This window comes from Myxococcales bacterium (assembly GCA_016712525.1).
Lineage (GTDB): Bacteria > Myxococcota_A > Polyangia > Polyangiales > Polyangiaceae > JAAFHV01.
In genome coordinates, this window is record JADJQX010000001.1 from 1,149,872 (window position 1) to 1,606,463 (window position 456,592).

Below are 456,592 nucleotides of genomic sequence, written 5' to 3' on the forward strand. Positions count from 1 at the left end.
GTGTTCGAATACCCCCAGGCGTAGTTGGTGCTCTGGCAATGCGCGAGGTACTCCGGGCTCGTCGCGAAGGTGCGCGGCAGCCGGCGCTCCGAATCGGCGGGAGCGCTCACCCCGACGGATTCACGCGGGCACACGACCGTCACCTCTTCCACCGAAGGAGCCTGCTTCTCGTCGGCAGTCTCGCGAAGAGAGACGACGACGCGCGGGGCGACGCAATAATCGCCGGTCGCGCGGGACTCAGCGAGCTCGACTCCCGCGATCCGCTTCGGCCGCGACTTGCCACCATCCCTGTACCGCACCGTGACCTTGTCGAGCTTCGGCAGCCCCGACACCTCGGCGGCGCCCTCGGCCACCTCGCGGGCGAGGGCCTCGGGTTTCCGCGTCTCCGGGCCGCCGAGATACCGCAGCCCGACGCGGATCCGCTCCTTGTCGCGGGCGACCATGGTGGGCCTCCCGAAGCCATGGTCCACGAGCCATTGGACGAGCAGCTCGTCCTTGAGCGCCGCGGTGACGGCACGGCTCGCGGCCACGTCACCGCGCCCTTGCTCGCGGGCCTCTTGGATGCGTCGTAGCGATCCGGGCTCGGTCGGGCACAAGACCTCCCACGAGAGCGGCATTCCGACGAGGCCCGTGACGTCGTGCCCGTAGGTGTAACGAAAGAGCACGGCGAGGCCCGGGCAGCCTTGCGCCTTCGGATACGGCACGAGGAGGGTCGCCGGACCACCCAGCTCCTCGTCGTTCATCGCGATGTCGTCCGAGCCCTCGCCGAGCGGGCCGTATCCGAATGCGTCTCCGTGGGCCTTCACGAAAGCGCGCACGTACGGCTCTGGATAGGCGTTGACGAAGGCCGCCGAGCGCTCCCACTGGCGCACGTCGAGCGCGCGCACTCGGCGCTTCGTGTCCACCTGAACCTCCACGGCCTGCCCCGCATCCTTCAGCGCTTCGGTCAGCGTCGCGACGTCGACATGGGGGCTCGTCGTCGAGGACAAGGGCGCGTTCCGCGCGAGTGACTCCGCGTGTTTTGGCGGGGTGCGCGAGGGTTCGGAGCTCGCACATCCCGAGCCCGCGAAGGCCGCGGCGAGACCCACGGCGACAAGGGCACCGCGAGACGAGCCGTGAGCCGCGCGAGACGTCATCGCTTTGGGGTAGCCGCTGGAACGAGCGCGGTAGAGCGCAGACCTACCGCAGGACATCGACGACGATCGCGGGCGCGGGGCCGGTCGCCCCACGGTCCTCGCGCGGCGCGCGCCTAAGTCGACGGTCACGATTCTCGAACAGACGATGATTGGCCGTTTTGGGCCGGGACCCAAAACCAGGAGGTGGGGCCCCAGCAGGGCGTTGCGCGAACGGCCGCGGCGGAGGACGGCGTCCTCCGATGACGAGTCAGGCTAGCCGCGGCCCTCGGCTCAGATGCCGACGCCCAGCTCGAACGGTCGAATCACGTGAACGAGCCCGTCGTCGCGCCTGGCGAAAATCGAGAGGTCCCCGTCTTGCGACGCCACGAGGGCGAGCGCTCGCCCGGGCTGCTGGCTGCAAAAGCACACGGCGGAGCGGTGACGATTGCCTCCGAGCTCGGACAGGGTGGCGCGCCGCTCGGGCACGCCCCCGCGTGGGTCCTCGAGCACGATCTCGCGAGGCATGGCCGACTCGGGCGTCTGGGTCGTGATGCCGGCGCCCAAGATCCCGAGCGCGTGATCGAGTAGCACGGCGCCGTCGACCGCGGTGAGCCTCGCCACGAAGTCGAGGGCCTCTCCCAGGGCCACCTCGATCGCGAGCCGCTGCACGGCGCTCGGGGGCGCGATCTCGAAGTCTTTCGTCGAGGCCCGCTCTTCGAGCCGCACCGCCGACGTCAACATCGCGTGCGAGCCGGACGGCGGCGTGAGCGCGCCGTGCCACACGAGGCCGCTCGGGGGAGAGGCCTGGTCGACGACCAGCAGCGTGCCTCCGTGCCCGTGCGAGAGCATGCGCCGCGCGAGGCGGCAGAGGGTGCCCGCGACGGCGGCCGTGACCCCCGCCCGGCTCTCGAGGACGCCCGCGAGATCGATGCCCGCGTCAAAGAAGTGGGCGTGGTCGCGCGAGAAGAGGAGGAGGAGCCGTTCGTCGAAGTGCACGGTGAAGGTGCCGGGCCCGAGGCCGCGCAACGAGAAGTGCGTCGGCAGGTGCTGAAGGTCGATGCCGAAGCTCTGATCCCCTCGATGGATGAAGCCCCACACGGCGAGCGTGCCGTCCTCGGGGAAGACCGCGAGCTCGGTGCGACCCGGGTCCATCGCCGGCGAGAGCTTGGCGAGCGTCGAAGGGCTGAACGGCATGGGCTCACCGAACCGAAAGACGCGGTAGCCGCGCGCGAGGGCGCCCGGCTCGCTCAGGTAGCCGAAGCCGCAGCGGACCATGCGGCCCTCTTCTTCGAGGAGGCTCGCGACGTACCCGACGTCGACCAAGCGCGCGACGATCTCGCGGCTCGGCAAGGGGCGCTCGAGCTCGAGGTCGTGCGCGTGCCCCAGGACCTCGGGGTCTCGCGCGCGTTCGTCGCACCGAGCCTTGCACGACGCGGTCATGCGCGCGTGGAGCTCACCCGCGATGTCGCGCGGGAAGACGACCGGAACTCCTTCATCGACGCTCATCGCACGGCCCTCTCCGAAGCAGCCCCTCGCGCCGTGGCAGCACCACGGGGCCATGGCCCCTCCCTTGCCGATCGTAAGGCCTCCGCGGAGGGCGCGGGGGCTCACGAAGGCAGAGGAGCACTTTCTTTCGCCAACCCCCGGATTGCTCGACAAAAATCGCTCCCTTGAGGCACGCAGAGCCCTTCGCGTCATCGAGGGCTCGGGCCTCGTCGGAGGCCCCGTGGACGCACGGCGCGCTTTTTTTCGACGGAACCGCGCCGTTGCCTCCAAAGGTCGAGCATGAGCCGCTACCTCTCTCGGGCGCTAGGCCTCCTCACGTTCTTCGTCCTCGCAGGATGCGCGTCGACCGAGGGCCCACGCGAGGGCACGAGCGCGGGCACGAACGGAGAGGCCGACGCGCCATCGAGCACGGACGCCCGCGCGACGATCTCGACGGGCGTCGCGCTCGCGACCGACGGGTGCCGTCCCATCGACGAGGTCACCGCGCTCTCCAAAACCGATCCGAGCGACACGTTCGTGCTCGCGCGAGTCACCCCGAAGCTCGGGTGCTTGGGTGGGAAGTGGATCGTCGGCGAGACGCTCGAGGCCTCGCCACGCAACGTCTTCGTCGGCGCGTCCTCGGCGACCGATTGTCCGTTGTGGGGAGACGCACCTCCGAAGAACGCGACGTACGCCGTCGTACGCCAGCGCCAGACCGCCGCCGTTTTCCACGCGAACGATCCGTGCCTCACCGAAGACGGGGGTCGCCCGCTCACGACCGACCGCTCCACGTTGGGGCTCGTGCTCTACGCCGACGAGGCGAGCGCCCGCGCGGCCTTCGTCGCGGCGCAAGCACAGTGACGAGCTCCGGGGCGCGCTGGCGGACCCTACGATCGCACACGCGGCTCGCCTTCAGGTCTGGCTCATGCTCGCGACGAGCGCCTTGGCCTCCGGCTCGAGGTCCGCGAGGGCCTCGGGGAAGAAGCGAGAGACCACGTGCGCCATGGCCAGGTGCTCCACCAACGTGAAGCCGTAGAACGTGACGCCAGCGATGCGTGAGTCGGGCGTCCGCGCGAGGTGGTCCCGCAAGGTCTCGCAGGCGACCTGCGTCGAGTCGGCGACGCCGAGGCCGCCCGTGCCCGCGCCCAGGGCCACCATGGCGATGCGCACGTGTGGGAGGTCGAGCGTCTCGGCGAGCTCCCAGGTGCGGCGCGCACCACACGTGACGACGTCGATGCTGGGAAACGAGCGCGCCGTGAAGCCCCCGCGGTAGTCCATGACCGCGACGTGAATGACCGCCTTGGCGCGTGGATGGGCCCCTGCGTGGGTCACGATGGCGTCGCCCTGAGCGAGCTCACCGCAGCGCGCGAGCTCGGCATCGAGGTAGGCCTGGTACTCGGCGCCGCACGCGCGACGGATGGCGGCCGACACCCCCGACCCCAGCTTGAGGCCCGTGTTCGACGCGTTGACGAGGACGTCCTCGTCCCCCTCGGTGAGCGAGCCCTGACGGAGCCGTACCTGCATGGAGGAGAAATAGCACGTTTTACTTTTTCGTCGAGTGGGCTGGTGCGCGGTCATCTTTTCCACCCTAGGAGTGACCGGTTTTTCGACCTGCTCCCACGAAGGCGAGGGTGGACAAGGTGGGGTGGCCCGCCTGCGCCGTGAAGGGGACTCGCATGCGACATGACAACTTGTTTCGTAGGGCATACCGGCTGACTGCGGCGATCTCCGCAGCACTGGCCATACTCACCGCGACCGCGTGCGGTGACGGGCGCGGAGACGGAGACAGCAGCGGAGACAGCGACGGAAACGGCGACGGAGACGGAGACGGCCGAGGCGGCGATGGCGACTCGGCCGTCTCCACACGAGCGCTCGGAGCGCTCCCGGCGAACGCGCTCGATCCCGCGGACAACCCGCGGACGGAGGCGAAGGTCGAGCTCGGTCGCCTGCTCTTCTGGGATCCCGTCCTCTCGGGCGATCGGGACGTGGCGTGCGCGACCTGCCATCACCCCGACTTCGCCTATGCCGACGGCCGCGCGATGTCCGTCGGAGTCGCGGGGAAGGGGCTCGGCCCCGCGAGGCGCCCGAGCCCCGGCACGGCCCACGTGACGCCGCGGAGCTCGATGACCGTGCTGAACTCGGCCTTCGCGGGCATCTCGGCGAGCGGCGCGCTCCCCGATCCGCGCGAGGCGCCGATGTTCTGGGACAACCGCGCGCGCTCGCTCGAGACGCAGGCGAAGGGTCCCATCGCGCACCTCGACGAGATGCGTGGCCTCGCGTTCGACGAGCGGACCATCATCGCGGAGGTCGAGGCGCGCCTCGAGGCCATCCCCGAGTATCGGGCTCGGTTCACGGCGTCCTTCGGGGCAGGCCCGATCGCGGTGGACGACGTCGCTCGCGCCATCTCCGCGTTCGAGCGCACCCTCGTCGATCACGACAGCTCGTTCGACCGTTTTGCGCGGGGTGACACGAGCGCCATGAACGACTCGCAGAGACGGGGGCTGGCGGTGCTGCGCAGCCACGGCTGCACCAACTGCCACTCGGGCCCGATGTTCTCGGACTACGCGCTCCACCGCCTCGGCGTCCCCGACCTCCGCGGCGCGCCTCACGATCCCGGGGCAGGAGGGGACAGGTTCCGCACGCCCACGCTCCGCAACGTGTCGCGGACGGGCCCGTACATGCACAACGGCTCCCTCGCGACGCTCGAGGACGTCTTCCGCTTCTACGACCGCGTGAACCGCAGGCTCGATCCGGCGCTCGAAGGCGTGCGAGGGCCCCAACGCGGCGAGGTCGACGACCTCCGGGCGTTTCTCGGAGCGCTCAGCGACGGCACCTTCGATCGCACGATCCCGGAGTCGCTCCCGAGCGGCCTCGAGCCCGGCGGATCGCTGCGCTGACCTCGTCTTTTGGCGGCTCACGGGGCGCGCGCCGCGTCGTGAACCCTCTGGGCCAGGCCGTTCACGTCGACGTTCGCCGTGTTCGCGAGCACCACCACGCCGAGCGCCGGGCTCCTCGTGGCCACAACGCGCGCGGTGAACCCGGAGGTCGCGCCGCTCTTCTCGAGGTACCGCGTGCCCTGTGCCTCGCGGAGCTCCACGGTGAGCCCGCACCCGCCACCCTGCGGCTTCGTGATCACCTCCTCGTGCGTGAGCGCGGCGACCGGCGCGAGGGCGTGCGCCTTGCCCGCGTGCACGGCGACGAGCTTCAGCATGTCGCGCCCCGTGGACCTCAGCGCTCCCGAGGCGTCGAGCACGTCGATGCGGTTCGGGGGGATGGGCGTCGCGCCTTGGTGCCCTTGAGCGAGACGCGCCTCGGGGTAGCTCGCGCGATCGACGCGTGTGTCGCTCATGCCGAGCGGGCCCGTGATCGTCTCGGCGACCATGGCCTCGAACGACTTGCCGCTCGCGTCGGCGAGCGCGAGCCCGAGAATGCCCACGCCTACGTTCGAGTAGCGGTACGTCGTGCCAGGCCGGTCGGGGAGCGCGGTCCTCGAGAGGAACTCGGCGAGCCGCTCGCGCGTGTACCCGGCCGCGGGAGCGAACCGGTCGCCCGTGAGGTTGTCGGGCATGGAGGGCAATCCTGCGCCGTGCGACGCGAGGTGGGCGAGCGTGATCGGCGCGCCCTCGAACGTGGGGAGCGAGAGGCCCACGAGGTGGGTCGAGGCCGCGTCGCCGAGCTTCATTTTCCCGGAGAGCACGCGGTCGGCGAGCAACATGCCCGTGAACACCTTGGTTACCGAACCGATTTCGTAGACGGTATCCCCGTCGGGCGCGTTGCCCCCGGCGCGGGTCCGCCCACAGCCCACGGTGCCCTCGAACGCAGGGGTCCACACGCCGATCGTGAGCCCGACGCTCTTTCCTCCCTGCCCGGCCGGATCGATCTGCGCGTCGCACAGGGCCTGCACGGCCGCGCGCGTCGCCTCGGGCAGCGGCGGGGCGCTCGCGGGAGGCTGCACAGGAGGCACGGAGGGCGCTCCATCGTTGGTGCCCGCGTCCGGCGTCCCCGAGCTCACGGGCGGAAGGGAGGACACGGGAGGCGGGGGCGCCTCGGTCACGCCCTCGGACGACGAGCACGCGGCGAGCACGGCGAGTGAAGTGGCGAACGCGAATCGAACGAGAGCAAGGCGCATGAGCCCGTACGATGCACACGCCGCACCACGCGTAGAGCCGCGAAAGAAGCCGCATTTCTCGGGGTAGCGGGTGGACGAACCGAGGTCCAGGGGACGTTGGGACGTGCGGCGGCAGGGAGGAAGACGCATCGCCGTCGGGCGGAGCGTACGTCTACGACCCTTCCCTAGCGCGCACGGCGTGCGTCGCCTCGCGGAGGATCGAGTAGCGTGGCCATGCCATGTCCCTCGACGAAGTGCGCGTGCGTCGCGCGGTGCTCTCCGATCTGCCCGCCGTGGTGGCGCTCTTCAAGCTACCGAACGAGGGCAACCGGCTCGATCTCGAGGGAGAAAAGGACCCCTTCGACCCCGTGTACGTGGAGGCGCTCGCGTCGATGAACGACGACAACGCGCTCTACGTGGCCGACCTCACGGGCGCCGGCGTGATCGGGGTCTTCCAGCTCACGTTCGTGCGCCACGTGGGCTATCAGGGCGGGCTCGTGGGCCAGATCGAGAACGTCGTCGTCGACCGTGCGCACCGGAGCCGCGGCGTCGGTGAGACGATGATGCGCTTCGCCATGGACCTCGCGCGCTCGCGCAAGGCGTTCCGTGTGCAGCTCACCTCGAACAAGACCCGCACGCGCGCCCACGCCTTCTACGAGCGCCTCGGCTTCGTGAAGAGCCACGAGGGGATGAAGCTCGTCTTGTGAGCACGGAGCTCCCGCGAGCCCTCCGCCCGAAGAGAGCTAGCGCCCGCGCCCAAAAGAACGTTCAGGTCTCGACGCGCACCACGGCGACACCCACGTACGCGCCGCCGCTCTTGGCCAACGTGAGCACGAGCTTCGTTGCGTGATCGTCGGCGCATAGCTGAACGCCCACGATGGGGCCGAGCGCCTCGAGCTTGGTGATGGCCGCGCCGATCGCCTTCTGGTCGCCCGCCTCGAGGTAGTCCGAGAGGTTGCCGAGCTCGTACTCGCCGAGCCGCGAGAGAAGCGCGAGCGGCGAGCGCTCTCCGTCACCCGAACCGGCGCGGACCACCTCGAGCTTGGGGTTGTCGTAGCCGCCCACGGAGAAGCGCGCGTCACGCGCGACGCCGAGGGCCGCGAAGAAAGCGTCGCTCTCCGGATCTGCGCCCGACAGCACGCACGGGTAGTAGTCGCAGTCGGTGTCGCTCGAGTGCACCACGCCCTCGAGAGCCGCGGCGACGGCGCGGGCGTTCTCCATGGCCACGTCGTTTCGATCGTCTCTCAGGTCGAAGTACTTGCCGATGGACTCGAACGCCTCGGGGAGCGCGTCCACGAGCTCTTTGCGGTGGTCGGGGAGGAAGGCGAGCGTGGGGAGCGTCATGCCCGAGCATACGCGCGGGATCGGCGCTTCTTCCTTCGCAAGCAGGGGAGAGATCCGACCGACGCAGGCGAGGAGAGATCCGACCGACGTTGGCGCCGACGAGAGAGATCCGACCGACGAGAGAGATCCGACCGACGTTGGCGCTAGACGAAGAGAGATCCGACCGACGTTGGCGCTAAGTGGCTGAAATCACATTGACGCCCAGCTCGCGAAAGCAAGGATCCGACCGACGGGAAAGATCCGACCGACGTTGGCAGGAAAGATCCCGGTCAGGAAAGATCCGACCGCAGGCAAATATCCGACCGACGAGGCAAAGATCCGACCGACAGCTCGCGACAAAGATCCGACCAAAGATCCGACCGACGTTGGCGCTAAGTGGCCGAAATCACATTGACGCCCAGCTCGCGAAAGCAAGGATCCGACCGACGTCAAGGACATCAGATCCCATCAGATCCCATCAGATCCGACCGACGTTGGCGCTAAGTCATCAGATCCGACCGACGTTGGCGCTAAGTGGCTGAAATCACATTGACGCCCAGCTCGCGAAAGAGGCGCCAGGTCCCCTCAGGGAAGAACACATCCCGCACGGCGCTCCTCATCTTCGCAAACGCCTCCCGGTACGCCCCCAAGAACGCGGCCCGCTCCTTCATGGCCCGCACCGCCATCTCCAGGTTCCCACCCGCCGCAAAGCTCGGATTCCGCGCCCCCATCTCCTCGAACGACGACGCACGCGTCGTATGAGGCACCGCGAAGATCCACTCGAGCGAGCGCACGAACTTCCCCGCCTTGCGGGCCACGATGCGCGCCTTCTCGACCGCCGCGTTCACCGCGGACACGACGCGCTCACGCGCCCCCTCGTGCCCCGAGCTCGCCTCGAGCGCGCGAGGCACCGTGATGGCAATCTCGGCCGCCGCCGGCCAGCGCGTGTTCTCCGGGTCGATGTACAGATCGGGCCGCGAGACACGAATGGTGCGCGTCCCAATGTCCGTCGCCGCGAGCGTGACACCCGGCCAATCCTCGGGGCTCGCGACGAGCCCGGCCTCGACCGCGTTCGCGAGCGTATACCCGATCTTCTGCAACACCACATCCTCACCATAAAGCGCGACGACGCTCGTGCCCTCGCGCGAAAAGACCTCCCCGGGCCACCCACGCAGCACCTTGATGGCGTTCGCGAGCAGGCGATTTCGCTGCGAAAGGAAGTCGGGGAGCCTTCCTCGCGTGTCCGTGAGCACCTCGTGAAGGTGATTCGAGAGCATCTGCGCCGCGTGGACCTCTATGCCAAATTCCGCCGCGAGCACGGCCGTGACGTACCAATAGAACGCGAGCAGGAGCCGCCTCTTGTCCGGGTTCAGGAGGAAATAGCGGCGGATGGTCCTGCGCGTGACGAGGTAGGTGGTGCCCGGAACGATACGGCGAGGGTTGGACATGCCTCCCCTTATTCACGTCGCGGGCCAACACGAAGTGGCTGAATTTAAGGGAGATCGTGTGTGGCCAAGGTGGCCCGGCCAGGCCCAACGGGTGGCCCGGCCAGGCCCGCGAGAGCTTCGCGGACTCGGGCCATCGTTGGTCGACCTTGCGTCGGTCGAATCTGCTCCGCCACGTACTTTCGTCGACTTGGCGCCAACGTCGGTCGGATCTCCCCCCCAACCAATCTGCTCCGCCACGTACTTTCGTCGACTTGGCGCCAACGTCGGTCGGATCTCCCTCGGTCGGATCCCCGTCGCCTCGAACCACGTCACGCCCTTCACGCGGATCCCGGGGCGCCCTTCGCGCGTATCCTCTCCGATCGCCATGATGCGCCCTCTTTTCCGCCGGTCCTTCGGCATGTGCCTCGTCGCGGCGTCGCTCGCGCTCGTCGCCGGGTGCGGCCCGGCCCGGCCTTCGCCCGCTTCGCCGAAAACCACGGCCCCGACCGAAGCTCACGCGCCGTCCGGGAAGCCTCTCGCCGGCGGCGTCGCGTTCGTCCCGTTCGACACCGAGACGTTCGCGCGAGCGAAGCGCGAGGGGAAGCTCGTGCTGCTCGATGGCGCCGCGGAGTGGTGCCACTTCTGCCACGTGATGGACGCTCGGACCTACCACGACCCTCGCGTGATGAAGCTCCTCGCCGAGCGCTTCGTGACGGCGCGCGTCGACATCGACGCGCGGCCCGACATTCAAGAGCGCTACGCCGACTACGGCTGGCCGGCCACCATCCTCTTCGACGCCGAAGGGCACGAGCTCGGCGCCTACCGAGGGTTTCTCCCTCCCGAGCGGATGCTCGAGGTCTTGGAGGCCGCGGTCGGGTCTCGCGATCGCCTCGAGGGCAGCCGCGTGGCAGCGCCGCGCGAAGGCGGAGGTGCCCTCGATGCCGCCGCGCTCGCCCGAGAAATCCTGGCCGTCGAGGCGAAGCTCGACACCTTCTACGACGCTCGCGAGGGCGGCTTCGGGACGTTCCAGAAGGCGCCGCTCGGCTGGGGAAACGCCTGGCTTTTGCGCAGGGCGAAGACCGACACGAAGGCCAAGGAGCGCGCCCTCTTCACGCTCGAGCGGCAGTCGGCGCTCGTCGATCCCGTGTTCGGTGGGATCTACCAGTACTCGGAGGGCGGCACGTGGAGCCGACCTCACTACGAGAAGCTCATGACGTTCCAGGCCCCCGCGCTCGAGAACTACGCCGAGGCCTACGCGCTGACCCAGTCGCCGCCCATGCTCGCGCGTGCGCGCCTCGTCAAACGGTACATGTCCGAGATCCTCCGCGAAGGAGAGACCTTCGGCGCGAGCCAAGACGCGGATCTCGGTGCCCACGAGGTCGGCGCGCGGTACCTCACGGGCCACGAGTACTACGCCCTCGACGCGCGGGCGCGCAGCGCGCTCGGGATGCCTCGTGTGGAGCGTCGCGCCTTCGCGCGGGAGAACGGGCTCGCGATCGCCGCCTTCGTCACGTACTCCGAGCTGCTCGCAGACGGCGAGGCCCTCGACCAGGCACGCCGAGCGGCCGGCGCGCTCTTACGCACCCACGTGCTCGAAGGAGGTGGCGTGGCGCACGAGGCCGTCCCTGCGAACGATCCGAGCAGCGCGAAGCTCTACCTCGCCGACAACGCCGCGTTCGGCTTCGCCCTCGTGCGGCTCTACGAACGCACCCGCGACACCCGCTACCTCGACGCGGCCGAGCGCATCGCGCGGCACATGCTCGCGGAGCTCTGGGACGAGCCTCACGGGGGGTTCTACGCGACGCGCACGGACCCGAACGCGGTCGGTGTATTCCGCATACGAAGGATGCCCCTCGACGAGAACGCCCACGCGATCCGCTTCCTCGTGCGCCTCGCGCGCTCCCTAGGCACCACCACCCGGGAGCCATCGCGCCTCGATCGGGCGCGCCTCACCACGATCGTCGCGCGCACCGCCTACGCGACCATGACGCCCGAGAACGTCGACGATCGTGGCCGCATGCTCGGCGAGGTCTTGCTCGCGCTCGACGACGCGAGGGCCCTCCTCTCGGGCGAATGACGAGGCCCGGGCTCCGCGCGTGGCGACGCTCGAGCACGGCGGACCGAGGTGCGCGTATGTGCGTGACGTGCCGTGAGGCGCGACGGTTCGCGGCGACGGGGCCGAGAGCACCTTGCGCTCCTCGGTCGGACAGGGAACGCTGGTCGCACGATGCTACGCACACAAGCCCTCCTCGCCCTGTCGTTCGGGATCGTCCTCGTCGCCTCGTGCAGCCCCGACTCGGGCGCGGGTGCGCGCGCGCCCGAGAGCGGCTCGGGAGACACCACGGGGAGCGAGGTCGGGCCGAAGGTCGGCGGGGGCACGGAGAGCCTCGGCGCGACCTACGAGGGAGGCGAGTTTCACCTCGGGCCCGTCGACTACGACGAGACGAAGTGGCACAACGCGTGCGCGCCGGGCACCAAGTACGCGCCCGAGGTGCGGGTGAGCCAAGGCAACCTGCTCGCCGGGCTCTGGGGTGGGCTCCCGAACGTCGCGACCTACTGCGACGCGTGCATCGCGGTCACGACCGCCCGAGGAAAATCGGCCGTGCTGCGCGTGGTCACCTACGGCGACACGACGAAGAACAGCATCGACGTGAGCCCCGAGGCGTTCGCACTCTTGGACAGCGGCGAGTACCCGCGCACGATGTCGTGGCGCTTCACCGAGTGCCCGGCCACCGGCCCGCTCGTCTTCGAGCTCCAGACCGGCTCGAGCGAATACTGGACGAGCCTGTGGGTGCGGAACGGGCGGAGGCCCATCGTGAAGGCGGAGGTGAAGAGCGCGAACCACGCCTCGTTCGTGCCGCTCCAGCGCGGCGGCGACGGGACGCTGACGGACGCGTCGGGCTTCGGCAAAGGGCCGTTCACTTTGCGCCTCACGAGCCTCGACGGGAAGGTCTACGAGGAGACCTTCGAGTGGCCCGCGGCGGGCATCGCGGGCGTCACGCTCCGAGGCCGCGGCAACTTCGAGTGAGCCGCGAGCTCTCGGGATCCGTATCGTCGCCGCCCCATGGATGGCGGAGGGTCGGCTAGCGCGCGTGCCACCGCGGGGGATGTCGACCGGCGTCGCGGAGCCTCGACGGCATGGCGACGGCACGAAATGTCGGTCACATTGGGGCGGCATGCCGATCGTCTCCCAAGTCACCTGGGTCGCCTCGTACACGCTGTCCGAGGAGCGTTGGTTCCACGAGCCCGCCAGGATCACCGATCTCCTCGACGCGCTCTCGTCGACCGCGTTCTGGCCGTGGCTCGAGGTCATGGGCACGGGTCAGCGCGGAGAGCCCATGGGCGATCGCGACGCCGTGCACGCGCGCCTCGTCGGGTCGCACGCGTGTTGGGTCCTCGCCAAGGGGGACGCAAGCACGGCCCTCGTCGGCTCCCAGCGAGACGCGTGGGTGAAGATCGACATGGCCCCCGGGTACCTCGGGCTCGGCGCCGGCGCGAGACGCGACGTGCTCGACCACATGAAGACCCACGCCATCGACGATTTCGTCGAGGTGCTCCACACGCTCCGGCGGCGCTGGGGAGATCGCGCCGTGCTCGACGCGGCGACCTGCTCTCCGGATCGCGATTTCTCCGTCGCGCCGCTCACACGGCCTCGCGTCTCGAATCGCCCGCTCCACGCGATCGTCGACGTGTTCGACCCCGTCCTCTCCAAGCACGGGCCGGCGCTCGCGCACGCGACACCCCCGCCGGGTGCAATGCGCACAGAACGCGATGGGCTCGTGACGTTGCGCATGCTCGCCGACCCTTCCGATCTCACCGCGGCGCAGCGCGCATCGGACGCCCACGAAGCATGGATCGGCCCCGTCATCGACGCCCCGTTCGACGACGAGTGGGAGCCCCCGGAAGAAGGGTGACGCTCCACCGGTCCCGCGCTCACGCGAGTCGTACGAGGCCGCCCCGAAGCCCATGGCAAACGGCCGCTCGGGTGAGGGAGCCGGACGAGGGAGGCATCCTTGAGCCGCTCCCCTCGGCGGTATCGCGCTCGCTGCGCATCGGGGTAGGGTGACGAACGCGATGTCCTTCGAGGAAATGCGCGTGCGCCGCGCGGCCGTCTCCGATCTGCCCGCCGTGGTGGCGCTCTTCAAGCTGCCGAACGAGGGCAACAGGCTCGACCTCGAGGGGGGCAAAGATCCCTTCGATCCGGTCTACGTGGAGGCGCTCGCGTCGATGACCGAGGACAACGCGCTCTACGTGGCCGACCTGCCGAGCGTCGGCGTGATCGGGGTCTTTCAGCTGACCTTCGTGCGTCACGTCGGCTACCAGGGCGGGCTCGTGGCCCAGGTCGAGAACGTGGTCGTCGATCGCGCGCACAGGAGCCGCGGCGTCGGCGAGACGATGATGCGTTTTGCCGTAGACCGCGCGCGCGAGCGCAAGGCCTTCCGCGTGCAGCTCACCTCGAACAAAACCCGCACGCGCGCCCACGCCTTCTACGAGCGCCTCGGCTTCGTGAGGAGCCACGAGGGGATGAAGCTCGTCCTGTGAGGCTCGGCACGTCGGCGCCCCCGCGGGCGGCGAGCCGCGAGACGGCATGCCGCTGCGAGGAGCGCGCGCGGGGCCGTGGCCGCGCATCCGACGCGAGAGATCGATTCGTTCCCTGGGTGGGCGGCACGTCCCCCATGACCCTTCGGGGCAGCGGCCTTTCGTGCCCTGCGGGCGCGCTTCGGGCTCCCCGCGAGCTGGCACGAAAGGTGCGATAGCCCCCTCATGGCTCACGTTCTCCGCGCCCTTCTCCGCGCCGCCGTGGCGGTCTCCTCCCTCACTGCGCTCGGGCTCTTGGCGGGCTGCTCGGCCGAAGCCACGGGGGACGAGCTCGAGGGCGACGAGGCGTTCCTCCAGGGTGACGTCACGTGCACGCGGCTCGGCGCAGGGGACGCGGAGAAGGCCGGGGAGACGCTCACCGAGGTGCGCGCCGAGTGCCTCTCCAAACAAGCGTCGCTCCTGCTCGCGTCGCGGCTCGACAAGATCGACGCGAAGCTCGGGCTCGACCGGAGCCGGACGAAGAGGCCCACCATCGTCGTAAAAGGTGGGAGCTGCTTCAACGAAGACGACCGCGGGAGGTACGCGCTCACGAACGCGGCTGTCGTCGGCGGGGTTTGGGCCCAGGCCAAGTACGGAGTCGAGTGGCTCGAGACGATGTACGAGCGCACGAACGGCGTGCAGACGCGCTGGTTCTCGGAGCTGCATCTTTGCCCGCGTGATCGGGTGATTCGCCGAAACCTGGCCGATCGCCTGTTCGACCGCGACAAGGGCGATCTGCTCCTCGAGACGCCAGCGCTCACCCTCGGTGTCCGTATGCCGGCGGCCGACCGGGTCGAGGTCAAGAACGCGCGGGTCATCGCCGACCTGTGGGCGTCGGGGGAGCACCTCGACCGCATCCCGGCGCTCGACAAGAAGGTGGTCGGCCAGAAGCTCTGGACCTTCGTCGATCCGACGAGCCCGTCGAACCAGGCGCTGCGGCGCGGGATCTCGGCCGCCGCGGGCGCGCTCGCCAAGCGCATCGGGACGACGCCGAACGCGGCCGCCCTCACGGCCCTCGCCCGCGAGGCGACCTTGGCCGATCGCCCCGTCGCCTCCGGCACGTTCGGGAGCTGCGTGGCGAAGGCGCTCGAAGGCAAGAGCCCCGAGGTGCTCGGACGTGTCGCGGCCACGTGGAAGCGCGAGCTCGAGAGCCCCGTCAGCGTCGAGGCGATGTCCGAGGCCACCGTGATCACGCGCCAGGAGCGCTCGATTCGCACGCAGACGGAGGACACCGCCACCCAGGCGTGTTTCATCGCCATTCGGAACGCGCACGACATCTTCGTGAGCGCCTCGATCGCAGGCGGGACGACGGCCGACATCGCGGCGTTCTCGCCCTACGTCACCGTCACGCCCCAGGCCGAGATCGTGCGGAACGTGAGCACGGACCAGCGCGGTTTCGTGTGCGTGACGGCGAACGACTACGTGACGGTCTTCGCGTCGGTCGCGCGGCCGGACCGGGGCCTCGAGACCGCAGCCCTGCAGCGCGCGCTCGACGCCGTCGTCCCGAACGAGGCACGCGCCTGCCGTTGATCCGTCGCAGGCCGCGCGCGGGCGACAGCGGGGCCTCCGCGCGCGTCGAGAGACCGTAGGTCGGGCCGACGCGACGTGCCCGAATCGGCCCAGCCCGGGGGAGCCACGAGCTCGGTCGGCTCGATCGGAGCGGGGCTCCGTTCCATCGACGAGCGCACGAAGACGACGATCGCGATCGCGATCATCCCGAGCGTGACGACGAGACCGAACACGATGCGGAAGAGGGACCAGAGCGGCGTGAGCGCGCGGCCGCGTGCCCCGAACACGACGCCGTAGATGCCGCTCACGAGGAGCCAGTACCCCACGGTCATGGGCGCGCCGATGGCCATGGCCACGACGGTCGGGATGCGCACGACCACGCTGTTCCCTTCGGTCGTGCCGAACGTGTCGAGGAGCCACGAGCGCGCGACGAGAAACAGCAAGAGCCCTGGGACGAAGATGACGACGCCGATCAGCGTCCGCCGGAGGCTGCGCGCGCGCGACGAGCCTTGCGAGGTCTCCGCGGGGCTCTCGGCCTCGGGCTCGAGATCCGCTCGTTCGGGTGGCTGCCGATCGGGAGGCGTCGGTGTGTGGCCCATGGAGATTCTTCCTCGGCCCGCCCGCTGAGGGGTGAACGTGGCTCGTACGTCGCACGACCCAACGGCGGCGGCAAGCGGCGAGGCGGGGCTCGAGCCCACGGCCCGCCCTCACGTGGGCGAGCGCGAGACTCGTTCGAGACCCGCGCTCCCGGGGAGAATTCGCGTCGGGCGTCGGTACGAACGACGGATCCCGACACGGAGGCCTTCGATGGACAATCGGCAAATCTCGGCGCGCGACGGCAGCTTCTACCTCTTCGCCGACTGGCAGGGCGTCACGCGGATCGCCTTCCCCGGCGACAAGATCAAGACCGACGCCGGCCTCGATCGTCCCAACGAAGAGAAGCCCATCGTCCTCCGCCCGAACGGCAACGTGTGGCTCGACTACGCGACCGACGTCGACCCGGTGGCCTTGAAGAAGGTCCCTCCTGCGGCGAACAGCCACCACAGCCCAGACCCCCTCGGGGGCCCCGACCTCGTCGTGGCTCACGACGGACGATCGGTGAAGGTGCACGGCGAGGAGCTGCCGCTCGTCCCGGAGGGGGCACCGCTCGAGCTCGGAGGCACGAGCCGACGGCGCCTCGTGTTCGCGGTCGTCTCGTACGTCGCCTTCGCGGACGGCTCGCTCGTCGTGCTGGGGCGCGCCGACAAGCAGCCGATTGCGGCCCTGATAGCTCGGGAAGCGGACGGCCGCGGGCGCGTCGTGTGGTGCAAGCACGTCGAGCGTTTGCCGAACGGCGAGGCCAACGCGTACCGCCGCGGGTCGTCCATCGCGCTCGCCGATCACGACATGGTGAACGAGGTCGCGTGGCTCTGCGAGGTGCGCGACGATGGCTCCGCGACGACGACCCACACCCACGCCGTGGCAGGGCCGTGGGTTCACGACGAGCTCGTGTGGTGGCAACCCGACGCGGGCACGGTGTGCTGCGGCCCCGAGCTCGGACGTGCCTCGGAGACGTACACGCTTCCCGACGAGCACGCAGGTCAAGGCCGACTCTTGCTCGTGCCAGGGCGTAGGCTCTTCCTCCCTTGGCACGGGGTCTCGTTGCTCGATCTTACGCCTGCCAAAAAGGGCAAGGCGGAGATGTCGCGCAAACACAAGGCCGCCGACGAGCCCATGTACAAGGCCGCTTCGGCGCTGCTCCGCCCCCTTCGAGAGGGTATGGCGCGGCGTGGGGTGGCGGTGCTCTGGCGCGGCGTCGTTCGGAGCGGAAAGCGTGTCGAGCCGAGCGTGCACCTGCGGGGCCCGAGCGATCTCGTCGCCCACCTCCTCGCGTCGGCGCTCCAGCATGGCGGCAAAGCGGCCTTGGCCGGCGTCGGTGTGAGCAGCGTGTCGGTCCTCGGGGGCAGCAATTACGACGAGATCCTGAAACCACGCGCGCCCACCACCACGCACGACCTGCGCGAGCTCTTCGCCATGTTGGACGCCGCGGGGCTCAACCGCGCGACCGTGTGCGCGCCGTTGCCCTACCTCCCGACACGCGCCGCGCAAGACAACGTCGACTTGCCTTGGAGCCGAGAGGCCGAGGCGCTCCTCATGGCGATGGTCCTCTCCGGCATTCGAGGCGAATCTGGCGAGACGGTCCCACCCGCGACCCCCGAGGCGCTCGCGGCGATCGTTCCGCTCCTTCGAGACGATCCGAGCATGTGGAAGGCCGGGATCTCGAGCTCCGCCGCGGCGCAGTTCCTCGCGTTCACGGGATATCGCCAGTTCGGGGCCGAGGCCATCGCGCCGCTCATGAGCCTGCTCGAGGCGTTGAACCCGACATTTCCCGGCGAGGTGAAGAAGGCCCTCGGGCTCCCGTTCACGCCGTACGTTCCCCCGGTCGTGCCCGAGGCGCCGCTCGACGCCGACGAGGCCAAGGTCGTCGCCTCGCTCGAGGCCGCGCTCGTGAAGCTCGGTCTCGATCCGAAGACGTCGCGCGAGGGGCGCGGGTGGTACCGCTCGACCCTCGACGGGTTCAACCTACAAGCCGGTCTCCACGACGACGACGTTCGTGTCGTGGGCACGCTCTGCAAAACGGACACGGACGTGAACCTCACCAAGCTCATGGCACGCATCAAGGCGGCCAACGCGTCGAAGCCCGCCGCGCGCTTCTTCGAGTCCGACGGGTACGTCCACGTGAGGGCCTCGTGCACCATGGCGGAGGCTACGACCGAGCGGCTCGAGGCCCTCGTTGCGCAGTGCCGCGCAGCCCTCGCGTCCGAGCAGGGAGCCGCGCTCGCCCGGGAGTACCGAACCTCCGAGTGAGCCCGTCCCCCGCGTGACGACTTTCTCTCGCCGACCCCCTGGTAGCCCCTTGGAATCGTTTCATTGACGCAAAAGTCCGGGCGCTCGGACTTTTGCGTCATTTGCGTCAATTTCGGGCTCTCGACCGAGGAGCGCGGGCCGAAGCGGACTATCGTCTAGCCCGTGAGCTCAGAAGCGTCGCGTTCGAGCGTGAGGCCATCGAAGCGCCCGAGACGCACACGACGCTGGATCGGGGGAGCCCTCGTAGCACTGACGGCGACCACGGGCCTCTACGCGTTCGCCGTGGAGCCGCGCTGGGTCGAGGTGACACGGCCGAACCTGCCTCCGGTCGGACGCGCAGGCGCACGAAACGACGTGGATCACGTCGGGCCGAGCGCGCTCCGCGTGCTTCATCTCTCGGACCTTCACGGCAGCACCCCGGGCCCACGCGAAGCTGCCGTATTGGCTACGATCGCTCACGAGAAGCCCGACCTCGTGGTGTTGACGGGGGACACCTGCGACACCGGTCGCTTCGGTCCGTACGCGAGCTTCTTGAGCGCGCTGCACGCGCCGCTCGGGGTCTTCGCGGTGGACGGAAACTGGGAGCACTGGCGCCCGTCCGAGGACGAGGCCGCGACGCTCCGAAGCGCCGGCATCACCCTGCTCGTCAACGAGGCCCGAAGGCTGCGCGACGATCTCTGGATCGTGGGCTTCGACGACGAGACCGGCGGCAGCCCCGACGCGGACAAGGCGCTTCGGAGCGTCCCCGCCGGTGTTACCACCCTCGCGCTCATGCACTCGCCCGCGTTCTTCGATAGCGTCGCCGGGCGCGTCACGTTCGCGCTCGCCGGTCACACGCACGGAGGCCAGGTGCGCGTGCCCGGGCTCGGACCCCTCTGGTTGCCTCCGGGGAGCGGGCGCTACGTCGCCGGCACTTACGAGGACCGTGGCTCGTCGTTGTACGTGAGCCGAGGCCTCGGCACGTCGATCCTGCCCGTGCGCTTCTTCGCGCGCCCCGAGCTCGCCCTCGTCACGCTCTCGATGCCCGTGGTGCGGTGAGGTTCGGCCCGGTGAAGCGCTCGATCGGCGCCGGCGGCGAGGCCTCGAGGGTCGGTCGCCCTCATGACGACTTTCTCTCGCCGACCCCCAGGTAACCCTTCGGAATCGTTTCATTGACGCGCAAAATTGGGCGCCCCATTTTGCGCGTCATTTGCGTCAATTTCGGGCCTCTCCGGGGGCTCGCGCGGGAGCCCTCGTGGGGCGGCGACGAGGCACGAAGGCACGTGGCGCGTGGGCGCGTGGGGCTTCGATTGACGAGCCCTCCACCGCGGGCGAAGGATGCGCCCATGCTGCTTCGTACGACGCTCGGTCGCGGTCTCGCGCTCGCCTCGCTCGGCCTCTGGGGTGCGAGCCTCGGGTGCACGCCGCGCACACCCACGACGACCCCCGCCGCGGCCACGACGGCCTCGACCGCGAGCCCGAAGCCCGAGGCGCGCCCGTGTTTCGTCGTGCAGGGAGGTGGCGCGCTCCGCGAGGCCGACGCGAAGAAGATGCTCGCCACGCTCGTCGCGAACGTGCACCTGTCACCGGCCGACGAGGCGCTGCGGAGCCCGAAGTCCCTCGAGGACGTGCGCGCCATCGTGAAGCGCGATCTCGTCTACTTCTACCCGCAGGCCGCGGCCTTCGCGCGGTCGCTCGGTACGCGTGACGGTACCTTCGCCGAGGCGCAGGTGAGCCTCTTGCTCGGCGACGCGATGCTCGTGGCGTCGCAGGCGCTCACGAACCAAGAGGCGCTCGTGGGCGTGCACCTCCGCGTCGCGCGGGCGAGCCTCGCGGTCGAGGGCGATACGCAGACGACGGACCGAGGCCGCACGCTCGCGGGCCTCGTGCGCGCCGTGGAGGAGGGGAGCACGCTCGCCGACGCGCTCGGGATCGTGGCGCCCGAGTACGTGGCGAGGGGCGCCGAGCTCGTACGAAAGCTCACGAAGGACGCCCCGAACGATCCGCGCACCGCGCTCCTCCGCGCCGAGGTGCACCGCATGCGCGGCGAGTGGGCCGAGGTGGATCTCGCCCTCGCGAGCGCCGACGTGCCCGAGCGCGCGCCCGCCCTCTGTTACCTGAAGGCCATGGAGCCGCTCGAGCGAAACCGCGACGCGCGTGCGTCCGTCCTCGCGCTCCGTGCCTGCCTGAAGACGTTCCCGAAGGCGACGCGCGCCCAGGCCGCGCTCGTCATGATGGCGCAAGGCCCCGAACGCGGCGCACGCGAGCTCGAGCGCCTCAAGAAGATGGACGAGGACCACTACCTCGTCATGTTGCTCGCGCCCACGTTCGAGGCCGACCGCGAGATCACGCGCCTCATGACCCACGCGGAGGCCCCCCGTGAGCCGTGAGCCACACCTCGCGATCGCGCTCGTAGGGTATGCCGCGCTCACGCTCGTGGGGTGCGCCGCGCCCGCCGCTCCTCTGCCTCCACCCGAAGCGCCGCATGCCGCGCTCGCCCCGGCCGAGAGCGACGACGAGACGCCGATCCCCGAGCCCGCCATCCCCGACGACGAGCCCGAAGCCCCGAAGAAGTCCGAGCCCACGAAGCCGATCCCTGCGCCGCCTCCGCCCGCGGTGCCGCCCAAGAAGCCGAGCGACGCAACCCCGAAGCCCGCGGCTCCGTCGGCCGATCCGTGGCTCTCGCGCGCCTTCGAGCGAGGCGGGAAGGCCCTCCGCACGGTGCTCGCCGATCGCGAGAAGTACCGTTTTCAGGTGCTCTATGGCGCGGTGACGAAGTCCGAGGGCGGCAAGCCCGCGAGCCTCGAGCGGCACGGGTACTTCGCCGACGCCGAGTACTTCTTCCCCGCGAGCTCCATGAAGGTGCCGCTCGCGCTCGCGAGCGTCGATCGTCTCCCTGCGCTCCGCCACGCGAAGCACCCGGCCCTCGGACGCGAGACGACGCTCGAGATCTTTCCCTCGTCGGGCCAGGGCACACCCTACGCGACGACCCTCGCGCGCGAGACGTGGCGCGCGCTCATCGTGTCGGACAACGCGTCGGCGAACCGCCTGCTCGCGTTCGCCGGGCACAAAGAGGCCCACGAGACGCTCTGGGGGCTCGGGCTCGCCTCGGCGCGCGTGCGCACGGGCTTCGCCACGGGGAACGAGATCGATCCGGCCACCGTGTCGCCGCGCATCGACATCGTCCCCAAAGACGGCCCGCGCGACACACTCCCGCCGCGCAAGAGCTCACTCACGCTCCCGGCGACACGTGCCCTCCGTCTCGAGGTCGGGAACGCAGTCGTGGTCGACGGGAAGCTCGTGAAGGCGCCCGCGTCGTTCGCCGACAAGAACGCCATGACGCTCCGTGATCTGCAGGACACGCTCGTGCGCATCGTGCGCCCCGAGCTCCTCGGCGCGAAGCTCCCGAAGGACCAGGCGACTCCCGACGATCTCGCGTACGTGAAGGAGGCGCTCGGCACGCTCCCGAGCCAATCGGGGCTCCCCGGATACGACCGCAACGTGGTGGCCGACTACCGCCTCGACCCGTTCTTGCGCGGGCTCGAGCGGGTGCGCGCGCGCGGCAAATTCGAGGTGTACGCGAAGGTCGGCCAGGCGTACGGCTTTCTCACGACGAACGCGTACGTGGTCGAGAAGGCCACGGGGAAGGCGTTTTTCCTGGTCGCCACGGTGTACGCGAACCCGAACGAGGTCATCAACGACGACCTCTACGCGTACGACGACGTCGCGTTCCCCGCCCTCGCCGACGTGGCCGAGGCCGTAGCGCGCGAGGCATGGGGGGAGTGAAGGGCGCGTAGAGGCTTTCGGAGTGGCTTCGACTACCTCGCCCACAAGACCGCGAGGTCGAGCTCGATGGCGTCGAACGGGCGGACGCGCACCTTCTCTTCCCCCGAGAAGACGTCGACCACGCGGTAGGAGGGACCGTCGAGCGCGAGCACCTCGAGCGTGCGATCCTTCGGGTCCACGATCCAAAACCACGGCACGCCTTCGCGTTGGTACACCTTGCGTTTGTCGCCACGATCGAGCGCGGCCGTCGACGGAGAGAGCACCTCGCACACCCAGTCCGGCGCGAGCGTGAGGTACGGCGCCTCGGGAACCTCGGGGAGGCGCTCGCGACGCCACCCCGCGAGATCGGGCACGAGCACATCGCCCCCGAGGTGCACCTCGGGCTCGTCGAGGAGGATCCAGCCTCCCGGCCCGTGACGCCCTCGTTTGAACGGTGGACCCAGCTCTTCCCCGAGCGCCGAGGCCGCGAGCGCGTGCGGCATCGCGGGCCTCGGGTGTGCGTGCAGCGTCCCGAGCACGAGCTGGCCCGTGACCCCCGCGGGGAGCGCGCAAATGTCGTCGTAGGTGGGAACCTTCGCGGCGAGGCTCATGACGCTCCTAAGGTACCACGCGCGCCGAATCGCGCCCTTTCACGCGGGGTGAGGAGCGAGGTCCGGAGGGAACGCGCCCGACCCCCCTCTCGTCACCGCGGGGCCGCGCGTGGGGTGACTCCGGCGGCGACGAGGTCGACCACCTGGCGCACGTAGGCTGGGGTGAGCGGGGCGCGCTCGAGCAAGGCGCGGTGAAGGAGGGCACCCACGAGCGCGGCGAGGGCGACCTCGGGAGACACGGTGGGGCACCACTCGCCGCGCGCGCGCGCTCGTTCGACCATGGCCAGCGCCGCGGCCCTGGGCTTTCCCATCTCGCGCGCCGCGAACGCCGAGAGCTCGCTCGTCCCAGGATCGGCGAAGGCAGCGCGCGCGAGGCCCTCGCCGTGCGGCGTTCGCAGCAGACGGGCCACCTCCTCGGCGACGAGCTCGAGGTCCTTCCGCAGCGAGCCACGGTCGGAGAGCTTCTGCCCCACGTCGTTCGCGACACGCTCGAGCGCCGCCGCGATGAGCGCGTCACGCGACCCGAAGCGACGGTAGACGCTCGTCTTGTTCACCTCGGCCGCCCGCGCGATCCGCTCTACGCTCACGCCATCGACGCCGTGCTCGGCGATCTCCTCGAGGGTGCACGCGAGCACGGCCGCCTCGATCGGCTCGCCGCGGGGGCGCCCCGAGTCGCGCCGTAGCTTCTTCTTCGGTGGAGGCACCCCGCCATCCTAGCGCGTCTCGAGCCGGCTTGACATTGCAACTAGCGTTGCAATGCTACAGGCATGAACGGCGTCGCCTCCATCGAGCCTGGTGCCCTCGCTCGCGCGCTCGGCTTGTCGGCCGCGCAAGCCACTGCAGCGTTCGGGGCCATCGAGGAGGTCGCGCACGCCGACGGCGCCCTTGGTGCCCGCACGGCGCATCTCGTCGAGGCAGTCCGGCGCGCCCTCGACGTCACGTCCCCGACGGCGTCGGGGCCCACGGTCTCCGCGGCGTTCCCATCACCCGGCATGCGGCGCGCCCTCGTCGACGCGCTCGTCCTCGTCGCGTGCATCGAGGGAGAGATCTCCGTCGCACGCGAGCGAGCCGTGCACGAGATCGGCAAGGAGCTCGGCGTGCGCTCCCCGTGGGTCGACCTCCTCCCCGCACTCCGCAAAGGCAAAGTGCTCACCATCAAGCGGGCGCTCGCCTCGCGCTCCCCCGACGCGCGGCGTCTCTTTCGCCGCACCTGGGAGGAAGAGGGATTGGCCGGCATGGCTCGGGCGCTCCTGTTCGTGCTCGGCCTTCACCGCAACGAAGCGCTCGCGGCCCGGTTTCACGCCCTCGCCGCGTGCCCCGAGGGCTCCTTCGGCCGCGCGGTGACCGACCACTTCCGCGAAAAGGGAATCACCTATCCGGGCGAGAAGAACGGCATTCCCGAACGCATGGTGCACCACGATCTCCTGCACGTCCTGAATGGCTACGACACCGACCCGGCGGGCGAGTGCGAGCTCGCCGCGTTCTACTGCGCGTTCGCCGAGGGCGAGGCGTTCACGTTCATCGTGATCGCGCTGGCCACGTTCCACCTCGGGCTACGCGTGAGCCCCGCGGTCGTCACGCCCGCGCGCGGCGCGTTCGACCCCGAGCGCGCGCTCGCCGCCTTCCTCCGCGGGCGCGCCGTGCAGGTCGACGTGATGGGCAAGTGGGACTACTGGGCGCTCATGCCGCTTCCGATGCCCGAAGCGCGAGCACGGCTCGGGATCGCCGAGGCGTAGCGCGCTCGGAGAGATCGTGACGAGCCAGCGTGGGCCGACAAGCTCACGCCCGGGCGCGGCGAGAACGAATGACCGGCGAGAACGCCGACGTCGTTCTCGTTTGGGGGCTGGGCGGTCCCCCTCTACGGACACGTGCGCTGCACGGACGACATGGACATTCTCGTCCGGCTCACGGAGGAGAGCTCCCGCAAGGGGCCCTCATTCGCAACAAGAAGGCGGCGGGGCGCAACAAGGACCTCGCCGACGTCGAAGAGCTCGAGCGCGACCCGACGTAGAGCGCGCAGAGCCTTCGCGCGCCACGGACGCGCCTACCTCTCGCCCGGGAGGATGGGGAGCACCGGGTAGTCGTCGCGGCGGCGATCGCGCATATGGCCGTTGTCGCGGCAGTAGTGCGTCTCGGGATCGGCGGCCTTCTTGGTCGTGGTCACGCTGCACGACTCGCGCGTGCCCGTCGCGTCGACACAACAGTACGATTGGCCCTCGCAGCACACGCCGCCGCAGTCCGGCGCGTCGTAGAAGTGGCGCTCCGGTTTGGTGAATCCGCTCGGGCCCGTGCCCCCGGTGACCCACATGTACTGGCACGATTGCCGGGGGCGCGCAGGGGTTTGGCGCGGCGGCGGTGGGGCAGGCGTCGTACCGTTCCCGCTGTTGCGGGTGACGCTGACGCGGCGATAAGCCTCGAGGTCCCTCTCTTTGCGCTCCTGCTGCTCACGCTGGAACCGAGCGACGCGGTCCTTTTCTTCTTGTTCGATGCGCGAGAGACGCGCACGGATCTCGGCACGCGCGCCCGGGTCGACGCCGGCGCACACCACGTCGTCGCGGTAGTTCCCTTCGCAGGCGCGCAGGCGATTCACCTCGCCGAGACCGCCCTCGAACGGCTCGCAGAAGCGCGGCGCGCTGCCATTGGCTCGAAAACAGAAGCGCGCGCACGTCGCCAGGGCGATCGCCTGCGCATTGTTCCCCGCGGGAGCCTTCGTGGTGCGCGCGTAGGGGAGCTCTTCGTAGCTCTTGCAGCACAGCACCGGGTCCATGTTCTTCACACACAGCGTCGTGAGGAGGAGGACACGTTGGTCGCCCACGGCCTCGGGGCTCGCGAGCGCCTTCCTGCAGCTCGGCGTGTCCGAAAACTCGATGCAGCGGGTGCGCGCTGCCTCGAACGGGGTCTCGCTGAAGGTAGGCGTCTTTGGCGTGGCGTTGGCCGGCTCGCTCGTGCTTGCCCCACCACAGTGCACGGCCGCGGCGGACGTGACGAGGGCGCCCCACACGATGCCACGTGCGCGAAACCGAGCGCGTCGAGAGATCCGCATCGGCCGATGGTACCGTAGAACGAAGCCGCTGCGTCGCCCACGGAGGCATGTCGCGGGCCGTCGACGTGGCCCCCACGAGCGTTGGCGACCACGATCCGTCGTCGGCCTCTCCGCCCGCCCTCAGCGCTCCGAGAGCGTCTCCGAGAGCGTCGGGCCGAGCTTGGCCTTCGCGGCCTCGTAGGCCTCGGGTTTTCCGCACGCGAGGCCCTCTTCGAGCACGGCGGACGTGAGCGCGTTCACGGCCTCGTGGGCCTTCTCGGGCGCGAGCTGCTCGGGTTTGCAGCCGTCGCTGCCGAGCCTCACGAGCAGATCGGGAACGAAGATCCCTGCCTCTTTGGCCACGTTGAAGAGGCCTCCTTGGTCTTTCGCGGCCTCGCAGATGTCCGAGAACGCGAGGTGCCCGGCCTTCGCCAGCATGGCGAGCCGCTTCGGCTTGGGAGATGAGGCGTACCCGTCGCGCTGCCTTGAGGGCGGGACCACGGTGTCCTCGTCGCCGCCGAGCACGAGCGTGTCCTTCAGGTCGGCGCTCGCGGTGACGCCGCCCGCCGCCATGGGGATGCGCACGAGCAGGTTCGGCCGCGTGAAGCGCGCCACGGCGCCGCCGCCCGCGCTGTGCCCGGCCGCGCCGAGGCGAGTGAGATCGGCCGTTCCCTCGAGGAACGCGGTGGCCGGATCTTTGGCCGCGATCGCGTCGAGCAGGCGCGACGTGTTGCCGGGCTGATCGACGTTCTGGCTGATGTCGAGGTTGAGGGCGTCGGCGAGCCAGAGCTTCGGGTGGTCCGTCGACACGACGACGAACCCGCGGCTCGCCCAGTGGGTCATCTGCGAGAGGCTCTGCGTGCGGAAGCCCGCCGTGCCGTGGAAGAACACGACCACGGGATAGGGCCCGCGCTCGGCGTCGATCGGGAGGTCGTCGATGCAATCACACGGCTGACGAGGCGCCTTCTCGTCCGTGATCTTGGGGCGCGCGTCGGCCGGGATGGCGTAGCGAAGATCGTAAACCTTCTTTGCTTTGCCCGACTCGGAGCCTCGACGCGCGGGGTACCACACCTCGTGCGTGAGGCCGCCCACGGTGACCGTGCGCACACCCACGGCCCACGGTCCGCGCGCGCTCGGGTCGGCGGGCACGTCGTCGCGGCCTTTGCACGAAGGCCCGGCGTCGACCGAGGCCTCGGCCGAAGCTTCGACCGACGACGACGCGTCCTCGCCCGGCACCGCAGGAGACGAACTCGAACAGCCCGGGACCAGTCCGACTACGGCGAGCGGGAGCGCCGCCACGAAGGCGACGAGCGGGACGCCGAGCGCGGCGTGAGGGGTGCGACGAAGACCTGCGAGCATGGGCGCCTCCGCGAGCGGCCAGAAGCCCCCGCACGTGCAACGATGCCACGACGGGCCCCTCGGTTTCGCGAGAAATGCACGGGCCTCGTCCCCTCGCGCGAGGCACGGGCGGTTCCTCGCCGCACGACTACATGCACATTGCGCACAGCCGAGCCTGGACGACTCGGTGCGCCCGCGCGTATCGTGCGGCGTGGGAGGGAACACATGGCGTTCGTGATCATGGGCGGGCTCGTGGTGGCGGGGCTCCTCGTGCTCGTAGGGATGTTGATGATGCTCGCGGCGGCGTTCGCCGAGAGCATCGTCTGGGGGCTCGCGTGCATCTTCGTGCCCGGGGCGCTGCTCTTCTTCGCCGTCACCCATTGGGACGAGGCGAAGCGGGGCTTCTTCCTTTGGCTGGGCGGCATCTTCGGAATCGTCGTCGTGGTAGGCGCCGGCATGCCCATGCTCCCCAAGACCGATGGCCAGCCCGAGGATCCGAGCGCAGGCCCCGCAAAGCCGCTCCCGGCGGCCAAGGTCACGTGCCCTCGCACACCGCCGGGCGAAGGGTTCTCGTCGTGGTGCTGCACACCTTCGGGCTGGGTCATGCAGGCCGAACAGGGCTGCGGGACGACCTATGCGCCCAGCGAGACGTGCGACGCCTCGCGCTACGGGCAGGCCCAGATCGCCGGGTGCAGCACCCTCGGCGCCAAGAAGAAACACGACCCGTTCTGAGTCACTCGGTGGCGCGTGGTGCCGGAGCGCCCCGCGCCGTTCCGAGCCCCGCCGGCGGCCGGTCCACAGCCAGATCGATCACGAAGTCGACCGTGGCGAGGCCGATGAAGATCGTGCCCAACCCGAGCATACGCGCCATGTAGCCGAGCGCGAGCTTCGGGGTCCCGCCGCCCGGCGCGGATTGCCACCTTCGAAGGTGCCTGTCCACGACGGCCAAAAAGGGCACTCCGACGAGCAAGAGACGCGGAAAAAACCCTGCAAGCGCGAGCGCGCCGAGCACGGCCACCGGGAGCGCCGTGGTCCACCGGGTGACCTCGAGGCAGACGCGCGGCCCGTGCGTGACGACGAGGGTGCGATACCCACGTCGCGCGTCGTCGGCCTGCTGGAAGGCCTGAGCGGCGAACGTCGCGCCGAGCGTGAAGAGCGCGATGCACACGAGCACCACGAGCGCCCGCGGCGTCGGCGGGACACGCGCCACGGCCCACCCCGCGAGGGGCGAGAGCGTCCCGTAGCCGAGCGCGTTCACGGCGGGCCCGAGCACCGAGTGAGCCTTCCAGCGCGTGCGTGGGTGCGAGTACAGAAACGAGAGCGCCGCGCACCCGAGGCACGGGAGGAGCACACGCGGGCCCGCGAGCGCCGAGAGCACGACACCTGCGCCGATGGCCGCCGTCCCTAGCCACCCGAGGAACGCAGGAGGAGCAGCCGTAGGCGCCTCGGCGAAGAGCGCCCCCGACTCGGCCCCGTCGAGGCGCGCGTTCAACCACATCGTGCCCGCGCTCGCCACGAACCACGCCGCGCAGAGGAGCGCGAGATCCCCGAGCCCACCTATCTCGGCCGAGTGATCCCACAGCGCGAACCCGTACCCCACGAGCGGATACACGAGCAGCGACAGGCCCCCGAGCGGGCGCGCGAGCGCGAGGACCGTACGGAGCGTCCCCGCCGTGCTCCCCCTGCCCTCCTGGCCACGGGCCTCGTCCACGCAGGTGATTGTGCGCGGGGGGCGCGCGCCTTGCGAGCCAAAAGGCCCGACGCCGTGAAGACGCGCCAGACACTCTAGGTCGCTCGACCTATTTTGTGGGTTGCGTTTTAGGTCGTTCGACCTATTCATGGATCATGGATGTTCGATTCGACGAGAGAGGCCCGGTCGTGCTCGTGGGTGGGGCCGGGGTCGTGGGGCAGCGGCTCGCGCGTTTGCTCGGGCGCGAGGGCCACGCGGTGACGATCGCGGGGCGGAGCGAAGAGCGCGCACGGGCGTCTCTGGGGGCGGCGCGAGGCGCGGGGGCCGAGGCGCGCTTCCTCGCGTGGGATCTCGGCGCTCGCTCCGCGTCGGGCCATGGCGAGCCGGTTGGCGTGTCGGCGCTCGTGGGTCTCGTGAACGACCCTGGGGACGTCGTGCTCGACGCGGCGCTCGCGGGCGGCGTCCCCTACGTGGACATCACGAGGTGGACGAGCCGCATGGCCGCGGCCGTGGGCAAGGTGGCGCTCTCTCACGCGCGATCGCCAGTGGTGCTCGCGTCGTCGTGGATGGGTGGGCTCCTGCCTCGGCTCGTCGCGCACCTCGCCGCCCAGGCCGGGGGCGCGCGCAAGGTCGACGGCGCCGTCCGCTATGCGCTCGCGGACGCCTCCGGAGGTGACAGTGTAGATTACATGGATCGACTCTGGGTGCCGTTCGAGGTCCTCGAGGACGGCGCGACCACGCTCGTCGAGCCCTTCGCCGATCGTCGCGAGGTCGCGATCGACGGAGCGCGCACGTTGGTCGGGCGGTTCGACACCCCCGAGCAGTGGTCGCTCCCGCTCACGCTCGGCACACGGGACGCGCGCGTGCGCATCGGGTTCGACCACGTTCCGATGACGCGGCTCTTCGCGGCCCTCGTGAGGACCGGGCTCTTCTGGCTCCTCCGTGGCCCGCGGTTCCGTCGGCTGCGCCACGCGCTCCTTCGGGCCGAGGGCTCGGAGAAGCGTGAGGGCGCGCGGGCCGCGTTCCGGGTGGACGTCGAGGGCACGTCGCGCGCGGCGGCCGAGATCGCGAGCCCCGAGGGACAGGCGACGCTCACTGCCGTGGGAGCGCTCCTCGCGGTGCGGTGGGCGCTCGGGCTCCGCGATGGGGGAGTCTTCTTCCCCGAGGGAGATCCGGCGAACACGAGGCTCCCTTCTCTCTTGACGGAGCTCGGTGTGGAGACGACCGTGCTCCCCGCATGACACGGCGCTTTACGGCGAAGGGTCTCGAGACGCGCGCGCGCATCGTCCGCGCGGGGCGCGAGGCGCTCGTGGCGGACGGACCCGAGGCCCTCGCGCTCCGTTCGGTGGCGGCGCGGGCGGGCATGTCACTCGGCAACTTGCAGTTTTACTTCGCCGATTTGGACGCGCTGCTCGCGGCCATCCTCGCCGAGGAGCTGCGGGCGGGCGCGGCCGCCGTGGAGGCCGCGCGGGCGGGGGCCACCGATCCCATCGAGGCGACGCTCGACGTGCTCCTCGGCCAGCACGACGACGTCGCGACCGTGAAGGTCTTCTTCTCTCTGTGGGCGTTCGCGGTCGGGAGGCCCAAGATGGCGCGCATCTTGAGGGAGTTTTACACCGAGCTCGTCGCCCACCTCGGCCGAGAGATGTCCGTCGTGCGCGCCGATCTTTCGGACGAAGAGCGCGAGACCCGCGCGTGGCTCTTCGTCGCGCTGCTCGAAGGGTCGAGCGTGCTCCGCGCCCTACGAAAGCGCGGCGACGAGACCCACTCGGCGGCGTTGCGCGAGAAGCTGCGCGAGCTGCTCCTCGGGTGAGCCTCACGGCACGAACGGCGGCCTCGGTCCTGCGGATTGGAGCAGCACCTCGACCCCTGGTTGGCACCCGTAGATCCCCACCAGGAACATCGGGTTTCGGGATGAGGTCCCGAGGTCGAGCCAACCCGAATCGTAGGGAAATTCCTGCGTCCCCGGCGCCCCCTCCGGCCCACGACGGTCGTAGCCGAAGGCGTCGTTGTTGTAGAGCACCGGGAGCGAGGTGAACACCTTGGACCAGGCATCGTCCGCTTGGCCACGAACCCGAATGCGGATATCGCGCAACCCTCCGTCGCGTGACGCCGGCACACCGAACGCGACGTGGGCGGGCATTTCGCACGACCCGTCGGGAGACGGCTTCGACCGAATCACGACGCAGCGCGCGCCCTCGCAGGAGGCGTCGGCCCTCTGCTCGGCCCCACCGGCCGTCACGACATCGTCCGTCGCGAAGTTCCATGTCTCGCGGGATGGGACGACGAGCGGATCGAGCTCCACGGTACGCTCGGGCACCTGCCGGCCGGCGAAGTCCCGACCGGTCGGGAAAAACAGGGTCCGCTTGCGGGTATCCTCCACGCTCGACTTCCCGAACGACCTCGCGTCCCAAAGGCCGCCCCTGGATGGAGCGTATTCGAATGGGGCATCGTCGCCGAGCTTCAGCAACACCGGGCCGTCGAACGCAACGGGTGTATCGTACATCTGTTCGGGGACGAGCCACATCGGCAGCTTTCCACCGGGATACACGGCGAACGGGCGAACCTCGGGCGGCTTGCGGTCGGGCTCCATGCGGAAAACGAGCTTCGCGTCGCGGCTCACGTCCCGGTTGCCCGGGAGCGTCACCGACGCGTCGACGGTGAGCTCACCGCCGTCCACGGGGAGACCCTCGGGGGGAGCCGCGAAAGAGGTGATGCCCTCGAGCACATAGGCAACGGACGAGAAGGCTGCCGCGCCCAACGGGATACCGTACCGGCTAATCGGGCCATCGAGGACGATGCGACGGAGGCGCTCGTCGTCCGACCGGTCGACACCGAACCCGATGTTTCCGGCCCCGTCTTCTTTCGCGAGGGTCATGCCTCGGTAGAGCGGGCCGAGGAAGATCGTCGACCCCGGCGCGCGCACGAGCACCGCGGTCCCCGAGCTCCTCGCGAGGAGCTTTCCGTCGCGAGACGCGGTCTCGAGGCGGACGAGGAGCGCGAGCTCTCCGACCTTTCCGAGCACATCCTCGCCCGACTCGGTCCGAGCCTGCGTGAGGGTGAGGCGGTAGGTGCTCGTCGAATAAACAGGGGCATCCTCGCTGGCTTCGGGCGAAGAGCTCGACGAGCACGCCGAGACGAGCACGAGCCCGAGGAGGGCGGCGAAACCGTGAAGTCGCATGATCACCTCGCGAAAGAAAGCGGCGCCGCGGGGAGCTCGCGGGACGTCACGATTCGACGCGACCTCGTGGACGCGATTCAGTCCCCGCGGCGTCTCGAACGAGCGTGACGCACGAAGCGACGATAGCCCGATGGGGCCCACCTCCTAACGTCTTGGGGCCGGGGGGGCCGGGCCCAACACCAACGAACGAAGTGCCGGCAGGGGAAAGCCATCCCCGCCGGCTCCTTCGGCGCGCACCTTCAGAGCATGCCCTCCGCGTTCGTGGCCGCCTGGCCGATCTTGGGGCCGAGGGCCTTCACGGCGACGGCGGCCATGAGGACCACGCCGACGAGGAGGAGCGCGTACTCGACGAGCGAAGCGCCACGCGAACGACGAGAGAGACCGAGACGATTCGAAACCTTCATGATGCACCAACCTTTCGATGAGGGGGTCGGCGCGCTCGGCGGAAGTGTTGCGTGGTTTTTTCGAGGGGCGCGTTTTTTTTCGTCAGCGGCCCCGGGGACGCACGGAGAGCCTGAAATCGCGGGGTTTCGGCGACACCGTGGGGGCGAGCACGAGCGGCCCCGGGTCGTCGAAGTCGAAATCGCGGACGACCACGGCGAGGCAAAGGGTGGCCTCGACGAGGGCGAAGTGTTTGCCCGTGCAGGCGCGCTTCCCCACCCCGAAGGGCTTGTACGCGGCCGCAGGTCGGTCTTTTGCCACCTCGGGGAGGAACCTGTCGGGGTCGAACGCCGCGGGGCTCGGCCAGACGGCCGGATCTCGGTGCGTCGCGTTCACGAGGAGCCCGAACGCCTGCCCCTTGGGGACGAAATACTTTCCGCCGAGCGTGGTGTCCTCTTTGGCGGCGCGCGTGACCGCGGGCACCGTGGGCCAGAGCCGGAGGGCCTCCGAGAGCACGCGCTTCGTGAGGTCGAGGCTCATGACCTCTTTCATGGTCGGCATCCCCGTCGTCGGGAGCCCGCGGTCCACCTCGGCGCGCACCCGCGCGAAGAGCTCGGCGTTCCGAGCGAGCTCGTGGAACGCGAAAGAGAGGAGGCCCGCCGTCGTCTCGTGACCGGCCACGAGGAAGGTGAGGATCTGGTACCGAATGTTCTCGTCCGAGAGCCCCTCGCCCGTCTTCGGGTCGACCTCGGCGAGCATGAGAGACAGGAAATCCTTGGGCCACGTGTCGCGCGGGCGGCCCTTCCGTTCGCGGATCACCTCGTCGACGAGGGCGAACATGGCGTCGATGTCGGAGAAGTACCGCGCGCGATGACGGGAGAAGAGCGGCGCCACGAGCGGCGGCCTCATGAGCACGTCGATCGACTCTTGGAGCGTGCGACCGAGGGCCTTCAAGAAGGGGTGGAGCTCGGGGCTCGAGAAGCTCGAAAAGCGGTAATCGAAGCCCGCGAGCGAGATCGTGTCGAGCGTGAGCTTGGTCATGTCGGCCACGACCTCGACCGGCCCCTGACCCGAGCGTGCGCTCCAGTACGCGACGAGGGCCTCGAGCGACTCGGTCATGGCCGGGTAGTAACGCTCGATGGACGTGGACGAGAACCCGGGCGACAAGATGCGGTTCGCCTTGTGCCAGTTCTCTTCGTATCCATGCGCCGTGAAGAGGCCGTCGCCCGCGAAGTCGCGGATGTGGACGAGCGGCCCGTCGAGCACCTTCTCGAAGCGGGCCTCGTCGCACAGGTCCTTGGCGAGCGAGACGTTGCCCACGAAAATGGGCTCACGACCTCCGGGCATGGGCACGCGGATGGCGCCCACGTGGCGGTAGCGCTCCGCGAGCTCGAGCATCTTGGCCATGAACCCCTCGCGGTGATGGAGCCAGGGCACGGCTCCCACGATGGGCAAGCTCGGGACCGCGGGGAGGGCCGAGAGGGGGAGGAGGTTCGTCGTGGGGAGGGTTCCGTCGGGCATGGTCCTTCTTCGGCGCTTTCTCGGCGCCGCCTGTGCACCGTAGCCTAAGGTCTCCGTTCGCGGGTTTCGACTCGGGTTCCAGGCTGCCCCATGAAGCGCACGATCTCTCAGAAAAAGACGCGCAGAATGCCCTCGCAGGAGCGCGCGCAGGCGGTCGTGTCGGCCATCTTGGAGGCGGCGGCTCGGATTCTGGAGCGCGAGGGCCTCGGCCCATCTTTCGGGACCAACCGCATCGCGCGCGAGGCCGGAGTGAGCATCGGCTCGCTCTACGAGTACTTCGACGGGAAGGACGCCATCGTACGTGCACTCTGCACGCGTCACGTGGCCCATGTGCGCGCGTTCGTGGATCGGGCGTTCGACGAGCTCTACCACGTGCCCGTCCCGGAGGCCGTGGACGCCTTCGTCGACGCGCTCTTCGCGCTCCATACGTCGCGCCCCGTGCTCCACAAGACGCTCCACCTCGAGCTCCCGGCGCGGCTCGGCCTCGGCCCGTTCATCGAGAGTGACAAGTACATCGAGGAGCGGCTCGTCGTGTGGCTCGCGACGAAGCTGCCCGATCTGCCACGCGAGGTCATCGCGAGCCGGGCCTTCGTCGCCACGCGGGCCGTCCGGGCGGTGGCCATCCACGCGATCGCCGAGGGCACGGGAGACGACGACCGGGCGCGAATCACCCGCGAGACGAAGGCGCTCCTCCTCCACACCCTCGTCCGCGAGACCGCCGCCGAGTAGCGCTCCGCTGCTATGCTCGCCCCATGGCCGACGGGTACCGCTACCGGCGCGAGGGCGAGACGTACTGCGTCGACCTTCGGCTGCGTCGCATCGAGCAGCTCTTCGACGGCCGCGATCCGGCGCCCTTCCGCGAGCGCGATCTCGACCCGCACGCCGCCGAGTACTTCACCGAGGCGTTCGAGGACCTGCCGCGCGGCACCCCCGTGAAGATGGTGGTCGACGTGGGCGAGCCTCTTCCCGAGGGAATCCCCTCGAGCGCCGTCGGAGACGCCATTCGCGCGTATTTCGAGTTCGAAGAGCTAAGGCTCACGCGCGAGCTCCGCAGGCACGTGCGGCAGGCCCAGTTCGCGCTCGGCATGGGGCTCGGGATCTTGGTCGTCTTCTTGACCATCGCCGAGGTCGTGACGGCGGGCGGCGCGGGCCACGCCCGGCAGGTCGTGCGCGAGGGGCTCGTCATCACGGGCTGGGTGGCCATGTGGCGCCCGCTCGAGGCGCTCCTTTACGACTGGTGGCCGCTCTTCTCGCTCCGCCGCGTGAAGCGCCGCATCCGCGAGGCCCCCGTCGAGGTGAGGCAGCCGGACTAGGCTATTTCGCGCAGCGAAACCCGTTGTTGTTGAACGCCGCGAGCCTCTGCGCTTTGCCTCTGTAGTGGAGGCCGTTGCCCTCGCAGGTGCACGCGCCGCACCACCACGAGCCTCCGCGCAGCACGAACGTGTCACCCTCGGTGGGGCCCTTCGGGTCGCGCACGCGAGGCGCGACGGCTCGGTAGGTGTCCTTGGCGTAGACGTCGGCGGTCCACTGCCACACGTTTCCGACCGGGTCGTAGAGGCCCCACGCGTTGGGAGGGAACGCGCGGACCGGCGACACGTACACGAAGCCGTCGAGCCTGTCGTTCTTGGTGTGGGATTCGCCCTGCCAAAAATTGAGGAGATACGAGCCTTTGGCGTCGGTCGGCTCGTCGCCCCAGGGGTAGCGGCTGCGCTCGCGGCCCGCGCGCATCGCGTACTCCCACTCGGCCTCCGTGGGGAGCCGCTCGCCGAGGTGAGCGCAATACGCCACCGCGTCGTCGTGACTGACCATCACGACGGGCGCGTCGTCTCGGAGGAAAGCTTCGAGATCACGCGCGAGCACGTCGTGGCTCGGACCTCGATCGGGGAGGTACTCCGCGTCGGGGAGGCGGAACGGCCTTCGCCACGTGCCGCGGGGCACACGCTCCCACGCCCAGTCGTCCATGCCCTCGCGCGATCCGATACCCACGCCGGCGTGCTCGGCGCTCGTGACGTAGCCCGTGGCCTCGACGAAGCGCGCGAAGTCGGCGCGGGTGACCAGCGCCGCGTCGATCGTGAACGGGGACAGTTCGACGACGTGCTCGGGCGCCTCGTCGGCCCGCGGACCGCCATTTCTCCCGCGGACGAACGACCCGGCGGGGAGGTGCACGACGGCCTTCGGGGCGAGGGCTGGTCGAGCCGGAGCGGAGCGTGGGCGCGGGGGCCTTGGGGCTTCGTCCGAGGTCGGAAGGCACCCCGCGAGGACGAGCACACACATGCACCATGCACACATCGCCCTCATCGTACGCGCCTCACTCGACATCGCCGGGTGGCTCTTCGTAGAGCAAACCATTGAAGAGGCAGGCCGTCCGGAACGTCGGCGTGCACGGACCGAGGTTCTTCGCGATGCACGCCTTTCCACACGCCGAGCTCGGGTCGAAGCCCTCGGGGCACTTGTCGACGCACGCGTAAAAGTCGCGGCAGCCCTTCTGGCAGCCCGAGGCGATCCACTTCGCTTGCGTGTCCTTCCTGCACTGCTCGTAGCGTTTGGCGCACGTCCCCGAGGCGCAGCGATCCTTGGCGAAGAGGCACTCTTGGCGGCACGTCGCGCAGCTCCGAGCGCACGTGCTCTCGCAGGCCGTGTCCCCTTTGGTGCAGGCCTTCTTGCACGTGACACACGCCGTGGTGCAGCCCTTCGCGCAGCCGTCACACGTCCTTTCGCACGCGTCGTGGCAGACGTCCTTTTGCTCGGTGAAACACGGGTCGACGACACACGACTGGCCGTAGAGGCCATACGCGCACGAGAGGGGCGAGGCCTCCCAATAGTCCTTGTCGACGCCCTTCGGGCGCACGATTCCGGGCACCTGGGCGGCACAGCTCTTCGTGAGCTCCTCGAGGGGCTTCGGATCGGTCCACGCGAGCACGTGCTCCTCGGGGGCAGCCGCGTCCTTGGCTCCGGCGTCGACGGATGTCCGGGCTACCGTCGCGCCGGCATCCGCCGAGAGAGGAGGAGCGGCGTCGACCACGGACACCTCGGCGACCCGCGCTGGCTCCGCGACCGTCGGCGGGGCCGATCGCGTGCAGGCGACCACGAGGGCCGTGGCGGTGAACGAAGCGAGGGGGGCGCGCATGGGAGAAGCTCGACCTTAGCGTGCTTCGAGACGCACGCTGCAGACGAGTCTACGCGCCGGGCTCGCGGCCGATTCCTCGCCTTCGCGAGACGCGAGAGGGCGACGCCTCGAGAGCGCGCCCGCGCACCGACCTGGAACGGTCGAGTCGGCACGGGGCGCGCGATGTGCCGGCGTGGAAGACGGGAGCTCGACCCGCACTGAGCCATGTCGGATCCACGGAGCTGCCGAGATCGGCGCATCACCGATCCACCCGGATGCCGAAACGAACAGGGCACGATTGGCTATTTGCCTACATGTGGGCAAGGCCCGAGTTGGCACGGGTTTCGCTGAAGGCGCGGCATGTTCTCGAACCTCGCACGCGGTCTCGGCCTCTTGGCGCTCTCGACGTCCCTCGTATGCATGGGCTGCGCAGCCGACACCACGACCGAGGATCCCGACGCGATCGACGATGCTACGGAGGTCGGCGAGGACGCGCTGACGACCGCGGCCGCGCAGAAGCTCGGCGTGCCGCTCTCCATTCTGGATTCGACCTTCTACTTCAAGCCGAGCCCCCAGGACCAAAGCGGCCTCGGCGTGGTGCTCGGGGAGGGCGTGGCCTTCGCGACCGGGTCCGGGAGCCAATCGCTCCCGCTCATGACCTCGCTCGATCGAAAGCCCTTCGTGAGGCTGCACTCGGGGCAGGTCGAGGTCCCCGGGAGCCTCGACGACTCGTTCGGAGCGTTCTTCGACTACACGAACCTTCGTGTCGACGGCGCGGGCGGCGAGCGACTCCTCGGCAAGAAGGTGCCGCCGCTGCTCGAGGTGGGCGCGATGCGCGAGGGTCTCTCGTGCCGGGTGCTCGGCGCAGCGTTCGACATGTTCGCGTCGACCCCGCCGAAGACCATGAGCCTCGCGGGCAAGGTGACCCGCATGCGGACCGAGGTTCGCGACGGCAAGGTCGTCGCCTATCAGGTCATCGTGACCACCACGAAGAGCTCGGGAGGCGACGGCTCGCTGCTCGTGTGCGGTGGCAAGCTCGCGGGGATCGCCGCCGGCGCCGGCTCGCAGGGCACGACCTACGAGTTTCGCAGCGTGGACCCCGACCTCGTGAAGGCGTTCGGCGCGGCGCGCACGGCCCAGACGCCCGAGTGCAAGCGGCGCAACCGCTGCGAGTGAGCCCTCGGCCCACCCCGGTCGGCACGCGCTCGGCCACTTCGAAGGCCGTACGAGGATCGTGCACGCAAAGCAGACACGCCCTGGCGCAAGACACGGGTCGGGCAGGAGCTGAGAACGCCCACACCTCGTCGCGCTGGCCAAGCTGTGCGCCGCCGCGTGCACCGAGTGCGCCGATGTGTGCAGTGCACATGCTTCGCACCACGTCGAGTGCGCGGAGTGCGAGAAGGCGTGCCGCGCTTCGGTCTCGGCGGCGAACGCCGTGGCTAGCTGAACGGGCGATGGGGTTCGTCGTGTCGCGCGGGGCCGCGAGCGAGCGGCTCGGGGGGGCCAGATCCGGCCAGATCCGACCGACGTTCGCGCCACACCCATGAAATGATTGAGAACAGAGTCATTTCGCAACGCATGTCAGAGTTACGAAACTAGAACCTGAACGTCAGCCCGGTAGGTGCCCCCGAGACGGCGGGGGTGGGCCCGAGCCGGGGCGACGTCGTGGTCGTCGTAGACCCCTTCTGGGTCTCGGGTCGACCCAAGATCGAGAGGGTGACCCCCGCCGCCAGGAACGCCACCCCGACGGCGACGCTCGTGACGGCCGCCGCCTGCGCGGGGCCCGCGGACGACTCTCCGTCGAGCGTCGCGAGCTCGTTGCCGACGAGGACCGCCCCGCCGAGAACCACGACCGGCCCACCGACGAGGAGGGCCGCGGCGCCGGCGCTCGTCAGCGAGCGGTGCTCTCTCCGCAGACCGAGCGCGTGGCGGACGACCACGACGTCGCGTCCGACCGTCACGTCGGCCGTGCTCTCGCGCGAGGTGTCGACGCTAGACCGGAAGACGAGCCGCTGCTCGCCCAAGGGAAGCTCGGCGACGCATGGCAGGTACGCACAGAGCGGCCGGCGCGCAAAGCACGTCGCCAGCGTGTGTTTGCCGTTCGGCCCGCCGTAGCAGACGAACGCCTCGGCGGGCTCGCCCGGGACATCGAGGATCACGAGCCCGTGCCCCACGCGCGCTCCCTCGGTGGGCATCGAGACGTCGGGGATTTCGGCCTTGGCGAACGGAGGTGGGGGCGGTCGGACGACACGCTCCCCGCACCCCACGGTGCCCACGAGCGCCGCGAGCGCCGTCACCCTCCACGCCGCGCGAGACGCGAGACGAGCGCCCTTCCGCCCTCGCCGCACACCTGCCTCGCGAACGGCAAACGTCGGCACGTGGTCGCTCACCGCGCCGAAGGTACCATGGTCCGCCGCTCCTCAGGCGCCCGCGCCTCCCTGGGCCCGAGACGATCGTGCCGTGTCACCGCACCTCGATCGTGAGCGTGTTCGACGTGAGTATGGTCGTGCTCGACAAGGTCGTGCTCCGCCACACGATGGTGTGCTTCCCGCGCGGCAGGCGGTACACGGTGGGCTCGTAGTTGGTGTCGACCCCCGGGCTCGGGATCACGGCGCCGTCGTAGGGCTCGACGGCGGGAGGCGAAGGCCGTCCTCGTGGCTCGCCGTCGACCGACTCTCCGTAGATGGCCTTCGGGCCCATCACGTAGACCTCGCGCCCAGGCCCCGCGACCTCGTGCACGTGGAGCACGCGTATGTCCTCGTCGGGCGCGTAGGTCGTCTTGGCGCTCGTCAGCGTGAGGCGCTCGCGAGCCGGACCGACCGCGACACCCTTCGCCGACTCGGCGAGGCGCGGGTACGCGCGGAGAGCGACGAGATCGGCGAGGGGCAGCGGCACGATCTGGGCGCCGGCGCGCTCGTAGGCTTGATCGAGCTTCTCGAGGGCCGCGAGGTACTTCGGCAGCGCCGTCCCCTCGGGCGGAGACGATGAGGCTCGTGGTGCAGACGCAGCCGACGGACGCGCCGGCGACTCACCCGGCTCGGATCTCGGCGCGGTGCAGCCGCAGACGACGACGGTGACGACGACCATGAGGGGGGCAAGAACGACGCGCACCCCGAAACGGTAGCGTCTCGAGCTCCCGCTCGCGAAGGCGGACGAGCCCACCCACGAAACGCCACGAATTTCATCGTGTTGAAACCATGGGGAAGGTACGCCCCGCGCGCGCGTACCACGCCTCATGCGCCTCTTCGCCTACGCCAGCCTCGCTCTCCTCTTCGCGTGCACCACGGCGTCGACTTCCGCCGAAGGAGATCCCACCGATCCGACGGGTGGCACGGGTGGGCAAGGTGGAGGCTCGGGCGGCCAAGGCGGAGACGCAGCCAAGCCTCGAAAGGTGTGCACGCGCTTCGCGGCGGAGCCAAGCGCGTGGGCCGTCCCCGACGCATCGTTCAACCGGGTCAACGCGACCTACGGGCAGTGGCTCACGATGGACCTCGATGGCGACGGCAAGGTCGATCTCGTCCGCGCCAACGACCCCGACAACGACGGAAAACCCTACGGCGCCGCCGCCGGGAAGCCTCATTGGCAGCTCTTCCAAGGGGGCGCAGGCGGCTTCGCCGAGCCGGTGCAGTGGGCCGTCCCCGATTCGCTCTTCAACCGCGTCAACGCCACCTACGGTCAGTGGCTCACCATGGACCTCGACGGCGACGGCAAGCTCGATCTCGTCCGCGCCAACGACCCCGACAACGACGGAAAACCCTACGGCGCCGCCGCCGGGAAGCCTCATTGGCAATTCTTCAGAGGCGAAAAGGGCGGCTTCGCCAAGGCGCCCACCGAGTGGGCCGTCCCCGATTCGCTCTTCAACCGCGTCAACGCCACCTACGGTCAGTGGCTCACCATGGACCTCGACGGCGACGGCAAGCTCGATCTCGTCCGCGCCAACGACCCCGACAACGACGGAAAACCCTACGGCGCCGCCGCCGGGAAGCCTCACTGGCAATTCTTCAAAGGCGAAAAAAGCGGCTTCGCCAAGGCACCCACCGAGTGGGCCGTCCCCGATTCGCTCTTCAACCGCGTCAACGCCACCTACGGTCAGTGGCTCACCATGGACCTCGACGGCGACGGCAAGCTCGATCTCGTCCGCGCCAACGACCCCGACAACGACGGAAAACCCTACGGCGCCGCCGCCGGGAAGCCTCACTGGCAATTCTTCAAAGGCGAAAATGGCGGCTTCGCCAAGACACCCGCCGAGTGGGCCGTCCCCGATTCGCTCTTCAACCGCGTCAACGCCACCTACGGTCAGTGGCTCACCATGGACCTCGACAACGACGGGAAGGTCGACCTGGTGCGCGCCAACGATCCGGACAACGACGGGAACGCCTACGGCGCGAAGAGTGGAAAGCCCCACTGGCAAGTATTCAAAGGAGGGGACACGGGCTTCGCCAAAGCTCCGGCGGAGTGGCCCGTCCCCGAGGCCTCGTTCAATCGCGTGAACGCGACCTACGGGCAATGGCTCACCATGGACCTCGACGGCGACGGGTGTGTCGACCTCGTGCGCGCGAACGACCCGAAGAACGACGGCAAGGCCTTCTCGGGGCCCTCGTGGCAGCGCTTCGGCGCGGAGTGACCAAAGGCGCTCGCGCTCGGTTCGCGGCGTTGGGCCCGCAACGAGGCCTCCATGTGGGCCCCAGAATCCGTATGTCCTCGTCGGGGCGTAGGTCGTCTTGGCGCTCGTGATCGTGAGACGCTCGCGGGCCGGGCCAACCGCGGCCCGCTCCGCCGACTCGGCGAGGCGCGGATGGCGCGAAGCGCCGCGACGTCCGCGAGAGGCAGCGGCACGATCTCGGGACCCGAGCGTTCGAAGGCTTGATCGAGCTTCTCGAGCCTCGTGTAGCGGCTCCCCTGCCCCTCGAACAGGCGGGCAAGGAGCGCCGAGAAACGACGGGGGCGTGGGCGAGCGAGAGCGCGGCGGGGCGGGGCGACGCGAGCGACGGAGGGCTACCGAGGCCGCGAACGCGCGGCGCTCTGCCCAAGAGCAGACTCCGACCACGCCGCCTCGACCCACCGCACGACGGCCCGCACCTTCGGGAGGGAGCGCCTCGTTCGATGCACGACGAGGAAGAAGTCGCGCGAAGGGAAGATCCCCTCGAACGCGCAGCCGAACCGGGCGGGCTCGACCTCGACGACGTCGCGGAGCCTCTTCGCGAACGCACGAGGGAGGACCGCCGCACCGAGCCCCTGCTCGACGATCGTGCCGAGAGCCTCGAGGTCCTCCACGAGGACACGCGCGGGACGGCCGGGGAAGAGACGCTCTGCATAGCTCTGCTCCGCCACGTGGGCGAGCGAGCCGGCGAGCCCCACCCACGGCGCGAAGACGCCCTCGGGCACCCCCGGCCCGGCGAAGAGCCCGTACGTCTCCGTCCCGAGGCGCTTCGCCCAGAGGTCGCCCTTCTCGGGCCGCGCGAGCCGAATGGCGAGATCGGCCTCCCCCGAGGCGAGGCTCACGCGCTCGTTCGTCGCGAGGAGCCGTAACCGCAAATTCGGATAGGCGCGACAGAACGCCCCGAGCCGCGGCGCGAGCACCCACCGCGCGACCTCGCCCACGGTCGAGAGGGTGACCTCGCCTCGCGCCTCGGGCTCGACGTCCAGCACGTCGGCCACGCCCAGGGAGGCCGCTATCATCGGCACCACGGCCTCGAGCAGCGCGCGCCCTCGCTCGGTGAGCTCGATGGGGGACCTGCGCACCACGAGCGGGGTCCGCGCCCGCTCCTCGAGCCGCGCGAGGTGACGGCTCACCGTCGATTGGCTCGCGCCGAGCACCTTCGCCGCGCGCGTGAGGCTGCCCGTCCGCGCGATCGCCTCGAACGTGCGGTAGTGGTCCCACTCGAGCTCCACCGAAGGTTGCCCGCCCGCTCCGCCCATACGCGAGAGCCTACGCGACGAGGGTCCGGGGTGCCATCCAAATTCGGATGACAGGCATCCAGATCGCGCCATTGTCGCGGGCCTCGGCGCGCCGCACGGTCTCGGGCATGAAGCTCCTCCACCTCCGAAACGCGACCTGCCTCCTCACCTACGCCGGCGAGCGCTTCCTCGTCGATCCCATGCTCTCGGACGTCGGCGCGATGCCCGGGTTCAAGCTCTTCGGCGGTGGGCGGCGACGAAACCCGCTCGTCCCCCTCCCGAACGTCGCGGCGAAGGCCATCGCCTCGGCGACGGCCATTCTTGTGACCCACGAGCACCCGGACCACTTCGACTCGGCCGGTCGAAGGCTCGCGAAGGAGCGGGGCCTCCCCGTCCACGCGACCGCGATGGACGTCCCGCATCTCCGCAAAAAGGGCATCGACGCGCGTGTGGTCGAGGAGGGGTCGCTCGGGTTCCCGTCCGAGGTCGTCCCTGCCAAACACGGCCGAGGGCTCGTCGGTTTCGCGCTCGGGCCCGTGTCGGGCTACTACCTCGCGGCCCCCGGCGAGCCGAGCGTCTACCTGGTGGGAGACGCCATCCTCGTCGACACCGTGCGCGAGGCCATCGCACGCCTCGCCCCGGACGTGATCGTCGCCCCCGCGGGCTCGGCCAATTTTGGCATCGGGGGGGACATCCTGTTCTCGCCGAGGGAGCTCGTGGACCTCGTCACGATGGCGCCCGGCAAGGTCGTGCTGAACCACCTCGAGGCCCTCGATCACTGCCCGACCACACGGGCCGAGGTCCGCGCGCGCATGCTGGACGCGGGCCTCGCGGACAAGGTGCTCGTGCCCGAGGACGGCGAGGAGATCGAGCTCACCGGCGCGGGCCCACGAAGCCAACCGGCTCGCACCGGCGGGGCACGCCGTCCGGGCATCCAGAAGTGGATGACCGCACCGTTCTCCGGGGCCTGATCCCACCGGGGCTCCTGCTACCTTCGGGGGATGTACCGGAGCCCTCCTTCGCCCGAAGCCCCGCTCGTCGTCGTCGCCGCGCAAGAGCGGGTCCTCGCGTACCGCAGAGCCGACGGCGCCGTGGCCTGGCTCCACGACTTCCGCGCGCGCAGCCACTGGGACGGCTTTCAGGACCCGAGCACCCTCGGGCCGCTCTCGCTCGAGATGACCCCGGAGCGCGTGTTCGTCGCGACGACCACCCACGTCACCGCCATCGAGTACGCGTCCGGCCGCGTCATGGGGCAGATCACGCTCACGGATGCGCGTATCCGCCCGCAGATGGTCGTCGACGGGCAGGACCTCTTCGTCACCACGGACAAGGAGATCGTGTGCCTCGACCTCGGCGGCAACCTCCGATGGCGCGCGCCGCACGGGCTCGAGATCGGCGCGAGCACGCCGGCGATCGGCGTCCCCGGCAACGTGCGCCAGGGCGACTTCGCCGGGTACAAGTAGCGGGGGCGTAGCCAAGGCTGCGGAGCCCGCGCGTCTCTCGACCGATCGCGGCGTCCGTTCGGAGAGTGATCTTCGTCGCGCGCTCCCACGCCACCGCGGCGCGCGAGGCTCGTCAGTTCGCGGCGTCGAAGATGCGCCTCACGTAGGCCTTCACCTCGGGTGGGGGCTGGTAGAAGGAGTAGGTCGTGTGGCTCGCGAGGCCGTTCTTGCCCGCGAGAAAGTCGGCGTTTTGCGCGCGGAGCGACGCCTTCATGCGGGCCCCCGCGAAGACGACGTGAACGTGGCGGGCCTCGGACGCGGGCCACCCGTCGCGCCCAGGGTTTCGGAAGAACGCAGCGAAGCCCATGGCGTCCAGGCGAGCGACGAGCACCCTCACCTGCGCGTCGGTGAGGCCTCGAACGCTGAGGTCCGTGGCGGCCGAGTACGGGTGCCCGTCGGCGATGCCATCTTGAAGGTGGGTCCCCGCCGAGGCCGGCGCGCCGCCGATCGTCTGCGTGATGCGCGCCGCCGTGATCCCCACGCATCGGAGCCTGTCGGACGCCGTCGGATGCAGACCGAAGCGGAGGACGGCCGAGACGTGGGGGCACGAGGCTGGCCCGGCAGGTACGGGTACTCTGCACGTGTCGTCCGTGCCCAGGTTCACCGAGCACCCGGCGCTGCAGCGGCGAACGGTCGTGGCCCGGCCGGGCCCGTTGCAGCGGTAGAGCGTGTTTTTGTCGCCCCCGGAGACCTTGTCTCCCCCGCAGTAGTCGCCGGTCCTCGCGTCGGAGTCGCACGTGGCGCCGCCCGCAGCGACCGAGGCCCCATCGCCCCCCGCGTCGCCGTCCTCCGAGGGAGCATCGACCTCGCCCAGGTCGAGCGCGGCGCCGAGGCCGTCGTCGAAGCTCGGATCGAGGCCATCGTCGACGTGGGTGTCCTCGTCGTCGTAGGGCAGATCGGCTCCCGGCGTGGCGAGCTCGGCGTCGCCGCTCGGACCACAGGCCATGAGGCAGGCCACGAGACCCAAAACGAGCGGGTACGAAGCGCGCGAACGAGACGACGTCGGCATGAGGGAAGCTCCTTCTCGACGCGATCCGATTGCACGGACGAGGCCAAAGGCGCAGCGCGGCTCTCCCTCGGAGATCGAAGTCCCCTTCGCGGTTTCCAGGCGGCTCGTCGGCCGCACCCGAGCGGCCTCGAGGCCGCAGACCTATTTGCAGGCGTCGTCGTCGTTCGGGTTGATCTGGCAGCCTCTCGCACAACGTGTGACGACCGAGAGAGCGCCCCCGGCGTTGCAGCGGTAGAGCACGTTCGGATCGCCGTTCACCTTGTCTCCCCCGCAGTAGCGCCCGCCCACCACGCATGACGGGGCGGCGGAGCAGGCGTCGTCTTTCCCGGGCGGCGCCACGATGCACGCGACGGCACACGTCGACGTGAGCGTGCCCGCGCCGCCGTCGTCGCAGCGGTAGAGCGAGCGGGGATCTCCGGGGAGCCTCTCCCCACCGCAGTAGTATCCCCCGACCACGCAGGGCACCTGCGCGTCGGTGGGCGGGGGGCGCGCGTCGCTCGAGGCGTCTGCCGGGGCGGGAGGCTCGTAGTCGAAGTCCCAACATGCGAAGAGGGCCGCCGAAGAGCCGACGACGAGCCACGCGGGGGCGACGAGAGAGGACCGAGGCACGAGCGAAGTATACGGCAGAGGCGAGGCGAGGTCGGGGCGTCCGGCATGGCCGAACGACGCGGCCTCCGATAGGGTCTCTCACGATGGCACCCTCGGACTCCGTGACCCGTACCCTCCATCGCGCGGGGCTCGCGCCTCCGCTCCCCGTGCGCGTGCGCGTGGTCGGCGCGGGCCAACCGAGCGCGCGGCTCGAACGAGGGACGCTCACCGTCGGCGGCGCGTCGACGTGCGACCTGATCGTCGACGATCCGGGAGTGTCGCGCCGCCACGTCGAGCTCGAGCTCGTGCCCGAGGGCGTCCACGTGCGCGACCTCAAGAGCCGCAACGGCACGTATTTTCTCGGTCAGCGCGTCGAACGCATGGTGCTCGCGCCGGGCGCGTCGCTGCGCATCGGGTCGACCACCCTCGCGATCGAGCTCGACACCACGCTCGACGACGAGCCGCTCACGGTCGCCGGCTTTCGCGGAATGATCGGCACGTCGAAGGCGATGCAGCAGCTCTTCGGCACGATCGCCCGGCTCGACGGCTCGCTGCTCCCGCTGCTCGTCACCGGCGAGACCGGCGTCGGAAAGGAGCTCGTCGCGCGGGCCCTCCACGAAGGGTCCCGCGTGTCGTCGGGGCCGTTCGTGCCCATCAACTGCGGCGCCATTCCGCGCGAGCTCGTCGCGAGCACGCTCTTCGGCCACAAAAAAGGGGCGTTCACGGGCGCGACGGAGCCGCGACGAGGTGCGTTCGGCGCGGCGTCCGGCGGCACCCTGCTCCTCGACGAAATCGGTGAGCTGCCTCTCGACGTGCAGCCCGCGCTCCTCCGCGTGCTCGAGCGGGGAGAGGTCGTCGCCGTGGGCGAGGACGTGCCCCGCAAGGTCGAGGTCCGCCTGGTCGCTGCGACCCACCGCGATCTCCTCGCCGAGGTGCGCGCGGGCCGCTTCCGCGAGGATCTCTACTACCGGCTCTCGGTCGTGAAGCTCGTCGTGCCGCCGCTCCGCGACCGGCGTGAGGACATCGCGGAGCTCGCGACGTTCTTCGCCCGCCAAGAGGGCCAGTCGGGGCTCCCAGCCGACGTGCTGGAGGAGCTCGCGGCCCGACCCTTCCCTGGGAACGTGCGTGAGCTTCGGAACGTGGTGCTCGCGTACGTCGCGCTGGGGGTCGCGCCCGCGGCCGAGGGTGCTGGGTCGTCCACCGTCGGCGGGGGCCTCGACCAGGCGCTCTCTGCGGCCGTGCGCCTCGATCTCCCTTTTCTCGCGCAACGCGAGGCCATCGCCGAGCGCTTCTCGGCGCACTACGTGGACCGACTCCTCGCCGAGACCAAAGGCAACCAAACGCTCGCCGCCAAGCTCGCCGGCCTCGACCGCACCTACCTCGGGCGCCTGCTCGCCAAGCTCGGGAAGCGCTGAGCGCGCATTTGTAGGCGCGTATGCGACACGCGGAAGCGCCCGTGACTCCTCGAGATTCGCACGGGAGAGGCGCGACACGGTACGCTCGACGACGCGTGTCTCGTCCTCCCCTTGCGCCCGTGGCCTTCGCGGCCTTGCTCGCGGCCCTCTCGGTGACGGGCGTCTGTCGCGCCGACGCGACCGCGGAGGCCGGGGAGGCCTACGACGTGGGCGCGCGCGCGTACGACACGAAGGACTACGCGAAGGCCGCGCGGTACTTCGCGCTGGCCGACGAGCGGGTGCCGAGCGCGCGGGCCCTCGAGCTCGCGATGGCGTCGGCGCTCCTCGCGGGTGACGCGAGCCTCGGCATGGACCTCGTGGTGCGCGCGGAGCGGCGGGCCGTCGACGGGACCCTCGCGAGGCTCGCGCGCGAGCTGCGGACCACGTTCGGCGCCCGCGTGGGGAGCGTCACGCTCACGTGCCACGCGGGGCCTTCGTGCCGCGGAGAGCTCGACGGCCGCGCGCTCGTTCCCGGGCTTCCTCGCCATGCTCTTCCCGGGTCCCACGCGGTGCGTATCACCACGAACGACGGCGCCGAAGCGCGCGTCGAGGTCGAGGTGAAGGCCGGCGCCGACAGCGTCGTGCACGAGCCCGAGCCCCGCGCGCCTCTTCCACCCCCGGGCGCCGAGGCCGAGAGCGCGCGGCCCTCGCGTGCGACGTCTCCCCTCTTCTTCGGGGTCGCCGTCGGCCTCGTCGCGACGTCGGCTACGGTCGCGACCGTGCTCACCGCGCACACCGCGAGCCTCTACGACGACTTTCGCGCGGCGCCGAGCCAAGCCACGGCCGACGCCGGGCGCGACGCCCAAACGGCGACGCGCATCGCCTGGGGTGCGACAGGCGTGCTCGCGGCCGCGAGCGTCGTGCTCTTCGTCCTCACCGACTTCGGGCCGAGCGCACCGCGTGTCGCGGTCGGCCCGGGCCACGTTCGCCTCGTGGGACGCTTTTGAGCGGCGCGCGCTACGAGGCGCTCGCCCGCATCGGGACGGGCGGGATGGCCACGGTGTGGCTCGGGAGGGCGCGAGGTGCGCTCGGCTTCGAGCGGCTCGTGGCGCTGAAGCGCGCTCACCCCCACGTGCGCGACGATCCCGAGCTCCGCGAGAGCCTCCGCCTCGAGGCCACGCTCGCCGGGCGGCTTCGGCACCCGAACGTGGTGTCCGTGCTCGACGTCCACGAGGCTCACGGCGAGATCGAGCTCGTGCTCGACTACGTCGAAGGCGCGACCCTCGCAGAGCTCCTCGCACGGGAATTTACCGACCTCCGCGCCGTCGTTCGCGTGCTGCTCGACGCCGCCGCGGGCCTCGAGGCCGTGCACCGCGCCAAGGGTGACGACGGGGCGCCGCTCGGTGTGGTTCACCGGGACGTGACACCGAGCAACGTGCTCGTGGGCGTCGACGGCGTCGCGCGGATCGCCGACTTCGGCATCGCGCGGACGAGCGAGCGCGAAGGCGCGAAGACGTCGACGGGGGTGCTCAAAGGCAAGGTGGGGTACATGGCGCCCGAGTACGTCGAGAGCTACCGCGCCGACGCCGCGAGCGATCAGTTCTCGCTCGGCGTGGTCGTGTGGGAGGCCCTCGCGGCGCAGCGCCTCTTCAAAGGACCGACCGAGCTCGAGACGATGAAGCGTGTCGTCGTGGCCCGTGTGCCCGACCTCGGCGATCTACGGCCCGAGCTCGCGCCGTTCGACCGGGTGGTGCGCCGTGCGCTCGCGCGTGACCCCGCCGAGCGCTACCCGAGCGTCGGAGCCTTTGCGCACGCGCTCGAAGAGACGGCTCGCGACCGAGGGCTCCTCGGCACCCACGACGACGTCGCGCGGCTCGTCGAAGCGGCCGTAGGCCCGAGCCTCGCCTCGCGCCGGGAGGTCCTCTCCGCGGGTACCACGCCGGCGCACGCCGAGCCGAACGCGGCGACCTCGCGCGACGACGTGGCCACCGCCTCGGTCGTCGTGCCACCGTCCCGACCGGAGCGTGGCGACACGATCGATTCCCGAGGCCTCGCCACGGCCGAGCGCCACATGGACCCGACGACCTCGCCGTGGAGCCGACGCGCCGCCTTCGGTCTCGGTGCCCTCCTGGTGACGGCCGTTGGCGCCGCGCTTTTTGCCACGTCGCGCGGCCCACGGCCCGAGCTCACGGAGCCCGCTCCCCCGCTCGCGTCGACTCCACCTCCGACGGACGCTGCGTCTCTCCCGCCTGCGTCGAACGAACCGTCCACGCCTCCGCCGGCGCCGAGCGAACCTTCGACGAAACCCGTCACGGAGAGCCCGATCGCGAGCCCGACTACGAGCCCGAGCACGAAGAAAGCCGGGAGCCGGCCCTCTCCCGCGCAGGTCCCTACGAAGGCGCCTCCGAACCCGTACAAGCCTGGAAAATAGCCTCGCACAACCCGAAGAACGGCGCGCGAGGCCTCGTCGTCAGGGGCAGTCCGGAGCCACGCGACCGTCGCTCCCGGTGAACACGTACGCATCGGAGACGTACCCCGTCCCGATTTTGTCCCACAGGTCGGTTCGGCCGAAGGGGCCGCTCACGGCGACGCCACGACGCTGGCAGACGATGCGCACGCTCTCGCCGTCGTCGACCGTCCCTACGACGGCGAAGGTAGTCCCCGCACCGGCGCGCACGTTCACCGACGCGCCCGAGGTCTCGATGCGGCCCGTGACGCCGCCGCTCCCGGTGGCGCCGACGGTCGAGCGCGGGCAGTTCTTGCTCGTGTAGTTGCGCGTCCCGAAATAGAGCGCGGGGCTCCCGTCGAACGCGACGCGTACGTCGACGCCGTTCCGCCGGATCTCGAAGTGGAGGTGAGCACCGGTCGAGCCGCCCGTGTTCCCGACCGCGCCGATGCGCTGCCCGCGCACGACCTTCTGCCCGACGGAGACGACCTCGGACGAGAGGTGCGCGTAGCGGGTGGTGTAGCCCGAGCCGTGGTCGATCTCGATCCACAAGCCGTAGCTGCGGCTGCCGAGGTTCTGGACACGACGCACGGTGCCGGCGGCGGCGGCCACCACGGCGTCCCCTTCGTCGCCCGCGCGGTTGAAGTCGATCGAGCTCGTCGGGCTGTGGTTCGTGCGCGTCTGCCCCGACCACACCTGACCACACGGGAAGGGGAGCTGAAAGCTCGCGATGGAGAGCGCCTCGCTCACCGCGCCGACCTCTTCTTGGGGCCCCGGATCGGTGTCGTCCGAGGGCGGCCCTTCGTCCCAGAGCTCTTCCGTCTCCGTGGCCTCCGAGGCGCAGCCCGCAGCCGAGGCGCCGAGGATGGAGGTGACGAAGGCGAGTCGGGCGAAGGTGCGGAGCGGCGTCGTGCGCATGGTCGGCGTGTCCTCTCGTGTCGGGGTTCACGACCCGTTTTGCACGGCACGGGCCAACGCACGAAGGCCCCGAAGCTCGCGGAAATGGCCCGCGTTTCGGCAGGGAGCGGCCTCGCGGCACGGGGTAGCGGCTCCGCGGCCGCAGGCCCGCTGAAGCCACGCCGGAACTTTCCGGAGTTTCCGGCCCGCGTGGACCGCCGCTCCCGTAGCGAGCCTCGCGCTTACCGTGCGACGAACACGGCGAGGCTCCGCGGGGCGAGGGTGTGGCGGCTCGACGTGAGGGGACGCGCTTCGGTGTCACCCACCCAGTTGCCCCACGCCTCGGCGGACGGCGACGTATCGGCGACGAGGCCCCAGCTGGCGCCGGCGGGGGCCTCCGGGACGGTCGCGAACAACGTCTCCGACCACCCGTTGTACGCGACGAAGATCGCCTTGGCGGAGTCTCCGAGCTTTTGGCCGTCGAGCAGCATGCCGAGGTAGTGACGAGAGGCGTCGTCGAGGTAGGCGTCGTTCACCGGGGCGCCGTCGTCGCGCAGCCATCGCACCTCGGCTCCCGCGCCGCCCCACGTCCAGTAGCGCGTGGGCCGAAGGGCCGGGTGGGCGTGGCGGAACCCGAGAGCGCGGCGCGTGAACGCCTCGAAGGCGTCCCGTGGCGCCGAGGGCGACCAGTCGAGCCACGTGCCCTCCGAGTCGAGGTTGTACGCGTTGTTGTTTCCACGCTGCGTGCGCAGTCGCTCGTCGCCGCCGTTGAACATCGGCACCCCCGCCGACAAGGCGAGCAGCGCCATGGCCGTGCGCGTGACGGCGCGTTGGCGTGCGGGATCTCCCCCGTGCGAAAAGGCGAGATCGTTGTCGGTGCCACCGTCGGAAGGGCCGAAGGGCCACGCCTGGCCGTTGTTTTTCCGGTCGTACGCGAAGAGATCGGCGAGGGTCATCCCGTCGTGGGCGACGATGAAGTTGACCGAAGCCGCGGGTCGTCTTCCGCCGTGATCGAACGCGTCGCCCGAGCCCGAGAGCCTTCGCGCGAGCTCGCGTGGAGGCACGGCGTCGACGCCGAGGCGGTTCAGATCACGGCGGAACGCGTCGCGGTAGCGATCGTTCCACTCGGACCACCCCTTCGGAAAATTCCCGACCTGGTAGCTCCCCGCGGCGAGGCCCCAGGGCTCGGCGACGAGGTCGGCCCCGTCTCCGCCCTCGTCCGGCCGCGCGGGGAGCTCTTTGGCGATGCGCGCGAGAATGCCACCGTCACGCTCGAACCGGTAGCACCCGCGCGCGCACCCGTTCGCGACGACCGACGCGAGATCGAAGCGAAATCCATCGACCCCGAGCGCGTCGTGCCAGTACCGGAGCGAGTCGACCACCAGATCCGCGGCGAGCGGGCTCTTCGTGTTCACGTTCGCGCCGACGCCGTTCGAGTCGACATACGTGCGAGGATCGTCGGCGAGCGCGTAGTAGGAGGCGTTGTCGAGACCTCGAAGGCTGTAGAGCGAGAGCGCGTCTCCCCGGCCTCCGCCCTCCGAGGTGTGGTTGTAGACCACATCGACAAGGACCTTGATGCCCTCGGCGTGAAACGCTTCGACCATGGCGCGGAGCTCGCGCGTAGGGCCTCCCGGTGACTTGTCGGCGGCGTACCTGCGATCGGGGGCGAAGTACGCGAGCGTGGAGTACCCCCAGTAGTTGTCGCCGCGCGCGTCGGGGGTGCGCTCGTTCTGGTCGTTCGGTGTCTCTTGGATCGGGAGCAGCTCGATCGCCGTCACCCCGAGCTCCTTGAGGTATTTCGCGCGGCGCGCGGCTCCGGCGTACGTGCCACGTTCGTTCTCGGGGACGGTCGGATCCGAGCGGGTGAGCCCGCGGACGTGCACCTCGTAGATCACGTCGTCACGGAGGGGTCGCGAGAGGCCGGGCTCGGCCGCGCGCGGAGCACGCACCACCACGCTCTTCGGGGCGAACGGTCCCGAGTCGACCTCGCGCGCCCCCTCACCCGTGCGGTAGACGCGGCCGTCTCCGTGGCCCGGATGGTACGGGTCGTGGCTCGTCTCGAGGGCGTACGGATCGACGAGCAGCTTGTTGGGGTTCATGCGGTTGCCGGCGTCGTCGACGTCCGACAGGAACCCCGCGCGGGAGCCCGGCGTGAAGGAAGGGTCGTACGGCCAGTTCGGCCCGAACGCACGAAAGCCGTAAAAAATAGCCCCCGTGATGCCCTTCTCGGTGAGCTCGCCCGCCTTCACGACGAGCGAGAACACCCCCGAGGCGTCACGCGTCATGGGCAGACGCAGACGCTCCGGCTCTCCGAAGCTCTTTCGAAAGAGGCACAGCTCGACACGTGTCGCGCGCGCCGAACGCGTGCGAACCTCGAGGTCTCCGCTCGCGAGCACACGCGCGCCGAAGCGAGGACCGAACGCCCATGGATCGACGGCGCCTTCGGGGCGAACGTCGGCTCCTGGCAGCTCCGGTGGCACGAAGGGGTCCGTCGCGGCCGCGCCTCCTTCGGGCGGAGCCTCGTCCGCCGGGGCGCTGCACGCGACGAGCGCCGCCGCGAGAGCGACCAAAATCGAAGGGCGAATGGCTCGGACGCGTGCTTTCATGAGACCCCGTGGCGCGAAAGGGACGTTCGAAGACCTCGCTCGGTACCAAGCCGAAGCGACGCACCTCAAAGGACCACACCCCGGCACCCTCGGCTGTCGAGCGGCCACCGACGTTTGCCGAGCAGACGTCACCCATCGACGACGAGCGCGGGCCGATGCACGTGAAGCTCGTGGTGGCGCGCGCCGGGGACCGCGTGGTCCTCTCGCGCGCCGCGGGCACGCTCTTGCTGCCACTCGACACGAGCGTGGTCGAGGTCTCCGTGGGCGGGAGCGCGCACCTCGTCGATCGCGCAAGCTGGCTCGTCGTCCCGAGCGGAGCGCGGGCCTCCGTCGCGAACATCAGCCCCGTGGGCCGAACCTTGGTGCTCGGCGTGACGCCCGCGCTCCGGCGCAAGGTGGTCGAGACCTTTCACGGCGAGGTCGACGACGCGGCGTTCACGCGGTACCTCGGGGCGCCTCAGCTCCTCCCGCGCACGACCTGGGTGAACGAGATCGCGCATCGCTACCTCTTCGAGCGCGCCGTCTGCGAGAAGCGCGACAACGACGCCACGCGCTTCCTCGAGACCGAGATCGCCAAGGAGATTTACTTTCTCTGCCGCGACCGTGAGCGCGACCGCGAGCGCTCGTCCATCGCGCGGGGTGAGTCCGAGCTCGTCGAGCGTGCACGCGCCCACCTCGAGGCTCACCTGTTCGACGTCGACGTGCTCCAAGCGCTCCCGCGGGTGTGCCGTGCGAGCGCGAGCACGGTGCTGCGCGCCTTCAAGAAGGAGCTCGGCGACGCGCCCCTCCCCTACTTGCGCAAACGCCGCCTGGACGAGTCGCTCTTGCTCCTCAAGTCGAAGCGGCACTCGGTGGGCGAGGTGGCCGCGATGGTGGGCTACGGGAGCTTCGGGGCCTTCTCGGCGGCCTTCCGCGCGCGCTTCGGCGTTCGCCCGTCCGACGCTCGCGAGGGCATCGCGCCGCGGGCGAAGAGCGCGGGGTGACGCGCCCGCGCGGGAAATTCCCGACCTCGGGCACGTCACGCCCCGTCGACGACGGTCACCAGAAGGCCGGGCGCTCGGGCAGCGCGGCTTCGCACTTCGTGCACGCTCGGTGATCGTCCGAGACGTCCTCGAGCGCTCCACACCCGACACAGCGGACCCACAGCCGGTTCATGCGCGTCGGCGTCCACACGCTCGTCCAGACCGAGGCGACGAAGCGTTCGCCGAAGAGCTCCTTCATCGCGACGGCGTGGTGTTTCGAGAGGGCACGCTTCATCGAGGCCTCGTCCTCCCAGGCCGTCACCGTGAAGCCACGCAGGCCGGTGAACCCGGTCACGATCGAGATGAACCCGGGCTCTTCGACGAAGTCGGCCACGTTCTGCCGTGAGTGCGCGCGGATCCGCTCGCGCTCGGCCGCGTCGGCTGCCGCGATCCACGTGAGCGCGATGACGCCGGGAGGTCTTTTGTTCCCCGACGACGCCCTGAGCGAGTACCCGTACTCGGCCGTCGGCGATCCGATCGGCTCGGAGAGGGCCAGCGCGACGAGCTCGTCGGGCGTGAGCGGGCCCGTGCGGGACGCCGTGACCCACGCGGGCTTCTGCTCGAGCCACACGTTCTTCACGACCGTGCGGGGGAGCGCGTGGCCGAAGAGCCCGGCCGAGACCATGATCTTGGTGCCCCCGACCGGGCGCTTCGCGATGCGGCTCCCGCAGTGGACGCAGAAGCCGCGCTCGTTCTCGGGCGACGACCGGTACCACTGGACGTCCGCCTCGCCCTCCCATCGAACGTCGGTGCGGTCGGCGACGAGCATCGCGAACGGGCCACCGTGGAGCTTCTGGCAGTCCTCGCAGTGGCACACCACGACGCCCGCGCTCGATGGGGGCACGTGCACGGCGACGCGGCCGCAGTGGCACGCGCCGCCGAGGGTGGCGTTCGGCTCGGCAGGCTTCGACATGGATTCCTCCAGGTAGGTCCGCGACCTTCAGCGCCCGAGGGCTTCGATGACGAGCTCGGCGGTCTCTCGCCCGGAGAAGTTCTGCTGTCCGGTGACGAGGTTCCCGTCGCGGACCGCGAAGCCTCGCCAGAGGCCCCCTTGGACGAAGTTGGCGCCGAGCTTGCGGAGCTCGTCTTCGATTCGCCACGGCATGAGGTGCTTTCCTTTCGGGAGCGCGCCCATGCCCCACACGGCCTCGTCGGCGAAGTCTTCCTCGGCGTTCGCGAAGCCGGTCACCGTCTTTCCCTTCGCGAGGAGCTCGCCGTTCGAGAGGCGCGCGTAGCGGAGCAGAGCCACGCCGTGGCAGAGCGCCGCGACGATCTTGCCGGCCTCGTAGAGCTCGACGAGCTTCTTTTGGAGGCCCTCGGCCTTCTCGAAGTTGAACATCGGCGCTTGGCCACCGGCGACCACCATCGCGTCGAAGCGGGCGGCGGCGAGCTCGGAGACGGGCTTCGTGCGCGTGACGAGCTCGGCGAGCTTCGGCGTGTGAATGAACCCCATGCTGACGAGGTCGTGCGCCGAATAGCCGCTCGCGTCGCGCGGATCGCTCATGCCATCGGCCTCGCACTTGCCCCCGTCCGGGCTGAAGAGCTCCACCTCGTACCCGGCCTCGCTGAACGCGTAGTACGGGTGCGTGAGCTCCGACCACCAGAAGCCCACGGGCCACCCCGTGGTGCTCGAGGTCGTCGGGTTGGCGATGACGATCGCGACGCGCTTCGGCTTGCTCTTGTTCGTGGCGTTCGGGTCCCTGAGGCTCATCTCGTTCGCTCCTTGGCTCCGAGGACGACGTGTCCTCTCGCGAACGAAGATGCGGCGGCGACTCATTTCGGTCGATGCAACATCTGTAAAGATATCGTTTCGTCATGCGAACATGTTCGCCGCGCGGGCCCCGTCGGTCACGAGGCCCCCCCCCACGCCTCGCCCGTCGCGCTACGGGGCCGCGACGAAGCGCGCACCGAACACCTTGCCGTCGCCCAGGGTGGGCGCGAACACGCGGTCCCATTGCTCCTTGGAGTACGCGTTCGCGATCCCTGGATAGCGCGCGGCCAGCACGTCGCGCGGGGGCGGTGCGGCGCCGAGCGCCTCGGACTCGAAGGCCTCGCGCGTCTCCGCGGGGATGCCGCGCGCGAGGACCTCACCGACGAAGAACTTGAGGATCTTCCCCTGGAACGCGCCGTCGACGACGAGGTGCTTCTTCTCGCCCAAGATGGCGTCGATCGCGGAGTGTGTGGGGAACGCGAAGTAGTCGGGGAGAGAGTCGCTCGTGCGGGTGGGGAGCGGCCCGGGCACCGTGGCGAGCTGGTGGGCCATGTACCCCCGCGCGACCTTCCCGCTCTCGTCGACGATGACGTAGACGTTCCAGGTGCTCGCGCGAATCCCCGTCGCCTCCTCGTGGTCGTCCGACGTCTCGACGGCCCAGCGTGCGGTGGCCGTCACGAGCTTCACCTTCGCCCCGGCCGCGGGCAGGCGTTCCCAGCGAGACGTGTCCTTGCGCGCGTGCTCCACGATGCGCGCCGCCGCGTCGTCGTCGACCGAGGCCACCTTCACGTTGGCCGAGAGGATGGGCTGATTCCACACTTCGCTCGCGCCCTTGTCGGTGTCGTTCCAGAGATCGGCGCGGAGCCCCTTGCCGTTCATGGCGTGCCGGATGAGGCCCTTCACCCAGTTCTCGGGGCGCACGAAGCTGTCGACGGTGACGGCGTCCGAGATCGAGATGGCGTCGTAGGACCCCATGGTCCAGTTGCCGAGGTCGGCGCGGCTCATCCACTGCCCCATGTACCAGAGGCCGCGTTTTCCCCTCGCACCAGGCACATCGACGAGCGCCGAGAGCCGGTCGTCGAGGGCCGCGGTCGTCCACGCGTGGCACAGGCCCTCCCAATACGGAGTGTTCGCGCCGGGGCGGTAGTGGACCTTCTCGGCGAAGTAGGTGTAGCTGGCCGTACCCAGCGAGAGGCCTCGGGCCGCCGCGGCCCGATCGAGCGCCGCAGCCGGGGGCTGGTCGCGGAGAGCCGCAGCCTCGTCGGGCAGGAGCGACCTCGACGCCGGTGCGCGCGAGCCGTGCGCGAACCGAAGCACGCCATCGCGGTACGCGGCATACCCACGGGAGTGGCCCACGAGCTCGGGCCGACCCCGGACCTCTCCGTCTTGGAGCACGAAGAGCTCGTCGTCGAACACGAAGGTGCCCGCCCCCTTCTCGACGAGGCGGTACTGGGGTGTGTCGAGCCCCGGGCCGACGTCACGTCCCTCGAGCGCCGACTTCACCAACGACTCGGCGCCCGGCGTGAGGGCGCGCGCGTCGTTCCGGAGCACGTTCGTGAGGAAACCCGCGGCGGCGGCGTTGCGCCCCTCGGGCGAGCCGTCGTGCACGAAGGCGACCAGGCGCTTCATTTCGGCTTCGTCGATGCGGCCGTCACCGCGCAAGGCGTCGGCGCGCAGGCGACCGAGGAGGTCCACGATCAGGGGCTCACGCTCGCCGACGTAACTCTCTTGCTCGGCGACCGAGTCTACGGGGGCCGCACACGCGGCGAGACCGATCGACACGAGGACACACGACGACACGGTGACGAACGAACGCATGATGGGCACTCCAGGGTGGGGCGGCGCTGCCGCGTGCCCGCGCCTCTGCATAGGTGGGGCCAATGTGTATCCATGTGGGACAAGAGGCCCGGAGCATCGCCGCGCCCGCCCCGAGGATCTCGGGGTGCCTGCACGAGGAGCGCTCGGTGCCTCTCTCGCTTCGCGGAGGCCGTGAGCGGGTGGGGGCTCGGATCCCATCGGGGCCGACGACGATTCGTCGTGAGCCCCTCCTTCCCAAGGCGCTCGCGGTAGCCGCTCGCGCTCAGCGCGCTTCGATGGTCACGGTCACGCGGGCCGTGGCAGGCTGAGGCGCGGTGGTGTCGATCGTGAGGAAGATGGGGCTCGCGTCGGTGACGGGCACCTCGAGGGTGCCGCGCGCCGAGCACGCGAGGTCGACCGGGGCTCCGCACGAGGCCTTCGCGTAGAGGACGACGTCGCCCGAGACGTCACGGGTGCTGTCGACGGCGACCGCGATACGTCGCGCGCCGACGACCGAGATGGGCTGCACACGATCGGGTCCGAATGCGCCCACGCAGCCGCTCGCGAACGAGTGGGTCGCGTTACCGAGATCGACCGAGAACAGGGCCGTGCCACCGGGCCGGACGACCAGCGTCGGGGCACCCGCGAGCTCGGTCGGGCGGCAGTCGTCGGCAGGCCCAGGCTCACGCGCGGTCGCTGCATCTTCGGGCGCGCGGGATCCCTCGGCGGGTGTCGCGTCCGGCGTACCGCGACCCTCGTCGACTAGGGGAGGTCTCGACGCATCGGAGCACGTGGGATCGTCACACTCTGGCGGGCTCGGGAGGTCGAGGCCGGACCTCTCGGAGGTCGACGTGGCACATGCCCCCATCGCGACGACGAGGAGGGGGACGAGGAGCCGAGCGTGGGCGAACATGCCCGTCGGGGCGAGCAACCTGCGTGCCGGAGGGACGCCGTCGCGCGAGGATCGATTCGCGCCTCATGGGGCGTGGGGGAATCGAGCGCTCAGCCCTCGGCGGGCGACCTCGTCGCCTTCCCGCGCGGCACTCTCGCACGCGCTCCCGCCTTCGCGGCCGCGAGCGCCGCGTCCCGAACCGCCACGGCCTCGGCGGCGCGCGCCCTCCACGCGGGCGACCGCTTGGCGAGGAGGACCGCGATCCACTCGGGTGCGTACGCGGACGTGCAACCTTTCGGGATGGGGCGCAGATCCCACACACCCATCCGCGCTCCGATCTCCATCGCTCGCTCCGTCACGGAAGGGATCTTCGTGCCGAGCTGGACGAGGCAGAAGTTCATCCCCTCTTTCACGAGGAACGGGGCGTCGGGCATCTCTCGTTCGAGGCGCGCGAGCTCGGCGTCGATCGCGGCGGGCCCGAGCGTGTCGACGCTCTTCCCGAGGAGCTTCCAGCCGACGCGCCGCACGAGCTCGTCGTCCGCGTCGCGGAAGGTGTCACGCGCGACCGGGGCGCAGGGCGCCTCACCGAGCGCGCGGCTCACGAGCTCGTCGGCCATGACGCCGTACCCGGAGGAGGCAGAGAGCGCACGCGCCACGGGCTCGGTGAGCGCGCGCGGATCGAACAGGGTGCACGCGAGAATGCGGGCCTCGTGCGCGCCCGACTCCCACAGCGCGAGGCCGAGGTCGTGATCCGTGCCGAGCTCCTTCGCGAGGGCGCGCACCTTCGCGAGCGGCACGCCGTACGCGCGCTCGGCGCCGAGGCGCACGTAGATCGCCCGGACGGGTTCGGTGCCCCACGCCTCGAGCCGCTTCGTCACGCTCGCCACGGTGCTCACGGGATGACGGTAGCAGCCCGTTGAGTGTCGGACGACCCTTGGAAGTTCCCGACGGGGGACCGAGGCCGTTCGACGTCCGCGCCCGACTCACCGAGGCGCGATCCGGGGAGCGGCCGACGACCCTTGGAAGTCCCCGACGGGGGACGTGAGAAAATCAACGGGCTGCCAAAGGAGCCCGCGCGATTCTCCAACAGGCAACGCGAGCGTTCGAGGCGCGTAGGACCGCGCACTTCGAGGAGATCGCGTCTCCCGCCCCGCGTACTCTCGTGAGCGTCATGACGTCGCCGACGCGGCCCTCCGAGGTCGACTACCCCATCCTCCGCACGGTCCTGGAGCTCCGCTTCGGGGAGCCTCACCCTTGGTACGAGGACGCCGCGCTCGTCGCCGAGATCGCCACCCTCGTCACGAAGGCCCCGTTCGCCGGGTCGCTCACCCACGCGGGAAAATACGCGGCCCCGCGCGCGATCCAGCGGCCCGAGGCCATCGTGTCGCTCGTCGCGAAGCGCAAGCCCGGGTCCTTCCAGGCGCTCGACGCGAAGGACGAGCAGACCGCCGCCGTCCGCGTGAGCCTCGACATCGACGCGTCCGGGCTCGCGGTCACGCTGCTCGTCGGGGCCGAGGCGTACCGCCGAGGTGCCCGTACCTTGCTCGACGAGGTCACCACGATCGGGCTCGGGCTGTGCGAACGGATGCGCCCTCGCGGCGCGGGGCTCTCGGTCGGCTACGCCCACCCGATGGCGCGAGGGATCTACGACTACCCGAAGCTCCGCCCACCGGTCTCTCACTTGCGGCTCGAGACCACCGCCATCGTGGAGATCTTGGACCCGGCATTTCACCTCACGGAGCACGACGACGCGCTCGGGGCCGACGTGGGCGCCCTCGCAGAGGCCCCGGTCCCGCCGGGCGTGAGGCGCACGCTCCACGGAGACCTCACGGTCACACGCTGGGTCGACGATTTGACCGACGACCGCGCCGTCGCCCGCGCGGCCGGGAGACACGAGGCGTGGATGGCCGGCATCGTCGCTGTGAAGCGCTCGGACGGGTACTCGCCCCGCGGAGACAAACGCGTCCGCGTGCGCAAGAGCGAGCGCGCCCCCTTCACGTTCTACGACGCCCAAGCCGGGGTGGGTTACAAGGCCATCCTCGTCGATCCCGACGGCTCCCCCGACGCCGCCACATGGGACGAGATGGTGACCCTCGCGGCCTCGGCGCCTCACGACGTGAAGGCCGTGTGGCTCGTCGTCCCCCTCCGGGAGCACGCGCTCGGCCTCACGGCGCGGGCGCGGGGCGCGGGCCTCGCCGGGGTGCTGTTCCCCGAGGGAGAGCACCTCTGGGACCCTCGACCCCTGGGCCTCTGGCTCGACGACGAGGGATGACGCTCGAGCTCCGCTGGGGAATTTCCCGACCTCCGCGTCGCGGCGCGGCGGACGATGACACGCCCGACCCCATTCGTACGCGAGGCGTGATCCGTTCTCCGCGCGCGATGCACGATCCCGGAAAGAGGAGAGATCCATGCGATTTCGTACGTTCGTCGTGGGGGTCGTGGCGGTGTGGGTCGGGGGGCTCGGGGCGTGTGGAGGCACGGCCCTCGACGTGACCGACGGCGGCGAAGGCAACGCCACGAGCGACGCGGGCACTCTGGTGACCGAGTCTGGCGCGTCGAGCGAGGCGGGCGCGGAAGGCACGACCGACTGCCCCGCGAGCTACCCCATCTGCCGCGCGTTCAGGAACGACGGCGCCCAAGGCGGGGCGGTCTCGGTGCGCGTCGACCCGAGCGCAGGCCTCGCCTACGTCACGACACGCGGCCTCGCAGCGCACGCCATGGGGCCCTACGGCACGAACCCCAACACGGCGACCGCGCGCGCGCTCACGCTCTCGATCCCACTCGTCCCGAAAGAGGGCGACAGCCCCGCCGGCAACGGGCACGTCGCGGTCGCGTGGAACGGCGTGGCGCTCTTCAACCCGAGCGACGCGCGAAACATCGGCGGCTGCACCGGCAACGCGGCCTACCTCGAGGCCGACGGCGTCGACGCGTACGGCGGGCACCCGGCCCCGGGCGGCGAGTACCACTACCACACGGGGTTCTTCCTCACGCGCGCCGCCGAGCTCGGGCTCGTTCAAGAGGCGGGCAAACACTCGTCCCTCGTGGGGTACGCGTTCGACGGCGTGCCCATCTACGGGACGTACGGCTACTCCGACCCGCAAGATCCGGCGAGCGCGGTGCGGCCTCTCCGCTCGTGCTACCGGCTCAAGCCCGAGCGCACGTGCTGCCAGGACATCTCCAAGTGCTCCCTCGTGGCGCAGTTCGAGCGCAAGACCCTCGTGCTCGGCGCGTTCGTCGAAGACTACGCGTTCGACGACGCGGCCTACCGCGCGGGCGAGTGCGATCTCGACGCGTACAACTCCCGCGTCGCGAAGACGCCCGAGTACCCCGAGGGCGCGCGCGTGTACGTCATGACGATCGACGACGGGGGGACGGTGACCTACCCGTTCGTCTTCGGCACGCGCTACTGGGGCGTGCCCGCGCAGAACCCGCGCTGACGTCACGCGCGCCGCAGCGACCACCTCGAGCGTGTCCTGCCTCGGACGAAAATGGCGCCTGGGGGCAGGCCGTGGCACTCTCGAACGATGGCGAGCAACGTCGTCAACCTGAACCGCCATCGGAAGAAGAAGGCCCGCGAAGAGGCGGCGAAGCGCGCCGAGACGAACCGGCGGCTCCACGGTCGAACCCAGGCCGAGAAGGACCGCGACCGCGTCGAGAAGGAGCGCGCCGCCCGTGCGCTCGAGGGCAAGCGCCTCGTGCCCACGACGTCGCCGGAGCCGACCTCCACCTCTCCGGAGACCGAGTCGCGCGAGGCTCGCGTCGTACCCCTGCGTGCCCCGACGCGAGCGGCCACGGAGCCGGACGAGGGTCCCGAAACCTGACGCTCCCGGGGCCCTCGAACGGCCACTGTTCCGGTGCCGTAACAACGACGTGATCTTCATGATATCCACGGGTTACGCACACCCAACTCTGGGATGAGGCGCGAGCCCGAAATCCGCTCCCGAGGAGCTCCTCGCCGCACGCGCTCCGACGCTCAGTCCTCTCGACCCACGAGGTGGTCGGCGAGCGCGACGAGCCCCGCGACGTCCTCGACGGCGCCCCCGAGGTGGGGCGTCGCGACGGCGAACCCGCCGCCGGCCGACGCCACGAGGTCGGCGAGGATGCGGCGATCCCGCTCGGCGCGCTGGAGCTCGAGATCGGCCAAGCCCCCGAGCTTCCCGAGCGCCGAGGAAAGCGCGGGGCTCGCCCCCTCTGGCACCAAGACGCCCTCGGGGCGCACGAGACCGCGGGTGTACGCGTAGCTGCGGTTCAAGATACTGCCGGCGAGGGGGACGCCCAGCTCCCGCATCTTCGCCTGGAAGAACCCGGCCTCGGCGAGCGCGCTCGGCTCCGGGCTCGTCACGAGGAGGAAGCTCGCGTCACGCGACGTGAGCAGCTCGGCCACCTCGCCGGCGTGGCCGCGCATGGCCCCGAACATGGTCGAGAACGCGCCGATGAAGACCTTGAGCTCGTCGAAGAAACCGGCGCCGAAGATCCGCGTGAAGACCGTCGACACGAGCGACGACGCCGCGCGCATGAGCCCGAACGACGTGGGCAAGAAGAGCGAGACGACCCGCTCGTCCAAGAACCCCGAGAGCTTCTTAGGCGCCTCGAGGAAGTCGAGGGCGTTGCGCGACGGCGGCGTGTCGAGCACCACGAGGTCGTAGTTGCCGCTCGAGGCCAGCGAATGGAGCGCCTCGGCGGCCGTGTACTCCTGCATCCCGGCGACGAGCCGCGAGACGTGCCCGTAGAGGCGGCTCCCGAGGATCTCCTGGGCCTTCTCGTCCGACTCGGAGAGCCTCCGCACCATGCCCTCGAAGACGACCTCCGGGTCGAGCATCCACGCCCAGAGCTCCCCCTTCGCGTGACCTATGCCGTCGGGCAACCGGCTCGGGTCGAGGCGCGCGGGCTCGCGAGACGCGGCGGGGATCCCCATCGCCTCGGCCAGGCGTCGCGCAGGATCGATCGTGAGCACGAGGGTCTTTCGCCCCGCGAGGGCGCCCGCGAGGCCGATCGCGGCCGACGTGGTCGTCTTCCCGACACCACCCGCGCCGCAGACCACGATGACCTTGCGCGTCGCGACGAGGTCCGCGAGGAACGTCGTCCCGTGCGTCATGGGGGCCGGAAAGTCGGAGGCGCGCTTCGTCATTCGCCGCTCCGATCGCCGGCGCGGAAGTGCGCCGACAAGGTCGCGCTCACCTCGTCGAAGCCGGGGAGGTCCGGCAAGAGGAGGACGTCGGTCCCATGCTCTTCGAGCCTCGCCAGCGCCGCCGCGCTCCGCCCGATGCGCGCGACCGAGCGTGTCCCGAGCACCTCCGGGATACGCGGGGCATGGGCCGTCACGGCCTCGAGCTCTTCGCGCGTGAAGGGGTCGTGTGGCATGCGATTCAGCACGACGCCTTTCACCGGGATGGAGTGTTTCGCGATCCCGGTGAGGAGCTCGAGCGCCTCGCTGACGGGCAAGGTCTCGGGCAGGGTGACGACCACCGCGCCCGTGCGCGCCGGATCGCGGAGGATCTCGAGCCCCTCTTTGACGGCGTCGACGATGGGGCCTCCCGGCAAGATCTCGAGGAGCGTCCCCGGGATCTGGGCGAGCGCGAGCGCGTGGCCCGTGGCCGGGAGGTCGACGACGACCGTGTCGTAGCGAACGTCTCCGTCGCGGCCCTTCTCGCGCAGCAGCTCGAGAATTCTGTAGAGTACACCCATCTCGGGGAGCGCGGGGGCGGCACCGAGGAAGCGGCGAATCGGCTGGGAGCGCATGGCGGCCTCGGCCAGCATCCGCATGGGGAGCACGTCGCGGAGGAAGGCCGCGTGCCCGCGCGATGGGTCGAGCACGACGAGGTCGAGGCGCTCGCCACACGAGATCGGCTCGAGGGTGGCCCGGGCGGCCCCGAGCGCCTTCGCGAGCGCCGACGTCTCTTCTGCCGCCGACGCCACTTCCCCGCAGAGCACGCGCTTGTCGGAGGCCGCGAGAGCCCGCGCGATCGACGCGGTGACGCTGGTCTTGCCGACCCCGCCCTTCCCGGTCACGAGGATCGTTCGGAGCGAAGAAATCTCGTCCCACACGCCCGCGGTGCGAGCGACGGCGCCCGCGGTTCGATGGGTTCCCATGTCTCTCGAGCGTATCCGATGTCGGCCCACGCGGTCGGTTTCGTCGCGGGAAGGCGCCTCGACGACCCGGGGCGAGGTGCACCGGATGCGCGCCGCCGCAAACCGAGCACGGATGTCACTTCGAGTAGCAGGTTTTCGACGCGCGGCACGAGGGGTGCACACCGGAGCACATCATGCGCTCGCGACACGGCTCACGGACGATTCGCCTCGGCTCGGTGCTGGCTCTCGGAGGATTCCTCTCGGCGGCCCACGCGGTCGGGGCGTGCGCGACCGAGGGTGACGACGACGAAGACCAAGAGCTCACCGGGCGGGCCGAGAGCGCTCTCCAGGCCACGAGCCTCACCGGCACGAGCCTCCCGGCGAAGGCGCTCGCGCTCACGTTCGACGACGGCCCGAGCGCGCGCACCGCGGAGCTCTCGACGTACCTCAAGTCGCAGAACATCAAGGCGACGTTCTTCGTGAACGGCGGCCACCTGGCGACCACGACGCTGCCCAACCCGAACGGCATCACGGTGATGCCCGGCGCGGCCGCGATCCTCGCGCAGCTCGTGGCCGACGGGCACTTGGTCGCGAACCACACGGTCACTCACCGCGACCTCGTGAGTCAGGTGCTCCCGACGGGCGCCGCGATGGTCGTCCAGGAGCTCTCCGAGACGGACACGGCGATGGCGAGCTCGGTGCCGTCGAGCCATTTCCTCTTTCGTGCGCCATACGGCTCGTTCAACGCCGGCGTCTACGACGCCCTCAAGGGCTCGGCGATGAACAAGTACGCGGGTCCCGTAGGGTGGGACGTCGGCGGCACGTCGAACGACTATCCGAACCGCGCGGCCGACTGGGCGTGCTGGCAAGGGCAGCTCTACGCGGGATCGACGCCCGCGAACGGCACGGGCTACGCCACGACGAGCCAATGCGGCGACGCGTACCTCGCCGAGATCACCACGGCGGGGCGCGGGATCGTGCTCATGCACGACCCTTACTCGTGGGCGAACGGCAGCACCGTCGACATGGTGAAGTACATGGTGCCCATCCTCAAATCGAGGGGGTACACCTTCGTCCGCGCCGACGAGGTGCCGGCCATCGCGGCGCTCTTCCCGACCTCCGGGGCGAACGTGGTCGTCCTCCCGCGGCCCCCGGCGCGCGTGACGCCGGTGTTCACCGACACGTACGTCGCACCCTTCGTGCAGTCGGGGAGCGGCTTCACGGCCACGCGGACCACGACCACCAAGGCCTCGGGCACGCACTCGCTCTCGGTCAAAATCACGACCCCGGGCGCCGCCTATGGTGTGGCGATCCCGAGCGGTGATCAGGCCTACTCGGGCGCCGGCCAGACCGAGCTCCGCTTCGCGTTCAACGCAGGCGCGACCGTGCACGCCGGGATCGACACCCTCCGCGTCGCCATCGAGGACGACGACGGCGCGACGCCAACGACGAGCGTGGCGTTGAAGCCGTACTTGGTCTCGTCCGGGAGCGTCCTCGCGAGCACCTGGTACAGGGTCACGATCCCGACGAGCGCGCTCAACCCGAACGGACGCCCCATCCGACGCGTGCAGATCGTCAACGCGGGCACCCTCGCGAACGTTCCCTTTTTCGTCGACGACATCGCGCTCGGCTGGACCGACCCCTCGCCCACCGAACGGCTCGTCTACACGGACTCGGCGGCGCCGAGCTTCTCGGTCGGTGGTTGGTCGGTCACGAGCGCGACGAGCACGTTCCGAACGACCGGCGCGACCTCACGGAAGGGCACGTTCACCGGCGCGTGGGGCGCTCTCACCTTCACCTACGATTGGAATCTTCCCGCCTTCCCCGCGGGCACGCACACCGCCGTCTCGTTCGACATCTCGGGCGGCTCGGGCACCCCTCCCGCCGCGCTCGGCTCCATGGTGGTAGGCCTGAACGGCTCGCCTACGAAGAAGCTCCTCCCGTACGTGCCGGGAGGCTTCAAGGCCAACACCTGGTACCGCGTCACGATCCCGGTGGCCGACCTGGTCACGGGCTCGTACCGACAGGTCACGTTCAAGAACGAGTCGACGTCCCTCTATTCGTTCTACGTCGATCAGGTCCACTTCGAGACGGATCACACGCCGCCCGCGCTCGTCGACCCGACCGTGCCTCCCGGAGATCCGGACACGTTCGCGCCCGGCGAGACCGACGTCGTCACCGTCGTTCGGACGGCCGAGGACCGAAAGCCGATTTCGCCCCTCATCTACGGGATAAACGGCTTCGCGTCGTCGAGCGTCCCGGCCGACGTGCTCGCCTCGGTGACGCTCGTGCGGCGCGGTGGCGATCGTGGAAATTCCTACAATTGGGAGACGAACGTCTCCAACGGCTCGCTCAACAACGGCTTCGTCAACGACATGACCTTGGCGGGCGGCACGCCGAACCCGAACGCGCCCGCCGCCCAAGATTTGGCGCTCCTCGCGGCCCATCGGCCGGCCGGACGCGCGGTCATGGTCCCGTTCGTGCTCAACGACTGGGTCTCCGGCCCGCTCGGCGGCATCGGAGCGTGGAATCAGCCGGGGTGGAACCGCGCGCAGTACTTCAAGCGCACGGGCTTCGTGAAGCCGACGCCATTCGCGGCGACCCCCGACCTCACGGACGGGATGGTCTACACCGACGAGCACCTCCAGTACCTCCGCGACAAGTACCCTGGCCAAGACATCACCGCGCCGGGCCCGGGGCGCCTGCTCGTCGGGATCGACAACGAGCCGGACCTCTACCCGTACAACTTCCCGATGCTCCAGTCGGGCACAGGCGCGGCGATCGTGCGGAACGGGACGACCGTCGGCCGGTGGGTGAAGAGCGAAGAGTTCACGCAGCGCATGCTGACGTTCGCGCGCAAGGTGAAGCAGATGGCGCCGCAAGCGCACATCGTCGGGCCGAGCCACTACCACTTCGACGGCTGGACGACCTGGTGGGACGAGAACACGACGCTCTACTCCAACGCGGGCACGGCGCGCTGGTACATGGACGATTTCCTCGCCACGGTGCGCGCGGCGAGCGAACAAGAGGGCAAGCGCCTCCTCGATACGTGGGACTTTCACTGGTACCCGCAGGGCGTGTCGAACGGCACGTACGTGTGGAACCTCGACCACGCGACGCGCGCCCTCACCGCGAACGAGATCGATCAGATCGTGCAGGGGCCGCGAAGCTACTGGGACACGACGTACGACGAGCACTCGTGGATCACCGAGCCGTGGCACCTCGGCGGCCCCACGTACGTGCTCCCGCGGCTCAAGGCGCGCATCGAGGCCGCGTACCCCGGCACCAAGATCGGCGTGACCGAGTACAACCCCGGCGGGCGCAACCACATCGCGAGCGGGCTCGGCGTCGCGGACTCGCTCGGCGTCTTCCAACGCCAGGGCGTCGAGATCGCGGCCTTCTGGCCGGAGGGCAGCGCGACGGCCCTCGCGTACGCCTACGGGGCGCTCAAGCTGCTCCGGAACGCCGACGGCGCGGGCCTCCGCTACGCCGACACCGACGTCCGCGTGGAGCACCCCGAGATCGCCGAGAGCTCGGTCTACGCCGGGAGCGACACGCCGAACCGCGTCACCGTGCTCGTCATCAACAAGACGAACGCGACGCGGCGGGTCGGTGTTCGCACCTTCAACACGAAGCGGCTCACGCAGGTCGCCGCTTACCGCATCGACGCGGCGCACTCGAGCCCGTTCCTCGCCTCGACCGAGGCGCTCTCCAAGGTGAACGCCTACGCGTACGCGGCGCCCGCCATGAGCGCCACGATGCTCGTGTTCACCGCGCCTTGAGGGTGGGGGCACGTGACGAGCGTCGACCTCGGCCGACGCGCCCTTTCGGAGGCGGACGGCGGGTCCTCCTCCGCCTCTCTCCTACCAAGGAGCTCCCGGCGGCCGCTCGGGCTCAGGGCGCGCAGACGTCGGGCTTGCCGGCGGGCGCGCTGGTGCACCCACGCGGACATACCGTCGCGGCCCCTCGCGGGCACGAATAGAGCACCCCGGGCCGCCCGGAATAGTCGCCCTGTGCCGTGTGCCCGCACACCGTCCAGGTGGGTCGGAGCACGCACGGGCTCACCTTGTCGAGGAGCGCTCCGGAGAGCGCCACACGATCGGGATGGATGGATCGGCCATTGCGTGAGGGATACACACGATTCGTGAGCACGACGGTGTACACGGAGGAGTCTGGGTCGATGCAGAAGCTCGTACCGGCGAAGCCCGTGTGGCCCACGGTTCGCGGACCGAAGCCCTTGCCACAGTGGGACGGGCGCACCTCGAAGCCGAGCGCGCGCTCGGAGCCGAGCTGGTCGCGCACGCCCTGGCTCGAAAAGAACGCGTCTCGCGTCTCACGCCGGACGAGGGTGTCGCGGAGGAGCGCGCGGACGAGCCGGCCGAGATCCCCGGCCGTCGAGAACATCCCCGCGTTCCCCCCCACGCCCCCGAAGAAGAACGACGTCTCGTCGTGCACCTCTCCGACGATGGTCCCCTTTCGGCCGGCGCGGTCGCCCGTGGCGTACGTCTCGGTCGGCGCGACGTTCGTCTCACCCGTGGGGTTGAAGCGTGTGCGAGACATGCCAAGGGGGGCGAAGACCTCCTCGGCGAGGTAGGCGTCGAGGCGCTTCCCCGAGCTCTTCTGGACCATGGCCGCGGCGAGCACGAGGTTGAGGTCGCTGTAGGTCGGCGCGCACTTGCCCGCCTGGAATACGCGCCCCGCGTGGAGGTTCATGAACGCGACGACCTTCGACGCATCGGCGCCGCGACCCTCCCGGGTGGCGAGCGATCCGGGAGGAGGGCCGTCGAGGAGGCACGACGTGTGGGACAAGAGGCGCTTCACGGTGATCCCGGCGAACGCGGGCGCGAGGTCCGGCAGGAGCGCGCGCACGTCGCTCGTGAGCGCGAGGCGTCCACGATCGACCTCTCGCATCACGGCCACGGTCGTCCCGAGCGCCTTGGTCACGCTCGCGAGGTCGTACATGGTGTCCTCGTTCACGGGGCGGGCGTCGTACGCGAGGCTCCCGTAGGCGCGGGTGATCGTCTGATCGTCGGCCTCATTTGCCAGGTCGAAGAGCGCTCCCGCGTGGACGACGGCCCCAGGGAATCGGCGCGCCGTGACCGCGTCGTGGAGGAGGGGGTCGAGCGTCCGGAAGAGATCCGTCTGCGCGCCCTCGCTCTCCGCGGCGACGGGCTCGTCCGACGTCGTTTCGGCGGAGCAGCCGAGCGCCGTGACGGCCGAGAGCGAGGTGGCGAGCGCGATCGAGAGGCCGAGCTTCGAGATGTTCATCGCGAGTACTCCGGGAAGAGGTAGCGGGTGCGGGTCGCGAGGAACCGCTCGCGCGCGGGGCCGAGGGAGGTCATGAGGTCGGTCGTCGCTCGGGCGAGGTCGGCTTCGGGTCGCTCGACCGCGAGGCGAAGGCCGTCCGAGCCCCAGAGAGCGCGGAGCCAGGCGCCGCCGTCGGGGACACCGCCCTGCGCCCACTGGAGGTCTTTGCGGTAGAGGCGGTTCACGGCGGTGAGGATCGCGACGCCGAGCGGGACGGCGCGGAAGGCCTTCGGGTCGGTCACACGCAGCGCGAGCCCTCGCACCTTGAGGCCCGCGTACTTGTTCGACGAGGGCACGACCTCCGCGGGCGTGACGGACACGACGTCCCTCCCGCCGATCGGGCAGTCCGTGGCGCTCGGGCACGCGTGCGCCTTCACGGTCGCCGCGAGGACGCCGAGATCACCCGTGATCCACGGCGCGCCGACGACCTCGAAGGGCGCGTCGGTGCCCCGCCCCTCGCTGAGCGAGGTCCCCTCGAGCAAGCACGTCCCGGGGTAGAGGAGGATCGCGTTCTCGGAGCGCAGGTTCGGCGACGGGCGGAGCGGCGTGGTCTCTCCCGGCGCAGGCCGCCCGAAGCTCGGCGCGTAGTAGAGCCGCTGCTGCGCGAGGGTCGTCCCTCGGGCGTAGCCCACGGACCGTACGACGTGGAGCGTGAGCGACGACGCCGCAGCCACGAGCCCCTCCCCTTTCACGTACGTCGCGAGCTCGCCCACGGTCATGCCGTGCTCGATGGGGACCGGGTACATCCCGACGAAGCCCGGCCCCTTCGCGCGATCCTCGGCGCGCGCGGCGAGCGTGCGCGGGTCGAGCACGGGGCCGTCGACGCGGGAGCCCGTGAGGTTCGGGCGGTCGAGGACGAACATGGTCTTGCCCTGCTCGGCCGCGGCCTCCATCACGAGACCAAGCGTCGACACGAACGTGTAGAAGCGCGCGCCCACGTCCTGGATATCGAAGAAGACGAGGTCGACGTCCGCGAGATCCTCGCGCGACGGCTTCTTCTTGGACCCATAGAGGCTCACGAGGGGGACACCCGAGCGGTCGCGCCCCGACGTCACGGGGACGCCGGCCTCCGCCTCGCCGCGCGCGCCGTGCTCGGGCGCGAAGATCTTCACGACGTCGAGCCCAGCGTCCCGGAAGACGTCGATCGCGTGTTTGCCGCGGACCGTGACGGCCGTCTGGTTCACGACCAGGGCGATGCGCTTTCCGCGGAGATCGATCTGACCCGCGACACGCGCAGGGGACGACGCGAAGCGAGCCTCGAGCACGTCGAGGCCGCTCTCTCCGGCGGGCGCGGACTGAGCCTCCTCGGAGAGCGCGTCGTCCGACGACGGCGCTTCGGCGGAGCACGCGGCGAGGACGACGGCGATCGCGGTGAGGAGGGCGCGCTTGGCGAGCATGCCCACCCTTCAGCACACCCCATGCCACCTCGACGCACACGTGCACCCTCCTGAAATCACACAGGTTCTTTGGATGGAACGTGCGCGTGCCCGGGGTCACGACCCCGGATCGCTTGCTGCGCGTGTGCGATCGAAACGATCGCGCTCGGCTCGGCGAACCCGTCGGGAGGTCTCGGGGCAGGAGCGTCCTCGCGTCCTCGCGTGGGCTCGGCTCGGTCGGCCGTCATGGGCGCGCGGCTACTTCGCCTGCGCGCAGCATCGGAAGCCTACGTTGTACTGCTGGAAGTCTCTCGGCTGAGCCTCTTGGGTGTCGCAGCGAAGGCGCGGGCCCTCGTCCGTGTGCGAGCCGCCGCGGAGGCGCGCGAGGTCACCTGCAGGGCCCCCACCGTCGCCAGGCGCCGTCGCGTTCTCCCACTCCCAAACGTTCCCCGACATGTCGTAGACGCCCGAGTCGGGGCGGGTGCACGCCGAGAGGGTGCCTGCGCTCACGACGCCGTTCGCCCCCTGGTCCTTGCCGTTGCAGGAGCGTGGCTCGTAGGTGCTTCCGTACGGGTACGCGCGCGCCGCTTCGCCCCCGTTGCACGCGAGGGCCCATGCGCTCGTCGTGGGGTTTCCAGGATCGGCGAAGTTCGCCGTGCCGCCCTTCGGCCCGCCGCAGAGCTCCTTTTTCGCCCAGAGGCAGAACATCGTCGCGTCGCAGAAGTCGACGCAACCGACGGGCGCGCGCGGGAACGTGGAGAGGCAGAGCGGAGGCGTTCCGGTCTTTTCTCCGGGCACGAAGGATTTGTTCCATGTGCAGCCGGGAGGCTGAGCGCCGGCGTCATCGCGGAGGAACTCGTCGTACTGCTCGCGCGTGACCTCGGTCGTGTCGATGCAGAGGGCTCCGAGGCGGGCCATGTCGGGGCCGCGTCCGCGGGGGCAGCCGTTCTCGGCGACCGTGGGCGCGGGGGCCGCGTCGACCGCAGGGGATCCGGCGTCCGGGGCGGGCACGAGATCCTCGATCCCCGCGACGAGCTGACACGCGGCGAGGCCCACGAGGGCGAGCGCGACGGCCGAGAGCTGCGCGTGGGCCCGTGCCATCCCTCGGTTCTACCCCTTCTGGCGCGCCTTGATGATCTGGAAATAGCGGCGCGCGATCCCACTCGCGGCCGCCGCTCGCGCGACGTTGCCGCCGTGAGCGGCGAGGATGCGCTCGACGTAGCGCCGCTCGAACTCGGCCTGCACGCGCTCACGCGCCTCGGGGAAGGAGAGATCCTGCGCGAGCACCGCCTCGATCGGATCGACGATAGGACCGGTCTTCTCCGTGCCCCGGAGGCTCGTCCGGACGCCGCCGAGGGCGAGCCGCCGCGCGACGAGGTTCTCGAGCTCACGCACGTTGCCCGGCCAGTCCGAGGGCATCGAGAGGCCCTGGACGAGGTCCTCCGGGAGAGGTCCCTCACCGCCCTGCGCGCGGTAGAAGTGCTCGGCCAGGAACACCACGTCGTCCCTCCTCGCGCGGAGGGGCAATAGCTCGATCCGGAGCACCGCGACGCGAAAGAGCAGATCGGCCCGAAAGCGCCCGTCTTGGACGTCACGGTCCACGTCCCGTCGCGAGGTCGAGATGACACGCACGTCGACCTTTCGCGCGCGCGCCTCGCCAGCGGCGCGAACCTCGCCACGCGCGAGCGCCCCGAGAATGAGCGCCTGCGCCTCGGGCACGAGATCGGCGACCTCGTCGAGCAGGAGGGTGCCTCCATCGGCCTCGGCGAAGGCACCGCGCTGACCGTCCTTGCCGAAGAGCACGAGGCTCGCGTCCTCTCCTCGCAGCGTCGTGCAGTCGACTACGACGAAGGGGCCCGCGCGCCGCGGCCCGGCCTCGTGGAGCGACTCGGCCACGAGCTCCTTGCCCGTGCCGGTCTCACCCTCGAGCAGCACGGGCTCGTTCGACGACGCCGCGCGCTCGAGCACCGGGTAGAGGCGGCGCATCATCGTGCTCACGCCGAGCACCCGCCCGAACCTGTCGACCTCGGGCGATGGCGTTTTTTCACTCGCAGTTACGGGCACTTGCACGACCCTCAGCCTCGTCTGACCGACGACGATCTCCTGCCCACCTCGCACGAACGCGCGGAGCACGCGGACACCTGCCACCGTGGTGCCGTTCGTCGAGCCGAGGTCCTCGACGGACATGACCCCCGCGGCGTCGACGCTGAACGCGAGGTGGCGGCGCGAGACCTCGCGGTCCTGGAGGCGGAGCTCGCAGAGCGGGCTCGTGCCGAGGAGGACGCGCGGCGGGAGCGTATCGTCGAAGAAGAACCTCTGGCCCTTGTCGGGCCCCTCCGCGACGACGAGGGCATACGTCTGCCGCGAGGGCGCGGACGGGGGCAGGCTCGGGCTTCGTTCTCGGGTCGCGTCGTCGGTGCTCATGGCGTCCTTCAGAAGTCGAGGTGGAGGCCTCGGAGGTGAGCGCTCGGCGGGGGCCTCGGCGCATCCGGCGCGGTCACGAAGAGGACGATCGCCGCGATCCCGGCCGCGATCCCGACCCCGATGGCGACGTTCGCCACGTTGGCCGCGACCTTCGCGTCGTCGTTGGTCGCGAAAGCACGAGGGTCGCCGCAGCTCGACGGATCGCACGCGTCACGCACGTCCCCCGCGAGAGACATGGCGCGCACACCGAAGCCCGCCCCGACCCCCAGCGCGACGAGCGACGCGCCGCCCGTCACGAACGCCGCCACGCGCCGACCCCTGCCCGGCTCCGACGGGGCCACAGGAGGGGTCGCGGGCTGCGGCGCGGGGGCGAGCTCGAGTCGCGGGAGGACCACCTCGACGGTCTCGGGCCGGGCCGGCGCGACGAGCTCCACGGTGGCAGGTAAGTGGCCCCCGGCTTCGACGCGCACGACGTGCCGACCCGGATCGACAGGGACGTCCACGCCGAGCACCTCGCGCGAGAGAGTCTCTCCGTCGTCGATGCGCACGCGGAGATCCTTCGCGTCGGACACGACGACGAAGCGGACCTTGGGGGCACGACCGGCGACGGCGTCGAGGTGTCGCTGCGCGAGCTTCTCGCGGTCGTTTCGACGGTCTCGACGGGCGATGACGAGCGCCGACCGTAGCTCGGCCTCGGCGCTCGCGACCTTCCCCTGCTTCTCGTGGCAGATCCCGAGGAGGAGGAGCGTCCCACCACCGGGCTCGAGGCGCTGCGCCTCCGCGAGCTTCTTGCACGCTTCATCCGTCTTGCCCTCGTCGAAGAGCGCGCGACCAGCCTGGAAGAGCGCCTCGGCGGTCGACGTCGCGCTCTGGGCGCGCGCGGGCGACGCCGTACCTACGAGCGCCAAGAGCCCCGCGAGCAGGACGAACGTCTTGTGAGACCGGCGCATCATGGTCAGTCGTGGTGGTCGAACTCGCTCGAGGGCTTCTTGGGGGGGGCTTTGCCGGCGGTCACTTTTCCCTGTTTTTTCGGACTGTTGACGGTGACCGTAGAGCTCGACGGGGCGGGCCCGGGTTCGACGACGGCGACCTCGGACGCGCGTGGGGCCGGGGCCGAGATCGGCGCCGCCGAGGCGGAAGGGATCGCCGCGAGCGTCGGAGTGGGGAGAGGCTCGGTCGCGACCTGGGACGCGAGGCGCTCACGCCCGACGAGCGTGGCCACGGCCCCGAACGCGACCACGAGGCTCGCCGACGCGACGAGCGGCCACACCCGCGTTTTTTGCCGTTCCTTGCCCGCGATCGCCGTCACGGCGCGATCGACCTCGATCTTTCGCGCGGCGACCTCCGCGCCGATCCGTCCGACGCAGAAGGCGGCGAGGGCGCGCGCGTCGACGGTGTCCTCGAGCGAGCACCGCCTCTGCGTGAGGCACGTATCGATGGCGGACTCGACCTCTTCCATGCTCGAGAAGCGCTCGTCTCGTTCGAACGCGAGCGCGCGGCGCACGATCGTGCCGATGTCGGGCGCGAACGGGCGGGTCGGCTCCCGTAGCGGCTCGCGCATCACGAGCGTGCGTACGACGTCCGCTTCGGAGAGGTCCTCGAAGAGCTCCTCTCCCGAGACGAGAAAGTACAGGACCGCCCCGAGCGCCCACACGTCGGCGCGGAGGTCGACGTCCCCTCCGTCGACCTGCTCGGGGGCCATGTATTTGAGCTTCCCCTTGATCACACCGGAGCGGGTCGTCTGCGAGAGCCTCTGGCGTGTCTTGGCGATCCCGAAGTCGATGAGCTTGACCTGGCCGTCGACGGAGAGGAGCACGTTGTGGGGCGAGACGTCGCGGTGCACGAGGCCGAGAGGCTGGCCCTGCGCGTCCCGGAGCGCGTGGGCCGCGGCGAGCGCGCGGGCGAGGCGCCGTACCACGCGGAGGGCCATCTCCTCGGGGAACGCTCCACGCTCGGGCAGGTGCATCCCCTTGGCGACGATGGTGTGCAGCGCGTCGCCCTCGATCCACTCCATCGCGAGGTAGAGCGTGCCGCGATCCTCCCCGGCCTCCACGACGTGGCACACGTTCGGGTGACGCACGGCCGTCGCGACGCGCGCTTCGTCGAGGAACATGGTGCGCAGCGCCGCGTCGTTCGCGCCCTCCGCGTGCAAGGTCTTCACCGCGACGAGGGGGCGAGCGACGCCGTCACGCGCCGCCCAGATGGTCCCCATCCCTCCGCGCGCGACCGGGGCGAGCAACGTGTAGCGCCCGAGGCGCCCCGTCTCCGGGACACCTCGTCGCTCGACGTCCGCGACGTGCGCCGAGGGGGCCACGACCGAGAGTTTACGTGCTTTTCGTCGAAAGGTCGAAGGTCGAACGCAGCTCTCGTCGACGACCTCCGTGACGGCCTCGGCCGCGGATTTCACGGCGTGGCGAGGCACGCGTCGCCATTCGCCTCCCCGCTCGAGACGAAGACGGCGCGGTCGAAGACCTGCACGAAGCGGTATCGCGGCCTCCCCCGCTCGTCGACGACGAGCTTCTTGGTGTCGGCGAGCACGATCTTGCAGGCGTTGTCGGCGGTCTCGTTCACGAGCTCGGCGCGCGAACGGCTCGGGTCCTTCGCCTTGGCCGCCGCGAGCTTCGCCTCGCAGGAAGCGGCGTCGGCCCCCGCGAGATCGACGAGCGGCGTGAGGACCGCGCCGATCGTCTGACGGAAACCCTCGCCGTCTCCGCCGAGCACGTGGAGCGCCTCGTGGAGCGAGAAGAACCTCGGCATCGTGGTCCGCCGCTCCTTCCACACGACGCTCGCCGTCGCGTTGCCCACGGCCAGCTCGTAGTCGCCGTCGCACACGGCGTTCACGTGGTCCGTGTCCGCCATGCCCGGGCGGAGCTGCACGTCGCACGCGGGGTACCCGAAGCGGAAGGGGCGAGAGCCCACGATCTTCTCGAACGGCACCTCGTCGCCGCGCTGGCCGGCGGTGTACCCGTGACGGAACCAGTTGAAGTCCACCTCCCCGAGGAAGGCCTCCCCCGAGATCCGCTTCGGCGAGGCCGGATCGCAGCTCTTCGGCACGCTCGCGGCCTCGGCGCGATAGGCGTTCGCGTCGGCGGCTCCGGGCTTCGCGAGGCGTAGCGAGGAGGACTTGTCGGCCGCCGTCGAGAGGTCGTACTCGAGCGGGTAGCTCGTGGTCTTTCCGCTCTGGAAGAAGGTGATGGCGCCACGCTTGCCCGCCTGCGAGAGGCGGCCGATGCGGTAGGTGCCCGTCTCGACCGGGGCGCCCTCTTTCCCGTGGATCGTGTAGCTGCCGACGTCGGGCATGCCGGCCTTGCAGGTGGCCGTGTCCGTCCCGAGGCGCACCTCGGCGCGGCCGTCGAGGCCGATGCACTTGTTGAAGGTGATGCCGACGACCGAGCTCTCGTCGACGCGCTTCCAGTACCCGTCGAGCGTGGCGCGGCCGACGGTCGTCGCCACGTTGTCCTCGGAGGTGCCCTCTTCGGGGGAGGTGGCTTCGGCGGCACAGCCGACGAGGGCCGAGGCGGAGGTGACGAGGGCGAGGGTCGAGAGGGCGGCGAGGACGGTCTTCATTCGAGGTCTCCTGTTCGGGTTCGGAGACACTCGAGAGCACACCTCGTACCACCCGAAACGACATCTGCTCCGCGAACGATTTCGAGCACTTATGCGAGGTCGGATCGTTTCGATCGCGGCCCGTGATCGCTCGTGACCGAGGCCCGAGCCCAGGACCACCATCTCGTCCATGGGGGCGGCCGAGTCGATTTTCGGACGCGTCGCCACGTCGTTGGCAAGATGCCTGGCGAGGTCCGATGACGAAGCGCCGCGTGAACGCTCCCCCACCCCCGAAGGCCGGCGAGAAGACCAAGGGCCCAGCCTCGTACTTCCCGAGCATCGAGAAGACGTACGGCAAGCCGATCCAGCACTGGCTCGATCTCACGGTGAGCCTCTTCGACGAGCACGCGCACATGCCGGCCGTCGGGGCCCTGAAGTCGGAGCACGGGCTCGGGCACGGCCACGCGAACGCCATCGTCGCGTACGTGAAGGCCGCGCTCGCCGAGTGAGCGAAACGCCGCGCCCGCGGCCCCGCAGGATTCGGCCCGAAGCTTTTTGACCCCGCGGCACGGGCGCACCACAATGTCGGAAGTGTCCCCCAAGCCCTCCCGTCTGGCCGGCGCCGCGCTCGTGGCCGGCCTCGCCCTCTTCGGGTGCGCGTCGGCGTTCGGCGTCCAGGAAGACGCGGATTCGGGGTCTCCGCCCGTTCCCTCGGCAGACGCGACGCGAGACGACGCGGGCGCGATCCCTCCGCCTCCTCCTCGCGACGCAGGCGTCGACGGGGCTCTGGGTCGCGTCACCGACGGGCTCGTCGCGTTCTTCGGTTTCCGAGAGGACGCCGGCACGATCGTCCACGATACGGCCCCGGAGGGCGGGCGGCTCGAGCTCGTCGTCGCGCGCGCACCCGCTCCAGACGGCGACGGCGGTGTCCTCCCGGTCCCCACGTCGGGGCCGACCGTGGCGTGGACGTCGCCAGGGATGTCGGTGGTCGGCCGTGTGGTCGTCGCGTCAGCGCAAAACGCCTCCTTGATCGAGTCGAGGTGCAACACCACCAACGAGCTGACCGTCGAAGCGTGGATCAAGCCGTCCAGCGTGACCCAGGGGGGACCTGCGCGCATCGTGACCATGTCGCACACGGGGGTCGTCCGAAACCGGAACTTCACGCTCGGACAGGCCGGGGATAGCTACGTCTTCCGTATTCGGAACGAAGAGCTCGACGCAGGTATCGTCGAAGTGAGAAGCGACGGCGGCGCCGGATTGGCGCTCACCCACGTCGCGGTGGTCGTCCGCGCGAACGGCTCCCTCACGTTCTGGATCGACGGCACGCCCACGACCTCCCGCTTGCCTGCTGGCGCGTTCTCCTTTCAGCCCTTCCGCCTGGGGCTCGCGAACGAGATCGACGGCTTCGACGCCGAACGTCTCTGGCGCGGGGACTACCGCCTCGTCGCCATCTATTGCCGCGCCCTCTCCGAAGCCGAGGTCCGCCGAAACCGCGAGCTCGGCCCGAACCCCTGAGCATGCGCACAGGCGCGCCAAAGGCCACCCTGCGGGTCGGCCCGAAGGTCAGCGCTCGACGAGCTTCTTGATGTCGCCGAAGGCCCGGTAGAACCCACCGCTCTTGGAGGGGTGCACGGCCTCGACCACGTACCTCGCGCCCGGCTCGCGGAGCGCCTTCGGGAACTGGCAGTTCCACGTGGGGTCGTACCCCTCGGAGACGACGCGGACACGAAGCTTGCCGCCGCTCTCGAAGCACTCGAGCACGACACCCGTGCCGGCCTTCTTCGTGGTCTCGACCGCGCCCACCTCGGAGGCCGCGACGGACGGTGCCGCGATCTCCTTCGCGGTAGGGACGGTGCCCTCCTTCGCGGCGAGGATCGCGCGCTCGCTCGCGTCGATGCAGCCCAAGAAGCCGAGGTGCGTGACGACGTAGAGCTTCTCCTCGAAGTACTGCATCGACTGCGCGGCGCCGCAGCCCGAGTCGAGCTTCCAGAGGCGCTCACCGCCGGACGCGAAGCAGTAGATGCTCCCGTATTGATCGCCGGCGAACACGTACTCCCCGTCGGGGCTCGAGGCGCAGCTGCACAGGTACGCGTCGCAGTCGTAGACCTCGCGCACGTCCCCTCTCTTCGTGAACTTGTGGACCTTTCCCTCGGCCGTGGACGCGAAGAGGAGGGACTCTTCCTGCCAGCCGAAGCCGATCCAGCCGACGGTCGGGCGCGACCAGAGCGCGTCGCCCGAGTCGCGGTCGTACATGGTCACGCCCTTGGAGTGCCCGTGGTAGACGCCGATCTCGTCGCAGCGCACCATCCAGCCCTTGTCGCCTTTGCTCTTCTTCGCCCAGCGCGACTCGTCCTCGTGGTCGACGGTCGTCACGTTGCCGAGCGCGTCGGAAACGGCGAGCACGCCGTCGTGGATGTCCATCCAGTAGAGATCGACGTCCTCCGCGATGGTGTACGCGACGCGCGCCACCTTGCCCGAGAGGTCGTACACGTTGCCGTCGTCGCAGCCGGCGTAGAGGAACCCCTCGTCGGCCACGATGCACTTCACCCCGTCGGGGAGCTTGTGTTTCTGGTGCACCGCGAGCTCGTGGTCGAGCGCGTAGACCTCCCCGTTCTCGTTGCCGACCCACAGGCGCTCGGCGTCGACGAAGATGCCGAGCGCGCTCCGACCGGTCCCGAATTTCCAGAGGAGGGGCGCCTGCTTCGTCTTCGCGGAGCGCGGCTTCTTCTTGGCGGCGGCGGCGATCACGTCACTGCGCTTCGTCACGGCGCGCTTCTGCCGAACGCCCTTCTCGGCGGCCTCGTAGCCCTTCTTCCGTTTCTCCGCGATCTTCTTGTCGGCCTCGGCGCGCGCCTTCTCCGGGCTCGCGAGCGTCGAGGTCGACGACTGTCCTGCGTCACCGATGCGCCCGTAACGGATGGTGAGCTCAGCGCCCTCCACCGTCACCTCGTAGAACTTGTGAGAGGTACCTTCGGACAGCTCGAGGTAGGTGACGTCTTTCGCCATCCGTGCAGGGTACACGAGCCGTTCGGGAGGTGGGGTCGACGGCTCGGGCGGCGGGGCTCGGCACGCGCCGATCTGGCGGCCATCGTGCGAATCGTTCCGGCGCCGGAACGAGGGCACATATCGAACGATATCATGTGGTTATCATGCATGTAGTCTCTCTGGGATGGCTTACGCCGCAAAATGCGCGGAGCGACGTCGTCACCGCACCGCCCGAGAGCTTTCTCTTTCTTGGTGCGTAGCCGAAGGATGACCGCCGAGAGCTCCTACCGCGGTGGCGCGCCCTGTCCCGCGTGCCGCTCGACCAAGACGACGAGCCGCGGCGAGTGCATGGCCTGCGGGCACGTGTTCGGAGAAGCCTTCCTCTGCCCGTTCTGCGAGCGCACGAACCGGCCCGCGCCGCATGCCCTGCTCGTCGCGGCTTGCCCCGCGTGCAGCGAGCCACGTATCGATCCCAAGCTCCCCATCGAGGCGTACGGCCCGCTCCGGAAAATGCGACGGTCGTACGGGCGGCTCCACGCGCGCGCGCTCGTGTACGTGCCGCTCTTCGCCGCGCTGCTGGCCGTCGTGGTCACGATCGGCCTCACGCTCCTCGCTGCGCGAAGCGAGGCGCGCGGTCTCCTCGAACAGCCGCACTACGAGGGCGCGTACTACGTCGTTCCTCGGCACGAACGCAACCCTCGGCCCACCGCGCTCGTGTTCGTCGGCTCCCTCGCGATGTTCGGCGTGCTCGGGGTGGGGGTGTATGCCGCGGCGGCCTCCGTCCTCGGCCGTCGTGTCCGCGACGAAGCGACGAGGCTCGCCACCGTGGTGCGCCGGGACCACGATCGCGAGACGGCGCCCGGGCCCGACGCGCCCACCTAAGAGGTCGTCACGACGGCGCGCCAAGCCGAGGGCATCGGCTCCGCGAAGCGGCCGGTTTCCACGGTTGGAAGAAGAACGATGCCTACGCGGCTCCGATGACGAGCCAGTTCCCTGCCGCGGCTGCTTTGGCGAAGAATGCCTTCATCTCTTCGATGTCACCCACGTAGTAGGCGTACGCCTCGGCGGGAATGGGCTTGCCGTAATAGTCGGTCGTCCCGTTCGCGAGCCCCTTCTTCGTGAGCTCGGCGGCCGTGGCGCTCGCGATCTCTTTCGCGATCTTCTTCACGGTCGCTGGCGATACCACCCGAACGTCGTAGCCGTCGTAGCTCGGATCTTCTTCGTCCGCACTCTCGAGGTCGAGGGCTTCCTTGGTCTTCGGATAGCCATTTTCACCCAAGATGCCGATGCGCTCTTCGAAGCCCTTGTCGCATTCGAAGGTCTCGCACTTCCAGGCATCTCCCCCGCTTTCTTCGACGCCGAATAGGAATCCAAGGTTGTCGTGGTCGGCCTTGATCTTCTTCATCAGAGGGACAGGAACCGAGTAGATCGTGGTCAGAACGCCCATGCCAAGCTCCTATCGTTCGGGAGCATGAGCGGTAGCAACTTTTCCTGCCAAGCGCCAGCGAGCCCGCCCAGGCCGGTGCGCGCGGACGCGCTCCTCTTGAACGACGAACGCCCGCCGCTGCGCCGAAGCCTCACGCGCACACGGGCTCCCGTTCACGGCGCGTTCACTTGCACTCGCCGGCGTTGCACGTCTTTCCGTCGAGGCACTCGCACGAGAGCCTGCACACCTGGGACAAGATGCCGGGCCGCGTGCTCCCGCACAGATAGTCGGTCTTGCTCGTTCCCTTGTTGAACGACCGGTAGCACGCGCCACCATCGCCGCAGTCGTTCGCGTCGTCGCATTGGGTGGTCTGCATCGCGGGGGCTCCACCGTCGACCGCGCAGGTCCCACCTCGCTCGACACATCGGGCCGGGAGGTTCGCGTACTGGCAGCAGACCGGCCGTGCGTCGTTGCAGATCACACCGCCACACGAGAACGAGACACCCGGCTCTCCGCAGGTCGTCGCGGGGGCGCCACCGTCGACCACCGTGGTTTCGCCACCGCACGCGAGGAGCGACACCTCGAGGGAGAGCGCGGCGATCGACGAAATCCGCATACGAACAGGCTACCACGGCGCGTGGGCTCCCCGGCTCCGCGACGCTCCGGGGGCGCGGTGGGGACGAAGCCGCAGATCGCCGAGCGCCTCGAAGCACGACGACCTGCGGTCCCTCTTCTCAGCGGGCCGGGCTCGGCAGCACGCCGAGCTCGGGGGGGCCTCTCACCGCGGGACGTAGATGCCGAGCACGCGGCCACCACCGCGCGTGAAGGCGTCGCGGCTCCCGCCGTAGCCCATGTTCGGGCCGTCGTTGATGAAGCGCCCGCCGCCCGCGGCGATCGCGATGTCCCCCGCCGTAGGGTGCGCAGTGCCCGGCGAGCCGGCGGCGACGACGACCACGGCGCCACGAGGCGCGTCGTACGGGTTCGTGAGCGGGAGGCGCTGGAGGCCCCAGCGCGCGGCGTTCGTCCCTCGGTTCATGTACTCGGCGAACATGCGCGCCTCGGCGCTGCCCATGTCGGGCGCGTCGTTGTACTCGTTGATGTCGCCGTAGCCGGACTTCCAGAGGTAGTTCCACACGTACTGGAAACACCGGCCGCGCGACGCTCCCGAGTGGTTCGCGTCGGCAAAGGGCACGATGCGACGCATCTGATCTTGGCCTCGCGACGAGATCGTCCCCGCGGGGGGCGTCGTGTCGGGCGTGCCGCCCGTGGCCGTCCCGGAGCGCAGGTACGCGCCGTGGATCCATCCCGTGCGACCGCCGGTGGTGATGCCGTAGAACCCGTTTTGTGGCGTGGCCGAACCGGAGGCGACGCGGGTACCCGCGGGGATCACGCGGATGATCTCGGCCGACGTGCTCGGCCCCGTGCGGAAGTTCACCGCGGCGGTCGTGACGAGCTCGGTGCCGACGGGCTGGCTTCCGGTAAGGCCTTCCTCCGAGGACTCGGCCGCGGCGATGGAGTCGTCCGCGACGTCTTCGGTGACCTCGGCCGAGCAGCCGATCGAAGAGAGGGACACGACGACGAGGGCGGTGGTGAGGGCGGTGAGGGCGAGGCGCATGCGCTCCCCATAGCGAGGACGATGCCAGGCGCGGGGGCCCGAGAACGACCTCATCGCACATCGCCCTTCATCGCGATTTTCCACGCTTTTTCGTCGATCCTGACGCTCCCCTGCCGATCGTGGGCTAGGGCGGCACCACCCGAGGAACGGACCGTGCGCACACGACCCGAGGCCGTGGAGCGCGTGCTACTCCTGAACGATGGTCCCTTCCGTCCGCACCGTGAGCGCGCTCGCCTTGCTCGTCTCGCTGACGGGCGCGTGCAGCGGAGACCCCATCCCCGGCGAGCCGACGCCCGCTCCCACGCCGAGCGGCACCACGCCGCTCGAACCTCCGGCGCCGACGCCGACCGTCACGCCCAAGCCCGAGCCCAAACCCGAGCCCGAGCCCGAACCCACCTACGAGGACGGGGCGGCCTTCGAACCACAAGACCACGTCCCCTACCTCGTGGCGCAGGTGCCCACGCAGCTCGTGCTCGAGATGGAGAGCCCCGCGCCCGCGTCCCGCGCTCGCCCTTCGGCGAAGACCGCCAGGGCATCGCAGCTCTTCACGTTCACCAAGGCTGCCGACGCTACCTTCACGGTCCGCAACCACGAGAGCGGATTGCTGCTCCAGACCTCCGGGACAGCCGCGGGGCTACCTGCGATCCAAGGACCACCCGACCCCGGAGCGGCGTTCCACGTGCTTGCTGCGCCCGGCGGCACCTTTCGTTTCGTCAACGCGCGGAGCCGGCGGTGCCTCACGCAGGCAAGCTCCGGCCTCGAGCAACGCAACTGCGTGCCGCTCGCCGACGCCGCTGGGGCGACCCAGCGCTTCACGCTGTTCCCCGCCAAGAAGGGCGTCGCGCTGACCACCTCGAGGGTCGGGTGGGAGTCTCGCGTGAGCTCGCTCCAGGGCTCGTGGCACTACTCGTGGAGCGCGGTCCTCCAGCCCACCCGGCCGGCCGGCCTCCCCTTCACGCCCATGATTTGGGGCTACTACGGCGCGACCCCCGCCTTCCAGAGCACGATCGCGACGCTCACGCAGCAGCGCCAGCAAGGCCTCGTGACCGAGCTGCTCGGGCTCAACGAACCGGACGGGGCCGAGCAGGCGAACGTGACGGTCGCGCGCGCGCTCGAGGCGTGGCCGGCGCTCGAGTCCACCGGGTTGCGCCTCGGCAGCCCGGCCGCGGTCAACGCGACGAACGCGTGGATGCAGGAGTTCATGACCGCGGTGGACGCCCAAGGCCTGCGCGTCGACTTCGTGACCGTGCACTGGTACGGCGGCGCCAACGCCGACGCCCTGATGACGGTGCTCCGCAACGTGAGCCAAGCCTACGGCCGCCCCGTGTGGCTCACCGAGTTCGCGCCCGCCGACTGGAACGCCACGGCCACGCGACCGAACCGCTACACCCCCGCCGACATCGAGGCCTTCATGCGAAAGGCGCTCCCACTCTTGGACGCGGCGCCCTTCGTGGAGCGCTACTCGTGGTTCTCGTTCGCGCAGAGCTCCCTGCCTGGCGGGCCCGCGGCGCTCTTCGACGACGAGGGCAACCTGACCCCCCTCGGCACCGTCTACCAGAAGTACCCCCTCTGACGAGGCCCGCTCACTCGGTGTGCTGCGCGAACCCGACGAGCGTGCCCGCGGGATCGCGCACGAAGACCTCGTCGGCGCCGTAGAACGTCTTGCGCGGGCCGACCACGGGCTTCGTCCCCGGGGGGAGCGCGGCGAGCACTTCGTCGAGCGACGCCACGTTCACGTAGAGGAGAGACGTAGGGAACGGCTCGAGATCTCCGAGGTCGGCGCGCACGCTCGCGGCCGTCTGGAGCATGATCTCCTCGCCGTCGCGCGCGAGCAGCACGAATCCCTTGGCGTCGTCGTGAGGTACCTCGACGACGACGGAGAAGCCCATGGCCTCGCACCAGAACGGGAGCACCGGCTCGATGCGGTCGACGACGTGGAGCGGCACGATGCGGGTCACCTTCATGCCCATGGGATAGACGATCGCACACCCGCAGCGCCGACGAATGTTCGCCCATGACGCGCAGGGGTCGGTTCGTGGCCTCTCTCTCTCTTCTCCCCCGTGCCCGAACACTTCTTCTCTCTTCTCCCCGTGCCCGTGCCCGTGCCCGTGCCCGAACACTTCTTCTCTCTTCTCCCCGTGCCCGTGCCCGAACACTTCTTCTCTCTTCTCCCCGTGCCCGTGCCCGAACACTTCTTCTCTCTTCTCCCCGTGCCCGTGCCCGAACACTTCTTCTCTCTTCTTCCCGTGCCCGTGCCCGTGCCCGTGCCCGTGCCCGAACACTTTTTCTCTCTCCTCCCCGTGCCGGTGCCCGGCGTGTTCTCCCCTCTCTCCTCTTCCCAGACGCCCGCTCCGCCCAAGCTTGCGTGCGGGCCGCGGCACCGTATGCTCCTAAGGTGGTCGCCGATGGTGTACGCCATTTGCTGGTCGTCTCGGTTCCCCTCCGGTGGGCACCGTGAGCCACGATCCCGAGGCCGAGGACGTCGCGTTCGCGATGGAGCCCGTGAAGGGCGTCCTCGCGGTGATGAAGGTCGTCCCGCCCGTCGGCAAGCTCCGTTTCGTCGTGGAGCTCGACGCCGAGCACGCCGCCTACGCAAAAGGGCACGCGGCGATGCGCCTCCTGAGGCTCGGCCTCCGAGACGTCGACGTCGAGTTGCTCGTCTGGGGAGCGCCCGCGCGGTGGACCGGGCGGCTCGAGCCCATCACGCTCGACGATCTCGCCCGCGAGCGCGCCCGCGAGCGCACCCGTGCCCGAGCGTTGCTCGTCGAGGCTCGAAGGATCGACGACGGCTGTTATCTGCCCCTCGCCGACCTCCTCCCGCAGACGTCGTACGACGATGCCCCTACGTACAGAGGCTCGTCCGACGAGACCCTCGCGCTCGGCCCTGTTCAGGTCGCCGCGGCGTCGCAGCACTGGTTCGGCCCGACCCGGCACATCATGGCTCTTCTCGCCGCGGAGAGCGCGCTCGGGAGCCGAAAATACGGTCGCGTCCTCGTGGACCGGTCGCACTGCCACTCCCTCCTGCGCAAAGGGCACCTCTTCGCGGGCATGGAGGTCTTCGTCATCACCACCCGAGACGACCTCCCCCTCGCCGAGCGCGCGGCGCACGAGCTCCCGACCCGCGCGAGGGTGCTCGTGCGACCGCTCGAGCGGCTGAGGCCACCGTACGGGCCGTTCGCGCCCTTCGCCGAGCACGAGCGGCTCCAGGCGGACTTTCCCGTGTTGCTCCACGACCCGACCGGCGTGGAGCAGGTGCCCACGGTTCGGCGCGTCGCGGTCGTCGTCACGCGGACGCTCGCCGGGGCGCTCCGTGCGCTCGCGCGGAACGACTTCGCTGCGGTCGTGATCGACGCCACGAGCCGCACCGACGGTCAGCTCGACTACCGCCTGCTGTGGGAGAACATGCCTCACATCAAGACGCGGACGCGCCTCCTCGTGACGCAGGCCCAAGCCGACGCGCTCCTCGCCCGCGGCCTCGCGAGCGGCAAGGCGCTGCCCATGCTGGTGCGCCCTCTCCGAGAGCACGATCTGCACGCGCTGGTCGCGACGGCTCGGCGAAAGGCCGCGTTCCTGTGCCTCGAGACCTCGCGCTGCGCCCACCACCCGCGCCCCGCCGCGATGCCGAAGGCCGCCTTGGTCGTACCGACGTGAGGCGACGGAGGTTCGCACGCACCGCTCGCTCGGCTTCGTGAGCCGTGGTTGGGGTCACGTCACAGCCCGAGAGCGAGAGACAGCGCCGCACCCCAGGCCGTCGCGACGTCGTTGCCGACTCGATAGGGGCCCGCGACACCGACGTTGGTCGACAGCGAGAGCGAGAGCCTCTCGCGCTCCAGCCCGACGAACGGAGCGATCGCGAGCTGGGCGAAGTCGTGCCCTTCGATGGGCACCGACTCGGCGCCGAGCGTCGCACGTGCACCCACACGCACACTACCGGTGAGGAGCGCCACGTGCGTGCTCGCCACCACCGCGAGGCGCGATGCGTTCCGATTGACCGAGAGGAGCACGCCGGGCTGAACCACACCGCCCACGACGACGTAGGGCAGAGGCTTCACGGTGGCCGAGAGCGTGAGGCCCATGGGGATCGCCGAGTCCGCGAAGAGCCACGGGGTGTCGTATCCACGGGCTGCGCGCGCCATGCGATCCCCGAACCGCGCCGTCGGGCTCTCCGGGAGACCGGATGCGGCGAGCACCAACGGAGCGCCGAGGAACGCTCCCGTGTGAACCCGAACGCGGTCGTTCGCATGGAGTCGGACGAGCGCCCACAGCACCGGGTTCGAGGGTCGTGTGGCCGACCGCGGCGGCTCCGTGTCGGAAGAGAACCTCGTATGGGAGACGGCGAAGGCCACGCCCAGCTCGACCGGGTCGAGGACGCGCAGGCGGCCGACGAGCTGGGTGGATTCGTGGAAGGCTCGCACCGAGCTCGCCGCCGACCACACCGACGTCACGACCGTCGCCTCGACCTCCGCGCGGCGACCCCCCTCGAGCCGTGGTGTGGCGATGGGCTCGGCTCGGGCAACCGCGGGCGCGACGGCGACAAGGACCGCGGCGTAGACAGCGTGCGCTCGTTTCACCGTGGGACCCACTTCTGGATGCGACGGCCCTCGAGGTCCCCCACGTAGACGGCGCCGTCCTTCGCTACCGCGATGCCATGACCCCAATCGAGCTGACCTGCCGCACGCCCAAAGGCAGCGAAGCGCGCGAGGACCTTCCCCTCGGGCGACAGCTTCACGATCCCACCCCGCGGACGTGCCGCGGTCTGATCGCCTCCGTCGACAGCGAAGACGTTCCCGCGATCGTCCACCGCGACGGCCCAGGGGCGCCCGATGAGCTCGCCCTTCCACTCGGCCAGGAACGTGTGATTGGCGTCGAAGACTTGGATGCGCGCGTTCTCGCGGTCGGCCACGAAGATGCGCCCGTCGGGCCCCGTGGCGATACCATGAGGCGTCTGGAACTGGCCGGGCGCGATGCCCCTCGAGCCCCACTCGGAGACGACCTCGCCGCGCGGGGTGAGGCGCACGATCCGCGCGTTGTCGTAGCCATCGGAGACGAGCACGTCGCCGTTCGCGGCGAACGCGACCCCCGTCGGCCGCGCGAAACGATCGGGCCGGTCGCTGCAAGCCGCTGCCCAAAAAGCGACGACGAGAGCCGCGAGCGCCCGCTTCATCGAGCCCCCGCCCGGGAGAGCACCCTACCGAAGACGTCGAGCTCGACGATCTCGCCTGCGTCCGAGTCGGTCACCCAGAGATGGCCGAGCGCGTCGAACGTGATGGCGTGGGGCAAGCGAAAGAGCCCGCCCCCGAACGACCGAAGGAACGCCCCGGACGCCGCGTCGAACACGAAGATGGTGTCACCGGAGATGGGGGTCGCGTTCGCCGACCCACCGTCTGCCCCGTGCGCGACGAAGATCTCACCATTCGGCGCGACGGCGACCCCGTACACACGACCGAAGGGCTTGCCCACCGGCAGGGTCGGCCAACCTTCCACCACCATGTAAGGCTCGCCCATGGGCGCGGGCGACGTCTCCTGAGCGGCAGGGTCGATGCACGCGAGGATCACGACCCAAGGGAGAGCGAGCCACGGACGACGCATGGACCGCATGTATAACGATGTTATACGCGGCGCGCAAGGCTCTCGGAGCGATGCCATGGGTCGAAGGTGGTAGGCTCTTCGGCGGATGTTCCAGCCCGACGCGGCCGTACGGAGGGTGTACGAGGCCCTTGCCGAAGGGCGGCTCGCGCGCGATGAGCTCACGGCCCGCAAGCTCGCGAGCTTCCTCGGTCAGAGCACGATGGTCGTGTACCACCACTTCGACTCGCTCGACGGTCTGCTCATTCGCGTCGACGGGCTCGGTTGGAGCGCGCTCCTCGAACGCCTCGAGCAGACGGTCTGCGACGGTGGTCGAGGAGAGTCCCTCGCGCTGGCCTACCTCGACTTCGCGTTCTCTCGGCCTCACCTCTACTACGTGATGACCGCCCACCCCTTCGACCGAGACGCGCTCCGCGCGGCAGGGCGGCTGCGAAGAGCCGAGGACCTGTGGCGACGGTTCGGCGCGTTGGTCGCACGGCTCGGCGCACGCTCACCCGAGGTCGACACGCGGGTGCTCTTCGCAGGCCTTCATGGCCTCGTCTCCCTGCACGTCGGCGGCCGCGCAGAGCTCGCGCGAGGGGGTGCGGACGGCGCACGGGAGGCTACCCTGACGGCGGCGAAGCGGCTCGCTTCGGCCATTTTCCCGGCTCCGGAGAAGCATCGAACGACTTCGCGCCGCAGAGCCGAGGGATAGCCCGCCGTACCGATGCGTGGGGGACGCAGCGTCGCCGAGCAACTCCTCGATCGAATCGGGGCTATTTCCGATCGCGGGTGCGGACGAGGCGCACGTCTCCGATGCTGTAGGTCGTGCCCTGCGCCTTCAGGTCCTTCCGGCGAAAGATCACGAGCGCCTCGACCTTGGTCAGATCGAGGGCCTTGCCGTCCTCGAGGGGCATGGTGAAGGTGAGCGTCGCGCCGACATAGTTCGACGTGTCCTTGTGGCACTCCTTCACGTCGAACCGCGCGCGCCCGATCTCGACCTCGCCGACCTTCTTGCTGCAGTCCGTCCCGGTGATCGAGTGGGCGGAGCCCGCGATCGTGTAGCTCGCGCGCTGCCCCTGCACCGCGCTCTTGAACCGGTTTCCGTCGGCGGAGGTCACCCAGAGGGCGAGGTAGTCCGATTTCGGGTGCCAGAAGTTCTTCATCATGTCGAAGGTGGTCGTCGAGAGCGTCGTGTTGCCGACGGACACCTCGAAGAACGGATGGAGGGCCTCGTGGCGGCGGCCCGAGTAGTTGGTGCTGAGGCCGCGAAAGGTGTCGTTCTCGTACATGAGCGCCTCGTGCTCCACGCAGGCCTTCTTGCGCGCATCGCCGCACGCATCGGCCGAGAACCCCTTTCCGTCGAGGAACAGGAACGCGCCGAGCGCATCGCCCTTCCCGCGGTACGCGAGCCCGGCGACGAGCGTGGCCTCGGCGCGAATTCGGTTGTGCTCGTGGCGCTCCTCGGTCGAGCCGTAGCCCTGCCCCTCGTACGCGTCGAGGATCTCGCGCGCCTTCTTCGCGTGGGCGATCGCCTCGTCCCACTGCGATCCGTCGAGGGCCGCTTGCGCGAGGTCGAGCTCTTTGCCCGCGGGCTTGAGCGGCCTCCGGTCGTTCTCCTCCGCGCGGCTCGCCTTCGCGGCGGCCTCCTCGCTCGCGGCCTCCTTGGGGCTGACGAACTTGATGCACGAGGCGAGCGCGAGGAGGGCGAAGCAGGCGACGAGGCGGTGCGGTCGAGCGACGGAGAGGACGGAGCCCATAGGCCCATTCTACGTTCGACCGCGTCACGTTCTCCCTTCACGACGAAGGGAATTTTCCCGACCTCCCCGCCTGCCAGGCCCGCCCGGTTTGCATGTTCGTGAGCACAAAGAAGCTTCTGGCGTCTTAGCGCACACGGCACACGCCACCCACGCACGCGCAGCGGCTCGCCTCGGGCACGTCGTACTCGCGGTTGCAGCCGATCTGGTTCACCGCCATGGGTGGATCTCGGCGCGCGTGTGTGCACACGGCGGTCGCGTGGCACGGGTTCGACACGATCACGCACTCGGCGTCCGTCTGGCACGCGGGGCAGCTCGCGCCCGCTGTCGGGCAGTCGTCGCGGAGCTCTTGCTCCCCGAGGCACGCCACGATCGACACCGAGAACAGGGCGTACGGCCAGAGGGCGCGCATGCCACGAAGATACCACGAGAGCCTCGCCGCGACCGCCGCGGCTCGGGATCGCGCGCCCCTTCGAACTGGGGTATACGCGGGCCCATCGTGCGACCGCTCCTCCGCGCCCTCCTCTCCTCGTGGCTCGTCGTCGTCTGCCTCGCGGCGCTCTCCCGAGACGCGCGCGCCGAGACGGCGATCGATCTCTACACCGTGGGGCCGGGCAGCTACCTCTACTCGGCGTACGGGCACTCGATCCTCTGCGCGCGCGATGCCTCGGCGAAGCCCGCCGAAGGCAAAGGCAAGTGCTACGACTACGGCGTCGCCGACAAACCGGACGAGCTCTACGCCTTCTGGGGCTCGGTGCGCGGGCGCGCCATCTTCGTCCCGATCTCGCTCGACGATCGCGCGCTCGTCGCGTTCTTCACCGATCAGGGGCGAGCCATGGAGCGGCAGGTGCTCCCCCTCTCGGCCGACGAGGCCTCGGCGCTCGCGGCGAGCCTCGAGCACGACGTCACCTCGCGCTTCGCGTACGCCTACCACCCGTACACCGCGAACTGCGCTTCGTTGCTCCGCGATCGCATCGACGAGGCCACCCACGGCCGCCTCCGCCCGGGCCTCTCTCAGCCCGGAGCCGCCACGTTTCGTCAGCGCATGGAGGTCGGCCTCTCGGGGCGCGCGTTCGAGCTCGCGGCCCTCTCGTTCATCCTCGGGCCCATGAGCGAACGCGCCCCGAACGGGTGGGAGGCCATGTTCACCCCCGAGGGTCTCCGTGATGGTGTGGCCGAGCGTCTCGGAGTGAAGGCCGAGCCGCTCGCCGAGCGCCAAGCCTACATTTTACCGACCTCGGTCACTGCGGGCAGGCTGCTCATCTTCCTCGTGGCCGGCGCGCTCTTCGCCGGGGTCCGCTTCGGCGCGCGCAAGAACCGCCTCGGCGTGGCGATCAAGGTCGTGGGCATCGTGCTCGGCCTGCTCGCCTTCCTCGTCGACGCGACGGCCCTCCTGTCCACGTGGCCGGAGCTGTCCCGCAACTGGTGCCTCGTCGTGCTGCTCCCGACGGACCTCGCGCTCGGCTTCATGAGCCCGCGTTGGCTCGTGCCGTACCTCAAGGCACGGCTCGGCATGGTGGTCGCGCTCGCGGCGCTCGAGGTCGTCTCGGTCGTGGGTCAGCCCGTGCTCCCGCAGGTCGTGCTCGTGGCTCTCCCCCTCGCGGCCATCTTCTTCGCCCTCCGCGCCACCGAGAAGGCCCCGAGCCCGAAGGCCGAACCGAGCGCGGCGTAGGCCGAAAATCTCTTTTGTTTCGGTACTTTACCGTACTTCTTCGGGCGCCCCGTCTTCGCCCGGGGGGCGCGGCAAGAAGAGCCTCCCCACGGGCAGCTCGACGGCCTCGAACGGGGCGACGCGCGCGACCGCCGTGTCGTCGAAGGCGCCCGCATCGACCCAATTCCCATCGCGCAGCGTGAAGGTCTCGAGCGTCCGGGCGTCCGGGTCGACGACCCAATAGCTCGCCACGCCACACTGCGCGTAGAGCCGCCGCTTGTACACGCGGTCGCGCGACGCCGTGGACGGCGAGAGGATCTCGCACACCCAGTCCGGGACGACGTCGATCGGGCGCACGTCCGGGCTCACGAGGCGCTCACGCCTCCACCCGGCGAGATCGGGCCGGAGCACGTCGTGACGTGTGAAGCGCACGTCGACCTCGACGAAGATCCACCAGCCACCCGGACCGCCGAAGCCGTCGTCGTCGTGGAACGGGCCGCCGACGAAGCGACGCAGGCTCCCTTGCGGGTTCGAGTGGCGCGGGAGCGGCGCGGGGGACGTGACGATCGCGCCGGCCAAGAGCTCGACCCGGGCGCCTTCGGGCGTGGCGAGGAGATCCTCGTACGTGGCGAGACGCGCGGCGTTCGACATGCGTCGAGCGTACCACGCGGCTCCGCGCACGACACGTCACCGCCGGAGCGCCACCACGGCCAATCACCGCACGATCGACGCGCACCCGAGGAGCACCTCGAGCTTCGGCGGGCGCGAGGCGGTGCTCGACTGCGCGCTCTCGCACGACGCCGGGCACAACACGACCTTCGTCGGCGCGAGCGGCGCGTCGTAGTGCCACCCTTCGGCGGCGCCGCAGTCACCCGAGGCGGCGACGCGGGGCACCGTCCGCGCCACTCCGTCGCCACCCGTGACGACCACGTTCACGCGCTCCGGGTCCACGACACCCGCTTCGGGCACGGGCATAGGCGTCTCGCAGGCGAGCCTCGCGTTCGCCACGACAGCCGTCGCGACCGCGTCGAAGAACGGCCCCCACGCGGCAGGCCCGTCGCAGAGCTGGGCACGCGCGCCGCCCGTCCTCGCCACGAGCGCCGAGTACTCGGAGCCCGACGTGGGCGGCTTGCTGCCGTCCGAGTAGGTGCAGCGGATGCTCGGGTCGGCCGTGGAGCCCCACCCGTAGATCCCGTGAAAAAGGTAACCTTTCCAGCCATTTGCGCGCGCCGGATGTAGGAGCCCCACCGGCAGCACGAGGCCGTTCGTGTAGGGGCTCGGCCCGCCCGGGAAGCCCTCGAAGCTCACGCCGGGGAAGCGCGAGTTGTCGTCGGTGACGAGCACGATGCTCTTGGTCGCCTCCTTGCGGAGCTCTTGCGACCACGGCACGCTCCCTCGCGCCTGCCCTTGCGTATACCCCTGCGTCTGGTCGAGCGTGCCGAGGAGCTGCTCGAGGGTCTGTGTACTGTACACGTCCATCGGCGCGTGGAAGAAGGTCGGGCCGTTGCCGCAGTCGGGCCCCCCGAGGGGCGGCGGCACGCAAATGGGGTAGCGCGCGCTCCCGCCGACGGTCGTCGGTGCCGTCCCTCGGAGCGAGAGCATGATCACGCGGTAGTCGATGCCGCGGCTCCCGATGCGCTGGGCGAACGCGTTGATGCCGGCCTGCACCTCGGCGACGGCCGGCGCCATGCTCGCCGAGTTGTCGACCATGAACACGATGTCGACGGGCAAGGGGGCGCGCTTCGCCTCGATCGCCGTCCCCGCGCAGCTCACGAAGCCGCCGTCGCTCCCGTCGAGACCCGCGTCGGGCGCGAAGATGGGCGTGGGGGGGCCCGTCGGCGTGGGCGGGACCGACGCCTCGAGCTCGACGGGCACGTAGACCACGCGCTCGCGAGAACCACACGCCACGAGCGGCGCGAGAACCAGCGCGACGGCGAGACCCTTCTTCATGGCGACGTGCTCCCACCCCGAAGCGCCGCGCGTGTGACGTACCCGCGACGACTTCGTTGCTCCTCGACCGTAGCACCGCGCGCTCCGAGCGCGAGCACCGGCCGCGAGCGCCTTCGGTAGGAAGGAGGCCGTCGACTTGTCGGCGCCCTCCTAGCGCGAGCGCCGGCTCCTTCGCGTCTCGCCCCTACCTCCGGAGCGCCACCACGGCCACGCCGGCCAAAATAAGCACGCTCGACGCGCCCATGGTGCCCGTGGGCACGATCCCGAGCTGCACGTACGAGAGCGCCGCGGCGATGAGCGGCTGCAGGTAGATGTACACGGTGACGAGCGTCGGGTTCGAGCGCCCGAGCGCCCACGCGTTCAGCGCGTACGCGACGATCGTCGGCATGAGCAAGATGTAGATCACGAGGCCCCACCCGCGCGCCGTGAGCTCCGGCACCGCGTGCACGAGCGGGACGAGCCCGATCGGGAGGAACGAGAGCGCCCCCCACGTGAACGCCCACGTCACGACGCGGAGCGCGCCGAGCCGTGAAATCGTCGACTTCCCCGCGACGAGGTAGCCCGAATAGAGCAGCGAGTTCACGGCGATGAGCAGCGCCCCCCGATCGACCGTGCGTACGCCGGTGAGCACGAGCACCCCCGCGACGGCGAGCGAGAACCCCATCACCGTGCGCGCCCGGAGCCGCTCCACCCCGAAGAGAGCCGCCAAGAGCGACGTGCACACGGGGATCGTGGCCGAGAGCAGCGCGGCCGCGAAGGGCGTGGTCTTCCCGAGGCCGAGCAAGAAGATGGCCTGGTTCGCCGTGATGCCGAGCAAGCTGAGCGCGAAGAGCTTCGCGTGATCGCGCGGGGTGAGCGCCTCGCGGGGCTCCTTCGGCTTCGCCACGGTGTTCACGAACACCTGAAAAAATAGGGCTCCCGCGAGCATGCGGGCCATGGCGATGGCCACGGGAGGGATCGCCTCGCCGCCCGACGCGCGCGGCATCATCGCCACCTTCGCCTCGACCGACTGGGACGCGAACGCCACCTGAACGACGAAGAGCGCGGCGTGGGTCGCGAGGTCGGCCTTGGGCTTCGCCAGGGTGGACCTCGTCATCCGTGCACCTCGAAGGCCGAGCTATCCACAGGGCCTCCCCAAGATGCGCCCATTTCTCCCACATCGGGGTAGACTCCCCCGGCTTCTCCGCTCCCCACACGAGTGGCACTTTCCGTGCACCTTTCGTGGGTTTCGCGCGGCCCAGGGCTCAGCCTCAGCGGTTTTTCCCGGCGGCCTCGCGAAAATGCTCCGTTTTTCCCCATTTTCTACGGGGGGGCGGAACCCTACGGGCGGGGCTACGCCCCCGAGGTCGTCATGTGGCAATCGTTCCCTCTCTTCGGTAGCTCGCTCCTCCTCGCCGTCATGCTGGCGGCCGCGTACACGTTCGCGGTCGCCGTGGGTGCCCACCAGAAGGGCACGGTGCGCGCGCTCCAATCGGCTCGCTTCGGCGCGTACGGCACCGTGGCGCTCATCGCGGTCGCCGTGGTGTGCCTCGCCTACGCCTTCGTGAGCCACGATTTCCGCCTCCGGTACGTCGCGCACTACTCGGACCGCGGCATGCCCACCATCTTTCTTTTCACCGCGCTCTGGGGTGGCCAAGACGGCTCGCTCCTCTGGTGGCTGTTCCTCCTCAGCCTCTACATCGGCGCGTGCCTCTTCTCGATGGGCAAAAAGCACCTCGAGCTCCAGCCGACCATCATCGCCACGCTGATGGGCGTCGTCATTTTCTTCTGCGTGCTCATGGCCTTCGCAGCCAACCCGTTCTCGACGAGCGTGGCAGGTGCTCGCAACGACGGAGAGGGTCTAAACCCACTCCTCCAGAACTTCTACATGATCATCCACCCGCCGAGCCTCTACGTGGGCTTCGTCGGGTGCACGATCCCGTTCGCGTTCGCCGTCGCCGCGCTCGTCACGGGGCGCCTCTCCGACGAGTGGATCAAGGCCTCGCGCAAGTTCACGCTCTTCGCGTGGCTCTTCCTCGGCATCGGCAACACGCTCGGCATGCTCTGGGCCTACGAAGAGCTCGGCTGGGGCGGTTACTGGGCGTGGGACCCGGTCGAGAACGCGGCGTTCATGCCGTTCCTCGTCATCAGCGCGTTCGTCCACTCGGTCATGATCCAAGAGCGCCGAGGCATGCTCAAGGTGTGGAACGTCTTCCTCATCTGCTTCACGTTCTTCATGACGATCTTCGGCACGTTCCTCACGCGCTCGGGGTCGATCGCGAGCGTGCACTCGTTCGCGCAGTCGTCGATCGGCATCTACTTCGTCTACTTCCTCGTCCTCGTCGCGGCGTTCTGCTTCACGCTGATCCTCTACCGCTGGCCCGAGCTCCGCGATCTGCCTCCCACGCCTGCGCTTCGTAAAGCCGCGATCCTCACGGGCTGGTCGATGCTCGTGCTGCTCACCGTGTCGTACCTCGTCGCCACCAAGGTGGGCGGTCCCGCGCTCCCGACCGACGCGGCCTCCACGCTCGGGCCCGAGGGCATGGCCTCGTACAACCTGAAGCGCACGCTCATCAAGGTCGTGGTCTTCTCGCTGCTCGCAGGCGGCGCGGTCTACGCGGCGCTCGAGCTCGTATTCCGCAGGCTCACGACGCACCTCAAGCTCGTCTCCACGCTCCCGCGCTTCGAGTCGATCTGGTCGCGCGAGTTCACCTTCATGCTGAACAACTGGGGCCTCTTGAGCTTCATGCTGTTCGTGCTCGCGGCCACCACGTTCCCGATGGTGAGCGAGGCCCTCTGGAACGAGAAGGTCACCGTCGGCCCGCCCTACTACAACGCCTGGGTGCAGCCGATCGGGCTCGTGATCTTCTTCCTCATGGGCGTCGGCACGCTCTTCGGCTGGAAGAAGACGAGCCCCGAGCTCCTCAAGAAGAACTTCCTCCGCCCCACGGCGATCACGGCCGTGTTCGCCGTGCTCCACCTCGCGTTCGGCAAGGCCCTCGGCTACCCCGCCATCGTGTGGAGCGAGGCCATCTACGGCGGCGCGCTCGGCCAGGCCCTCCGCGCGTTCAACGCGGTCACGCCGCTCATCGGCATCGGCCTCTCGGTCTTCAACGCCGCGGTCATCGTGCAAGAGTTCGTGTTCTTGTACGCGGCCCGCGCGAAGACCAAGGCCGACGACACCCCGAAGATCCTCTACTACCTCGGCCTCCTCCCCGGCTTTGTCTACTCGATGGTCACGCTCCCGCCGACCTCGCGCCGGCGCTACGGCGGCTACATCGTGCACATGGGCATCGTGCTCATGTTCATCGGCTTCACCGGCAAGTCGTGGACGGTCGACCAAGAGGCCTCGCTCGGCCCCGGGCAGTCCCTCGAGGTCGGCCGCTTGAAGCTCGAGTACAAGGGCCCGCGCATGGAGGTCGACACCGAAAAGCGCATGGTTTTCGCGGACATCCGCGTGACCGAGGGCGGCAAAGATCGCGGCATGCTCACACCGGCTAAGTTCATCTACAAGAAGATGCCCGAGTCGCCGACCACCGAGGTCGCGATGCTCCACTCGATCCGGGACGACCTCTACGTCGTCGTGGGCACCATCAACCCACAGACGAAGCTCGCGTCGCTGCAGGTGCACATCAACCCGCTCGTCGGCTGGATCTGGCTCGGGGCGCTCGTGCTCATCTTCGGCAGCATCGTGTGCATGTGGCCCGAGCTCCAGGAAGAGGAGTCGCGCGTGTGGCGCGTCACGCGAGGGGCCGCGGCGATCACGGCGAGCATCCTCATGGGCGTCCTCATCGCGCTCATGCCCACGCAGGCGTTCGCGCAGGGCACCTCGTCGAGCCTCCACTCGGGCACGGTCAAGATCGAGAACCCCAAGGAGAAGGAGATCTTCTCGGCGCTCCGCTGCATGTGCGGCACGTGCGCCCGCGATCTCCTCTCGACGTGCGCGTGCGGTGAAGCCGAAGAGACCCGCGAGCGCCTCCGCGAGAAGATCGCGTCGGGCCTCACGAAGGACCAGATCGTGGCCGAGTACTCGGCCCAGTACGGCACCGCGTCGCTCGCGATCCCGCCCAACACGGGCGCGATGCAGTCGATCTACGTGGTGCCGCTCACGGTCATCGCGGGTGGGGCCGTGGGCCTCGGCATGGCCTTGAAGAAGTGGCGCGGTCAGGCTAGCGAGCCGAAGGCGAAGCCGGGCAAGGCCAAGAAGGCCACGCGGGAAGACACCTATGATGCCCGCCTCGACGCCGAGCTGAAAGACCTCGATGACGCCTGAGCGAACGACGACGAAGAGCGGAAAAAAGCCCGCGAAGAAGCGGACCGACGCGCCCCGCGCCTCCGCCGAGAGCCCCGAACGCACGGCGGAATCCATCGCGAACGACGAACGGCGCCTCGCGAGCGGGGCCGCGCTCGTCATCCCCGGCGTGACGATCGTCGCGTCGCTCGGGGTGGCCGTGGTCATGAGCGCAGGGCCGGCGCTGCTCGTCTTGGCGGCGGGCATTCTGCTCGGCACGATCGCCCTCTTCTGGGCGAGCCTGCGCACCCTCACGGGCGACGCTCCCCTCCCCGAGGACCTCGAGCACGCCACGTTCGACACCTCCCACGACGCCCTCGCCGAGCGCAAAAAGATGCTGCTCCGCGCCTTGAAGGATCTCGAGAGCGAGAAGGCGGTCGCCAAGATCGACGAGCAGGACTACGCCGAGCTCGCCGCGACCTACCGCGACGAGATCAAGGACATCATGCGGGCCATGGACACCTCGATCGCCCCGCACTACGCGGCGGCCGAGGCCCTGCTCGAGAAGCACCTCGCCAAGGTGGGCCTCGCCGAAGAGGCGAAGGCGGCGGAAGAGGCGAAGGCGGAAGCCGACGACACCGAATCCGACGACGCCGAGTCCGACGACGCCGAGTCCGACGACGCCGAGTCCGACGGCACCGAGCCCGACGACGCCGAGTCCGACGGCACCGAGTCCGACGACGCGACCGCCAACGCGACCGAGAGCAAGGCCGCCGCGGCCGACAAGCGGGCGTGCGACGCCTGCGAGACCCTCAACGACGCCGACGCGAAGTTCTGCAAGTCGTGCGGAAAGACCCTCTCTCCCGTCGCGACCGCCACGGGCGACACCCCCGCGACCGGCGCCCCCGCCGACGTCGACACGAGCGTAGATCATGCGAAGTAAGAGTCTCTTGGGCGGCGCGCTCCTCGTCGGGGCTCTCGTCGCCTTCGGTCCATCCCTCGCCGCCGCGGCCGCCGACACCGACGCCGGCCCCCAGCGAGACGCGGCGGCCCCCAAAGGCGACGCAGGCAAACCCGACGCGAGCCCCGGCGATGCGGGCGCGGCGGCCACGAGCCCCCACGCCGAAGACCCTCACGGCGGCGATCCCCACGGCCACGGCGCTGGTGCGCAAGGTGGCGGAACTACGGACGAAAACGGCATCTTCCAGCCCCCGCCCGACACGGCCGAGCCCGACGCGACCCTGCCCGCGGGCACGATCCGCATCCTGGTCCGTGACCCCGACGGCAAGCCGCTCCCCGGCACCGTGGTCACGATCGGCATCATCAACAACAGCGTCGCCAAGGGCGAGAGCCGCAAACGCGTCGAGTGCACCGCGGACGGCGCCGGCGAGTGCACCCTGAAGGACCAAGACCGCGGGCAGCTCGTCGCCTACCGCGTGTCGGTCAACAAGGAGGGCGCGCAGTTCGCGGTGCCGCCGTTCCAGCTCGCCGGCGAGCGCGGAGTGCGCGCCACCCTGCACGTCTACCCCGTGGTGAGCGATCTCGCCCAGGCCACGATCGTCACGCAAGCCATCGTCTACGCCGAGATGAAGGACGATCGCGTCCAGATCGAGGAGATTCTCTCGATCTACAACTTCGGCAAGACCGCCTGGGTCCCGAAGGACCTCGTCCTGGATCTGCCCCCCGAGTTCACCGCGCTCACCGCCCAACAGGAGATGAGCGACGTCACCGTCGAGTCGGTCGACAAGCGCGGCGCGCGCATCAAGGGCACCCTCGGGCCCGGCCGGCACGACGTCGAGTTCCGGTGGCAGCTCCCGTACTCGGGCGACAAGGACGTGAGCCTCTTCACCGGGCTCCCGCCACACGTCGCCGCGGGCCGCGTGATGGCTCCCGCCGCGTCGCAGATGAAGCTCGTGGTCGACGGGTTCCCCGCGGCCGTGCCCCGCACCGACAACCGAGGCCAGCGTATGCTCGTCACGGAGCGCGAGCTGCGCCGCGACGAGGCCGCCCTCACGCGCATTTCCATCGAGCTCCGCGATTTGCCCACGGTGGGCCCGGCGCGCTGGGTCGTGACTGGCCTCGCGGGCCTCGTCGTCCTCGGGGCGATCGCGTTCGGCTTCGGCGTCTCGGCCCCCAGCGCGGGCTCCTCCGCGAAGGACCGCGCACGCGCGCGCCGAGAGCTCCTGGACGAGCTCACCGACCTCGAGCGCTCCCGCCTCGTGGGCGACGTGGGACCGAAGACCTACGAGCGCGCTCGCCGGGTCCTCCTCGAGCGGCTCGCCGGGCTCCTTCGAGACGATCCGAAGGCCTCGCCCAAGGTCTCCTGAGCCAGGCTCGAGGGTGTGGAGAGAGCCCCCCGAGAACCGGTGGAAAACTCGTGGGCGACTCCACCCTACGGTTTCCCACACCTCCCTCCACGGGTCGGCTCCTCGGGTTATCCTCAGGCGGTGCCTTCGTAACCGTACGATACGAATCGGCTTTTTCCGTTATCCACGGCCTCCACAGGGCCTACTGCCACTGCTGTCAAATTTCTTACTCTTCTTTCGAACCCAGAAGACTCGAGCCGAGCCTGGGGGAAAGCTCCCGAGCGACCGGGAGCCACGAGCTCTCGAGGGCTCACCCAGGCCTTGGCCCGCGAGCCGCTGTGGCTTGACGGCTCCTTTGGAATTGGGCACCTACGGCTCCCCGGTTTTTCTCCGTTCGGCCAATCGCTGGCGGACTCGGGCCGTAGTAGGCTCCGCGCTCCCCGGATCGTGTCTCGCAGGGCGCGATCGCTTCGGCCAAACATCTTCACGCTGCTAGGCAAACCCCGCATGGAACTCGTCGTCGCCAAGAAAGACCTTTTGAGACTGGCCGCGCGCATGCAGGGCGTGGCCGAGCGCAAGAGCACCATGCCGGTGCTCTCGAACGTGCTCTTCTCGGCCGACGGCACGAACGCGCTCCGCCTCTCGGCGACCGACCTGTACCTCGGGCTGAGCGGCAGCATCCCCGCCGAGATCACGAAGGCCGGCAGCCTGGCGCTCCCCGCGAAAGAGCTCGTCGATCGCGTGAAGATGATGCCCGACGGCCCCATCTCGCTCGCCACCCAAGAGAAGACCGGCCAGACCGTGCTCAAGGCCGCGGGCAGCGCGCGCCGGTACACGCTGCGTGGCATGCCGGGCCAGGATTTCCCGCCTCTCCCGCAGCCGGCCGAAGGTGCGCCGTCGCTCGCGATCGAGGTCGACGTGCTGCAAGAGCTCATCGCGCGGACGCACTTCTCGATCTCGACGGACGAGACCCGCGCGCACCTGAACTCGGCGCTCTTCGAGTGGGACGGGGACGTCGTGCGCATGGTCACGACGGACGGTCATCGCCTCTCGAAGATGGAGGTCAAGGTCGACGGGCGTCAGGCCTCGGCCACGATGCTCATCCCGCTGAAGGCCATCCACGAGCTCCGGCGCTTGTGCGACGAGGTGCTCTCCGAGGGCCAGAAGGGCGATCGCCCCCAGCTCACGATCGTGCAGAGTGGCTCGTCGGCGTTCTTCCAGGCGGGCTCGATGACCTTCAGCGTGAAGCTCGTCGACGCGCAGTTTCCGCCGTATTCGCAGGTCATTCCGCAATCCTTCGCCAAGAGCGTCAAGGCGCCTCGCGCCTCCTTCGCGGACGCCCTCCGCGCCGTCTCGGTCGCGGCCAACGAGCGCACGGGCGGGGTCAAGATCGCGCTCCAGCAGGGCACGATGCGCATCTCGAGCGAGTCCCCCGAGAGCGGCGAGGGCTTCGACGAGCTCCCGGTCGACTACGACGGCCCCGCGATCGCGATCGGCTTCAACGCCAAGTACTTCCTCGACGTGCTCGGCGCGCTCCCCCAGGACGAGGTCACGTTGAACCTCTCCGGCGAGCTCGATCCCGCGGTGCTCCGCCCGGGCGACGGCACGAAGAGCGATCGCGATTTTCTCGCGGTCATCATGCCGATGCGCATCTGACGTGACCGAGCCGTCCGTGGACGAAGAGCGCGTGGCGCCGCCGCTCGTGCTCGAGGTGCTCTCGACCACCGATTTTCGGAACCTCACGAAGGGAGAGCACGAGCTCTCGCCGGCGTTCAACGTGTTCTCGGGCGACAACGGCCAAGGGAAGACGAACGTGCTCGAGGCCGTGTATTTCCTCGCCACGTCGAAGAGCTTTCGCACGAGCCGCCTCGTGGAGCTTCCCGCGCACGGGGCCGAGATCGCGTTCGTTCGGGGGAGGCTCTCCGAGGGCTCGCACCCGCGCCTGCAGGCCGTGGGGCTGAAGGGCGCCGCGAGGGCGCCGCGCATCGACGGGAAGCGCCCGCGGTCGCTGTTCGAGTACGCCGTGCGGTCTCCGGTGGTCGTGTTCCATCCCGGGGAGGTCGGCCTCTCGATGGGGCCGAGCGCCGAGCGCCGCAAGCTGCTCGATCGGGTGGCCGCGTACCTCGTGCCGAGCCTGCTGGGCGACCTCGACGCGTACCGGCGCTCGCTTCGGTCGCGTCAAAAGACGCTCGAGGTCCGCGGCGTGCGTGCCCCCGAGCTCCACGAGTGGGAGGCGCTCGTCGCGCGGCACGCGGTGCGCATCCAGGAGGCGCGTGGTCGTGCGTGCGAGGCCCTCGGTCCGCGGGCCGAGGCCGGCTTCGTGCGGATCGGCACCCCGGGTCTCGCGCTGCGTGTGAGCTACGAGCCCTCGGGCCCGGGCGACGAAGAGGCGTTCGCCCATGCGCTCGCCGAGTCTCGCCCGAAGGATCTCGCGCGGGGTGCGGCGACGGTCGGCCCTCACCGCGACGAGCTCCGCCTCGCGCTCGGAGGTCACGTCGCCAAGGGCACCGCCTCGCAGGGGCAGCACCGCGCGATCGTGCTCTCCTTGAAGTCCGCCGAGATCGAGGTGGTCGCCGACGCCCGCGGGGTGCGCCCCATTTTGCTCCTCGACGACGTCTCCTCCGAGCTCGACGCGCCGCGCACCGAGGCGCTCTTTCGGTTCCTCGGGGCCCACCGGGGGCAGGTGCTCCTCACGACGACGCGGCCCGAGCTCATCACCGTGGGGGGCCGAGATAGCCGCAAAGACTTTCGTGTGATCGAGGGCCGGGTGGCGGCGGTCTGAGAGGGGTCGCATCGGCGCCTCGGGGGGCAAATCGACCCGTCCCGAGGGAGTCCGCACGAAGGGCCCCACGATGCACGTAAGTGTCCGAAAGTACGTGAGTTTCATCGTCTCTACGGCTTGCCTGTTCAGGCCCGATTTGCTAGGATTCGGGCACCGTTCGGGGCGCGTCCTTTCAATCGCGCCATTCAAACCGAGCCTCAAACGCGGTTCACCCCCCGGTGAGCCGCGAGGGGCCCGCCGAAGGGAAACGAGAGACGCATGAGCACCACGGACGTCGAGCCCACCCCCTCCTCTCCTCCCACGTACGGCAGCGAGAACATCACGGTCCTGGAAGGGCTCGAGGCGGTGCGCAAGCGCCCCGGCATGTACATCGGAGACGTGCACGACGGCTCCGGCCTCCACCACCTCGTGTGGGAGGTCGTCGACAACTCGGTCGACGAGCACCTCGCGGGGCACTGCAAGCGGCTCGACGTGACCATCCAAGCCGACGGCTCGATCACGGTCGAGGACGACGGCCGCGGCATCCCCACGGGCATGCACGCGAAGGGCGTCTCGGCGGCCGAGGTCGTCATGACGGTGCTCCACGCGGGCGGCAAGTTCGACCAGTCGAACTACAAGGTCTCCGCGGGCCTGCACGGCGTGGGTGTGTCCGCCGTGAACGCCGTGAGCGAGGTCTTGAAGCTCGAGATTCGCCGCGAGGGGAAGCTCCACAAACAAGAGTACCGGCGTGGCGTGCCTCAAGCGCCCCTCGCCGTCGTCGGCGACACGGACACGACGGGCACCAAGGTCACCTTCAAGCCCGACACGGAGATCTTCTCGGTCACCGAGTACAGCTACGACATCTTGGCGAGCCGCCTCCGGGAGCTCTCGTTCTTGAACGCTGGCTTCACGATCACCCTCACGGACAAGCGCGGCGCGGGCCGCCACGAGACGTTCGAGTACAAGGGCGGCATCCGTGAGTTCGTCGAGCTCCTGAACAAGGCGAAGGAGCCCGAGCACGAGAAGGTCGTGCACATCCTCGCGTCGCAGCAAGCCGACAACGGCCACACCATCGAGGTGGAGGTCGCGATGCAGTGGAACAAGAGCTACGTGGAGCAGGTCTTCGCGTACACGAACAACGTCCACAACAAGGACGGCGGCACGCACCTCACGGGCTTCCGCGGCGCGCTCACGCGTGTGTTCAACAACTACGGCCAGAACGCGAACCTCTTCAAAGAGGTCAAAAATGGCCTCTCCGGCGAGGACATCCGCGAGGGTCTCACGGCCGTCATCAGCGTCAAGGTGCCCGACCCGTCGTTCGACTCGCAGACCAAGTCGAAGCTCGTCTCGAGCGAGGTGAAGAGCATCGTCGAGAGCGTGGTGGTCGACAAGCTCGGCCAGTTCTTCGAAGAGAACCCGTCGACCGCCCGCAAGATCCTCGAAAAAGCCGTGTTCGCCGCGAAGGCCCGCGAGGCCGCGCGCAAGGCCCGCGAGATCGTCCGCAAGGGCGCCATGGACTTCACGAGCCTCTCGGGCAAGCTCGCCGACTGCCAGTCCAAAGACCCGGTGGTGAGCGAGCTCTACATCGTCGAGGGAGACAGCGCCGGTGGCTCGGCCAAGCAGGGCCGAGACCGCAAATACCAGGCGATTTTGCCGCTCAAGGGCAAGATCCTCAACGTCGAGCGCGCCCGCCTCGACAAGATGCTCTCCTCGGCCGAGATCGGCACGCTCATCACCGCGCTCGGCTGCGGCATCGGCAGCCCCGAGCAGGGCGGCAGCTTCGACATCACGAAGCTCCGCTACCACCAGATCGTGCTCATGACCGACGCCGACGTCGACGGCAGCCACATCCGCACGCTGCTGCTCACGTTCTTCTACCGGCAGATGCCCGAGATCGTGGAGAAGGGGTACTTGTACATTGCACAGCCCCCGCTCTACCGCGTGTGGAAGGGCAAAAAGGGCCAGTACATGAAGGACCAGGGCATGCTCGACCGGTTCTTCCTCGAGCAGGGTGTCGACGGTCTGCAGATCCGTTCGACGCGTGGTCAGGCGCTCTCGGGTGAGGTGCTCTACCGCTTCGCCGAGCGGCTCCGGCAGTTCCGCCGCGGCCTCCCCAAGATCGAGAAAATGGCCGATCCGCGCCTCGTGGCGACGGTGCTCCGGTCGACCGGCCTCGGCAAAGCCGACCTCAAGGATCGCGCCAAGGTCGAGGGCATGGTGCCCACCATCCGCAAGCGCCTCGAGCAGAAATTCCCCGACATTTTCCCGCTCACGATCGCGGTCGACTGGAACGAGGAGCGCGGCTCGGCCACGCTCACGATCCGGCCCCGGCCCGGCTCGGCCGCGCGCACGACCGAGATCGACGAGGCGCTCATGGACACGCCCGAGTACGACGAGCTCTACAACATCGAGCAAGACGTGCGCTCGATCGGGCCTGCGCCGTACTTCGCCAAGGTCGCGAGCAAAAAGGAGAAGGCCGAAGGCGAAGGGGACGAGGGCGCCGGCGAGACCGAGCTCGAGGACTCCGAGGCCCTCTGGGACTTCATCGACACGCGAGGCCGCAAGGGCTGGAACCTCCAGCGCTACAAGGGTCTCGGCGAGATGAACCCCGAGCAGCTCTGGGAGACCACGCTCGATCCGAACGCGCGCGTGATGCTCCAAGTGCGCCTCGACGACGTCGTCCAGACCGACCAGATCTTCAGCATCCTCATGGGCGATCAGGTCGAGCCGAGGCGCGATTTCATCGAGCAGAACGCGCTCAACGTGAAAAACCTCGATATCTGAGGGCGCGCGGTCGACGCGGTGGCGAGGGGCTCCATCCCGGCGGTGGGGCCTCTCGCGTTTCGAACGCCCGAGCTCAGGAGGGGACGTCGAGCGCCGCGCGGAGGAGCGCGGCGATGTCGGCGGAGCTCGAGGCGTCGAAGGGCGACACGAGCGCCTCGGCCTGTTTCGGGGTGCGTCCGACGGAGGCGCACGCCTCGGCGAGGGGCTCGTTTTTGCCTTCGATCACGATCACGGCGCGGGCTCCTGCCACCGTGAGCGGCCAGAGCGGCGCGTAGACGGCGACGAGCGGGAGCATCACGATCTCGAGGCCGACACCTTCGCCGAGGCGAACCTCGACTGCCGTGTGAGGGACCGGGACGTGAGGAGCGGGCTCCTCTGGGGCGACGGCCTCCACGAGCCCGCGTAGGGCATCGGCCACCGCCGCGACCCGCATGGGCGGCACGGCCAGGACGACCCGACCGAGCCCCGAGAACCCCCGCGCGCGCGAGGTGGCGGCGGCGGCTCGAACGTCTTGGGCGATGGTGTGCGGTGCCACGTGGGCGCGCTCGCGGTAACTGTCGAGGCGGCGCACCCGCCCGCGCGCCTCGAGGGACGCGAGGGCCTCGAGGATGTCGGCGTCGTAGCCTGGGACGTCGTCGAGGAGGCGCGCGAGCGAGAGGGGACCGCGGAGCCGCTCGAGCACGAGGTTCGCGGTTCCTCGCGGGTCGACCTGGTTCGGGCCTTGGACCTCGACGTAGTGCACGGCCGAGAGCTCTGCCCCGAACCGCGAGGCCAGCACGGAGAAGGCCGCCGCCTTCTCGCCGGCCCGCGCCAAGAGGGTGGCCGTGGGCTCGTCGATCCGCGCTATAAACCCTGGATTTCCTTCGAGAAACGTGGCGCTATCGCCGGTCACCTCGAGCAGGCGAGCGAGGGCCTTGTCGCCCTGATGGCGGCCGTAGAGGGCGTCGACGATTTGGCCTCCGACGAAACACACGACGCCGCGGGTGGTGCGAGTCGCGATCGCGAGCGAGCCGGAGCGCCGCTCGGCCGAGAGGGTGGCGAGCAAGGTGCCGACGGGGGTATCCGCGCGCGATGGGGGAGCGGGCGGCGCCGGAATGGAGACCTTCCCGGGAGACGACACCTCCCGTACGCGCTGCACGATCCTGTCGATGTCGTGCTCGTGGGCCTCCGCCGGGGAGGCCTCCGTGTGGGGAGTGGCGAGCACCACCACGGGAGGGGGCGAGAGCAGCTCGAGGGCGAGCGCGTCGATCACGCCGAGGCCATCGCTCGTGGCTTCGGCGAGCACACGGCTCACGAGCACGACGCCGTGCTCTCCGAGCCCTGCGAGCTCCGTCGCCTCGGAGGCCGTGGTGGCGACGTCGACGACGAGGTCGCGAAGTCGGAGGGCCTGGGCGAGCACCTCGCGGGTCGCCTCGTCGTGGTGGACCAAGAGGAGCTTCATCGTTCTCCGCGCTCCCCCTCGGGTAGAGCGCCGAGCAAGATGCGATCGGCGACGAGATCGGCGAGGAGCGGATCGGCCGCGTGGACCCCCACGAAGCGGTCGTTCTCGAGCCTGCCACACGTGACCCAGCTCCCGTGATCGGCTCGGACGACGACGGCGAACGCGTCCGAGCCTCCCGGCAGGTGGCGCACGTCGCGGACCTCGATGTCGTGCCCGTCGTGGCGTTTGGCGCGTCGGTCGTGGCGGTCGCGTCTCGCCGAGGGTGGCGCTTCGGCCATGGGTGCGGGAGCGAGCGATCGCGCGACGCCCGCGAGGCCGCGCCCTGGGTGATGTGTCGAGAAAAACGCCGTCGACGCCGAGCGCCGGGCCGCGGCGCAGGCGTGCTCGATCACGCCCGAGAGCGACCCGATGGCAAGATCGAGCGGGTAGGTGCTGCGTGGGCCGGCCTTGATCGCCGGGCGCGCGCGCAAGGTGTCGACGATCTCGCCGAGGGTCTTCGAGCCGAGCTCCAGCGCGTGCACGACGCTCGCCTCGTCCGCGCGTGCACGCTCGATCGCGAGGTCGAGGAGCGTGTCGAGGTCCTCGCCGTCGTGGGGGTAGGTGACCTGCCCGAGGCCGGCCGGCTTCGCGGCGGCTCGAAGTGGGGTCGCGTGCGCGGGCCGCGCGCGTGGGTCCCCGGAGGTGCGGGCGAACAGGCGCTTCCGGCACGCCGCGGCGCCGAAGGCTCCGGTGTCGGGGAGCAAGACGACGAGCACGTCGGGGGTGGCTTCGGCGAGCACGTCCGACGACCGGAGCGTCTCGAGGAGGGCGGGCGCCGCATCGCGCGGAGGGGTACCGGTCACCGCCACGAACGACAGCGATTTTTCCGTGCCGTTTTGCGCGATCGAGCTCACGGGGGCCGAGCACACGCAGGTACGAGGAGCTGTAGAGGAGCCCCGAGGGGAAGGCCTCGGCGACGGTCTCGTTGCGGCGGCTCGCGCGGGAAGACAGGGCGAGCACGACCGACGCGAGCTCGATCATGCCGGTAACCAAGCGCTCGTCCGTAGGCTCGTCGGCGACGAGGGCCCCGAGATCGTCCCCCGCGACGGGCAGAGACCAGATGAAGAGAGAGCTCTTTCGCCCGAGCTCGAGGAGGTCGGCCGTGCGCGCCGGAAGGGACGTGAGCGAGCCGGCTTGCGCCACACGCTCGTGGCAGGGAGTGCCGTTCGGACCGGGCACCTCGCAGTAGAGGGCGACCCCGCGCGCCGCGCCCTGCTCGACCAAGCCGTCGACGAGGGCGGTGGCCGCCTCGGTGTTCTCGCCGCGCTGGGCGCGCCTCAAGATGCGGTCGCGGAGCTCTCGCCTCCGACGCTCTCCGGCAAGCTCGACGGCGAACGCGCGACGCTCACGCGCCTCGACCACGCGCTCGCGGGCCGCCCCGATCGTCGTCACGACGGCATCTCCGGTGAGCGGCAGCGGGTACACGGCGTCGGCCCCTACGGCGATCGCGTCGGCGGCGCGGCCGATGTCGGCGCGTGTAGACGCTACGACCACGCGCGCGCCAGGCGAGATGGCGGGGACGTGGTGCACGAGGGCGACGCCCATGCCCTCGTCGACGGAGAGGTCGATGACGGCGAGGTGGACCTCTTCGCTCGACGCGAGGTGGATGGCTTCGTGGACGTCCCTGGCGAGCAAGAGCCTGTCGCCGAGGTCGCGCGCGGCGATGCGGATGCGCTCGCGAGACTCTTCGTCCGAGAGGAGCGCCAGGATGGTGATCGACGTGGCTGCGCGCCCCGAGCCGACTCCGTCGTTGCGTGCATGGCCTCGGCTCGGCGAGTCGTTCATCCGACGTGCCCGGCGAAGGTGAGCGTGGCGGGGCCGCGCATGTGCACGCGCCCGTCGCGCGCCACACGAATGGCGAGCGGGCCACCGAGCAGCTCGATGGTCAGCTCGTCGTCGAACGGGGCGAGGCCCGCCGAGGCGAGCACGGCGGCCGTCGCGCAGGCCCCAGTTCCGCAGGCGAGCGTCACTCCGACGCCGCGCTCCCACACGACGACCTCGGCCTTGGTCGGAGAGATCTGCCGGACGAACTCGACGTTGGTGCCACGAGGGAAGGTCGGGTGGGTCGCGAGCGCGTGGCCATAGCGGTCGACGTCGGCGCGCTCGAACGGCTCGACGGTGATCGCGTGGGGGTTTCCGGCGTCGGCCGTGGTGAGCGCGAAGGTGCGCCCGTCGACCGTGAGCTCGCGTCCTTCGAGGACCTTGACGATGCCCATGTCGATCGCGATCTCCCCTGCCCCTTCGGCGGTTCGAGTTACGCGGCACGGCTTGGGTCCGGCGTCCGTGTCGACGAGCATCTCGGAGGTCTCGCCCACGGCGAGGCCATCTGTGCGGGCGAGGTGGAGCGCCACGCAGCGGAGCCCGTTTCCGCACATCTCGGGCACGGAGCCGTCGGCGTTCACGACGCGCATGCGCGCGCGGGCGCCCGGAGAGGTCGCGGGGAGCACGAGGAGCACGCCGTCTGCGCCGACCCCTCGCCGCCGGTCGCAAAGGCGGATGGCCTCGGCCTCGGGCACCTCGTCGGGCCGCGCTGCGTCGATGACCACGAAGTCGTTCCCGAGGCCTTCGTACTTGAAGAACACGCGTCGCGCGCTCACTCGGACCTCACGCGGTTCGACGTCCGCTCTCCCCGAGGGATGCTCATGCCCGACAAATAGTGGGGTGGCGTACGTTCGGCAACTTGTGGGCGCTCGTCCCGGCCGAGAGGGCTTCCAGGATGCGCCTCGAGGTCGAGGTTCACGGGACGTCGCGGAAGGCGAGTTGGGCGACCAAGTCTTCGGCGGTGACCCCAGTGACGGCGACTCGTTTGTGGCGGGACCCTTCTCCGGCCAGCAAGGTGACATCCCGCTTGGGGAGCCCGAGGGACTTCGCGAGGAATCGGACGAGCTCGTCGTTCGCGGCGCCGTCGACCGGCGGAGCCGCCAAGGCGATCTCGAGCGCACCCTGCGAGACGCCCACGATCGCGCTCTTTTTTGCCCGTGGTTTGGCGTGCACGGCGAAGCGTACGGAGCCGTCTTTCTCGGTGACGAGGAGGGTCGTGTCGGGTCCGGGGGACATGGGGCGTCGTGCGAGGAGGGTCGCACGGGTGGGGTCGTATCGGTCGGGTGATGTGAAGGGTACCCGCGGGCCCCGCGAGGCTCCGCGAGCGCGTCGGGAAGAAATCGGAGGTTTCGAGCCACGACGTCCGGCGTGGGCGTACGCTCGGAGGAACGCACGTGGCCTCGCGAAGGAGCGCTGCGTCTCACGGAGGATCGTGATGAAGAGTGTATTTTTGTCGGGCTTCATGGGCACGGGCAAGTCCACGCTCGGGCCTCTCGTGGCGTCGCGTTTGGGGCTCCCGTTCGTCGACACGGACACGCTCGTGGCCTCGCGGGCGGGGAGGCCCGTTGCCGAGCTCGTGCGCACGGACGAAAAGGCGTTCCGCGCGCTCGAACGAGAGGTCGTCGCGGAGCTCGTGGCGGGCCCGCCGCACGTGGTCGCGGTGGGTGGCGGCGCCTTCGTTTCGAACGAGTCGCGTCGTTCGGCGCTCGAGGCCGGCGTGGTCGTGACTCTCGCGGCGGACGTCGAGACCCTCGTCCGTCGTACGCAGAGCCGGGTGCACGAGCGGCCCCTGCTCGAGGGGGACGTCGAGGGCCGCATCCGAGAGCTGCTCGAGGCGCGCGCGGCCGTCTACGCCGAGTGCCACGGCACCGTGCACACGGACGCGCTCGAGCTCGACGCGTGCGAGGAGGCTATCTGTGCGATAGTAAAGGAGAATCCGCTCGTCGTGCCGCTCGGGCTGCGGAGCTATCGCGTCCACGTGGTGGATGGCGCGCCGAGTGTTCTCACGGACGTGGTCGCCGGGCTCGGGCCGAGCGGCATCCTGGCGGTGACGGACAGCCACGTGGTGAGGGCGCGCGGACCGGCGCTCGAGAAGGCGCTCGGGGCTATCGCGGCACCGCATCGTACGTGCACGCTCGCGCCGGGCGAGGAGCACAAGACGCTCGCGACGGTCGATACGCTCTGGGAGGCGGCCATCGGCCAGGGGCTCGATCGCGACGGGCTCTTCGTGGCGTTCGGGGGTGGTGTCGTCGGCGACCTGACCGGGTTCGCGGCGGCGACTCTCTACCGTGGGGTTCGAGCGGTTCAGGTCCCCACGACGCTGCTCGCGATGGTCGACGCCTCGGTCGGCGGCAAGACCGGCTTCGATCTGCCCTCGGGCAAGAACCTCGTTGGGGCGTTTTTCCAGCCCTCGGCCGTCGTCGCCGACGTGGCGCATCTTTCGACGTTGCCTGTACGTCATCGGAGGGCCGGGCTCGCGGAGGTCCTGAAGGTCGCGCTCTTGTTCGACGCGGGGCTCGTCGAGGACCTTTTGCGCTTGGGGCCCGCCCTCGTTTCGGGGCCTCCCTCGGAGCTGCTCGACGTCGTTCGGCGAGCGATCGCGTGGAAGGCGCGCGTGGTCGCGCGGGACGAGACGGAGAAGGGGGAGCGGGCTCTCCTTAACTTCGGGCACACGGTCGGTCACGCGCTCGAGTCTCACGGGCGGTACACGTCGCATCTTCACGGGGAGGCCGTCGCGATGGGCATGGTCGCGGAGCTCGAGCTCGGGCGAGCGCGTGGCTGGGTCGGTCCGGAGGTCGTTGCGACGTGCCGCGAGGTCCTCGGGCGCTTCGGTCTTCCGACGGACGCGACGCGGTCGGAGCGGTCGGGCGCGGTCCCCTTCCTCGAGGTCGACAAGAAGAGGAAGGGCGGGAAGGTCGTCCTTCCGTTCGCGGCGGAGATCGGTCGGGGCCGCCTCGAGTCGGTGTCCACGGCGGAGCTGGGCGTCTTTCTTCGTGGGGCGGGTTGAACCGCGCGCGAGGGAATGTCACGATTTTGGCCCGGCCGTGTGGAGGCGATACGCTCTTCCTAGCGGCGACGGGTGTGCGCGTGCCGCCGGAGAAAGTCATGAAACGAACCGTTCGTGGAGCCGTCGTCAGCGTGGTTGCAGCTCTCGGTGCCGCGGCCGCGTCGCCGGCATGCGTCGAGTACCCTCAGTCGATCATCGTCACCAAGACGGTGGAGCCCGAGCTCAAGGAGGACACGAACACGTGCCTCGTGAACCCCGGGGCCGAGGCGCTCATCAACGGTGTTCTCGACCTCGAGGTGAGCGAGGGCGGGTACGTCGGGGCGCTCATCGTGAAGAATCAGCTCCGTATCGCGGCCTACCCCGAGAAGGCCCGGGTTGAGACGGGCGCGGTCTACCTCTTGGGCGCGTCCGTTCGGCTCACGTTCGCTGGCGGCCTCCCGGTGACGAGCGATCGTGGCGGCCAGCAGGGGAACGAGTTCCGAACCTCCGGGAGTGGGTACCTGCCTCCGGGCGGCGAGGCGGGTATCACGGTCAATCTCATCGACGGGGCGGCCGCCCGCACGATCAAGGCTCAGCTTGGGTCGTACCTCAAGCAGACGCCGCCCGCAGAGGCCGTCGACATTGTCGTCGCCAACGTTCGTGTCCAAGGTCAGACGCTGGGCGGCCTTTCGGTCGAGTCCCAAGAGTTCCAGTTCCCGATCACCGTGTGCCGGGGCTGCCTCGTGAAGTTCTTCGAGGACAAGGCGAACCCCACGAACAAGTGCTCGGTGCCGGGCGACGCGCTCAAGGAACAGAAGGTCCCGTGCAACATCGGGCAGAACCGGGCGATCGAGTGCAACCTCTGCCCCGACTCGGCGACGTTCTGCAAGACCGGTCAGCGCGTTCTCTGATGCGTAGGGTGCTCGTGGCGGCCGCTCTTGGGGCGGCCCTTGTGGGGGCGCCCTCCGAAGCCTCTGCCGATCCCCAGTTCAGCGCCGGCCTCACGGTGGGGCCGGCGTTTCGGCATTTGCGGGTTGGTCCGGTGAAGCCGGCCTTCCACCTGGGCGCGCGGTTCGATGTCCTCTTCCTGCGCAGCGCGCAGAGGGACATGGGGGTTGGGCCGTATGTCGACCTGGGCACGTCCGGGTTTGACTCGTTCGAGTCGGGCGGCGGCCTGTCATGGCTCATTCCGGCGGGGAGTACGTCGTTCGTCGCCTCCGGGGGTGGTCAGGCCCGGGTTGCCGGCGGCACGGTGGAGCCGGGGCTCACCTGGGGGCTCTTCTGGGGCTCTCGGAGCTTCAACTACCATTCGGCCTACGGGTACGGGGTCGGCCTGTTCGCGCAAGGGCGCTACGGCTTGGGGGATTCGAAGTCCTTCGACCTCGTGACGGGCGTGCAGATCGACTTTGCGATGGTTGCCCTCCCCTTCCTTCTCCTGGTGAACGCAGCGCGGTAGTGTTTCACGTGAAACGGTACGGCCTGGGGCTTCGGCTTCGGGCCGTTCGTCATTTGGGGGCCTGCCTTTCGGGTTCCGGGCAAGGTGGTTCGCTCGGAGGGCTCGTGGGCGGACCGTTTCACGTGAAACGGTTGGGGGGCGTCGGCACGTCGGGGACACCGCCTGGTGGGTGAGGCGGGGCTCTCACGCGCCTTCCCTGCCCGCCCGAGTCGACCCAGGGTGGACGATCGATGTGCGGCCTGAGGGCTCCGGCGGCAGGGGGCGCGCCGATCGAAAGGAGGACGGCTCCATCCGCGAACGGACCTGCGCGGATGCGCGCCGCGGTGTATCCTGGGGGGGGATGTCGCGAGGTGCCATGAATCGACGGTCCGTGGAAGTCGTGGTCGCCGGTCAGAAAGTGAAGGTCGTGAGCTCGGCTGAGGAGTCCGAGCTCCGCGCCCTGGCTGCGCTCGTGACCCGAAAGGTCGAGATGGTCTCCCCGAAGGGCCGCGCGACCACCCCGCAGGCGCTCGTGCTCGCGGCGCTTTCGCTCGCCCATGATCTCGAGGAGGAGCGGGCGCGGCGGGAGGCGTTGGAGCGGAAGACGCGAGACTCGGTCCGTCGGATGCTCGTTCGCGTGGACCATGTTCTCGAGGAGCTGCCTGAGGGGCGTACGCGGGCCTGACGGCGCTTCGGTGAATGGCGGCGGGATCGCCCTGGGCCGATCCCTGCGGGCGGCTGGGATGGTGCTGGCGGCCCAGCTTCGGCGTCGGTTCGCCCTTCGGACGCGAGGTGGCCTGAGGCGAGCTTGGGCCGCCTTGGTGCGGTCGGTCGCACCTCCCCTTCCGCTCCTTGCCCGTCCCTCGATTGAAGGCTATCCGTCGGGCGCTGCCGGTCCGTCGGCGGCGCGTCCGCGTCGGGCGGGCGGCACGACCGTCGCCCCGTCTCCCCCTTGATCGCGCTTAGGTTTCACGTGAAACGTTCCCCTCTCGAGTCCCTCGCGGACGAGCTCGATCGCCTCCGCGAAGCGAACCTCCTCCGTACCCCGGTCATCGTCCCGCCGGGGCTCGTGACCCTCTGCTCGAACGACTACCTCGGGCTCGGAGCCGCGCCGCTCTCCCCCACGAACGCGTCTGCCGGCGGGGCTCGTGCGTCGCGCTTGGTCTCCGGGAACACCGAGGCGCACGAGGCGCTCGAAGCCGGCCTGGCCGAGTGGCTCGGGACGGAGGCCGCCCTCCTCTTCACGAGCGGGTACGCCGCGAACCTCGGGGCGCTCGCCTGCCTGGTGCGCCCTGGTGACCGCGTCCTCTCGGACGCCCTCAACCACGCCTCCATCATCGACGGGCTACGGCTCGCGCGCGCCTCGGTCGAGGTCTACCCTCACCTCGACGCGGACGCGGTCGCACGCCTCCTCTCCGCCGCCCCCGAGGTACCGACCTGGCTCGTCACGGAGTCGTACTTCAGCATGGACGCCGACGTGCCCAACCTTCGCCGCCTCTCCGACTTGAGCGCGAACGCCGGCGCCTCGTTCTACGTCGACGAGACGCACGCCCTCGGTGTGTTCGGTCCTGGTGGCCGAGGTCTCTGCGCCGACGCCGGAGCACGCCCCGATGTGCTCGTCGGGACCTTCGGCAAGGCGTTCGGGTTGGGAGGAGCCTTCGTCGCGGGCTCTTCCACCCTGCGGGGTTGGCTGTGGAACCGCGCGCGTTCGTTCGTGTTCTCGACCGGTCTCTCCCCTGCCCTCACCGCCGAGGCCGCTTCCCGGCTCCCCCGCGTGGCTCGGGCCGACGCCGAGCGAAACCACCTGCATCGCATGGCCGACATCCTTCGCGACGGCCTTCGCGCGATGGGCTGCCAGGTCGGGGGGACGGGACCCGTCGTCCCCTGGGTGATGGACGCGCCGGAGCGAGCCCTCCGCTGGGCTCACGCTCTCCGTGGGTACGGCTTCTTCGTCCAAGCCATTCGACCCCCGACCGTCCCCCGGGGCACGTCGCGCTTGCGCCTCGCGGTCCAGGCCACGCACACCGAGGACGAGGTCCGGGGCTTCCTCCGGGCGGTCGCCGAGATCCGAGAGCACGACGGCCTCACCGTTTGAAGTGGCGTGAGCCGTCGGTTGCGGTGCGCGCTGCCTACGAGACGACGCGGCCGCGCTCGAGGCGCACGGTCACCTCGGCTACGTCGGTGGCGAAACGTTCGTCGTGGGAGACGACGACCACCGTCGCGCCCCTGGCTGCCTCTTCGCGAACCACGCGCACGAGCCGTGAAACACCGGCGGCGTCGAGGCCCGTCGTGGGCTCGTCCAGCAAGAGCAAGGTGGGATCGTGGACGAGGGCGCGAGCGAGCGAGACCCGCTGCCGTTGCCCGCGGGAGTATTCACGAAACGGTCGTTTAAAGAACGCCCCGAGCTCGAAGCGCTCTTCCGCCTTTCGAAGGGCGTCGTCGAGATCGCACCCGTGCAGCTCGGCGGCGAGGCGGACGTTCTCGGCGCCGGTCAAGTCGGGGTAGCAGAGGGACGCGTGGCCGACCCAGCCGAGGACGCGTCGTACGTCGGGTGCGCCGCCGAGGCCACGGTGCGTCACGCGTCCCGAGGTCGGCTTGGTGAGGGTCCCGACGATCGCGAGGAGCGTGCTCTTGCCCGACCCGTTGGTTCCGAGCACGGCGGTGACCTTGCCGGCGCCGAGGGTCACGTCGACACCGACGAGCGCGCGCACGGGTCCGTAGGTCTTCGTCACACGCTCGAGCCGCACCTCGGGAGAGCCCATGTCCACCGGCCGCAGCGTAGCAGCTCCACGCGTTCGAGGTTTCGCTGGCGCGCGGCGCTTCGTGGTCCGCGAGGGGGCCATGCGTTCACCCTGGTGGCTTCCTGGGCGAGAATCCCGATCGGCCATTTGGTGGAAGCCTCGGGCATCATGCTACTCTGACCTCATGACGGCCGCTCAAGCCCTCCTGACCGAGGAGCTGCCAGCCATCCAAAAACTGCGCGGTGCCGTCGAGAACGCGCTCGAAGGCAAACCCGATGTCGTCGAGCTCGCCCTCGTGGCCCTCCTCGCGCGCGGTCACCTCCTCATCGAAGACGTGCCGGGCGTCGGCAAGACCACGCTCGCGCGCGCCGTCGCGCAGGCGGTGGGCGGCGATCTGAAACGCCTGCAGTTTACAAGCGACTTGCTCCCGAGCGACGTGGTCGGCATCTCGATCTGGGATCAGCGCCAGAGCGAGTTCGTCCTTCGCCAGGGCCCCGTCTTCGCGAACGTGCTCCTCGCGGACGAGATCAACCGCGCGAGCCCGCGCACGCAGTCGTCGCTGCTCGAGGCGATGAACGAGGCGCAGGTCTCGATCGACGGGCAGACGATCCCCTTGCCCGACCCGTTCTTCGTGATCGCCACGCAGAACCCGCAGGACTTCGCCGGCACCTTTCCGCTGCCCGAGTCCCAGCTCGACCGCTTCCTCCTGCGCATTCGCATCGGGTATCCGCCGCCGCAGGTCGAGATGCGCTTGCTGACCGAGGGCTCGACGGACCGCGCGGCGGACGTGAAGCCCGTGCTCGACCCGGGTCGGCTCGTCGAGCTCCAGCGGGCCGTGCAGCGCGTCGCGCTCGACGCGTCGCTCGCGAGCTACCTTCAGGCCGTGGTGCAGGCCACGCGATCCGCGCCGGCGCTGTCGCTCGGGGCCTCCACGCGTGGCGCCATCGCCTTGGCGAGCGCGGCGCGTGCCCGTGCGCTCGTTCGGGGGCGGAGCTACTGCATCGCCGACGACATCCACGACTTGGCCGTGCCCGCGCTCGCCCATCGTGTGCGCCTCTCGTCTGCGGCCGACGGATTCCTTCCCACCCGGGAAGAGGCGGAGGCGGCCGTTCGCGAGCTCGTCGCGCGCGTGCCCGTCCCGCTGTGAAAAAAGAGGGCAAGCCGGAGACGCCTCGGGCGCCGCGCATCCACGAGGAGCGCCGGGCCGAGGTGGAGAGCCGCCCGCCGAAGGGGCTCTTCGCGCGGCTCTTCTCGAAGCAGAAGCCTCCTCGGCGGCTCAAGTTCACGCGCGAGGGGAAGTTCTTCGTGGGCATCACGCTCGGCGTGGGCTTCGCCGCGATCAACACGGGGAACAACCTCCTCTACTTGTTGCTCGGCCTCTTGCTCGCGCTCATCGTGGTGAGCGGGCTCATGAGCGAGCTGTCCTTGCGGGATCTCAGCGTCGTGCGGAGGCTCCCCGCGCGCGCCCAGGTGGGTCGTCCGCACCTCGTCGAAATCGAGGTCTTCAACCACAAGGGCCGCGTGCCCTCGTACGCGATCGAGGTCGAAGATCTGCGCGCAGGTCAGCCGGCCGACAAACGCTGCTTCTTCCTGAAAATCAGCCCACGGAGCGCGCAGGTGGCGGCCTACCGGCGGACACCTCAAAAACGCGGGCGCGATCGGCACGTCGGGTTTCGGATCGCGACGCGGTTCCCGTTCGGGCTCTTCGAGAAGTCTCGCGAGGTGCCCGCCGAGGGTGATCTCGTGATCTATCCCGCCGCCGACCCGATCAAGCTCGGTGCCTCTCCACCCGGGCGTGACGCAGGAGGCGAGACGGCTTTCGGGCGCGGGCACGGCGAGGATCACTTCGGTCTTCGCCCGGTGCGCGAAGGGGAGGACCTCCGCGACGTCCATTGGAAGAAGACCGCGTCGAGTGGTCAGCTCGTTCGCCGCGAACGCGCCCGCGACGCGCACCCCGAGGTGACGCTTCGCCTCGACGTGAAGAAACCGAACGGGGCAGGGGACGACTTCTCCCAAGGCTTCGAGAAGCGCATTCGAGAGGTCGCCTCGCGCGTCGTCGCGCACGTCAAACGCGGCGATCGGGTGACCTTGCGGGTGACGTCGGGGGATGTCGTACGCGCCGATAAGTCCACGGGATCCGACGCGATTTTGCGCTACCTGGCCTTGGTCGACGCCGTACCCGAGGAGCCCGCGTCGAAGGAGGCGGCCGAATAACCATGCGCTTCGGGCTCGTCCACCGCGTGATGACGAACGCCCTGGCCACGCTCGGGGTGCTCGCGGTCGTCAACACGGCGGGCATGGCCCCGTGGACCGCAGGCCTCGTGCTCGTGGGCCTCGTCATCGCCGTCGCGCTGCCGGAGACGTTCCAAGCGAAGCCCTTCATGCGCACGGTCGCCACCGTCGCGCCGCTCCTCCTCTTCGTGATCGAGGTGGTGCGGGTGGTGCTCGGCGCGTCGGCCCTCGACACCGCCGTCGAGTTCGCGGGCTTCCTCCAGGTGATCCGCGTGGCGACCCGCCGCGGGGCCGCACACGACCAGCAGATCATCATCTTGGCGCTGCTCCACTTCGTCGCGGGCACCGTGCTCGGGGGTGGGCTCAGCTACGGCCTGTGCTTCTTGGGCTTCCTCATGGTCGCCCCGGGCGCCCTCGTGCTCTCGCACCTTCGCCGCGAGGTCGAAGGAAACTACCGCCAGGGCGCGCGGGATCGCACGGGCCTCCCGGTCGACGTGCCGCGCATCCTCCGGAGCCGCCGCGTGGTGGGGCGAGGGTTCCTCCTCACGACGTGCCTCCTCGGGCTCCCGATCTTCATCTTCACGGGCGCGCTCTTCATCTTGTTTCCGCGGGTGGGGCTCTCGCTCTTGCTCGTGAACCACCAGCGCTCGGGCCGCATGGTGGGCTTCTCGGATCACGTGGATCTCGGCGACGTGGGCACCCTGCGGTCCGACCCTACGGTCGCCCTGCGGTTCACCCTGCCGGACAACCCCGACCCGCCGCTGCGCATGACGATCCGCCTGCGCGGCACCGCGTTCGACACCTACGATGGTCGTGCGTGGTCGCGCTCGTCGACCGAGCGACGCGCGGTGGATCTGCTCTACCCGAACGTGGTCCCCGTAGCCCGTGTGCCTCGCCCGAGCGAAGACCGAAGGATCTCGTTCGACCTCGAGCCCATCGATCCTCCCGTGCTCTTCCTCCCGCCGCGCACGGTGGGGCTCGAGCTTCGGTTGCCGCAGACGGCGGTGCCCCAAGACGGCGTCGTGGTGACGCGTGGGCCGGAGGGAGAGCTCCGCTACGCGAGCCCGGGCACCCACGGCATTCGCTACGACGTGTACCTCGCGGGCGACGCCGAGCCGATCCCGCAGATCTTGGGGAGCGTCGATCGGGCGCGCTACCTCACGCTCCCGCCGCTGCCTCCGCGGGTCGGAGATCTGGCGCGCTCGTACACGGAAGGGTTCCCCACGCCGTACGCCAAGGCCAAGGCGATCGAGGAGCACCTCCGGAACGACTACCGCTACGACGTCACGTCTCCCTCGGGCGGCAAGCCGCAGCCGGTCGATCACTTCCTCTTCGAGACCAAACGCGGGCACTGCGAGTTCTTCTCGACGGCCATGGTCATGATGCTCCGCGAAGTGGGCATTCCGGCACGCAACGTCACGGGCTTCGTCGGCGGGACGTACAACCGATTCGGGAAGTACTACGCCGTGCGCGAGGGGGACGCGCACTCCTGGGTCGAGGCCTATCTCGACGATCCGCAGCTCGGGTGGGTCACGTTCGACCCGACTCCCACCTCCGCGGCGCGCCCGCTCCAAGAGACGGGCGGCACGCTCGTGTACATGCGTGATTTCGTCGAGGCGCTCTCGCAGCGCTGGAACCGGTACGTCGTGGGGTACGATCTCGGCACACAAATCCGGCTCTTCGAAGAGGCGCACCGCAAATACGACGACGCGCGGACCAAAATGGGTATTCGCGGGGGTGTCGCCGAGAAGCTCACTCAGGCGCCGGTCATGGCCGGGTTCGTGGTGGTGATCGGCGTCGTCGGGTACGTGCTTTGGCGCCGCCAGAAGCCTCGATCTTCCAAGAAGGGAGATGGCGCGCCCGAGGTCAAACGGAGCCGCTCGGCGCTCTTGGTCACGGAGCTCTATCAATCGCTCGAGCTCGCCATGGCGAGTCAGGGTATCCACCGGCCGGTCGCGGTCCCGCCTTTGAGGTTCGCCGAAGATCTCGTCCGGCAGAGCCACCCGCTCGGCGACAAGGTCCACCGGATGACCCTCACGTACCTCGAGGTGCGGTTCGGGGGCAGTGAGCTCGACGAGACGAAGAAGAAGACCTTCGAGCGCGGGGTCAAAGAGGTCCGAGGGTATCGAGAGCCCGCGGCCGAGCGCGACCCTGGGAAGTCCCTGACGAGGGACGCGTCCGCGTAGAGGCACGAACGACGACGCCCCGGCTCGTGGGAGCCGAGGCGCCGAGGGAGGGCAGGGGACGGCCCTCAGTTCGCGATGACGTCACGGAAGACGAGGCCGTCGCCGCCGCGCTCGACACGAACCACCGTGCCGGGCGCGTACTGCCCGCGGAGCACGTGCTTCGCGAGCTCGTCCTCGAGGTGCTTGCGTACCGCGCGCTTCAAGGGGCGCGCTCCGTACTTCGGATCCCACCCGACCTCGGCCAGGTAGGCCTTGGCCTCGTCGGTGAGGTCGATCCCGAGCGACCGGTTCGCGAGCCGCTCGGCGAACCGCGTGAGCTGGAGGTCGACGATGCGCCGCACCTCGGCCTTCTCGAGCCGCTGGAAGACGACGATCTCGTCGAGCCGGTTCAGGAACTCGGGTCGGAAGGCCCGGCGGACGTCGTCCATCACGGTCTCTTCGAAGACCGCGCGCACCTCGGCCTCGGAGAGCCCGCGGGCGGCGATCTCCTCGGCGTGGTGCGAGCCCACGTTGCTCGTGAGGATGATGACCGTGTTCTTGAAGTCCACGGTGCGGCCCTGACCGTCGGTGAGGCGGCCATCGTCGAGCACCTGGAGGAGCGTGTTCCAGACGTCGGGGTGGGCCTTCTCGACCTCGTCGAACAAGATGACCGAGTAGGGCCTGCGACGGACGGGCTCGGTGAGCTGACCGCCCTCGTCGAACCCGACGTACCCGGGGGGCGCGCCGATGAGGCGGCTCACCGTGTGTCGCTCCTGGTACTCGCTCATGTCGAGGCGGAGCAGGGCGCGCTCGTCGTCGAAGAGGAACTCGGCGAGGGCCCGCGCGAGCTCGGTCTTGCCGACGCCGGTCGTGCCGAGGAAGAGGAAGCTACCCACCGGGCGCTTGTCGTCGCCGAGACCCGCACGAGCCCGGCGCACCGCGTTCGACACGGCCTCGATGGCCGCGCGCTGACCTACGACGCGCGAGCCGAGCGCCTCTTCCATGCGGAGGAGCTTGGCCATCTCGCCTTCGAGCATCTTGGCGACCGGGATGCCCGTCCACTTGGCGACGATCGCGGCGATGTCTTGGTCGGTGACCTCCTCGGTGAGGTAGGCCTGTTTCTCTTGTACTTTCGCGAGCTTGGCGCGAAGGTCCTCGATCTCTTTTTCCGTCTCGGGGAGCTTGCCGTAGCGGATCTCGGCGGCCTTGCCGAGGTCGCCTTTGCGCTGGGCCGCGTCGGCCTCGGCGCGGAGGGACTCGAGCTTCGGCTTGGCTTCGCGGATGGCCTCGATGAGCTCCTTCTCGCGCATCCACTGGGCCTTCATCGCGCGGCTCTCTTCCTCGAGGTCGGCGAGCTCTCCCGCGAGGGTGCCGAGGCGGGCCTTCGAGGCCTGATCACGCTCCTTTTTGAGGGCCTCTTGCTCGATGCGGAGCTGGGTGATCTTGCGCTCGACCCGGTCGATGTCGGTCGGCATGCTGTCGACCTCGATCTTGATCTTGGCGGCGGCCTCGTCGACGAGGTCGATGGCCTTGTCGGGCAGGAAGCGCTCGGTGACGTAGCGGTCCGAGAGGGTGGCCGCGGCGACGAGGGCCGCGTCCTGGATGCGGATGCCGTGGTGCACCTCGTAGCGTTCCTTGAGCCCGCGCAGGATGGCGATCGTGTCCTCGACCGTGGGCTGAGACACGATGACCGGCTGGAAGCGGCGCTCGAGGGCCGAGTCTTTCTCGATCTTCTTGCGGTACTCGTCGAGCGTCGTCGCGCCGATGCAGCGGAGCTCACCGCGCGCGAGGGCCGGCTTCAAGAGGTTCGCCGCGTCCATCGCGCCCTCGGAGGCGCCTGCGCCCACGATGGTGTGGAGCTCGTCGATGAAGAGGATGATCTTGGAGTTTGCCCCCTCGACCTCTTTCAAGACGGCCTTCAGACGATCCTCGAACTCGCCGCGGTACTTCGCGCCCGCGATGAGCGCGCCCATGTCGAGCGAGACGAGCCGCTTGTCCTTGAGGGACTCGGGCACGTCGCCCCGGACGATGCGGTTCGCGATGCCCTCGACGATGGCCGTCTTGCCGACGCCCGGCTCGCCGATGAGCACGGGGTTGTTCTTGGTGCGGCGCGAGAGCACCTGCATCACGCGGCGGATCTCCTCGTCGCGGCCGACGACCGGGTCGTTCTTGCCCTTGCGCGCGGCCTCGGTGAGGTCGCGGCAGTACTTGTCGAGGGCCTGAAATTTCCCTTCGGGATCACGATCGGTGACCCGCTGGTTTCCGCGCACCTGGGCGAGCGCGCCGAGGAGACGCTCGTACGTGACGTTGCCGTGGAGCTCGAGGGCCGTCTTGAGCTGCGCGTCGTGTTTGGCCATGGCGAGCACGAAGTGCTCCACCGAGACGAAGTCGTCTTTGAGCTGGGAGGCCTCGTCCTCGGCTTTGCGCAGGACCTCGAGGGTGCGCCGCGAGAACGAAGGCTCGGCGCCGCCCGTGACGCGAGGCAGGCCGTTCGTGACCTTGGTCGCGTCTTGCGAGATGGCGTCGACGTTGGCGCCGGCCTTTTGCAGCAGGGGGAAACCTACGCCGTCCTCCTGGGAAAGGATGGCGAGGAGGAGGTGCTCGGGGACGACCTCGGGTGCACCGCGTCGGGCGGCGAGCTCCATGGCGTGCCGCAGGGCTTCTTGGCTCTTCGTGGTCATCTTCTCGGGACGCATGTCTTCCTCCTTGGCACGTCGCTCACGCGACGCCAACTTCCCCTGGGTGGCCCGATGGGGCGCCCCACGAAACGCTTTGCGGCCTCTCCGTGGCCCTCGTGGGCTCGCGTTCCGACCGCAGACATGGACATAAGCACGTGGAGTGACGGCGCAAGACCGCCCCGCGCAAGACGCGTACCACCCCCTGAAGGGTGCGCGTCGCCCCGTTCAGGGCGCAATTTCGGCGCGCACAAAAGGCGCAAAACGCCGCCCCCCACGCGAGGGCGACGTGCGCCAGACAGATGCACCTCCTTTTGAATCGGTCGGGTAGGTAGGGGGGGCAAGGTCACTTCTTGAGGCTGCCCTGCACGGCGCAGGGGCCGAGGCGGGGCGAGAGGAGGCCGGTCACTTCCACGGTGTCGCCGTTCACGCGGATGCGGCCCGCCGCGCCGCCGCCGCCGGTGCCCGCGCGGTCGGCGATGGCGATCGCGTCGCCGCCGTGGATGGTCTCGCCCGCGGAGCCGGAGCCGCCCGCCGAGCCTTCGCTCGTGTAGGGGCTCTCGGCGGGGGTCTCACCGATGCGACCGTCTTGGCCGCGCTCGCGGTTGCCACCGCCGGCGCCACCGTTGGCGGAGAGCTTGCCGAGCACGGAGACCTTGGTGCCTTCGAGGAGGATCGCGCCGCCCGCGCCACCGCCGCTCGCCGGTTGCTGCCGGACGGCGCCGCTGTTGCTGCCGCCGCCACCGTTCGCCGAGATCGAGGCCGAGGCCGCGATGACGAGCTGTTTGCCCGCGACGAGCTGGATGGCGCCGCCGCCGGTGCCCGCGCCGAGGTGGCCCTTTCCGCCGCTCGAGCCGCCGACGAGGGGAACGATCGTGTCGCTCCCTTGCGTCGCGCCGCCCGGGACCATCTCCGCCGGATCGACCGCGCCGCCCGCGCCGCCGTTGCCGCAGTGCCCACCACCGCCTGCGCCCGAGACGAGCGTGCCGGCCTTGCCTGCCGACGGGCCCGCGCCGTCGAGCGCTTCGGCGCCACCGGCTGCTTTGAAGCCACCCGGGGACGCGTAGTCCCAGCTCGCCGACGCGTCGATGGCGCCGCGGACGTCGAACGTGTCGAGCGCGACGATCGCGATGGCGCGGGTGCCCTTGATCGTGATGCGAGCGTTGGGCTCGACGCGGATGCTGCGCGCGACGAACACGCCAATTTTCCCCGCGCCGGGCTGGTCGACGAGCTTGTAGGCGACGTTCTTCGACTCGCCGCAGAAGGTCTCGCGCTCGTCGCCCGCGGTGAGCTCGCAGGTGGCCGTGACGGTGACGTCGCCGAGCTTCGAGACGTCGATGTCCGAGATGTCGAGGTTCGACGGCTTGAACGGGAGGGCCGCGGGGGTGACGGCTCCGGGAAGCCCGGGCGTCGTCGGAGCCGGGGCGGGGGCCTCGGGGTCTTGCCCGATGGGCGCGGGAGCCGTGGTGTTGACGGTGCAAGCCGCCGAGCCGAGAACGAGAGCGAGACCCACGACGAACGACGAACGACGCATGACAGAACCTCCAGTTTTGGAGCCGTGTTGGCTCCGTTGCCCCCTTCGTCGGCAGGCTCGCGGAGGTCGTTGCGTGGTTTTTTCGCGCGTCGTCGCTTTTCTCGGAAGTGTGTGAAACGGCTGGGAAATGTGGCGGTCGTTCGAGCTGGCTCGGCGACCGAGAGACAAAAAGGCGAAGCGCGCCTGGCCCTTGGGGGACCGTGGCGCGCCGTTCTCACCCGGGGCGTGACCCCGAGGGGCGGTCAGGGCACGAAGAACGTGGTGCCGACGTCGACGTTCGTGCCCTCGAAGGCGGGCACACGCGCCCGGCCGAGCTCACGCCCGATGCAGCTCACCGCGGGGACCGAGAGGCCGGCGGGCTGGTCGATGGTGACCTTCTCGATGGTGCCGTCGGGGCGGAAGGTGACCTTCGCGTGGCCGTGCGTCCGCGGGGCGCCTTCGGCGCGGCAGGGGGCAAGATCGGCGGATTTTAGGGCGTTTCGTGCGGCGCCCGTGTCGAACGACGGGCCCCTGGGCGGGGGAGGCGTGTCACGCGGGGAGGCCTCGCGCACGACGATCACGGCGGGCGCGGGTGAAGGCTCGGGGGCCGCGACGACGACCACGGGCCGCGGGTGGTGGTGGTGCGAGTGGGATGCGACGCCGATGATGAGCCCCGTGGCGAACATGGCGGCACCGAAGCCGCCGCGCCCGCACCCGGTGGCGAAGAGGACCAAGAGGAGGGCGAGGGGGAAAAAGCGCTTCATCGTGCGCCCCACCTTCCAACTAGTGTGCCAACGCCTAGGGGTTCGTCGTGCCCGTGCCCGTGCCCGTGCCTGAGGGGCTCGCGCGGAGAGGGTGGATGGTGGCTTCTGTGGGCGGCCCGTTCGTCGTGCCCGTGCCCGTGCCCGTGCCCGTGCCCGAAGAGGGGTCCGTGCAGGGTGCAACGAGAGGCGCGTGCGGCGTGCACTCAGCACGGCGCTCCGCAGACGCCGGGCACGGGCACGGGCACGGGCACGGGCACGGGCGAGAGGGGAGACGAGACACGCGGGCACGGCACGGGCACGGGCGAGAGAGGGGAGACGAGACACGCGGGCACGGGCACGGGCACGGGCACGGGCACGGGCGAGAGGGGAGACGAGACACGCGGGCACGGGCACGGACACGCGGGCACGGGCACGGGCGAGAGACGGGGCGAGCGGAAAGGCCCTAGCCGGCCTTGCGCTTGCCGACCTTCCACTGCTTGGCCTTGCCCACGTACTCGAGCATGCGCTGGCTGCCGTAGCCGAGGCGCGTGGCTTCGGTGGTGGGCAGGTGCGCTTCGTCCCGGAGGCCGCCCCACGCGAAGCCGAGCTCGAACGTCTCGGGGTGGGCCTCGCAGAGGTCCGAGAGCAAGCAGGCGGCTTGGTGGTCGCAGTCGCCCTCTTGGACATAGAAGCCCACGTGGAGATCGAGGCGCTTTCGGTAGGCGTCGAGCTCGGCCGTGACCCCCATCTTGGTGCTGTAGACGGGGCGGCCGCCCTCGGTCGTGACCGAGTCGAGGAGGCTCGCGCCGTTGAACATGACGCTCTGCCCGGGTTCGACGAGGCCCTTGTCGCAGGCGTCTTGGAGGTCTCCGGCGAAGTGGAAAAACTGGATCTCGCGCGGGCCTGGGTAGGTGTGGCCGTCGACCGTCTGCTCGGTGGCCGAGACCCCCGCGACCTCTTCGCGCAGGAACGCCGCGACGGCGACCACGTGGATGCCGCGCGCGTTCATGGCGCGGACCACGTCGCACAAAAACTCGGGTGTGCTGCGCAGCGACTTGATCTCGATGATGACCGAGAGGCACGGCTTGCCGGTGACCTCGCGGTGCACCTCGACGGCTTTGCGGACCGACCACGGGGGCGCGAACGTATGCAGCATGCACGCTTCGGTCGACGTGCTCCGAGGCTCGGCCTCCATGGCGGTGATGGCGGCGTTGAGGTCGTCCGCGCGGGCGAGCACGAGGGCGCGCGCGAAGAGATCGAGCCACGAGTCGACCTCGACCCCGCCGAGCGCCGTCTTCTTCGTCTTGCGGACGTCGCGGTACTGGCAGATCCCCATGGCCTCTTGGAGCGTGTCGGTGGGGGTCGCGTGGGCGATGAGCGAGGTGTCGATCATGCGCTCCATGACACGATCGAGCTCCTCGGGATCGTGGCGGGCGCGCTCCCAGAGGGGGAAGAGATCACGGTCGACGAAGAGATCCCACTCGAGGCCGCACAGGTGGAGCGGGTTTCGGCTCGAGTCGGGCGCCTCGTCGTTCGTCGCGTCTTTGTAGACGCCGAACGCGGCGAGCACGGGGTTGTTCTCGAGCATCGGCATGAGCTTCGGCGGGCCGTCGCCGGCCTCGAGCGCCTTGCGGACGTCGTCGAAGACGTCGGGCATGAGGAACGCGAGGATGCGGCGCCAGCGCGCGTCCGCGAGGAGGGCAGGGGAGGCTCCCATGAACGCGCCGTGGCCGTAGAGCTGGGTGCGGATCGGGGTGAGCTTGAACGAGGTCGGGACGAAGGGCAGATCGTCGACCTTGTCCCACAGGGCGGCGCCGAGCTGACGGACCTCGGCCCCGACGAGGCGCGCCCCGGCCTGGAGACGACGCCGCCGCTGGCGAAACGAACGGAGCGCCCCGGCGAGCACCTCGCCGACGCGACGAAGCGCCTGGCCTACCCAGCCAAAAAAGCGGAATCGCGTGCTTCGTTCGGTCCCCATCGCGCGCTCCCCACGAGCGTACCGCACGCGGGGAGCCTCCGTCGTATCAAGCGCACGGCCTCGGATGGGGCCGCGTCAAACGGGCATGTGGAGGCCCACGCGGTTCCCCTCGGTGTCGTCGAGGACCGCGATGAAGCCTATGGGGCCGAGGCTCGTCTTCGGGGTCACCACCGTGCCCCCGGCGGCTTCGATCCGAGCCAACGAGGCGTCGAGGTCGGGCGCGCGCAGGTAAATGACGGCCCCCGTGCTCGCGGGGACGTGGGCGTCGCTCTTCACGAGCGCCCCGCGCACGGCCTCTTCGGGGCCGGGGAAAATCGCGTGCGGGACGCCGAAGAAGACCTCGCGCTTCAAGGTGAGCCCGAGCACCTTCTCGTAGAAAGCCGCGGCGCGCTCGAGGTCTTTCGTGGGGAGCTCGAACCAGGTCACGCTGTGCATCGTCTTTCGTCCTTTCGTACGCGTCGATTCGCGTGGAAAGACCGTACGAGGGGCGAGTGACAGCCCATGGTCAGTCATGTGCGGGGAGGTTTCGGCTACCCTGTCGACATGCTCTGCGCCTTTTGCCGGAAGGAGATGGCCTACGTGCACGGCCACGCGGCGTGTGTGCGGTCGGGGTGCCCGATGTACGGGGTGAACCAGGCCGAGTGCTGCAGCGGAGAGACGGCCTCGTGTGGGCCGCTCACGGCCGAGGTTCACGGCTCGGCGCGCGCCTCGTTGATGCCCGAGCCCGACGACGGTTAGCTCTCCCGAGGAGAACGCTGGGTTCGTGTGGCGCGTACGAGCCGGACGCCGAGGAGCGTGTTACCGATGAGTGCCATGACCTCGCCCATCACGCGCGTTCGCCCCCTCGGTTTCCCGTGGCCTACGGACGATCCTTTCCTCTTCTGCGTGCACCACGACGACGCGTACCCCGAGGGCAACGAGGCGCTCGGGCCCAAGGCCTCGCTCGCGGGGAGAAACCTCGGGCAGGACTTCGTCGTGAAGGACGGGTTTCGCATGTATCATGGCGAAATCGTTCCGGGTTTTCCGCAGCACCCGCACCGCGGCTTCGAGACCTTGACCCTCGTGCGGCGCGGGCTCGTCGATCACTCCGACTCGCTCGGCGCGACGGCGCGCTTCGGTGGCGGGGACGCGCAGTGGCTCACGGCGGGCAAGGGGATCGTGCACTCGGAGATGTTCCCGCTCGTGAAAGCGGACGCGCCGAACCCGCTCGAGCTCTTTCAGATTTGGGTGAACCTGCCCAAGGCCGACAAGTTCGCCGAGCCGCATTTTTCCATGCTCTGGGCCGATCGCATCCCCAAGGTCGACGTCCGTGACGCCGAAGGTCGCGTGACGACCGTGACCGTGGTGGCCGGCGCGTACGGGGAGGCCGTTCCGCCTGCACCGCCGCCCCGCTCGTGGGCCTCGCGGCCGGGCTCGAACGTGGCCGTGTGGGCGCTACGGCTCGAGCCGGGGGCGCGCTTCGAGCTGCCCGCGAGCGAGGCCGGAGTGACACGAAACCTCTATTTTTTCGCGGGATCCAAGCTCACCGTGGCCGACCGCACGTTCGACGGGCACGCCGCGATCACGGTCTCGGCGGAGCGTTCTTTGGTGCTGCGCGCCGGAGACGACGTCACCGAGGTGCTGATGCTCCAGGGGCGCCCCATCGCCGAGCCGGTCGTGCAGTACGGCCCGTTCGTGATGAACACGCCCGCGGAGGTCCAGCAGGCGATGGCCGACTACCGGCGCACGCGGTTCGGGGGTTGGCCGTTCTCCGACGACGCTCCCACGCACCCGCGCGAGGCGGGCAGGTTCGCGCGTCACGTCGACGGGCGCGTGGAGCACGCCGAAGCCACCGAAGAGACCGCGTAACGGAGCTCGACGAACCCTCGGCCGAAGGTGGTCGTGCCGAGGAGCGTGAGCGGGGCCTCGAGGCGGGCGGGAAGGAGCGGTATCCCCCCGCCGAGCACGACGGGCGCGATCCCCAAGTGGAGCTCGTCGAGGAGCCCCGCGCGAGCCGCTTGCGCTGCCAGATCTCCACCCCCGACGAGCCATACGTTTTTGCCTGCCGCGGCTTCACGAGCGGCCTCGAGGGGCGCGTTCACGGGGCCCTTCGCGAAGCGCACGTCGGCGCCGGGAGGGACGGGGCGCGTGCGGTTCGCGAGCACCCAGGTCGGCTGCGTGTACGGCCACGGGCTGCCCTCCTGGCGTAGGAGGAAGTCGTACGTCGACGCGCCCATGACGATGGCCCCGACGCCCGCGACGAACGCCTCGTAGTGCTCTTTGATGCCCTCGGCGCCGTCGAACGCGAGGAGCCAGTCGAGGCCGTGATCGGCGGTCGCGATGTACCCGTCGAGGCTCTGGGCGACGTAGTAGACGGTGCGCGGGCGAGGGGAGAGATCGTTCATGCCAGAGAGCCTGCCACGGGTCGCTGACAGGTGTGTGTCAGGGACTGCTCCTCCCTTCCGAACGGGACGCTCGAGCGCACGTGGGAGCTCGGCCCGGGTGCCGATGCGCCCGGGGGCGGGTCGGTGATCGCGTCGACCCCGGCGCCTACGATCGACGAGAGCTCCTTCGGGTTCGACGGAGCCAAGCTGGCCAAGCCGAGCCCTGCGCCGAGAGGCACGGACCACGTCCACGGTGCCACACGAAGCTCGCGTACCCGGTGGAGGGCGAGTGGAGGTGCTGCTAAAAAAATAGCATCGCCTCGTTGCTAAAATTTTAGCACGCGGCTAGGGTCCTCCTCATGGCAAAGGCACCCCTGTCGCGCCGGGAGCGCGAGATCTTGGACATCCTCTACCGGCTGGGTCGCGCGTCTGCCCATGACGTGCTCGCGGCGATGCCGGACCCTCCGAGCTACTCGGCGGTCCGCGCGCACCTCCGCCTCCTCGAGGAGCGAGGGCACGCGAAGCACGTCGAAGAGGGCGGTCGCTACGTGTACGCGCCACAGGTCCCGCGCGGCGAAGCTCGAAAGAAGGCGCTCTCCCACCTTGTCTCCACGTTCTTCGGCGGCTCGGTCGAGGACGCCGTGCTCGCCCTCGTCGAGACCTCGCGGGACAAGCTCGGCCCGGACGAGCTCGAGCGCCTCGCCGCCGCCGTCGCCCGCGCCAAGAAGGGGGCCCAATGATCACCCTCCTCGCATCTGCGCTCGTGCGCGCGCTCGTCGTGTCGTCGCTCGCGCTCGTCGCGGTGGCGCTGCTGCGTCGAGCACCGGCGCGGGTCCGCCGCTCCGTCCTCGCGGTCGGGTTCGCGGTCGCGCTCCTTGGGCCCGCCTTGTCGTCGCTCGTGCCGCTCGCGGTGGTGCCGGCTCCCGTCGTCGCGCGCGCTCGTGCCCCCTTCGTCGAGCCTCTCGAGGGCGGAGCTCCCGTGCCCGTGCTCGCGCCGTCCACGGGGCGCACCCGCGAGAGGATGCTCGCGGCGTGGGAGCCTTCGGCGCACGAGGTCCTCGTCGGGGTGTGGGCGCTCGTGGCCTCGGCGCTCCTCGTTCGTGCGGTGGTGTCGCGTCGACGCGCGGGTCGGCTCGGGTCGAAGGGCGTCGAGCTCGCGGATGGCGTCGTCGTGACGTCCGACGTCGACGGCCCGGTGGTGGTCGGCGCGCTCGGCGCTCGGATACTGCTCCCGCCGGCCGCGCTGGAGTGGGACGAAGAGCGCCTCGGGGTCGTGCTCGGGCACGAGCGCGCTCACGTCGCGGCGCACGACGGGCTCGCGCGGCTCGTCGCCGACGTCGCGTGCGCCGTGTATTGGCCGGTACCTTCGGTTTGGGTCGCCGCGGCACGCCTCGCGCGCGAGTCCGAGCTCGCCGCCGACGAAGCCGTGGTCGACGGGGGAGTCGCGTCGACGATCGTCGCGGAGCACCTCGTGGCCGTGGCACGTGAGGCGCGCATTCCCGCGCCGCGTGTCGCGTTCGGGATGGCGTCCGAGCTCGGGCGTCGCGTCTCCGCGCTCCTCGAGGCGCGCCCGACGCCATGGTCCAAGATTCGGTCGCGTGGAGCGTTCGGCGCCGCCGCGGTCGCGATCGCGATCGTCGGGTGCGCGGGAGAGTCGCGTCACGCACCGCTCCCCGTGGTGGCCAGCGCGGGCCCTGTCGGAGCCGGAAAATCCGCTGCCGCGACGGTCGACGATCCGGCCCTCACGAAGATCGTGGACGAGGAGCGCGCGCGCGCGATCTCCGAGTACGGCGCCGCCGGTGCGGTGGTCCTCGTGATGGACGCAAAGACGCACGGCATCGTCGCCACGAGCGGGGACGTCGACACGATGCGCGTCCCCGGCTCGACGGTGAAGCCCCTCGTGTACGCCACCGCGCTCGATGTGGGCGCGATCCAGCCCGACACCACCTTCGACTGTGGAAACGGGCGCCGCGTGTACGGTGACAAGGTCCTCGAGGACGCTTCCGCGCACGGGATGCTCCCGCTCGCGACGATGCTCGCGGTCTCCTCCAACGTCGGGGCGTCGCGCGTCGCCGACAAGCTCGGGCGCGATCGGACCGTCTCGGCGCTCCGTGCGGTCGGCCTCGGGGAAGGCGTGCCGACGACCGTCGACGAGGGCTACGGGCTCGCTGTCCTCGCTGCCGGAGAAGGCCTCCGCGCGACGCCGCGGGCCCTGCTCCGCGCGTACGGCGCCCTCGTCGACGGGACGCTCGACGGAAAGGTCGTCTTTCGTCGCGAGACGGCAGACACGATGCGCCTCCTGCTCGCGGAGGTCGTCTACGGCAAGGAGGGCACGGGTGCTCGCGCGGCCGTCGACGGAGCGCGGATCTCCGGCAAGACCGGCACGAGCGAGGACGGGCGCTCTCTCTACGCGAGCTTCGTCGGCTTCGTCCCGTCGCGCGAGCCACGCTGGGTCGTCTACGTCGGCATCGACGCGCCGAAGGACCGTGGGTATGCGGGAAAGACCGCCGCCCCCGCCTTCGCGCGGATCGTGACGCGTATGCTCGCGCGCTGAAGGTCGTCCCCATTGGCGACCGCGCGGAGTGTCCACCTCGACACTTTGTGGGGGAGGTTGAGAGGAACGGCCGCCATCCTCGGTGGCCCGCGCGGACCGGCGGCAGCGTGGTCAGGCCACCCGTGCTCGGCTACACTCGCCTCATGCCTGGCCCTGGCGATCCGGAGTACGAAGCCAAGCTCGCCGCCGACATCGCCCGCCTGCAGGCCGCGAAGGGCATCAACCCGCGTGCGTGGCTCCGCGAGAACAAGGGGCTCCTCCTCGTGTTCGTCGCGTACCTCGCGGTCGTGGGGGTTTTCGTCGGTATCGCCGTGGCGCGTGGTGATTCCCCGGGGGGCGCGGGGCTCGTCGGCGTCTTCGTCGCACCCGTGGTGATGCTCCGCGTCTACCTGCGCTGGAGACGCTGAGCGCGGAGCTGCCCGAAGGCGCTACTTTGCGGCGCGGAGGACCTTCGCGAGCACGTCGGGATGATCGACGGTGATGGCGTCGACGCCGGCGCTCACGAGGGCCGCGAGTACCTTCGGGTCCGAGGGAGCCCAGGTGGCGACGCCGAGCCCCGCGCCATGGGCACGGGCTACGTCCTCGGGGCACACGAAGCTCGCGTGGGGCACGAGCACGTCGGCCTTGGCGAGCTTCGCGAAGGCCACCGGATCGGCCGGGCGCGCCGCGTAGAGGAGCCCCGTGCGTAGCGATTTCGCGATGGATTTCAGGTGCTTGCACACGGCGTGGTCGAAGCTGATGGCGAGCACGCGGTCGGTCGTCGACGTGTCCTTCACGGCCTTGACCACGGCCTCGGCGAGCCCCGGGGCGCAGACCGGATCGCCCTTGAGCTCGATCTCGACGCCGACACCTCGCTCGCGCGCCCACGCGAGGACCGCGTCGAGCCGGGGGACGGGCTCGCCACGGTAGGCCTTGCCGAACCACGCACCCGCATCGAGCTTCGCGAGGGTGCGCGCGCTCGCCCGCGACACGGGGCCGCGCCCGGTCGTGGTGCGCTCGAGGGTCGCGTCGTGGAGGACCATGGGCACCCCGTCTTTCGAGAGCCGCACGTCGAGCTCGACCCAGTCGGCCCCGAGACGCGCCGCCTCTTCGAACGCGGCGAGGGTGTTCTCGGGTCGGGTGCCCATGGCGCCGCGGTGGCCGACGTTCGAGGGTTTGCCGTGGGTGCGCAGAAACGACGGGGCGTTCGAGGGCATGGAAGGCGAGAATATCCGCCCTTTTCCAGGGCAGGGGCACGAATCGCCGCGGGCTTTTGCCGGCTCGCGAGGTGAGCTACGCTCGAGGCATGGGCAACTACGGCGACAACGGTCCGGTCTCGGGTATCCCCGAGGGTGGCCCCGGCACCGACGACATGCTCGCGGCGTTGGCGTCGCGTGGGGGGACTGCGCCCAACCAAGGTGCCGCGACCACGGTCGACGGAGCGCCCCGTGGGGCACGCACCCGTGTGGCAGGCGCGCCCGTGGCTCCGTCGCCCACGATGGTCGCGGCGGCCGCGGCAGGCCTCGGCCCGGGGCCTGCGATGTCGAAGCGGATCATGGCGTTCCTCGCGTCGCTGAGCGTGTCGTTTTTGTGCGGTCTGCCCGTGGTGCTCAAGTTCGATGGGGTGATCGGCGGCAAGCCGAAGGTCGAGCCACCGGCGGCTCCTGCCGTCCCCGTGACGCCACCCTCGGCTTCGCCCGCAGCTGCGCTCCCCGCGCCACCGCCTGCCGCTTCGCAAGCGACCGCGGCGGTTTCGCCGCCCGTTCAGGCTTCGGCGACGCCCCCGGCTCCTTCGGCCGCGAAGGGCGCGAAGGTGGCCGCGCGCAAGGATCAGCCCGCGGTTGCCGCGGCTACCGTGGCTCCTGCCGCGCCCCCTGCCGCGCCCGTCGCGAAGGGCCCCGATCCCGCGGCGGCGCCCCCTGCTCCGCCCCCAGCGGCCACGCCCGAAAAGCCCGCGTCGACGAGCCCGCACTCCGTGCTCGTCCAATAGGGAGCCGCTCCGTCGCGCTGGCCGCGGCGAACAAAAAGGCGAGAGCCCCACGGCCGGATGGCGCATGGGGCTCCTTCGAGACGACGGCGAGGTCAGCCCGTGACGGTGGTGCCGATGCTCTCGCCGCGGAGGGCGCGCTTGATGTTGCCCGGGGCGAGCTTGAACACGCGGATGAGCATGCCGTTGTCGCGGCACATGGTGGCGGCCGTCGAGTCCATCACGCCGATGCGCTCGGAGATGAACTTGTCGTACGACATCTCGCTGATCATGCGGGCGTCGGGGAATTTCACGGGATCGCGGTCGTAGATGCCGTCGACCTTGGTGGCCTTGAACACGGCCTCGGCCCCGATCTCCATCGAGCGGAGCGCGGCGGCGGTGTCGGTCGAGAAGAACGGGTTCCCCGTGCCCGCGGCGAAGATCACGAAGCGGCCCTTCTCGAGGTGGCGCACCGCGCGGCGGCGAATGTAGGGCTCGGCCATCTGACGAATCTCGATGGCGGTCTGCACACGCGTGGGCACGCCGACCTTCTCGAGGCCGTCCTGGAGGGCGAGCGCGTTCATCACGGTGGCGAGCATGCCCATGTAGTCGCTCTGGGTGCGGTCCATGCCGGCCGCGGCGCCCTTGAGGCCGCGGAAGATGTTCCCGCCGCCCACGACGATGCCCACCTGCACGCCGAGCGCGTACACCTCGGCGAGCTCCGCCGCGGTCTGGCTGAGCACCTCGGGATCGAGGCCGCCTTGTTTGCCGCCGAGGGCCTCGCCCGAGAGCTTGAGCAGGATGCGCCGGTACCGGAGGTCGGGGTGGAGCGCCGGAGGGGGGCCTGCGAGGTCGCGTGGTTCCATGAGAGGGCTTCTACTCCGTGCCCCCGATGGGGTGCAATGCACGACCGCGCGCTCGTTTTCATGGGGTACGGTGCCCCGAGGCGCGCCACGCTGGCGGGCGGGGGACGGTCGGTGTAGACACGTCCGATAGCCATGCCTCGCGTGCGCCGAATCTCCTTTCTTCTTGCTGCGTTGCCGATCGTCGCGCTCTCGGCCTGCGACGGCTGCAAGGGCCAGAAAGACGGCCCCTCGCCGAACGACGACGCGGGCCTCCACGCGACGAGCGCGCAGCTCACCCCGGAGCTGTCGGCCAAGGTGCTCGCGAAGGTCGGCGAAAAGACGATCACGCTCGGCGATTTCGTCGCCGCGATCGAGAACATGGATCAGTTCGATCGCCTGCGGTACCAAGCGCCCGAGCGGCGAAAAGAGCTGCTCGAGGAGATGATCCGCGTCGAGCTGCTCGCCCAGGAGGCGACCCAGAAGGGCCTCGACAAGGACCCGGTCACCGCGGCCGAGATCCGGGCCATTTTGCGGGACGCGATGCTCGCCGACGCGCGGAAAGGTGCGCCTTCGCCGGCCGACATCCCCGAGGCCGACGTCCGCGCCTACTTCGACACCCACAAGGCCGACTACCACGACCCGGAGCGCCGCCGCCTCTCGTGCCTCGTCTTGAAAGACGACGCGCAGGCCAAGTCGATCGTGGCCCAGGCCGTCGCGGCGACGAGCCCAGCGGCGTGGGGCGAGCTCGTGAAAACCAAGTCGATCGACGCGCAGGCGCGCGCGAACGTGCCCGTGGATCTCGCGGGCGACTTCGGCATCGTGAGCCCCCCCGGGGACACGCGCGGCGAGAACGTGCGTGTGCCCGATGAGGTCCGCGTGGCGGCGTTCGCGATCGCCAAGGTCGGGGACGTGAAGCCCGAGCCCGTGAAGGTGGGCCCGAAGCTCTACGTGGTGAGGCTCACGCAGAAGCTCGAGCCCCACGACCGCACCTTCGCCGAGGCCGAGCGCGTGATCCGCGTGAAGCTCGCGCAGGACAAAATCCGCGAGCGCGAGGAGGCCGTGCTGAAAGAGCTCCGCGCGAAGCACAAGGTCGAGATCGACCAGACCGCGCTCGGCACGGTGAAGGTCGACCTCGCGCCCGACGGCGGGAAATAGCGTCAGGCGTCTTCGACCTCGGGCTCCCCGAGGACGAGGCCTCGCACGAACTTCTCGTAGACGACGAGCTCGATGGGGGTCGTCGCGCCGATCTCGGCGGCCACGCTCTTCACGCGCCGCCACTCGAGGCCGCCGAGGCCCGTGCCGATGCGCGGGATGCCGATGCGTGGGATGCCGGCGTGGGTCGCGAGCTCGACGGTGCGCGCCAAGGAGCGCTCGAGCGCCGCGAGCTTCGCCTTCGACTTCCAGTGGGCTTGGAGGGCGAGGGCGTACACCGTGCGCGCGCCGTCCACGTGGACGAGCACGTCTCCCAGGGAGAAGCGCCCGTCCTCGCAGCGTTTTTTGTACTCGTCCTCGAGGCCGGGGAACTGCTTCTTGAAGGCCACGGCGACGCCGGCGTCGAGCTTGCCCTGCGTGGTGCAGCCGAACGCGAAGGCTTGGAGGGAGGGGTCGGCGAACATGTCGCCTTCTGTGAAAATCGTGGGCATGGGCCTCTAGGGTCAGATCGACAGGGCGAGCTCGCGGCCCATTTCGAGCGGCCACGGGCGGTCTTTGGGGTCTTTCATGGTGGCGGCACGGAGGACCCGAGCCACCCCGGCCGGGAAGCCACGGAGGCGCGCGCCGTCTTCGAGGGGGTCTTGTCGCATATGCGCGATGATGCGGTCGCGGGGATTGTCGATCTCGTCGAAGAAAGCGCGGCCCGTGGTGACGTTGTAGATGGTCGCCGCGAGCGAGTAGACGTCGGCGCGAGGGTCGAGCTCCACCGGGTCGAGCACCTGCTCGGGGGCGATGTACCCGGCGGTTCCGGCCACGAAACGCCCCCCTGCGTCTTCGTGGACCTTGATGGAGCGCACCATGCCGAAGTCGATGACGACCGTGGCGAGCGGGTGCGCCATGGCGGGGTTCCGGTGTTTCTCGGGGTCGAAGCGCTCGCCTCCCGCGAGCGGCAAACGCAGCCACAAGTTGGCGGGCTTCACGTCGCGGTGGACGAGGCCTGCGCCATGCAGCGCCGCGAGGCCTGCGCACGCTTCGAGCACGACCTGGCGGAGCTCGTAGAACGACATGAGGTGCGCGCTCGAGTACTGTTTGAGATCGGCGCCGATGAGGTACTCGAGGACGAGGAAGGGCACGTTCCCCGACACGCCGCGGTCGATGATGTTCGCCACGTTCGGGTGGTAGAGCCCCGCGAGCGCGTTCGCCTCTTCGACGAACGAGGCCAAGATGCCCTCGCGCTCGGTGTCCGTCGCGTTCTGGAGGGCCTCGGCCTTGGGGATCTTGAGCACGAAGTAGCGCTCGGCCCCGGGCTTTCGCACGAGCCACACGCTGCCGATGCCACCTTCGCCGAGGGGCTTCACGAGCTCGTAGCCCTCGATGATCTTGGGCTCCTCTTTCTTCGGGAGCGGGGGCGGCGCGGGGGTGCGCGAGATGGCCTCGGCCACGGCGGCCTCGAGCAGGGCCGAGGTGAGCGGACCGAGAGACGCGAACCACACCTCGAGCATCGCCGGCTCGCGAGACCGGACCGCGCGCGCGACGAGGGCCGCGATGCGCGGAGCGTTCTCGGTCGCTTGTTTCGAGAGCGAGTCGGCCGACATGTCCGGCACGCTCGCGTGGAGCGCCTTGACCGGATCGGCGAGGGCCCCGTGGAGGCGGCTCGCGGCGAGCACGAGCTCGAGGCACCCAGCGTCGAGCTCTTTGCTCTTTCCCGAAACGTTTCCGAAGGTTCCGAGGGCCTTGGCGAGGCCCGCGAGGGCGTGTGCGAGCTCGGTGTCCTCCGCGTGCAGGGTGCCGAGCGCCTCGGCCGACGCGGGCCCGAACGCGCCGTTCGCCTCGCCCTTCGAGACCGACGTGCGCAGGGCCTCGGCGCGCTCGCAGCAGAGGGCGAGGGCCTCGGGGGCCATCATCGGGAGCGCGTGCGCGAGCTGGAGCAACATCGTGGGCCGGTCGATGACGAGGGCCCACCACGCCGCGAAGGGCCCGAGCCACCGCACGTCGTCGACCTCGCCGAGCGAGGTGCCTCGCGTGGTGTCGACGAGGCGCCAGAAGAGCGTGCTGAGCGCCCCGGAGAGGGCCTCGGGGAGCTCGCGGGAGCCGTCGGCGAGCCCCGACACCTTGCGGAGCCAGAGGCAGGTGTCGTGAGCCGTGGGCCCGCGGCCGGGCCCGAGGTCCGCGTCCTCGCCGCACGCGTCGAGCGCGTATCCGCCGAGCTTTATGGCGAGCACCTCGAGGGAAAGATCGGCCTTCTCGTCGGTGCCTTCGACCGCGCGTCGCTCCTTCACGAGATCGAGGATCTCGGAGGGCGCCCGGGCGAACGCCTCCCAGGTGTCGGAGAGATCGGGCTCTTCGACGGGATCGCCTTCGGGCCGCGTGGCGAGGAGAGGAGACCAGAGGCGGAGCGCGAAGGCGCGGGCCGAGCCCTCGAGCGCGTTGATCGCGGCGGCGCGCTGGCGAAGGCGCCCCGTGCCGAGCGCGATCTTGCTGGCCTCGTGGAACGTCGGGAGGAGGGAGCTCGCGAAGCGTGCGGCGCGCGCGTCGGCCTCTTCGTCGTCGTACTGGGCGGCGATGCGTACGAGGTTCTCGAGGCCGAGCTCGAGATCGAGGGGGTCGCGCTCGGCGCCGTCGATCGTGTCGGTGACGGCGATGACCTCGATCCAGCGGCGGCACTCGTCGAGGCTCGAGGGCTTGGCGTGGCGCGCCATCTCGCGGAGCTTCCGCAAGGTCTTCGCGACGTCGTCGGGGGCGGCGCCGCGGCGAAAGAGGGGCGCGAGGCCGCGGGCGAGTGCGCGCGCAGCGATGGCCCCTCCGTCCCCGGCGAGCACGCGCTTCGCGAGGCGATCCCAGAGCGAGCGGCGCTCGAAGAAGAGGTACGGCGTGGCGGCGGCGACGGCGGCGAGCACCCACGCCTCTTCGTCGCGCGAGTCGAGGATGCTCACGAGCTGGCTCGCGACGAGCATGAGCCGCTCGGCGGGGAGCGACGCGAGGGCCGTGGTCGCCCGCTGACGGAGCACACGCGACTCGCCGAACACCCAGTCGAGCAGCGTGCCCTGGAGCGCTTCGACCGGGCCCGTGAGCCGGCCGAGCGCGCGCGCGGCGTGTACCCAGACGAGCGGCTCGGGGTGAAGCAAGAGCGGCTGGAGCACCTGGAGCGTCTGACCGACGAGGAGCGGATCGGTCGTGTGGGGCATGCCAGAGACGCTCACCTCGAGCATGCGCGCGGCGAGCACGCGGCCTCGGAGGGTGCCACGCGCAGGCTCGTGCACCATGGCCTCGAACGTGTCCTTCGAGCCCCAGATCCACGGCCCGAGCCGCGGGAGCTCGAGCGCCGAAGCCCCAGCCTCCCACACGAGGATTTGCAGGCGGGCGCGGGCTTCGGCGGTCTCGTCGGCGGTGAGGGCCGATCCAGAGCCGAGCAGCGGTGCGCACGCGAGCGCGTCGGCGAGGGGACCTTCGACGACCCTGTCGCGCACGACCTTGGCGGCCTCGCTCGCGAAGCCTGACCGCGCCGCCGCGGGCAGGAGGCCGGCGAGGGCCACGTCTTTGTGCCACGTGAGCGCCGCGCACCACGCGAGCAGCACCTCACCGGTCGGCTCGGCGAAGAGCATGCCGAGCGTCTCCACGTGCTCCGGCGATCGGGTGAGCTCGGGGAGGCGGGCCGCGAGGGTGTCCGCGGCCTTGCGTGTCGACCCGTCGAGCGCCGAAGCGCCCTCGCGACCGTCCGAGCGCCAATAGGTGCGGAGCTCGGCGTCGAGCTCCGGGCGCGCGGCGAGGGCCATGGTCAAGGTGGAGAGGGCGTCGCGGATTTCCTCGGGGAGCATGGCGGGTCGATGGAGAGTACACACGAACGGAGGCCCGTGGACGCCCGCCGTAGCCCCGTCACGTACGGCGCCTAAACCCTGGAAATGACTGAACGAATGGGCGGTGGCGGAGGAGCGCTCGTGCGCGTCGGAGGCGCGCTTCGCCGAGGCATGGATTACGCTCGAAGTGACGTGCCGAAGCCCGACGCGAAGCCACCCGGAGAGATCCCCACGACGCCGCGAGGCGCAGAAGTGAGGGACACGCTCGAGAGCGAGCGGGCGACGGACCCTTGGTCGAGGCCGACGCTGCCCCCGAGCGACGATCCGACGTCGGAGATGCGCTTCGTGCCGCAGCCGCTCTCGGAGCCGAAGATCCGCGACCTCGCCACGGGGGAGTCGTCCCCTTCGGCGCCGTCCCGGTACGTCTCGCGCTCCCTCTTGGGCGAGGGGGGCATGGGGGTCGTGCGGCTCGTGCACGATCCGATCGTCGGACGCGACGTCGCCATCAAGACCATCCGCAAGGATCGCGACACGAGGCCCGACATTCGCGCGCGTTTCCTCCGCGAGGCGCGTGTGCAGGGGCGGCTCGAGCACCCGTCGATCGTGCCCGTGTACGACATGGGCACGGCCTCCGACGGCTCGACCTACTTCACGATGCGGCGTGTGCACGGCACGACCCTCGGCGCCATCCTCGAGGGGCTCGCGAAGGGGGACGTGCCCACCAAAGAGAAATACTCGCGCCATCGGCTGCTCTCGGCGTTCGGGAGCGTGTGCCTCGCGGTCGACTTCGCCCACGAGCGCGGCGTCGTCCATCGCGACCTCAAGCCCTCGAACGTGATGTTCGGCGACTTCGGCGAGGTGTACGTGCTCGACTGGGGCGTGGCCAAAGTGGCCGACTCCCCCGACTGGGTGATGCCCGAGGAGACGAGCGGCGAGCACGCGACCGTGGCCGGCAGCTACGTGGGCACGCTCGGCTACATGGCTCCGGAGCAGCTCTCGGGCGCCGAGGTCGATCGGCGCGCCGACGTGTACGCGCTCGGGGCGCTCCTCTTCGAGATCCTGACGCTCGAGCCGCTCCACGTGGGCACGCCCTCGGAGATGACCGCGACGACCCTCATCGGTGTCGACGCGCGCTGCTCGGAGCGGGCCCCGGATCGTGACGTCCCCGACGAGCTCGAGGCCGTCTGCGTGCGTGCGACGGCGGCCAAGGTCGACGAGAGGTTCCCCTCCGCGCGTGCGCTCTACGACGCGCTCCAGCGGCACCTCGACCGCGATCTCGAGGCCGAGCGTCGGCGAGAGCTCTCGGTCGGGTACGCGCAGGCGGCCCTCCCGCGCGCGGGCCGGGCGTTGGCCGACGACGATCCGCACAACCGCGAACGGGAGCAGGCGATGCGCGACGTGGGCAACGCGCTCGCGCTCGACCCGAAGAACCGCACGGCGCTCGAGACGATGACCAAGCTCCTCGCGCACCCGCCGAAGGAGATGCCACCCGAGGCCGCCGCGGCGCTCGAGAAATCGCGGAACGAGCTCATGCGCGTGACGGCGCGCATGGGGGCGTTCGTGTTCGGCACCTGGTTTTTGTGGCTCCCGCTCGTCGTGTGGATGGGCGTGCGCTCGTGGGCTCCGCTCGGGGTGGCGTCGGTCGCGTTCGGCGCTTCGCTCGTGCTCTGCCTCGTCGAGGCGCGCCCGACCCACGTGCCGAACGACCGACGCAGCGGGGCGATCTTGTTCTTCGCGTGTGTCGGCTTCGCGGCCATGTCGCGGCTCTTCGGGTCGCTCGTGCTCTTGCCCACGGCGCTCTTCGCGGCGGCCGTGGTGTACGCCCAGAACTACTTTCGCCCCATCTTCAGCACGGCGTCGTTCGTGTTCGGCGCGGCCGTGATGATAGGCCCCACGGTGCTCGAGCACTTCGGGCTCCTCGCGCCGTCGTACACGTTCGACGACGAGGGCATGCGCATCGCGCCGAACGTGGTGAGCTTCCCGAAGGGCCCGACGATCGTGCTCCTGCTCGTCGCCAACGTGTTCGTCATCGCGTCCGTGTGGCGGCTCACGCGGCGCATCCAGCGCGCCCTGGCGGAAGCCGAGGGGCGTGTGGCCGTGCACGGGTGGCACCTCCGTTTGATGGTCCCCGAAGAGGCGCGGCACGCCGTGCGTACCCCGACGGTGCGCGGACGAGGGGCGAAGCCGTCGGTGGGGAACGTGCCCGCGTCGCGCAAGCTCGAGCCCGAGAAGGCGCCCGATCGGAAGACGTAGGGCTCTCGATTTCCGGCAGTTCTGTTCCGGCGTCGCCGCGCTAGCGGTGAACGAGCGACCCGGTCTCCTGTCGCATGGCCGTGCCAGTTCCGACGCAGGCTTCGAGTGCGTCGGTGCACCACCTAGAGGTCTGCGAACCCACGAATTCCCATCTGGATTCCACCGACCGTGGCACAATACCGCGTGTGGACTCCGTGCGACTTAGCGGCTTCGAATTCGAGCACTACCGCTCCTTCTTCACTCGGTCTCGCGTGCGCCTCGGTGCGAAGCTGACGCTTCTCTTCGGCTACAACAACGCGGGCAAGAGCGCGCTGCTGCGGGGGCTCGTCCTGTTGGCCGCATCGTGCCACCCGGACCCCGCCAAGACACGCCCTCCGCTTGCCCTCGATCATCTTGCGGCGCGCGGGGCCTCGTTCGCGGACTTAGTCACGCGCGGTCATGCGGCACGACTTAGCCTAGGGCTTTCATGGGACGATGGCGCGCATCTCTCCATGAAGCTTCTCGAACCCTTCAAACTTGGCGAAGGTCGTCGGACACCCCTCGTCGAAACGCTCAGTACTCAAGGACTCGACGGTTCGGACCTAAGCGCTGTCTGGCAGCCGAATGAAGAGCTTGAGCCGATCTACGAGATGAGGGATGGTACCACCGAGAGCATTCGGTTTGATGGCCTTCTCTTGGATAAGCGGTTCAGTAGGTTGCGAGCCCGGTTAGAGGCCTTCGGAGAGTCGGTTCACTGGCTCCCCCCGACGCGCCGACCTCCTGCCGATCGGTACCCGGCTGCCGGCGATGTCTACGACTCGGCGGACCCGATACCGTTTCTTGCTCGAATCGGACAGGAGCACATCGTGCATCGCGATGTTCAGAGTGGGCTCGGTCGGCTTGCGGGGGTGGAAATGTCGATCGGGCGCGACGTTCGCGGAGCGTATGCTGATATTGCACCTCAAGGCCTGCCGGGGAGCGGCGTGCCGCTGGCCTCGGTAGGAGAAGGTATCAACCAAGTGCTGCCGGTTCTCACTCTTGCGGCGATGGCGCGCAGGGGCCAATTGGGAGAAACACCACTAGTAGCGATCGAGCAACCTGAACTTCATCTTCATCCTGCGGCCGAGCTATCGCTTGTCGACGTTCTCCTTGAGGCGTGCTCGAGCAACGCGCGCTTCGTTCTCGAGACACACTCTGAAACACTGCTCTTGGGTCTTCAACTTGCTGTTGTCGAGGGACGCCTATCCCCTGATGATGTGAGCATTGCCTGGGTCGAGCGTGGAGGAGGCGGATTGTCGACTGTGCGCGAGGTGCCCCTGCGCCTGGACGGCTCTCGCGAGGGCTGGCCCCCCGGGGTCTTCTCTGAGCACCTCGTGCAGGCTCGAAAAATACTAGAGGCGCGGGAGGCGAAGCGGACATGAACGTTGTGCTCGAAGCATCGGTGTTCACTGACGCACCCGAATGGTGCTTGCCAATCATGTGGTTCGCCCGAGTTGGCAAGCATCGAGTCCTGCCGGCCAAGACGGCGCAATCCAGCTTTAGCCAGTGGAGAAACGCACTCTCCCCTCACCAGCAGCAGGCGGTCGACCACGCGGAAAGCTGGTCGACGCAGGAGCAGGCAAGTGCACCATCAAAGTTGAAAATCGTCGTAAGCGAGAGGCCAACCAACGATCAAGTCTCGCCGACCACAGCCTGGATGATCCTGCAGCGGCCTTACCGGATACTGTTCGAAGATGGTTTCAACGACCGCGCGTTCTTGTTGCGAATGGCCGGCTCGGCGGAACGTACCTATCTTCGGGAATGTTTTGAGAAGGAGTGGCTTGAGGCTGACCACGGCGGCGGGATCAGCAGTATGCCGCGTCGTGTGATGCAACTCTCGACGACGACGACGACGGCGATCCCCCTCCTCGCTTCATGCTTGTTCGATAGCGATTCTGAGGCAACGGGACATCCGAGTAGCGATTCCACGCAGCTCGGGTTGGTATGTGAAGAAGCGAAAATGCACTATTACCGACTCGCGCGAAGGGCTATCGAAAACTACCTGCCACGCTCTGCGTTCAACCGATGGATTTCTCTTGGGGGTAACCGGACGGAGAGGCAGGCTAGGCGGGAGATTGTCGATGGCTATTTTTGTCTTGAAGAAAATGAGCGGTACCACGCGAAAGTGAAGTCTCTGGTTGGCCCGGTTGGCGGCCTGTATGGAGACGACACAGCCATGAACGACCAGGACGTAGTGCGCGAGGGTGGGCCCGCCGAGCTTCGGCCATTTGTTCAGGAACTCATCGAGCGAGCACGGTAGGCCGGCCATGAACCACGAAGCAAGTTTCCTTAAAGACCCGACCGTAGTCTTCATGACCGAGCTTCTCGCTGATGTGAAGAAAGGCATTGTGCAGCTGCCTCGTTTTCAGCGGGCGAGCGTGTGGACGGAGGACCAGCGCCTCGATCTTCTTGATAGTGTTCGCAAGGGGATTCCTATCGGGGCGATAATGCTTTGGCGCACGAATATGCCCGTCGCCGCTCGCCGATGGATAGGCCCTCACTGGATTCCCGCGGCATCGTCGACGGGGTCACACCAGTACATACTCGACGGAGGTCAACGGATTGCCTCGTTGCTTGGCGCGCTCTATGAGGAGGCCTCGTCAGCTCCAGGCGATGACGATGGGGATGCTCCGGGACCGGACGAAGTCTTTAGCTTCTACTACGATTTAAAGGAAGAGTGCTTTGTACCGCGCAGGCAGGAACAGAAGGTGGCGCCTTACTGGCTACCGCTGCCAGATACCCTCAACACGGTAGCTTTGCTAAAGTTTCAACGAGGGCTTACTGGACCCGATGCCGACGAGTGGGTCGCACGTGCCGACGCGCTTGCGACTCGCTTTCGTGCATACAAGGTCCCGGTGATACTGCTGGCATCCGATGACGTCGAGTTCGCCACCACGACGTTCCGTCGCGTGAACAGCACTGCTACCCCGATGAGCGACCTTGACATGGTGAGCGCTCTGGTATGGAGCCCGACGTTCGACCTGGAAAAGTTGCTTCGCGAGGAGCGGGAACGCCTCGAACCTCCGTTTTGGCAGAAAGTCGATGACGAAACCTGGCTCCGGTGCATAAAGGCAATTCTCGGGCTCGACCTCTATGCTGACACGGACAAGGTTCAGCGCGCACTTTCAGCAAATCCAGATTCTATACCGCGTAGTCGAGATGGCCTAAATCGTGTTGCAGAGTTTCTGTGCGCCGAGTGTCGGGTAGCGTCGCCAGAGCTGGTTCCGTATCGGCACCAAATACCACTTCTTGTCCAGGCGTTCGCGATCTCTCCCTGCCCCGACGCAAACCTGCGCAAGCGACTTGCTGCGTGGTTCTGGCTCACCACCTATGCCGGGATCTTCTCTGGAATCAGTGGAGGCGGCCTCACTCGGGCGCAGTCAGACATGGAGGAATTGGCGCGAGATGTCACGCTGCGATGGCCGAAGAAGGCGCCTTTCAAGCGAGAGCCTATGCCGATACGGTTCGACTTTCGCCACGCGCGTGCACGAGCGTTGGCGACATCACTCGCTCGAGAACGCTCGGAAGGTCCGGTTGAGTTGGGGCTTTACGGTGCCGCAGCCATGGTACAACTTGTCACAACCGGGGCTCATCGGTCGAGCCCAGGGAATCGCTTCTTTTCCCCGCATCATCAGCGGAAGGAACTCGTTGCGCTTCTTCGTGGCAATGCCGAGGAACGAAGGCTCCACCACGTTTCGGACGCAGCGTGGGAGGCCTTTGAGGCCAATGCTGTTGATGACTTTGTGCGTCGCCGCACGTTAGACCTTGAGGCGATGGAGGAAGAGTTCGTGAGGGGATTCGCAAGCCTATTGGTTCCAGGAGTATCGGAGAGCGCCTAGTTCGATCTGGACTGTTTCGGGGAACGGCTTATCTGCGACATGCGCGTAGTCCGTTCGGCTCCGGCTCTGGCTCGCCCTCGCGCCCTCACGCCACGGCCCGGTCGAGCACGCCCTGGAGCCGCGCGAAGAGCGCCGTGAGGGTCGCCGGGTCGGGGAGGGCTCGGAAGCCCAAGACGATCTCTTGCGGCTCGACGTGCTCGGTGAAGACGCGGAGCGTGAGGGCGCCCGGGCCTCCGGGGTTTGCGGTCGCGCCGTCCAGGTAGCTCGTGCCGCGCCAGAGGTGCGGACCGTTCATGAAGTGCGCGGGGAGCTCGGGCGAGAGGGCACACGTCGCGTGGCTCGCGACGACCTCGGGCAACGTCTCGCGGAGCGCGCGGCAGAGCGCACCGAGCTTCTCGCGGGCGGAGGTGGCCCAGCGTGCGCGCCGTGCGTCGTCGAGCTCCCCTGTGAGGTACGCGTGGGTCGCTTGCGCGCGGAAGGAGAAGCCGTGCCCTTCGCCCGAGAGCTCGCCGAGGGTCACGCCCGCGGGCGGCGTGAGCACGACGTCGCGGTTCGGGTAGGTCCCGACGATGCCTTGGCGGAGGCCGACGCGCGCGCCGTCGACCAGGCCTACCGTTCGATCGACGCGGAGGTGTGCGCCGAGCGGGCCTTTGGAGCGTGTCCATCCCAAGGTCGCGCCGAGGACGTCGTCGTCCTGGAGGTAGAGGGTGTGGTCGAATTGAGCGTTCGCGGCGACGTGGCCGTCGTGCACGTGGAGCGTCGGGAAAAAGAGGCTCCGCGGATCTCTTCTTGGGAAGACGAACGCCATCGGGTGCACGCTCTGGGTGGCCGCCGAGAGCCCGAAGAGCCCGCGCTTCTTCGGCTTGAGGCGGAAGACGGCGAACCCGAAATCGGCGTAGGCGGGCAATCGGCCGAGCACGTCGTCCGGGAGGCGGAAGCGTGCGTCGAGTCGCGCGAAGTCACGCGACGTGGGCACGAAGGAGGCTTCGAAGTCGCCCACGTCGTGCACCTCGAGCTTGGCCGAGAGCTCGGGGCCGCCTCGAAAGAGCCCACCTTTGGCCTGCGGCGCGGTGAGGTAGTCGGGGGGGAACGCCGCGCCGAGGTCGTCGAAGAAGCGCGGGTAGCCCTCGAGGCTCACGAAGCGCACGGCGTCTTCGGCGGGCGACGGAGGCACGGGCAGCGGGAGCACCATCGCGAGCGGCTCGTCGAGGGCGACGTCCATCGTGTAGACGAGGGCCTGCTTCCCGCCAGGAAGGTTTCGGGCGTAAATCTGCGTTTTCCCGACGAATTTGACGGGCCGAGAGAAGCAGCACACGGGCCTTCTACCCGCCCATCATCATGTCGAGGAAGGGCCCGGGGCCGAGCAAGGTCGTGCCGCCGTCGACGAGGAGGGTCGCGCCCGTGATGTACGCGCCCGCGGGGGAGACGAGGTACGTGAGCGCTTCGGCGATCTCGAAGATGGTGCCGTAGCGCCCGAGGGGGACGCGCTTCTTGAGGGACGTCTCGGCGTCGCCTGGGGCGAGGCGCGACATGCCCTCGGTGCCCTCGATGGGGCCGGGTGCGATGGAGTTCACGCGGATGCCGAAGCGGCCCCACTCGAGGGCGAGATCGCGGGTGAGCTTCTCGATGCCGGCCTTGGCCGCGCCGGCGTGGCATTGGAGCGGCGTGGGCACGGTGGCCTGCGTGGCCGTGATGTTGACGATCGACCCGCGCGAGCCCGAGAGGGCCTCGAACGCCGCGCGGCTCGCGTTGAAGGTGCCGCAGAGATCGATGTCGACCACGCTGCGGAAGCCGTTGGCGCTGAGGGCCGAGGCCGGCGCGAGGAAGTTCCCGGCAGCGCTGTTCACGAGCACGTCGAGCCGCCCGAAGTCGCTCACGGTCTTCTGGATCGCGGCCTCGACGAGGTCGTACTTGCGGACGTCGCACGCGAAGGTCTGCGCCGTGCCCCCGCGCTCGCGGATCTCCCCGGCGATGGCGTCGAGCTTCTCTTGGGTGCGCCCCACGAGCATGACCTTGGCGCCTTGTTCGGCGAGGCGCTTCGCGAGGCCTGCGCCGATGCCGCTGCCGCCTCCGGTGACGAGGGCGGCTTGGCCCACGAGGAGATCGGATCGAAAGACGCTCGTCATGGCTTCTCCTTGATGTCGGCTTCGGCGATCTCGGCGAGGCCCGCGAGCGCGCCGAGGGGCAAGGGATGGAACGGTGGGCGCGGCGTGAAGGGGAGGCGCGCCTCGAACCCGCGCTCGACGAGCCTCCTCGCGCACATCGCGACGCACGACTTGCCTTGGCAGTACCCGGTGCCGAAGCCCGTGTACCGCTTCAAGGACTCGATGTCGGTGTGGCCGCGGGTGATGGCGTCGTCGAGCTCGTGGAGCGTGACGTCCTCGCAGCGGCAGACGAGCACCTTGGCCATGGCCCGAGGGTATCAGCGAGCGGCGTCTTTCTCAGCAGCGAAGGCGCGCACCGCCGGACGCGCCCAACACGAGCTTCGATGGCGCGACGGGTGGCCGCGGGCCCGAAGACCTGCGTCGTGACGCGGGTTTGTGCACGTCACGAGCGGCGCGCGGGATGCGAGTCGGCTCGGGTAACCCTATGAAGTTACGATGTTTGTCGTCGAAACGGGCGACACGCTCCGGTGCACCGTGGGCGGGGCCCGACCGTCCTACGCCGGGAACCCGACGCATCGAGGAGATCCCATGAAGAAGAGCCTCTTTCACGCCGCCGCTGCCTTCGCCGTCGTCTCGTCGACCTCGCTCTTTGCCATGGCCGACGAGGTCGCGACGCCGTCGGTCACCGTGAGCTTCGAGTTCCGTCGCCAGCGTGGGGACACTCGCGTCTGGAGCGCCGACGAGGGCCGCGCCGTGCTCAGCCACAGGCTCCGCGCGGGCGTGAACGACGGCGCGGGGTGGAGCGGGATCGGCAAGGCGCGGCTCAAGCTCGACGGGGTGTGCGTCGCCCCTCGCCGGTTCACGTGGATCCCGGCGAGCGGCTTCACCTTCACGAAGATCTCCCACGTCGGGAACGTCGAGCGCTACACGGCGACGATCACGAAGGTCGTCTGCGAGTGACGCGTACGCGGGGTCATGCGCGTGGCGCTTCTGTCTTGGCGAGGCGGTAGCCCACACCGACCGAGCCTGCCAGGAGGGAAAATCCGAGGCCGATGGCCGTCGCGCCCCAGCCCATGGCGGTCCTCGGACGGGGGACGAGGCCCGAGACGAAGAGCGCGTGGCCCACGATGGCGGACGCGAGCCCGAGCGCGGCGCGTGCGCGGAGCTTCCACGCCATGGCGAGCGCGAAGCCGACGACGGTGGCGTCGAGCGCGAGGTCGTGTGCCGGGAGCGCGCCTCCCCGGTAGGCGAGCGTCCAGAGCCCGAGGTGCGCCGTCGCGAGGGCTCCGACGAGGAGGCGCGCGCGTGTCTTCGGATCGACGGGGACGTAGCGCTCGAAGGTCTCGACACGATGCGGCCCGGTCGTCTCGCCGGCGCGGTAGGGGCCGGCCTCGTCGGCGCGGGTGACGTCGCAGGTCTCGACGACGCGCGTGCGGGACAGGGCGCGAAGGAGCAGAGCCACCGTCGACGCGAGCGCGAGGTCCGAGAGCCTCTCCGGCGCGAAGGTGAGCGTCCCGAGCAGAGCCCCACCCACGAGCACCCACACGGTGCGTTCGGACTCCCTCCGCGCGACGAAGAGCGCCATCACGGCGAGCACGACGCGCAGCGCGTCGACGTGGAACATCGCGGTCCAGAAGCCCACGTGGAGCACGAGCCCGAGCGCCAGGATGGCGAACGCGGCGAGCACCGAGCGGCGAAGGACCGTCTCGCCTCGAGCGTCGAGCGGGACGACGGACCGCACGCGCCCTTCGAGATCGCGCGGCACGAGGGCCCCGAGCCCGAGCACGAAGCCACCGACGAGGGCGCCGGAGGTGCTCGATGACGCTCGCGAGAGCACGAACGGCAGCGTGGCGAGGCCCACGGCGAAGGTGCCCACGAGCGCCCACACACGGTTGTCCACGCGGAGGCGAAGGGCCTTGGACAGCCCGAGGGCTTTGATGCCCGAGAGCGCGAGCCACACGGCGCCCGATGCGACGCCCACGCTGCCGAGCACGCTGGACGTCTCGGTGTGCAGGGTCACGTCGGCCTCGTACACGACCGCGAGCAGGCCGAGCAGCACGGCGGAGCGCTTTTGCCCGATGCGGTAGGCGAGGGCGGCGCTGCCGATCAACGCGAGCGCGTACACCTCGGCGACCAGCGCGACGCCGAGGGCTCCCGTGACGCTCGCGCGCTCGGCGAGGCCTTTCGAAAGCAGGTTCAGGCCGACGAGCACGAGCATGGCGCTCGCGAGGGCGAGCGGGTTGTACTCGACGAACCAGCGGTGGAGGAGGCGGCGGAGGGCGTCTGCGTCTTCTCGAGGTGGGGGAGGGGTGGCCATGGACGTGTGCCTTCGCAAGGCGCGTGCCCTCGAGCCGGAGCGTGGGCGCTCGACGTAAACGAGGGGTTTCGTGCGGGATCGAGGCGAGTGCGAGGTGCGCTCGAGACAGCGTGTCATCGAGGCGCGGAGGGTTCGGACAGGATGTCAGTCGGAGCTCGCGCGTGCCGTTACCGTGATGGGGCCATCTTGCGACGGGTCCCGAGGTCGGGTGGTGAGAGCGCGCGGGCTTCGCGCTCCCCGAGGGCTCGTGTCACGGCGTGGGCGCGGGGGCGAGCGCGTGGATCGCGACGGCGGAGAGCGCGGGCACCTCGGCCTCGAAGCTTCCGTCCGCGCGGACGGAGACCGCCGTGCCGGCGCACGCGCCGTTGATGAGCTTCGGACCCTTCACGACGTCGCAATACGTGCCGGGGGCCATGCTCGTTCGGAACGAGCGGCGGAGCGCGGTCGTCGCGCGGTTGATGACCACGAACCCTCGCGCGCCTCGGCCGAAGGCGATCCGCTGGTCGCCATCGGTCCAGAAGTCGGTCACGGAGGGGGCCGAGTCGGCCGCGTTGCGGAAGCCGACCATGCCGAGCGCGGAGGGCCACCTGTGCTCGCAGATCCAACCCGGCGCGCACGTGCTCGCGGTGCTCCCAGCGCTCCTCGGTCCCTCCGCGGGGGGGCCTTGGTTCCCGTCCGTGAAGGCGTAGCTCGACATGATCTGCGGGTAGCCGTACGGCCACGCGAGCATGAAAATGAGCCCGAGCTCGTAGAGCGGTCGCTCCTTGAACGTGAGCGGATTGCCGCTGCCGTGCCCTCGTTGGTTGTCGTGGTTGTCGATGAAGGCGACCCCCGACGTGGGCGGCAGGAGGCCCCAGGCAGGCCCGAAGGTCTCGAGCCACGCGAGCTTCCCCGCGCGGAGCACCCGACTGAGCTCGGCGCCGTAGCGGACCTCGGTGACGTCGCCGGTCGCTTGGTACTCGGCGGACGTGACGACGCCGCGGCCGTCGTCGTCGAGGACCTCCTGGTACACGTAGAGCGGGCCGCGGACCTTGCCGAGGATGGCCGAGAGGTCGACCGGCGAGATGTGCTTCGCGGCGTCGACTCGAATACCCGAAACGCCCAGGTCGACGAGGTCCTGCAGGTAGGCCGCGAGGGTCGTTCGCACGTGCTCTTGCGCGGTGTCGAGGTCGGGGAGAGTCGCGAGCTCGCAGTGGAAGATCTCGTCGCGCGAGCCCCAGTTCTGGATGGGGCGCTCGCACCCGTGAAAGTGATTCGGACCGTAAATTCCCGGGTAGCTCTTGCGAGAGAACGTGCTGCCCGCGCTGCCGACGCCTTGCTGGACGAACGACATGTGATTGAGGACCGCGTCGACGTAGATGTCGACACCTGCCCGTTTGCAGCGCGCGATCATGCTCGCGAGCTCGGCGCGCGTACCGCCGCGGCTCTCGAGCTGGTAGCTCACGGGCTGGTAGCGCTCCCACCAGGGGTGGCTCGGGAGCTCGGCGTGCTCCTGGGGGGGAGAGATCTGAACGGCGGCGTAGCCTGCGGGGCCGAGCACGTCTTCGCACTCACGGGCGATGTCGTTCCACTTCCACTCGAAGAGGTGGGTGAAGACCGTCCGAGGTCCGGGCGGAGGCCGAGGTGATGGAGCCGCGTCCGGGGAGGAGGCCCCTCCGTCGGGCGCTCCGCCTTCGCCGGAGGATGCCGCTGGGGGAGGAGGGGAGAACCCGGAGCCCGGAGGTGTCGGTGGGGTGGTGTCCGCCTCCCGCGAGGACGCGACACATGCGACGAGCGCTGCCGCGCAGAGACCGCCGAAGAGCGCCGATGGGAACCGCATGGTCGTGACCTCCTCGCTCGACGAGAGCGTTGTGCCCATGGTCTAGCGTGAGCGTGCACGGAGATGCCATCGCGACTCCGTCACAGACGATAGCGAGAACGTCACGCGCGAAGGTCTCGTGACACGGCCGAGCTCGCGCGGACGAGACCCAGACCACCCTTTCGGCGGAGCTCGGCTTGACGGCGTCGCGGTCGGGTGCAGCATGAGCCCCATGGCCGAGCGGGCACCGACGCCGAACGACCGCACGGCCCGAGGGGCCTCACGGAGCCGTGCGCGCTCCCGCCGAGGGACCGGCGTTCGTGCAGGCATCCACCTCGACGTCCGCGGCCTCGTTCCGCACGTGCGGACCGCCCTCACGGTGCGCGCGCCGTCCCTCGTCGTCTCGATCGAGCGCTCCGCGATGACCCTCGGCGTGCGTGGAGAGGACGTGCCGCTCGACCGCGCGGTCCTCGTGCTCGTCCCCGCCGGTGCGCGCCTCCGGCTCACGGCCGTGAGCCCCTCGGTGCGCGTCGCGATCCTCGGGCTCGGGGACGACGTCGTGCGTCGGGCGGCCCGCCTCCACACGAACGTCGGCCTCGACCGGGAGCGCCTCGAGCGGTGGCTCCGCGCGCCGCACGTGCTCCCACGGACGACGTGGGTGCACGAGCTCGTGCATCGCTACGTCTTCGAGCGGACCGTGCTCGCCATGGGATCGGGCCTCGTCGTGAGCTTCCTCGAGACGGAGCTCGTGAAGGAAGCGTACTTTCTCTTGCGCGACCGCGAGGCCGGAGCCGACCGCGCGCCGGCGGTTCATCGCCCCTCGACGCTCCTCGACCGAGCCCTCGCGTGGATCGAGGCCCACCTCTTCGAGAAGGTCTCGGTCGAGGCGCTCGCCCGCCACGCCCGCGCGAGCGAGAGCTCCTTGCTCCGGGCTTTTCGGCGCGAGCTCGGCACCTCACCCACGGAGCACTGGCGCGCCCGTCGCCTCGAGGAGGCGATCGTCCTGCTAAGGGCCGGTGGGAGCACGGTCCTCGAGGTCGCGACGCGTGTCGGTTACGAGAGCGGCGCGGCCTTCGCGGCGGCCTTCCGGCGGCGCTATGGGAGGTCGCCGTCGAGCTTCGTCCCGACCCGCCCGACGCGTCGCGCCCCGGGGTGATCCGTCGTTTCGGAGCCCCGCGGCGTGTTCGCGCGCACTCGACCGAGCGACCCCGAGAGTCGCTCGCCGGCCGCGAAGCTCGAAGGGCGTCGTCCACCCACCCTCGCCGACCAACACGTTGCCGCAGCCGGCGAGGCCTTCCGCGCCTCCGTTGGGGTCGGTGTGGACCGCAGGCATGACGTCGCCTTTGCGTGTATCTTGAGACAATGCGTCCGGTCCCCGCGCTCGCTTCGCTCTGCTTCCTTGGTGGGTGGCTCGCTGCCTGTTCGGGTGGCTTCACTTCGGCAAGTGACGCGGGGAGCGAAGGTTCCCCGCCCGTGCAGGCCGACCTGTGTGGAGAGAACGCCCGGTGTCACTCGGCTGCCCCCACGGGATGGGAGGGCCCAGGCCTCGTGAAGAACGCCGACGAGACTGCACCGTGTGGGGGCGACGCGACGTTCAATCAAGCGATCGGTTCGCGCCTCAACGACGGACTGTCGGCTCCCGCGGCGAAGTGCGATTGCAGCTGTGGCCCGCTCGAAGGCACCTGCACCTACACCTACCAGCTCTACGACAACGCGGAGTGCGTCAGACTGAGGTACGGAAACGTCTTCACGAAAGGCCCCAACGCCTGCGGCGGAGACTCCGTGCACTACACGAAGTACGGTGGTGTCGGGGGAACCCCTCGCAGCTGCTCTCCCAAGCCGACGACGACGCTGCCACCCACCACCTGGGCAGCCACCGAGCAGTTGTGCGGAGGTGCCTTTTTCCAAGGAACGTGCCGAGGGGGAGAGCTCTGCGTCACAGGAGCCGCGAAGCTGTGTATCGCCCGCAAGGGAGACGTTGCGTGCCCCGCCGGGCCTTTTTCGGTCAAGCGCCTTCGGTTCGGCGGGATCGCCGAGGGGCGTGCCTGCACCGAGTGCACCTGCACGCGGCCAGCCAACGACTGCACGCCGCTGGGAATCGGTGATTGCAGGTCGGAGACACCGAATGTGCCGCTCAGTCTGACGGGGTGCTACTTGAGCTCCAAGGTTATTCCCGTTCCCGACGGCGCGTGCACGCCCTCCGTGCCGACACCCACAGGGGTGGCAACAGGAGTCGACCCGACGACGCTCTGCTGCGAGCCCTGAGAGTCGGGGGCTCGCTCGTGCGCTCCGCGGTCGTCGTTCCCGGGTCCGACCGTACCCGGCAGCGTGGAGGCCTACGCAGGGCCGACGCCGCTCCCGTCAGGTCCCCACGAGCTCGCGGGCGCGCGCCTTCATGCGTTCGTCGAGGCCGGCGTCCCGCGCGAGGGCTCGGGTGAGCACGTCGCGGCCGAGGGTCGTGTCGCCTTCGCGCATCGCGAGCTCACCCAAGGCGGCGAGGAGCGTCGGATCCTCGGGCAGGATCATGAGCCCGGCGCGGAGCACGATGCGCGCCTCGGTGTTCTTGTTCTTGCCCATGAGGTCGAAGGCGGCGAACCCGATGGCGCTCGTGAGGGGCTCGAACGACGTGATCGGCGCGGCGTAGAGGGCGTCGGCCGCCTCGCGTGCGCAGCCGATCGCGCGTCCCTCTTCGCCCTTCGCGGCGGCGCCGATCATGTGCTTCACGTTGATCTGCGCTTGGCCGAGCGCCTCGCGCGCGCCCCTCGCCCGAAAGCCTTGGATGAGCGGGCCTGCCACCGAGGTGCTGTAGTGCACGAGCTTCAGCGCGTCGGTGCCGAGGCGCGCCAAGATCGCCTCGGTGCGCGGCTTGTCGTACGTGTCGTACACACACGCGACAGGGTCGAGCCTTAGGCAGAGGGCCTCGCGCGGGAAGAGCACGAACGCCGTGGACGCCCAGCGATCTCCGACGCGTGTCGCCACGGTGTGCCGCCCGGGGGCCACGCCGAGGAGCCCGTGCGGGCCAGGCCCGAGCACGTCGTGGGCGTCCCGGTAGCCCGACATGGCGCCTTCGGTCGCGTGCACATGGACTTGCACGCCGTCGATCCAACACTCGTCCCACACGTTCTCGCCGAGCACCACGAGCGACGCGAGCTCGCCCGTGCAAGCCGCCCAGAGCTCGCGAGCGTTCGTGTTGCGGGTGGACATCTCGTGCGCGTAGGCCGCCGCGCGCATGTCGCTCTCCATGGCGGCTTCGCGTGCGGCGCCGGCGGCGAGCCGGACGATGAGACCTACGGGAATGAACATGGCGGCTCCCTTGGACGGCGATGTCCGCCGGAACATACGCCCCGGCCGGCGAAAATCCTCCTCGCGGCCCCGGGCGGTTCGCGACCTGCACGCAAGTAGCTGATCTGGATGGAGAAACGCCCTCGGCGGGTAGTTCACGGTACGCTCGCGGGCGATGCTGCACAGCCGCCAATTCGGACAGCTCTCCCCGAACGAGACCCGATGGGACCGCCGGATGCCTCTCGACAAGGACGAGGTTCGCGTCGACCTCAACGTGGCGAGCCTCGCGACCCTCCCGCCGGACGAGCTCGCGAAGGTGGACGAGCTGCTCGGCGATCTTGGGGCGCTCGATCGGCAGGGTCGCGCGGCGCTCACCGCGCTCGTCGACGACGACGAGGCCGAGCCCGCGAAGTTCTGGCGCTTCCACGCCGAAGAGGTCGAAGGGTACGCGGGCCTCGCGCGCACGGGCCTCGTCGATGCGCTGAGGCTCTCGCGCGTCGGCCTCTACCCCGACGGAGCTTTTGGCAACCGGTCGTACGTGGTGCTCGACTACGAGCTGCGGGGGCCAAGGACGGATCAGATCCTCGCGGTAAAGCTCGGGCGCGACGGGGCCCTCGTCGCGATCGCCTGGGAGAGCTGAGCCGGAGCGTGCGGGCTTGCGGTAGCCTCGGCGGATGACGATCGATCGGCGTGTGGTCGCCCTCCTCGGGGGCTGGCTTTTTGCGAGCGAGACGCTGCAGATGCTCGCCTCGGACAGAATCGGAGGCTCGTTCCCGGTCGCGTCCTTCTTCGTGCACGGCGTTGGTGTGGTCGTGGGCCTCGTGGTTCTCGTGGCGGGGCTGCGCCGAAGCCCAGCCGACGACGGGGCGCGCAAGGGGTAGGGTCGGGCGAGCACCACGGGTGCCCGACGTTGTCAGGCGGGTGCAAGTGGCTGATTTGAATGGGAAAACCGCCGGAGCGGAGCGGCGCGACCTTGCCAGCTGATGTCCCGACGTCGTCAGGTGAGCTCCCGACGTCGTCAGGCGAGCTCCCGACGTCGTCAGGTGAGCGCCCGACATCGTCAGGTGAGCTCCTGACGTCGTCAGGTGAGCTCCCGACGTCGTCAGGTGAGCTCCCGACGTCGTCAGGTGAGCTCCCGACCGTGTCCGGTGGGGCCTGGAGGGCGTCAGGTGGGGCCTGGAGGGCGTCAGGTGGCCCTCCTCGGGCAGGATGGGCCTCTAGTCAGCTCGCGAGACGCGGGCGAGACGTCGCTGTCCGGGAAGGCCCGTTCCCGTGGATCGTACGTCGGTCCACATGTCTTCTCTTCGTACGATGTCCCCCGTCATCGTCTTTTGTGCGTTCGTGTGCTCGGGGTGTGCGGCCGCCGAGGTCGTCGACCACTACATGCTCGGGCACGTGGGGAGGGACGCGATCCGGTTCGGGCGCGAGGTGTCGGAGATGCCCGCCGAGCTCCAGAAGGCGGCCGCGGAGCTCGAGGTCGCTGCGGCGAAGCTGCGACGGGAGCTCACCTCGGCGCCTCCGCCCGGGAACGTGTCGCTCTCGAGCCTCGGTCACGGCCTCGAGCGCTTCGAGCACGATCCGGAGGCGAACTTCCTCGCGAATGCCAAAAAGGACGACGGCACCCCCGAGAATTTCTCCTACGTGCGTATCGGAGTCGCTTCGTACGACGACTTCTTTCGGACGGCCCAAGAGCTCCACGCGCTCACGTACCAGGCCACGAAGACCGTGGGCCGCATTCGCGTCTCGTCGAAGAAGGTGCTGGGCGCGGCGACGGGCGGCGACCTCCGGGTGAGCCTCGAGCGCGCGACCGCGAGCGCGACCGGGAAGACGAAGGACGAGCTCGTGAAGCTCGGCGAGCTCGCGACGATGCTCGCGACGCTCGTCCCCCAGATCGTGGCGAAGACCGACGCCCTCGTCGACGCCGGAAAACGCTTGGTCGGCGACGCCCCGAAGGATCTCGTCGACCCGAAGCTCGCGCTCCACGTGGGGCTCGTGAAAGACGGGCTCGTCGCGAGCGCCTCGGTCATCCGAGAGTCCGGCGCGTCGATGACCACGCTCATGTCGGAGCTCGGGGCGTTTCGCTCGAACGGGTGAGACAGGCGTGCCACGAACCGTGGTGGCGGGCGCAGGATCGGCGTGGGAACTTCGTGAAGATCCTCGACGACGTGACGTTGCTCGTGCCCGAGCGCCCCGGCAATCGCATCGCCGACACGCTGATGAACGTGCTGCAACGGCCGCGGGTGGATCTCCTGTTCTTTCTCCCGGCATCGGAGGCACGTCTCGTGTGAACGGACGCGCCACGCTCACCACTGACGAGGCGCCCCTCGTCACGTGCGAGGTCGAGGGCAAAGTCCCGACGCTCGGCATCGAACAGGCGTACACGCATTGCTCGAAGGCGTTCCTCCGCTCGGCGCTGTGGGACCCTTCACGGCACCTCGACCGCGCGGCGCTCGCCACGAACGGGGCCATCCTGAGGGCGATCCACGGAGAGGATTTCGACGCGGAGACGTACGACCGGGAGCGGGCAGCGCGGTATGCGCGGCGGGAGGGGGGTTATTGAGGGAAGGGCGGCGACCTGGCCGCCATGTTCTCCGAGAGCTCGACGTTCAAGGCGTTTTGCTGGAGCGCCCCGGGAGCCGCATCGACGACGTGCCGAGGAACGTGGGCGCGACCGTCAGTTGCGCTTCTCGAAGGTCTCCACCAGCGTGCTCGTCCCCGCTCCGTTTGGCTTGATGAGCAGGAGCGCCCCATTGGCCGTCACGGAGTAGAGAAACGACGAAACCTGGCCGATCTGACCGACCGAGCCGACGCACGTGCTCGTCAACGTCAGCGAGCTCTCGGAGAGCGAGACATCGGCGGTCACGACCTTCGAGCCGTTCGCGATCGCGAGGTGCGTGCCGCGGATCTCCCACGTGCTCGCGCTCAAGGTGGCAGCCCCGGGGCTGGCGGCCTCCGTCGTGTGGAGCACCGCCGCCGTGCGCACATAGACGCCGTCGGGAAGGGGGCCTCCGGACGGCGCCGGCGCCACGCTCGCGTCGACGGTGATCCGTACCTCCGCGCCGAGCTGGGGTCGGTCTGCGCACGCCTTGGCCCCGGCGTCGGCGAGAGGTGGTTCGGGTGCGGGGGGCTTGGCCGCGTCCTGGGACGATGCTGGGGGAGGCGGCGTCACTTGTGACGGGGAGGGCATTGCCGTCGGTTCCGTAACCGCGTCACGGGGCGCCACAGCTTCCTCACTGCAGCCAACGATCGACGCGCTCGCGAACGTCGACAGGACGAGAACGAAGGGGAGAGATCGCTTGGTGAAGGCGTGCATACGTTACGCTTGAGCAACGCGTGTGCCGTGCCCGAACACCAAGAAATCCGCTGCTTGTGCGCAACACGCGACCGGCGGGGCATCGTCGCGCCGGGGATGGCACGCCCTGGCACGTGGTGAGCCGTTCACAGCGCGGGTGCGCCCGACGTTGTCCCATCCTTCGTACCAATCCAAGAACCCTACCGACTCGATCGGGCGGCGCGGTGAAGCGACGGTGGACGGACGACAGCCCGACGTCTTCGTCGCCGATAGCGGCGGCAAGCTCTTCCGAGCGTCTCCGGGCCGTCGGCGCTGGCACGGCGCGAGACCCCGAGGGCCGACCACCCCCGGGCACCCTCCGCCAGATGGCGGGTTGCCCCGGGCGGGCGGAAGTGCTCCTGTCCAGGCGATGCGCAACACCTCCTGGCTTCGTTGGGCCGCGCCCGTCTTCCTCGTCGTCGCGTCGGCGTGCACCGCCACGACGCAGAGCGACGAGCCGTCACCCTCAACGTCTGCGGACGGTGGTACGACGTCCGACGGGGGCGTCGTCACCCCCGGAAATCCGGACGGCGGTGGTGCTTCGGACGGGAGCGTCGCGCCGGGGGCGGCCGCGAAGATCCCCAAGCCGACGGGGACCTGCCCGACCATCACGGCCGGCGACGTCACCTTCGCGCCGGCGGGGGTTCCTCCGCGCAAGGTCAAGCTCGCGTTCGAGGGGGCTGCCAAAGGCCCGCTGCTCCTCTATTGGCACGCGACCGGGAGCTCACCGGCCGAAGCGGCCTACTCCCTCGGCACGAGCCAGGCGGCGTTCACCGGCGCAGGTGGGGTCGTCGCGACGCCGTATTCCGACCCCGCGGCGGGGCAGTTCGAGTGGTTCCTCGTCAACCAGAGCACGAAGCAAGACGACTTCCTCGTCGCCGACGAGATCGTCGCGTGCCTCGCCGAGGCAGGCCGCATCGATCCCAACCACGTGCACGCGGCGGGCATGAGCGCCGGTGGCCTGCAGACGACCGCGCTCGGCTACTACCGATCTGCCTACGTCGCGAGCGTGGCGACCTTCTCGGGGGGGCTCCCCACCGGCTTCGACCCTCCTCCGCAGACGGCGGGCAACAAGGTCTCGGCGCTCGTTTTTCACGGCGGCACGAGCGACAGCGTGTACGGCGTCGACTTCACCGCCGCGAGCGTGCGCTACGCGGCTGCTGTCCGCGCGCTCGGGAACTTTTCCGCGATCTGCGATCACGGCAAGGGCCACTCGATCCCGCGTGACGCGGCGCCCAGCCTTTTGACCTTCTTCGCCGCGCACCCGTTCGGCACGTCGCCATCGCCGTACGCGGGCGGTCTGCCGGCTTCGTTTCCTGCATACTGCAAGCTGTAGCCGCGCTCCGAGGGGGCGCGGTCGGGGTCGGACGGCGGCCTAACCCTGACATAAGGCTGACAGGACGAGCGCGTACACCGAGGGGATCCCCTGCCGAGGAGAGCCCCCATGCACACGTTTCGAATCCGCCCCCGTGGTCCATACCGTCTCGCCGAGTCCGCGCGCTTCGTGTGCGGCTTCACGCCCACGAGTGGCTCGACCGAGGTCCGCTCCGAGCGGGAGCTCGTGCTCGCGTTCGTGGCCGATCACGACTTCGCTCCGGTCACCGTGAGGGTGACCGAGGAAGGAGAGGACGTGGTCGTCGAGGCGTCGCGAAGCGTCACGGGGCTTCGGGAGCAGGTCGCGCGCATCTTGTCACTCGACGTCGACGCCAGCGACTTCGCGGAGGTGTGCGCGCGGGATTCGGAGCTCCATCTCCTCTCGTCTGCGCGGCCCGGGTTTCGTCCCGTGGTCTTTCCGTCGCCCTACGAAGCTGCGGTGTGGGGCGTGCTCGTGCAGCGAACGTCCATGCGCGCGGCTTCCACGATGAAGGCGCGTCTCGCGGAGGCGACCGGCACGAGGGCGAGCGGTTTCGGCGCGAGCTTCTCGGTCGCGCCACACCCGTGCGCGCTCCTCGACGTTCGTGAGGTCCGAGGGATCGTGCCGGAGAAGGTCCGTCGTCTCCACGGAATCGCCGAGGCCGCGCTCGCGGGCACGCTCTCGGCCGAGCGCCTTCGTGCTCTGCCGGAGGCACACGCCCTCGAGGAGCTCGAGCGATTGCCCGGGATCGGTCCGTGGACCTCGGCGTTCGTTCTGTGCCGAGGGGCGGGGAAGGTGGACATGCTGACGCTCGGAGAGCCTCGCCTCTTGCGCGCGGTCGGAGAGCTCTCGGTGCTCGGGTCCTCCCGCACGCCCGAGGTGCCGACACCGGGCGAGGTCGAGGTGCGCGCGCGCGCGTGGGCACCGTTTCGCACGTGGGCGTCGGTGCTCGTCGTCGCGAACCTCGCCGGGACTCCGCGCTGGCACGGACCGGACAAGCGCGTGCGCGTGCCGAAGAGGCTCGTCGTGAGCGAGAAGCTCCGTTCGTCGATGGCGTGACCGACGAGGGATCGACGCCTCTGGCCGTAGAGCCTCACGATCGAGCTGCGAAGTCCTTTACGGAGAGCGTCTTTCACGGCACCTTGCTGCGCCTCCGGGGGCGCACTTGAAACGGCCGAGCTCACTTCTTCGATGTCTCCTGCTCGCCCTCGTCGTAGGCGCCTTGGGGGCGCGGGTGTGTCCGGCCTCCGCCGCGACGGCGAGCGCCCTCGCGCCCACGAAGAAGTCCCACACGGCCTCACCCGCGCCCGACTGGATCGTCCGCGTCGAGCCCGGCGAGCTCCCCAAGGAGACGACGGGCAGCGCCGCCTTCGCCTTCTCGCTCGCGGACGATCAGGTGCGCCTCGCCGAGCACGAAGCGCACTACACCCGGCGCGTGGTCTCGCTCCGCACGACGGAGGGCGTCCGCGACTGGTCCGAGATCGCGATCGACCTCGACCCGCAGAACGAGAAGCTCGCGGTCCACACCATCCGCATCACGCGCGACGGGAAACCCCGGGACGTCCTCACGGATGCCGACGTCCGCGAGTTCTTCGTCGAGAGCAACGCCGAGAACCGCATCTACGATGGCCGCGTCCGCGTCCTCTTCGTCCTCAAGGACGTGCGGGTCGGAGACACCCTCGAGCTCGAGTACACGAAGACCGGGGAAAATCCCGTGTACGGAGGGCACTACTCTCGCACGTTCCCCGTGGCGTTCTCGAGTCACGCGGCAGTCGTTCAGCACCGTTTTCTCGTCCCGGAGGGCCGGCCGTTCGCGCACAAGGCCTTCGGCGCCGAGGTCGCGCACGTCGAGAAGGTGCTCGGTCGTCAGCACGAGCACGTGTTCCGGCGCACCCCGGCGCCAGCGGCGATCTTCGAGGACTCCGTGCCTGGGGCGTTCGACACGTTCCCGCAGGTCGAGGTGACGACACGCACCTCTTGGGCCGAGGTCGTCGCGTGGGCAAGGTCACTCTTTCCGATCGACGAGGCTCCCAAGGGCGCCGTCGCCGCGAAGATCGAAGAGCTCTCGAAGCTCCCGTCGGCGAACGCGCGCGCGCTCGCGGCGATCCGCTTCGTGCAGGACGAGATCCGCTACCTCGGCATCGAGATCGGTGAAAATACGGTGCGCCCGCACGCTCCCGAGTCCGTCATCGCGCAGCGGTTCGGGGACTGCAAAGACAAGGCGACCTTGCTCGTGATGCTCCTCCGTGGGCTCGGCTTCGAGGCGCATCCGGTGCTCGTCGACACGGAGAATGGCCACGACTTGGCGGCGGTGCTCCCGTCGGGCGGCGTGTTCGATCACGCGATCGTGGCCGTCGACCTCGACGGAAAGAGGCGCTTCGTCGACGCGACGATCGCCCACGAAGGCGGGAGGCTCGAGGACCTCGTCGCGCCCGACTACGGGCTCGCCCTCGTCCTGGCCAAGGAGACGACCGACCTCGAACGCATGCCCCTCGAGGACGCGAAGGAGCCGGCTCATGCCGTGAAGGAGGACCTCCGCGTCGGCGCCGACCACGTCTCGGCCACCCTCGTCGTCGAGACGACGTACCGACGAGGCTTCGCGAACGCGAAGCGGGCCGAGCTCGCACGAAGGTCCCTCGCAGCCCTCGAGAAGGACGCGCAGAACCGCAGGGCAACGGACGACGCGGAGGTCACGGTGACCGCCCCGTTCGAGCTCCGGGACGACCGCGACGCCAACGTCGTGATCACCGTCGAGCGCTATGCGCTCCCCCATTTCGTCCGTGACGGTCGAATGGACGTTTTCCCGTACGCCGTCGCGCCTGCGCTCGCGAAGCCGCGCACCAAGGTGCGAACGCTGCCGCTCGCGGTGGACCATCCCTTCTTCGCGCGCCACGAGATCTCCATCGACGCGGCGGGCGACGGCCTCGCGCTCCCCAGGGACGTCGACGTCGGAGGTGCGACCCTCGCCTTCTCGTCGCGCGGCACGTCGGAGGGCTCGAAGGGGCGCCTCGTCTACGAGCTCCGAACCAAAGCCCGCGCCGTGCCCGCGAAGGACGTGCCCGCGTACCTCCGGAACGTCGACACGGCGAACGACGCCGTCTACGCGAGCGTAGGCCTCGTCTTCACGAAGGCGCCGCAGAGCCGGAGCCGCGAGATCGCCTACGTCTTCGGGGGGTTCTTCGGCTTCGTGGTCGTGTTCGTCGCCGGCTCCGTCACCTTGACGCGGCTGCAAGAGCGCCGCCGCCGAGCGCGGAGCACTCCGAAGGCCGGTGAGTCGGCGCAGTCGGCGGTCGTCGTCGTGTCGCGTGAGGAAGCCGAGCGCGATTTCGCCAAGGTGAAATGCGCGTGTGGGCTCGTCGAGGGCGAGCCGTCGTTCGTGGTGTCGCGTCTCGGCGAGGGAGAGGTCCTCGCGGGAAAGGCGACGTGCACCTGCGGTGAGACGCGACGCCGCTACTACGCCGTCCGTGGGAGCTAGGTGCGCCCGTAGACCACGAGGGTCTTCGCACGAAGCGCGCCGAGCGAGCCCGGCTCTCCTCACGGTGATGCGTTTTGGCGCGCCCGCGCCTCAAATCCCTCCCATCACGGAGCTGCACCCGCACATGCCCGCGCCTCCCGTCGGTGCGCCTTGGGCGAGCTCACCGCGCGCCGAGTCGCTCACGCACTGCATCGCCTCACACTGGCCGTTCGGAGGAGGCGGCGCGACCACCGACACGCGCCCGCACCCGCAGTTGGGGTTCTCTTGGGTGCAGAGGCGCACCGACGTGCCGACGCAGCGTGAGCCGACCGGGGTGCCCCCTGCGAGGCACGCCGTGAGCGCGCCGTTCGGGAGCGTGCCGAAGCTCGTCGAGTCGGGGCTCGGGTTGATGAGGTTCCCGTCGACCAGGTCGGGGACGGAGGGCTCCTCTTTCGTACCGATGGTGCCCCCGTTGGCCGCCGTCACGCACTCTGCGAACGCGGTCGCCGCACCGTCCGCGCCGGTGCACCCCGAGCTGCACGAGGTCTGCTCCGGCGAGCAGTCTTGGGGTGTGTTCGGCTCCATGCACTGCGGGTTCACGCTGCACTGTTCGGTGTCCGAGCCGTCCGATTGCATCATGAATTCGAGGGCTTCGAGGGTCTCGCTGAGGGCCGTGGTGATGGCCGAGGCCACGATCGCGGCCACGGCGAAGCCCCCGCCGCCAGGGTTCCCCGCGGCCGGGGGAGAATCCGCGGGCACGGCGCCTCCCGTCGGCTGGGTGGGCGGAGGGTCGGCGGGCGCGTCGGCTCCCGCTTCGTTCAACGCGTCGGCGACGGCGGGCATCGCTGCGGCCGCCTCCTCCTTGGTCATGTGCATCGTGTCGCTGTCGTCGGCCTCGTTGACGAACGTGAGCGTGCCGTCCTCCGATTCGTAGACGTCCCAGGTCGTGTCGCCCTCCGTGACGGAGGCGACGAGGCGGGACTTTTTCTCCACCACCTCCCCGTTGAAGACGATACCCACCGTGGGTTTGCAGCTTGGGCCGCCGCTTCGGGCCGACCCGATGAGCCCTCCGAGGGCGCCGGCGCCCGGGTGGAGGCTCGCCGCGCACGCGAGCGTCGCCGCGCCGGGCCTGTCCGCCGTGAGCTCCCCGAGCGCACACTGCGTGCGGCTCGTCCCTCCGCCCACCGTCACGCCACCCGTGCCGGCCGGAGTGTCGGCCGACGGGGTCCCGCCACCGCCGCCACCACCGGTTCCGCACATGGCCGAGGCGGCGTCCGAGGGGGCGAGCACCGGAGCTCCCGGGACGGCGAGCTTCGCCGCGTCGCCCTTGGCGAGCCCACACCCGATGTCGCACGTGAAGGCCGTGGCGGCCCCGGAGCTCCCTACCGCGACGAGGTCCACACCGTGGCACGGCTGCAAGAGACCCTCGACGAGCCCCGGCAGGCCGTTCGTCGACAGGGCGCCCTTCGCGTCACGGAACACGAGGTTCTTCGTGCCCGCCGCGAGCTTGGTGAGGCTCCCGGCACGCTGCGCCTTCGACCCCACGGGGACGACCTTGCGCGTGCGCGGGTCGAGCAAATAGAGCCCCTGACGATGGAGCACGGTTCCGGGCGTGGCCGCCGCGGCGACGAGCTCGGCGCGGTGCTTCGCGAGCCAGAGGAGGCCCGGCTTCGTGTGCCCCGCGAGGGCGCGGTTCTGGTCGGCGAGGAGCAGGAGCGGGAGGGCCACGATCTGCCGGAAACGGGTCGCCGCGAGCGCACCCTCTTTGCCGAGCACGCGCGCGATCGTGGTGTCGATCTCTGCCACCATGGCGGCCTCGAGCGCGCGAAGCTGACGACCGCTCAGGCACGAGAGCTGCGTCTGGATGCGCCCGATCTGCTTCGCCACGCCGGCCTCGTCCTCGAAGACCGCGGCGCGGAGGTAGGCGTCGAGCATGCCCTCGAGCGCGAGATCGCCCCGGCACGACGGGGTGTCGCGCAGCGTGACGACCTCGGTGTGGAGCGAGGGGAGCCTGCGTGAAATGCCGAAGGTGTAGTCCGCGGAGAGCACCGACAGGGCGAAGACTCCCGAGCCTCCCGACACGTTCGCCTCCTTCCGCGCCGTCGCCCGGAGCGTTCCGAGCTGTCCTTCGAGCGCGAGCCGCTGCTTCTTGTGGGTGGCCTGGTGGTCGGCGATGCCCTTGCGAGCGGCGAGCAACGTCGCGCGGTCCGTGGTGTACGCGCTCGCGGCGGCGGCGACCTCGGCCTTGGGCTTCTTGGCGACGATCCTCGCGGCGATGAGCACACGACCGAGCACGGCCTCCTCGAGGGTACGCCTCTGGCGCGCCATGTCCTTGCCGAGCACCACGGCGGCCTCGCGCTCGGCCTTCTGGGCGGCACGGAGGCCCACGAGCCGCTGCTCCGAAGCTTTGATCTCGGCGTCGAACGTGGCCGATGTGAGGGCCGCTTCGTCGTCGGCGGAGACGCTTGCAGGGGCGGGGTCGGCGGGGCCGGAGCTGCAGCCGACGGCGGAGAGCGTGGAGGCGAACGACATGGCGAGGACGAGCGCGCACGGCGCGGTACGGGAAAAGGTCATCGCAAGAGGCTGCGGATGCCTCCCGCGGCGCGGAACCACACGCGCGCCTATGTGGGTCATAGGTGCCGTCTATGGGGCTCGTGGCGCGGCGAGCTGGAGCTCCGCGGCGGAACGCCCCGCTACGTCGCGAGCGGAGAGAATCCGGGCATGTCCCCGACGAGCGCGTCGAGGACGGCGCGATCCGGGCGGAAGGCGTGGCCCTCGAGCTTCGCAGGGGCGCGGATGCGGTCCATGCGGAACATGCGCGGCTCTCCCTTCTCGAGGTCCCGCGCGAGCACGTACCAGACCGGGGACTGCACGAGCAGGCCGTGAGGCTCGACCCGGCGCGCCGTGACCTTACCCTCCCGATCGCGGTACGCGAACCGGAGGCCCAGGCCTGCCGAGAAGGCCTCTTCGAAGATGCGCAGGAGCTCGGCGGGAGGAGGGCCAGCGCTCGTGCGTACGGCCTCGCTCGCCATGGGGCCGACGAAGACCCGGCGCGAGAGAGCGCGGAGCTGCGCGGCGCGAGGCTTCGGCAAGCTCGCGAGCAGCTTCGTCAGCGCGCGGCTCGCAGAGCTGCTCCAGGGAAGCTCGCTCCCGGCTCGTGCGAGCTGCGCGGCGAGCCAGAGCGTCACGATCTCGGCGACGCCGAGGTGCACCGCCGTGACACCGCGGCTCCCCTCGAGGCGCACGCCTCCTCCGGGCCCCACCTCCCCCGAGATGGGCATGCCGCGTTCGCGGAGGGTCGCGAGATCGCGCAGCACGGTGCGTGCGCTCACTCCGAGGTCGTGCGCGAGCGTGCCGACGGTCGTCGTGTCGGCGCTACGCAGGCGATCGGCGAGCTCCATGAGGCGTACGGCGCGCGACATTGGTGACAGTCTTTGTCAGGGTCGGCCGGTAGTCAAACCGAGTCACCGAAAGGAGCTTCCCGCATGAGCATTCGTGAGATCGTCACCTTCTCCGTTCACCCCCAGACCGAGCGCGGTGCCGTCGCTCGCGCCGCCAAGGAGGCCGAGCGCTTCCTCGACACGCTCCCCGGATACCGAGGGCGCGAGCTCTACTTCGACGAAGGGCACGACGTGTATGTCGACATCGTCACGTGGGACGACATGGACGCGGCGGTCGCCGGCGCGGAGAAGGCCATGCAGTCGGCCGATTGTGCGGCCTTCTTCGGGATGATCGTCGATGAGAGCGTGAAGATGCTCCACGCGGAGCGTGTCGCGCTCGGGTGACGTGGGAGGGGGGCCCGGGGCTGCCGTCGGCGAAGATGCGCGCGCGGCAGCCCGTCGCACCTAGCGTGCGGTCTCGTCGCCCTCGAGGGACGCGAAGACGGGCGCGAAGTGGGGCGCGTGCGTGCGGAGGAAGGCGACTTGCTCGGCGAGGTGCGCCTCCTTCCCCTCCCGCTTGGCGATGGCGGCGAGGCCCCAGGCCGCGAGCACCTTGCCGAGGAGCGGGAGCTTCTCCCGGGCGAGCTCGAGGACGCGGCGTGACTCGTCGTTCGTCGTGCCGGAGAGCGCGCGGCCCAGGGCCTCGTGCATGCGGAACGCGAGCGCGCTCGTCGAAGCGCCCGGGAAACCCTCGGGAATGTCGGCCTCCATCGCGGCGCGAATGGCGTGCGAACGGCCGCCTCCGTAGTCTCCACGGGCGTACGCGATGACGGCCCGGGCGACCGAGCGCTGCGCGTCGACCATGGGCGGGCAACCGTCCCACGAGATGGAACGGAGGCTTCGGTCGGCCTCTTCGACGTCGCCGTAGAGGGCCGTCACCGTCGCGACGTTGGCGGTCGCCATTTGCAGCCCGTACGGGATGGTCCCGCCGTTGCCGAACGCGAGCTCACGGAACGCGGCGGGGGTGGGTGCGAGCAGCGCCGCTGCGAGCTGCTTCTCCTTCTTGCGGCGAACGTAGAGCATGAGGCCGACGACCGCGGGGACGAGCAGCACGCTCGAGAACAAGGCCCCAAGCTCGCCACCCTCGGCGAGCCTGGCGAAATGCACGATCCACCCGGCGGCGATGACGGCGAGGGGTGCCCAAAGCAGCAGGAGGAGCCGACGGTTCGTGTCACGCGGGGAGGTCATGCGCGCAGCCTACATCGACCACCTCCCGAGGCGTGTCAGTCCGAGGCGGCGTCTCCTTCGGCGCCCGCGTCCGCGCATGGCGTGTCGTCGCAATGGACATCGCGGATCGAGGTCGTGCTCCCGCATTGGCACGTTCCGCAGCCGTCTGCTCGCGGGAACGTGTCGCCGCGGTTGTACCCGGCGTCGCCGTACGTGCAGTCGAAGGCCGACGAGCACGGGTAGCCGTCGCGCATGAGCAGGCCCAAGCAGACCCAATCGAGCCCGGGGCCTGGGATTCTGGCGCACGCGCACGACGCGCAGCACGTCGACGTGCCGATGCACCGCCCGCGGAAGGGGCCCTCGGGGACCCATCGATCCTCGTACATGCAGCCCCCGTCACCGGGCGGAGGGGAGCTCGCGGCGTCCGGCGATTCGTCGACCTGTCCGCCGCAGCAGGTGAACGTCACCGCTCCGAGAAGAGCGGCCACCATGGCAGGGACGAGCCCGTCGCGGATCCGCATCGCCGTAGGGTGCCACGGGAACAGGCTTCCGTCTCGTCGCGTGCGCGTCAGCTCGTGGGGTCTGGGTCGGGCCTCCGTGCCCTGCGGTATCCGGCGGCCCCGAGCAACACCATGCCCACCACGACGAGCACGTCGGCCACGTTGAAGACGGGCCAGTGGGGGAGGCGAATGAAGTCGACCACGAAGCCGCGCGCGAGCCTGTCGATCACGTTCCCCAGCGCGCCCGCGAGCAAGAACACGTACGCGGCTCGCTCGAGGCGGGGGCCGCGGCGGGTCTGGTAGAGGCGGACCGCGAGCGCGATCGTGAGGAGGAGCGGCACGATCGCGAGCACGAACGGGCGCGGCGTGAGGTGGAAGTGCGACAGGATCGAGAACGCGACGTCGTGGTTCTCGGCGTAGACGAGGTCGACGTGAGGCGCGAGGCTCACCGGGCCGCTCGCGAGCTTCTCCACGGCCGCAGCCTTGGTCGCGTGATCGCAGCCGACGAGGCCCGCGAGAGAGAGGAGAACGAAGAGCGAAGCGAGGGAGCGTCTGGCCATGCGAGGGGAGAACCGCGCACACCGGAAGACCCTTCCCGGGAAGTGCGCGTCGTGTGTCACGCACCGCGTGCACGTGTGCGGAGTGGGCCGACGCGCGGCCTGCACGTGCTCCCCTCGGAACGTGTGTTGCAGCACGTCGCACGCGCGCGAGGTCACGATGAAACAAGCCAAAAACCAGGGCGAATGGGCGCTGCACGGGCGCGCCGCGGAAGGCGTTTCGCTTCGCACTGGGTCGGTGGCTTCGCACGGAGGGCCGCCATGACCGACGTATCCCCGACCGACGAGGTGCTCGACGCCTACGTGAACCGGCCCCTCGCGGCGAGGCTCGTCGCCCTCGTCGCGCCCGTGCGTTGGATCACCCCGAACACCCTGACGGCGGTGTCGGCGGCGATGGGCACGCTCGCTGGGGTCACCCTCGTGCACGCGCCCGCCGCGGCGGCGCTCTTTCTCTTCGGGAGCATGGTGATCGACTGCGGGGATGGGCAGCTCGCGCGCGTGCGAGGCGGGGGTACGGTCCTCGGGCGCATCCTCGACGGGTACGCCGACTACTGGGTGGCTCTCTGCCTGCACGTCGGGCTCGTCTTCGCGCTCGTGCGCTCGGGGGTGACGTTCTTCGGGGTCGCCCTCTCGCCGCTCGCGATCTTCGTGCTCGTGCTCGCGGCGGGTGTGTCGCAGGCCCTCCACGCAGGCCACTTCGACTTCGAGAAGCGTCGTTTCTGGGCGTACACCGGCGTCGTTCGCGAGCCGGAGACCCCCGACACCTACCTGCGTGCCGCGGCCGAGAGCCGTGGTGTCGCGCGCCTCTTGCTCCGCGCCTTCGCGATGTACGTGCGCGCCCAACAAGCCGAGGGGACGGACACCCTCGTGCGCGAGGCCCGCGCGACCTCGTCCGACCCCGAGAGCGCCGCGCGTTACAAGCGTGAGCACGCGTGGCTCGTGCGCCTCTGGAGCCTCTTCGGGCCCACGTCGCACAACGGTCTTTTGCTCGTCATCGCGCTCGTCGCGGCCGCGCAGCCGGGCGCGCTCGTCGCCTACTGCGTGGTCGCGCTCGTCGTGGTGAACGTGTTCGCGGCGCTGGTGGCGACGCTCGAGAAGGTGACCGCGGGCCGTCTCGTCCATGCGTCGCGCTGAGTGACGATGCGGAGCGCGGCGCCTTCGACCGCGCGTTCGCTCGAGCGCCCAAGAGACCTCCCCACGACGTACGAGGTCCGGTGGGCGAGTCACCTCACCCGCACTTGGCGGCGGTGTCGGTGCCCGCGCAGTCTGCGGCGGCCTTGATGTTGACGATGCACCCGTCGACCTTCGCGGGATCGGCGCCGTTGTCCTTGATGTTCTGCGCGCTGTTTTGTTTGCACGCGTCGAACGAGTTGGTCTCGCACTTGGCGACCTCCGTCGCGGGGAAGCAGGCGAGATCGGCTTTGCGCTGGCAGGCCGCGGCGAGCAAGCGCTTGCACGTCTCGTCGACGGAGATGGTGGTGGGTGTCGTGCTCGGAGTGCCCCCGCCTCCGCTGGTGGTCTCCACGGAGCAACCTTGCGAAACGATCCCGAGAGCGGCGAGCACGACGCAGACGACAGAGGTTTTCATGGTGCCACGCTGACAGCTCGCGCCGCGCGAAACAACGCTTGGTTTTGCCGAGATCGGCACTCCGACCAAAACCGGATGGGATTCGAGGGGTTAAGATACGCGATTCGTGCCGTGGTCACTCGAGCGACCGTAGGCGGAATGGGCAGACACGCCGCTGCGCGAGGGGTGTCGCTCGGCGGCGCGACGCTCACACCGTGAGGGCCACGACCTTCCCGATCGCGACCAGCCCCAAGACGATCCAGAGCGCCGCCGCGGGCAGACCGCGCTCGCGGAGCTGTGTGCGTGCGGCGTGGAGCTCTCGCTCGGTGTCCGGCGCGCCCGCCTCTCCGCGCGCAACGAGCTCCTTCACCACGCCGAGCCCGCCCACCACGACGACGAGCGTGCGCACACCATGGGCCACGACCGCGGCGAGCAAGAGGACGGCGACGATGCCACCGAAGCCCCAGACGACCCCCGTCGCGCCCGTGCCCTTCGGCCCGTAGTCACCCGAGGTGAGTGTGAGGAGGGACCCCACGACCGTGACGCCAAAGGTTACCGCGACCGCGGCGAGCAAGCGTAAGGGCAAGCGATGGCACTGGCCCGTGAAGGTGCGCGCTCGAGCGAGGGCATCCCAGAGGGCGCTCGTCTCGACGCGGCTCACGAAGCGCCCGCGCTCGAAGACGCCCGCGAGGCGTAGTCACCTCCGAAGCGATGGTGGGGACGAGAGCTCAAGCTATGAACGCTATCGCCCACCCCACCCGCCGGCAAGGCGCGTCCTCCCGGCCCTCTCTTGCGGAGCGGCGTGTGCGTGCGGGCTCGGAGCGACCCTCTCGCCCGGTGCAGCCCTAACAGCACCGAAAGGTGACGTCGGGTTGGGCGCGCTCCAGCTCCGCAGGGCCATCGGCCGGCGAGGAGCTCGGGGTCGCCGAAGGGGTCGCCATGGAGCGCACCTCGCGGTAAGACCCCGCCATGCTCTCGTGGAAAAAGCAGGGGACGGGCCTTCGTGGCACCGAAGGTCCGTTCGTCGTGAACGTCGTTCCCAAAGGCGATGGTCGCTTCTCGTGGGAGATCTTCGCCGACGGCGCCGACAGCCCGCAGGCCACCGGCATCGGGAACTCGCTCGGCGCCACGAAGACCGCGGCCGAGCAGTACGTGAAGCGCTCGGGGCGTGTCTGATGCCCACCCACGACGCGAACGGCCGCCCCATCCGTGAGCTCCACGGGGTGAAGCTCGCCGACATTCTGGAGTACCTCGTCGCCAAGGTGGGCTTCCCCGCGCTCGCCGAGAAGATCCCCATTCGCTGTTTCGCCTACGATCCGTCGATCTCGTCGAGCCTCGTCTTTTTGCGTCGCACGCCCTGGGCGCGCGCGAAGGTCGAGGCGCTCTACGTGGAGCTTCGGCTCGCCGAGTGAAGGGGGCTCGCCCCTTGTGGCCCGTCAAACTCCCGGCTGCCGAGTCAACGTCGGCGACGCCGAGGCTTGGCGGAAGAGCGTGGCGCTACGGCCGCGTGTCGATTTCGGTCTCGTCGAGGAAGTGCCCGTCCAAAGACTCCGTGCGTACGATGAGACATCGAGGAGGTGTCGCCTCGGAGGGCCGCGCGAAGGCCAGGTCGATCGTGACCAGCCCGTTCCTCGCAGGGAAGGGCCCGTTGTCCGTCGGAGATGGTCGGCCCCAGCTGTCGATGCTTGTGGGGCAATCTCCGAGGCTCGCGTAAAGGAGGACCTCGGTGGGTGAATCGTGGAACACCCTCAAGGAAAAGCGCATGTCTCCGAGCCGCCTCTCGAGTGCGACCGCGGCGTGGACGACGTCGTCCCCCGGGCATGGGTTCAGGCCCGCGTTCGCGCGCCGATTCGAGTACATCGTGGCGACCTCGACCGGGTAGTCGACCGGGTCGGTCGTCGGGCAAGCGCTCGAGCCGGGGATCTCGAGCGCTGCGCCTTCGCTCCATGCGTACGAGAAGGTCCTCGCGCGCTGCCGCCCACGCCCGACAACGCCGTAGGCCGGCGAAACCCGCGGGGAAGGGTTCGTGACGGCTGCCAGGAGCCATCGGCTCAATCCGACATACCGAGACACCGCGAGACCGGTGAGAGGGCTCGCCTCGGACGCCGCGACCAGGTAGGGAGTCCGTCCCACGCTGCCGTGCAACCCATCGTATCCCAACATCCCCGTGCCCATGCCCGTACGCGGCGGAGGGGTCGCGAAGGGCCTATTCCCTGTTTCCCGAGCATACCAATCTGGGGCTACCTTGGTGTCCACGGGGGCGATCACCGTCAGGATGTCGTCGGGCTCGAGCGGTCCGAACGCGCCCGCCGACAGACCCTGCCCAATCCACGACTCGATGCTGGCCCTCGTCGAGAACGCCCCGCTCGGGGGCGCCGGTACGACGACCGAGCGGCGAAACGCGAGATCACCTACACCATATTCCCCGACGGCCTCTCGCCAATGCCTCGTGCAACCGTACGACCCGAGGAACCCTTCCACCTCCGCGCGTGTGGGGTCACCTTCGAAGAACACGGCCACCACCTTCGGCCGGGTGAGCACGGCGCCTCCGCCCGACTCGAGCTTCGCGAAGGGGTGAATCGCGAAGAACTCTCTCCGGGTGGGATCGGTGGGCATTTCCGGGAGAAGGGATGGACCGCCTGGGTCGCGAGGCGGCCCGCAGCGCTCGAACGACTCGACAACATAGGCCCCCGAATCGTCGCTCCCCGCTGCGGGCGCTTCGGCCGAGTCGCACGGAAAGAGAGCGCAAGCGGAGGCCGCCGACGCGAGGGCCGGCAGGAGTGACGAGAGTAGCCGGCCAGTTCGGCCGGAGCGGGACGGACGCGCGACCTCCATGGCAAATCCCCTCATGGCTCGGCCCGGCGCGACGTCTCGCGGCAGCCAGGGAGCCTCAGCGCGACGCCGGTCGTGATGTCGGAGACGACACCGTCCGAACGGGCGTCGAAAGCGTGAGTCCTTGCGGTGAGGGCTGCGTCGACGCAGCCCTCGGCCACCGGTGACCTCAAGAAGATCTCGATCGATCGAGACTGACCGTCCCGAACCCTAGTCGTGTTCCATCCCTCGAACCCCAGGGTGTTTCGTAGATCGCTTGCGGAAGTGGGGACGTACCCGCGAACGTCGAGTCGCTGGGTGGTCCTACTCTGCCTCGATGGCAGCACCCATGCCTCGAAGAAGCTCGTCGGGTCTTCGGCAAAGAATTCGAGCGTGACCGCGAGGACGGAGTCGCCTTGGCGCAGGTCCGGCGAGGGGCGAACGGAGTAGTCGCGAACGACGGCGCATCTGTCGATGGCCTCCGTCGCAATGCAAGGCTGCCACCCGGCTATGGCGCGCCGGTTCGAGTAGGTTCGCGCGACCGCGAACGGGTAGGCCTCGGGTTGCACCGGGTAGTCCGTCGTGCAAAGGTCGGGGCCTTCGCGAGGGTCGGAGCGGCTGGGCTCGGGCGGGATGGGCGTACTCGACACGATGGTGACCCCCGCCGAGATCTTGCTCCACGCTGGCGCTGTCTCTGGGAACGGGTTCATCGCGAGCTTCATGAGCGTGCGCGAGCCCGCCGTGGTTCGTCTCGCGAGCGCCGCGCGCGAATCGGCTGGCCACCCGCAGGTACGCACGTATCCGTACGGGATCCCGGCAGCCGTGGCGTGGCCTCCTTCGTCGTCTTCGCACGCCCTGTGCGCGGCGGGGCTGTAGTCGCTCGGGAGATGAAAGAGCACGACGTCGTCGGGGGTGAGCTCGCCCAGCTCACCTGCAACGATCCGCTCTCCGACCCACCGCTTGAACGCAGCGTGGTCGGTGGTCATCTCCAGGGGAGGAGAGTGGCGAAGTGCGATCGAGCGCGCGGCGAGAAGGTCGCCTACGCCGTACTCGCCCACGGCATCGCGCCAGGCGGGCGTGCACCCGTACGAGCCGAGGAAAGCCTCCGTGAGAGGGCGGAGGGGATCGCCTTCGAAGAAGACCCCGACGACCCGAGGGGAACGAAGGATCGGGCCACCCTGGTTCGTCACGGTCGCGAGTGGATTCCTCGAGAAGAATTCGGCTCTTCGCCCTCCGACGGGAATGGGAGAGTAGGCGTCGGGGGGGCGACGTTGCGTGCACCGAGCCACGCTCCGCAAGACCACCTTCTGGGGTTCCGTCGAGGCTGCGTCGGGCTCTTCGCGCGCACCGATGTCATCGATGGCTTCCCGTACCTTCGCGAGCTGGCCGCAGTTCGCGCCGTTCGGCTCGCAGCCGGCCAAGGTCGACGCGAGGACGACAAGGGCCCACCCCATGGCGGGCGCCCTCGGTCGAAGATGCCAAGAAGCCTTCCGTCGATCCCGTCCGAGAATGTGCTGATCGACCCGTACGGTCATGGGGTGTGTGCTCCGGGGCGGACGCTCAGCAACCCACGTGCCACGGAGGTAGTCGTTCATTTCCGTGGACATGCGCTCTCGCGGTGACGTTTTTGGTCCATGGCGTCGAACGGGCTGTCGCTTCTCGTCAGGCATGATCGTGGTGAGGAACGGGCCGTGCCTCGTCGTACGGCGCGCTATCGTGCCGCGATGCGGATCGTCCCTCGCCTCGCCGTGGCTTGTCTCGCGATCGCCGGGTGCTCGAGCTGGAAGCTCTCCACGCCGCCCACGACCGCGCTCGGGCCAGAGTCGGTACCGCCGCCAGGCGCCGCGAAGGTGTGCGTGATCCGGACGGCCGTGGTGGCGATCGCGCTGACGTTCCCTACGCGTGACAATGGCACGCTCGTCGGCGCGACGAGCGGCCCGACGTACTTCTGCTACGCCGCCGAGCCGGGGGAGCACGAGATCACGTCGGAGGCCGACGAGGTCGACGTCGCGCGGCTCACCGCAGAGGCCGGGAAGAGCTATTTTCTCGAGCAGCGGGTCGACTTCATCTTCGGCTACGTGAAGTGCCGCTCGGTCTGGGTGGCCGAGCCCGAGGCCGCGCGGCTCTTTCGCGCGTCGTACCCTGGGGCGTTGGTCGAGGTGCCGGGCTCCGAGAGGCTCCCACCGGATCGCCCTTACGCACGCGCGAAGCGTCGCCCGGGTTGACGCGCGACCTCGCTCGGAGCCGCGCGCCCTTTGGTGGCGTACTCTTGGCTCCGTGAGCGTCCAAGAGGTCGTCGCCGTCCGTGTGGAGAGCTTCGCCGAAGGCCTTCGGGTGAGCTCGCGCCTCGCCGCGCAGACGGGCGCCCTGCCGCGGTGGGCGGCCGTCTGGCTCGATCCCGAGCGACCCGGCGATCGCGCGAGGCACGCCACGCTTGTGGCGCACTTCGAGGGCCGTGTCGCCGAGGTGCTCCCTGCCGCGCCCGAGGCGCTCGTCGTCTGTGTCGCGAGCCCCACACCCGAGGACATCGCCGCGCTCGCTGCCGCCGCGCACGAGAGCCCCTTCATCGTGCACTTCGGCCCGCCGATGTACGTCGGTGAGACCGGACCCGAGGCGCCGTGGCTCGCCTTCGTCGACCCCGCGGGGTGCGCTCGTGAGGACGCGCGCGTCTACCGCATCGAGCTCGCGGGACGCGCCGAGCCCCTCTCGGTGGGAGACAGGCCTTGGGACACCTGCTTCGCTTTCGGTCCCATCGCGGCGCAGGGCTGGGAGATTCGGATCGTCACGATCCGCGATCACCTGCCGAGGGCCGCGCTCGTGCGCTGGCTCGCGGAGGCCATGGAAGTCCCCGAGGAGGCCGTCATCCTCGACCCCTAGCGCGTGCGCCGTGGGCGCGGGATCTCGGTATGTCACACACGGCCTGGCTTGGGAGACGTAGCTTCATGAACCTGTTCTTGTGTGTGGGGTCGCTCGTGTCGGCGGGGATCGTCGCGTGCGCCGCACCCGCTGCGCGCCCGTCGGAGACGCGAGCGCCAGGCCCTCCGGCGTCGGCGCCGACCGCGTCCGTGGTCGGGAGTGCGCCGAAGGCCCCCGTGCTCGAGCCGTGCGCGCGCCTCGAGGCCCGACGGCGTGCGCTCGCGGTGCCGTTGCCCGACTCGCTGCGGGCCGAAGCGTTCACACGCTGCCGAACGACCGACGCGGGCGCGCTCGGGCTCGTCGCGACGCGCGCGCAGGGGGACGCCGTGACGTTCGTGGTGGCGCTCGAACGCGCCGATGGGACCTCGGCCACGTCGGAGCCGCGGACGACGATCGAGGCCACCCTCGCGCCCGAGCTCTTGGTCGTCTCGCGCCCGGGCTCGGCCTCGTGGGTGACGGCCAAGGTGGCGGGCCAGCTCGTGCCTCTCCCCTTCGGGGCACGTGCGCCGGTGCAAACGCGGGCCTACTTCGCGGACGCGTTCGGCGGCGCTCCGGATGCCGAGTACCCGTGGGTCGATTTCGTGCCCGCTGCCAACGGCTATCTCCTCGACTTCGAGCTCCCGAGCCTGCGCTGGGGTGATCCGGTCCCCTGCGGAGGTCGGCGGGAAAGGCAGCTTCATGGCGTGCGCGTGCGCATGCCTCTCGACACGGCGTTGTCTCCACGCGACGCCCAGGAGCCATGGGGCTCGGTCCGCAGGGCCTGTGCCGCCGCTCCTGCGATCGCGGAGGCGTACCGCGCGGAACTCTGGGTCGCGGCGCAGTGCGCGCGCATCGGGGGGCTCGACGTCACGAAGGTCCTCGACCAGGTGAAGGCGCGGTGCGGTGTGCTCGCCGCCCGCGCGGTCCCGCTCGTGGTTTCCGTGGCGCGGGCCGACGCGAGAGCGCGCGACGGAAGGGCTCCCGAGAAGGACCCGCGCCCGGCCCGTGAAGAGCTCGCGCGTGTTGCGCCTCCGAGCGCGTGTTTCGCCGACCAAGACCGGCTCTGGGACGTCGACTACACGGCGCGCATGGCTCCCTTCGTCGTGCGTCGTGTCGCGCTCGACCCGGCGTGGGCGCTCGGTCTGCCGCGCGTCGCGCCGTGAGCGAAGGGCGCAGCCGCGTCGAAGGTAGCGCGCTCGGCGCTCGCGAGAGAGCACGTCCCAAGGCCCACCATTCGCGCGCGTCTCGCCCCGCGCACCCGGGCCCCGTGTTGCGTTCGTGGCACGCACGCCGTCAGCACCCACGCGAAGTGTTTTTCGCGTGGCGCGCACGCCCGACACAGGTGGGCCAGGTCTCTCTGCCGTGACCTCCCCGCCGTCACCACATGCCCAACGTGGATGCTCCGTGTGCCGCACCGAAAACACACCTGGGGGACGTGGTGTGACGCGTGGGAGGGCCGGCGGGGCACCCCGGCAAGGTGGGCTAACTGCTCGAAACAATTCGGGAAGTACGATGGGTGGTGGGCGCGGCGAAGAAATCGACGAGGCCGTCACGTTTCTTCGCAACACGCGCCGGGTGCGAGCCGAGACACAGGGGCGACGCGAGAGTGCGGCGCACTTCAAGGAGCCTCGAATGAAACCAGTGCGAAGTGTGGGTAATGTCTCGTCCCTCCATCTCCCGGGCATCGCGGCCGGGCTCAAACAAACGACCGAAGGCGTCACGCTGAGCGCCGAAGAGTCGAAGCGCCTCAAGAAGTTCTTCGTCGCGGTGAAGCCGCTCGAGCACGAGACGAAGGGGCGCATGCAGGCCGACCTCGCCGAGGCGAAGGTGGGCGCCATCGACCTGCGGGTCGACCGCAACTGGATCGTCCTGCGCGATCTCACCGAGGCCTACGCTCGGCTCGCGGGCGTGACGGAGCTCGGCGACGAGGCCGCGACGCTGCTCAAAAGTTCTTCGCCGACATGTCCTTCCTCAGGCGCGACACGGCGGCGCAGGCCGAGCACGGCAAGGCGCTGCTCGTGTGCCTCGAGGAGGAGCCGATGTCGAAGGAGCTTCGGGCCATCCTCCGCCCCGCGCTCGCGGTGCAGAAGGTGGAGCACGCGGAGTACGAGGCGGCGGTGCAGGAGAGCCTGGTGACGCTCGAGCGCGTCTCGGCGCTGGCCCCGCTGCGGCGCGACGCCGCGGACGCGCTGCAGTCGTTCGTTACGCTCGCGGAGGCGATGGCGACGACGAACGAAGAGATCGCGGCGCTCCCCACGATGCTCGCGCCGGTGGACGCGATCTTGGCGAAGGTGAAGGCGTCGATGGCGAAGGGCGAGGACAAGCGGGACGAGAAGCGCGGCTCGAAGGCCGACGAGAAGCCCGCGCGGCCCGAGGAGCCGCAAGACTGACCGTGACGTGACGTGACGTGAGAAGAGCCGGGCCTTGGGGCCTGGCTCTTTGGTTTTTGTGGGGGCGTCAAGCGTGCCGAGCGCCACCTCGTGGTTCACCACGATGGTCGGCGGGCACCGTACGGGTACCTTACAGAGGTCACCCGAGGAGCCTGGGCGGCTCGGGTGGTGGGGAGGCCGGAGCTATGCGAAGGAAGGCGATCATCGGACTCGTTGGACTCGCCGTGGCCGTATCCGCAGCGTGTACATCGGAGGACCCGATAGGGAGCCCCCTTCCGGCCGGCTCATCTACCCTTGGCGACGCTGGTTCGCCACCGAACGACACGAACTGCGGTGGTCTCTGCGCGAACCCGCACGGGAGTACCGCGTGCGTGGGAGGGGTGTGCGTCCCCGCGTGCGCCCCGGGTCACGGCGACTGCGACGGGAAGCCGAACAACGGGTGCGAGACGGACCTCGCCCTCCCCACCTCGTGCGGGTCATGCAACAGCCAGTGCACGCTGCCCGCCACATGCGAAGCGAGCGGCGGTGGCCACACGTGCCGAACATGTGAGCAAAAGGGCCTCAAGTCGTGCCCGGTCGCCGCGGGCGCGCAGCAGTGTGTCGACACATCGAGCGACCCGAACAACTGCGGGTCGTGCGGGCTCGTGTGTCCCGGAGGAACGTGCAAGGGCGGGCACTGCGATTCGTGTACTGTCGTCGTTCCTGCGGGTCAGACCTGGACATGTGCACGCAACGCGCCTTGCAAGGAGCTAACTTGCCCGAACATGGTGCAAACCCCCGCGAATCGGATCTTCGGCACGTTCTCAGGAACTGTCGCGGGCGACCTGGAGGCCAAGGTCAACGTATTCACCATGACAAGCAGCGGCGTGGGGGCCTACGAAGCCTACGGCCCGGATCGCGAGCAGAACTACTTCTGCGGCAGCTCCGCGTCGACGGCGAGTATCTCGTGTTCCATTCCAAAAAACTCCGTGGAGCCAATGCTGAATCTTCAGGACGGTCAGGTGGATGGGTCGGGAAAGATAATCGTGAGAGTAACCGGAGCGTGCGGAGCAGACTCGCAGTTCTGTCGCATTCAAGCTGGTGCCAAGCTGATGATACACCACCTCAACTAACTATGGCAGTTGGGGCAACCGATTGCCGCGCCGTCTCCGCTGGTTGAAGCGACCGAAGCGAACGCGGTTGAACGGTCCCGGGCTGAACGCACGGCGGGGCACGCCATCCGGTAGACGGGCCCGCCCCTCGCCGCGTATGCTCTCTCCATGCGGACGTCCGCAGGGGAAGAACGCGTTGGGCGGACGCTCGGCAAGTACACGCTCCTTCGTGCCATCGGTGAGGGCGGCATGGCCGTCGTTTACGAAGCCCTGCATCGCAACGGCAACCGCGTCGCGCTCAAGTTGTTGCGCCCGGAGGTCTCCGTCGGGGCAGACGTCCGAGCACGCTTCGTTCGTGAGGGCTACGCCGCGAACAAGGTACCCCGGGGGGCCGTTCGGATCCTCGACGATGACGAGCGTGACGGCCTCGCGTACCTGGTCATGGAGCTGCTCGACGGCGTCACGCTTGATGTCTTCGCCCGTGCCGTTCTCGACGAGCAAAGCGGGCGCGGGGACCGACGCCCCGTACCGGCCGCCCTCGCGGTTGCGATAGGAGCTCACATCCTGGTCACGCTGAGCCTTGCCCACGACGCAGGCGTCGTCCATCGTGATATCAAGCCCGAGAACGTGTTCCTCGAGCGGAGTGGCACCGTCAAGCTGCTCGACTTCGGCATCGCGCGCGTCGCCATGCCCGGCGAAAAGTCGAGCACCGTGACGGGGCGTGTACTTGGAACTCCGGCATTCGCCTCGCCGGAACAAGCCTATGGGAGGCGCGCCGAGGTCGACGCGCGGAGCGACATCTACTCCGTCGGAGCAACCCTCTTCACGATTCTTTCGGGCAGGCTGGTTCACGAGGCCGATTCTCCCGAGGAGGCCCTTATTCTCGCAGCGACGGAGCCGGCTCAGAAGCTTGGTACAGTCACCGATATTCACCCGGCTATCGCGGAGGTCGTGGATCGAGCCCTACGTCATGAGCGCGATGAGCGCTGGCCCACTGCCGCGGCGATGGGCGCGGCGCTTCGCGAAGCGCACCGTGTCGCCTTCGGTGCCCCGGTGCCGGATGTCCTCGACTTCGGTTTAGGCTCGAGTGGGCACTGCGAGGCCGAGACCGTCATGCCGTCGCCCCGGCGTCGGCTCGTGGGAGTTGCGGCGGTTGGCGCCGTCCTCGTAGGGCTTGTCGGCGTCGGTATCCCGCGTTCGAGAGGTCCCGTCGACGGGGGTGAAAGGGCACCCGCAACGGAGATTCACGTTGACGACGCCGCCGCAGTGCCGGCGGCGGCGCCTGCGCCGTCCCAGGCCGAACCTCCGTCTCACGACGCTCCTCAGCCGGCGCACCTCGAAGCGGCCCGCAGTTCGGGAGCGGCTCCGAGCGCGCCAGGGCGTTCGCGGTCCGCGCAGCTACCGAAGGCAGTACCGTCCGTGGTGTCGAGCTCTCGCGCCTGTGGGGTCGATATTGACGAGGATGGGCGAAAGTGGCCCCGGCGGTGCCCGTGAGGTCTCACGCGCTCGCGCTCGGGGCAGGGTGCGGGCTCGGCGTGCTCCTCGGGTTCCTTGGGAGCGCGCTCGCCGAACCGTGCTTGGACTCCAGCGACGAGGCCCGCGCCGCCCTGAAGGCAAGGCACCTCATCGAGGCTCGCGCCAAGCTCAGACTCTGTGCGGCGAGCGAGTGCGCGCCGGAGGTGAGGACCCTTTGTGATGAACGCTTGGCCGAGGTGACAGAGCGCATTCCGACCGTCATCTTCGACGCCAAGCGGGCGGATGGAGACGACCTCTTCGATGTAACGATCACGATTGATGGTGCCCCGCGACCTGACGTCGCGATGGGCGCGGAGGTTGCCCTCGACCCGGGTCCTCACGAGGTCGTGCTGCGAGATGCGCGCGGATCCACCGTCGAACGGCGCATCGTCGTGATCGAGCGGGAGAAGGCGCGGCGTGAGCACTTCTCCTTCGGTGCGCCGGAGCTGCGTTCGCGAGCCGCACCGGAAGTGGAGCGCGTCAAGGTCGAGGTCCCTGTCGTGTATGCCGTTCCGCGGAGCGTCGTGGTGGCCCAGGGGGCTGGGCTCTTCGCGCTCGGGGGCGCCACGATCGCCGCACTCGTGGGGACGAGCTTCGGGGTCCTCGCGGTCACGCGCAACGACGCGGCGAACTGTGACACCGCGAACGTGTGCGAGTCGCCGGGGGCACGGTCCGAGGCGCGTGTGGCAGCCACGGTGTCGACTGTGACACTTTTGTCGGCGCTAGGGCTGGGGGCGATCGGTGTAACGCTGCTCGTGTGGCCCAAGGCGCCGCCTCGCCCCACGCGGCTAAGCGTCACTCCGCTCGGGGTCGTAGGTAGGTTCTGATGGGAGCGGAAGCAACGTGGACCCGGACCTTTGGAGCCAGCCTGTTTGCGTGCGCGCTCGGTGTGTCCGGGTGCGCGTGGATCCTTGGCGGACTTGGGGAGGCCATCGATCGTCCTGACGCCGCGTCGGCTCCCAGTTTGGGGGAGGCTGGTTGGGACGGCGCTCCGTCATGTCCCGGCGCGTTGCCGGGATATCCGTATCGCCGCGCCTTCGTCCTCGACGGGACCGACGCCTCCGTAGCGGACTACACGGTCCAGATCGCACTACCCTCGGACCAACTCGTGGCCGAAGGCAAGGTTCAGCCGACGGGAGCCGACTACCGATTCACCGACGAAGAAGGTCGACCTTTGCCGTTTTGGGTCGACGGTGAGGCAGATGGCGGCCCTCGCCAAGCGCTCGTCCGGATGCACATCCAGCCGGGGGCACGCGGATGGGTCCACTACGGTAACGCGTCGGCGGCGATCGGGGCACAGCGAATGGACGTCTTCGCCCCGGGAATCATCGATGATCCAACGTTCCGGCGCACCGACGGGTGGTGGGTGCAGTTCACGGAGGACCCTGCCGATCGCGTCCCCGCGGAGTGGAGTGTCGGCTACGAGGACGAGGGCGTGCGCTTCAAAGTCGCGAGGAGCTCAGGCAACAATGGCGCGAGCGTCGTCGCGTGTCAGACCGTCACGTTCCCAGGAGGGTCACGCTACCGAGTCGTCTTCGATACGGTGTTCGCGCGCGAGGGCGAAGGCGCGGTCTGGGTCTGGGTTTCCGGGCTCGACCGCCTCTCGGTGTGGGCCCACAGTGTCGTGGAGGGCAACGTCACGATGAACGCACGGGATGAAGAGACCATCACGTTTGACTCCGGGACTCGGGTGATGTGCCTTGGTGCAGGGGTCACGACCGGTGGAAGCGTGAATGCACGGTTCTCGCGGATCCGCGCGCGCCGCGTCGTGACGAACGAGCCTCGAGCATCGGTGGGACGTGAGGAGACGTCGTGCCCATGAAGCGACTCGGGGTGGTTCTCGTCGTCGTGTCGGTGTCGGCGTGCGAGGCCTTCCTCGGGGGGCTGCCGGAAGGGGAACCCGCCGCGAGAAACGTTGCCGACGGTCCCTCTGACGCGAGGGCGGCCTCCCCGCCTCGCGAACCAGGGTGTACGGGGTGGCTCCCCGGTTCACGATACCGGCGTCGCCTCATCGTGCGTGCCCCTGAGGTCGTCCGTAGGTACCCGGTCCGGTTCTCGCTGGATACGCTCCGACTTCGGCGGGAAGGAAAGGTGAACGAGGTGGAGCCTGGGCTCTTGTTGGTGGATGCTTCTGGAAAACCCGTGCCATACGTGTTCGACGGCCCAAGTTTCGCGGATGCCGCCGCGCTGTATGCGGCGATCGACGTGTCGGGGGGAGACCAAGAACTCTACCTTTACTATGGCGGGCTTGGGCGCGGGCTTCCGAGTGCACAGGAGGACGTGTTCGTTCCCGGCATCGTCTTCGATGGATCGTTCGCCGACCCTTCGGCAAGGGCATGGTCCCCGCTGCCCGCCCCTCGTGGCCTCGGCTACGAAATCCGCATCGATGGAGGCCGTGCGCGTTTTACCATGTTGGGAAAGGGCAGCGAAAGCGACCACTCTGTCGGGCTTTGCCAGTTTACGAGTTTTCCCCCAGGCCTCGAATACTCAATCGTCTACGACGCAGGCTTCGTCAGCGCGCCCCGCCACTTCCGCGTGACGACCCAGGGCGTCGGAGGCGCCCCCGTTCCATCGGCCTTCGAAGGCCCGGTCCAGCAGTCCGTCCGCGCGGGGCCCATTCGTCCTGGAGACGCGCTTCTGTGCTTCATGGTCGACAGGCTCTCGATCGATACGGTGGTAGACTTCTGGATCGACAACGTTCGCGTCATTCCCTGGGTCCGAAACGAGCCTAGCGTCGTCGCTGTAGGCCCCGAGGAGCGGTGCGATGGCGGGCCGTGAGCTACCGCCGCACGAGATGCGCGAGCAACGCCCCACGTCCGTCGAGGCCGGACCTGCGAAAAACCGCGGTGAGATGGGTCTCCACCGTCCGCTCCGTGCAGTCGAGGGTGACGGCGATTTCCTTGTTCGACATGCCACGAGCGACCAGCATGACGACCTCGGTCTGCCGCGGCGTAAGCTCCCACAACCGCGCCGTCTGGCAGACGAGCTCTTCGGTCGAGGTCGTCTCACCGAAGATGATCAGGTAGTACGTCGGCCGTCCTTCCACACGCAGAGGTGTTACAAGGGCGGCGAGCGTCGCGTCGGGCTCTCCGAGCGTCGCGATGGCGCGTTTGAATAGTGACCTTCGGCGGGATTCTGACGGCGCGACGACCTTCGCCCCCCGCGTGTTAGCGTGCAGCATCGTCCCGGATTGGGACACGATGAAAGCGGGGAACGAGACCTGCTCGAGGGCCGCAGCAAGGGCGACCTTCGCGAGGGGGCCCTCGCCGAGCAGGCGCGCGAAGGTCAAAGCCGAGGGCGTGGTTGGAAGGTCACGAGACATTGGTCATCTCAGGGAGCCCATGAATGGCGGTCAGTATGGCACCATGCATCGCGCGTGCGTCGGCGAACCTGTCGTCGCGCCGAAAGCAGAGCGCCTTGTCGACGATCCGGACGATCGCCTCGGGAGCAAGCGGGGCACGGGTTCGGAGAGACGGTGCAGGGCGAGTCGCTGCAAGCACCAACCGTTCCATCGGGTTCGCTGCGTCGTGAACGAAGCTCCCCGTGAGCAAGGTGTAGAGGAGGGCCCCGACCGAGTACACATCTGCCCGGGCGTCGACCCTCTTCGCCGCGCCGCGGGCTTGCTCCGGGGCAGCGAATTCGGCCGTGCCAAGGGCATCCCCCGTTGGGGTAACGCGTGGCGAGGATAGAAGTCGCGCCAGGCCGAAGTCGAGCAATCGTACCCGCGAGGGTTGCTCCAGGAACACGTTCGCGGGCTTGATGTCGCGGTGGATGATGTTCTTCGTGTGGGCGGCCGCCAGGATCTCTAGCGTTGCCGTAATGATGTCGAGCGCCCGCCGCGTAGGAAACGGCACATCGGAGCGTCGCCACGCCTCCTCGAGAGTGCAGCCCTCGAGCAGCTCCATTGCCAGGAATGGCGTACCCGATTCGTCGGCACCGTGACGCAGTATGTGCACCGCGCCCGGGTGCTCGACCGCGTTGGCGGCGTAGCTCTCACGCAGGAATCGCTCGCGGGTGGCGAGATCCAGGGCGAGGTCGTGGTGGAGAACCTTGAGGGCCACGTCTTCCCCGCTAGGGCTCCGCGCGCGGTAAACGCAAGCCGCTCCGCCGATCCCCAGAATGGATGCAAGCTCGTATCCAGCGAGGGAGGTCGAGAGCCGTGCCTCAGCCTGGGCACGTACGTGCTCGGAGAGCAGCATCAAGGCAGAGTAGCAGGGACTGTTCCGGCTCGCGGCCTGGAACGGCATGGGAGCGAGGGGCACAGGCGACCGCGCGGTCACAGGTCGCACGCCACCGCAACCGCGGGGCGGCGCGGGGCCGGTTGGGGCGTCCCGATCCGATTCTGCTTGTCGCCCACCCCGCGGGTGTTCGATCCTCGCCGCATGTTCCCTGGGGCGCGCGCGTGGGCAGGAACTGTTGGCGTCTTCATGATGGCTGCGGGTGGATGGCTCGCCTGTGATTCGCGAGCCGGCGTAGCCCGCGACGTGGAGCCGGTAGAGGCGTCGGCCGCCGACGCGAATCCGATCCCGGCTCCACCGGACGCCTCGGGGCCAGCGGATGCCTCGGCGAGCGATGCCAGACCTCTCGATGGGTCGGCCGACGTCGCGCCCCCCGCGATCCATCGTGTCGTCGGGCACGTCGACTACGGTGGCGACGTGGCCGGGGCCACGGTGACCCTCCTCGCGCCGTTCACGATGACGACGCAGACCGATGCGAAGGGCGACTTCGAGCTCTTCCTCCCCGAAGGTCGTACGGCCATCGTCAAGGTGGTTCCGCCCTCGGGCTCCGTGGCGCTACCGATGATCCGAGGCTTCGTCGTTCGCCCGAACGCGCGGTTCCGGCAGTACTATCTCGTCGGGCAGGACGAACGCATGGCGGCGCAAGCCCTTGGCGTCACGGTCGACCCGACGAAGGCGATCGTGGAGGTCGACTTTCGGAACGCGGCCTCCGGCGGATACTCGGCGACGCTCAGGAATGGCCTGGACGTACTCGTCCCCGGGTTCGGCATAGCCGTCGCGTCGAACGGTACACCCACATTGTCGACCTCGACGGTCGCGGGCGGCGGCGGAAGCACCCTCTTCTTGGGGAACCTAACCCCCGCGACCTTTTCGGTCACCCCCAGCTCCCCCGGGGACGCGGGCGCCTGTCAGCCTTGCGATGCGACGGAGCTCCCGATGGAACCCGGCGTCGTGACGTGGGTCGACTTCGAGTGCGGCGCAGCAGCCTGCCAGTAGGTGGCAGGGCGGTCGATACCGCATGGGTGAAACCCGGGAAATCCTCACATCCCCGTCGGTCGCGCTCGGGATTCCCTGCCGATCCCCGTCGGTCTGCCACTTCGAGGGGGCGAATCGAAGCGCAGGCTCGAATGATCCGAGTCGCGCTCGGAAGGCTTTCCGCGCACCTGAAGCGCCTTGCGTGCCCTCGTCGACCGAGTTCTGGGGTCATCTGGCCTTAGCGATATCCGGAGTATATCACCTCGGAGACACTTCCCCTTTGCCCAGGATATAGTTGGCGATCGAGGCACATTGTCGCCCCGTTTGGCAAGAAGAAGGGGCCCTTGAAGTAGTCTGTCGAAATCCAGACATTGGTGAACCCACTGCCGGGACCAGAAACGACAACAAAGCCCTGCCGCGGGATCGTTGGGTCGACCCCGGTGGATAGAGACGTGACCCAGATCGGACCTGTCAACAGAAGCGACTTGTCGCTACATGACGGATTCGCAGCGATCCGCCCGGTCTCCCATCTTCCAGTTGGATGCTGAATTGGAAGCGGCGAGGCGATTTGTGCGCGACTAGACCCTATCCCGAATGAAATGAGCGTCCCGAAGGCGAGAACCATGAGGCCAGTTTGCCTTAGCACACGCATGAAACAGACCTCCTGCGGGAGTTGTTGAAGGCGATCGGCACAACCTGAAAACTAGTGTGGCTCCCACCAGTCACCACCGCTATCGTGGAAACCCACAACGGCGTTCTGTCACCGAAATGGTCGCCTGTCGGACGTCACGCGCGTTTTGCTGGGCAAAGTGAAGCTCGACTGTTTGAACCATGGATCACGGACCTCGCGGTCGTGGACTTCCACGATGGCGCGGCATCGACGATGAGGCAATGCTAGACGCGTGATCCGCAATAGACCCACGCAAAGGTGATGTGGAGCATGATTTGCCAGATCGAACGTGCGTGCACGACAAGAGTAACAATCGCTGCCATCACCGTCTTCGTTGGGACAGTTGGCTGTGCCACGGGCGGAAGTCTTGATGCGCCGACTGGAATTTCAGCCACTAGTCCTGAGGACTCCCCCGTAAAATCGCCGTCAAGCCCCGTATGCGTCGATACGGATCAGCAAACGATTGCCTCGGGGTCCACCGACCCGTCGAACCCTACTATTGCGGACGACCATCTGTACTGGATGTACCATAGCCCAGCCGGAGTGAACAATGCTAACGCTCCGACAGTGGGGCACCTCATGACAGCGGAAATTCCCGCACTCGTACCACGTGAGGTCAGTAGCGCCATTCTACCGGATCGTATGACGCCACGTGCATTTGTGAAGGTGGTGGCAGGTACGGCGTACTGGTACCCGAGTAATGTGACGACTCTAGCGACAGGAAAGACAATGTCTATTGTTGGATTCAGTTTTGAGTCGCCGAGGTGGTCTGACGGGCAGGCATTCTTCTTTGCCGATCGGTCGAATTCGATTCCTCCTATGTTTGGGTTGCGGAGGATTGGGCTTGACGGGCAGGTCTTGTCGGTACCGGACCTGCCGCGGCCAGAGGATGACGGGCACCCGAACTATCGGGTCCTGCCTCAGGCCGGGGCTGGCAATAGTAGTGGACAGTACGTCCTCGCGTGGGCTGGGCGGTACGACGCGAGCGGTGGCAAGGGAGGGGTCTTTGTTGCGCACCTACCCACTGGTAGCGCAAGGTGGAGGGTGGTGGTTCCGCTACAGCCAAAGCCGCTCTCGGGCCACTTTGGATTTCTTAGTGTCCAGAATGGTGAAGTCTTTTGGTGGGACGGCGGATTGGAGGGTGCGAGTGGCAGGTACGTCTCCCGGGTATGGCGCGCCCATGCCGATGGTACCACCGCACCGTCTTCAATCGAGTTGAATGTGTCTCCGCTTCGCGGTTTGTCGGGGATGGTTCGAGCGGGTGAAGGATTCTTGTTAAGCGGTTTCAGTACAGCTGGGTACGAGGCGATGGTGCGCGTCGCGGGGGACGGGTCGATGTTGTCCATGTGGGCGATCGATGGCCTGTACGCGAACGGGAATTCGCGAGAGTCAAGATTCATCTTCGATCGTGGACTTGCGTATTGGTCGGGCTGGGGAGAGCAGCAGGGTGGACAAACGTGGCTCCGGGATGGTCGTGGAAGCGTTTCGGTGCGTTGTGTGCAGGTAGAATAGTTTCACGTGCGCGCGATCTGACTGACGGTGAAGATCCTCCCGTGAAAAACCGTTCTACTAGGTGCCGCTCGACATGGACCTTGAGGCGGCAGTTTCGCAGATGGCATAGGCGATTCGCAGGTCGACCTGGAGGGCTGGGACGCGTGCGCGGATCGCGCGGGCGAAGGAGAAGGTCGCCGGTTTCTATATGTCGGCCTCGTCGCTAAGCGAGCCGATGAAGTCGGGGCTTGGGAGGACTCGTTGCTGCTCACGCTGAATACTCTCCATGGCGGCCTTGAAGTGCTCCTGGAACTTTGGGTCCGCCGTGGGAGGAAGCGTCAGGTCGCAGGGCAAAGGGAGGCGAGCGTAGTGGCTTCCGAGCGAGAGTGAGTGTACGAGAATGGAGTATGACCCGGTGCCGGTTCGGACGAACTCCCATTCCTCCTTTGCGTGATCGGGCGTGACACTCATGAGGGTGTGACCCTCGGACCAGGAGCTGAGGTTGGGGCCGAACGTCTCGATCCCGATGTGGAGGCCGAGCGAACTGCTCCGCCGTGGGACCCAGTCGCCGCTCTCAATCCCACGCGACGGATAGTACGTTAGCAGAAAGCCGGCAAACGTTTGGTTGGCGTCAGCCATGATAGCATCCAGGTCTTCCCTCAAGCAGCCGTTGTGGATGGCGTCGGACTCTTCAACGGCGAACAACGGCACGCCCTTGTAGCCGGACGCCCAGCTCCTAATTTCCTTCGCGATCTTCTGGTCGAGCTGCCGGAGTACCCGCTCTCTCTCGGCCTTTCGTAGGGGTACGATAAGCCGGAGGCGCGCGCGCCGCCTCTGTCCGGCCACTGGGGGAAGATGAGGAAGCATCTGGCGGGTGACCTTGATTCCGTTTTGCTCCACTTGCGCCACGTCCCAACGAAGCCAGAAGTCGTACAGGACGTTGAACGCGTCCGCTGCTTCTCTCTTTGTGAGGGTTGCTCGCGGGAAGATCATTTCGAGCAGCAGGTTCTCGGGCACGTCGTAGAACACGAACCGTCGAAAAAACGACCGTGCGATCGAGCCGAGGTGGCTGTGAAGCTCCTCCACGGCTCGAGTTCTTGAGCGGGCCCGGTAGCAAGCCACCCCGCACGTGTGTCCCGACAGCGCTTCGAACTCGATGTCCGGCCCCGAACTCGGGCCACCCATTCGCAGCAGCTTCTGGCCAGCCGAGCGTGCAATCGCTGCCCCCACCCGGAGCTCGTACCGGAAGTCGTCGAAGCCTTCTGGGTCGGTGCGCATGGACTTGAACAACGACTTGGCGCCGGGCACGTTCTCCACCATACGGACGTCGTCCGCGAGATGATGGAGGGCGTCCCGCGCTCGCTCCGTTGGCTCCGACCATAGGGCGCGCAACGGGTGGCCGGCGGGGACATCCGCGAATGGAAATGCCGCGCGCAGCGTCTTTTCGTCGGGCTCCACGGCGATAGAGAAGGTCGACGGGGCCGACGTCCAACGTTTGACGGGCTCGCCAGGGTGCTTGTTCACTTCGCGACCCACGTCGTCCAGTTGCCCAGGGTGGTTGGGTCGATCCTACCTTTGATCATGCCGAGCGCATGCATGCGGGCGTTAGCTTCGAACCACATGAGACCTCCGTTGTGGGGCACCCAGCTCGTTGCGCTCGGGTTAGCGCCTTCGCACCAGTCAGCTCTGCGGTTCTCAGGTGGTTTTCGTAGCCATCTTTGGGATCGCGGCCAGCCATTGGCGATTCGGTCCTTGACGAGTCTGTCTTGAAGAAAGGCGAGGACGACCTGCTCAAGGTCGCAGTTTGCCATGGCGCCCTCGGCAGTCTAGCTCGAACCTCACGGTTGGGGCCCGAGCGTACGTCAAGCAAACCAGCGTTCGCACGCCACCGGACGGCGGGACGGCGTGGCTCGGGGAACTTGCACGGCGCCCACGGTCCCCACGCGGCGAATCGAACGTTGCACGGCGGTTGCCGAACCGACGAGGCTGGCACGTCGCCGCACCGCTGCCGTCGCGCGCCTCATCGGCTAGTCCTGCTGCGGCTCTGCGCCGTTTCTTTCCCAAGACGCAGCGTAATCCGCGCTCTCGGATCTTGTCTAGGCCCACCATTCGCGCGCGTCTCGCCCCGCGCACCCGGGCCCCGTGCTGCGTTCGTGGCACGCACGCCGTCAGCACCCACGCGAAGTGTTTTTCGCGTGGCGCGCACGCCCGACACAGGTGGGCCAGGTCTCTCTGCCGTGACCTCCCCGCCGTCACCACATGCCCAACGTGGATGCTCCGTGTGCCGCACCGAAAACACACCTGGGGGACGTGGTGTGACGCGTGGGAGGGCCGGCGGGGCACCCCGGCAAGGTGGGCTAACCGCTCGAAACAATTCGGGAAGTGCGATGGGTGGTGGGCGCGGCGGAGAAATCGACGAGGCCGTCACGTTTCTTCGCAACACGCGCCGGGTGCGAGCCGAGACACAGGGGCGACGCGAGAGTGCGGCGCACTTCAAGGAGCCTCGAATGAAACCAGTGCGAAGTGTGGGTAATGTCTCGTCCCTCCATCTCCCGGGCATCGCGGCCGGGCTCAAACAAACGACCGAAGGCGTCACGCTGAGCGCCGAAGAGTCGAAGCGCCTCAAGAAGTTCTTCGTCGCGGTGAAGCCGCTCGAGCACGAGACGAAGGGGCGCATGCAGGCCGACCTCGCCGAGGCGAAGGTGGGCGCCATCGACCTGCGGGTCGACCGCAACTGGATCGTCCTGCGCGATCTCACCGAGGCCTACGCTCGGCTCGCGGGCGTGACGGAGCTCGGCGACGAGGCCGCGACGCTGCTCAAAAAGTTCTTCGCCGACATGTCCTTCCTCAGGCGCGACACGGCGGCGCAGGCCGAGCACGGCAAGGCGCTGCTCGTGTGCCTCGAGGAGGAGCCGATGTCGAAGGAGCTTCGGGCCATCCTCCGCCCCGCGCTCGCGGTGCAGAAGGTGGAGCACGCGGAGTACGAGGCGGCGGTGCAGGAGAGCCTGGTGACGCTCGAGCGCGTCTCGGCGCTGGCCCCGCTGCGGCGCGACGCCGCGGACGCGCTGCAGTCGTTCGTTACGCTCGCGGAGGCGATGGCGACGACGAACGAAGAGATCGCGGCGCTCCACACGATGCTCGCGCCGGTGGACGCGATCTTGGCGAAGGTGAAGGCGTCGATGGCGAAGGGCGAGGACAAGCGGGACGAGAAGCGCGGCTCGAAGGCCGACGAGAAGCCCGCGCGGCCCGAGGAGCCGCAAGACTGACCGTGACGTGACGTGACGTGAGAAGAGCCGGGCCTTGGGGCCTGGCTCTTTGGTTTTTGTGGGGGCGGATGGGTGAGCCGGCGCACGCGTGGTGGACGACAGGAGGAGGCCCCGCGAGCTGCGCGGCACTGCACCTCGCGCCCGCATCGACCGCGTGTACCGAGCCGTACCGGTACACCGCGGTCATCTCCGACGTATCGGTCGCAACAGTAACGATTTCAACGGCTTATGGGCGGTGACGTGGCTGGCACGGACGCTGCTGAAGGGAGGTCGAACCCCAACGATACGGAGACTCCCATGAACACCAAGCTCGTCGCTCTCGCCCTCGTCGCCTCGCTCTCGTCCGCCGCATGCGCGGTCCCCGCCGCCTCCGACACCGCGGACATCGCGACCACGGGTGAGGCGCTCACGGAGGTCGGCATGCTCGGCGTGACGGTCCCCCATCAGGTCGCCCCCGACGCGCTCCAGCTCCCCGATGCCGGGCTCGGGTACAACGCGCGCAGCAGCCAGGTCGCCCCGATCTCCTGCTTCGACGTCGTGACGAAGTCGCAGCCGAACCAGCGCGGCCAGGTGACCTTTTCGAGCCAACTGGACACGGCCCAAGCGAGCTCGGCGCTCTCGATCGACGTCGACGCGAAGGCCCACTTCGGGATCTACAAGGGCGAGGGCTCGTTCAAGATGGCGAGGGAGGCGACCTCGTCGAGCGGCTCCTACACCATCCTCCTCTCGGCATCGCAGCTCGGGCCGCTCCTCCAGTCGAGCAGCGTGGCCCTCACGAGCCAGGCCGCGGAGCTCCGCGAGCGCGATCCGGAGAGCTTCCTCCAGTCGTGCGGCGATCAGGTGATCACGAGCGTCCAGCTCGGCTCGCGCCTGGCCATCGCGTACCGCGTGAGCTTCTCGTCGGACGAGCTGAAGAGCGAGATGACGGGCTCGCTGTCGGCCAGCGCGACGTTCGGGGAGCTCTCGACGAAGCTCTCGAAGGCGCACAGCTCGCAGAAGAAGGGCATCCCCATCGCGCTCACGCCGACCCAGCTCGGCGGTGACCCCTCCCAGCTCACCCGCGTGCTCGACCCGAAGAGCGCGGTCACGTGCTCGGGGGACAACCTCGACGCGTGCCTCGACCTCGCCCAGAAGGCGCTCGACTACGCCTCGAGCGACTACCCGACGCAGTTCGGTGGCTCGGACGGGTACGTCCCCCTCTCGTTCTCGACGGCGAAGCTCTCGTCGGTGGGCATCTCCGGCGTCGACTTCCCGGACACCCCCGGCAGCGTCGTCACCGCGCGTCGTGATCTCCAGACGGCCTTCGACTCGGTCGTGACGCTCCGCTCCCTCGCCGACGTGCGGGCCACGAGCCCGGCCTACGACGCTGCGAAGGTGAAGTCCGTCCAAGCCTGGCTCGACGCCGACAACGCCGCCCTCCAGGCCGTGGTGCCGAAGTGCTTCGACGACGTGGAGACCGTGCAGGGCGAGGACGATCCGAAGGTCGTCGCGTGCGTCTCGGCCGCGAAGCAGGCCATCGCCAAGGTGCACGCCGAGAGCGACGTGCGAGCCGCGCTCGACGCTGCCGCGCAGACCTTCTACGGGAAATCGTTGGTGCTCGCGGCGCGCAGCGACGTGTGCCTCGACCTCTACCACGGGGGTACCTCGGACTTCACGTCGGTCGGCGCGTACGTGTGCAACGGCACGAACCCGCAGCTCTGGAGCTACTCGATGGACGGGCGCATCCGCAGCCAGATGAGCACCAACGCGTGCCTCGACATCGACCACTCGGGCGTGGCCGAGGGCACCAAGGTCGACATCTACTCGTGCGACAAGACCGACCAGACCTGGACCCTGGACGACCAGGGCCGCCTCCGCGGCGTGACGGGCATGTGCGTCACGTTGGCGGCCCCGGCCAAGGCTGGCGACCACGTCCAGGCGACGATGCAGACCTGCCGTGACCAAGACACCGCCGGCGCCTACCAGCACTTCGTCGTGAAGTGAGGCGACCTACGAGCGAGAGGCCCGCGACCCGACGAGGGCTCGCGGGCTTCGTCGTGTCAGGAGCGAGGCGCGGAAATGACCGCGATCGTGCGGTGCGCTGACCGGCGAGGTGCGTGCGGGCCGCGCGATCTCGGAGCGCCGCGAGGGAGCGCCGAGTGGGGTGGCGCCGACCGCCCCGCCACGTGCATCTGCCGGGCGCTCGTGGCATGTTCCCGGCGTGTATCGCTGGGCGTGGGGAGCGGGGGCCCTCGTGAGCCTCGTGGGGTGCGTGGCGGTCGGCGACGATCCCAGCTGCGCGTACAAGGAGATCGTCGAGCCCGAGCGCGCGAACGCCACGGGGCAAGTCGAGCTCGTGATCGCCGCCGAGGGAGAGCCTCGAGCCTCCGCGTCCGCGCGGATCCGAGGCAACTCGAAGGGCGGCTCCGTCGCGGTCGTCGGGGATCGCGCGACCGGGGCGGTGGTCGCGGCGATCTCGTGGAAGCTCGAGGCCGATCCTTCGTCGCCCCTCGAGCTCCCGATGCTCGTGCAGACCTGCCGCCGTACCACCGAGCGCCTGCACGACTCTGGCGAAGGGTGCGTCGACGGGCAGGGCGCCCGGTCCTCGTCCGAGCAGCGGCTCATCTTTGGTCACCTCGTGTGGTGGGGCGCGCAGGCGTACTCGATCCACGTCGACGAGCCACGCTTGCGAATGAGCCTCGCCGTCTCCTGGACGCCGGCGGTCCTCGCGTGCCGGGAGCTCTGATGCGCTACGCCTCCCGTGTTCGTCCGTGGTTCTTCGTGGTGGCCCTCGCCGCGTGCGGTCAAGGTCGAGACGTGTGCCTCGACCACGACGACGAGATCCCCAAGGCGACGGACACGCGCACCGCGGCGGCCACGGTGGAAGAGCTCGTCCTCGCGGACGGGACCAGGCTCGCGCGCCCGATCGCGTACGCGGACGCGAACAGCAACGTGGTCTACGTCGATCGCACGGAAGACACCACGGACGCCGGCGCCGACGCATCGCCCTCTCCGGACGAAGGAGATGACACGCGCCGGATCGCGAGGCTCGTCTGGGTGGCGGCTCGGCTACCCGCCGACGCCGTGGACGTCACGACCGAGGTCATCGCGTGCCCCGCGGCGACACAACGCCTCGAGTCCTCGGAGCGATGCTCGGGCGACGTGGTGCCCGAACGGTGGACCGTCACCGCGACGCTCCGGCGCGTACGTCGCGACAGCTACAGGCTCACGGTCGACCACCCCCGGGTCCGCGCGCGCGTCGACGTCGGGTGGATCTACCCGTGTCACGGCTACTGACCGTGTGCCGGTGACTGCCCGTGTGATGGGAATCGATCGCGGTTTCCCGTGGTTCGCGCGGGCATCGAGGCGCACCGATTGCACATGACGCTGCGCGACAATCTGCAGGTTCAGGCACGCAGACAAATCGGCACGATGGGCTTGCCCGTGCGAGCGGAGGACCCGTACCGTAACTCCACCATGAGTTACCCCAGCCTCCGGATGCTCGGCCTCTTCGTGCTCGGGATCGGCGCGGCATCGGCGTGCGCGAACGCGCCGACGGTCGAGCGCGATGACGGCTTCTCGGACGAAATCGTGGAGAAGGAAGCTGGGCCAGGGCCGAAGCCGCCGGGGCCTCCGCCGGGATCGTTCGGGGACGCGGCGCCCGTCGAGGCGTCGACCCGCGATGCGTCGTGCGCGCCGAGCTTCCGCGGCATCGTGCGCGACTTCGACGACACCCATCCGGACTTCGAGAAGTTCGTCGGCGACGGAGAGCTGGGCATCGTGGCCGGGACGCTCGGCGCCGACGGAAAACCCGTGTACGTCTCGAGCGGGACGACGCGGCACACGACGGGCAAAAGCAACTTCGATCAGTGGTTCCGCAACGTGCCCGGCGTGAACGTCGCCATCGACTACGACGTGCCCTTCGTCGAGACGAACGGCCGGCTCCTCTTCGAGAGCAACGCGTTCTTTCCTATCGACGGGCGGGGCCGAGGGAACCAAGGGCGCGCCCACAACTTCCACTTCACGTTCGAGCTCCGCAACCTCTTCTTGTACAGGGGCGGAGAGGTCTTCACCTTCTCGGGGGACGACGATCTGTGGGTCTTCGTGAACGGTCGGCTCGCGATCGACCTCGGCGGCGTGCACGACACGAAGCGTGGCTCGATCGACTTCGACGCGCGCGCCGCGGAGCTCGGGCTGGTCAAGGGGAACGTGTACGAGCTCGCCGTGTTCCAGGCCGAGCGCCACACCCCGGGATCGAACTTCCGCATCGAGACGAGCGTCCTTTTCACGAACTGCGCGCCCGTCGTTCGGTGATGGGTGCCCCAGGGCGCCGAAGACGGATTCACGACGTGACGCGGACGCCGGCTCTTGTGGGCGGCGGCGGCTCGCCGATGTGCGTGGGGATCGATTGAAGGGCACGTCGCAAAGGGATAGCGTCGCGGCATGCCAAAGGACGTGACAACGAAGCTCCTCCTCGTCGGTTCGCTCGTCGTTCTGGGCGCGTGCAAGCAGTCGTCGAACCCGGCGGCGGACGCGGAACCTACGGGGAAGGCGGCCGTGGGCTCGGTGACCGGAGACGAGCGTCCTTCGGCCGCGGCCATCGCGCGAGAGCCCGCTGCGCGGATCATGACGCTCAACGAAGCCGCAGCCCTTGCGACTGGCGACCGTCGATCGATCCGGGGTACGCCGCTGCTCGTGACGGCGACCGTGTCCGAAACCCAGCAAGGACCCGAGGGCTTCGAGTCGAAGGCGATCGTGCGCTTCGTCTCACCCAAGAGGCCCGCTCGGGCCATCGTCGATCTCGGCGCACCGGCGTTCGTTCTTCCCGTGGTCGGCTCGACTGTCACGCTCCTATGCGATGAGGTCACCTGGATGCCCGCTTTGGGGGCCCTGCAGTTTCAAGACTGCGCCCAGAGGTGATGGCGTGCTCACTGTCTTCACCTTGTAGCCAATCGTGGTGCCGACTTGGCCAGCGCAATTCACGCCCCACTCTTTGGGCACTCCGAAATCCCCGTCATCGTCCCAGTACACGAGCCCGACCTCGAGCCACGGGCAACGCTCCGCGCTCGGATACGTCACGACGCCGAGGCGGCCCCGTGAAGCCCCCGGCTCTCCTTGGTCGGACGACGAGTAACTCTTCGCGGGGGCGCCGAGCACGCCGTACGCGAAGGCCGCGACGTGAGCGCGCCAGGCGTCCCTCTCGAGGTAGGTTTCACTTCTCGTTGCCAGTCGGCGACTCAAAAGTCGTCGAGCCAGTGCTCGTTTCGGAACTTCGCGAGGAGCCGCTCGGCCGAGCCGGGCGCGGACAGGGCACCGTAGAGGTCGAAGGGGTTCCAGTGACGGACCATGTTGCCGTCGACGATGGCGGAGGGGACGGCGCGCTCGACCTTCGCATCTTCGCCCGAGGTGAGGATGCGCGAAAAGAAGCGGCGCAGAGCCGGGAGGCCCGGGATCCCGCGAGGCATGTCGGCCCAGCGGAGTGGCCCGTAGATCGCGAGGAGCTCGAGGCGCTCGAGGCACGAGAGATCCAGCGGCAGCGCTATGGTATCGAACGCAAAGAGCCCGAGGCGCCGGAGGGCGCGCATCCGCTCGAGGGGCCGTAGGGCGTCGGCGTCGGCCCTGTAGGTGTGTACGACCAGCGTCTCGAGGCCGGAGAGCTCGGGCAGCCAGTCCGGTAGACGCTTGACGGAGAGGTGGAGGTGGCGCAGCGCGGGGAGCCCGGCCACCCAGCGCGGCAGCTCGTCGCCGTCGAATCCGAGCGTCTCGAGCGGGTGACCCTCGGGGAGCGTGGCCTTCGACGTCCATAGGAATCGGAGGGGCATTCGGGCCATGTCGTCCGACGTGAGGAACCCATCTGGATAGATGGCGGCCTCGAGCCGGAGCTCGCGCGCGGCCTTCGACCCGGGTCGGCGCCACGACCCCATGTCGAGGACGCGTAGGGGCCGGGCGGGACGAGCGAGGAGGTCGGGGGGTGGCTCGTCTCCGCCAAGGCCGAGCACCACCTCGAGCGTGGGGATGCGGAAGAGGGCCGGATCCCAGCGCGCCGATCTCGAATTGTACCCGAGGTCGATCGCACGGAGCTTCTCGAGGCGCCCGACCTCGGGCGGCAAACCGCGTGGGATGTTGGTGTCGTAAAGATACAGGATCTCGAGATCGGAGAGCTCGTACACCTCGGGCCAGAGCTCGCGGATCCGATGATGGTAGAGGCCGAGGGCTCGAATCGGCATCGACGGGAGCGCGCTGCGGAGCTTGGGCGAGATGCTCTTCCCAGCGAACCAACGGCCCCCCAGGTCGAGGACGACCGCGTCCTCGGGGTGGGCCAGGATGTGCTTGGCGTCGAGCGCGGTCAGGTATTTCGCGCTCGCGAGATCGGTGTGCGTGGTCGCGTGCGTGACTTGGGCTTTCGCCGTGGGCTTCGCCTTCGCCTTCGGTTTTGGCTCGCGCTTGGGCCGAACGGCCTCGGGCGCGAGCGGCAAGCTCAGTTTGGCCCGGAGCGCCTGGCATAGATCGCACGCGCAAAGGCCTCCTCGGACGAGGGCGCGGACGCGCTCCCGGTCCGCCGCGGGCACCTTCGCCAAGGGGTAGACGGAGTCGAACACGCGGAATTCGTGATCGTCCCCAGGGTCGGGATGGGCCGAAGTGACGGCGAGCTTGGTCCCGAAGTAGAAGATAGGATGGTCGTTCTTGGCGAGGGCTGCCTCGAGGGAGCGTGGCCGAGGTCCGAGCTCGGCGCCGTGAAGGCGGGCGCGTTCGGAGAGGACGTCCCACATCTCGAGGGCGACGAGCTCCGTCCAGTGCCACGACGCGTCGGCCTCCCCGACGCACAAACCGGCGGCGTCACCGAACGAGAACGTGATGTTTCGTTCGTCTGCGAACCAGCTCCCGTCCATGAGGCCGTCGCCGGCCTCCATCGCGAGGTAGGCGCCCGTGATGTCGCGGAGCCCCTTGCGCTTGGCGAGGGAGTTGATCCGTCGCGAGAGCACACCCCAAATCGTCTCGAGCAGCGCCTTCTGCTGCGCGGCTTCGTGCGGGCCCCGCTCGAGCGGAATGAAATAGACGACTCCCCCCATGTTCGTATTCGCGGACCTCGGCCCGCGGTCTCCTTTGCTGCGATGGTCGCACGACCCAAGCTCGCCCGTCACACTCATCGAGGGACGGGCGACCCTCGCGAGGTGCGTGGGTCGCCCGGAGTTGCGAGAGACGTCCTTTTCAGAGGCTCGGGGCGCCGCGCTTGGCGAGCTCACGCTCGGCGCGCGAGCAGTCCTTCGACCATTTGAGCCAAGCGCCGTTCTTTCGGTAGCAGTAGACGAGGCTGTCCTTCTCGACCGTGCTCACGATCGCGATGACGGCGCCGGCCTTGACCGGCTGGCCGTCCTGGCCGCCCTTGATCCTCCACTCGTAGACCGGGGAGCTCGACCAGTCGAGGTTGATGCCGAGATCACGTCGGCTGTAGCGGATGTAGTTTCCGTCGTTTCCTCGGCGCACACGAATGGCGACCGGCTCGCCGTACTTCACCGGGCCCGAGCCGGCCTGCCGCTTGATGGTGACGTAGTCGCCGTGCTTCGTGTCCCAGCCGAGGTTGATTCCGCCGAGGGTGCCCTGGCGCTTGTACGTGAGGGAGCTGCCGGACACGACGCTCTGCAGGTCGAACGTGTCGTCCGAGACGAGGTCTCCCGAGGAGCCCGTGACCACCTTGTAGTCGGGCTGAACCGGAGCCTCCGCCTGCGCGCCGGCCGTCAAGCTGAGGCCCACCACCGTCATGCACGCCAACACACCGACGATCGATCGTTTCATAGTCGTCTCCCTCGAAAGTGCGGTGTCGCCGAGCGCCACACCGTGCCTCACCTCAGTGCAGGGCGCGTGCCACGATGCCGAGCGCCGTGAGCGGCGAAAACCTGGGAAAAACGAGGGTAGGGCGCGCTCCGCCCGAGGGCGCGCCCAGGGCGGGCCCGCGAGCTCGGGCGGTCCCGTGCGACGCTCGCCACCACGTAGCCCGATCGCGCCGCTCCGCGTACGTTCGGGTCATGCCGAAGCTCGCGCGTCTCGCGCACCTGTCGCTGCTCGCCGTGCTCGCGTCGAGCGGCGTCTACGCATGTGCGGGGGCCACGCCTCCGCGAGAGATGCCCGCGCCGATCGAGCCGAGCGCCCGTGTGGCCGTAGCCTACGACTCCGGGCCAGACAGCGCGGCCCCGGACAGCGCGGCCCCGGACGCCGCCCACGAGCGCCCCCCGCCGCGCGGCCGCGACGCGATCGTGACCGCCCTCTCCGAGAGCCCGAACGTCGTCACGCTCGACGGTGTGCCGGCCCTCTTTCCGCCCGCGCTGAGGCGCAACTTCGTGCTGAAGCACGGCATCTCGCGGCGCGGCGAGCGTGGCCACCTCGTCGAGACGCGCGTGAGCCAGAGCGCCGATCCGGACGCGCCGCGCGTCATCGCGTGGGACGAGGGGCGCGGCCTCGTCGTGAGCTACAACGGCGGCGGGCCGAAGCAGACGAACGGACAGCGCCTCGACATGCACGAATTCGACCTCGAGAGCGGTCGCTTCGAGCTGTCGTCGATCGACTTCCCGATCGCCCCGGGCGCGCCGAAGCTCGAGTCGAGAGGATGCGACACCTGCCACGGCCCACGCGCGCGGCCGATCTTCTCCATGTACCCGGATTGGCCGGGCTTCTACGGGTCGGACAACGACGAGCTCTCGCGCAAGGACGTCCCGGTGCAGGCCGCGGAGCTCGCCGACTACCAGAGGCTCCGCGCGCGCATCCCGAGCCTCCCGCGGTACGCGCCGCTCTTCTCCGATGCCGACGTGCGTGCCCGCTTCGATCGGCCGCTCTGGGACACGTTCCCCTACCGACCCGACACACGCGAGGACATCCACGCCGTCTCGCGCGCGTTCGCGTTCCGCCCCGGCCTGCGGCTCGGCCTCGTGCTCGCGCGCATGCAGGCGCGCGCGTTGATCGCCCACGTCGTCCATCACCCGAGGTACACGAAGCTGGGCCCCGCGTTCCTCGCGACGCTGCTCGAGTGCAGCCTCACGCCGCGAGCGACGGCGCGGGTCTCGAGCGACGCGCGGGAGGCGCTCCAGGAAGCGCCCAAGCTCGTCGGGAAGAAGCTCCACGAGCGTCAGGCGTGGCGGCTCTTCGACCTCGAGATCCGCGACGTGGATCTTCGTTACGGGTACGGGCACGAAGGCAACGCCTCCGACGACGCGAGCTCGAACCCGATGGCGATTGGCTACATCGGCACGTATTGGAATGCCTACTTCGACGGGAGCGCCACGCTGGACGAGCTCGTCGCGAGCGGCCTCCTCGCCGACCTTTCGCGGACGCACCCGACGCTCGCGGGCATCGTCACCCCGAGCGGCCTTCGCAAGAAGTACGCGCACCTCACGGAGCGCTTCGTGTTGGACGCCCCCTTCTTCGACGCGATGGACCGACTCGGAACCTGGATCCCCATCCCGTACCCGAGCGCGCTCGACAAGGTCCACCACCGCGAAGGGTTCGGGAAGGCGTACCGCGACCAACACGAGAAGCTCTGCGGAGCGCTCGACGCGCTCCTCGAATGACCGCCGTGCCCGCTCCGAGGCCCCGAAACGGACCCCTCCGGGGGCCCACTGTTACGGCGCCGGAACAGTGACGTGATCCGAACGATTTCCGATGGTTACTCGATAGTAACTCTGGGTGAGTGGGGCGGTCGCCAGGGCCCGTCGCGAGAGCCGCGTCCGGGCACGCGAGCGCCCCCGAAGACGACGTCGTGGCGCCCCTCGTGCACGGCGCCCCGATCCCTTCTCCGCAAGCACCTTGGTGGCGGTCTTGCCCGCCTCCGTGGGGACTCGCGACGAGCGTGCGGTTCGGAGGCGCCTCGCTCAGCGCACCCCGCGGCCCTTGCGTGTCTCCCGCGGCAACGACGTGACGCTCGTGGCGGCGAGGTCGGGGCCGTGCACGACCCCGGCGGTGTGCGCGAGGGCTCCGGCGTAGGCGATCATGGCGGCGTTGTCGGTGGCGCTCGCGAGGTCCGGCAGGTGCGCGACCATGCCACGCGCCTCGCAGGCCTCGGTCACACGCGTGCGGAGCTCTCGGTTCGCCGCGACACCGCCGCCAATGACGACGTCGCGTACGCCTTCGCGCACGGCGGCCGCGATCACCTTGTCGGTGAGCACCTTGGTCGCCGTGGCTTGGAACGACGCGCACACCGTGGCGAGCGCGTCTCCCGTGGGGACGCCGTACTTCGCCACGTGCTGCACCACCTGGGTCTTCAGGCCCGAGAAGCTCATGTCGAGCGTCTTCGTGCTGGCCATCGGCGCGAGGAACATCTCAGGGTCTGGCGTGGCCGTGCGCGCGAGCCGATCGACCACGGGCCCCCCCGGGTACCCGAGGCCGAGGAGCTTCGCGACCTTGTCGAAGGCCTCGCCGGCCGCGTCGTCGCGGGTGGCGCCGAGCTCGCGAATTTGCTCGGGCAGCGGGCCGTCCACTCGGTAAATCGCCGTGTGCCCGCCCGAGACGAGCAGCGCGACGAACGGTCTCTCGGGGGGCCTCGCGGGGGCGTCGCCACGACGGAGCTCGTTCGCGAAGAGGTGCCCGACGAGGTGGTCCACGCCGACGAGCGGGATGCCCTTCGCCCACGCGAGGCCCTTCGCCACTTGCACACCCACGACGAGCGCGCCGACGAGCCCGGGGCGGCACGTGACCGCGACGAGGCCCACGTCGTCGAGCGTCTTCTCGGCCTTCGAGAGGGCGAGCGTCACCACGTGCGGCAGGTTCGTCAGGTGATCCCGCGAGGCGAGCTCGGGGATGACCCCGCCGTACGGGGCGTGGAGGGCGACCTGGCTCTCGACCACGTCGGAGAGCACGCGGCCCTCGTGGTCGACGAGCGCGGCGGCCGTCTCGTCGCACGAGGTCTCGATGCCGAGCACGATCATCGCGCACCTTCTCCCACGAGGCAGGGCGCGCGACAAGTACCCGAGATCACGGGCACTTCGGTGTCCACACGTCGGGCCCGAAGACCTCGGCCACGAGCGCGTGCAGCGCAGGATCGTAGGCGAGGAGCTCGGCGCGCGTGTTCACGTCGTTGTGGATTCCGTTCGGCGGGCTCGCCTGGAGGTTCGTGTCGAAGTACGACTGCACGCCCTCGGCGAAGTACTCCTCGACGTTCGAGCCCGCGTAGGTGTCCTTCCATTTTCCGGCGGCGATCGCGCTCCTGTAGGCCGTGTCGAGGCGGCCTTGGAACGTCGTGTCGGCGAAGGTGACGCCGAGGTTCACGATGCCGTGCGAGAGCTCGTGCACGAGGATGTTCTCGCCGACGTACGGGTCCTTCGTGTCGCAGAGGAGGTTCTCTTCGGCGCACGACGTGGCGGGGCGCGCGACGGTTCCGCCGAGGCCGCGGGCGCGCACGTTCCAGTCGGTGCCGGGGAAGGCTTGGTAGAGATCGGCGTGCTCGGGGACGTCGGTCGTCACCTCGCTGCGGGCCATCACGGCGAGGCGTGCCTTCTTCGACGTCATCGCGGCGCGCACGTCCGAGCGGAACGAGAGCATCTTGGAGGCGATGCGGCAGGCTTGGCGGAGGGCGCCGTCGCTCACCTTGTCGGAGGCGACGACGGGAAGGCCGGTCGCGTCGAGGTGCTTCTTGTAGAAGGGGGAGAGGCCGAGCGCGGCGGGCGGGGGCGCGATGGGCGCGTCGCATCCCGTGGCGATGGGCGCGTCGGGTGCGGAGGCGTCGACGCCCGGGGCTGCATCGGCCGTCGGGGGGCTTGCGGCGTCGGCCACGGGGACGTCGGCGTCCGGCGTGGGCTGCGTGGCCGGCGTCGTCACCAGGGTGCACGCGACGAGGGTGGCGAGCGGCACGACGGCCAGGAGATTCGCGAGGCGCATCTTCGGAGCATACACCTCGGGTTTTCGCGTCGCGCCTCAGTCCTCGCAGCGGGGTCGCGTCGGGAGAGCACGACCTCTTCCTCGACCGCACCGTCGGGGGGGACGATCTTGGGCCGCACGGCGCGAATGCCGGGCCGCGTCGGTGTGTCGCTCGGTCGACCCTGCCAGTGTCGCGGGGTGGAGTCGGGGGCGCTGTCTTCGGGGGCCACGAGCATGCGCGCCGTGATGACGTCGGCATGCCACGGCAAAGGGCCGCGAATCCCGGAAGGTGGACGATGCCCGTGGACCTCTCGTGAGGCTTCGAGGCCGCGCGGCGTGAGGTGCCGGCGCAGCATGTTCGGTTGCCGGTAGCTCACGTGGCCGACGGGCCGACCGAGGCCCGAACCGACCCGTGAGGACCGACCGCCGACCCGTGAGGACCGACCGACGTTCGCGCCAAACACATGAAATGAATCAATTTACGCGCCAAGGCATGCCCGAACGGCATCCGCGTCAAATTCCGCCCGCCGTGCCGCTACTCGCAGCCGGTCGAGGCGAACACGGGCACCGGCTGGGCCTGCGAGCCGACCGAGAGCGCGAGGAGCGAGCGGTCCTTGAGGGTGCCGACGAAGGCGTCGCACGCCGTCGGGCAGAACCGGATGCGCCCTCCCTCGACCGTGTACCCGTTCTTGTCGGAGCAGTCTTGGGAGGCCTTCACCCGAATGGTCTCCCGGCGGACGGGGTCGTAGTACGAGACGACCGACTTGCCGTCGACCTGCTTGCCGCCGGGCACGCCGTAGAGGCACGAGCTGAGGTCGCGCGTGATCTGGCTGAGGGCGTCGCTGCCGCGAGCCTGGTCTTTGCGGGCGTCGTAGAGCTTGAAGGTGTCGGCGGCCTCGCGGGAGGCCTGCTCGAGCTCGGGCTCGACCGTGCCGTCGGTGCCGAGCAGCAGCGTGTAGGTCGGGATCTTCCCTTTGCGCACGACGTCGACGAGCGGGGTGCCCGCCGTGCACTTGGTCGTGGCGAAGTCCTTGTTGCCGATGAGGAGCACGCCCTTGCGGCTGAAGCCGGAGAACTCGGCCTCGTTCAGCTTGGCGTACGCAGACTCGAGCGAGCCGTCGGCGCGGAGGGGCGTGGTGATGGGCTCGAGCGCGCGTGTGCCGGAGACGAAGTCGGCGATGGTGGTGGCCACGGCCTTCTGCGCCTTGAGCGCGGGCTGCATCGGGACGTCGAGGAGCTTGAAGGTGCGCGTGCCGCAGTCGATGTCTTGCGGGATGACCTTGAGCCCGAGCTGCATCGCCTCGAACACCGGGTCGGCGAGCGAGAGGCCGAGGGTGCGCGTGACCGTCGTGTCTTTGTAGAAGTCCGACATGCGCACCGAGCCGTCGAGGAGGACGACGAGCGCGCTCGGGGTGGGCTTCACCTCGAAGGTCTGGCAGGTGCCCGCGAGCGGCGTGATCGTGCCGGCGGGGTTGCCCGTCATGGCCTTGAAGACGTCGCCGTCGCAGAGGGGCTGGCGCTGCGTCTTCGACTGGCACACGCCCGAGCTCTTGAGGCCGCTGATGCGGTGCGCGGGGACCTTGCCGTCGGGATCCTGGCCCTTGACCATGTCGCACAGGCCCGGCGCCAGCTGGAATTGCTGCGGCTTGGACGCGTCGGGGATGAAGTAGCCCTCGTCCGGATCTTGGTCGAGGACCTCGGCCACCTCGCCGCCGTCGAAGAAGGCGCGCACGTTGAGGCCGTCGCCGTCCTTCGGGATGGTGATGCCGGGGTAGCTCGGGGCGCCGGGAGAGCCCGGGTGCGCGTAGATGCACTTGTCGGCGTCGAGCAAGATGGGCGTCTGCCCGGTGAGGTTCACGCACGTCTCGACGTTGAAGCACGTGGTGGCGGCGCCGTTCACCATGCGCTCGTCGAACTCGGCGAGCTTGGACGAGTCGGTGTCGACCGGGGCGCACCGGCCGGCCTTGCACGTCTCCTCGGACTTGCAGTTCGTCTTGTCGAAGCACGAAAACGAGAGCGGCATCGGCAAAAAGAGGATCTTCTCGGGCGTGTACGTCTGCCGCGACGAACGCAAGATGCGGCCTTTCGCGGCCTCGGTCCCGAGCTGGATGGGCGTGTTCACGCAGTCGGCGAACTGGTCGACCGTCGTCGCGTCTTGGCGCTCCTCGGAGTAGCCGGCGACCGTGATCGTGAGGGGGAGGCCGCGGTTCGAGTCGTCGATGGGGAGCGTGCCGAGCGTGCGGGGGAGCTGCACCTTGCCGTCGAAGACGCGGTACGAGTCGCACTTCACCTGCGTGCCGCCCACGAGCACGTCGACGCGGATGGTCTTCAGGTCCTTCGGGACGCGCACCTGGGTCGAGATGCCCGCGACGAGCTCGGTCTGCTTCTTCCCCTCGCAGCCGCTCCAGACGAGCGCGGAGGTGCCGAGGGCGGCGAGCGTGGCGATGGTGCGGAGCTTCATGCGGCAGTCTCCTTGGGGCAAACCCCTAGTTTAACGAAGAAAAGTGCGGGGCGCCCGCGGCTACTGGTGCTCGACGATGTAGGGAGGGAGCGTACCGCGGTACGGATCCTGATCTTTCGGCGCGAAGAGCACGGCGGCCGCGCCGATGCCCACGCCGATGACCACGACGGTGCCGATGAGCCACGGGCCGAAGCTCGGGGCCTTGTCCTCGTTGAGGATGGCGGTGACGGGGCGCTCGCCGCCCTTCGGCACTTCGACGTCGAGGTTGTAGGTGTAAAAGCCATTCTTTTTGGCGGTGACGAGGTGGGGGCCCGCGTCCACCGCGCCCTCGAAGCGCGTCGAGCCGACGACCTTTCCGTCGATGAGGATCGTGGCGCCTTCGGGCTTGGTGGTGACGATGAGCTTGCCTTGGCGTTGCTCTTTGGAGAGGCCGAGCGAGACCGCGGCGGCCTCGCCCTCTTTCATGACGACCGACTGCTTGGCCGTCGCAAATCCTGGCGCATCGGCCTCGACCACGTAAGGCTCCGAACGGATGACAAGCTTGCCCGTGTAGGGCGAGGCGCCCACCTCTTTGCCGTCGATGCGCACGGTGGCGTTCGGGGCGCCCGAGACCTGCACCGTGATCGTGCCGAGCTTGGCGATCGCCTCGAGCTTGAGCTCGATGGGATCGGGCTTTTTTCCCTGCGGGAACGATTTGACGGTCGACGCGTCGGCGTAGCCGGCCTTCTTGGCGGCGAGGCGCCGCTCGCCGATGTCGACCCGGAGGGGGCTCGCGAGCGGGGATACTCCGACCTCGACGTCGTCGACGTAGATCTTGGCGCCGGGCTCGCTCACGCTCACGACGAGCTCGACGACGAACGCCTCGAGGCCCGCGGCGGTCTCTTTGGCGCGGGTCTCTTCCTCGGGGGAGAGCTTGCCGGCGCCCTCGGAGAGCTCTTGTTTGAGCACCTCGATCGCGCGGGCGTAGTGGCCGGTGTTCTTGTCGCACACGGCGACGTTGAAGAGCACGCGCGGGTTCTTGGTCTCGCGGTAGACGTCCATGAACTCGGTGCGCGCGGCGCTCCAGTTGGCCGCCCCGTAGAGCACGACCGCCGTGTCCCATTTCGCGTGCACGGCGGGGGGCAGCTCTTCACGAATCGTCTTCGATTTCCCTGGTTTGGCCGCGGCGGGCTTGGGCTGGGCGAGGGCCGTGACCGGGAGCATGGGGGCCACGAGCGCGCCGATGAGCACGCCCGCGAGCGCGCCCGAGAGCCTGGGACGGGAAGGGATGGTTCGCATCGGCCGGGGTTCCTTTGGGGCACGCGCACGGGTGCGACGAGCCCGGAGAAGTGCGGGCGGCGAGGGGCCCGGACCCTCGAGCCTACCTCAGTTTTGGATGCCGGTTTGCAAGACGTGGGTGGGCTGCGGCTTTGGCGCGGCGCCGGTCGGCTTGGGCTGGGCCGCGTGGGCCGAGGCGGAGGGGGTCGCCGATGGTGCGGCCGACGTGGACGGCGCCGCCGACGCCTTGTCGGCGACGGGGGGCGGCGTGGCGACACTCGGGAGGGCCGTAGGCTTCGGCTCCCCGCTTACGTTCGCGGGGACGGGGGCCGCCGTGAGCTTGGCGATGCCGATCGCGACCACGACCGCGGCGAGCGCGATGCCTGCGCCGGTGATGAGCATGCGCTGCGAGCCCGCTTGTGTGTCGCGTGTGGGCTGGGTGGCCGACAGGGCGGGGGCCGACGAGCCGAGGTTTCCGCCTTCGGGGCGGGGGTAGGTGACGTCGTTCTCGCGTGGTACGCGCGGGGCCGCGATGCCTCCCATGGCGCTCGGGCGATCGGGCATGGCCACGGTGCCCGCGGGCCCATGGGGCGGAGGAGGAGGTGTGCCGGCCGCAGGCGGGGGCACGGAGCTCCGGCGATCGACCTCGGTCCCGGCCATGCCGAGGGTGCGCACGGCGGCCTCGGCTTGCGCTTGGGAGACGCCACCTGCGAGGGGTGTGCCGCCGAGGGACGCGCCCTTGACGAGCTCCGAGAACGCCACGGCGGAAGGGGGAATGGCCCGAGATGCGCGCCCGGCGTCCTCCGGGGCGACGAACCTCTGCATGCGCGCGATGAGGGCGCGGCCTTTCTCGTCGGTGAAGGGCTCGAGCGCCTCGGCGAAGAGCAGCGCCGACGCGTACCTGTCGATGGGCTCGCGCGCGAGGCCCTTGCGCACCACGTCCCACAACCCGGGGGGCAGATCGGGGACGAGCTCGTCGAGCGGGTCGGGATCGGCGGTGAACAGCTTGAAGAGGAGCTCGGTGAGCTGCCCGCTCTCGGCGCGGAAGGGCGTTCGGCCCGAGAGGAGCTCGTACAAAATGACCGCCACCGAATAGAGATCGCTCCGCGCGTCGACCTCTTTGGGGAGCGCGCCTGCTCGGCCGACATGTAGAGCGGCGTGCCGAGCGCCGAGTGCGTCTGCGTGAGCGACTGGCTGCCCGGGTCTTGGATCTTCGAGATGCCGAAGTCGAGGATCTTCACGAAGTCGTCGTCGCCATCTTTGTGGATGACGAAGCAGTTCGACGGCTTCATGTCGCGGTGGATGATCTGCGCCGCGTGCGCCGCCTGGAGCCCGCGCAGGATCTGGAGCACGAAGCCCACGGCGCGCATGGCCGGGAGCCCGGGTTTTCCCTCGGCCTCGAGCACCTGCGCGAGGTCGCGCCCGTCGAGGCAGTCCATGACGAGGTACGGCGCGCCCGAGGGCAGCTTGCCCACGTCGTCCACGTGGAGCACGTGATCGCTCGCGATGCGCTTCGACGCGACGCCCTCGTTCAAGAAGCGGTCGACCGCGCCCTGAACCTCGACGTACTGCGGGTTCATGAACTTGAGCGCGACCGGGGCGCGCAAGACGAGGTGCACGGCCTTGACCACGGCGCCCATGCCGCCCTGGCCGAGCACGCGCTCCACCTTGTATTTGCCGTCGATGACCTCGCCGGGCTGCGGGTAGGGCGACGTAGGAGGGACCTGCGACATGGTGAGCTTCGGAGGATAGCAGCCTTTTCGAAAGCGCGACTTTTCGGCGAGGTTTCGGCCAAAAGGGGCGCACTCGGGGCGCCTTCGCTCGCTTCGCGCCCCTCGTGGCCGACCTCTTCCGTCGTCGTAGCCTCGGACGGCCGGGCGCGAAAGGGCCCGTTCGGGCGACACGCCGCGCGCCGGGGCCGGCTGTTTTTTTCGTCGACCCGACCCGCTTTTCGCTAGAGGTTTCGGCCATGAGCCAGCCCGAGACGAAAGCCCCGACGAACCCCGCCGCCATCCTCGACGCGCTCGACCAGAAGGCCCTCCTCGGCGGAGGCGCCGATCGCATCAAGAAGCAGCACGAGGGCGGCAAGCTCACGGCGCGCGAGCGCATCGACCTCCTGCTCGACCCGGGATCGTTCGTCGAGATCGGCCGCTTCGTGCAGCACCGGTGCACCGACTTCGGCATGGAGAACCAGAAGTTCCTGGGGGACGGCGTCGTCACCGGGCACGGGCTCGTCGATGGTCGCAAAGTGTTCGTCTTCGCTCAGGATTTCACCGTGTTCGGCGGCTCGCTCTCGGGGGCCTACGCGCAGAAGATCTGCAAGCTGATGGACATGGCCATGAAGGTCGGAGCGCCGGTCATCGGCCTCAACGACTCGGGCGGCGCGCGCATCCAAGAGGGCGTCGAGTCCCTCGCGGGGTACGCCGACATCTTCCTCCGCAACACGCTCGCGAGCGGCGTCGTGCCGCAGATCAGCGCCATCATGGGGCCCTGCGCGGGCGGCGCCGTGTACTCGCCGGCCATCACGGACTTCATCCTGATGGTCGAGGGCACGAGCTACATGTTCATCACCGGGCCCGAGGTCATCAAGGCCGTGACCCACGAGGAGGTCACCAAGGAGGACCTCGGCGGCGCCACGGCCCACGCTTCCAAGAGCGGCGTGTGCCACCTCACCTCGCAGGACGATCGTACGTGCATCGCCCAGGTGCGCGAGCTGCTCTCGTTCGTGCCGTCGAACAACACCGAGGATCCGCCCTTCAAGAAGACGGACGATCCGCCGCTCCGTGAGGTGCCGGCGCTCGACACGATGATCCCGCTCGAGTCGAACAAGCCGTACGACGTGAAGGAGGTCATCCAGGCCGTCGTCGACGACGGTCACCTCTTCGAGATCGCGGAGCAGTACGCGCCGAACATCGTGGTGGGCTTCGCGCGTGTCGGCGGCCGCTCGGTGGGCATCGTGGCGAACCAGCCGCAGGTGCTCGCGGGCGTGCTCGACATCGACGCGAGCATGAAGGCCGCGCGCTTCGTGCGCTTCTGCGACTGCTTCAACATTCCCCTCGTGACGCTCGTGGACGTGCCCGGCTTCCTCCCCGGGACCGACCAGGAGTACGGCGGCATCATCAAACACGGGGCGAAGCTCCTCTTCGCGTTCGCCGAGGCCACCGTGCCCAAGATCACGGTCATCCTCCGCAAGGCGTACGGCGGCGCGTACGACGTCATGGCGTCGAAGCACATCCGCGCCGACGTGAACCTCGCGTTCCCGACGGCCGAGATCGCCGTCATGGGCCCCGACGGCGCGGTCAACATCGTGCGGAAGGGCGAGATCGCCAAGGCCGAGAACCCCGAGGCGACGCGCGCCGCCTTCATCGCCGACTACAAAGAGAAGTTCGCGAACCCCTACAAGGCGGCCGAGCTCGGGTTCGTCGACGAGGTCATCCACCCGCGCATGCTCCGCGCGCGCCTCTCGCGCTCGCTCGATCTCCTGAAGGACAAGCGCGACACGAACCCGCCGCGCAAGCACACGAACATCCCGCTCTGACGGGGCGATCCCACGACGACGAGGCCCGCGCACATGGCTGCCCGGGCCTCGCGGCATTTCGGGCAGGAAGTGCCGCTTTTCGTGCTCGACAGGCAACTCGAAGTCGTGTGTGCTCGGCGCTCGCGAAGGAGATCCCCATGTCGAAGCTCGTGCGCATCGCCGTCAAACCTGGTCCCGTCCCTGCGAACGCCGTGAGCCGTGTCGGCGGGGAGCCCATCGGGATGACACGGGAGACGTGGCCGCTCTACGAGGGCAAGCCGATGCACCACGTGATCACGGTCGAGCGCGCGGCCATCGTGCCGAGCTTGCCGGAGGGCGTGGCCGCCGTGGCCGTGTTCGTGAACGACATCGGGAACAACGAGGCGTACCTGCCCGACACGTCGAAGACGAAGGTGGTGATGCTCTCGGCAGAGGACGTCGCGCGTGGGGAGACGCCGCTCGAGAAGGTGCTCGGCGCGGCCGAGGGGTACGCGCCCGCGGCGCCGGGGAAGGTGTCCTTCGAGGCGACGACCTACGACTTCGACACGATCCGCGATCCTGACACCGTGGAGGACGGCCCGGAGGACGAGCTCGACGACGATCAGGTGTCGTACGCGGTCTCGTCGTACTTCGGAGAGGCGCGCTCGGGCAGCTTGGGGGACGCCGAGGTGCACGGGCTCTCGGCGGAGCACGTCGCGTGGTGCCAGGGCGCCGAGGCCCCGGAGGGGCAGCGCGTGCTCTTTTGGTTCTACGAGGCGCTCGTGCCGGGGCTCAACTGCGGCGACGGGTTCATGTACGTGACCGCGAGCGCCGACGCGAAGAGCGCGGCCGCGTGGTGGCAGTGCTGAGCGTTCTCGCGACACGTGCGCGGTGACGACGCGGCGACGGCGAGCGACGCGCCCGAAGCGGGGCTTGCGTGCTCCCGAGGGGGTCGCAGTATGGTGCGGGACAATGACGAACCGCTCGGTGTCCGTCGAGCACGAGCGCGAGCTCGCGGCTCCACGCGGCGTGGTCTTCGACCTCTTGCTCGACGCGAAGGTCGTGCGCGCGTGGCTCGCGTACGAGGGGGCCGAGCTGCGCTCGTTGTGGCTCGACGCGCGCCCGGGTGGGGGCTTTCACGCGTGCATCGTGGTGCCGTACTTGGGTGACGTGTGGGCGATCGGCACGTACCGCGAGGTCGAGCGGCCCTCGCGTATCGTGTTCGACGTGGGCATTCGCGAGGCGAGCGGCGACGGGCCCGCGGCGGACGAGTCGCCATCCCCGAACGACGTGCGCGTGACGATGACGCTCACCGAGGCCGGCGCGGGGACGCGGGTGACCATCGAGCGCGACGCGAGCGTGAGCGCGCCGCCCGGCTTGCCGACGTGGGCCCGGATGCTCGACGCGGTGGAGGGGGCGTTGGGTTAGGGAGGCATCGCACGGGGTGAATGCGAGCGCCGTGCCGTGCCGAGCCGATTTGCGGCTCTCCTGAAGTTTCGCGGACTTGGCGCGAACGTCGGTCGGTTTTTTCGGTCCCTCGCGGTGGCCAGGCCGGCATGGGGGTGGCCCGGGCCATCCCCCCGTCGACCAAATTCCCGCCCGCCCGCGCGCCCCGCGAACGCGCTTCTGCCCCAACGAGCCCATGCGTACGATGCGCCCATGGCCCGCACCGTGAAGCCGAAGACGACAACCAAGGCGCCCAAGACTACGGCGAAGGTCCCGCCCAAGCCCAAGGCCACCAAGGCCACCAAGGCCACCAAGCCCCAAGGCCACCAAGCCCAAGCCCACCACGCCCACCAAGGCCGCGCATCCGGCCTTCACGCTCGCGAACGTTCGTGACCCGCTCCGCGGCAAGCCCACGGCGGTCGACAAAAAGCAGCTCGCGGTCGTGCTCGAGGCCGAGGGGCTCGGCTCCGCGGCGGAGGCGCGCGAGGACGACGAGGTCTCGTTCCAGCTCGTCGACGTGCTCGAGGGCAACGTCGCGCGCTTCCAGCTCCTCGTGTGGCCCTTTGGGAGCGCCGCGCTCTTCGCTGCCGGCAAGCCCAGGGTCGTCGGCGGCGCCGAGCAGCACGCGTTCCACCTCGACGAAGGCGACGCTGCGGTCTACGCGGCCCTCGCCGACGCGTACAAGGCCTCCGCGAAGGAGCTCGGGCTCCACGAGCGGCTCACCTTCCGCACGCCGCCCGAAGCGACCGCCGCGCCCAAAGCGACGAAGGGGAGCAAGGCCGACGCCCCGGCTTCGTTCGAGGCGCGCCTCGCGGAGATTCGCGCGCTCGCCGCCGCGGGGAGCCGGGCTCAGGTGAGCCGCGCGTGCGACGCGCTGGGTGTGTTCCCGTCGTGGAAGGTCTACCCGAAGCGCCACCCCGACGAGCTCACGAAGGAGGAGCGCGCCTTCGCGGAGCTCTTGCTCGATCTCGACCTCCCGGTCGATCTGCAGACCTCGGGGCTCTTCGATCGGGACGCGCACCTCGCGCGGTTCCTTGGCCGGGAAAAGCAGGGCCCGAGCGACGAGCGCGTTCACGTGGGCGGTCGGTCGGTGCCGGTGTGGTGGGCGGTCGCGTCGGTCGGATCGGGGCACGTGGAGCGCGACGACGTGCTCCGTGCGTGGAAGGCGCTGCCGGCCGCGAAGGCGCTCGCCGCCTGGAAGGAGATCGCGACGGGCGAGGCCTACGACGTGCTCGACGCCCACGCGACGTCGATGAAGGACGCGGGCTTCTCCGGGAAACCCTACATGAAGGACTACCGCACGCGCGTCGCGGGGCTCCTCGCCGACGTGAGCGTCGCGCTCGGCGCCGAAGGCGAGAAGGCCGCGAAGGAGATCACGAAGAAGCTCCCGAGCTGGGGCGGTGGTGCGCAGATCTTGATCGGTCTCCTCAGCGCCGCACGTCACGCGAAGGCGCGGGGGAAAACCATCGACCCAGCGTTCGACGCGACCTTCCAGCGCCTCTGGGAGCGTGTCGGGCCCGACTCGTTCTACGCCCCGGTCGTCGAGGCCGAGATCGAGGGCGCGTTGCCCCCTCCGCGCGCGAAGGCCTTCCGCGCGGGTCTCACGTGGCCGACCTAGAACGACGAGTGACCTCCGGCGGGTGCGTGGGCCGGGGCGCGCGGCGGGTGACCTTGCCGGCGTGAGGGTGTCGTGGGGGCCATGGGGGCGCTCGTCCGCGGTGCATCGTGGGCAGGTCCAAAGCGAACGCCGTGCCGAACGCTGTCGAACCACGTGTCTCGTGGAGTTTCGCGGGCTTGGCGCGAACGTCGGTCGGATCTCCCGGCGCGCTCGGGGTGGCCTGGCCGGCATTCGGGGTGGCCTGGCCGATCGGCGCGGTGAACGCATCCCGCGAGCCCGAATCCGAATGGTTTCAGGTGTTTGGCGTCAACGTCGGTCGGATCTCCCCCCCCAACGTCGGTCGGATCTCCCCCACCCACGGGAGCCGTTCGCGCTCTCAGAACGTGCCCGCCGCCCCGAACGGAGAGAAGCGGACCATCACCCGGCTCGTGCGCGGCGGCGTCGCCGGGTCGAGCTCCGAGAAGGCACCGTAGGCGTAGATCGCGTTGCCCCCGACGGCGATCCCGATCCCTCCCGCGAAGCCCGCGAGCCCGATGGGCACGAGCCCAGCGCCGCCGATGCTCCCGCCCGAGCCACTTGCGCCGGCCCCGCCGATGGCGAGGCCGAGCCCGAGGATGCTCGCGGTTGCGCCCGTGACGAGGAGGAACGCCCCGGCCACGGCGAGGACCGGGCTCCGCATGTGCTCGCGCTCCGCGTAGTCGGCCTTCATCGCGGCGAGGCGGCGGAGGTCGCTCGCGTCGGCCGTGTGGTTCTTCACGCGCTCTTCGACGGCCTCGATCACGCTCTTGTACTGCTCCCCGGTGTCGACGTCCGGGAGGAGCGAGGCGGGCTCCGGCGTGGGCGTGGGCGGGCGGGTCGCGGCCCGCGCGGGGGCTTTGGGGAGCGCTCCTCGGGCTTCGGCTCGGGCGTCCTCGCTCCCGGCACGTGCCGTCGGGCTCGTCGCGGAAGAGCCGTCCGGCGCGGCCGAGGTGGCTTCGGACGTCTGGCCCTCACCGTCGGCGAGCGCGGCGGCAGGGAACAGGGTCACGAGCGCGGCGACGAGGGTGAGGGCGGGAATCGGACGGGCCATGCCGCACCGTGGTGCAAGCGCAAGGCCAAGCCATCCACGCCACCCCCCGGACGGGGCCTCGGGCATGTCGTCGAGCGCTCTCGGGCATCTCGCAGAGCGCCCCCCGGCATGTCGCAGAGCGCCCCCCGGCATCTCGTAGAGCGCCCCCCAGCATCTCGTAGAGCGCCCCCCAGCTCCTGGTACCCCCGATCACGGCCGTCGTATCCCCGATCACGGCGCTGGTGAGGCCGTGTCGGGCATCGACGGGGCTCGCGACGGGGCTCGAAACGGCGTGCAAAGGCCCGCGCGCACGTGTGCAAGGGCTTGCACGTCGCGCCGTCAGAACGTGCCGGCCGCGCCGAACGGAGACAGGTGGAGGGTCACCCCGCTCGGACGCGGCTGCTTCGGCGGATCGAGCTCCGGGGCGGCACCGTACGAGTAGAGCAGGCCTCCCCCGACGGCGATCCCTACGCCCCCCGCCAGCCCAATGAGACCAATAAGGACTACAGCTCCTCCGACGTTGATACCGCTCATGGAGCTCGACTCTTTGCCGCTCACGGCAGCTCCCGCCAGGGCGAAGCCGGATCCCAGGAGGCTCGCGCTTACACCCGTCACGAGGAAGAACACGCCGGTCCCGGCGAGGATAGGGTTCCTCATGTGCGTGCGCTTGGCGTAGTCGGCCTTCATCGCGGCCAGGCGGTGCACGTCACTCAGGTCGGCCGTGCGGTCTTTCACGCTCTCTTCGACGGTCTCGATGATGCCCCTGTACTCCTCGGCGGTGGTGACGTTCGAGAGGAGAGGCTGTTCGCGCGGGGGCTCGGGCGCTCGCACCGGGGCCCGCGCGGGGGCCTTCCGAGGCGCCGCAGGGGCTTCGTTTTCGCCGCGCGCGCTCGCGGTCGGGCTCGGTGCCGTGGGTGCCGTCGCGGAGGAGCCATCCGACGAGGCCGAGGAGGCTGGCGCTGCTTCTTTCTCGCCCTCATCTCGTGCCTCTTCGGCGAGCGCGGCGGCAGGGAACAGCGTGACGAGCGTGGCGACGAGGGCGAGCGAGCGAACGGGGCGGGCCATGCCTCCCCCAGTGCAAGCACGAGGCCAACGCGTCGTCGTTGACGTCCTCACGCCACCCAGTGAACTCTCTCGCCCATGAAGCGCGTCACCGGAATCGGCGGGATCTTCTTCAAGTCCAAAGACCCCAAGGCCCTCGGCGAGTGGTACCGGGTGCACCTCGGCGTGCCTCTCGAGGTGTGGGGCGGCGCCACGTTCTCTTGGCAATCTCCCGACAACCCGAGCGGCACGGGCACCACCGTGTGGACTCCCTTCGAGGAGACCTCGACGCACTTCGGCGCTTCGCCCTTCATGGTGAATTTTCGCGTCCACGATCTGCACGCGCTGCTCGCCGCCTTGAGGGCCGAGGGCTGCGCCGTGGAGGACAAGGTCGACGAGTCCGAATATGGCAAATTCGGCTGGGTCGCCGACCCCGAGGGCAACCGCGTGGAGCTCTGGGAGCCGCCCGCGGGGCGGTGAGCGCGCGTCATGGCCGCCCGCGGGCTTCTCCTGCGGGAACCTACGGGCTCACGTCCCCGAGGGCGTTGTTTCGGAACGTCACGTTCGCCCCGACGTTCACCGTCGGCGCGGGCGGATCGTTGTCTTTGTAGATGCCCCATCCCGCCGAGCCCTCGATCACACAGTCGCGGATCGACACGGTGCCCGCCAGGGCGAGGATGATCCCCTTGTTGCCGACGAAGCCGAGGCCACCGCCGTCGCTGAGCCGGCAGTGGGCGAGCTCGTTCCCGGGGTTGTGGAGCCAGAGCGCGTCCCACTTCGCCGAGGCGTTCTCCGGCCCGAAGGTGATCGGCTCCGCGGCCGTGCCGATGGCGACGAGGTGGCTCGTGGGCGCCGCGGCGCTCTGATCGATCGCGGCGTCCTTCCCGAGGAGGATGGTGACGCCGGGCGAGATGGTGTGGACGCTGTGGGTGATGACGTGGCCCGTGACGAAGTAGGGGACGTCGAGCTTCGCCCACGTCTGATCCTTGGGCTTGCTCGCCGCTGCGGTCTCGAACACCTCGACGCGGTTTCGCGCGTTGCCGGCGAACTTGTTCCCCGGGCTCCCGAGGATACCGATGTTCTCCACGTTGACCTCGACAGGCGCGCCCGCGCCGCCCGAGATCGCGACCCGGTCGAGGGACGTGAGCAGTCCACCCTCGCCGACCGAGAGGCCCGGCCCGAGCGAGCCCTCGATCACGCAGTCACGAATCGCCACGGTGCCGCCCGCGTAGGACGCGGCGCCGACGATCACGCTCGCGGAGAGGTTCGGCTGCTTCCCTCCGGCGTTGCTGATCTTGACGCGCTCGAGCAGGTTCGACGCGCTCGTCGTGAAGAAGTAGATACCCATCCACTTCTCGCCGGCCTTCGCCGCCTGGAGCACGATCGGCGCCTCCGGAGTGCCACCGGCCTTCAGCGAGCCCTCGGCGCCGCGGACCGTGAAGCCTGCGCCGTCTTGGAACGCGATGACGGTCCCGGGCCCTATCGTCGTCGGCTTCTCGAGCGGGAGGTTGCACGTGACGACGTAGTCGATCGCCTTCCCCGGTGTGTGCACGTAGCTCGTAGGCGCGGAAGGTCCGTCGCAGCCCACGGTCTGTGGCGGTCCGGCGTCACCCGGGTTGGCGTCCGGCGTCGCGTCCAAGGTGGAGCCCCCGTCGGTAGGCCCGCTGTCCGGCGAGCCTGCGTCGTCCCGAGTCACGACGAGCGAAGGATCGCACCCTGCGACGAGCGCGGACGAGCACGCGAGCGATACGAGACCCGAGACCACTCCAAGAGAAAAGAGATGTTTCATCGTGCGCTATCTCCTCGTTGCCGCCCTCCGCGGCGAAGCTGCCCGTCCACGACCCGTGGGGATCGACGTCCGGACGTCGGGTAGAGGTGCGCAACCGCCGAGGTGTGAACCGTCGCCCCCATCTTCTTCTTCGGGGCTCGTCAAGTGCACGAGAACGCGGGGAATTTTGTCGTCCTCTCCGCGGCCCGAGGCCCGCTGAAAAAGGGAGACTCGGCCGCTCTCCCTCGGGGGCGGCCGAGCCAAGACCATCGTGGTCATCCACGCGATCGCGCGACGATCGCTTCGCAAAGGCGCACACGCCGACCCCGAGGCCACGAATCCCAGCAGACCGCGGGAGGCCGCGGGTCGCGTCAGCGCTTCGCGACGTCGAACCGATCACGCATCATGACCTTGTTCCACGCCTTGACGAAGTCCTGCACGAACTTCGTTTTGCCATCTTGTGCGGCGTACACCTCGGCCACGGCGCGGAGCTCCGAGTGCGAGCCGATCACAAGGTCGACGGGGGTCGCCGTCCAGCGAGGGGCGGAGGTCGCGCGGTCCACGCCCTCGTAGAGGCCGTCCTTGCCGGGGGCCTTTCGCCAGAGCGTGCTCATGTCGAGGAGGTTCACAAAGAAGTCGTTCGTGAGCACGCCGGGCCGCGCGGTGAGCACGCCGTTCTTCGAGCGATCCGCGTTGGCGTCGAGCACGCGGAGGCCTCCGACGAGCGCCGTGGTCTCCGGCACGGAGAGCCCCAAGAGCGCCGCGCGCTCCACGAGGGCCTCGGCGGGAGACGCTGCGGCGCGAGGCGAATACGCGCGCCGTTCGCGCCGCCGCGTTTGTCCGTCTTACGCAAAGGGCAAAAGATCCGCTCGCCGGCACGCTGCGGATCGGGGTGATTCCCACCGTGTCGCCCTATTACATCCCCGAGGTGCGGCCCGCGCTCCGCCGCGCCTTCCCCAGGCTCCGCGTACTCTGGATCGAGGAGAAGACACCCACGCTCGTGGCCAAGCTCGACGCGGGCGAGATCGACGGGGCATTGCTCGCGCTCGAGGCCGACATCGGAGACGTGGAGCACGAGGCGGTGGGGTTCGATCCGTTCGTCGTGGCGGCCCCGCGCGCGCACCGGCTCATGGCCGAGCGTCGCCCCGCGCACCGCAGCGAGCTCGCCTCGGAGGACGTGCTCCTGCTCGAAGATGGCCACTGCTTTCGTGATCAGGCGCTCACGGTATGCACGAGCGCACGCGCCGAGGAGCTCGAGTTTCGAGCCACGAGCCTGCCGACGCTCGCGCAGATGGTGGCCGACGGCGCGGGCATCACGCTCCTCCCCCGCCTCGCCGTAGCCACCGAGGCCGAGCGCGCCGGCCTCGCCACACGAGACTTCGCCGCCCCCACGCCGGGCCGCACACTGGCCCTCGTATGGCGAAAACGCTCCCCGCTAGGGGCACCTCTCCGCGAGCTCGCGAGGGTCATGCGCGGAGCCGCGAAGTGCCTCGAGTCCTGCGAGACGCGGCGAGCCGGGAAGGGGCGTGCTCGGGGGCGGTGAGGGGATAGCTCCTCCTGCGTGCAGGCGGGAAGGTCTCCGTGGGCGCTCGAGTCAAGCACGAGCTGCTCGCGGTTCGTGACGGGTGCTCCGGTGTTGCTCACGACGCGACCGTGGGTGCGGTTCGCGAGGCGCATCGTTCGGCCGACGAGCGCGGTCGGCGCGAAGCATTTCGCGGGCTTGGCGCGAACGTCGGTCGGATCTTCCGCGTGCCCCGAGTGGCCTGGCCGAAATTCGGGGTGGCCTCGCCGATCGGCTTGGGGACCGCCGTCAGCGAGCCGATCGCGAATGGTTCCCGCTGGGGACCTTCCTGTTGGGGAGCCGCGCCGCTTCCCGTGGCAGCCGCTGGCGCTCCGGGATAGAACCGGGCTTCGGGTCCGCCGCGATGCTCCCCGCTCTCCGACCCCGAGGCCACGGATGACGAAGAAACCGAGAGCCACCTCGCCCCGGACGAAGCCGGTCAAGAAGGCCGCCCCGGCCAAAGCGCCACGCGCGCCGTCGTCCCCGGTGAAGCTGGCGAAGGCGAAGAAAGCCTCCGGCTCGCGAGGGGCCGCCACGGCGTCCAAGGGACAGGCTCTACCAAAACCGAGCGCACGAAGGCCCGTGCCCCAAGGGTCCAAGCCGCTCACGCTCAAGATTCGGAGCTTCGCTCACCTCGCCGACGTCGACCTCACGCTCGGAGATCTGACCGTCCTCGTCGGGCCGCAGGGCGCGGGAAAGAGCCTCGCCCTCCAGTGGCTGAAGGTCGCGATGGACGGCCGTCAGGTGGTGGAGGCGCTCAAGGCCGCGGGGCACGCGACGGACCGGCCCGAGGTGCTCATCGATCTCATCTTCGGAGCGGGAATGGCGCCCGCGTGGCGCGAGGGAGAGACCGAGGTCATGCTCGGCGGCAAAGCGATCTCGGCCAAAGGGCTGGGCCGCCTCGGTGACGGGAACGAGCATCTATTCTTCGTCCCGGCGCACCGGGCCATGCTGATCAGCGACGGGTGGGCCGCGCCCTTCCAGAGGCTCACGTCGGAGACGCCAGCCGTCGCGCGCCTCTTCAGCCAGAACCTCTTCGATCGGTTCAACGGGAAGGACGCGGGTACCCTCTTCCCTGTCGGGGGGAGGCTAAAACAAGAGATTCGCGACCAAATCGATCAAGCGGTGTTTCACCGCGGCAAAGTCGGTATCGAAGAAGACGTGCAGCACGCGCGGCGCCTTCGGCTCGTCCACGGGAAGATGCATCTGCCCTTTATGACGTGGACCGCCGGGCAGCGCGAATTCACGCCCCTGTTAATCGGCCTCTACCATCTTATGCCTTCGACCCACACGCGGAAGCGAGAGGGGACCGACTGGGTCGTCATCGAAGAGCCCGAGATGGGCCTCCACCCGCAGGCCGTCACGGCGGTGATGCTGCTCGTGCTCGACCTCCTCTGGCGTGGGTACCGGGTCGTGCTCTCCACGCACTCGCCGCACGTGCTCGCCCTCCTATGGATGATGCGCCAGCTCAAGGAGCGGGGTGCACGTTGGAAGCTCGTCTGCGACGCGTTCGGGGTGAAGAACCAGAGGCAAATGCAAAAGGTCGCGGAGGCCGCGCTCGAGAAAGACTACCGCGCGTACCTCCTGGCGTTCGGCGAAGACGGGCGCGTCACCTCGAAAGACATCTCCACCCTCGACCCGACGGACGACGACGAACGCGTGGCCGGGTGGGGCGGGCTCACGAGCTACACCTCGCGCTTCGGCGACGCCGTGCGCACGGCGGTCAACGAGGGAGACGAATGAGGCGGTCCGGTGCCGAGTCGCCCGTGCGGGGCGCCCTGCGGGCCGAGTCGCCGCTACGGCCACTCGTGTGCGACGGGATGGGCGCCGTCGAGAAAGCGCATCACGCGTACTTTGACCCAGCGATCCGCGCGCACTTCGCCGACAGCCTCGACATCGACGCCGGCCTCAAGAAGGGCCACGACCAGGAGAACCGGTGGGACTACCTGCTCGGGCACGCGCCGAGCGGCCAGGTCGTCGCGGTCGAGCCCCACTCGGCTCGGCAAGACGAGGTGACGACGATCATCAAGAAACGTGCGGCCGCCCGAGCACAGCTCCGAGGGCACCTCCGCGACGGTGTGAAGATCGCCAAGTGGCTCTGGGTCGCCTCCGGAGACGTGCAGTTCGCGGCGGTCGAGCGGGCGAAGCTCATGCTCGACCAGAACGGCATCGAATTCGTCGGAAAGCGCGTGATGGCGAAGCACCTGCCGGCCGAGCCCACCCCCGTGAAGCGGACGGGCAAGAAGGGCCAGAAGCGAAGGACCTGACGCCCCCAAGGCGTCCACAAAACGACAACGGGCGCACCGCAGCGCGCCCGCCCTAGACTCCGTCCGGCTCTCGTCAGGCCGTAGGCCCGCCCGGTCCTTCTTCGTCGTCTTCGTCCTCGTTGTCGCCCGCGCCCTTCGAGAGGCCGAGCCCGCGCACGATGGCCGGGGACACCTGCAACACGAGGCGAGACTTGCCCTTCTTGCGGGCCGCTTTGAAGTCGTCCCAAATCCACTTCATCGCGAAGAGGAGGCGCCCTTCGGCCTCGTTCTCGGCCGGGCTGTCGCGGTCGACCTGTTTGGCGGCGCCCTTGTTCGCGGTGGCCGCGTCGAGGGCCTTGGCCGTGGCCTCGAGCTCGGTGAGCGTCTCTTCGGTGATGTCTTGGAGGCCGAGGCGCAGGCCGAGCCCGTCGTTCTTGATCCAGCCGTGCAGCAGCGTCTTCGTGTTGCGGAGCGCCTCGGCCCGTGCGTCACGCGCCTCCGGCTTGAGGGCGTTGGCGAGCTGTTCGCGGCGGGCCATATCGTCCCCCAGCGCGCGGTTCGCTTGTTTTCGGATATCGCCCGAGAGCTCGATCGCCTTGGCGAGCGCGGCGGTCTCGGCCGTCGTCACGGAGGGGTTTCGCACGATGGTATTGCCCGACACGACCTCGGCGAGCGCGCTCGTACAATCGAGGAACCACCGCGCGCGCTTCGGGCTCACGGCCCCATCGGCCGGATTCTCACCGATCGTGCGAGCCCACCCCACGGCGATGCGCAGCACGTCACGTGCCTTGGTGTTGTGCGCACGCTGCCGGCACGTCTCGGGCGAATTCGGCTCCAAAAAGGCCTGAGACTCTGCCAACGACAGCGGCGGAAGAACCTCCCGCAGCGCCGCAAGAGCCTCCCGCTCGCCCCGCAACGCGCCTTCCGCAGGTGCCTTCGCAGCGGAACGCGCCGCCACCTTCGGTGCCGCGGCGGCCTTCGGCGAAGGCTTCTTGATAGATTTCGACCCCTTGCTTGATTTTTTGCTCCCCATGGCCCAGAGGCTAGGGGATGACGTCGGGGGTGTCGAGGGGGAAAGTTGGGGGAGGGTCCGGAGGGCAATCGTTCCCGGCATCCGAAGGATGGGGTCGTGCGCCGCGGGAGACCCACGCAACGCGTTCGTCGAGCGTAGCATCGACCGCTCGCCAACCTGGCGTCGAGCGTCGGCGCTTGCTCGTCGGCGGAGACGGTTGCTATGCACCGCTCGTGGGCAGAGGGGACTCATGCCTTTTCAGGCGCGGGCAAACGGTCGACGGCACGCTACTCGTCGGTCCGGGGCTCGCCGTGTACGTCGGAGGCCGGCCGCCGCTTCGCTCGCTTGGGCGTGTTGTCGCCTGGGTCTCGGGGCCAAACCGGGGACGTGAGGACGCCGGCGGTCCTCGGGTGCTCGTGGGCGGCGAGGCCCTGGATGCACGCGATCGCACCGACGCCGCGGACCGCATCGTGTTCGTGGACGAACGAACCGCGGCAGGCCGGCTGCTCGGCCTGACCCGGGGCCGGGCGCCTTTGGTGCCGGCGCCGAAGGACACGTCGCTCGACCTTCGCGAAGAACGGCGCATGGTCGCGAGGCTCTTCAGCGCGCTAGGTTTCGACGCCGATGGGTTTGCGAGCGACGACTTTGCCGAGCTCGTGGCGCCCCTCGAGACGCGAGGCCTTGCGTCGAGTGACGCGAGGCGGGGAGGAAAGGCGGCGCTCTCGTCCCGAGGCAAGCTCGACCCGCTCCCCGGCGCTCTGCATCGCACGGGCCTCACCCTGTCGATCGCGAGCGAGTGGTACAGAGTCTCCGGGCCGCTCGTGGCGAGCTGCGCGGGCATCGCGGACGAGGAGCTTCGCCGTCACTTCAGTCCGAGCGCGTGGATACGGTCATCGCACTTCTGCTCGCGCCTCGGGCTCAGCGAGTGCGCCCCGGCTCACGTGGGCTTCCTCTTTGGGGGAGAGAACGAGGCGATCCCGGTCGGGAGCGCGAGGATCGCCGTGACGGACTGGAGGGGCTGATCTGCGCTCGGGAGCGTGGTGGCGGCCGGCCATGAGCGCGAGCCGGTGAGCGAGGACCGGCAAGGTCTCGGGGGCGAGCGAGCGGTCGGAAGCGGTAGAGCGAGGGCGAGGGTGCCCGGCAGCCCGTTGGTAACCCGTGGATATCGCGGCGGTATCTGGCCTGGGTACGATTTTCGATTTTTCACGCAACGACCGCCGCCGCGCAGCCGACGACACGGAGCAGGAAGGCACGGTCGATCATGCGCGCTCGACAACTCGGCGGACGCCGCCACTCTCAAGAACAGGCAAGCCACTGGCGAGGTGCGCTAGTGTGCGCATCGCGTCAGGGAGGCGTCGTGAGGCGGCGAGGCGGAAGATGAGCGAGGCGGCCAAGAAGAGTAGCCGTGTTCGGTACGAGCCGGGCGACGTGATCCCAGGCCCCGACCTGCACGTGGTGAAGCAGCTCGGCTCCGGCGGGCAGGGCGAGGTGTACCTGGCGTGGAGCGACTACTCGCAGGCCCGGTGCGTCATCAAGCTGCTCAACGCCGAGCTCGTCGGTCGCGCGGCCGAGAACCTTTTCCGCAAAGAGGTGCGCCTCATGGTGCAGCTCGTGCACCCTCACATCGTCCGAGTGCTCGACGGCAAGTGGACGCGGGAGGAGGTCCCTCGCCCGTACTACACGATGCACGAGGAGCCGGGCGCCGTGCCCCTGGCCGAGCTGCTCCACAAGAGAACGCCCTTTGGCCTGGCTCAGATCCTCGAGATCATCTTCGAGGTCACCGACGCGCTCGACTACGTCCACACGCTGAGCGGGCCCGATGGCGTACCGCTCGGCGCCATTCATCGGGATCTCAAGCCAGGGAACATTCTCCTCGTGCGAAGCCGAGGCGGCACGGTGGTAAAGCTCCTCGACTTCGGAATCGCGTTCGCGCTCAAGCGAACGCTCGATGGGGAGCGGGATCGGCTGTTTCACGGCACGTTCGCGTACGCTGCGCCCGAGCAGCACGAGGGCGTCGCCCTGCCGCAGAGCGACATCTACGCGCTCGGGGTGCTCTTCTACGAGCTGCTCGCTGGGCGCCACCCCTACTGGGACGCGACGGACATCAAGGACCTGGTCGCGTGCCACCGCCACATCCGGCCTAGGCCGATCAGCCTGTACCGCGCGAACGTGCCCGAGCGGGTGACCGAGCTCGTGACGCGCATGCTCGAGAAGGACCCGGCGAAGCGGCCCGCGTCGGCGTACGCGCTGCGGACGGAGCTGCGTTCGTGCATGGACTTCGTGGCCAAGTTGGCGCGTGAGGAGCGGCAGCAGGCGCCCACGGACCACGACACGACGGAGGAGATGCGCGTCGAGAAGTTGCTCGATCGCCGACGTGTGGAGCACGACGAGTGTGTCACGCACACGGTCGCGATCATCCATGAGCGGACGGGCGCCGCTGAGGGGCCCGCTGGCGTTTGGTACCGAACCGACCCTGGCTTTGGAGCCGCGCGCGAAGCTGCGCGGGTGGTGCGCGAGGAAGTGGAGGCCGAGGCAGCGAAGGGCAAGGCGAGCGCGAACGCGAGCAGCCCTTCGCCTTCGTTCGATGCGTGGGGACCGACACCGAGAACGCCGGAGGGAGCCGGTCGACCGTTGATCGCCGCGGCTCCTACCGCGCCATCCGAGGCGCCGCCGCCCGCGGGGGGCGTGGTGGCGCCCGTGCTACGGCGGGCGGCGGAGGCACCCCGCGTAGAGATCGTGAACGTGGCCTCGCCCGCGCCGCCGCGTACGCAGAGCCCGAGCGCCGGATCGCCGGTGCGCGAGCAGGCGCGGCCCCAGGAGAGCCCCCGACCGAGCGAGGTGAGCCGGATGCGTCATGCGGAAACGAACGTGCCGCGCAGCATGCACATACCGCCGCCGACCGAGCGTGAGCTCGCGGAGGCCGAGGTGGCGGCGCGGTCTCGCGTTCGTCGGCCCCCGACGGGGACCGTGCCGATGAGCCCGGCGCTGCGCATCGACTTGCCCTCCACGGGTGTGGCCAAGGAGCTTTCACGAGGGGCGAAGGGCGGCACACTACCGATGTCGGGGGCGTACAAGCACCGTCGGGCCGACCTGACGTCGGTGACGCTCGCGCGTGTGCTGATCGCGCTCATCGCGGTGACGATGATCGCGGCGGTCGCCTTGATCCTCTACAAGCAGCAGCACGCGCCCCGGGCAATGAAGGGGGCGGGAGGTGAGACGCGATGAGCCAGAAACCGACCCGCCCTGGTCTTGGCGACGCGACGACGGCTGGGGGCGAGACGCTGGTCGACGCGAAAATCGCGCTGACGGACACGCCGACGATGGCGCCCGGATCGGGCGGGATGGTCGTGCCGCCGAAGCAACGTCTCGCGTACGGCACCGACCCCGGCCTGGCCTTGCATGGTGGCGCCGAGCAGGTGTTGGTGCGCGGCCTTGGGAAGGCGGGCGACGAGGAGCCGGCATCCTTGCCGCCGGTGACGAGCTTGCTTCGGTCCGACGCGCCGGCCGACGCGCCGACGCACCTTCGGTTCGCGACGGACCCGAGGCTCGCGAGCCTTGGTGGAGAGACGCGCGATCTGGTGGCCGGGCTCGGCAAGGGGCGCGAGGGGGAAGCGGTGTTGCCCGGCGTGGAAGCGCTGGCATCCCGGTCCGAGGCGCCGACGGTGCCACGCGCGGCGAAACCGGAGCCCTCCGCTCGTCAAACCGCTCCGAGGACGGGGAACACGCACGAAGCGAAGGGCGCGTCGTCGACGCCGCCACCGAACGCGCGCGCCAGCTCGACGGACGCGAGGCTACGGTTTGCCTCGGTTTCCCTGGGGAAGTACGCGATCGCGGTCGTGATCGTGACGATTCTCCTCATGATCTTCTTGAGGCTGGCGTTCGGGCCGAAGGAGGTCCCTGGGGGGGCTCCGTCCCCGTCGGCGACGTTCGAGCCCGCGCCTCGCGAGACCGCCGCGGTGACGGCCGTCGTCTCGGCGCCGTTGCCTCCGCACGCAACGGCATCGGTGCCGTCGGCGCCCACGTCGGCCGTGCCGTCGGTGTCAGCGAGCGGGCCGACGAAGAGCGCTCCTTCGAAGCCGCAGGCTTCCCACGAGCCGAAGCCTGCGGGCCCGGCACCTTCTCACACTAACGAGCCGCCGCCGAAGCCCTCGGCGACGATCGCCCCTGACCTTCAAGGAACTTTCTAATGAAACGACGATGGATGGGCGCCGCTCTGGCGGCCGCGATGTTTTTGGTGGTGAGCCCGGCCTGGGCGGACGGGACGGACTTTCCGACCAAAGAGGGGGCCGAGAGGTTTGCCGAGGGCAACAAGCTGTACACGGAGGGAAACTTCGAGGGAGCGCGGCTGAAATTCATGCAGGCCTTGGCCGTAGCAAGGACGCCGAGCCTGCTCTTCAACCTGGCACGCTCCGAGGAGAGGACAGGGAAGCTTGCCGAGGCGTACCTGCACTATCAGGAGTACCTGAAGTTCCCGAACCTGCCCGCGAAGGGAAAGGCGGACGCGGAGAGGTACGCGGCGGAGCTGGAGAAGAAGGTGGGTCGAATTCAGATCGACGCGCCTGCCGGGTCGCACGTGCAGGTGGACGGGAAGGACGTAGGACCAGCGCCGTTTGGTGGGCCGATCGCGGTGGAAGCGGGCGCGCACCAGGTGATGCTGGGGACGGAGACGAAGCCGGTGACGTGCGGAGCGGGAACGGTGGTGACGGTGACGTTCGAGGCGAAGCCTTCGGACGTGGTGCCGCCGGAGAAGGGCCCGGGTCCGATCACGCCGCCGCCGAAGGAAGAGATGGAGCGGGGAAGCTGGCTTGTGCCAGGGATTCTGGCGGGAGTGGGTGTCGTGGGGATGGGGGTGGGCCTTGGGCTCGGAGCCGCGGCGAAGGGCAAGAGTGATGACCTCGCCGCGACGATCACTCCTGGACAGTGCGCTGACGCATCAAGGTGCACCGAGCAGTCGTCGACGATCTCGAGCGTGAGCGGGCTCAATGCCGGAGCCATCGTGGGGTATGTCGTTGGCGGAAGTGCGCTCGTGGGGGCCGTCGTCGCGACACTCGTGATCCGCCCGTGGGAGCTGCGTAGCGCGCAGCGTAGCGGGTGGATCATGCCGAGCCTTGGGCCCGGGTCGGTTGGGTTTCTTGCGCAAGGGAGCTTCTGAGATGAAAACGACGAGAGTTTTGATGGTCGTGAGTGCCCTTGGCGTATTCGGAGCGGGTTGCCTCGGCTCGACGAAATCGCTCTGCGAATACGCCGACGGGAAGGCATGCCAAGAGCTAGACGGCGGTCTCGACGGCACGCTGCCCGACGGCTTCGTACCGGACGGCACGATCCCCGAAGCAGGCCCGGACGCGGAGCCGCCGCCGAAAGACTGCCTGACCCCGACCGAGCCGGTAAAGAACCCCGAAAAATGTCTGGTGGACGCGTTCGGAGCGTTCGTATCGGCGACGGGGGACGACGGGAACGACGGGTCGAAGGCGAAGCCGTACAAGACGATCGGCCGAGCGCTCCAAGGCGTACGCACGCGCATCGTGGTGTGCGAAGGCGAATACCCCGGCTCGGTCGACGTGACTCGTGCTGTGGAAGTCTACGGCGGCGTCTCGTGCGACTTCGCGAAGGCGGGAGCGAAGGCGAGGGTCGTCGCGACGAAGCCCGCGTACGGCATCAAGGTGGAGAAGGTGAGCGGCGCGGTGGTCCTGGCGGACCTCGACGTCGTAGGCATGAACGCCGCGGCGCCGAGCGAGAGCAGCGTGGGGGTGTTCGTGACGGAGAGCGGGAACGTGAAGCTGCTTCGGTCGCGTGTGGAGGCGGGGGACGGGGCGGATGCTTCGGCTGCGCGGGATGGTAGCTTTAGCTACCCGGCCGATGCGCTTCTGAAGGGTGCGAACGCCGACGACAAGGGCACGGGTTTGTTCAGCGACGACACGCCAGGCGCCGGAGGTGCGAGCGGTGCCTGCCCTGGCGGTGGGACGACCGCCGGCGGCATCGGCGGCGTTCCCGGTGGGCAAGGCAACGACGGAAATCCCCGCCCTCCGGGTGGGGCAAAAGGCGACGGCATCGCAGACTGCGGCGCGGGTGGCACCGGCAAGAACGGCACCCCCGGCACCCCCGGAATGGACCGCGGCGGCGCGACGCCGGTGGCCACCCTGACGTCGACGGGGCTGACGGGGAACAAAGGCCAAGACGGGGCGCCCGGCAGCATCGGAGGTGGCGGAGGCGGAGGATACGGCACGGAGGGAGCCGGCGGCGGAGGCGGAGCTGGAGGGTGCGGCGGGCAAGGCGGGTTCGGAGGCTCCGCGGGAGGCTCGAGCGTCGCGGTGGTGTCGTTCACGAGCACGGTCTCCCTCGAAGCCACCGACCTTGTCGCCAAGAGTGCCAAGCCGGGCGGAGCCGGTGGGAAGGGCCAAGTGGGGCAGGCGGGGGGATTCAAGGGTAACGGTTCCGGCAACGCATGTCAGGGCGGTGCGGGCGCGAAAGGCGGGGATGGCGGCGGAGGCGGGGGTGGAGCCGGCGGCATCGCCGCGGGCATCGCGTGGTCCGGTGGGAAAGAGCCCACGAAGGACGCCGCGACCAAGATCACCCGCCCCACCGGCGCGCCCCCCACGGGCGGCGAAGGCGGCGCTGGAGCGAGCAACAAGGGCGTCGACGGCGTGCACGCCGACGTGGTGGAGGTGAAGTGATGCGCATCGAGCTTCAGGCCGACGAGGCGCCCACCTTCGCGCGAGCGTATCTTGTGGCGAAAGGCGCGAAAGTTGCTCTGGTGACCGTGTGCCCTGAGTGCCGCACGACGAGCCGGCGCCCGGTCCCGTACTACGAATGGGTCGAGTGCGAGCGATGCGGCGAGCGGCGCGCTCTCACGTGGGGCACGCGGGGCAGCGCGTAAGTCGCACGAAGGGCCCGCGATCCGCGGGCTCTTTGCCTCCCCCCATCCGCTCGGAGGGTTTGCGCACACGAAGTGTCGCTCCGCGCCATGCGAAAGGCAAGGCGAGAACGGACGTCCGGTGCGCCCCAAACCGGTGCCCGGCATCCTCGTCGAATCCCGCATGCGCACGAGATCGCGTGCCCTACACTCGAGCAGGTCCCGATGACGACGGCCCCCGACAAGAAGACGCTCTCCGAGCGGGACGTGTGCACGAAGCTCATCACGCCGGCCATCGTCGCGGGCGGGTGGGACGTTCAGCTCCAAGTGCGGGAGAACGTCCACCTGACGAAGGGCCGCGTGATCGTGCGCGGCAAGCTCGTGACGCGCGGCGAGGCGAAGTTCGCGGACTACGTCCTCTACTTCAAGCCGAACCTGCCGCTCGCCATCGTGGAGGCGAAGGACAACAACCACAAGGTCGGGGACGGGATGCAGCAGGGCCTCGAGTACGCCGAGATGCTCGACGTGCCCTTCGTCTTCTCCTCCAACGGGGACGGCTTCCTCTTTCACGACCGCACGGGCCACACCGCGAAGGTCGAGCAGCTCTTGCCGCTCGACCAGTTCCCCTCGCCCGAGGAGCTGTGGCGCCGGTACTGCGTGTGGAAGGGCATCACCCCGGTGTCCGAGCCTATCGTCTCCCAGGATTACTACTCGGACGCGACCGGCAAGGCCCCGCGCTACTACCAGGTCAAGGCGATCAACCGGGTCGTCGAAGCGGTGGCGAACGGCCAGGACCGCGTGCTGCTCGTGATGGCGACCGGCACCGGCAAGACGTACACGGCCTTTCAGATCATCTGGCGGCTGTGGAAGGCCGGGCTTAAGAAGCGCATCCTCTTCCTCGCCGACCGCAACATCTTGGTGGACCAGACCAAGACGAACGACTTCAAGCCGTTCGCCGGCGCGATGACGAAGATCACGAACCGTAAGGTCGACAAGTCGTTCGAGATCTATCTCGCGCTCTACCAGGCCATCTCGGGCACCACCGAGAAGGACGACCTCTTCCGCCAGTTCTCTCCCGACTTCTTCGACCTCGTCATCGTGGACGAGTGCCACCGGGGGAGCGCCGCCGACAACTCGGCCTGGCGCGAGGTGCTCGACTATTTCGCGTCGGCCACCCAGGTGGGTCTCACGGCGACCCCGAAAGAGACCGAGGACGTCTCGACGACGCACTACTTCGGCGATGCGGTCTACACGTACTCCTTGAAGCAGGGCATCGAGGACGGCTTCCTCGCCCCGTACAAGGTCGTCCGCATCGACCTCGACAAGGACCTGGGCGGCTGGCGGCCCGAGAAGGGCAAGGTCGACAAGCTCGGCCAAGAGATCGAGGACCGCATCTACAACCAGCGAGACTTCGATCGCACGCTCGTCTTGGAGAAGCGTACCGAGCTGGTCGCCAAGAAGGTGACCGAGTTTCTCGCCGCCACGAACCGGTACGACAAGACGATCGTCTTTTGCGAGGACATCGACCACGCCGAGCGGATGCGGCAGGCCCTCGTGAACGAGAACGGCGACATCTGCGCCCAGAACCGCAAGTACGTCATGCGCATCACGGGGGACAGCCCCGAGGGCAAGGCCGAGCTCGACAACTTCATCCACCCCGAGGAGCGCTACCCCGTGGTGGTGACGACCTCGAAGCTCATGACGACCGGCGTGGACGCGCAGACGTGCAAGGTGATCGTCCTCGATCAGACGATCCGATCCATGACCGAGTTCAAGCAGATCATCGGGCGTGGCACGCGCATCGCGGAGGACTTCGGCAAGCTCTACTTCACCATCTTGGACTTTCGGAAGGCGACCGAGCTCTTCGCGGACCGGGCGTTCGACGGCAACCCGGAGCAGGTCTACCAGCCGAAGGGCGACGATCCGATCGTTCCGCCCGACGACGTCGTAGAAGGCGGCGACCTCGACGGTGAGCCCGACGGCGGGAGCGACGGGGGTGGCGACGACGGCGAGGCCGGGGGTGAGGTCGGCTCCGACGGCGCCGCGACCGGGGGCAAGCGCACCAAGTACATCGTGCACGACGTCCCGGTCTTCGTGGTGGCCGAGCGCGTCCAGTACTACGGCAAGGACGGGAAGCTCATCACCGAGTCTCTCCGCGAGTACTCGAAGAAGGCGATCCGCGAGAAGTTCGCGAGCCTCGACGTGTTCCTCAAGACGTGGACCGAGGCCGACCGCAAGCAGGCCATCATCAAGGAGCTCGAGGAGCAGGGGGTCTTCTTCGACGAGCTCGCGAAGGAGGTCGCGAAGGACCTCTCGGCCTTCGACCTCGTGTGCCACGTCGCCTTCGACCAGCCGCCGCTCACGCGGAAGGAGCGGGCCAACAACGTTCGCAAGCGGAGCTACTTCACCAAGTTCGGGGAAGCCGCCCGGGCGGTGCTCGAGGCGCTGCTCGACAAGTTCGAGCGCGAGGGCGTCGACGACATCGAGAACCTCCGGGTGCTCCAGGTGCAGCCGATCGCCGGCCTTGGCACGCCCCTCGAGATCGTCGAGCGGTTCGGCGGCAAGGAGCCGTACATGAAGGCCGTGCGTGGGCTAGAAGACGAGCTCTACGAAGCGGACCAGGGACCCAAGAGCGCATGAGCATCGGCACGACGATCAAAGGCATCCAGGACATCATGAGGAAGGACGCGGGCGTCGACGGCGACGCTCAGCGCATCAGCCAGCTCGTCTGGATGATCTTCTTGAAGGTGTTCGACGATCACGAGGCCCAGAAGGAGCTGCTCGAAGACAACTACAAGAGCCCGATCCCCACGCGGCTCCGCTGGCGCACCTGGGCGAAGGACACCGAGGGCATCACGGGGGACGAGCTCGCCGACTTCATCAACAACGACCTCTTCAAGACGTTGAAGGAGCTGCCGGCGACGGGGAAGAACGCGGCGCTCGCGGGCGTCGTCCGGGGCGTGTTCGAGGACGCCTTCAACTACATGAAGAGCGGCACGCTGCTCCGCCAGGTAGTGAACAAGCTCGAAGAGGTGAACTTCAACAAGGCCGCCGACCGGCACGAGTTCGGCGACGTGTACGAGAAGATCCTCTCGGACCTGCAAAACGCAGGGAACGCCGGCGAGTTCTACACGCCGCGCGCCGTGACGCAGTTCATCGTCGACCAAGTGGATCCGAAGCTCGGCGAGAAGGTGCTCGACCCTGCCTGCGGGACCGGCGGTTTTCTCACGTGCGCCATCGAGCACGTGCGGAAGAAGTACGTGAAGACGGCCGACGACGAGGCCACCCTTCAGGGGAGCATCTACGGCGTCGAGAAGAAGCCGCTCCCGCACCTCCTCTGCGTGACGAACATGATGTTCCACGGCATCGAGGTGCCCTCGAACATTCGCCACGACAACACGCTCGCCCGCCCCCTGCGCGACTACGGCCCGAAAGACCGCGTGGACGTGATCGTGACGAACCCGCCCTTCGGCGGCATGGAAGAAGACGGCATCGAGAACAACTTCCCGGGGACGTTTCGAACCCGCGAGACGGCCGACCTCTTCCTGGTCCTCTTGATGACGCTCCTGAAGGCGGGCGGTCGCGCCGCCCTCGTCCTCCCGGACGGTACGCTCTTCGGCGAGGGCATCAAGACGCGCATCAAAGAGAAGCTCCTCGAAGAGTGTGACCTTCACACGATCGTCCGCCTGCCCAAGGGGGTGTTCAGCCCGTACACCGGCATCAAGACGAACCTGCTCTTCTTCACGAAGGGCGAGCCGACGAAGCACGTCTGGTTTTACGAGCACCCGTACCCCGCGGGCGCGAAGAGCTACTCCAAGACGAAGCCGCTCCGCATCGAAGAGTTCGCCCCCGAGAAGAAGTGGTGGGCGAAGCGCAAGGAGAGCGACCACGCCTGGAAGGTCTCCCTCGCCGACATCAAGGCCCGCGGCTACAACCTCGACATCAAGAACCCAAGGGCCGTGGACGACGGCCCAGGCGACGCCGACACGCTCCTCCGCGAGTACCGCGAGGCCGCCGCAGCCGCCGCCAGGATTCGAGACCAACTTCGCGACGAGCTTCGAGCCGCCCTCGAAGGAGCGCGGGGATGAGCGTCCAGGTCCCGCTGTTCGAGAAGGGCGACAAGAAGCCGTCGAAGGTTGCCACGAAGGTCGAGGAGATCGTGGGCGAGGGGTTCGATGTGGCGAAGTTCGTGGAGAACTTCGAGGTGCTCGCAGAAGCGTCAGGCACCGTCCCGAAGCTACGCCAGCTCATTCGGACTCTCGCTGTGAGTGGTCGTCTGACCAAGCAGCGGTCCGGGGAGGACGCCCGAGAGCTACTCACCGCACTCAAGACCGCGAACGCGGGAACGGTTAGGAAGAAGCTTCCCGGTGACGATGAGGAGATCGACGCACCGGCCCAACTTCCGGGCAACTGGTGTTGGGCCCGATTCCTGGACGTTGCATCGATCGACTCCAACCTGGTGGACCCAGCGAAGTTCCTCGACGCCCCCCACGTTGCGCCCGACAACATCGAGAAGGGAACTGGGCGCTTGATCGAATATCGAACCGTCCGCGAAGACGGGGTGACCAGCAACAAGCACCGATTCTTTCCGCGGCAGATCGTCTACTCGAAGATCCGTCCGAATCTCTCGAAGGTTGTCGTCGTCGACTTCGAGGGCGTGTGCAGCGCGGACATGTACCCGATAACGAGTCGGATCGACCGAGCCTACCTCCACCAGTTCATGCTTTCGCAGGTGTTCCTCGACCAAGTCGTCAAGGAGGACAACCGCCTTGCGATGCCGAAGGTGAACCAGGAACAGCTAGGGAGCACGCTCGTGGCTGTCCCGCCCCTCGCCGAGCAGAAGCGGATCGTCGCCAAGGTCGACCAGCTCATGGCCCTCTGCGATGAGCTCGAAGCGAAGCAGACCAAGAAGCGAGAGACCGGAGCCCGGCTCACCAAGTCGGCCCTCGACGCCCTCACCTCCGCCGAAGGGCCGGACGAGTTCGATGCCGCCTGGAACAGGGTGGTGGAGAACTTTGACGTGCTGATTGATCGGGCGGAGAAGGTGGGGGAGCTGCGACGCACCGTACTCGAACTAGCAGTTCGTGGAAGGCTCGTCGCCCACTCGACGTCATCCGTGGAAATCGAGGCGCTCCTTGCGACTGTAGCGAAGCAGCGCCACTCCTTGCTCGAAGGGAAGCGAAAGGGAGGGCGAGGACACGGCGACGACGACCACACTGAGTCATGCCAGCAGGACCCGTACGAGGTCCCGACCGGGTGGCGATGGTGCACCCTCCGTGATGTCGCCGGTCACATCGTTGACGGTACCCACCACACGCCGCGATACGTCGAACGAGGAATGGACTTCATCTCGGCGAAAGACATCCGTAATGGGCGGGTCACCTTTGAGGGCTGCAAGCAGATCAGCAGAGAGGAATTTGAGGATCTCACCAAGCGGTGCCGGCCGAAGCGAGGCGACGTCCTCGTCACCAAGAGTGGTTCAATCGGAGAAGTGGCCCTGGTGGAGACCGACCGTCAATTTACACTGTTCGAGAGCGTTGCTATGGTCCCAGTGGTCCAGGCCGTGAATTCGCAGTACGTGGCTTACGTCGTGTACCTTGGTGCGACCGGCCAGTTTGGCGCGGAGAAGCAGCGTGGCGTCGCCGTGCGTCACCTCCACTTGGTCGACCTCCGGAAGCTTCCCTTCCCCCTACCTCCTCGCGCTGAGCAGGACCGGATCGTTGCCAAGGTCGAGCATATGATGAAGATCTGCGACCTGCTCGAAGAGCGCCTCCGCCAGGCCGAGGACCGCGCCTCGAAGCTCGTCGAGGCCGTCGTCCGGGAGCTCGTGGCGTAGCTGGTCATGGCGAAGGGGGGGAAGATGAGGGTGAAGCCGGCGGGTGGCAAGGTCGACAAGGTTCGCCGCTCGTACCAGTTTCTTGCTGACAAAGAGAACGCGGGTACGGCTTTTACCATCGAGGACATCGTTCAAGCGACGGGGTGGAAACCGGGCACGATCGAGACGTATCTGCGAAAGAAGTGGGGCCAAATCGTGCATCAAGGCACGAGCGGGCTCCGATGCAAAGGGGTCTGCGGCTTCACGGAGACCGAGTACGTGCGGCTCATGTCGCAGAAGGACGAGGTGAGCGCAGACCCGCGCCGACCCGACCTCGCGCCCGAGGTGGAAGCGCTCGTGCGCAAGTCCCGCGAGTCCGCCCTGCTTGCACTTCACGTGTACAACTCGCCGGCCACGGTGTTCCGCACGGAGGGGTTCGCCGTGCTCATGGTGATCGCGTGGACTTCGCTCTTCCACGCGATCTTCGAGGAGCGATCCGTGAGCTACTTCTACACGGAGCCCGATGGCGTTACGCCGAAGGTCGTGGACGGCGACAAGAAGGCCTGGGAGCTCGACACCTGCATGAAGAAGTTCTGGGCCGCCGCCGATCACGCGACCCGGCGGAACCTGGAGTTCTTCATCCGACTCCGCAACCGAGTCGAGCACCGGTACGTCCCCTCGATCGACCCTCACGTTGCCGGTGAGTGCCAGGCCCTGCTGCTCAACTTCGACGAGATGCTCGTCGAGCACTTCGGGACCTACTACGCGATCCGCGAGTCCCTGGCTGTCCCGTTGCAGACGACCGCGCTTCGGGCCGCGGGGCAGACCGAGGCCCTCCGGAAGCTCCAGGCGAAGCACTTCGACGACGTGAAGGAGTTCATCGACGCCTACCGGACTGGGTTACCAGGGACGCTCTACGAGGACCCCAAGTTCGCCTTCCGGGTCTTCCTCGTCCCGAAGACAGGGAACCACGCCAACACGTCGGACCTCGCCTTCGAGTTCATCAAGTACGATCCGAGTCGACCCGAGGAGATGGCGCAGATCCAGAAGCAGATCGCGCTCGTGAAGGAACGACAAGTTCCGGTAGCGAACGCGAACCTTCTATCGCCGAAGCTCGTGGCCAAGGACGTGGCGGCGAAGATCGGCCGGCCATTCAACCTCCATCACCACAAGCTCGCCTGGGTTCGGTACAAGGTTCGGAGATCCGGCTTCGACCCCGGGGGCTGCAACCCCAAGTACTGCGTGGCTGATCCTCGGCATGGGGACTACGGCTACACGCAGGACTGGGTGACCTTCCTCGTGGCCAAGCTCTCGGACCAAGCGGAGTACGACGCCCTCGTGAAGAGCAAAGGGTAGAGCTGTAGGCCTGAGGTTGCGAACGGCGCGACCGCTCAGCGTGTCTCGCCGCCGCGAGCTTCCTCGTCGCTCGGAAGCTTCCCGAACCGAGAGTGCGAGCCTCGGCGCCTCGGACTTGCCTCTCTCTTAGGGCTACCTCCTTCACCCACGGCAGAACGACCCTAGGCCGTCACTCGGGACGAGGCCAGATCGCTCTTGCCTTCGCGAAGACGAGGTCCGTTCGCTCCCGGAGCTCGGCTTCGGTCCACTGCTCACGCGCGGCGATCCACTTGTTCATCTCGAAGTGGCTGTCGCGAAGAAGGGCCCGCTTCCTCGGAAAGGGGTCGTTCGAGAGCTCGCTGTTGTACCCAGTGAGGGTGAGATTTCCGAGAAGGTCGAGCCACCTCTCGTGAACATCGGCAGCGTTGGCCCCCAGCATCGTCCGCCACTCGTCGTTCAGCGTCTGCGGCATCACGTGCTCGATGGTCGCACCCTCGAAGGTGGCGGGCTCCTTGTGCCCGTGGTGCAGTTCGAGCGTCTCGAGTAGGAACTTGCAGCGGTCGATCGGGTGGGCGTAGGCGCGGTAGCGAAGAAGGGACTCCTTGAACTCCTCGTCCTTCGGCCAACGTCGCCCGCTCGTCCCCGCTGCGAGCGTCTGGCTTAGCCAGTCGGGAATGCCGGCGTTGGGCATCTCCTTCGCGATCGAGAGGAAGATGCGCTTCAGTTGGTTCGTCGCGACACCGCAGACTGTCCGGCGCACCGCGAAGGACTCGATCGTCGCGAGGCAGCTCGCGACGTCCGCCGACGAGACGGTTCCCTTGGTGCTCGCCTCGAGGATCTTCAGGACGAAAGGGTTGGCTGTCGCGATCTCCCACCGTCGCAGGCGACCTAGCCCGGCGGCGATGTTCTCGTCGTCCGGCGTCTTGAGCCCGACGATCTGAGCGTAGAGCAGCGACGCCTGTTGCATGCGTTGCAGCTCGGTGGCGATGGTGGCGTCCGAGACCAGAAGGAGCCGCTTCTTGAGGACGCTGTAGATCGTCGACTTCGCGACCTCCTCGCCGGTCATCATGAGGAACTGCCTCATGAACTCGGTGAGGTGCTCGCCGGGCAACAGCGCCTGCATCGGCAGCCACGCTTCCTCGTACGACTTCTGCTGCGCGTTCGAGTGCAGGCGTAGGAGCAGGTAGTTCCGAATGAGGTCGGCTTGGGTGAGAGGTGCGCCCTTGGCGTTGAGGCTCTCGAAGATGAGGTACGGGTCGTCCGTGTCGCCAAGATGGATAGCTACGACGGTGAGGCGGTTCTGGATGGCGTTGGTGAGCCGATCGAGGTCGAGCTTCTCGCCGTCGGAGTCGGTGCCCGCAATCTTCTTCTTGAAGAACTCCAGCGCCTCCGTGAAGCGCGTGCCGGGCTGGGGCTTCGCGTCGACCAGCGCCTGGAAGGCGCGGCGGTCCGGCTGCGTCGGCAGGAGCTTGAAGTAGTCGAGCTCGTCGTAGTCCTCGTTGATGAGCAGCTTCGTCAGCCGTCGGTACTCCTTCGACTCCGGGTCGAGGAACGTCCGCATCGCGCAAATGAGCACCGCGATCGTCGTGAGCCGCTGCTGTCCATCGATGACCAGGAACTTCGACACGCCGACCGGAACGGAACGCGCGGGCGCGGTAACGATCGCGCCAGTGAAGTGCGCGCCGACCGTGTCCTCCTCGCTCCGCTCGTACTGTTCGAGGAGGTCGACCCAGAGCGTCTCCCAATCCTTCGCGGTCCATTCGTAGGAGCGTTGGAAAAGTGGCACCATCATTTGCTTGGTGCCGTCGAAGAACTCCGTGATCTTGCTTGGACGCGCTTCCATCCGAGACCTCGTGGTGATGCAAAACTCCGAGACGAACCCGGCGCGAGGATGCGACCACCCCCCACGCGCCATCAGGCTATCACGCGTTCTCCTCGCATGCCCAGGCGCGCCGAGCCCGAGGTGTCGCCTCGGATCGGCATCCCGCGACGACCAGGAATGATCGACGTTTCGCGTGGGCAGTACGGTCGAACGGACGGACGAATGAGCAGGCCCGCCAGAGCGCGCCTCGAACGCCACCACCGCGCCCGGTGACCGCCGTTGACGACGAGCCCCAGCCCAGGTAGCCACCACGACTCCCGCTCTGAAAACGCGCGATCCCACGACCGCCCCCGCCCCCACACGAGCTCTCGGTCGCGGCCGATCGCCGCAGAAACCACAAGAAGGTATCCATGCGTAAGTTGGTCGTGTCCGAGTTTCTCTCCCTCGACGGCGTGATGCAGGCTCCCGGGGGCGCCGACGAGGACACCGAGGGCGGCTTCCCGCACGGGAGCTGGACGCTGCCGTACTGGCACGACGACATCGGCGCCGCGTTCGGCGCGCTGATGCAAGACGTCGACGCGTTCCTCCTCGGCCGCAAGACGTACCTCATTCATGGCAACGCCTTCGAGCCGATGCCCGCCGGCGATCCGTTCGGCGATCTCATGAACGCGCCGGCCAAGTACGTCGTCTCGCGGACGCTCGAGACGCCCGTGTGGCGCAACACCACCATCATCCGAGACGACGTGGTCGAGTTCGTGCGCAAGCTCAAGGCCGCCCCCGGAAAGACCATCATGACCGACGGGAGCCACGAGCTCGTGCACACCCTCCTCCAGCACGACCTCGTCGACGAGCTGCACCTCTTGCTGTACCCGCTCGTCCTCGGCACCGGCAAAAAGCTCTTTCCGTCGGGCCCCGCGGGCGCGCGCCTCCCCTTCCGCCTCGAGTCGGCCAAGCCCTACCCGAGCGGCGTCGTCGGGCTTCACTACGTCCGCGCGCGCTGACCGGAGAGAAGGGCGCAGGGGCCCGCTTCCCCTACACCCCAGGCGGCTGGCGGGTGCCCACCAAGGGCACGCACACGCCAACCCCGTTGCCACATCGAGCCGCCACCGGTGCCCACGACACGGGCTTTTTCACGAATCGCTCGAGGCACGGAACCTGCTTGAGATGGCGCCGTGCGCCCCCCTCCTCCACACGCCGAAGCGTGGCCTCCGATGACCCTCGTGCGACGCCTCGGGGCCGCGCTCGTGGGCGCGTTGCTCGTGGCGATGGTGCCCTCGTGCCAGTCGCTCCCGGCCGCGCGATTCTGCGTGTACGACGGCAAGACCTACGCGATCGGCGCTACCTACCGGGACGCACAAGACTGCAACACGTGCACGTGCCGGGACGTCTACGGGGGCCCTATAACGACCTGCCAGACCAGCTATTGCGAGCCGGCGCCGCCCTCGAGGGACAAGGTCGACCTCCTCTTCGTCGTCGACAACTCCGCGCTCATGGCAGACAAACAAGCCTTCCTCGCCGACGCGGCGAGCCGGCTCGTGCTCGACCTCGCGAGCCCCGAGTGTGTCGACGCGTCGGGGGCGCCCACGGGCGAGCGCGCCCAGGCCGCACGTCCAGCAGGACAAGAATGCCAACGAGGGACACCTCGTCATCCCCCGGTCGTCGACCTGCACATCGGTGTGGTCTCTTCGTCCCTCGGAGGGTACGGAAGTGACCAATGCCGAGCCACCGAGACGGACCCGCTCGACCCGACGCTGAACGCGCACAAGGACGACGCCGCGCATCTCCTGAACCGCGCCGGGCCGAAGCAGACGCCGCTCCTGAACGCGGGGCCGTCGAACGTCCTCGCCTGGTCTCCGCCGGCCACGAAGAACGAGACGACGCGGCCCTCCCTCGGCACGACGCCGTACGAAGACCTCACCGCGCTCGCGCGTGATACGGCGAGCCTCGTCGAAGGCGTCGGCCACGCGGGTTGCCGGTTCTCGTCGCCCCTCGAGGCGGCGTACCGGTTCCTCGTCGCGCCCGACCCCGACGATCACATGGCTCCTACGCCGAAGCTGGACACGACCCTCTTGGCCCAACGCGCGACGTTCCTCCGCCCCGACTCCGCCCTGGCCGTGGTGCTCGTGACCGATCAAGACGACGTCTCCCTCGACCCAGACTCGCTCGGCGGGCAGGGCGCATCCTATTTCGAGAGCACATTTCCCCTCTCGGCCAACGTACCAGGAGCCCAACGCGATCCGTCCCGTGGGGGCTCGACTGCCCCGCGCGGCACCACCATCTGCCGAGGCGCGCCCGGCTCGGTGGATTGCCGACCGTGCCGCTCTCGAGGAGAGCCGAAGGTCACCGCCGACCCCGCGTGCCCGGAAAATGAGGGATTTCATCGAAAGGACGAGGACGATCTCGCGGTCCGCTTCCACCATGTCAAAGAGCGCTTCGGTGTCGACCCGCGCTTCCCGATACGGCGCTACGTCGACGGCTTCGCTCGGCCCCGCGTGCCGAGCTCGCGCACGCAACACGACGCGAGGGGCGGCTACGTCGGCGGTGATTCGTGCCAAAACCCGCTCTTCGCGGAGAAGCTCCCGCTCACCGCGAACGGGCTCGACGACCCGACGCTCTGCAATCTCGCGCGTGGGCCCCGTCGCAAGCACGACATCTTCGTCGTCGTCCTCGGGGGTATACCGGACGATCTCGTGGGCGAAGGTCGACCGACGGCCGAACAGTGGATGACCATCGTCGAAGGCCCGACCCGGCTCGACGCTCCCGGCCTCGACGTGCGGATGTTCCCGTTCGTGGCCCCCCGACACGGTCGCCCCGCATCGACATCCCCTGCCGATCGCGAATTCGACACGAAGAAGCTCGAGCTCCAATACGCGTGCACCTTTCCCCTCTCGGCCCCGCAGGCCTGCACGGGAAACGACCCTTCGTGCCCGTGCGATGGGCTCACCGACATCCCGATCTGCAAGGTGGCGGAGCGCACCCACGGGAAGGCCGTCCCTTCGCAGCGGCCCCTCGAGCTCGCGTCGGCCCTCTATGGGCAAGCGCTCATCGGCTCGGTGTGCCCCGTGTCCACCACGCTGCCTCGCGAAGGGGAGCCCGAAGAGCCCTACGGCTACCGAAAGACCATGAAGAGGCTCGACGCCGCGCTCGGTCCCCGCTTGAAGAGCCCCTGATCCTGCGCGCTTCGCCGCGTCCGCGCCCTCGCCGCCCCTCCGCGGCAAACCCTACCCGAGCGGCGTCGTCGGGCTTCACTACGTCCGCGCGCGCTGACCACGAGGGGCTCGCGAGAAAAAAGAACCGGGCGTGACGATTTCCACGCAACGAACCCCGGCCGATTGCCGAACGAGCGGGACCAGGAGGTTCCATGTCCCGCTCTCGAACGCGTTTTTCCTCACCCGCTCTCCTTCTTCTGCTCCTCGCGGGGGCGTCCGCCGTCGTCGCTTGCGGCGGAAACGACGGCCCGGCGCCGCTCCCCCTCGCGAACGATCTCGGCGCGCGGCTCGAGGCCGACACCGGCGTCGCGTGGGCCCTCCTCGCCGAGCCCGGCGCGCCTAGCCCCCGCCTGCTCGGCCCGACGACCCCCGTCGCCCTCCCCGGCGCCACCCACGAAGAGCAGGCCCGCGGCTTCTTCGCCCGCTACGGCGAGGCGCTGGGCACCCACGGCGCGCCCGCGTTCGTGCCGCTGACCGACAGCGACGAGCCCGATGGCGCCCACGAGACCGCCTTCACCGAGGTCGTCCCCGGGACCACGATCCCCGTGTTCGACGCCATCTCGTCCGTGCGCTTCGGCCAAGACGGGAAGGTCCTCTACGTGCAATCCGCGCTCGCGCACGACCTCTCCGCGCTCCCGCGTTCGCCCAAGCTCACCGAGCCCGACGCCGCCCGAAAAGCCGCCGAGCACGTCCTCGCCTCGTGCGGCGAGAGCCCCACCGTCACGCCGAAGATCTCCCTGGGCGCCCTGCCCGGAGACGCCCCGCACCTCGCCTACCGCGTCGAGCTCGAGGAGGCCGTGGGCACCTGCTCGGGCCCCACGGTCTACGTCGACGCCACGGGCGGAGCCGTGCTCGAGATGCGCCAGCAGGCGGCGAACCTCCGGGATCGGAGCCATGGCGCCCGCTACTACTATTGGCGCGACCCGAGCGACGTCAAAGAGCTCGACGTCTCGCAGAACGCCGACTTCTCGTACGACCTCAGATCCACTTCGACGCCTACGGTGTCGACCTTCGCGCTCGACGCACGCGGTGCGATGCAGCCCATTCGCGTGTCCCAACTCGGCACGTGGGACTCGTTCGACAAGGGCGTCTCGGTCGATGCGGCCTACCATGCGCAGAAGGGGCTCGAGTACTTCCGCGTCGTCCACGGAAGAAATGGCCTCGACGGGCGTGGGAGCCCCGTCGTCGTCGTGACCCACGACACCGCCCTCGGGGACAATGCCGCCTACCGGCCGTGGTCGAAGGAGATCCACTTCGGGGACGGAACGGTCGGCGGCGCGTACTACCCATGGACGCTCTCGTTCGACGTCGTTGTGCACGAGCTCGCGCACGGCGTGATCGCGGCGACGTCCGGCCTCGTCTACGCTGCGGAGTCGGGCGCCCTCAACGAATCGTTCGCGGACGTGATGGGCGTCTCGGCCGCCCACTGGTTGCCGGAGCTCCGAGAAAAGGCCGACATGCGTGTCGGGCGCCTGATTCACAAGAATGGGCAGGGTATCCGCGACCTCGCGGCACCACGGATCTTCCAGCAGCCCGACTACATGGCGGGCCCGATACCCTGCAAGGGGCCCGCCGACATGGCGAACGACAACTGCGGTGTGCACTACTACTCGGGAATCCCCAACAAAGCCTTTGCGCTCATGACCATCGGCGGTGGCCTCGGATATTACCAGGTGCCGAAGGCCCTCGGTTTCGAGGCGACCCGCTACATCTGGTTCCGAGCCATGACCTCGCTCCGAAACCCGCGAGCGAGCTTCCGCGAGGCCGCGATGGCCCAGACGTTCGAGGCGGGCCTGCTAGGCCGGGACTCCCTGACCAGCGTGGGGTGCGCATGGATGGCCGTCGGCGTCCTTACCCCCACCGACTTCGGCCCGTGGGGTGGCATCACATGCGGAGATCGCTCGCGGCTCTCGGACTGCGCAAAGATCGTGAATGGGTACGCGTGCCATGAGTCGGCGCCCTACGCCGCTTACGTCTGTCGAAACGGAGCCATCGCGGGGGGCATTCTGTGCGACAAGCTCGAACAGCGCTGCATTCGTCGTGGGCCGTACGACCTCGAGGCCCGCCTGGACACGTTGGGTCAGCTTGCGTGCGAGGACATCAAATGAAGACACCCCTCTGTGCGCTCGTCCTCGCCCTCGTCGCGACGGCGACGGCCTGCGTCCCCCACCCGCCGGCACACGGGCCCGTGCCCGCCCCGGCCGCGGTCGAAGTCGACCCTCCGCGGCTCGTCGCGTCGCTGCGCCGTGACTTCCCCGGGGCCACAGTCGACCCGTCGACTCCCCGTCGAATCGTGCGAATCCGCCTCGGCGAAGTGGCCGCGGTCGGCGATCCCAGGAGCTTCGCGAAGGGGATCCTCGAGAGGCACCAGGCAGAGCTCGGGTACCTCGAGCTTGCCAACTACACGTCGTTCCACGATGGCCCCCTCTTGGTCGTGGAGCAGAACGCGACCGCTCCGCGGGACACCGGGTGCCGGCGCGTGCGCTTCCGGGTGGGGTTCGACGACGGGAGGGCTGTCTTCGTCGAGCGCGAATGCCGCCCCTTCGAGCACCGCCCCCCGAGCTACCGCGCGCGCCCGCTCCCCTCGACGGCCACGGGCGACGTCGAGATCCTCGCGCGAAAGGGGCCCTTTGGTGGGCACTCCGCGACCGCCTTCTCGGGAGTCATCCTCGACCGCTACGGGGACGTGTATACGGCCGTCGACAGGGGGTCGTTCGAGTCCTCGGACTACGACCTCCTCGACTACGTGCGAACGCTCCCGCCCGCCGAGGTCGAGCAATTCATGTACGACGTGGCGCTCTCTCGGTCGTCGAGCGAGGAGAGCCCGAGCGGGCCGCCTTCGCCCGACGAGCCGTCCCATGTCATCGACGGGTTCCTCGCGAAGGGACAGGCCGTGAGCCTGGCGCATCGCCGCGGTTCGGCCGCCTCCCGAGCCCGCGCCTGGGCCGAGGACAACCTCCACGAGTGAAGCCTCGCGCCCGTGGCGTCCATGTCGAGGTCGCTTCGTCCGAAGCTTCCTCGCGCGGGGAGCTCGGTGGTGCTTCGGAGGTCACGCCGCAGCGAGCACGTCTCGGACTCCCGCGACGAGCCACGCGGCCTCTCGGGCGTTCGGGAGCCCGGCCACGTCGCGGAGCTCGTCGCTCGGCTCGTCGCGGAGGGACGCCTCGAGCGCGGCCCACGCCTCTTCGCGTGCGCGCTCGACCTCGCGGCGCTCCTCGGCCGTGAGCCGTGGAGCGAGGAAGGCGTCGACGGCCCAGGCGAGCTCGGCGTGCCGGGCCTCGTCACGGGCGATCACCGCGAGGGTCGCGCGCACCCGCGGATCGCTCGCGCGGCGTGCTTGGAAGGCGGCCTGCGCCGCGCCGTACGTCTCGCCCACGCAGCCCTCGCGCGCGTTCTCGAGCGCCATCGCGAGCACCGAACGCGGGCTCGGGCTCTCGACGGCGACCTCGGCGCATTCCCCGCCGAACGCCTTGGCGAGCGAGCGCATCATCGTCGTGTGGCGGATCTCGTCACGAGCCGCTCGCCGCGCGGCCGCGAGGAGCTTCGGCCCCGCCCCGAGCGCCCGGAGCTCGCGCTCGAGTGTACGGAACGCAGGCACGCTCGCTTCTTCGAGGTGCGTGCATTGCGCAAAGAATCGACCCGCCGACGTGAGGCCCGCGAACGTGTGCACCTCGCGCAGCCCCTCGGGGCGACGCCCACACACGCCCACCGGGGGCGAGACCAAGACCTTGGATTTTTCGGTGACGACACCGCTCGCGCTCACGTCGAGGGTGTAGCCGTATTTGCTGCTGCATGGAGGGCCGTTGACCGCGCGGACCACGTAGCCACCACCCGGCGACGCGCTCGGGGTCGTCGCGTCGCACAGCGCGCCGTAGCCTTGGAGGCGCGCGACGAGGGCGGCTTCCGAGGGCGAGTCGACCGGAGCGAGGAATGGCCCGACCGCGTTCAGCTTGTGGAACGACCGAAAGGTGTCACCCTGGTTCACCACGAGCGACTCGACCGAGCACTGCCCGAACTGCGCATTGCACGGGAAGCCGAAGCGAGTGCCGATACCCGCGTACGCCTCGAGGCAGCGCGCCTTGTCGGTCGCGTTTCCGCACAGCGCTCCCTTCTTTGCGCGGATCTCGAGCGCTGGCGGCCCCGCGTCCGGAGCCCCGCCGCCATCCCCGAGGCTCGTCACGACCTCGTACCGGAGCTCCATGTAGTCGTACGGCTCGGAGGTGGTGAGAGCGCCGAGCAACGATGCCGCATCGCACGTGGGAGCCGAGTAGTCGCCGCCATCGGGGGCGCCACCGTCGCTGTCGGCGGTGGTCCCGTCGCTGATCGAGCAGGCCGCGACTGCCGAAGCACCAAGGAGGGTGGACACGAGCGCAGAGAAGACAGGGGCAAGGCGACGCATACGCGCGACTGTTCCATGATTCGTGCCAGGCCCGCGGGTGCGGAAATCTCGACGAACGCTCGAGGAGCGGCCCGGCCAGCTGAGCCATCGTGCGCCACGGCAGGCAGGGGTGGCACGGTGGGCTGGGGCGGCGGAACGCAGGTCACGCACGCGCGGACGGTCTCAGCGCGTTTTCCCGCCGCGCCTCATTCGCGGGCGCGGCGTCGCATGGCCACGATGCCCATGCCCAGCGCCACGAAGCCCACGGCGACCTCGCCGGGCGAGCCCCTCCCGGTCGCGCCTGACGAACAGCTCGAAGCCTCTCCGACCGAGCCTTCGACTCCACCTGCCACGGGGCTTCCGGTAGGCGGAGCGCCGGCGCCTCCCGGCGAAGGACCGGTGCCGGCGTCGGGTGTCGACGCATCGTCGCTCGTGCCGCTGTCGTTTGCTCCCGCGTCCGGGGCAGGGACCACCGGTGTCTCGGAGACACGAAAGAGGGTATTCGCCATCGCAACGTGCCAGAGACCCCCGAGGCTGTACGAGCGTCCTTGCGCCGTGCTCACCCTCCGAGGTGCCAAGGCCGTGCGCGCTTCGTAGCGGCCATCCGGGCGGAAGTGCATCGTGTGCCCGCGCGCGTCGACGGCGTCGAGGGTCGTCGCTCCGGAGGCCCAGGGTGCGATGGAGAAGGCGGGCCTCCCGTCGCTCGGGGCGACCCACACTTCGCTGTCTTTCAGGTACGCGACCGAGCCGTGGCCGATGGTGTACTTCCACCTGCCGAAGCGGGCCGACTCCGTCACGGGAGGGGCTCCGCCGCTGCGGATGACGAGGAGCGCGAAGCTGTTCGGGGCGACGTCGTTCCCGGCGTTCGAGACGGTCACCGTCGCGTCGCCGCTCGGGTCGAAGAAGCGCGCGAGGCCGTTGTGGAGCCGCGTGAGCACGCCCGTGCGAAAACGATGAAGGCTGAAGACCTGTCCGCCCATCCACACTCCGACGATCGCGTCCCCGTTGCTCGCGACTCCGAAGCCGGAGATCACCTTGACGAGAGTCTCGTGCTCGACTCCGGTCACCACGTCGCGCGTGTGCACGACCTCGTCAAGGGTCGCGCTGGTGCCGGTGGTCCACGCGATGGTGGGGCCCGCCGCGGCGACGCGGGTGGCGCCCGTGGGGAGCGGCGAGGTGATGGTGCCGTAGCGGTAGGTGCCTGGGAGGCGCAGGGGAAGTGCGGTATCCACGCCGGTTGCGCGGTCTCGCACGTACTCGGGCCCTGCCGCGGTTCCGGTGAGGGAGTACGTGAGCGCGCTCTCCGTCACGTCGCCCAAACAGCCCGGTACCGTCGCGATGGGGACGAGAAACGGCGATGGGTCGACGCTCACCGAGCGGCACGAGCTCGTCTGGCCTCCGGCGGCGGTCTCGGCGTCTACGCAAATGGACGTCGCGCCTTCGGGGACCATGACGTCGGTCGCGAGCGAATTCCCCACGACCGAGACTCCGCCACGAATACCGAGCTTGGTGCACGGAGAAGCGCCCCCCGCGCACGCTACCTCGACACGAACCGTGCCCGCGCGTGGCATGAAGGTGCACGGACCCGGAGAGGCGAAGGTGATGGTCGGAGGCTCGGGCGGGGGCGGGGGCGGGGCTGGGGCGTCGTTCACGAAGGCGCGGGACGCGGTCGCCGTGTCGCCGAACGCGTCGGTCGCCGTCACGTCGACGGTGAACGCCCCATCGGGGACGGTCGCGAGCGGGATCGTGGCGCGGTAGGTCGTCGCCGTGATTCGTGCGAGGGGGTAGGTCGCCGCGCCCACCTTGGCGGTGGCCGTGAACGTGTAGTCGGAGGTGACGGTCACGTCCGTCGAGAGGCTCGTGCGCACCACCGCCCCCGCGGCCGGCGACGCGAACACGACCGAGATGGCCGCGGCCGCCGTCACCGAATAGCCGACGGCACCCACGACCACGGCGACCGAGGCGAGCAGCTTCATGCGAGGAGTACGCTCGTTGGCGGCCGGGGTCGCACGTGAAGGTTGCGGCCGGGGCAGGTGGTGGAGGGGGTCCGAGTCATTTCGAGGGGTTGGCGCGAACGTCGGCCCGCCGCTCGCCCGCCGTTTTTCGAATCCGCGGGCGCGACGAAGCGCCTCGCCCCGCGTAACGTCACTCCCCGCCCGTGTCCACGTCCTCGAACGGCGTCGCAGGGCTCATCGTATCCGGCGCGAAATCCGGGAAGAGCGTGGCCATGCGCGCGAATCCCTGCTCGACCCACGTGTCGCGCGAGCGCGGGCCCGTCGTGAGCGTGAGCCAGTACGTGCAGCCTCGCGATCGGAGCAAGAGCTCGAGCCACTCCTCGTACGTGAGGCCGGTCGGCGTGAGCCGCTCCCCGCAATAGTGGTAACATACACGCGCCGGACCGTCGCCCGGCACGGGGTAGAGCACCGCGTAGGCCTCCTCCGTGAAGCGGTCGATAGGGCGAATACGGGCGAACGGGTGATTCGGGTTCTCTTCGAGTAGCCAGTCGAACCAGAGCTCGTCCTCGTGGGAGGCGTGGTCCCACACGTCGGTGACCGTGGGAATGCGAATGGCCCCGCCGGACCCACCCGCGACGGAATAGGCAATGTCCACCGAGCCGAGCTCCGTGTAGAGCTCGGTCATCCCCTTGGGCCACGCCGCCCCCGCGACCTTCTGCGCGGCCGCGAGCACGGCCGGGTCCGTCGGAGGGCCGAGCCTCGCCTCGGTGAGCGTGACCTCGGGGTGGGAAGAGAGCTCACGGACTAGGGCCTCGAAGCGGGTCTTCCAGGGCATTCGGGACATGATGTCACCGGTACGGCGAGGTCACCGCGGAGGGATCGAGGAGCGCGACGATGCTCATGAGCTGCGGGGTGAACGCGGTGAGCTCGGCGTCTCCCAAGATGGTGCGCCACTCGACCGAGAGCCCCTCGTCGGTGAGCCAGACCCCGGCCTGCTTGCCGAGCGCCGTGATCGCGCGTCTGCCCTCCGTGTTGGCCGAGAAGAAGGCGCGGACTTGCGCCTCGTCGCGCCCCTTCACGACGAAGGTCGCGTCGAAGTCTTCGTCGCCCACAGTCACGTCGCGCGAGCCGAAGAGGTTCGCGACGAACTGGAACGTGCCCTGACGCGTGAGCCGGAGCCCGAGCTCGAGTGGCTTCGCGGGGGTGAGCGTGAGGCACGTAAAAAAGCGCCCTTCTTCGCTCTCCGTACGCATCTCCACGGCGACGCTGCCGAGGTGCCCGCGCACGGACAGCGTGTCCGCGTCGAGCGTGAGGCGCGTACGCGACGCGAAGCCTCGTAGGGCCTCGACGACGAGGGCTTCGGTCGCGTTTCGGGGGAGTGGGGGCCTCCGCAGCGACAGGATCGCGGCGAGCGCGGTGGCCGTGTGGAGCATGGGGGCGATCGCGGCGGGGTCCGCGGTGAAGTTCTCGAGCACCTCGACCGACGTGTCCGTCACCGTCACCTCCCTGCACCGCTCGGCCGCGGCGAGGAGGTGGTCGACCGCGTCGTTCGGGGGCGCCACGGCGCGACGCAAGATGGCGAGCGCCTCGTCGGGGTACGCGGCAACGAACGAGAACCGCCCGTCGAGCTCACGCTCCCCGGACATGGGGTTCGGAGGGCCGAAGAGCGGGTCCATCGGCCGGGGATTCGAGAAGAGGAGCCCGACGAAGAGGGGCCTCGGGATCCGCGCCATGACCCGGGTGTAGTAGTAGGTGTGCTTGTTGCCGTGCACGGCCTCTCGCATGACGAGCACGTCGAACGATCGCCCCACGGCCTGCACGTGCCACCGCCCGCGCATGTTCGTGTTGTCGTAGGAGGGCTCGTCGATGGTGTCGTGTGTGGCGCGCGCGAGCGACGAGAACGAGAGGCCCGGGGCGTAGTCCTTGCCTCGGCCATAGAGCTCGAGGCGGAGCGTCGAGGCGGCGAACTTCCACGCGTCGAAGGTCATGCGTCATTCTCCCGGGAGGGGCGCTCGTGGGCGCGTAGGGCGGGCGTGTCGGGGCGCGCCTCTCGATGGAAAGGACGGCCCACGCTCACCGTACCATCAGACGCCGACAACGAGTCGTCGGCTTCTCTCCTACCCAGGCGCGCGCGCGCCGGGCATCCCACACGTCACTCCTCGTCCTCGTCGTCGTCCTCGTCGTCGTCCTCGTCGTCGTCGTCTCCCCCATACCGAGCATCGAAGGCCGCCTCCTCTCTGCGCTCGAGCTCTTCGAGGAGGGCCCGAGCAGCTTCGGGGAACGCGCCGCGGAGAGCTGCGACGAGCTCTTCTTTCGCCTGGGGGCGCTCGAGGACGACGGTCGCCACGGCCGCCTGGAGCTCGGGACGGGTCGTGTGCACACGCAACGCGAGCGCGAGCGCGGAGGGGCCCGATCCTTTGCCGGCCTGCACGGCGAGCCAACCCAGGTCGGCGATGGTGTCGAACCGCGCGGCCCACTTGTCGAAGAGCTCGGGGCCCGCGATCGAGGCGAGGAAGAGGTCCGGTCGTGAGGGCTTCGTGCTCGGATCCAGAATTCGCGCACGTGCCCAGGCGGCGTCGTCGCTCACGAAGGCGTAGTCGCGCTCCTCTCGTGCGTGCCGCTCCGCCGCCGCGCGCCCGTTGAGCACGAGATCGAGCGCACGAACGACGTCGTGGTTCGGAGAATTCGCCTCGAGCCGCACGAGCACGGCCCGGAGACGTTCGCGGAGCGCATCGGCGCCGACCATGGTGCGAAGGAGAACGAACCCGAGCTCGAATACGGCGGCCGCGAGCGCCGGGCGATCCTCGTGGGCGACCACGTCTCCCTCTTTCTCCATGGCGTCGAGGAACATCGCCAGGGTGGCTTGCGGTCCTACGAGCGCTTCGAGGAGCCACACGAGCTCCGCGCCGACGTACGACGGTGGGCTCCAGGTCCTCGCGACGAACGCGCCGGCGAGGGCTCGGGCTTCGTCGACGAGGAGCATCGTGTCCTTCGTCAGCGCCTCGGCGACGCCTTGGTCCTTCGTGCTCCAGGCTTTCTGGGCTCCGCCGATCACGCGCGCCCAAATGCACGCCGTGCGACGCGGCCATGACGTCTGCATCACGAAGTCGGTGCATCCAAGGAGATAGGGCACGGTCTGTTCGGCCTGGCCCGGCTGATTCCACGCGCTCGCGTGCAGGAGCGACGCCCCGTGGGGATATCCCCGCTCGGAGACGAGCCACGAGAGGTAGGGGCTCGCGCCGATCCCGTGCTCGGGGAGCTCCGGCTCGAGGGGTGACTCGCCCTCGCACCACGCGTCGTTCCCGTCGTAGGCGCGAATGTCCGCGACGAACGGGGCCCAGTGCTCCGGGCGCGCATTCCCCGCTCCGACGAGGCGCGAGATCTTCTTTCGGCGCCGCAGCGCCTCGCAGAGGAGGACGACATCCTTGGACGACGACGCGGGTTGGCCCGCGCTGACCCACTCGACGTCGTCGAAGACGAAGAGCTTCACGGCGTCCTCGGGGAGGCCGAGCTTCTCTCGCAGACCCGTGTCGAACGCCAACATGTCGTCCTTCGCGCGCGCGCAGAGTTGAAAGAGGAGCCCCTCCAGTGGGGAGATCCTCCGGAGGCTCGGCGCGAGCTCCGGAGGCACGCTCGCGAAGGCACGTGGGAGCTTGTGGGATGCCTTCTGGGGCTCACCGCGCAAGCCGAGCGCGGCGCGCGAGACGGTGAGGAGCGCTTCGCCGTGCGGGAAGGGGAGCGGCACGTGGTGCCAAGCCTCGCCGTCCCAAAGGTGGGCCTCGTTCGAGATGCCACACACGTAGCTCGTCTCGTCGAGGAAGATGGGCTCGAGCTCGTCCTTCACGGGGTCGACGAGCTCCTCGGCGGCAGAGCGTGTCTTCGCGCCCGGTCCGTACGCCCTGGCCCACCACTCGACGACGGCGAGCGGATTCGGACGCGCCGAGAGGGTCTCGACGACGAGCACGTCACCCTCCTTCGACGCGAAGCCCGTGACGCGCATCGCGCCCGTCGTGTAAGCCGCGTTGTCCCAGAGCGGCAGCATGTACTCGCGCGCGTCGTCGTCGAGCTCCGCCACGGTCCAGAGCGGGCCACGCGGCACGTCGATCGTCGGAGCCTCGGCGAGCGCGGCCTCGATGGACGGGTCGAGCGGCGGGACCTCGACCCCGAGCTGCGAGAGGATCGCGCTCGTGCGCTCGCGCCCCAGGCCCGCCTCGATGGCCTCTACGACCACACTGCCGAGCGCGCTCGCTCGGTCGCGGAGGAGCTCCGTCGCGCGCGCGTCTCCTGCCCCTGCGAGCTCGGCGAGGGTGGCGTAACCGTGACCGTGCCGCGCGATCCACCGTCGCGCGAGGTCCAGCCCGACCGTGGGGGCCAGGAAAGCGTGACCCTCGAGCGCCACGGCCTCGGTGCCCGCGCCCTCCGCGAAGGCACCGGGACCCCCGCCGAGCGGCGCCTGGCCCGGCAAGAGCTCGTGGACGTCGTTCACGCGGAGCGCGACCTCGAGCGCGTCACGGGTGTCGATCGCGAGGAGGCACGGCACGATGCACCAGGGCACGTTGCGGAGGACGCCCCGTTCGTCGATGGAGTGCGCGAGCCAAGGGAGGATGCCCGCGCCGTACCGGGCAAAGGGGCCCGTGTTGTCCCGCCCGCGCACGTGAAACTCCCACGCGACGCGCTTGGCGTGGGTGACGAATTCCGTATCGTCCTCGAGGGAGAGCAACGCCGCCCACACGAGGTCGCTCTCGAGGACGAACGTGCCGTCCTTCATCTCGCCGCCGCCCTTTCGGAAGACGGACGTGGAGGCCACGATCTCCCTCGCCCGGGCGAGCGGCATGAGCCCACGCTCGTCGCGGACGGCGAGCCGCGCGTCCCGCATCGCCGTTCCGACGGGAGAAGCCGAGTCGACCGCGTCGAGGATCGCCTTGCCGAGCGTCCTCAGGGCGTTCGACGACGCGGGATCCGCGACCAGCGCCGCCACCGGGCCGTACACGGCCAGACCGAGCTTCCCGAAGCGTGCGGCGACGCGAGCGCGCTGGTCCGCGATGTCGTCGCGCGCCCAGCTCTCCATGCCCTCGAGCGCCGAGGCCTCGCGCTTCACCATGGCCGTCACGAGGGCCGGCCTCGGGTCGTTCGCGAGCACCTCGAAGAGCGCGCTCGTGTCCCCGCGCTCGGCGATGGCGATCGTGAACCGGTCGCGTGCCTCCGGCGCGAGCACTGTGCTTGCGCGCGCGACGAACGCCGCGTCGACCGAGAGCGCGAACGCGTCGGGCCACGTCCTCTTCCACCCACGCTCGGCGAGACCGAGGAGGAGGCGTTCGGTACGAGTCTCGCCGATCGCCCGAAAATAGCGCTCGATCGCCGCCCACGCGTGTGGCCGGACGAGCTCCCCTTCGACGAGCACGTCGCAGACCTCCGCCGGCGCCCGGCCCGCTTCGGCCGAAGCGCGGGCCGCCCCGTTCGCGAGGAGCGTGAGCGCCGATTCGTGGATTTGGGTCGAGCCGCGCCCGTGGGTCTTCGGCGGTCCCTGCGTGGCGATGCCCTCGGCCAGCTCCTCGATGCTCGACAGCGCGGCGGAAGCGCTCTCCGCGATCGCGGCCGAGAGGACCTGTTCGGCCGCGTCGCTGCGGCTCGGTGGCCCAGCGCTCACGAGCTGAAAGGACATCCCGTCGATCTTCCCGGTCCTCGCGCCTTCACCACCCCGCACGAGCACCTCGACGGCGATCGCGACCGCGCGTGGGCTCCTCGCGATGGCCGCGAAGTCTCCGTCGGCCAAACACTCGCGCGCGGTCCGCTCGGTGCCGTTCACCGTCACCGTCTCGTCGAGGGGGCCGGAGAGGTGGATGCCGAGAAAGGCGCGGAGCGCATCGGGATCGCCGGGCAGCGCGTTCTCCTCGAAGGCGGCGTAGAGGCCTTCGCTGCCGAGGAACGGGCGCCGGGCCACGGCTTCTGCGAAGCGCCGGAGCGAAGGTCGCAGGGTCTCCAGCGTCCAGCCCTCGGCGGGCGGAGGCTCCGGGGTCGCGATGCGGAAGAGCGGCCGCATCGCCGCGCCGGCGAGCGCGATTTCCCGGTCGGACGCGCGTTCGAGGGGAGTGCGCTCGAGGACGCCGAAGAGGATCGCGGCGACGGCCTCGGTGCGCGGGCCCGGAGTGTCACCCTCGCTTCGTGGCACGAGCTTGATGAGGTGCTCGAGCGCGAGCTGCCCGAGATCGCCGCGGCTCCACGGGAGCTCTGGCCACGTCGGTGGTGCGATGTCGCCCCCGAGCAGGCGGCGGTAGGTGCCGAGCGCCTCACCGTCGGCCCCGTCGAAGGGAGCGCGGCCATACGAGGCGACCACCGCGGACGCGAGCGCCACACCCCCCTCGCCGCCGAGCCGTGCGGCGGCGAGGTCCTGCACCGTGATGGTCTTCGTGTAGTTGTCTTGCAGCGCGACGCAGAAGAGGAGGCTCGTCGCCGCGAGGTCGTCCTCTTCGCGCTCGAGGCGTGCGCGTGCCCGAGTACGTACGCGCTCCGCGTGCCTCGCGAAGAAAGAAGCCGTGAACGCGGCCGCCGCGCGGACCGAAGGGTCGGCGTCGTCGAAGAGATCGAGGAGGTCGGAGAGGGACCGCTCCACCGCCTCGAAGGCGAGGCGAGCGGGCTCGGCCTCTTCCCCTTGGAACCATTGGCCCATCCCGGGCGCTTCGAGATCGAAGCCGGCGAACAAGAAACGGTCGGGGCGCCCCAGCGCGAGGTCGGCGAGGAAACGAACGATCCACGCGCGCTCCTTCACCTCCGGATCACACGCCGCCGCGACGAGGAACGGAACGGAGGGCGCGCTCGCCGAGTAGAGCGAACCCTGGTGGTGGATGCTCGCCGAGAGCCAGTACCGAGCGTCGGCCCGCTTCGCGTCGTCGTCACCCACGAGGGCGCGGAGCCGCGCGGGCGTGTCGTCCGCCGCGCCGTAGGCATGTTCGAGAGATGCCCAGTCGATGGAATCGAGCGCCGCGAAAGCTTGGCTGTGGTGCGTCATCGGTACCGATGAGAGCCAGGTTCGGGGCAGGAGACAAGGGCCGCGGGGTCGTCCCAGCCTGGCCCCCGAGCCCTCGAAGTGCCTGCGCGACGACCGACCCGACGAACCGCTCCTCGGGAAGCCGCCCTGGCCACACGGCAGCAAAAAGAAGGTGGAATCGCCTCGTCGGCTTCGGCGTACTGTAGAAAGGATGGCCCGCTCGACGACGGCTCTCGCGCTCTTCGCTTCGGCGACCATGGCCTTGGCGCTCGCGTGCAACGAGCCGGTGCGCACGGCGCCGCCCTCTCCCCGTGACGCAGCGCTCACGGCACCAGCGCCACCTTCCTCGCGCGACGGGTCCCTCGGTGACGCAAGCGCCGGCGCGGGCGCAGACGCCTCCAGGGCCGCGCCGTCGAGCGACGTTCCCGCCCCCGCGCTTCCATCCGCGTTCGCGGCTTTCGGGCCCGACGCACCCAAGGTCGCCTACCGCATCACCGACTCGGTGGACACACACGACCCCGACGCGAAGGGCCGGGCGGAGTCGAAGACGCGTGCCACCGCCCACGTGAGCCAGGTCGTGTACGAAAAGGGGGAATGGGTGAGCACCGTCGATTGGGAAATTGCCGACGACGAGACCGTCCCTGCCACCCTTCCGCACCGCTTCACGGTGACTCAGGACGAGCTCCGCGAGGGGGTCGAGCCTGGGGGCTTCGTGTTCCGGGCCTCCGAGCTCGTGAAGAAGCGCCCCGTGTGCCGCGAGGAGCGCGGCAAGGGGCCCTACGGTGCACAACGGAGGAGAATCTGCATCGACCTGCGTGGCCTCGTGTCCCTCCGCGAGGAGAACTGCCAAGGGCCCCGCGTGCTCCAGCTCGTGCGCGAGTGACGGGGAACGACGGCGCGGAACGCCCGTCACGGCCCCCGAGAGTGCGTGGTGTCGGAAGTGCGCGCGAGGAACACTCCGTACCTCTCGGCATGGGAGCGCAGATCACCGAGGATCATCGATGGCCAAGTCGCTCCGGTACGAACGGAGATGGAATACGCGTTGACGAAGCCTGTTGCCCCGCACATGACGTACGAAAACTACGGTTGGACGGTGCTCCTCACCAAGACGCGCGACGTGCTTCGGTGCCTGGGCCTTGTCGGGAGCGTCCTGACGCTCACCGCTTGCCATTCGGCGCGGCCGATCGCTGTCCTCGCGTCGACGTCTCCCCCTGCGCCCCCCGAACTCTCCCGGACGGCGAGCCTCTCTTGCGGTTGCCCGTCGCGGCGGGTGAAGTGGTCCTCTGCCAACAAGGGAACGCTTCGCCCAAGCCGCTCTCTCACTCCTACGACAACACCCGGCATGCCCTCGACCTCGCCGCGCCGGGCGCCGTCGAGGTCCCGATCGTCGCCGCGGCGGCCGGCACGATCGTGCGTGTCGTCACGGGGGCGGCCCCCGAGGGTGTCGAACCCGGAGGGGGATTCGGCAACCACGTCGTCGTCGAGCACACCGGTGGGTACTTCACTGCCTACTCTCACCTGGACCGGGTCTCCGTCGCTCCCGGCCAAGCCGTCGGTGCCGGTGCGCGGCTCGGCACGATGGGCAACACCGGGAAGGCCGGGAATCGGCACCTCCACTTCAGCCTCCATCGCTCCGCGGGAAGCGACGAAGGCCTCCCGTCGACGATCCCGATGCGGGGGCTCGTCGTCGCCGTGCCAGGGTCGCTCGCGCCTCGCGCGGAGAAGCCGTGGCGCGTCGAGCTGCGGTCGAGCCTCGAGCTCGCGTGCTCGAACGCGACCGTGTCGATGCGAGGGGGGTTCTATGGCTCCGACAACGAGCCCTCGAGCCCGCTCACGTTCGGCGAACCCGGCGCGAACCGCACCAAGGCCTTCGCGAGCACGCTTCGCGAACGCATCGAGGCGACGCCGCTCGACGTTCGCGGAGATACGGTGAACGCGGACGTCAAGGCGCTCGGTGCGAAGAGGGCTCTCGAGAACCTCGAGGCGATGCTCGAAGAGCACCCTCGTGATCCTGGCGCTCTCTACTGGGCCGCGGTGGTCGCGTCCCGGGATCTCCACGACGGCCCGAAGGCGCGGGCGTTCCTCGAGCGGCTCGACGTCTTGAAGGTGACGGAGCCACCATGGATCGCACCGTGGGCCACGCTGCGTCTCGCCACCCTCGCCGAAGAACGGGGAGACCTCGACGAAGCGCGTACGCGGGGCCGAGCGCTCCTCGGGATCTCTGGCCAGGGGGCGGACTTCGCCTCGCGCCGCGACGCGCTGGTCACGCGTGTCGGCCTCGCGCCGGCTCCTGTCGCGCCTGTCGCTCCCGATGCCCCGATCCCGCGCTGCGACCTCCGAGCTGCACGGCCCGAGGCAGCGTGCATCGCGACATCACGCGGGAAAAGGGGCCTCGTCGTGTTCCTGCACGGAAAGTTCTCGAACCGCGCCGACGCCGAGGTCTTGAGCCTCGTCGCCGCCCGCGCGGAAGCCGCGAACCTCAGCGTGCTCGCGCTCTACGGGGAGGCTGGCCTCTGCAGCTGGGAGTCTCGGCCGCAGGACTTCGTGTGCTGGCCGCAGGAGGAGTCTCAACTCGAGGCCGCGCGGCGCTCGACGGCCACCTGGCCCACGCTGGTGGCTCGCGCTCGTCGTGACGCCGCGACCCGCGGGGGGACGTTTCTCGTCGGCTACTCGAACGGTGCGTTCATGGCGGCGCGCGCGGCCGCAGAAGGCCTCGGTCCGGCGTTCGATGGCATCGCCGTGCTCCTCGGAGGGGTCTCCGGCCCGGTGGCGCGCCGCACGGGAGAGCCCCCGAACGTCCTGTTCTTGGCGGGCACCGACGATCCTCATCACCGGACGTCGGCGCTCGACGCAGCCCGCGCGTTCTCGGACGCTGGATACGCGCAGACCCTTCGGGTGCGAAAGGGAGGTCACGCGCTCACGGCCCCCGACCTCGACTGGGCGTTCGACGCTCTCGTGGCGCGATGACGGGTCAGGTCGATTCGCCTGTCTCGATCCAAGATCCTGACCGCGGCGTTAGACGGGTTGGCGCGGTGCGTGTTCTCGGGTACTCCTCGCAGGAACATCGAGGTCGTCTCGAGACGTTAGGGAGGATGAGATCATGAACCGCACCGTTTTCTCCGTGGCCGCCGTGGGAGCCGTTCTCTTGGTCGTCGCGTGCAGCAGCTCCGCGTCTGCCATCTGCAACAGAGAGAGCCCCTGTCCGAACGACGTCCCCGCCACGCAGGCCCAGAAGGACCAGTGCGTGTCCACGCTGAAGGCGAACGAGAGCAGCGACTGCTACAACGAGGTCGTCACCTACGTCGAATGCCAGCTCGACAACGTCGTCTGCGGCGGCGACCAGAAGACGGACGGAAAGCTCTCGGCCACGCAGGCCGAGAACAACTGCAAGAACCAAAAGGCCGACGCCGTCGCCTGCTGCACGAAGAGCCCCTCGGCCACCGCCTGCAAGTAGCTCCATCGTGACCCCGCGCGTCCTCGACGGGGCGCGCGGCGGGGATGTGGGTCGTCCTCACCGAGCCCCGAGCCCGTCGAGCCTCCACGCGTACAGCGCGCCTCCACAGACAATCTCGAACCAGGCAACGTCGTCCGTGGGGTCCCGCGTCGGCCAGCCGCTTCGTGAGGGCACGCTCCCTCGTGCCGACGTTCTCGGTCGTCGCGGTAGCCTACGGGCGAAGGTGGCCGACCGGCAGCTCGGTCGGCCCACTGCGGTACCCCGGTTCGAAAACGTCACTTTGGAGTGAGCAGCCTCAGAGTCCCTCCTGATACCACGATGAGGTCTCCCGTCGGGCTCGCACCCATCACGTTCGCGTCGGGCCCCACCATGAGCGGTCGTGCCTCCGGCGCCCCGTCGATCGCGTGAGCGACGACGCTCCGGCCTGCGGGCGACGGTGTGGTCCCAGCGTCCGGATTGGGCGAGGACGCTGTCCCTCCTGCCGAAATCGCGAACCGTCGTCCGTCGAGCTCCACGGCGCGCGGGGGGAACATTTGCCCGGGGACCTGGCGCACGACTCCCGACGATGTGCCGGAATCGTCGAACGCCTCGAGCGTCGTGCCCGACTGCGTGTCGTACCTCGTCAGAAGTCCCGTGTTCCCGCGGCGCCCGAGCCAGCCCGATGTGAAGGGCAGCCCCGACTCGATGCGCGTCGTTCGCGAGCCGTCCGGGAGCAAGCGCGTGAAGACGAGCCTCGAGTCGTTCGTCTGCGCTGCGAGCAGGATCGTGTCGCCGAAAGAGAGCGCGTGTTGGTCGGAGGCCCCTGGATACTCGACCCTCTGGGGCGCGTACGCGTCCGTCAGATCGGCTCGCAGCCATCGGACCTCGGTCACGATTCCCACCTGGCCCACCTGCCCGGTCAGCAACGTGCCCTCCCCTGCGCTCCCGTCGGCCGAGCGGGTGGCGAGCCCCGCGAGGCCGAGGCCTGGGAAGTGGCGTGTCCCGAGGAGCTTCGCCGACGGATCGAGGCGAAAGACGTCCGTGCCGACTCCATTCGAGTAGGACGTCATCAGCGCGAAGCCCTCGGTCGTCGCGACGAGCCCCATGCGAATCGGTGGCTCGGAGCCGAAACAAACGTCGGACTCGACGAGCTTACGATCGACGACGAGCCCGAGATGGATCCGGCCTCTGTTGATGCTCCACGCCACGGCGACGGAGGTTCCGTGTGTGGCCGTTGCCGCGAAGCCTGTCGCGTTCGGCGTCAGATCGATCGTCGCGAACCCATCACGGGTCGCGTTGCATCCTGCCACCTCGACCCTGCAGCCCGAAGAGCACCGGAGCGAACCGCCGAGGTAGCCTCGTGACGCGCAGGTCTCCCCGCGAAAATCGGTGCTGTCGCATTCCTCTGCGCGCGTGTTGCTCGCGGGCCCTTGGCCGACCGTACACGTATCGGCGCGGCCGTTTCCGCAGAGCCCATCGCAGACCGCGCTCCCCGTCGATTCGCTCGGGCACGCGCCGACCGCCGGCGCTTCGGGCTTCGTCGCGGCGTCGCTGGCGTCGTCCGTGCCGCCCGTAGTCCCTCCGCACGCGCTGGCGAGAGCCCCCGCACCCGCGGAGAGGGCGAGCACGGTCAGGAGCGGCGCGGCGCGGAGGCACAAGGATCTAAAGGATTCCATGGACTTACGCGATGCAAGTCACGTGCCGCGCGAGCGCCCTTGGTTTTCGCCGGGGATTTCGAGATCGACCCGCCCTCGCGTGGTCGACGTCGCCCGAGTGTGGCGGAAGTGGCGCGACTTGGCACGGGTAGGGCGCTCGCGCACGAGTACCGAACGACGGAACGAGGGGGAGCTTCCCCTCTCCCGCCGAGAAGCCGCTACGCTCGCCGTGGGCTGCCGAAGAGACACGCCCACGCGCGGGGAGGGCAGAGATGGCGACCAAGAAGAAGAAGGCCTCGAACGAAGGCGCGATCTCGAGCCCCGCGGCGGGGACGACGCCGGACCATGTCGACGGCGCGATCGTCGCTCTGGCGTTCGATGCGGGGCGAAGGCTCCATGCGATAGATGGTCAGGGGCGCGTGCTCCGGCTCGCCGAGGACGGTGACCGGTTCGCGACGGCACGCGTCCTCCACGAGGGAGATCCGGCCACGGCGCTCGCGGCGTGGGGGAAGCGCGTGGTCGCGGCGATCGGCGCGCACCTCGTCGTGTTCGGCACGGATGGCACGCGCGAGGCGACGGGCGAGGTGAACGCCGGGCCCGTGGCGGCGCTCGTCGTGCGCGGCGAGACGGTGTTCGCGCTCGGTGGCGGCTACGTCACGCGCTACGAGCTCGAGGGGAACCGCCTCGTCGCGGGGTCACGGGTCAAACACGGCGCGGGGGTCGCGTTCGACCTCGACCTCGACGACACCGCGAAGCGAGCTTTGGTCCTCAGGGACCAGAAGGTCGTCGAGATCCTCGATCTCGGGGCGAAGAAGGTGCTCTACACCTGGGAGCGAAAGGGGCTCGGGGGCTCGCGCGTCGAGGACGTCGGCGCGCGGTTCCAACCGGGGAAAGACGCCGTCATTTCGGTGTCCGACGCCGGAGGGTACTGCATCGATCGGGTGGCGACGAAGACCGGCCGCGTGACGGGCAAAGCCCACGACCAAATGGCCTCCTCGGTGCTCGGCCCGCTCGTGCTCGACGTGAGCCGTCGTGTCGCTGCGGTCGGCGTCACCGGTGAGGATGTCGAGGTCGTCGAGCTCGACGGGGCCCGCTCCCGCTTCTTGCTCGACCCGGTGCTCACGGAGGCGATGGAAAAGTCCCTCGCGTCGCTCACCCGGGTCCCCAAATTCAAGCCGTTCGGGCCGGGCCTTTGGAAGCGGAGCGGCTCCGACCCTGCGCCCCTCGCGCCGAGCACCCTAACGGCGATGGCGGTCGACGAGGGCGGCGCTCACGTCGCTGCCGGGTTCGCCTCGGGTGAGGTCCTGCTGGCCGACACCATGACCGCGCGCATCGTGTCCACGCACCGCGCGGTGCTCGCCGAGGGGCGCTGCCGCGCCGTGATACCGATACCGAAGTTGATCGCGACGGGTATCGACGGAAACGACCTGTGGTTGGTCGGCCCGGAGGGTACACGTATCGTCGACATCGCGACGTCGACGTTTCGTGACGGTCCACGGCTGCTCGTGCCCCGAGAGTACGACGAGCGATCCGCAGCGAGCGAGCTCACGTTCGAGGGCGGCGTGGTCACGTGGTCCGAAGGAGCCGAGATCGTGAGGTTCTCGCGCAGCACGGGAGAGATCGTCTCGCGCACCACCCTTCCGGATACCGAGGGCTGGCAGACGTGCCTCGCGCACGGAGGCGAGATGGTGTTCGTCGAGAGCGCCGACGTCGAGGTCTCCGGCTTTCCGCTTCGTGCGCTCGACCTCGCCACGGGCAAGGTGCGCTCGCTCGGCCGGTTCGTGCGCGACAAGAAGCGATTTCCGTTCGGAGATCCGGACTGGAAAGATTGGTTTTCGCTCGGCTCGCTCGGCGGCGAGCCCACGATCACGCTGTGGCCCGGGAAGGGAATGGTCGTGGCGCAAACGCACCTCTTCGATCTCGAGACGCTGGCCGTGGGCAAACGACTGCCGTGGGAAACCGACGAAGCCCAAGGCCGCCTGCTCGTCACCGAGACCGACGAGACCGATGGCGTGATGGTGCGCGACGTCGTCGCCGGCAAAGAAATCCTCCGCGTGGCGTTCGAGCCGGGCGAGCGGTATCGGAGCCGTGGCCGCTACGACGTGGCCTCCGGCACGCTCGCGAGCACGGTGTCGAGCTCGCGCATCGGCGTGTGGGACGGCGAGGGCAAGCGCCGGTTCTCTTTGCCAGGCCACCGCCACGGCGACGTGCACGCGCTGGCGGTCGGAGGTAAGGGCGTCGTCACCCGTGACCGTTACTGGCTGCGCTTCTGGGATTTGAGCTGAGGGTTACGACTCCGCGGCACCTCGGACCCGCTCTCGACGCCGTTCATCCATCCGTGGCGTCGACTGCGCTCCGTGGGCTCGGTGGCGCGCTCGCCGCTCGCCAGGTGCCGCTTCGTGCGCTACGGGTCCACTGCCCACGATGATGAAGGTCCCTCGCGCCGCGTTCCTCCTCGCCCCCGTCCTCGTCCTTGGAGCGTGCAGCCGATCGTCGTCCTCCCAGCGAACCGTCCTGCCCGAGGAGCAGGCGCGCGTGGATGCGCTCGCGGATGAAATGTTGGCGGTTGCGCGCGCGGCGGACAAGAAGCGCTCGGTCGCCCTCGAGGCCGCAGCAGCAAGCTTGGTGCCGCGCGCCGACCTCGGGCCGTGCCCCATCAAAGTCCCCGTGGTCGGGACGGAGGACATGACGAAGCTCGGACAGAGCGAGCCCAAAGACGCGCCGGTCGATTGGCGCAGCGTGCGCGCGGACCAGATGATGGTGGCCACGCGCGCGGAGCTCGCCACGAAGAAGAGCGTCCGGCTGAAGCACGTCGAGGAGATGATCGCTTTCCAGCGCGGGCGCCTCGAAGTCGAACCCCTGGCCGACGTCGAAAAGTGGATTCGCTACTACGGCGATCTCAAGAACGCTTCTTGGGAGATGGTCGTCGTGGCGGTGGTGCGCGACGACCCGGAGATCAAGGACAAGGAGTCCTTCAAGGCTGGCACCATCCTCGGTCGGGCCTATGTCTACAGCTACGTCGACGACGCGGTCGTGTGCGCGGGCACGGTGGTGGCCCAGTCGTCGGAGATCTTGCACGACCACAAGGTGAAGACGGCAGACGGCAAGGACTTCGGCCTCGTTTTCGACCTGGAGAACGAGGCGTTTCGCGCCGCCGCGCGCACGATGGTTCGCGCCGGACCACGGCGTGAGGAGGACGCGGGCGCCGCCGACGCCTCGACGAAGGCGGACGCGTCGACCAAGCGAGACGCTGGGGCAAAGGACCGCGCGAAATAGGCCAACCGAGCGCTTTCGTTGCGCATCGTCCTCCCCGCGCCCAGTCCGGCATCGGCGTGGACGCCTCCATCCCGTGGTCCGCACGGCGTGACGCGTCAGGGCGGAGTGACCGAGAGTGCCGCGCGGGTGGTCAGCCGACCGGTCAGGAGACACCGTCCTCGCGCCGCAGGGCGAATCGCGCGGAACGCTTCGGCTTTCTAGGAAGGTAACGCTGACGTCGGGTCGTTCGGTGCGTCGACTCGCCGAACGCAGCCCCATCGCGAACGATTTCTCTGGCTCTGTCGTACCCGTCTGGACGACCCTCTCGGGTTCCGTCTCGCGATACGAGACGAGAAACGCGAGGGAGGACTCATGCGCAAAGCACTTCTTGTGGCTTCGGTGGCACTATTGGCACTTTCGGCGACCGGCACGGTGTCGGCTGGGCCCACGGATGGCCTCGTCAAAATGGACCCGTCGATGCGCGTCCGCCTCTCGGGGGGCATCCTTCGAGATTCGCCGAACGTCGCGATGTTCGTGAAGACGTCGGACGTGGCCGCCACACGCAAGGAGATCGAGCGTCTCGGGGGCCGCGTCGGCACCGTCTCGGGGGACATCCTCACGGTTCGGATGCCCAAGTCGGCCGTGGCCTCGCTCGCCGCGCGCAGTGAGGTCGCGAGGCTCGAGGCCGCGCACAAGGTGACGAAGCGCCTCGACAAGGTGCTCACCGAGACCAAGGTGAACCAAGTCCACTCGGGCGGTGCGGGCACGCCGTTCAAGGGAGCGGGCGTGGTCGTCGGCGTGATCGACTACGGGTTCGACGCGGCGCACGAGGCCTTTCGGAAGCCCGGCGGTGGCCCCTCGCGCGTGGTCGCCTTCTGGGACCAGACGGCGCAGACCGGCAACAAGCCCGCAGGGTTCACGTACGGCGCCGAGTGCACCACGGCCCAGCTCACCGACAACACCTGCGCCCACGCCGCCGCCGACAGCCACGGAACGCACGTCACCGGCATCGCGGCGGGGGGACCCGTGCAAGGCACTCCGTACCTCGGGTTGGCGCCCGAAGCCGACATCGCCTACGTCCACCTCGGCACCGCCCCCAACGCGGCGGATGACAACGAGGGCCTCTCGACGGCCATCTGCGACGCGACGTCGTTCATCTTCAAAGCGGCAGCGGCGCTCGGCAAACCGGCCGTCGTCAATATGAGCCTCGGAGAGCACTCGGGCCCGCACGACGGCACCTCGCTCGCCGATCAGTGCCTCGACAACCTCACCGGTCCCGGCAAGATCATCGTCGCGGCCGCTGGAAATGAAGGCCAAGGCTCGCAGAGCGGCGCGCCCGGAAATCCGGCCGTGTTCGTGCACGCGGGCGGCACGGCGAGCGCCACGGCGACGTCCGTCCGCTTCCATCCTTCGGTCTCGAACAACGTGGTGCAGGCCGAGCTCGTCGTGTGGACCGACAGCCCGGGAGATCTCACCGTGCGCATCGGCGCGACCGACGGAAACGCGACCACGTTCAGCGCCCCGGTCACACGCGCGCAGGCCCTCGCTCCGACGCAGCTCACGGTGGGGGCCCTCACGGTCGGTCCCGTGGCTGCCGCGGGTGGCGAGCTCCCGGGCGGCGCCCGAGGCATTCAGATTCGCGTGAACGACGCGAACACCGACCAAGCCGAGCTCCAGCAAGTCACGTGGGTGCTCGAGATCTCGGGGAGTGGCAAGTTCGACGCCTTCCTCGACACGACGAACGCGGGCGGCTTCGTCCAAGGCGGAGTCGGCGCGGGGGTGACGGTCGACAACATGATGACCATCGGATACCCCGCGATCGCCAAGAACGTCATCGCCGTCGGCTCGTACGTCTCGCGGAACGAGTGGACCCCGCTTACCGGTGGTCCGCAGCAGCAAATGAACGGCAACCAGCAGGTGACCCTCGGGGCGCTCAGCGGCTTCTCGAGCCGCGGCCCGGCTCGCCGCGCGACGGTCGTCACCCAGAAGCCGGATATCGTGGCGCCGGGTGAAATCGTGGTCTCGGCGCTGAACTCGCGCAGTACGGTGGCGGCCGAGCGCATCATGAAGGCCCCGCCGAGTGGCTTCTACCTCGCCGAGGGCACCAGCATGGCCACCCCCGCGGTCGCCGGCATCGTCGCCCTCATGCTCCAGAAGAACCCGCGCCTCGGCGTGGACGACGTGCGGCGCATCCTCGCGACGACGGCCACCGCCGTGCCCGGCGAGACGCTCCCGAACACGTCGTGGGGCGCAGGCAAGGCCAACGCGCTCGCGGCGGTCATGGCCGTGACCCCCGGAGCGCCGGGTGCCGACGCGGGCCCCGAGGCGGACTCCGGCGCGACCCCTGGCCCTGGACCTGCGCCCGCCCCGTCGACGCCGGGACCCAACGGCGCGGCCCCCGCGGCCGACTCGGGCGGCTGCAATGTAGGTATGGGCGCGGGAGGCGCGGGTGGCGCGCTCGCGGCCGGCCTCGGCCTCGCCTTCGTGTTGGCTGGTCGCCGTCGTCGGGCTTCCGCCAAGTGAGCGTGCGCCCATCGGCGCGCGTCCGTGAGGGGAGCACGGGGATTTCGGTCCTCGTGCTCGCCCTCGTGGCGTGTACCCCCCAGTCTCCGGTACCAACCTCGCCCATGCCTCCCTCGACCCCGGAAGCCGGATCCACGGCCGACGCGCCCAGCTCGAGCGCTGCCGCGAGTGCCTATCTCGTGCGTGAGCCGAATGGCCATTTTGCGCTCGTCGAAGGTGTTTCTTCCGAGTCGGCGGCGGTGCGTGGTGCCGTGGTCGCATCGTTCGCGCCTTCTGCGAGGGCCAAGCTCGGGAACGCGTCGATGGTGCTCGCGCGGCTCGAGCGCGCGCGCCAAGGCGAGCCCGTCTCGCTCTACGCGAAGCTCGACGGCGCCACGGCACCGAAGGGCGAAGACGCTCGAAAAGAAGGCCTTCGGGCCACAGGAGCCGTGCCCCAGACCATAGCGGGCGACGTGGCGACCGTGCTCGTGACTCCCGAGAAGCTCGGCGACCTCCTCGGCCTCCCTTGGGTGACGGGCCTCGAGACGCCGGGGATCGTCGTGCCACGCTGAGGGCGAGGAGAGCGCCGTGTGCCCGAACGGCATGATGGCGGTGTGTCCCTGGTGGGTTCTTTCGGCTCGCGGCCCTGCGCCGCTCTGCCATACTCGCCGCCCCCATGGCTTCCCTCTCTCGTCGTTCGTTCGTCGTGTCGCTCTTCGGGCTCGCTTCGGCCGCGTGTGGCCTCAAGGTGGGCCGCGTCGGGGGCGATCCGTACGGCGGCGCCAACACGAACATGACCGCCGCGGATCGCGAGAAGGGCCGCGCGAACCTCGCCCGCATCGCGAAGGAGGCGTACCTGCCCGACTACGAGCGCCTCCGGGCCAAGCTCGACGCGGCCCTCGCCGCCACCGGGGGCGAACAGCCTGCCTCCCCCGCGGGGCGCGCGCAGCCGGCCTCGCGTGTCGTCAAGGCCCTCACCGCGCCGAAGGGCTCTGTGGCCGTCACCCCGCACATGGGTGGCCTGTTCTTCACGGTCACGGGAGATATCGCCAATACGAGCGATCTCGACGTCCTCGTGCGCCTCGCGAGCGACGCCCACCACGAAATCAGCGACCTTACCCGCAAGCGGCACTTCGACGTGGTTCTCTCCATCGTCGCCTTTCGCGCCCAGTTCGGCGAGCTCGAGGACGTCGACTACGAGCGTATCCGCGCCGAGATCGACGTCGTCCGCGCGATGGACGAGCTCGCGGCGCTCGCGCTCGCCCACGTCGCGGCGTACCAGTCGGCCGTCGCCACGCGCGACGTCCGCGTGCTCGAGTCCTTCCCTCCCAAGGCCCGAAAGGCGCTCGCCGCGAAGCTCCCTCCGGCCACGCGCAAGGACGCCGAGGCCTACGTGGAGACGGCCGCGGGCTCGCTTCGCACCGTGAAGGCCGAGTACGTGAAGTACTACCGCGCCACCATGGGCGACGAGGCGTTCGCCAAGGTCGAGCGCTCCGTGAATCAGATGTTCGACCCGTACATCGCGATGGCCGAGCGCGACGCGAAGGGCACCGACGTTCGCCTCATGGGTGAGCCGCACCCGGGGCACGACGCTCCTCCTCCTGCGGGCGCAGGCTCGGGCTCCGGGCCGAAACCGGACGTGGGCGCGGCGCTCGCGACCTACCTCGACGCGACCTCGGCGGCCTTCCCGGTCATCGGAGTGGTGCTGCGCGGGCTCGAAGGCGCGCGTGCGCTCGCCAAAGGCGACTCCAAGGCCGCGATCGACGCCGCGGTCTCCATGATCCCCGCCTCGGGCCTCGCGAAGGACGCGCTCACGACGGCCGCGGCCCTCGTGAAATCGAGAATATGAGGCCACTTTGGGTCCGCGGGCCACGCGCCCGTTTCGAGCCGGTTCAGGGGGCCGCGTACCGCGCCTGGATGACCGCGGGGGACGGCACCCCGACACGCTTGAAGGCGTGGCACAGCGCGGCTCCGGACGAGAAGCCGACGTCGGCGGCGACCTCCTCGACGGACGACGAGCCGCGGCTGAGGAGGGCGAAGGCCCCGGCCATCCGCCACCCGGCGGCGAACTCGCGGTAGCTCCGCACGGACGCGAAGTACCGCCGAAAGAACTCGTTCGACGTGCGTACGACCTGCCGCTCGCCGCGGAAGAGGCCGCGCGCGAGGTCATGGAGCGTCGTGCGTCGCGCGAGGGGGAACACGGCCGCGGCCACGAGCTTCGCGAAGGCCCGGTCGACCTCGCGCACCTCGTCGCACGCGCGATCGACCTCGTCGCGGAAGACCGGGACGCCGTGCGCGCCGAGCGCTTCGGCCACGGTGCAGCCCCGCGCGCGCGCGTCCGCGTCCGACGTCGGCGCCGACACGAGCGCGTCGTGCACCTCGGAGAGGGCGGCCTTGGAGAGGCGAGACACGATCGATCGATCGATCCCCGACCTCGCGGACCTTGGGCGAAAGCTCGCCTTGATGCCGACGCTGTTCCTCTCGATGGGGTAGAGCGGCGCGCTCGCCCACGTCGGCGACGTGAGCACGTCCCCGGGCTCGAGCACGATCGGCGCGCCGTCGAGCGTCGTCGACATGGTGCCTTCGATCACCACGACCGCCATGGCCCACTCGCGGCTGCGCGGGTTGGCCCCCGTGCTGTGGTCGAAGAAGCGGCACCCGATGTGGCGCGCCCGCGTGACCGCGAAGCCGGGCGCGCGGAGCTCGAGCTGCTCGATGCATGGCTCGCCCGTCTCGGTCGCGAGCGCGTAGTCGAGGACGATCATCGGTACTAGGGTACACCGCGGTCGAGAAACGACGGAGACTAGGTGAGCGAGCCGCTGCGGGCGCCCACGGGCGGATGGGTGCGGGCGGCGAACGAGTCACCGGTTCGCGCCGCGATGCGATTCATCTGCCCGTCGACGCGGCGAGGGACGCGAGCGCCCCGAAGACGCCCCATGCGCCGGCGGTCATCGCAGCGCAGAGAAGCAGTCTCTTGGCTACGGGTAGGGACGTGTCGCGCGAAAGCTTGGTGCAGCCAGCGGCGCCGCCGAGCCCGATCACGGTTGGAACGGCGCCGCCCTGGCTCACGACGGGGACGAGCACGCACGTGAGGATGAAGAAGTAGGCCCAGCCCGGAATGGGGATGGCCGCCGACCCCGGGACTGGTTTGCCGTTCACGTAGACGTGGAGCTCCTCCGCGTATCCGAGCGGACCACGCTCGCGCACGAGCTGCACGTGCAACGCCGAGCCGTCGGGGAGGGACAGCTTCTTTCCGAGGCGGATCTCGTCGTAGCCCCCGTCGAGCCTCCCGATCTCGAGGCCGTCGAAGCGAACGACGCCGTCTCTCCACCCGACCGACCACGAGACCTCGAGCTGCAGCGGCAAGCCCGGTCCGAGCGCGTAGCTCTGCGACGGCATGGGTTGCTAGGCCGCAGCGTGACGACGCGAAACACGCGCGTCGATGGCCTCTGCGCAACGAACGCAGGAGTCGACCAGGCGCTCGAGCGACGCGACGTCTTTGGGCATCGCTTCGATCGTGGCGGTCACGGCCGTCTCGGTGATGGCGGCCTGCCTCGTGTCGCGCAGGAACGCGGTGACGACGGGGCCGGTCGCCGCGTCGGCCAAGACCGGGTGGTGCGTCGGTTTTTCGACCTCGTCGGCGTCGAGCCGGGTGGCCTCCTCGAGGGGCGCGCCGAGGTAAGCGATGACGCGTGTGTCCGAGATTTCGTAGCGCCCGCGGCGTTGGAGCGCGATCGTCCCCAGGAGCTGCATCCCGATCTCGACGTCGGTGCCACGGTACCGCCCGGCGATCCGGGGCGCATCGCCCACGTCGAGCCCCGACACCTCGAGCCCGTGAGCCTCGGCGAACTCGGCCCAAACGTCGCGCGAGGCGCCGAAGCTCCACACGATGTAGCCGATGCCGAGCGCGCAGAACGTGAGCAGCCCGCCGATGGCGAGCAGGGCCGGGTTCACCTTGTCGATGGCGTGGAGGACGGAGTCGATGGGGCTTTGCATGATGAAGGTGGGGTGTTGGAGGAGAGTGGGTCTCGGGCGTGGCGCGCGCCCGCAGACGTTCGCGGGCGGCGAAGCGGAAGAGCCACGGCGAGCACGACGAGCTGCGCGAGAAGTCGCGTCGTCGTCGACGAATCGATGGGGCCCGCCTCGCCGCCGAGGTGGAGGGAGCGCCCCTCGCGCCACCGAGCCGGGTTTTGCACGCCCGAGGGGGCGATTCAAGCGCCCCACCGGCGAATGTCACCTCGCATCAATCCGTGTCGCCCTCGGAGCGCGGAGCGGTGCCACGGTGTCTGCGAACGCGCGGAGCTCGCGCGAGAGCTCCGCGACGGCGGCGCGGCGCTCGTGGATCAAGCGCCACATGAAATCGCCGCTTGCGCGGGTGTAGGTCCCGTCGGGACGGACCCCCACGAGGCGGCCCGTCCACCCGAAGGGAATGCGCACCTTCTCACCGCCGCGAAACGCGAGGACCAAGCGTCTGCCGTCCTCCACGCTCGTCTCGGTCACCTCGTCGAGCGAGAGGAGAGTGAGGCCCGCGCGTCGAACCTCGAGGACCTCCCACGGGAAGAGGTACACGCCCTCCGGAAGGGGGAGCTGCCGGCGTTCGTGGCGCTCGCGCGCTGCGACGACGGCCCCGACCGCGAACGAGGTGACCGCGACCGCGCCGGCTACCAGGTCGAGGCCCCGCTTCGTGCCGTCCGAGAGCATGGTTCGGAGCACGTTGCTCCAGTTGAGCCCTGCCACGAAAAAGACGAACACACCGATCGCTCCCGCGACGGCCGCGACCCACGGCCAGAGTCGAGGCGGATCCTCGAAGCTCCAGATCGGTTTCCCCAGGCGCTCGGCGCGTTGCCGGGCGAGGATCACTTCGTCCTCCACCTCGGGCTCGCGCTTCACCTGGAGGGTGGAGAGTTGGTCTTTGGCCTGCTCGGGTAGGTCGCTCCACGCGTACGTCGTCGCCATCGGTTCTTCCCTTTTGCCTTGCGCGCTCGACGCGCGGTCGAACGCTGCGGTCGTGCACGAGCCCGCCTTCACGCGTCGTGGTCGACGCCGAATGGCCCCTTGGCTCTGCATCGGCGAGCGGGATGTGGCATGAGGCCCGGGCTCGTTCAAGGCGCGGGCGCCGAATGTCACTTTGCATCAACGCCTTGGCGGAACCTCTGCGCTTCGCGAACCTCTGCGGCAGCGTGCCCGGGGGACCTCCGACGTGGATGACCCTTTGGTAGCCGCGTAGAGGTTCGTCGGGGACGGCGCCGACTCCAGGGAGTACTTGGGGAGGTCCACCATCGTGAGGCAGGGCTTCGCGGCGGAAGGACTTCGCGGCGGTTGACGCCGTGGGGCGCGCTCGACGATGGTCGTTCCATGCTCACCGTGGAGACGCTCACCGACTCGGACGGCCCGTTCGACGTCACCGTGGCCGCGGGCCCGAGCGACGTTCCCGTGGTGCTCTTTGCCGTGGGCGGCGGAGGCGATCCCAAGCGCCACGCGCCGCTGCTCGAAGCGCTCGCGGCGAAGGGTCACGCGGTCGTCGCGCCACATTTCACGAGGATCGGGCCCGCGGTCGAAGAGGCCCATCTGCTCGTCCGCGCCCGCCGGCTCACGCAGGCGCTCGATGCCTTCGTGCCCGGCGCGCGACGCGCCGTCGGGATCGGACACTCGATCGGAGCGACGACGCTGCTCGCCTTGGCAGGCGCGACACCCTGGCTCGGCCCCGGTCGCCCTGTGCCGATCGCCCCCGCGTCGAGGCTCTCCAAGCTCGCGCTCCTCGCGCCGACCACGGGATTTTTCAGAGCGCCCGGCGCGCTCCAAGGCGTCGCGGTGCCGCTCTACGTCCACGCAGGCTCGGCCGACGCGATAACGCCGCCCTCGCACGCCGAGCTCCTGCGTGACACGCTTTCGGATCGTGTGGGCGTCGAGCTCCACGTGACGTCCGGCGCCGGTCACTTCTCGTTCATGCACGCGCCGCCTCCGGGCACGACCGAGCCGCTCGCGGACCGCGACGCGTTCCTCGGCGGGCTGGTACGAGATCTCCAAGCGTTCGCCGCCTCGTGACGGCGCGTGGAGCTGGCCGTAGAACGAAAGGAGCGCCTCGAGCGTTCGAACGGCATGCCCTCCTGGTCCCTCGCTCCCCTCGTGTTGGCGGCCCTCGTCCTCGGGGCGTGCGCGGTGAAGCGTCCCGAGCGCGCCGAGGTCGTGCTCGGGGCGCCGGCGAAGGGTACGGCGCTCGTCGTCGCCGCCGCACCCCCGAAGGCGAAACCGAACGAGGCCCAGGCGTGTTTTCCGCCGGGTAGCCGCGATCTGCACCTCACGGCGGCGTGGCTCGAGCGAGGCCGCGCGCACTACTGCCTCGAGCCGGACTCCGACGAGGGGGAGACCGATCCGGCGATGCGGTCGTGCTGGAGCACTGGCCCGGAAGGGGACCTTCGCCGCGAGGTGCACCGGATCGTGCCTTCGCCGCGCCTGCCGACGGAGCCCTTTCGTCGCGAGAGCGCCGACGGAAAGCTCACCTTTCGCCTCGAGGGAGGTCTTCTCTCGCCGAAGAAGGCCGTGGGGGTGCTCGAGCAGAAGAGCCCTCGAAAGGTGCTGAAGCGCGCGCCCATCGACTACGACGAGCACCTCGCGTTCGACGGGTTCGTCGGGAGCGCCATCGTCCTCCGAACTTGGGTGGACGAAGGGCCGGGCTGCACACTCACCCTCGTGGACCCGAGGAAGGCGTGGCCCTCGGGCCTGAACCTCGACGCCGGCACGCACCTCGGGAGCTGTTATGGCGGCACGCACCTCCTCCGCACTCGCGCGGACGAGGTCGCCGTGCTCGACGCGGGCGGCTCGGGGCTCGTGTTCGTGAACGAGGCGGATCTCACGACGACCGAGCTCGATCTGGAGCGCCAGGCCGGGCCCGAGATGGGCACACCCTTCGTGGGCTTCCGAGAGGGTCAGACGCTCACTCTTGTGTATGGTGCACCCATCGCGGGGGACGTCGTTCGCGTCGATCTGGGCGAAAAGCGCGTGACGAGCACCCATTCGCCGAGCCTGTGCGAGCCCGCAGAGAAGGCCGAGCCTCCCGCGGGCGAACCCGAGGTCGACTTCTAGAGACCCGGGGAGCCGTACGACGCGTTCGTGGCGCCGACGTTCACGTGGTGCTGGAGGGCGATGTAGCCTTTGGCGCCCGCGGCTCCGACGGCGGCGGTGACCCCGAGGACGATGGCCACGCGCGAGAGCGTCTTGGTGGTGCGACGTTCGGCCTCGAGCGGAGTCTTGTCCCCGCAGAACGGGCAAGCGGCTTCGGACACGTGGCGGTGGCGGCTACATGTGGGGCAAACAGCGAGGCTCACCCCCTCACGATAGCTGTCGCCCATGCGCTCGCAAGCGAGGGCGCGCGGGGTCGGTGCACGCTCTCTCGTCGGTGGGGTGCACCGACGCCGTGGGGCCGAACAGCGGTCGCGCCTTCGACGACGAACGTCGTGTGGAGGTCTTCGTGGACTACGGTCATGTCCTGCGAGGCGAGCGCGTCGCGATGAGCAGGAACGTGCCTTGGCGCGTGGCCCGGAGGCCCTGGCGAGGGGCTTCTCGGGACCGAGCGGGAGCCGAGTGGCGCACGAGAGCCCGAAGCTACCGTCGCGGGAGCTTTCGAGGATAAGCTCCGGTCATGTGGACCTGTCCGGCCTGCCGTGGAGAGCTCGTGCGTGCTCATCCCGTTCATGGCGTGTACGCGTGCGGCGCGTGCCGCGGCATGTGGACCGACCACGCCGCCAGCTTGGCGCTGCGCGCAGCCGACGCGGATCCGGCCTTTTCCCAGATCGCCCGCCAGCTCGACGAGGGGGCGCGGGGCTCGGCGCCATCGGGGAGCGCGAGGTCGTGCCCGGAGTGCGGGGCCGCGCTCGCCCCCACGAAGCTCTTCGGGGTGGACCTCGACTACTGCCAAGCGCACGGGACGTTCTTCGATCGAGGTGAGGTCGCGAAGCTCCAGGAGGCGGGGGTGGACGGGAAGGGCAAGGCCCTCTCGGCCGGGGCGATCGCCCTGGGAGTGCTCGAGATCCTGTCGTTTTTCGGCTGATCTCGGCGCATTTTCGAGAAAAGAGATCCTCCGCGGGCCTCGTGCGTACGAGGCTCCCCATGCGCACTTTCGCTCGCGGGCTCTTCGTCTCCTCCCTCTTGCTCGGGCTCGCCGCGTGCTCGCCGCCGGCCAAGGCGCCGGAGCCGACGATCGCGAAAGAGCCGGTTCCGGTCGCGTGTGATCCCGCGAAGCCACCGGTGAGCGCGCCCGCGACCCCTTCCACGACCACGGCCAGCGCCGTGGAGGTCTCGCGCGCCCCTCGCATCGACGTGACCACCGCGACCACCCCGAACCTCGCGAGGGCCGAGAAGGAGACCGAGGTCACCGTCCGCGTGCGCGTGCGCGGCCTCCCCCTCGCCCAGACCCAGCGCCCCCCGCTCGACCTCGCCCTCGTCGTGGACACTTCGGGCTCGATGGATGGTGTCGCGATCGAGAAGGCCCGAGAGGCGGTGGGCCGGCTCGTCGACCTGCTCGCCGAGGGAGACGTCGTCTCGATCGTGACCTTCGGCTCGCACCCCAAGGTGGTGGTCCCCACGACGAAGATCGACAAAGAGACGCGGCCTGGCGCCAAGGCTGCCATCGCGCAAATCAAGGCCGAGGGGACGACGGACATGGCCGGCGGCCTCGCGACGGGCCTCGCGCAGCTCCGCGGGTCGTGTGCTCCGCCGAACGCGATCCACCGCCTCGTGCTCGTCGGTGACGGCGTACCGAACGACAGCGCGCCGGTGCTCCAGATCGCCGATCAGGCGAAGGCCGCGCACGTCCCGATCACGACGCTCGGCCTCGGCAACGACTTCGACGAGACGCTCATGGTGGCCGTCGCTCAGCGCTCGTCGGCGACGTTCCACTTCGTGGAGGACGGCGCCGGGGTGGCGGCGGTCTTCGAGAAGGAGCTCACGCGGATGGAGCGCGTGGTGGCGCGCGGCACGCAGCTCGAGATCGTCGGAGGCCCGGGCGTCACCATCCGAGAAATCGTCGGCTTCGGGGCCGTCTCGGGCTCGCGCGTGGCGCACCTCCCGTTGGGCGATCTGGCGGAAGGTCAGGTGCGCGACGTGTTCGTGAGGGCCACCGTGAAGGGCATCAAAGACGGCCGCAACGCCGAGCTGCTCGACGCCAACGTGTCGTACTCGGCGCCCGAGCTCGGGGCCATGACGGCCTCGTCCTTCGCGAAAATGCCCATGTCCGCCGACGAGGGGCGCCTGAAGGACGCGAGCGTGAGGGAGATCGAGCACGGGTCGACCACCGTCCGGGTCGCCGACGGGATCGTGAAGGCCGTGGCGCTGGCCCGCGCCGGGGATCTCGCGGGCGCGCGGAAGATCCTCGACGCGGCCCAGAAGCTCGCGAAAGAGGGCGAGACGAAGTTCGGGGACAAGGCCCTCGGAGAGAAGGTCGCCGAGATGGCGAAGCTCCGAAAGACCTTGCCCTCGCTCCTTCCTCAGGTCGACGACACGATGCGCAGCGGCATGGGGGGTGGGATGGGTCGGCCGATGGCGCCGAGGCCCGTCGCGGCGAGCCCCGCCGACGCGATGAGCCTGCGGGCCTCGCACGGTGAGGCGATGAAGCAGCTTCAGGGCCTCTGAGCCTTCGCCGCCGCCACGCGCTCCGCTTCACGTAGCAGCTCGCGGAGGCGCTTTTTGTCGGGGATGTACGCCTCCACGGCCACGTGGCCCCAGCCCCACGGAGTCTCCCCCGCGTGGTGCTTCGCTCGGTACGCGGGCGAGGCCAAGCGGAGCTTCGTGAAGGCGCACGTGCGTTCCCTCGGGTTCGGGAGCTCGTAGGAGAGAGGCTCCGTCGCCACGTACACGAAGGCCTCGCCGCGGCGCACGAGCCATCGCCCGTCGGCGAGGGGGCGATGATCGCGCGAGGCCCGCTGCTGCCTCGCGAGCTCACGGAGCAGCCCCGTGCGTGGGCACACGTAGAGGACGCTGCGCCGCCGCCGGTAGAGCCCGAGGGCCGTCCCCTGCGCGGTGAAGAGCCTGCCATCGTGTTCGATCACGTGGAGCTCGACGAAGTCGTCGACGTGGTCGCGCACGTGCTGCTTCACGGCGTTGTTCGGAGAGAGGTGCTCCGAGAGCTCGGAGTACACCCGGTCCCAGGGCCTACCGACCTGCTGGCCGAGCCATCGACGGAGCGGCGCGAGGTTCTCGGCCAGCCATTTGGTCCGGTATCTCGTGCCGTAGGGCTCGACGAGGGCAGAGCCGTCGAGGGCCCCCGCGCTCATTTTCGCGCGGGGGTACGAAGGAGCCTTTCGCCCGTGGCGGCCGCGGTAACCCCGAGGTCGCTCGAGCAAGAGCTCGAACATGTCTGAGCGCATGACGTCACTCCACGCACGCGCGCGGGGCCGCCCTTGGGCAGCAGGCGCGCGTGCTTGCACACGTGCACACCTCTCCACGGCGTGACTCGGCCAACGGGAGCCACGGGAGAGACGTTCAAAAATGAGGTGCGGGGAGGATGGCCACCGAGGGCGGCCGCATGGGAGTCTCGCTTCGACGAGGGCCTGGGGCGAAGATTCAACCCTTGGACGAGATTCGTCCGCGGCCGTGTGTCAGCCGGCGCGCCTGCGACGGACGAGGCCGGCGGCGAGGGCGAGGCCGAGCGCTACGAGTGGAAACCGGAGGGCGCTCGTGCCTCGATCCGGGGCGCCGCTGGCCGCGCACGCGTTCGTCGGGCCGTACTGAACGCTGCCTGGTCCCGTGCTCGCTGGCGGGGTGAGGAGGGCCGTCGTCACCTCGCCGCCGCGCCGGACCTCGAAGGTGCGGAGGTTCGTCCGACGTTCGAGAGCGCCGAAGAGGCACGCGCGCTCGTTGCAGGCGCCGGTCATCGGGCCCTCGACGCCGAGGTCCGTGAGGTTTGCGCCGACGGCGGGCGCGCCGGCCGTGGCGCGCTCGAGCGCGTTCCACGAGGTGTCCGTGAGGCGCGCGTTCTCGTACCGGAGGACGTGGACGTCGGGTCCACCCGCGGAGAAGGCGTCGGCCACGAGCCCGACGGTCCCGGCCGGGAGCTCCCGCGCCGGGCCGACGGTGCCGTCGACGTCGAGCCGCACGACCTGCGTGGGCTCCGTGAGCGGACTTTTGGAACGAGCGACGAGCAGCGCACCGCCGGACGTCGCGACGACCTCGAGGGCGCGGCCCGTGGCGGCGATGGCGACGCGTGTCGGTGCGGCTCCGGAGGGCCTCCCATCGCTCGTGAGGTACTCCACACGGGCGCCGCTGCGGGTCGGATAGACGAGCACGACTCGATCGCCCAGCCGTCCGAGCACGGCCTCACCGGTCGCCTCGGGGGTGTCGAACGCGCCGCGGGGCCCGTCCACGTCTCCGACCTGCACGTTGCCCGTGAGGCTCATCGCGATGACCGTGCGCGCGCCGAACGTGAGCGCCAGTGCTCCACGCGCGCCCCACGCGGACTCGCGACGGTCACGAGCCCCCCACGAGGGCGGCGCGCCAACGTCGGCGAAGAAGGTCGTGACCGCCCCGTCGGCGCTGGCGTACGCGAGCTGCAAATCGCCGCCCGGGCTTCTGGCGAGGACGACCTTCGTCGCCGAGCCGGGCGGGCTCGTGATGCCTGGCGCGCCGTCCGTTCGCTCGCGCCCGGTGGCGAGGGAGTAGGTCGCGCCCGCCGAGGTGGTGAGCGCCACGAAGAACGCGTCGGGGCTCGCGCGCTCGATGGCGAACGAGCCGATCGTCTCGCCGCGATCGTCTCGGACAGGGGAGTCGGCGGAGGCCGGGGAGGCCGCGAGCGCGGCGAGCGAGAAGGCGAGGAGAGAGACGCGAACGGAGCGCATACCGGCCACGTTTGCACCCTCCGTGCCCGCTGGGGCTCTTCCGAAATGTCCCGTGGTATTCGTGGTTTACGGCGAACGTCGGCGACGTGGAGGGGGCATGTGCCATGCGTGGCACACGCGCGTGGGCGGCGCTCGTCGTGCCCCACTCCGGAGCGTCGAGACGTTGTCGCCGGGGAGATCGCGGCTCAGAGTGCCCCATGGCGAAGCGGAAGCGGGCGAGCGACCTCGTGCCCCACCCACGGTACGGCGCGGAGTCGGTGGCGTCGGGCGAGGGGCTCTCCGAGGCGACGGTGCGTGCGTCGTACTGGGGCTACCACGACGCGGTGCTCTACCCCGAGTCGGCGATCGTCGCCGATTGGAGGCGCCAGAATTTCTCGACGTTCCCGCGAGGCACGTACGTCGATCTGCGCGAGCGCTGCCGTGACTGTGGTCGAGAGTTCCTCTTCTTCGCGCGCGAGCAGAAGCACTGGTACGAAGAGCTCGGGTTCTACGTCGACGCGCGCTGCGTCCGCTGCCCCGCGTGCCGCAAGACCGAGGGGACGCTCCGGCGCCGCTTCACGCGCTACGCCGAGGCCGTGGCCAAGCGTGAGCTCGACGACGCCGAGCTCCTGACCGCGCTGGGAGACGCGCTCTTCGTGTGGGAGGCGGGGCTCCTCCGCGACGCGGGCAAGCTCCGGCGCTGGAAGAACCTCGCCGTGCGCAGGCTCCCTGCGGCCAAGGTCACGGCGCAGCTCGTCGCGACGGTCGCCTCGCTGCCCAGCGCGTGAGCCCTCGACGCCGTCGGCAGGAGCGCGCTCGGCCTTGCCGGTGGGTTGCACACTCCGAGGCGCGCGCGATACTCGCCTCATGGCGCACAGGCTCACGTCCCACACGGTCGACACGGAAGAGGCGCTGGTCGCCCTGCTCGGCGAGCCCACGAAGCTCGTCCTCGCCAAGCTCTCCGATCGGCTGAACCCGCTCACGCGCCCCTTCATCGAGCGCTCCCCGTTCGTCTGCGTGGCCACGAGCGACGCCGAAGGTCGGTGCGACGTGAGCCCCCGAGGCGATCCGCCGGGCTTCGTGAAGATCCTCGACGACGTGACCCTGCTCTTGCCCGAGCGCCCCGGCAACCGCATCGCCGATACGCTCAAGAACCTGCTCCAGCGGCCGCGCGTGGGGCTCCTCTTTTTCGTCCCCGGCGTCGGGGACAGCTTCCGCGTGAACGGCCGCGCGACCCTCACCACCGACGAAGCCATGCTTGCCCCGTGCGAGGTCGAGGGCAAAGTCCCGAAGCTCGGCATCATCGTCGACATCGAGGAGGCCTATACGCAGTGCTCGAAGGCGTTCCTCCGCTCGTCGCTCTGGGATCCGTCGCGCCACGTCGACCGCTCGGAGCTCGCCACGAACGGGAGCATCTTGCGGGCGATCCACGGCGAAGGCTTCGACGCCGAGGGGTACGACCGCGAGCGCGCCGCCCGCTACGCGCGCCGTGAAGGCTTCTACTGACCGTGGGGTGGCGCCTGCTACCCTCGCCATACGGAGCGATCGGAGCGTAGCCACGAGCCGGGCCCCCGCGAGGCTCCGAGAAACGAAGGACGATGATCTACGAGCTTACGATTGCGGGCGCGGGGCGAAACGCCCTCGGGACCGACGTGATGAACGAGTGCCTCCGAAAGATCGGGGAGGCGGCGGGCCGCCCGCTCCTGCTCACGGGGGAGGGGCCGGCCTTCTCGGCGGGGCTGAACCTGAAGGAGGTCGCGGCCCTCGATCGCGCGGGCGCCGAGCGGTTCCTGGAGGTGCTCGATCGTCTTGTAGGTGCGCTCTACACGTATCCGGGGCCGACCGTCGCCTGGGTGAACGGGCACGCCATCGCGGGCGGGTGCGTGCTCGCGCTCGCGTGCGACTACCGCGTGGCCGCGCCCGACCCGAGCTGCCTCGTGGGGTTGAACGAGGTGGCGCTCGGACTGCAGTTTCCACCGCGCATCCTCGACCTCGTGCGCCGTCGTGTTCCCTCGCAGCACCTCGAGACCGTGGTGCTCGGGGCCGGGCTCTTCGCTCCGGTCGAGGCCCTTCGGCTCGGGCTGCTCGATGCGGTCCGCGAAGACGCCGAGGCCCACGCGAGGGCACGCCTCGCCGAGCTCGCGGCCCATCCGCTCGAGGCGTACGCCGCCGCGAAGCACGCCATTCGCCCTCCCCTCGGTGCTACGGCGAAGGAGCTCGCCGCCTTCGACGGGACGGGCCTCGCGAGCTGGGTCTCCCCGGAGCTCAAAGCGAGGATCGCGAAGGTGCTTCGGCGCTGAGCGCGAGCGGCTGCCGCGAGCCGATGGAAAGAGGCCGACGATTCGACGTTGGCCTCTCCGCGCGGCGCGACGACGACAAAAAAAGGCCCGCTCGGTCGCGCCGGAGGGGAGGGGTGGCGGACCGAACGGGCGGTCTCTCGTGAGGGGCACGAGAGAAGAGATCGGCAGGCATCGAGCGGTTGGGGGGGGATGACCGCCCGACGCCTACCTGGCCCTCGTTATTGCGAGGCTCGTGCCACATCCGCGGCTCGAGATATCGAAGGGTTGGAGCGCCCCACGACAGCCGCGAGTTGCGAAGCTGCACGGAGGAGGATTGCAGGTTGCAGTCCCGCAACGCCGAGAGCTGCGTCGCCTGCTCCCCACGATCGTGTTCGCGGAGATCCGTTCGCTCGGAACGCGACGGGGCGCGCGCAAAAGGACCTTGACCCCATAAAGAGTCATGGTAACTCTTTCTTCGTGAATCGCGCAGACCTCATTCGCCGTACCGCTGCCGGAGAGTCGTTCAAGTGGCTCTTCTTCTGGGGGCACACCCCGAAGACCCCCGGGCGTGTCGATGCGTCCTGTCTCAGCCAGTGGTATCCGGCCTCCTTCGAGCTGGACGGTGTTCGATACGCGACTGCCGAGCACGCCATGATGGCAGAGAAGGCGCGCCTCTTCGGAGACGACGAGGCCGTCGCCCGTGTGCTCGTCGCGAAGTCGCCAGCAGAAGCGAAGGCCATCGGACGGGAGGTCCGTGGCTACGTCGATGAGGTGTGGGCAGCCAAGCGCGAAACCGCGGTACTGCGGGGAAACGTGGCCAAGTTCGACGCGAGCGACGCGCTCCGCGAGTATCTGCTGTCTACGGGCGAGCGGATCCTGGTCGAGGCCTCGCCGCGCGATACCGTATGGGGAATCGGGCTTGGTGGCGCCAACCCAGCGGCGCAGGACCCGTCACGCTGGCGAGGTCAGAACCTGCTCGGGTTCGCGCTCATGGAGGCGCGGCGCATCCTCCGCGAAAGGACAAAAAAAGACCCGCTCGATCACACCTGAGGGGAGGGGTGGCGGATCGAGCGGGCGGTCTCTCGTGAGGTCACGAGAGAAGAGATCGGCAGGCATCGAAAGGTTGGGGGGGGGAAAACCGCCCGACACCTGCCTGCCCACGGACATTGCGACGAACATGCCACCTTCGCGCGCAACAAAATCGCGGGCTTGAAGGCCGTCGAATCGGGCTCACCTTGCGATCTTGCAGGATGCTCGATTGCACCTTGCACTCACGCAAGGCCGAAATGCCGTGTCGGCAAGGTGAGATTCGCTGGCTCCAGCACGTACCGGCCGGTGGGCGCTCCGTAGAAATCGGCGTCTCCCTCGTAGCTCATGCCGATGTTCGCCGCGACGCGGAGCGACGCGGTGTTGCCTGGGTCGATGTGTGCGTAGACACGCGAGGCGCCGAGGTGCTGGAACGCGTAGGCCGCGGCGGCGTGTGCCGCTTCCGTCGCGATGCCCTGCCCCCAGTGAGCGCGCACCACGGTCCATCCGAGCTCCACGTCGTCGGGCGCCGTCTCACGGAAGAAGGCGCCCACCGTGCCCACGAAGGTCTCCGTCGCGCGGTCCTCGACGGCCCACCATCCTCCGCCCGTGAGGAGCCAAAGCCCGACGCTCGAGGTGAGCATGCGCCACGCCATGCGGCGATCCACGACGCCTCCCATGTGCGCGGTCGCGATCGGATCGGCGAAGTTTGCCGCGAACGCGTCGAGGTCGCTGGCGCGGTAGCCGCGGAGCAGGAGGCGGGGCGTCTCCACGCGAGGGACGATGGCCGCGATCTGGGCGTCGGTGGGGAGGATCATGGCGTCTCTCGAGCGTAGCGCCTCGGGCTGGGGAGAGGACCCGTGAGCGCTCGTCTACGGCCCACGACACGGAAGCGGGGGCCCGACGGGGCGCTTCGTACGTGACGATGTGGCATCGGGTGGTCGTTTCGCATCGACTCGGCCACCTGGCGGTGATTTCTGCTACCGCGCGAGGCTCGGATCGTCCGCGTCTCGCCGGGAGCGTGATCATGAGCGAGATGTGGGTCGCCACTTCGGGGCCGTTCCCCGGCATCGGGTGGCTCCGCGACACCCTCGGAGCCGTCGTAGGAGAGGAGATCGCGTGCGAGGGGGTGACGATCGCAGAGGCGGATCGGACCACGATCTCGGCCGTGCGCGCGAGGCTTCGCCGGACGAGCTCCACGTTCGAGGTGGGCACCGTCGTCGTGCTGTCGTCCCCCGACGCGGAGGCCGTCCTCGCGCTCGGAGAGCGATGGATCTCCCTCGCCGGCGGTGCCCTCCTCGCCGGCGAGGGCGAAATCCTCGCGAAGCGTGCCGCCCCGAAGCGCGGCGCCGCATCCAAGCGGTCCCCTAGGGTGAGGTCGCTCGATCTCTCGATCCCTGACGCGGTCCTCGCGGGGTTCGCCGCCGAGAAGGCCGACACGGAGCTCCATCCTCGGCGTGAGCCGCGCGTGTCGTCCGCCGCGCTCGCCTCGGCCCTCCCGGAGCCCCGGCCGGCCGTCGGGCACTCGCGGTTCGTCCCGTGGGAAACGACGACGCTGGGCTCGGTCACCCTTCGTCGTCGCGCCGCGCACTTCTCGCTCGAGCTCCCGTACGCCGACCTCTCGCATGGGCACGGGCCCGAGGTGGACGAGGCGACGTGGACGAGCGTGCTCCAGTTTCTATGCGGGCTCGCGCGCGCGACGGACGGAGTTCTCGTACGGTCCCGTGGGCTGCCAGACGAGCGTCGGGTCGATTTCTCGCCCGAGCTGCCGCTCCCCGCGAGCCTCACCCCGCCCGTGGTCGCCTCGCCGCCGCCTGCTGGCTACGGAGCCATTCTTCCTCGGATCATCACGGCCGGGACGGGGCGCATGATCGTCACGGGCCATCGCGTCCGCATCTCGTGGAGGGTCGGAGAGCGCGCCGGAGAGGACGTGGTCGAGGTCGGGCCGCCGCTCCTCGAGCCCCTCAACGGCACGAAGGTGGGAGCCAAGATCGTCCTCACCGTGATCTCCCCGCGCAACCTCGGAGCGGGTGTTCCCCCCTGCCCGGACGCACCGAGCGTCGACCTGGAGCTCGAGCTCCTCGCCATCGTCTGACCGGGCCCACGAGGCCGTACCGGCCTCGCGACGCTCTACGCGAGACCGAGGAACACGCGCACGCGCTCGAGCTCGTCGTCGAGGGCGCTCCGGAATGCGGCACCGCGCGGACGCGCACCGACGAAGCCGACGTCGGGCACGAGCCGGCCTCCATCGACCGAGAGGTTCACCCACCCCACCACGTGCTCGTGCCACAGAAGGGGGAGCGCATAGTGCCCGCGCAGCCGCTTCTTTGCGGGGGTGTAGGCCTCGAAGCGGTACGCCCAGCCCCAGAAGCGCTCGAAGCGCGCGCGATCCCACACCACGGGATCGAACGGTGCGAGCAGCCACACCCGCTCTTCGACGTGGTGCTTCGCGGAGCGAGGGCGCTCGTTCGCGGGAAAATACCAGGTCGTGCCGTCGACCTCGGCGCGGGCGAGCCGCGCGCGCGCCCGTTCGAGAGCCTCCGCCCTGTGCTCCCGCCACTGCGGTACGCCCCCGCACAAGAAGCGTGCAAGCTGCACCAATGTCACGGCGGGGACGGGCGCGTACGTGCGGACGACGAGGTCGAGCAGGGTGTCGAACGCGGCGTCACGATCGTGGGCGGGCGTAGGCTCGCGGACCTCGTAGAGGCGCGTCGTGCCCTCGCGCCGGGCCACGCGCACGAGACCCCGGTAGTGCATGCCGTCCAAGAGCTCGGTGCTCGCGTTCGAGGTGCCGCCGAACCAGTTTTTGACCTTGCCGTGCGCGAAGTGTGCGTCCACCTCGCGCGGGTGCACGACACCACGTTCGCGCACGAACGCGAGGACCTCGTTCGCTTGGGCCCGGCGTTTTCGGTCCCAGGGTCGCCTCGGCTCGCGCGGGTGCATGAGCGCCTGGGTGTCGCGGTGCACGTACCCGTAGTTCACGAGGAAATCCTCCTCGATAGGCAACTTCGGATACCGCCGATCGAGATCGCCCGCGCGGTAGCCCTCGACGCGGTGGCGGAGCGTGAGGTCTTGGGCGCGGGCCGGGGCGCGGAGCGGATCGGCCTGGACGAACCCGAGGCGCGCGAGGGCGCGGGGGAGCGTCGTGGGCGCGAAGAGGCTGCGAGCGATGGCGTAGCGGCGGAGGTCGTCCAGGGTCGTCGCGGGCATGTCGGGCGATTCCGACCGTACCGGGCTTCGGCGCGGGCATCGAGCGGCGCAGCCGACGGGTCTGCTCGCCCGGCCTTCGAGCTCGCACTCGTCGGCGTGCGCGGCGGTAGGGAACGCGTGACCCGCGCCCCGACGAGGACGAGCGGGGGACCAGATGCCTCCTGTCAGCGCAAGGCGAGGCCATCCACCCCAATGGTACGAGCGTCTCGGTCGGCCGCGTGGCGAGCGAGCGCTGCTGCGACGAGGTGTCGAACGGGTACGCCGTGCGCCGGGATCGTGTGCGCCATCGGAATGCCCTGCTACCGTGAGGCGCGTGACTTCTCTTCGGGCTCCCTATGCTCTCGCCTTCGCCGTGGCGCTCTCGGCCATGGTCGCCTGTCAGGTCTCGGTAGTGAACGACCCCGACACGAGCGCGAGCGACGCGGGACCCGAGGATGCGAGCGACGCGGGCGGTTGCGTGGTCGAGAACGTGCCGGGCGATAGAGCCTGCGTCCCAGAGAAGGCGCGCGCAGGGGCACAGCTCACTATCGACGTCGCGGGGACGGGCTGCGGCACGCCGAACGCGCCGTGTGAGGTCACCGTGAGCGGCACCACCGTGCGCGTCGCGATGCGCATCCTGCACTGCCCGCCCGGTGACGCCGCGCCGATCTGCGTGATGCCGAAGGCGAAGTGCGGGCTGCCTGCGCTCGCGGCGGGGACGTACACGGTGGAGGTCGAGGGGGAGCCCACGGGCCGCCCGCCGCGCACGCTCGTCGTCACGGACGACGGGACCGCCACCTCGTGCACCCTGCCGTAGGATCTGGTCTCCTCGGGGCGACGAGGCGGGTCCTGCTCCGAGGAGCGGGAGCCCTGTCGAGAGGGATGGGCGCCCTGTCAGGCCTAGAACGTCTGGAACGTCGTCGGGATGGCGTTCGTCGTGGCGTTCAGGCCGAAGCCGACGTAGGTGGCGCGCCACATCGGGTTCGCGCTCGGGACCTCGCCGAGGCCGACCGTGAGGCAGTTCTTGCTGCCGACCAGGGTGAGCGTGCCCGTCGCGAGGTCGAGCGTCTGCGAGGAGATGCTCACGACGCCGTTGGTGCAGCGAATGTCGGCGATGCTCCCGACCGCGGCGCCCGTCGCGAGGGAGCGCATCGACGCGCGCACGAGCTTGCCCGAGACCGGGTTCGGAGGACCGCCCCACCACGAGGTCACGAGGTTCGAGACGTAGACCACGTTGGCGCCGGGGGCCGCGATGACGCGCCCGGTGTTCGAGCCAGCAGGAGAAACCGAGAGAAGCCCGTTGGTGACGAGCTGGTACGCCGGGACGCGACCCGCCGCGCACGGCAGGATGCCCATGGGGTCTTGGTCGACCTTGAGGAACATGCTCACGTACTGCTCGCGGGGGACGGGGCCCGACACCGGGCTCCACGCCTTCATCGCCGACACGATGCACCCGCTGCGGTTCAGCGTGTTGAAGAGCGTCTGCTGCGTGCCCGTAGGGGCCGTGCCCGTCCACGCGAGGTCGACGCCGTCCTCGAGGCTGGTCGGTCCGCTTTCCATGTCCGTGGTCTCCGCGGCGCAGCCGACGAAGAGGGGGAGACAGGTGACGGCGAGAAGGGCGCGGAGCGTGGACGAGTGGGACATGGGCCTCCAAGGTTCTGCCCCGACCTCCGGGGCTCGAGCGGGGTACGTGGCGCCGAGCGAAACGTCGCGAGCTCCCGCACTCTTTTTTGCGCGCGCTGCTTGGCGCCGCGCAGACCGGGCGCCCGTGTGACGCTCGATGCGCCGTCGCGCAGCTCCGGCCGTCGTGCCCCGGTCCGAAGTCGGCCATCGCCACCGTGACCGCGGCGGACCGTCGCTCCCGCGTCGGGCGAGCTCCGCACGACGCCTCGTCGTGAATCGGTGCCCGCCTCTCGGACAGAACCGTACTTTCGGCCGAGGCAGGCCGGGTTCGGCTGACGTACCTTCGCGGGGTGCCTGCGCCTGCCTTCCTCTCGTTCCTCGACGAGCCTCGCCCCGTCGCGCCGCGGGGTGTCCTTCCGAGGGATGTCGCGCTCGTGCTCGCGCTCGTCGCGGCGGTGCTGCTCGAGTCGACGTTGCGGGCGGGGATCGACCACAGGCTCGCGCACGCCGTCCACGGGGTCGCGCTCGTCCTCCCGCTGCTCGCGCGGCGCGCCCACCCGCTGCGCGCCCTAGGGTCGGCTTTTGCCCTCGCGTCGCTCGTCCCGCTCGGCACGACCCTCTCGGGCCAGGCGTGGACCGACCTGCACACGACCGCCGCTATCCTCCTCCTCCCGTACACGCTGCTCCGCTGGGGCTCGGGGAGGGAGGCGCTCGTCGGCCTCGTGGTCGTCGCCGCCCTCTACGTCGTGAGCCTCGCGGGAGGCCGGTTCCGCGACCTCGAGAGCGCGGTCGGCGCCGCCGTGGTCATGGCCTTCCCGGCCCTCCTCGGCGTGACCGTGAGGCTCCGCGCGAGCGCCCGGCTCCGTCAGCTCGACGCCGCGCGCATGGCCGAGCGGGCCGAGATCGCACGGGAGCTCCACGACAGCGTCGCGCATCACCTCTCGGCCATCGCGCTCCAAGCGCAAGGGGGCATCCTGGTCGCCGAGGCGAGGCCCGCAGACGCCGTGAAGGTGCTCCACGTCGTCGAGGACGTCGCGTCGAAGGCGCTCGACGAGCTGCGCACCATGGTCCGCGCCCTCCGCGCCGACGCCGCGCCTGCCCTCGCCCCGCAGCATACGCTCGCCGACCTCGCCGGCCTCGCCGATGGCGCGACCGACGAGCTGCAAGTCACGGTGGAGGTCTTGGCCGAGGCCTCGGACGTGCCTCGGCCCGTGCAGGCCGCCGTCTACCGCATCGCCTACGAAGGGGTGACGAACGCACGTCGGCACGCGGTCGGCGCCGCCCACGTCGACGTCATCGTGCGCGCCGCGGATCGCTCGCTCACGGTCGCGGTCGTGGACGACGGTGAGGGGCGCGCTTCGCGTGGGCGTGGTGGGCTCGGGCTCGGCCTCGTCGGGGTGGCAGAGCGCGCGGAGATGCTCGGAGGGAGGCTCGACGCAGGCCCGCTCCCTGGGCGCGGCTTCCGCGTCGAGGCTACGTTCCCGCTGCGAAAGGGCGGTCGATGACGATCCGTGTGCTCCTCGCCGACGATCAAGAGCTCGCGCGCCAGGGGCTCACGATGGTGCTGGGCTCGCGCCCTGGCGTCGAGGTCGTCGGCGCCGCGAGAGATGGCGTCGAGGCGGTCGCGCTCGCGCGGAAGCTCCGGCCCGACGTGTGCCTCTTCGACATCCGCATGCCCCGCATGGACGGCATCGCCGCGACGCGGGAGCTCGCGGGCCGGGGCGTCCGAGAGCCGATGGCCGTGGTCGTCATCACGACGTTCGATCTCGACGAGTACGTGCACGGGGCGCTCGCCGCGGGCGCCCGGGGCTTCCTCTTGAAAGACGCGGGGCCGGCGCTCCTCTTCCAGGCCATCGAGGCCGCGGCGGCGGGAGACGCGCTCATCGCGCCCAGCGTGACCGCGCGGCTCCTGGCGACGTTCGCCGCCCAGGGCAGGCGCGGGCCGGTCACGCACCCGAGCGAGCCGCTCACGGAGCGCGAAGAGGAGGTGGTGCTCGCGGTGGCGCGCGGCCTCACGAACGCCGAGATCGCCAAGGCGCTCTTCGTGAGCCTGAGCACCGTGAAGACCCACTTGGCGAGCCTCATGCGCAAGCTCGACGCCCGAAACCGCGTCGAGATCGCGATGTGGGCCTACGACACGGGCCGCGTGGAGAGGTAACGGTCTCTCGCGCCTCGGCCGAAAGGACGACCCGTTCTCGGCCGAAAGACAGGGAAAATTCAGCCTTTTTGCCGATGTCGCCCGGCGCCGTGCGCGCGCAAGGTGCGAGCATGAGCCCATCGCGCCACGCTTCCTCCGGCACGACCTCGTGGGTCGCGCCCGCGCTCCTCTTGCTCGGCGTCGTCCCGACGATCGCCGGCGCCCATCGCCTCGCCATGCTGGCGTCCGTCGTGGCGCCGAGCGAGGGCTCGGCGCGGTTCTTCGCCGCCGCCCCCATGATCGCGACGCACATCGTGAGCGCGTGCACGTTCGCGCTCGTGGGGGCGTTCCAGCTCGCCCCGTCCGTCCGCGCGCGGCACCCGAAGGCCCACGCGCTCGCGGGCTACGTGGCGGCGCCGATGGGCCTCGTGTCGGCGCTGTCGGGGCTCGCGCTGACGCTCACGTTCGCGCCGGGGCCGCACGACGGCGCGGCGCTCTTCGCGATGCGGCTGGTCGTCGGCGTGGCGATGGTGGTGGAGCTCGCGCTCGGCCTCTTCGCGCTCCGCCGGCGGCGGTACCTCGCGCATGGGGCCTGGATGCTTCGAGCGTACGCTCTCGGGCTCGGCGCGGGCACGCAGGTCCTCACGCACCTCCCGCTCTTGGTCGCCAAGGTGGAGATCACCGTGGGGAGCCGCGCGGTCGCCATGGGCGCCGGTTGGCTCGTGAACGCCCTCGTCGCCGAGTGGGTCGTTCGCACGCGACGGAGCGCCCCCACGCGAGCCTCGGCCCTCGAGACCAGGAGGGCTCCCCTCGGGGAGACATGAACGCAGGGACGCGAAACGGCCGCACCCGAGCAGGCACGGCCGTTCGCGTCGAGAGGCGTGTGCCCCGTGGCTACTTCTTGAACACGACGACGCGGGCGTCCTTCACCGTGCCGGCCGCCCAGAACTTGCGGTCGTCGCGGGCCTTCCACGTGGTGACGAAGGAGAGGTCCACGGTCTTCCCGTCGTACTTGGTGATCTTCACGATGCGGGCGTTGTCGCCGTTGTAGCTCGTGGTCTGGCGATGGCACTCGGCGGTCGTGCCCTTCTGCGGCACCTGGAAGTAGCCGCGGTTGTTGCCCATTTTGTCTTCGTAGGTGGACCCGGCCTTGGGCTCGCCCTTCATGGAGAGCGAGGGCCCGAGCAGCACGCCGTCGTTCGTTCGGAGCGACCACTCGCCGGACTTCTCCGTGTACCAGAGCTCCACCTTGGGGAGCTCGAAGGTCTTGCCGCCGACGTTGGCGTAGGCCTTGTCCTTCGGGGCCATCGCGAGCGTGGGCTTTTCGGTCCAGGTGAACGCGACCTCCGAGTACTTGAAGTCGGGTGCCTTGTTGTTCGCGGGGCACGCGTTGGGGTCCTCGGGTGCTGCCGAGGCCGAGGGCGCCGCCGCAGCGCTCGCGGAAGCCTTGGGAGCCGCCGACGCTGCCGCCGAGGCGCTGGCTGCCGCCCCCGCGCCGTCCTCGTCCTTCTTCTTGCAGGCGACGCTGGAAACGACGAGCACGACCGACAGACACGAAACGACCGAAGAAAGACGCATCGATGACCTCCGAGCACGCAAGGGTACCGAGGTCTCCACGGCGAGGCGAAGAAATGCGCTCCGAGGCCGGTGTCGATGCGTCCACACACTCTCTCCCGAGGCGCTCGTAGCCGTCGCTCGCTCTCCGTAGGCCATTTGGCCTATGCGTGGCGCCGGCCTGCTACAAACCTGGTGTGCGCGGATATCCCACGAAGCCCTCCGGGGGTGCGACCGTGAACCGACGTGGGCGTGCGTCGTTCGTCGCTACGGTCGGTGCGAAGACCGTGCGGGCCGCGCTCGTGGCGGCCGAGCGCGCCGGGCTCGACGTGCCTCGTCTCGCGGCGGACGTAGGTGTCGAGCTCGCACGCCTCGCCGATCCCGACGCGCGCGTCCCCCACGACTCGTGGGTCGCTCTCTTCCGTCACCTCGAGGACCGCACGGGTGATCCGGGGATCGGCCTTCACCTCGTCGGGGCGCTCCCGTTCGGCCACTTCGATGCCGTCGACTACCTGGTGGCCTCGAGCGCGACCGCCGAAGAGGGGCTCGCGAGGCTCGTCCGGGCATTTCCGATCGTGAGCACCGCCGCCGAGCACACCGTGCGTCGGGTCGGCGCGGAGCTTCGAGTGGCGCGCACGTCACGTCCTGGCGTCGCGACGACGCGCGCGGGGACGGAGCTCGCCATCGGGGGCATGGTGCGCCGCCTCGCCGAGCTCTCGGGAGGTGCGTTCGTGCCCGAGCGGATCGAGCTCGCCCATCCTCCCTCCGTCTCTCCCGAGACGTACGCGCGCGTGCTCCTTTGCCCCGTGCTCTCCGAACGCGAAGCCCACGTGGTCGTGTACCGCGCGTCGTCGGGCTCGGTGCCCATGCGGGACGCCGCGCCGACTTTGTCCCTCGCGCTCGACGCCCACGTCGAGGCGCTCCTCGCGCGGCTCGGGGAAGGCCCCCCGGGGACTACGGAAATCGTGCGTCGCGCCGTGGCGCGCGATCTCTCCGCGGGCCCGCCACCCCTTGCCCGTGTCGCGAAGGCGCTCGCGATGGCACCGCGGACCCTCCAGCGAAGGCTCGAGGCCGAGGGTACGGACTACCGCTCGGTCGTCGACACGACCCGCGAGGAGGCCGCACGCGCCTATCTCGCCGACGGTCGCTATGCGGCGGGCGAGGTCGCGTACCTCGTGGGCTTCTCGGACCCGAGCGCCTTCCAGAAGGCCTTTGCACGATGGACCGGGAAGAGCCCCGGAGCCTACCGCGCGGCCCTCACGGCTTCGGCGCAGCGCGACGCGCGAGCCCCACGGCGACCGCCGACAGCACGTTGACGAGACCGAACCCGAGCACACCCACGTTGACCCCGAGCATGCGTCGTTCCGTGCCGTCGGTGTGGAGCATCGATCCTCCGTACGCGTCGCGCGTGAGATAGGCCACGAAGAAGCCGCCGGTCACGATGGCGGCGATCGCGACGGCCCGGCCTGCGCGACGTGTCCTCCACACCGACGCGACCGCGACCGCCGCGAGCGTCGAGTTGGTGGCGAGCTGCCACGCCTCGTGGAGCCGCGCGTGCGAGGGCCACGCGGGGTTCAAGAGGTGCGTCGTGTCGAGCTCGAGGATCGGCACGGCGAGGCCGTAGATGGCAGCGCCGAGCGTGAGGGCCACGCACGCGGCCCAAGGGAGACGTGGTTCGTCCATGCCCGAGGGGTAACGCGCCCCTCGCCGCCCTCCGAGGTCGCGCGGCGCCATCGTCGTGTCCGGCGGCGCCAATCGCCCGGTCGCGACGACTGTGGCGACGGAGGGAGCGGCGGTGGTAGAGCGGCCCCATGGTCGACGCGACGAAGCAGAGCTCTCTCCTCGGCGGAATGTCCACCGCGCGGTTCTTGCGCGAACACTGGCAGAAGAAGCCTCTGCTCGTGCGCGGCGCCTTCCCGGGGTTCGTGGATCCGATCGACCCCGACGAGCTCGCAGGCCTCGCGTGCGAGGACGGGGTCGAGTCCCGCATCGTGCGCGAGAAGGGCGGCGCGTACCCCTGGCAGGTCACCTGGGGGCCCCAGGAAGAGTCGATCTTCGCCGGGCTCCCGAGGCGCGGATGGACCCTCCTCGTCCAAGAGATCAACCGCTGGGTCCCCGAGGCCGCGCTCCTCCTCGAGCCGTTCTCCTTCCTCCCGAGCGTGCGCGTGGACGACGTGATGACGAGCTTCGCCGCGCCGGGCGGCAGCGTAGGCCCGCACGTCGACAGCTACGACGTGTTCCTCATCCAGGGCCGCGGAAAACGGCGCTGGAAGTACCACACGAAGCCCACGAAGGACCGGCGCATCCTTCCCGACCTCGACCTCCGCATCCTCCAAGAGTTCGACGCGCAGGCCGACGAGGTGCTCGAGCCCGGCGACATGCTGTACCTGCCGCCCAACTTCGCGCACCACGGTGTCGCGGTCACGCCGTGCCTCACGTACTCGATCGGGTTCCGATCGCCGTGCATGGGCGAGGTGTGGTCGTCGTTCGCCGCGGCGTCCGCGAGGCAGAGCCCGGCGTCGTCGACCTTGCTCGTGGACCCGCCCTTTTCGCCTGCGTCGAACCCGGGCGCCATCCCCGAGGAGCTGCTCTCCCGCATTCGTGCCATGGTGCGCTCGCTCGACACGTCGGACGAGGCCATCGATCGGTGGTTCGCGTCGTTCGCGACGCGCCTCAAGCCCGGACACGAGCTCGAGCCGCCGCGGCGCGCTCCCGAAGAGAAGGCGCTCTTCCGCAAGCTCGAACGGGGCGCCGTGCTCGCGCGCTCCGAGGAGGCCCGCTGGGCGTTCTTGCCCGGCACGAAGGGGGCGCTCCGCCTCTACGTGGGCGGGGTGGAGCTCGTCGTGCCGCCCCGCGCGACGGCGCTCGCGAAGGCCCTGTGCTCGAAGCGACGCCACGCGGGCCCCGAGCTCGTGGCCGCGACGAAGGACCCCGCCGCGCGCGCGCTGCTCGTGCGCCTCGTCGCGATGGGCGCTTTGTTTCTTCTCCCGTAAATACTGGAAACGTCCGAGGATTTCGGTGGCGGCCGGATCGTCACCGCGTAGGCGCGGCCTTGCAAGTCGTGACCGCGGGCACGAGCGGCGAGGGGACCTCTCCGCACTCGCAGGGCAGGTACACGCTCCCGACGTACGCGCGGAGGTCGCGCTTGCCGACGAGCTCGTCACCCTTCGGGCCCACGGTGAGCGTGAGCCTCCGCGGGGTGAACGTCACGCCGATCGCGCCGTACGCGTGCGTGCCCGAGAACGACGGGTGGTCGAACGCCCCGAGCAGCGCGAAGAGCCCCTCCTCGCGCAGCGAGACGCGCGACGGAGAGCGAAGGCCCTTGGCGAGCGGCAAGAGCGGCTCGAGCTGCGGCACGTCGCCCTTCGTCGGCAGTCGCCCGAGGCGCTCGAGCGAAGGCTCGACGAAGTAGTGGATCCCCGGTCGCCCGTAGAGCCTGAAGAAGTAGGGGATGTCGCCGCGCGCGAGCTGCTCGGCCTCCGCGTCGAGCAAGGGCGGCCACACCGGCGCCGAGCGGGCGCGCACGTAGTCGCCCGTGCCGCGGAGGAGGACGCGGATGGGCGCCTCGGAGAGCCCCGGCACGTTCGTGAGCACGTCTGCGACGCGGCGTCCGTGGCGCTCGAGCGTCCTGAGCATGCCGAGGTACGCGTCGACCATGGCCACGAGGTCGGTGACGTCGACGGGCTTGCCGAGGAACGGGAGCACCCGTCGCACCCCACACGCGTGTCGGTTCACGGCGCCGTACTCCGGGTCGGCCTCGGGCAAGAGCTTCGTCGCCGTAGGGAGCGCGAGGTCGTCGAACACGATCTCGACGTCGAGCGGTGCGAACACGATGCGCCCGCGATCGTCGAGCCCGAGCGCCATGTTCTCCCAGTGGAGGTCCGAGAGCCCGAGCCAGGCGAAGAGCGCGGTCGCGCGCCCCACCACGATCGCGAGCTCCCTCTTTCGGGTGGGAGAGAGCGACCCGAGCGGCGCGAGCGCGAGCCTCTCGACGGTGCCACCCTCGCGCGAGGTGGGCGTGGAGAAGCGGAGCTCGGGCAGGAACGTGAAGGCCTCGGGCTCGCCGAGCTCGTCTTTGGCGATCGTAGCGAGGAGGGTGCGGAGCGGGCTGCCTTCGCCCAGCACGAGCCACTCCCAGAGGAGCGTGCGTGGCTTGTGGACCTCGGTCTCCCGGATCGTCACGTGGCGGCCGAAGTTGTGGGAGTCTCCCGCGTGAGCGGGAGGAGCGGGCGCTCGCGGTGGGCTCGGCTTCCGAGGACGCGTGACCATCGACCCACCATATCCCACCTCCGGGTCGACCCGCGCTGCGCGGGCGCTCGACGGCCCCGCGTCCCACCGTACCGCCCGCGCTCCTGGGGCAAGGTGTGTCAGCGAGCCGCGAAGGCGCCCCATTTGTGCGGGGATTCGTCCGGCACCGAGCGCCCACGATCGGGGTTTGCGTGGAGTCCGTTCCTTGGGTACGCAAGGTCCGTGCTCTCGACTCGCTCGCTCGTGTCCGTCTGGCTGCCGATGCTCGCCGCGTGCGCTACGCCTCCCCCCGCGTTGCCGCCTCCGCTCGTCCCCGCGAGCACCACGCCCCCGCCCACCGTCCCGCCGCCGCCGCCCGCGCCGGCGACCTCGGGCGAGCCTGCGCGAGTGGCCGTCCCGATCGACGTGCCCTCCTCGGCGTGCACCATCGACGTCGCCGCGGCGAGCGGCTCGAACGCCGCGTTCGGCATCGCGCACGTTTACGTCGGGGCTGCCCGCATCGCTCACCCTCGCACCCTCGGGGCTCTTCGCCGCGTCCGGCTCGTGTTCCGAGAGGAGAAGCCGGGGGTCGTTTTCGTCGCCATCGACGGGGACGTGGTGTCGATCGTGGGCGGGGTCCCCCTGCAGGTGGGCACGACCGACGACCTCGTCCTCTATCCGCGTACGCGGGTCTTGCGGGATGGCTGGCTCGACTACGATCGCCTCTCGATCGCTCGGATCGGGAAGAGCACCCTCGGGCCGACGACCGAGCTCGATCCCAGCGTCGTGCCCGCCTCGACGACGACGTTCGACGTGCCCTGCACCGAGCTCACCCCGTTCGACGGGTCGAGACCCGAGCCCGCCTTCACCCACGAGCTGCGCGGCAAAACGATCGCGCTCGAGGACCAGCAAGGAAAGAAGCTCGCGACGGTCGAGGCCGAGACGCCGATCCCGCCCGCGCCCGGACAGGCGAAGGGACGGACGGAGGGGAAGCCCGTCGCCGTGCTCGCGCAAAAAGGCCAACGCACGAAGATCCGGTTCGAGGCGGGGCGCTGGCTCCACGCCGAGGGGTGGGTAGCGTCGCGCTCGGTGAAGGCAGCGTCCTGGGGTGGCCTAGGCTATGGCACGGGCACCGGGCGCATGCCCAAGCTCGACGAGCTCACGTGCGAACGCGACGTGCCCCTCTGGGCCGACGTGCAGGGCACCACGTTCGCCGTGGGCACGCTCCACGCGCACCGCACGGTGTCAGGCAAGCTGGACGACAAGAACGACTTCCGCGTCGATCTCGGGTCCGGTGCGCGCGTCTTCGGCTCCGCTCAGCCCAAGAAGGGTGATCCGGTCGACCCGTACGTGCCGCGCCACGAGCTCTCGGCGTGCAGCGACCCGCATGCCCCCAAAACCGAGCCGGCGCACGAGTGAGGCCGCAGCGCACGTACGAGGGGCGTCGCGACCCGCGGTTCGTCGCCGTTCACCGCGGCGGTCGGCTCGACGACACCACCCACCGTCACCTGGCCGCGTGGGCGGCGGCGTGCGCCGAGCGTGTGCTCCCGCTCTTCGCGTCGCGGTGCCCGGGGGACGACCGTCCCGCCCACGCGGTCTCCGTCGCGAAGGCGTGGTCGCGTCACGAATCCTCGGTGGGAGAAGCTCGAAAGGCCGCGGTCGCAGCTCACGCGGCAGCCAGGGCCACGACGGACCCGGTCGCCCGAGAGGTCGCTCGCGCGTGTGGTCACGCGGCCGCGACGGCGCACATGGCCGACCACGAGCTCGGCGCCGCGTACTACGCCATCCGCGCCGTGGGTCTCTCGTCGGCGCCCGCCGAGGCCGACGCCGCGTGCGCGCGCGAGCGCCGTGCCCAACGTGAAGTGCTCCCCGAGCCGATTCGCGCGCTCGTCCTCTCGGATCAGGCGCTCCGTCGCGCCAAGTTCAAATCGGCATTCGAGGAGTGAAGGCGCGAGGTGGCCGACGTCGACTCCCCGTCCTTCGCCCGGCGACCTTTCGGGTACACTTCGGGCATGCGCGCGGTCTCCGAGTCGAAGAGGGTGGGACGTCGTTCGGTCGTGACCTTCGTCGTGGGGGTAGTGGGATGTGGGCGTGCGGTCACCGCGACGGCGCCGACCGAGCCACCGATGGCCTCGGGCGACGCGGGCGCCGCACCCGGAGCACCGTCGCAGCCCTCGGCGGCGAGCGCCCCTCGTCTCGAGCTCGCGTGGCACGATCTCAGCGTGTTTCATGGTGACGGCGAGCGGATCGCGTTCCGGTCCGATGGATATGCCCTCTACGAGCGAATGCGCCGAGACGGCCTCCTCCGGTGGGAGGGCCCGGTGGACGCCGAGGTCGCGACCAGAATGCGCGCGGTCGCCGCCCGCTTCGCCGCCGAGCGCGTGGAGGTCCCGTCGCGCATGGGCATCCCCGACGAGGTGAGAGCGACTGCCCATTTTCGCGATGGGCGTGGGGCGCTCGGCGAGGTGGGCCTATGGGCCGACGACATCGGACGACTCCCACCCGGGCACGCGATCCACGACCTGCGCGACCTCGTTCGTGTCGCCGCCGCGGCCCTCACGAAGGGGCGACCAGGCGCGCCCATGAGCCCCGAAGACGCCGGTGCCCGCTGGCCCAAGGTCTTCGCGAGCTGAGCGCACGCGAGGGATGCGCAAGCTCGGGCTTCGGGCCCGCTCGGCTCACTTCGTGACCATGGCGATTCCGACCTCCGTCCCGAAGTAGACCGTGGTGTCGTCGAGCGCCAGGGAAGGCCCCGAGAGGGCGAGCTTGTCTTCGGCGACTCTGGTGATCTCCCCGGACCGCAACGACAAGCGCAGGAGCCGCTCGCCGACGAACGTGTAGAGGCCCGCGGCGTCGATCGCCCAAGAGTTGCCTTTGGGGATGTTCCCGAGCACGGTGGGCTCGCTCCCACCCCGCGCTATGCGCCATGCGCCCTCCCGCCCCGCGAAATACAAGTAGTTGCAGTCGGCTGCGACGAGCGATCCGGAGGGCAATTCGAGCCGCTCGACGGCGCCACCTTTCGTCGACACGCGTTCGAACACGGTGTCAGAGGAGGTGCTGTACGGGCTGTACGGTGTTGGCCATACGACGTGCCCGACGGCGAGGCGCGCTTCGGGAGACACCCGGTCGGCCAACACGGTTCGTTCGGCATCGTTCGTTTTGGAGACCTTCTCGAGTCGGTAGGTATCGTCGCCTCGGACGACGAGGTAGAAGTGTGTCGTGTCGTGACCGACGTACTCGCCGTTCTCGGGATAAGGGTAGAAAACCGTCGGATCGGCCTTCTTGCGTCGTCCTCCATCGACGTGGAGCCACGGCCCGTCCGAGACGAGCGAGCCCGGTGTCACCCCGTCCACGAGGAGTCGCGGTTGCCCGCCCCGCTTGTCGACGGCCCAGAGGCCGTATTGCCGGGTGCCGCGGGAGAAAAAATAGAGCTCCGTCGCGTCGACGGCCAAAGCACCGCTGACGGTCCCCTTGAACAGATACCCAGCCCACGTGGGGGTGCGGTCCTCAGCCGCCGGGATTCCGTCCGTGCACGTCGGTTTCGGGATGCCGGTGCCGGCGTCCGCCGCGACGCCCTCGGCCGTCCCGCAGCCGAGGTTGGCGCCAATGAGCACCCCTGCCGCAAGGCTAAGTACTGCCCTTCGAGAGGCCATGCGGCTCAGGATACCCCCGGAGACGAGCGCTTCCAATGGTGACTTGTGGGTTCTTACGATCTGCTCGAACATTCATCGTGTGCTGCTAGGCTACGTCGATGCCTTTCGACGCGATGAGCCCCGAGGCCGAGATCACCGCGGTAAGAACCCACTTTCGTGCCGTCTTGCAGTTTCTCCGCGCGAAGCGACCGAGGGGCCTCGACCCGGCCCAGCGCGAGGTACGTCGCCTCCTCTTGGACGAGCTCGAGGCCTACGCCGCGCGGGGGGTGTTCCCCCAAAACCGCCACTTCCCTGGGGAACGGCGCCCGATCTTCATCGACGTCGACGGGAGGCACTGCGCGGTCGCGCACCTCATGGACCTCTCGGGAGAGTCGGCGCTCGCACGTTCGATCGCGGAGCGCGCGAACTTCGCGTCGGTCGGTGAGCTCGTCGACGACCCGCGTGTCGTCACGTGGCTTCGCGCTGCGGGGTTCACGCCCGCGGAGATCGCGCTGGTTCAGCCGAGCTATTGCGATGTCGCTCGCTCGGTGTGCGTGTGCATGCACGCGGGCATGAGGGACGCGAGCGTGGTCGTCATGCGGCGGGCGGGCTGGGGCTACGAGATCGTCGAGATCCACCAGAACGGCGCGAACCTGGCCGTCGGGCAACGCGTGCCCCTTACGTCACCCATCCGCGACGAGGCCGACGGCACCGAGGTCATCGCCCAGATCCTGGTGCCAAGCACCGCGCCCGCGGACGGTGGTGTCGAGCCCTACGTGGTGAATCGCCTCGCGATCCTAGCGAATGGCCTGAGCGAGACGTGCAGCATGTGGGGTGCGACCTCGCTCCCGCTCACGAAGGCCGACGCGATCAAGGCGCTGCTTTCGCCCACGCCGAACGCGTGCACCGACTACCTGTCTTCCCTCGACGACGCTTGGGACGACGAGCCCAACTGCGGCGCGCTCGGGTGCGACGCTACGGCTCCATCGGTATCGGCGCCCGCGAGCCTCGCGATCCTGGCGGCGGTCGTCGGAGCGATCGCCGCGCGCCGGCGTAGAACCTGACGTGTTCTTGCAGGGCCATGGTCGGGTCGGTTTTTGACCGACGTAGGGCGACCGAGGGGCGTTACGCACCCGGGAGGGGCAGCGTGGAATGGCCCGGCGAAGCCGCGAGACCCGCCGGTATGGAGTAGGGCACGGGCGACCGCGCACCAGCTCGACGACGTTTTTTCACTTTTCCGTGGGACGTCGGGCGTGGCGCCGTGTCACCCGGGTATGAAGACCTTCTTCTCCCTGCTTTTCGTAGCTTCCACCCTCACCGCCATGGCCTGCTCGTCGAGCGATGGTGACACCTCGCCGGACGCGTCCCCCGATGCGTCGGCCGACGCTACCCCCGCACCCGACGCCGCGTTGCCCACCTGCGCTGCGAAAGGAGGCTCGTGCACCGCGGTCGTTCCGGGCGCCTGCGCCAACGGTACGGTCGACTCGGCCGTGTCCGACTGCGGGGCAGGGAAAGTGGGCGCGGCGTGCTGCATCCCGAACGCGAAGCCGTCGTGTGCGTCGCTCGGAGGCACGTGCGCCCCTGTCGCCCCGGGCGCGTGCGCTGGCACCGTGGAGCCCCGCGGCGACTGCGGCGGCGGTGTGGGCGTCGCGTGCTGCGTCCCGCCGAAGCCTACGCCGAAGCCGTCGTGCGCCTCGCGGGGCGGAACGTGCGTGCCCGTCGTCCCGAACGCGTGCCCGGGCGGTACGATCGACGCCAACGCCGACTGTGGGAGCGGCGTGGGCGTCGCGTGCTGCGTCGCAGCCGACGCGGGCTGAGTCGATCCCGTGGGTCGTGCGGTCCCCGGTGTGACGCGACGGAGCCGTCGGGTCGCGTTCGCCTACGGGGCGCGGCCCACGCGTTCGCGCTCGTGCGCGGGGGCGGTTCGGGGTAGGGAGTCCGCGTGTCTCCCGATCCTCCGGACGCCACCGCGAGCACTCCGTCCGCCGCGCCGCCCTCTGCGCCTGCGCGCGGGCGTGAGGTGGCGCGGCTCGTCGCGCAGGTCGTCGTGCCCCTCGGCGTCCTCTTCCTCGGCGTGAGCGTCGTCGCCACGCTCTTTCGGCAGGAGCTGCGCGCCTTGGGTGAGGCCTTCGTGCACCGGTTCGGGTACGCGGGCATGGCCTTCGGGGCCTTCATCTCCGACGCCTTCAACTTCCCGATTCCCCCACAGTTCTACATGCTTACGTCCGTGGCCGCGGGCGCGCCGCAGGTGCCTTCGGTGCTCGTGGTGTGCGTCGCGTCGGTGCTCGCCGCGAACGTCGCGTACTTCGTCGCGGGGACGCTCGCGAAGGTCCCGTTCGTCGCGCGTCGCATCGAGGCCGCGCGGCCCACGATCGATCCGCTGTTCGCGAAGTACGGGTACTACGCGGTCGCGATCGGCGCGATGTCACCCATCCCGTTCTCGCTGCTCTGCTACGTGGCCGGCCTCTACAAGGTGCCGTACCGCATCTACGCCGTGCTGGTGCTCATGCGCGTTCCGCGGCTCCTCGTGTTCTATGCGTTGATCCGGCTCGGCTGGGGGTGACCGTCTGCCGGCCAAAGAAGGTGGCGCGACCGAGAGCACTTGCGCATCGGGCAACACGCAGACGTCCGGCGTCTACACCGAGAGCGGTGGAAGGCTCCTCACGCCGTGACGGAAGGCGGTCCGAGAGGCGGGAGCTTCAGGTCCTGTCGGGTCGAGCCTTCCCCGCCGACGCTCGCTTGCGTGCCGCCTCTCTCCCCGCGTATCGTCACGGGATGGCCGCTTTCATCCCCTGCCCGCGCTGCAATCGCCACGTCAAGTCCACCGAGTCGTCGTGTGTCTTCTGTGGCGCGGCGCGCGTGGTTCAAGCGGGCGCGGCCCTCTCCGTCGTGTCGCTCGCGGCCCTCGCGCTCGCCGCGTGCGATCCGAAGCCCGAAGCCCCGACGACCCCGACCGTCGAGGTCCCCTCGGCGAGCGCCGCGCCGAGCGGTTCGGCGCCCGTCGTCACGCCGGAGCCCTCGTCGAGCGCGCCCCCGGTCGCGTCGGTCCCGCCGCTTCAGCCGGGCACCGGCACGCCGCAGGAGCCCCCAGTGCGCCCCGCGATGCGCTACGGCATCGCCCCGAACAAGAAGCCCTGAGGCTCGCGTGACCTCGCGCCTCCCGAGCCTGCCCGTGCTCGACTCGGGCCCCGGGAGGCGCAGGCATCTGCCGCTCGCGCCCTCTGCTACGGACAGCGATCTCGCGGCCCGCCCTCGGTACGTCGTGTGGGAGCTCACGCTCAAATGCGACCTCAAGTGCATCCACTGCGGCTCACGCGCCGGCAAGGCGCGCCGGGACGAGCTCTCGACGGATGAGGCGCTGCGTGTCGTCGACGAGCTCGCCGAGCTTGGCACGCGCGAGGTGACCCTCATCGGCGGTGAAGCCTACTTGCACGAGGGCTGGCTCGATGTCATCGCCGCGCTCGCCAAAAAAGGCATCGAGGTCGGGCTCCTCACCGGCGGCCGTGGCATGTCGCGCGAGCGCGCGAAGCTCGCCAAAGAAGCGGGCGCCACAACCGTGAGCGTCTCGGTCGACGCCCTCGAGGCGACCCACGACGTGCTGCGCGGGCGCAAAGGCAGCTACCGCGCCGCGCTCGAGGCCATCTCGAACGCGCGTGACGCGGGGCTGCGTGTGTCGGCCAATACCCAAATCGCGCGGCCGGCGCTGCGTGAGATCGAGCCCATGTTCGAGGGGCTGCTCGACCTCGGTGTCGTGGCCTGGCAAGTGTCGATGACCGTGCCCATGGGGCGCGCTGCCGACCACCCGGAGCTCTTGCTCGAGCCGTACCAGGTGCTCGAGGTGCTCCCCATGCTCGCGCGCCTCGCGAAGCGCGCCGAGGCCCGCGGCGCCCGCATTTTCCCCGGGAACGACATCGGCTACTTCGGCCCCCACGAGACGGTCCTCCGCCCCGAGGGCCCGCGCCTCTCGTGCCAAGCGGGTGTGCTCGGCATGGGCCTCGAGGCCGACGGCGCGGTGAAGGGCTGCCCGTCGCTCCCCTCGCGCGACTACGTGGGAGGCAACGTGCGCGACGCCTCCCTCCGCGACGTGTGGGAGCGCGCCGAGCCGCTCCGCATGAACCGCGGGAGGTCGCCGGCCCTCTGGGGCTTCTGCGCGACCTGCTACTACGCCGAGGCCTGTCTCGGTGGTTGCTCGTGGACGGCGCACGTGCTCTTCGGCAAAAGGGGCAATAACCCGTATTGCCATCATCGCGCCATCGAGCTCCTTCAAAAAGGCATTCGCGAGCGCATCGAGCAGGTCGCGAGCGCGCCGGGCGAGCCCTTCGACTACGGCGCGTTCCGCTGCGTCGAGGAGCCGTGGCCCGAGGCCGAGCGAGCCCGCGCCGAGCGCATCGTCGCGACGGGCGAGGGGTTCTTGGGCGGAGGCGAGTGAGGCCCTCGCGGGCGCCGTCGAACCGTGACCGATCGCGGACTGCGCCGCGCCGCGCCTGTCACGAAGGTTTCAGCGCCGACAGATCGATGTGGACCCGGTAGTCGGCGCACGCGCCGTCGGCGAACGTCACGCGATTGACGTACGGCACGGAAATGGAGGTGCCGTCGGGCATGCGGTAGACGGCGTTGGCCCTCCAGAGGAGCGCCTCGTCCAGGTCGTAGACCTCGAGGAGCTCGTGCTCGAGCGCGAGGAAAGGGCTCTGGGCGAAGAACCCGCCGAGCATGCCCTCGACCCCGGCGCGCGTCGTCACGGGGGGCATGGCGCCGATCTGAAAGATGGCGTCTTCGGCGAAGTGGGACGCGATGCGCGCGGCATCCTTCGTGCCGTCGCCCTGGAAGAGGTCGGTCAGGACGGCGCGGCGTTCGGGGCGAATCGCCTCGAGCTTCGCGAGGTTCGAGGCCGAGAACGAGATGTGGAGCGAGGCTTCGGTTCGAGTCATGACGATCTCCGTGGAAAGAGGAGGTGACACGAAGAACCGTAGCCTCTCGAAACATTCACACCACTCACGTCGATGAACTCAATACATTCACATCATGAAGGATGATGCGACGCTCGCTGCGGTCGACCTGAACATGCTCCGCGCGCTCGACGTCCTCCTCGACACCGCGAGCGTGGCCGCTTCGGCCGAACGCCTCGGCGTCACCCCTGCTGCCGCGAGCAACGCGCTCCGGCGACTTCGCGACCACTTCGGCGATCCGCTACTCGTGCGGATCGGTGCGCGCCTCCAGCGCACCGCGGTCGGAGAGCGTCTGAGGGGCCCCGCCGCCGACGGCATGCGCGCGGTCGCGAGGGCGCTCGTCGTCGGGCCGAGCTTCGATCCGGCGCGTGCGGCGGGTGAGGTGAGCGTGTCGACCTCGGACCACGTCGACGCCGTATGGCTCGAGCCGCTCCGTCGACGTTTCGAAGAAGAGGCCCCTAGGGTGGAGGTGCTCCTCGTCCCTTACACGAACGAGGCCCCTCGCCGCGCGCTCGAAGGGGGTATCGACCTCGTCGTCGCCCCTCGCACGCGCTTCACCGAGACGCTCCGGGTGTCGCACCTGGCCGACGAGCCCTTCGCTCTCGCCATGCGGCGCTCGCACCCGCGCGCCCGCCATCGCCTCGACGCCGAGCTCTTCTCGGAGCTCTCGCACCTCGTGGTGAGCCCTACGGGCGATTCGGCCGCCACCGCGGTCGATCGGTCCCTCGCCGCGCTCGGCCTCCGGCGGAGGATCGTTCGGCGCGTCACGAGCTTCTCGAGCGGGCTGCTCGCCGTGGCGACGTCCGACCTCGTAGTCGTCGTGCCGCGTAGCTTCGCGTCCCTGCATGCCTCACGGCTCGGCCTCCGGCTTCGGGAGGTCCCGTTTCATGTGCCTCCTGCTCGCCTCGACCTCGCCTGGAGCCCGCGGGTCCACGACGAGCCGCTCCACACCTTCGTGCGTCAGCGCCTCCTGGAGCTCGCCCGCGCGCGACCTCGCGAACGCGGCTCGGCCCCGTGAGCCCCCGAGGTGCGGCTCGGCGCATTCGCCCCGACCGCCCCATAATTTCTGCCCGGAGCCTCCACTCACGAGAAAATGGCCCATTTTTGCCCTTTCTTGGTGCGTCGTGGTCTCTTCGTCCTCTCGGTCGTCGTGGTCGGGTGTGGCAGCGATCCAGGTGCTTCATCGGAGCCCGGCGCCGCTCCGAGGCCCGGTCCCGGGGCTCTGGTGACAGCCGCGATCCCGAACGGGACGTGCGCGCTCACCTTGGTCGACGGCGCGACGAGGACGCGCTGGGAGGGGACGGCGAGGCCTTCCATGAACGGCTCCGGCAACCTCCGGATCGTGTGTCTCGCGAGGTCGGGCGACGACCGCATGGAGATCGCTTTCGGCAACGGGACCTTCGACGGACCTCGCACCTACATATCGGACGAAGTCTCGAGCGACGGCAGCGTGACCTACGAGACGTCGGATCGAGGGAGCTACTCGAGCCGTACGAAGGGTGCAGGATGCACGCTTGTCCTCTCCGAGGCGAAGCTCGACGGGTGGGGTACGTCCGTCCCCGTCGGAGAGCGCATCGCAGGAACCTTCACGTGCAAAGCGATCGTCGCGCAGAAGTCGAGCGCGACCCCGCGGTCGTACATGGTCGAGGATGGTGAGGTCGCGGGGCTCGTGGAGCGCTGAGTCAGCGCGGCGGCGCCACCCTCTGGGTGCTCGTCAGCGCGCGTGCCTCGTCCTCGCTGCGAAAGCGTGCCTCGTGCGACGCGAGCTCTGCGCGGAGACCGAGGCGCTCGAGCAAGCCCACGACACGCGCACGCGCGCGGAAGAAGTCCGCGGTCGGCCCGAGCGACGCCGTGGCCTTTTTCCACGTCTTTCGTCGGCCGGGGCTCTCGCCCCACGCGGGCCGGTAGAGCAGCTCGCCCAGGTCGGAGAGGGGAGTCTCTCGGCTCGAGAACGCGACGTCGAGCGAGGCTCGTGTCACACCTTCATCGATCGGCGCGTCGAGGAGCACGTCCAGATCGTGGAGATCCTTCGGCCGCCAGCGCCCGCGTCCCCACTCGACGAGGCCGTGGAGCTTCCACGCGATCATCGTCTCGCGGCACACGGCGCGAAGCGGACCCACGCCGTGGAACACGATCGTGTCGAGCGGCGCCACGATCGGATCACCCCACCCGAAGTCGACTTGGAGCTCGTCGCGCACGCCCGCGATGTCGGCCTCGACGTAGGCGCGTATCCCGGGAAACCGGGTCTCCTCCCAGATGGGCACGGCGCGCACCGTTCCGAACGCGACCGCGTCGTGTCCTAGAGGGGACCTACGGAGCACCGCCTCGACGCTCGCGACGACGTCGTCGGGATTCCACGCCGGGGAGGTCACGACGTAGTCGAGGTCGACCGGATCGCGCCCGCGCGGGTTGTGGGCTCGCGTGACGACGCTGCCGCGCAGCGCCCACGTCTCGGGGAAAGGTCCACGCGCGAGGAACGCGAGCAAGAGCGCGGTGGCGGGCGGGACCTTGCGCGCCGGGGGGAACGTGCGCTCGGTCACGTGGCCATCCAGCCCGCGTCGACGGCGAGATCGGAGTCGACGACGGTGTACTCGCGGAGGCGGTTCTTGAGCGGGAAACCGAGGCCCTCGAGCGCATCGAGCAGCGCCTCGAAGCGCGCCTCCGCCTCGTCCCGCCCCACGTGGTACGAGCGGAGCGTGACGAAGCGCTCTTCGGAGCCGTCGCTCCGCACGACGTTCGCGTTCCGCGAGAGGTGGGCATCGTGCCGCGCGGCCACGGAGGCGACCCCGTCGAGGGACGCTCCTTTCGGAAGCACGACCTTCACGTGGTGCTCGAAGTAGTTCTGCGGTGGGAGCCTCATGGCCTCTTCGCGCGTCCGTGGCACGTCGGCGTTCCGGCCATGGGCCTCGATCTTCACGCGAGTGACCCGGAGCCCTGCACGAACGAGGGCCCGCGCGAGGTCGTTCACCTCGTCCTGGACCTCGCGCAGGGTGCCGCGGTGGTAGCTCGCGGTCATGGGCTGCACGGAGGCCACCCCGTGTGGAAGCACGATGCGCACGCATTTCACGCCGAGCGCGTCGCACGAAGCGGCGAAGACGCGCATCTCCTCGGCCGAGCCAGGCGCGACGGTGACGTGCGCCTCGAAGGAACCACCGAACGCCCGCCCGAGCACGTGATCGGCGAGGTCGAGATAGGGCCTCTCCCGCATGTTCACGAGAAACTTCGAGCTCGCGAGCTCCGCGAGCGTGCGCGTGTAGCCCTCGGGGACGAAGATGCGATCCCACCCGTAGCCGTGGTCGCCCCGTGGAGCCTCGGCGATCGTGCCGGAGATCTCGCCCTCGAACGTCATGACGTCGCGTGGGCGTGGTCCGGTCGCGAGCGCGACGACGACCCGCGTGTCGGCGGCGAGCCCACCGTACCGCGCGGTGAGCTCCGGCTCGCCCAAGGTCTCGAGGAGGCGCTTCGCGGCGCCTCCACGGATCCCATCACGCAGCCCGTGCTCCGCCGTCGCCACCGCGAGCTCGGTGTTCTCGACGAACACGGGGACACCGAGCGCCTCGTAGGCCGCGGCGGCGCGCGCGCGGGCCGTGTCCTCGAGCGAGAGGCCGCGTGGGGAGGGGAGCCCCTCGCGGGACCAGTGCACGTCGATGCTCGAGAGGAGCCGCCTCGCCTCCTCGTGCTTCCAGCCGTTGGGGGTGACGAACGTGAGCGATTTCATGTGTTTATGGGCGAAGTGGGCGTGCGAGTGCCGCGAAGAACGAGGCCGTCCCGCTCGCCCCGTCGGGGTCTTCGGAGAGCGCCGCCTGGAGCCAGGCAGAGCTCCCCGGCCACGTGCAGAATACATGGTCCTGCCCCGTGTGGTCGGCGAGCAGCGCGCCGTCGAGCTTCCCGGTGCGCACGACCTTGGCCACGCTCCGGCACACATCGCCCTCCTCTTCGCGGTAGACGAGGCCCTCGGCGACGTCCGCGCCGTGATGGCCGCGTGGCCCGAGCCTCCGGTCGGCCTCGGCGATCGCGAGGGCACCTCCGGCGTGCACGAGGTGAGGTACGACGAGGCCCACCTCTCCGCACCGGCGCGCGAGCACGGGGCGCGAGCACCGCCCTTCGCCGCGGAGGATGTCGAACGGGACGAACGGCTCGTGAGGTAGCTCGTAACGCGTCCCGTGGGCGACGGCGAGCCACTCGCCTGCGACGCGCTCGCCCTCCGCGAGCAGCTCGGCGAACCGCCGTTCGTTCTCGCGGACCCAACGGGCGAAGAGCCTTCGCCCGAGGTTCCGTGAGCCTACGGCGAGGCGTCCCTCGCGACCGTACGCGACGATCGTACGGCCCTCACGGACGACGACGACGGAGCTCCCGTCGAGCTTCTCTTCCACGGTCACGACGACACCGCGCCGTGCGACGTCCGTGTACGCGCGGGCGCGGCCCTCCGAGACGTGGGTGTCCGAGGGGCCGGTGCGGGAGCCCGGGAGGTGCGGGATCTTGGGGAAGAGGGCTGCCATGTCGTCGCTCCGATCAGGCGCGCCCTCGGCTCTTGCCGGTGGTCACGCCCCCCGCGACGAGGTGGGCGAGGCGGAGAGGCTCGGGGAGGCTCCCGTGGAGCGTCGTCGCGCGGAGCATGGCGCGCGTCTCTTCGAGCCCGATGCCCACGCGCTGCACGTATACCCCGGCCACCGCGTCCATCGGGCCTGCCGCCTGGATGAGCGCCCACTTTCGGTCGGCGCCCGGTGTGCACGAGAAGAGCGCGTGCCGGATACGCGACCAGCGCGGCTCGCGGCGCGTGATGGCCACGACGGGCACGCCGAGGCCCTCGTGGAGCGCGTGCACGTCGACGACGTTGAAGCCGGCGACCGCGATGCCTTGGAGGAGCACGGCGCGCACGTGCTCGCGGAACTGGCTCGTCCGCACGAGCTCGATCATCACCGACGTGGAGTTCCGCCCGTCCCGCCGCACCTTGCCCGAGAGGACCCCGTCGAGCCGCGTGCGCGAGCACACGATGCCGACGAGGCGCACGTCGCCGCGGTGATCGTGGTCGAAGGGGGCGTCGTCGAACCCGACGACGTTCGTGATGGCCTTGGTCACGCCCGAAGAGTAGCAGCCCGCGCGCCTTCGCCCGCCAGCTTGGGCCTCGTGCCTCGCGCGATCAGCCTCGGTCTCGGAGCACCCACCCGTGGTCGAGGGGTCCGTGCCCGTGCCCCAGGCCTTTGGCGTTCCGGATGGCGCCGCGCACGTACTCTCCCGCGTCGCGAACGGCGTCCTCGAGAGCGCTGCCCTGCGCGACCAAGGCGGCGACGGCAGAAGCCAGCGTGCAGCCCGTGCCATGTGTCGACGTGGTCTCGATGCGCTCGCGAAGAAAGAGACGCTCCCCTTCGGGCGTGGCCAAGAGGTCGGAGAACGTCGCGCCGTCGAGGTGCGCGCCCTTCACGAGGACCGCCTTGGCGCCCATGCGGAGGAGCTTCTCTGCGGCGCGGCGCTGCCCGTCGAGCGAGTCGACAGGGGTCTCGGCGAGGCGCGCGGCCTCGGGGGCGTTCGGCGTCACGAGCGCCGCCCCGGGCACGAGCCTCGCGCGCACGGCCGAGATCGCCTCGTCCGCGAGGAGCGGGTGCCCACCTTTGGCGATCATCACGGGGTCGACGATGCGCGGCGCGTCCCCGGCGTGGGCGTCGAGGGCGTCGGCGATGGCCTGAACCACCTCGGCCGAGCCGAGCATGCCGGTCTTCACGGCGTCGACGCCGAGGTCCTCCGCGACCACGCGGATCTGGTCGACGACGACGCCCGTGGGCACCCCGTGCACGCCGAAGACGCCGCGCGTGTTTTGCACGGTGATCGCGGTGACCGCGGTCATGGCGAACCCGCCGAGGCAAGTGATGGCCTTGATGTCGGCTTGGATGCCCGCTCCGCCGCCCGAGTCCGACCCGGCGACCACGAGCACGCGCCCTTTGCGCGTCGCGCTTCGTTCCGTCATGGCGCCTCTCCTTACCAGGCTCCGGGCCCTTGCGCGTGTGCGTCGTCGGTGCACGATGAGCCCATGCGTCGGGCCCTAGTCGTCTCGTTCGGTCTCGTCATGACGACTTTCGCCGCGTGTGGCGGTGCCACGACATCGGGCGACCCTCTGGATGCAGCGCTCGGGGGCGATGGCACCCAAGGCCGTGACGGGGCGCCAGGGATCGACGCGAGCGCCGACGCGCAACCCGTCGTCGAGGCCGGAACCTGCGCGCTCCCCAAGGTGGTGGGCCCGTGCGAGGCCCTCGTGCCGCGCTTCTGGTTCGACGCGACAACCGGAAAATGCGAAGCGTTCACCTACGGCGGCTGTGGAGGAAATGCGAACAACTTCGGTACGTTGGCCCAATGTGTGGGGACGTGCGCACCCTCCGCGACGAACGCCTGCGACGTCGCGCGTTGCGCTCCGGGAGAGGCATGTGTGTTCGTGAACGCGGCTCCGGTCTGCGCGGCCGACTGCGACGACGCGGGCGCATGCCCTCTCGCGACCCAAGCCTGCACGTGTGGATCGAGCTGCGCCTCGTGCCGCGACTGCAAGAAGGTATGCGCCGCGAAGTAGGTGGGCTGGCGCGCGGAGGCCGGTGGTATCATGAGAAGGATGTCCCGTGCGTTCGTGGTCGGTGGTGCGTTCGTGGCCCTCGCGGCGTGCACCTCGTTCGGGAGTGACTCGACCGACGCGCCCGTCGAGGGAGGCGCGGACGCGTCTTCGTCAGGGGACGCCGGGCGCGACGAACCCGATGGGATCGACGCTACCGACGACGTCCGAGACGCATCGGTCGACGTCGGCGCCGAAGGCGGCGTCGAGGGCCCATGCCTAGGCGAGGTCGATTGCCCGCGCCTCGTCTTCGTGACGAGCGAGACCTTCTCCGGCGAAGACCTCGGTGGTGCGATCGCCGCCGACCAAAAGTGCACGGCCCGCGCGGTGCTTTCCAGCGCGTTGCCCGCGCTTCGCGTTCGAAAGTGGAAGGCGTGGATAAGCGACGACGACGCCAGCCGATCCGCGAGCTCGCGGCTCACGCACGGCACGCGCCCGTACCGCCTCCCGAGCGGCGCGCTCGTCGCGAACGACTGGGTTCAGCTCACGACCGGCGCCTTGCTCCACGCGATCGATCGCGACGAGACGGGCGCCCAAGTGGGCCAAGAGTACGTGTGGACCGGCACGCAGACCTCGGGGCAGGTCACACCTGCGAACTGCACGAACTGGACGATCGGCGGGGCCGAGAACAAGGGCACCGTGGGGCTCGCCAACCGCGCGGACAGCGTGTGGACGAACGCCGGTCTCGCCGCGTGCGGAGCGGGATATCGGCTCTACTGCTTCGAACAGTGAGCGCGAACGGCTCCCTCGAGCACCTTGTGTAGGAATCGGAGCGGTGAGGTCCGAGGGAGCGTCAGTCGTTCGCCATCCAGGAGATCAGGCTGTCGAGGGCCCGCGCCTCCGGGTCTCCCACGTAGGTGTGGCCCACCTTGCCGAGCGAGCGGAACTGCGCCGGATACCCGGCCTCGGACAGCAACCTCGCGCTCTCGGCCAGGTAGCCATGGGTGGCGTCGTAGAGGCCCGCGGTGAACCCGACCTTCTTCACGCCCGAGCGCACGAGCACGTCCTTCTTCAGGCGCACGTTGGCCCCGACGAAGAGCGCGGCGCGAACCTTGTTCGGGTACGCCGTCAGGAGGTCCGCCGCCACGTAGGCGCCCTGCGAGAACCCGAGCAGCACGACGGGCGCGCTCGGATCGACCTCGGGCTCGCTCGCGACCTCGCGGACCGCCTGCGTCACCACCGCCCATTGTTCGGCGAGCGACCCACCCCACGAGTACTTCTGACCGTCGCGCACGTTGGCGTGCGGGCACACGAGCCACCCGTACGTCGGCACGGCGTGGGCGAGCTCGGCGCACCCTCGCTCGGGGCTCCCGGCGATGCCGTGCAAGTATATGAAAACAGGCTGCTTTCCGCCTCGGTTGTCCGGGGGGAAGGCGAGCACGGAGCGCTTCTTGGGCTCGGGGCCCGCGAAGCTCGAGGTGCCTCGTGCGTCCTCGGTCACGCGCGTTTCTGCGTGGGCCGCAGGAGCGCGAAGCACCATGAAGGTCACGAGCAGGAAGAGCGACACACGCGCGAGAGTCGTAGCGAACGCGCGCATCTGCGCACGGGCCGTCGAAGAGGCAACCATGGGTCACTCCGGGCGAAGCCGAGGCACCGCGTCGAGGGGTGCGTCGTCGGCGTTGGTTTCGAGAGGACATCGGCTGAGCCCTTCGATTCGTGACCCGCCCACGCGAATTTTCTTCGCTCGAACCGAGCGCCCGCCAAAACGCCGCGAGAGCCGCCCCGCGAGGGGACGACGTCAGCTCACTGTTCGCCGTCGTCGTCGGTCGTGCGTCCGGGTGCCGCCGAGGGCTCTTCCCAGGTCGTGTCGCGCGCCGCAAAATCCTCGGGGCGCTCGAGGGAGATGCGCCCGATGGCGCCCGAGCGAAAGTCGGTCACGACGGTGTGGGCGGCCTTGTTCAGGTCGACCTTTCCGCCTGCGCGGAGCGCGCCGCGCTTCTTCCCGATCGCGACGAGGAGCTCGTCGGGCGGACCGAGCTCTGTGAGTTTGTAGCGACTCTTCAGCAGATCGGGGTACCGCTCGCTCAAGAACGCGCACGCGAAGAGCGCGATGGTCTCGAACTCGAGCGCCGTCTCCGGGATGGCGCCCCCGAGCGCGAGCCGGAGCGACGAGCCCTCGTCCTCGATCTTGGGCCACAAAATGCCGGGGACGTCGGAGATGACGACGCCGCTCTTGAGGATGACCCGCTGCACCGATTTGGTGACGGCGGGCTCGTCGCCGACCTCGGCCACTTTGCGGCCCATGAGCGTGTTCACGAGCGTCGATTTGCCGACGTTCGGGATCCCGACGACGAGGGCGCGCACGGGGCGTTTGTCGAGGTTCGGGCGCGTCGCGAGGCGCGCGCACGCGGCCGGCACGCGCGAGAGGGTGTCGCCGTTCTTTTGGGTGGTGATGGCGAGCGCGGCCACCTCGGCGGACCTCGGCCCCGCCGGTTTCGCGAGGGCCGAGAGCCACGCGCGCGTGATCTCCGGGTCGGCGAGATCGCTCTTCGACAGCACCTTGAGGCAAGGCTTTTGGCCGCGCAGCTCTCCGAGCACGGGGTTCTCGCTCGACCGCGGCATGCGGGCGTCGAGCACCTCGATGACGACGTCGCACGTGGGGACGGCCTCGGCGATCGCGCGCCGCGCCTTCGCCATGTGACCGGGGTACCACTGGATGGCCATGCCGCGCCTTACCACTTCCCGCGGCGAACGGCTCGCCGAAGTAGCGTCTGCCACCCTCGCGCCTCGCCTGCGACCTGCGACGCGATCTCCCTGTCCACCGGCGCGGTGACGCGCGACCATGCGCGGAGGAGGAACGATGAAACGTCGAGGCAACGCGGGACCGGACACGAAAACGAAGGGCTCGAAGGCCGGTGGAGGGGCGAGCCCGAGCGCCCACCGTGAGGCCATCACCCGCATCGAGGCGAACGCCGCGCGAGCTGGCGTGACCCTCCCGAAGGGCGCGACGGAGGCCGCGATCTCGGCCGCCGAGGCCAAGATGGGCGTCAGGTTCCCGGCCGGGATGCGCGCGTTCTACCTCGCCCACGACGGCGGCCCGAGCGACGAGGTCTGCGACGGTCGTCAGCTCCTCTCGGTAGGGTCGATCGTCCACCAGTGGAAGATCTGGAAAGATCTCCTCGACGCCGGTGAGCTCGAGGACGACGACGTCGACCCCGACACGGGCGTCGCCCCGTCGTGGTTCCACGCGAAGTGGATCCCCGTCACGCATGATTTCGGCGGAAATCATGACGTCGTGGATCTCGCGCCCGCGAAGGGTGGCACGCTCGGTCAGATCGTGTCCGTCTACCACGACGACGGCGCGCGCACGGTGGAGGGCGAGGACTTCTTGTCGTGGCTCGAGGACAAGACCTGGGGCGAGGGGGACGAGGACGAGGATCGCGAGCCCGCGTACGACACGTCGAGCGCTCCGTCCCCGCTTCGCGAGGGCCCCTACGTGTTCCTCTTTCAGCTCGGCAAGGGCGCCAAGGCCGGAAAGACCCGCGTGCCTCGCGCCTTCACCACGGCGCCGTCCTACCTCTATCGGCAGGACGCGAAGTCCCACGCCAAGAAGCTCGACGCCATCGACGAACCGGACGTCCCGGAGGACGAGGCCGACGTCGTGTTCGAGGCCATCGACGCGTTCGTGGATCTCCACGAGCTGCGTCGCGAGCTCTACGAGGACGCGGAGATCGAGAGCGGGCGCGAGTACGCCGAGACCCGAGGGTTCCATGCGGGCGCGAGCTACGCGGACGCCAAGGCGGCCCTCGCGAAGGGTGGCTTCGTGGTGGTCGACTTGCAGGCGCCTCCGGGCGTCGGGGCCGACATCGACGCGTTGGCGAGGCACACCCGGCTCGGCTCTCTCCCGCTCCTCACGAAGGCCCTCCGCGCCGGCGACTGGCTCGTGCATGGCTCCGGGGCTCGCGACGTGCTCGCCGAGGCCCTCGCGAAGGGGCGCGCGGAGGCCTTGTTCCCGGCGCTCGCTCGGGCGGCGACCGGCTTCACGTCGAAGATGCGGAAGCTCCTCGTGGTGGCCCTCTACGAGGCGTGGGTGCGCGCGCGAACCGTGGAAGATACACATGATCGGGACGTGACGCGCACCTTGTGTGCGGCGCTCGCGCCCGAGCTCGATGCGCACGCCAAAACACGCCTCGCCGACCTCGGCCTCCTCCCCCGCGAGGCCCCCGCGAAGGGCAAGGTCACGGACGTCGCCCTGGCGTTCGACGCGGTGCTCGCCCGCGTGTCGGCCGAGGCCGACGAGGCCCGGGAGCGCGCCGCCGCGAAGAAGAAGCCCGCCGTCAAGGTGGCGACGAAGAAGGTCACGAAGGGCGACGGTGGAAAACCAGGAAAAAAGCGCGGCGCCCGGGCGAAAGGCAAGGGCGCCACCAAGGCCCGCTGATCCGCGGCGGCCGAGGAGCACGAGGTTCCCCGGGGGGGCCGCGCCGGTGCTCCACGTCCGCACGAACGCGCGTGCCGATTCAGCGCGGAACCGCCGAACGCACCTTCATGCGCCGCGCGAGGGCCGCGCTCTCGGCGCGATCGATGCGGGCCCGGAAGGCCTCGAGCGTGCGCCCGATCACTCCGTCTTTGCGCGTGAGCACGGCGTCGTTGGGGCGAGCTTCGGAGGTGAGCTTCCCGTAGTGGATGTAGCCGTCGTAGAGCTGCCCGCGCGTGCCCGAGCCCACGACCTCTTCGTCGGGCTCGAGCCCGAGCGGGTTCGTCTCGCACGTGGTCTGCCCGGGGCGGTTCGTCGCGACGAAGACGGGTTGAGCCGGCTCGTGGCCGAACGCCGTCGTGAGCGTGCGCGGCTCGCCGGGGAGGCGCTGATCGCGGCCGTACCGAATGACGCTCCCGTCACCGTAGGCGGGAGCGATCGAGAGCACCTTGCCCTTCGTGAGCGCGTACTCCTTGTCCATGCGGCTGCCGGCCGACGCGGCGTGTTTGTTCGTGTGGAACGCGCCCATGTGGAGGTACATGCGGTCCTCGGCCTTCGGCATCGCCATGCGCATGTTGTAGAAGATCACCTCCTCGCGCTTCGCGAACCACTCCTGCCCCTGGGCCGTCCCTTCGTCGTAGGCGAACGCGGCCACCCAAAGCGCGTGGGTCATGGCGACGAGCCTGTCGCAATCGGCCGGCGTGAGCTCCGCGCAGATCTCGTTCTTCTTCGCCATGATCGCGTCGAAGTAGGTGCGTGTGCGCGTGAGCTCCTCGGGAGTCGGCATGTCCGAGGCATACGTCGGCAACGTATCGAGCACGGCGCCTCGCTGTGTCGTGAGCTCTTGCGCGAGCGCGCGGAGGGCCTCGGAGGGGAGCTCGGTCGTCGTGGGCACGTCGACGGCGGCGACGTGGATCTTCTTCCCCGTTTCGCGCTGTTTGCGCGCGATTTCGGTCAGGATCGCGCCGAACATGTTGGGCGCGAGGCTCTGCACGACCTGCTCGCCCACGGGGTCCGTGCCCGAGTCGACGTAGCGCTGGATCGGCGCCTCGAAGTCCATGGGGAGCTCGTACCCGAGCACGTTCACGAGCCCCTTTTGCGCGAGCTCCTCGAACACGAGGCTCGACACGATGCCGATCTCGTTCGAGCCGTGCACCTCGCCCATCATGAAGATGCGCTTGTCTCCGTAGAGATCGACGAGGCCGCGCAGGTCCCAGAGGTTCTTCGAGCCGGACGCGCATCGAATGGGCTCTCCGATCCCCTTGAGGAGCTCGGTGATGGCGTCGCGCGCCTTCGGGGCGGGGCCGGTCGTCGGGCAGACCGTGGGCGCCGGCGGTCGCTCGCACGAGCCGGGCGGCTCGCCGTCAGGGACCTGACGATCGACCGACGCATCCGTAACGCTCGGATCCACGACACCCGCGTCGGTCACCGGATCGATCGTGGTCGAACCCCCACACGCGGCGCCCGCACCCACGAAAGCAGCCAAAAAACCGGCGATCCAACGATGCATAAGACCTCTTCGTCGCCTCGTGTGTGGCTCACCCTGACCCACGTTTCGCGAGGCACGAGCGCGTAAGCAACTCGGGTGCCATGGGCCGGCCGCGCCCGCCCCAGTTTGGTGCCCCGTGTGCCGAGGAGGCAGGTACGGTGAAAGGTCATGCGACTCTACTTCACCGTGCCCTTCGCCTTCAGTGTCGCCCTCGGTCTCGTGGTCGCTTGCGGTGGAGAGCCGTCCCCCGCCGACAACTGCCGGGAGTTTCTCGACATCAGCGAGACGTGCGCGAAAAATAGTGGGAGGACGTTGCCGACCAACTCGGCCGCGTGCGACGACCCGAGCGTCGCCGACCCGCGGACGCAGGCCCAGATGACCTGCGCCATCGAGCACGAGGCGGCCTACTGCGCCACGCTCGTCGCGGGCCTGTCCGGGAACGCGAACCCGGCGCTCGCCCGCGATCCGGCCGTGCTCAAGCTGAACGCATGCGTGGCTTCGCGGATGGCCGCCGAGCCGTGCAGGGCGGCCATCCTCGCCATGGGCGACTGCGGCGCGGCGATCGGGCTCGCGAACGCCGAGACGTGCACCGGACAGGCTGCCGCCGTCGCCAACTGCATCGTCCAGAACAAGGCCGGCGCGTGCTCCCTCGGGAACCCGAACCGCACCGCCACCACGTTCACGCCCGACGAGCTCGCCTACCAGAAGTGTGTCGTCGCGATCACGACCGACGCGGGGCGCGACTGAGCGGGGTCATTTCGGGACCACGGCCTCCCACGTGCCGTTAGCCGCGCGCGTGGTCACTTGGCTCACCTGCCACGTGTGCGTGTGGTGGTCGCCGCAGCCGTAGCCGCAGGTCGAGTAGGTCTGCCGAACGAGCTCGAGCTTCACGGTCTCGGTCGAGCCTCCGGCTGCGGGTACGAAGGTGACGTACGCCGAGCAGTGGCTCGGGTCCTCGGCGGCGCGAAACTCCGGCGAGCTCGCCGAGCTCGAGGGGCGTCGCGTGAGCTCGCTCGTGATCCACTCTTTCACCACGAGCTCGTGCTGGGTCTCGGCCGGCAGCACCTTGTGGATCTCGGAGAGCGCGATCTCGCCTTCGATGGCGGAATTTCGCAGGTACTCGAAGGGCACGATGGCCGCTTCGCGGTCGACGTCCCCGAGCACGCGTTCCATCTTGCCTCGCGCGGCCTCGAGCTCCTTCAAGGCCGACACGGGCGCGAAGGCTGCCTCGCGTCGGGGGGTCTCCTTACCGATCTCGTATTCGAGGCGATCTCGCTCGTTCAGGAGCAGCGCGGCCACGCCTCGGCGAATGCGCACGTCCGAGTGGTCGAGCAGGGGCAAGAACACAGCGACGCTCTCCGGCTCGTGAAACTGCTCCATCGCGTGCACGAGCGCTTGGTAGTCGTCGCTCTGGACGCGTGCCACGTTCACGCGCGCCGAGAGGCGATGCGTCGGCGCCACGGCGAACACGAGGGCGAGCACCAGCCCCGCCTCGAAAGAGCGACGGAGGAGCCACATGAACGTCCTCTTCCACGCGAGCTTCACGCCGACGAGGCCGAGCGTAACGACCACGAAGAGCGTTCCGGTCATGCCGAAGATGCGCGCGTCCGAGAGCCCGCTCGTCTCGACGTGGATCTCCATCCGGCGAAACGTGCCCACCGCGAGCACGAGGCCCTGGGCGAGCCACGCGTAGGCGAGGAAGCGGGCGTTGCGGGCGCGCTTCACGTGAGCGAGGCCACCCCGAAAGAACCAACCCACGACCACCGTCATCAGGCCGAGGGCCACGGTGAGCCAGGCCGCGCCGGCATGGGCGTACGCGCGCGTGCTCGTGCCGGGGGGAGGCGAGCCCGCCCACAGGTACATGGCGTCGAGCCCGTTGTAGGCAAAAAATAGCATGTTCATCGTCGCGAGCGACGAGACGGCGGTGACCACCTCGGCGCGTTCGGCCGTCGTGAACGGCGCGCTCTCGCGGGCTCGGCTCGGCGTGAACGCGGGCTTCGTCAGCATCACGGCGCCCGTCGTGAACACGAGCAGCGCGAAGAGCCGGAGGGCCGTCGGGAGGGTCACGCTGCCGAAAATCTTCTTCGCCACGTCGGAGACGACGGGGTTGGCTGCGGCGAAGATCCCACCGAAGACCGTGAGCAAGGCGACGGGGACGACGACGGGTGCGACGCGCGCGACGAAGCTCGAGGGGGCGCCGTCACGCCGTCGCGCGAGCGCTCGGACGAGGGAGGCCACGCGGCCCGGGAGCTGCCCGAACGTCAGGAACCCGGAGCGCACGACGTCCGGGAGATAGGCGTCGCGCTGGCGCACGAGCACGGCCGTCGCGCCGAGGAACACGAGGCCGAGCACCAGCGTGAGGAGCGTCGGGCCGTAGGCCGACCTGGCCGCCGCGACGAGGGTCCCGGTTACCGCGAAGCCGAGACGGAGAGACCACCTTTGGGCCTTCGGGAGCGCGACCAGCAGGAGCGTCGTCAGCGAGAGGAACGCGGCGGTCGAGAGCCCCCCCAACACGGGGATGTCCGTGTCGGTCGAGTACGGGAGGTCGACGTGGCGCACGAACGCGAGATCGGCGAGAGCCACCACGGCCGCCACCGCGGCCACGTCGCGGAGGCGCGCCACGGGCTTCGGAGGCTCGGTGAGGGCGAAGTCGATGGGCTCGGGCGAAGCGCGGTACGGGTGCCCTTGGTGGGGTGGTCGGGGCTCGGTAGTGGGGGTTCCGATCGTGGTGTGCATGACCGACCGTGTCGCGCCGGCGTCGCGCGCGCACGCCTCGAACCCCTCGATTCACCGACGTTTCATCGATGTCGATCGCGTGCACGCTCCTGTCCGAACGGCGTTCACACGGCGTTCATGTCGGCGAGCGAAGCGAGGACGTCGCATGTCCGGGGCGCGACTGCGACGTGCAAATCTTGCCGGCCATGGCCCGCTCGTCCGTCGCCGTCGTGGTGGGGAACGGATCCACCAGATCGGTCCCCGCCGAAGGGCGTCGCCGTTCGCACGTGCGCGTCGGGCTCGAAAAAAGACCATGTCGGATGGAGGCACACATTCTGCAAAACCATTGAAATCATGCGAAGACTCGCCCTCCCCCTCGCCGCTGCCCTTGGCCTCCTCGCCGCAGGTTCTGCGTGCTCCTCGAGCACCCCGGGGCCCGAAGCGTCGAGCGACGACATCATCGGTGGCGTCGACGCGACGGGCGCGAAGCTCAACGCGATCGGCACCGTGGGTCGCAAAGGGTTCGACGGCGCGTTCGACTACTTCTGCACGGCGACGCTCGTCGCGCCCAACGTCGTGCTGACGGCGAAGCACTGCGCGACACGCGATCCGAAGAGCGGTCGCACCATGCTCGACGAGGACGACGTCTACTTCGCGGTCGGGCCCGACAGCACGAAGCCGCTCAAGACCGTCAAGGTGAAGAGCGTGCTCACCGCCCCCCTCCACGACGGCGGCTTCGTGTCCCTCGGCTCCGACGTGGCCGTGTACTTCCTCGAAGAGAAGATCGAGGACGTGACGCCGCTCCGCATCGACGGCTCTCTCCTGAACGAGACCAAGGTCGGCTCGAAGCTCACCGCCGTGGGCTTCGGCATCCACGACAGGGACCGCAACTCGGGGCAGCGCAAGGCCGGGCAGCTCACGCTCCAGGGCGTCTCGGGAAAGCCCATTCAGCGCGTGTTCCCGACGTACGAGGCGTTCACCGCGTTCATCGCCAAACATGACGGCGAGGACTACGTGAAGCAGCAGGAGGAGCGCCTCAAGAAGTTCTACGACATGGAGCTCTTGAAGGGCTACGAGGCCTACCTCGGGCTCGGCGAGAACGACGCGCAGCCTTGCAGCGGCGACTCGGGTGGCCCCTTGCTCGCGCGCGTGGGCGACGAGAACGTCGTCGTCGCGGTGGTGTCCGGCTCGTTCAAAGGGCGCACGTACCCGTGCAGCGTGGTCGGCGAGGTGTACGCGTCGTTCGGCCCGCGCGTGGACGACCTCTTCGATAGCGCTGCGCCCGAGTGCAACGGCGTGCCCGTGTGGGGCACGTGCGACCGCGAGGGCAAGGTCGCCACGCGGTGTGTCTCCAAGAAAGAGGGGCCCCAGCGCGTGAACACGATCGACTGCTCCGTGCTCGGTCAGGCGTGCTGGATCGACGCCGAAAACAAGGCCTATTGCGACGATCCGGAGGGCCCCGCGAAGCCCTCGCCCGACGGCGGCGCCCCCGACGCGTCCGACGGTGGCCCCTCGGGAGACGCCGGCCCCGGCTGAGCCACGCCGCGCCTCGATGCGCATCGGCGACCGCCCCGCGTGTCATCCGTTCGGGCTCTCGGCGTCCGTCGCGGCGCGAGCTACCACGAGGGCATGCCTGTCCGGTCGCTCGCCCTCGTCTTCGTCGCTTGCTCCGCGCTCCTCGTCTCCGCGTGCACGATCACGACCGTGCCCTCGTCGGGCGGCGAGGGCGACGAAGGCGGCGAGGGGCCTCCGTCGGCCACCGCGGCGCGCTGCGTGGGCAAGCCCGTCGAGGCGTACACGATGCGCGACTCGGCCTCGTGCGCGAACCAGGGCTCCACGTGGAGCGACACGTACCTCGAGTGCCGCGGCACGTCCTTCGTGGTCAACTGCGCCCGGGCCGACACGTCCGGGCGCCCCGAGGAGGCCAAGAAGATCATGTGCCTCGACATGCCCGGCTGCGGATGGACGGAGCCCGACGGCACCGTGACGAAGCCCTCGGGGCGCTGCGAGGGCACGAAGACCCCGTGCTCCGCGTTTTCGCAGACCGAGTGCAGGAGTCAGCCCGGCTGCACGGTGGAGTCGTCGTCGTGCAAGGCGCGGAACGGCCGCTACTACCTCGACAACATGGGCTGCGAGAACCTCCAGATCTCGAACAGCGTCTCGTTCAGCGTCGTCCGCAACGCGTGCCAGCGCGCGAAGGGATGCACCTGGGTCGAGTGAGTGTGCTCTCGTCAGCTCACGAGCATGATCTTCCCCCGTCGCCCGGGCCGTGCGTGGTGCGTGAGCGCGGCTCGGACGTCCTTCAGCGGGTAGCGGGCCTCCACCTCGGCGTCGAGCACGCCGTCCGCGGCCAGCGCGGCGAGCTCCGTGGCGATGGCGGTGCGGCGCTCGGGGGAGAGCGCCTTGAGCCCGCGCAGGCGAGAAAACCCCGTCACGGTCACGTCCCGGAAGACGAGCTGCGCGGCGGGGAGGATCACGGAGTCGCTCGCGAGCAGCCCGTAGACGACGAGCGTGCCGCCCTCGGCCACGGCCCCGAAGAGCCGCCCCGATGCCTCTCCGGCCACGGCGTCGAGCGCGCGTTTTGCGCCTCCCCCGAGCACCTCGTGCACACGTGCCGCGAGGTCCGGGCCGTCGACCAACGCGGCGACCGCCCCGGAGGCCTCGACGCCAGGTACGGCCTCGGCCGATCGCACGACCCCGACGGCTCGAAGCCCTCGACGCGCGCAGAGCTTCAAGATCATTTTTCCCATGGCCGACGTCGCCGCATCCAGCACCACGGCGTCGCCCGGTGAAAGGCCCTCGAGGAGCCCAGCGGCCGTGAACGGGTTGACCGAGAGCATGGCGCCCTGCTCGATGGAGAGCGCGTCGGGGAGCGGGATGAGATCGGCCGACACGAACACCATGTGCTCGGTCCACGTACCGCCGAAGGGAACGGCGACGCGAGCGCCCACGGGTACGCTCGAGCCCTCGCCGACGGCCTCTACGACTCCTGCGCCTTCGATGCCCACCGGCCCCGGCACCGTGGGTGTGAACACGTGCCGCCCCTCGAGCAGCAAGAGGTCCGCCGGGTTTATCGGCCGCGCGAGGACGCGAACGAGCGCTTCGCCCGGCCCTGGACGGGGCACCTCGGCCTCGACCACGTCGATCGCCTCCGGCGCGGGGACGCCGGTCCGTGTCATGAGCACTCGGAGCATCGTGTTCCTCTTTCGTGCGATGGAAGCGCGGGCCGAGACAGCCTCCCTACGGCGACGCGCGCGTGAGAACGCCGTCGACCCGCCTCTCGTGACTCGAGCCTCGCGGCCCTTGTTTCCTCGACGCTACCATCGTCGTCGGTCGTGCTCTACCGCCGCCGGTGGCCTGTGGACGTGGCGTCGCGTGGCCGCCGACCATGGCTTTCCCGGAGGGGACGGTAGAAGACGCGACGGGCTGCTAAGGCCCACCGTCGGCGAGCGCGCCGAAGGTCTCGACGCTGAGCGCCTGAGGGATCGCGGCGAGCCCGGGCACCATCGCTCGGAACCGCAGCCTACGCGTCTCGCCGGGCGCGAGCACTCCGTCGAACAGGGTCGTCGTCTCGTTTCCCGGGACGTGGCGCACGTCCAATGGATTGCCGTCGACGAGGGCCGCTCCGTCCCACCAACGCGACGCCGTCCCGTTCGCGAGGCTATGAAAGGCGACACGCACGCGCCTCGCGGCCGCAGGGGAGACGGTGTTCCGCAGTCCGAGATCGACGTCGTAGACGTTCCCGTACATGCCCACGGCCTCGCGCGCGCTCACGTCGTAGTGGGTGAGCGCAGGGAAGGCCTGGACCTGCGAGAGCCCTCCTCCGGTCGCCGTGTTCACCATGAACGCGACGTGCTTCGGTCCGTCGGGGACCTCGACGTCGAACGTCGAACGCCAGGTGTCGTGCCTGTAGATCCCGGCCTCCCGACCGAACGGCGGCGGGGGATTGCCGCTCCGGAGGTATTCGCCGGGGGCATCGACGATGGGCTGCGAGGCGTCGAGCGACTTCTGCAGGGACCCATCGCTCGTCGCGACGATGTACACGCGGACGGCCGCGCTCGCCTTCACCGCGAACCGTGCGTCGATCTCTCGGTTCTGCCCCGCGGAGCTCGCCCAGAGCACGGCGCCTTTGCCCGGCGCGATCGTGATCGTGCCCGTGTCCGTTCGGGGGGTGCCCTCGATCCACTCCTTGGACACGCGGTAGTCCGGGCTCGCCCCGAGTGCGAGGCCGCCCGTCTCGTCCTGCGAATACCCCGACCCGCGCAACGACACGGTCACGTCGGACGCGTTCGGGTTCGTCACGAGAATGGAGACCCACTTCGTCGTGCCGGCCTGGTTGATGTGGTGTACGTAAATGCCGAAGTCGCCGGAGAGCGGATACGAAGTCCCTCCGCGCGTCGGAGAGGGGACGTTCGCGTAGAGCACGCCGTCCCCGGTGAAGATCTCCGGGTTGTTGCTCGTCAGCACGGGGCCACCCACTCCGCCCCCGGGGAGCGCGAGGAGGCCGCTGCGCTCGGGGCGAGGCGCGCCCGTCCCACCGGCTCCGGCCCCGAGCACCCCAGCGGCAAAGGACGTCCCAGGGATCACGGTCGACCCCGCGTCGCCCGGAGGACTCGCGTCCACGACGGCAAGTGCAGCGTCTCCACTCGGGGAAGGAGCAGTCGGGCTGCTCGGGCTGCTCGGGGCGCTCGGGCCCGAGATCTCCTCTTCGCCCTCGACGATGCGCGCCGAAGCCGTGCAACCCACGGCCACGAGAGTGGCCCCGACCACGGCCAGATAGGCTGTCCTGTTGCGCGCCATCGAAAACCTCCTCCGTGACCCGCCCACGTGCGAGTCGAACCTACATAGAGCAGTAGGCATGCCATCCGCCCGGCCGCCGGATGGGCGCGGATCCCCAGGAAAAATGAAGGGGTCTCGACGATCGTAGGGGGCTCGGGGCACCACCGAAGGAACGAACCGTACCTCGAGGGAACGAGGGACCCGACTACCCCTTCGTCGGGGCGTCCTCTCCGACCTGGTACCGGAGCTTGAGAAAGATCCGACCAGAAAGATCCGACCGACGTTGGCGCTACAGAAAGATCCGACCCAGAAAGATCCGACCGACGTTGGCGCTAACTTAAGTGGTTGAAACCACGTTGACGCCGAGCTCCCTAGCCGAAAGATCCGACCGACGTTGGCGCGATCCCGACGTCGACGAAAGATCCGACCGACGTTGGCGCTAAGTGGTTGAAACCACGTTGACGCCGAGCTCGCGAAAGAGGCGCCACGTCCCCGCTGGAAACAACACATCCCGCACCGCGTTCCTCAACTTCGCGAACGCCTCCCGGTACGCCCCCAAGAACGCCGCCCGCTCCTTCATCGCGCGCACGGCCATCTCGACGTTCCCGCCCGCCGCGAAGCTCGGGTTCCGCGCCCCTTCCTTCTCGAACGACGACGCACGCGTCGTATGCGGCACCGCGAAAATCCACTCGAGCGAGCGCACGAACTTCCCCGCCTTCCGCGCCACGATGCGCGCCTTCTCGACCGCCGCGTTCACCGCGGAGACGATGCGCTCCCGCGCCCCTTCGTGACCGGAGCTCGCCTCGAGCGAGCGCGGCACGGTGATCGCGATCTCGGCCATGGCAGGCCAACGCGTGTTCTCCGCGTCGAAGTACACCTCGGGCCGCGCCACACGGAACGTGCGCGTGCCGATGTCGGTCGCCGCGAGCGTCACACCCGGCCAATCCTCGGGGCTCGAGACGAGGCCGGCTTCGACCACGTTCGCGAGCGTGTAGCCGATCTTCTGCAGCACCGCGTCCTCGCCGTAGAGCGCGACGACGCTCGCTCCCTCGCGCGAGAAGACTTCCTCGGGCCATCCGCGAAGCACCTTGATGGCGTTCGCGAGCAGACGATTTCTCTGTGACAGGAATCTTGGCAGCTCACCGCGCGTGTCGGTCAGCACCTCGTGAAGGTGGTTCGACAGCATCTGCACCGCATGGATCTCGATGCCGAACTCCGCGGCGAGCACGGCCGTGGCGTACCAGTAGAAGGCGAGCAGCATGCGGCGCTTGTCCGGGTTCAAGAGGAAGTAGCGGCGCGTGGTTCTGCGCGTGACGAGATAGGTGGTGCCGGGGACGATGCGACGAGGGTTGGACATGCCGCCCACTAGGCACGTCGCGGGCCAACGCGAAATTGCGGAAAATGTCGGGCAAAATTGGATCTTCTGGGTGGCCCGGCCACGTCTTGGGGGTGGCCCGGCCAGGCCCTCGAGTGCCGTCGCGCACTTGGCGCCAACGTCGGTCGGGTCTCTTCCGCGTACTTGGGGTCAACGTCGGTCGGATCTGCTGGATCTGCTTCCCTTCCGCGTACTTGGGGTCAACGTCGGTCGGATCTGCTTCCCTCACTGCTTCCCTCACAGCTCGCGACCGCCCGAGTGCTTTCGAGCATTTGGCGCCAACGTCGGTCGGATCCACGGTCGGATCCACAGCTGGCGACCGCCCGAGTGCTTTCGAGCATTTGGCGCCAACGTCGGTCGGATCCACACACACTGCACGGGCCAGGTCCTGCGCGAACTGATCGAGTGTGATGTCCATGGTGCCTCCTTGCGACGGTGCCGGGCTTGGCAACGTCGACCTTCAAGGAGAGCACCCAGTCGCCCAGGACGCCGGGACCTGGCCCTTCCCGCTCGTCATGGCGCACCGGGCAAGGCAAAACCGCCGCGCAGCGGCTTCGTTCCACAGCGTCGGTCGGATCCACAGCGCAGGACCTGAAGCTACAGGGCGTCGTCGAAGGCGATGCCTTCCGGTCGGCACCGCTAGGGCCATCCTCCATTCGAAGGATTCTGCACCCCCCGCTCCCCTGGTATCCGGGCCGGGGAGGAGCAGGAATATGAGAGGAGCCATCGTTTCGGTCGCCCTGGGTATCGCGGTGTTCGGGGGGTATGCGTGCGTGGGCGATGACCCAGCGTCGAGCCCGGCCGCCGACGCCTCGACGACACCGCCCGTGGACGCGAGCACCGATCCTCCGCGCGACGCGAGCGTCGACGCGAGCCCCGTGCCCGACGCGAGCCCCGTCGACGCCGCCGACGCCGCCGACCCCTGTCCCTTGTCCAAGCTGGGACCGAACGGTCGCTGTGAGCCGGTCTGCGGGGTGCGGTTCACGCTCGGTCAGGACATCGCGCCGGGCGCTGCCGCTGGGCCCTCGGTCGTCAGCGTCGACGGCGTGGGCGAATCGACGTACGGGCTGGCGAACGACGGCTCGTTCATGTTCTTCAGGTCCGGCTACTGGTTCGCGAAGAAGACCGGCTCGAGCTTCATGGTCACCGAAATCCCGGCGGCCGATCTCTCCGGCATCGAGTTGCCCCGCGGGGGGCAGCTCACGAGCGACGGCCTCTCCGTCGTCTTCGTCCGCGCGAACAACAAGCTCGCGTGGGGCGACGCGAACGTCGCCAATGGCCGTGTCTCGAATTTCCGAGACGGCCCGTTCACCGACCTGAACCCGCTCCTCCCGGCCGCGCCCAGCTACGTGTCGGGCCCTGCGATCTCGGGCGACGGCCTCGTGCTCACCTACTCGATCACGAGCTCCGGCAACGGCAACGACGGAACGTGGCAGTCGCGCCGAGCGTCGAAGCAGGTGCCCTTCCCGCAGCCGAAGAAGCTCGCGGGAGCCCTCGCCGATACCAAGTACGGGATCGACGGGCTCTCCTACGACGGCCTCACGGCGTTCGTGTTCGACAACTTCACGACGCGAATCTTCACCCGCGCGGACACGGGCGACGAGTTCACGACGGACCTGGCGCGCTCCGCGATCCCTGCGTGGCGAGTGAACGTCGCCGACCGATGCGACCGCGCCGTCGCTACCCGCTCGACGGGCGGCTCGCAGAACCAACAGGTCGCCCAGGTCCTCGCGACTCCGTGAGGGCTGAGCCCGAGCGCCCTGGATAGGACGGAGGCCGACGGCGAATCGTCGTTGGCCTCCGTGAAAGGCGAAACGAGCCATGGCGGCGCCTTCTCGCGGGGGGGGCCGCCGTTCGTCTTTCGGGGGTCGAAGAGCCCGCGCCACGCCTGCGCCCAGGTCCCCTCGCAGACGCAGGCCGTGCGTTGACGGTCGAGACCCCCCGGGCTATGCCTGACCTAATGTCCGAAGGTCAGCCCAAGCGCCGCCTCGACGCGCGCGCCCTCGCGTTCGCCCCCCTCGCCGCCCTCGTCGTCGGAGGAGCCCTCTCGCACTTCGTCCCGGGTTGCTCCGCGGAGGACACGACCGAGCCCACGGGCGACGACGAGCCCGGCATCACCGAGGGCATGTACACCTCGAGCGGCACGTGCGACGGCCTGCCGAAGCTGAAGCTCGAGACGCCCCCCGGCGTGTGCGTGGGCGTCGTCGCGACGGGCTTCAAGTTCTCGCGAAGCCTGGGGCAGCTCCCGAACGGCGACATCGTCGTGACCGACATGGGCGGCTGGGCGAAGGACCGCGGCACGGTGTGGCTCCTGAAGCGCAACGCCGACAAGACCTACTCGAAGCGCCAGATGCTCCAGGCGATCGACAAGCCGAGCGGCCTCGCCATCGGCCCCGACGGCCTCCCCTACGTGGCGACGCCGACCGACATCTTCCGCTTCGATCCGGCCGATCGCTCGGGCGCGCAGCCGCGGCTCACCGTCGTCGCGAAGAACCTCGGCACGCGCGCCGACGCACGCCACCCGCTCCACCACATCGCGTTCGACCCGAAGAACCCCTGGCAGCTCTACGTCAACGTCGGCTCCGACAGCGACAACTGCGAGGTGAACGGCGCCTTCCCCATGCCGTGCGACGAGACCGAGCGCGCCCAAAACGCGCGCGGCACCATCCTGCGCGTCGACCTCACCGGCGCGAACAACGTGGAGCGCGCGCGCTTCGTCGTAGCCCGCGGCCTCCGCAACAGCATGGCCCTCGCGTTCCACTCGACCGGCACGCTCGTCCAGGGCGAAAACTCGCGCGACAGCATCAACAAGCGGGCACCGCAGCTCGCCGACACCGAGGGCGAGCTCCCGCACGAGGAGCTCAACGTCGTCACCCAGGGCAAACACTACGGCTGGCCCTACTGCTACGACAACGGCGTCCCCTCGCCCGAGTACCCGAACGCGAACTGCGCGAATTACCAGAACCCCGCGCTCCTCTTGCCCGGGCACTCGTCGCCGCTCGGCATGGAGTACTACACGGGCACGCTCTTCCCGCAGCCCTACCAGGGCAACCTCGTGGTCTCGCTGCACGGCTACCGCGAGTACGGTCACCGCATCGTGCTCGTCCCGGTCGACGGGCGCGGCGTGCCCGCGGGCGAAATCAAAGACATCGTCCGCGGCTGGGAGAAGACCGCCACCGACCCGCAAGGTGCCCCCGTCGACGTCATGGTCGCGAAGGACGGCTCCATCTTCGTCGCCGAGGACAAGAACGGCACCGTGCTCCGCATCTTCTACGATCGCGCCGCGGGCAACGGAGCGCCGCTCGCTACGAAGCCGCCGTCACGCCCCGTCGTGAGCCCCGAAGAGGCCGCGCGCTGCCAGGCGCTCCGCACGAAGTCGTCGCTCATGGCCGCCATGGAGCGTGACGTCATCGATCAGGCGTGTGTGAGCTGCCACGGCGCAGGCCCCGGCTACCCTGGCGGTCTCGCGCTCCTCCGCTGCGACGACGTGGGCAACCAGAAGCGCCTCACCGAAGCGCGCCGCACCGCGGGCCCGCTCGTCGTCCCTGGGGACGAACGCTCCGAGCTCGTTCGCCGCCTCAAGGGCGACGGCTTCCCGCAGATGCCCGCGGGTGGCGTGAGCCCCGAGCAGCTCGAAGAGGTCACCGCTTGGATCCGCGCCGGAGCGCGCGCAAACTAAGCTTTTTCTCGAACGAACCGAAAGGAACCGAAGCATGAACACGTGGCAGACGCCCGAGCTCGTCGAAGTGAAGATGGACGCCGAGGTCGGCTCGTACCAAGAAGACTTCCGCGACGACGATCGCCTCCCGATCGTCGAGACCGACACGACCGAAGCCTGAAGCTCGCCTTCTCGTGCACCGAGCCTGCGTCCTCGTGAAGGGCGTGGGCTCGTCGTGTTTCGGGGACTGCGTCCGCCTCGTGTGCCTCAGATTTCGAAGCCGAACGTCCCGAACACCGCGCCGTAGCCCGTGCGATCACCCGAGAGCAAGAAGCCCTCGATGCTCGGGCAGAGGACGACGGCGGTCCGCGTCGGGATGCGCACCCCGAGGCGCGCCGTGCCTCCGCCGACGAGCGTCGGCCCGCCACCGACGGTCGGCCCGAGCGATAGCTCCACGTACCGAATGGGTCGCAGACCCACCGTGCCGCTCACGACGCCGAGCAGGACCGGATACCTTGGGACGCCAGGGCGGAGCGTAGGCCGCGCCTCGGTCGTCTGCGTGTACGGGAGCGGAAACAAGCCGAGCGCGCCGCCCTCGACGGAGAGCGAAATCGCAGGCACGAGACGCACACCGACGCGCCCGAGGAGCGCCAACGGAATCGAGGGTTTGTCCCCGTGGAAGTCTCCCGTGCGGACGTGGGCCACGCCGACCCCGGCCCGCCACCCGAGCTGCACCGGAGCGAGAGGCCCCTCGGCCTCGGCCGCGCGGGCCTCGTGGGCCAAGCTCACGCCGAGGATCACGCCGAGGGCCACGCGCGCGATGTATCCCGGTCCACCGCGTGCGGAGTGTCGGTGCCTCGGCGGCCTAGCAGCACCCACCATGACGCGCAGCGTAGCACCGGTAGGATGGCGGTCGAGCGCGCCGAACTTTTTTTGCGCCATCGCCGGCCAAGCGACGCGCGACGTCTCTCGTCAGCTCAGCGCAGCGCCGACCGCGACGAGCACACCCACGACGCCGAGCCCCGCGACGAGCCCGGCGGGCATCACCTTCTTCGTCTTGGCGAACGCGGGCCCGAAGCGGCCCACGAGCGCGAGCGACACGAGGCCACCGAGCGCCGCACCCGCGATCGTGCGGTGCGTGCAGAAGAGCCCCGAGGCGCCGAAGAGGAGCGCGCCCGACACGAGCCCCGCGACGAGCGAAGGTTTGCTCTTCGCCTTCACGAAGCCCATGAGACCCCCTCCCGCCGCGACGAGACCGAAGACCGCGTAGAACGAAGAGGCGACGTAGCTCATGGCGCGTGGATAGCCGAGATGGGCCTCGGAGTCTCGCGCCGCGTCACGGTCGCGCTGTCGTGCACGCGGCGAATCTTCGCCAATCGTCATCGATGACGATCGCGTTCGTCAGCGCTGACGAACCAAATCCTCGAGAAATCTAGGCACTCCGTGATCGCGTCTTTTCCCAATCGTCATCGATGACGATCGCGTTCGTCAGCGCTGACGAATCTCGAGGGCCCGTTCGCCGGGGGGCCTCGGGCCTCCTCCCGTGACAGAGTCGCTGGCCGATCGCGGCCGCTCGCGCTCCGAGGCCGCCTTGAATCGGCCACGGCCGCGTGGTACCGCGCAGGCCATGCGTTCGAGCCGCCTCCATGCTTCGTCTCTCGCCCTCGTGTCGGTCGCGCTCTCGGGTGCTCTCGGCGCGTCGCTCCTCGCGTGTGGTCCGGGAGCGGCGGCCGAGGCCGTGCGCGCCGAGGCCCCGACGGCCAAACAAGCGATGGGCGAGGGCGAGGGCCCCGCGTGCACGGCCGTGCCCGACGTCGCCCAGACGCTCGTCGTCGATCTGCCCTCCTCCCAGCGCACCGATCTCGAGCTCGCCATGAAGTCGGGGCGCGCGGTCGTGCACTACGGCTGCGACGGCCTCAAGGTGCTCTCGAGCTGCGAGCTCGGCGGCGACTACAAGTTCGCCGGCGTGACCCTCAAGGAGGACGTCATCCAGCTCAAGTCGAGCGACGAGGTCCGCGCGACGCTGCCCATCTCGGGGGCCACCCTCGCCGGGGGGCTCGCGCGCGGGACGAGCCTCGACTTGGCCACGGCGATGGTCGGGCGGGCCACGGCGCTCGGCGTCTCGGCCACGAAGGGCGAGCTCAAGGGCGCGTGCACCGGCGCCACGCACTTCGTCCGCGCCGTGTACGTCGGCGCGTTCGCGATGAAGCGCGGCAGCGGCGCCTCCGTCACGGCGGCGGCCTCGGTCTTCGGTGCCTCGTCCGACGCGAAGAGCACGAGCGACAAACAGATCGATCTCCACGACGGCTCCCTCGAGGCCTGCAAAGCGTCGAGCCCCGACGCGCCCAAGCCGCCCGCGCAGTGCCAGAGCTCGCTCCGCGTGGAGCTCTTCCCCCTCGGCGAGGCGCGCGCGAACGCCGAGACGGGCCTCGCGGGCCTGCCTGTCCCGTGCCCCACGGGCTACGCCTTCGAGGGCGGGAAATGCACACCCGCCAGCAAGGCCACCGCGTTCCTCTGCGCGCCGACGGACGCCGCCTCGTGCCGCGCGCAGTGCGAGAAGGGCAGCGTCGAGAGCTGCTACAACCTCGCGCACCTCCTCACCGGCGTCGCCGACGCATGCAAGGGCAAGGGAGACGGGTGCATCGCGATCGGCGGCGGCGCGCCCGACGCTCCGAGCTCCATCGAGGCCGCCAAACTCTACACGCGCGCGTGCGATCAGGGCGTCGCCCCGGCCTGCTTCTACGTGGGGACGTTCGCCGGAGATGGCCTCTTCGGCATCCCCAAGAGCGACGCCGCCTCCGACGCAGCCTTCGACAAGGGCTGCGCGAACGGGCACGCTCTCTCGTGCATGAAGCTCGGAGAGCGCCTCGAGGCGCGCGACAAGGCCGCGCCGCGCGTCGTGCCCCTCGTGCAGCGCGCGTGCGACCTCGGCTACGCGCCGGCGTGCTTCTCGGTCATCTCCCGCTACCTGAAGGGGCAGGGCACGGCGAAGAACCCGGCCGCGGCGCGCGCCGTGCTGACCCGCACCTGCGCGGCGGGCGAGCCCAAACGCTGCGGCGAGCTCGGCATGCTCTCGCTCGACGGCACCCTCGGCGACGAAGCCAAAAAGGACGTCACGGGCGCCCTCGCCGCCCTCGCGCGCGGCTGCGATCTCAAGCGCGAGGACGTGTGCCGCCTCGCCGCCGTGGCCTACGCCGGCGAGTGGGGTGTCCCCAAGGACCTCGCGAAGGCCAAGGCCTTCTTCGAGCGCGGCTGCGCGGGTCCGTCGGCCACCAGCAAAGCCTGCACCCAGCTCGCCGACCGCCTCAAGAAGTAGCCCTGGCCGAGCCCTCGAGGAGCTCCGCGTCGCGCGTCGCGCTGCCACGCGCGGGGCGAATCTTCCCCAATCGTCAACGTTGACGATCGCGTTCGTCCACGTCGACGAACCAAATCCTCGAGAAATCTAGGCACTTCGCGATCGCGACTTTCCCCAATCGTCAACGTTGACGATTGCGTTCGTCAACGTTGACGAATCTTGGAGGCCCCTCCCTTGCGGGCCCTCACGCCCGAGCGACGGCATCGACGAAGGCGCGGAGCTTCTCCTCCGAGAGGGCGCCCTGGGTCCGCACCCCGCTGCAAATGTCGACGCCGTAGGGGCGCACGGCGCGGATGGCCTCGCCCACGTTCTCGGCGCGCAGGCCTCCCGCGAGGAACACCGGCACGTCGACGGCGCGCACGATCTCATCGCTCACGGACCAGTCGTGCACGCGGCCCGTGCCGCCGAGCTCCTTCACCTTCGCGCTCGGCCGGCCGCTGTCGAGGAGGAGCGCGTGCACGTGGGGCGCGGCTCTTCGTGCCTCGTCGATCTGAGCTTCGCCCTCGACGTGCAGCACCTGCACGATGCGCACGTGCGGGAGCGCCTCGCGGAGCGCCGCGTACGTCGCCTCGGGGACCGCGTCGACGAGCTGCACCGTGTCGACGTGGGTCGCGCGCACGTGGGCCACGACGTCGCTCGGCGCGGTGCGGCTCGTGAGCAAGAACCTCGAGACAGGAGGCGGCACGTGCGTGGCGATCGTGGCGATGAGGTCGTCGTCGATGGGACCGGGCCCGCTGGGCATGGCAGCGACGAGCCCGAGCGCCGAAGCTCCGAGCGACGCGGCGAGGCGCGCCTCCGCCACCGAAGCGATGCAACAGACCTTGATCCTCGTGGCCATGCCCTTCGCGTATCACGAGGGGAGGGCCACGGACATCCCTTGGCCTTCGGCCCGATGGGCCCGCGCGTGATCCCTACGTCGCGTCCGTCGCGGGTTTGGCTCTCCCGAGCGACACGAGGGCCGCGCCTACCCCGAGCGCGCACGCGACGAGGAGAGCTGCGCGGTAGCCCGAGACGAACGCGTCGCCCCTCGGGCGCGCCGTGCCCGAGACCCACGTGAGCACGCGCGTCGACGACACGACGCCCGTGACCATGCCCGCGTTGCGCGCGAGCGCGACGAGCGCCGAGGCCGAGCCGCGCAGCTTGGGCGGGGCCGCCGAGAGCAGGCTCGCGTTGTTCGGGGACGTGAAGAGCCCCGCGCCGAGCCCGAGCACCCCGAGGCAGAGCCCCACGACCACGGGCGACCCCAGGCCGAGCGTGGCCCGCATCGCGAAGGCCGCGAGCGCGCACACGAGCGACCCCACGACGACGAACGGTCGCGCCCCGCGCGCGTCCGAGAGGCGCCCCGCGAACGGCGCCACCACGACCATCACCGCGGGCTGCACCACCGCCACGAGGCCCGCGCGCTCGGGCGACATGCCGTGCTCGTCTTGGAGCAGAAAGGGGATCTGCGCGGAGACCGCGAACGTCGTGGCGTACTGCAGGTACGCGGCGAACGCGCCGCCCCGCACGCCCTGCGTGCCGAAGAGCTCCCGGAGCCCCGCCGCGCGGCTCGGGGTGCCCGAAGCGCCCGAAGCGCCCGCCGCGACCGGCGTGCGAAAGAGCGCGATCGCCGAGACCGCCGCGATGGGCACGAGCACCACGAAGATGCCCTGCGGCCCGAGCGCCCGCACCAAGAAGCCCCCGAGCACCGGGCCCGTCGTGAGCCCTACGTACGTGGCCGACGCCGAGAGCCCGAGCGCCCGCCCACGTTCGTTCGGGGGCGTGACGGCCGAGAGCCACGCCGGCAGCGACGCCATGAGCAGCGCGGCCGACGCCCCCTGCACCGACCGTGCGATCATCATCGCCCGGAACGACGGCACCACCGTGAGCGCGGCCGACGCGATCGCGAACGCCGAGAACCCGACGCGCGCGATCTTCACGAGCCCCACGCGATCGGCGACGAGCCCGAAGGGCAAGAGGCACACGGTCACCGTGATCGTGTACGCGAGCATGAGCCCCTGCGCGCTCTCGAGCGAGACGCCGAACGCCCGCGCGAGGCTCGGCAGCGCGATGCCCATGAGGCTCGCCCCGGCCGCCGAAAGGAACGAGCCCGTGCCCGCGAGCACGAGCGCCCTTCGCCCCATGGGTTCGCTCACGGCGCCGCTTTCCGCCCGCGAAAGAGGTAGCGCCGTGAGGGCTCGCGCGCGGCCCCCTGCACGAGGGCGTGGTCCGGCGAGAGCGCGCACGCCGGATCGGTCGCGGAGGCATCCCCGGTGAGGGCGAAGGCCTGACAGCGGCACCCGCCGAAGTCGCGCTCACGCTCGTCGCACGACCGGCACGGCTCCTTCATCCACTCCGTGCCCCGGAAACGAAGGAGGCCCGGGTTCGTCTCCCACAGGTCGCGGAGGCGCGCCCCGGCGATGCTCTCGAAGCCCATGCCGGGCAGCGTCGAGGCCGCGTGGCAAGGCAGCACCGTGCCATCGGGTGCAATATGCACGAACCGCCGCGCCCACCCGTCCATGCACGCGCGAGGCTTGCCGCGCACGTAGTCGGGCAGCACGTAGAGCACCTCCATCGTGCCGTGGTGGGCCTTCTTGGCGGCCATGGCGTGCGCGCGGGCCTCGTCGATGCGCTCGCGGGTGGGCAAGAGCCGCGCGCGGTTCTCGAGCGCGAAGCCGAGGTACTGCGCGCTCGCGAGCTCGAGCCGCGAGGCCCCGAGGTCCTTCGCGAGGCGCACGAGCTCGGGCACCGTGCCGATGTTCTCGGCGTGAAGCACCACGTTCACCGTGAGCGGCAGATCGAGGGCGCGCACGGCCGCGGCGAACGCGAGCTTCTCGTCGTGGGCCCGAGTGTCGGCGATGGCGTCGGCCGCGGTCGCGTCGGCGCCTTGGAGCGAGAGCTGCACCGCGGTGAGCCCGGCCTTCGCGAGCTCGGGCAGCCTATCTTTGCCGCGCGGGAGGCCGCTCGTGACGAGGTGCGTGTAGAGCTCACGGGCCTCGGCGTGCGCGACGAGCCCCTCGAGCCCGTCGTAGAGCAGGGGCTCGCCGCCCGTGAAGTGCACCTGCACGACGCCGAGGTCCGCCGCGTCGTCGAGGGCCTCGCGCCACACCGCGGGCGAGAGCTCCCGCCCGCGCGTGACGAGCTCGGTCGGGTTCGAGCAGTACGGGCACCCGAGCGGGCACCTGTGCGTGACCTCGGCCACGAGCGTGAAGGGGCGCTCCGCCGTCACGTGCCGGGCTCCAAGAGCACGCGCGCCCGGAGCTCCGAGAGCACACCCGCGACGTCCTTCGCGACCACGTCGTGCGGCGCGCCGTGGGCCTCGGCGAGCGCGCGCACGAGCTCGTCCTCGGTGCGTGTGCCGTCGCAGAGATCGACGATCTCCTTGGCCGACCCGTTCAGGAAGAGGCCCCGTTCGGGCGCGAGCACCATCCACTTGCCCTCGCGTGCGTCGAAGCGGAGGCGCACCTTCTTGGCGAGCTTCGGCCGCGCGTGGCCCGTCACGCGCCGATCCCGTATTTGTGGCTCACGGCGTCGAGCAGCGCCCAGAGGATGTTGCACTTCTCGACGAGCGCGCCGACGCACGCCTCTTCGAGCTCGGGCGTCGTGGCGTGCTCGGTGACGAAGGTGATGGCCTCGCGCGAGTCGCGCGCCGCGCGTGGCACCCGCGAGCGAAAGTACTCGAGCACGTCGGGCGCGACCCACGGGTAGTGCGTCTCCCACGCGAGCACGCGCTTCGTCATGATGTCGGGCGAGAAGAACTCGGTGAGCGACGAGGCCACCGCGACGACGAGCGGGCTCTTCTCGACGAGCGTGAGGTACGCGTCGCACGCGAAGCGCACGGCGGGCAGCACGTCGGCCTCGGCCCGCACACGCTCGAGATCGAGCCCCACGCCCCCGGCCAGCCGCTCCCACATGGCGATGCCGCCTTCGCCGGCCTGCGTGCCGTCGTGGTCCACGATGCGGCGGATCCACATGCGACGAAACGCGGGGTCCGTCGATTTCGAGAGCACGAGCGCGTCCTTCCGGGGGATGCGCGTCTGGTAGCAGTAGCGGTTCTCGACCCACGCTTGGATTTGGCGCTTCGTGAGGGTGCCCGCGTGCATCGCCACGTGGAACGGGTGGCGGTCGTGGTAGCGCTTCTCGCCCTCGGCCCGAAGGCGCGCGACGAGCGGGCTCTCTTCGCTCATAGGTCGATCTCCATCCCGTCGTACGCGATCTCGAAGCCCCGCGAGCGCACCTCGCGGGCGGCGGCGGACTCGGGGTCGAGCATGGGGTTCGTGTTGTTCACGTGCGTGAAGATCTTCCTCCCGCAGCGCACGGCCTCGAGGGCGGCGAGGGCCTCGCTCACGGGCAGGTGCGCCATGCTCGCGGCGGGCTTCTCCCCGCAGCCGCGGCTCGCCATCTCGTGCTCGGAGTAGAACGTGCCGTCGAAGAAGGCTGCCCCCGCGCCCTCGGCCTCACGCAAAAACTCCCCGATCTTCCCGTAGGTCGCGGCGTACACGAGGCGCGCGTTCGCGGGCGTGGAGAAGGCGAGGGCCACGTTGTCCTCGGCGGACGGCTCGGTCGACCCCTCGAGGTGGAGCGCGCGCTTGCCCGGCGCGGGAACGGCCTTCATGGTGAGCCCGAGCGGAGCGCCGCCCGCGTCGGCGATCGTCGTCTCTTCGCCGAGCACGAGGTCGCGGAACACCGTGTGCCCGGGGAATCGCGCGAGCGTCTTCAAGATGGCGTTCCTCTCGAGGCCCTCGCGCACCGTGCGCGTCGCGTAGATGGCGAGCGGCTGCGACTCCCGCAGCGAGAAGAGGCCGAGGGTGTGATCGAGGTCGCCGTTCGTGAGCACGATGGCGCCGATGGGCGTCGAGCGCACGTCGCGCGGCCAGAGCTCCCGAGTCCTTCGGAGCTGCTCCCCGACGCTCGGCGCGGCGTTCACGAGCACGTACCGCGTGCCATCGCCCGAGACGACGAGCGAGTCCTCGGTCCGTGGGAGGAAACCCGGCCGCCCCGCGCGCACGGCGCGGCAGTTGTCGCACCCGCAGTTCCATTGCGGAAATGCACCTCCCGCCGCCGATCCCAAGACACGCACGCGCATGCCGCGAGGCTATCCGAGCTGCCCCGGCGTGGCGAGGGGAGCCTCGGTCGTTGCAAAGTGGCCAGACCCACGACCTTCCACCGAGGGAGCTCGCTCTCGCCTCGATCGAGCGCAGGCAGCGTGAAGCGACACCTGAGCGCCTCGAGCCGCGCATCGCGTGACCCGGAGCCCGCTGGGCTCGAATCGCTGCGTGTCGCGGCCGTGCCCTCCTCCGGCGAGGCCGACCCGCCCCCTTGCCCGATCGGCCACCGTAGGACCTGAACCGGCCTCGTGCCCCCGTCGCGCCAGCCGGTCGAGCGCTGGCCCGCATCGAGACCCCGCGAATTCTCCGAAGTGGAAATGGAGAATGCGGGTGGGAAGCGGTGGCACCGTGTGTGCAGAGGGCTCCTCAAGGAGATTCCCCCGTGAAAAAAAGCCTCGGCACACTCGTCTTCGTTTCCTCTCTTCTCGTCGTCGCCCTCGGCGCGACCGGCTGCACGGCCGAGGCCGTCGACGCCGAAGACATCCCGTCCGAGGACATCGAGCCCGGCGAGAGCTCCGAGGCGCTCACCGCGAGCTGCAAGGGCACGGGCGCGAAGTCCGGCGAGGCCGCGCGCGCAGCCGTCTTCAACACGCTCTCGGCCGTCGGAGCGTGCGTTACTCCCCTCAAGTTCGCGACCAAGGTCGGCTGTTTCGGTGCCGGCGCCCTCGCCGCGTCCTCGATCGCCGATGCCCAAGCCGCCAAGCAGACCGCGATCAAGTGCGGCGGCGACGAGTACATCATCGCCGCGCTCACGTGCTCACCCGCGCGCTACCGTGAGCTCCTCGGGCGCATGCAGAAGGCCTGCAAGCCGTTCGGGAGCTCCGTCCCCGCGTGCGTGAGCACGCAGGCGATGTTCACTGCGTCGGTCGACTGCGCGAAGGCCGAGAGCGCCTTCTTGAACGGCTGCAACCTCACCGATCGTGGCTACTGGGACGCCTACGGCAAAATGAACAACATGAGCTACTGTCGGTAATCGCGCGTCGCTCGGGTCGAAGTCCGGCGAAGCGGCGACGAGGCCTTCGGGACGAGCCAGCGGGAAGACACCTTCACCGCGACGTTCGAGGGTCGCACGTTCGATTTCACCCTGCGCGGCATCGCGACCACGGGGAGCTGCCCGGTCATCGACCCCTCGTCACCGCGCCCGTAGCACGACCGGCCGGTACTCGAGCGACGTCCCCTCTCCTCGGGCCCGCAGCTCCGCCGCGGCGCGCCTGGCACGCGCCACTTCGTCGGGTGCCAACGCTTCGTCGAGGCTCTCGCAGATGCCCGCGAACTCCTCGTACAGGGCCTCGCGCATCGCGGGGTGCGCGTCGTCGCCGAGGAGGAGCACCTCCCGTGTCACGACGTCCCCGAACCCGGCCTCGCGCGCGAGCGCCTCGAGCCTTCGGCCGACGAAAGGGTCGCCCCCCGCCGCGGCCTGCGCGAGGTTCAACGCGTCGAACGTGTCGGTCAGGTCGGGGAGGGGCGGCCTCACGCGAAGCGATGCGTTGTCGACCTCGCACACGTGCACGAACCCACCCGGGGCGAGCACGCGCCGCGCCTCGCGGAGCACGGCGCACGGATCCGCGACGTGCTCGAGGAGCCACGTCGCGTGCACCCGGTCGAAGCTCGCGTCGGGGAAGGGGAGCCGCGAGGCGTCGGCGTGCACGTACGTGGCGACGGGGTTCTTCGCGCGCGCCGCCGCGAGCTGGGCCTCCGAGAGATCCACGCCCGTCAGCGTGATCCCCGGGTACCTCCGCGCGAGCTCGGCCGCCATGGCGCCTACGCCGGTCCCGAGATCGAGCACACGCGCGCCGGCCGGAGCGTCGAAGCGCTCGAGCGCGAAGCTCGCGACGAACCTCGCCTGCACGACGAGCCGCTCGACCTCGTGCTCGTCCGTGGAGCCATGCACGTAGGAGGAGGACATGACCCGTGGTGCCATCAATCTGGGGGAATCCCCGGTCCCAGGGCGTCGAGACGGATACGGACGACGTTGGGGAGTTGATCGGCCATCCTTGGGCTGCGGATCACATACACGTGCTCGCAAGTGACCGCGAGGGGGGTAGTGTATCCATACTCCTTCGACGCATCCATTTGACGCCGGAGAAACGATACACCGTCCGCGATGCGAATCACGCGGAGCTCACTGTGGTAGTCCTTGTACCCCCCTGATGCGGCGATGTGCCCGCAGCCGACGGTGGTATCCGGAAAGAGGAGGCTGCTGCTCCGCAGCCGACGTCCCACCGGCCGCGAACCGGGCGAAGGCACCTTCGCAACGTACACGTCATGGGACGAGCACGACCCGGCGGCCGTCGTGGTGCACCCCTCGTAGTGCACCCAGCTGAGGTCCGTGCCGTCGGTCGCCAGGTTCGACTCGTAGCCGTATAGATTCTGGGCGTTGTCGAACCATGTCTCGAGCCCTGCCCCCGGGCGCGCGATTTGGTAAATACGACGATTAACCCCTCCTGTAGTCTCCAAGTACGCCGTATCGCCCCGATAAAACATGATGAGCGGTTGCAACCGCGGGTCCGCTAACAAGAGTTGAGCGCGTGGGTTCGACCATGGGCCTTGGCCCACCGCACCGACAACCTGTAGACCGAGGAGTGAATCCCCCAGCACGAACGACGAGGCGCTGCCGGGGTACGTCCCGACGACCTGAGGAAGTGAGGGATCGTGAGGCGCGATCACGTACCCGGTCACCGGCCCCGGGGTCCCATATTCCCCAACGCGATAAAAGGTGCCGGTCGCGCTTGGCCACAACGGATTGGCAACCCACGCAGGTGACGCCGCCATCAGCGCATTCAGCGGCTCTCCGGTCGCCACATCGACGACTACCCACGTATAGTGGGTTCCAAACATCCGCATCTGCGGAAGCAGGAAGCGCCCGACCGGCGGCGTGAAATTCGAGAAGGCGGACATGGTCCCGGCCCCTGTCTGCCCAGGCTCCACAGTGGCCCACTCCTCGCACGCCGTCCCGCCCGGGTTGTCGGGGAAGAACGCAGGGTCACAAGGCTCCCACTTGGCCGGAGGCGGGAGCACGTCTTTCCGCTTAGGCAAGTAGATCTGCGCCGCCTTCTTGAAGCCAGTCCAAAGCTCCCAGCCCTCTGGAACGAAATCGGGGCGCGGCGGGGTGGGCTCGGGCACCGCCGTATCGGGTGCCGTGGCATCAGGCACACCAGCTTCCCGCACGTCTGCGACCGCGGCGTCGTTCGCCGGAGGCGAAGGAGTCACCGCAGGGTTGTCGCATCCGACTGCGCTCGCCACGACGATGGTCAGACCGGAACCAAACGCTGCCAAAAGGGTGGTCGTGGAGCGCCTCATAGGAGCTCCCCGAACGTGGCCTCGCACGGGCATGCCACTGCGGATCCCAGCGTATCCAGCTCGGTCGCGCGGCTCACCTGGAGGTGGCTCGCCGTCTCTAGGACGCTAGCGTAGTCCACGTCGTCGACCACGATCGGACGATGCAACTTGCCCGCGAGCGGCGCGATCCGCTGCGCGTGGTACCCTTGTTCGTCGTGCCAGAAGCGCGCCTGCCCCGTCTCTGTGGCGCGGGCCATCGAGAGAAGAATCGAACCATCCCGGTCTACCGTCAGGATCGGCTTTGCGCCCGTGCGGTAGGCGAATTGGTAGACCTCTTCGTGGGCGCCGTCCACGGGCGACAGCCGCTGCAAACGGTACCCCTTCTCCACATCTTCGGGCGCGACCACCATCCAGAGGTGCCGATCCGCGAACGAGTACGTCGCGGCGAGAACTGCGTCTCGGTTCTCGAACCTGGTCACATGCTGCCAAGGCCCAGGGAGAGGGTGGAACCAGACATCGAGAGAGGGTTGGGCGTTGGAAGCTTGCGTGCCACCCAACGCGTAGAAGCCACCCGCCGCGGGCGAGAACACGAGGAGCGGCGCCGTCACTCCTTGCGGCCCCTCCTCGCCGGCGATCGCCACGAGCGGCCCCGTGCGCTTCGGTACCTCGTCGAGCGTATCGCCGACGAGCCGCGCCGCGCGAGGCTCATTCGAGTCGTCCAGCCCCACCGCGATCAGCTCGGAGCCGAGCACGCTCGACCATCCATTCGGGTCGACGTTGCTTCCCCAGCGGACTTTGGTCGTGAGCTTGGCGAACGCGCCCGTGGCACTCTTGTCCGTACACGCAGGCTCCGGGCTCGCGCCCACGCCGGCCGCGAGCGGCACGACGAAGCCGTCGTCGCGCAGCGCCCCAATGGGGCCCACGCGGGCGTGCACCGAGCTCACCATGGGCACCGCGAGCACGCTCGAGCGGGGATCTGCGCCCATCCGCCCGGGCGCGAGCCCGACCCTTGCCTTCGAGCCCAGCACCACCTCCCACTCCGGAACGCCCACACCGCCCTCCGGCGAGGGATCTTGCACGATGATCCCTTCGGGAAGCATGGGGCAATAGCCCACCGTTCCACGTTCCGGCACCACGTGCGTGAACCGATTCGACAGGTCGGAAATGCCGCGCTCAGCCCGACCCACGTTGGTCTTCGCGTGCATCCAAAATACGCCGTCCAAACATGAAGCCGGGTTTGTGGTGCACGAATCGGGTAGGCGAATCCCGTAGAAGCCGTTCGTGGTAGAGGCGAACCAGGCCGCGACGTCGTCCTCGTGGCGCCAGCGGATGAGCGTCCGCGTGAGACCGTAGTCCCAGGTTCTGGTCGTGGCGGGTGTGGTCGCCCCAAACCGTACGCGGTGCCAGGGGCGCGCCGGGTTGTTGCTCACTTCTCCAAAGTCGAGCTGCTCGTCCTTCATCACACTCGGGTCGGCGCAGTTGACTATGTAGTTGGGTAACTCGACGCTCTTGCAGAACCGAAACTCGGTGACCACGCCCGGCACCACCGACGTCACCGGGTCCTGCCCAGGCGGATTCATCTGCGATGAGCCGACCGTCGGTGTACGAAACGTGCTCGCCCGCCGGCGCGATGTGCACTCGTCGTGGTCCCCCACACGAACGCAGTTCGTATCGGTCCATTCGACCTCGTCCGCGTTCCCCGCCGGGCACGGCACGGGATCGCACGCGTCGCCGACGATGTACGCTTCGCGCGCCCCAGGGCTTCCGAACTCCTGCGCGGCGAAGCGCGCCTCCTCGGCTGCGAGGTTGCAGTTGGCCTGAGACGGGTTCTTCACCTCGACGCAGTTGTCGCACACATCCCCCCGCCCGTCATCGTCCTGGTCGTCTTGGTTCGGGTTGAACGTGGTCGCACAGTTGTCGTGCTCGGTGTACCAGTGGTCACAATCCGGGTCGCGGACCGTATCGCAAGCACCGGTATAGTCGACCGCGCCGTAGGGCGTGTCCACTCCGAAACCGTGCCGGATGCGCCAGGTAGGCGTGCGCCGCGTCTCCCTCGCGTTCTGCTTCAGCCACGAGGCGTTGCCTGGCTCGGTAATGTCGCACCAGACGTTCGTGGTGCCCCCGGGGCCACCCCCCCTAACGGCAACGCCGAAAAGGCGCCGCCCCGTAGCTTCGACAGTATAGAGCGGCCGCCCGAGTTCCCGCCCACGAGATCGGGCGCCTCTCCCTGCCAATACCCGCCGAATCGAAGGAGCTCCGAGGTGGGGCCGCGACGGCGCTCCGGACTCTCCCCATTGAACCCCGAGGCTTCACTGTCCGGCCGCGGAGGAAACCCGAACACCACGGGAAGCAACGGCGACGACGGCCACGGCGCGGTCATCTTTCGCTCGAGCAACTCCGTCCACCAGGTGGCATCGGCCGCGGCGAGCGGCGCGAGATACACGAGGGCGAGGTCCGTCGCGTCGTCTTCCCCGTCTGCCCGCTTCTCGAACCGAACGACCGTCCGCCCGGGACTCGACAACATGGTCACACTCGACGGACCGCTCCCCTCAGGAAAGCAGTGCGCGCCCGTGACCAAGAGATCGGGGGTGAGGTACGTCGCCGTGCAGTTCTCAACCTCGGGGCCGGCCTCCGCCTTGAACCGAACCACGACCTTCGATTCGGGCGTGTCGGGATCGGCCACACCAGTAATCGCCTGCTGGGTGGTGCCGCGTGGTGCAGGCTCGAGAGTGATCGCACACGCCGCGAGGGCGGGAAGCGCAAGAACGGCGAGGCAACGGAGGGTACGCATGCGGATGTCCTCTTGGGTGGGTGCCCGGCAAGAGCGCGTCATTGATTCCATCACGATGACGTTCACCGCGGTCGATGCAAGCAAAATAGGCGCCGCATGCCATAATGTTATCAATCCCTACGCCACTTGTGGAGCGGTGTGGCGTGACACTTAGCCCTGAGCGACAACATGGCCGGGGCCGCATCGTCTTGGTCCCTGCTGACGCCGTACATCCGTCTTTCCATCCCAACGGCCGCCGTTGACGCTGCGCATCCGGGTCTTCCATCCAAATTGCCCCTGCTGACCCGGGTACATGGGGGTCCCTCACTCCAAATAGTCCATGCCGACGCCGCACGCCGCACATCGGGGGCGTCATCGAGGCGGGCTCGTCGGTGTGTTCTCCTTGGCCGAGGCTGCACCTGCGTTAGCCTTGCTCGCACCAACCGCCATGAGCGTGCACCCGGTCGAAGCTCGCGTCGGGGAAGGGGAGCCGCGAGGCGTCGGCGTGCACGTACGTGGCGACCGGGTTCTTCGCGCGCGCCGCCGCGAGCTGGGCCTCCGAGAGATCCACGCCCGTCAGGGTGATGCCGGGGTACCTCCGGGCGAGCTCGGCCGCCATGGCGCCCACGCCGGTCCCGAGGTCGAGCACCCGCGCGCCCACCTCGGCGTCGAAGCCGTCGAGCGCGAACCCTGCGACGAACCTCGCTTGCACGACGAGCCGCTGGACCTCGTGGTCGTCGGTCGAGCCATGCACGTAGGAGCTGGACATGGCCTCCCTATAGAGCGGCGCCGCTCCGTCACCCACCCCCATCGTCGTGGGAGCCGTCGGGATGTGCCGCGTCCCGATCGTTCGAGGGCGGCCTCGTCGGAGGTGTGCGTGAGGTGTGCACGCACGGTCCGCACACGTGCGTGCACAGGTGGTGCGGATGTGGATGATGAGTAGTTACGAGCAGTTACGGTTGGTACGGCCTCTGCAATGAAGGTCTCGCACAACGGCACGACGGGGAGAGCGGTTCTCCCCGGATGCCCACGAAGGAGACCATCGTCATGTCCAAGAAATCCCTCCTCGCCCTCGCTCTCGTCACCTCGGCCGTCGTCGCTTCGAGCTCGCACGAGGCCGTCGCCGCGCAGAGCCAGAGCCAGGTGATCTGCAGTGAGAACGCGCAGGTGTTCCCGGTGTGCACGGGGTACATCGGCGACAGCGGCTCGGGAGGAGCATCGGAGCTCGCGTACTCGGCGTGGCTCCCGAACGGCGGGTGGACGGAGGTGTACGACGACGGTGACTGGTGGGTCGATCACAACCCGGACGGGTCGACGACGATCGGTTTCGACGACGCCACGGGAGCGAACTACTTCGCGGGCCCCAAGCTCTTCGACGCTCCCGGCAACTACCAGGGGAAGAACAAGCCCTCCTCGGCAGGCAAGTCGACGTGGAAGGGCGCGAAGCGCAACCTCGCGGCGCTGAAGGCGTCGGCGACGGTGAAGACGGGAGCGTTCACGGCGCTGTCGCCCGCGAGCGGTCAGGTCCCGGTGCCCGCGAGCCCGATGCTCGCGCCGTCGGTGGAGGTGAGCTTCGCAGGGACCGGGCAGTGCAAGGGCTTCTTGCTCGTGAGCAAAGACGGCAAAGCGATCTCTGCGGCGGCGCAGGCGTACACGTTCCCGAGCAAGAAGGCGGTGCTCTTGCCCCGCGCGACCGGCAAGTACAAGATCGAGCTCGTGGGAAACTCGGGCTGCATGGGCCTGAAGCGCAGCACCGAGGTCAACGTCTACTTCCCCCGCGCCGCCGGCCGCTGACACCCGCGCCCTGATGTCCTCGGGGCAGACGGACCCGTAGCGCGCCAACGAAACCGGGAGAGGGCTCTTCGAGTGACGGAGGGCCCTCTCCGCCTTTCGCCGGGCCCATGACGAACCGGCAAGTGCTAGGTTCGTGGATTGATGGTGGAGCCTGTACCGGAATCGACCGCGGCGTTCGTGCCTCCGGAGCGTTTCGACTCGTTCGTCGTCGAGCGCCAGCTAGGGCGCGGGGGGATGGGGCACGTTTATCTCGGCCGCGAGGAGATGCTCGATCGCAAGGTCGCGCTCAAGTTCATCGCCCAGGCTGCGCCGACGCCGGCGGCCCGTGCCCGCTTCGTCACGGAGGCGCGGGCCATCGCGAAGCTCGCCCACCCGAACGTCGTCGGCGTGTTTCGCATCGGAGAGGTGTCCGGTCATCCGTACATCGCGTACGAGCTCGTGCGCGGGCAGAGCCTCGACAAAATCCAGCGGCCCCTCAAGTGGACGAGCGTGCTGCGCATCGCCACCCAGATCGCTCGTGGTCTCGCGGCCGCCCACCGCGCCGGCGTCGTTCACCGGGACGTGAAGCTCGCGAACGTGATGCTCTCCGACGAGGGCCAGATAAAAATCCTCGACTTCGGCCTCGCCAAGCTCGACGACGACCCCCCGAGCGACACGTCGGAGCCCGCAGGAGGCCGATCCGACCAGTCGGGGGCGCGGCACACGACGGGGCTCACACGCCCCGGGCTCATCGTCGGGACGCCCTCGTACCTCGCGCCCGAGCTGTGGCTCGGAGAGGGTGCGACGCCGCGCTCGGATCTCTACGCGTTCGGCATCGTGCTCTTCGAGCTGCTCACGGGTGAGGTCCCCGTCTCCAGCGCTGCCACGCGCGAGCTCGCCGAGCGGGTCATCACCACGGACATCGCCCCGATCCGCTCCCGGTGCCCCGACGTGCCCGAGTCGCTCGCGCGCATCGTCGACGGCTGCACGAAGCGCCACGCGCTCGAGCGGTTCGCGACCGCGGACGAAGTGAGGGTCGCGCTCGAGGAGATCGAGTCCGTCTTCCTCCCCGCCTCCATGGGCATCGACGCCATCTCCCTCCAGGGAGAGCCCATGACGACCGCGGCCTCGTTGGCTCGCCTCTCGGAGAGTATGGAGGCCGTAACCAAAGAGATCTACTCGGGAATCTTCGCGCGCCTGCCCGAGGCCCGCGCCCTCTTCCCCGAGGACCTCGGGGGCCAGCGCGAGAAGCTCTGGCACGCGCTCCGCCTCGCCGTCGAGGGGCTCCGCGAGCCCGAGAAGCTCGCCCCCGTGCTCCGCGACCTGGGCCGACGCCACGTGGGCTATGGCGTCGTGCCCGAGCACTACGATCTCCTCGGCGAGGTCTTGCTCGAGGTCCTCGAGCGGCACGACCCCGACCCGTGGACGGACGACCTCCGGCGCGCGTGGAAGCGTGCGTACGCGTTCGTCATGGGTGCGATGCGCCGCGGGGCCGACGACGGCGCCACCACCCGTGGTCCTTCGAGGGCCGTGTCTCCCCTCGCGACGACACCGTCCCCCAAGGACGACAGCGGGCCGCGCTCGCGGCCTTCACGCCCCGAGGGGCTCCGCACGCGCTACGCCAAGAACGGCGCGACGAGCCTCGCCTACCAGACGTTCGGCCGCGGGCCGATCGATCTCGTCGTTCTCCCCGGCTGGCTCACGCACGTCGAGATGGCGCACGAGCACCCGTCGCTCGCCGGTTTCCTCGGGCACTTCGCGCAGACGTGCCGTGTCACGATCTTCGACAAACGCGGCGCGGGCCTCTCGGACCGAGCCGATCGGGTCCTCACGGTCGAGGACCGCGTCGCCGATCTTCGCGCCGTGCTCGATGCCGCCGGCGTGCACTTGCCGGTGCTCCTCGGGATCGGTGAAGGGGCGTCGGTCGCGGCCGCCTACGCGATCGCGCATCCGGGCCGAGTCCGCGGCGTCGTGGCCTACGCGGCAACGGCCCGGCTCGTCCGCGAAGGCGGGTACCGCCATGGCCACACCGAGGCCCACTTCGAGGAGATCGTCGCGCAGGTCGAGGAGAGCTGGGGCGAGCCGGTCTTCGTCGAGCTCGAGGCCCCGTCGCGCGTCGGGGACGAGACCTTCACCGACTGGCTCGGAGCCTACATGCGCATGTCCGCGAGCCCCGGCAGCGCCGTCGCCATGCTCCGCGAGTACGCGGCGATGGACGTGCGCCTCGTGCTCCCGAGCTTGCTCGCCCCCACCCTCGTCGTGCACCGTAGGGGCGATCTGTTCGTCCCGGTCGAGGCCGGGCGTTTCTTCGCGAGCCTCGTCCCTGGCGCGACGTTCGTGGAGCTCGAGGGCGAGGATCACCTCCCGTACGTGGGTCACGTGGATGCGGTAAAGGGCACGATCGACAAGTTTCTCCGCGGTCTCATGCCGACGCGTGAGCTCGGCTGATCTCACGCCCCCGACGCGCTCGGGTCGCCTTCGTCGTCCTCGATGCCGAAGCGCTTCATGAGCCGATAGAGGGCGAAGCGGTTCTTGAGCCCGAGGGCGCGGGCCGCGCGTGTCACGTTGCCGCCCGCGTCTCCGAGGGCCGCCCGCACGCGCTCCTCGTCCGGCTCGTCCGTGCTCGCCGAGGTGGTGGCGCCTTGTGTGCGGAGCTCGGCCTCGACCTCGCGCGTGAGCTCGACGAACGCTCCGCGGCTCGTGGACACGGCCAAAAAGAGCAGGCGCTCGAGCTCACGCAGGTGGTGGGTGAACGTGTGCCGAAGGAGGCGCTCGACGAGATCCGGATCGAGCCGCGGCTCGGACGTCGTCGGCTCGAAGAAGCGATCGCGCAGCGCGGGAGTGCCCTCGGCGAGCTTGCGCACGATGTGGCCCACGAGCAGCGGGACGTCCTCCGTGCGCGTCGCGAGGGGCGGAAGCGAGACGCGTGCCGCCAGGCGCGCGGCGAAGTCGTGCTTGAGGTCCGCGGCGCTTCGGTTCGTCGCGGCGACGAGCCGGAGGTCCGATCGCATCGTGCGCGACTCCCCGAGCCGCTGGTACTCCCCTCCGGCGTCGAGGACGCGCAGCAAGTGGGCCTGGAGCCTCTCGGGGAGCTCACCGATCTCGTCGAGGAAGAGCGTCGAGCCGTCCGCCTCACCGACGAGCCCGGGCCTCTCGGGGCTGCCCGCGTTCGGGTACCCCTTGGCCGAGCCGAAGAGCTCGGCGTCGACGAGGCCCTCCGGGAAGGTCGCCGCGTTGCGCGCGACGAGCGCCTTCGAGGCGCGCTCGGACATCGCGTGGATCGCGCGGGCGGCGAGCTCTTTCCCCGTGCCGCTCTCCCCGAGGACGAGGACGTGGAGCTTCGACTTCGCGACGAAGGCGAGATCGTCGCGGAGCGCCCACGCGGCCGGAGACTCGCCCACGATCCCGAGCTTGTCGGCTCGGCCGAACGGATGCGCTGGGGCGTCGTACGCGCGGAGCTGCGGGAGCGTGAGCGTGCGCCGTGTCACCGCGATGACGAGGGCGTTTCGGAGGGTGATGGTGTCCCCGGGGCGCACGCGCGCGTCGTTCGTCTCCACGCCGTTGACCTGCATAGTACACCGACCGACGTTCTCGACGACGAGCTCGTCGCCGTCGGGCCGCACGCGGAGCTGGACCCGCGAAATGCGGCTCCCGCCGAGCGGCTCCCCGGCCGAAGACCGAACGTCGATCCCTGGCGGACGCGCGCGGCGGAACACGAGCCTCGTGGTCGTCGTGTCGTCGCTCGGGGGCCCTCCACGCCCCATCACCGACTCACGGGTCACGGACGCGATTTCGCCCACACGCGAGGGCTCCTCGAGGCTCCACGCGATCACGAACGTCGGCGCGGAACGAGGCGCGTGCGCCCTCGCCTTCACCCAGGGGAGCTCCCCCTCCTGCATCGTGGTCTCGTCGGCCATGCCCCGAGCCCCATGATACTCGAGGTCGCCACCCGTGGATCGTCTCGCGCGCGCCGCCATCTTCGATACGCTCTCCGCCGTCGGTGCATTCCCTCGTGCGTGAGGACGCAGGCCATGGTCACAGCTTCGGTCGACTGCGCGAAGGCCGAGAGCAACTTCCCGAACGGGTGCAACCTCACCGATCGCGCCTACTGGGACGCCTACGGCAAGATGAACGACCTGGGCTACTGCGGGTAGCGCCGAGACCTCGACATGGACGCAACTCGAAGCGCGGACCCGAGCTACTGTCCGGCGCAGGTGACGGTCGGGCGGCCGCCCGTGTCGACGCAGGAGGCGGGTACCGCCGCACATCGCGCCGGTCCGTTAGCCTGCACGCACGCGCACGTCCAGTCTCGCTCGCACGCCTTCGGGTAGTCCACACACGTGTAGGACGTCGTGCCGCCGTCGACGCCAGAGGCCTGCGCTTGGCAGTACTGCGTACCAGGGCACGTGCTCGTGCCGCACGGCACGACCGGACAAGCGCACTGCAGATGGAGCAGCTCCCAGGTGCCCTTCGTCGTGTCACACACGACCTGGGGCACGCAGCATCCGTCGATCTTCTCGCAGCTCTTCTGGCCGCCGGTGCACGCCGTTCCCACCACGGGCGATGGGACGCATGCGCTCGCGTCGCCGCCTCCCGCGTCGGAGACGGGTAGCGCGTCGGTCCCGCCATCCACTGACGCATCGGTCCGGCCATCCACCGATGCGTCGGCTCCGTCGTCCACGTCCGCGATGCTGGAGGTGCCGCATGCGGCGAGCGCGGTGGCGAGCGCGGTGGCGACGGCGATGGACAGCGCGTAGGGCTTCTTCATGATCGGCCGAGCTCCGCAAGAAACGGGCCGACCGAATCGTGGGAAGTTTTAGGTAAGATGTAATGCCAGGGTGTGCCATCTCTGACGGCGCCGTCGCGCCTCGGGTTGGCAACGACCGTGGTCACGCGCGTCGAGGGCGTCTCCGAGGCTCGTCCACACCGCAGACCGAGGGCGTATCGCCCCCCAGCGACGCCAAGATCGGGCACGGCCCGTCCACGTGACCGCGCGCGATGCGCTCCTCGATCGCGCGTCGCACGCGGCGAAGGTCCCGCACCTTGTCGTCGATCTCGGCGACCTTCGCGCGGGCGAGCGAGACCACGTCCACGCCGCGTGGGACCTTGCCCCGAGAGAGCGCGAGGAACGCGCGGAGCTCCTCGAGGGTGAAACCGAGCGCCTGCGCGCGCTTCACGAAGCGCACGACGACCACGGTCTCCTCCGGGAAGAGCCTGTATCCTGCACGCGATCGCGATGGCGTCGGCAAGAGCTTCGCGCGCTCGTAGAAGCGAATGGTCGTACGGGGGACGTCGGCGGCGCGGGCGACCTCGAGCATGGTGAGTCGAGCCATGCCCGAGGATCGCAGGTCGTGAGGCGCGTGGCTCACGGTTTTCGCACGGCGAGGGCCTGCGTCACGCCGAACGCGAGCTCCAAGAGGAGGAACGGGACGAGCAGGGGCGATGCGCCGTTCGCGAGCGCCCATATCTGCCACGCCGAGAAGACGAAACGCCCGACCGTGTCGAGCGCGTGGAGGCGCCGCGCGTGGGAGCGGAGCCGCAGGTACGACCAGAAGCTCACCACGGTGCCGAAGAACGCGACGAAGAGGAGGTGGGTCGGGGAAAACTCGGGCAGCGTCGGCCCGCCGAGACCGAGCGCGCCGTGGATCTTCCGAAACGCCGAGAGCACGAGCGCCGCCGTGATCGGCGTCGCGAAGGGCAGCGTGACGACGAGGTCGTAGAGGGCGCCGGCACGGAGCACCGCGCGCGCGCGTGGATCCCGAACGATGTCGTCGTCGGGTGAGCCGAGCGCGGAGAGGAACGAGCCGTGGGGAGCGTGCGAAGGAGACGTGAGCGTGTGCATACCCAAGTTGTACGGCTTGCACTTAAGTGCAAGGTCAAGGGCTCCCCTCACATTTTCTCTTCGCCTCCGGGGCCGCTCGATCAAGCGCTGGGCGCTCGCGGGGAGCAGCTTCACGCTACGATCGCGCCACACCCTCGAGCATGCGGCGCGCATCGGCCTCGGCGGGCACACGCATGCGGTACCGCGTGCCCTTCGCGTCGCGCACCGTGATCGCGTGCGAGAAGACCACGCCCGCGCGTCGCATCGCGATGAGCACGGGGTCGCGGAGCTCTGCGCGGCGGACCAAGAGGAGCTCGACCAACGTGGTCACGCGCGCCATCATCACCTTGGCGTAGAGGACGCCCGCGACCGCGAGCACGACGCCGAGCACGCCGGCCCCCACGCGCATGGCCTCCTCCCCGGGTTTGCCTTGGACGAAGAGCGCGAGCACGAAGAGCAAGACGCCCGACACGCTCATCGCGCCTCCGCCGACCGCGTAGGTCGTGCGTTGTTCCTTCGCGCACGACCGAATGGTGCTCTCGAGCTCGGTGCTCATGCCAATGGTCGCTCCCTCTCAGGAGAACGCCGGACCTCGGCGTCGTCCTCCCGAGAGTGTCCGCGTTTCTCGGCGCCTTGCCAGTCACCCGAACGGAGGACCGAGCACCGACGCACCTCAAGCGACGATGGCGATCGTGGCACTCGGGGCGAACGCGGCGCGACGTCTCCAGGCCTCCGCGGCCGGTAGGCCGATCGCCTCGAGGCCGCTCACCACCGCGTGCTCGACCGTTGCGTAGAAGAGCTCCCTCGCCTCGACGCCCGAGCAGAGACCCACCTCGTCTCCCCCCGGGGGTGCGCGAAAGGCCACGGGGAGGTGCGCGAGCTCGTGGCGCTCGAGGTGCTCGAAGGCGACGGGGAGGTAGGCGTGCACGGCCTCGCGCTCGTCCGCGTCGAGCTCGGGGAGCAGCGCCGCGACCGTGCGCCAACCGAAGCGCGCGTGCCTGATCTCGTCGGCCCAGATGCGGGTGAGCAGCTCACGAAGGGGCCCCTCCGGCATGCGCTCGCGTTCGTCACCGACGAGCGCGACGGCCACGGTCTCGGCCATGCACGAGATGGAGACGAGGTTTCTCACCGCGGCTGCGCGTGCGGTGGTGTCGGCGTGCTCCGGGAACGGCTCGTCCGGGCCGACGACGGCGCGCGCCTCTCCGCCAGCGCGAAGCACGACGGCGCCGCACAAAACCCCGTGGTGGCGCTCTTCGGTCGCGAAGCCGAGGCACGTGTCGACGACGTCCGTGGAGCACCCCGCGCGCGCGAGGACCTTCGCCGTGTGCTCGAACACGGCGCCCGAGCGATACTCGTTCACCATGCGCCCGAGCCACGTGGTGCGCGTCGCGGGAGCGAGCTCCGCGGGCACCGCGACGCCGAGGGACTCCGCGACGCGCGCGCACGGCGCGGACAGATCGAGCACCCCCCTCGCGGTCGCCGCGCTCACGCGACCCTCGCGGGCATGGCGGGCGGAACCGGCGGGCCCCAAGGCGTGCAGGCCGCACCCCAACCGGGAAACTCCACGTGGCAACAGCCCGACGCGCGGAGCACGTCGACCCGAGCATCCGGGGCCGTGGCGGCCTCGACGCGCTCACAGCACGTCACCAGCGCGGGGTCCTTCGTGATGGGAGGCTCGTTCACGAACCACGGGGCGCCACCGTCGGGGAAGGCGGCACGGAGCCGTTCGGCGCAGGGGACACTGGTCTCCGTGCCGCTCGTACCCGGAGCCGCAGGGGCCGTCGACGCTGTCGGTACGGGCGCAGGGCTCCGCTCCGAAGAGGCTTCGGGAATCGTCGCGGGTGCGGAGGGCGCGGCGCCGGACGTGGTCGGCACGGGCGCGGGGCCGTCGTGCTCGGGAGCCACGCGGCCACCACACCCGACGAGCATGGCCCCGCCGAGCGCGACACGCATGGCGGCCGTGAGGGCCCTGCGCTCGGGCGAGGTCGGATCGGAGAATCGTCGAGAGAGAGTCATGGATGGTCCTTCCGAGCCGAGGGACGACGAGGGCTCGTCACGGCTCTCGATCCGTGTACGGCGCAAACAGCCCTCGGACCATCCGTATGATCTGCACCTTATTGTATCGACGAGACGCTATAATCAGCGCAGCGGAATCGCCGCGAAGGCGCGCGCGATGTCTTCGTAGATCGCGCGCCGTGCGTCGTCCTTCCGGAAAACGAGGCGGAAGTGGTCGTGCAAGAGTCGCACGCGCGGGAAGAGGCGGACGAGGCGTCCCTTCGCGACGTCCTCGCGCACGAGGTACTCGGGGAGCACGGCCACGCCCGCCCCGGCCTTCGTCCGCATCCGGATGGCCTCGATGGTGCCGCTCCGAATCACCTTCGCGAACGCGAGGGCGGGGGCTCGCTCCGCGTCTCGGAAGTACCGAAAGAGCGGGAGCTCGGGAGAGACGTCCAAGAGCACGTGCGCCCCGGCGTGCTCGGGTTTCGTGAACGAGCGCGCCTCGAGGAGCTTTTTCGCGCCCACGAACACGTACTCCTCGCGATGGATTTTGTGGGCATCGAGCTTCGGATCGTTCAGGAGCGACGACGTGATCGCGCAGTCGATGTCGAACGATCGGACGCGCAACAGGAGGTCTTGGCCCGAGCCGAAATAGAGGTGGAGCTCGAGGCCCTTGACGCGCTCTTGCACGGCCTCGAGCGCAGGCACGACGAACGAGAGCCCGAGCTCGTGTCGTGTCCCCAGCGTGAGCTCGAGCGCCTGGTGTCCCTCCCCGGGACCGTCGGCGATGTGCGCGCAGGCCTCGGCGGCGAGCAGGCACTTTCGCGCGAGGGGCAAGAGGGCGAGGCCCGAGCGGGTGAGCTGCACGTGGCGCGTCGTCCGTGCGAAGAGCTCCACTCCGAGGTCTTCCTCGAGCTTGCGAATACGCTGACCGAACGCGGTCGGCGTGAGCGCGCACGCCCGGGCCGCCTCGCGGAAACGAAGCGTACGTGCGGCCGCCTCGAAGTACCGTAGCGAGTCGATGGATGGCAGCTCCCGGCGCGCGGACATGCCGCGAGTGTACCGGCGATCGTTCGTGACGAATCGGCTCGATGACCCGTAGAAGCTCGGGCCCTCCGACTCGCGGGCAGGTACAGGGGGCACGCGCTCCGAGGCCGACGACGAACCGTCGTCCTCCTACCAAGGCGCTCGCGGCGGCCCCACGCGCGCAGGGCGCGGACCGCCTAATACGGGAGAATCTCTAGGTTTTCTGGTCACGGGCCTTGTCACCCAAACGGAGGACCGGGAGAATCCCTCGGCGTCGTCGACGTCTTGCTTCTCCCATCCACCTTCGGAGGTTTCTCATGATCGCTTCTGGCTCGCGAACGCCCGCAAAGCTCGTCCACGCTCTCTTCGCCGTGGCGACCTTGGGCGCCGTTACCCTGGCCTCTGCCTGCTCCTCCGACCCGGCGGCGGGCGACGACGCGGGCGGTGGAAGCTCCACGGACGACAGCGGCGGTGGCGGTGGCGGTGGTGGTGGCGGTGGCGGGTTCGACGCCTCCATCCCGACGGCCAAGTGCGCTCCGTACACGGCCCCCGCCGGCAAGGGCACGGCGAAGACGGCGTCGGGGGAGAGCAAAGACATCCCGGAGGTCTCTTGCCAAACGCTCCGAAAGCGGGACGGCTCCGTGATCGGCTACGCGGCGAGCTTCGGTCGCTTCCAGCCGATCAGCACGACGCGGCGGGTCCGCTCGCAGATGGAGCGCATGGATCGGTTCTACGTGAAGGCGTACGGGTACTCCGGCGACGGCGAGATCGCCGACGCGACCTACACGATCGCCAGGGCCGACGGATCGAACAACAGCGGCGGCGGCAAGCTCGTGCTCTCCCAAGGGGGAAAGAGGGGCGTATTCACGGGCGGCGTAGGGAACGCCGACACGATCGAGTTCGAGTGCGACGCCAAGGACGACACCGCCGCGACGGCGGGGCCCGCGCTCACCGACGCCCCCGGTCGCGCGATCGTCGAACGCGAACGCGGGGGCGAAGCCTATGTGCTCGAGGGGATCACCTGCCGAGAGTCCGCGCCCTCGTCCATCGCGAACTTCCTCCTCACGCACCCCTATCCTTTCCTCGCCCAGCCCTCGGACGGTCCGTGTGTGCCCCACGAGACGCTCCTCGAGGCGAAGGTGAATGGCCCCGGCACCTACGACCTCGATCCGGGCTCGTTCGTGGTCCAGAACCTCGTCGAGGTCGCGTTCGTCGGGACGTCGGTGAACGGCCAGACGAAGGTCACCCTCACGGGAGTGAACCCGGCCAAGGGGACGTTCCAAGGCTCGACGCCGAGCGGGGCGGGCGGGAACAACTTCAACGGGTCGTTCACGTGTCCGAACCCGTGAGGGCGCGCGCCGCGAACCCGCGAAGGACCGCGTAGTCACGACCGAACCACGATCGTCAGGGCCACCCCTGCGGGGGTGGTGACGCGCGCTCCGCTCCAAAATAAGTTAGCAAATTCGGGAACTTTTGATCGACGAAAGCGGCCCGTGACGCCGCCGCGAGTCTCGCTCGGAGGGAGGTCGCGCACGGGAAGGCGCTACCCCCGGAGGCCGAGCGCGCGGCCGACGAGGATCAACGTGGCCCCCGCGAAGAAGTACACGATAGGCACCACCACGAGCGGCAGCAGGAGCTGCCACGGCCGCGCGCGGGGCTCCGTGGGCAACGCCCCGCGCACGCGCAGGTACGGGACGAGCTGACACGCCACGTAGTTCAAGACCACATAGGGCGACATCAGCAACATCGCCGGATTCGCGAGGAAAAACGCGTTTCCGTCTCCGAGCGCCTGCGCGAACGGCAGCACCAAGATGGCGTACCACACCGGGATCTTCGCGCGGCGAATCATGAGCCACAGCACGCCGAACACGACCACGTAGACCGGCGCGGTGAGCGCGACGTCGATCGCGGCCTTCGTGGCGCGTACCCGCGCGCCGTCCTCGGGGAGCCACCGCAAGCTCTCGTAGAGGGGCCGCGAGGGCATGTAACAGACCTCGACGATCGCCGCGCGCACGGCGCATGGGCCGATCCATCGTGCTACCGCCGTGCGAAACGAGAACCGCATGGCGCTCCCCGGCTCGTCGTTCGGCCAGCGTCGCCTCGTCGCCAGGGCGGCGACGACATCGACGGCGACCACGGCGATCACCGCGCTCCGCGTGAGGGTGTCGTCGGTGCGCCCTTTCATGGCGAACGTGAGCGCGACGACGGCCACGGTCCAGACGGCCGCTACGGACAACACGATACGATCCGTGCGGGTCACACCTCGAGCGTAGCCTGCGCCGTCGTGCGGGGCAGCCGTCGTCGCGCTCTCGCACCGGCTCGACCCGTCGCTCGCGTGCTGCGCAAAAGGTTTCCGGATCGTTTCGGGCCGCGGCCCGACGCGTGGACGGCGACGCGTTTTGCGCCTCGCGCGAGATCTGCACCTCGTCTCGCGAGCACGAGCTCGGCCATATCCCGGACATTTTCCCGCGCGGAGCCTGACTTCGCGCTCGTGCGGGCGTATGAAGGGCGCCGATGGCGAGTCAATTTCTTCAGCGAGTCCTCGAGCCTCCGGCCTACGGCTGGGAGCGCGATGGCGCCTTTTACAAGCCCACCACGCGCGAGATCATGTCGCACTGGGCGAGCCGTATGAACTTCTTCGCGACGCGAAAGAACTGGCTCCCGTTCACCAACTGGGTGTGGACGCTCGGCCTTTTGCCGTTCTTGGTGGTGTTCGCCACGAAGTACTTCTCGTGGCCCCTCCTCCTCGTGGGTTTCCTCTACGCGATGGTGGCGCTCGGCACGGTGAACATCGTGTGGCTGCACCGCTACTGCACGCACCAGGCCTTCACGTTCTCGCACCCCTTCTATCGGTTCGTCATTCGCAACCTGACGATCCGCCTCGTGCCCGAGGAGATCTACGTGGTCTCCCACCACGTGCATCACGCCTACACCGAAGAGCCGGGCGACCCGTACAACGCTCACGGCGGTCGCCTCTACTGCCTGCTCGCGGGTGAGCTCCACCAGCCCATCGCCCGGGATCTCTCGCCCGAAGACTACGCGCGCATCGTGGCGATGATGAAGCACACGGGCGTGGTCGCGAACTCGTACGAGCAGTACCAGCGCTGGGGCTCGGTCTGCCACCCGGCCCGTCTCTACGCCCACTTCGCCCTCAATTGGGCCTTTTGGTACGCGGCCTTCTACGCGATGGGCGGCCACGGCCTCGCGTGCGCCATCTTCGGTGTCTCGGCGCTCTGGGCCATCGGCATCCGCGACTTCAACTACGACGCCCACGGCTGCGGCAAAGACAAGCGCCGCGACGGCGACGACTTCAACCGCAAAGACCTCAGCATCAACCAGCTCTTCGCGGGCACCGTCTCCGGGGAGTGGCACAACAACCACCACGCCTTCCCCGGCGGCGTGCGGTCCGGGTTCATGTGGTGGCAGCTCGACACCGCGTACGGGCTCATCCTCCTCGTGAAGCTCTTGGGGGGCATCTCGTCGATGCGCGACTACAAGGCTCGTTTCATCGAGAAGTACGTGAAGCCCTACGAGGCCGCGAAGCGCGCCAAAGCGGCGGGCGAAACCTCTGGCCCGACGATCTCTCCACCCGACGACGACGAAGAGGCGACCGAGCTCCCGGGCATCCCCGACGCGCCCTGAGCCTCCCCTCGGGCGCGCCACGCCCGAGCAGCCTTAGGCCCATCCGCCCGCGCCCGAGCGCGGAGCGCCTCCGCCGAGACAACGACCGACGACGGCCCATCGAGCTGTCGTCGGTCGTTTTCCTATAGGCTTGCCGCGCTCGAACTTCATGTTAGTGTGACTAACATGAAGGCGAGAAGCTACCGGATGACCACCCGCGCGGAGGCCGCGGAGGAGACGGGGCGCCGCATCGTCGCCGCCGTCCAAGCGCTCATCGTCGAGCGGCCGTACCCCGAGGTGACGCTCGAGGCCGTCGCGGCCCGGGCGCAGGTCACGCTCCAGACCGTGCTCCGCCGCTTCGGCTCCAAGGCGGATCTCGTCGCGGCCGCGGCCAAGGAGGGCGCCGCGCGGGTCGAGGCGCAGCGCAGCGCGGCCGTCCCGGGGGATCTGCCCGGCTGCGTGGAGAACCTCTTCGATCACTACGAGGAGTGGGGCGAGACGTCGCTACGGCTGCTCGCCCAGGAAGAGGCGTTCGAGGCCATCGCTGCCCTCGTCGAGCAGGGTCGGGCGACCCACGCGGCCTGGGTCGAGCGCGTGTTCGCCCGCGAGCTCTCGGAGGCCCGCCGCACCCGGAGCGGTAAGATCCGCCGCGCGCAGCTCGTCGCCATCTGTGACGTCTACACGTGGAAGCTCCTCCGACGGGATCTCGGCCTAACGAGGGCCGACGCCGAACGCGCCATGTTGGGCATGCTCGAGGCGCTCTGCCGGAGCTCGTCCTGATGGCGAAGGTGCTCTGCTACACCTCGCCGGCGCGCGGGCACCTCTATCCGATGGTGCCGGTGCTCTCCGAGCTCCGCGACCGCGGCCACGACGTGGTCCTCCTTACGCTCGGCGAAGAGGTCGAGCGCATGGCGGCGCTCGGGCGCTTCCGTGTCCGCCCGATCTCCTCGGCCATCGAGGCGATCCCTCTCGACGACTACCGCGCCCGCACCACCATGGGGAGCCTCGAGCGTGCCGTGGCCACCTTCGCGACGCGCGCGGAGCACGAGGTGCCCGATCTGCGCGCGGCCCTCCGCGAGGAGCGCCCCGACGTCGTGCTCGTCGACTTCAACAGCTGGGGAGCGATGGCCGTCGCCGAGGCCTCCTCTGCTCCTTGGGCCGCATTTTTGCCCTATTTGCTCCCGTGGCCGCGGCCCGGAATTCCTCCCTTCGGTCCAGGGCTCGCGCCTCGCCACGACGTCATCGGGAAGCTGCGCGACGCCCTCGTCGGCAGGGTCGTGTCGGCCGTAACGAACCGCGGCCTGCCACGGCTCGACGCGGTTCGTGCGAAGGTCGGGCTCGGCCCGCTCGGCGCGATGTCGGAGCATGGGCGCGCCGCGCACCGGCTGCTCTACTTCACGGCGCCTCCCTTCGAGTACGAGGATTCGTCGCCCTTCGAGCGCCTCGTCGCGGTCGGACCTTGCGCCTGGGAGCCCCCGGGGGAGCGCCCCGCGTGGCTCGTGGCGGAGGAGCGTCCGGTCGTGCTCGTGACGTGCTCGACCGAGCTCCAAGCGGACGGGGCCCTCGTCCAGGCGTGCCTCGACGGGCTGGCGCAAGAGGACGTCCTCGTCGTGGCGACGAGCGGCGCCATCGACCCTTTGAGCTTTCGCGTCCCGCACAACGCGCGCGTCGAGCGCTTCGTCCCCCACACACCCGTCCTCGAGCGCGCGGCGTGCGTCGTGTCCCATGGAGGAATGGGCATCACACAAAAGGCGCTGCTCGCCGGCGTCCCGGTGTGCGTCGTTCCCTTCGGCCGCGATCAGCACGAGGTCGCGCGGCGGGTCGAGGTGGCGCGAGCCGGCGTGCGCGTCGACAAGGCTCACCTGTCGCCGGGGCGCTTGCAGGAGGCCGTGCGGGTAGTGCGAGGGCTGCGCGCCGGAGCGGCGCGGGTCGCGGAGGGTTTTCGCCGAGCCGGAGGCGCCGCGCGCGCCGCCCAAGAGATCGAGTCGCTGGTTCGATGAAGGAGGGTTCACCGATGGGGATGTTCGGCTTCGTGAGGTCCTGGGTGCCCGTGGCGCGCAAGGTGGCGTTGCTCGCGCTCCTCTCCGCCTGCGGGGGTGCGGGTGATGGTGGTGGTGCGTCGCCGGTCGTCGAGACACGACCCGTCGCGGACGCAGACGCGGGCGGGGCACGAGGCGACGCATCCGCCTGCGATCCCGCCGTGCGGTCGTTCTCGGTCCCCGACGTCTCGGCGGTGAAGGTGAGCCACGCACAAATCGACCCGGCGCAGGTCAACCCTGCAGCCAACGCCTTCCCCGACTCGAAGCACCAGGTCTTCCTCCCGGCCGATCCGGGGGCGAAGCTCCGCGACGAGCTCTTCGTCATTCTGCCTGGCACGAACAACCGCGCTCAGGGCTTCCAGACGTTGGGCACGCTCGCCGCGCGAGCAGGGTATCGGGTCGTCGCGCTCGCCTACGAGTCGGACACCCATCCCATCGGGAGCTGCGCCGGTATCACGTCGGAGACGGAGCTGCTCGCGTGCCGGGAGAGCGTCTGGGCGGAGAAGGTCTACGGGCAGGACAAGACCCCTCGCTACGCGGGCGATGTCCCCAACTCCGTGAGCGGTAGGCTCTCGGATTTGCTGCGCTTTCTCGCGAAGAACCAACCCGGGGTCGGCGCCGATCGGTTCCTCTCCGGCAGCGACGTGCGGTGGGACCGGATCGCCCTCTTGGGCTTCTCTCAGGGCTCGGTCGTGGCGGGCTACATCGGCAAGGATCAACGGCTCGCGCGCCTCGTCCTCGTCGCCGGGGGGTGCGACGACCTCACCGTCGACGGGAAGCGCTTCCTCGTCCCGTGGTGCAGCGCCTCGCGTGCGACGCCCGTCTCGAGGACGTTCGCGATCTCGCATGTGGCCGACGACACCAACGCCGACGCCCTCATCGCCAAGGCGTTCGGGCTCCTCGATCGTGGCGGCTACGTCGACATCTCGGCGAACGCCCCGAGCTACTGCACCGGGACCCACGCGCTCCTCTCCCACGAGCCGACCAACAAGGCCCACCTGTCGCTCGCCCTCGACGGCTTCATTCCTCTCGTGGGGGACTCCCCGCGCCTCGCGGAGGACTACCTCTACGCGTTCACGGCGCCGGTCGAATGATGCGGTCGATGTCGAGCTCGCGTTCGGCGCGGTCCTGACCTGTATGCGACGTGGCGCGCGAGCCGAGCGCACGGCCGGATGGCGTCATGCCGTGCGCGCGGGCTCGGCTCAGTGCACGAGCGCGCCGACCACGGCGAGCCCGCACACCACGAGCCACGGGGGTGCCTTCCACGACTCGAGCGCCCCGAAGGCGAGCAGCACGAGCGCCACGTCGACGCGCCCCGTGATGCCTTCGGTGACGACCGGCGTGTAGAGCGCCGCGAGCAACACCCCGACGACCCCTGCGTTCGCGCCGGCGAGCGAGGCCTTCGCCCAGGGCGCCTCACGAAGGCGCTCCCAAAATGGCAGCGCGCCGCCGACGAGCAGCCACGCCGGCAAGAAGATCGCCGCGAGCCCCAAGAGCCCCGAGGCCCACGCGTAAGGCCCCGGATTCATTGCGGTTCCAAGGAACGCCGCGAACGTGAAGAGCGGCCCCGGCACCGCCTGCGCGCCGGCGTACCCCTCGAGGAAACGCGCGTCCGTGAGCCATCCGCGTGGCACCGTCTCGGCGCGGAGCAAAGGCAGCACCACGTGGCCCCCGCCGAACACGAGCGACCCCGATCGGTAGAACGCGTCCACCATCGCCACCTGGCGGAGCCCGGTCCACGAGGCGAGCGCCGGCAGCACGGCGAGCAGCCCCAAGGCGAGGACGAGCGCGGCGATCGCCGCCCTCGGAGCGCGTGATGGATGCGCTGCGGGGGCGGCTTTGGTCTCGGCGCGGAAGAGCCGATACCCCACGAGCGCCGCGCCCACGAGCACCGCGATCTGAGTCACCGCCGAGGGGCGCGCGAGCAACACCGCGGCCGACATGAGCGTGATCGTGAGGCGCGCGCGGTCGGTGCACAGCTTCTTGCCCATGCCCCAAACGGCCTGCGCCACCACGACGACGGCCGCGAGCTTGAGCCCATGCAAAAAGCCGCTCCCGAGCACCCGCCGGAGATCGGCAGCGCCATACGCGAACGCGATCATCGCGAGCGCCGAGGGGAGGGTGAACGCGAGCGACCCCGCCAAGGCGCCCGCGAGACCCGCGCGCCGCATGCCGAGCGCGAACACGACCTGGCTGCTCGCGGGACCGGGCAAGAACTGACACAGCGCGACCACGTCGCCGTACTCGGCGTCGTCGAGCCACTTGCGCCGCACGACGAGCTCGTCACGAAAGTAACCGAGGTGAGCCACCGGCCCGCCGAACGACGTGAGCCCGAGCTTAAGAAAAGCGAGCCCCACCTCGGGCACCGTTCCCCGCGACGGCGTGATCTCGCCGCGAGGCTCGTCGCTCATGGCACGCCCGCGTCCTGGCCGTGCACGACCGACGTGCGCACCGTGGGCGGCGCCACGTGCACGAAGGGCACCTTCTCCGCGACGTGGCACGCGTTGCACGCGGTCGTGAGCGCCGCGAACGCCGTGTCGAAGTCTTTGTGATTGCGGGAGTTTATCGCGCGCATGAGGCCCTCTTTGGGGCCGTCGAGCAGGTGCGACGAGGGCTCGCGTTTGGGGCGCCGCTCCACGCCCCGTGTGATCGCCGTCTCGATTTTCTGGAGCTGGTAGCGCGCGTAGTCGTAGTTCTCGTCACGCCCCGCCCAATAAAGCTCGCCGTAGCGGTAGCCCGTCTCGACCATGGCCACGTCGAACCCACGGAGCTGCGAGGCGATCTTCACGAAGCGCTCGTCGCTCGAGCCTTGGACGAGCCACTTCGCCTCGTCGGGCACGGGCACACTCGGAGCGGCGCTCGGGGGTACGCTCGCGCTCGCGTCCTCGCCTGCCGGGGGCTTCGGTCGCTCCTCCGTGCACGCGACGACCGTGGCCAGCATCGTCGCTGCCGCGAGGCCGAAGAGCGCGTTCCGGGCGCGCATCGAGTCAGCCCGTTCGGCCCACGACCCGCAGGCGGTTCGCGCCTCCGTCCGGGAAGGTCTCGAGGCGCACGTGGGTGATGCGGCCCGCGGCGCGGAGCGAGTCCCCCTCGACGCGGAGCGTGCTCCCGGCGAGCTCTTTCACGCGAGTACGCGGGACGAGATCGCGCCACGCGCCCTCCGCCGGGAGCGCGTCTCCCTCGACGCTCGCGCCGAGGAGCCGCATTTCGACCGGGTTATTCAGCACGAAATAGGTGAAGTCGACCTCGACGCGCTCGACCACGCCGGCCCGCCCGAGCGCGACGACCACGTAGTCGAGGTGCTCTCCGCCGCGGCTCCGGCTCGTCTCCCACCCGTCGCCCATGCTCACGGGCGGGGCCTCGGCGATGAGGGCTTGGCTGTGTCCGTAGCGGTTGTTGCTCGTCGCGACGACCCGACCGCCGAGGGCCTCGCACGCGAGATCGGCCGCGGCACCTCTGGGGATCGCGGCCCACCGTGCGGCGATGGACTCCGCGCTCGGAGCCTCGTGGGCCTTGTCGCTCCCACGAGGGATCGGCGCCTCGTGGCGCACGCTGCGGGCCTCGGCGCTCCCGGGATCGAACGCCTCGGGGGCACGACCCTCGTAACAACGGAGCCGCGCGATGCCCCCGTCGGGGTGGTTCTCGAGCATCACGTGCGTGAAGCTCCGGCCCGCCCCGGTGGGTGTGCGGAACACGTTGTGCGCGTGGCCCGCGAGCGTGGTCGGCCCGAGCAAGCGCACCCAGCGTGTGTCGTCGCGACCTGGGTTTTCCCCTAGTTTTCCCTCGAGCGCGTAGAGCGCGCCCTGCTCGGCGTGGTTGCCGTCGTGCCAGTGCGTGTCGATGTCGACGGTGCCGATCGCGCCCGGCGTTCCAAGCTCGAGGATCGCCCAGTCTGGCGCGCTCGGGTTGTGCCGGCGGGTCTCCCACGAGTCGAACTCTTGGCCTTTGCCTGGGATGAACACGCCGAACCGAAACTCCGGCGCGCGGGTGGCGAGCAGGTTCTCGGCGGGCGCGAACCCTTCTTCGGAGCAGGCCACGACACGGCCACCGGGGACACGATCGATGAGGTCGGACATCTTGTGTGGGCTCGACGGTTCGGGGGAAGAAATCGAGCCCTGCACGCTACCACAAGCGCCGCGCGCGCTCACCGAACGGAGGGAGCGCGCGTGCCCGTCGAGACCCTCGTGGTCCCGAGGTACGCGCGCGTCGCTCGGGCCTCGGCGCCGACCGAGTGGCCCTCGCGGGTCACGGCTTCGTCGGAGGTGAGCGCGTCGACCTCGTTCACGAGCGCGTGGCACGCGAGCTCTCCCGTCGCGTAGAGAGCCCCGTACCGAACGTCCGGAGAAGGGTCTTGGAGCGCCCCGCGCAGCACGTCGACCGCCACGGAGAGACCTCCTCGCGCGCGCGCGACGATCTCCGGCCCCAAGTACCCGAGGCCGTCGGCGGCGTCGGACCGGACTGCGGGGGGAGCGCGGTCGTCGCGGAGAACCTCGAGCATCGTGCGCGCTGCCCGGCCCTCGAAGAGCCCTCGGAGCGCGTAGATCGCGGCGCTCCGCTCTTCGTCGTGCGAGCCCGACGCGCGCGCTACCTCGCTCAGCACGGCGAACGCGCGATCGCGCTGAGCTATTGGCCAACCCCCGGCAAACGAAGCTCGGTGCGTGAGCGCCTCGAGCTCGAGGAGCGCCGCGAGCCTCCCGTGGGGAGCACGAGCCACCTCGGAGAGCCACGCATCGACGATCTTGCGGCGACGCCTCATTGGCAGCGGATCGTACAGTGTTTCAGGCGGCACCCGCGAGGCACACGGCTGTTGGCGTCGCGCTGCGCGTCCTGCCGCGAGCCGCCGCTGCCCGACACGAACCCGCTGCACTGGCCCCCGCTGCCGACACCTCCCGACGAGTTTGCTTCGACGAGCGCGCAGTGGGCGGTGCACGTCTGGCCCCGCCGCTGCGCCGCGAACCAGTCGTTGGCGGCGCGCTGCGCGATGCGGAGCGCGTCTCCCGAGAGCTGCGAGAGGCTGTATACGGCGTACCCGAGCGCGGCGGCCACGGCGGTCGCGCACGCCGGGTTCGCGAGGCACGTCGCGACGGGGATCGCCGGCGCGAGGTTGTCCTCCGACTCTCCGACGGGCTCGGTCTCCAGCTCGTCGTCGACCTCCGCCGAGCACCCGACGGTGAACGCGGGGGCGGCAAAAACGAGGGCGCTGAGAGCGGTCAGAGTAGCGAGGGGTGTCTTCATGACGTCCACCTACAGCAGGCGCCATGCCATCGATCGAGGCCCGGTTTCGTCGGGAAATTTCCGCTCGAGCTCACGTCGAAGGTCGAGCGCGCGATCCACGCGAGGATCGAGTGATGCCTGCGTCGCGAAGGGGCTCGGGCGCGCGGGCCGCGGTCACGGCGCGGCGGGCCCTGCATCTCGAGGCTCTGCCGTGCCCGCGTCACGAGCGCCGGCCTCGGTGCCTCCGTCGGCCTCGGTGTCGTCCCACGCCTCGAAGAGATCGCAGCCGATGCCCTTCACGCTCACGCCCTTCTTCGAGACGGTCACCTTCGGGCCGGGCACGTCGGCCCTCTCGTCGTAGCGCCCTGGCAGCGCGCGCCGCACCACGAGCCCCACCTCGCGCTTCGCGTCGAAGAACGCGTCGACCCCGGTCACCGCGCCCGAGAAGCACCCGTGCATCACGCTCCCCTCCGTATTCAGGTCGCGCACCAGGGGGATCGCCATGTGGCCCGTCGCGTGGACGAAGCCGGGCGCGTCGGTCGCGAGCTCGAACGCGGAGTCACCGGTGCAGTGGTACGTCCTGTAGACGACGCCGAGCTCGAGCCCCCACGCGGCGGTCGCGCCCTTCGCCACGAGCCAGTCGTTCGTCGAGGCCGCGAGTCCCCCGCCGAGCCGCAGGACCTCGGGGGAGCTCGGCGCCGTCGCGCCCACGTCGGCGCCCTCATCGAACCCTTCCAGCAACGGCACGAGGTCTTTCAACGTCGGGGCCGTGTGCGCGACGTGGTCGCCGTACTTCAGGTTGGTCTTTTCGTAGCGCTCGATCTCCGCGCCGCACGGATCGGCGCCGTCGAGCTTCTTCTTCGCGCCCTCGTGGTGACCGAGCACGAGCGCCGTCGCGAACGCGGGATTGGCGCGATCGTCGCCCAGGTCCTTCTCGTCGACGAGCCCGCGCCGGTACCAGATCGTCCCGAGCAGCGCGGGGGATTTGGTCTTTCGTGAGGCGAGCGCCAAGTCCTCGTTCGCATTGGACAATTCGCCCGCGAGTAGCCACGCGAGCCCCCGCTCCGAGAGGGCCTCGGCGTCGTCCGGGCGGCAAGCGAGCGCAGCGTCGAGCTCCTCCCGGGCGACGTCGAGCTTGCGTTTTCCGAGCGCCGCGCGCCCCGCCTGGAGCTTTGCCTTGTACTCACTCTCCGGGCAGGGCGGGGGAGCCGTGTCGGCCACCGCGACGCTCGCGCTCGGCGTCGCGTCGACCGCCGCGTCGGGCTCGATGGCGAGAACGAGCGGGACGGGGTCTTCGTGGCGTGACGCCAGCACGAGCGCGACGGGGACGAGCACGGCGGGCAAGGCGAGCCACTTGAGGCTCCGCGCACGAGGAGGCTCGGGCGGCTCGGGCGGCTCCTCGGGCCGCTCGCCTGCGCTTCGGTAGGGCCCCTCGAGGGGCTTCGGGGTCGGCTTCGGTCGGCGAAAGAAAGGGAAGGGCATCTTCGGCCTTGGAACGCTCGCTCGGTCGTACCGGATTCCCGAGGGCCTACGGACTCGGCATGCCGTTTCCGCTACTGCTCCACGCAGAGAAGACGCTGCGGGATCGAACACGACGCCGACGTGCTCGTGCCGATCGACGAGCCGTCCATGCGGCCCGCGATCCCGATGGCGCCTGTCACGCCGGTCGATGCGTTGGAGCTCCACCCCTGGCACGTGCGCATCGCCGACGAGGTCCACGTGGTCGCGCGGATGCCTGTCCAGAAGTAGGCGTACGCGTTCTCGGGGGTGCCGTCCCACGGGTTCGTAAGAGGGAACGGCAAGAGCCCTTGGGGCGACGTGAGCCCCACGGCGAGCGGCCCGTCGGCCTGCAGGTAGTACCGCGAGGGCAAGAAGGGCCAGTCGCGAGGGACGAGCGCGTCGCGGTTCGTGGTGTCGGCCAGCACGGCCTTGTACGGCGCGGTGGACGGCCGCGCGCTCGATTGCATGCAGAATGCATCGGCCTTGGCGATGGCGTTCGCCCCCACGAGCCCGGGGTCGTTCGCGAAATCACCGTCGTGGCTCTCGGCCGTCACGAACACGCGCTTGGGGTTGGCGACGCACTGGTAGCTCGAGAAGAGGCCCGCGGTCTCTCCTTCGGGGCACGCGACGCAGCTTGCGGCGCTCGTCGCGCCCGGCGCGAGCGTGGAGCCTTCGAGGCACGGCGTGCACGTGGCCTGACCCGCGAGGCTCGCGAACGTCCCCCGCGGGCAAAGGACACACGTGCCCGCTACGTCGGGTACGGAGCCCGGCGCGCACTGGCACGCGACCCCGGTGCCCGCCGCGCAGCGCACGGTCGTGCTCTTCGGTACCGCGCGTACGCGATCTTTTCCGAGGTAAACCACGCTGTCGTCCGTGAGGTACATCGGGTGGCGCGCGGGCTCACCGCCCACGACGAGGGCCGGGGAGCAGTGGCCCGTCTGCGCGATCTCGGCGAGCTCGCATCGCGAGAGCCCTCGCTCGCTCCCGATGTAGAGGTGGGTCGCGTCGAGCGCGAACGTCTCTCCGAGCGGCCCGAGATCGGCCCACGCCGTGCACGCGGTCGCGACCGGGCACGCCTTCAAGGTGCCGCGCTCTCGGATGACCACGGTCGGATACGCCACCGTGGGCCCGCGTGGGCTCGTCGCGATGGCCGTCGGGTCCGATGCGGGGGGCACCATCGTCGCTCCGGTCACGGTCATCTCGGCCGGCGTAGGCACGAGATCCGGATTGTTTTCGGTCACTTGCAGGCGCACCTGTTTCGGGAAGTACCGCAGGATAGCGCCCTGGTTCTCGTGCACGTAGCGGGTCGTGTGACCGATGCGGTCGGGGTTCCCCGTCATGCCCGTCGGTACCTCGAGGAGCGTCCGGTACCCGAGCTCGCGCTCTCGGACGAGGCTCACGAGCTGCTCGATCCGCGTGAGACCCCCGTCGAGCGCGAGGGCCTCCACGTGCGCCCCGGCGGCCCCTCCCGCTGGGGCGAAGCGCGTCCGATTCTCGAGCTTCGAGCCGTCGAACGCCACGGAGTATACGTCGTCGATCGTGGACGGCGGCACGCGGGCCGCGAAGTACAAACCATCGGGCGTGATCGTGAAGCGGTTCTTGTGGTTCGCCGTGCCGGGTATGCGCGTCGGGTTCGTGCAAGGGAGCTCGCACGCAAAAAAGTCGCGCGCGACCCGGTAAACCAAGCGGGTCTGCGTGAAGTCGAAATCGAGCACGCCCGGCGCGTCGACGAGGGTCCGTGGCCCGGTCGTACCCGCGTCCGGCCCGGGGCTCGCGTCCGCGGGCGCGTCACTCCCCGCGTCCCGTGTGAGGGTCGAGCTCGGCCCCTCGGCGACGAGCGGGGCCCCCGTGTCGGACGGGGCGGTGGGCGAAGGGCCCGGAGGGATCGGTGCCGTGGGCGACGTGGGATCGGTGCCGCACGCCGCGCTCGTGGCGACGACGACCGCGAGCCTCGCCCACGCCGAACGGCGCGTCGCCCGTGGTTTCTGCTGCCCCCCGCCGCCTTCCCCGGCCATTACGCTCTATGGACCCACGGGGCCTTGTGGTCGTCAAGCGACGCCGCCGGAAATTCGGACGAGGCTCGCAAATTGTCTTCCTTACGGGAGAGTAAGGTCTCCGGCGAAGGCCTATCGCGGCGGCGGGGCCCGGGGGCGATCGTCTCGGGCGCGGGGCTCGCGGCCTCCCCCGTGGGCTCGCATTCGGCGCGTTGCGAGCGCCGGTTTCGTATGGTTCGCTCACCGGCCTATGCGCCCTCTTCGTCGTCCTTCGGTCTCGATCCTCGCGCTCGCGTCGATCACCTCCCTCGTAGCCGTCGCGTGCGGCGGCGGGCCCGCGGCCGTGGTCGCCGGCGAGCCCACCACGGTCAAAGAAGCCTTCGGCGTGAAGTGCGACGCGTTCCAGGCCCAGACCGCTCCCGACCTCATGGCGTGGGACGCCGCGGCCCGCGCGAACCTCTCGCGCCTCCGCGACAAGGGCATCGTCGCCGTTCGTTACGAGAAGCGCGGCTGCGACGTGGTGCTCGAGCTCCTCCCGAGCTGCAAGGGCTCGGGGTCGTACAAGTACACGCCTTACAGCGCCACGGAGAGCAAGGTCGCGAGCAACGAGAACGAGCTCTTCGCCGCCCTCCCGCTCGGTGCGTCGAGCTTCGCGGGGCGCGTGAAAAAGGGGCAAACGCTCCGCACCGACTACACCATGGTCGGCACCGACGCGCTCCCGGCCGACAAACGTGTCACGCGCGCGCAGCTCCGTGGCCCCGACTGCCCCCGCGCGACCCACGTCGTGAGCACCGTGTACCTCGGGGGGTTCGCGCTCGCCGCGGGCACCAAGGCCGAGCTCGGCGGCAGCGCGAAGGTGTTCGGGTTCGGCGCCGAGGGCGAGTCCAAGGCGGCGGGCGAGCGCCTCGTCGCCGAAGGCAACGCCGAGGCCTGCGCCGAGGCTCAAAAGACAGGAAAAGAGGCCAAAATGTGCGCGGTTCCGCTGCGCGTCGGTCTTCTCCCGCTCGACGGCCTCGCCTCCGACGGCACCGGCGTCGCGGCTCCCGTGCCGGCCGCCCCGAAGGCCACCCAGGGCCCGTGCCCCGAGGGCATGGTGCGCATCGCGCCCGGCAGCTACCAGCCGTCGACCGGCGGGGGTCGCGTCGACCTCGGGAGCTACTGCATCGACGCGACCGAGGTGACGAGCGCCGCCTACGAGGCCTGCGTCGTGAAGGGCACGTGCCAAGCCGTCCAACCCGTCCGTGGCTCGAACCGTGTAGCTTGCAACTACCGGCAAGCGGGTCGCGAGCAGCACCCGATCAACTGCGTGTCGGTCGATCAGGCGAAGGTGTACTGCCAGGCCCAAGGCAAGCTCCTCCCCACGGTGAACGAGCTCGAGTGGGCCGCCCGCGGCAACGTGATGCGCACGTATCCTTGGGGCGAAGAGCCCGCCGACGGTCGCGCGTGCTTCGGCAAAGACGCCACCTGCGCCGTGAAGAGCTTCCCCACGGGCGCGAGCCCCGAGGGCGTGTTCGACCTCGGCGGCAACGTCGAGGAGCTCTGCGAGTCGCCCGGAGGCGGCTACGTGAGCTTCGGCGGTGGGTACGGGAGCGAGGGCACCAAGATGGCCGGCAAGACGCGGCGCATGAGCACCGAGCCCTCGCCGACCATCGGGTTCCGCTGCGTCTCGCGCTGATTGTCGTGCCTCCGCGCGCACTTTTTCGGTATCGAGGGCCTCGATGCATCTCCTCCACGTCGGCGCGTTCGAGGCCGAGCACGCGTGCCTCCCGTGGCCTTGGGTGGCCGTCGCGCCCTCGGCGAAGGTGCTCGCGTTCGTGTCGCAAGGTTCCGTAAAAACACGTGTTTTTGACGGACGAAGCTTGGCGGACGGGCCCTCGTTCGTGCTCCCGCCCGGCCTCGCGTTGCCCACCTCCGACGCCCCCGACGCCGAGGGACTTCGGGGGCTCGCGCCGAGCCACGACGGCGCGCTCGTCGCGCTCGTGGGCGTCACCGCAGGCGAGAGCGTCGTCACGTTGCTCGATGCGCGCTCGGTCGTTCGGCACGCGCCCGTCGCGAAGCTCGCAGGTCCCGGGCTCTCGGCGCGCGCGGTGACCTTCGACCGCACGGGGGAAAACCTCTGGATCGCGTGCGAAGGCCCGTCGTCGATGGCGCTCGTGCTCGTCGACGCGAGGACGTTCGACGTCCGCGGTGTGGTCCCGAGCGCGAAGCTGCCCGCGCCCGCCACGATCGAGCTCTTCGTGCACCCCCAAGACGACGCCGTGCTCGCCCTCGCGGCCTGCGGGCAAGAGGGCACCTTCGCGCGCGTGGCGGGCTTCGCCGGCGGCCCCCCCGAGGCCATCCCGACAGCCCTCGACGAAGGGGGTATCCCCGCGGGAATGGTCGGGTTTTCGGCCGACGGAGCGCGCGTCCACCTCGTCGAGGCCGACGAGCTCCGCACGCACGCGTGGCCGACGCTCCACGAGCTGTCCTCGGTGGAGCTCGTCGACGACGTCGTGTCCGCCTACTCGGGCGTCGTGCTCGGCGATCGGGTCCTCGTCGACGCCCACGACGCCGACGACGGCACGCTCGATCTCGTCGTCGCGTTCGATCGCACGGCCCTCGTCGGGCGCCTCGAGCGGCCGCCGTTCCCTCGGGGCATGTGGGTCGGTCGCCTCGGCGCCGACGCCCTCGTCACGGTCGACGCGAGCGGCGATCCGGCGCGCGGCGAGGTCGTTCGGCTCCCCGCGAAGCTCTCCTGAAGGTCACCGCCGTCGGCGTGCGTGGCTCACGCGCCGAGCACCCCGGCCAGAGCATCCCTCAGCGAGCCGAGCCGACGAACGCCGAACAGCGCCGTGCGCGGGGCCGTGAACGCCGCGTCCACGAGCGCGTCGAGCGCGTCGATATTTGCATTCTGCAATTGATCTTCGAGCCACCCGAGGCGATCGCGCGACACCATGAGCTCGCCCCCGAGCCGTAGGCGCCCTACCTCGTCGCGTCCGGCAAAAATAGGCCCGATCGCCTCGTCGACCTTCGCCGCCCAAGGCGCGGCGCACGGCGCGCTCCGGGCCCCGAAGGTGCTCGGGACGGTGGCCTCGAGCCCGTACGCGTCGGCGAGCAGCCCCGCGATGCGACCGGGATCGACCTCCGCGCCTCGGAGCTCCTCGAGCGTCGCGGGGACCTTGCCCTCGTAGGCCGCGCGGGTCTCGTCGAGGGCGGCCTGGGAGACGGCGACGATCGCCTCGACCAGCGTGTTTCCCGTGCTCGCGTCGTGCGCGAACGACACGTGCGCGACCGGTCTCCCCTTGGCGACGAGCGCGTCTCGACCGAAGTAGTGCGTGAGCACCCCGGCCTTGGTCAGCGCCCGCAGCACGGGGCGAACCGCGCGGTTCAAGATCTGCGCTTCGGTCGCGGGCACGAGGGCCCCCGGGCTCGGCAAACGCAGCGCGGCGTAGAGCCTGCCCGGGCCCACCCGCACGGCGCCGCCACCCGAGCCACGGAGGTGCGCCTCGAGCCCACCCCAGGCCGCGGGCACCTCGCCCGTTCGCTGAAAGGCCCCGAGCCACACGGCCTCCTGCGAGAATCCCGCGACGAAGAGCTCGGGGCGCGTCACACGCTCCGAGAGCGCGTTCGCTGAAAATCCGGCCAAATCGCGAGGATCGAGGGTCGCCACGCTCATCCCTCGTGGCTACCACGGAAGCCGGCCCGCGCCCGCGGCCCGTCGCGCGAAACGAGACGCAATCAAGCCTCGCAAGGTCGCCCCGGGCGCGCCGAAGTGCGCGAAGATGCCCCTATGCCGACCGACTGGGGCCAAACGTGTGTCTCGCTTCTCCAAGACCTCATCCGACAGCCCACCGTGAACCGCGGGACGGCCCAGAGCGACGACGGTCACGAGCACCTCTGCGCGCGACTCTTGGCCGATTTCGCCCGCGATCGAAGGCTCGAGCCCAAGATCTTCGCCAAGGTGAAGAACCGCGAGAACATGGTGGTGCGCGCCAAGGGCAACGGAAAAAAGCCACCGCTCCTCCTCAACGCTCACATCGACGTGGTCGAGGCCGACGAGTCGCGTTGGCAGCGCCCTCCCTTCTCGGGCGACATCCACGACGGCTACGTGTGGGGCCGGGGCGCCATCGACATGAAGCACATGGCCGCGATGAGCGCGTGTGTCGTCGCGAGGCTCGTCGACGAGGGCGTCGAGCTCGATCGCGACGTGATCTTCGCCGCGGTGGCCGACGAAGAGGCCGGCTGCGCCCTCGGCAGCACCTACCTGGTCGACGAGCACGCCGACGAGGTGCGTGCAGAGTACATGATCGGAGAGGTCGGCGCCTTCTCCCTGAATTTGCTGGGCAAGGTGTTCTATCCGATCCAAGTCGCCGAGAAGGGCGTCGTGTGGACGCGCGCCACGTACCGAGGGTCTCCGGGCCACGGCTCCATGCCCGATCCGGACGGGGCCGTGATCCGCCTCGCCGAGGCGATCGCGAAGCTCGGCAAAAAGCGCTTGCCCATGCACCCGCACCCCGTCGTCGAGCGGTTCGTCGAAGGCCTCGCGAAGGCGCTGCCGTTCCCGCAAAAACAGGCCCTAGGTCGCCTCACGACGCCCCAGATCGCGGGCCTCATCCTCGACTACCTCGTCAAAGACCCGGATCAACGCCGGAGCTTCGGCGCCATGCTCGCCAACACGGCCTCGCCCACCGTGGTGCGCGCCGGCAACAAGGTGAACGTCATCCCGGGGCGCGCGTCGGTCGAGATCGACGGACGCACGATCCCCGGCCAATCGGAGCTCGCGTTCCTCGCCGAGCTGCGTGAGGTGCTCGGCCCCGACGCCGAAATCGAGGTCATGCACTCGCTCCCGGCGGTCGAGACCGACGCGACCACGCCGCTCTACGGGCACCTCGAGGCCATGCTGCGCAAGCACGATCCGCTCGGTGAGCCCTTGCCCTACATGGTGGTCGGCTTCACCGACGCGAAGGCCTACTCGCGCCTCGGGACGCACTGCTACGGCTTCACGCCGCTCAAGTTCGACCCGACGCTCGGCGTGAGCTTCCAGAAAATGTACCACGGCCATGACGAGCGCGTGCCGGTCGCGGGGCTCACGTGGGGCTTCGACGTCCTCTACGATACGGTCCGCAGCTTTTGCGAGCGCCGCCCCGGATGAGCGGGTTTTTCTTAGCCCCCGACGGCCCTTGCCGCCCGTAAAGCGTTCCGATAGAACCGTAGGTCTCGTGAAGATGCGGGTGGGATCGGGCGACGGAGCCCGGAGCACACGTTGGCTGCGGCGCGGGGCATAGCTCGCGGAGGACTCGGATGATCAATCCCCAGATGGTGATGTACGAGGAGGAGTTCAATCAGATCCAGGCGGTCGTCGACCGTTTGGTTCGAGACGCGAACGCCAAGGTCGTCTTCATCGTCGACAAGAACGGGCAGCTCATCGCGGCGAGCGGCGACATCGACAACGTCGACACGACCAGCCTCGCTTCGCTCACGGCCGGCAACATCGCCGCCACGGGCGGCATGGCCAAGCTCCTCAAAGAGAACGAGTTCGCGACTCAGTTCCACGAGGGCGAGAAGGCCAACATCCACATCCAGCTCGTCGGCAACCGGGTCATCCTGGTCGTCATCTTCGACTCGAGGTCCAGCCTCGGGCTCGTCCGCCTCCGCGTGAAGAAGGCCAGCGAGGAGCTCAACCACATCTTCGAGTCGCTCTTGAAGAAGGTGGCCGAGCCCGGCGCCGACTCGCCCTTCGCCGAGATCACGGACGAAGACATCGACAACCTCTTCAACGACTGAGCGCGCGAGGCAAGGCGATGAGCTTCATCAACTACATGGCGCGCGAGATCAACTGCAAGTTGGTCTACTACGGCCCCGGTCTCTGCGGAAAGACCACGAACCTCCAGTACATCTACGAGCGCACGAACCCCGAGGCGAAGGGCAAGATGATCAGCCTCGCCACGGAGACGGAGCGCACGCTCTTCTTCGACTTCCTCCCGCTGTCGCTTGGCGAGATCCGCGGCTTCAAGACGCGCTTCCACCTCTACACGGTTCCGGGGCAGGTCTTCTACGACGCCTCCCGCAAGCTCATCTTGAAGGGCGTCGACGGCGTCATCTTCGTGGCCGACTCGCAGATCGAGCGCACCGAGGCGAACCTCGAGTCCGTCGAGAACCTGCGCACCAACCTCGCGGAGCAGGGCTACTCGCTCGACAAGCTCCCGTACGTCGTCCAGTACAACAAGCGCGACCTCCCCAACGTCGCGTCGGTCGAGGAGCTCCGCCAGCTCATCAACCCGACGAACGTGCCCGACTACGAAGCCGTCGCACGCACCGGCGTCGGCGTGTTCGACACGCTGAAGGCCGTCGCGAAGCTCGTCTTGACCGAGCTCCGCAAGGGCGGGACCTGAAACGGCCGTCGTGGGTGGAGTAGGCGTCGCAGAGCTCGTCGTTCTCGGCGTGATCGTCCTCGTACCGGCCGCCGTCGCGGGGGTCCTCGGCTACCTCTTCTTCTACAAGGCCAAGTCCGGTAAGGCGCCCTGAACATGTGCGAAGCTTGCGCACTTCGGCGCCTTCGGGTATTGCCCTAGGCCCTTTTCGGAGCACCCATCATGTACCTCGTCCTCTCCAAGAAATCGCGCAAGACGAACCGCACGAAGAGCAAGCGCTACCGCGCGAAGCTCAAGGCCAAGGACCGCGGTCGCCGCGCCCGCATCTACCAGGGCGAGTGAGCCGCGCGCTCCCTGCGAGCCCGTCCTCGTAGCGAGGCATCCGTCCCCGGGTGCCTCGTTTCCTTTTGTGTCGGTCTTGCCCGCGTCGGCATGTGACGTTTCGCGGGGTTGCACCCGTTTCGAGGCCCCGTCGAGGCCCCGTCGAGGCCCCGTCGAGGCCCCGAGAGACGACCCACGTTGGCGCCAAGGGCTCGAAATGACTCACTATGAGGGCTAGCGGCCCCATGGGTTCACCTGGGGCGCGAGCGTCCTTGTGGCCGGCCTCGCGGGTGCACGACGGACCTGTCTCCAGGGCCCCCGGAAAACCGCCCACGGGCCCCGGAAAACCGACCGACGTTGACGCCAAGGGCGCGACATTCCTCGGTTTGAGGCCTCCGCCCCCCACCCCAAAAGCGAAACGGCGCGACCCCCAAGGAGCCGCGCCGTTCACCACTCTCAGCCGCTCGGGCTCAGTGCTTGCCGTGACCCTTCGAGGGGCTCCCCTTGCCCTTCGGGTGGTCGGCCTTGCCGTCGGCCTTGTGCTGGCCCTTCTTCTTGGTCTCGGCCGTCGCCTTCTCCTTCGCCAGCACCATCTCCAGCGTGTCGCCCTTGGCGCGCACGAGGTAGTTGGGCACGCCGTCCTTGAAGCTCACCGTGAGCTCGGCGCCGTTGCCGTCGTTCGCCACGCGGATGCCCGAGATGCGCGAGTCCTTCGCGGCGAGCGGCGAGGCGGCCTCGAGCGAGCGCCGGTTCGGGAGCACCACGGTGAACCCGGTCGGCTGCGGCGCACCCTGGAGGCGCTCGATCGGGCCGTCCATCTTGAGCTTCAACACGGTCCCGTGTCCGACCGGGCCATTCGAGAACGGCTTCGGCTTGCCCTTCTTGCCGGCAGGAGCGTCGGGCTCGGACCCGTCGTCCGCGCCCATCGAACCGGGCGGCATCGCCGCGACCGCCTGCGGAGAGGCGGCACCGGGCACCATCGCGCCGGGCATCGCACCCGGCATCGCGCCCGGAGCTGCGGCCATCGCACCCGGGGCCACCGCCGAAGCTTGCGGCGCCACGGGAGCCTGAGGCGCCACGGCCGCGGCCGGCTCTTGGGGCGGAGCGCTCGCGAGCGGAGCGGGCTCGTGCGGCTTGCGCATCGCCATGAGCCCGAGGATGAGCGCGATGCCCGCGGCTCCACCGATGGCGAGCTTGCGTTTGTCGAGCTTCTTCGCCGGCGGCGCCTCGGGGGCCTCGTCGGGAGCCTCCGAACGAACCACCTTGCGGCCCTGCGCCTGGAGGCGTCCACCTGGCGCCGGGGCCGTCGTCCGACGAACGGGGGCTTCGTCGCTGTCGCCGCCCTTCGAGGCGCTCTCTTTGCGCTTCTGCGCGAGCATCGCCGCGGCGGTCTTGGCGCGGGCGAAGAGCCCACCGATCGCCGGCCCGATCTTCATGATGTTCTTGCCCATTTCGGCGCCGATGCCCTTGGCGCGTTCGCCGAAATCGTGCTTCGGATCCTCGCCGTCCTCGCGCGCCTCCGGGGGCTCTTCGCTGGTCGCGTCGGCCGCGGCGCGTGCGCTCTCGTCCTCGTACTTCATGGTCACGACGAGCTGCGGAATGGCCGCCTCGTTCGTCTCGACCTGCACGCTGTGGATGCGGGCCGGGCGCTTCTCGCCGGTCTCCGCGTCCTCGAGCTCGAGCTCCTTGCCCTTCTGGAGGTAACCGAGCTCGCTGAACGTGGTCACCTTCGCGACCGAAGCGTCCTTCACGCGCGCCTTCATCGGAACGCCGAGGCCCTCGATGTGCAGGCGAACGCGCCCCACGGGGATCTTCGGGGCCGCCGCGCCGGGCTCCTCGGACACCTCGAACAGCTGCTTCAGCGCCGAGGCCGAGGCCGCGTCGAGCTTGCCGAACGAGAGGCCGAACTCTCCGCCTTCGGACCCGTCCTTGCACCAGGTGACCTCGCCCGACGCGAGCACCGACGCACCCTCTTCGGTCTCGAACTGGCACGTGAGCGGCTGCCCGACCGCGGGGAGGTATCCCGCACGGAGCGCCATGCCCGCGACCGAGACGTTCATCGCTTGCGCCTCGAACGAAGGGCCCTGCGCACCGCCGACCTCGACCATGCCGTCGAACGGGACGCGCGGAGCGTCGGGGGCGCGCCTATCGGTGTCTTTGCTGCTCATCGAATCCTCCGGCAAACGTGCGGCAGGTGTCCCGGGAGGTGCCACGGGAACGTCACCGCGTCCGCTTTCCGGATAAAGGGAAGCCGTGAATCGGGCCAAATTTGTGCGCGCCGATTTTTCCCCGTCGCGCGCGGATCGCAGCCAAAATCGCGTCGTTTCGCGCGTGCAAAGCGCACGCATCGAAGCCGCTCGCGAGGCGCTCAGCTCACCCCGTCTCGCTCCGGCGCGCTACTCGCACGCGCAAGGCCCCACCTTCGTACGGCTCTCGGCGAGGGTCTTCTTCGCGTCCACGCACCGCGCGTCCTCGGGGCCCGTGAGGTCGCAGAGCGCCTCGACCGATCGCCTCATCGAGCCGAGCGCGCGGCACGGGCTCGAGCACGGCGTGCCGTAGGAGGGCGCGTCGGAGGTCGGTGACGCGCTCTGTGGCCGAGGCTCGGCGGGAGCCCCTGCGGGCGTCGCGGGCGCTTCCGGCGCGGGGCGCGGGGCCGTCGCCGCGTCAATTTCCGAACGTGCGCGTTCGATACGGCGGGTGGCCTCTTCGACGGTTCTCGGCGCGTTTTCTGCCGGCATGGACGGTGCAGAAGCGGGTGGCGCGGCGGCACACCCCACGGCGAGAAACCCCCATGCGACGACGAGTGACCTCTTCACGCCCGGATCTTCGGCTACATCGCGCGCCGCCGCAACCCTGGACCCATGTGGGGAACGCTCGCCCTTCTTCGCAGAAATCGGCCCACGCCTTCCGACGCGCAGCTTCCTTTCGGCGCGCGGCGCCGGTGTACTGGATCGTACGGGCCCAAACGAAACGCGCGAGGTGACGACTCCATGAAGCCGCTTTCGATCGCCGCACTCTTCGCCGTGTTGCTCGCTTCTCTCGTCGGTTGTGCCTCGGCCAACGAGCCGCAAGCCGACACGTCCGAAGGCGAGCTCCGCCCCGCGCCGAGCGCGCTCTCGATGTGCCCGCGCACCTTCACCGACGCGAACGGCGCTACGTGCGAAGCGGGCCTCTCGTGCCTCTACTCGCTCGAATGCGGCGCCACGAACCAGCAGACCCGTTGCGAGTGCGAGAACGGCAAGCTCGCGTGCGTCGATCGTGTCGGACCCATTCCGGTCGGCGAAAAGCAGCTCTGCGCGCCCGGCTCCACGGCCGACAAAACCGAGTGCCCCGTGAGCCAGGCGGCCGCGCTCGGCACCTCGTGCACCACCGCGGGCCGCGTCTGCGCCTACCGCGGAAAGGCCTGCCACACCGTGCCCGGGCAAGTGCTGCTCGACTGGTGCCGGTGCAGCCCCGATGGCGAAGGTGGGTTCAAGTACAACTGCGGTCAGGCGCTCTGCCCCCCGCCTCCCTGAGGCTCGAACGCCGCGTCGACGCGCGCTTCGGCTTCTGCCTCGTCCACTCCGAGCGCGCTCGCGATCTCGCGCACGAGCATGCCCTTGGTCGCGTCGAGCACGCGGCGTTCGCCGTACGCGAGCGGCTTCTGCCTCTTCCGCCACTCGAGCTCGCGCACGATCTCTCCCGTGTCGGCGAGCCTCCCTGTCTTTTGGCGCTCGGCGAACGCGCGGGCCCGTCGGTTCCACGTCTGCGTATCGAACGACGTAGGGCGCACGGCGAGGGCCGAGAGCAACGCGTCGATCTCGGCGGGGCTCGCGAGCCTTCGCAACCCGATGGCCTCGGCGTTCGTGGTGGGCACGAGCACCTTGCGGTCCGCGCCGACCACGGCGAGCACGTAGAACCGCTGGCGGCTCCCGCCGATCTCGCGCGCCTCGGTGGTCAGCAGCTCGACCACCCCCAAGACCGGGTAGAACGCGCGCTCGCCGACCCGCAGCTCCCCCTCGTCGATCACTGATCCCTCCCGCCTCACGGAGACTACACGAAGTCCCGCGGTCGGAGCGATGGTCAGCCTGGCTTCGTGACCAGCGCCTCGGCGAGGCCCCAGCGCACGCCCCGGTCCGAGACGCGCACCTGGCTCTTTCCGAGCCTCCGAAGCACGGCGAGCGCGAGCACACCGCCGGCCACGATCACGTCCGCGCGCTTCTCGTCGAGCCCCGCGACGCGCCTCCGTTCGGCGAGCGGTAGCCGCGCGAGCCGCGTGACGACGGCCTCGATCTCCCCCACCGACATCGTGGCGCCGTGCACACGCGCCCCGACGTACGGCTCGAGCCCGAGGTGCACGGCACAGAGCGTGGTCATCGTGCCCGCGATGCCGACACACGATGCCTCGTCGGGGGCCTTGGTGACCCCCTCGAGCAGCTCCTCGGCGAGGCGCTGCGTGGCCTCGAGCTCGGGGGTCGTCGGAGGGTCCGAGGGAGAAATTCTCTCGGTAAGTCGGACACTTCCGACATCGTAACTGCGGGCCTCCTTCGTCGCGCCGCCCGGAGCCCCGAGCACGATCTCGGTGCTCCCGCCGCCGATGTCGAACACGACCACCTCGCGGCCTACGTCGGCCATACCCGAGAGGGCCCCGCGAAAGGTGGCGCGAGCTTCTTCTTCGCCCGAGAGGACCCGCGCCGGCACCCCGAAGAGCCCGCGGCACGCCTCGACGATGGCCTCGCCGCCGCTCGCGTCCCGCATGGCGCTCGTCCCGACGATGTCGACGGCGGTCGCCCCGCACGCGCGCACCCGCTCCGCGTACCGGGAGAGGCAGGCCGTGGTCTCGGCGATCGCGTCCGTGGCGAGGGCCCGGGTCTTGTCGACCCCCCGGCCGAGCCGCGTGATCGTCGCGTGCTCCTCGACGGCCACGAGCGCGCCCTCGCGCCGCTCCGCGACCAGCAAGAGCACCGTGTTGGTCCCGATGTCGATCGTGGCGACGGGCATTTTTCTCGTCCTTTCGTGCACTTCGGGCAAAACGCACACGCCCCGCGAGCCCGAGGCCGGCGGGGCGTGCGACCGTGACAGGGAGCCTTCAGCGAATGCTGTTGAGCTGCAGCATCTCTTCGACGTTCGGCTGAACGACGAGCTCGACGCGGCGGTTTTTCTGCATCTGGTCCTTCGTCTGCGCGGCGACCGTGCCCTCTTGCGGGTCGGTCTCGCCGTAGCCGGCAGCCGACCAACGGCTCGCCTCGAGCCCGCCACCCTCGCCCGGCTTCTTGCCGACGGGGTTCACCATGAAGAGGAGGACCTGGCGCGAGCGCGCGAGCGAGAGGCCCCAGTTGTCGTGGAAGGGCCCGCCGCCGTACTTGGCGTTGTCGGTGTGACCCGCGACGACGAAGTAGCGGCTCGCGAGATCCTTGTCGCCACGAATGATTTCGGCCACTTGCGCGAGCGCCTCTTTGCCCTGGGGCTTGAGGGCGTCCTTGCCCGAGTCGAAGAGGATGTCGCCCGGGAGCTGGATGACCATGCGGTTGTTCCGCACGACCACCTTGAGGCCGATGGAGTTGAGCTTGTCGAGCTTGGTGCGAAGCTCGCGGAAGCGGGCCTCGATCACGGCGAGGCGATCGGCGCGCTCCTTGTAGTCCTTGAGCGCCTTCATGAGGTTCGCGGCGTCTTCCTTCGTCTTCGCGAAGTCTTGAAGCTGCGCCTTCATGGCGTCGATCTGGGACTGAGCCTCGGTGAATTTGGCCTGATCGGCGGTCAGCTGGTCCTTCGCCGCCTTCAGGTCGGCGGAGAGCTTGTCGATCTCCCGCTGCTTCGCCGACATCTCTTCGTCGCTGTGCCCACAACCGACGGCCATGAACGACGCGAGCCCCGCTGCAAGCAACCACTTCGAACGAATCGCGAGCACGGCATCCTCCTTTGGTGGGTGGCGCTACGCACACCCGCGCGACGACGGTACGTAGGTGCCGTTTCTTCGTCAAGGAGCTCCGAGCGCGCCAGGCGACCGACCTCGAGGGTCAAGAAACAACAAAATCCTAGTCGCCATGTTTTTTAAAAACATAGACAACGCGATGAACAGGGCGCCAGAAAAACCGCGTCATTTGCCATGGAAGGCAGGGGATAGAGTAGCAATCTCCAGTGGTTACGCGCGCCCCGCCTCGGCCCGACGCGTCCCGCCTGCGCACCCATTCAGCCTTTCAGGACGTCAAGTTTTTTAAGTTTGACAACTGACGTAGGTGACCATATAACCAGTGACGTAGCTGACCATATAGGTCACGTACATCCTCAGCAGGAGGGATTCCGTATGGCTGCAAAGAAGAAGGCCGCTGCCAAGAAGGCGCCCGCGGCAAAGAAGACCACGACCAAGACCGCGAAGAAGGCCGCCCCCAAGACGGTGAAGAAGCCGGCGAAGAAGGCTGCTGCGAAGAAGCCCGCCGCCAAGAAGCCGGCGAAGAAGGCCGCTGCCAAGAAGCCGGCGAAGAAGGCTGCTGCCAAGAAAGCCGCCAAGAAGCCTGCCAAAAAGGCTGCCCCAAAGGCGGGTAAGACCGGTCCTCGAAAAGCAGCCGCCAAGCGCCCCGCCGGGCGCTCGAAGGCTGCCGCTGCCCCCAAGGCCCCGGCTGTCTCGTCCTCCGCTGGTCCGATGGACGACGGCGAGGAATGAGGTAGGGCCAAGCTAACTTGTCGCGGATCCGGGCCCGTCCTGACTGCGAGAAGAAGGCACGGACCGGAACGAAGGGCGCACCATGTGGTTGCGCCCTTCGCGCTTTTTGTCGCCCCGACATGAGCCGACCTTAACACTGGTCGTGTGTTCAGTCCATGGGGGCGGTTCCTCCTGATTCGTTTGGCGCGCGAAGCGACAAGCCGCGGTCAGTCGCCCAGGTAGAGCTTGAGCGCGAGGGCGGCCTCGCGGCGGTCGAAGGGGAGGCCCTTCAGCTCTTCGCGGGCGGAGATGGCCTCGAAGAGGTCGCTCAAGAAGACCGTGAAGCTCTCGGCCTCGCGCACGGCGTCGCCGAGGCGGTCGGGGCTCGTGAGATCGGACTCTTGGAGAGCCGAGAGCGCCTTCAAGAACGGATCGAAGCGGGGATAGTCGGCGGCGCGCAGCAGCGGGTAGCCCATCGACCGGAAGTAGGCGAGGAACTCGCGCACGAACTGGAGCGACGACGCGCCTCCCCATCGCTCTTCCGTGTCCGGGAGCGCGCGTGCCTTCGCGCCGAACGCGCGGAGGATCTGGGCGAACATCCAGATGTCGCGCCGTAGACGGACCGAGAGCGCGCGGCGGGCCGAGGCGTCGTCGAAGACACCGTGCTCGTCGAGGCGTTCGCCGAGCACCTTCCCGAGCACGAGCACCGCGTTTTGGAGCGCGGGGCGGAGGGTCCCCGTGACACGCGCGATGGCGACCTTGAGCTCGGCCTCGGTGCGGCCCGCGTCCGGAGAAGGGAGCTCGTGCTCGAAGGCGCGACGGAGCTCGAGCTTCAGGTTGGCGGCGATTCCGCCGAGCGTGGCCTTCAGGTGGACGAGCCGCTCTCCCTCTTCGCGGAGGGCCTCGTAGCGCTGCACGAGCTCGCGCGCGGGCCTCCGAAAGAGCTGCTTTTCGTAGGCTTCCGCGAGCTGGACGCCGGCGCGCGTCTGGAGGTGGGTCGTGAGGGCGCGGGCGTCGGAGCGGAGCACCGCGAGCACGAGGTACGTGGGCCCCGGACCGAAGCCCGCGTCGAGCAGGTCGAGGTACTTCAGCATGCGGAGGAGCGACAGCACGGTGAGCGCGACGAGCCTCCGCGCGCTCTCGTCGCTCACTTGCCGCGTCAGCTCGAGCAACCTCGCGTTCGTGATGCGGTCGAACTCGGGCCGAAACTCGAGCGCCGACAGCGGGTTGAAGAACGCCGACGTCGACACCTCGCCGTGCGCGACGCCGAGCACGGCGAAGAACGTACGGAAAGGTACGCGCGGGAGCCTCGAGATGCCGCTCACGACCTCGAGGAGGTTCGTCATCGCGTGGCGCAGCTGAAAGAGAGACTCTTCGGGGGTGTCTTGCACCCGCGTCTCGCGGACGAGCCGGGTGCGCGCGCCGTCGTCCGGGAGGACGGTCTCGAGGTACCGCTGGAACACGAACGTGCGCTCGTGCTCGCCGAGGAGGAGCCGGCAGAGCCCCACGACCTTCGACAGGGCCTCGCGGACGAGCAGCGTGGGCTCGCGGTAGTCGTTCGCGACGATCGACACACGGCGCGGCTGACCCGGGTGATTTCGGGGGTTCGCGAAGCACGCGAGCCCCTTCATGAGCACCTCGAGCTCGAAGAGGCGCTCTTCTTTCTGCGGCACCGTGATGCGCGAGAGCCAAGCCTCGCGCATGATCGAGTGCTCGCGCCGAAGGCCTCGGGTGTCGCGGAGGAGGTCGGCGTAGGCGTCTTGCCCGAGCTGGCTGCGCGGCGCGAACGACGCAAACGAGCGAGGGGGAACCGACACCGCGCGCGGCGGGATCGAGCGTGGCGGGATCGATCGCGGTGGGATCGATCGTGGCGGGCCCGACCGGGAGCTCACCCCGAGCTGCCTTCTTGGGTCTTGATGAGCGAGTCGAGCCTGCCGACGCGCGCGCCGAGCATGCGCGCCATGACCGCCTCGGTGTTCTTCCCGGTGCGCTGGCAAAGGAGCGTGATGTCGAGCGCGATCTGGCTGGCCGCGAGCTCGGCGATGGCGGCGGTCTCGCTGAGGACGGCGTTGTCCGAGGGGAGCTTCTCGGTCGCGCCGATGAGGCTCTTTTCGTCATCCGCCACGACCACGAGGCGGTGCTTCCAGAACGTCTCGAGGTCCCCCTCACGGAGCCCGTACGAGAAGAGCTCTCCCGGGAGCTGGCCGAGCTCGGCGTGCGAGAAAATGACGATGTAGACCTTACGTTTGGCGGCCTTCTTCAGCTCGGCCGAGAGGGGCTCGAGCTCGCGTGGCCAGCCGCTCACGACGAGGCGATCGGTCGCCCCTCGGATGAGCCGCTCGGCCTCCTCGAGGATGCGCTCGTAGCCGCGCACGCTGAACGCGTCGGGCACCTGCGGAGCCGTATCGATGCGCGAAATGGCCGTCTCGAGCTGCTCGACCGAGGCGTCGAACCGCTTGCGCAAGAGATGCATCACGTCCTCGGCGGGGCTCGGCGCGAAGCGCTCCGGCGTGCCCGCGATGGAGCGCGCGGCCCCTGCCTTCACGAGGCGACGGAGCACGCCGTACACAGCCGAGCGCGGGATTTGGGCGCGCACGCCGATCTCGTAGCCCGTGGCCGGGCTCTCCTGCAGAAGGGCCGCGTAAGCACGAGACTCGTTCAGGCTGAACCCGAGCGCCACGAGCGCGGGAACCACGTCCGGATCCGACATAGCTCTAGGTTTTCCCACGATTTTCGGCCGACGCGCGAGCATTTCCCGTGCTCGCCCAAAAACGGTCAAAAACTTAACTATTTCGATTGGTTGCGCATGGCACGAAGCCGGGCGTCGATCTTGGCCTCTTCGCCGTGGGAGGTGGGCGCGTAGAGCGTCGTGCCCACGAGGTCGTCCGGGAGGTACGTCTCCCCGGGGACGAAGCCCTGGTCGAAATCGTGGGCGTAGCGGTAGCCGTCGCCGTGGCCCTCGGACCGCGCGAGCTTCGTGACGGGGTTTCGGAGCTTCTTCGGGACGGGCAGCGCGCCGAGCCGCTCGATGAGCTCGCGCGCCTGGGAGAACGCCTTGCCGACCGCACCCGACTTGGGCGCGACGGACAGGTAGAGGCACGCGTGCGTGAGCGGGTAGAGCCCCTCGGGCATGCCGAGCCTGCGAAACGCGGCGTCGGCCGAGGTCACGACCACGAGGGCTCGCGGGTCGGCGTTGCCCACGTCCTCGCTGGCGAAGATGATCATGCGGCGCAGGAGAAAGAGCGGGTCCTCTCCGGCCTCCACGAGGCGCATGAGCCAGTACACGGCCGCGTCCGGGTCGGAGCCGCGCATCGACTTGATGAACGCGCTCGTGACGTCGTAGTGGGCGTCGCCGGTCTTGTCGTGGAGGAGCGGCGCGCGAGCGTCGTACGCCTCGAGATCGGCCAGGGTGAGCTCGTGGGCTCCTCGCGCCGCGACGTCGTCCGCGATGGCCTCGAGGAGCGTGAGGGCGCGCCTGCCGTCTCCCCGGGCGGAGCGCGCGATCGACTCGAGCACCTTCGTGTCGGCGTGGAGCTCGAGCTCGGCGAGGCCGCGTGGATCGACGAGCGCCCGCGAGAGCAGCGTCACGAGATCGGCCTCGGAGAGCGGCTCGAGGCGCACCACCTTGCACCGCGAGAGCAGCGCGGCGTTCACGGCGAACGCCGGGTTCTCGGTCGTGGCGCCGACGAGGGTGATGGTGCCCGCCTCGACGTGAGGCAAAAAGGCGTCTTGTTGTGCTTTGTTGAACCTGTGGATCTCGTCCACGAACACGAGCGTTCGGGTGCCGGTGTAGGCGCGATCGTCTTTGGCCTTGGCCACGATCTCACGGAGCTCGGCGAGGCTCCCGAGCACCGCGCTGAAGAGCACGAACGAGGCCTTGGTGTGCTCGGCGATCACGCGCCCGAGGGTGGTCTTCCCCACACCCGGCGGGCCCCAGAGCACGAGCGAAGGGACGCGGTCGGCCGCCACGGCGCGAGCGAGCGGCTTGCCCTCGGCGAAGACGTGCGTCTGCCCGACGTAGTCCTCGAGCTTCGTGGGGCGCATGCGCTCGGCGAGGGGAACGGCGCCGTCGCGAGCGGAGCCCCGCGCGAGGCTCGCGCCGAAGAGCGTGGGGCCGGGAGGGGGCGGCTTTCGGGCCATGCGCATCGCTATACACCTCGTCGTGCTCGGCGGCCGCGCTGACGCGTCGCGTTCTTTCGAGAGAGAGGTCGAGCTCGGGCCTTCGCCGCGCTTGTTTCGGCGCCGACCCTCGGCAAGGATGAGAGCGAATGGGGCGAACCTCTGCGCACGCCGACGGCCGAGCGCGCTACCCACGGGCGGTGGTGGTGCCGTTCGCCGTGCCCGACGAGGGGCGAAACCTCGGGCTCGGCCTCGCGGCGCTCGTGCACTCCTTCGTACGGGTGTTCGGACAAAACGTGGCGCTCGCGCAGCTCCTCTCGCGAGACGACGAACGCTCGGAGCCTCGGCCGGTCGAGGCGCTCGTCTCGCCGAAGGCTTGGGGCGACATCTCCGGCTCGCCGCGGGGCGACGTGTCGTGCGTGCTCACGGGGCAGCTCGAGCCCCCGTCGGACGGGCGTGGCCTCCTCCGCGTGGTGGCGTTCGAGCCGGCGAGCGGGAAGGTGCTGTGCGACGAAGAGGCGAGCCTCACGCCCGACGATGCCGGGAGCGAAATCGTTCGTCTTTTCAAGGACATGGCTCCGCCGCTCGAGGGGGAGCTCGGGCTCCTCCACGAGATCGAGGGCCTCGCGTGGGACGCACTCGAGAGTGTGCTCTTGGCCGAACGAGGGGTGCTGCACGACCCTGCGCGGCGGGGCCCCCACGACGGCCTCGCGGCGCTCCTTCACCTCGGTCGTGCCGTGGCCGAGGCGCCCGAGGCCGACTATCCGGCGGGGCGCCTGGCGGCGGTGGGGCTCGACCTCGTCCTCTCCAAACCCGACGACGAGAAGCTCGCCGCGGCCGTCGATCGGGCGCTCGCGCGTGCGGTGGCCGATGCCCCCGAGCACGCCGTGCTGCACGAGGCCCGAGGGGCTCTCGAGCTCCGCCGGGGTGGCGTCGAGGCCGCCGAAGCGCACGTCCGGGCGGCGTTGGAGAGAGAGCCCCGCCGTCCGAGGCTCCACGTGCTGCTCGCCGAGGCACGCCGAGGCAGCGGCGATTTTGCGGGCGCGATGGACCTGCTCGATCGTGCGCTCCTCGAGCTCCCCGGCGACCCGCTGCTCGAGACCGAGCGTGCCGTCACCGTGCTCGAGAGCGGCGACCTCCCGCGCGCCGCCGAGCTCCTCGGCGAGGTCCTTACGGCCCATCCGGGGTTCCCTCCCGCGTACATGGCGCTCTTCGCGTGCGGCGCCCGCCTCGCCGACGCCGACATCGTCGAGCGCCTCGCGTTCGACGCCGCGAACGATCCCGACCTCCCGAGCGAGGTCACGCGCCGCGTGCTGCGGCTCTTCGCGTCGACCCAGCCCGAGAGCGCCGAGGGTGAGCGATTCGTGCGAAAAGGCGCGCCTCGCCCCGCGCGAGAGCGCGCCGAGTGCATGGTCTCCCTCGCCGAGCGGCTCGCGGCCGAAGGGAGCGACGCGTGGGCCGAGCTCACGCTGGCACGCGGAAAGATGGCCCTCGACGACTTCGACGCGGCGCGCGCGCACCTCGCGAGGGTCGAGACTCTCGCGCCCGCGTCGGCGCTCGCGGCCGAGGCGTGCCGTACGCGGTTCGCGCTCGACGAGCCTGGGGTAGCACGCGAGCTCGAGCTCGTCGTTCGCACGGCACAGGCCCCATCGGCCGACACCGATCTCGCCCAGCTCACCGCGCGCGCGCGCACCCTCGCGGGGCATCACGACGTGTGGCCTGCGCATTTCGCCCTCGGCGCGACCGAGCGTCGTCGCGAGCGATGGGCGGAGGCGAGGGAGGCGCTCGAGGCGGCCGTGCGTCAGAGCCCGGGTGCGACCCCCGCCCACCTCGAGCTCGTGGCCGTGCACGTGGCCCTCGGGAGCGCTGAAAAAGCCCTCGAGCACGCCGATCGAGCCTGCGCCCTCGAGGGGGAGACCGCCCGTACGCTCGCCGTACGCGCCACCGCGCTGCTCGCCGCCTCGAAGCACGCCGACGCCCGCGCCACGATCGATCGTGCGCTCGCGCTCGACGCGTCCGAAGCGAACCGCGCGATCGAAGAGCGCATCCGAAAGAGCAGCGAGCCACCCTCGGCGTTCGCGCGGCTCCGGATGGCCCTCGGGCTCGGAAAAAAGCGCTGAGGAGAGCGGTCGAACGCCCCGTCAGTGCCGGCGAGAAGGGCGGGGCCCCGCGTTCGGGCGCGGGCGATGCCGAGGCTCGGGGGCGGGCTCGACGGGCCCGAGCTCGGCGCGCATCGTGTGCACCATGTCGGTCGGGCGACCGCGGGCGAGCAGCTCGAGCTCGAGGGCATCGAGGGCCGGAGCCGCGAGCTCGGTGCGCGCGAGGCGACCGAGGCGACCCTGGGCGAGCTTGGGGAGCACGGCCATGATCCTGCGGACGCCGTCGGCGATGCGGCGGGGCATGGCGATGCGCTCGACCACGAGATCGAGCAGCTCGAGCGCGGCGGCCTGAGGATCGCGAACGCCGGTCGTGTACTCGAGCAGAGGCTCGGCGAGCAGCGCGCACCACGACGCGAGGTCGTCGGGGCTCCCGCGCTCCTTCGTCAGGCGGTCGATCGCCCCCATGCGACGGTAGAACCGAGCGCCCGCTCCGGCGTTGCCCTCGTCGTCGTCGAGGAAGGCCGCGAGCTCGGGCAAGAGCACCCCCATCGCGCCGCTCTCCCAGAGGAGCCACATCGAGCGGTGGGCCGCGCCGCCCCGGAGGAGACGCGAGATTTCCTCGAAGATACGGGGCCTTGCAGCGCGCGCGAGCTCTCCGCGGTTGTCGACCATCGACTCGTACACCTCGGGCGAGATGCCAACGTCGAGCCGAGCGGCGAACTTGATGGCGCGCAGGATGCGGACCGGATCCTCGCGGAAACGCACCGTCGGATCGCCGATCGTGCGAATGACGCGGCCGCGGATGTCGGCCATGCCGCCGCACCAGTCGAGCACTTGGCGGCGCTCGAGGTCGTAGAAGAGCGCGTTGATGGTGAAGTCCCGCCGGAGGGCGTCCTCGTGGGCTTCGCCGAAGACGTTGTCGTTTCGGATGAGGAGATCCTCGCCCTCTTCTTCTTCTTCCTGCGGCTTTCGGCGGAAGGTGGCGACCTCGACGATCTTGCCGCCGCCGAAGAGCACGTGGGCGAGGCGGAACCTTCGGCCGATCACGCGGCAGTTCCGGAAGAGCTGGCGGACGTCCTCGGGGCGCGCGCTCGTCGCGATGTCGAAGTCCTTCGGGGCGCGATCGAGCAGGAGGTCGCGGACACAACCGCCGACGAGGTACGCGTGGAAGCCCGCTTTTTCGAGCCTCCGCACGACGCGTGCGGCGTCTTGGTCGATGCGCGCCTCGTCGAGGGTCACGGCGTGGCGGGTGATGCCGGTGTCGCCGTAGCGCTCTTCGATGTGACGAAGCTCGTCGGCGTCGGGCTCGATGGTGAAGTTGGGGAGCTCCGGTGGAGGGGGGAGCGAATCTTTGGGTCGACGCATCAGGGCCGATCGGCGCCCGCGCGGGCGGACCCGGGGCGCGGAGAAAGCAGGAGGGCCGTGGAGGCCCAAAAAACAGGAACTAGCCAGAGCCTACCAGGAGACGCCCCCGCGGGCAATGCGCCCCCAAGTGACTGTAATGATGAATGAAATTTGCACCGTCAGGACTCTCCGGGCCCCCGATGGAGGTACGTCTGGCAGGGGCGGGCGCGACCGGTCAGGGCCGTGATGCGTTCGACGACGCGGCGCCCGAGCTCGTCCCCGACCGGCCCCTCGAGCGTGGCGACAGGGGTCGCGGCGTCGACCGTCGCGATGCTCGCCCCGACGAGCCGTGCGACGATCGAGCCGGTCTCGTCGCGCACGAGGCGGGTCGACACGAGGTCGTCCTCGTAGCTATCGCCCGTGCCCGGGAGCAAGCACCCGTAGACGAGCTCGCCCGTTCGACCCTTCCGTGCGACGAGATGCCACGCGACGGGGCTCCGATCGGGCATGGCGTCGTCGAGGATGGCTCGGAACGCTTCGTCCCACGTGGTCTCGTGGGACGTGTGGACGTCCTGGATGCCGAGGTGGTCGCCGAGGTGCTTCCACTGGACGGCCGTGACCTCATGGAGGGTAGCGAGGATGCCCTCGCGCATCTCGGGCTCGGAGCGCAGGATCGGGGATCCGTTCAGAATCGTGCCCACGACCGCGTCGTTTGCGCCGCCCGCCAGCGACTTCTCGTCTGTGTGGGACAGAGGGATCTCGAAGGCGCCATAGAGCCCTGCTCCAGGGAACTGCGGTCCGAAATCGAGGGCTCCCTCGGCGACCTCCCGCGCCGTCCCTGCGATGCGAGCCGGGTCGTCGTCGCGGACGCGCCTCCCGTAGACCCACGCGAGCTCCGCGTAGCTCGGCACCGCGGCCAGCGCCGCGGGCGGACGGCCCTTCGGGCGTGGGCGACGAACGGCGGTCGGGCTCAGCGCCTCGTCGTCGAGCCGCGCGCGTAGCTCCCCGAGGTCGCAGAAGCACGCGACGAGCTCACGTACGTAGGGTCGCGAGAGCGGAGCGGCGCTCTCGCGCGGCACCACCCGTCGACGGCCCGGCACCCATGGAAAAGCTCGGGCGTCCGGGTGCGCGGGCCAGAGGACGTGGTCCCCTTCGGCGTCGGTTGCGACGACGGCGGGGCTCGCGTCGCCGAAGAGATGGAAGTAGCGCGCGAAGATGCCGGCCCAATCCTCTCTGCCTCCCGCGAGCCCCGCGCGGACGAGCAGGCCGCCGAGGCCGATCCTCATGGGGCCGCGCGCCGCGGCGTGCCTCGTGACGAGCGGCGAGAGGTCGTCCTTGCAGATCCCGAAGCAGATGAGGTCGAGCGCCGCGCTCCACTCGGGGAAATAGCTCGAGCGAAACGGCGTTCCGCTCGTCTCTCCGGGCGCCGAGACGCCGTCGAGCAGGAGCTCCAGGTCGGCGAGGGTGCCGTGCACGACCCCGCTCGCGAGCAGGTCCCATAGGGCCTCGGATTGACGCTCGACGAGGCCCGCCCCCACGAGAGCCCAGGCGATGGCGCCCAGGTCGGCGAAGTCCGGTCCGAGCTTCAGGCGTTTTGCGAGCTCCTTTCGGTACGCATCGAACGGGTCTCGGGTCGCCGAGGCGCGTCGATCCTCGAGGGCCGCCGCGAGGCCCGTTCGGGTCCGTTTGGGGAGCCCTCGAACGAGCTCGTCGGCCTGCAGGCGGGTCTCGATACGCATCGGCCCAGCATACCCGAGCGCCCAAAGTCAGGGAAAATACGGGGTTTTTGGACCTGCACATACGCTCATCCACGTTTCGTGCCGACGCGTCGTTGACGTGACGGACCGTGTGATTAGCTTGCGGTCGTCGAGGACAGGGTGGCCCGGAAAAAAACGGGCCAAGGCCAATCCGGTACCCGGAGCCTCGGCGTAGCCAAAAAACGATGGCTGGTGTTCAGGCGCCAGTCGCTCTATCGAGCACTCGGGCTTTTCCAGGGAAGGCCCGCGCGCAAGGCGCCCGTCTCCCTGGTCCCGAAAGTGAAACGTGTTGGAGGATAGCCATGGGTAGGATCATCGGCATCGACCTCGGAACGACGAACAGCTGCGTGGCTGTCATGGAAGGCCGTGAGGCCAAGGTCATCGTGAACGAGGAGGGCGCGCGCACCACGCCGAGCGTCGTCGCCTGGGACGACAAGGGCGAAATTCTCGTGGGGCAGATCGCGAAGCGCCAAGCCGTGACGAACCCCGAGAACACCATCTTCAGCGCCAAGCGGTTCGTAGGCCGGCGCTTCGAAGAGGTGCAGGAAGAGATCAAGCGCGTCCCGTACAAGGCGGTCCGCGCCTCGAACGGCGACACCGCGATCGAGGTGCGCGGCAAGCCCGTGTCGCCGCCCGAGGTGAGCGCCAAGGTGCTCCAGAAGCTGAAGAAGGCCGCGGAAGACTTCCTCGGCGAGAAGGTGACCGAGGCGGTCATCACGGTGCCGGCGTACTTCAACGACGCCCAGCGCCAGGCCACGAAGGACGCGGGCCGCATCGCCGGCCTCGACGTGAAGCGCATCGTCAACGAGCCCACCGCCGCCGCGCTCGCGTACGGCATGGACAAGAAGAAGGACCAGATCATCGCGGTCTACGACTTCGGTGGCGGCACCTTCGACATCTCGATCCTCGAGGTCGGTGACAACGTCGTGCAGGTCATCTCGACCAACGGCGACACGCACCTCGGCGGCGACGACGTCGACAACCTCGTCATCGACTGGATGCTCGCCGAGTTCAAGAAGTCGGCCGGGTTCGACCTCTCGAAGGACAAGATGGCCCTCCAGCGCCTCAAGGAGGCCGCCGAGAAGGCCAAGATCGAGCTGTCGAGCATGCAGGAGACGTCGATCAACCTGCCGTTCATCACGGTGGGCCCCGGCGGCCCGGTCCACTTGGACCTCCGCCTCTCGCGCGCCAAGCTCGAGCAGATGATTTCGCCCCTCGTGGAGCGCTCGATGGAGCCGGTCCGCAAGGCCCTCCAGGACGCGAAGAAGAGCGCGAACCAGGTCGACGAGGTCATCCTGGTCGGCGGCTCGACGCGCATCCCGCTCGTCAAAGAGACGGTGAAGAAGTTCTTCGGGAAGGACCCCGACCAGTCGGTGAACCCGGACGAGGTCGTGGCCGTGGGCGCGGCGGTGCAGGCCGGCGTGCTCTCGGGCGACGTGAAGGACATGGTCCTCCTCGACGTCACGCCCCTCTCGCTCGGCGTCGAGACGCTCGGCGGTGTCATGACCGTCATGATCCCGCGCAACACCACGATCCCGACCCAGAAGAAGGAAGTGTTCTCGACCGCGGCCGACAACCAGCCCAGCGTCGAGGTGCACGTCCTCCAAGGGGAGCGCACCGAGGCGCGTTACAACCGCACCCTCGGCAAATTCCACCTCGAGGGCATCATGCCGGCCCCGCGCGGCATGCCCAAGGTCGAGGTCACGTTCGACATCGACGCGAACGGCATCCTCTCGGTCCACGCGCGTGACCAAGCCACGGGCAAAGACCAGAAGATCACCATCACGGCGAACTCGGGCATCACCGAGGCCGACATCCAGCGCATGGTGAAAGAGGCGTCGGAGCACGAGGCCGAGGACAAGGAGCGTCGTGAGCAGGTCGAGCGCCGCAACAAGCTCGACAGCCTCTGCTACACGATGGAAAAGACCATCTCCGAGAACAAGGAGAAGCTCGTCGGCACCGACATCGCCACCCTCGAGTCCCTCATCAAGGACGGCCGCGCGGCCGTCGAGAAGCAGGACGACGCCCAGGTGAAGGACGTGCTCGACAAGCTCGAGAAGGAAGCCCACAAGCTCGCCGGCAACATGTACGGCGCGCAGGGTGGGGTCGACGGCGGCCCCGGCGCGCCCCCTCCCGGCGCGGGTGGCGCTCCCTCGGGTGGCAAGAAGGACGGCGTCATCGACGCCGAGTTCGAAGAGTCGACCTGAAAGAGACCCGTGGGTCACGGCGCGCGGCGGTTCCTCACGGGGCCGCCGCGCGGCGCTTTGTGCGATCGTCTCTAAATTGCTGAAACCTTAGGGGTTATTCGGCTCCATGTACGGTGGACGGGCCGTGAGGTGGAGGTGGGCGAGGCGCGCTTCGTCACGTGCCGTTCCCTCGTTGCGAAGGGCGAAGAGCGCCCCCGCCTCGCCGAACAGCGTGAGGAGCCGCACGGCGCGGAGGGCCTTCGGGCGATCTCCTTCGCGGGCCTCGGCCACGAGCTTCGCGCGGAGGCGTGAGCGCACGAGCGTGTGCGGCCCGCGGTCGTGGGCCTTCTTGCGCGCCTCGTAGACGAAGCTCCCGAGGGCCGTGCCCGCGTCCCCTTCGGTGAGGGCGGCTTCGGCTCGGAGGTTCTCGGCGAGGCGCGCGAGGGCGTCGAGGTTGCGTTCGTCGTCCCCGTCGAGGAGCTGCGCAGGCACGAGGGTCTCGAGCGTCTCGTACGTCCGGAGGTCGGGCTCTCCGAGCGCGGCGTGCACACGCGACACGTCCTCCGGGCTGCCCCCGAGCAGCAGCGCGAGCGCCGCGTACGCGCCGACCTCCGGCGTCGTGACCCGCGCGAGGAGGGCCTGGGTGGTGGTCGGGTCGAGCCCGGCGGAGCCGATGACCGTGGCGAGCGCGAGGCCGTCCCTCGACCCTTCCCGGAGCGCGTCGACGAGGCCGCGCGCGCTCGGTGTCGGGCGCGTCGCGAGGAGACCAACGAGGGTTCGAGCCCTCTCGGCCTCTCGCGTATCGCTCGCGACGAGCTGCTTCGGCAGATCGGCCACGAGGCGCGTGAGCTCGGCCTCGGAGAGCGTCCAGAGCAGGGCGCGGCACGCCTCGCGTCGCGCACGCACGGGGGAGCGCGTCTCGTCGCACGCGCGGGTGAGCGGACCTATCGCCCGCGGATCGCCCCACGCGGCGAGCCCGCGCGCGGCCCCGGTGCCGAGCGCGTCGAGCGCCACCACCCGCGCCGTGTCAGCGCCGTGGAGCAGGTCGACCCGCGCCGCATCCAGGTCCGCGGGCCGCCGGTCGAGGGCCTTGACGAGCTCGTCGAAATCGCGTGCATCTTGCATGTACCCGAGCGCGGCGAGCGCCGGCTCTGCCCGCACGAACGCCTCCGGGAGCGGTCCTCGCCCCGTCGGGAGCTTCGCCGTGGGGAACGCCCAAGGGCGCAGAATCTCGCGGGACGGGGCGGTCCGCGTGAGCCCGAGGAAGCGCACCCCGTCGGCGTTCGGGTGCTTGGCGAGCCACGCCTTCATCGGTCTTCCGGCGGCGGCGGAGAGCTGCCCCCGCGCCTCGGGGCGCATCACCGCGAGCTCGGCGAGCGCGCGCGCGACGGCCTCGCGCTCGGTGTCGTCGCGGCGAAGCTCGGGGTCCTCGTCGGCTCGGTAGAGCGTGAGGGGGTCTTGTTCGAGCCTCCATACGAGCGTCGAGAGCGACGAGAGCGACCCTGCCTCGGCGACGCGGAGGGCGGCCTGGGTGCGCGCGTACGGAGGTGGGCTCGTGCCGAGGTAGGTCAGGAGCTCGGGCACGGCCGACGGATCCGCGAGATCCTCTATCTCTTTGAAAATAGACCGAAGTTGGGCCTTCTTGCGCTCGGGTGGGCTCGGATCGACCGAGGCGAGCGCGCGCACGAGCGACGCGCCCCCATGCCGGTCGCGGAGCTCGCCGAGGAGGCGCCCGCGCTCCTCCTTGTCGGCCTTGGGCAGCGCGGCGATCCGCTCGCGCTCGGAGGGAGAGCCCGACGCACCGAGGCGAGCGCGCGCCTCGAGGGCGTACACGAAGTAGCGCTTCTCGACCGTGGCCTTGGCGAGCCCGGCTTCGAGCGCGGGGGCGGCCCGTTCGAGGGCCTTCGGGCCGAGCTCCACGAGCGCACGCGCCGCTTCGCCCCGCACGCCTGGATCGTGGCTCCCGAGGGCCGCGACGAAGAGCGGCTCGTCGGCCGGATCGCGTACGAACGCGAGGGCTCGAAGCGCAGCGCGGGCGGCCGCGGGATCGTCTTCGCGGGTGGCCCACGCGCGGTAGTGCGGGAGCGCCTCGCGGAGCGGAAGGCGAGCCACCGCGTCGCGATCGATCTTGGCGGGCGACGCGCTTCGAGGCGCGTGGGGCTGGGGTGCGGGGGGAGCGATACGAATGGGGGCCGGAGGGCTCCCCTGGCACGCCGCGCAAAGGACGGCGAGCGCGGCGAACGAGACGACGGAGGCTCTCACCCTCCGAACGTACACGAAGGGATCGCTCCCCGCGCGCGCCGCGAAGCCGGTCAGTACGTGACGACGATCCGCTCGGTCGTGGCCGAGGTCCCCGCACACTGGAACACGATCTGCCACTCGTGTTGGTCTTCGACCTGGGTGGTCGCGGTAGAGCGGTTCCACTGCGTGGTCGTAGCGCGTTGGCCGTACGCGACCTCGCCCTGCTCGAGCACGGCATAGCCGCTCGGGCACTTCTCCCGCATGAGCACCTCGGCCTTCTCACGCGCGCTGTCGCGCGAGCCCCGCAGGGCAACCGTGCCGCCCGTCTGGGTCTCTCGGACGATGCGCGCGCTCGAGCAAGCGAAGAGGGGCGTGGCGGCGAGGGCGACGAGGAAGAAGAGACGCAAGCGAATCATGAAGGAGGCCTTTCTGGTCGCCTCGGAGCGGCGACACGAAGAACCCTTCAGCACGGCTCGTGCCTCGCTCGAATGACGAGAAAATAAGGCGATTCCGAAGGTCGACCCCGCGGCGTGTGAACGCTGGGTCGCGCGCCCGTCGAGACACCGTTCGTGCCCCGCGGCGCCTCGTGTGGGACGCCGTTCGACGAAGGGCGCGCCTTTCGGTAAAGGGGGAGCCATGCGCTCGTTCTGCGACGTCACGCTCGAGGAGCTCTCGGAGATGCGCCCCCCGGGCTCGCCGAAGCACCTGCTCGGCCGTCTCCATCGCGTGACGAGGTGGGTGCATGATGCAGGTTCCGGGGCTCGCGGGCCCGAGCTCGGCAAGGAGCTGCGCGCGTTCGTCGCGGAGCGGTTCCACTTTCGGCTGCCCGAGATCGTGGCCCAGAGCCCCTCGGGGGACGGCGCGACCAAGCTGCTCGTGCGGCTCGCCGACGGCGCCACGGTCGAGACGGTGCACATGCCTCGCGCCGTGAAAAACCCGAGGGTCACGCTGTGCATCTCGAGCCAAGTGGGTTGCGCGATGGGCTGCACGTTCTGCCGCACCGCCGAGATGGGCCTCGTGCGGAGCCTCACGCCCGACGAGATCGTGGGCCAGGTGCTCGCCGCCATGCTCGCCCTCGGGCCCGAGGATCCGGGCCGTGTGTCGGTCGTCTTCATGGGCATGGGCGAGCCGCTCCACGCCGGCGCCATCGGCAACGTGACCCGCGCGATCGAGATCCTGTGCGAGGAGCACGGGCTCGGCCTCTCGCCGATGCGCATCACGGTGTCGACCTCGGGGCTCGTCGACGGCATCGACGCCCTCGCCAAGGCCAAGAAGCGCCCTTGCCTCGCCTTGAGCCTCAACGCGACGACCGACGAAGGTCGCGCGCGCATCATGCCCGTCACGAAGCGCCACGGCCTCGAGGAGCTGCGCGAGGCCATCTTGCGGTACACCGCGAGGCCGCACGAGAAGATCACCCTCGAGTACGTGCTGCTCGCCGGCGAGAACGACACCCGCGAAGATGCCGAGCGCGTCGCGGCGTTCGCTCGCGGCTACCGCAGCGTCGTCAACGTGATCCCCTGGAACGCGTTCGACTCGGGCGGCTTCGTGCGCCCCTCCGAAGAGGCCGCGGGCGAATTCGTCAAGATGCTTTATGACATGGGGTGCCTCGTCACCGTGCGGAAATCCCGCGGTCGTGACGTGGGCGGGGCCTGCGGGCAGCTCGCGACCGACGCGACACGCGAGAAGAAGCCGCGCCGCCTCAGCGTGGTGCCGGGCTGACGGGGCTGCACGCGCGGGTGTTGGGCTCGCCCGGTCCGAGGCCGAAGTCGGGCATGCCCGAAAGGCGCTCGCTCTGCGAAGCGGGGGCGCACGTCATGGTCGACGGGCAGTCGGCGTCGGTCTCGCACGTGGTGGTGCACACGGCGCCCGTCTTGCGCGGAAGCATCGTGACCGACGCCGTGCCGATCGTGAGGGTGTCTCGCTCGTAGAGGCTCATGCACGAGCCCGACGCGCAGTCGTCGTTGTTCGCGCACGCGGCGCCGACGGGGGCTCGCTTGGTGTAGGCGATCGCGCGGTCGGCGCCCCACAGGAGGAACGGGAGCGCGAGCAAGCCCACGGCGAAGAACGCCGGCCGGGTCTCGCGGTTCTTCCACAGTCCCACGAGCGTCGTCTTCGGGGTCTCGGGGGCGCCCTTCGGCGGAGCAGGCAGGGTGATGGCGAGGTAGAGGTCCCCGGCGTCGTCGCGGGCCGACTCGTGCCCTTTGCCGGCGAGGCGAAGCTCTTGGCCTCTCTCGACGCCCGGCGGCACCACGACGAAGAGGACCTCGTCTCGCGAGACGAGCCCTCCTTCGCACGCGTCGCAGCCCGGGCCCGCGCGGTAGGTCGCGAAGCATTTCGGGCACCGCACGATACGGGAGATCTCGACGCGCTTCTTCACGCCCGTCGCGGCCTCGTCGGCCGTGACGGGCAACGTGAGGGTCACGTCGAGGCTACGTTTCTCGGGCATTCGGCGCTCACGAGCGGCGGCGACGAGACGTGCGCACGGCGATGACCGAGGCGGCCGCGACCAGCAAGAACGCCGACGCGCCTTCGCCCGAGCCGGGCCCGAACGAACAACCGACGCCGGCCTTCGGCGGGGTCGGGCCGCCCTCTTTCTTGGAGAGCTCGTCGAGCTCGTCGTCCTCGTCGGCGACGTCACGGGACGGGTCGGCGAGCTTGGGAGCGCCCGAGCGCGGGTCGACGTCGGTCGAGGGGGCGGGGGACGGTGCGGACGAGCCCGAGGGCGCGGCGGCGGGGCTCGTGCCGCCGGCTGGGGCGTCCGAGCAGCAGCGGAAGCTCTGTTGGTAGGCGACGAAATCTTCGTTGTGCGCCCGGGTCGAGGGGCGGCACCGCGCGCGGACGGGGCCCCAGTACCCGCCCTTGAGCACGGACGCGTAGCCGCCGGCTCGGGCCGTCTTGGTCCACTCGTCGACGTTGCCGGTGAGGTCGTACACGCCGAAGGGGCTCTTGCACTTGGGGTGCGAGCCGCTCGGCGTCCCTTGCCAGAGGCGATCGAGCTCTTCGCGTGCTTTTTTGCCGTCGCGGGGGGCGAGGCCGTTCTCGACGAAGGGCTTCCACGGGCGGTCGACCACGCACGCTTCGGCGTCGCGCCCGTAGCCGTACGGGTAGGGGACGGCCTCTTCGCCCTCGCACGCGAACGTCCACTCGCTCTCGGTGCAGAGGCGCTTGCCCGACGCTTTGCAGAGCGCGGCCGACTCGTTGTACGTGACGACGATCATCGGGTTCTCGCCGGCGCGGTTCGGGTACTCGAAGCGGTCGATGCAGTAGTGCATCGGCTTCGTGGGGAGCTTCTGCGAGAGCGAGAGCCAGCCGTCGCGGTCGAACGTCTTGCAGCGCGCGGGGAAGTCTTTGTTGACCCAGTCGACGCACGCGCTGTTCTGGAGCTCTTCGACTTCGCCCGAAGATTCGCGGCCTTGGGCGTCGAGTTTGAACTTGCCGACGACGTCGACCATCCCGGGCGGGCACGCGCCGCGGTTGCCCTCACGCGCGTCGGTCGTGTCGGTCGCCTCGCTCGGCGTGGTGGAGACGGCCTGCCAGTGTTTCTTGTCGATGCTCTTCCACTCGAAGCGCGGGGCGGGGCTGCCGGCCTGGAGGTTGAAGAGCGAGCCGCCATGGGAGGCCGAGTAGTGCTCGAGCGCGGCGACCCCGACGCCGAGGAACGCCGTGGCGCCGAGGCCGAACATGGCGAAGAAGGCGAAGCTGCGGCGGCGCGCGTGGGGTTTCTTCATGGGTCGCTTCGTCGACGATAGTCGAGCCCAGGATGGACGCGCACCTTCGCGCCGCATTCACCGCGTTCGTGCGCGCGCTTATGAACGGCCGTTCAGGCGCCGCGAACGGGCGAACGCGAGGCCGAGCAGGGCCGCCAACGTGAACGTGGTGGCCGCAGGTCCGATGGGCGTGTGCCCCTGGGTCGAGCAGCCCCCGGCGGAGTCATCTTCGGCCGCCTCGGCGCCACCGTCGGCCCCAGCGTCGGCTCCGCCCTTGGGTGGGCTCGACGCGCTCGGGGCAGGGGTCGGCGTGGAGGCGCTGGGCGCCGGGGTGGAGGCGCTCGGGGCGGGCCCGGGCTTCGCGGGCACGACGCATCGGAGAGCGTTGGTGATGCGCCCCGCGTCGCGATCGTCGCAGAGTCGGCTCTCGCAGGTGCCCGGGGTGCCCTCTCGGTCGCACGTGCTGCCCGGAGAGGCATCGGCGCACGCGACCACCTCGGGCGCGTCGCATGCGGGGGGAGGAGGCGCGGTCTCGGCGTAGAGGCGGGCGGGACCCGCGGTGAGGACGAAGGCGACCGTGCCGGCGTACGTGGTGAGGAGCGAAGCGAATCGCAGGGTCTGGCTCATGCCAGTTGCTTAGGCAACCTGCATGCCGGTCGAAAATGCCCATGCCCTCGTGCGCCACGCGGGCCGAACTGTGTCACGTGCCTCCGTGCGCGACCCTGGCGCCACGGTTCGCTGCCCGGGGTGCTCGTGATGCTTCTCTGCGGGATCGCTACATTTTCGGACACGTCGAGCCGAACCGGCGCGTCGCGGTCAGCGCCACGACGACCCCCAGGGTTGGTACGGCAGCACGTAGGTGAGCGAGCACGACTCGGCGCTCGGTCCAGGGCCGAGGCGCTCGCGGTCGACGTCGTGGAACGAGCCCTTCCGACGGTCGCCGGGGACGGGGGGCGTCGTCGCGCTCAGGATCTTGGCGCACTGATCGAGCGTGTACTTTGCAGGTTTCCCGCTCGCCTTGCATTTGTCCATGATGTCGCGGCACTCGGCGACGGCGCCCTCGTCGGCGCAAGACGACATGATGGCGCTGCGCATGCACGCTCCGAGGGCGGGCGAGCGGCACGCCTTGACCTTGGCGAAACACGCCGCGAACGCCGCTGCGACCTTGGGGCGGAGATCGTCGGTGAGAGAGCGGCACTCGTTCGCGAGACCCTCGCACGTCGGCGAGACCCCCGCGCACGCGGTGACCATGTCGACCGGTCCGTCGGCGCACGCTGCCGGAGCGGGCACGGGCACGGGCACAGGTACGGGCACGGGGGCCGGGGTGCCCGAGGACCGAGGCGGGGACCACGGGCGGTAGGTGGGGGCCGGCGCCGTGTAGATCGGCCCGTGCGGGGAGGGCCCGGGCGCCGGGGCGTTCGGCGGGGGGACGAGCGAGACGTACTGGCCGTTGGGGGCGCTCTGCGGAGCACCGCAGCCCGCGGCCATGAGCAACGTGAGCTCCACGAAACGAGCCTTGTCGACCTTCATCGGACACCCCCCACAGTACGGGTCAAACGGCCATCTTCAGGGCGCTCTCTCGCCCTGTCCAGCCCTTCGTGACCCACCCGAACGACGCGGGGGGCTCTTGGCGCGTCAGCTCGTCGCGTCGCCCGGGGCCGCCTTCTCGCCGGCGGGCACGACCCCCGACTCGACGAGACGGAGCGCGAGGAAGAACGCGAGCAGCATGCCGAACGTGGAGGCGATGTAGGGCGCGAGCGAACCCAATGCAGAATACAAGAAACCGCCGAACGCCGGCCCGAAGACGCGCGCCAGGCTCGCCATGGCCTGGCTCACCCCGAGCATGGCGCCTTGTTCGCTCGCGGCCACGCGCTTCGACACGTAGGCCGAGGTGTTCGGCTGGGTCAGCCCGTTGCCCACCGCGAGCACCATGCCCGAGACGTAGAGCAGCCATCGGCCCGCGAACGGCGACCCGCAGAACCCCGCGAACGCAACGGCCTGGAGGAAGCTCCCGGCGCGAATGAGCTGCGCCTCGGTGAAGCGGCCCGAGAGCTTTCGCATGCCGCCCTGCACGACGGCCGCGGTGACGCCGATCATCGCGAGCAGGTAGCCCGTGTCGCGGGCGCCCATGCCGAAGGTGTCCTCGTTGAAGTACCGGAACGTCTGCTCCATGCCGGTGAAGGCGAAGAGCAGGACGAAGTTGACGACGACGGCCGTGCCTACGCCGGGCAGGGAAAACGCCTCGCGGAAGGCCGCGACGTCGATCGGGGAGAGGCGGCGCTTCGACGGCGCGCGCTTCTCGGGGGGGAGGCTCTCGGGCAGACCGAAGACGACCCACACGAAGTTCACGAGGCTGAGGCCCGCGGCCACGAAGCAGGGGACGGCGCCCGCGCGCCCGTGGATGGTGATCTCGGCGAGCGGGCCGCCGAGGCTCGGGCCCAGGATGAAGCCGAGGCCGAACCCGATGCCGATGAGGCCCATGCCCTTGGCGCGGTCCTCGGGGCCGGTCACGTCGGCGATGTAGGCCGACGCCGTACCGAGGTTGGCGGTAGCGATGCCGCTGAACATGCGCGCCACGAACAGCCAGGCGACGCTCTGAGCGAAGACGAGCGACGTGCCGAGCCCCACCATGCCGATGGCCGTGGCGAGCACCGACCACACGAGCACGGGCCTGCGGCCCACCCGGTCGGAGAGGCGCCCCCACACGGGAATGAAGAGAAACTGCATCGCGGAATAGACCGCGGAGAGCAGCGTTCCCGTGAACGCCGAGACGTGGAAGGTCGCCCTCGCCTCGGCCGCGAGGAACGGCAAGACGAGCCCGAACCCCAGCAAATCGAGGAAGATCGTGAGGAAGATCGCGCCGAGGGAGGCTTTTCGCACGGCCATGGACCGCCTCGCTCCTAGCACGGAAGGGCGGCGCTCGTCGTCACGTCGGGCCACGGAGACCCGCGGAAAATCGCGTAAGGCGGGCTGCGTTTGCAGAATGCACGCGTGCGACCCCACGCGAGTTGACACCCGAAGAGGCGTAGCTGAGCCTTCGGGCATGCGAAATGGGTCGGTCGTTCGCCTCCTCGTGCTCATGCTGGTCGCGCTGGTCGCGCTCGTCTCGCCCCGCGACGCGAGCGCCGAGCCCATCGACCCGAAGGTCGTCCCGCCGGAGCTCAAGCCGTGGGTCCCGTGGGTGCTCGACGGCCAAGCCGAGGCCCTCTGCCCGGTGACGATGAAGAACGGCGCGCAGTGCGCGTGGCCCTCGCGCGTCGAGCTCGTGCTCGACGAAAAATCCGGAAGATTCAGCCAAAAATGGCACATGGAGGCGGCCGGGTGGGTGCCGCTCCCGGGCGACGCGAAGCGCTGGCCGCTCGACGTGAAGAACGGCGCGCAGGGAGCCACGGTCATCGAGCGCTCGGGGGCCCCGCACGTGCGCCTCGAGAAGGGGGACCACGTGCTCACGGGCACCTTCCAGTGGGACACGATGCCCGAGTCGATCGCCGTGCCCAAGGAGACGGGCCTGCTCTCGCTCTCGCTCCGTGGCACCGTGATCGCCTCGCCGAACCGCGATCCGAACGGCACCGTGTGGCTGCAAAAGGCTGCCAAGAACGAAGAAGGCGACGCGCTCGAGATCGTGGTGCACCGTAAGGTCACCGACGACATCCCGCTCCGGCTCGTGACGCGGATCGAGGTGCACGCTTCGGGCAAGAACCGCGAGGAGCTCTTGGGCCGCGCGCTGCCCGACGGGTTCTCGCCGCTCGCGCTCGAGTCCCCTATCCCGGCCCGCGTCGAGCCCGACGGTCACGTTCGCGTGCAGGTTCGCCCGGGCGTGTTCACCGTGGAGCTCACCGCGCGTTTCGAGGGGCCAGCGACGAAGCTCACGCGCCCCAAGCCGAACGGCCCGTGGCGCGAAGGTGACGAAGTGTGGGTGTTCGAGGCCAAGAACGACTACCGCGTCGTGAACGTCGAGGGGGTCCCTTCGATCGATCCTGCGCAGACGACGCTCCCCGAAGCGTGGAAGCGCCTCCCCGCGTACCCGATGAAGCTCACCGACACGTTCTCCCTCGTGGAGCGCCGCCGCGGTGACGCCGATCCTCCCGAGAACCAGCTCGCGCTCGAGCGCAAGCTCTGGCTCGATTTCGACGGCAAAGGGCTCACGGCGAGCGACAGGCTCACGGGCACCCTCTCGCGCGACTCGCGCCTCACCATGGCCGAGCCCACCGTGCTCGGTCGTGTGTCGATCGGCGGCCGCGACCAGTTCATTACGAAACAGGAGGGGCTCGGCGCGGGCGTCGAGATTCGCCAAGGGCAGCTCGCCGTGGACGCGGACAGCCGCATCGCGAGCGGGCCCACCGACGTGCCCGCCGTGAGCTGGGCGCACGACTTCCACAGGGTGCACGCGTGGCTCAACCTGCCGCCGGGGTACAGGCTCCTCCACGCGACGGGCGTCGACGAGGTGTCGGGCACGTGGGTGAAACACTGGTCGCTGCTCGAGCTCTTCTTGGCGCTCGTGCTCACCGTGGCGATCGGGAGGCTCTACGGGCCGCGGTGGGGCGCGCTCGCGCTCGTGCTCTACGTGCTCACGTTCCCCGAGCACGATGCGCCGAAATGGGTGTGGTTTCCGCCACTTGCATGCGAGGCGATTTTTCGTGCCCTGCCCGCTGGCAAGGCCAAGAAGGTCTTCGAGTGGGCGCGCACCTTCGCGGTCGCGGTGGTCGCGCTCGTGGCCGTGCCGTTCCTCGTGCAGCACGTGAGGGAGGGCGCGTTCCCGGCGCTCGCCGAGCCGAACCAGGTGTCCGCTTCGACCTTCGAGCAGCTGGCGGAGCCCTCGGCCGACAACAAAGAGGGCGGCACGGGGACCCGCGCGAAGGGCGAAGAGGGCTCGATGGGGAACCCGAACGCGTTCCCGGTCGCGCCTGCCGCGCCGCCGCCTCCGCCCGCCGGTGCCGCCGTGGGTGCGGGTGGCAAGGGCGGTGAGCTCTCGGGCAACGTGAACGACATCGAGGTCGCGCAGGCGCAGGCCACGCAGCAGAAGAACGAGCCGAAGAAGCCCGCGCCGAGAGGGTGGGATCCGACGTCGAGCGTGCCTTCGCGTTCGTCCTCGAAGTACGAGCTCCAGTCGAACGCGATGGAGTACGACCCGGCGGCGATCGTGCAGACGGGACCGGGGCTGCCGCGGTGGAGCTGGACGTCGCTCGAGCTGAAGTGGAGCGGGCCCGTCTCGGCGGCGCAGCGGCTTCATTTGTACCTGCTCGGGCCGCGGGAGGGCTTCGCGCTGGCGATCCTGCGCGCGCTCTTGCTCCTCGTCGTCTTCGCGCGGCTCTTCCCGCTCACGGCGAAGAGGCTCCCGAAGGGCTGGGGGCCTGCCGTGGCGGCGGGGCTCGTGCTCGCGCTCGTGGGGATCTCACCTGCCGTCGCGCGCGCCGAAATGCCGTCGAACGACACGCTCGAAGCGCTCAAGAAGCGCCTCGTCGACAAACCCTCGTGCAGCCCGGACTGCGCCACGAGCGGCCGCATGGCCATCGAGGTCCGCGGGGACGTGCTCCGCGCGAGGCTCGAGGTCGACGCCGCGGCCACGGCGCCGTTCGCGCTGCCGGGGTCGATCGGGCAGTTTTCGCCGCGTGACGTGCTGGTCGACGGGCAGCCCGCGAAGGCCCTCGCGCGGGGCGCGGACGGGGTGCTCTACGTCTTGCTCGCGCCGGGGAAACACCAGGTGGTGGTCGAAGGTGCGCTGCCCGAGCGGGAGAGCGTGCAGCTCGCCTTGCCCGAGAAGCCGCACAGGGTCGAGGCCTCGGCCGAAGGGTGGACGGTCGAGGGCATCCACGAGGACGGCCTCGCCGACGACAACTTGCAGTTTACACGTAAGCGCACGCAGGGCCCCGGAGCGACGCTCCAGCCGGGTCAGCTCCCGCCGTTCGTGCGGGTCGAGCGCACCTTGCGTGTGGGCCTCAACTGGCAGGTCGACACGAAGGTCGTGCGCGTCTCTCCGCTCGGGAGCGCCGTGGTGCTCGAGGTGCCGCTCCTTCTCGGGGAGAACGTGACCACGGCCGACGTTCGGGTCGTCTCCGGCAAGGCGCTCGTCAACATGGGCCCCCAGGTGAAGGAGATCGCGTGGCAGTCGGTGCTGGAGCAGAAATCTCCGGTGAAGCTCGTGGCGCCCAAGGGCGTCGCGTGGACCGAGGTGTGGCGCCTCGACGTCGGCCCCATCTGGCACGCCAAGTACGGCGGGATCCCGTTCGTCCACACGCAGCCGGTGAACGGCGTGCGCACGCCGGAGTTTCGTCCGTGGCCCGGGGAAGAGGCGACCGTCGAGCTCACGCGGCCCGAGGGTGTGCCAGGCCAGACGCTCACGATCGACGAAGAGACCCTCGACGTGCGCCCGGGCATCCGCACGACCGACGTGAAGCTCACGCTCACGCTCCGCTCGAGCCGCGGCGCGCAGCACACGGTGACCCTGCCCGACGGCGCGACGCTCGAGTCGCTCCTCTTGAACGGCGCGACGCAGTCGATCCGTCAAGAGGGCCGGAAGGTGACGTTCCCGGTCTCCCCGGGGGCGCAGACGGTGGTCGTCTCGTGGCGCGAAGAAGCGGGAATTTCTTCGTACTATCGCGTATCTACGGTCGACGTGGGCGCGCCGTCGGTGAACGCGCGGGTGAACGTGAGCCTGCCGGGTGGGCGGTGGCTCCTCTTCGCCGGTGGGCCTCGGCTCGGCCCTGCGGTGCTCTTCTGGAGCCTGCTCGCGGTGCTCTTGGTGGTGGCCGTGGTGCTCGGCCGCAACGAGAAGACGCCGCTGAAGACGTGGCACTGGCTCCTCCTCGCCGTGGGGCTCTCGCAGGTCCCCATCGTTCTCGCGGCCTTCTTCGTCGCGTGGCTGCTCGCGCTCGGGTACCGCAAAGAGAGCGACGGGGCGAGCCTCTCGCCGGCCACCTTCAACGTGAGGCAAGTGGGGCTCGTGCTGCTCACGCTCGTGGCGATGTCGGTCTTGTTCGCGTCGATCTACAAGGGGCTGCTCGGCGACCCCGAGATGCAGGTGCGCGGCAACGGCTCGTCCCTCGACGAGCTCCGGTGGTTCCAAGACCGCTCCGAGGGCACCCTGCCGACGCCCTGGGTGCTCTCGGTGCCCATCTTGGTGTACCGCGGGCTCATGCTCGCGTGGGCGCTCTGGACGGCGCTCGCGATCGTGTCGTGGCTCAAGTGGGGCTGGGGCGCGTTCGGGGTGGGCGGCATGTGGAAGCCCTTCCCCAAGCCTGTGCCGCGGCCCGTCCCGGGGTGGGTCGTGGCCCAGGGAGCGGCGTACCAGGGCGCCGCTCAGGCGCAAAACGTGGACCCTCGGGCGGCCGCAGCCGCAGCCGCAGCCACGGCCACCGCAGCGCCTCCCGGTGCGCCCGCCGCACCGAACGCGCCTCCGTCGTCGCCCGAGGCCGCTCCGGCGCCTGCCACGGCCGAAAACGTGCAGAGCGCATCGAACGAGGAAGGCCCCGAGGACGACGGCGGCGCAGGGGGCGTGTGACGACCCTCGGGGTCGACTCGGCGGTCTCGATCGAAGCCCACGTCCGGCGATTTCGACCTCTCCGACGTCCATTCGTCATTGCGTCTCCGAAGAACGGCCTCAAGGTTGGGCGGGCCTCGAGCCGGACCTGCCTGCCTCCCGATCCGTATGCAACCCGCAGCATCCCTCGAACGTCTCTTCTACGCAGGTGAGCACGAGCTCGTCCTCGGACGGACGATCGACTCGGCGACGGGGGACTTCCCCGATACGGACGTGCCTTACGTGGTGGGCGCGCTCGTCTTCTCGGGGCGCGCGGACGAAGCGCAGGTGGTCTATGGGTCGTGGGCTCGACGGCGTGGGAACGTCGACGTCGACGCCGACGCAGCGTGCCGGTTCCATCTCACGGTCGCGGAGTGTCGTGCGGGGAAATACGCGAGCGCAGAGCGCCACGCGCGCGCCATGCTCGCGCGCCTCGGGGCGACGTCCTCGCCGACGGCGCGGTACTACTTCCATCAGGCGATCGGGCTGGTTCGTCATTTTCAGGGCCGCGTGGTGGTCGCCGTGCGGCACGCGACGCGATCGCGCAAGTACGCGGTGGAGGCGCGGTTCTCCTATGGCCGAGTGCTGGCGCTCGATCTCCTCGGCCACGCGCTCGTGCTGCGTGGGGCCTCGTTCGCGGGCCTGACGGTGCTCGAGCAAGCGGTGCGCCTCGCACGAGGTATCGGCCTCGAGGTCTTCGCGCGCACGACGGCGTCGGCAGTCGTCGTCTACAAGGCGCACTATGGCCTCTCCGGACCCGATCCTCGGGAATCACTCGAGGAGCGCCTCGCGGAGCTCGGAGACGCCGATCCGTACAGTCGGCGTCTCATCGTCACCGAGCTCGCGCGCTCCCATGCTCTCTTCGGCGAGGGCAGCAAGGCCGAGGAAGCCCTCGCCCAGGCTCGCGCCGTCGCGTTGCCGGACGGTGATCGTCGCGCGAGGGTGCGCCTCTTTCTCGCTCACGCCTTCGTCGCGGGACTCCGTGAAGGCGAGCAGGCCGCTCGGCTCTGGCTCGATCGCGCCGCGGCCCTCGTCGATCGCGCGGTCGACCCGGCGCTCTCGCTCGAGCATGCCTACTGCCAGTACGTGGTCGCACCTCTCGCCTTCGCGTGTCGCCCGCCCGACGAGCTGCGGCGGTGCGCGAGCGCCACGGGGCTCGCGCGTGCCGTGGAGCTCGCGCGCGGCGGGGACGGAGAGAGCGCGCCGACGACGACCGAGGACGCCGTGCTCGCGCTCGTCCGTGAGGTCCGTGGGCGCCCTTCGTCCGTGGGTGGCCTCGTCGCCTCGGGGAGGCTCGGCCTCCTCCCGGTGTGCCTCGGTCGGCCCCCGGGCGAGAGAGTCGTGCTCGACGCCGCGCTGGGGGTGATGCTCCTCGAGTCCCGGGGGGAGGTCATGCGCGCTCCGATCCCGACCGAGGCCTCGCTCGCGCTCTTGTTGGCGCTGGGTGGAGGCCCTCGAACGAAGGAGCGCCTCGTGCTCGAGGTGTGGAAGCAGCGAAGGTACGTGCCGGAGCGGCACGATGCGATGGTTCATAGTGGGATAGCGCGCCTAAGAAAGTGCCTCGAGCCACATTCTCGGTGGGTCGTCGCGGGTGACTTCGGGTATCGACTCGCACAAGGCGTCGAGCTCGTCGACGTTCGAGTGTCAAATAAGGAATCGGACGAAGTGGCGTGTCCGGATCCGGTCGTGGCCAGTCCTCCCCAGGCTGCGGCGACGTTCGAAGCGAGGACCGAGAAAGTCCTCTCGTTGGCGCGCCTCCCTGCCGGCACGGCCACGCGCGAGGTCGCAACTTACCTCGGAATCTCCGACGTATCGGCGTTTCGACTGCTCGCCTCGATGGTGTCGGAGGGGCTCGTCGAAAGGACGGGACAAGGGAGAAACTCACGCTATGTTGCGCGCACATGACCTTAGCGCGACATGCCGTGTGCGTCGTTTCGATCCTCGTGATGGTCGGATGTTCGTCGAGTGACGACGAGCTCCTCGGGAGTGACGAGCAGGCCCAAACGACCTCGTTCGAGGCCGTGTATTCCGTCCCCGTGGACGACCCGAGCCTCGAGGCCTTCGCCGACTATCCTGTTCGTGTCGCCGTGCAAACGCTTCGGTCCGGGCGGTCTCGCATGCACTACGCGCTGCCTCGGGAGCTCGTGGGGGCGACGACGAAGGTCGATTTCGTCGGTCCGGGCGACGGCGCACGCCTCACCGGGCGCGCGGGTACGGCCTCGTGCGACGGGCCTCCCGGGCAGGACGGCGTCGTGTGCCTCGAGCGCTTCGCGCCGCTGGAGGTCGACCTCGCGCGTGTCGATCGGGCGTTGGTCGACAGGGGTGCTTCGGACGAAGAGCGAGCCGCGCGGCTCCTCGTGTCCGAGCGCTTCGGAATCGACCCGATCGGCGTGCTTCGCTTTCCGACGCGAGCTCCTCGGCGTCCCTGAACGCCTCACGCACGGGGGCGGGCCTTCGAGCGCACGAGCCCCGCGAAGGCGAGCGCGATCCCGAGGGCGACCCCCGACCCCGTATGGGCCGCTTCGCCGGGCGCGGCAGCGCAGCCGTACTCGGGGACGGGTGGCGCCTCGCCGGCAACGCCCCCGTCACCGCCCGCGGCGTTGGGGTCGGCGCCGCTCGTCAGCTCGGCGACGTCGGGAACGCCGTCGTGGTCGCTGTCCTTCTTCTCTGCGGCGAGGGCGTCGAGTGCCGTGCGCAGCGTCGATTCGTCGTACGCCACGAGGCCGCGTGAGCGCATCGTCGCGCCGAACGGCGTCGTGACGGTGCCACGGCCCGTCTGACCTCCCGCGTGACAGAGCGCGCACGGCGGTGGCTCCCCGAGCCCGAGGTGACCTCGGATCGCGCCAGGGAACGACGGGGTCGCGCTCGCCGGTCGCGCGATCGTCCCCGAGAAGGCCAAGAGAGCGGCCAAAATGATTCGCTTTTTCATATGGTTACAGAAAGATGTGGAGCTGCGTGAGGAGCGCGCTCGAGGTCGCACGCGACGCCCCGACGTCCTCGTCGCGGTAGACGAGATCGACGCGCACGTCGGCGTGCGGGAGGAAGAACCACGCGGCGCCGCCCCAGATCCCGAAGCTCGCCGACGCGTCGCGGAACGACGTCGTGCTCGCCTCGAGCATCGTCGTAAAATGGACCCCTTGGAGGGGCTCGAGGTCCGCCGAGAGCATGCTCACCAGCCCGACCTGGATTCGCTCCCGCGGCGCTGAGGCTCCGAGCACGTCGACCTCGCCCGAGAGGACGAGCTTGCGCGTGGGGACGAAGCGAACGAAGGCCCCGTGCGCCTGCCGGAAGAGAGGCTTCCCGGTGCGGAGGCCCGTGCCTGCATGCGTGACCAGGCTGCTCACCCCGACCGCGATCTTGGGCGAGGGCGCGAGCTCCGCGTAGGCCGAGTACCCGCGTTCCCGAAAGGTGTCCGGAGAGACCTGGAAATTCCCTGCGATCGCCATGACCTCGGCGCGCAGCTTCTCGCCTCCGTATGCGAGGGCCACGCCGTGTTGTTGGGCCGCGTTGATGTCGGTCCCCGTGAGGCTGCGCACCCACGATGTGTGCTCGAGGGAGCGGAGGCCGAAGGGGAGGTTCATGCGACCGGCGCGCAGGAGGAGCTCGTCGTCCTTGCCGAACGCGAGGCCGAGCCAGTGGTGGCGCGACACGAGATGGTGCTCCTCGTCGCCACCCGCGAGCCAGGTCGTCGGAGCACCCCGGTGCACGTAGCCGACGCTCACGTTCTGCCGAAGGGGCCCCGTCGTGAGCTGCGCGACGACGTCGGCTTGCATCTGGACGAACCGCGTGTCGGAGGGAGCTCCTCCTGGTGAGACGTGCAAGAGCAGGTTGCGCACGTCGGACTGGACGAGGAGCGGCTCGGGCAGCTTGAACGCCCCGAACATGAAGTCGCCCAACGTCCCCGGGTCGCGCTCGGTCGGGTCTCCTTCGCCGTAGTAGGTGCGGAGGAGGATCTCGCTCTGCGCGCGCCCGTAGGGCGTAAGGAGGCTACCGCCCGAGGGGTCGGCGTGGCACTGCGCGCAGGCCGTGTAGTCGTGCCGGATCATCCACGGGTAGGCCGAGGCGTCGCGCGGCGCGAGGACGAGAGCGACGAGGCCCGCGAAGATCGCGAGCATCGCCCGAATGGAATGGGACATCGTCGCGTCTCAGGGCAGAAAGATGCGCCCGGGGGCGCCGTTCCGTCCCGCCTCGGTGTGGCAGGAGTTGCAGTCGCCGGTCGATTGCGGTGTGGACATGGCGCGTTCGCGCCCGTTCCGCACGACCTTGGCGCGAATGGGGAAGGTGATGCCAGGGACGTCGGACGAGAACGCGTAGAAGTTCCCGACCTCGTTCACGGGGAGATCGAACGTGCGCCCCGTGGCGTCGGTGAGGACGATGGTCGCGTCCCCCGGCGCGCCGTTGCAGAGATCCGGCTCTCGCACCGTGGGGTACACCGTCCCACCGATGCGATCCGGTGCGCGCACGCGCTCGCGGCGATCGTTCTCGCGCTGATGGCACGTGAGGCACGGGAGCCCGGGGTTCATGCGGGGGGACTTCTCGTTGCCCGAGGACCAACGCGTCCCGCTCGTGCAGACCGACACGATCGGCGCCTGCGTGGCCCCGTCGGCGCCGCCGTCGATAGCGCCGCACGCGCCTCGCGGGAGCCCCGCGCCGACCCACCCTTCGAGGACACCGACGTCCGCCTGGGGAGCGGGGCCGCTCGGAGGCATGGGGCGCGTCGCGCTTCGCATGCGCTCGATGGCGACGTCGACGACCTTGCGGCTCGCGTCGGACCTCGACGGCGCGACGAGGTCCTCGTAGGTGAGGAGCGTCATCGGGGCCGCGAGCGGGGTGGCGTGGCACGATCTGCAGCGCGCTGCGAGCACCGCGTCCACGTCGCACGGGAGCCCCGACGTCGGGTTCGCGCCCCCGCCCTCCGCGCCGGGCGTCGAGGGACCGCGGCCGTCTGCGCCGGCTTCGGAGCGCGAGACGTCGGACCGCGCACCGTCGTCGTCGGCGAGAGGACCTACGTAACACGCCGCGACGGACGCGAACGCGACGGACGCGAGGAGCCAAGAGCCAGCGACCGCGCCGGGCCTTGCGCGGAAGCGCGCCATCGCGGGGCGGTCCCCGTCGCGACGGTCGTGCCTCGTGGTCTCGGTGCCGCCGGGGATCTTCGGAAGGTGGGGGCGCGAAGGGCTCATCCGTCACTCACGCCGAGCTTGGCCTTCACGTCGACGTCGGGCTTCACGGTGACGCCCATGTAGCTCGGCACCTCGATGCCGAACGCCTTCATGTCGAGGTGCACGGTGCCTTCGACCGTGAGCCCCGGGCCGCCCTTCGCGGCGGTGTAGCCGAACGACACCGGGCGAGTCTGCCCGTGGATTTTCATGGTGCCCTGCGCGGTGCCGCTCCCCTCGCCGACCTTGAGCGCGCTCCGCGCCACGGTAAGCTCCGCGGTCGGGAACTTGTCGACCTCGAGGTACTTCTCCCGCATGTGTTTGTTGCGGAGGGCGATGCCCGTGTCGAGCCCCGCGAGCGGCACGGTGACCACGACGTTCGCGCCATCCTCCCTGACCGTGATCTGGCTCGTCGTGCCCACGATCTTGAGGCCGGCAGGGCCCGTCGCGGTGAACTCGACCGAGCCCCCCGAGCCCGAGAGCTTGGCGTGAGCGGAACCTACGAGCCCGAGAGAGACGACGGAAGCGAGGAAGAAGGACGTACGACGTTTCATGCATCACCTGCGGGAAGAAGCGACACCGCGTCCACGTGGACGCAGGGAGCGAGTGGCTCGCGGCGCATCTTCCTCACGGGGTGCCCTTCACTCCACAAACCGCCCCTGACGAGAATCCCGTCGTAACGCGTAAGTGGTTGAAATGACCGCGATAGTTCGAGTCTTGCCGTCGCTCTTCGTGCCGCTCCGACGTGAGTGGGCGCCCATGCGCGAGGTCGCGACACGCTCGGGACCTTCGGCGATCTCGCGCTCGACACCACGACGACGAGCCTCGGGTTCCTCCTCTTGGGCGATCCGACGCTCCGCATGGACCCGGTGAGCCTCCTTCGGCCGTGTCGGCGCGCTGCGTACGTCCCCGGAGGGGCCGCTTACGCAAGGTGGCCGCCCCGCGCCGCGCTCGCGAGGTCGTCATGGACGGCTACCGCCGCTACGGCCGCGACGAGACCGACGCGCGATCGCTCGTATGCGGTCGGGCCACGGCTCCGAGCTCGCGTCACCCGGTGTCGTCGCTTCAGCGCGCGGGGCCGTATTTCAGGTCGAAGAAGGCCTCCATGGCGCGCACGAGCGCGTCGAGGTCGGCCCCTTCGGAGACCGAGATGCGGCAGATCTGCACGTTGTCCTTCTTTTGGGCGGCCTTCGTCTCGGCCGAGAGCGACCCTTGGGTCGACTCTTGCGGGTTGATCACATACACGTAATCGGGCCTGTGCTCGCCGGCGTACTGGCCGTAGCTCACGCGGTTCTTCACGAGCGTGGGCGCCGTCGTGAGCAGGTGCTCCACGAACTCGTCGACCAGGTCGGGCGCGGTGGTGGGCGCGGGCGGCAGGTAGAACGAGAGGAGCCCCGTGGCGAGGCCCTGGGCCATGCCCTCTTCGCTCACGTGGTAGAGCGTGACGCTCTTGCCGCGGGCCGTGATGGCGCGCTCGATGCGCCCGGCGAGATCGCGGGTCTTCTCGGCGACGCGGGCGAGGCGCGGGCGGAGGCCCGAGAGGCCTCCGAGCGCCGCGGCGAGCTGCGCGGGCCTCGCGAGGGTGTCCATGTCCTCGCCGTAGGTGCGCGCGCGGCGCATGATGGAGAGGGCCATGGGCTCGTCGGCCGAGAACGCGACGCCGAGGGTGGCCTTGCCGCGCGTGAAATACTTGGACCCGCTCTTCACGCAGAGGAAGGGCCACCCTTGCGCGAAGGGCTGCGAAAATAGGGGGTAGAGCGGCGCGAGCGTGGTGTCGACGAGCACCGGGATGGTCACCCCGTGCGCGTCGCGGTAGGCGCGGAGCGCGGCCATGAGCGTGTCGAAGTCGTGGAGCTGGAGCTCGGGGTTCGTGGGCATCTCGAGGAAGAGGCACGCCGCCTTTCCGCCGAGCGACGGCAGCGCGCGCACCACACGCTCGACCAAGGTCACCGTGCGGCCTTCGGCGTCGCGGTCGAGCACCGGCAGCGGCGCGGGGCGAATGGCGCTCGTGCGCGGCAAAATGTCGCCGAGGAGCTGGCCCGTGCCGCCGTAGCCGTTCTGCGCGTAGAAGATCGTGACCTCTCCGACCTCTTCGGCCACGGCCTCGAACACCGCGGCTTCGGCCGCGAGCCCCGTGCAGAAGTAGAGCGCGTCGCGCACCTCGGGGAAGAGGCTTCGAAGGAGCGCGTCGCACTCGGCGGGCGTCGTGCTGGGGAGGTCGACGGGTGCCGAGAGCCCGGCCACGCGCCGGAGCTCGACGAGCGCGCTCGACGCGAGGAGAGAGCCCGCGGTGCGCTTTCGCAGCACCCGAATGGCGGCGACGTCGATGCGCGAGGAGCGCACGAGCAGCACGCCGCCCTCGAACACCGAGTAGCACACGGCGTCGACCTCGAGGGTCATGAGGTCGGGGGTGTACCCACCTTCGGCTACGTACACCGTGAGGGTACCCTCGGGTCCTGCGGGAATGGGCCCGCGGTGCCCCTCGTGGAGCGTCGCGCCCTTCTCGCGCAGGCGCGCCTTGCGGCCCTCGGAGAGCGGCAGCGTGCCTTCGGCGAAGACACGCACGGGGCCCGCGGCCGCGTCGATCACGGTGAGGTACGGCTTGGTGCGCGAGGCGAACGAGACCACGTGCGAAGCGCCGCTCTCGGCCGCGACCCACATCTCGAAGAGCGTCGAGAGGGGCTGACCGAGGCGCGCGTAGTCGTACGGGAGACCGCACGAGGCGAGGAGCTCGCGGACTTGTTCGGGCGCTTCGACCTTCTCGGCGAGGAGGCGCTCGGCGACCGCGTAGAAGCGCTCGGCGAAGGTGGCCTCGTCGTGGAAGCGCGTAAGGTCGTACGTGGTGGCCTGCACGTCCCAGTCATCGGGGAGGGCGCCGGGCGTGCCCAGGAGGCGAGGCAGCACCTCGCGAAGCACCGAAATACGGGGGGACGGAGTCGTGCGGGTGCTCATCGTGTGTGCCTCGGCCGAAGGGGGTGAGCCGCCCTTTTCGCGCGTACGGGCGCCCAAATCAAGGGGCGCCGCGCTTGGCCTTCGCGGTCACGGGCAGTGGTTCTGGGTGTTTCCCGGGGTGCCCTTCTGGGCCCCCGTTCCGAACGAGAGCGTCGCGAGGCACCAGTTGCCAGGAGTGTCGTTCGCCGTCGCGTTTCGGGCCGACTGCTTTACCTGCATGGTGACCCCTTTTCCGAAAGGCCACGTCGACGTGAAGTCGACACGATCGACGACGACCCCGTTGCACGTGAGGATGGCGGAGTCTCCGGTGTTCGCGAGCACGAACCCGTTGCCGTACTCGAACGTCACGCCCGAGAGGCCTCCGTTCGCGGCGGCCGAGGCCGAGCGCCCGAGCACGATGGCGCTCTTCGCCGGGACGACCACGTCGCGATCGATCTCGCGATCGTCTTTGGGGCTGCTCTCGTCGGACAGGCGGCACTGGCCGAGGCCGAGCGGGGTGTCGGTCGTGTTGTAGAGCTCGACCCACTCGCCGAATTCGTCGCTCACGCCGTCGGGGTTGATCATCATTTCGGTGAAGACGACCTCTCCCGCGCCAGGCCGCCGCAGCCCTTGGGTCGACGCCTCGCCGCCGCTCTCGGGGGCCGATGCGTCACGAGGCACCGTGCCGGTCGGCGTCGGGGCCGCGTCGTCCGTGGTGGCGTCGGCCGGATCTTCGGTCGTGCTCGCGCTCCCCGTCGCACACGCGGCGGTTACGGCGAGGCCCACGAGGGAGAGAGCAGCGCAAAAAAGGCGATGTGTCATGGAAGAGCTTCCCAGAGGTGCGGCGAAACGAACGAAGCGCCCCGCGATCGTCGAGGATACGTCGTGCGCTCGGGGAAAATGCCTTGGGGACTTCGGACTTATCCCCTCTTGGCCCACACGAAGGCCTCGAGGTTGCCCTTCGGGCCGCGGATGACGCAGTCGCACGTGCCCAAGATGGTGAAGCCCGCGGCGGCCACGTCGGCGACGGCGCTCGCGATGGCCTTGGCGCGCACCTCGGGATCGCGCACGACGCCGCGCCCCTTCGAGGCCTCTTCGCGGCCGACCTCGAACTGGGGCTTCACGAGGGCCACGAGCTCGCCGCCCTCGCGGGTGTTGCGGACGATCCCTTCGACGAGCTTGCCGAGCCCGATGAACGACGCGTCGACGACCGTGAGATCCGCCGCGCCGCCGATCGTCTCGGGCGAGAGGGTCTTCGCGTTGGTCCGCTCGAGCACGAGGACGCGCGGGTCGTCGCGGAGCTTCTGGGCGAGCTGGCCGTAGCCTACGTCGACCGCGGCCACGCTCGTCGCGCCGCGCTGAAGGAGGCAGTCGGTGAACCCTCCCGTCGACGCGCCGAGGTCGAGGCACCGCTTGCCCGTGACGTCGATCGCGAAGGTGTCGAGCGCGCCCTCGAGCTTGAGGCCGCCGCGCGAGACGTACTTGTGGTCGGTGCCCTTCACCGCCACGTCGGCCTCTTCTTTGACGAGCGCGCCCGCCTTGTCGACGCGTTGGCCGTCGACCGTGACCACACCGGCCATGAGCAGGGCTTGCGCGCGCGTCCGCGACTCGGCGAGCCCTCGCGAAACCAGCAGCTGATCGATGCGAACCTTGGCCACGACGCTCGTATACACCGCCTTCGACGAGCGCTCGCGCTCCTTCGGTGAGGCGCCGAATATCGAATGAAATCAACCAGGTGGGAGGCCGTCGGGGCCGTGCACGAGGCGCGCGAGGGCCGAGACGCCGCGCGCGAACGAGGGGCCAGGACGCGTGACGTCCATCGTGGTGACCTTGAGCACGCGCCCCGTGGTCACCGCGCGAACGCGCCTCCATCCAGCCGTGCGAAAGTACGACGGGTCGTCGGCGTCCATGCCCATGCCGACCGAGGCGTCGAGCACGTCGTCGGGGTCCCACGCGAGCACACGCTCGACGTCGATCGTGGGGTAGTGCTCGTTCGACGCGCACGCGTTCTCGATCCCGGCGAGCGTGAGCATCTCGTCCGCGAAGCTGCCTCGCCCCGCGACCACGAGCGGCGCGCGCCCGTAGACGAGGAGGGCACGACGCTTGGGCTTCTTCGCGACCACGTTGCGCACGGCCGCGAGCTCGGCCTCGATGCCCGAGACGAGCGCCGCCGCCTCTCGCTCGTGGCCCGTGCGTTCGCCGAGGCCTCGCAGGAGCGACACGATTTGGTCTTTCGACTCGGTCTCGGGGAAGTACGTGCGAACGCCACGCGCCTCGAGCGTGCCTACGATCGCCGCGCCGCCGGGGCCTCGAATGCCCACGACGAGATCGGGGCGGAGCGAGAGGATGGTCTCGATGCTCGGGTCGGTGAAGCCGCCCACCGAGGGGAGCGCGCGCGCCTCGGGAGGTGTGTCGCAGAAGCGCGATCGCCCCACGGTGATGCCGCCGGCGCCGATGGCGAAGAGCGCCTCGGTCGTGGCCGGCCCGAGCGAGACGACGCGGGTCGCTGTCCGCGAAGCCTGCGCGTCCCCCTCTTCGGGCGCTCGTGTCGTGCGGCACGCGGCGACCGAAGCGAGCCCGAGAGCGAACGCGCGGCGCGAGAGTTTCATCGCTCCAAGAGACCGTACTTCCTCAGTTTTTCGACCAAGGACGGGCGCGAGATGCCGAGGCGGCGGGCGGTCTCGCTCTGGTTCCGGCTGCACGTGTCGTACTCGGCCTCGATGAGGCCACGCTCGAAGGCCTCGACGCGCGCGCGGAGCGGCAGGCCCGGCCCCGGATCGACGGACGACGAACGCGACGCGGGCGCCACCGGCTCGGCGACCGAACGGTAGAGCGCGAGGGTGAGCCGGTCGTCCGGCGCGAGGGCGAGCAGACGTGCCACCGTGTTCTCGAGCTCGCGCACGTTGCCCGGCCAGGTGTGCGCCTGGAACGCCTCGACGAGCTGCGGCTCGACCTCGACGCGGCCCATGCCGTAGCGCTCGGCGTACGACGCGGCGAACGCGTGGGTGAGGGGCGCGATGTCCTCGACGCGATCGCGGAGCGGCGGAATGCGCACGGGCACCACGGCGAGGCGGTAGTAGAGGTCCTCGCGGAAGCGCCCGGCGCGGGACTCGGCGGCGAGGTCTTTGTTGGTCGCGGCGACCAGGCGAACATCGACGATCTCCGGGCGCCCGCCTACGGGCTGCACCTCGCCCGACTGGAGCGCGCGGAGCACCTTGGCCTGGATCGCGAGCGGGAGATCGCCGATCTCGTCGATGAAGAGCGTGCCATTGTGGGCGTCTTGGAAATAGCCCCTCCGCGCGGCTTGGGCGCCCGTGAACGCGCCCTTCACGTGGCCGAACAGCTCGCTCTCGGCGAGCTCCCCGGGGATGGCAGCGGCGTTGAACCGCACGAACGGCTTGTCGGCGCGGCGCGAGTGCGCGTGCAGCGCGGCGGCGAGCACGTCTTTCCCGGTCCCGCTCTCGCCGGTGAGGAGCACGGTCACGTCTTTCGTGGCGACGCGGGCCACCACGTCGAGCACGCGGCGAAGCGCGGGGCTCTCGGCCACGAAGGGGCGTCCGAGGCGAGCCGCCGTTCGCAGTCGCGCGTTCTCGAGCCGGAGGGCGTGGGTCTCGATGCCGCGCCGTATGGCAAGCACGATCTCTTCGGGGTCGAATGGCTTCGGGAGGTACTCGAACGCGCCGGCCTTCATGGCCGCGACGGCCACGCGCTCCGAGCCATGGGCCGTGAGGATGAGCACGGGCACGGCCGGATCGACCGCGCGCACACCCTCGAGCACGGCCATCCCGTCGACCTCGGGCATCGCGAGATCGGTGAGCACCACGTCGGCTCCGCGGGCCTCGAACGCCTCGAGCCCCTCGCGCCCACCCGGGCACGTCTCGACCTCGAGGCCCGCGTCGGACAGCACGGCGTCCAACGTGAAGCGGATCGAGGGGTCGTCGTCGATGACGAGCACACGCGGCATGGATAAGGCTCCTACCACGTCACGCCCCTTTTTTCGGCTCGGCGTGGGCGGGGTTCGGCAGGTGCACGAGCTTCGTCGAGAGGCGCGGCTCGCGCGGGAGCGTGAACGTGACGGTCGTACCCCGACCCACATGGCTCTCGATCGTGAACGTCCCTCCGTGCTGCTCGACGAGGCCCCGCGCGACCGCGACCCCGAGCCCCGAGCCCCCGGCGCGCGTGGTGAAGTACGGCTTGTCGAGGCGCGCGAGCACGGTCTCGCTCATGCCTTCGCCGCGATCGATGACCTTGATGGTGACCTCGCCGTCCGCGGCCGCGGAGGTCTCGATCGTGACACAGGCCTTCGGCGGCGAAGCTTGCAGCGCGTTGATGACGAGGTTCAGCATGGCCTGCCGAATCTTGCGGCCGTCGGCTTGGACGGTGACGGCCTCGGAGCCGACGACCTCGATGCGCTGCTCGTGCTCTTGCGTGCGCGTCTCGAGGAGGAGCGCGATCTCCTTGCCGACCGCAGCGGGCGCGACCGTGGACACTTTGAGGTCGTCGAGCCCGCGCGAGAACGACAAGAACCCCTCGACGATCGACTGGAGGCGCGTGGCCTCGGACTCGATCAAGGCGAGGCGCTCGGCGACCTTCGGGTCGGCCGCGGTGCGCGCCATGTGCGCCGAAAGCCCCTTGATGGCCGAGAGTGGGTTCTTGACCTCGTGAGCGAGGCGCGCGGCGATTCCCTCGAGGGCACGTGAACGGTCCTCGTTCTCGGCGCAGATCTCCTCACGGCGCTCGGCCAGCTCGATGACCATGCGCTCGTGCACCTGCGAGAGGCGCCCTCCCACCCTGTAGGCGGCGAGGCACGCGCTGCCCACCGACACGAGCGCGAGGAAGATGTAAGGTACACCGACCTGGCCGTCGTGGCCCACGAGCGGAGCAGGGAGCGGGAGCCACGGCGACATCGTGAGTGCCCCGGTGGCGACGAGCCCGGTGACGAACGCCACGAGCAGGGTCTTTCGGTGACGGGCGTGCATGGCCCCGAGCGCAGCGCCTGCGACGAGGGGCACTCCGGCCGCCAAGATCGGGCTCGCGAGGCCCCCGGTGTTGGCGAGCGACACGAAGTAGCCGAGGGTGCCCATGACCGCGCGCCCGTGTTTGTGGGACCGCAAGAACACCCAGGGCACGATCCCGAACACGATCTGCACGACGAAGTGCACGAGCGTGGCGCGCCCCCACGCCATGACCCCCAGCACGAGCGCGTTGAACCCGACCATGTAGATCAGGTTCATGCGGCTCGCCGCGCGCGTCGGCGTGAAGAACGCGTACGCGCGAAGCGCATCGAGGCGCTCGCGCGTAGGGGCCGTGTCGGACGAGTCGTTCACCGAAGAGGTGGATGCCGCCCGAGACCCGAGGATCGCGTTCGGCGGTTTCGCTCAGCGTGCCGCGCGGCGGCGCCGTGCGACCGCGAGGCCGACGAGCGCGCCGATGAAGCCGAGGCCACGCCAGGGGACGGGCTTGGTCGGGTCGGGGGCGGCCGAGCAACCGCTGGTCGTCGTGGTGGTCGTGGTTGCGCCGCCCGCGCCCGGGCCGGGAGCCCCGGGGTCGGGCGTGGACCCGCTCGGGGTCGGGGTAGGCGAGCTAGGCTTGTAACAGCCCTTGTTCTTGCACTCGAAGCCCGACGGGCAGGGCGTCGAGTTGCTGCAGTCTTGGGTGCAGACGAGGGCGCCGTCGTCGGGGTGATTGCGGCACTTTCGCGACTCGCAGTCGACCGTGCGGGCGCACTCTTCGCCGAGCTTCTTGCCCTCGGTGGGCGTCGACGTGGGCGGCGGCTTCGGCGGCGCGGCGACCGGGGTCGTCCAGCTCGGCTCGGGGTAGAGCGTGAAGTTCGACGACGCGTTGCGCGCACCCTCGACGATGAAATCGCGCCACGAGTCGGCGCGGGTGATCGCGCTCCCCTCGCAGTTGCCGTTGTTCTCGCTCGTGCGCACGACGACGCCGAGGACGATGGGCGTGCCCGTGAGCGACGCCTGGTCCATGGCGCCCGAGCCCGAGTCGCCCGGGCACACGCCGTCGCCGCCGACGAGCTCCTTCGGGGGGAAGCTCGTGGGGCACGACTCACGGTAGTTGTTGTTGGGGGAGCCGGGGATGCACAGCACGGGGACGTCGGGGCGGAACCTGCGCGTGCCCGAGTCTCCGCCGAAGAACGACGTGACGCCGTAGCCGATGGCCTGGATGGTGGCGCCGTAGCGCGAGCGATCCCAGATTTCCGACTGGACCGCCGGCGTGGCCACCGTGCCCTCGGAGGCCATGTCCGAGAGGACGAGCAGCGCGATGTCGGCGTTGCAGGTCTCGTTGGTGGTCGGGCGCAGGATGCGGCTCACGCCGTGCCAGCCGATCGTGCTCTGGCCCTGCATTTGATAGTGCGTCGTGACGAAGAGCTGGTTCGTCGCGATCTTCTGGGCGCCGAACTTCTGGCCGGTGCACTCGACCTGGTCGGGCGAGTCGTCGACGCAGTGGCGAGCCGTGAGCACGAGGTTCGGCGTGATGAGCGTGCCCGAGCAGGATCCACGGCAATTTCCGCGGCCTCCGAAGCAGAGCCCCACGTTGAACCGGTACTTGTTGCTCGAGTCGACCGAGCCCCCCTGGATGCCTTGAGTGACCTTGCCGACCGAAGCGCCGTCGTCGTCGGAGACCTGGGGCGTGGCGCACGCCGCAAAAGCCAGGGCGGCGAGGACGATCGTGCCGGTCATAAGCAGGGGGCGCGTAATCATTCGATCTCCTTGGGGAAAGGCTCGCGAGGGGCCCGCGTCGCCATGGAGCATACGGGGTCGATTCGCATACGCAAGATTGGACGCACGTCTTCCCCCTCCGCATTCACCCAACATTTCCGGAAGGTCCGAACAGGTCCTCTCCGGAGGCTCGCGTGCCGCACGCGCGTTCAGCGATGACGCACACGGACACGATCAATCGGCGACCTCGACCATCGGCTCGCGCTCGAGGAGGCCCGCGGCGTGGGCCCTTCGGAAGAGCTCGACGAGGCCGCGACGGGTGTCGTCCGCGAGCGCGAGTGTGTCGGCGTTGGCGTACATGGCCAGGTAGCGATCGAGCAGGGCGCGGTCGAGCGCGACGTCGCCGCGCGTCTCGCGGTCGAGCAGGGCGTCCATCATGCGCTCGCGGTGCTCGAGGGCCCACGCGATCGAGGTGCGGCAGAGGCGCGCCACCTTGGCCACGGTCTCGGGGCCGAGCCCTCGACGGATCGCGTTCACGCCCAACGCGAGCGGCAATCCTCCGGTGAGCTCGGCGAAGCCCTGGCCCACGTCGGCCACGAGAGAGAAGCCCTCGCGTTCGTACGTGAGACGACCCTCATGGATGAGCAGCGCCGCGTCGACCTTGCCCTCGCGGAGGGCGTCGAACGTGAGCGAGTAGGGAGAGATGGGCACGACCACGGGCTCGAAGCGCGGCAAAAGCAGCTTCAACACCATGGCCGCCGTGGTGCCGTGACCCGGGATGCCGATGCGCTTTCCCTCGAAGTCGGCGAGCGTGCCTCCGGTGCGCGAGACGACGACCGGGCCGTACCCGCGGCCGACCGACGCGCCGCTGCCGAGCAGGAGGTAGGTGTGGGTGAGCCTCGCATACGTCGCCGCGCTGATCGCGATCACGTCGACCTCGCCCTTCGCCGCGAGGGTGTTCAGCGTCTCGGTGTCGGCGCGCTCGTGCCGGAACGTGAGGCCCTCGGTGTCGATGTCGCCCCGGAGGAGCGGGAGGAACATGAAGATGTCGTCGCTGTCGGGCGAGAAGGCGAGGCTTAGCGGTTCCACGCGGCCCTCCTTAGGGCGGACGCAGGCTCGTGCCAAGCTTCCGGCCGAAGGCGAGCGCCGAGCCCCCGACTTTGGTAGAGCGTTCTCTCATGCGCATCGCCGTGCTCGACAAGGGTGAGGGGCCCGCTTACTTCCGCCTCGACGACGACTCTTCGGCAACGCCGTTCACGGCGCCACCCTACGCGGGGGGCGTACCCGACGAGCGCGCGCCCAAGGTGTCGTTCACCCCGTCCGACCTCCGCGCCCCGGTGCGGCCGACCAAGGTGTTGTGTGTAGGGCGCAACTATGCGGCCCACGCGAAAGAGCTCGGCAACGAGGTGCCGAAGGAGCCGCTGCTCTTCTTGAAGCCCCCGACGGCCGTGATCGGGCCCGAGGGAACCGTGCGGCTCCCCCCCGAGAGCGAGCGCGTGGAGCACGAGGTCGAGCTCGCCGTCGTCGTGGGTAAACGAGCGACGCGGGTCTCTCGCGAGGAGGCCCTGGCCCACGTGCTCGGGTACACCGTCGCGTGCGACGTGACGGCGCGCGATCTGCAACGAAAAGACGTGCAGTTTACACGTGCCAAGGGCTTCGACACGTTCTGCCCCGTCGGCCCGTGGATCGAGACCGAGCTCCACACGGGCGATCTGGCGATCTCGTGCACCGTCTCGGGCTCGCGCCGCCAAGATGGCCGCACGCGCGACATGGTGTTCGACGTGCCCACGCTCGTGTCGGCCATGAGCCACGCGATGACCCTCGAGCCCGGGGATTTGCTGCTCACGGGCACGCCGGAGGGGGTCGGGCCGCTCGTCGACGGCGATCGTCTCGAGGTGGCGATCGAGGGGATCGGGGCGCTCACGGTGCGCGTCGAAAAGCTCGCGTGAGGCGAGCCGGGGTCGTCGCCGTGAGCGTCGGCCTCGTCGGGATCGTGTTGGCGCTCGTCACCTATGTCGTGCGGCGCCCGACCGACGAGATCGCGTGCGGAGCCGGCTTTTCTCGCCGCGGCGTGAGGTGCTGCGTCTCGCCCGCCGGGGCGTGTGGGGAGGCTGCGGTGTGCCCTCGCCCGCTCGTTCGTGCGGCTTCCGGGGCCTCGTGTGTCGCGCCGCGCGCCCGGGTCCTCGTGCCCGAGACGACCGTGCTCGTCGGCCCTTCGGACTGGGAGGCCGAGGGGCGTGTGCGGCCTCGAACCGTGCATGTTGCATCGTTCGAGCTCGACGCCTTCGAGGCCCAGGTCTACGACGTCTCGTGTCCGACGTGTCCTCGCCCCGACGCTTCGGCCATGGCCTCCGGTGACCTCGCCCGGGCGGCTTCGGGCCTGTCGCTCGACGCCGCGAGGGCCTACTGTCGCTCGCGCGGCGGACGGCTCCCCACGGACGACGAGTGGCTCGTGGCGGCCGCGGGACCCAAGCCGAGGCGTTACCCTTGGGGAGACACCGGAGCCGTGTGCCGGCGTGGCGCGTGGGGGCGGGTCTCGGGGCCGTGTGCACACGAAGCGGCGGCGGGGCCCGACACGGTGGGCGCACACCCCGACGGCGACACGGACCTCGGCCTGCACGACATGGCCGGAAATGTGGCCGAATGGACCGAAGTGGGGGGCGCGGGCCAAGGTCGGCTCCGTGGCGGAAGTTACGCGACGTCGCTCGCGACCGAGCTCCGAACGTGGGCGTACCGCGACGTCGATGGCTCATCACGCGCCGACGCGGGCGTGCGGTGCGCGTACGACGTCCCGAGGTGAAACGCCTCGTCGGCTCGCGATGCCGTCGGCAGCCGAACGTCGAAAATCGCAGGGCCGCCGAGTGCCGCCAGGCGCCGCGTCGTGTATCGTCGTTGGATCATGGCGCGTTTCGTCCGTGGTGGTCTGGCGGGTGTGGTCTCCGTCGCCTGGCTCGTGGCGTGCTCGGGCGCGTTCTCCGCGGCGTCCCTCGACGGGGGCACGACCGAGCCGCGTGACGCCGAGGCCGAGCCTCGCGACACTTCGATCCTCGAGACGAGCACGCCCGATGCCGCGCCGAACGACGCCGGTGCCGACGTGGTCGCGGACGCGCGCCGCCCATCCCCGTGCGTCGGACAGCGGCTCTTCTGTGACGACTTCGAGGACACGACCAAGAAGGTGGGCGCGCGCTGGGACACCGTGCGCGAAGAGGTCGGCACGTTCGATCTCGATCCGACCGAGGTCGTCTCGGGGGAGCGCGCGCTCCGGTTGCGCCTCGCCCCAGGCTCGGGGACGCGCTCGTCCGACCTCGCGAAGGCCATCGACCTCCCCTCTCCGAACGTGCGTGTCACGTTCGATCTCTCGTTGGACTTGGCACAAGACATCACCTCCCAGCTCCTGGAGCTCCTGTTCGTGGAGCCGCAGCCTTACCCGTCCGGCGTGAATTTCCAGGCTTTCGAGATCATCGTCGGGGGCCCCGGTCCCAGGCTCGAGGCCTACCGATCTTTCACGGACGGTGGAGACTCGGTCGACTCCGTCCCCGTGACGCTCGCCTCGCGTCGGTACGTCCGCGGCGTGATGGAGCTTCGGCACGCGCAGGCCAATCTGAGCGCCCAGCTCTCGCTCGACGGTCAGGTCGTCGGCACTCGGACCTTCGCGACGCCGGCGCCCACGCGTGTGCTCCTGCGGATCGGTGCGCCCTACACGCGATCCGTGACGACGCCGGGCACCGTCCGCTTCGACGACGTGTTCGTCGAGGCCCTCTGAATCCGAACCTGAGTCCGAGCGGGACATGGCTCGAGACGCCCAAGGTAGGGGGAGGTGCGAGGTGCGGCAGCCTCGTCGCGATCTGCTACCGTCTCAACGTGGTGCTCCTCGTCCGAAGACTCGGTGCGATCGTGCTCGGCCTCGGGCTCTTGGGGGGCGCTGCGTGCTCGGGGGCGTTCGGCGTCGCGCCATCGCCGGACGCAGGGAGCGCGCCATCGCCGGACGCGATCGCCGCGATTTCGCCTCCCGGCGACGCGGCTTCGGAAGATGCCGCGTCGCCCCCCGACGCCGGCTCAAGAGACGCGGCCGTGCCCTCGCCATGCTCGAGTCAGCACCTCTTTTGTGACGATTTCGAGGGCAACGGTGAGCCCTCGGCACGATGGGAGGCCGTGCGAACGGGGGCCGGCTCCTTCGACTACGACACGACCACCTTCGTGTCGGGCGCTCGGTCCCTACGCCTCCGCATGACGGCGGGCTCCGGCGAGCGATCGTCCGACCTTCGCAAGGTGATAGCGCTCCCCGGGCCGAACGCGCGCGTGACGTTTCACCTGCGAGTCGACCTCCCCTCGAGTGGCTCGTTCAAAGAGATCTCGAACCTCTTCGTCGAGCCCGAGCCGTACCCCGCGGGAGTGGGATTCCAGACGTTCGCCGTCGCCATTTACGACACGGGCCCGCACTACGAGACCTTCCGCTCGTTCCAGGACGGGGGCTCGTCCTTCGGGGCGACGCCGATCCCGGGGGCCCAACAAGGCCGGTTCGTGCGCGGCGAGATCGACCTTCGTCACTCCGGAGGCACGCTCACGTCCGTTCTCCGCGCCGACGGCACGATCGTGGCGACGGGCTCGATGGTCACGCCACAGCCGAACCGCATCGTCCTTCGCATCGGTGTTCCGTACTCGTTCAACGCCGAGATCGAGCCCGTCGTTCGGTTCGACGACGTCTTCGTCGAGGCGCTGTGAGACCGCGCCCATGAAGCTCGTCTGCCCCTCTTGTGGAAGCACCATCGCCGGTGCCGACATCGATCTCGGACGTGGGATTGGCGTATGCCGCTCGTGCTCCGAGCTCGTGCCGATCCCGAACGTCGCGGCCCCGCTGGTGACAGCGTTCCAGCCGCAGGCGCTCGAGCTCCCCACGAGCCTCGAGGAGCGCCGCCTCTACAAACCCGAATCGCTCTCGATGGTGGAGCAGAGCGACGGTGAGACCTACCGGGCGACGCTGCCCCCGCGCCGCCTGCGCGCGCTCCCGATGCTCGGCTTCGCCCTCATGTGGAATACGTTCATGGCGGTCTGGTACGGGATCGCGCTCTCGCAAGGCGTGTGGCTCATGGCCGTCTTCGGGCTCTTGCACCTCGGTGTGGGGCTCAGCGTCGGGTATGGGGCGCTCGTCGGGCTCCTCAACACGCGCCGCTTCGTGATCGAGAATGGAGTCGTGTCGTATCGGAGCGGCCCCATCCCCGCGCGCGGCAACGTCGAGGTCCCCGTCGACGCCATCGACGGGTTCGCCGTTCACACGAAGGCCACGTCCAAGAGCACCTCGTTCTGCGTCGCCATGAACCTCGCCGACGGGCGCATGCACGAGCTCGACGTCGGCGCCGACGATCGACCCGCCGCCGAGTACGCCGCCGCGTGTTTCCAAGATGCCCTACGGAACGCCAAGCGCATGAAGGGCGACGGACCGTACCGCGCGTGAAGCTTCGTGTGAGGTCGTTGGCTGCATGTCGCTCCGGGGCGAGCCCGAAGGGGGTTGCGTGACGCTTCGAGCGCCCCCATCGGTTCACGATCGGGGGTGCACGTGTGAACGCCGGGTCTCGTGCATCGGCGCACGGGGTCCGTATTCCTCGGGAAATGGCGCACACGGTGGTTGGCCCGCAGGTTGCTCTTGCTCGAGCATGCGCTTCGTCGTCCTCGCCTGTGCCCTCGCCTCGCTCGGTTCGTTCGCCTGTCTCCCGGGCCCGGGCCCCTTCTACGACGACGACGTGATTGACGACGACGCGCGGCCGATCGACTCGTCCCGGCCTGCGCCGACCGCACCCCCCTCGTCCACCACGCCTCGCCCCACTCCGACGACTCCACCGACGTCCACCCCGCCGGCGACGCCCGTGCCGACCGGCTCGCATCCCGAGGTGGTCACCGTGTTCATCTCCGACCCGATCGGAAACCGTTGGTTTTGCACGGGCACGCTCGTGTCCTCGACCGAGGTCGTGACGGCCGCGCACTGTCTCGACCCGGCGCCCAAGGTCTCGTTCTCGATCGTCGGCTCGCATCTTCAGGGCAAGCCGCGGTACGCGGGGCTCTCGGCGCGTGCGTTCGGCGGATCCTACGAGGCCGTCGAGAACCCCGACATCGGCATCATCACGCTCGCGACGCCCGTCGTGCTCCCGCGGTACGCCGAGCTGGTCGACGCCACGGCCGACGTCGACGCGGGCGGCGTTTCGGCGATGGCCCTCGTGCGCACCGCCGAAAAACCCGACGCGCCCTTCGCGTTCACCCCCGAGCTGCCCGTCACGTCGACCGTGGAGCTCGGGTACCTGAGCGGCTTCGGCACGCCCATGTTCTCCAAAGGTGGCGACTCGGGGGCCGGCCTCTTCTTGGTCGAAAATGGCGCTGTGACCCACAAGCTCGTCGCCGTCGCGCGGCAGCCCGAGCCCTCGCGGAGCCTCGATCACTTCACCCGCATCGACGCCGCGTTCCTCGCGTTTCGCGCCGAAAAGTAGCCCATCGTCGCGCGGCTCTTTCCCTTCGAGCGCGGAGGCGCAAGCATGGCGAGGTGCGTCTCTCGGTGGCCTCGATCGCGCTCGGGATCTTCGCGTGCTCGCGAGAGGCGGCGCCGATCGAGCCCGAGCGTGCCGACACCATCACGGCCGGCGAGCTCGTGGCATCGCCCTCGCTCGAGGGGAAGAAGGTGAAGGTCGTCGTCCTCGTGGGGAGCGCGTCGCCCCCGCGTGCGCTCGTGGTCGGGCACCCGATGCTCTTGCTGGTCGACGGGGCCGTAGCCGCCGAACGCGCACGCCCGCGCTCGGGCTACGCGCGCTCGGTCGTGACGGGCAGGGTCGAAGGGAGAGGGACCGCCGCACGGCTCGTGGTCGACACCGTGACGCCGTGGGCGAGCGCGGTCCGCGACGTGGGCCTCGCGCAGGTCGCAGCGAGCCCCCGCGCCTTCGACGAGACACGGGTGCGCGTGGAGGGTGAGCTCGTTCGTGGCGAGGAGCGCTCGTCGATCGGCGACGTGTGGGTCTCGGGGTGTCCGGTGCTCGAGCGCGAAGGCCAAGCGCGCGTGAGGATCGAAGGATGGCTCTTCACGCACCCCCACGGAGGCGACGGCTTCGGGCACACGGGCGCCTACCGGGCCTACCTGCAGAGCGAACGATGCGAGCGCATTCCGTGAACGTCGTTGTATAACTGTATGAAATGATTGCGTTTGATGTCGCCTCTGGTTTCGTGTCTTGGCCGGCGGGCACCGCGGGCACGGTCTCGGCCCAGATCACCTGCCCGTGAGGGAAGTCGGTCGCCGGGGCCCGTACGTTCGGGCATGAAGCTCTCGCCGTTCGTCGCCCCGGTCCTCGCGCTCGCCCTCTGTCACTGCGCGGGCTTCCAGCTCCCGCAGGCCCCCGCCCAGCCGGGCGCGGCGTCGCTCACCGAGGGTACGGCCGCCGCACCCACCGAGGGCGCCAAGGCCCCCGAGGCAGGTGCACCGGGCGCACCGGGCGCCAAGGCCCCCGAGGCCGCGAAACCCAGCGTCCCGACCATGGTCGAGATTCGTTCGGAGTGCTCGAAGACCGTCGATGTCTTCTTGGGCGAGAAGCCCAAGTTCGGCTCCGGCACCAAGACGCAGGTCTCGGGCAACTCGACGAGCACCCGTGGCCGCAAGGCCGATGGCACGCTCACCGTGTGGCTCATCGACGACAAAGAGAACGGCATCGCGAGCGTGAACGTGACGCCGGAGACGAAGCGCGTGGTCATCGGCTCGTCGTGCAAGGACATCACCGCGCGCTGACCGGCCCGGGAGCTCCGGCGACCTTCGTGTCCTTCGGCCCGAGCGGCTGATGCCCGAGGCGCACCTCGATCTCCGGGTGCGCCCGGGCGAACGTCTCGAGCCGCGCGAGGCTCTCGGCGCTCTTCGCGCGATCGGAAGAGAACTCTCCGGGCTCGACGCCGTTCTCCCACCCGAAGCGCGTGTGGCAGGCGTCGCCCACGAGGAGCACGGGGCCCTTCGTCGTGCGGGCGAGGTAGGCGGTGCTGCCCGAGGAGTGCCCGGGCACGTGGAGCGCGAAGAACGACCGATCTCCGAAGACGTCGACGACGCCGTCGAACGCGCCGTCCGGGTCGGTGGTCATGCGAAGCTCTCCGACGGCCTTTTTCCCCTCGAACGCGCGATCCGTCGACCCTTGCACGAAGAGGTTCGTGAACGACCGCTCCGAGAGCTCGCCCGGTCCCGTATACACGGGGACGTCGTTCGGCACGTCTCGCATGCCACCGACGTGATCGAGGTGCGCGTGCGTGAGGAAAACCCCCGCGAGATGCACGTTCTTCTCCTCGAGGTACTGCCCGAGCGGTGACGTGAACCGCATCTTCTCGAGGCCGATCTGGGAGCGGACGAGCCACCCCATCGCGCTCGCCGACGGATCGTCGCGGAGCGCCTTCTCGAAGCCCGTGTCGACCAGCCAGACCCCCTTTCGCGGGTGGCGGACGACGTGGAAGTAGACCTCGATGGCCTCGTCGCCTTTGGTGAGGCCCGCGGCCTTCGCCTTCGGGTGCTCGAGGTTCAGGAGGCCCTCCCGTGGGACCGCCCACGCGGCGGACGTGACGGTCTCGACCTCGAGCGGCCCGGGCGTCGCGAGGGCCGAGACCACGTCCCTCGTGCGCGAAGGGACGCCGGCCGCGTTCGGGGCCCGCGGGTGGGAGGAGACCGCGCAGCCTTGGGAGGCGGCGGCGAGGAGGAGCGTGGCGAGGGCGAGGAGGGAGTGCGTCGTGCTCATGCCCTGGATGTACCCATGCCAAACGCGGCAAAAAAGTGACCATAGTGGTATGAACCCATTCGAAAATGGATGCCTCTTGGGACGACGTTCGCCTCTTCCTCGCGGTCGCGGAGACGGGGAGCCTCGGGAAAGCCGCGCGATCGCTCGGCCTCGCGCAGCCGACGGTGAGCCGCAGAGTGGCCGAGCTCGAGGCCTCTCTTGGCTACAGGCTCTTTCGGCGAGGGGCACGCGGGGTCACGCTCACGGCGCGGGCTTCGCGCTGGCTCGAGCCGGCGAAGCGCATGGCGGAGTGGGCCGTGGAGCTCGCGAGGGCCGCCGACGACCCGAAGGGGGGCCCGCGTGGGGTCGTGCGCGTGACGGCGGCGCCCGGGGTCGCCGTGGACTTCCTCGCGCCGTTTGCGGCCCACGTGAAGAAGAAGCACCCCGACGTCGTCCTCGAGGTGCTCTCGAACGTGAGCCTGCTCGATCTCGCGCGGGGCGAGGCCGATCTCGCGTTGAGGCCGACGTCGCGCACGAAGGGGGAGCTCGTGCAGCTCGCCGTCCTCGAGCAGCCCGTCGCCTTCTTCGCGTCGCCCGAGTATGCAGCCTCGCTCCGGCCCGGGTACGGCTACGCCGACGTCGCGTTCGTCGCGTGGGCTCCGCCCTTCGAGTCCCTCGCGCCGAACCCGGAGCTCACCGCGCTCGTGCCGGGGTTCTTGCCCTCGTTTACGTCGGACAGCTTCCTCGTGCAGCTCGCCGCGGCCGAGGCGGGGCTCGGCGCCATCCCGCTCGCCCTCTCGGGGCACAGGTTCTCACGCCCGCGTGGGCTCGTACCCCTCGCGTTGAGCCTCGGCCCTCATGCCCGCTCACGGACCTCGCTCGTCGCGTCGAAGAGTGCGCTCGCGCTGCCTCGTGTGCGGCTCGTTGCGGATCTCTTGCGCGTCGAATTCGAGCACGCGAAGAAGCTCGCGTCGAAGGCCACGCGCGCGCTCGAGCGAGGCGCGCAGGTCACGGCGGGATGACGAAATGCGCCGGGCCCGCGACCATGGGCGACGGGTCGGCGCGGTACGTGTCGAGGCGCGCCCTCCGCGCGGCGGACCATCCGTCCTTGGGCGCGGAGGCGGCCACGAGCGCCGCGAGCCCGAGCCTTCGAACGCGTGGATCCGCGTGTTTTCCCAGGCGATCGTCGAGGAGCGAGGCGTGCACCGAGCCACGGACGGCCGCGAGCGCCGCCTCCATCACCTCGAAGTAGAGGAGATCGCGCGCCGCGAGATCGACGATCGCCTTGGCGAGATCGTCCCAGTCCCAGAGGCGCGCGCCGAGCGTGACGTAGAGAGGCAGCGCGTGGGCGTCGCCGCGGAGGTGCTCGAGGACCCCGCTCGCGACCGCCCGAATCGTGGACGAGGTGTAGGGCCCGAGCCGCTGGGCGAGCGCGTTCGCCAAGGTCTGAAGGCGCCTCCGACGTGGGAGGAGCGCGGCGATCGCCGAGACCACGGCGTCGATCTCCTGCGGGCTCATGCGCGCGATCACCGCGTTCAGCGCGAACGTGGCCTCGACCTCGTCTTTCGTCCCGAGGTGGGCGAGCAGGCGCCCGAACAGCGTGCGATCTCCGTCCCGTAGCGGGAGGCCCGCCGCCCGCCGCAAGAGCTCGAGCCGCGCCTCGGGCTCGGGTCGCGCGAGCACCGACGCGAGCAGCCTCGTGACCTTGACCTCCGCCACGTCGGAGAGCCTGCCGAGGGGGACGTCGGCGAGCTTGCCTGCGACCACCCAATCCGGATCGGCCGCCGCCCGCTCGAAGATCGCCCAGACCGGCCCCTCCTCGAGGTGGTCCCAGAGCGCGCGGAGCAGCGCGATGCGGACGTCCCGGTGGGTATCGGGTCGATCGAGCGCGACCAGGGCCTCGAGGGCGTCGTGGCCTCCGAGCTCGCCGAGCAAGCGCACCACCTCTTTCGCGACGGTGACCTTCTTCGTCGGTGTGGCCCTCAGCGTCGCCAGCACGTCGGGGCGACCCATCTCCGAAAAAGCCTTTCGAAGCGCATAGATAGCCCACCTCGCGCGGTCGTCTCCGAGGGCCTCGACGAGCGCCGAGACGGCCTCGCGTCCGTCGAGCCAGGGGAGCCCGCGAATGGCCATCTCACGGACGGGCGGTCTCGGATCGGAGGCGAAGCGGATCGCCGCGTCGGCGCTCGCGAAGGGGAGCACCACGAGACGATCGAGCGCGAAGCGGAGCGTGGGCACGTCCCTCTCGGGATCGTCGAGGAGCCTCGTGAGGGCCTCGGCGTACCGGGCGTTCTGAGCCTCGGTCCACGTCGCCGCGCCGCGCTCGAGATCGACGACGAGGTGCGTGCGGCCGGTCGCGAAGCGTCCTTCGGTGGGAGCGTCGGCGAGCGCGAGGTCGAGGAGGTCTTGGCGGTGGGTGGCGATGTGCTTCGCCACCGAAGGGAGCAGCAAGAAGCTCCTGTCGGTCGTGACGAGCTCGGTCGCCAAGGCGCGAAAACGTGGGCGATCGCGCCTCTCTAGGAGATCGAGCGCGGACGCCGCGACGCCGACGAACGGCAGATCTCGCGCGAGCCTCTCGAGCGCCTCGAGGAGCGGAGGTACGGCGACGAGGCGGCCCTCGAGGCTCACGGCGAGGCTCACGATGGCGTACGCGCGCTCCTTGGTGGACCAGGCCGCCACGAGCTTTTCGATCGCGGGCGACAGCGCCGTGGCCTCGGGCTCCGTGAGGGTCGCGCCGAGGCCCCACGTGGAGACCGCACCACGCACGGCGAAGAGCCGGGCGAGCGTCCGTGCCCCGAAGTCCCCGTCGAGACGGAAGAGCCGCACGACGAGGCGCTCGATCGCCGCGGCGGTCTGCGCGGACAGGTCGGCTGCGTCGAGCGCATCCCCGATGGCGACGCCGAGGTCCGGGAGGTGCTCGGCCGAGAACCTGCCGAGGGCGACCCGCCCGAGCGCCTCGAACGCGGCTCTACGTACGGGATCTTGTTCGAATTTTCGTGCCTTGAGGGCGGCGAGGGCCGCGGGCATCGCGGTCGTGTCGTGGTCGAGCGTGGCGAGGAGGATCCCGAGGGCGCGCGCTCGCTCTTCGCCCTCGGGGTGACCAAGGAAGGGCGCGAGCACGGTCGACGCTTCGGCGAAGGTGAGGAGCCCCGCGTAAGGCAAACGGCGCTGCGGGTCCGACGCGAGCACCTTGACCTCGGTCAGGTGACGTCGCGCTTCGCGCTCGCGGAGGTCGCGCGGGAGGGCGGCGAGCACGGGGAGGCCGATGGTGCCGTCGGAGGCCTGCGCGGCGACGCGGAAACGCTCGAACGCGCGCTCGCGGACGGCCGACTCCTCGGGCGACGTGGTCGCGACGTAGCGGAAGAGGAACCCACCCCATCCGCCGCGCCCGCCGGTGAGGAACGCGCCGAGCACGGCCTTGCGATCGTCGTCCGCGAGCTTCAGGAACCAGCGTGGACCGCGCTTCTGGTCGGGGAGCGTCGAGGGGGCGTGACGTACGAGGTACGCGAGCCGCTCGGCGCCGAGGCGCCGTGCCACCTTGCCGAACGAGACGACGCCGAAGGCCCCGGGCGGGTGCATGGGCCGCGCGCTCTCGTGGCGAGCGCGGAGGAGATCGAACGCTTCGCGTGGCCGGTACCGCACGAGCTCACGAAGGGTCCCGGCGACGACGGAGGGCTCCTCGCCGAGCGCGAAGAGCCTCGACACGAGCGGGATCGCTGCGTCGGGGGAGAGGCGCGCGAGGCGCTCGAGCCGGCTCGCCATGCGGTACCGGAGGCGCGGATCGACCGCTTCTTTTCCACGGAGCGCGTCGTCGAACCAGGCCGCGACGAGCGCGGAATGACGGGCCGCGAGCCGGGTCCACGCGGTGTCTCCTCCTCGCTGATCCAGCAAGGGGAGGCGCTTCGCGACGAGCTCGGCCGAAGCGAAGGGCACGAGGTCGACGAGGGCAGGCTCGGCGCCGGCCTGGGTCGCGTCGTGAAGGAACGTGTCGACGGGGCCGAGGCGACCCTTGCGCACGAGGTGCGCGATGGTGCGACGAAGAGCTCGGGTCCCTACGATGGCGCCGAGCCCCCGCGCGACGTCCGGATCTCGGGTGAGCGCGAGCATCTTCGCGGCCTTGCGACGAACGGTGCGCGATGGGTCGGAGAGCGCGCCCACGACGACCGCGCCATCCCGTGTGGCGAACGCGGTGTGGAGCCCGAGCAGGCGCTCGTACGGCGAGGGGCTCGCGAGGAGCTCGGCGATGGTCGCCTGCGCGGAGAGGTCTCCGCCATGTGCCGCACGCCCGAGCTCGACGGCCCTCCGCGTTCGGTCTCGGTGGTGGAGCTTCGCGACGTCGTCGAGGAAGGGGCCCTTCGCCATGGCGAGAGACTAAAGGCGTGGCCGATGAACGGCCATCGCGGATCGTCGCGGAGACGCTGAGGCACGGGCGAGAGGGTGGGGGCCATGCGGGGGCACGGGCATACGGGGAGCGGCACGGGCACGGGCACGGGCACGGGCACGGGCACGGGGGAGAGAGGGCATGGGCCATGCGGGGGCGCGGGCATGCGGGAGCGGGCACGGGCACGGGCACGGGCACGGGCACGGGGGAGAGAGGGCATGGGCCATGCGGGGGCGCGGGCATGCGGGAGCGGGAGCGGGCACGGGCACGGGCACGGGCACGGGGGAGAGAGGGCATGTGCAACGCGGGGACGCGGGCATGCGGGAGCGGGAGCGGGCACGGGCACGGGCACGGGGGAGAGAGGGCATGTGCAAGGCGGGGGCGCGGGCGCGGGCGCGGGCGCGGGCGCGGGCACGGGCACGGGAGAGAAGACGTCGGTGAACGTCCTTGCGGAAACGTGGGCGACACGCGTCCGTGATACGAGCGGGGACATGCCATCTTCGAGCGCCCCCGAGCCCGTCGACAAAGACCTCGCCGTCCGCGAGGACATCCGCTTGCTCGGCCGTTTGCTCGGGGACACCGTGAGGGCCTCCGACGGCGACGCCGTGTTCGACGCGATCGAGCGCGTGAGGCAGCTCTCGATCCGCTTCGCGACGAGCGCCGACCCCGAGGCGCAGCGCGCGGCGCGGACCGAGCTCGAGGCCCTCCTCGACGGCCTCCCGCGCGACGACGCGATGATCGTGCTCCGCGCGTTCGCCTTCTTTCTTCAGCTCGCCAATATCGCCGAGGATCAGCACGTCGTGCGGCGTCGTCGCGCGCACGAGGAGCGCGGGTCGGCACCCCGTGAGGGCACGCTCGCCCACGCGTTCGAGAGGCTCGCGGCGAGGGGGGTAACGGCCCAGGAGATCCAGCGATGCCTCGGGTCGGCGTTCGTGTCGCCGGTGCTCACCGCGCACCCCACCGAGGTCTCGCGAAAGTCGGTCTTGGCGCGGCAGGACACGATCGCCAAGCTCCTCGACGATCGGGATCGCATTCGCCTCACTCCCGGCGAGCTCGCCGAACAAGAGGCCGTCATGCGCCGGGAGATCTTGGCCCTCTGGCTCACACGCACCGTTCGCGTCGAGCGCCTCGGTCCGCTCGACGAGGTCGCCGGTGGCATCGGCTACTACACGAAGACCTTCTTCTCGGAGCTCCCGAGGCTCTACGCCGAGCTCGAGGACATGCTCACCGAGCGCTTCGGCGTGACGGAGCGCCCTCCGAGCTTCTTTCGGATCGGCTCGTGGATGGGCGGAGATCGTGACGGGAACCCGTTCGTCACGGCCCCCGTGCTGCGAGAGACCTTGCGGCGTCAGTCGTCGGCCGCGCTCGCCCACTACATGAACGAGGTGCACACGCTCGGCGGCGAGCTGTCGCTCTCGGGCCTCTTCGTCGCGTCGACCCCGGCGCTCTCGGCGCTCGCGGAGCGCTCCCCCGACACCTCGGCGCAGCGCCGTGACGAGCCGTTTAGGCGAGCGATTACGGGTATTTATGCGCGCCTCGCGGCGACGTCGGCGGTGCTCGACCGGGAGGAGCCCATGCGGCGCGCGGTGGGCCGGGCCGAACCCTACGCGACGCCCGAGGAGCTCGGCGCCGACCTTCGTACGATCGAGGAGGCGCTGCCCGCCGGGCTCTCGCGAGGTCGCCTTCGAGGCCTCTCGCGCGCGGTCGACGTGTTCGGATTCCACCTGGCGAAGCTCGATCTCCGTCAATGCTCCGACGTGCACGAGCGCACCGTGGCCGAGCTCTTCGCGCGGGCGGGCGTGCACACGAGCTACCTCTCCCTCGACGAAGAAGGGCGTGTCGCGCTCCTCGTGTCGGAGCTCGCGTCGCCGCGCCTCCTTCACTCGCCGTACGCCGACTACACCGACGAGACGCGCGGCGAGCTCGAGATCTTCTTCGCGGCCCGGGAGCTCCGGTCGACGTACGGCGCCGAGGCGATCTCGCACGCCATCATCTCGAAGACGAACGACGCGTCGGACGTGCTCGAGGTGGCGCTGCTCTTGAAGGAGTCCGGTCTCTTTCGGCCTGGAGAGCGCCCCTCGTCGGATCTCGACGTGGTCCCGCTCTTCGAGACGATCGACGACCTTCGCCGCGCGAGCGAGGTCATGGGCCGGCTCTTCGCGTTGCCCCTGTGGCGGGCCGTCGTGGCCTCGCGGGGCGACAGACACGAGGTGATGCTCGGGTACTCCGACAGCAACAAAGATGGCGGCTTCCTCACGTCGGGGTGGGAGCTCTACCGGGCGGAGCTCGCCCTCGTCCGGACCTTCGCCGCGCACGGCGTCACGCTGCGCCTCTTTCACGGCCGTGGTGGGAGCGTGGGCCGAGGCGGTGGCCCGAGCTACCAGGCGGTGCTCGCGCAGCCCCCGGGTGCCGTCGGCGGTCAGATCCGCATCACGGAGCAAGGCGAGGTCATCGCGTCGAAGTACGCGAGCCCCGACGTCGGTCGAAGGAACCTCGAGATCCTCGCGGCGGCCACGCTCGAGGCCTCGCTCCTCGACGACCCGGTCGACCCCGCGACGGTGGACGCGCGCCACGCCGTGATGGACGAGCTCTCGCGCGTCGCCTTTCGCGCCTACCGCGCCCTCGTCTACGAGACGCCGGGCTTCGACGTGTACTTCCGCGAGTCCACGCCCGTGTCGGAGATCGCGACGCTCAACATCGGCTCGCGGCCGGCCTCGCGAAAGCCCTCGCAGCGCATCGAGGATCTGCGCGCGATCCCCTGGGTGTTCTCGTGGGCGCAGTGCCGCGTGATGCTGCCGGGGTGGTACGGCTTCGGCTCGGCCGTCACGGGCTTCCTCGCCTCGCGCCCGGAGGGGCTCGCCACGCTGCGCGCGATGTACGAGACGTGGCCGTTCTTCCGCATGCTGCTCTCGAACATGGACATGGTGCTCGCGAAGACCGATCTCCGAATCGCCTCGCGGTACGCCGAGCTCGTGTCGGACACCCGCCTGCGCGAGACCATCTTCGGTGCGATCTCCGAGGAGCACGCGCGCACGAAGGAGGCCGTGCTCGCGATCGAGGGCCGCGACGAGCTGCTCGCCGACAACCCGCTCTTGCGACGCTCGATCAAGAACAGGTTTCCGTACATGGACCCCCTGAACCACCTCCAGATCGAGCTCTTGCGCCGTCAGCGCGGAGGAGAGACCGACGCGCGGCTCGCGCGAGGCATCCACATCACGATCAACGGGATCGCCGCGGGCCTACGAAACTCGGGGTGACGGGCCTCGCGCCGCGCCCATGAAGCGCCCTCCAGGCTGTCGGGCTCTGCGCACCGGAAGGCCGACGTGGTGCTCGGGAACCCGCGCCCTTGCGGGGCCGTCACCAGCGTAGCGATTGCGGCATAAGTTGAACGGAAGTTTTTGTGTCACAATGGTGGGTGAGGAGCCAATTGCGCATGTCGAATACGACAGGTTCTGAATCGCGCCCCGCGCTGCGGCCCCCGAGCCCGGGTGACACCATGACGAGACATCTTCCCTTCGCGCTGTTCCTGAGTACGGGGCTGCTGCTCGTTTCGGCGTGCTCGAGCTCGCCATCGGGCGACGTGCCCGACGACGCGGGGGGCTCGTGCTCGAGCGTGCCTGCGCCTCGGTCCGGCCCTCGGCGGGTCGACGAGCTGCCGAGCGGAGCGTGCTCGGTGAAGGAATCGTGCGCGCTCGGTGCACATCGTACGTGTGCGTGCAGCGAGCTCGGTCCGTACGATGTCTACCAGTGCGAGTGCGATGGAGCCGTGTGGCGGTGCACCGTCACGTCACGGGCCGCCTCGGTCTGCTCTCCGTGCCCGGACGCCTCGACGTCGGACGCCGATCGCCCGGATTGAGCCGCGGGTCGCGCGGCCTTCGGGCTCATGCCTTTGGCCAAGGACCCGTGATCGCCACGGTCTCGTCGCGGTCGCCCTGGAGGTTCACGAAGAGCACGCTTCCGTCCGGCGAGAAACACGCGCCCGTGAGCTCGTCGCCGGGGGCCTCGCCCGGTCGTTCGGGGGTGTTCTTCGGGTTGCGCGCGAGGTCGAACACCGTGCCGTCGGGGCGGCGCGCACGAAGGTATTGGTGCGTGACCTCGGGGCTCGACGTGTAGTTGTCCTCGCAGAGGAGGACGTCGCCCCAGGGCGCGAGGCCGAGGTTGTCCGGCTGCGAGAGCACGCGCGGATCGGTCACTTCGTGGGCGAGCGCGAGGCGCGCGGCGAGCTTGCCGCGACCCGGGACGAGGCGGAACACCTGGCCGCGCTCGAGGTGCCCTCCTTGGGTTGCTGCGAGCCATAGGCTCGAGCCGTCCCACACGATGCCCTCGAGCCTGGAGAACGTCGTCGCCTCGGGGCATTGCTCGCGGCACGGGCGCGACTCGGCGAGGGGATCCGGGACGCGCACCCACTCGACCGCGACGCCCTCGGCCGTGCGGAGCGCGTAGCCCCGGGCGAGCTTGGCGGTCGATCGAAGATCGCGCACGACGAGCGCCTCGAGGACTCCCTCGTCGAGAGGTCGCGCGGGGTCTTCCGGCAAGAACCGGTAAAGGAGGCCCTGCTCGTGATCCTCGGTCATGTAGATGGCGCCGTCCGACGCACGCGCGACGGCTTCGCGCTTGAACCTGCCCCACGAAGGGAGCTTTCGCGCGCGTGCGCCCTCGGTCGCGGGCACATGGAAGGCGTAGCCGTGCCCGGGCCTGTCGGACTCTTCGCACGAGACCCACCCACCTGCGACCACACCACCGGAGCAGTTCGTGTCGGTGCCGAAGAGGGCCATGGTGGTGCCGAGCACGGGGCGCGCGGACGTGTCGCCTGCGAGCGAACGCCGGAGCGCCGAGGGATCGACGCGAACCCGGCTCACGCCCCCGCGCATCGCCGGGTCGACGAGCTTGTCTCCATCTCGCGGGGTGAGCACCTTCGGCCTCGGTGGCCCCGGGTGCGCGGGCCCGAGCTCGTGGTTGCGGAGGAGCACCCACTCGCCGCGATCGCCTTGAAAACAAGCCATTCCATCGAGGAAACCGGGAACGGGGCGGCCGTCGTCGAGGGTGTCCTTTCCGGCGGCTTGCACGATGACGGCCCGGAAGCCTCGCGGGAGGTCGAGCACCGGGCCAGGCTCGAGCGGGCCGAGCTCGGCGCGGGCCTTCTTCGTGGGGTGGCGCGCCGGTGGGGCCTTTGGGCGCGACGCGCACCCCGACACCACGACCCCGGTGAGGGCATGGGCGAGGAGCGCGCGGCGGGAGAGAGGGGCGGGCGAGCGTGGGTCGCTCATCGCGCCCATGCTACCGCGCCTCGTGCCCTACTCGCACTTGCCCGTTCGGAAGAACGAGTCCTCCGAGCACGTCTTGCCGTTCAATGTGCAGAGTGCATAGATGTACGTTCCCCCATTTCGGTCCTCGGTCCTCGTGGCGATCGTGCCGCCCTTGGACGCGCAGTACGAACGACCGTTCCCGCACTGGGCGCGGTAGAACGCCCACTGTTCGCAGCTCGCCCCGTCGGGGAAGACGCACGCCCCGGACGCGTCGACCTTGTACCCGAGCGCCCCGCAGTACTCCGACGCGGGGTTCGCCGGTCCGACGTTGCCGCGTTCGTCGTCGCTCGCGACGGGGCTCTTGCTCTCCGAGTCTCCTCCGCAGGCCGAAGCGAGGGCGCTCACGAGGAGCGCGACGGCCGTGATCCCGCGAACGTGCATGGTGCCCAAGAGTCTACTCGCACCGGCAGGTCGTGGCGAAGGTCTGCTCCTCGCACGAGGTGCCCGAGGGGAGCGTGCAGCGCGCGTACGACGCCGTAAAGCCGCCCCGGTCCTCCACGACGTTCGAGACCGTCCCGCCGCGTTTGGCGCAGAACGACTCGGCCTGACCGCACGTGCCGCGGAAGAACGCCCACTGCTCGCAGCGCGCGCCGCTCGGGAAGACGCAGTCCGAGTCGCGCGTCTCGTAGCCCATCGCGGCGCAGTAGACGGACGCAGGGTTCGCACCCGAGGGAGCCCCGCCGGCCCCTGGCGATGCGAGCGGTGTGCAAGCGGGCGCCGGCGGGGGCGGAGGCGGTGCGGGATCGGCGCACGTGCAGGTGCGGGCGAAGGTCGCTTCGTCGCACGAGGCTCCCGATGGGAGGGTGCAACGCGCATACGACGCCGTCCATCCGCCCTTGTCCTCGACGACGTTCTTCACTGTGCCGCCGTTCCGCGCGCAGAACGATCGTGTCTGGCCGCACTCTCCGCGGAAGAACGCCCACTCTTCGCACCGGGCGCCGTCGTCGAGGATGCACGTGGAGCCATCGAGGCGATAGCCCATCGACGCGCAGTAGACCGACGCCGGGTTCGCGCCCGACGGAGCTCCGCTCGACGGGCTCGCGGGGAGCGCCGTACACCCGGAGACGGGGCCTTGCGTGACGGGTTGGCCCGACGAGCCCGAGGGCGCGATCTCTGCGGCGCAGCCCACGAGCCCCACGACGATCGACACGATGCCCACGGCCGAGATCTTCTTCATGACGGATACTCCAAGTTGAGGTCGTGAAGCGCCTCGCGTGCGCCTCGCTCCCCTGACACGCGGCCTCGTCCTCCGTCCCACGCCGCGGTGTCGAAAAAAACGGAGTCACTCGTAAGTGCTTGAAAGTGCGTCGATTTCTTGGCGAAGAAAAAGAGCGCCGACCACGGCGCGCGCCCTTCGCGTACGTTGAAGGGTGACCCTTCGCCTCGCATGACGAGCCTCAAGGACAAATTCATCCCCGGAGCCAAGGTCGGCGCGTACGAGCTCGTGCGTCGCCTCGGCGCCGGAGGCATGGGCACCGTGTTCGAGGCGCGTGGGCCTTCGGGGCGGGTGGCCGTGAAGGTGCTCACCGCCTACCCGGTCGAGAGCGGTCGTGATCCGCGGTTCCAGCGCGAGGCCGAGGCGCTCCGGCTCTTGTCGCATCCGGGCATCGTGCCGGTGCTCGACGCAGGCACCGATCGCGCGACGGGCACACCGTACTTGGTCATGGAGCTACTCGAGGGAGACGACCTCGACTCGATGCTGCTTCGTACGGGGCGCTTTTCTCCCGAGATCGTGATCGCCATCGGGCTCGAGATCGGGGCGGCTCTGGAGCACGCGCACCTCCACGCGTTCGTGCACCGCGACATCAAGCCCGCGAACGTCTATTTGCCTCGTGACCTCGCGCGGGGGCGGGCCATCTTGTGCGACTTCGGGCTCTCGAAGCGCACCGATCTCGCGGCCTCACTCACCGAGACGGGGGCGCTGCTCGGCACGCCGCACTACATGTCGCCGGAGCAGTTCCTCGACGCGAAGCGGGTCGACGCGAAGAGCGACGTGTTCGGGCTCTCGATGACGCTGCTCCACGCCCTCGTGGGCATCCACCCGTACGAGCACCTCACCGATCCGAGCCAGCTCATGCTCCAGCTCTGCACGAAGCCCGTGCCCGACGCGAGAGAGCTGCTCCCCTCGGTGCCTCCTGCCCTCGCCGAGGCGCTCGCTCGGGGGCTCGTGACCGACCCGCGCCGGCGCGCTTCGGTCGCCGAGCTCGTCGCGGCGCTCGAGGTCGCGCGGGCCGACGCGGGTGAGCCCGTGCGCTCGAGGACGAAGCCTCCCTCCACGGTGGCCGGTCCGTCGCGGCGAGGCTCGGTCGCGCGCGCTCCCAAGGCCCCCAAGACGCTCGAGCTCGAACAAGGCACCTACCGTGTGCTCACACGCGACGCGTCGACGGGGCTTTCGTTCGAGGGCCTCGACGTCGACGGGCGTGTCGTGCAAATCGTGAAAATTCCAGGCATTTTTCGCACCGACGAGGGGCGTGCCGCGTTCTCCGAGGAGGTCGCGGCGCTCTGCTCGGTGCTCAGCGAGAGCCTCGTGGCGGTGCTCGATCACGGCGCCGTGGGAGACGACTCGTGGCTCGTGACCGAGCCTCGTGACGGCCAAGACCTTCAGTCGTTCGTCGACGAGGCGGGGCCCTGGAGCTACGCCCCGGCGCTCCGTGCGTTCAGCCGCGCGGCGCGTGGTCTCTCGGCGCTCGCCGAAGCCGGTGTGGTCCACGGGAGCCTCCGACCCGAGGCGTTCCACGTGAGGGCGGGCGCGCGTGGGACGAAGCTGCTCGTCTTGCACGACCTCGGGGTCGGGCGGAGGCTCGCGTCGTTCACGACCAAGTCCGGAGCTTCGTCTCCACCGGGGCGTCGGTCCGCCGACATCCGGACCGACGTCGTCGGTGTGCTCGCGACGCTCTCGTACGCGCTCACGGGTCGTCTGCCGTTCGCGGGGCGATCGAAGGGCAGCATTCGCGCCGACGCGCTCGCCAAGGTCGGCGGCGGCGCCAAAGAGAAGGCCGCCCTCGAGGCCCTCCTCCAGCGCGCGATGACCGGGAAAATCCCCTCGCTCGTGGCCCTCGCGACCGAGCTTCGCCTTCTCGGCGGCGAGGGAACGGCGTACTGAGCCTGGCTCGAGCCGACGGTGCGCCGAGTCACTCGAGCAGTCGCGACAGGGTCACGTCGAGGCGGCTCTGGGCGAGCCGAAGGACGCTCGCGATCGACGAGGGAGAGAGACGCTTCTCGTCGCGGAGGAGAGACTCGGTGGCCTCGAGCACGGCCGTGCGTGCCTCGGCCACGCGCCGCGCGATCGTGGATCGAGGGGTTTTGTAGAGCACCGAGAGCTGATCCATGGTGAGCCCCTCGATGTAGTGGAGGCGCAAGATCGTGCGCCCGTTCGCGTCGAGGCCGGCGAGCACACGACGGAACGCGTCTTGGAAGAGCGCTTGAGTGTGCTCTTTGACGTAAGCGAGCTCGGGATCGCCCGAGAAGGTCGCGTCGTCGCCGAGGCTCTCGGTCTTCGGGCCCGAGGCGCGGACGTGGTTCAGGGCCGTACGCGACGCCACCACGCGGAGCCACCCTCCGAGCGGGCCTTTCCCCGAGTACTCGAGGATCTTGGGCGATTTCCCCTCGGCGCCGAGGACGAGGGCCTCGCGCACTTTCTGGACGATCTCGTCGACCGTGTGTTTTCCGGCGCGCACCCTCACGACGTAGTCGGGGACGTGGGAGAGGTAGCGCTCTTCGAAGATCGAGAGGGCGGCGCGATCGTGGGACGCGACGGCGAACGCGAGGAAGAGATCGGCCACGTGCACGGTCGCGAGCGCGGCTAGGGAGCCCACGTGACGCGCGAGGTGTGCCACGAACGCCTCGGTCGGGACCGCCAGGTCGGGCCACGCACGACGGGCCTCGGTCTCGAGGCGCAGGAGCTCGTGCTCGGGCGCATCGAACGACGCGACGGCGCGAAAAACTGCGGCGAGCGTTGCCTCTCCCACACCGGTAACTATAGTGCGATGGCGTGGATTGTCCGTCCGAAACACGCCTCCAGGCCTTCGTCGAAGGGGCGCTGGGCGAGGCGGAGGTCGCGGATCTCACGGTCCACCTCGACGCATGTGACGAGTGCCGAGCGCTCGTGGGGCTCTCTCTCCCCGTGCCCCTCGACGACGGCGAGGCCTCGGGAAAAGTAGGCCGCTACGTGCTTCGTCGTGCGCTCGGCCAGGGGGCCATGGGCGTCGTCTACGAGGCCGTCGATCCCGACCTTCAGCGCGTCGTCGCGCTCAAGGTGCTCCACTCCCGCGAAGAGCGCGAGCAAGAGAGGCTGCTCGCGGAGGCGAGGGCGATGGCGCTCTTGTCCCACCCGAACGTCGTCACGGTGTACGACGTGGGCCGCACGGGGGGCCGTGCCTTCGTCGTGATGGAGCTCGTCGAAGGTCTCTCGCTGCGTGCGTACCTCGCCCAAGAGGAGCGCCCGCTCGCCACGATCGTCGCGCGCTTCGCCGAGGCCGGTGAGGGGCTCCTGGCGGCGCACCGCGCGGGGCTCGTTCATCGCGATTTCAAGCCCGAGAACGTGCTCGTCGCGGCCGATGGGCACGCCGTGGTGGGTGACTTCGGCCTCGCCACGTCCGCCGCGACCGAAGCTCGTGAGGTGGCCGGCTCGAGGGCGTTCATGGCGCCCGAGCAGCGCGCCGGGGGTGTGATCGACGCGCGCGCGGATCAGTATGCCTTCGGGGTCGCGCTCCGTGAGGCGCTCGGCTCTCGCGCCGACGTGCCGCGCTCGCTCGCGCGTGTGATCGAGCGTGCAACCGCGGAGCAACCGGAGGCGCGCTACCCGTCGATGGCCGAGCTCCTCCGCGATCTCTCGGGTGGGCAAGCGCCCCGCGGCCCGGGCCGCCTCGTGTGGGCCGTCGCTCTCGGTCTTGCCGCGCTCGTGGGCGTGGGCGTCGCGGCGGTGAGCTACGGGAAGCGTGGGCCCGAGGCCGAAGCCTGCCGTGTGCTCGGTGCGGAGATGGACGCCGCATGGAGCGCCGAAGCCGCGAAGCGCGTGCACGAGGCCTACGTCGCGACGCAGAGCCCGCTCGGTGAGCCTACGTGGTCGCGCACGTCGTCAGTCCTCGAGGCGTACGGCACGGCGTGGAGGGCCTCGCACGGGCGGGTGTGCGAGCGCCGAGGTGACGCGCAATTTTTGGGTAAAATCGCGTGTTTACGCGCGAGGGTGGAGGTCGTGCGGGCGGTTTCGGCGCGCCTCGAACGGGCCGACGCGGCGATGCTCGAGCAGGTCCCGTCGATGCTCCGCCTCCTCGAGGGCACGGAGCCCTGCGAGGACGGGCGCGCGATCGCCGACGGGCCGCCGGAGCCTCCTCGCGAGAGGTCGGTCGCGGTCGGAGCGGCGCGCGCCAAGATCGCGGTGGCCGCGGCGACGATCGCCGCGGGAAAATACAAGGACGGCCTCACGATCGCCGAGGGGGCCACCGCCGAGGCCGACGCGACGGCGTATCTCCCTGCCGTGGCCGACGCGTACCTTTGGCTCGGGAACGCCCACGGGAGGCTCGGGCACGTGGCCGAAGCCGAGCGCGCGTTCGAGCGAGCGGCCTCTTCGGCGAGCGCCGGGCGTTCGTTGCCCACGGCGGTGCGGGCCTGGATCGGGCTCATGCACTTCGTGGGGTACGAAGGCAAACGGTACGACGATGGCGCCCGCTACGCCGAGTACGCGCGCGTGGCGCTCGAGGGGCTCCCCTCGGCCTACGACCTCGAGCTCGAACGCCTCACGTGGTCGCGTGCCATGCTGCTCGATCGCAAACGGTACGACGAGGCGCTCTCGATCTCACAGAAGGAGCTCGCGCTCGCGGAGCTTCGGTTCGGGGTGTCGCATCGGTCCACGGCCGCGGCGCTCGACGGGCTCTCGGGGGTGCTCTCCGGGCAGTGCAAGGCGCGCTCTGCCGAGGTGCCCCAGGCGCGGGCCTGCGCGATCCTCGAGAAGGAGCACGGCTCGCCCCACCCTCAGCTCGCGCTCTGCATGGGAAATCACGCGGCGCTGCTCGCCCAGCGCGGCGACCACGAAGAGAGCCTCGCCATGAAGCGGAGGGTGCTCGCCATGTTCGAGGTCCTCCCGGGGCACCCGAACCACGTCGCCATGACGCGGCGAAACGTGGTCCGATCGTTGCTCGAGCTCGGTCGGCTGGACGAGGCCGCGCGCGAGCTCGAGGTGGCGGCGCAGAGCTCTACCCCGTCGGACGAGGTCGCGATCGTGGGCCTCCGAGGAGACCTCGCTCGCCGCCGTGGCGAGCCTTCTTCGGCCGTGACGGAGCACGCTCGGGTGGTCGAGCGCACGAACGGGCTCGAGCCATCACGTCGCATCGAACCGCGGCTCTCGTTGGCCATTTCCGAGCTCGAGGGCAAAAGATTCACCGACGCCGCGACCCACGCGGAGCACGCCCTCGCCGACGCGCGCGCGGCCTACGGAGACACCTCGTGCCGCACGGCCGAACCTTCTCGTGTGTTGGCCGACGCGCTGATCGACTCGGGTCGAGGCCCCGCGGCGCTCGCGCACGCGGAGCACGCCCTCGCGACGTTCGACGCGGTCGAGCCCGATCCGTTGGCCACGGCGCGCGCCAAGCTGGCGGTCGCGCGTGCGCTCGGAGACGCCGAACGTGCCCGCGCGCTTCGCCTGGCGCGTGAGGCCCGCGAGGTCGCCGAGAAGGCGGGACGCGACCCGTCCCTCGTGGCGCGTGCGGACGCGTGGCTCGCGAAGAATCCGTAGGCTCTCTGCGAGAGGACGTGAAATCAGGTTCGCTCGTGGGGGGCAAGCTCGCCTGCTACCTTCCGAGGGCGGAGCTTCGATGAGGTCGACGATGCGAACGTGGTCTGCCGTAGCAGTCTCGTGCGGGCTTTTGTCCGTGTCGAGGGCAGCGTTCGCAGACGTGCCTTCCGTCCCGATGCGAGACGCCCCACCCGCGTCGCCCTCGAGCACGCTCCCTGCGTGTGTGAACGTGGAGGTCGGTGGGATCCCGGCTCGCCTCGACTTCACGCACAAAATCGCGCCGGCCGAGCCGACCGCCGAGTACCGGTCGTACCAAGGGGCCACGGCCTTTACCGAGCTCGGGTTTCGGCCGCCGCGCTCTCCGTGGACGGGGATGCACGTCGAGCGAAAGTTCACCTTCGAAGGCGCGACGTGGTGGCGATTCGGGTACTGGGCACCGGGGGAGTCCGCGCCGCCTCTCATGACCCTCGTGAGCCAGCACGCGACCGAGCTCGGCTTCTCTCCCGGGGAGAAGGCCACTCTCGTGGGCGATCGTGTCTACAAGACCTACGCGAACGGGGCCATCTCGGTTGGCTACCTACGTGGCGTCGAGGCCAACACGCCCGATGGCTGCCCTGCGAACCTGAGCTGTGGTTCGATGAAGCTCCACCACGGGACCGGCTTCTACAGCGCGTTGCCGGGGCCCGGCGATGGGCTCGGCGACCCACCGCGCCTAGGGGGTCGCGAGGCGCTCGCCATCGTGCACGACATCAACCCGTACCTCGCGTTCCTTCCGATCGACGATACCGGGCCACCTCGCGCTGCGCGCCTTGTCGTCGTGAGCACGAGGGTCCTCGCCTCGGCCCTCGCGTGGGAGGTGCGCTACACCTACCTGTGTGGTGAGGACAAGGAATGGAAGCGCCCGAAGGTCCGGCGCATGCGGGCCTACGCGTACGTCGACGCCGGTCCGGAGCTGTCGTCTACGGGCAAGACCCGCGTCGCCTCGGCGGTTCGAGCGAATTCCCCGAATAACGAGCTCGGGAGGGGATCGCGACATGTCCTCCAAGGTCGAGGGCTCGTGAATGTTCCATAGGTACGGACACTTACGCGAGCACGAGCCGCGCGATGCACACGGCCAAGCCCCCGAGCTGCAGCGCGAAGAACACGAACCGGATCGTGACGGCGCGCGGGCTCGTCGAGGCGAGGTGCATCGACGACTGCGCGACCCTCGCCGCGACGACCCACGGCGCGATCGGATCGACCGCCGCCGCGTGCCCCGAGAGGCGCGCGGCGATCACGATGACCGCGAAGACCGGGAGGTTCTCGACGCAGTTCGCGTGCGCCCGGCAGAGCCTCCCCGAGAACGGCGAGACGTCGTCCCCCGTGACCGAGAAGGCGTTGGCCGCGCGCTTGCCCCTGAGGGTGAGCGAAGCGCGCAGGCACGCGATCGCGACCACGAGGGCGAAGGTCCAGGAGGCATAGGCGACGAGCGCGAGGTCCGATGCGTGCATGATGCAAGTTCCAGGGGGCTCGTGGCTCAGCGTAGCGCCGCGGCGGCCTCGGCGACGCGCACGCCTCGCTCGGCGAGCTGGGCCTCGAGGGCGGCGCGCGCGGCGGCGACCAGGGGCTCGGGGGCGCGCCTCGGGTGACCGCACCCGAAAGGGGGCTCGGGGTCGTACTCGAGCGCGAGCTCGATCGTGCGCGCCGCGTCGGGTGAGGCGGCCTCGGCGACGATGCGGAGCGCGATGTCGATCCCGGCGGTCACGCCACCCCCGGTGATGCGATCGCGATCGACGACGACGCGTGCCTCGCGCGGCGTGGCTCCGAAGGCCTCGAGGAAGGGCATGAACGCCCAGTGGGTCGCGGCCTCGTACCCGCGCAAGAGGCCCGCGGCGCCGAGCACCAGCGCGCCCGTGCACACGGCCGTCACGTAGCGCGCGGTCGCCGCCTTTTCGCGCAAGAAGCCCAAGACCTCCGCGTCGGCCATGAGCGGCACCTGCCCCGCGCCCCCGGGGACGAGCAGCACGTCGAGCGGGGGGCAGTCGGCGAACGTCGTGGTGGGGAGCAACCCGAGGCCCGAGTCGGCGTGCACGGGGTCGAGCGTCTTCCAGAGCACGTGCACCTTCGCGCCGGGGACGCGGTGCACGACCTCGAACGGCCCCGTGAGATCGAGCTGCGTGACACCTGGGAACACCAAGAGACCGAACGTGAGCGACATGAGCACCTCCTTCGGGCTCGAAGGTGCCGCGGTTCTGTGTGGCAGAAATGTCAAAGATGGTTCAATTTCTGCCAATGCGGATCGTCCTCGCCACGTTCGCCGGCGCGCAGACCCTGGACCTCGCGGGGCCGGCCGAGGTCTTCGCGAACGCCGCGCGCGACGTGCCGGGTGCCTACGAGGTGGTCGTCGCGTCGACTTCGGGCGAGCCGCTCGTGACCACCGCGGGCTTCCGGGTCGAGACGCGCAAGCTCGCGGACGTGGCCCTCGGGCCGGGGGACACGGGGATCGTCGTGGGAGGCGAAGAAGCGGCCTTGCTCTCGGCCGTCGCGGACCGCGAGCTACGCGCGTGGGTGCGCCGCGTCGCCGCGTGTGGGCGTGTGGCGTCGGTGTGCTCGGGGGCGTTCGTGCTCGCGGCCGCGGGGGTGCTCGATGGTCTCCGCGTGGCCACGCATTGGCAGGCGTGCGACGCGCTCGCGGCCCTCTTTCCAAAGGTTTCGGTCGATCGTGACGCGATCTACGTGCGGGAGCGGAACGTGTGGACGTCGGCCGGGGTCACGTGCGGCATCGACATGGCCCTCGCGATGGTCGAGTGCGATCTCGGGAGGCGTGTCGCCGACGCGGTCGCCTCGCGGCTCGTGCTCTACGCGCGCCGGCCCGGTTACCAATCGCAGTTCTCGGACGCGCTGGTCGCTCAGGCGAGCGCCTCGGATCCGCTCGCCCCGGCGATCGCGTGGGCGCGGAGCCACCTCCGGGAGGTCACGGTCGAAAAGCTCGCGAGGCGCGCCGGGCTCTCCGTCCGCACGCTGCACCGTCGTTGCCTCGAGCTCACCTCCGCCACTCCCGCGAAGCTCGTGGAGCGCCTGCGTGTCGAGCGTGGCAAGGACCTCTTGGCCCGAGGAAAGAGCGTAAAGACCATGGCGACGAGCGTGGGGTTCGAGAGCCCCGCCCGCGCACGACGGGCGTTCGAGCGGGTCTTGGGGCTCTCGCCTCGGGAAGCGGCGCTCCTGTTCGGGCGCTGATCGTCCTGGCTCTCAGCCGCGCGAGAACCCCGAGACCTTGGTGAGGAACGTGGCCGAGATCGACGCGAGGAGACCCTTGGCGGCGTCGTTCGGGGAGCCGAGGGTGAGGATCTCGGTGGCTGGCGCGAGCTCAAGGAGGGGGCCAAGAGCAGGCCCCGTGCGCTTGAAGTGCGCGAGGAAGTCCTCCGAGGAGCGGTAGCGCTCGATGAGGATCGCCGCCTTCCCCTCGGCGTCGACGTAGGTCGTGTACGCGACGGTCTGCGGCTCTTCGGCCTCCACCGCGGCGGCGATCTCTTGCACCTTGGCGCGGAACGCCTCGAGCTTGCCGGGTTTGATCGAGAAACGGACCACGAGATCGATGGACGTGTCGGACATCTGTGATGCTCCTTGTGCATTCCCCCACGGCCTCCCCATGGCGGAGCGCGAAGAGCATACGGCACCGGCGCAAAATGTCAGTCGTGAATCTTTCACGGGCCTCGAAAAGTCGTGCGTCGCGTCAAGTGACGGCCTCCCGACCCTCGCGATTGACGCGGTGTGTACGGGCAGAGAGAGTGGGGCGAGGAGCATGGCGCATGAGGAAGGGTGGTCTGGGCTCGGCGGGAGGGTGCTTTCGCTCGTCCTCGTTTCGCTCGCAGCCAGCGGGTGCGCGGCGAGCGCGCCGTCGCGATCGGAGGCGCCCGTGACACGTGGATTTCGCAACCCGCGCTCGTCCCACGTCGCCGCGTCGAGCCCGAACCACCGCGCGCGCGACCGCATCGTCGCCGTGGGGGAGCCCCAGTGGATCGTCGGGAAGCTCGCCTACGGCACGCTCGATCGTGACCTCGTCGGCGAGGAGGTGGAGGTCGCCGCGCGGCCCGAGGGCGCCCGAGAGTTTTCGGTCTTGGGCGTCGCGATCACCACGGACGACGGCGAGCACGCCGAGGTCGACGGCGCACACGACAGCGGTGGGCGTGTCTACTTTCGCGTGCCCGAAGGCAAGACGCTCGGGCTCGGACGCCACGAGGTGCGCCTGCGTGTGCTCGGAGACGGGACGGAGGCCTCGCTCGTCGTGCACGTCGTGCCTCGCGGGACGAAGCTCGTCGTGAGCGACGTCGACGGGACGCTCACCACCGCCGAGGCGATCGAGGTCGCGGCGTTCTTGCGGGGCGTCACGTCGCCCGTGCGCGTCGACGCGGCGCGCGCGTTGGGCCTGCTCGCCGAGCGCGGATACGTGCCCGTCTACCTGACCGCGCGGCCCGAGTGGCTCGTCGATCGCACCCGTACGTTCCTCTCCGAGCATGGGTTCCCGAAGGGCATCGTGCGCACGAAAGACGACAAATCAGGCTCGATCGGGCCCTCGGCGGCGGAGTTCAAGAAGCGCGAGCTCGAGCTCTTGCGCGCCGGCGGGCTCGAGATCGCCTTCGGTTTCGGCAACCGCTCGACCGACGTCGACGCGTACGCGGCGTACGTCACAGAGCCCACGCACCGCTACTTCGTCGGCCTGACCGACGATCCCCCCGGCGCGCTCCGCGGCGGCCGCGGCTTCGCGTCCTACACCGACGTGCTCCCCGACCTCGCCCGTGTCCCTGCGGCCTCGCGCTGAACGCGTTGAGAAGAGAGGGGCGGACGCCCGAGCCGATGGCGATCCGTGGCGGCCCACGGTACTTTTTGAGATCATGAGACGTTCTTTCGCGATCGTGGTGGTTTCGTGTGGGCTCGTCGCGTGCTCCGACTCGAGCGTCGGCGACGACGCGTCGGTCGACGGGGGCAGCTCGGTCGACGGTGGAGGCAGCTCGTCCGAGGGTGGAGGCTCGTCCGACGACGGCGGCGTTCGGGACGCGCAAGCGCAGGACGGCTCGGCACCGCCGGGCGACGGGGGAGGGCGTTGCGGGGATCTCGGCTCCCCGCAGGCCATGTTCGCGAGCCTCGCGGGGGGCATCGACGCCACGATCGCCGCCTCGGGAGGGTCGATGGCGTCCCTCTTCGGTGGGACGTACCGCATCTTCGTCGTCGGGGCCTCGGCTGGGGTCTTGATCGAGCAGATCACCCCGACGCGGTCGGCTCCGTACCAGGGATTCGCGTGGGGGTACGGCGCTCCGCCCGACAGCTTCAAGGTCGAGGCGAACGAGGTGAACGTGATGTTCGAACGCGCGCCTGGCACCCGCGCCATCTTCCAGTGCGAGCTCTCGACCGGGGCCGTCACCTTGGCCGTCTCCGACAAGACCACCCCGACGAGCTTCGTGCGGCTCACCGGGAAGACTGGTAAGTAGTCGTATTTAATAGAAAAACGCCTGCTCGTGGCCTTCTTGTGGGCGCGCGGCCGAAGGCGCTCTACCCTCGTCCCTCGTGTACCGATCCGTCGATCCTCGTGCGCGTTGCCAAGAGGCCCATCAACGCGCCGTCGCAGCCCACGCCGCGCTCCTCGCCACACGTGGTCACGTCTTCTCGCTGGCCTCGCGGGCGCTCTCTGCGGGCGACGAGATGCCGATGGTGCCGGAGTACGCGCCGCTCGAGCCGTTCCCCGCCGGCGTGCCCGACGCCATGCTCGAGAGCTACACGAAGCGCTTCGAGGATCTCGCGGACTACTTCACGAACGAGCATGCGCGCCTCTCGGCGTTCGTCGAGAAGACCCGGACCGGGCTCCAGGAGTCCCAGTCCCCGCTGCCGCTCGCGCCCGGCCCTCGCGCCGTGCCGTTCTCGTACCTGCTCGCCGAGACGATGCGCGGGTACTGGGTCGTGCTCCGTTGGGCGCTCTTTCCGCCGATCACGATGGTGTTCGCCATGGGCTTCGGGGGAGCGTCGGTCGTGCATCCGCTCGTCCCGCTCCTGCCTCTCTTGCCGCTCGGGCTCTACGCGGCCGTGCGCGCCAAGCGGCGCATCGCGGTCCTTCGAAACGGCGAGGTGGTCGAGATCCTGTCGCGCACCGTGAAGTACGGCGGAGGGCGCATGACGAACTGGCCCATGACGTTCGCGCGGGGCTGGAAGACCGAGGTGCGCACGTACACGGGGACCGGGCAGGAGACCCACTTCCAGTTTCGTACCTCGCGGGGTGCGTTCGGGCAGGTCTCGGTGTCGGGCGTCGAGTACGACGGGGTCATCGTGGCCGATCCGCAGCGCCCGGAGCTCGTGTTCGGCGTGATCGACTTCGGCAGCATGCCGCGACCGAACGCGCAGGGGCAGTGGGATCCTTCCCTGCCCCTACGTGTGTGGGTCGCGACCTTGCTCGCGCTCGCCATCGTGACGGCCTGGGTGGGCGTCGCCGTGGCCATGACGCTACACGCGGTTCATCTCGTCGACTGAGCCGCCCGGTCGTCAGCGGACGCAGGTGCTCGTCGCGTTGTTGAGCCGGAGCCCGGGGTTGCACACGCGATTGCCGCTCGCGTCGGTGCAGTAGGTCTGGCCCTCACCGCCACACACCTTGCACGTCCCCACGTTCGAGTCGAGGCGGTGCCCGTCGGCGCAGAAGCGGTTCCCCGAGGCGTTCACGCAGTAGGTTTGGCCGTCTTTTCCGCAGGCCTTGCAGGTCCAGTCGTTCGAGTCGAGGCGGTGGCCGGCGTCGCACGTGCGGTTGCCGAGCGTGTTCACGCAGTAGGTCTCGCCTTGGCCGCCGCAGGGCTTGCAGATCCAGTCGTTCTGGTCGAGGCGGTGGCCTTCGGTGCAGGAGCGGTTGCCCTGGGCGTTCGTGCAATAGGTCTGGCCGGCCGAGCCACAGGCCTTGCAGGTCCAGTCGTTCTGGTCGAGGCGGTGGCCGTCGGCGCAGGCGCGGTTGCCCTGCGCGTTGGTGCAATACGTTTGTTTGTCACCGCCGCACGCGACGCACTTGCCTGCGTCGAGCCGGTGCGAAGGTGCGCACGCGCCGCCCTGGCAAGGGGCTTGGCCTTGGGTGCCGCACGTCGGGGCGGGGGCCGCGGTGCTGCCTGCGGCCGGGGGCACGCCGGGCCTGTCGTTGGTGACCTTGGTGAGGGCCTCGCCGTTCCACGCGTAGGTGCCGGGGCCGGGGATTTTTGCGGCCTTCCCGTGCACGTTCACGTCGATCCCGCCTTGGGCGGGGGCGATCATGAAGAGCTCCTTCGAGCCCCCTTGCAACTCCACGAACGGCGAGAGCGCGAGCTCCTCGGGATCGGTCTCGGGGATGTTGAAGTTCGAGCCGACGCGGAAACCCGGCGTGGGCACGGTGTAACGCGCCGTGACGATGAGCCGCTGCCCTTGAGGCGATTGGATTTCGAGAGGCCAGAGCGTGAGCGGCACCTTCACGCCGAGCTTCTGGGTGGGCGTCGCGCTCGTGAGGCGCTCGATGCGCGCCTCGTGCTTGAGCGTGAAGCCGTCGCCGATCTCGCCCGTGCGCGCGAACATGATCCGTGAGCGCACGACGAGGGGGAAATCGTCGTTCCGAATGCGGCCGAGGCTCTTCTCGCCTTCGGTGAAGATGCCCGAGATGACGTCGTTCCTGGCCGTGCTCGCCTCGACGATGTATCGCGCCGGGACGAGCGGGTATTTGTCGGGCCGGGTGGCCGCGCACTTCACCTCGTGCGACTGGAAGAACGGATCGGCCTCGGTGCTCGGGACGATCCAACACTGGAGGAGCTCCGCCGGGCCGATGGGGTCCGTGCTGATGAGATCGTCCTCGGAGGTGTCGGAGCCGTCGGTGATGTCCGCGGAGCACGCCACGACGGGCAGCGCGAGGACGAGGGTAGCGACGAGACCGAACGCGCGGAGAGCTCTCATGACGGATCCTCTTTCGAATGGCGTAAGGGAAGGCATCTCAGCGTACGTCAGGACCGCGAGGGGAAGGGCTCCATGTCGCGCGGGGACGCCGAAGGGACGCTCCCTTGGTTTGGGCCGAAGCGAGGGATCCGTCACGCCTCGCCGCGCTTTTTTCGACGGGAGCTCACAAGTGCGAAAATCCAATCGAAAACGAAGGGTTAGCTACACGGAGATCGCGCCCTTGCGGAAGTCGGAGCGCGTCAACTGCACGTTGACGCACACGGGGCGGCCCGAGCGGGCGATGGCCTTGGCTTCGTCGAGCACGGCGTCGATGCGGGTCTCGTCGTCGAGGAGGAGGCCCACGCCGCCGTACCCTGCGGCGACCTCGTGGTAGGCGGTGCGGCGCAGCGTGGTGCCGACGTCGTCGCCGAGGAAGGCCTCTTGGTCGCGGGCGATCTGGCCCCAGGCTCCGTCGGTGCCGACGACCGCGATGGGGGCCATGCCATGGCGGACGAACGTGTCGACCTCGGAGAGGCTGTAGGCCGACGAGCCGTCCCCGTAGATGATCCATACCTCGGCGCCCTTGCGGCAAGCGGCCGCGCCCGCGGCGAAGCCACCGCCCACGCCGAGGGTGCCGAACACCCCAGGATCGAGCCACGAGAGCGGGGAGCGAGGCCGGAGGATGTACGCCGCCGTGCCCACGAAGTCGCCGCCGTCGGCCACGAGGATGGCGTCGTCGTCGAGCTTCTCGTCGAGCTTTCGAAGGAACCGGACCGGGTTCACCGTGCGCGGCTCGGTCGAGGGCGTGGCTTGGGCTTCGATCTCACGATCGCGCTCGTTCTCCCGGGTGCGGAGCGTCTCGAGCCAGGCGTCGCTCGCGCCCGCCGAGCCTCCGAGCGCGTCGGCGAGCTCGACGAGGAGCTCCCCGGGGTGCATGCGCAGCGCGATGTCGGGCACGCGGTTTTGGCGGAGGGCGCGCGCGTCGAGGTTGGCCGCGATGATCTTGGTCCCTCGGCCGAACGCTTGGCCGTACTTCAGGCGAAAGTCGAACGGGAAGCCCGCGACCACCACCACGTCGGCCTCGCGGAGGGCCTTGCCGCGCTCGTGCCGGAACTGCGTGGGACAGCTCTTTCCGAGCAGACCGCGCGCCATACCGCCCAAGTAGGTGGGTACGCCGAGCTTTTTCACCGCGCGGGCGATCCGCTCGGGGCTCGCGCAGTTCACGAGGGATTGGCTGCCGAGGAGGAGCACGGGGCGTTTCGCGCCGCGGAGGGCCTCGATCGCGTCGCGGATGCGGGCGCCCAAGCCGGGCCGAGGGAGGCCCCCTTGGGTGATCGACGCGGGCAGGTCGAAGGCGACGTGGGGTTGATGGAACTGCCGCGCGAGGTGGCCCTTGAGGTAGGTGCGCAAGAGGTCACCGAGCGGCCCCTTCATGGTGGCCTCTTTGAGGTACCAGTCGCGCACGAGCTCCTTCGGGTAGAGGAGATCGATGGGGATCTCGACGAACACCGGGCCGGGCACGCCCGACATGGCCACGTCGATCGCGCGCTCGATCGTGGGCCCTAGGGCCTTCACGGTGGTGACTCGCGTCGCCCATTTGGTGATGGGTCCGAGGATCGAGAGTTGGTCGATGTCTTGGAGGGAGCCGCGCCCGCGCAATACGGTGGCCGTCGCGCCGCCGAGCACGAGCACCGGAGACTCTGCCATTTGGGCGTTTTTTACGGCCGTGATGGTGTTCGTGACCCCGGGCCCCGCCGTGACCGCGGCCACGCCGACGTTGCCCGTGAGGCGCGCCGTCGCGTCGGCCGCGAAGACCGCGTTGACCTCTTCGCGCATGTCGACCACGTGGAGACCTCGCCGCTTGGCGCCGACGAGGATGGGCGAGATGTGCCCTCCGCAGAGCGTGTAGAGGTGACGCACGCCTCGACGGGCGAGCACCTCCGCGACCATGTCCCCTCCGTGCTCGCTCATGTCGACGTGCCTTTCTGCAAGTGGCTCTCGGTGTCAGCTCTCGGGCCACGTGTGGACGGGCGCGCCCGACTCGGAGAGATCGGCGTACCTCGCGAGCACCTCGGCCGCGGCCCGAAAGGGCGGATTTCCTCGGGCGAGAGAGGCCTCGAACGTGCGCCGCTGCCAGCGCGCGCCCGAGGTGCGCGCCGCGATGCGGTGGGCCACGACGGCGAGGTGCTGATCGGCTTCGTCGGGGTCGACGCCCGCCGAGACGAGCCCATGGCGCGCGAGCGGGACGAGGTGCGCGGCGAGGCCGAGGGCCGGTGAGAGCCGCGGCGTCGACCCGCCGGTGGGCCACACGAGCTCGGCGTCGATGCCGTGGCGTGCCGCCGCGTAGAAGTTGCGGCGGGCGTGCCCGAAGGTGACGCGCGTGACGAGCGTGTCGGCGTCATCCCGGAGGGCGAGCGTGAGGC

398 protein-coding genes and 1 pseudogene (2 of these 399 cut by a window edge) are annotated in these 456,592 nt (G+C 69.7%); 195 read left to right on the plus strand and 204 right to left on the minus strand.

Annotated elements, in window-relative coordinates:
- Both IPK71_04910 and IPK71_04915 read right to left on the minus strand, forming a co-directional pair.
- Positions 1-989 carry the 5' portion of a hypothetical protein gene (locus IPK71_04910; GenBank protein ID MBK8213071.1) on the minus strand. It extends 385 nt beyond the left edge of the window, so 989 of the gene's 1,374 nt are visible here — the first part of the coding sequence; its start codon is at positions 987-989; the stop codon falls past the left edge of the window.
- 417 nt (positions 990-1,406) lie between these two features.
- Positions 1,407-2,621: a hypothetical protein gene (locus tag IPK71_04915; protein ID MBK8213072.1), complete on the minus strand. Its 1,215-nt coding sequence runs from the start codon at positions 2,619-2,621 to the stop codon at positions 1,407-1,409.
- A 279-nt stretch (positions 2,622-2,900) separates the two neighbouring features.
- Here IPK71_04915 and IPK71_04920 point away from each other — a divergent pair, with 279 nt between their 5' ends.
- Positions 2,901-3,461, plus strand: coding sequence for a hypothetical protein (locus tag IPK71_04920; protein ID MBK8213073.1), 561 nt, complete (start codon positions 2,901-2,903; stop codon positions 3,459-3,461).
- A gap of 51 nt (positions 3,462-3,512) precedes the next feature.
- Here the strand turns inward: IPK71_04920 and IPK71_04925 are convergent, their stop codons facing one another.
- On the minus strand, positions 3,513-4,124 hold the full coding sequence (locus tag IPK71_04925; protein MBK8213074.1) for a macro domain-containing protein: 612 nt from the start codon (positions 4,122-4,124) through the stop codon (positions 3,513-3,515).
- A 152-nt stretch (positions 4,125-4,276) separates the two neighbouring features.
- Here IPK71_04925 and IPK71_04930 point away from each other — a divergent pair, with 152 nt between their 5' ends.
- Entirely contained in the window at positions 4,277-5,497 is a 1,221-nt protein-coding gene (locus IPK71_04930) for a cytochrome-c peroxidase (protein MBK8213075.1), read from the plus strand.
- A 17-nt stretch (positions 5,498-5,514) separates the two neighbouring features.
- Here IPK71_04930 and IPK71_04935 read toward each other — a convergent pair whose 3' ends face one another.
- A complete protein-coding gene (locus tag IPK71_04935) occupies positions 5,515-6,729 on the minus strand; it encodes a beta-lactamase family protein (protein MBK8213076.1) in 1,215 nt (404 codons plus the stop codon).
- A 218-nt stretch (positions 6,730-6,947) separates the two neighbouring features.
- Between IPK71_04935 and IPK71_04940 the strand changes: the two genes are divergently transcribed.
- Positions 6,948-7,415 carry a GNAT family N-acetyltransferase gene (locus IPK71_04940; protein ID MBK8213077.1) on the plus strand — a complete coding sequence of 156 codons (468 nt, stop codon included), beginning with the start codon at positions 6,948-6,950 and terminating at the stop codon, positions 7,413-7,415.
- 61 nt (positions 7,416-7,476) lie between these two features.
- On the opposite strand, the gene IPK71_04945 is transcribed toward IPK71_04940, so the two are convergent.
- Together IPK71_04945 and IPK71_04950 are read right to left on the minus strand one after the other, a co-directional pair.
- Positions 7,477-8,052 carry a hypothetical protein gene (locus tag IPK71_04945; GenBank protein MBK8213078.1) on the minus strand — a complete coding sequence of 192 codons (576 nt, stop codon included), beginning with the start codon at positions 8,050-8,052 and terminating at the stop codon, positions 7,477-7,479.
- 509 nt (positions 8,053-8,561) lie between these two features.
- Positions 8,562-9,479 (minus strand): transposase, encoded by a 918-nt coding sequence (locus IPK71_04950; GenBank protein MBK8213079.1) that lies wholly within the window; start codon positions 9,477-9,479, stop codon positions 8,562-8,564.
- A 364-nt stretch (positions 9,480-9,843) separates the two neighbouring features.
- On the opposite strand from IPK71_04950, the gene IPK71_04955 reads away from it, so the two are divergent.
- The 5 genes from IPK71_04955 (at position 9,844) to IPK71_04975 (ending at position 15,566) form a co-directional block, all read left to right on the plus strand.
- Positions 9,844-11,535, plus strand: coding sequence for a thioredoxin domain-containing protein (locus IPK71_04955; GenBank protein ID MBK8213080.1), 1,692 nt, complete (start codon positions 9,844-9,846; stop codon positions 11,533-11,535).
- Positions 11,536-11,685: 150 nt separating this feature from the next.
- Positions 11,686-12,486 carry a hypothetical protein gene (locus tag IPK71_04960; protein ID MBK8213081.1) on the plus strand — a complete coding sequence of 267 codons (801 nt, stop codon included), beginning with the start codon at positions 11,686-11,688 and terminating at the stop codon, positions 12,484-12,486.
- Between the two features lie 148 nt (positions 12,487-12,634).
- Positions 12,635-13,372: a hypothetical protein gene (locus IPK71_04965; GenBank protein MBK8213082.1), complete on the plus strand. Its 738-nt coding sequence runs from the start codon at positions 12,635-12,637 to the stop codon at positions 13,370-13,372.
- 160 nt (positions 13,373-13,532) lie between these two features.
- On the plus strand, positions 13,533-14,000 hold the full coding sequence (locus IPK71_04970; GenBank protein MBK8213083.1) for a GNAT family N-acetyltransferase: 468 nt from the start codon (positions 13,533-13,535) through the stop codon (positions 13,998-14,000).
- A 222-nt stretch (positions 14,001-14,222) separates the two neighbouring features.
- Positions 14,223-15,566: a hypothetical protein gene (locus IPK71_04975; GenBank protein MBK8213084.1), complete on the plus strand. Its 1,344-nt coding sequence runs from the start codon at positions 14,223-14,225 to the stop codon at positions 15,564-15,566.
- On the opposite strand, the gene IPK71_04980 is transcribed toward IPK71_04975, so the two are convergent.
- Positions 15,455-16,144 (minus strand): hypothetical protein, encoded by a 690-nt coding sequence (locus tag IPK71_04980; GenBank protein MBK8213085.1) that lies wholly within the window; start codon positions 16,142-16,144, stop codon positions 15,455-15,457. The genes IPK71_04975 and IPK71_04980 overlap by 112 nt on opposite strands.
- Before the next feature lie 208 nt (positions 16,145-16,352).
- Between IPK71_04980 and IPK71_04985 the strand changes: the two genes are divergently transcribed.
- The 4 genes from IPK71_04985 to IPK71_05000 all read left to right on the plus strand — a co-directional run bounded on the left by IPK71_04985 (position 16,353) and on the right by IPK71_05000 (position 22,157).
- Complete coding sequence (locus IPK71_04985; GenBank protein ID MBK8213086.1) at positions 16,353-18,392, plus strand: hypothetical protein; 2,040 nt, start codon at positions 16,353-16,355, stop codon at positions 18,390-18,392.
- 162 nt (positions 18,393-18,554) lie between these two features.
- Complete coding sequence (locus IPK71_04990; GenBank protein MBK8213087.1) at positions 18,555-19,430, plus strand: metallophosphoesterase; 876 nt, start codon at positions 18,555-18,557, stop codon at positions 19,428-19,430.
- Between the two features lie 287 nt (positions 19,431-19,717).
- Positions 19,718-20,761 (plus strand): hypothetical protein, encoded by a 1,044-nt coding sequence (locus IPK71_04995; GenBank protein MBK8213088.1) that lies wholly within the window; start codon positions 19,718-19,720, stop codon positions 20,759-20,761.
- Positions 20,751-22,157 carry a serine hydrolase gene (locus IPK71_05000; GenBank protein ID MBK8213089.1) on the plus strand — a complete coding sequence of 469 codons (1,407 nt, stop codon included), beginning with the start codon at positions 20,751-20,753 and terminating at the stop codon, positions 22,155-22,157. Before IPK71_04995 ends, IPK71_05000 begins: the two co-directional genes overlap by 11 nt.
- A gap of 32 nt (positions 22,158-22,189) precedes the next feature.
- On the opposite strand, the gene IPK71_05005 is transcribed toward IPK71_05000, so the two are convergent.
- Positions 22,190-22,747 (minus strand): Uma2 family endonuclease, encoded by a 558-nt coding sequence (locus tag IPK71_05005; GenBank protein MBK8213090.1) that lies wholly within the window; start codon positions 22,745-22,747, stop codon positions 22,190-22,192.
- Between the two features lie 92 nt (positions 22,748-22,839).
- Positions 22,840-23,451, minus strand: coding sequence for a TetR/AcrR family transcriptional regulator (locus tag IPK71_05010; protein ID MBK8213091.1), 612 nt, complete (start codon positions 23,449-23,451; stop codon positions 22,840-22,842).
- A gap of 63 nt (positions 23,452-23,514) precedes the next feature.
- Between IPK71_05010 and IPK71_05015 the strand changes: the two genes are divergently transcribed.
- Positions 23,515-24,483: a hypothetical protein gene (locus tag IPK71_05015; protein ID MBK8213092.1), complete on the plus strand. Its 969-nt coding sequence runs from the start codon at positions 23,515-23,517 to the stop codon at positions 24,481-24,483.
- 308 nt (positions 24,484-24,791) lie between these two features.
- Here IPK71_05015 and IPK71_05020 read toward each other — a convergent pair whose 3' ends face one another.
- Positions 24,792-25,790 carry a hypothetical protein gene (locus tag IPK71_05020; GenBank protein ID MBK8213093.1) on the minus strand — a complete coding sequence of 333 codons (999 nt, stop codon included), beginning with the start codon at positions 25,788-25,790 and terminating at the stop codon, positions 24,792-24,794.
- 120 nt (positions 25,791-25,910) lie between these two features.
- Complete coding sequence (locus tag IPK71_05025; GenBank protein MBK8213094.1) at positions 25,911-27,128, minus strand: hypothetical protein; 1,218 nt, start codon at positions 27,126-27,128, stop codon at positions 25,911-25,913.
- Between the two features lie 204 nt (positions 27,129-27,332).
- Here IPK71_05025 and IPK71_05030 point away from each other — a divergent pair, with 204 nt between their 5' ends.
- Entirely contained in the window at positions 27,333-27,839 is a 507-nt protein-coding gene (locus tag IPK71_05030) for a hypothetical protein (protein MBK8213095.1), read from the plus strand.
- Between the two features lies 1 nt (position 27,840).
- Here IPK71_05030 and IPK71_05035 read toward each other — a convergent pair whose 3' ends face one another.
- Positions 27,841-28,818 (minus strand): UbiA prenyltransferase family protein, encoded by a 978-nt coding sequence (locus IPK71_05035; protein ID MBK8213096.1) that lies wholly within the window; start codon positions 28,816-28,818, stop codon positions 27,841-27,843.
- A gap of 134 nt (positions 28,819-28,952) precedes the next feature.
- Here IPK71_05035 and IPK71_05040 point away from each other — a divergent pair, with 134 nt between their 5' ends.
- Together IPK71_05040 and IPK71_05045 are read left to right on the plus strand one after the other, a co-directional pair.
- Positions 28,953-30,038 carry a saccharopine dehydrogenase gene (locus IPK71_05040; GenBank protein MBK8213097.1) on the plus strand — a complete coding sequence of 362 codons (1,086 nt, stop codon included), beginning with the start codon at positions 28,953-28,955 and terminating at the stop codon, positions 30,036-30,038.
- Positions 30,035-30,610 carry a TetR family transcriptional regulator C-terminal domain-containing protein gene (locus tag IPK71_05045; GenBank protein ID MBK8213098.1) on the plus strand — a complete coding sequence of 192 codons (576 nt, stop codon included), beginning with the start codon at positions 30,035-30,037 and terminating at the stop codon, positions 30,608-30,610. The genes IPK71_05040 and IPK71_05045 overlap by 4 nt, the downstream gene beginning before the upstream one ends.
- A 3-nt stretch (positions 30,611-30,613) precedes the next feature.
- Here IPK71_05045 and IPK71_05050 read toward each other — a convergent pair whose 3' ends face one another.
- The 3 genes from IPK71_05050 to IPK71_05060 all read right to left on the minus strand — a co-directional run bounded on the left by IPK71_05050 (position 30,614) and on the right by IPK71_05060 (position 33,880).
- Positions 30,614-31,978: a hypothetical protein gene (locus IPK71_05050; protein MBK8213099.1), complete on the minus strand. Its 1,365-nt coding sequence runs from the start codon at positions 31,976-31,978 to the stop codon at positions 30,614-30,616.
- 239 nt (positions 31,979-32,217) lie between these two features.
- Entirely contained in the window at positions 32,218-32,382 is a 165-nt protein-coding gene (locus IPK71_05055) for a pilus assembly protein (protein ID MBK8213100.1), read from the minus strand.
- An 82-nt stretch (positions 32,383-32,464) separates the two neighbouring features.
- Entirely contained in the window at positions 32,465-33,880 is a 1,416-nt protein-coding gene (locus IPK71_05060; GenBank protein ID MBK8213101.1) for a cytochrome P450, read from the minus strand.
- 90 nt (positions 33,881-33,970) lie between these two features.
- Here IPK71_05060 and IPK71_05065 point away from each other — a divergent pair, with 90 nt between their 5' ends.
- Positions 33,971-34,609 carry a TetR/AcrR family transcriptional regulator gene (locus IPK71_05065; protein MBK8213102.1) on the plus strand — a complete coding sequence of 213 codons (639 nt, stop codon included), beginning with the start codon at positions 33,971-33,973 and terminating at the stop codon, positions 34,607-34,609.
- A 23-nt stretch (positions 34,610-34,632) separates the two neighbouring features.
- Entirely contained in the window at positions 34,633-35,193 is a 561-nt protein-coding gene (locus IPK71_05070) for a hypothetical protein (protein ID MBK8213103.1), read from the plus strand.
- 1 nt (position 35,194) lies between these two features.
- On the opposite strand, the gene IPK71_05075 is transcribed toward IPK71_05070, so the two are convergent.
- Both IPK71_05075 and IPK71_05080 read right to left on the minus strand, forming a co-directional pair.
- Positions 35,195-36,046 (minus strand): formylglycine-generating enzyme family protein, encoded by an 852-nt coding sequence (locus tag IPK71_05075; protein MBK8213104.1) that lies wholly within the window; start codon positions 36,044-36,046, stop codon positions 35,195-35,197.
- Between the two features lie 142 nt (positions 36,047-36,188).
- Positions 36,189-37,007 carry a hypothetical protein gene (locus IPK71_05080; GenBank protein MBK8213105.1) on the minus strand — a complete coding sequence of 273 codons (819 nt, stop codon included), beginning with the start codon at positions 37,005-37,007 and terminating at the stop codon, positions 36,189-36,191.
- A gap of 339 nt (positions 37,008-37,346) precedes the next feature.
- Between IPK71_05080 and IPK71_05085 the strand changes: the two genes are divergently transcribed.
- Positions 37,347-38,162 (plus strand): hypothetical protein, encoded by an 816-nt coding sequence (locus tag IPK71_05085; protein ID MBK8213106.1) that lies wholly within the window; start codon positions 37,347-37,349, stop codon positions 38,160-38,162.
- Positions 38,163-38,295: 133 nt separating this feature from the next.
- Positions 38,296-38,433 (plus strand): hypothetical protein, encoded by a 138-nt coding sequence (locus IPK71_05090; GenBank protein ID MBK8213107.1) that lies wholly within the window; start codon positions 38,296-38,298, stop codon positions 38,431-38,433.
- 148 nt (positions 38,434-38,581) lie between these two features.
- Here IPK71_05090 and IPK71_05095 read toward each other — a convergent pair whose 3' ends face one another.
- Both IPK71_05095 and IPK71_05100 read right to left on the minus strand, forming a co-directional pair.
- Positions 38,582-39,376 carry a hypothetical protein gene (locus tag IPK71_05095; protein ID MBK8213108.1) on the minus strand — a complete coding sequence of 265 codons (795 nt, stop codon included), beginning with the start codon at positions 39,374-39,376 and terminating at the stop codon, positions 38,582-38,584.
- 73 nt (positions 39,377-39,449) lie between these two features.
- Entirely contained in the window at positions 39,450-40,097 is a 648-nt protein-coding gene (locus IPK71_05100; GenBank protein ID MBK8213109.1) for a hypothetical protein, read from the minus strand.
- Positions 40,098-40,221: 124 nt separating this feature from the next.
- On the opposite strand from IPK71_05100, the gene IPK71_05105 reads away from it, so the two are divergent.
- Positions 40,222-41,610, plus strand: a complete 1,389-nt coding sequence (locus IPK71_05105) for a VCBS repeat-containing protein (protein MBK8213110.1) — start codon at positions 40,222-40,224, stop codon at positions 41,608-41,610.
- Between the two features lie 371 nt (positions 41,611-41,981).
- Here the strand turns inward: IPK71_05105 and IPK71_05110 are convergent, their stop codons facing one another.
- Complete coding sequence (locus IPK71_05110) at positions 41,982-42,905, minus strand: LysR family transcriptional regulator (protein MBK8213111.1); 924 nt, start codon at positions 42,903-42,905, stop codon at positions 41,982-41,984.
- A gap of 47 nt (positions 42,906-42,952) precedes the next feature.
- On the opposite strand from IPK71_05110, the gene IPK71_05115 reads away from it, so the two are divergent.
- Positions 42,953-43,855 (plus strand): MBL fold metallo-hydrolase, encoded by a 903-nt coding sequence (locus tag IPK71_05115; protein ID MBK8213112.1) that lies wholly within the window; start codon positions 42,953-42,955, stop codon positions 43,853-43,855.
- Positions 43,856-43,885: 30 nt separating this feature from the next.
- Positions 43,886-44,347 carry a PQQ-binding-like beta-propeller repeat protein gene (locus IPK71_05120; GenBank protein ID MBK8213113.1) on the plus strand — a complete coding sequence of 154 codons (462 nt, stop codon included), beginning with the start codon at positions 43,886-43,888 and terminating at the stop codon, positions 44,345-44,347.
- Positions 44,348-44,459: 112 nt separating this feature from the next.
- Here IPK71_05120 and IPK71_05125 read toward each other — a convergent pair whose 3' ends face one another.
- Positions 44,460-45,395 (minus strand): hypothetical protein, encoded by a 936-nt coding sequence (locus tag IPK71_05125; GenBank protein MBK8213114.1) that lies wholly within the window; start codon positions 45,393-45,395, stop codon positions 44,460-44,462.
- Positions 45,396-45,536: 141 nt separating this feature from the next.
- Positions 45,537-46,004 carry a hypothetical protein gene (locus IPK71_05130; GenBank protein MBK8213115.1) on the minus strand — a complete coding sequence of 156 codons (468 nt, stop codon included), beginning with the start codon at positions 46,002-46,004 and terminating at the stop codon, positions 45,537-45,539.
- A 101-nt stretch (positions 46,005-46,105) separates the two neighbouring features.
- On the opposite strand from IPK71_05130, the gene IPK71_05135 reads away from it, so the two are divergent.
- The 3 genes from IPK71_05135 to IPK71_05145 all read left to right on the plus strand — a co-directional run bounded on the left by IPK71_05135 (position 46,106) and on the right by IPK71_05145 (position 49,808).
- Positions 46,106-47,398: a sigma 54-dependent Fis family transcriptional regulator gene (locus IPK71_05135; protein MBK8213116.1), complete on the plus strand. Its 1,293-nt coding sequence runs from the start codon at positions 46,106-46,108 to the stop codon at positions 47,396-47,398.
- A gap of 95 nt (positions 47,399-47,493) precedes the next feature.
- Complete coding sequence (locus IPK71_05140) at positions 47,494-48,384, plus strand: hypothetical protein (GenBank protein MBK8213117.1); 891 nt, start codon at positions 47,494-47,496, stop codon at positions 48,382-48,384.
- A complete protein-coding gene (locus IPK71_05145; protein MBK8213118.1) occupies positions 48,381-49,808 on the plus strand; it encodes a protein kinase in 1,428 nt (475 codons plus the stop codon). Before IPK71_05140 ends, IPK71_05145 begins: the two co-directional genes overlap by 4 nt.
- A 39-nt stretch (positions 49,809-49,847) precedes the next feature.
- Here IPK71_05145 and IPK71_05150 read toward each other — a convergent pair whose 3' ends face one another.
- Both IPK71_05150 and IPK71_05155 read right to left on the minus strand, forming a co-directional pair.
- Entirely contained in the window at positions 49,848-50,741 is an 894-nt protein-coding gene (locus IPK71_05150) for a peptidoglycan DD-metalloendopeptidase family protein (protein ID MBK8213119.1), read from the minus strand.
- Between the two features lie 221 nt (positions 50,742-50,962).
- Complete coding sequence (locus tag IPK71_05155) at positions 50,963-53,326, minus strand: glycogen-debranching protein (GenBank protein MBK8213120.1); 2,364 nt, start codon at positions 53,324-53,326, stop codon at positions 50,963-50,965.
- Between the two features lie 155 nt (positions 53,327-53,481).
- On the opposite strand from IPK71_05155, the gene IPK71_05160 reads away from it, so the two are divergent.
- Positions 53,482-54,309: a helix-turn-helix transcriptional regulator gene (locus IPK71_05160; protein ID MBK8213121.1), complete on the plus strand. Its 828-nt coding sequence runs from the start codon at positions 53,482-53,484 to the stop codon at positions 54,307-54,309.
- Positions 54,310-54,364: 55 nt separating this feature from the next.
- On the opposite strand, the gene IPK71_05165 is transcribed toward IPK71_05160, so the two are convergent.
- The 5 genes from IPK71_05165 to IPK71_05185 all read right to left on the minus strand — a co-directional run bounded on the left by IPK71_05165 (position 54,365) and on the right by IPK71_05185 (position 59,644).
- A complete protein-coding gene (locus tag IPK71_05165; GenBank protein MBK8213122.1) occupies positions 54,365-55,261 on the minus strand; it encodes a GFA family protein in 897 nt (298 codons plus the stop codon).
- A gap of 27 nt (positions 55,262-55,288) precedes the next feature.
- Positions 55,289-56,059: a type 1 glutamine amidotransferase domain-containing protein gene (locus IPK71_05170; protein ID MBK8213123.1), complete on the minus strand. Its 771-nt coding sequence runs from the start codon at positions 56,057-56,059 to the stop codon at positions 55,289-55,291.
- A gap of 171 nt (positions 56,060-56,230) precedes the next feature.
- Positions 56,231-57,877 carry a hypothetical protein gene (locus IPK71_05175; protein MBK8213124.1) on the minus strand — a complete coding sequence of 549 codons (1,647 nt, stop codon included), beginning with the start codon at positions 57,875-57,877 and terminating at the stop codon, positions 56,231-56,233.
- A gap of 262 nt (positions 57,878-58,139) precedes the next feature.
- A complete protein-coding gene (locus tag IPK71_05180) occupies positions 58,140-58,769 on the minus strand; it encodes a hypothetical protein (protein MBK8213125.1) in 630 nt (209 codons plus the stop codon).
- 89 nt (positions 58,770-58,858) lie between these two features.
- A complete protein-coding gene (locus tag IPK71_05185) occupies positions 58,859-59,644 on the minus strand; it encodes a DNA alkylation repair protein (protein ID MBK8213126.1) in 786 nt (261 codons plus the stop codon).
- A 275-nt stretch (positions 59,645-59,919) separates the two neighbouring features.
- Between IPK71_05185 and IPK71_05190 the strand changes: the two genes are divergently transcribed.
- The 3 genes from IPK71_05190 (at position 59,920) to IPK71_05200 (ending at position 62,569) form a co-directional block, all read left to right on the plus strand.
- A complete protein-coding gene (locus IPK71_05190; protein ID MBK8213127.1) occupies positions 59,920-61,020 on the plus strand; it encodes a hypothetical protein in 1,101 nt (366 codons plus the stop codon).
- 136 nt (positions 61,021-61,156) lie between these two features.
- Positions 61,157-62,185, plus strand: a complete 1,029-nt coding sequence (locus IPK71_05195) for a YHYH protein (GenBank protein MBK8213128.1) — start codon at positions 61,157-61,159, stop codon at positions 62,183-62,185.
- Between the two features lie 87 nt (positions 62,186-62,272).
- On the plus strand, positions 62,273-62,569 hold the full coding sequence (locus IPK71_05200) for a DUF4169 family protein (protein MBK8213129.1): 297 nt from the start codon (positions 62,273-62,275) through the stop codon (positions 62,567-62,569).
- Between the two features lie 152 nt (positions 62,570-62,721).
- Here the strand turns inward: IPK71_05200 and IPK71_05205 are convergent, their stop codons facing one another.
- Positions 62,722-63,843: an ArsA family ATPase gene (locus tag IPK71_05205; protein ID MBK8213130.1), complete on the minus strand. Its 1,122-nt coding sequence runs from the start codon at positions 63,841-63,843 to the stop codon at positions 62,722-62,724.
- Positions 63,844-63,872: 29 nt separating this feature from the next.
- Positions 63,873-64,838 carry an ArsA family ATPase gene (locus IPK71_05210; GenBank protein MBK8213131.1) on the minus strand — a complete coding sequence of 322 codons (966 nt, stop codon included), beginning with the start codon at positions 64,836-64,838 and terminating at the stop codon, positions 63,873-63,875.
- Between the two features lie 173 nt (positions 64,839-65,011).
- On the opposite strand from IPK71_05210, the gene IPK71_05215 reads away from it, so the two are divergent.
- On the plus strand, positions 65,012-68,599 hold the full coding sequence (locus tag IPK71_05215; GenBank protein ID MBK8213132.1) for a polysaccharide deacetylase family protein: 3,588 nt from the start codon (positions 65,012-65,014) through the stop codon (positions 68,597-68,599).
- A 112-nt stretch (positions 68,600-68,711) separates the two neighbouring features.
- Here the strand turns inward: IPK71_05215 and IPK71_05220 are convergent, their stop codons facing one another.
- From IPK71_05220 to IPK71_05250, 7 genes are all read right to left on the minus strand, one after another.
- Positions 68,712-70,085: a beta-lactamase family protein gene (locus IPK71_05220; GenBank protein ID MBK8213133.1), complete on the minus strand. Its 1,374-nt coding sequence runs from the start codon at positions 70,083-70,085 to the stop codon at positions 68,712-68,714.
- Positions 70,082-71,521: a DUF1343 domain-containing protein gene (locus IPK71_05225; protein ID MBK8213134.1), complete on the minus strand. Its 1,440-nt coding sequence runs from the start codon at positions 71,519-71,521 to the stop codon at positions 70,082-70,084. The genes IPK71_05220 and IPK71_05225 overlap by 4 nt, the downstream gene beginning before the upstream one ends.
- Before the next feature lie 237 nt (positions 71,522-71,758).
- The gene (locus tag IPK71_05230) at positions 71,759-72,601 is read right to left on the minus strand and encodes an SUMF1/EgtB/PvdO family nonheme iron enzyme (GenBank protein ID MBK8213135.1); all 843 of its coding nucleotides are present in this window, start codon (positions 72,599-72,601) and stop codon (positions 71,759-71,761) included.
- A 9-nt stretch (positions 72,602-72,610) separates the two neighbouring features.
- On the minus strand, positions 72,611-73,924 hold the full coding sequence (locus IPK71_05235; GenBank protein ID MBK8213136.1) for a sigma 54-dependent Fis family transcriptional regulator: 1,314 nt from the start codon (positions 73,922-73,924) through the stop codon (positions 72,611-72,613).
- Positions 73,925-73,932: 8 nt separating this feature from the next.
- A complete protein-coding gene (locus IPK71_05240; GenBank protein MBK8213137.1) occupies positions 73,933-74,877 on the minus strand; it encodes a tetratricopeptide repeat protein in 945 nt (314 codons plus the stop codon).
- A gap of 2 nt (positions 74,878-74,879) precedes the next feature.
- Positions 74,880-76,238 carry a serine/threonine protein kinase gene (locus IPK71_05245; protein MBK8213138.1) on the minus strand — a complete coding sequence of 453 codons (1,359 nt, stop codon included), beginning with the start codon at positions 76,236-76,238 and terminating at the stop codon, positions 74,880-74,882.
- Between the two features lie 89 nt (positions 76,239-76,327).
- The gene (locus IPK71_05250; protein MBK8213139.1) at positions 76,328-77,491 is read right to left on the minus strand and encodes a hypothetical protein; all 1,164 of its coding nucleotides are present in this window, start codon (positions 77,489-77,491) and stop codon (positions 76,328-76,330) included.
- Positions 77,492-77,727: 236 nt separating this feature from the next.
- Between IPK71_05250 and IPK71_05255 the strand changes: the two genes are divergently transcribed.
- Entirely contained in the window at positions 77,728-77,979 is a 252-nt protein-coding gene (locus IPK71_05255) for a DUF4287 domain-containing protein (protein ID MBK8213140.1), read from the plus strand.
- A gap of 82 nt (positions 77,980-78,061) precedes the next feature.
- Positions 78,062-78,985: a LamG domain-containing protein gene (locus IPK71_05260; GenBank protein ID MBK8213141.1), complete on the plus strand. Its 924-nt coding sequence runs from the start codon at positions 78,062-78,064 to the stop codon at positions 78,983-78,985.
- Between the two features lie 48 nt (positions 78,986-79,033).
- Here the strand turns inward: IPK71_05260 and IPK71_05265 are convergent, their stop codons facing one another.
- Positions 79,034-80,476 (minus strand): WGR domain-containing protein, encoded by a 1,443-nt coding sequence (locus IPK71_05265; protein ID MBK8213142.1) that lies wholly within the window; start codon positions 80,474-80,476, stop codon positions 79,034-79,036.
- Positions 80,477-80,707: 231 nt separating this feature from the next.
- On the opposite strand from IPK71_05265, the gene IPK71_05270 reads away from it, so the two are divergent.
- Positions 80,708-81,337, plus strand: a complete 630-nt coding sequence (locus IPK71_05270) for a hypothetical protein (GenBank protein ID MBK8213143.1) — start codon at positions 80,708-80,710, stop codon at positions 81,335-81,337.
- A gap of 82 nt (positions 81,338-81,419) precedes the next feature.
- Here the strand turns inward: IPK71_05270 and IPK71_05275 are convergent, their stop codons facing one another.
- The 3 genes from IPK71_05275 to IPK71_05285 form a co-directional block, all read right to left on the minus strand.
- The gene (locus tag IPK71_05275; GenBank protein ID MBK8213144.1) at positions 81,420-81,902 is read right to left on the minus strand and encodes a DUF1877 family protein; all 483 of its coding nucleotides are present in this window, start codon (positions 81,900-81,902) and stop codon (positions 81,420-81,422) included.
- Positions 81,903-82,065: 163 nt separating this feature from the next.
- The gene (locus IPK71_05280; protein MBK8213145.1) at positions 82,066-82,497 is read right to left on the minus strand and encodes a hypothetical protein; all 432 of its coding nucleotides are present in this window, start codon (positions 82,495-82,497) and stop codon (positions 82,066-82,068) included.
- Between the two features lie 162 nt (positions 82,498-82,659).
- A complete protein-coding gene (locus IPK71_05285) occupies positions 82,660-83,496 on the minus strand; it encodes an SH3 domain-containing protein (protein MBK8213146.1) in 837 nt (278 codons plus the stop codon).
- 199 nt (positions 83,497-83,695) lie between these two features.
- Here IPK71_05285 and IPK71_05290 point away from each other — a divergent pair, with 199 nt between their 5' ends.
- Positions 83,696-85,069 carry a hypothetical protein gene (locus IPK71_05290; protein MBK8213147.1) on the plus strand — a complete coding sequence of 458 codons (1,374 nt, stop codon included), beginning with the start codon at positions 83,696-83,698 and terminating at the stop codon, positions 85,067-85,069.
- Between the two features lie 10 nt (positions 85,070-85,079).
- On the opposite strand, the gene IPK71_05295 is transcribed toward IPK71_05290, so the two are convergent.
- Positions 85,080-85,460: a hypothetical protein gene (locus IPK71_05295; GenBank protein ID MBK8213148.1), complete on the minus strand. Its 381-nt coding sequence runs from the start codon at positions 85,458-85,460 to the stop codon at positions 85,080-85,082.
- 122 nt (positions 85,461-85,582) lie between these two features.
- Positions 85,583-85,774: pseudogene (locus IPK71_05300) on the minus strand (hypothetical protein).
- Positions 85,775-85,950: 176 nt separating this feature from the next.
- Between IPK71_05300 and IPK71_05305 the strand changes: the two are divergent.
- Positions 85,951-87,147: a hypothetical protein gene (locus IPK71_05305; protein ID MBK8213149.1), complete on the plus strand. Its 1,197-nt coding sequence runs from the start codon at positions 85,951-85,953 to the stop codon at positions 87,145-87,147.
- Between the two features lie 59 nt (positions 87,148-87,206).
- On the opposite strand, the gene IPK71_05310 is transcribed toward IPK71_05305, so the two are convergent.
- Genes IPK71_05310 through IPK71_05320 form a run of 3 tightly spaced genes read right to left on the minus strand, consistent with a single transcriptional unit; the run spans position 87,207 to position 89,085 of the window.
- Positions 87,207-88,067 (minus strand): hypothetical protein, encoded by an 861-nt coding sequence (locus tag IPK71_05310; protein ID MBK8213150.1) that lies wholly within the window; start codon positions 88,065-88,067, stop codon positions 87,207-87,209.
- Entirely contained in the window at positions 88,064-88,660 is a 597-nt protein-coding gene (locus IPK71_05315; GenBank protein MBK8213151.1) for a hypothetical protein, read from the minus strand. Before IPK71_05315 ends, IPK71_05310 begins: the two co-directional genes overlap by 4 nt.
- Complete coding sequence (locus IPK71_05320) at positions 88,657-89,085, minus strand: hypothetical protein (GenBank protein ID MBK8213152.1); 429 nt, start codon at positions 89,083-89,085, stop codon at positions 88,657-88,659. Before IPK71_05320 ends, IPK71_05315 begins: the two co-directional genes overlap by 4 nt.
- Before the next feature lie 85 nt (positions 89,086-89,170).
- Here IPK71_05320 and IPK71_05325 point away from each other — a divergent pair, with 85 nt between their 5' ends.
- A complete protein-coding gene (locus IPK71_05325; GenBank protein ID MBK8213153.1) occupies positions 89,171-89,776 on the plus strand; it encodes a WHG domain-containing protein in 606 nt (201 codons plus the stop codon).
- A 61-nt stretch (positions 89,777-89,837) separates the two neighbouring features.
- Here the strand turns inward: IPK71_05325 and IPK71_05330 are convergent, their stop codons facing one another.
- Complete coding sequence (locus tag IPK71_05330; protein MBK8213154.1) at positions 89,838-90,821, minus strand: hypothetical protein; 984 nt, start codon at positions 90,819-90,821, stop codon at positions 89,838-89,840.
- 124 nt (positions 90,822-90,945) lie between these two features.
- On the minus strand, positions 90,946-91,230 hold the full coding sequence (locus tag IPK71_05335; protein ID MBK8213155.1) for a hypothetical protein: 285 nt from the start codon (positions 91,228-91,230) through the stop codon (positions 90,946-90,948).
- A gap of 87 nt (positions 91,231-91,317) precedes the next feature.
- Between IPK71_05335 and IPK71_05340 the strand changes: the two genes are divergently transcribed.
- On the plus strand, positions 91,318-92,490 hold the full coding sequence (locus IPK71_05340) for a DUF4105 domain-containing protein (GenBank protein MBK8213156.1): 1,173 nt from the start codon (positions 91,318-91,320) through the stop codon (positions 92,488-92,490).
- Between the two features lie 27 nt (positions 92,491-92,517).
- Here IPK71_05340 and IPK71_05345 read toward each other — a convergent pair whose 3' ends face one another.
- From IPK71_05345 to IPK71_05355, 3 genes are all read right to left on the minus strand, one after another.
- Entirely contained in the window at positions 92,518-93,120 is a 603-nt protein-coding gene (locus tag IPK71_05345) for a Uma2 family endonuclease (GenBank protein MBK8213157.1), read from the minus strand.
- 63 nt (positions 93,121-93,183) lie between these two features.
- The gene (locus IPK71_05350; protein ID MBK8213158.1) at positions 93,184-94,419 is read right to left on the minus strand and encodes a hypothetical protein; all 1,236 of its coding nucleotides are present in this window, start codon (positions 94,417-94,419) and stop codon (positions 93,184-93,186) included.
- 184 nt (positions 94,420-94,603) lie between these two features.
- Positions 94,604-95,515 (minus strand): DMT family transporter, encoded by a 912-nt coding sequence (locus IPK71_05355; GenBank protein ID MBK8213159.1) that lies wholly within the window; start codon positions 95,513-95,515, stop codon positions 94,604-94,606.
- Between the two features lie 255 nt (positions 95,516-95,770).
- On the opposite strand from IPK71_05355, the gene ccsA reads away from it, so the two are divergent.
- The 6 genes from ccsA to gyrB all read left to right on the plus strand — a co-directional run bounded on the left by ccsA (position 95,771) and on the right by gyrB (position 106,480).
- Positions 95,771-98,671 (plus strand): cytochrome c biogenesis protein CcsA, encoded by a 2,901-nt coding sequence (gene ccsA, locus IPK71_05360; GenBank protein MBK8213160.1) that lies wholly within the window; start codon positions 95,771-95,773, stop codon positions 98,669-98,671.
- Positions 98,661-99,572 (plus strand): hypothetical protein, encoded by a 912-nt coding sequence (locus tag IPK71_05365; GenBank protein ID MBK8213161.1) that lies wholly within the window; start codon positions 98,661-98,663, stop codon positions 99,570-99,572. The genes ccsA and IPK71_05365 overlap by 11 nt, the downstream gene beginning before the upstream one ends.
- Positions 99,562-100,956, plus strand: coding sequence for a hypothetical protein (locus IPK71_05370; protein MBK8213162.1), 1,395 nt, complete (start codon positions 99,562-99,564; stop codon positions 100,954-100,956). Before IPK71_05365 ends, IPK71_05370 begins: the two co-directional genes overlap by 11 nt.
- A gap of 486 nt (positions 100,957-101,442) precedes the next feature.
- Positions 101,443-102,591, plus strand: coding sequence for a DNA polymerase III subunit beta (dnaN, locus tag IPK71_05375; protein MBK8213163.1), 1,149 nt, complete (start codon positions 101,443-101,445; stop codon positions 102,589-102,591).
- Position 102,592: 1 nt separating this feature from the next.
- Positions 102,593-103,717: a DNA replication and repair protein RecF gene (recF, locus tag IPK71_05380; protein MBK8213164.1), complete on the plus strand. Its 1,125-nt coding sequence runs from the start codon at positions 102,593-102,595 to the stop codon at positions 103,715-103,717.
- 258 nt (positions 103,718-103,975) lie between these two features.
- Positions 103,976-106,480: a DNA topoisomerase (ATP-hydrolyzing) subunit B gene (gene gyrB / locus IPK71_05385; GenBank protein ID MBK8213165.1), complete on the plus strand. Its 2,505-nt coding sequence runs from the start codon at positions 103,976-103,978 to the stop codon at positions 106,478-106,480.
- Between the two features lie 73 nt (positions 106,481-106,553).
- On the opposite strand, the gene IPK71_05390 is transcribed toward gyrB, so the two are convergent.
- The 4 genes from IPK71_05390 to IPK71_05405 form a co-directional block, all read right to left on the minus strand.
- Positions 106,554-107,921 (minus strand): DUF4388 domain-containing protein, encoded by a 1,368-nt coding sequence (locus IPK71_05390; protein ID MBK8213166.1) that lies wholly within the window; start codon positions 107,919-107,921, stop codon positions 106,554-106,556.
- The gene (locus tag IPK71_05395; GenBank protein MBK8213167.1) at positions 107,918-108,814 is read right to left on the minus strand and encodes a hypothetical protein; all 897 of its coding nucleotides are present in this window, start codon (positions 108,812-108,814) and stop codon (positions 107,918-107,920) included. The genes IPK71_05390 and IPK71_05395 overlap by 4 nt, the downstream gene beginning before the upstream one ends.
- A 927-nt stretch (positions 108,815-109,741) precedes the next feature.
- Entirely contained in the window at positions 109,742-110,803 is a 1,062-nt protein-coding gene (gene dapF, locus IPK71_05400) for a diaminopimelate epimerase (GenBank protein MBK8213168.1), read from the minus strand.
- Positions 110,697-111,017: a DUF167 domain-containing protein gene (locus IPK71_05405; GenBank protein MBK8213169.1), complete on the minus strand. Its 321-nt coding sequence runs from the start codon at positions 111,015-111,017 to the stop codon at positions 110,697-110,699. The genes dapF and IPK71_05405 overlap by 107 nt, the downstream gene beginning before the upstream one ends.
- Positions 111,018-111,216: 199 nt before the next feature.
- Between IPK71_05405 and aroB the strand changes: the two genes are divergently transcribed.
- From aroB to IPK71_05430, 5 genes are all read left to right on the plus strand, one after another.
- Positions 111,217-112,788 (plus strand): 3-dehydroquinate synthase, encoded by a 1,572-nt coding sequence (gene aroB / locus IPK71_05410; GenBank protein ID MBK8213170.1) that lies wholly within the window; start codon positions 111,217-111,219, stop codon positions 112,786-112,788.
- A 98-nt stretch (positions 112,789-112,886) separates the two neighbouring features.
- A complete protein-coding gene (locus tag IPK71_05415; GenBank protein MBK8213171.1) occupies positions 112,887-113,678 on the plus strand; it encodes a hypothetical protein in 792 nt (263 codons plus the stop codon).
- 131 nt (positions 113,679-113,809) lie between these two features.
- Positions 113,810-114,223, plus strand: a complete 414-nt coding sequence (locus tag IPK71_05420) for a hypothetical protein (GenBank protein MBK8213172.1) — start codon at positions 113,810-113,812, stop codon at positions 114,221-114,223.
- A 355-nt stretch (positions 114,224-114,578) separates the two neighbouring features.
- Positions 114,579-114,887 (plus strand): cell division protein ZapA, encoded by a 309-nt coding sequence (gene zapA, locus IPK71_05425; protein ID MBK8213173.1) that lies wholly within the window; start codon positions 114,579-114,581, stop codon positions 114,885-114,887.
- 288 nt (positions 114,888-115,175) lie between these two features.
- On the plus strand, positions 115,176-116,297 hold the full coding sequence (locus IPK71_05430; GenBank protein ID MBK8213174.1) for an 8-amino-7-oxononanoate synthase: 1,122 nt from the start codon (positions 115,176-115,178) through the stop codon (positions 116,295-116,297).
- A gap of 34 nt (positions 116,298-116,331) precedes the next feature.
- On the opposite strand, the gene IPK71_05435 is transcribed toward IPK71_05430, so the two are convergent.
- On the minus strand, positions 116,332-116,964 hold the full coding sequence (locus IPK71_05435) for an ABC transporter ATP-binding protein (GenBank protein MBK8213175.1): 633 nt from the start codon (positions 116,962-116,964) through the stop codon (positions 116,332-116,334).
- Between the two features lie 163 nt (positions 116,965-117,127).
- On the opposite strand from IPK71_05435, the gene IPK71_05440 reads away from it, so the two are divergent.
- The 3 genes from IPK71_05440 to IPK71_05450 are packed head-to-tail and all read left to right on the plus strand — an operon-like array spanning position 117,128 to position 121,361.
- On the plus strand, positions 117,128-118,090 hold the full coding sequence (locus IPK71_05440) for a MoxR family ATPase (GenBank protein MBK8213176.1): 963 nt from the start codon (positions 117,128-117,130) through the stop codon (positions 118,088-118,090).
- Positions 118,018-119,157: a DUF58 domain-containing protein gene (locus IPK71_05445; protein MBK8213177.1), complete on the plus strand. Its 1,140-nt coding sequence runs from the start codon at positions 118,018-118,020 to the stop codon at positions 119,155-119,157. The genes IPK71_05440 and IPK71_05445 overlap by 73 nt, the downstream gene beginning before the upstream one ends.
- A gap of 2 nt (positions 119,158-119,159) precedes the next feature.
- A complete protein-coding gene (locus IPK71_05450) occupies positions 119,160-121,361 on the plus strand; it encodes a DUF3488 domain-containing protein (protein ID MBK8213178.1) in 2,202 nt (733 codons plus the stop codon).
- A 65-nt stretch (positions 121,362-121,426) separates the two neighbouring features.
- Here the strand turns inward: IPK71_05450 and clpB are convergent, their stop codons facing one another.
- The 6 genes from clpB to IPK71_05480 form a co-directional block, all read right to left on the minus strand.
- Positions 121,427-124,036 (minus strand): ATP-dependent chaperone ClpB, encoded by a 2,610-nt coding sequence (gene clpB, locus IPK71_05455; protein MBK8213179.1) that lies wholly within the window; start codon positions 124,034-124,036, stop codon positions 121,427-121,429.
- Positions 124,037-124,361: 325 nt separating this feature from the next.
- Positions 124,362-125,549 (minus strand): hypothetical protein, encoded by a 1,188-nt coding sequence (locus IPK71_05460; protein ID MBK8213180.1) that lies wholly within the window; start codon positions 125,547-125,549, stop codon positions 124,362-124,364.
- 242 nt (positions 125,550-125,791) lie between these two features.
- Positions 125,792-126,292: a hypothetical protein gene (locus tag IPK71_05465; protein ID MBK8213181.1), complete on the minus strand. Its 501-nt coding sequence runs from the start codon at positions 126,290-126,292 to the stop codon at positions 125,792-125,794.
- Between the two features lie 203 nt (positions 126,293-126,495).
- The gene (locus tag IPK71_05470) at positions 126,496-126,648 is read right to left on the minus strand and encodes a hypothetical protein (GenBank protein ID MBK8213182.1); all 153 of its coding nucleotides are present in this window, start codon (positions 126,646-126,648) and stop codon (positions 126,496-126,498) included.
- A gap of 86 nt (positions 126,649-126,734) precedes the next feature.
- Positions 126,735-128,276 (minus strand): hypothetical protein, encoded by a 1,542-nt coding sequence (locus IPK71_05475; GenBank protein MBK8213183.1) that lies wholly within the window; start codon positions 128,274-128,276, stop codon positions 126,735-126,737.
- Positions 128,277-128,324: 48 nt separating this feature from the next.
- Positions 128,325-128,684 carry a VOC family protein gene (locus IPK71_05480; protein MBK8213184.1) on the minus strand — a complete coding sequence of 120 codons (360 nt, stop codon included), beginning with the start codon at positions 128,682-128,684 and terminating at the stop codon, positions 128,325-128,327.
- Between the two features lie 108 nt (positions 128,685-128,792).
- Here IPK71_05480 and IPK71_05485 point away from each other — a divergent pair, with 108 nt between their 5' ends.
- Together IPK71_05485 and IPK71_05490 are read left to right on the plus strand one after the other, a co-directional pair.
- Positions 128,793-128,987, plus strand: coding sequence for a hypothetical protein (locus tag IPK71_05485; protein ID MBK8213185.1), 195 nt, complete (start codon positions 128,793-128,795; stop codon positions 128,985-128,987).
- Positions 128,988-129,062: 75 nt separating this feature from the next.
- A complete protein-coding gene (locus IPK71_05490) occupies positions 129,063-130,097 on the plus strand; it encodes a pirin family protein (protein ID MBK8213186.1) in 1,035 nt (344 codons plus the stop codon).
- Here the strand turns inward: IPK71_05490 and IPK71_05495 are convergent.
- Positions 130,046-130,633, minus strand: a complete 588-nt coding sequence (locus IPK71_05495; protein ID MBK8213187.1) for a dihydrofolate reductase — start codon at positions 130,631-130,633, stop codon at positions 130,046-130,048. The genes IPK71_05490 and IPK71_05495 overlap by 52 nt on opposite strands.
- Positions 130,634-130,971: 338 nt before the next feature.
- Between IPK71_05495 and IPK71_05500 the strand changes: the two genes are divergently transcribed.
- From IPK71_05500 to IPK71_05510, 3 genes are all read left to right on the plus strand, one after another.
- The gene (locus IPK71_05500) at positions 130,972-131,352 is read left to right on the plus strand and encodes a BlaI/MecI/CopY family transcriptional regulator (protein ID MBK8213188.1); all 381 of its coding nucleotides are present in this window, start codon (positions 130,972-130,974) and stop codon (positions 131,350-131,352) included.
- Positions 131,349-133,166, plus strand: coding sequence for a serine hydrolase (locus IPK71_05505; GenBank protein ID MBK8213189.1), 1,818 nt, complete (start codon positions 131,349-131,351; stop codon positions 133,164-133,166). Before IPK71_05500 ends, IPK71_05505 begins: the two co-directional genes overlap by 4 nt.
- A 143-nt stretch (positions 133,167-133,309) precedes the next feature.
- Entirely contained in the window at positions 133,310-133,573 is a 264-nt protein-coding gene (locus IPK71_05510; protein ID MBK8213190.1) for a hypothetical protein, read from the plus strand.
- Between the two features lie 21 nt (positions 133,574-133,594).
- Here IPK71_05510 and IPK71_05515 read toward each other — a convergent pair whose 3' ends face one another.
- The gene (locus IPK71_05515; GenBank protein ID MBK8213191.1) at positions 133,595-134,362 is read right to left on the minus strand and encodes a glycerophosphodiester phosphodiesterase; all 768 of its coding nucleotides are present in this window, start codon (positions 134,360-134,362) and stop codon (positions 133,595-133,597) included.
- Between the two features lie 89 nt (positions 134,363-134,451).
- Here IPK71_05515 and IPK71_05520 point away from each other — a divergent pair, with 89 nt between their 5' ends.
- Entirely contained in the window at positions 134,452-135,135 is a 684-nt protein-coding gene (locus tag IPK71_05520; protein ID MBK8213192.1) for a hypothetical protein, read from the plus strand.
- Positions 135,136-135,227: 92 nt separating this feature from the next.
- Here IPK71_05520 and IPK71_05525 read toward each other — a convergent pair whose 3' ends face one another.
- Positions 135,228-135,977 carry a UMP kinase gene (locus tag IPK71_05525; GenBank protein ID MBK8213193.1) on the minus strand — a complete coding sequence of 250 codons (750 nt, stop codon included), beginning with the start codon at positions 135,975-135,977 and terminating at the stop codon, positions 135,228-135,230.
- Positions 135,978-136,118: 141 nt separating this feature from the next.
- Here IPK71_05525 and IPK71_05530 point away from each other — a divergent pair, with 141 nt between their 5' ends.
- Positions 136,119-137,111: a peptidyl-prolyl cis-trans isomerase gene (locus tag IPK71_05530; protein MBK8213194.1), complete on the plus strand. Its 993-nt coding sequence runs from the start codon at positions 136,119-136,121 to the stop codon at positions 137,109-137,111.
- A gap of 2 nt (positions 137,112-137,113) precedes the next feature.
- Here IPK71_05530 and IPK71_05535 read toward each other — a convergent pair whose 3' ends face one another.
- Both IPK71_05535 and IPK71_05540 read right to left on the minus strand, forming a co-directional pair.
- Positions 137,114-137,599, minus strand: a complete 486-nt coding sequence (locus IPK71_05535; protein MBK8213195.1) for a macro domain-containing protein — start codon at positions 137,597-137,599, stop codon at positions 137,114-137,116.
- A 12-nt stretch (positions 137,600-137,611) separates the two neighbouring features.
- Positions 137,612-140,923 carry a serine/threonine protein kinase gene (locus IPK71_05540; protein MBK8213196.1) on the minus strand — a complete coding sequence of 1,104 codons (3,312 nt, stop codon included), beginning with the start codon at positions 140,921-140,923 and terminating at the stop codon, positions 137,612-137,614.
- A 150-nt stretch (positions 140,924-141,073) separates the two neighbouring features.
- On the opposite strand from IPK71_05540, the gene IPK71_05545 reads away from it, so the two are divergent.
- From IPK71_05545 to IPK71_05560, 4 genes are all read left to right on the plus strand, one after another.
- A complete protein-coding gene (locus IPK71_05545; protein MBK8213197.1) occupies positions 141,074-143,155 on the plus strand; it encodes a serine/threonine protein kinase in 2,082 nt (693 codons plus the stop codon).
- Between the two features lie 251 nt (positions 143,156-143,406).
- Entirely contained in the window at positions 143,407-144,555 is a 1,149-nt protein-coding gene (locus IPK71_05550; GenBank protein MBK8213198.1) for an AAA family ATPase, read from the plus strand.
- Entirely contained in the window at positions 144,552-145,433 is an 882-nt protein-coding gene (locus tag IPK71_05555; protein MBK8213199.1) for a hypothetical protein, read from the plus strand. The genes IPK71_05550 and IPK71_05555 overlap by 4 nt, the downstream gene beginning before the upstream one ends.
- A 7-nt stretch (positions 145,434-145,440) precedes the next feature.
- The gene (locus IPK71_05560) at positions 145,441-147,012 is read left to right on the plus strand and encodes a DUF262 domain-containing protein (protein MBK8213200.1); all 1,572 of its coding nucleotides are present in this window, start codon (positions 145,441-145,443) and stop codon (positions 147,010-147,012) included.
- An 85-nt stretch (positions 147,013-147,097) separates the two neighbouring features.
- On the opposite strand, the gene IPK71_05565 is transcribed toward IPK71_05560, so the two are convergent.
- Genes IPK71_05565 through IPK71_05575 form a run of 3 tightly spaced genes read right to left on the minus strand, consistent with a single transcriptional unit; the run spans position 147,098 to position 149,422 of the window.
- The gene (locus IPK71_05565; protein ID MBK8213201.1) at positions 147,098-148,327 is read right to left on the minus strand and encodes a hypothetical protein; all 1,230 of its coding nucleotides are present in this window, start codon (positions 148,325-148,327) and stop codon (positions 147,098-147,100) included.
- Positions 148,328-148,334: 7 nt separating this feature from the next.
- Positions 148,335-149,138 (minus strand): SDR family oxidoreductase, encoded by an 804-nt coding sequence (locus IPK71_05570; GenBank protein ID MBK8213202.1) that lies wholly within the window; start codon positions 149,136-149,138, stop codon positions 148,335-148,337.
- Positions 149,135-149,422, minus strand: coding sequence for a (2Fe-2S)-binding protein (locus tag IPK71_05575; protein MBK8213203.1), 288 nt, complete (start codon positions 149,420-149,422; stop codon positions 149,135-149,137). The genes IPK71_05570 and IPK71_05575 overlap by 4 nt, the downstream gene beginning before the upstream one ends.
- 283 nt (positions 149,423-149,705) lie before the next feature.
- On the opposite strand from IPK71_05575, the gene IPK71_05580 reads away from it, so the two are divergent.
- Positions 149,706-150,077 (plus strand): hypothetical protein, encoded by a 372-nt coding sequence (locus IPK71_05580; protein ID MBK8213204.1) that lies wholly within the window; start codon positions 149,706-149,708, stop codon positions 150,075-150,077.
- 13 nt (positions 150,078-150,090) lie between these two features.
- Here IPK71_05580 and IPK71_05585 read toward each other — a convergent pair whose 3' ends face one another.
- Both IPK71_05585 and IPK71_05590 read right to left on the minus strand, forming a co-directional pair.
- The gene (locus IPK71_05585; GenBank protein ID MBK8213205.1) at positions 150,091-151,434 is read right to left on the minus strand and encodes a hypothetical protein; all 1,344 of its coding nucleotides are present in this window, start codon (positions 151,432-151,434) and stop codon (positions 150,091-150,093) included.
- Positions 151,435-151,684: 250 nt separating this feature from the next.
- Positions 151,685-153,253, minus strand: coding sequence for an alpha-amylase family protein (locus tag IPK71_05590; protein ID MBK8213206.1), 1,569 nt, complete (start codon positions 153,251-153,253; stop codon positions 151,685-151,687).
- A 211-nt stretch (positions 153,254-153,464) separates the two neighbouring features.
- Here IPK71_05590 and IPK71_05595 point away from each other — a divergent pair, with 211 nt between their 5' ends.
- A complete protein-coding gene (locus IPK71_05595) occupies positions 153,465-154,388 on the plus strand; it encodes a helix-turn-helix transcriptional regulator (GenBank protein MBK8213207.1) in 924 nt (307 codons plus the stop codon).
- A 1,205-nt stretch (positions 154,389-155,593) separates the two neighbouring features.
- Here the strand turns inward: IPK71_05595 and IPK71_05600 are convergent.
- Complete coding sequence (locus tag IPK71_05600; protein MBK8213208.1) at positions 155,594-156,535, minus strand: hypothetical protein; 942 nt, start codon at positions 156,533-156,535, stop codon at positions 155,594-155,596.
- 154 nt (positions 156,536-156,689) lie between these two features.
- On the opposite strand from IPK71_05600, the gene IPK71_05605 reads away from it, so the two are divergent.
- The 5 genes from IPK71_05605 to IPK71_05625 all read left to right on the plus strand — a co-directional run bounded on the left by IPK71_05605 (position 156,690) and on the right by IPK71_05625 (position 159,074).
- The gene (locus IPK71_05605) at positions 156,690-157,154 is read left to right on the plus strand and encodes a DUF2004 domain-containing protein (GenBank protein ID MBK8213209.1); all 465 of its coding nucleotides are present in this window, start codon (positions 156,690-156,692) and stop codon (positions 157,152-157,154) included.
- Positions 157,155-157,188: 34 nt separating this feature from the next.
- Positions 157,189-157,395 (plus strand): hypothetical protein, encoded by a 207-nt coding sequence (locus IPK71_05610; protein MBK8213210.1) that lies wholly within the window; start codon positions 157,189-157,191, stop codon positions 157,393-157,395.
- 412 nt (positions 157,396-157,807) lie between these two features.
- The gene (locus IPK71_05615) at positions 157,808-158,608 is read left to right on the plus strand and encodes a hypothetical protein (protein ID MBK8213211.1); all 801 of its coding nucleotides are present in this window, start codon (positions 157,808-157,810) and stop codon (positions 158,606-158,608) included.
- 53 nt (positions 158,609-158,661) lie between these two features.
- Positions 158,662-158,802, plus strand: coding sequence for a hypothetical protein (locus tag IPK71_05620; protein ID MBK8213212.1), 141 nt, complete (start codon positions 158,662-158,664; stop codon positions 158,800-158,802).
- Positions 158,799-159,074, plus strand: a complete 276-nt coding sequence (locus IPK71_05625; GenBank protein ID MBK8213213.1) for a hypothetical protein — start codon at positions 158,799-158,801, stop codon at positions 159,072-159,074. Before IPK71_05620 ends, IPK71_05625 begins: the two co-directional genes overlap by 4 nt.
- 114 nt (positions 159,075-159,188) lie before the next feature.
- On the opposite strand, the gene IPK71_05630 is transcribed toward IPK71_05625, so the two are convergent.
- Positions 159,189-159,701 carry a hypothetical protein gene (locus IPK71_05630; GenBank protein MBK8213214.1) on the minus strand — a complete coding sequence of 171 codons (513 nt, stop codon included), beginning with the start codon at positions 159,699-159,701 and terminating at the stop codon, positions 159,189-159,191.
- Positions 159,702-160,215: 514 nt separating this feature from the next.
- Here IPK71_05630 and IPK71_05635 point away from each other — a divergent pair.
- The 3 genes from IPK71_05635 (at position 160,216) to IPK71_05645 (ending at position 164,674) form a co-directional block, all read left to right on the plus strand.
- Positions 160,216-161,181 carry a hypothetical protein gene (locus IPK71_05635; GenBank protein MBK8213215.1) on the plus strand — a complete coding sequence of 322 codons (966 nt, stop codon included), beginning with the start codon at positions 160,216-160,218 and terminating at the stop codon, positions 161,179-161,181.
- Between the two features lie 108 nt (positions 161,182-161,289).
- Positions 161,290-162,258 (plus strand): DNA-3-methyladenine glycosylase 2 family protein, encoded by a 969-nt coding sequence (locus IPK71_05640; GenBank protein MBK8213216.1) that lies wholly within the window; start codon positions 161,290-161,292, stop codon positions 162,256-162,258.
- Between the two features lie 175 nt (positions 162,259-162,433).
- Positions 162,434-164,674, plus strand: a complete 2,241-nt coding sequence (locus IPK71_05645) for a DUF3857 domain-containing transglutaminase family protein (protein MBK8213217.1) — start codon at positions 162,434-162,436, stop codon at positions 164,672-164,674.
- Positions 164,675-164,764: 90 nt separating this feature from the next.
- Here IPK71_05645 and IPK71_05650 read toward each other — a convergent pair whose 3' ends face one another.
- Both IPK71_05650 and IPK71_05655 read right to left on the minus strand, forming a co-directional pair.
- The gene (locus tag IPK71_05650) at positions 164,765-167,227 is read right to left on the minus strand and encodes a hypothetical protein (GenBank protein MBK8213218.1); all 2,463 of its coding nucleotides are present in this window, start codon (positions 167,225-167,227) and stop codon (positions 164,765-164,767) included.
- Between the two features lie 119 nt (positions 167,228-167,346).
- Positions 167,347-168,075, minus strand: coding sequence for a WYL domain-containing protein (locus IPK71_05655; protein MBK8213219.1), 729 nt, complete (start codon positions 168,073-168,075; stop codon positions 167,347-167,349).
- A 63-nt stretch (positions 168,076-168,138) separates the two neighbouring features.
- Between IPK71_05655 and IPK71_05660 the strand changes: the two genes are divergently transcribed.
- Positions 168,139-168,438: a hypothetical protein gene (locus IPK71_05660; GenBank protein MBK8213220.1), complete on the plus strand. Its 300-nt coding sequence runs from the start codon at positions 168,139-168,141 to the stop codon at positions 168,436-168,438.
- 60 nt (positions 168,439-168,498) lie between these two features.
- On the opposite strand, the gene IPK71_05665 is transcribed toward IPK71_05660, so the two are convergent.
- Genes IPK71_05665 through lspA form a run of 3 tightly spaced genes read right to left on the minus strand, consistent with a single transcriptional unit; the run spans position 168,499 to position 170,320 of the window.
- Positions 168,499-169,281, minus strand: a complete 783-nt coding sequence (locus IPK71_05665) for a hypothetical protein (GenBank protein MBK8213221.1) — start codon at positions 169,279-169,281, stop codon at positions 168,499-168,501.
- Between the two features lie 35 nt (positions 169,282-169,316).
- Complete coding sequence (locus tag IPK71_05670) at positions 169,317-169,781, minus strand: hypothetical protein (protein ID MBK8213222.1); 465 nt, start codon at positions 169,779-169,781, stop codon at positions 169,317-169,319.
- Between the two features lie 47 nt (positions 169,782-169,828).
- Positions 169,829-170,320, minus strand: coding sequence for a signal peptidase II (lspA, locus tag IPK71_05675; GenBank protein MBK8213223.1), 492 nt, complete (start codon positions 170,318-170,320; stop codon positions 169,829-169,831).
- A 258-nt stretch (positions 170,321-170,578) separates the two neighbouring features.
- Here lspA and IPK71_05680 point away from each other — a divergent pair, with 258 nt between their 5' ends.
- Positions 170,579-171,451: a CDP-alcohol phosphatidyltransferase family protein gene (locus IPK71_05680; GenBank protein ID MBK8213224.1), complete on the plus strand. Its 873-nt coding sequence runs from the start codon at positions 170,579-170,581 to the stop codon at positions 171,449-171,451.
- 94 nt (positions 171,452-171,545) lie between these two features.
- On the opposite strand, the gene IPK71_05685 is transcribed toward IPK71_05680, so the two are convergent.
- Complete coding sequence (locus tag IPK71_05685) at positions 171,546-171,905, minus strand: hypothetical protein (GenBank protein ID MBK8213225.1); 360 nt, start codon at positions 171,903-171,905, stop codon at positions 171,546-171,548.
- A 187-nt stretch (positions 171,906-172,092) separates the two neighbouring features.
- Complete coding sequence (locus IPK71_05690; protein MBK8213226.1) at positions 172,093-172,419, minus strand: hypothetical protein; 327 nt, start codon at positions 172,417-172,419, stop codon at positions 172,093-172,095.
- Between the two features lie 434 nt (positions 172,420-172,853).
- Here IPK71_05690 and IPK71_05695 point away from each other — a divergent pair, with 434 nt between their 5' ends.
- Both IPK71_05695 and IPK71_05700 read left to right on the plus strand, forming a co-directional pair.
- Entirely contained in the window at positions 172,854-173,060 is a 207-nt protein-coding gene (locus IPK71_05695; protein MBK8213227.1) for a hypothetical protein, read from the plus strand.
- Positions 173,060-173,296, plus strand: coding sequence for a DUF2132 domain-containing protein (locus tag IPK71_05700; protein MBK8213228.1), 237 nt, complete (start codon positions 173,060-173,062; stop codon positions 173,294-173,296). The genes IPK71_05695 and IPK71_05700 overlap by 1 nt, the downstream gene beginning before the upstream one ends.
- 85 nt (positions 173,297-173,381) lie before the next feature.
- Here IPK71_05700 and IPK71_05705 read toward each other — a convergent pair whose 3' ends face one another.
- Together IPK71_05705 and IPK71_05710 are read right to left on the minus strand one after the other, a co-directional pair.
- Positions 173,382-174,500: a hypothetical protein gene (locus tag IPK71_05705; protein ID MBK8213229.1), complete on the minus strand. Its 1,119-nt coding sequence runs from the start codon at positions 174,498-174,500 to the stop codon at positions 173,382-173,384.
- 230 nt (positions 174,501-174,730) lie between these two features.
- Entirely contained in the window at positions 174,731-176,149 is a 1,419-nt protein-coding gene (locus IPK71_05710; protein MBK8213230.1) for a hypothetical protein, read from the minus strand.
- Between the two features lie 270 nt (positions 176,150-176,419).
- Between IPK71_05710 and IPK71_05715 the strand changes: the two genes are divergently transcribed.
- From IPK71_05715 to IPK71_05755, 9 genes are all read left to right on the plus strand, one after another.
- On the plus strand, positions 176,420-176,920 hold the full coding sequence (locus IPK71_05715; GenBank protein MBK8213231.1) for a hypothetical protein: 501 nt from the start codon (positions 176,420-176,422) through the stop codon (positions 176,918-176,920).
- Between the two features lie 52 nt (positions 176,921-176,972).
- The gene (locus IPK71_05720) at positions 176,973-177,572 is read left to right on the plus strand and encodes a hypothetical protein (protein ID MBK8213232.1); all 600 of its coding nucleotides are present in this window, start codon (positions 176,973-176,975) and stop codon (positions 177,570-177,572) included.
- 65 nt (positions 177,573-177,637) lie between these two features.
- Positions 177,638-178,753 carry a hypothetical protein gene (locus IPK71_05725; GenBank protein MBK8213233.1) on the plus strand — a complete coding sequence of 372 codons (1,116 nt, stop codon included), beginning with the start codon at positions 177,638-177,640 and terminating at the stop codon, positions 178,751-178,753.
- A gap of 798 nt (positions 178,754-179,551) precedes the next feature.
- On the plus strand, positions 179,552-179,980 hold the full coding sequence (locus IPK71_05730; protein ID MBK8213234.1) for a hypothetical protein: 429 nt from the start codon (positions 179,552-179,554) through the stop codon (positions 179,978-179,980).
- A 764-nt stretch (positions 179,981-180,744) separates the two neighbouring features.
- Positions 180,745-181,092 carry a hypothetical protein gene (locus IPK71_05735; GenBank protein MBK8213235.1) on the plus strand — a complete coding sequence of 116 codons (348 nt, stop codon included), beginning with the start codon at positions 180,745-180,747 and terminating at the stop codon, positions 181,090-181,092.
- 147 nt (positions 181,093-181,239) lie between these two features.
- A complete protein-coding gene (locus IPK71_05740) occupies positions 181,240-182,565 on the plus strand; it encodes a serine/threonine protein kinase (protein MBK8213236.1) in 1,326 nt (441 codons plus the stop codon).
- 218 nt (positions 182,566-182,783) lie between these two features.
- Positions 182,784-183,413: a hypothetical protein gene (locus IPK71_05745; GenBank protein ID MBK8213237.1), complete on the plus strand. Its 630-nt coding sequence runs from the start codon at positions 182,784-182,786 to the stop codon at positions 183,411-183,413.
- 476 nt (positions 183,414-183,889) lie between these two features.
- A complete protein-coding gene (locus IPK71_05750) occupies positions 183,890-184,408 on the plus strand; it encodes a hypothetical protein (GenBank protein MBK8213238.1) in 519 nt (172 codons plus the stop codon).
- A complete protein-coding gene (locus IPK71_05755; protein MBK8213239.1) occupies positions 184,405-185,364 on the plus strand; it encodes a hypothetical protein in 960 nt (319 codons plus the stop codon). Before IPK71_05750 ends, IPK71_05755 begins: the two co-directional genes overlap by 4 nt.
- A 1-nt stretch (position 185,365) precedes the next feature.
- Here the strand turns inward: IPK71_05755 and IPK71_05760 are convergent, their stop codons facing one another.
- The gene (locus IPK71_05760; protein ID MBK8213240.1) at positions 185,366-185,908 is read right to left on the minus strand and encodes a helix-turn-helix transcriptional regulator; all 543 of its coding nucleotides are present in this window, start codon (positions 185,906-185,908) and stop codon (positions 185,366-185,368) included.
- Positions 185,898-186,785 carry a serine/threonine protein kinase gene (locus IPK71_05765; protein ID MBK8213241.1) on the minus strand — a complete coding sequence of 296 codons (888 nt, stop codon included), beginning with the start codon at positions 186,783-186,785 and terminating at the stop codon, positions 185,898-185,900. Before IPK71_05765 ends, IPK71_05760 begins: the two co-directional genes overlap by 11 nt.
- Positions 186,786-186,968: 183 nt before the next feature.
- Here IPK71_05765 and IPK71_05770 point away from each other — a divergent pair, with 183 nt between their 5' ends.
- Positions 186,969-187,820 carry a hypothetical protein gene (locus IPK71_05770; protein MBK8213242.1) on the plus strand — a complete coding sequence of 284 codons (852 nt, stop codon included), beginning with the start codon at positions 186,969-186,971 and terminating at the stop codon, positions 187,818-187,820.
- A gap of 2,344 nt (positions 187,821-190,164) precedes the next feature.
- On the opposite strand, the gene IPK71_05775 is transcribed toward IPK71_05770, so the two are convergent.
- A complete protein-coding gene (locus tag IPK71_05775; GenBank protein ID MBK8213243.1) occupies positions 190,165-191,418 on the minus strand; it encodes a hypothetical protein in 1,254 nt (417 codons plus the stop codon).
- Positions 191,419-192,467: 1,049 nt separating this feature from the next.
- Between IPK71_05775 and IPK71_05780 the strand changes: the two genes are divergently transcribed.
- The 6 genes from IPK71_05780 (at position 192,468) to IPK71_05805 (ending at position 198,125) form a co-directional block, all read left to right on the plus strand.
- Positions 192,468-193,226 carry a hypothetical protein gene (locus IPK71_05780; GenBank protein ID MBK8213244.1) on the plus strand — a complete coding sequence of 253 codons (759 nt, stop codon included), beginning with the start codon at positions 192,468-192,470 and terminating at the stop codon, positions 193,224-193,226.
- A gap of 297 nt (positions 193,227-193,523) precedes the next feature.
- The gene (locus tag IPK71_05785) at positions 193,524-195,209 is read left to right on the plus strand and encodes an RICIN domain-containing protein (protein MBK8213245.1); all 1,686 of its coding nucleotides are present in this window, start codon (positions 193,524-193,526) and stop codon (positions 195,207-195,209) included.
- A gap of 217 nt (positions 195,210-195,426) precedes the next feature.
- A complete protein-coding gene (locus IPK71_05790; protein MBK8213246.1) occupies positions 195,427-195,951 on the plus strand; it encodes a hypothetical protein in 525 nt (174 codons plus the stop codon).
- Entirely contained in the window at positions 195,951-196,502 is a 552-nt protein-coding gene (locus IPK71_05795; protein ID MBK8213247.1) for a hypothetical protein, read from the plus strand. The genes IPK71_05790 and IPK71_05795 overlap by 1 nt, the downstream gene beginning before the upstream one ends.
- Positions 196,503-196,682: 180 nt before the next feature.
- Positions 196,683-197,519, plus strand: coding sequence for a fibro-slime domain-containing protein (locus IPK71_05800; protein ID MBK8213248.1), 837 nt, complete (start codon positions 196,683-196,685; stop codon positions 197,517-197,519).
- Between the two features lie 141 nt (positions 197,520-197,660).
- The gene (locus IPK71_05805; GenBank protein ID MBK8213249.1) at positions 197,661-198,125 is read left to right on the plus strand and encodes a hypothetical protein; all 465 of its coding nucleotides are present in this window, start codon (positions 197,661-197,663) and stop codon (positions 198,123-198,125) included.
- Positions 198,126-198,442: 317 nt separating this feature from the next.
- On the opposite strand, the gene IPK71_05810 is transcribed toward IPK71_05805, so the two are convergent.
- On the minus strand, positions 198,443-200,275 hold the full coding sequence (locus IPK71_05810; protein MBK8213250.1) for a hypothetical protein: 1,833 nt from the start codon (positions 200,273-200,275) through the stop codon (positions 198,443-198,445).
- Positions 200,276-200,414: 139 nt separating this feature from the next.
- Positions 200,415-200,999 carry a hypothetical protein gene (locus IPK71_05815; protein MBK8213251.1) on the minus strand — a complete coding sequence of 195 codons (585 nt, stop codon included), beginning with the start codon at positions 200,997-200,999 and terminating at the stop codon, positions 200,415-200,417.
- A gap of 230 nt (positions 201,000-201,229) precedes the next feature.
- Here IPK71_05815 and IPK71_05820 point away from each other — a divergent pair, with 230 nt between their 5' ends.
- A complete protein-coding gene (locus tag IPK71_05820; GenBank protein ID MBK8213252.1) occupies positions 201,230-202,765 on the plus strand; it encodes a hypothetical protein in 1,536 nt (511 codons plus the stop codon).
- A 300-nt stretch (positions 202,766-203,065) separates the two neighbouring features.
- Here IPK71_05820 and tsaD read toward each other — a convergent pair whose 3' ends face one another.
- The 5 genes from tsaD to IPK71_05845 form a co-directional block, all read right to left on the minus strand.
- Entirely contained in the window at positions 203,066-204,118 is a 1,053-nt protein-coding gene (gene tsaD / locus IPK71_05825; protein MBK8213253.1) for a tRNA (adenosine(37)-N6)-threonylcarbamoyltransferase complex transferase subunit TsaD, read from the minus strand.
- 46 nt (positions 204,119-204,164) lie between these two features.
- Positions 204,165-205,067 (minus strand): hypothetical protein, encoded by a 903-nt coding sequence (locus IPK71_05830; GenBank protein MBK8213254.1) that lies wholly within the window; start codon positions 205,065-205,067, stop codon positions 204,165-204,167.
- Positions 205,068-205,581: 514 nt separating this feature from the next.
- Positions 205,582-207,507: a hypothetical protein gene (locus tag IPK71_05835; GenBank protein MBK8213255.1), complete on the minus strand. Its 1,926-nt coding sequence runs from the start codon at positions 207,505-207,507 to the stop codon at positions 205,582-205,584.
- Positions 207,508-207,567: 60 nt separating this feature from the next.
- Positions 207,568-208,785 (minus strand): PEGA domain-containing protein, encoded by a 1,218-nt coding sequence (locus IPK71_05840; protein MBK8213256.1) that lies wholly within the window; start codon positions 208,783-208,785, stop codon positions 207,568-207,570.
- A gap of 287 nt (positions 208,786-209,072) precedes the next feature.
- On the minus strand, positions 209,073-210,497 hold the full coding sequence (locus IPK71_05845) for a serine/threonine protein kinase (protein ID MBK8213257.1): 1,425 nt from the start codon (positions 210,495-210,497) through the stop codon (positions 209,073-209,075).
- Between the two features lie 236 nt (positions 210,498-210,733).
- Here IPK71_05845 and IPK71_05850 point away from each other — a divergent pair, with 236 nt between their 5' ends.
- The 5 genes from IPK71_05850 to IPK71_05870 all read left to right on the plus strand — a co-directional run bounded on the left by IPK71_05850 (position 210,734) and on the right by IPK71_05870 (position 215,324).
- Complete coding sequence (locus IPK71_05850; GenBank protein ID MBK8213258.1) at positions 210,734-212,302, plus strand: acyl-CoA carboxylase subunit beta; 1,569 nt, start codon at positions 210,734-210,736, stop codon at positions 212,300-212,302.
- Positions 212,303-212,439: 137 nt separating this feature from the next.
- Positions 212,440-213,129, plus strand: coding sequence for a hypothetical protein (locus IPK71_05855; GenBank protein MBK8213259.1), 690 nt, complete (start codon positions 212,440-212,442; stop codon positions 213,127-213,129).
- A 103-nt stretch (positions 213,130-213,232) separates the two neighbouring features.
- Positions 213,233-213,688, plus strand: coding sequence for an SRPBCC domain-containing protein (locus IPK71_05860; protein ID MBK8213260.1), 456 nt, complete (start codon positions 213,233-213,235; stop codon positions 213,686-213,688).
- 231 nt (positions 213,689-213,919) lie between these two features.
- The gene (locus tag IPK71_05865) at positions 213,920-214,099 is read left to right on the plus strand and encodes a hypothetical protein (protein MBK8213261.1); all 180 of its coding nucleotides are present in this window, start codon (positions 213,920-213,922) and stop codon (positions 214,097-214,099) included.
- A gap of 49 nt (positions 214,100-214,148) precedes the next feature.
- On the plus strand, positions 214,149-215,324 hold the full coding sequence (locus tag IPK71_05870; protein ID MBK8213262.1) for a hypothetical protein: 1,176 nt from the start codon (positions 214,149-214,151) through the stop codon (positions 215,322-215,324).
- A 376-nt stretch (positions 215,325-215,700) separates the two neighbouring features.
- Here the strand turns inward: IPK71_05870 and IPK71_05875 are convergent, their stop codons facing one another.
- Together IPK71_05875 and IPK71_05880 are read right to left on the minus strand one after the other, a co-directional pair.
- Complete coding sequence (locus IPK71_05875; GenBank protein MBK8213263.1) at positions 215,701-216,393, minus strand: hypothetical protein; 693 nt, start codon at positions 216,391-216,393, stop codon at positions 215,701-215,703.
- 318 nt (positions 216,394-216,711) lie between these two features.
- On the minus strand, positions 216,712-217,437 hold the full coding sequence (locus IPK71_05880; protein ID MBK8213264.1) for a hypothetical protein: 726 nt from the start codon (positions 217,435-217,437) through the stop codon (positions 216,712-216,714).
- Positions 217,438-217,512: 75 nt separating this feature from the next.
- Here IPK71_05880 and IPK71_05885 point away from each other — a divergent pair, with 75 nt between their 5' ends.
- On the plus strand, positions 217,513-217,893 hold the full coding sequence (locus tag IPK71_05885; protein MBK8213265.1) for a VOC family protein: 381 nt from the start codon (positions 217,513-217,515) through the stop codon (positions 217,891-217,893).
- 40 nt (positions 217,894-217,933) lie between these two features.
- Here the strand turns inward: IPK71_05885 and IPK71_05890 are convergent, their stop codons facing one another.
- Together IPK71_05890 and IPK71_05895 are read right to left on the minus strand one after the other, a co-directional pair.
- Entirely contained in the window at positions 217,934-219,202 is a 1,269-nt protein-coding gene (locus tag IPK71_05890) for a hypothetical protein (GenBank protein MBK8213266.1), read from the minus strand.
- Positions 219,203-219,552: 350 nt separating this feature from the next.
- Positions 219,553-219,954: a hypothetical protein gene (locus tag IPK71_05895; GenBank protein ID MBK8213267.1), complete on the minus strand. Its 402-nt coding sequence runs from the start codon at positions 219,952-219,954 to the stop codon at positions 219,553-219,555.
- Positions 219,955-219,974: 20 nt separating this feature from the next.
- Between IPK71_05895 and IPK71_05900 the strand changes: the two genes are divergently transcribed.
- The 3 genes from IPK71_05900 to IPK71_05910 all read left to right on the plus strand — a co-directional run bounded on the left by IPK71_05900 (position 219,975) and on the right by IPK71_05910 (position 223,009).
- Complete coding sequence (locus tag IPK71_05900) at positions 219,975-220,724, plus strand: LysR family transcriptional regulator (GenBank protein MBK8213268.1); 750 nt, start codon at positions 219,975-219,977, stop codon at positions 220,722-220,724.
- A 414-nt stretch (positions 220,725-221,138) separates the two neighbouring features.
- Positions 221,139-222,485: an ATP-binding protein gene (locus tag IPK71_05905; protein MBK8213269.1), complete on the plus strand. Its 1,347-nt coding sequence runs from the start codon at positions 221,139-221,141 to the stop codon at positions 222,483-222,485.
- Positions 222,482-223,009, plus strand: a complete 528-nt coding sequence (locus IPK71_05910) for a hypothetical protein (GenBank protein ID MBK8213270.1) — start codon at positions 222,482-222,484, stop codon at positions 223,007-223,009. The genes IPK71_05905 and IPK71_05910 overlap by 4 nt, the downstream gene beginning before the upstream one ends.
- A 73-nt stretch (positions 223,010-223,082) precedes the next feature.
- Here the strand turns inward: IPK71_05910 and IPK71_05915 are convergent, their stop codons facing one another.
- Positions 223,083-223,766, minus strand: a complete 684-nt coding sequence (locus tag IPK71_05915) for a hypothetical protein (GenBank protein MBK8213271.1) — start codon at positions 223,764-223,766, stop codon at positions 223,083-223,085.
- Between the two features lie 644 nt (positions 223,767-224,410).
- Between IPK71_05915 and IPK71_05920 the strand changes: the two genes are divergently transcribed.
- Complete coding sequence (locus tag IPK71_05920) at positions 224,411-225,022, plus strand: hypothetical protein (GenBank protein ID MBK8213272.1); 612 nt, start codon at positions 224,411-224,413, stop codon at positions 225,020-225,022.
- A gap of 355 nt (positions 225,023-225,377) precedes the next feature.
- Positions 225,378-227,225 carry a protein kinase gene (locus tag IPK71_05925; protein MBK8213273.1) on the plus strand — a complete coding sequence of 616 codons (1,848 nt, stop codon included), beginning with the start codon at positions 225,378-225,380 and terminating at the stop codon, positions 227,223-227,225.
- A gap of 472 nt (positions 227,226-227,697) precedes the next feature.
- Here the strand turns inward: IPK71_05925 and IPK71_05930 are convergent, their stop codons facing one another.
- Positions 227,698-228,021: a hypothetical protein gene (locus IPK71_05930; protein MBK8213274.1), complete on the minus strand. Its 324-nt coding sequence runs from the start codon at positions 228,019-228,021 to the stop codon at positions 227,698-227,700.
- Positions 228,022-228,186: 165 nt separating this feature from the next.
- Between IPK71_05930 and IPK71_05935 the strand changes: the two genes are divergently transcribed.
- The 6 genes from IPK71_05935 (at position 228,187) to IPK71_05960 (ending at position 238,021) form a co-directional block, all read left to right on the plus strand.
- Entirely contained in the window at positions 228,187-229,152 is a 966-nt protein-coding gene (locus tag IPK71_05935; protein MBK8213275.1) for a hypothetical protein, read from the plus strand.
- Between the two features lie 28 nt (positions 229,153-229,180).
- On the plus strand, positions 229,181-230,671 hold the full coding sequence (locus IPK71_05940) for a hypothetical protein (GenBank protein ID MBK8213276.1): 1,491 nt from the start codon (positions 229,181-229,183) through the stop codon (positions 230,669-230,671).
- Between the two features lie 404 nt (positions 230,672-231,075).
- Positions 231,076-233,490, plus strand: coding sequence for a DEAD/DEAH box helicase family protein (locus IPK71_05945; protein ID MBK8213277.1), 2,415 nt, complete (start codon positions 231,076-231,078; stop codon positions 233,488-233,490).
- The gene (locus tag IPK71_05950; protein MBK8213278.1) at positions 233,487-234,938 is read left to right on the plus strand and encodes an SAM-dependent DNA methyltransferase; all 1,452 of its coding nucleotides are present in this window, start codon (positions 233,487-233,489) and stop codon (positions 234,936-234,938) included. Before IPK71_05945 ends, IPK71_05950 begins: the two co-directional genes overlap by 4 nt.
- Positions 234,935-236,686, plus strand: coding sequence for a restriction endonuclease subunit S (locus IPK71_05955; protein ID MBK8213279.1), 1,752 nt, complete (start codon positions 234,935-234,937; stop codon positions 236,684-236,686). Before IPK71_05950 ends, IPK71_05955 begins: the two co-directional genes overlap by 4 nt.
- Positions 236,687-236,710: 24 nt before the next feature.
- Complete coding sequence (locus tag IPK71_05960; protein MBK8213280.1) at positions 236,711-238,021, plus strand: DUF3644 domain-containing protein; 1,311 nt, start codon at positions 236,711-236,713, stop codon at positions 238,019-238,021.
- 169 nt (positions 238,022-238,190) lie between these two features.
- On the opposite strand, the gene IPK71_05965 is transcribed toward IPK71_05960, so the two are convergent.
- On the minus strand, positions 238,191-240,083 hold the full coding sequence (locus IPK71_05965) for a DUF262 domain-containing protein (GenBank protein ID MBK8213281.1): 1,893 nt from the start codon (positions 240,081-240,083) through the stop codon (positions 238,191-238,193).
- Positions 240,084-240,232: 149 nt separating this feature from the next.
- On the opposite strand from IPK71_05965, the gene IPK71_05970 reads away from it, so the two are divergent.
- The 4 genes from IPK71_05970 to IPK71_05985 all read left to right on the plus strand — a co-directional run bounded on the left by IPK71_05970 (position 240,233) and on the right by IPK71_05985 (position 245,999).
- Positions 240,233-240,823, plus strand: a complete 591-nt coding sequence (locus tag IPK71_05970; protein MBK8213282.1) for a dihydrofolate reductase family protein — start codon at positions 240,233-240,235, stop codon at positions 240,821-240,823.
- A gap of 210 nt (positions 240,824-241,033) precedes the next feature.
- Positions 241,034-242,992: a hypothetical protein gene (locus IPK71_05975; GenBank protein MBK8213283.1), complete on the plus strand. Its 1,959-nt coding sequence runs from the start codon at positions 241,034-241,036 to the stop codon at positions 242,990-242,992.
- 191 nt (positions 242,993-243,183) lie between these two features.
- The gene (locus IPK71_05980) at positions 243,184-245,139 is read left to right on the plus strand and encodes a M4 family metallopeptidase (GenBank protein MBK8213284.1); all 1,956 of its coding nucleotides are present in this window, start codon (positions 243,184-243,186) and stop codon (positions 245,137-245,139) included.
- Positions 245,136-245,999, plus strand: coding sequence for a hypothetical protein (locus IPK71_05985; protein ID MBK8213285.1), 864 nt, complete (start codon positions 245,136-245,138; stop codon positions 245,997-245,999). The genes IPK71_05980 and IPK71_05985 overlap by 4 nt, the downstream gene beginning before the upstream one ends.
- 81 nt (positions 246,000-246,080) lie before the next feature.
- Here IPK71_05985 and IPK71_05990 read toward each other — a convergent pair whose 3' ends face one another.
- The 5 genes from IPK71_05990 to IPK71_06010 form a co-directional block, all read right to left on the minus strand.
- Positions 246,081-247,430 (minus strand): ferritin-like domain-containing protein, encoded by a 1,350-nt coding sequence (locus tag IPK71_05990; protein ID MBK8213286.1) that lies wholly within the window; start codon positions 247,428-247,430, stop codon positions 246,081-246,083.
- A 185-nt stretch (positions 247,431-247,615) separates the two neighbouring features.
- On the minus strand, positions 247,616-249,385 hold the full coding sequence (locus tag IPK71_05995; protein MBK8213287.1) for a hypothetical protein: 1,770 nt from the start codon (positions 249,383-249,385) through the stop codon (positions 247,616-247,618).
- Positions 249,386-249,554: 169 nt separating this feature from the next.
- Complete coding sequence (locus tag IPK71_06000) at positions 249,555-250,208, minus strand: hypothetical protein (protein MBK8213288.1); 654 nt, start codon at positions 250,206-250,208, stop codon at positions 249,555-249,557.
- A 4-nt stretch (positions 250,209-250,212) separates the two neighbouring features.
- Positions 250,213-251,352, minus strand: a complete 1,140-nt coding sequence (locus IPK71_06005) for a hypothetical protein (GenBank protein MBK8213289.1) — start codon at positions 251,350-251,352, stop codon at positions 250,213-250,215.
- Positions 251,353-251,516: 164 nt separating this feature from the next.
- The gene (locus IPK71_06010) at positions 251,517-256,370 is read right to left on the minus strand and encodes a hypothetical protein (GenBank protein ID MBK8213290.1); all 4,854 of its coding nucleotides are present in this window, start codon (positions 256,368-256,370) and stop codon (positions 251,517-251,519) included.
- 190 nt (positions 256,371-256,560) lie between these two features.
- Here IPK71_06010 and IPK71_06015 point away from each other — a divergent pair, with 190 nt between their 5' ends.
- From IPK71_06015 to IPK71_06025, 3 genes are all read left to right on the plus strand, one after another.
- Positions 256,561-257,232, plus strand: a complete 672-nt coding sequence (locus IPK71_06015) for a hypothetical protein (protein MBK8213291.1) — start codon at positions 256,561-256,563, stop codon at positions 257,230-257,232.
- Between the two features lie 365 nt (positions 257,233-257,597).
- Positions 257,598-259,316 carry a M23 family metallopeptidase gene (locus IPK71_06020; GenBank protein MBK8213292.1) on the plus strand — a complete coding sequence of 573 codons (1,719 nt, stop codon included), beginning with the start codon at positions 257,598-257,600 and terminating at the stop codon, positions 259,314-259,316.
- A 133-nt stretch (positions 259,317-259,449) separates the two neighbouring features.
- On the plus strand, positions 259,450-259,803 hold the full coding sequence (locus IPK71_06025; protein MBK8213293.1) for a hypothetical protein: 354 nt from the start codon (positions 259,450-259,452) through the stop codon (positions 259,801-259,803).
- A gap of 275 nt (positions 259,804-260,078) precedes the next feature.
- Here the strand turns inward: IPK71_06025 and IPK71_06030 are convergent, their stop codons facing one another.
- Entirely contained in the window at positions 260,079-261,458 is a 1,380-nt protein-coding gene (locus IPK71_06030; protein ID MBK8213294.1) for a hypothetical protein, read from the minus strand.
- A gap of 251 nt (positions 261,459-261,709) precedes the next feature.
- On the opposite strand from IPK71_06030, the gene IPK71_06035 reads away from it, so the two are divergent.
- From IPK71_06035 to IPK71_06055, 5 genes are all read left to right on the plus strand, one after another.
- Entirely contained in the window at positions 261,710-263,722 is a 2,013-nt protein-coding gene (locus IPK71_06035; protein MBK8213295.1) for a hypothetical protein, read from the plus strand.
- 139 nt (positions 263,723-263,861) lie between these two features.
- On the plus strand, positions 263,862-264,713 hold the full coding sequence (locus tag IPK71_06040; protein MBK8213296.1) for a hypothetical protein: 852 nt from the start codon (positions 263,862-263,864) through the stop codon (positions 264,711-264,713).
- 351 nt (positions 264,714-265,064) lie between these two features.
- A complete protein-coding gene (locus IPK71_06045) occupies positions 265,065-267,215 on the plus strand; it encodes a S8 family serine peptidase (GenBank protein ID MBK8213297.1) in 2,151 nt (716 codons plus the stop codon).
- A gap of 104 nt (positions 267,216-267,319) precedes the next feature.
- Entirely contained in the window at positions 267,320-267,766 is a 447-nt protein-coding gene (locus IPK71_06050) for a hypothetical protein (GenBank protein ID MBK8213298.1), read from the plus strand.
- Positions 267,767-267,870: 104 nt separating this feature from the next.
- Positions 267,871-269,043 carry a hypothetical protein gene (locus IPK71_06055; GenBank protein ID MBK8213299.1) on the plus strand — a complete coding sequence of 391 codons (1,173 nt, stop codon included), beginning with the start codon at positions 267,871-267,873 and terminating at the stop codon, positions 269,041-269,043.
- A gap of 43 nt (positions 269,044-269,086) precedes the next feature.
- On the opposite strand, the gene IPK71_06060 is transcribed toward IPK71_06055, so the two are convergent.
- The 4 genes from IPK71_06060 to IPK71_06075 form a co-directional block, all read right to left on the minus strand.
- Positions 269,087-269,959, minus strand: coding sequence for a hypothetical protein (locus tag IPK71_06060; protein ID MBK8213300.1), 873 nt, complete (start codon positions 269,957-269,959; stop codon positions 269,087-269,089).
- Positions 269,960-270,080: 121 nt separating this feature from the next.
- Positions 270,081-270,593 carry a hypothetical protein gene (locus tag IPK71_06065; GenBank protein ID MBK8213301.1) on the minus strand — a complete coding sequence of 171 codons (513 nt, stop codon included), beginning with the start codon at positions 270,591-270,593 and terminating at the stop codon, positions 270,081-270,083.
- Positions 270,594-270,599: 6 nt separating this feature from the next.
- Positions 270,600-271,190, minus strand: coding sequence for a hypothetical protein (locus IPK71_06070; GenBank protein MBK8213302.1), 591 nt, complete (start codon positions 271,188-271,190; stop codon positions 270,600-270,602).
- Positions 271,191-271,427: 237 nt separating this feature from the next.
- The gene (locus IPK71_06075) at positions 271,428-272,150 is read right to left on the minus strand and encodes a hypothetical protein (protein MBK8213303.1); all 723 of its coding nucleotides are present in this window, start codon (positions 272,148-272,150) and stop codon (positions 271,428-271,430) included.
- A gap of 399 nt (positions 272,151-272,549) precedes the next feature.
- Between IPK71_06075 and IPK71_06080 the strand changes: the two genes are divergently transcribed.
- Together IPK71_06080 and IPK71_06085 are read left to right on the plus strand one after the other, a co-directional pair.
- Entirely contained in the window at positions 272,550-273,239 is a 690-nt protein-coding gene (locus IPK71_06080; GenBank protein MBK8213304.1) for an alpha/beta hydrolase, read from the plus strand.
- Positions 273,240-273,293: 54 nt separating this feature from the next.
- Positions 273,294-274,277 (plus strand): hypothetical protein, encoded by a 984-nt coding sequence (locus tag IPK71_06085; GenBank protein ID MBK8213305.1) that lies wholly within the window; start codon positions 273,294-273,296, stop codon positions 274,275-274,277.
- Here the strand turns inward: IPK71_06085 and IPK71_06090 are convergent.
- Positions 274,274-274,519: a hypothetical protein gene (locus tag IPK71_06090; GenBank protein ID MBK8213306.1), complete on the minus strand. Its 246-nt coding sequence runs from the start codon at positions 274,517-274,519 to the stop codon at positions 274,274-274,276. The two genes, IPK71_06085 and IPK71_06090, sit on opposite strands and share 4 nt — an antisense overlap.
- A 314-nt stretch (positions 274,520-274,833) precedes the next feature.
- Here IPK71_06090 and IPK71_06095 point away from each other — a divergent pair, with 314 nt between their 5' ends.
- Together IPK71_06095 and IPK71_06100 are read left to right on the plus strand one after the other, a co-directional pair.
- Positions 274,834-275,241, plus strand: coding sequence for a zf-TFIIB domain-containing protein (locus tag IPK71_06095; GenBank protein MBK8213307.1), 408 nt, complete (start codon positions 274,834-274,836; stop codon positions 275,239-275,241).
- Between the two features lie 59 nt (positions 275,242-275,300).
- Positions 275,301-276,821 carry a VWA domain-containing protein gene (locus IPK71_06100; GenBank protein ID MBK8213308.1) on the plus strand — a complete coding sequence of 507 codons (1,521 nt, stop codon included), beginning with the start codon at positions 275,301-275,303 and terminating at the stop codon, positions 276,819-276,821.
- On the opposite strand, the gene IPK71_06105 is transcribed toward IPK71_06100, so the two are convergent.
- Together IPK71_06105 and IPK71_06110 are read right to left on the minus strand one after the other, a co-directional pair.
- Positions 276,809-277,555: a hypothetical protein gene (locus tag IPK71_06105; protein MBK8213309.1), complete on the minus strand. Its 747-nt coding sequence runs from the start codon at positions 277,553-277,555 to the stop codon at positions 276,809-276,811. The genes IPK71_06100 and IPK71_06105 overlap by 13 nt on opposite strands.
- Before the next feature lie 231 nt (positions 277,556-277,786).
- Positions 277,787-279,022 (minus strand): hypothetical protein, encoded by a 1,236-nt coding sequence (locus IPK71_06110; GenBank protein ID MBK8213310.1) that lies wholly within the window; start codon positions 279,020-279,022, stop codon positions 277,787-277,789.
- A 197-nt stretch (positions 279,023-279,219) separates the two neighbouring features.
- Here IPK71_06110 and IPK71_06115 point away from each other — a divergent pair, with 197 nt between their 5' ends.
- The 4 genes from IPK71_06115 (at position 279,220) to IPK71_06130 (ending at position 282,330) form a co-directional block, all read left to right on the plus strand.
- Positions 279,220-279,789 (plus strand): zinc-ribbon domain-containing protein, encoded by a 570-nt coding sequence (locus IPK71_06115; GenBank protein ID MBK8213311.1) that lies wholly within the window; start codon positions 279,220-279,222, stop codon positions 279,787-279,789.
- Positions 279,790-279,868: 79 nt separating this feature from the next.
- Positions 279,869-280,507: a pyridoxamine 5'-phosphate oxidase family protein gene (locus IPK71_06120; GenBank protein ID MBK8213312.1), complete on the plus strand. Its 639-nt coding sequence runs from the start codon at positions 279,869-279,871 to the stop codon at positions 280,505-280,507.
- A 92-nt stretch (positions 280,508-280,599) separates the two neighbouring features.
- Complete coding sequence (locus tag IPK71_06125; protein MBK8213313.1) at positions 280,600-281,301, plus strand: enoyl-CoA hydratase/isomerase family protein; 702 nt, start codon at positions 280,600-280,602, stop codon at positions 281,299-281,301.
- Positions 281,302-281,490: 189 nt separating this feature from the next.
- On the plus strand, positions 281,491-282,330 hold the full coding sequence (locus tag IPK71_06130; GenBank protein ID MBK8213314.1) for an NADAR family protein: 840 nt from the start codon (positions 281,491-281,493) through the stop codon (positions 282,328-282,330).
- Between the two features lie 221 nt (positions 282,331-282,551).
- Here IPK71_06130 and IPK71_06135 read toward each other — a convergent pair whose 3' ends face one another.
- Positions 282,552-283,124 carry a GNAT family N-acetyltransferase gene (locus tag IPK71_06135; protein ID MBK8213315.1) on the minus strand — a complete coding sequence of 191 codons (573 nt, stop codon included), beginning with the start codon at positions 283,122-283,124 and terminating at the stop codon, positions 282,552-282,554.
- Between the two features lie 209 nt (positions 283,125-283,333).
- Between IPK71_06135 and IPK71_06140 the strand changes: the two genes are divergently transcribed.
- Positions 283,334-284,401 carry a hypothetical protein gene (locus tag IPK71_06140; protein MBK8213316.1) on the plus strand — a complete coding sequence of 356 codons (1,068 nt, stop codon included), beginning with the start codon at positions 283,334-283,336 and terminating at the stop codon, positions 284,399-284,401.
- A gap of 35 nt (positions 284,402-284,436) precedes the next feature.
- Here the strand turns inward: IPK71_06140 and IPK71_06145 are convergent, their stop codons facing one another.
- Positions 284,437-285,516 (minus strand): YcaQ family DNA glycosylase, encoded by a 1,080-nt coding sequence (locus IPK71_06145; protein ID MBK8213317.1) that lies wholly within the window; start codon positions 285,514-285,516, stop codon positions 284,437-284,439.
- 313 nt (positions 285,517-285,829) lie between these two features.
- Here IPK71_06145 and IPK71_06150 point away from each other — a divergent pair, with 313 nt between their 5' ends.
- The gene (locus tag IPK71_06150) at positions 285,830-286,312 is read left to right on the plus strand and encodes a hypothetical protein (GenBank protein ID MBK8213318.1); all 483 of its coding nucleotides are present in this window, start codon (positions 285,830-285,832) and stop codon (positions 286,310-286,312) included.
- Between the two features lie 83 nt (positions 286,313-286,395).
- Here IPK71_06150 and IPK71_06155 read toward each other — a convergent pair whose 3' ends face one another.
- Positions 286,396-287,139, minus strand: coding sequence for a hypothetical protein (locus IPK71_06155; protein ID MBK8213319.1), 744 nt, complete (start codon positions 287,137-287,139; stop codon positions 286,396-286,398).
- A gap of 329 nt (positions 287,140-287,468) precedes the next feature.
- Here IPK71_06155 and IPK71_06160 point away from each other — a divergent pair, with 329 nt between their 5' ends.
- The 3 genes from IPK71_06160 to IPK71_06170 all read left to right on the plus strand — a co-directional run bounded on the left by IPK71_06160 (position 287,469) and on the right by IPK71_06170 (position 290,079).
- Positions 287,469-288,623, plus strand: coding sequence for a sensor histidine kinase (locus IPK71_06160; GenBank protein ID MBK8213320.1), 1,155 nt, complete (start codon positions 287,469-287,471; stop codon positions 288,621-288,623).
- Positions 288,620-289,276: a response regulator transcription factor gene (locus IPK71_06165; GenBank protein ID MBK8213321.1), complete on the plus strand. Its 657-nt coding sequence runs from the start codon at positions 288,620-288,622 to the stop codon at positions 289,274-289,276. The genes IPK71_06160 and IPK71_06165 overlap by 4 nt, the downstream gene beginning before the upstream one ends.
- Before the next feature lie 110 nt (positions 289,277-289,386).
- On the plus strand, positions 289,387-290,079 hold the full coding sequence (locus IPK71_06170) for a DUF2306 domain-containing protein (GenBank protein MBK8213322.1): 693 nt from the start codon (positions 289,387-289,389) through the stop codon (positions 290,077-290,079).
- A 70-nt stretch (positions 290,080-290,149) separates the two neighbouring features.
- Here IPK71_06170 and IPK71_06175 read toward each other — a convergent pair whose 3' ends face one another.
- Complete coding sequence (locus IPK71_06175; GenBank protein ID MBK8213323.1) at positions 290,150-290,833, minus strand: hypothetical protein; 684 nt, start codon at positions 290,831-290,833, stop codon at positions 290,150-290,152.
- A 173-nt stretch (positions 290,834-291,006) separates the two neighbouring features.
- Here IPK71_06175 and IPK71_06180 point away from each other — a divergent pair, with 173 nt between their 5' ends.
- On the plus strand, positions 291,007-292,125 hold the full coding sequence (locus IPK71_06180) for an AraC family transcriptional regulator (protein MBK8213324.1): 1,119 nt from the start codon (positions 291,007-291,009) through the stop codon (positions 292,123-292,125).
- Here IPK71_06180 and IPK71_06185 read toward each other — a convergent pair.
- A complete protein-coding gene (locus IPK71_06185; GenBank protein ID MBK8213325.1) occupies positions 292,067-292,492 on the minus strand; it encodes a hypothetical protein in 426 nt (141 codons plus the stop codon). The two genes, IPK71_06180 and IPK71_06185, sit on opposite strands and share 59 nt — an antisense overlap.
- A gap of 128 nt (positions 292,493-292,620) precedes the next feature.
- Here IPK71_06185 and IPK71_06190 point away from each other — a divergent pair, with 128 nt between their 5' ends.
- Positions 292,621-293,802 (plus strand): cupin domain-containing protein, encoded by a 1,182-nt coding sequence (locus IPK71_06190; protein ID MBK8213326.1) that lies wholly within the window; start codon positions 292,621-292,623, stop codon positions 293,800-293,802.
- Positions 293,803-293,842: 40 nt separating this feature from the next.
- Here IPK71_06190 and IPK71_06195 read toward each other — a convergent pair whose 3' ends face one another.
- Positions 293,843-295,078, minus strand: coding sequence for a hypothetical protein (locus IPK71_06195; protein MBK8213327.1), 1,236 nt, complete (start codon positions 295,076-295,078; stop codon positions 293,843-293,845).
- 201 nt (positions 295,079-295,279) lie between these two features.
- On the opposite strand from IPK71_06195, the gene IPK71_06200 reads away from it, so the two are divergent.
- The 3 genes from IPK71_06200 to IPK71_06210 all read left to right on the plus strand — a co-directional run bounded on the left by IPK71_06200 (position 295,280) and on the right by IPK71_06210 (position 297,669).
- Positions 295,280-296,455 carry a hypothetical protein gene (locus IPK71_06200; protein ID MBK8213328.1) on the plus strand — a complete coding sequence of 392 codons (1,176 nt, stop codon included), beginning with the start codon at positions 295,280-295,282 and terminating at the stop codon, positions 296,453-296,455.
- A complete protein-coding gene (locus IPK71_06205) occupies positions 296,452-296,982 on the plus strand; it encodes a hypothetical protein (protein ID MBK8213329.1) in 531 nt (176 codons plus the stop codon). The genes IPK71_06200 and IPK71_06205 overlap by 4 nt, the downstream gene beginning before the upstream one ends.
- Before the next feature lie 66 nt (positions 296,983-297,048).
- Positions 297,049-297,669, plus strand: coding sequence for a hypothetical protein (locus tag IPK71_06210; protein ID MBK8213330.1), 621 nt, complete (start codon positions 297,049-297,051; stop codon positions 297,667-297,669).
- A 45-nt stretch (positions 297,670-297,714) separates the two neighbouring features.
- On the opposite strand, the gene IPK71_06215 is transcribed toward IPK71_06210, so the two are convergent.
- Positions 297,715-298,689: a hypothetical protein gene (locus IPK71_06215; GenBank protein ID MBK8213331.1), complete on the minus strand. Its 975-nt coding sequence runs from the start codon at positions 298,687-298,689 to the stop codon at positions 297,715-297,717.
- Positions 298,690-298,787: 98 nt separating this feature from the next.
- Between IPK71_06215 and IPK71_06220 the strand changes: the two genes are divergently transcribed.
- From IPK71_06220 to IPK71_06240, 5 genes are all read left to right on the plus strand, one after another.
- Positions 298,788-299,732, plus strand: a complete 945-nt coding sequence (locus IPK71_06220) for a hypothetical protein (GenBank protein ID MBK8213332.1) — start codon at positions 298,788-298,790, stop codon at positions 299,730-299,732.
- Between the two features lie 258 nt (positions 299,733-299,990).
- Positions 299,991-300,485 carry a hypothetical protein gene (locus tag IPK71_06225; protein ID MBK8213333.1) on the plus strand — a complete coding sequence of 165 codons (495 nt, stop codon included), beginning with the start codon at positions 299,991-299,993 and terminating at the stop codon, positions 300,483-300,485.
- A 203-nt stretch (positions 300,486-300,688) separates the two neighbouring features.
- Positions 300,689-301,231 carry a VTT domain-containing protein gene (locus tag IPK71_06230; protein ID MBK8213334.1) on the plus strand — a complete coding sequence of 181 codons (543 nt, stop codon included), beginning with the start codon at positions 300,689-300,691 and terminating at the stop codon, positions 301,229-301,231.
- A 212-nt stretch (positions 301,232-301,443) separates the two neighbouring features.
- Positions 301,444-301,806, plus strand: coding sequence for a hypothetical protein (locus IPK71_06235; protein MBK8213335.1), 363 nt, complete (start codon positions 301,444-301,446; stop codon positions 301,804-301,806).
- A 7-nt stretch (positions 301,807-301,813) separates the two neighbouring features.
- Positions 301,814-303,097: a radical SAM protein gene (locus IPK71_06240; protein ID MBK8213336.1), complete on the plus strand. Its 1,284-nt coding sequence runs from the start codon at positions 301,814-301,816 to the stop codon at positions 303,095-303,097.
- A gap of 58 nt (positions 303,098-303,155) precedes the next feature.
- On the opposite strand, the gene IPK71_06245 is transcribed toward IPK71_06240, so the two are convergent.
- Entirely contained in the window at positions 303,156-303,596 is a 441-nt protein-coding gene (locus IPK71_06245) for a nuclear transport factor 2 family protein (protein ID MBK8213337.1), read from the minus strand.
- 94 nt (positions 303,597-303,690) lie between these two features.
- Between IPK71_06245 and IPK71_06250 the strand changes: the two genes are divergently transcribed.
- Both IPK71_06250 and IPK71_06255 read left to right on the plus strand, forming a co-directional pair.
- Entirely contained in the window at positions 303,691-304,632 is a 942-nt protein-coding gene (locus IPK71_06250; protein ID MBK8213338.1) for a LysR family transcriptional regulator, read from the plus strand.
- Positions 304,633-304,839: 207 nt separating this feature from the next.
- Positions 304,840-305,295, plus strand: a complete 456-nt coding sequence (locus IPK71_06255; protein ID MBK8213339.1) for a hypothetical protein — start codon at positions 304,840-304,842, stop codon at positions 305,293-305,295.
- Position 305,296: 1 nt separating this feature from the next.
- On the opposite strand, the gene IPK71_06260 is transcribed toward IPK71_06255, so the two are convergent.
- From IPK71_06260 to thiD, 5 genes are all read right to left on the minus strand, one after another.
- Entirely contained in the window at positions 305,297-306,154 is an 858-nt protein-coding gene (locus tag IPK71_06260; protein ID MBK8213340.1) for a nucleotidyl transferase AbiEii/AbiGii toxin family protein, read from the minus strand.
- On the minus strand, positions 306,151-307,332 hold the full coding sequence (locus IPK71_06265) for a hypothetical protein (protein MBK8213341.1): 1,182 nt from the start codon (positions 307,330-307,332) through the stop codon (positions 306,151-306,153). Before IPK71_06265 ends, IPK71_06260 begins: the two co-directional genes overlap by 4 nt.
- A gap of 4 nt (positions 307,333-307,336) precedes the next feature.
- Positions 307,337-308,113 (minus strand): hypothetical protein, encoded by a 777-nt coding sequence (locus IPK71_06270; protein ID MBK8213342.1) that lies wholly within the window; start codon positions 308,111-308,113, stop codon positions 307,337-307,339.
- Between the two features lie 13 nt (positions 308,114-308,126).
- A complete protein-coding gene (locus tag IPK71_06275; GenBank protein ID MBK8213343.1) occupies positions 308,127-308,693 on the minus strand; it encodes a DUF99 family protein in 567 nt (188 codons plus the stop codon).
- Between the two features lie 61 nt (positions 308,694-308,754).
- Positions 308,755-309,576 (minus strand): bifunctional hydroxymethylpyrimidine kinase/phosphomethylpyrimidine kinase, encoded by an 822-nt coding sequence (gene thiD, locus IPK71_06280; protein MBK8213344.1) that lies wholly within the window; start codon positions 309,574-309,576, stop codon positions 308,755-308,757.
- A gap of 99 nt (positions 309,577-309,675) precedes the next feature.
- Here thiD and IPK71_06285 point away from each other — a divergent pair, with 99 nt between their 5' ends.
- Entirely contained in the window at positions 309,676-310,170 is a 495-nt protein-coding gene (locus IPK71_06285) for a BPTI/Kunitz domain-containing protein (protein MBK8213345.1), read from the plus strand.
- 39 nt (positions 310,171-310,209) lie between these two features.
- The gene (locus tag IPK71_06290) at positions 310,210-310,938 is read left to right on the plus strand and encodes a hypothetical protein (GenBank protein ID MBK8213346.1); all 729 of its coding nucleotides are present in this window, start codon (positions 310,210-310,212) and stop codon (positions 310,936-310,938) included.
- A 61-nt stretch (positions 310,939-310,999) separates the two neighbouring features.
- Here the strand turns inward: IPK71_06290 and IPK71_06295 are convergent, their stop codons facing one another.
- Both IPK71_06295 and ylqF read right to left on the minus strand, forming a co-directional pair.
- On the minus strand, positions 311,000-311,743 hold the full coding sequence (locus IPK71_06295) for a hypothetical protein (GenBank protein ID MBK8213347.1): 744 nt from the start codon (positions 311,741-311,743) through the stop codon (positions 311,000-311,002).
- 206 nt (positions 311,744-311,949) lie between these two features.
- Positions 311,950-312,870 carry a ribosome biogenesis GTPase YlqF gene (gene ylqF / locus IPK71_06300; GenBank protein ID MBK8213348.1) on the minus strand — a complete coding sequence of 307 codons (921 nt, stop codon included), beginning with the start codon at positions 312,868-312,870 and terminating at the stop codon, positions 311,950-311,952.
- A 136-nt stretch (positions 312,871-313,006) separates the two neighbouring features.
- On the opposite strand from ylqF, the gene IPK71_06305 reads away from it, so the two are divergent.
- Entirely contained in the window at positions 313,007-314,584 is a 1,578-nt protein-coding gene (locus IPK71_06305) for an SMI1/KNR4 family protein (protein ID MBK8213349.1), read from the plus strand.
- A 79-nt stretch (positions 314,585-314,663) separates the two neighbouring features.
- Here IPK71_06305 and IPK71_06310 read toward each other — a convergent pair whose 3' ends face one another.
- Complete coding sequence (locus IPK71_06310; GenBank protein MBK8213350.1) at positions 314,664-316,049, minus strand: hypothetical protein; 1,386 nt, start codon at positions 316,047-316,049, stop codon at positions 314,664-314,666.
- 228 nt (positions 316,050-316,277) lie between these two features.
- Between IPK71_06310 and IPK71_06315 the strand changes: the two genes are divergently transcribed.
- Positions 316,278-316,856 carry a hypothetical protein gene (locus IPK71_06315; protein MBK8213351.1) on the plus strand — a complete coding sequence of 193 codons (579 nt, stop codon included), beginning with the start codon at positions 316,278-316,280 and terminating at the stop codon, positions 316,854-316,856.
- A gap of 6 nt (positions 316,857-316,862) precedes the next feature.
- Here the strand turns inward: IPK71_06315 and IPK71_06320 are convergent, their stop codons facing one another.
- Positions 316,863-318,845 carry a DUF4173 domain-containing protein gene (locus IPK71_06320; protein MBK8213352.1) on the minus strand — a complete coding sequence of 661 codons (1,983 nt, stop codon included), beginning with the start codon at positions 318,843-318,845 and terminating at the stop codon, positions 316,863-316,865.
- A gap of 333 nt (positions 318,846-319,178) precedes the next feature.
- Between IPK71_06320 and IPK71_06325 the strand changes: the two genes are divergently transcribed.
- Positions 319,179-320,360, plus strand: coding sequence for a trypsin-like serine protease (locus tag IPK71_06325; protein MBK8213353.1), 1,182 nt, complete (start codon positions 319,179-319,181; stop codon positions 320,358-320,360).
- Positions 320,361-320,453: 93 nt separating this feature from the next.
- Positions 320,454-321,044 (plus strand): hypothetical protein, encoded by a 591-nt coding sequence (locus IPK71_06330; GenBank protein ID MBK8213354.1) that lies wholly within the window; start codon positions 320,454-320,456, stop codon positions 321,042-321,044.
- Positions 321,045-321,055: 11 nt separating this feature from the next.
- On the opposite strand, the gene IPK71_06335 is transcribed toward IPK71_06330, so the two are convergent.
- The 3 genes from IPK71_06335 to IPK71_06345 all read right to left on the minus strand — a co-directional run bounded on the left by IPK71_06335 (position 321,056) and on the right by IPK71_06345 (position 324,960).
- Positions 321,056-322,018 carry a zinc-dependent alcohol dehydrogenase family protein gene (locus IPK71_06335; GenBank protein MBK8213355.1) on the minus strand — a complete coding sequence of 321 codons (963 nt, stop codon included), beginning with the start codon at positions 322,016-322,018 and terminating at the stop codon, positions 321,056-321,058.
- 235 nt (positions 322,019-322,253) lie between these two features.
- Complete coding sequence (locus tag IPK71_06340) at positions 322,254-323,624, minus strand: DUF3370 family protein (protein MBK8213356.1); 1,371 nt, start codon at positions 323,622-323,624, stop codon at positions 322,254-322,256.
- A 418-nt stretch (positions 323,625-324,042) separates the two neighbouring features.
- Positions 324,043-324,960, minus strand: a complete 918-nt coding sequence (locus IPK71_06345) for a transposase (protein ID MBK8213357.1) — start codon at positions 324,958-324,960, stop codon at positions 324,043-324,045.
- Positions 324,961-325,691: 731 nt separating this feature from the next.
- Here IPK71_06345 and IPK71_06350 point away from each other — a divergent pair.
- Together IPK71_06350 and IPK71_06355 are read left to right on the plus strand one after the other, a co-directional pair.
- Complete coding sequence (locus IPK71_06350) at positions 325,692-326,720, plus strand: hypothetical protein (protein MBK8213358.1); 1,029 nt, start codon at positions 325,692-325,694, stop codon at positions 326,718-326,720.
- Positions 326,721-326,938: 218 nt separating this feature from the next.
- Positions 326,939-328,657: a PQQ-dependent sugar dehydrogenase gene (locus IPK71_06355; protein MBK8213359.1), complete on the plus strand. Its 1,719-nt coding sequence runs from the start codon at positions 326,939-326,941 to the stop codon at positions 328,655-328,657.
- Positions 328,658-328,903: 246 nt separating this feature from the next.
- On the opposite strand, the gene IPK71_06360 is transcribed toward IPK71_06355, so the two are convergent.
- Together IPK71_06360 and IPK71_06365 are read right to left on the minus strand one after the other, a co-directional pair.
- Positions 328,904-329,449, minus strand: coding sequence for a hypothetical protein (locus IPK71_06360; GenBank protein ID MBK8213360.1), 546 nt, complete (start codon positions 329,447-329,449; stop codon positions 328,904-328,906).
- 159 nt (positions 329,450-329,608) lie between these two features.
- Positions 329,609-329,929, minus strand: coding sequence for a TMEM14 family protein (locus tag IPK71_06365; protein ID MBK8213361.1), 321 nt, complete (start codon positions 329,927-329,929; stop codon positions 329,609-329,611).
- A gap of 334 nt (positions 329,930-330,263) precedes the next feature.
- Here IPK71_06365 and IPK71_06370 point away from each other — a divergent pair, with 334 nt between their 5' ends.
- Positions 330,264-331,952 (plus strand): sel1 repeat family protein, encoded by a 1,689-nt coding sequence (locus tag IPK71_06370; GenBank protein MBK8213362.1) that lies wholly within the window; start codon positions 330,264-330,266, stop codon positions 331,950-331,952.
- 223 nt (positions 331,953-332,175) lie between these two features.
- On the opposite strand, the gene IPK71_06375 is transcribed toward IPK71_06370, so the two are convergent.
- From IPK71_06375 to IPK71_06400, 6 genes are all read right to left on the minus strand, one after another.
- Entirely contained in the window at positions 332,176-332,829 is a 654-nt protein-coding gene (locus tag IPK71_06375; GenBank protein ID MBK8213363.1) for a phosphoribosylanthranilate isomerase, read from the minus strand.
- Positions 332,830-332,902: 73 nt separating this feature from the next.
- Positions 332,903-334,126: an MFS transporter gene (locus IPK71_06380; protein MBK8213364.1), complete on the minus strand. Its 1,224-nt coding sequence runs from the start codon at positions 334,124-334,126 to the stop codon at positions 332,903-332,905.
- Complete coding sequence (gene pqqE / locus IPK71_06385; protein MBK8213365.1) at positions 334,123-335,199, minus strand: pyrroloquinoline quinone biosynthesis protein PqqE; 1,077 nt, start codon at positions 335,197-335,199, stop codon at positions 334,123-334,125. The genes IPK71_06380 and pqqE overlap by 4 nt, the downstream gene beginning before the upstream one ends.
- Positions 335,196-335,471 carry a pyrroloquinoline quinone biosynthesis peptide chaperone PqqD gene (gene pqqD / locus IPK71_06390; protein MBK8213366.1) on the minus strand — a complete coding sequence of 92 codons (276 nt, stop codon included), beginning with the start codon at positions 335,469-335,471 and terminating at the stop codon, positions 335,196-335,198. Before pqqD ends, pqqE begins: the two co-directional genes overlap by 4 nt.
- Positions 335,468-336,157: a pyrroloquinoline-quinone synthase PqqC gene (pqqC, locus tag IPK71_06395; GenBank protein ID MBK8213367.1), complete on the minus strand. Its 690-nt coding sequence runs from the start codon at positions 336,155-336,157 to the stop codon at positions 335,468-335,470. The genes pqqD and pqqC overlap by 4 nt, the downstream gene beginning before the upstream one ends.
- Complete coding sequence (locus IPK71_06400; protein ID MBK8213368.1) at positions 336,154-337,056, minus strand: pyrroloquinoline quinone biosynthesis protein PqqB; 903 nt, start codon at positions 337,054-337,056, stop codon at positions 336,154-336,156. The genes pqqC and IPK71_06400 overlap by 4 nt, the downstream gene beginning before the upstream one ends.
- A gap of 404 nt (positions 337,057-337,460) precedes the next feature.
- On the opposite strand from IPK71_06400, the gene IPK71_06405 reads away from it, so the two are divergent.
- Positions 337,461-338,051, plus strand: coding sequence for a hypothetical protein (locus tag IPK71_06405; GenBank protein MBK8213369.1), 591 nt, complete (start codon positions 337,461-337,463; stop codon positions 338,049-338,051).
- Between the two features lie 159 nt (positions 338,052-338,210).
- Here the strand turns inward: IPK71_06405 and IPK71_06410 are convergent, their stop codons facing one another.
- The 5 genes from IPK71_06410 to IPK71_06430 all read right to left on the minus strand — a co-directional run bounded on the left by IPK71_06410 (position 338,211) and on the right by IPK71_06430 (position 343,896).
- Complete coding sequence (locus tag IPK71_06410) at positions 338,211-338,984, minus strand: methyltransferase domain-containing protein (protein ID MBK8213370.1); 774 nt, start codon at positions 338,982-338,984, stop codon at positions 338,211-338,213.
- A 14-nt stretch (positions 338,985-338,998) separates the two neighbouring features.
- Positions 338,999-340,321 (minus strand): hypothetical protein, encoded by a 1,323-nt coding sequence (locus tag IPK71_06415; GenBank protein ID MBK8213371.1) that lies wholly within the window; start codon positions 340,319-340,321, stop codon positions 338,999-339,001.
- 53 nt (positions 340,322-340,374) lie between these two features.
- Positions 340,375-342,363 (minus strand): hypothetical protein, encoded by a 1,989-nt coding sequence (locus IPK71_06420; protein MBK8213372.1) that lies wholly within the window; start codon positions 342,361-342,363, stop codon positions 340,375-340,377.
- A gap of 59 nt (positions 342,364-342,422) precedes the next feature.
- On the minus strand, positions 342,423-343,148 hold the full coding sequence (locus IPK71_06425; GenBank protein MBK8213373.1) for a hypothetical protein: 726 nt from the start codon (positions 343,146-343,148) through the stop codon (positions 342,423-342,425).
- A gap of 403 nt (positions 343,149-343,551) precedes the next feature.
- Positions 343,552-343,896, minus strand: a complete 345-nt coding sequence (locus tag IPK71_06430) for a class I SAM-dependent methyltransferase (protein ID MBK8213374.1) — start codon at positions 343,894-343,896, stop codon at positions 343,552-343,554.
- Positions 343,897-344,174: 278 nt separating this feature from the next.
- Here IPK71_06430 and IPK71_06435 point away from each other — a divergent pair, with 278 nt between their 5' ends.
- Complete coding sequence (locus IPK71_06435; GenBank protein ID MBK8213375.1) at positions 344,175-344,921, plus strand: hypothetical protein; 747 nt, start codon at positions 344,175-344,177, stop codon at positions 344,919-344,921.
- A 141-nt stretch (positions 344,922-345,062) separates the two neighbouring features.
- Complete coding sequence (locus IPK71_06440; GenBank protein MBK8213376.1) at positions 345,063-347,348, plus strand: alpha/beta fold hydrolase; 2,286 nt, start codon at positions 345,063-345,065, stop codon at positions 347,346-347,348.
- Positions 347,349-347,350: 2 nt separating this feature from the next.
- Here IPK71_06440 and IPK71_06445 read toward each other — a convergent pair whose 3' ends face one another.
- The 8 genes from IPK71_06445 to IPK71_06480 all read right to left on the minus strand — a co-directional run bounded on the left by IPK71_06445 (position 347,351) and on the right by IPK71_06480 (position 353,769).
- Positions 347,351-348,817, minus strand: coding sequence for a sigma-54-dependent Fis family transcriptional regulator (locus tag IPK71_06445; GenBank protein ID MBK8213377.1), 1,467 nt, complete (start codon positions 348,815-348,817; stop codon positions 347,351-347,353).
- Between the two features lie 281 nt (positions 348,818-349,098).
- Positions 349,099-349,668, minus strand: a complete 570-nt coding sequence (locus IPK71_06450; protein MBK8213378.1) for a hypothetical protein — start codon at positions 349,666-349,668, stop codon at positions 349,099-349,101.
- Positions 349,669-349,789: 121 nt separating this feature from the next.
- Complete coding sequence (locus IPK71_06455; GenBank protein ID MBK8213379.1) at positions 349,790-350,233, minus strand: MerR family DNA-binding protein; 444 nt, start codon at positions 350,231-350,233, stop codon at positions 349,790-349,792.
- Positions 350,234-350,265: 32 nt separating this feature from the next.
- Complete coding sequence (locus IPK71_06460) at positions 350,266-350,667, minus strand: hypothetical protein (GenBank protein MBK8213380.1); 402 nt, start codon at positions 350,665-350,667, stop codon at positions 350,266-350,268.
- A gap of 190 nt (positions 350,668-350,857) precedes the next feature.
- Positions 350,858-351,277 (minus strand): hypothetical protein, encoded by a 420-nt coding sequence (locus tag IPK71_06465; protein MBK8213381.1) that lies wholly within the window; start codon positions 351,275-351,277, stop codon positions 350,858-350,860.
- Positions 351,278-351,394: 117 nt separating this feature from the next.
- Complete coding sequence (locus IPK71_06470; protein MBK8213382.1) at positions 351,395-352,210, minus strand: ferritin-like domain-containing protein; 816 nt, start codon at positions 352,208-352,210, stop codon at positions 351,395-351,397.
- Complete coding sequence (locus IPK71_06475; GenBank protein ID MBK8213383.1) at positions 352,207-352,737, minus strand: hypothetical protein; 531 nt, start codon at positions 352,735-352,737, stop codon at positions 352,207-352,209. The genes IPK71_06470 and IPK71_06475 overlap by 4 nt, the downstream gene beginning before the upstream one ends.
- Positions 352,738-352,860: 123 nt before the next feature.
- Positions 352,861-353,769, minus strand: a complete 909-nt coding sequence (locus tag IPK71_06480) for a LysR family transcriptional regulator (protein MBK8213384.1) — start codon at positions 353,767-353,769, stop codon at positions 352,861-352,863.
- A gap of 293 nt (positions 353,770-354,062) precedes the next feature.
- Here IPK71_06480 and IPK71_06485 point away from each other — a divergent pair, with 293 nt between their 5' ends.
- The gene (locus IPK71_06485; protein ID MBK8213385.1) at positions 354,063-355,094 is read left to right on the plus strand and encodes a hypothetical protein; all 1,032 of its coding nucleotides are present in this window, start codon (positions 354,063-354,065) and stop codon (positions 355,092-355,094) included.
- 194 nt (positions 355,095-355,288) lie between these two features.
- On the opposite strand, the gene IPK71_06490 is transcribed toward IPK71_06485, so the two are convergent.
- Positions 355,289-356,005 carry a hypothetical protein gene (locus tag IPK71_06490; GenBank protein ID MBK8213386.1) on the minus strand — a complete coding sequence of 239 codons (717 nt, stop codon included), beginning with the start codon at positions 356,003-356,005 and terminating at the stop codon, positions 355,289-355,291.
- A 254-nt stretch (positions 356,006-356,259) separates the two neighbouring features.
- On the opposite strand from IPK71_06490, the gene IPK71_06495 reads away from it, so the two are divergent.
- The 4 genes from IPK71_06495 (at position 356,260) to IPK71_06510 (ending at position 360,499) form a co-directional block, all read left to right on the plus strand.
- On the plus strand, positions 356,260-357,387 hold the full coding sequence (locus tag IPK71_06495; protein ID MBK8213387.1) for a fatty acid desaturase: 1,128 nt from the start codon (positions 356,260-356,262) through the stop codon (positions 357,385-357,387).
- Between the two features lie 165 nt (positions 357,388-357,552).
- On the plus strand, positions 357,553-358,146 hold the full coding sequence (locus IPK71_06500) for a TetR/AcrR family transcriptional regulator (GenBank protein MBK8213388.1): 594 nt from the start codon (positions 357,553-357,555) through the stop codon (positions 358,144-358,146).
- The gene (locus tag IPK71_06505; protein ID MBK8213389.1) at positions 358,146-359,366 is read left to right on the plus strand and encodes a glycosyltransferase; all 1,221 of its coding nucleotides are present in this window, start codon (positions 358,146-358,148) and stop codon (positions 359,364-359,366) included. Before IPK71_06500 ends, IPK71_06505 begins: the two co-directional genes overlap by 1 nt.
- Positions 359,363-360,499: a hypothetical protein gene (locus IPK71_06510; protein MBK8213390.1), complete on the plus strand. Its 1,137-nt coding sequence runs from the start codon at positions 359,363-359,365 to the stop codon at positions 360,497-360,499. Before IPK71_06505 ends, IPK71_06510 begins: the two co-directional genes overlap by 4 nt.
- Positions 360,500-360,607: 108 nt before the next feature.
- Here IPK71_06510 and chrA read toward each other — a convergent pair whose 3' ends face one another.
- The 7 genes from chrA to IPK71_06545 all read right to left on the minus strand — a co-directional run bounded on the left by chrA (position 360,608) and on the right by IPK71_06545 (position 368,134).
- Positions 360,608-361,816, minus strand: coding sequence for a chromate efflux transporter (gene chrA / locus IPK71_06515; protein ID MBK8213391.1), 1,209 nt, complete (start codon positions 361,814-361,816; stop codon positions 360,608-360,610).
- On the minus strand, positions 361,813-362,388 hold the full coding sequence (locus IPK71_06520) for a hypothetical protein (GenBank protein MBK8213392.1): 576 nt from the start codon (positions 362,386-362,388) through the stop codon (positions 361,813-361,815). The genes chrA and IPK71_06520 overlap by 4 nt, the downstream gene beginning before the upstream one ends.
- Before the next feature lie 4 nt (positions 362,389-362,392).
- Positions 362,393-363,481, minus strand: a complete 1,089-nt coding sequence (locus IPK71_06525; GenBank protein MBK8213393.1) for a hypothetical protein — start codon at positions 363,479-363,481, stop codon at positions 362,393-362,395.
- Positions 363,482-363,549: 68 nt separating this feature from the next.
- Complete coding sequence (locus tag IPK71_06530; GenBank protein MBK8213394.1) at positions 363,550-364,161, minus strand: hypothetical protein; 612 nt, start codon at positions 364,159-364,161, stop codon at positions 363,550-363,552.
- Complete coding sequence (locus IPK71_06535; protein ID MBK8213395.1) at positions 364,158-364,640, minus strand: hypothetical protein; 483 nt, start codon at positions 364,638-364,640, stop codon at positions 364,158-364,160. The genes IPK71_06530 and IPK71_06535 overlap by 4 nt, the downstream gene beginning before the upstream one ends.
- A 153-nt stretch (positions 364,641-364,793) precedes the next feature.
- Positions 364,794-366,101 carry a hypothetical protein gene (locus IPK71_06540; GenBank protein MBK8213396.1) on the minus strand — a complete coding sequence of 436 codons (1,308 nt, stop codon included), beginning with the start codon at positions 366,099-366,101 and terminating at the stop codon, positions 364,794-364,796.
- Positions 366,102-366,172: 71 nt separating this feature from the next.
- Complete coding sequence (locus IPK71_06545) at positions 366,173-368,134, minus strand: DUF1554 domain-containing protein (GenBank protein ID MBK8213397.1); 1,962 nt, start codon at positions 368,132-368,134, stop codon at positions 366,173-366,175.
- 229 nt (positions 368,135-368,363) lie between these two features.
- Between IPK71_06545 and IPK71_06550 the strand changes: the two genes are divergently transcribed.
- Positions 368,364-369,788, plus strand: a complete 1,425-nt coding sequence (locus IPK71_06550) for an SUMF1/EgtB/PvdO family nonheme iron enzyme (protein ID MBK8213398.1) — start codon at positions 368,364-368,366, stop codon at positions 369,786-369,788.
- A 43-nt stretch (positions 369,789-369,831) separates the two neighbouring features.
- Positions 369,832-370,851 carry a hypothetical protein gene (locus IPK71_06555; GenBank protein ID MBK8213399.1) on the plus strand — a complete coding sequence of 340 codons (1,020 nt, stop codon included), beginning with the start codon at positions 369,832-369,834 and terminating at the stop codon, positions 370,849-370,851.
- 26 nt (positions 370,852-370,877) lie between these two features.
- Here the strand turns inward: IPK71_06555 and IPK71_06560 are convergent, their stop codons facing one another.
- Positions 370,878-371,768 carry a hypothetical protein gene (locus tag IPK71_06560; protein MBK8213400.1) on the minus strand — a complete coding sequence of 297 codons (891 nt, stop codon included), beginning with the start codon at positions 371,766-371,768 and terminating at the stop codon, positions 370,878-370,880.
- Positions 371,769-371,882: 114 nt separating this feature from the next.
- On the opposite strand from IPK71_06560, the gene IPK71_06565 reads away from it, so the two are divergent.
- From IPK71_06565 to IPK71_06575, 3 genes are all read left to right on the plus strand, one after another.
- A complete protein-coding gene (locus IPK71_06565; GenBank protein ID MBK8213401.1) occupies positions 371,883-373,244 on the plus strand; it encodes a M20/M25/M40 family metallo-hydrolase in 1,362 nt (453 codons plus the stop codon).
- A gap of 149 nt (positions 373,245-373,393) precedes the next feature.
- A complete protein-coding gene (locus tag IPK71_06570; GenBank protein MBK8213402.1) occupies positions 373,394-373,876 on the plus strand; it encodes a roadblock/LC7 domain-containing protein in 483 nt (160 codons plus the stop codon).
- A 17-nt stretch (positions 373,877-373,893) separates the two neighbouring features.
- Positions 373,894-374,484 carry a GTPase domain-containing protein gene (locus IPK71_06575; protein MBK8213403.1) on the plus strand — a complete coding sequence of 197 codons (591 nt, stop codon included), beginning with the start codon at positions 373,894-373,896 and terminating at the stop codon, positions 374,482-374,484.
- A gap of 770 nt (positions 374,485-375,254) precedes the next feature.
- On the opposite strand, the gene IPK71_06580 is transcribed toward IPK71_06575, so the two are convergent.
- Positions 375,255-376,952 (minus strand): PilZ domain-containing protein, encoded by a 1,698-nt coding sequence (locus tag IPK71_06580; GenBank protein ID MBK8213404.1) that lies wholly within the window; start codon positions 376,950-376,952, stop codon positions 375,255-375,257.
- 822 nt (positions 376,953-377,774) lie between these two features.
- Here IPK71_06580 and IPK71_06585 point away from each other — a divergent pair.
- Positions 377,775-378,299, plus strand: a complete 525-nt coding sequence (locus tag IPK71_06585) for a hypothetical protein (protein MBK8213405.1) — start codon at positions 377,775-377,777, stop codon at positions 378,297-378,299.
- Here IPK71_06585 and IPK71_06590 read toward each other — a convergent pair.
- The 3 genes from IPK71_06590 to IPK71_06600 all read right to left on the minus strand — a co-directional run bounded on the left by IPK71_06590 (position 378,272) and on the right by IPK71_06600 (position 380,620).
- Complete coding sequence (locus tag IPK71_06590) at positions 378,272-378,793, minus strand: CarD family transcriptional regulator (protein MBK8213406.1); 522 nt, start codon at positions 378,791-378,793, stop codon at positions 378,272-378,274. The genes IPK71_06585 and IPK71_06590 overlap by 28 nt on opposite strands.
- A gap of 53 nt (positions 378,794-378,846) precedes the next feature.
- Positions 378,847-379,764, minus strand: coding sequence for a Ppx/GppA family phosphatase (locus IPK71_06595; protein ID MBK8213407.1), 918 nt, complete (start codon positions 379,762-379,764; stop codon positions 378,847-378,849).
- 88 nt (positions 379,765-379,852) lie between these two features.
- Complete coding sequence (locus IPK71_06600; GenBank protein MBK8213408.1) at positions 379,853-380,620, minus strand: OmpA family protein; 768 nt, start codon at positions 380,618-380,620, stop codon at positions 379,853-379,855.
- A 447-nt stretch (positions 380,621-381,067) separates the two neighbouring features.
- Here IPK71_06600 and IPK71_06605 point away from each other — a divergent pair, with 447 nt between their 5' ends.
- Positions 381,068-381,424 (plus strand): hypothetical protein, encoded by a 357-nt coding sequence (locus IPK71_06605; GenBank protein MBK8213409.1) that lies wholly within the window; start codon positions 381,068-381,070, stop codon positions 381,422-381,424.
- A 206-nt stretch (positions 381,425-381,630) separates the two neighbouring features.
- Here the strand turns inward: IPK71_06605 and IPK71_06610 are convergent, their stop codons facing one another.
- The 3 genes from IPK71_06610 to IPK71_06620 form a co-directional block, all read right to left on the minus strand.
- Positions 381,631-383,220 carry a hypothetical protein gene (locus IPK71_06610; GenBank protein MBK8213410.1) on the minus strand — a complete coding sequence of 530 codons (1,590 nt, stop codon included), beginning with the start codon at positions 383,218-383,220 and terminating at the stop codon, positions 381,631-381,633.
- Positions 383,221-383,291: 71 nt separating this feature from the next.
- Complete coding sequence (locus IPK71_06615; protein ID MBK8213411.1) at positions 383,292-384,113, minus strand: TrmB family transcriptional regulator; 822 nt, start codon at positions 384,111-384,113, stop codon at positions 383,292-383,294.
- 77 nt (positions 384,114-384,190) lie between these two features.
- Positions 384,191-385,543 carry a replication-associated recombination protein A gene (locus IPK71_06620; protein ID MBK8213412.1) on the minus strand — a complete coding sequence of 451 codons (1,353 nt, stop codon included), beginning with the start codon at positions 385,541-385,543 and terminating at the stop codon, positions 384,191-384,193.
- A 128-nt stretch (positions 385,544-385,671) separates the two neighbouring features.
- On the opposite strand from IPK71_06620, the gene IPK71_06625 reads away from it, so the two are divergent.
- Positions 385,672-387,642, plus strand: a complete 1,971-nt coding sequence (locus IPK71_06625) for a tetratricopeptide repeat protein (protein MBK8213413.1) — start codon at positions 385,672-385,674, stop codon at positions 387,640-387,642.
- A gap of 21 nt (positions 387,643-387,663) precedes the next feature.
- Here the strand turns inward: IPK71_06625 and pcnB are convergent, their stop codons facing one another.
- Positions 387,664-388,986, minus strand: a complete 1,323-nt coding sequence (gene pcnB / locus IPK71_06630) for a polynucleotide adenylyltransferase PcnB (protein MBK8213414.1) — start codon at positions 388,984-388,986, stop codon at positions 387,664-387,666.
- Positions 388,987-389,144: 158 nt separating this feature from the next.
- The gene (locus tag IPK71_06635; protein MBK8213415.1) at positions 389,145-390,704 is read right to left on the minus strand and encodes a hypothetical protein; all 1,560 of its coding nucleotides are present in this window, start codon (positions 390,702-390,704) and stop codon (positions 389,145-389,147) included.
- Positions 390,705-391,024: 320 nt separating this feature from the next.
- Here IPK71_06635 and dnaK point away from each other — a divergent pair, with 320 nt between their 5' ends.
- A complete protein-coding gene (dnaK, locus tag IPK71_06640) occupies positions 391,025-392,929 on the plus strand; it encodes a molecular chaperone DnaK (protein MBK8213416.1) in 1,905 nt (634 codons plus the stop codon).
- Between the two features lie 87 nt (positions 392,930-393,016).
- Here dnaK and IPK71_06645 read toward each other — a convergent pair whose 3' ends face one another.
- Entirely contained in the window at positions 393,017-395,170 is a 2,154-nt protein-coding gene (locus IPK71_06645; protein MBK8213417.1) for a HEAT repeat domain-containing protein, read from the minus strand.
- A 50-nt stretch (positions 395,171-395,220) separates the two neighbouring features.
- Positions 395,221-395,565, minus strand: coding sequence for a hypothetical protein (locus IPK71_06650; GenBank protein MBK8213418.1), 345 nt, complete (start codon positions 395,563-395,565; stop codon positions 395,221-395,223).
- Between the two features lie 220 nt (positions 395,566-395,785).
- On the opposite strand from IPK71_06650, the gene IPK71_06655 reads away from it, so the two are divergent.
- Entirely contained in the window at positions 395,786-396,868 is a 1,083-nt protein-coding gene (locus IPK71_06655) for a 23S rRNA (adenine(2503)-C(2))-methyltransferase RlmN (GenBank protein MBK8213419.1), read from the plus strand.
- Here the strand turns inward: IPK71_06655 and IPK71_06660 are convergent.
- The 5 genes from IPK71_06660 to IPK71_06680 all read right to left on the minus strand — a co-directional run bounded on the left by IPK71_06660 (position 396,849) and on the right by IPK71_06680 (position 401,742).
- Positions 396,849-397,595 carry a hypothetical protein gene (locus tag IPK71_06660; protein MBK8213420.1) on the minus strand — a complete coding sequence of 249 codons (747 nt, stop codon included), beginning with the start codon at positions 397,593-397,595 and terminating at the stop codon, positions 396,849-396,851. The genes IPK71_06655 and IPK71_06660 overlap by 20 nt on opposite strands.
- Positions 397,596-397,602: 7 nt before the next feature.
- Positions 397,603-398,877 (minus strand): SUMF1/EgtB/PvdO family nonheme iron enzyme, encoded by a 1,275-nt coding sequence (locus IPK71_06665; protein MBK8213421.1) that lies wholly within the window; start codon positions 398,875-398,877, stop codon positions 397,603-397,605.
- A gap of 78 nt (positions 398,878-398,955) precedes the next feature.
- Entirely contained in the window at positions 398,956-399,483 is a 528-nt protein-coding gene (locus IPK71_06670) for a hypothetical protein (GenBank protein MBK8213422.1), read from the minus strand.
- 189 nt (positions 399,484-399,672) lie between these two features.
- Positions 399,673-400,386, minus strand: coding sequence for a hypothetical protein (locus IPK71_06675; GenBank protein ID MBK8213423.1), 714 nt, complete (start codon positions 400,384-400,386; stop codon positions 399,673-399,675).
- A gap of 105 nt (positions 400,387-400,491) precedes the next feature.
- Positions 400,492-401,742: an MFS transporter gene (locus IPK71_06680; GenBank protein MBK8213424.1), complete on the minus strand. Its 1,251-nt coding sequence runs from the start codon at positions 401,740-401,742 to the stop codon at positions 400,492-400,494.
- 157 nt (positions 401,743-401,899) lie between these two features.
- Between IPK71_06680 and IPK71_06685 the strand changes: the two genes are divergently transcribed.
- The 3 genes from IPK71_06685 to IPK71_06695 all read left to right on the plus strand — a co-directional run bounded on the left by IPK71_06685 (position 401,900) and on the right by IPK71_06695 (position 408,801).
- Positions 401,900-406,354: a hypothetical protein gene (locus IPK71_06685; protein ID MBK8213425.1), complete on the plus strand. Its 4,455-nt coding sequence runs from the start codon at positions 401,900-401,902 to the stop codon at positions 406,352-406,354.
- A 147-nt stretch (positions 406,355-406,501) separates the two neighbouring features.
- Positions 406,502-408,277, plus strand: a complete 1,776-nt coding sequence (locus IPK71_06690) for a hypothetical protein (protein ID MBK8213426.1) — start codon at positions 406,502-406,504, stop codon at positions 408,275-408,277.
- Positions 408,274-408,801: a hypothetical protein gene (locus IPK71_06695; protein ID MBK8213427.1), complete on the plus strand. Its 528-nt coding sequence runs from the start codon at positions 408,274-408,276 to the stop codon at positions 408,799-408,801. Before IPK71_06690 ends, IPK71_06695 begins: the two co-directional genes overlap by 4 nt.
- Before the next feature lie 5 nt (positions 408,802-408,806).
- Here the strand turns inward: IPK71_06695 and IPK71_06700 are convergent, their stop codons facing one another.
- From IPK71_06700 to IPK71_06755, 12 genes are all read right to left on the minus strand, one after another.
- Positions 408,807-409,301, minus strand: a complete 495-nt coding sequence (locus IPK71_06700) for a hypothetical protein (protein ID MBK8213428.1) — start codon at positions 409,299-409,301, stop codon at positions 408,807-408,809.
- A gap of 4 nt (positions 409,302-409,305) precedes the next feature.
- Positions 409,306-410,508 carry a hypothetical protein gene (locus tag IPK71_06705; GenBank protein ID MBK8213429.1) on the minus strand — a complete coding sequence of 401 codons (1,203 nt, stop codon included), beginning with the start codon at positions 410,506-410,508 and terminating at the stop codon, positions 409,306-409,308.
- Positions 410,509-410,517: 9 nt separating this feature from the next.
- On the minus strand, positions 410,518-411,555 hold the full coding sequence (locus tag IPK71_06710) for a hypothetical protein (protein MBK8213430.1): 1,038 nt from the start codon (positions 411,553-411,555) through the stop codon (positions 410,518-410,520).
- On the minus strand, positions 411,552-412,085 hold the full coding sequence (locus IPK71_06715) for a YceI family protein (GenBank protein ID MBK8213431.1): 534 nt from the start codon (positions 412,083-412,085) through the stop codon (positions 411,552-411,554). The genes IPK71_06710 and IPK71_06715 overlap by 4 nt, the downstream gene beginning before the upstream one ends.
- Before the next feature lie 511 nt (positions 412,086-412,596).
- Positions 412,597-414,483, minus strand: a complete 1,887-nt coding sequence (locus tag IPK71_06720; protein ID MBK8213432.1) for a PLP-dependent transferase — start codon at positions 414,481-414,483, stop codon at positions 412,597-412,599.
- A gap of 87 nt (positions 414,484-414,570) precedes the next feature.
- Entirely contained in the window at positions 414,571-415,284 is a 714-nt protein-coding gene (locus IPK71_06725) for a lamin tail domain-containing protein (GenBank protein ID MBK8213433.1), read from the minus strand.
- A 98-nt stretch (positions 415,285-415,382) separates the two neighbouring features.
- Positions 415,383-416,120 carry a TlyA family RNA methyltransferase gene (locus IPK71_06730; protein ID MBK8213434.1) on the minus strand — a complete coding sequence of 246 codons (738 nt, stop codon included), beginning with the start codon at positions 416,118-416,120 and terminating at the stop codon, positions 415,383-415,385.
- Between the two features lie 69 nt (positions 416,121-416,189).
- Entirely contained in the window at positions 416,190-417,071 is an 882-nt protein-coding gene (locus IPK71_06735) for an ABC transporter substrate-binding protein (GenBank protein MBK8213435.1), read from the minus strand.
- On the minus strand, positions 417,068-418,426 hold the full coding sequence (locus IPK71_06740; protein ID MBK8213436.1) for a sigma-54-dependent Fis family transcriptional regulator: 1,359 nt from the start codon (positions 418,424-418,426) through the stop codon (positions 417,068-417,070). Before IPK71_06740 ends, IPK71_06735 begins: the two co-directional genes overlap by 4 nt.
- A 19-nt stretch (positions 418,427-418,445) precedes the next feature.
- Positions 418,446-419,789, minus strand: a complete 1,344-nt coding sequence (locus IPK71_06745) for a HAMP domain-containing histidine kinase (GenBank protein ID MBK8213437.1) — start codon at positions 419,787-419,789, stop codon at positions 418,446-418,448.
- 51 nt (positions 419,790-419,840) lie between these two features.
- Positions 419,841-421,178 carry a trypsin-like serine protease gene (locus tag IPK71_06750; GenBank protein ID MBK8213438.1) on the minus strand — a complete coding sequence of 446 codons (1,338 nt, stop codon included), beginning with the start codon at positions 421,176-421,178 and terminating at the stop codon, positions 419,841-419,843.
- Between the two features lie 192 nt (positions 421,179-421,370).
- On the minus strand, positions 421,371-422,225 hold the full coding sequence (locus tag IPK71_06755) for an ABC transporter substrate-binding protein (GenBank protein MBK8213439.1): 855 nt from the start codon (positions 422,223-422,225) through the stop codon (positions 421,371-421,373).
- A gap of 89 nt (positions 422,226-422,314) precedes the next feature.
- Between IPK71_06755 and IPK71_06760 the strand changes: the two genes are divergently transcribed.
- The 8 genes from IPK71_06760 (at position 422,315) to IPK71_06795 (ending at position 428,892) form a co-directional block, all read left to right on the plus strand.
- Positions 422,315-423,085, plus strand: a complete 771-nt coding sequence (locus IPK71_06760; protein ID MBK8213440.1) for a fumarylacetoacetate hydrolase family protein — start codon at positions 422,315-422,317, stop codon at positions 423,083-423,085.
- Positions 423,082-423,936, plus strand: coding sequence for an SUMF1/EgtB/PvdO family nonheme iron enzyme (locus IPK71_06765; protein ID MBK8213441.1), 855 nt, complete (start codon positions 423,082-423,084; stop codon positions 423,934-423,936). Before IPK71_06760 ends, IPK71_06765 begins: the two co-directional genes overlap by 4 nt.
- A gap of 99 nt (positions 423,937-424,035) precedes the next feature.
- Positions 424,036-424,899 carry a hypothetical protein gene (locus IPK71_06770; GenBank protein MBK8213442.1) on the plus strand — a complete coding sequence of 288 codons (864 nt, stop codon included), beginning with the start codon at positions 424,036-424,038 and terminating at the stop codon, positions 424,897-424,899.
- A gap of 98 nt (positions 424,900-424,997) precedes the next feature.
- The gene (locus tag IPK71_06775; protein ID MBK8213443.1) at positions 424,998-425,858 is read left to right on the plus strand and encodes a hypothetical protein; all 861 of its coding nucleotides are present in this window, start codon (positions 424,998-425,000) and stop codon (positions 425,856-425,858) included.
- A 10-nt stretch (positions 425,859-425,868) separates the two neighbouring features.
- Positions 425,869-426,588 carry a hypothetical protein gene (locus tag IPK71_06780; protein MBK8213444.1) on the plus strand — a complete coding sequence of 240 codons (720 nt, stop codon included), beginning with the start codon at positions 425,869-425,871 and terminating at the stop codon, positions 426,586-426,588.
- A 199-nt stretch (positions 426,589-426,787) separates the two neighbouring features.
- The gene (locus tag IPK71_06785; protein ID MBK8213445.1) at positions 426,788-427,612 is read left to right on the plus strand and encodes a trypsin-like serine protease; all 825 of its coding nucleotides are present in this window, start codon (positions 426,788-426,790) and stop codon (positions 427,610-427,612) included.
- A 53-nt stretch (positions 427,613-427,665) separates the two neighbouring features.
- Positions 427,666-428,283 (plus strand): hypothetical protein, encoded by a 618-nt coding sequence (locus IPK71_06790; protein ID MBK8213446.1) that lies wholly within the window; start codon positions 427,666-427,668, stop codon positions 428,281-428,283.
- A gap of 144 nt (positions 428,284-428,427) precedes the next feature.
- Entirely contained in the window at positions 428,428-428,892 is a 465-nt protein-coding gene (locus IPK71_06795; protein ID MBK8213447.1) for a hypothetical protein, read from the plus strand.
- Here IPK71_06795 and IPK71_06800 read toward each other — a convergent pair.
- The gene (locus tag IPK71_06800; GenBank protein MBK8213448.1) at positions 428,879-429,874 is read right to left on the minus strand and encodes an MBL fold metallo-hydrolase; all 996 of its coding nucleotides are present in this window, start codon (positions 429,872-429,874) and stop codon (positions 428,879-428,881) included. The two genes, IPK71_06795 and IPK71_06800, sit on opposite strands and share 14 nt — an antisense overlap.
- A 65-nt stretch (positions 429,875-429,939) precedes the next feature.
- Between IPK71_06800 and IPK71_06805 the strand changes: the two genes are divergently transcribed.
- Positions 429,940-430,875: a LysR family transcriptional regulator gene (locus tag IPK71_06805; GenBank protein ID MBK8213449.1), complete on the plus strand. Its 936-nt coding sequence runs from the start codon at positions 429,940-429,942 to the stop codon at positions 430,873-430,875.
- Here IPK71_06805 and IPK71_06810 read toward each other — a convergent pair.
- The gene (locus IPK71_06810; GenBank protein MBK8213450.1) at positions 430,862-434,215 is read right to left on the minus strand and encodes a hypothetical protein; all 3,354 of its coding nucleotides are present in this window, start codon (positions 434,213-434,215) and stop codon (positions 430,862-430,864) included. The genes IPK71_06805 and IPK71_06810 overlap by 14 nt on opposite strands.
- Before the next feature lie 510 nt (positions 434,216-434,725).
- Here IPK71_06810 and ppc point away from each other — a divergent pair.
- On the plus strand, positions 434,726-437,491 hold the full coding sequence (gene ppc / locus IPK71_06815) for a phosphoenolpyruvate carboxylase (GenBank protein MBK8213451.1): 2,766 nt from the start codon (positions 434,726-434,728) through the stop codon (positions 437,489-437,491).
- 624 nt (positions 437,492-438,115) lie between these two features.
- Here the strand turns inward: ppc and IPK71_06820 are convergent.
- The 3 genes from IPK71_06820 to IPK71_06830 are packed head-to-tail and all read right to left on the minus strand — an operon-like array spanning position 438,116 to position 440,717.
- Entirely contained in the window at positions 438,116-439,501 is a 1,386-nt protein-coding gene (locus IPK71_06820) for a DUF839 domain-containing protein (GenBank protein ID MBK8213452.1), read from the minus strand.
- Between the two features lie 27 nt (positions 439,502-439,528).
- Positions 439,529-439,921 carry a DUF333 domain-containing protein gene (locus tag IPK71_06825; GenBank protein ID MBK8213453.1) on the minus strand — a complete coding sequence of 131 codons (393 nt, stop codon included), beginning with the start codon at positions 439,919-439,921 and terminating at the stop codon, positions 439,529-439,531.
- A gap of 13 nt (positions 439,922-439,934) precedes the next feature.
- On the minus strand, positions 439,935-440,717 hold the full coding sequence (locus IPK71_06830) for a DUF333 domain-containing protein (protein ID MBK8213454.1): 783 nt from the start codon (positions 440,715-440,717) through the stop codon (positions 439,935-439,937).
- Between the two features lie 210 nt (positions 440,718-440,927).
- Between IPK71_06830 and IPK71_06835 the strand changes: the two genes are divergently transcribed.
- Positions 440,928-442,643, plus strand: coding sequence for a protein kinase (locus IPK71_06835; protein ID MBK8213455.1), 1,716 nt, complete (start codon positions 440,928-440,930; stop codon positions 442,641-442,643).
- Positions 442,644-442,671: 28 nt separating this feature from the next.
- Here the strand turns inward: IPK71_06835 and IPK71_06840 are convergent, their stop codons facing one another.
- Positions 442,672-443,508 (minus strand): sigma-70 family RNA polymerase sigma factor, encoded by an 837-nt coding sequence (locus IPK71_06840; GenBank protein MBK8213456.1) that lies wholly within the window; start codon positions 443,506-443,508, stop codon positions 442,672-442,674.
- Positions 443,509-443,531: 23 nt separating this feature from the next.
- On the opposite strand from IPK71_06840, the gene IPK71_06845 reads away from it, so the two are divergent.
- Positions 443,532-446,270 carry a serine/threonine protein kinase gene (locus IPK71_06845; protein ID MBK8213457.1) on the plus strand — a complete coding sequence of 913 codons (2,739 nt, stop codon included), beginning with the start codon at positions 443,532-443,534 and terminating at the stop codon, positions 446,268-446,270.
- 223 nt (positions 446,271-446,493) lie between these two features.
- Positions 446,494-447,342, plus strand: coding sequence for a hypothetical protein (locus tag IPK71_06850; protein MBK8213458.1), 849 nt, complete (start codon positions 446,494-446,496; stop codon positions 447,340-447,342).
- A gap of 10 nt (positions 447,343-447,352) precedes the next feature.
- Here IPK71_06850 and IPK71_06855 read toward each other — a convergent pair whose 3' ends face one another.
- Positions 447,353-447,760: an MAPEG family protein gene (locus IPK71_06855; GenBank protein MBK8213459.1), complete on the minus strand. Its 408-nt coding sequence runs from the start codon at positions 447,758-447,760 to the stop codon at positions 447,353-447,355.
- 26 nt (positions 447,761-447,786) lie between these two features.
- Complete coding sequence (locus IPK71_06860; protein ID MBK8213460.1) at positions 447,787-448,467, minus strand: DJ-1/PfpI family protein; 681 nt, start codon at positions 448,465-448,467, stop codon at positions 447,787-447,789.
- A 74-nt stretch (positions 448,468-448,541) separates the two neighbouring features.
- Between IPK71_06860 and IPK71_06865 the strand changes: the two genes are divergently transcribed.
- A complete protein-coding gene (locus IPK71_06865) occupies positions 448,542-449,486 on the plus strand; it encodes a DJ-1/PfpI family protein (GenBank protein ID MBK8213461.1) in 945 nt (314 codons plus the stop codon).
- 12 nt (positions 449,487-449,498) lie between these two features.
- Here IPK71_06865 and IPK71_06870 read toward each other — a convergent pair whose 3' ends face one another.
- Positions 449,499-449,861 carry an antibiotic biosynthesis monooxygenase gene (locus tag IPK71_06870; GenBank protein ID MBK8213462.1) on the minus strand — a complete coding sequence of 121 codons (363 nt, stop codon included), beginning with the start codon at positions 449,859-449,861 and terminating at the stop codon, positions 449,499-449,501.
- 304 nt (positions 449,862-450,165) lie between these two features.
- Here IPK71_06870 and IPK71_06875 point away from each other — a divergent pair, with 304 nt between their 5' ends.
- From IPK71_06875 to IPK71_06885, 3 genes are all read left to right on the plus strand, one after another.
- Positions 450,166-451,068 (plus strand): phosphatidylinositol transfer protein, encoded by a 903-nt coding sequence (locus tag IPK71_06875; GenBank protein ID MBK8213463.1) that lies wholly within the window; start codon positions 450,166-450,168, stop codon positions 451,066-451,068.
- Positions 451,069-451,141: 73 nt separating this feature from the next.
- Entirely contained in the window at positions 451,142-451,735 is a 594-nt protein-coding gene (locus IPK71_06880; GenBank protein MBK8213464.1) for a hypothetical protein, read from the plus strand.
- Between the two features lie 76 nt (positions 451,736-451,811).
- Positions 451,812-452,765: a hypothetical protein gene (locus tag IPK71_06885; protein MBK8213465.1), complete on the plus strand. Its 954-nt coding sequence runs from the start codon at positions 451,812-451,814 to the stop codon at positions 452,763-452,765.
- Positions 452,766-452,777: 12 nt separating this feature from the next.
- Here the strand turns inward: IPK71_06885 and IPK71_06890 are convergent, their stop codons facing one another.
- From IPK71_06890 to IPK71_06900, 3 genes are all read right to left on the minus strand, one after another.
- A complete protein-coding gene (locus IPK71_06890) occupies positions 452,778-454,190 on the minus strand; it encodes a hypothetical protein (GenBank protein MBK8213466.1) in 1,413 nt (470 codons plus the stop codon).
- A 201-nt stretch (positions 454,191-454,391) separates the two neighbouring features.
- Complete coding sequence (locus IPK71_06895; GenBank protein MBK8213467.1) at positions 454,392-456,140, minus strand: thiamine pyrophosphate-binding protein; 1,749 nt, start codon at positions 456,138-456,140, stop codon at positions 454,392-454,394.
- Positions 456,141-456,173: 33 nt separating this feature from the next.
- Positions 456,174-456,592, minus strand: partial view of a glutamate--cysteine ligase gene (locus IPK71_06900; GenBank protein MBK8213468.1) — the end only. 1,066 nt of this gene lie beyond the right edge of the window; 419 of the gene's 1,485 nt are visible here — the last part of the coding sequence; its start codon lies beyond the right edge, outside the window — the gene reads right to left on this strand; it ends in the stop codon at positions 456,174-456,176.

Bases quoted from the DNA above. Each gene is read 5' to 3' on its own strand.
- IPK71_04915 (MBK8213072.1), bottom strand. From the start codon at position 2,621: ATGAGCGTCGATGAAGGAGTTCCGGTCGTCTTCCCGCGCGACATCGCG.
- IPK71_04920 (MBK8213073.1), top strand. From the start codon at position 2,901: ATGAGCCGCTACCTCTCTCGGGCGCTAGGCCTCCTCACGTTCTTCGTC.
- IPK71_04925 (MBK8213074.1), bottom strand. From the start codon at position 4,124: ATGCAGGTACGGCTCCGTCAGGGCTCGCTCACCGAGGGGGACGAGGAC.
- IPK71_04930 (MBK8213075.1), top strand. From the start codon at position 4,277: ATGCGACATGACAACTTGTTTCGTAGGGCATACCGGCTGACTGCGGCG.
- IPK71_04935 (MBK8213076.1), bottom strand. From the start codon at position 6,729: ATGCGCCTTGCTCTCGTTCGATTCGCGTTCGCCACTTCACTCGCCGTG.
- IPK71_04940 (MBK8213077.1), top strand. From the start codon at position 6,948: ATGTCCCTCGACGAAGTGCGCGTGCGTCGCGCGGTGCTCTCCGATCTG.
- IPK71_04945 (MBK8213078.1), bottom strand. From the start codon at position 8,052: ATGACGCTCCCCACGCTCGCCTTCCTCCCCGACCACCGCAAAGAGCTC.
- IPK71_04950 (MBK8213079.1), bottom strand. From the start codon at position 9,479: ATGTCCAACCCTCGCCGTATCGTTCCGGGCACCACCTACCTCGTCACG.
- IPK71_04955 (MBK8213080.1), top strand. From the start codon at position 9,844: ATGATGCGCCCTCTTTTCCGCCGGTCCTTCGGCATGTGCCTCGTCGCG.
- IPK71_04960 (MBK8213081.1), top strand. From the start codon at position 11,686: ATGCTACGCACACAAGCCCTCCTCGCCCTGTCGTTCGGGATCGTCCTC.
- IPK71_04965 (MBK8213082.1), top strand. From the start codon at position 12,635: ATGCCGATCGTCTCCCAAGTCACCTGGGTCGCCTCGTACACGCTGTCC.
- IPK71_04970 (MBK8213083.1), top strand. From the start codon at position 13,533: ATGTCCTTCGAGGAAATGCGCGTGCGCCGCGCGGCCGTCTCCGATCTG.
- IPK71_04975 (MBK8213084.1), top strand. From the start codon at position 14,223: ATGGCTCACGTTCTCCGCGCCCTTCTCCGCGCCGCCGTGGCGGTCTCC.
- IPK71_04980 (MBK8213085.1), bottom strand. From the start codon at position 16,144: ATGGGCCACACACCGACGCCTCCCGATCGGCAGCCACCCGAACGAGCG.
- IPK71_04985 (MBK8213086.1), top strand. From the start codon at position 16,353: ATGGACAATCGGCAAATCTCGGCGCGCGACGGCAGCTTCTACCTCTTC.
- IPK71_04995 (MBK8213088.1), top strand. From the start codon at position 19,718: ATGCTGCTTCGTACGACGCTCGGTCGCGGTCTCGCGCTCGCCTCGCTC.
- IPK71_05005 (MBK8213090.1), bottom strand. From the start codon at position 22,747: ATGAGCCTCGCCGCGAAGGTTCCCACCTACGACGACATTTGCGCGCTC.
- IPK71_05015 (MBK8213092.1), top strand. From the start codon at position 23,515: ATGAACGGCGTCGCCTCCATCGAGCCTGGTGCCCTCGCTCGCGCGCTC.
- IPK71_05020 (MBK8213093.1), bottom strand. From the start codon at position 25,790: ATGCGGATCTCTCGACGCGCTCGGTTTCGCGCACGTGGCATCGTGTGG.
- IPK71_05025 (MBK8213094.1), bottom strand. From the start codon at position 27,128: ATGCTCGCAGGTCTTCGTCGCACCCCTCACGCCGCGCTCGGCGTCCCG.
- IPK71_05030 (MBK8213095.1), top strand. From the start codon at position 27,333: ATGGCGTTCGTGATCATGGGCGGGCTCGTGGTGGCGGGGCTCCTCGTG.
- IPK71_05040 (MBK8213097.1), top strand. From the start codon at position 28,953: ATGGATGTTCGATTCGACGAGAGAGGCCCGGTCGTGCTCGTGGGTGGG.
- IPK71_05045 (MBK8213098.1), top strand. From the start codon at position 30,035: ATGACACGGCGCTTTACGGCGAAGGGTCTCGAGACGCGCGCGCGCATC.
- IPK71_05050 (MBK8213099.1), bottom strand. From the start codon at position 31,978: ATGCGACTTCACGGTTTCGCCGCCCTCCTCGGGCTCGTGCTCGTCTCG.
- IPK71_05055 (MBK8213100.1), bottom strand. From the start codon at position 32,382: ATGAAGGTTTCGAATCGTCTCGGTCTCTCTCGTCGTTCGCGTGGCGCT.
- IPK71_05060 (MBK8213101.1), bottom strand. From the start codon at position 33,880: ATGCCCGACGGAACCCTCCCCACGACGAACCTCCTCCCCCTCTCGGCC.
- IPK71_05065 (MBK8213102.1), top strand. From the start codon at position 33,971: ATGAAGCGCACGATCTCTCAGAAAAAGACGCGCAGAATGCCCTCGCAG.
- IPK71_05070 (MBK8213103.1), top strand. From the start codon at position 34,633: ATGGCCGACGGGTACCGCTACCGGCGCGAGGGCGAGACGTACTGCGTC.
- IPK71_05080 (MBK8213105.1), bottom strand. From the start codon at position 37,007: ATGCGCGCCCCCCTCGCTTCGTTCACCGCCACGGCCCTCGTGGTCGCC.
- IPK71_05085 (MBK8213106.1), top strand. From the start codon at position 37,347: ATGTTCTCGAACCTCGCACGCGGTCTCGGCCTCTTGGCGCTCTCGACG.
- IPK71_05105 (MBK8213110.1), top strand. From the start codon at position 40,222: ATGCGCCTCTTCGCCTACGCCAGCCTCGCTCTCCTCTTCGCGTGCACC.
- IPK71_05110 (MBK8213111.1), bottom strand. From the start codon at position 42,905: ATGGGCGGAGCGGGCGGGCAACCTTCGGTGGAGCTCGAGTGGGACCAC.
- IPK71_05115 (MBK8213112.1), top strand. From the start codon at position 42,953: ATGACAGGCATCCAGATCGCGCCATTGTCGCGGGCCTCGGCGCGCCGC.
- IPK71_05120 (MBK8213113.1), top strand. From the start codon at position 43,886: ATGTACCGGAGCCCTCCTTCGCCCGAAGCCCCGCTCGTCGTCGTCGCC.
- IPK71_05125 (MBK8213114.1), bottom strand. From the start codon at position 45,395: ATGCCGACGTCGTCTCGTTCGCGCGCTTCGTACCCGCTCGTTTTGGGT.
- IPK71_05150 (MBK8213119.1), bottom strand. From the start codon at position 50,741: ATGCGCACGACGCCGCTCCGCACCTTCGCCCGACTCGCCTTCGTCACC.
- IPK71_05155 (MBK8213120.1), bottom strand. From the start codon at position 53,326: ATGAAAGCACGCGTCCGAGCCATTCGCCCTTCGATTTTGGTCGCTCTC.
- IPK71_05160 (MBK8213121.1), top strand. From the start codon at position 53,482: ATGCACGTGAAGCTCGTGGTGGCGCGCGCCGGGGACCGCGTGGTCCTC.
- IPK71_05165 (MBK8213122.1), bottom strand. From the start codon at position 55,261: ATGTCGAAGCCTGCCGAGCCGAACGCCACCCTCGGCGGCGCGTGCCAC.
- IPK71_05170 (MBK8213123.1), bottom strand. From the start codon at position 56,059: ATGAGCCTCAGGGACCCGAACGCCACGAACAAGAGCAAGCCGAAGCGC.
- IPK71_05175 (MBK8213124.1), bottom strand. From the start codon at position 57,877: ATGCGTTCGTTCGTCACCGTGTCGTCGTGTGTCCTCGTGTCGATCGGT.
- IPK71_05180 (MBK8213125.1), bottom strand. From the start codon at position 58,769: ATGTTCGCCCACGCTCGGCTCCTCGTCCCCCTCCTCGTCGTCGCGATG.
- IPK71_05190 (MBK8213127.1), top strand. From the start codon at position 59,920: ATGACGTCGCCGACGCGGCCCTCCGAGGTCGACTACCCCATCCTCCGC.
- IPK71_05195 (MBK8213128.1), top strand. From the start codon at position 61,157: ATGCGATTTCGTACGTTCGTCGTGGGGGTCGTGGCGGTGTGGGTCGGG.
- IPK71_05200 (MBK8213129.1), top strand. From the start codon at position 62,273: ATGGCGAGCAACGTCGTCAACCTGAACCGCCATCGGAAGAAGAAGGCC.
- IPK71_05205 (MBK8213130.1), bottom strand. From the start codon at position 63,843: ATGACGCACGGGACGACGTTCCTCGCGGACCTCGTCGCGACGCGCAAG.
- IPK71_05210 (MBK8213131.1), bottom strand. From the start codon at position 64,838: ATGGGAACCCATCGAACCGCGGGCGCCGTCGCTCGCACCGCGGGCGTG.
- IPK71_05215 (MBK8213132.1), top strand. From the start codon at position 65,012: ATGCGCTCGCGACACGGCTCACGGACGATTCGCCTCGGCTCGGTGCTG.
- IPK71_05220 (MBK8213133.1), bottom strand. From the start codon at position 70,085: ATGAACATCTCGAAGCTCGGCCTCTCGATCGCGCTCGCCACCTCGCTC.
- IPK71_05225 (MBK8213134.1), bottom strand. From the start codon at position 71,521: ATGCTCGCCAAGCGCGCCCTCCTCACCGCGATCGCCGTCGTCCTCGCC.
- IPK71_05230 (MBK8213135.1), bottom strand. From the start codon at position 72,601: ATGGCACGGGCCCACGCGCAGCTCTCGGCCGTCGCGCTCGCCCTCGTG.
- IPK71_05235 (MBK8213136.1), bottom strand. From the start codon at position 73,924: ATGAGCACCGACGACGCGACCCGAGAACGAAGCCCGAGCCTGCCCCCG.
- IPK71_05240 (MBK8213137.1), bottom strand. From the start codon at position 74,877: ATGATGCGCCGGTCTCACAAGACGTTCGTCCTGCTCGCGGGGCTCTTG.
- IPK71_05250 (MBK8213139.1), bottom strand. From the start codon at position 77,491: ATGAAGACCGTCCTCGCCGCCCTCTCGACCCTCGCCCTCGTCACCTCC.
- IPK71_05255 (MBK8213140.1), top strand. From the start codon at position 77,728: ATGACGAAGCGCCGCGTGAACGCTCCCCCACCCCCGAAGGCCGGCGAG.
- IPK71_05265 (MBK8213142.1), bottom strand. From the start codon at position 80,476: ATGGCGAAAGACGTCACCTACCTCGAGCTGTCCGAAGGTACCTCTCAC.
- IPK71_05275 (MBK8213144.1), bottom strand. From the start codon at position 81,902: ATGGGCGTTCTGACCACGATCTACTCGGTTCCTGTCCCTCTGATGAAG.
- IPK71_05280 (MBK8213145.1), bottom strand. From the start codon at position 82,497: ATGCGGATTTCGTCGATCGCCGCGCTCTCCCTCGAGGTGTCGCTCCTC.
- IPK71_05285 (MBK8213146.1), bottom strand. From the start codon at position 83,496: ATGCGCCTCGCCCTCACCGCCCTCACCACCGCCCTCGTCGTCGTGTCC.
- IPK71_05290 (MBK8213147.1), top strand. From the start codon at position 83,696: ATGGTCCCTTCCGTCCGCACCGTGAGCGCGCTCGCCTTGCTCGTCTCG.
- IPK71_05295 (MBK8213148.1), bottom strand. From the start codon at position 85,460: ATGAAGGTGACCCGCATCGTGCCGCTCCACGTCGTCGACCGCATCGAG.
- IPK71_05315 (MBK8213151.1), bottom strand. From the start codon at position 88,660: ATGAAGCGGGCGCTCGCGGCTCTCGTCGTCGCTTTTTGGGCAGCGGCT.
- IPK71_05320 (MBK8213152.1), bottom strand. From the start codon at position 89,085: ATGCGTCGTCCGTGGCTCGCTCTCCCTTGGGTCGTGATCCTCGCGTGC.
- IPK71_05325 (MBK8213153.1), top strand. From the start codon at position 89,171: ATGTTCCAGCCCGACGCGGCCGTACGGAGGGTGTACGAGGCCCTTGCC.
- IPK71_05330 (MBK8213154.1), bottom strand. From the start codon at position 90,821: ATGGGCTCCGTCCTCTCCGTCGCTCGACCGCACCGCCTCGTCGCCTGC.
- IPK71_05335 (MBK8213155.1), bottom strand. From the start codon at position 91,230: ATGCGCGCCCTCTGGCCGTACGCCCTGTTCTCGGTGTCGATCGTGGCG.
- IPK71_05345 (MBK8213157.1), bottom strand. From the start codon at position 93,120: ATGTCGAACGCCGCGCGTCTCGCCACGTACGAGGATCTCCTCGCCACG.
- IPK71_05350 (MBK8213158.1), bottom strand. From the start codon at position 94,419: ATGAAGAAGGGTCTCGCCGTCGCGCTGGTTCTCGCGCCGCTCGTGGCG.
- IPK71_05355 (MBK8213159.1), bottom strand. From the start codon at position 95,515: ATGACGAGGTCCACCCTGGCGAAGCCCAAGGCCGACCTCGCGACCCAC.
- ccsA (MBK8213160.1), top strand. From the start codon at position 95,771: ATGTGGCAATCGTTCCCTCTCTTCGGTAGCTCGCTCCTCCTCGCCGTC.
- IPK71_05365 (MBK8213161.1), top strand. From the start codon at position 98,661: ATGACGCCTGAGCGAACGACGACGAAGAGCGGAAAAAAGCCCGCGAAG.
- IPK71_05370 (MBK8213162.1), top strand. From the start codon at position 99,562: ATGCGAAGTAAGAGTCTCTTGGGCGGCGCGCTCCTCGTCGGGGCTCTC.
- dnaN (MBK8213163.1), top strand. From the start codon at position 101,443: ATGGAACTCGTCGTCGCCAAGAAAGACCTTTTGAGACTGGCCGCGCGC.
- gyrB (MBK8213165.1), top strand. From the start codon at position 103,976: ATGAGCACCACGGACGTCGAGCCCACCCCCTCCTCTCCTCCCACGTAC.
- IPK71_05390 (MBK8213166.1), bottom strand. From the start codon at position 107,921: ATGAAGCTCCTCTTGGTCCACCACGACGAGGCGACCCGCGAGGTGCTC.
- dapF (MBK8213168.1), bottom strand. From the start codon at position 110,803: ATGTCACCTTGCTGGCCGGAGAAGGGTCCCGCCACAAACGAGTCGCCG.
- IPK71_05405 (MBK8213169.1), bottom strand. From the start codon at position 111,017: ATGTCCCCCGGACCCGACACGACCCTCCTCGTCACCGAGAAAGACGGC.
- aroB (MBK8213170.1), top strand. From the start codon at position 111,217: ATGAAGAGTGTATTTTTGTCGGGCTTCATGGGCACGGGCAAGTCCACG.
- IPK71_05415 (MBK8213171.1), top strand. From the start codon at position 112,887: ATGAAACGAACCGTTCGTGGAGCCGTCGTCAGCGTGGTTGCAGCTCTC.
- zapA (MBK8213173.1), top strand. From the start codon at position 114,579: ATGAATCGACGGTCCGTGGAAGTCGTGGTCGCCGGTCAGAAAGTGAAG.
- IPK71_05435 (MBK8213175.1), bottom strand. From the start codon at position 116,964: ATGGGCTCTCCCGAGGTGCGGCTCGAGCGTGTGACGAAGACCTACGGA.
- IPK71_05440 (MBK8213176.1), top strand. From the start codon at position 117,128: ATGACGGCCGCTCAAGCCCTCCTGACCGAGGAGCTGCCAGCCATCCAA.
- IPK71_05450 (MBK8213178.1), top strand. From the start codon at position 119,160: ATGCGCTTCGGGCTCGTCCACCGCGTGATGACGAACGCCCTGGCCACG.
- clpB (MBK8213179.1), bottom strand. From the start codon at position 124,036: ATGCGTCCCGAGAAGATGACCACGAAGAGCCAAGAAGCCCTGCGGCAC.
- IPK71_05460 (MBK8213180.1), bottom strand. From the start codon at position 125,549: ATGCGTCGTTCGTCGTTCGTCGTGGGTCTCGCTCTCGTTCTCGGCTCG.
- IPK71_05465 (MBK8213181.1), bottom strand. From the start codon at position 126,292: ATGAAGCGCTTTTTCCCCCTCGCCCTCCTCTTGGTCCTCTTCGCCACC.
- IPK71_05480 (MBK8213184.1), bottom strand. From the start codon at position 128,684: ATGCACAGCGTGACCTGGTTCGAGCTCCCCACGAAAGACCTCGAGCGC.
- IPK71_05485 (MBK8213185.1), top strand. From the start codon at position 128,793: ATGCTCTGCGCCTTTTGCCGGAAGGAGATGGCCTACGTGCACGGCCAC.
- IPK71_05490 (MBK8213186.1), top strand. From the start codon at position 129,063: ATGACCTCGCCCATCACGCGCGTTCGCCCCCTCGGTTTCCCGTGGCCT.
- IPK71_05495 (MBK8213187.1), bottom strand. From the start codon at position 130,633: ATGAACGATCTCTCCCCTCGCCCGCGCACCGTCTACTACGTCGCCCAG.
- IPK71_05500 (MBK8213188.1), top strand. From the start codon at position 130,972: ATGGCAAAGGCACCCCTGTCGCGCCGGGAGCGCGAGATCTTGGACATC.
- IPK71_05505 (MBK8213189.1), top strand. From the start codon at position 131,349: ATGATCACCCTCCTCGCATCTGCGCTCGTGCGCGCGCTCGTCGTGTCG.
- IPK71_05510 (MBK8213190.1), top strand. From the start codon at position 133,310: ATGCCTGGCCCTGGCGATCCGGAGTACGAAGCCAAGCTCGCCGCCGAC.
- IPK71_05515 (MBK8213191.1), bottom strand. From the start codon at position 134,362: ATGCCCTCGAACGCCCCGTCGTTTCTGCGCACCCACGGCAAACCCTCG.
- IPK71_05520 (MBK8213192.1), top strand. From the start codon at position 134,452: ATGGGCAACTACGGCGACAACGGTCCGGTCTCGGGTATCCCCGAGGGT.
- IPK71_05525 (MBK8213193.1), bottom strand. From the start codon at position 135,977: ATGGAACCACGCGACCTCGCAGGCCCCCCTCCGGCGCTCCACCCCGAC.
- IPK71_05535 (MBK8213195.1), bottom strand. From the start codon at position 137,599: ATGCCCACGATTTTCACAGAAGGCGACATGTTCGCCGACCCCTCCCTC.
- IPK71_05540 (MBK8213196.1), bottom strand. From the start codon at position 140,923: ATGCTCCCCGAGGAAATCCGCGACGCCCTCTCCACCTTGACCATGGCC.
- IPK71_05545 (MBK8213197.1), top strand. From the start codon at position 141,074: ATGGATTACGCTCGAAGTGACGTGCCGAAGCCCGACGCGAAGCCACCC.
- IPK71_05555 (MBK8213199.1), top strand. From the start codon at position 144,552: ATGAACGTTGTGCTCGAAGCATCGGTGTTCACTGACGCACCCGAATGG.
- IPK71_05560 (MBK8213200.1), top strand. From the start codon at position 145,441: ATGAACCACGAAGCAAGTTTCCTTAAAGACCCGACCGTAGTCTTCATG.
- IPK71_05570 (MBK8213202.1), bottom strand. From the start codon at position 149,138: ATGACGAGCGTCTTTCGATCCGATCTCCTCGTGGGCCAAGCCGCCCTC.
- IPK71_05575 (MBK8213203.1), bottom strand. From the start codon at position 149,422: ATGGCCAAGGTGCTCGTCTGCCGCTGCGAGGACGTCACGCTCCACGAG.
- IPK71_05580 (MBK8213204.1), top strand. From the start codon at position 149,706: ATGAAGAAGAGCCTCTTTCACGCCGCCGCTGCCTTCGCCGTCGTCTCG.
- IPK71_05585 (MBK8213205.1), bottom strand. From the start codon at position 151,434: ATGGCCACCCCTCCCCCACCTCGAGAAGACGCAGACGCCCTCCGCCGC.
- IPK71_05590 (MBK8213206.1), bottom strand. From the start codon at position 153,253: ATGCGGTTCCCATCGGCGCTCTTCGGCGGTCTCTGCGCGGCAGCGCTC.
- IPK71_05595 (MBK8213207.1), top strand. From the start codon at position 153,465: ATGGCCGAGCGGGCACCGACGCCGAACGACCGCACGGCCCGAGGGGCC.
- IPK71_05600 (MBK8213208.1), bottom strand. From the start codon at position 156,535: ATGTTCATTCCCGTAGGTCTCATCGTCCGGCTCGCCGCCGGCGCCGCA.
- IPK71_05605 (MBK8213209.1), top strand. From the start codon at position 156,690: ATGCTGCACAGCCGCCAATTCGGACAGCTCTCCCCGAACGAGACCCGA.
- IPK71_05610 (MBK8213210.1), top strand. From the start codon at position 157,189: ATGACGATCGATCGGCGTGTGGTCGCCCTCCTCGGGGGCTGGCTTTTT.
- IPK71_05615 (MBK8213211.1), top strand. From the start codon at position 157,808: ATGTCTTCTCTTCGTACGATGTCCCCCGTCATCGTCTTTTGTGCGTTC.
- IPK71_05630 (MBK8213214.1), bottom strand. From the start codon at position 159,701: ATGCCCTCCCCGTCACAAGTGACGCCGCCTCCCCCAGCATCGTCCCAG.
- IPK71_05635 (MBK8213215.1), top strand. From the start codon at position 160,216: ATGCGCAACACCTCCTGGCTTCGTTGGGCCGCGCCCGTCTTCCTCGTC.
- IPK71_05640 (MBK8213216.1), top strand. From the start codon at position 161,290: ATGCACACGTTTCGAATCCGCCCCCGTGGTCCATACCGTCTCGCCGAG.
- IPK71_05650 (MBK8213218.1), bottom strand. From the start codon at position 167,227: ATGACCTTTTCCCGTACCGCGCCGTGCGCGCTCGTCCTCGCCATGTCG.
- IPK71_05655 (MBK8213219.1), bottom strand. From the start codon at position 168,075: ATGTCGCGCGCCGTACGCCTCATGGAGCTCGCCGATCGCCTGCGTAGC.
- IPK71_05660 (MBK8213220.1), top strand. From the start codon at position 168,139: ATGAGCATTCGTGAGATCGTCACCTTCTCCGTTCACCCCCAGACCGAG.
- IPK71_05665 (MBK8213221.1), bottom strand. From the start codon at position 169,281: ATGACCTCCCCGCGTGACACGAACCGTCGGCTCCTCCTGCTGCTTTGG.
- IPK71_05670 (MBK8213222.1), bottom strand. From the start codon at position 169,781: ATGCGGATCCGCGACGGGCTCGTCCCTGCCATGGTGGCCGCTCTTCTC.
- lspA (MBK8213223.1), bottom strand. From the start codon at position 170,320: ATGGCCAGACGCTCCCTCGCTTCGCTCTTCGTTCTCCTCTCTCTCGCG.
- IPK71_05680 (MBK8213224.1), top strand. From the start codon at position 170,579: ATGACCGACGTATCCCCGACCGACGAGGTGCTCGACGCCTACGTGAAC.
- IPK71_05685 (MBK8213225.1), bottom strand. From the start codon at position 171,905: ATGAAAACCTCTGTCGTCTGCGTCGTGCTCGCCGCTCTCGGGATCGTT.
- IPK71_05695 (MBK8213227.1), top strand. From the start codon at position 172,854: ATGCTCTCGTGGAAAAAGCAGGGGACGGGCCTTCGTGGCACCGAAGGT.
- IPK71_05700 (MBK8213228.1), top strand. From the start codon at position 173,060: ATGCCCACCCACGACGCGAACGGCCGCCCCATCCGTGAGCTCCACGGG.
- IPK71_05705 (MBK8213229.1), bottom strand. From the start codon at position 174,500: ATGCCCACCGATCCCACCCGGAGAGAGTTCTTCGCGATTCACCCCTTC.
- IPK71_05710 (MBK8213230.1), bottom strand. From the start codon at position 176,149: ATGGGGTGGGCCCTTGTCGTCCTCGCGTCGACCTTGGCCGGCTGCGAG.
- IPK71_05715 (MBK8213231.1), top strand. From the start codon at position 176,420: ATGCGGATCGTCCCTCGCCTCGCCGTGGCTTGTCTCGCGATCGCCGGG.
- IPK71_05725 (MBK8213233.1), top strand. From the start codon at position 177,638: ATGAACCTGTTCTTGTGTGTGGGGTCGCTCGTGTCGGCGGGGATCGTC.
- IPK71_05730 (MBK8213234.1), top strand. From the start codon at position 179,552: ATGTCCTTCCTCAGGCGCGACACGGCGGCGCAGGCCGAGCACGGCAAG.
- IPK71_05735 (MBK8213235.1), top strand. From the start codon at position 180,745: ATGGTGCAAACCCCCGCGAATCGGATCTTCGGCACGTTCTCAGGAACT.
- IPK71_05740 (MBK8213236.1), top strand. From the start codon at position 181,240: ATGCGGACGTCCGCAGGGGAAGAACGCGTTGGGCGGACGCTCGGCAAG.
- IPK71_05750 (MBK8213238.1), top strand. From the start codon at position 183,890: ATGGACGTCTTCGCCCCGGGAATCATCGATGATCCAACGTTCCGGCGC.
- IPK71_05755 (MBK8213239.1), top strand. From the start codon at position 184,405: ATGAAGCGACTCGGGGTGGTTCTCGTCGTCGTGTCGGTGTCGGCGTGC.
- IPK71_05760 (MBK8213240.1), bottom strand. From the start codon at position 185,908: ATGTCTCGTGACCTTCCAACCACGCCCTCGGCTTTGACCTTCGCGCGC.
- IPK71_05765 (MBK8213241.1), bottom strand. From the start codon at position 186,785: ATGCTGCTCTCCGAGCACGTACGTGCCCAGGCTGAGGCACGGCTCTCG.
- IPK71_05770 (MBK8213242.1), top strand. From the start codon at position 186,969: ATGTTCCCTGGGGCGCGCGCGTGGGCAGGAACTGTTGGCGTCTTCATG.
- IPK71_05780 (MBK8213244.1), top strand. From the start codon at position 192,468: ATGAAACCAGTGCGAAGTGTGGGTAATGTCTCGTCCCTCCATCTCCCG.
- IPK71_05785 (MBK8213245.1), top strand. From the start codon at position 193,524: ATGAACACCAAGCTCGTCGCTCTCGCCCTCGTCGCCTCGCTCTCGTCC.
- IPK71_05795 (MBK8213247.1), top strand. From the start codon at position 195,951: ATGCGCTACGCCTCCCGTGTTCGTCCGTGGTTCTTCGTGGTGGCCCTC.
- IPK71_05800 (MBK8213248.1), top strand. From the start codon at position 196,683: ATGAGTTACCCCAGCCTCCGGATGCTCGGCCTCTTCGTGCTCGGGATC.
- IPK71_05810 (MBK8213250.1), bottom strand. From the start codon at position 200,275: ATGGGGGGAGTCGTCTATTTCATTCCGCTCGAGCGGGGCCCGCACGAA.
- IPK71_05815 (MBK8213251.1), bottom strand. From the start codon at position 200,999: ATGAAACGATCGATCGTCGGTGTGTTGGCGTGCATGACGGTGGTGGGC.
- IPK71_05820 (MBK8213252.1), top strand. From the start codon at position 201,230: ATGCCGAAGCTCGCGCGTCTCGCGCACCTGTCGCTGCTCGCCGTGCTC.
- tsaD (MBK8213253.1), bottom strand. From the start codon at position 204,118: ATGATCGTGCTCGGCATCGAGACCTCGTGCGACGAGACGGCCGCCGCG.
- IPK71_05830 (MBK8213254.1), bottom strand. From the start codon at position 205,067: ATGCGCCTCGCGAATCTCCTGGCCGTCGTGCCGCTCGCCACCCTCGTC.
- IPK71_05835 (MBK8213255.1), bottom strand. From the start codon at position 207,507: ATGAAGCTCCGCACCATCGCCACGCTCGCCGCCCTCGGCACCTCCGCG.
- IPK71_05840 (MBK8213256.1), bottom strand. From the start codon at position 208,785: ATGCGAACCATCCCTTCCCGTCCCAGGCTCTCGGGCGCGCTCGCGGGC.
- IPK71_05845 (MBK8213257.1), bottom strand. From the start codon at position 210,497: ATGTCGCAGGTCCCTCCTACGTCGCCCTACCCGCAGCCCGGCGAGGTC.
- IPK71_05850 (MBK8213258.1), top strand. From the start codon at position 210,734: ATGAGCCAGCCCGAGACGAAAGCCCCGACGAACCCCGCCGCCATCCTC.
- IPK71_05855 (MBK8213259.1), top strand. From the start codon at position 212,440: ATGTCGAAGCTCGTGCGCATCGCCGTCAAACCTGGTCCCGTCCCTGCG.
- IPK71_05860 (MBK8213260.1), top strand. From the start codon at position 213,233: ATGACGAACCGCTCGGTGTCCGTCGAGCACGAGCGCGAGCTCGCGGCT.
- IPK71_05865 (MBK8213261.1), top strand. From the start codon at position 213,920: ATGGCCCGCACCGTGAAGCCGAAGACGACAACCAAGGCGCCCAAGACT.
- IPK71_05875 (MBK8213263.1), bottom strand. From the start codon at position 216,393: ATGGCCCGTCCGATTCCCGCCCTCACCCTCGTCGCCGCGCTCGTGACC.
- IPK71_05880 (MBK8213264.1), bottom strand. From the start codon at position 217,437: ATGGCCCGCCCCGTTCGCTCGCTCGCCCTCGTCGCCACGCTCGTCACG.
- IPK71_05885 (MBK8213265.1), top strand. From the start codon at position 217,513: ATGAAGCGCGTCACCGGAATCGGCGGGATCTTCTTCAAGTCCAAAGAC.
- IPK71_05890 (MBK8213266.1), bottom strand. From the start codon at position 219,202: ATGAAACATCTCTTTTCTCTTGGAGTGGTCTCGGGTCTCGTATCGCTC.
- IPK71_05905 (MBK8213269.1), top strand. From the start codon at position 221,139: ATGACGAAGAAACCGAGAGCCACCTCGCCCCGGACGAAGCCGGTCAAG.
- IPK71_05910 (MBK8213270.1), top strand. From the start codon at position 222,482: ATGAGGCGGTCCGGTGCCGAGTCGCCCGTGCGGGGCGCCCTGCGGGCC.
- IPK71_05925 (MBK8213273.1), top strand. From the start codon at position 225,378: ATGAGCGAGGCGGCCAAGAAGAGTAGCCGTGTTCGGTACGAGCCGGGC.
- IPK71_05935 (MBK8213275.1), top strand. From the start codon at position 228,187: ATGAAACGACGATGGATGGGCGCCGCTCTGGCGGCCGCGATGTTTTTG.
- IPK71_05945 (MBK8213277.1), top strand. From the start codon at position 231,076: ATGACGACGGCCCCCGACAAGAAGACGCTCTCCGAGCGGGACGTGTGC.
- IPK71_05950 (MBK8213278.1), top strand. From the start codon at position 233,487: ATGAGCATCGGCACGACGATCAAAGGCATCCAGGACATCATGAGGAAG.
- IPK71_05955 (MBK8213279.1), top strand. From the start codon at position 234,935: ATGAGCGTCCAGGTCCCGCTGTTCGAGAAGGGCGACAAGAAGCCGTCG.
- IPK71_05960 (MBK8213280.1), top strand. From the start codon at position 236,711: ATGAGGGTGAAGCCGGCGGGTGGCAAGGTCGACAAGGTTCGCCGCTCG.
- IPK71_05970 (MBK8213282.1), top strand. From the start codon at position 240,233: ATGCGTAAGTTGGTCGTGTCCGAGTTTCTCTCCCTCGACGGCGTGATG.
- IPK71_05975 (MBK8213283.1), top strand. From the start codon at position 241,034: ATGACCCTCGTGCGACGCCTCGGGGCCGCGCTCGTGGGCGCGTTGCTC.
- IPK71_05980 (MBK8213284.1), top strand. From the start codon at position 243,184: ATGTCCCGCTCTCGAACGCGTTTTTCCTCACCCGCTCTCCTTCTTCTG.
- IPK71_05985 (MBK8213285.1), top strand. From the start codon at position 245,136: ATGAAGACACCCCTCTGTGCGCTCGTCCTCGCCCTCGTCGCGACGGCG.
- IPK71_05990 (MBK8213286.1), bottom strand. From the start codon at position 247,430: ATGCGTCGCCTTGCCCCTGTCTTCTCTGCGCTCGTGTCCACCCTCCTT.
- IPK71_05995 (MBK8213287.1), bottom strand. From the start codon at position 249,385: ATGAAGCTGCTCGCCTCGGTCGCCGTGGTCGTGGGTGCCGTCGGCTAT.
- IPK71_06000 (MBK8213288.1), bottom strand. From the start codon at position 250,208: ATGTCCCGAATGCCCTGGAAGACCCGCTTCGAGGCCCTAGTCCGTGAG.
- IPK71_06005 (MBK8213289.1), bottom strand. From the start codon at position 251,352: ATGACCTTCGACGCGTGGAAGTTCGCCGCCTCGACGCTCCGCCTCGAG.
- IPK71_06010 (MBK8213290.1), bottom strand. From the start codon at position 256,370: ATGACGCACCACAGCCAAGCTTTCGCGGCGCTCGATTCCATCGACTGG.
- IPK71_06015 (MBK8213291.1), top strand. From the start codon at position 256,561: ATGGCCCGCTCGACGACGGCTCTCGCGCTCTTCGCTTCGGCGACCATG.
- IPK71_06025 (MBK8213293.1), top strand. From the start codon at position 259,450: ATGAACCGCACCGTTTTCTCCGTGGCCGCCGTGGGAGCCGTTCTCTTG.
- IPK71_06030 (MBK8213294.1), bottom strand. From the start codon at position 261,458: ATGGAATCCTTTAGATCCTTGTGCCTCCGCGCCGCGCCGCTCCTGACC.
- IPK71_06035 (MBK8213295.1), top strand. From the start codon at position 261,710: ATGGCGACCAAGAAGAAGAAGGCCTCGAACGAAGGCGCGATCTCGAGC.
- IPK71_06040 (MBK8213296.1), top strand. From the start codon at position 263,862: ATGATGAAGGTCCCTCGCGCCGCGTTCCTCCTCGCCCCCGTCCTCGTC.
- IPK71_06045 (MBK8213297.1), top strand. From the start codon at position 265,065: ATGCGCAAAGCACTTCTTGTGGCTTCGGTGGCACTATTGGCACTTTCG.
- IPK71_06050 (MBK8213298.1), top strand. From the start codon at position 267,320: ATGCCTCCCTCGACCCCGGAAGCCGGATCCACGGCCGACGCGCCCAGC.
- IPK71_06055 (MBK8213299.1), top strand. From the start codon at position 267,871: ATGGCTTCCCTCTCTCGTCGTTCGTTCGTCGTGTCGCTCTTCGGGCTC.
- IPK71_06060 (MBK8213300.1), bottom strand. From the start codon at position 269,959: ATGATCGTCCTCGACTACGCGCTCGCGACCGAGACGGGCGAGCCATGC.
- IPK71_06065 (MBK8213301.1), bottom strand. From the start codon at position 270,593: ATGCCGTCGCAGAGCTACGCGCTCGGACCGGGCTTGCCGCTGCAGCTC.
- IPK71_06070 (MBK8213302.1), bottom strand. From the start codon at position 271,190: ATGCAAAGCCCCATCGACTCCGTCCTCCACGCCATCGACAAGGTGAAC.
- IPK71_06075 (MBK8213303.1), bottom strand. From the start codon at position 272,150: ATGGCGACGACGTACGCGTGGAGCGACCTACCCGAGCAGGCCAAAGAC.
- IPK71_06080 (MBK8213304.1), top strand. From the start codon at position 272,550: ATGCTCACCGTGGAGACGCTCACCGACTCGGACGGCCCGTTCGACGTC.
- IPK71_06085 (MBK8213305.1), top strand. From the start codon at position 273,294: ATGCCCTCCTGGTCCCTCGCTCCCCTCGTGTTGGCGGCCCTCGTCCTC.
- IPK71_06095 (MBK8213307.1), top strand. From the start codon at position 274,834: ATGTGGACCTGTCCGGCCTGCCGTGGAGAGCTCGTGCGTGCTCATCCC.
- IPK71_06100 (MBK8213308.1), top strand. From the start codon at position 275,301: ATGCGCACTTTCGCTCGCGGGCTCTTCGTCTCCTCCCTCTTGCTCGGG.
- IPK71_06105 (MBK8213309.1), bottom strand. From the start codon at position 277,555: ATGCGCTCAGACATGTTCGAGCTCTTGCTCGAGCGACCTCGGGGTTAC.
- IPK71_06110 (MBK8213310.1), bottom strand. From the start codon at position 279,022: ATGCGCTCCGTTCGCGTCTCTCTCCTCGCCTTCTCGCTCGCCGCGCTC.
- IPK71_06115 (MBK8213311.1), top strand. From the start codon at position 279,220: ATGGCGAAGCGGAAGCGGGCGAGCGACCTCGTGCCCCACCCACGGTAC.
- IPK71_06120 (MBK8213312.1), top strand. From the start codon at position 279,869: ATGGCGCACAGGCTCACGTCCCACACGGTCGACACGGAAGAGGCGCTG.
- IPK71_06125 (MBK8213313.1), top strand. From the start codon at position 280,600: ATGATCTACGAGCTTACGATTGCGGGCGCGGGGCGAAACGCCCTCGGG.
- IPK71_06130 (MBK8213314.1), top strand. From the start codon at position 281,491: ATGACCGCCCGACGCCTACCTGGCCCTCGTTATTGCGAGGCTCGTGCC.
- IPK71_06135 (MBK8213315.1), bottom strand. From the start codon at position 283,124: ATGATCCTCCCCACCGACGCCCAGATCGCGGCCATCGTCCCTCGCGTG.
- IPK71_06140 (MBK8213316.1), top strand. From the start codon at position 283,334: ATGAGCGAGATGTGGGTCGCCACTTCGGGGCCGTTCCCCGGCATCGGG.
- IPK71_06145 (MBK8213317.1), bottom strand. From the start codon at position 285,516: ATGCCCGCGACGACCCTGGACGACCTCCGCCGCTACGCCATCGCTCGC.
- IPK71_06155 (MBK8213319.1), bottom strand. From the start codon at position 287,139: ATGTCCCACTCGTCCACGCTCCGCGCCCTTCTCGCCGTCACCTGTCTC.
- IPK71_06165 (MBK8213321.1), top strand. From the start codon at position 288,620: ATGACGATCCGTGTGCTCCTCGCCGACGATCAAGAGCTCGCGCGCCAG.
- IPK71_06170 (MBK8213322.1), top strand. From the start codon at position 289,387: ATGAGCCCATCGCGCCACGCTTCCTCCGGCACGACCTCGTGGGTCGCG.
- IPK71_06175 (MBK8213323.1), bottom strand. From the start codon at position 290,833: ATGCGTCTTTCTTCGGTCGTTTCGTGTCTGTCGGTCGTGCTCGTCGTT.
- IPK71_06185 (MBK8213325.1), bottom strand. From the start codon at position 292,492: ATGGACGAACCACGTCTCCCTTGGGCCGCGTGCGTGGCCCTCACGCTC.
- IPK71_06190 (MBK8213326.1), top strand. From the start codon at position 292,621: ATGGTCGACGCGACGAAGCAGAGCTCTCTCCTCGGCGGAATGTCCACC.
- IPK71_06195 (MBK8213327.1), bottom strand. From the start codon at position 295,078: ATGGTCACGCGTCCTCGGAAGCCGAGCCCACCGCGAGCGCCCGCTCCT.
- IPK71_06210 (MBK8213330.1), top strand. From the start codon at position 297,049: ATGCGCGCGGTCTCCGAGTCGAAGAGGGTGGGACGTCGTTCGGTCGTG.
- IPK71_06215 (MBK8213331.1), bottom strand. From the start codon at position 298,689: ATGGCCTCTCGAAGGGCAGTACTTAGCCTTGCGGCAGGGGTGCTCATT.
- IPK71_06220 (MBK8213332.1), top strand. From the start codon at position 298,788: ATGCCTTTCGACGCGATGAGCCCCGAGGCCGAGATCACCGCGGTAAGA.
- IPK71_06225 (MBK8213333.1), top strand. From the start codon at position 299,991: ATGGCCTGCTCGTCGAGCGATGGTGACACCTCGCCGGACGCGTCCCCC.
- IPK71_06235 (MBK8213335.1), top strand. From the start codon at position 301,444: ATGGCCGCTTTCATCCCCTGCCCGCGCTGCAATCGCCACGTCAAGTCC.
- IPK71_06245 (MBK8213337.1), bottom strand. From the start codon at position 303,596: ATGACTCGAACCGAAGCCTCGCTCCACATCTCGTTCTCGGCCTCGAAC.
- IPK71_06250 (MBK8213338.1), top strand. From the start codon at position 303,691: ATGAAGGATGATGCGACGCTCGCTGCGGTCGACCTGAACATGCTCCGC.
- IPK71_06265 (MBK8213341.1), bottom strand. From the start codon at position 307,332: ATGAAATCGCTCACGTTCGTCACCCCCAACGGCTGGAAGCACGAGGAG.
- IPK71_06270 (MBK8213342.1), bottom strand. From the start codon at position 308,113: ATGGCAGCCCTCTTCCCCAAGATCCCGCACCTCCCGGGCTCCCGCACC.
- thiD (MBK8213344.1), bottom strand. From the start codon at position 309,576: ATGACGGAACGAAGCGCGACGCGCAAAGGGCGCGTGCTCGTGGTCGCC.
- IPK71_06285 (MBK8213345.1), top strand. From the start codon at position 309,676: ATGACGACTTTCGCCGCGTGTGGCGGTGCCACGACATCGGGCGACCCT.
- IPK71_06290 (MBK8213346.1), top strand. From the start codon at position 310,210: ATGTCCCGTGCGTTCGTGGTCGGTGGTGCGTTCGTGGCCCTCGCGGCG.
- IPK71_06295 (MBK8213347.1), bottom strand. From the start codon at position 311,743: ATGCGCGCGTTCGCTACGACTCTCGCGCGTGTGTCGCTCTTCCTGCTC.
- ylqF (MBK8213348.1), bottom strand. From the start codon at position 312,870: ATGGCCATCCAGTGGTACCCCGGTCACATGGCGAAGGCGCGGCGCGCG.
- IPK71_06305 (MBK8213349.1), top strand. From the start codon at position 313,007: ATGAAACGTCGAGGCAACGCGGGACCGGACACGAAAACGAAGGGCTCG.
- IPK71_06315 (MBK8213351.1), top strand. From the start codon at position 316,278: ATGCGACTCTACTTCACCGTGCCCTTCGCCTTCAGTGTCGCCCTCGGT.
- IPK71_06320 (MBK8213352.1), bottom strand. From the start codon at position 318,845: ATGCACACCACGATCGGAACCCCCACTACCGAGCCCCGACCACCCCAC.
- IPK71_06325 (MBK8213353.1), top strand. From the start codon at position 319,179: ATGCGAAGACTCGCCCTCCCCCTCGCCGCTGCCCTTGGCCTCCTCGCC.
- IPK71_06330 (MBK8213354.1), top strand. From the start codon at position 320,454: ATGCCTGTCCGGTCGCTCGCCCTCGTCTTCGTCGCTTGCTCCGCGCTC.
- IPK71_06335 (MBK8213355.1), bottom strand. From the start codon at position 322,018: ATGCTCCGAGTGCTCATGACACGGACCGGCGTCCCCGCGCCGGAGGCG.
- IPK71_06340 (MBK8213356.1), bottom strand. From the start codon at position 323,624: ATGGCGCGCAACAGGACAGCCTATCTGGCCGTGGTCGGGGCCACTCTC.
- IPK71_06345 (MBK8213357.1), bottom strand. From the start codon at position 324,960: ATGTCCAACCCTCGTCGCATCGTCCCCGGCACCACCTATCTCGTCACG.
- IPK71_06350 (MBK8213358.1), top strand. From the start codon at position 325,692: ATGAGAGGAGCCATCGTTTCGGTCGCCCTGGGTATCGCGGTGTTCGGG.
- IPK71_06355 (MBK8213359.1), top strand. From the start codon at position 326,939: ATGTCCGAAGGTCAGCCCAAGCGCCGCCTCGACGCGCGCGCCCTCGCG.
- IPK71_06365 (MBK8213361.1), bottom strand. From the start codon at position 329,929: ATGAGCTACGTCGCCTCTTCGTTCTACGCGGTCTTCGGTCTCGTCGCG.
- IPK71_06370 (MBK8213362.1), top strand. From the start codon at position 330,264: ATGCGTTCGAGCCGCCTCCATGCTTCGTCTCTCGCCCTCGTGTCGGTC.
- IPK71_06375 (MBK8213363.1), bottom strand. From the start codon at position 332,829: ATGGCCACGAGGATCAAGGTCTGTTGCATCGCTTCGGTGGCGGAGGCG.
- pqqC (MBK8213367.1), bottom strand. From the start codon at position 336,157: ATGAGCGAAGAGAGCCCGCTCGTCGCGCGCCTTCGGGCCGAGGGCGAG.
- IPK71_06400 (MBK8213368.1), bottom strand. From the start codon at position 337,056: ATGCGCGTGCGTGTCTTGGGATCGGCGGCGGGAGGTGCATTTCCGCAA.
- IPK71_06410 (MBK8213370.1), bottom strand. From the start codon at position 338,984: ATGTCCTCCTCCTACGTGCATGGCTCCACGGACGAGCACGAGGTCGAG.
- IPK71_06425 (MBK8213373.1), bottom strand. From the start codon at position 343,148: ATGCGTACCCTCCGTTGCCTCGCCGTTCTTGCGCTTCCCGCCCTCGCG.
- IPK71_06430 (MBK8213374.1), bottom strand. From the start codon at position 343,896: ATGTCCAGCTCCTACGTGCATGGCTCGACCGACGACCACGAGGTCCAG.
- IPK71_06435 (MBK8213375.1), top strand. From the start codon at position 344,175: ATGTCCAAGAAATCCCTCCTCGCCCTCGCTCTCGTCACCTCGGCCGTC.
- IPK71_06440 (MBK8213376.1), top strand. From the start codon at position 345,063: ATGGTGGAGCCTGTACCGGAATCGACCGCGGCGTTCGTGCCTCCGGAG.
- IPK71_06445 (MBK8213377.1), bottom strand. From the start codon at position 348,817: ATGGCCGACGAGACCACGATGCAGGAGGGGGAGCTCCCCTGGGTGAAG.
- IPK71_06450 (MBK8213378.1), bottom strand. From the start codon at position 349,668: ATGAAGAAGCCCTACGCGCTGTCCATCGCCGTCGCCACCGCGCTCGCC.
- IPK71_06455 (MBK8213379.1), bottom strand. From the start codon at position 350,233: ATGGCTCGACTCACCATGCTCGAGGTCGCCCGCGCCGCCGACGTCCCC.
- IPK71_06465 (MBK8213381.1), bottom strand. From the start codon at position 351,277: ATGAGCACCGAGCTCGAGAGCACCATTCGGTCGTGCGCGAAGGAACAA.
- IPK71_06475 (MBK8213383.1), bottom strand. From the start codon at position 352,737: ATGACTCTCTCTCGACGATTCTCCGATCCGACCTCGCCCGAGCGCAGG.
- IPK71_06480 (MBK8213384.1), bottom strand. From the start codon at position 353,769: ATGTCCGCGCGCCGGGAGCTGCCATCCATCGACTCGCTACGGTACTTC.
- IPK71_06485 (MBK8213385.1), top strand. From the start codon at position 354,063: ATGATCGCTTCTGGCTCGCGAACGCCCGCAAAGCTCGTCCACGCTCTC.
- IPK71_06495 (MBK8213387.1), top strand. From the start codon at position 356,260: ATGGCGAGTCAATTTCTTCAGCGAGTCCTCGAGCCTCCGGCCTACGGC.
- IPK71_06500 (MBK8213388.1), top strand. From the start codon at position 357,553: ATGAAGGCGAGAAGCTACCGGATGACCACCCGCGCGGAGGCCGCGGAG.
- IPK71_06505 (MBK8213389.1), top strand. From the start codon at position 358,146: ATGGCGAAGGTGCTCTGCTACACCTCGCCGGCGCGCGGGCACCTCTAT.
- IPK71_06510 (MBK8213390.1), top strand. From the start codon at position 359,363: ATGAAGGAGGGTTCACCGATGGGGATGTTCGGCTTCGTGAGGTCCTGG.
- chrA (MBK8213391.1), bottom strand. From the start codon at position 361,816: ATGAGCGACGAGCCTCGCGGCGAGATCACGCCGTCGCGGGGAACGGTG.
- IPK71_06520 (MBK8213392.1), bottom strand. From the start codon at position 362,388: ATGCGCGCCCGGAACGCGCTCTTCGGCCTCGCGGCAGCGACGATGCTG.
- IPK71_06525 (MBK8213393.1), bottom strand. From the start codon at position 363,481: ATGTCCGACCTCATCGATCGTGTCCCCGGTGGCCGTGTCGTGGCCTGC.
- IPK71_06530 (MBK8213394.1), bottom strand. From the start codon at position 364,161: ATGAGGCGTCGCCGCAAGATCGTCGATGCGTGGCTCTCCGAGGTGGCT.
- IPK71_06535 (MBK8213395.1), bottom strand. From the start codon at position 364,640: ATGAAGACACCCCTCGCTACTCTGACCGCTCTCAGCGCCCTCGTTTTT.
- IPK71_06540 (MBK8213396.1), bottom strand. From the start codon at position 366,101: ATGCCCTTCCCTTTCTTTCGCCGACCGAAGCCGACCCCGAAGCCCCTC.
- IPK71_06545 (MBK8213397.1), bottom strand. From the start codon at position 368,134: ATGGCCGGGGAAGGCGGCGGGGGGCAGCAGAAACCACGGGCGACGCGC.
- IPK71_06550 (MBK8213398.1), top strand. From the start codon at position 368,364: ATGCGCCCTCTTCGTCGTCCTTCGGTCTCGATCCTCGCGCTCGCGTCG.
- IPK71_06555 (MBK8213399.1), top strand. From the start codon at position 369,832: ATGCATCTCCTCCACGTCGGCGCGTTCGAGGCCGAGCACGCGTGCCTC.
- IPK71_06560 (MBK8213400.1), bottom strand. From the start codon at position 371,768: ATGAGCGTGGCGACCCTCGATCCTCGCGATTTGGCCGGATTTTCAGCG.
- IPK71_06565 (MBK8213401.1), top strand. From the start codon at position 371,883: ATGCCGACCGACTGGGGCCAAACGTGTGTCTCGCTTCTCCAAGACCTC.
- IPK71_06570 (MBK8213402.1), top strand. From the start codon at position 373,394: ATGATCAATCCCCAGATGGTGATGTACGAGGAGGAGTTCAATCAGATC.
- IPK71_06575 (MBK8213403.1), top strand. From the start codon at position 373,894: ATGAGCTTCATCAACTACATGGCGCGCGAGATCAACTGCAAGTTGGTC.
- IPK71_06580 (MBK8213404.1), bottom strand. From the start codon at position 376,952: ATGAGCAGCAAAGACACCGATAGGCGCGCCCCCGACGCTCCGCGCGTC.
- IPK71_06585 (MBK8213405.1), top strand. From the start codon at position 377,775: ATGAAGCCGCTTTCGATCGCCGCACTCTTCGCCGTGTTGCTCGCTTCT.
- IPK71_06595 (MBK8213407.1), bottom strand. From the start codon at position 379,764: ATGCCCGTCGCCACGATCGACATCGGGACCAACACGGTGCTCTTGCTG.
- IPK71_06600 (MBK8213408.1), bottom strand. From the start codon at position 380,620: ATGGCCGTCGGTTGTGGGCACAGCGACGAAGAGATGTCGGCGAAGCAG.
- IPK71_06605 (MBK8213409.1), top strand. From the start codon at position 381,068: ATGGCTGCAAAGAAGAAGGCCGCTGCCAAGAAGGCGCCCGCGGCAAAG.
- IPK71_06615 (MBK8213411.1), bottom strand. From the start codon at position 384,113: ATGTCGGATCCGGACGTGGTTCCCGCGCTCGTGGCGCTCGGGTTCAGC.
- IPK71_06620 (MBK8213412.1), bottom strand. From the start codon at position 385,543: ATGGCCCGAAAGCCGCCCCCTCCCGGCCCCACGCTCTTCGGCGCGAGC.
- IPK71_06625 (MBK8213413.1), top strand. From the start codon at position 385,672: ATGGGGCGAACCTCTGCGCACGCCGACGGCCGAGCGCGCTACCCACGG.
- pcnB (MBK8213414.1), bottom strand. From the start codon at position 388,986: ATGCGTCGACCCAAAGATTCGCTCCCCCCTCCACCGGAGCTCCCCAAC.
- IPK71_06635 (MBK8213415.1), bottom strand. From the start codon at position 390,704: ATGCGTATCGAGACCCGCCTGCAGGCCGACGAGCTCGTTCGAGGGCTC.
- dnaK (MBK8213416.1), top strand. From the start codon at position 391,025: ATGGGTAGGATCATCGGCATCGACCTCGGAACGACGAACAGCTGCGTG.
- IPK71_06650 (MBK8213418.1), bottom strand. From the start codon at position 395,565: ATGATTCGCTTGCGTCTCTTCTTCCTCGTCGCCCTCGCCGCCACGCCC.
- IPK71_06655 (MBK8213419.1), top strand. From the start codon at position 395,786: ATGCGCTCGTTCTGCGACGTCACGCTCGAGGAGCTCTCGGAGATGCGC.
- IPK71_06660 (MBK8213420.1), bottom strand. From the start codon at position 397,595: ATGCCCGAGAAACGTAGCCTCGACGTGACCCTCACGTTGCCCGTCACG.
- IPK71_06665 (MBK8213421.1), bottom strand. From the start codon at position 398,877: ATGAAGAAACCCCACGCGCGCCGCCGCAGCTTCGCCTTCTTCGCCATG.
- IPK71_06670 (MBK8213422.1), bottom strand. From the start codon at position 399,483: ATGAGCCAGACCCTGCGATTCGCTTCGCTCCTCACCACGTACGCCGGC.
- IPK71_06675 (MBK8213423.1), bottom strand. From the start codon at position 400,386: ATGAAGGTCGACAAGGCTCGTTTCGTGGAGCTCACGTTGCTCATGGCC.
- IPK71_06680 (MBK8213424.1), bottom strand. From the start codon at position 401,742: ATGGCCGTGCGAAAAGCCTCCCTCGGCGCGATCTTCCTCACGATCTTC.
- IPK71_06685 (MBK8213425.1), top strand. From the start codon at position 401,900: ATGCGAAATGGGTCGGTCGTTCGCCTCCTCGTGCTCATGCTGGTCGCG.
- IPK71_06690 (MBK8213426.1), top strand. From the start codon at position 406,502: ATGCAACCCGCAGCATCCCTCGAACGTCTCTTCTACGCAGGTGAGCAC.
- IPK71_06695 (MBK8213427.1), top strand. From the start codon at position 408,274: ATGACCTTAGCGCGACATGCCGTGTGCGTCGTTTCGATCCTCGTGATG.
- IPK71_06700 (MBK8213428.1), bottom strand. From the start codon at position 409,301: ATGAAAAAGCGAATCATTTTGGCCGCTCTCTTGGCCTTCTCGGGGACG.
- IPK71_06705 (MBK8213429.1), bottom strand. From the start codon at position 410,508: ATGTCCCATTCCATTCGGGCGATGCTCGCGATCTTCGCGGGCCTCGTC.
- IPK71_06710 (MBK8213430.1), bottom strand. From the start codon at position 411,555: ATGAGCCCTTCGCGCCCCCACCTTCCGAAGATCCCCGGCGGCACCGAG.
- IPK71_06715 (MBK8213431.1), bottom strand. From the start codon at position 412,085: ATGAAACGTCGTACGTCCTTCTTCCTCGCTTCCGTCGTCTCTCTCGGG.
- IPK71_06720 (MBK8213432.1), bottom strand. From the start codon at position 414,483: ATGAGCACCCGCACGACTCCGTCCCCCCGTATTTCGGTGCTTCGCGAG.
- IPK71_06725 (MBK8213433.1), bottom strand. From the start codon at position 415,284: ATGACACATCGCCTTTTTTGCGCTGCTCTCTCCCTCGTGGGCCTCGCC.
- IPK71_06735 (MBK8213435.1), bottom strand. From the start codon at position 417,071: ATGAAACTCTCGCGCCGCGCGTTCGCTCTCGGGCTCGCTTCGGTCGCC.
- IPK71_06740 (MBK8213436.1), bottom strand. From the start codon at position 418,426: ATGCCGCGTGTGCTCGTCATCGACGACGACCCCTCGATCCGCTTCACG.
- IPK71_06750 (MBK8213438.1), bottom strand. From the start codon at position 421,178: ATGATTACGCGCCCCCTGCTTATGACCGGCACGATCGTCCTCGCCGCC.
- IPK71_06760 (MBK8213440.1), top strand. From the start codon at position 422,315: ATGCGCATCGCCGTGCTCGACAAGGGTGAGGGGCCCGCTTACTTCCGC.
- IPK71_06770 (MBK8213442.1), top strand. From the start codon at position 424,036: ATGGCGCGTTTCGTCCGTGGTGGTCTGGCGGGTGTGGTCTCCGTCGCC.
- IPK71_06780 (MBK8213444.1), top strand. From the start codon at position 425,869: ATGAAGCTCGTCTGCCCCTCTTGTGGAAGCACCATCGCCGGTGCCGAC.
- IPK71_06785 (MBK8213445.1), top strand. From the start codon at position 426,788: ATGCGCTTCGTCGTCCTCGCCTGTGCCCTCGCCTCGCTCGGTTCGTTC.
- IPK71_06795 (MBK8213447.1), top strand. From the start codon at position 428,428: ATGAAGCTCTCGCCGTTCGTCGCCCCGGTCCTCGCGCTCGCCCTCTGT.
- IPK71_06800 (MBK8213448.1), bottom strand. From the start codon at position 429,874: ATGAGCACGACGCACTCCCTCCTCGCCCTCGCCACGCTCCTCCTCGCC.
- IPK71_06805 (MBK8213449.1), top strand. From the start codon at position 429,940: ATGGATGCCTCTTGGGACGACGTTCGCCTCTTCCTCGCGGTCGCGGAG.
- IPK71_06810 (MBK8213450.1), bottom strand. From the start codon at position 434,215: ATGGCGAAGGGCCCCTTCCTCGACGACGTCGCGAAGCTCCACCACCGA.
- ppc (MBK8213451.1), top strand. From the start codon at position 434,726: ATGCCATCTTCGAGCGCCCCCGAGCCCGTCGACAAAGACCTCGCCGTC.
- IPK71_06820 (MBK8213452.1), bottom strand. From the start codon at position 439,501: ATGAGCGACCCACGCTCGCCCGCCCCTCTCTCCCGCCGCGCGCTCCTC.
- IPK71_06825 (MBK8213453.1), bottom strand. From the start codon at position 439,921: ATGCACGTTCGCGGGATCACGGCCGTCGCGCTCCTCGTGAGCGCCCTC.
- IPK71_06830 (MBK8213454.1), bottom strand. From the start codon at position 440,717: ATGAAGAAGATCTCGGCCGTGGGCATCGTGTCGATCGTCGTGGGGCTC.
- IPK71_06835 (MBK8213455.1), top strand. From the start codon at position 440,928: ATGACGAGCCTCAAGGACAAATTCATCCCCGGAGCCAAGGTCGGCGCG.
- IPK71_06855 (MBK8213459.1), bottom strand. From the start codon at position 447,760: ATGCACGCATCGGACCTCGCGCTCGTCGCCTATGCCTCCTGGACCTTC.
- IPK71_06860 (MBK8213460.1), bottom strand. From the start codon at position 448,467: ATGTCGCTCACGTTCGGTCTCTTGGTGTTCCCAGGTGTCACGCAGCTC.
- IPK71_06865 (MBK8213461.1), top strand. From the start codon at position 448,542: ATGCGGATCGTCCTCGCCACGTTCGCCGGCGCGCAGACCCTGGACCTC.
- IPK71_06870 (MBK8213462.1), bottom strand. From the start codon at position 449,861: ATGTCCGACACGTCCATCGATCTCGTGGTCCGTTTCTCGATCAAACCC.
- IPK71_06880 (MBK8213464.1), top strand. From the start codon at position 451,142: ATGAGACGTTCTTTCGCGATCGTGGTGGTTTCGTGTGGGCTCGTCGCG.
- IPK71_06890 (MBK8213466.1), bottom strand. From the start codon at position 454,190: ATGAGAGCTCTCCGCGCGTTCGGTCTCGTCGCTACCCTCGTCCTCGCG.
- IPK71_06895 (MBK8213467.1), bottom strand. From the start codon at position 456,140: ATGAGCGAGCACGGAGGGGACATGGTCGCGGAGGTGCTCGCCCGTCGA.